General features: G+C 65.8%; 402 protein-coding genes, 17 tRNA genes, 1 other RNA gene, 6 pseudogenes and 2 riboswitches (2 of these 428 only partly in view). Of the genes and pseudogenes, 289 read left to right on the forward strand and 137 right to left on the reverse strand.

Going from position 1 to position 452,467, the window contains the following annotated elements; translation table 11 throughout:
• From AASM09_RS02735 to AASM09_RS02760, 6 genes are all read right to left on the reverse strand, one after another.
• Window positions 1-1,346: the 5' portion of a hypothetical protein gene (locus tag AASM09_RS02735; RefSeq protein WP_049427946.1), read on the reverse strand. 115 nt of this gene lie to the left of the window's left edge; only the first 1,346 of its 1,461 coding nucleotides appear in the window; its start codon is at window positions 1,344-1,346; its stop codon lies off the left edge, out of view.
• Window positions 1,343-2,257: a hypothetical protein gene (locus AASM09_RS02740; protein ID WP_049427945.1), complete on the reverse strand. Its 915-nt coding sequence runs from the start codon at window positions 2,255-2,257 to the stop codon at window positions 1,343-1,345. The genes AASM09_RS02735 and AASM09_RS02740 overlap by 4 nt, the downstream gene beginning before the upstream one ends.
• The gene (locus tag AASM09_RS02745; protein WP_049427943.1) at window positions 2,254-3,051 is read right to left on the reverse strand and encodes a glycosyltransferase family 2 protein; all 798 of its coding nucleotides are present in this window, start codon (window positions 3,049-3,051) and stop codon (window positions 2,254-2,256) included. Before AASM09_RS02745 ends, AASM09_RS02740 begins: the two co-directional genes overlap by 4 nt.
• A gap of 370 nt (window positions 3,052-3,421) precedes the next feature.
• On the reverse strand, window positions 3,422-3,886 hold the full coding sequence (locus tag AASM09_RS02750) for a GtrA family protein (RefSeq protein ID WP_049427941.1): 465 nt from the start codon (window positions 3,884-3,886) through the stop codon (window positions 3,422-3,424).
• A 91-nt stretch (window positions 3,887-3,977) separates the two neighbouring features.
• Window positions 3,978-4,916 (reverse strand): electron transfer flavoprotein subunit alpha/FixB family protein, encoded by a 939-nt coding sequence (locus AASM09_RS02755; protein ID WP_049427940.1) that lies wholly within the window; start codon window positions 4,914-4,916, stop codon window positions 3,978-3,980.
• Window positions 4,916-5,662: an electron transfer flavoprotein subunit beta/FixA family protein gene (locus AASM09_RS02760; RefSeq protein ID WP_014035896.1), complete on the reverse strand. Its 747-nt coding sequence runs from the start codon at window positions 5,660-5,662 to the stop codon at window positions 4,916-4,918. The genes AASM09_RS02755 and AASM09_RS02760 overlap by 1 nt, the downstream gene beginning before the upstream one ends.
• A gap of 259 nt (window positions 5,663-5,921) precedes the next feature.
• Between AASM09_RS02760 and rfbB the strand changes: the two genes are divergently transcribed.
• The 4 genes from rfbB to rfbD are packed head-to-tail and all read left to right on the forward strand — an operon-like array spanning window position 5,922 to window position 9,323.
• On the forward strand, window positions 5,922-6,977 hold the full coding sequence (rfbB, locus tag AASM09_RS02765; protein WP_049427939.1) for a dTDP-glucose 4,6-dehydratase: 1,056 nt from the start codon (window positions 5,922-5,924) through the stop codon (window positions 6,975-6,977).
• 14 nt (window positions 6,978-6,991) lie between these two features.
• On the forward strand, window positions 6,992-7,879 hold the full coding sequence (gene rfbA, locus AASM09_RS02770; RefSeq protein WP_049427937.1) for a glucose-1-phosphate thymidylyltransferase RfbA: 888 nt from the start codon (window positions 6,992-6,994) through the stop codon (window positions 7,877-7,879).
• Complete coding sequence (rfbC, locus tag AASM09_RS02775) at window positions 7,876-8,433, forward strand: dTDP-4-dehydrorhamnose 3,5-epimerase (RefSeq protein ID WP_049427936.1); 558 nt, start codon at window positions 7,876-7,878, stop codon at window positions 8,431-8,433. The genes rfbA and rfbC overlap by 4 nt, the downstream gene beginning before the upstream one ends.
• Entirely contained in the window at window positions 8,430-9,323 is an 894-nt protein-coding gene (rfbD, locus tag AASM09_RS02780; RefSeq protein ID WP_049427935.1) for a dTDP-4-dehydrorhamnose reductase, read from the forward strand. Before rfbC ends, rfbD begins: the two co-directional genes overlap by 4 nt.
• A gap of 75 nt (window positions 9,324-9,398) precedes the next feature.
• On the opposite strand, the gene AASM09_RS02785 is transcribed toward rfbD, so the two are convergent.
• Both AASM09_RS02785 and AASM09_RS02790 read right to left on the reverse strand, forming a co-directional pair.
• On the reverse strand, window positions 9,399-10,802 hold the full coding sequence (locus AASM09_RS02785; protein ID WP_049427934.1) for a mannose-1-phosphate guanylyltransferase/mannose-6-phosphate isomerase: 1,404 nt from the start codon (window positions 10,800-10,802) through the stop codon (window positions 9,399-9,401).
• A gap of 11 nt (window positions 10,803-10,813) precedes the next feature.
• A complete protein-coding gene (locus AASM09_RS02790; RefSeq protein ID WP_049427933.1) occupies window positions 10,814-12,160 on the reverse strand; it encodes a phosphomannomutase/phosphoglucomutase in 1,347 nt (448 codons plus the stop codon).
• A 234-nt stretch (window positions 12,161-12,394) separates the two neighbouring features.
• Between AASM09_RS02790 and AASM09_RS02795 the strand changes: the two genes are divergently transcribed.
• The 9 genes from AASM09_RS02795 to AASM09_RS02835 all read left to right on the forward strand — a co-directional run bounded on the left by AASM09_RS02795 (window position 12,395) and on the right by AASM09_RS02835 (window position 19,061).
• A complete protein-coding gene (locus AASM09_RS02795) occupies window positions 12,395-13,351 on the forward strand; it encodes a UDP-glucuronic acid decarboxylase family protein (protein ID WP_049427977.1) in 957 nt (318 codons plus the stop codon).
• Between the two features lie 10 nt (window positions 13,352-13,361).
• Window positions 13,362-14,306: a glycosyltransferase gene (locus AASM09_RS02800; RefSeq protein ID WP_005412175.1), complete on the forward strand. Its 945-nt coding sequence runs from the start codon at window positions 13,362-13,364 to the stop codon at window positions 14,304-14,306.
• The gene (locus AASM09_RS02805; RefSeq protein WP_049427932.1) at window positions 14,284-14,688 is read left to right on the forward strand and encodes a GtrA family protein; all 405 of its coding nucleotides are present in this window, start codon (window positions 14,284-14,286) and stop codon (window positions 14,686-14,688) included. The genes AASM09_RS02800 and AASM09_RS02805 overlap by 23 nt, the downstream gene beginning before the upstream one ends.
• A complete protein-coding gene (locus AASM09_RS02810; RefSeq protein WP_049427931.1) occupies window positions 14,685-15,284 on the forward strand; it encodes a hypothetical protein in 600 nt (199 codons plus the stop codon). Before AASM09_RS02805 ends, AASM09_RS02810 begins: the two co-directional genes overlap by 4 nt.
• 51 nt (window positions 15,285-15,335) lie before the next feature.
• A complete protein-coding gene (locus tag AASM09_RS02815) occupies window positions 15,336-15,761 on the forward strand; it encodes a hypothetical protein (protein ID WP_049427930.1) in 426 nt (141 codons plus the stop codon).
• Window positions 15,736-16,941 (forward strand): hypothetical protein, encoded by a 1,206-nt coding sequence (locus tag AASM09_RS02820; protein ID WP_049427927.1) that lies wholly within the window; start codon window positions 15,736-15,738, stop codon window positions 16,939-16,941. Before AASM09_RS02815 ends, AASM09_RS02820 begins: the two co-directional genes overlap by 26 nt.
• 96 nt (window positions 16,942-17,037) lie before the next feature.
• Window positions 17,038-17,769: a CoA transferase subunit A gene (locus tag AASM09_RS02825; protein ID WP_049427926.1), complete on the forward strand. Its 732-nt coding sequence runs from the start codon at window positions 17,038-17,040 to the stop codon at window positions 17,767-17,769.
• A 1-nt stretch (window position 17,770) separates the two neighbouring features.
• Window positions 17,771-18,403, forward strand: coding sequence for a CoA transferase subunit B (locus AASM09_RS02830; protein WP_049427924.1), 633 nt, complete (start codon window positions 17,771-17,773; stop codon window positions 18,401-18,403).
• A 46-nt stretch (window positions 18,404-18,449) separates the two neighbouring features.
• Entirely contained in the window at window positions 18,450-19,061 is a 612-nt protein-coding gene (locus tag AASM09_RS02835; RefSeq protein ID WP_049427922.1) for an alpha-ketoglutarate-dependent dioxygenase AlkB family protein, read from the forward strand.
• Here the strand turns inward: AASM09_RS02835 and AASM09_RS02840 are convergent.
• The 5 genes from AASM09_RS02840 to AASM09_RS02860 form a co-directional block, all read right to left on the reverse strand.
• Complete coding sequence (locus AASM09_RS02840) at window positions 19,058-20,020, reverse strand: glycosyltransferase family 2 protein (protein WP_049427920.1); 963 nt, start codon at window positions 20,018-20,020, stop codon at window positions 19,058-19,060. The two genes, AASM09_RS02835 and AASM09_RS02840, sit on opposite strands and share 4 nt — an antisense overlap.
• Before the next feature lie 98 nt (window positions 20,021-20,118).
• Window positions 20,119-20,760: an ABC-type transport auxiliary lipoprotein family protein gene (locus AASM09_RS02845; RefSeq protein WP_049427918.1), complete on the reverse strand. Its 642-nt coding sequence runs from the start codon at window positions 20,758-20,760 to the stop codon at window positions 20,119-20,121.
• A complete protein-coding gene (locus AASM09_RS02850; RefSeq protein WP_033835489.1) occupies window positions 20,757-21,683 on the reverse strand; it encodes an MlaD family protein in 927 nt (308 codons plus the stop codon). The genes AASM09_RS02845 and AASM09_RS02850 overlap by 4 nt, the downstream gene beginning before the upstream one ends.
• Window positions 21,684-21,686: 3 nt before the next feature.
• Window positions 21,687-22,514, reverse strand: a complete 828-nt coding sequence (locus AASM09_RS02855; RefSeq protein ID WP_049427916.1) for an ABC transporter ATP-binding protein — start codon at window positions 22,512-22,514, stop codon at window positions 21,687-21,689.
• A 1-nt stretch (window position 22,515) separates the two neighbouring features.
• Window positions 22,516-23,637: an ABC transporter permease gene (locus AASM09_RS02860; RefSeq protein WP_049427915.1), complete on the reverse strand. Its 1,122-nt coding sequence runs from the start codon at window positions 23,635-23,637 to the stop codon at window positions 22,516-22,518.
• 93 nt (window positions 23,638-23,730) lie between these two features.
• On the opposite strand from AASM09_RS02860, the gene AASM09_RS02865 reads away from it, so the two are divergent.
• Window positions 23,731-24,990: a threonine/serine ThrE exporter family protein gene (locus AASM09_RS02865; RefSeq protein WP_049427914.1), complete on the forward strand. Its 1,260-nt coding sequence runs from the start codon at window positions 23,731-23,733 to the stop codon at window positions 24,988-24,990.
• Between the two features lie 110 nt (window positions 24,991-25,100).
• Here AASM09_RS02865 and AASM09_RS02870 read toward each other — a convergent pair whose 3' ends face one another.
• The 3 genes from AASM09_RS02870 to AASM09_RS02880 all read right to left on the reverse strand — a co-directional run bounded on the left by AASM09_RS02870 (window position 25,101) and on the right by AASM09_RS02880 (window position 28,361).
• The gene (locus AASM09_RS02870; protein WP_005408004.1) at window positions 25,101-25,484 is read right to left on the reverse strand and encodes an H-NS family nucleoid-associated regulatory protein; all 384 of its coding nucleotides are present in this window, start codon (window positions 25,482-25,484) and stop codon (window positions 25,101-25,103) included.
• A 223-nt stretch (window positions 25,485-25,707) separates the two neighbouring features.
• Window positions 25,708-27,411, reverse strand: coding sequence for a proline--tRNA ligase (locus AASM09_RS02875; protein ID WP_049427911.1), 1,704 nt, complete (start codon window positions 27,409-27,411; stop codon window positions 25,708-25,710).
• Window positions 27,412-27,986: 575 nt separating this feature from the next.
• Window positions 27,987-28,361, reverse strand: coding sequence for a DUF4124 domain-containing protein (locus tag AASM09_RS02880; protein ID WP_049427395.1), 375 nt, complete (start codon window positions 28,359-28,361; stop codon window positions 27,987-27,989).
• A gap of 80 nt (window positions 28,362-28,441) precedes the next feature.
• On the opposite strand from AASM09_RS02880, the gene pssA reads away from it, so the two are divergent.
• From pssA to rimI, 3 genes are read left to right on the forward strand one after another with little or no spacing between them, the layout of a single operon-like run.
• Window positions 28,442-29,218 (forward strand): CDP-diacylglycerol--serine O-phosphatidyltransferase, encoded by a 777-nt coding sequence (gene pssA / locus AASM09_RS02885; protein WP_046983850.1) that lies wholly within the window; start codon window positions 28,442-28,444, stop codon window positions 29,216-29,218.
• Window positions 29,215-29,724 (forward strand): hypothetical protein, encoded by a 510-nt coding sequence (locus AASM09_RS02890; protein WP_049427392.1) that lies wholly within the window; start codon window positions 29,215-29,217, stop codon window positions 29,722-29,724. The genes pssA and AASM09_RS02890 overlap by 4 nt, the downstream gene beginning before the upstream one ends.
• Window positions 29,721-30,218 carry a ribosomal protein S18-alanine N-acetyltransferase gene (rimI, locus tag AASM09_RS02895; RefSeq protein ID WP_049427388.1) on the forward strand — a complete coding sequence of 166 codons (498 nt, stop codon included), beginning with the start codon at window positions 29,721-29,723 and terminating at the stop codon, window positions 30,216-30,218. Before AASM09_RS02890 ends, rimI begins: the two co-directional genes overlap by 4 nt.
• Before the next feature lie 36 nt (window positions 30,219-30,254).
• Here rimI and AASM09_RS02900 read toward each other — a convergent pair whose 3' ends face one another.
• From AASM09_RS02900 to AASM09_RS02915, 4 genes are all read right to left on the reverse strand, one after another.
• Window positions 30,255-31,076: an EamA family transporter gene (locus tag AASM09_RS02900; RefSeq protein WP_049427384.1), complete on the reverse strand. Its 822-nt coding sequence runs from the start codon at window positions 31,074-31,076 to the stop codon at window positions 30,255-30,257.
• 134 nt (window positions 31,077-31,210) lie between these two features.
• On the reverse strand, window positions 31,211-34,039 hold the full coding sequence (locus tag AASM09_RS02905) for a valine--tRNA ligase (protein WP_049427382.1): 2,829 nt from the start codon (window positions 34,037-34,039) through the stop codon (window positions 31,211-31,213).
• A gap of 72 nt (window positions 34,040-34,111) precedes the next feature.
• Window positions 34,112-34,537 (reverse strand): DNA polymerase III subunit chi, encoded by a 426-nt coding sequence (locus tag AASM09_RS02910; RefSeq protein ID WP_049427379.1) that lies wholly within the window; start codon window positions 34,535-34,537, stop codon window positions 34,112-34,114.
• An 82-nt stretch (window positions 34,538-34,619) separates the two neighbouring features.
• Entirely contained in the window at window positions 34,620-36,098 is a 1,479-nt protein-coding gene (locus tag AASM09_RS02915) for a leucyl aminopeptidase (protein ID WP_049427377.1), read from the reverse strand.
• Between the two features lie 104 nt (window positions 36,099-36,202).
• Here AASM09_RS02915 and lptF point away from each other — a divergent pair, with 104 nt between their 5' ends.
• Together lptF and lptG are read left to right on the forward strand one after the other, a co-directional pair.
• Entirely contained in the window at window positions 36,203-37,285 is a 1,083-nt protein-coding gene (lptF, locus tag AASM09_RS02920; protein ID WP_049427375.1) for an LPS export ABC transporter permease LptF, read from the forward strand.
• Window positions 37,282-38,388 (forward strand): LPS export ABC transporter permease LptG, encoded by a 1,107-nt coding sequence (gene lptG, locus AASM09_RS02925; protein WP_049427372.1) that lies wholly within the window; start codon window positions 37,282-37,284, stop codon window positions 38,386-38,388. Before lptF ends, lptG begins: the two co-directional genes overlap by 4 nt.
• Before the next feature lie 90 nt (window positions 38,389-38,478).
• Here the strand turns inward: lptG and AASM09_RS02930 are convergent, their stop codons facing one another.
• Window positions 38,479-38,970, reverse strand: a complete 492-nt coding sequence (locus AASM09_RS02930) for an RDD family protein (RefSeq protein ID WP_049427371.1) — start codon at window positions 38,968-38,970, stop codon at window positions 38,479-38,481.
• Between the two features lie 56 nt (window positions 38,971-39,026).
• Between AASM09_RS02930 and xerD the strand changes: the two genes are divergently transcribed.
• Both xerD and AASM09_RS02940 read left to right on the forward strand, forming a co-directional pair.
• On the forward strand, window positions 39,027-40,004 hold the full coding sequence (xerD, locus tag AASM09_RS02935) for a site-specific tyrosine recombinase XerD (protein WP_049427369.1): 978 nt from the start codon (window positions 39,027-39,029) through the stop codon (window positions 40,002-40,004).
• A gap of 100 nt (window positions 40,005-40,104) precedes the next feature.
• Window positions 40,105-40,890: a DsbC family protein gene (locus AASM09_RS02940; RefSeq protein ID WP_049427368.1), complete on the forward strand. Its 786-nt coding sequence runs from the start codon at window positions 40,105-40,107 to the stop codon at window positions 40,888-40,890.
• Between the two features lie 122 nt (window positions 40,891-41,012).
• On the opposite strand, the gene AASM09_RS02945 is transcribed toward AASM09_RS02940, so the two are convergent.
• Window positions 41,013-43,112 (reverse strand): glycosyl hydrolase family 18 protein, encoded by a 2,100-nt coding sequence (locus AASM09_RS02945; RefSeq protein WP_049427365.1) that lies wholly within the window; start codon window positions 43,110-43,112, stop codon window positions 41,013-41,015.
• 842 nt (window positions 43,113-43,954) lie between these two features.
• Between AASM09_RS02945 and purL the strand changes: the two genes are divergently transcribed.
• The 17 genes from purL (at window position 43,955) to pncB (ending at window position 72,008) form a co-directional block, all read left to right on the forward strand.
• Window positions 43,955-47,839: a phosphoribosylformylglycinamidine synthase gene (gene purL / locus AASM09_RS02950; protein WP_180848829.1), complete on the forward strand. Its 3,885-nt coding sequence runs from the start codon at window positions 43,955-43,957 to the stop codon at window positions 47,837-47,839.
• A 439-nt stretch (window positions 47,840-48,278) separates the two neighbouring features.
• Window positions 48,279-55,460 (forward strand): ESPR-type extended signal peptide-containing protein, encoded by a 7,182-nt coding sequence (locus AASM09_RS02955; RefSeq protein ID WP_049428787.1) that lies wholly within the window; start codon window positions 48,279-48,281, stop codon window positions 55,458-55,460.
• 157 nt (window positions 55,461-55,617) lie between these two features.
• On the forward strand, window positions 55,618-57,510 hold the full coding sequence (locus AASM09_RS02960; protein ID WP_049428789.1) for a S8 family serine peptidase: 1,893 nt from the start codon (window positions 55,618-55,620) through the stop codon (window positions 57,508-57,510).
• A 137-nt stretch (window positions 57,511-57,647) separates the two neighbouring features.
• Entirely contained in the window at window positions 57,648-59,369 is a 1,722-nt protein-coding gene (gspE, locus tag AASM09_RS02965) for a type II secretion system ATPase GspE (protein ID WP_049428792.1), read from the forward strand.
• A gap of 24 nt (window positions 59,370-59,393) precedes the next feature.
• Window positions 59,394-60,614 (forward strand): type II secretion system protein XpsF, encoded by a 1,221-nt coding sequence (xpsF, locus tag AASM09_RS02970; RefSeq protein WP_049428794.1) that lies wholly within the window; start codon window positions 59,394-59,396, stop codon window positions 60,612-60,614.
• A 49-nt stretch (window positions 60,615-60,663) separates the two neighbouring features.
• A complete protein-coding gene (gene gspG, locus AASM09_RS02975; protein ID WP_049428795.1) occupies window positions 60,664-61,107 on the forward strand; it encodes a type II secretion system major pseudopilin GspG in 444 nt (147 codons plus the stop codon).
• A 6-nt stretch (window positions 61,108-61,113) separates the two neighbouring features.
• Window positions 61,114-61,608 (forward strand): type II secretion system protein XpsH, encoded by a 495-nt coding sequence (gene xpsH, locus AASM09_RS02980; protein ID WP_049428797.1) that lies wholly within the window; start codon window positions 61,114-61,116, stop codon window positions 61,606-61,608.
• On the forward strand, window positions 61,605-62,030 hold the full coding sequence (gene xpsI / locus AASM09_RS02985) for a type II secretion system protein XpsI (protein ID WP_049428798.1): 426 nt from the start codon (window positions 61,605-61,607) through the stop codon (window positions 62,028-62,030). The genes xpsH and xpsI overlap by 4 nt, the downstream gene beginning before the upstream one ends.
• Complete coding sequence (locus tag AASM09_RS02990) at window positions 62,027-62,659, forward strand: type II secretion system protein J (RefSeq protein ID WP_049428801.1); 633 nt, start codon at window positions 62,027-62,029, stop codon at window positions 62,657-62,659. The genes xpsI and AASM09_RS02990 overlap by 4 nt, the downstream gene beginning before the upstream one ends.
• The gene (locus tag AASM09_RS02995) at window positions 62,656-63,519 is read left to right on the forward strand and encodes a general secretion pathway protein GspK (protein ID WP_049428803.1); all 864 of its coding nucleotides are present in this window, start codon (window positions 62,656-62,658) and stop codon (window positions 63,517-63,519) included. Before AASM09_RS02990 ends, AASM09_RS02995 begins: the two co-directional genes overlap by 4 nt.
• Window positions 63,516-64,661 carry a PilN domain-containing protein gene (locus AASM09_RS03000; protein ID WP_049428804.1) on the forward strand — a complete coding sequence of 382 codons (1,146 nt, stop codon included), beginning with the start codon at window positions 63,516-63,518 and terminating at the stop codon, window positions 64,659-64,661. The genes AASM09_RS02995 and AASM09_RS03000 overlap by 4 nt, the downstream gene beginning before the upstream one ends.
• Window positions 64,636-65,349 (forward strand): type II secretion system protein GspM, encoded by a 714-nt coding sequence (gene gspM / locus AASM09_RS03005; protein ID WP_049428806.1) that lies wholly within the window; start codon window positions 64,636-64,638, stop codon window positions 65,347-65,349. Before AASM09_RS03000 ends, gspM begins: the two co-directional genes overlap by 26 nt.
• Window positions 65,339-66,133: a hypothetical protein gene (locus tag AASM09_RS03010; RefSeq protein WP_049428808.1), complete on the forward strand. Its 795-nt coding sequence runs from the start codon at window positions 65,339-65,341 to the stop codon at window positions 66,131-66,133. The genes gspM and AASM09_RS03010 overlap by 11 nt, the downstream gene beginning before the upstream one ends.
• A 9-nt stretch (window positions 66,134-66,142) precedes the next feature.
• The gene (gene gspD, locus AASM09_RS03015; protein ID WP_049428809.1) at window positions 66,143-68,344 is read left to right on the forward strand and encodes a type II secretion system secretin GspD; all 2,202 of its coding nucleotides are present in this window, start codon (window positions 66,143-66,145) and stop codon (window positions 68,342-68,344) included.
• A gap of 617 nt (window positions 68,345-68,961) precedes the next feature.
• Window positions 68,962-69,813, forward strand: coding sequence for a glycosyltransferase family 2 protein (locus AASM09_RS03020; protein ID WP_049429475.1), 852 nt, complete (start codon window positions 68,962-68,964; stop codon window positions 69,811-69,813).
• On the forward strand, window positions 69,810-70,649 hold the full coding sequence (locus AASM09_RS03025; protein WP_049429476.1) for a glycosyltransferase family 2 protein: 840 nt from the start codon (window positions 69,810-69,812) through the stop codon (window positions 70,647-70,649). The genes AASM09_RS03020 and AASM09_RS03025 overlap by 4 nt, the downstream gene beginning before the upstream one ends.
• 177 nt (window positions 70,650-70,826) lie before the next feature.
• Window positions 70,827-72,008 (forward strand): nicotinate phosphoribosyltransferase, encoded by a 1,182-nt coding sequence (gene pncB / locus AASM09_RS03030; protein WP_049429477.1) that lies wholly within the window; start codon window positions 70,827-70,829, stop codon window positions 72,006-72,008.
• A gap of 22 nt (window positions 72,009-72,030) precedes the next feature.
• Here pncB and AASM09_RS03035 read toward each other — a convergent pair whose 3' ends face one another.
• Window positions 72,031-72,396 carry a hypothetical protein gene (locus AASM09_RS03035; RefSeq protein ID WP_033834854.1) on the reverse strand — a complete coding sequence of 122 codons (366 nt, stop codon included), beginning with the start codon at window positions 72,394-72,396 and terminating at the stop codon, window positions 72,031-72,033.
• A gap of 457 nt (window positions 72,397-72,853) precedes the next feature.
• On the opposite strand from AASM09_RS03035, the gene AASM09_RS03040 reads away from it, so the two are divergent.
• From AASM09_RS03040 to bcsZ, 13 genes are all read left to right on the forward strand, one after another.
• Window positions 72,854-73,393, forward strand: coding sequence for a fimbrial protein (locus AASM09_RS03040; protein WP_033834853.1), 540 nt, complete (start codon window positions 72,854-72,856; stop codon window positions 73,391-73,393).
• 85 nt (window positions 73,394-73,478) lie between these two features.
• Window positions 73,479-74,207: a fimbrial biogenesis chaperone gene (locus AASM09_RS03045; protein WP_049429478.1), complete on the forward strand. Its 729-nt coding sequence runs from the start codon at window positions 73,479-73,481 to the stop codon at window positions 74,205-74,207.
• A gap of 92 nt (window positions 74,208-74,299) precedes the next feature.
• Window positions 74,300-76,864, forward strand: coding sequence for a fimbria/pilus outer membrane usher protein (locus AASM09_RS03050; protein WP_049429479.1), 2,565 nt, complete (start codon window positions 74,300-74,302; stop codon window positions 76,862-76,864).
• Window positions 76,855-77,892, forward strand: coding sequence for a fimbrial protein (locus AASM09_RS03055; RefSeq protein WP_049429480.1), 1,038 nt, complete (start codon window positions 76,855-76,857; stop codon window positions 77,890-77,892). Before AASM09_RS03050 ends, AASM09_RS03055 begins: the two co-directional genes overlap by 10 nt.
• A 213-nt stretch (window positions 77,893-78,105) precedes the next feature.
• On the forward strand, window positions 78,106-79,644 hold the full coding sequence (locus AASM09_RS03060) for a BcsE family c-di-GMP-binding protein (RefSeq protein WP_049429481.1): 1,539 nt from the start codon (window positions 78,106-78,108) through the stop codon (window positions 79,642-79,644).
• Window positions 79,641-79,820 (forward strand): cellulose biosynthesis protein BcsF, encoded by a 180-nt coding sequence (gene bcsF / locus AASM09_RS03065; RefSeq protein WP_049429482.1) that lies wholly within the window; start codon window positions 79,641-79,643, stop codon window positions 79,818-79,820. Before AASM09_RS03060 ends, bcsF begins: the two co-directional genes overlap by 4 nt.
• Complete coding sequence (gene bcsG / locus AASM09_RS03070; protein WP_049429483.1) at window positions 79,817-81,448, forward strand: cellulose biosynthesis protein BcsG; 1,632 nt, start codon at window positions 79,817-79,819, stop codon at window positions 81,446-81,448. The genes bcsF and bcsG overlap by 4 nt, the downstream gene beginning before the upstream one ends.
• A complete protein-coding gene (bcsR, locus tag AASM09_RS03075) occupies window positions 81,448-81,627 on the forward strand; it encodes a cellulose biosynthesis protein BcsR (protein WP_049402398.1) in 180 nt (59 codons plus the stop codon). Before bcsG ends, bcsR begins: the two co-directional genes overlap by 1 nt.
• Entirely contained in the window at window positions 81,624-82,379 is a 756-nt protein-coding gene (bcsQ, locus tag AASM09_RS03080) for a cellulose biosynthesis protein BcsQ (protein ID WP_049429484.1), read from the forward strand. The genes bcsR and bcsQ overlap by 4 nt, the downstream gene beginning before the upstream one ends.
• Window positions 82,379-85,003, forward strand: coding sequence for a UDP-forming cellulose synthase catalytic subunit (gene bcsA, locus AASM09_RS03085; RefSeq protein ID WP_100443765.1), 2,625 nt, complete (start codon window positions 82,379-82,381; stop codon window positions 85,001-85,003). Before bcsQ ends, bcsA begins: the two co-directional genes overlap by 1 nt.
• On the forward strand, window positions 85,000-87,363 hold the full coding sequence (gene bcsB, locus AASM09_RS03090) for a cellulose biosynthesis cyclic di-GMP-binding regulatory protein BcsB (protein WP_180848831.1): 2,364 nt from the start codon (window positions 85,000-85,002) through the stop codon (window positions 87,361-87,363). The genes bcsA and bcsB overlap by 4 nt, the downstream gene beginning before the upstream one ends.
• Window positions 87,363-90,944: a cellulose synthase complex outer membrane protein BcsC gene (bcsC, locus tag AASM09_RS03095; RefSeq protein WP_049429486.1), complete on the forward strand. Its 3,582-nt coding sequence runs from the start codon at window positions 87,363-87,365 to the stop codon at window positions 90,942-90,944. Before bcsB ends, bcsC begins: the two co-directional genes overlap by 1 nt.
• Window positions 90,928-92,061, forward strand: coding sequence for a cellulose synthase complex periplasmic endoglucanase BcsZ (bcsZ, locus tag AASM09_RS03100; RefSeq protein WP_049429487.1), 1,134 nt, complete (start codon window positions 90,928-90,930; stop codon window positions 92,059-92,061). Before bcsC ends, bcsZ begins: the two co-directional genes overlap by 17 nt.
• Before the next feature lie 60 nt (window positions 92,062-92,121).
• Here the strand turns inward: bcsZ and AASM09_RS03105 are convergent, their stop codons facing one another.
• From AASM09_RS03105 to ettA, 3 genes are all read right to left on the reverse strand, one after another.
• The gene (locus AASM09_RS03105) at window positions 92,122-93,438 is read right to left on the reverse strand and encodes an NCS2 family permease (protein ID WP_049429488.1); all 1,317 of its coding nucleotides are present in this window, start codon (window positions 93,436-93,438) and stop codon (window positions 92,122-92,124) included.
• Window positions 93,439-93,502: 64 nt separating this feature from the next.
• Window positions 93,503-94,192: an outer membrane protein gene (locus AASM09_RS03110; RefSeq protein ID WP_049429489.1), complete on the reverse strand. Its 690-nt coding sequence runs from the start codon at window positions 94,190-94,192 to the stop codon at window positions 93,503-93,505.
• 235 nt (window positions 94,193-94,427) lie between these two features.
• Window positions 94,428-96,092 carry an energy-dependent translational throttle protein EttA gene (ettA, locus tag AASM09_RS03115; RefSeq protein WP_005408049.1) on the reverse strand — a complete coding sequence of 555 codons (1,665 nt, stop codon included), beginning with the start codon at window positions 96,090-96,092 and terminating at the stop codon, window positions 94,428-94,430.
• Between the two features lie 253 nt (window positions 96,093-96,345).
• Here ettA and AASM09_RS03120 point away from each other — a divergent pair, with 253 nt between their 5' ends.
• From AASM09_RS03120 to ribD, 6 genes are all read left to right on the forward strand, one after another.
• Window positions 96,346-96,834: an RcnB family protein gene (locus tag AASM09_RS03120; protein ID WP_049429490.1), complete on the forward strand. Its 489-nt coding sequence runs from the start codon at window positions 96,346-96,348 to the stop codon at window positions 96,832-96,834.
• 187 nt (window positions 96,835-97,021) lie between these two features.
• Window positions 97,022-98,275 (forward strand): serine hydroxymethyltransferase, encoded by a 1,254-nt coding sequence (glyA, locus tag AASM09_RS03125; RefSeq protein WP_049429491.1) that lies wholly within the window; start codon window positions 97,022-97,024, stop codon window positions 98,273-98,275.
• A 189-nt stretch (window positions 98,276-98,464) separates the two neighbouring features.
• Window positions 98,465-98,893, forward strand: coding sequence for a hypothetical protein (locus AASM09_RS03130; RefSeq protein ID WP_049429492.1), 429 nt, complete (start codon window positions 98,465-98,467; stop codon window positions 98,891-98,893).
• 110 nt (window positions 98,894-99,003) lie between these two features.
• Window positions 99,004-99,435 (forward strand): hypothetical protein, encoded by a 432-nt coding sequence (locus tag AASM09_RS03135; protein WP_049429493.1) that lies wholly within the window; start codon window positions 99,004-99,006, stop codon window positions 99,433-99,435.
• 158 nt (window positions 99,436-99,593) lie between these two features.
• Window positions 99,594-100,115 (forward strand): transcriptional regulator NrdR, encoded by a 522-nt coding sequence (gene nrdR / locus AASM09_RS03140; RefSeq protein WP_004143350.1) that lies wholly within the window; start codon window positions 99,594-99,596, stop codon window positions 100,113-100,115.
• Between the two features lie 118 nt (window positions 100,116-100,233).
• Window positions 100,234-101,319: a bifunctional diaminohydroxyphosphoribosylaminopyrimidine deaminase/5-amino-6-(5-phosphoribosylamino)uracil reductase RibD gene (gene ribD, locus AASM09_RS03145; protein WP_049429494.1), complete on the forward strand. Its 1,086-nt coding sequence runs from the start codon at window positions 100,234-100,236 to the stop codon at window positions 101,317-101,319.
• A gap of 170 nt (window positions 101,320-101,489) precedes the next feature.
• Here ribD and AASM09_RS03150 read toward each other — a convergent pair whose 3' ends face one another.
• The 4 genes from AASM09_RS03150 to AASM09_RS03165 form a co-directional block, all read right to left on the reverse strand.
• Entirely contained in the window at window positions 101,490-102,398 is a 909-nt protein-coding gene (locus AASM09_RS03150; protein WP_049429495.1) for a hypothetical protein, read from the reverse strand.
• 8 nt (window positions 102,399-102,406) lie between these two features.
• Window positions 102,407-103,423 carry a hypothetical protein gene (locus AASM09_RS03155; RefSeq protein WP_152906582.1) on the reverse strand — a complete coding sequence of 339 codons (1,017 nt, stop codon included), beginning with the start codon at window positions 103,421-103,423 and terminating at the stop codon, window positions 102,407-102,409.
• Window positions 103,424-103,602: 179 nt separating this feature from the next.
• Window positions 103,603-104,487 carry a hypothetical protein gene (locus AASM09_RS03160; protein ID WP_049429497.1) on the reverse strand — a complete coding sequence of 295 codons (885 nt, stop codon included), beginning with the start codon at window positions 104,485-104,487 and terminating at the stop codon, window positions 103,603-103,605.
• A 153-nt stretch (window positions 104,488-104,640) separates the two neighbouring features.
• Window positions 104,641-105,261: an outer membrane beta-barrel protein gene (locus AASM09_RS03165; RefSeq protein ID WP_049429498.1), complete on the reverse strand. Its 621-nt coding sequence runs from the start codon at window positions 105,259-105,261 to the stop codon at window positions 104,641-104,643.
• A 187-nt stretch (window positions 105,262-105,448) separates the two neighbouring features.
• A riboswitch (FMN riboswitch) is annotated at window positions 105,449-105,594 on the forward strand.
• 74 nt (window positions 105,595-105,668) lie between these two features.
• On the opposite strand from AASM09_RS03165, the gene AASM09_RS03170 reads away from it, so the two are divergent.
• The 5 genes from AASM09_RS03170 to thiL all read left to right on the forward strand — a co-directional run bounded on the left by AASM09_RS03170 (window position 105,669) and on the right by thiL (window position 109,835).
• Window positions 105,669-106,271 carry a riboflavin synthase gene (locus AASM09_RS03170; protein ID WP_049429509.1) on the forward strand — a complete coding sequence of 201 codons (603 nt, stop codon included), beginning with the start codon at window positions 105,669-105,671 and terminating at the stop codon, window positions 106,269-106,271.
• Window positions 106,268-107,368, forward strand: a complete 1,101-nt coding sequence (gene ribB / locus AASM09_RS03175; protein WP_049429499.1) for a 3,4-dihydroxy-2-butanone-4-phosphate synthase — start codon at window positions 106,268-106,270, stop codon at window positions 107,366-107,368. The genes AASM09_RS03170 and ribB overlap by 4 nt, the downstream gene beginning before the upstream one ends.
• A 193-nt stretch (window positions 107,369-107,561) precedes the next feature.
• On the forward strand, window positions 107,562-108,029 hold the full coding sequence (ribH, locus tag AASM09_RS03180; protein ID WP_010481977.1) for a 6,7-dimethyl-8-ribityllumazine synthase: 468 nt from the start codon (window positions 107,562-107,564) through the stop codon (window positions 108,027-108,029).
• Window positions 108,026-108,505: a transcription antitermination factor NusB gene (gene nusB / locus AASM09_RS03185; protein ID WP_049429500.1), complete on the forward strand. Its 480-nt coding sequence runs from the start codon at window positions 108,026-108,028 to the stop codon at window positions 108,503-108,505. Before ribH ends, nusB begins: the two co-directional genes overlap by 4 nt.
• 367 nt (window positions 108,506-108,872) lie before the next feature.
• Window positions 108,873-109,835 carry a thiamine-phosphate kinase gene (thiL, locus tag AASM09_RS03190; protein ID WP_049429501.1) on the forward strand — a complete coding sequence of 321 codons (963 nt, stop codon included), beginning with the start codon at window positions 108,873-108,875 and terminating at the stop codon, window positions 109,833-109,835.
• A 200-nt stretch (window positions 109,836-110,035) separates the two neighbouring features.
• On the opposite strand, the gene AASM09_RS03195 is transcribed toward thiL, so the two are convergent.
• The 4 genes from AASM09_RS03195 to AASM09_RS03210 form a co-directional block, all read right to left on the reverse strand.
• The gene (locus tag AASM09_RS03195) at window positions 110,036-110,407 is read right to left on the reverse strand and encodes a DUF805 domain-containing protein (RefSeq protein WP_049429502.1); all 372 of its coding nucleotides are present in this window, start codon (window positions 110,405-110,407) and stop codon (window positions 110,036-110,038) included.
• Window positions 110,408-110,508: 101 nt separating this feature from the next.
• Window positions 110,509-111,477 (reverse strand): fimbrial protein, encoded by a 969-nt coding sequence (locus AASM09_RS03200; RefSeq protein ID WP_238378673.1) that lies wholly within the window; start codon window positions 111,475-111,477, stop codon window positions 110,509-110,511.
• Window positions 111,474-112,196: a fimbrial biogenesis chaperone gene (locus AASM09_RS03205; RefSeq protein WP_100443859.1), complete on the reverse strand. Its 723-nt coding sequence runs from the start codon at window positions 112,194-112,196 to the stop codon at window positions 111,474-111,476. The genes AASM09_RS03200 and AASM09_RS03205 overlap by 4 nt, the downstream gene beginning before the upstream one ends.
• A 62-nt stretch (window positions 112,197-112,258) precedes the next feature.
• Window positions 112,259-112,771 (reverse strand): fimbrial protein, encoded by a 513-nt coding sequence (locus AASM09_RS03210; RefSeq protein WP_049429503.1) that lies wholly within the window; start codon window positions 112,769-112,771, stop codon window positions 112,259-112,261.
• Window positions 112,772-113,138: 367 nt separating this feature from the next.
• Between AASM09_RS03210 and AASM09_RS03215 the strand changes: the two genes are divergently transcribed.
• From AASM09_RS03215 to AASM09_RS03250, 8 genes and pseudogenes are all read left to right on the forward strand, one after another.
• Complete coding sequence (locus AASM09_RS03215; RefSeq protein WP_308306956.1) at window positions 113,139-115,616, forward strand: fimbria/pilus outer membrane usher protein; 2,478 nt, start codon at window positions 113,139-113,141, stop codon at window positions 115,614-115,616.
• A gap of 41 nt (window positions 115,617-115,657) precedes the next feature.
• A complete protein-coding gene (locus tag AASM09_RS03220; protein ID WP_049429504.1) occupies window positions 115,658-116,167 on the forward strand; it encodes a fimbrial protein in 510 nt (169 codons plus the stop codon).
• A gap of 202 nt (window positions 116,168-116,369) precedes the next feature.
• Window positions 116,370-116,780: an autotransporter outer membrane beta-barrel domain-containing protein gene (locus tag AASM09_RS03225; RefSeq protein ID WP_157804764.1), complete on the forward strand. Its 411-nt coding sequence runs from the start codon at window positions 116,370-116,372 to the stop codon at window positions 116,778-116,780.
• Between the two features lie 81 nt (window positions 116,781-116,861).
• Window positions 116,862-117,158 (forward strand): autotransporter outer membrane beta-barrel domain-containing protein, encoded by a 297-nt coding sequence (locus AASM09_RS03230; RefSeq protein ID WP_049429506.1) that lies wholly within the window; start codon window positions 116,862-116,864, stop codon window positions 117,156-117,158.
• A 190-nt stretch (window positions 117,159-117,348) separates the two neighbouring features.
• Window positions 117,349-118,479, forward strand: coding sequence for a fimbrial protein (locus AASM09_RS03235; RefSeq protein ID WP_238378674.1), 1,131 nt, complete (start codon window positions 117,349-117,351; stop codon window positions 118,477-118,479).
• A gap of 160 nt (window positions 118,480-118,639) precedes the next feature.
• Window positions 118,640-119,134: pseudogene (locus AASM09_RS03240) on the forward strand (acyltransferase family protein); the annotation flags it as partial.
• Between the two features lie 103 nt (window positions 119,135-119,237).
• Window positions 119,238-119,618, forward strand: a complete 381-nt coding sequence (locus AASM09_RS03245; RefSeq protein WP_238378721.1) for an acyltransferase family protein — start codon at window positions 119,238-119,240, stop codon at window positions 119,616-119,618.
• A 171-nt stretch (window positions 119,619-119,789) separates the two neighbouring features.
• Complete coding sequence (locus AASM09_RS03250; RefSeq protein WP_238378675.1) at window positions 119,790-120,476, forward strand: SGNH hydrolase domain-containing protein; 687 nt, start codon at window positions 119,790-119,792, stop codon at window positions 120,474-120,476.
• Window positions 120,477-120,524: 48 nt separating this feature from the next.
• Here the strand turns inward: AASM09_RS03250 and AASM09_RS03255 are convergent, their stop codons facing one another.
• Window positions 120,525-121,541, reverse strand: coding sequence for an IS30 family transposase (locus AASM09_RS03255; RefSeq protein ID WP_080355024.1), 1,017 nt, complete (start codon window positions 121,539-121,541; stop codon window positions 120,525-120,527).
• On the opposite strand from AASM09_RS03255, the gene AASM09_RS03260 reads away from it, so the two are divergent.
• From AASM09_RS03260 to AASM09_RS03270, 3 genes are all read left to right on the forward strand, one after another.
• Entirely contained in the window at window positions 121,521-122,129 is a 609-nt protein-coding gene (locus AASM09_RS03260; RefSeq protein WP_238378676.1) for a fimbria/pilus outer membrane usher protein, read from the forward strand. The two genes, AASM09_RS03255 and AASM09_RS03260, sit on opposite strands and share 21 nt — an antisense overlap.
• 85 nt (window positions 122,130-122,214) lie before the next feature.
• Window positions 122,215-122,679, forward strand: coding sequence for a fimbrial protein (locus AASM09_RS03265; protein WP_100443766.1), 465 nt, complete (start codon window positions 122,215-122,217; stop codon window positions 122,677-122,679).
• A gap of 250 nt (window positions 122,680-122,929) precedes the next feature.
• Complete coding sequence (locus tag AASM09_RS03270) at window positions 122,930-123,865, forward strand: fimbrial protein (protein ID WP_049428916.1); 936 nt, start codon at window positions 122,930-122,932, stop codon at window positions 123,863-123,865.
• Window positions 123,866-124,029: 164 nt separating this feature from the next.
• Here the strand turns inward: AASM09_RS03270 and AASM09_RS03275 are convergent, their stop codons facing one another.
• The 5 genes from AASM09_RS03275 to AASM09_RS03295 all read right to left on the reverse strand — a co-directional run bounded on the left by AASM09_RS03275 (window position 124,030) and on the right by AASM09_RS03295 (window position 129,265).
• A complete protein-coding gene (locus tag AASM09_RS03275) occupies window positions 124,030-124,443 on the reverse strand; it encodes a hypothetical protein (RefSeq protein WP_049428915.1) in 414 nt (137 codons plus the stop codon).
• 641 nt (window positions 124,444-125,084) lie between these two features.
• Window positions 125,085-126,470, reverse strand: a complete 1,386-nt coding sequence (locus AASM09_RS03280) for an FAD-binding oxidoreductase (protein ID WP_049428914.1) — start codon at window positions 126,468-126,470, stop codon at window positions 125,085-125,087.
• Window positions 126,467-127,075 carry a metal-dependent hydrolase gene (locus AASM09_RS03285; RefSeq protein WP_049428913.1) on the reverse strand — a complete coding sequence of 203 codons (609 nt, stop codon included), beginning with the start codon at window positions 127,073-127,075 and terminating at the stop codon, window positions 126,467-126,469. Before AASM09_RS03285 ends, AASM09_RS03280 begins: the two co-directional genes overlap by 4 nt.
• A gap of 110 nt (window positions 127,076-127,185) precedes the next feature.
• Complete coding sequence (locus tag AASM09_RS03290) at window positions 127,186-127,554, reverse strand: YraN family protein (RefSeq protein ID WP_180848833.1); 369 nt, start codon at window positions 127,552-127,554, stop codon at window positions 127,186-127,188.
• Window positions 127,544-129,265 carry a penicillin-binding protein activator gene (locus tag AASM09_RS03295; RefSeq protein WP_049428911.1) on the reverse strand — a complete coding sequence of 574 codons (1,722 nt, stop codon included), beginning with the start codon at window positions 129,263-129,265 and terminating at the stop codon, window positions 127,544-127,546. The genes AASM09_RS03290 and AASM09_RS03295 overlap by 11 nt, the downstream gene beginning before the upstream one ends.
• An 81-nt stretch (window positions 129,266-129,346) precedes the next feature.
• Here AASM09_RS03295 and rsmI point away from each other — a divergent pair, with 81 nt between their 5' ends.
• On the forward strand, window positions 129,347-130,165 hold the full coding sequence (rsmI, locus tag AASM09_RS03300) for a 16S rRNA (cytidine(1402)-2'-O)-methyltransferase (RefSeq protein WP_005408070.1): 819 nt from the start codon (window positions 129,347-129,349) through the stop codon (window positions 130,163-130,165).
• A 263-nt stretch (window positions 130,166-130,428) separates the two neighbouring features.
• Here rsmI and AASM09_RS03305 read toward each other — a convergent pair.
• Both AASM09_RS03305 and AASM09_RS03310 read right to left on the reverse strand, forming a co-directional pair.
• Window positions 130,429-131,157 (reverse strand): annotated as a pseudogene (locus AASM09_RS03305) (nucleotidyl transferase AbiEii/AbiGii toxin family protein); the annotation flags it as partial.
• Window positions 131,154-131,756 (reverse strand): type IV toxin-antitoxin system AbiEi family antitoxin domain-containing protein, encoded by a 603-nt coding sequence (locus tag AASM09_RS03310; protein ID WP_049428909.1) that lies wholly within the window; start codon window positions 131,754-131,756, stop codon window positions 131,154-131,156. The pseudogene AASM09_RS03305 and the gene AASM09_RS03310, both read right to left, overlap by 4 nt.
• Here AASM09_RS03310 and AASM09_RS03315 point away from each other — a divergent pair.
• Window positions 131,755-131,913: a hypothetical protein gene (locus tag AASM09_RS03315; protein WP_157804763.1), complete on the forward strand. Its 159-nt coding sequence runs from the start codon at window positions 131,755-131,757 to the stop codon at window positions 131,911-131,913. The genes AASM09_RS03310 and AASM09_RS03315 overlap by 2 nt on opposite strands.
• A 13-nt stretch (window positions 131,914-131,926) precedes the next feature.
• An RNA gene (gene rnpB, locus AASM09_RS03320) (RNase P RNA component class A) lies at window positions 131,927-132,278 on the forward strand.
• Window positions 132,279-132,367: 89 nt separating this feature from the next.
• Here the strand turns inward: rnpB and AASM09_RS03325 are convergent.
• Window positions 132,368-132,847: a DM13 domain-containing protein gene (locus AASM09_RS03325; protein WP_049428908.1), complete on the reverse strand. Its 480-nt coding sequence runs from the start codon at window positions 132,845-132,847 to the stop codon at window positions 132,368-132,370.
• Between the two features lie 101 nt (window positions 132,848-132,948).
• Window positions 132,949-133,725: an NRDE family protein gene (locus AASM09_RS03330; protein WP_049428922.1), complete on the reverse strand. Its 777-nt coding sequence runs from the start codon at window positions 133,723-133,725 to the stop codon at window positions 132,949-132,951.
• Window positions 133,726-134,093: 368 nt separating this feature from the next.
• On the opposite strand from AASM09_RS03330, the gene AASM09_RS03335 reads away from it, so the two are divergent.
• The 15 genes and pseudogenes from AASM09_RS03335 to lpxC all read left to right on the forward strand — a co-directional run bounded on the left by AASM09_RS03335 (window position 134,094) and on the right by lpxC (window position 150,877).
• A complete protein-coding gene (locus tag AASM09_RS03335) occupies window positions 134,094-134,495 on the forward strand; it encodes a division/cell wall cluster transcriptional repressor MraZ (protein WP_008266948.1) in 402 nt (133 codons plus the stop codon).
• 14 nt (window positions 134,496-134,509) lie between these two features.
• Window positions 134,510-135,478 carry a 16S rRNA (cytosine(1402)-N(4))-methyltransferase RsmH gene (gene rsmH / locus AASM09_RS03340; protein ID WP_010481940.1) on the forward strand — a complete coding sequence of 323 codons (969 nt, stop codon included), beginning with the start codon at window positions 134,510-134,512 and terminating at the stop codon, window positions 135,476-135,478.
• Complete coding sequence (ftsL, locus tag AASM09_RS03345; RefSeq protein WP_005408074.1) at window positions 135,475-135,738, forward strand: cell division protein FtsL; 264 nt, start codon at window positions 135,475-135,477, stop codon at window positions 135,736-135,738. Before rsmH ends, ftsL begins: the two co-directional genes overlap by 4 nt.
• On the forward strand, window positions 135,735-137,579 hold the full coding sequence (locus AASM09_RS03350) for a peptidoglycan D,D-transpeptidase FtsI family protein (protein ID WP_049428907.1): 1,845 nt from the start codon (window positions 135,735-135,737) through the stop codon (window positions 137,577-137,579). The genes ftsL and AASM09_RS03350 overlap by 4 nt, the downstream gene beginning before the upstream one ends.
• The gene (locus tag AASM09_RS03355; protein ID WP_049428906.1) at window positions 137,576-139,084 is read left to right on the forward strand and encodes a UDP-N-acetylmuramoyl-L-alanyl-D-glutamate--2,6-diaminopimelate ligase; all 1,509 of its coding nucleotides are present in this window, start codon (window positions 137,576-137,578) and stop codon (window positions 139,082-139,084) included. Before AASM09_RS03350 ends, AASM09_RS03355 begins: the two co-directional genes overlap by 4 nt.
• Window positions 139,081-140,475 carry a UDP-N-acetylmuramoyl-tripeptide--D-alanyl-D-alanine ligase gene (locus tag AASM09_RS03360; protein WP_049428905.1) on the forward strand — a complete coding sequence of 465 codons (1,395 nt, stop codon included), beginning with the start codon at window positions 139,081-139,083 and terminating at the stop codon, window positions 140,473-140,475. Before AASM09_RS03355 ends, AASM09_RS03360 begins: the two co-directional genes overlap by 4 nt.
• A complete protein-coding gene (gene mraY / locus AASM09_RS03365) occupies window positions 140,465-141,550 on the forward strand; it encodes a phospho-N-acetylmuramoyl-pentapeptide-transferase (RefSeq protein ID WP_049428904.1) in 1,086 nt (361 codons plus the stop codon). The genes AASM09_RS03360 and mraY overlap by 11 nt, the downstream gene beginning before the upstream one ends.
• Window position 141,551: 1 nt before the next feature.
• Entirely contained in the window at window positions 141,552-142,871 is a 1,320-nt protein-coding gene (gene ftsW, locus AASM09_RS03370; protein ID WP_049428903.1) for a putative lipid II flippase FtsW, read from the forward strand.
• Window positions 142,868-143,953 carry an undecaprenyldiphospho-muramoylpentapeptide beta-N-acetylglucosaminyltransferase gene (murG, locus tag AASM09_RS03375; RefSeq protein ID WP_049428902.1) on the forward strand — a complete coding sequence of 362 codons (1,086 nt, stop codon included), beginning with the start codon at window positions 142,868-142,870 and terminating at the stop codon, window positions 143,951-143,953. The genes ftsW and murG overlap by 4 nt, the downstream gene beginning before the upstream one ends.
• 40 nt (window positions 143,954-143,993) lie before the next feature.
• Window positions 143,994-145,430: a UDP-N-acetylmuramate--L-alanine ligase gene (gene murC, locus AASM09_RS03380; RefSeq protein ID WP_049428901.1), complete on the forward strand. Its 1,437-nt coding sequence runs from the start codon at window positions 143,994-143,996 to the stop codon at window positions 145,428-145,430.
• Window positions 145,427-146,389, forward strand: coding sequence for a D-alanine--D-alanine ligase (locus tag AASM09_RS03385; RefSeq protein ID WP_049428900.1), 963 nt, complete (start codon window positions 145,427-145,429; stop codon window positions 146,387-146,389). The genes murC and AASM09_RS03385 overlap by 4 nt, the downstream gene beginning before the upstream one ends.
• Window positions 146,386-147,063 (forward strand): annotated as a pseudogene (locus AASM09_RS03390) (cell division protein FtsQ/DivIB); the annotation flags it as partial. The gene AASM09_RS03385 and the pseudogene AASM09_RS03390, both read left to right, overlap by 4 nt.
• A gap of 68 nt (window positions 147,064-147,131) precedes the next feature.
• Entirely contained in the window at window positions 147,132-148,367 is a 1,236-nt protein-coding gene (ftsA, locus tag AASM09_RS03395) for a cell division protein FtsA (protein WP_005408083.1), read from the forward strand.
• Window positions 148,368-148,537: 170 nt separating this feature from the next.
• Window positions 148,538-149,773 carry a cell division protein FtsZ gene (gene ftsZ, locus AASM09_RS03400; RefSeq protein ID WP_049428898.1) on the forward strand — a complete coding sequence of 412 codons (1,236 nt, stop codon included), beginning with the start codon at window positions 148,538-148,540 and terminating at the stop codon, window positions 149,771-149,773.
• 192 nt (window positions 149,774-149,965) lie between these two features.
• Window positions 149,966-150,877, forward strand: coding sequence for a UDP-3-O-acyl-N-acetylglucosamine deacetylase (gene lpxC, locus AASM09_RS03405; RefSeq protein WP_004143722.1), 912 nt, complete (start codon window positions 149,966-149,968; stop codon window positions 150,875-150,877).
• Window positions 150,878-151,159: 282 nt separating this feature from the next.
• Here the strand turns inward: lpxC and AASM09_RS03410 are convergent, their stop codons facing one another.
• Complete coding sequence (locus AASM09_RS03410) at window positions 151,160-151,609, reverse strand: DUF721 domain-containing protein (protein ID WP_032956682.1); 450 nt, start codon at window positions 151,607-151,609, stop codon at window positions 151,160-151,162.
• Window positions 151,610-151,621: 12 nt separating this feature from the next.
• Between AASM09_RS03410 and AASM09_RS03415 the strand changes: the two genes are divergently transcribed.
• The 3 genes from AASM09_RS03415 to AASM09_RS03425 all read left to right on the forward strand — a co-directional run bounded on the left by AASM09_RS03415 (window position 151,622) and on the right by AASM09_RS03425 (window position 156,619).
• A complete protein-coding gene (locus tag AASM09_RS03415; RefSeq protein ID WP_049428897.1) occupies window positions 151,622-152,578 on the forward strand; it encodes a M23 family metallopeptidase in 957 nt (318 codons plus the stop codon).
• Between the two features lie 250 nt (window positions 152,579-152,828).
• On the forward strand, window positions 152,829-155,561 hold the full coding sequence (secA, locus tag AASM09_RS03420) for a preprotein translocase subunit SecA (RefSeq protein WP_049428896.1): 2,733 nt from the start codon (window positions 152,829-152,831) through the stop codon (window positions 155,559-155,561).
• A gap of 101 nt (window positions 155,562-155,662) precedes the next feature.
• The gene (locus tag AASM09_RS03425) at window positions 155,663-156,619 is read left to right on the forward strand and encodes a Nudix family hydrolase (protein ID WP_049428895.1); all 957 of its coding nucleotides are present in this window, start codon (window positions 155,663-155,665) and stop codon (window positions 156,617-156,619) included.
• Window positions 156,620-156,722: 103 nt separating this feature from the next.
• Here the strand turns inward: AASM09_RS03425 and AASM09_RS03430 are convergent, their stop codons facing one another.
• Window positions 156,723-157,307, reverse strand: a complete 585-nt coding sequence (locus AASM09_RS03430) for a DUF4124 domain-containing protein (protein ID WP_049428894.1) — start codon at window positions 157,305-157,307, stop codon at window positions 156,723-156,725.
• A gap of 40 nt (window positions 157,308-157,347) precedes the next feature.
• Window positions 157,348-158,175, reverse strand: coding sequence for a methylenetetrahydrofolate reductase [NAD(P)H] (gene metF / locus AASM09_RS03435; protein ID WP_049428893.1), 828 nt, complete (start codon window positions 158,173-158,175; stop codon window positions 157,348-157,350).
• A 203-nt stretch (window positions 158,176-158,378) separates the two neighbouring features.
• Here metF and AASM09_RS03440 point away from each other — a divergent pair, with 203 nt between their 5' ends.
• Genes AASM09_RS03440 through AASM09_RS03450 form a run of 3 tightly spaced genes read left to right on the forward strand, consistent with a single transcriptional unit; the run spans window position 158,379 to window position 161,104 of the window.
• The gene (locus AASM09_RS03440; protein ID WP_049428892.1) at window positions 158,379-159,305 is read left to right on the forward strand and encodes an alpha/beta fold hydrolase; all 927 of its coding nucleotides are present in this window, start codon (window positions 158,379-158,381) and stop codon (window positions 159,303-159,305) included.
• Between the two features lie 24 nt (window positions 159,306-159,329).
• Window positions 159,330-160,376 carry a sensor histidine kinase gene (locus AASM09_RS03445; RefSeq protein ID WP_049428921.1) on the forward strand — a complete coding sequence of 349 codons (1,047 nt, stop codon included), beginning with the start codon at window positions 159,330-159,332 and terminating at the stop codon, window positions 160,374-160,376.
• Window positions 160,373-161,104 carry a LytR/AlgR family response regulator transcription factor gene (locus AASM09_RS03450; protein WP_049428891.1) on the forward strand — a complete coding sequence of 244 codons (732 nt, stop codon included), beginning with the start codon at window positions 160,373-160,375 and terminating at the stop codon, window positions 161,102-161,104. Before AASM09_RS03445 ends, AASM09_RS03450 begins: the two co-directional genes overlap by 4 nt.
• Window positions 161,105-161,110: 6 nt before the next feature.
• Here the strand turns inward: AASM09_RS03450 and AASM09_RS03455 are convergent, their stop codons facing one another.
• Entirely contained in the window at window positions 161,111-162,628 is a 1,518-nt protein-coding gene (locus AASM09_RS03455) for an amidohydrolase family protein (RefSeq protein ID WP_049428890.1), read from the reverse strand.
• A 136-nt stretch (window positions 162,629-162,764) separates the two neighbouring features.
• Between AASM09_RS03455 and AASM09_RS03460 the strand changes: the two genes are divergently transcribed.
• On the forward strand, window positions 162,765-163,322 hold the full coding sequence (locus AASM09_RS03460) for a DUF3228 family protein (protein ID WP_100443767.1): 558 nt from the start codon (window positions 162,765-162,767) through the stop codon (window positions 163,320-163,322).
• A gap of 58 nt (window positions 163,323-163,380) precedes the next feature.
• Here the strand turns inward: AASM09_RS03460 and AASM09_RS03465 are convergent, their stop codons facing one another.
• The 3 genes from AASM09_RS03465 to ahcY all read right to left on the reverse strand — a co-directional run bounded on the left by AASM09_RS03465 (window position 163,381) and on the right by ahcY (window position 165,964).
• A complete protein-coding gene (locus tag AASM09_RS03465) occupies window positions 163,381-163,872 on the reverse strand; it encodes a hypothetical protein (protein ID WP_049428888.1) in 492 nt (163 codons plus the stop codon).
• Window positions 163,872-164,345, reverse strand: coding sequence for a Cys-tRNA(Pro) deacylase (gene ybaK / locus AASM09_RS03470; protein ID WP_049428887.1), 474 nt, complete (start codon window positions 164,343-164,345; stop codon window positions 163,872-163,874). The genes AASM09_RS03465 and ybaK overlap by 1 nt, the downstream gene beginning before the upstream one ends.
• 173 nt (window positions 164,346-164,518) lie before the next feature.
• On the reverse strand, window positions 164,519-165,964 hold the full coding sequence (gene ahcY, locus AASM09_RS03475; protein ID WP_049428886.1) for an adenosylhomocysteinase: 1,446 nt from the start codon (window positions 165,962-165,964) through the stop codon (window positions 164,519-164,521).
• Between the two features lie 36 nt (window positions 165,965-166,000).
• A riboswitch (S-adenosyl-L-homocysteine riboswitch) is annotated at window positions 166,001-166,084 on the reverse strand.
• A gap of 120 nt (window positions 166,085-166,204) precedes the next feature.
• Here ahcY and AASM09_RS03480 point away from each other — a divergent pair.
• Window positions 166,205-168,721, forward strand: coding sequence for a S9 family peptidase (locus tag AASM09_RS03480; protein WP_049428885.1), 2,517 nt, complete (start codon window positions 166,205-166,207; stop codon window positions 168,719-168,721).
• A 237-nt stretch (window positions 168,722-168,958) separates the two neighbouring features.
• On the forward strand, window positions 168,959-171,670 hold the full coding sequence (ppc, locus tag AASM09_RS03485; protein WP_049428884.1) for a phosphoenolpyruvate carboxylase: 2,712 nt from the start codon (window positions 168,959-168,961) through the stop codon (window positions 171,668-171,670).
• Window positions 171,671-171,758: 88 nt separating this feature from the next.
• On the opposite strand, the gene AASM09_RS03490 is transcribed toward ppc, so the two are convergent.
• Window positions 171,759-172,265 (reverse strand): acyl-CoA thioesterase, encoded by a 507-nt coding sequence (locus AASM09_RS03490; protein ID WP_005415314.1) that lies wholly within the window; start codon window positions 172,263-172,265, stop codon window positions 171,759-171,761.
• A gap of 140 nt (window positions 172,266-172,405) precedes the next feature.
• On the reverse strand, window positions 172,406-173,617 hold the full coding sequence (gene metK, locus AASM09_RS03495) for a methionine adenosyltransferase (RefSeq protein ID WP_010481882.1): 1,212 nt from the start codon (window positions 173,615-173,617) through the stop codon (window positions 172,406-172,408).
• 324 nt (window positions 173,618-173,941) lie between these two features.
• Between metK and AASM09_RS03500 the strand changes: the two genes are divergently transcribed.
• The 3 genes from AASM09_RS03500 (at window position 173,942) to AASM09_RS03510 (ending at window position 177,628) form a co-directional block, all read left to right on the forward strand.
• On the forward strand, window positions 173,942-175,657 hold the full coding sequence (locus AASM09_RS03500) for a lysophospholipid acyltransferase family protein (RefSeq protein ID WP_049428881.1): 1,716 nt from the start codon (window positions 173,942-173,944) through the stop codon (window positions 175,655-175,657).
• The gene (locus tag AASM09_RS03505; RefSeq protein WP_049428879.1) at window positions 175,654-176,454 is read left to right on the forward strand and encodes a UDP-2,3-diacylglucosamine diphosphatase; all 801 of its coding nucleotides are present in this window, start codon (window positions 175,654-175,656) and stop codon (window positions 176,452-176,454) included. The genes AASM09_RS03500 and AASM09_RS03505 overlap by 4 nt, the downstream gene beginning before the upstream one ends.
• Before the next feature lie 115 nt (window positions 176,455-176,569).
• On the forward strand, window positions 176,570-177,628 hold the full coding sequence (locus tag AASM09_RS03510) for a metal-dependent hydrolase (RefSeq protein WP_049428878.1): 1,059 nt from the start codon (window positions 176,570-176,572) through the stop codon (window positions 177,626-177,628).
• A gap of 50 nt (window positions 177,629-177,678) precedes the next feature.
• On the opposite strand, the gene AASM09_RS03515 is transcribed toward AASM09_RS03510, so the two are convergent.
• From AASM09_RS03515 to AASM09_RS03545, 7 genes are all read right to left on the reverse strand, one after another.
• Window positions 177,679-178,689 carry a glycosyltransferase family 2 protein gene (locus AASM09_RS03515; protein ID WP_049428876.1) on the reverse strand — a complete coding sequence of 337 codons (1,011 nt, stop codon included), beginning with the start codon at window positions 178,687-178,689 and terminating at the stop codon, window positions 177,679-177,681.
• A complete protein-coding gene (locus tag AASM09_RS03520; RefSeq protein ID WP_238378718.1) occupies window positions 178,686-180,419 on the reverse strand; it encodes a DUF3292 domain-containing protein in 1,734 nt (577 codons plus the stop codon). The genes AASM09_RS03515 and AASM09_RS03520 overlap by 4 nt, the downstream gene beginning before the upstream one ends.
• A gap of 258 nt (window positions 180,420-180,677) precedes the next feature.
• Window positions 180,678-181,505: a class I SAM-dependent methyltransferase gene (locus tag AASM09_RS03525; protein ID WP_049428873.1), complete on the reverse strand. Its 828-nt coding sequence runs from the start codon at window positions 181,503-181,505 to the stop codon at window positions 180,678-180,680.
• 60 nt (window positions 181,506-181,565) lie between these two features.
• Window positions 181,566-182,561, reverse strand: a complete 996-nt coding sequence (gene dusB / locus AASM09_RS03530) for a tRNA dihydrouridine synthase DusB (protein ID WP_049428920.1) — start codon at window positions 182,559-182,561, stop codon at window positions 181,566-181,568.
• Window positions 182,562-182,708: 147 nt separating this feature from the next.
• Window positions 182,709-183,140, reverse strand: a complete 432-nt coding sequence (locus AASM09_RS03535; RefSeq protein WP_049428872.1) for a hypothetical protein — start codon at window positions 183,138-183,140, stop codon at window positions 182,709-182,711.
• Window positions 183,141-183,289: 149 nt separating this feature from the next.
• Window positions 183,290-184,255 carry a ribokinase gene (locus tag AASM09_RS03540; protein ID WP_049428870.1) on the reverse strand — a complete coding sequence of 322 codons (966 nt, stop codon included), beginning with the start codon at window positions 184,253-184,255 and terminating at the stop codon, window positions 183,290-183,292.
• Window positions 184,256-184,280: 25 nt separating this feature from the next.
• Complete coding sequence (locus tag AASM09_RS03545) at window positions 184,281-185,579, reverse strand: NupC/NupG family nucleoside CNT transporter (protein WP_049428869.1); 1,299 nt, start codon at window positions 185,577-185,579, stop codon at window positions 184,281-184,283.
• A gap of 193 nt (window positions 185,580-185,772) precedes the next feature.
• On the opposite strand from AASM09_RS03545, the gene AASM09_RS03550 reads away from it, so the two are divergent.
• From AASM09_RS03550 to AASM09_RS03570, 5 genes are all read left to right on the forward strand, one after another.
• Window positions 185,773-186,744, forward strand: coding sequence for an aldo/keto reductase (locus tag AASM09_RS03550; RefSeq protein WP_049428919.1), 972 nt, complete (start codon window positions 185,773-185,775; stop codon window positions 186,742-186,744).
• Between the two features lie 320 nt (window positions 186,745-187,064).
• Window positions 187,065-187,259, forward strand: coding sequence for a hemin uptake protein HemP (hemP, locus tag AASM09_RS03555; RefSeq protein WP_005412278.1), 195 nt, complete (start codon window positions 187,065-187,067; stop codon window positions 187,257-187,259).
• A gap of 153 nt (window positions 187,260-187,412) precedes the next feature.
• Window positions 187,413-189,665: a TonB-dependent hemoglobin/transferrin/lactoferrin family receptor gene (locus tag AASM09_RS03560; protein WP_349675287.1), complete on the forward strand. Its 2,253-nt coding sequence runs from the start codon at window positions 187,413-187,415 to the stop codon at window positions 189,663-189,665.
• A gap of 4 nt (window positions 189,666-189,669) precedes the next feature.
• Complete coding sequence (locus tag AASM09_RS03565) at window positions 189,670-190,269, forward strand: hypothetical protein (protein WP_049428865.1); 600 nt, start codon at window positions 189,670-189,672, stop codon at window positions 190,267-190,269.
• A 73-nt stretch (window positions 190,270-190,342) separates the two neighbouring features.
• Window positions 190,343-191,269, forward strand: coding sequence for a DUF6607 family protein (locus AASM09_RS03570; RefSeq protein WP_049428863.1), 927 nt, complete (start codon window positions 190,343-190,345; stop codon window positions 191,267-191,269).
• A 99-nt stretch (window positions 191,270-191,368) separates the two neighbouring features.
• Here the strand turns inward: AASM09_RS03570 and AASM09_RS03575 are convergent, their stop codons facing one another.
• Together AASM09_RS03575 and AASM09_RS03580 are read right to left on the reverse strand one after the other, a co-directional pair.
• A complete protein-coding gene (locus AASM09_RS03575; protein WP_049428861.1) occupies window positions 191,369-193,882 on the reverse strand; it encodes an ABC transporter permease in 2,514 nt (837 codons plus the stop codon).
• Window positions 193,879-194,526 carry an ABC transporter ATP-binding protein gene (locus tag AASM09_RS03580; RefSeq protein ID WP_049428859.1) on the reverse strand — a complete coding sequence of 216 codons (648 nt, stop codon included), beginning with the start codon at window positions 194,524-194,526 and terminating at the stop codon, window positions 193,879-193,881. The genes AASM09_RS03575 and AASM09_RS03580 overlap by 4 nt, the downstream gene beginning before the upstream one ends.
• A gap of 75 nt (window positions 194,527-194,601) precedes the next feature.
• On the opposite strand from AASM09_RS03580, the gene AASM09_RS03585 reads away from it, so the two are divergent.
• From AASM09_RS03585 to AASM09_RS03595, 3 genes are all read left to right on the forward strand, one after another.
• Window positions 194,602-195,246 carry an arylesterase gene (locus tag AASM09_RS03585; protein WP_049428857.1) on the forward strand — a complete coding sequence of 215 codons (645 nt, stop codon included), beginning with the start codon at window positions 194,602-194,604 and terminating at the stop codon, window positions 195,244-195,246.
• Window positions 195,247-195,333: 87 nt separating this feature from the next.
• On the forward strand, window positions 195,334-196,047 hold the full coding sequence (locus tag AASM09_RS03590; RefSeq protein WP_002811889.1) for a response regulator transcription factor: 714 nt from the start codon (window positions 195,334-195,336) through the stop codon (window positions 196,045-196,047).
• A gap of 156 nt (window positions 196,048-196,203) precedes the next feature.
• Window positions 196,204-197,475: a sensor histidine kinase gene (locus tag AASM09_RS03595; protein WP_049428856.1), complete on the forward strand. Its 1,272-nt coding sequence runs from the start codon at window positions 196,204-196,206 to the stop codon at window positions 197,473-197,475.
• A 136-nt stretch (window positions 197,476-197,611) separates the two neighbouring features.
• Here AASM09_RS03595 and AASM09_RS03600 read toward each other — a convergent pair whose 3' ends face one another.
• Window positions 197,612-198,313, reverse strand: a complete 702-nt coding sequence (locus tag AASM09_RS03600) for an SGNH/GDSL hydrolase family protein (RefSeq protein WP_049428918.1) — start codon at window positions 198,311-198,313, stop codon at window positions 197,612-197,614.
• A 213-nt stretch (window positions 198,314-198,526) separates the two neighbouring features.
• On the opposite strand from AASM09_RS03600, the gene AASM09_RS03605 reads away from it, so the two are divergent.
• The 3 genes from AASM09_RS03605 (at window position 198,527) to AASM09_RS03615 (ending at window position 201,135) form a co-directional block, all read left to right on the forward strand.
• Window positions 198,527-198,922 (forward strand): diacylglycerol kinase, encoded by a 396-nt coding sequence (locus AASM09_RS03605; RefSeq protein ID WP_049406112.1) that lies wholly within the window; start codon window positions 198,527-198,529, stop codon window positions 198,920-198,922.
• 33 nt (window positions 198,923-198,955) lie between these two features.
• A complete protein-coding gene (locus tag AASM09_RS03610; protein ID WP_005408127.1) occupies window positions 198,956-199,705 on the forward strand; it encodes a TerC family protein in 750 nt (249 codons plus the stop codon).
• Between the two features lie 269 nt (window positions 199,706-199,974).
• Complete coding sequence (locus AASM09_RS03615; protein WP_049428855.1) at window positions 199,975-201,135, forward strand: MFS transporter; 1,161 nt, start codon at window positions 199,975-199,977, stop codon at window positions 201,133-201,135.
• A gap of 372 nt (window positions 201,136-201,507) precedes the next feature.
• On the opposite strand, the gene AASM09_RS03620 is transcribed toward AASM09_RS03615, so the two are convergent.
• Window positions 201,508-203,343 carry a hypothetical protein gene (locus AASM09_RS03620; RefSeq protein WP_049428853.1) on the reverse strand — a complete coding sequence of 612 codons (1,836 nt, stop codon included), beginning with the start codon at window positions 203,341-203,343 and terminating at the stop codon, window positions 201,508-201,510.
• Window positions 203,344-203,842: 499 nt separating this feature from the next.
• Between AASM09_RS03620 and AASM09_RS03625 the strand changes: the two genes are divergently transcribed.
• The 7 genes from AASM09_RS03625 to AASM09_RS03655 all read left to right on the forward strand — a co-directional run bounded on the left by AASM09_RS03625 (window position 203,843) and on the right by AASM09_RS03655 (window position 208,444).
• Window positions 203,843-204,460 (forward strand): LemA family protein, encoded by a 618-nt coding sequence (locus tag AASM09_RS03625; protein WP_049428852.1) that lies wholly within the window; start codon window positions 203,843-203,845, stop codon window positions 204,458-204,460.
• Between the two features lie 3 nt (window positions 204,461-204,463).
• Window positions 204,464-205,363: a TPM domain-containing protein gene (locus tag AASM09_RS03630; protein WP_049428849.1), complete on the forward strand. Its 900-nt coding sequence runs from the start codon at window positions 204,464-204,466 to the stop codon at window positions 205,361-205,363.
• Window positions 205,363-205,857 carry a TPM domain-containing protein gene (locus AASM09_RS03635; RefSeq protein WP_049428846.1) on the forward strand — a complete coding sequence of 165 codons (495 nt, stop codon included), beginning with the start codon at window positions 205,363-205,365 and terminating at the stop codon, window positions 205,855-205,857. The genes AASM09_RS03630 and AASM09_RS03635 overlap by 1 nt, the downstream gene beginning before the upstream one ends.
• A 51-nt stretch (window positions 205,858-205,908) precedes the next feature.
• Window positions 205,909-206,796: a prolipoprotein diacylglyceryl transferase gene (gene lgt, locus AASM09_RS03640; RefSeq protein ID WP_049428844.1), complete on the forward strand. Its 888-nt coding sequence runs from the start codon at window positions 205,909-205,911 to the stop codon at window positions 206,794-206,796.
• The gene (locus tag AASM09_RS03645; RefSeq protein WP_049428842.1) at window positions 206,793-207,587 is read left to right on the forward strand and encodes a thymidylate synthase; all 795 of its coding nucleotides are present in this window, start codon (window positions 206,793-206,795) and stop codon (window positions 207,585-207,587) included. Before lgt ends, AASM09_RS03645 begins: the two co-directional genes overlap by 4 nt.
• An 81-nt stretch (window positions 207,588-207,668) precedes the next feature.
• Window positions 207,669-207,956 (forward strand): hypothetical protein, encoded by a 288-nt coding sequence (locus AASM09_RS03650; protein WP_065179687.1) that lies wholly within the window; start codon window positions 207,669-207,671, stop codon window positions 207,954-207,956.
• Window positions 207,953-208,444, forward strand: coding sequence for a dihydrofolate reductase (locus tag AASM09_RS03655; protein WP_049428840.1), 492 nt, complete (start codon window positions 207,953-207,955; stop codon window positions 208,442-208,444). The genes AASM09_RS03650 and AASM09_RS03655 overlap by 4 nt, the downstream gene beginning before the upstream one ends.
• An 88-nt stretch (window positions 208,445-208,532) precedes the next feature.
• Here AASM09_RS03655 and AASM09_RS03660 read toward each other — a convergent pair whose 3' ends face one another.
• From AASM09_RS03660 to AASM09_RS03705, 10 genes and pseudogenes are all read right to left on the reverse strand, one after another.
• Window positions 208,533-209,177, reverse strand: a complete 645-nt coding sequence (locus AASM09_RS03660) for a DUF1287 domain-containing protein (protein ID WP_019661117.1) — start codon at window positions 209,175-209,177, stop codon at window positions 208,533-208,535.
• Window positions 209,174-210,196 carry a symmetrical bis(5'-nucleosyl)-tetraphosphatase gene (locus tag AASM09_RS03665; RefSeq protein ID WP_049428837.1) on the reverse strand — a complete coding sequence of 341 codons (1,023 nt, stop codon included), beginning with the start codon at window positions 210,194-210,196 and terminating at the stop codon, window positions 209,174-209,176. Before AASM09_RS03665 ends, AASM09_RS03660 begins: the two co-directional genes overlap by 4 nt.
• A 15-nt stretch (window positions 210,197-210,211) precedes the next feature.
• Window positions 210,212-210,595 (reverse strand): Co2+/Mg2+ efflux protein ApaG, encoded by a 384-nt coding sequence (apaG, locus tag AASM09_RS03670; RefSeq protein ID WP_049428835.1) that lies wholly within the window; start codon window positions 210,593-210,595, stop codon window positions 210,212-210,214.
• 13 nt (window positions 210,596-210,608) lie between these two features.
• Complete coding sequence (gene rsmA, locus AASM09_RS03675; protein ID WP_049428834.1) at window positions 210,609-211,412, reverse strand: 16S rRNA (adenine(1518)-N(6)/adenine(1519)-N(6))-dimethyltransferase RsmA; 804 nt, start codon at window positions 211,410-211,412, stop codon at window positions 210,609-210,611.
• Window positions 211,409-212,389: a 4-hydroxythreonine-4-phosphate dehydrogenase PdxA gene (pdxA, locus tag AASM09_RS03680; RefSeq protein ID WP_049428832.1), complete on the reverse strand. Its 981-nt coding sequence runs from the start codon at window positions 212,387-212,389 to the stop codon at window positions 211,409-211,411. Before pdxA ends, rsmA begins: the two co-directional genes overlap by 4 nt.
• Before the next feature lie 18 nt (window positions 212,390-212,407).
• Window positions 212,408-213,736: pseudogene (locus AASM09_RS03685) on the reverse strand (peptidylprolyl isomerase); the annotation flags it as partial.
• Window positions 213,733-216,234, reverse strand: coding sequence for an LPS-assembly protein LptD (lptD, locus tag AASM09_RS03690; protein ID WP_080354993.1), 2,502 nt, complete (start codon window positions 216,232-216,234; stop codon window positions 213,733-213,735). The pseudogene AASM09_RS03685 and the gene lptD, both read right to left, overlap by 4 nt.
• Window positions 216,235-216,323: 89 nt before the next feature.
• Complete coding sequence (locus AASM09_RS03695; RefSeq protein WP_049428824.1) at window positions 216,324-217,262, reverse strand: histone deacetylase family protein; 939 nt, start codon at window positions 217,260-217,262, stop codon at window positions 216,324-216,326.
• A 9-nt stretch (window positions 217,263-217,271) separates the two neighbouring features.
• The gene (locus AASM09_RS03700; RefSeq protein ID WP_049428822.1) at window positions 217,272-217,826 is read right to left on the reverse strand and encodes a cob(I)yrinic acid a,c-diamide adenosyltransferase; all 555 of its coding nucleotides are present in this window, start codon (window positions 217,824-217,826) and stop codon (window positions 217,272-217,274) included.
• Window positions 217,827-217,834: 8 nt separating this feature from the next.
• Entirely contained in the window at window positions 217,835-218,419 is a 585-nt protein-coding gene (locus tag AASM09_RS03705; protein WP_049428818.1) for a hypothetical protein, read from the reverse strand.
• A 106-nt stretch (window positions 218,420-218,525) separates the two neighbouring features.
• On the opposite strand from AASM09_RS03705, the gene ubiH reads away from it, so the two are divergent.
• Together ubiH and AASM09_RS03715 are read left to right on the forward strand one after the other, a co-directional pair.
• The gene (gene ubiH, locus AASM09_RS03710) at window positions 218,526-219,734 is read left to right on the forward strand and encodes a 2-octaprenyl-6-methoxyphenyl hydroxylase (RefSeq protein WP_049428816.1); all 1,209 of its coding nucleotides are present in this window, start codon (window positions 218,526-218,528) and stop codon (window positions 219,732-219,734) included.
• Window positions 219,731-220,912 carry a UbiH/UbiF family hydroxylase gene (locus AASM09_RS03715; RefSeq protein WP_049428815.1) on the forward strand — a complete coding sequence of 394 codons (1,182 nt, stop codon included), beginning with the start codon at window positions 219,731-219,733 and terminating at the stop codon, window positions 220,910-220,912. The genes ubiH and AASM09_RS03715 overlap by 4 nt, the downstream gene beginning before the upstream one ends.
• A gap of 177 nt (window positions 220,913-221,089) precedes the next feature.
• Here the strand turns inward: AASM09_RS03715 and AASM09_RS03720 are convergent, their stop codons facing one another.
• From AASM09_RS03720 to AASM09_RS03745, 6 genes are all read right to left on the reverse strand, one after another.
• Entirely contained in the window at window positions 221,090-221,485 is a 396-nt protein-coding gene (locus tag AASM09_RS03720) for a hypothetical protein (protein ID WP_049428814.1), read from the reverse strand.
• Window positions 221,486-221,534: 49 nt separating this feature from the next.
• A complete protein-coding gene (gene rlmM / locus AASM09_RS03725) occupies window positions 221,535-222,602 on the reverse strand; it encodes a 23S rRNA (cytidine(2498)-2'-O)-methyltransferase RlmM (RefSeq protein ID WP_049428813.1) in 1,068 nt (355 codons plus the stop codon).
• Window positions 222,586-223,146, reverse strand: coding sequence for a nucleoside deaminase (locus AASM09_RS03730; protein WP_004154307.1), 561 nt, complete (start codon window positions 223,144-223,146; stop codon window positions 222,586-222,588). Before AASM09_RS03730 ends, rlmM begins: the two co-directional genes overlap by 17 nt.
• 95 nt (window positions 223,147-223,241) lie before the next feature.
• On the reverse strand, window positions 223,242-223,964 hold the full coding sequence (locus AASM09_RS03735) for a DUF6348 family protein (RefSeq protein WP_049428812.1): 723 nt from the start codon (window positions 223,962-223,964) through the stop codon (window positions 223,242-223,244).
• A 48-nt stretch (window positions 223,965-224,012) separates the two neighbouring features.
• Entirely contained in the window at window positions 224,013-224,666 is a 654-nt protein-coding gene (locus tag AASM09_RS03740) for a membrane protein (protein WP_049428811.1), read from the reverse strand.
• 43 nt (window positions 224,667-224,709) lie between these two features.
• The gene (locus AASM09_RS03745; protein ID WP_049428810.1) at window positions 224,710-226,458 is read right to left on the reverse strand and encodes a glutamine--tRNA ligase/YqeY domain fusion protein; all 1,749 of its coding nucleotides are present in this window, start codon (window positions 226,456-226,458) and stop codon (window positions 224,710-224,712) included.
• 212 nt (window positions 226,459-226,670) lie between these two features.
• Here AASM09_RS03745 and AASM09_RS03750 point away from each other — a divergent pair, with 212 nt between their 5' ends.
• Both AASM09_RS03750 and msrA read left to right on the forward strand, forming a co-directional pair.
• Window positions 226,671-226,934: a DUF2007 domain-containing protein gene (locus AASM09_RS03750; protein WP_010481810.1), complete on the forward strand. Its 264-nt coding sequence runs from the start codon at window positions 226,671-226,673 to the stop codon at window positions 226,932-226,934.
• A 30-nt stretch (window positions 226,935-226,964) separates the two neighbouring features.
• Entirely contained in the window at window positions 226,965-227,630 is a 666-nt protein-coding gene (msrA, locus tag AASM09_RS03755) for a peptide-methionine (S)-S-oxide reductase MsrA (protein ID WP_049418682.1), read from the forward strand.
• A 603-nt stretch (window positions 227,631-228,233) separates the two neighbouring features.
• Here the strand turns inward: msrA and AASM09_RS03760 are convergent.
• The 5 genes from AASM09_RS03760 to ahpC all read right to left on the reverse strand — a co-directional run bounded on the left by AASM09_RS03760 (window position 228,234) and on the right by ahpC (window position 233,197).
• Window positions 228,234-229,190 carry a transaldolase gene (locus tag AASM09_RS03760; protein ID WP_049428740.1) on the reverse strand — a complete coding sequence of 319 codons (957 nt, stop codon included), beginning with the start codon at window positions 229,188-229,190 and terminating at the stop codon, window positions 228,234-228,236.
• A gap of 50 nt (window positions 229,191-229,240) precedes the next feature.
• Window positions 229,241-229,645: a nucleoside diphosphate kinase regulator gene (gene rnk / locus AASM09_RS03765; protein ID WP_049428742.1), complete on the reverse strand. Its 405-nt coding sequence runs from the start codon at window positions 229,643-229,645 to the stop codon at window positions 229,241-229,243.
• Window positions 229,646-229,768: 123 nt separating this feature from the next.
• Entirely contained in the window at window positions 229,769-230,731 is a 963-nt protein-coding gene (locus tag AASM09_RS03770; RefSeq protein ID WP_049428744.1) for a LysR substrate-binding domain-containing protein, read from the reverse strand.
• An 85-nt stretch (window positions 230,732-230,816) separates the two neighbouring features.
• Entirely contained in the window at window positions 230,817-232,409 is a 1,593-nt protein-coding gene (gene ahpF / locus AASM09_RS03775; protein WP_049428746.1) for an alkyl hydroperoxide reductase subunit F, read from the reverse strand.
• Window positions 232,410-232,633: 224 nt separating this feature from the next.
• Entirely contained in the window at window positions 232,634-233,197 is a 564-nt protein-coding gene (gene ahpC / locus AASM09_RS03780) for an alkyl hydroperoxide reductase subunit C (RefSeq protein ID WP_005415368.1), read from the reverse strand.
• Window positions 233,198-233,518: 321 nt separating this feature from the next.
• On the opposite strand from ahpC, the gene prmC reads away from it, so the two are divergent.
• Together prmC and pip are read left to right on the forward strand one after the other, a co-directional pair.
• Window positions 233,519-234,376 carry a peptide chain release factor N(5)-glutamine methyltransferase gene (gene prmC, locus AASM09_RS03785; RefSeq protein WP_049428748.1) on the forward strand — a complete coding sequence of 286 codons (858 nt, stop codon included), beginning with the start codon at window positions 233,519-233,521 and terminating at the stop codon, window positions 234,374-234,376.
• A gap of 48 nt (window positions 234,377-234,424) precedes the next feature.
• Window positions 234,425-235,366, forward strand: a complete 942-nt coding sequence (gene pip / locus AASM09_RS03790) for a prolyl aminopeptidase (protein ID WP_014646006.1) — start codon at window positions 234,425-234,427, stop codon at window positions 235,364-235,366.
• A gap of 129 nt (window positions 235,367-235,495) precedes the next feature.
• Here pip and AASM09_RS03795 read toward each other — a convergent pair whose 3' ends face one another.
• On the reverse strand, window positions 235,496-236,380 hold the full coding sequence (locus AASM09_RS03795) for a LysR family transcriptional regulator (RefSeq protein ID WP_049428749.1): 885 nt from the start codon (window positions 236,378-236,380) through the stop codon (window positions 235,496-235,498).
• Window positions 236,381-236,487: 107 nt separating this feature from the next.
• On the opposite strand from AASM09_RS03795, the gene AASM09_RS03800 reads away from it, so the two are divergent.
• Window positions 236,488-237,906, forward strand: a complete 1,419-nt coding sequence (locus AASM09_RS03800) for an MFS transporter (RefSeq protein ID WP_049428751.1) — start codon at window positions 236,488-236,490, stop codon at window positions 237,904-237,906.
• Complete coding sequence (locus AASM09_RS03805; RefSeq protein ID WP_049428753.1) at window positions 237,903-238,574, forward strand: DUF7716 domain-containing protein; 672 nt, start codon at window positions 237,903-237,905, stop codon at window positions 238,572-238,574. Before AASM09_RS03800 ends, AASM09_RS03805 begins: the two co-directional genes overlap by 4 nt.
• Window positions 238,575-238,606: 32 nt before the next feature.
• On the opposite strand, the gene AASM09_RS03810 is transcribed toward AASM09_RS03805, so the two are convergent.
• The 4 genes from AASM09_RS03810 to AASM09_RS03825 are packed head-to-tail and all read right to left on the reverse strand — an operon-like array spanning window position 238,607 to window position 241,461.
• Window positions 238,607-239,404, reverse strand: coding sequence for an N-formylglutamate amidohydrolase (locus AASM09_RS03810; RefSeq protein ID WP_049428755.1), 798 nt, complete (start codon window positions 239,402-239,404; stop codon window positions 238,607-238,609).
• The gene (locus tag AASM09_RS03815) at window positions 239,397-239,951 is read right to left on the reverse strand and encodes an NUDIX hydrolase (protein WP_343368780.1); all 555 of its coding nucleotides are present in this window, start codon (window positions 239,949-239,951) and stop codon (window positions 239,397-239,399) included. The genes AASM09_RS03810 and AASM09_RS03815 overlap by 8 nt, the downstream gene beginning before the upstream one ends.
• Window positions 239,948-240,883, reverse strand: coding sequence for a 5'-3' exonuclease (locus AASM09_RS03820; RefSeq protein WP_049428759.1), 936 nt, complete (start codon window positions 240,881-240,883; stop codon window positions 239,948-239,950). Before AASM09_RS03820 ends, AASM09_RS03815 begins: the two co-directional genes overlap by 4 nt.
• Complete coding sequence (locus AASM09_RS03825) at window positions 240,880-241,461, reverse strand: nitroreductase family protein (protein WP_049428784.1); 582 nt, start codon at window positions 241,459-241,461, stop codon at window positions 240,880-240,882. Before AASM09_RS03825 ends, AASM09_RS03820 begins: the two co-directional genes overlap by 4 nt.
• Before the next feature lie 331 nt (window positions 241,462-241,792).
• Between AASM09_RS03825 and AASM09_RS03830 the strand changes: the two genes are divergently transcribed.
• Window positions 241,793-244,114 (forward strand): DUF1631 domain-containing protein, encoded by a 2,322-nt coding sequence (locus AASM09_RS03830; protein ID WP_049428761.1) that lies wholly within the window; start codon window positions 241,793-241,795, stop codon window positions 244,112-244,114.
• A 51-nt stretch (window positions 244,115-244,165) separates the two neighbouring features.
• Entirely contained in the window at window positions 244,166-245,245 is a 1,080-nt protein-coding gene (locus tag AASM09_RS03835) for an NAD(P) transhydrogenase subunit alpha (RefSeq protein ID WP_049428762.1), read from the forward strand.
• A 102-nt stretch (window positions 245,246-245,347) separates the two neighbouring features.
• Here the strand turns inward: AASM09_RS03835 and AASM09_RS03840 are convergent, their stop codons facing one another.
• From AASM09_RS03840 to AASM09_RS03850, 3 genes are read right to left on the reverse strand one after another with little or no spacing between them, the layout of a single operon-like run.
• On the reverse strand, window positions 245,348-245,809 hold the full coding sequence (locus AASM09_RS03840; protein WP_049428764.1) for a DUF3106 domain-containing protein: 462 nt from the start codon (window positions 245,807-245,809) through the stop codon (window positions 245,348-245,350).
• Between the two features lie 3 nt (window positions 245,810-245,812).
• Window positions 245,813-246,139: a hypothetical protein gene (locus AASM09_RS03845; RefSeq protein WP_049428766.1), complete on the reverse strand. Its 327-nt coding sequence runs from the start codon at window positions 246,137-246,139 to the stop codon at window positions 245,813-245,815.
• A complete protein-coding gene (locus tag AASM09_RS03850) occupies window positions 246,136-246,720 on the reverse strand; it encodes an RNA polymerase sigma factor (protein ID WP_080354992.1) in 585 nt (194 codons plus the stop codon). The genes AASM09_RS03845 and AASM09_RS03850 overlap by 4 nt, the downstream gene beginning before the upstream one ends.
• A gap of 98 nt (window positions 246,721-246,818) precedes the next feature.
• On the opposite strand from AASM09_RS03850, the gene AASM09_RS03855 reads away from it, so the two are divergent.
• Both AASM09_RS03855 and AASM09_RS03860 read left to right on the forward strand, forming a co-directional pair.
• Window positions 246,819-247,139 (forward strand): NAD(P) transhydrogenase subunit alpha, encoded by a 321-nt coding sequence (locus AASM09_RS03855; RefSeq protein ID WP_343368782.1) that lies wholly within the window; start codon window positions 246,819-246,821, stop codon window positions 247,137-247,139.
• Window positions 247,136-248,596, forward strand: coding sequence for an NAD(P)(+) transhydrogenase (Re/Si-specific) subunit beta (locus AASM09_RS03860; protein WP_049428771.1), 1,461 nt, complete (start codon window positions 247,136-247,138; stop codon window positions 248,594-248,596). Before AASM09_RS03855 ends, AASM09_RS03860 begins: the two co-directional genes overlap by 4 nt.
• 115 nt (window positions 248,597-248,711) lie before the next feature.
• Here AASM09_RS03860 and AASM09_RS03865 read toward each other — a convergent pair whose 3' ends face one another.
• On the reverse strand, window positions 248,712-249,131 hold the full coding sequence (locus AASM09_RS03865; protein ID WP_049428773.1) for a hypothetical protein: 420 nt from the start codon (window positions 249,129-249,131) through the stop codon (window positions 248,712-248,714).
• 121 nt (window positions 249,132-249,252) lie between these two features.
• Between AASM09_RS03865 and sufT the strand changes: the two genes are divergently transcribed.
• The 3 genes from sufT (at window position 249,253) to AASM09_RS03880 (ending at window position 253,148) form a co-directional block, all read left to right on the forward strand.
• Window positions 249,253-249,804 carry a putative Fe-S cluster assembly protein SufT gene (sufT, locus tag AASM09_RS03870; RefSeq protein WP_012479222.1) on the forward strand — a complete coding sequence of 184 codons (552 nt, stop codon included), beginning with the start codon at window positions 249,253-249,255 and terminating at the stop codon, window positions 249,802-249,804.
• A 59-nt stretch (window positions 249,805-249,863) separates the two neighbouring features.
• On the forward strand, window positions 249,864-250,958 hold the full coding sequence (locus AASM09_RS03875) for a branched-chain amino acid aminotransferase (protein ID WP_049428774.1): 1,095 nt from the start codon (window positions 249,864-249,866) through the stop codon (window positions 250,956-250,958).
• A 450-nt stretch (window positions 250,959-251,408) separates the two neighbouring features.
• On the forward strand, window positions 251,409-253,148 hold the full coding sequence (locus AASM09_RS03880; protein WP_049428776.1) for a S8 family peptidase: 1,740 nt from the start codon (window positions 251,409-251,411) through the stop codon (window positions 253,146-253,148).
• A gap of 189 nt (window positions 253,149-253,337) precedes the next feature.
• Here AASM09_RS03880 and AASM09_RS03885 read toward each other — a convergent pair whose 3' ends face one another.
• The 3 genes from AASM09_RS03885 to wrbA all read right to left on the reverse strand — a co-directional run bounded on the left by AASM09_RS03885 (window position 253,338) and on the right by wrbA (window position 254,828).
• On the reverse strand, window positions 253,338-253,823 hold the full coding sequence (locus AASM09_RS03885; RefSeq protein WP_040009892.1) for an asparaginase domain-containing protein: 486 nt from the start codon (window positions 253,821-253,823) through the stop codon (window positions 253,338-253,340).
• A 79-nt stretch (window positions 253,824-253,902) separates the two neighbouring features.
• Complete coding sequence (locus AASM09_RS03890; RefSeq protein ID WP_049428779.1) at window positions 253,903-254,238, reverse strand: DUF2069 domain-containing protein; 336 nt, start codon at window positions 254,236-254,238, stop codon at window positions 253,903-253,905.
• Window positions 254,235-254,828, reverse strand: a complete 594-nt coding sequence (wrbA, locus tag AASM09_RS03895) for an NAD(P)H:quinone oxidoreductase (protein ID WP_005408181.1) — start codon at window positions 254,826-254,828, stop codon at window positions 254,235-254,237. The genes AASM09_RS03890 and wrbA overlap by 4 nt, the downstream gene beginning before the upstream one ends.
• A 77-nt stretch (window positions 254,829-254,905) precedes the next feature.
• Here wrbA and AASM09_RS03900 point away from each other — a divergent pair, with 77 nt between their 5' ends.
• Together AASM09_RS03900 and AASM09_RS03905 are read left to right on the forward strand one after the other, a co-directional pair.
• Complete coding sequence (locus AASM09_RS03900; protein WP_049428781.1) at window positions 254,906-256,180, forward strand: YihY family inner membrane protein; 1,275 nt, start codon at window positions 254,906-254,908, stop codon at window positions 256,178-256,180.
• Entirely contained in the window at window positions 256,177-256,749 is a 573-nt protein-coding gene (locus AASM09_RS03905) for a TlpA family protein disulfide reductase (protein WP_049428782.1), read from the forward strand. Before AASM09_RS03900 ends, AASM09_RS03905 begins: the two co-directional genes overlap by 4 nt.
• A 615-nt stretch (window positions 256,750-257,364) precedes the next feature.
• On the opposite strand, the gene ppk2 is transcribed toward AASM09_RS03905, so the two are convergent.
• Genes ppk2 through hemA form a run of 4 tightly spaced genes read right to left on the reverse strand, consistent with a single transcriptional unit; the run spans window position 257,365 to window position 262,249 of the window.
• Complete coding sequence (ppk2, locus tag AASM09_RS03910) at window positions 257,365-258,147, reverse strand: polyphosphate kinase 2 (protein ID WP_049426751.1); 783 nt, start codon at window positions 258,145-258,147, stop codon at window positions 257,365-257,367.
• Window positions 258,148-258,193: 46 nt separating this feature from the next.
• Window positions 258,194-259,900, reverse strand: a complete 1,707-nt coding sequence (locus AASM09_RS03915) for a tetratricopeptide repeat protein (protein WP_049426750.1) — start codon at window positions 259,898-259,900, stop codon at window positions 258,194-258,196.
• Between the two features lie 5 nt (window positions 259,901-259,905).
• Entirely contained in the window at window positions 259,906-260,988 is a 1,083-nt protein-coding gene (prfA, locus tag AASM09_RS03920) for a peptide chain release factor 1 (protein WP_100443768.1), read from the reverse strand.
• On the reverse strand, window positions 260,966-262,249 hold the full coding sequence (hemA, locus tag AASM09_RS03925) for a glutamyl-tRNA reductase (RefSeq protein WP_049432743.1): 1,284 nt from the start codon (window positions 262,247-262,249) through the stop codon (window positions 260,966-260,968). Before hemA ends, prfA begins: the two co-directional genes overlap by 23 nt.
• Before the next feature lie 63 nt (window positions 262,250-262,312).
• Here hemA and AASM09_RS03930 point away from each other — a divergent pair, with 63 nt between their 5' ends.
• The 8 genes from AASM09_RS03930 to ychF all read left to right on the forward strand — a co-directional run bounded on the left by AASM09_RS03930 (window position 262,313) and on the right by ychF (window position 269,297).
• The gene (locus tag AASM09_RS03930) at window positions 262,313-263,998 is read left to right on the forward strand and encodes a tetratricopeptide repeat protein (RefSeq protein ID WP_180848841.1); all 1,686 of its coding nucleotides are present in this window, start codon (window positions 262,313-262,315) and stop codon (window positions 263,996-263,998) included.
• Entirely contained in the window at window positions 263,995-264,654 is a 660-nt protein-coding gene (gene lolB, locus AASM09_RS03935; RefSeq protein ID WP_049432736.1) for a lipoprotein insertase outer membrane protein LolB, read from the forward strand. The genes AASM09_RS03930 and lolB overlap by 4 nt, the downstream gene beginning before the upstream one ends.
• Complete coding sequence (ispE, locus tag AASM09_RS03940; RefSeq protein ID WP_049432732.1) at window positions 264,651-265,520, forward strand: 4-(cytidine 5'-diphospho)-2-C-methyl-D-erythritol kinase; 870 nt, start codon at window positions 264,651-264,653, stop codon at window positions 265,518-265,520. Before lolB ends, ispE begins: the two co-directional genes overlap by 4 nt.
• An 11-nt stretch (window positions 265,521-265,531) precedes the next feature.
• Window positions 265,532-265,608 (forward strand) — tRNA-Gln (locus AASM09_RS03945).
• 140 nt (window positions 265,609-265,748) lie between these two features.
• Window positions 265,749-266,708: a ribose-phosphate diphosphokinase gene (locus AASM09_RS03950; protein WP_005415400.1), complete on the forward strand. Its 960-nt coding sequence runs from the start codon at window positions 265,749-265,751 to the stop codon at window positions 266,706-266,708.
• A 110-nt stretch (window positions 266,709-266,818) separates the two neighbouring features.
• Entirely contained in the window at window positions 266,819-267,436 is a 618-nt protein-coding gene (locus AASM09_RS03955) for a 50S ribosomal protein L25/general stress protein Ctc (RefSeq protein WP_014036085.1), read from the forward strand.
• A 48-nt stretch (window positions 267,437-267,484) separates the two neighbouring features.
• Window positions 267,485-268,063: an aminoacyl-tRNA hydrolase gene (gene pth, locus AASM09_RS03960; RefSeq protein ID WP_049432729.1), complete on the forward strand. Its 579-nt coding sequence runs from the start codon at window positions 267,485-267,487 to the stop codon at window positions 268,061-268,063.
• Between the two features lie 142 nt (window positions 268,064-268,205).
• Window positions 268,206-269,297 (forward strand): redox-regulated ATPase YchF, encoded by a 1,092-nt coding sequence (gene ychF, locus AASM09_RS03965; RefSeq protein WP_049432727.1) that lies wholly within the window; start codon window positions 268,206-268,208, stop codon window positions 269,295-269,297.
• Window positions 269,298-269,916: 619 nt separating this feature from the next.
• On the opposite strand, the gene AASM09_RS03970 is transcribed toward ychF, so the two are convergent.
• Window positions 269,917-272,655 carry a TonB-dependent receptor plug domain-containing protein gene (locus AASM09_RS03970; protein ID WP_049432724.1) on the reverse strand — a complete coding sequence of 913 codons (2,739 nt, stop codon included), beginning with the start codon at window positions 272,653-272,655 and terminating at the stop codon, window positions 269,917-269,919.
• A 170-nt stretch (window positions 272,656-272,825) separates the two neighbouring features.
• On the opposite strand from AASM09_RS03970, the gene AASM09_RS03975 reads away from it, so the two are divergent.
• From AASM09_RS03975 to AASM09_RS04205, 47 genes are all read left to right on the forward strand, one after another.
• Window positions 272,826-273,845 carry a cyanophycinase gene (locus AASM09_RS03975; protein ID WP_049432749.1) on the forward strand — a complete coding sequence of 340 codons (1,020 nt, stop codon included), beginning with the start codon at window positions 272,826-272,828 and terminating at the stop codon, window positions 273,843-273,845.
• Window positions 273,846-273,957: 112 nt separating this feature from the next.
• Entirely contained in the window at window positions 273,958-274,974 is a 1,017-nt protein-coding gene (locus AASM09_RS03980) for an isoaspartyl peptidase/L-asparaginase family protein (RefSeq protein WP_049432722.1), read from the forward strand.
• 137 nt (window positions 274,975-275,111) lie between these two features.
• Window positions 275,112-275,197, forward strand: a tRNA-Tyr gene (locus AASM09_RS03985).
• Window positions 275,198-275,221: 24 nt separating this feature from the next.
• Window positions 275,222-275,295: transfer RNA gene (locus tag AASM09_RS03990), tRNA-Gly, on the forward strand.
• A gap of 49 nt (window positions 275,296-275,344) precedes the next feature.
• Window positions 275,345-275,420: transfer RNA gene (locus tag AASM09_RS03995), tRNA-Thr, on the forward strand.
• 41 nt (window positions 275,421-275,461) lie between these two features.
• Window positions 275,462-276,652, forward strand: coding sequence for an elongation factor Tu (tuf, locus tag AASM09_RS04000; protein ID WP_004154360.1), 1,191 nt, complete (start codon window positions 275,462-275,464; stop codon window positions 276,650-276,652).
• 103 nt (window positions 276,653-276,755) lie between these two features.
• A tRNA-Trp gene (locus tag AASM09_RS04005) sits at window positions 276,756-276,831 on the forward strand.
• 49 nt (window positions 276,832-276,880) lie between these two features.
• Entirely contained in the window at window positions 276,881-277,294 is a 414-nt protein-coding gene (gene secE / locus AASM09_RS04010) for a preprotein translocase subunit SecE (protein WP_005408202.1), read from the forward strand.
• 10 nt (window positions 277,295-277,304) lie between these two features.
• Complete coding sequence (nusG, locus tag AASM09_RS04015; RefSeq protein WP_004154362.1) at window positions 277,305-277,865, forward strand: transcription termination/antitermination protein NusG; 561 nt, start codon at window positions 277,305-277,307, stop codon at window positions 277,863-277,865.
• 298 nt (window positions 277,866-278,163) lie between these two features.
• The gene (gene rplK, locus AASM09_RS04020; protein ID WP_004145248.1) at window positions 278,164-278,592 is read left to right on the forward strand and encodes a 50S ribosomal protein L11; all 429 of its coding nucleotides are present in this window, start codon (window positions 278,164-278,166) and stop codon (window positions 278,590-278,592) included.
• Window positions 278,593-278,596: 4 nt separating this feature from the next.
• Complete coding sequence (gene rplA / locus AASM09_RS04025) at window positions 278,597-279,295, forward strand: 50S ribosomal protein L1 (protein ID WP_004154350.1); 699 nt, start codon at window positions 278,597-278,599, stop codon at window positions 279,293-279,295.
• 384 nt (window positions 279,296-279,679) lie between these two features.
• A complete protein-coding gene (rplJ, locus tag AASM09_RS04030; RefSeq protein WP_005408203.1) occupies window positions 279,680-280,216 on the forward strand; it encodes a 50S ribosomal protein L10 in 537 nt (178 codons plus the stop codon).
• Window positions 280,217-280,279: 63 nt separating this feature from the next.
• The gene (gene rplL, locus AASM09_RS04035; RefSeq protein WP_005408204.1) at window positions 280,280-280,648 is read left to right on the forward strand and encodes a 50S ribosomal protein L7/L12; all 369 of its coding nucleotides are present in this window, start codon (window positions 280,280-280,282) and stop codon (window positions 280,646-280,648) included.
• A gap of 357 nt (window positions 280,649-281,005) precedes the next feature.
• A complete protein-coding gene (gene rpoB, locus AASM09_RS04040; RefSeq protein ID WP_049432754.1) occupies window positions 281,006-285,160 on the forward strand; it encodes a DNA-directed RNA polymerase subunit beta in 4,155 nt (1,384 codons plus the stop codon).
• An 89-nt stretch (window positions 285,161-285,249) separates the two neighbouring features.
• Window positions 285,250-289,473, forward strand: coding sequence for a DNA-directed RNA polymerase subunit beta' (rpoC, locus tag AASM09_RS04045; RefSeq protein WP_049432759.1), 4,224 nt, complete (start codon window positions 285,250-285,252; stop codon window positions 289,471-289,473).
• Between the two features lie 283 nt (window positions 289,474-289,756).
• Window positions 289,757-290,131, forward strand: a complete 375-nt coding sequence (gene rpsL / locus AASM09_RS04050; RefSeq protein WP_004145320.1) for a 30S ribosomal protein S12 — start codon at window positions 289,757-289,759, stop codon at window positions 290,129-290,131.
• A gap of 12 nt (window positions 290,132-290,143) precedes the next feature.
• Window positions 290,144-290,617, forward strand: a complete 474-nt coding sequence (rpsG, locus tag AASM09_RS04055; protein ID WP_004145321.1) for a 30S ribosomal protein S7 — start codon at window positions 290,144-290,146, stop codon at window positions 290,615-290,617.
• A 141-nt stretch (window positions 290,618-290,758) separates the two neighbouring features.
• Window positions 290,759-292,900 carry an elongation factor G gene (gene fusA / locus AASM09_RS04060; RefSeq protein ID WP_014646050.1) on the forward strand — a complete coding sequence of 714 codons (2,142 nt, stop codon included), beginning with the start codon at window positions 290,759-290,761 and terminating at the stop codon, window positions 292,898-292,900.
• Window positions 292,901-292,952: 52 nt separating this feature from the next.
• The gene (tuf, locus tag AASM09_RS04065) at window positions 292,953-294,143 is read left to right on the forward strand and encodes an elongation factor Tu (protein ID WP_004154360.1); all 1,191 of its coding nucleotides are present in this window, start codon (window positions 292,953-292,955) and stop codon (window positions 294,141-294,143) included.
• A gap of 332 nt (window positions 294,144-294,475) precedes the next feature.
• Complete coding sequence (rpsJ, locus tag AASM09_RS04070) at window positions 294,476-294,787, forward strand: 30S ribosomal protein S10 (RefSeq protein ID WP_005408208.1); 312 nt, start codon at window positions 294,476-294,478, stop codon at window positions 294,785-294,787.
• Between the two features lie 11 nt (window positions 294,788-294,798).
• A complete protein-coding gene (gene rplC / locus AASM09_RS04075; protein ID WP_004145336.1) occupies window positions 294,799-295,449 on the forward strand; it encodes a 50S ribosomal protein L3 in 651 nt (216 codons plus the stop codon).
• A 12-nt stretch (window positions 295,450-295,461) separates the two neighbouring features.
• On the forward strand, window positions 295,462-296,067 hold the full coding sequence (rplD, locus tag AASM09_RS04080; RefSeq protein WP_049432779.1) for a 50S ribosomal protein L4: 606 nt from the start codon (window positions 295,462-295,464) through the stop codon (window positions 296,065-296,067).
• Window positions 296,064-296,363 carry a 50S ribosomal protein L23 gene (rplW, locus tag AASM09_RS04085; RefSeq protein WP_004145338.1) on the forward strand — a complete coding sequence of 100 codons (300 nt, stop codon included), beginning with the start codon at window positions 296,064-296,066 and terminating at the stop codon, window positions 296,361-296,363. The genes rplD and rplW overlap by 4 nt, the downstream gene beginning before the upstream one ends.
• Before the next feature lie 10 nt (window positions 296,364-296,373).
• Window positions 296,374-297,201, forward strand: coding sequence for a 50S ribosomal protein L2 (gene rplB / locus AASM09_RS04090; protein ID WP_004145339.1), 828 nt, complete (start codon window positions 296,374-296,376; stop codon window positions 297,199-297,201).
• A 6-nt stretch (window positions 297,202-297,207) separates the two neighbouring features.
• Complete coding sequence (gene rpsS / locus AASM09_RS04095) at window positions 297,208-297,477, forward strand: 30S ribosomal protein S19 (protein ID WP_004154485.1); 270 nt, start codon at window positions 297,208-297,210, stop codon at window positions 297,475-297,477.
• Between the two features lie 12 nt (window positions 297,478-297,489).
• On the forward strand, window positions 297,490-297,825 hold the full coding sequence (gene rplV, locus AASM09_RS04100; RefSeq protein WP_004145348.1) for a 50S ribosomal protein L22: 336 nt from the start codon (window positions 297,490-297,492) through the stop codon (window positions 297,823-297,825).
• 18 nt (window positions 297,826-297,843) lie between these two features.
• On the forward strand, window positions 297,844-298,578 hold the full coding sequence (rpsC, locus tag AASM09_RS04105; protein ID WP_004145350.1) for a 30S ribosomal protein S3: 735 nt from the start codon (window positions 297,844-297,846) through the stop codon (window positions 298,576-298,578).
• A gap of 5 nt (window positions 298,579-298,583) precedes the next feature.
• The gene (gene rplP, locus AASM09_RS04110) at window positions 298,584-298,997 is read left to right on the forward strand and encodes a 50S ribosomal protein L16 (RefSeq protein ID WP_004154486.1); all 414 of its coding nucleotides are present in this window, start codon (window positions 298,584-298,586) and stop codon (window positions 298,995-298,997) included.
• On the forward strand, window positions 298,997-299,182 hold the full coding sequence (rpmC, locus tag AASM09_RS04115) for a 50S ribosomal protein L29 (RefSeq protein ID WP_004154487.1): 186 nt from the start codon (window positions 298,997-298,999) through the stop codon (window positions 299,180-299,182). Before rplP ends, rpmC begins: the two co-directional genes overlap by 1 nt.
• Before the next feature lie 11 nt (window positions 299,183-299,193).
• Complete coding sequence (gene rpsQ, locus AASM09_RS04120) at window positions 299,194-299,463, forward strand: 30S ribosomal protein S17 (protein ID WP_004154489.1); 270 nt, start codon at window positions 299,194-299,196, stop codon at window positions 299,461-299,463.
• A gap of 12 nt (window positions 299,464-299,475) precedes the next feature.
• Complete coding sequence (rplN, locus tag AASM09_RS04125) at window positions 299,476-299,844, forward strand: 50S ribosomal protein L14 (protein WP_004145357.1); 369 nt, start codon at window positions 299,476-299,478, stop codon at window positions 299,842-299,844.
• Between the two features lie 16 nt (window positions 299,845-299,860).
• A complete protein-coding gene (gene rplX, locus AASM09_RS04130; RefSeq protein WP_004154490.1) occupies window positions 299,861-300,178 on the forward strand; it encodes a 50S ribosomal protein L24 in 318 nt (105 codons plus the stop codon).
• An 11-nt stretch (window positions 300,179-300,189) separates the two neighbouring features.
• Window positions 300,190-300,732, forward strand: coding sequence for a 50S ribosomal protein L5 (rplE, locus tag AASM09_RS04135; protein ID WP_004154491.1), 543 nt, complete (start codon window positions 300,190-300,192; stop codon window positions 300,730-300,732).
• Window positions 300,733-300,750: 18 nt separating this feature from the next.
• The gene (rpsN, locus tag AASM09_RS04140; RefSeq protein WP_005408209.1) at window positions 300,751-301,056 is read left to right on the forward strand and encodes a 30S ribosomal protein S14; all 306 of its coding nucleotides are present in this window, start codon (window positions 300,751-300,753) and stop codon (window positions 301,054-301,056) included.
• A 258-nt stretch (window positions 301,057-301,314) separates the two neighbouring features.
• Window positions 301,315-301,713, forward strand: coding sequence for a 30S ribosomal protein S8 (gene rpsH / locus AASM09_RS04145; RefSeq protein ID WP_005408210.1), 399 nt, complete (start codon window positions 301,315-301,317; stop codon window positions 301,711-301,713).
• A gap of 18 nt (window positions 301,714-301,731) precedes the next feature.
• A complete protein-coding gene (gene rplF / locus AASM09_RS04150) occupies window positions 301,732-302,256 on the forward strand; it encodes a 50S ribosomal protein L6 (RefSeq protein ID WP_014646052.1) in 525 nt (174 codons plus the stop codon).
• An 80-nt stretch (window positions 302,257-302,336) separates the two neighbouring features.
• Window positions 302,337-302,696: a 50S ribosomal protein L18 gene (rplR, locus tag AASM09_RS04155; protein WP_169411773.1), complete on the forward strand. Its 360-nt coding sequence runs from the start codon at window positions 302,337-302,339 to the stop codon at window positions 302,694-302,696.
• A gap of 161 nt (window positions 302,697-302,857) precedes the next feature.
• Window positions 302,858-303,400: a 30S ribosomal protein S5 gene (rpsE, locus tag AASM09_RS04160; RefSeq protein WP_005408213.1), complete on the forward strand. Its 543-nt coding sequence runs from the start codon at window positions 302,858-302,860 to the stop codon at window positions 303,398-303,400.
• Window positions 303,393-303,584 carry a 50S ribosomal protein L30 gene (rpmD, locus tag AASM09_RS04165; protein ID WP_005408214.1) on the forward strand — a complete coding sequence of 64 codons (192 nt, stop codon included), beginning with the start codon at window positions 303,393-303,395 and terminating at the stop codon, window positions 303,582-303,584. Before rpsE ends, rpmD begins: the two co-directional genes overlap by 8 nt.
• Window positions 303,585-303,590: 6 nt before the next feature.
• A complete protein-coding gene (gene rplO / locus AASM09_RS04170) occupies window positions 303,591-304,034 on the forward strand; it encodes a 50S ribosomal protein L15 (protein ID WP_004154498.1) in 444 nt (147 codons plus the stop codon).
• Between the two features lie 7 nt (window positions 304,035-304,041).
• Window positions 304,042-305,409, forward strand: coding sequence for a preprotein translocase subunit SecY (gene secY, locus AASM09_RS04175; protein ID WP_005415420.1), 1,368 nt, complete (start codon window positions 304,042-304,044; stop codon window positions 305,407-305,409).
• A 346-nt stretch (window positions 305,410-305,755) separates the two neighbouring features.
• Window positions 305,756-306,112, forward strand: a complete 357-nt coding sequence (gene rpsM / locus AASM09_RS04180) for a 30S ribosomal protein S13 (RefSeq protein ID WP_004154500.1) — start codon at window positions 305,756-305,758, stop codon at window positions 306,110-306,112.
• Between the two features lie 11 nt (window positions 306,113-306,123).
• Window positions 306,124-306,513 carry a 30S ribosomal protein S11 gene (gene rpsK / locus AASM09_RS04185; RefSeq protein ID WP_004145443.1) on the forward strand — a complete coding sequence of 130 codons (390 nt, stop codon included), beginning with the start codon at window positions 306,124-306,126 and terminating at the stop codon, window positions 306,511-306,513.
• A 15-nt stretch (window positions 306,514-306,528) separates the two neighbouring features.
• Window positions 306,529-307,158: a 30S ribosomal protein S4 gene (gene rpsD / locus AASM09_RS04190; protein WP_004145446.1), complete on the forward strand. Its 630-nt coding sequence runs from the start codon at window positions 306,529-306,531 to the stop codon at window positions 307,156-307,158.
• A 55-nt stretch (window positions 307,159-307,213) separates the two neighbouring features.
• A complete protein-coding gene (locus tag AASM09_RS04195; protein WP_004145453.1) occupies window positions 307,214-308,212 on the forward strand; it encodes a DNA-directed RNA polymerase subunit alpha in 999 nt (332 codons plus the stop codon).
• Window positions 308,213-308,402: 190 nt separating this feature from the next.
• Window positions 308,403-308,786 carry a 50S ribosomal protein L17 gene (gene rplQ / locus AASM09_RS04200; protein WP_005408217.1) on the forward strand — a complete coding sequence of 128 codons (384 nt, stop codon included), beginning with the start codon at window positions 308,403-308,405 and terminating at the stop codon, window positions 308,784-308,786.
• Between the two features lie 242 nt (window positions 308,787-309,028).
• Window positions 309,029-309,535: a disulfide bond formation protein B gene (locus tag AASM09_RS04205; protein WP_049432774.1), complete on the forward strand. Its 507-nt coding sequence runs from the start codon at window positions 309,029-309,031 to the stop codon at window positions 309,533-309,535.
• Window positions 309,536-309,652: 117 nt separating this feature from the next.
• Here AASM09_RS04205 and AASM09_RS04210 read toward each other — a convergent pair whose 3' ends face one another.
• Window positions 309,653-311,779 (reverse strand): TonB-dependent receptor, encoded by a 2,127-nt coding sequence (locus AASM09_RS04210; RefSeq protein ID WP_049432772.1) that lies wholly within the window; start codon window positions 311,777-311,779, stop codon window positions 309,653-309,655.
• 217 nt (window positions 311,780-311,996) lie between these two features.
• Between AASM09_RS04210 and AASM09_RS04215 the strand changes: the two genes are divergently transcribed.
• On the forward strand, window positions 311,997-313,388 hold the full coding sequence (locus tag AASM09_RS04215; RefSeq protein WP_049432769.1) for a class II 3-deoxy-7-phosphoheptulonate synthase: 1,392 nt from the start codon (window positions 311,997-311,999) through the stop codon (window positions 313,386-313,388).
• A 647-nt stretch (window positions 313,389-314,035) separates the two neighbouring features.
• On the forward strand, window positions 314,036-315,178 hold the full coding sequence (locus AASM09_RS04220) for a mechanosensitive ion channel family protein (protein WP_049432766.1): 1,143 nt from the start codon (window positions 314,036-314,038) through the stop codon (window positions 315,176-315,178).
• A 72-nt stretch (window positions 315,179-315,250) separates the two neighbouring features.
• Here AASM09_RS04220 and AASM09_RS04225 read toward each other — a convergent pair whose 3' ends face one another.
• The 3 genes from AASM09_RS04225 to typA are packed head-to-tail and all read right to left on the reverse strand — an operon-like array spanning window position 315,251 to window position 319,241.
• A complete protein-coding gene (locus tag AASM09_RS04225; RefSeq protein ID WP_049432765.1) occupies window positions 315,251-316,873 on the reverse strand; it encodes an amidase in 1,623 nt (540 codons plus the stop codon).
• 41 nt (window positions 316,874-316,914) lie between these two features.
• Window positions 316,915-317,382, reverse strand: a complete 468-nt coding sequence (locus AASM09_RS04230) for a DUF2127 domain-containing protein (RefSeq protein WP_049432763.1) — start codon at window positions 317,380-317,382, stop codon at window positions 316,915-316,917.
• 11 nt (window positions 317,383-317,393) lie between these two features.
• On the reverse strand, window positions 317,394-319,241 hold the full coding sequence (gene typA / locus AASM09_RS04235) for a translational GTPase TypA (protein WP_010483969.1): 1,848 nt from the start codon (window positions 319,239-319,241) through the stop codon (window positions 317,394-317,396).
• 273 nt (window positions 319,242-319,514) lie between these two features.
• Between typA and AASM09_RS04240 the strand changes: the two genes are divergently transcribed.
• The 6 genes from AASM09_RS04240 to AASM09_RS04265 all read left to right on the forward strand — a co-directional run bounded on the left by AASM09_RS04240 (window position 319,515) and on the right by AASM09_RS04265 (window position 326,168).
• Window positions 319,515-320,006 carry a peptidylprolyl isomerase gene (locus AASM09_RS04240; protein WP_005408225.1) on the forward strand — a complete coding sequence of 164 codons (492 nt, stop codon included), beginning with the start codon at window positions 319,515-319,517 and terminating at the stop codon, window positions 320,004-320,006.
• A 118-nt stretch (window positions 320,007-320,124) separates the two neighbouring features.
• On the forward strand, window positions 320,125-321,111 hold the full coding sequence (locus AASM09_RS04245; protein WP_004153634.1) for a malate dehydrogenase: 987 nt from the start codon (window positions 320,125-320,127) through the stop codon (window positions 321,109-321,111).
• Window positions 321,112-321,207: 96 nt separating this feature from the next.
• Entirely contained in the window at window positions 321,208-321,822 is a 615-nt protein-coding gene (locus tag AASM09_RS04250) for an RluA family pseudouridine synthase (protein ID WP_049432761.1), read from the forward strand.
• A 664-nt stretch (window positions 321,823-322,486) separates the two neighbouring features.
• Entirely contained in the window at window positions 322,487-324,367 is a 1,881-nt protein-coding gene (gene prpE, locus AASM09_RS04255; protein ID WP_049430345.1) for a propionate--CoA ligase, read from the forward strand.
• Between the two features lie 195 nt (window positions 324,368-324,562).
• The gene (locus tag AASM09_RS04260) at window positions 324,563-325,066 is read left to right on the forward strand and encodes a hypothetical protein (RefSeq protein WP_049430343.1); all 504 of its coding nucleotides are present in this window, start codon (window positions 324,563-324,565) and stop codon (window positions 325,064-325,066) included.
• Window positions 325,067-325,112: 46 nt separating this feature from the next.
• Complete coding sequence (locus AASM09_RS04265; protein ID WP_049430341.1) at window positions 325,113-326,168, forward strand: suppressor of fused domain protein; 1,056 nt, start codon at window positions 325,113-325,115, stop codon at window positions 326,166-326,168.
• Between the two features lie 121 nt (window positions 326,169-326,289).
• Here the strand turns inward: AASM09_RS04265 and AASM09_RS04270 are convergent, their stop codons facing one another.
• From AASM09_RS04270 to AASM09_RS04290, 5 genes are all read right to left on the reverse strand, one after another.
• Window positions 326,290-326,901 carry a glutathione S-transferase N-terminal domain-containing protein gene (locus AASM09_RS04270; RefSeq protein WP_049430339.1) on the reverse strand — a complete coding sequence of 204 codons (612 nt, stop codon included), beginning with the start codon at window positions 326,899-326,901 and terminating at the stop codon, window positions 326,290-326,292.
• A gap of 84 nt (window positions 326,902-326,985) precedes the next feature.
• Entirely contained in the window at window positions 326,986-327,444 is a 459-nt protein-coding gene (locus AASM09_RS04275) for a cell wall hydrolase (protein WP_004154513.1), read from the reverse strand.
• Window positions 327,445-327,741: 297 nt separating this feature from the next.
• Complete coding sequence (locus AASM09_RS04280) at window positions 327,742-329,778, reverse strand: NADPH-dependent 2,4-dienoyl-CoA reductase (protein WP_100443771.1); 2,037 nt, start codon at window positions 329,776-329,778, stop codon at window positions 327,742-327,744.
• Window positions 329,779-329,880: 102 nt separating this feature from the next.
• Window positions 329,881-330,525, reverse strand: coding sequence for a YczE/YyaS/YitT family protein (locus tag AASM09_RS04285; protein WP_049430336.1), 645 nt, complete (start codon window positions 330,523-330,525; stop codon window positions 329,881-329,883).
• Between the two features lie 186 nt (window positions 330,526-330,711).
• Window positions 330,712-331,731, reverse strand: coding sequence for a zinc-binding alcohol dehydrogenase family protein (locus tag AASM09_RS04290; protein WP_005412353.1), 1,020 nt, complete (start codon window positions 331,729-331,731; stop codon window positions 330,712-330,714).
• Between the two features lie 357 nt (window positions 331,732-332,088).
• Between AASM09_RS04290 and AASM09_RS04295 the strand changes: the two genes are divergently transcribed.
• From AASM09_RS04295 to AASM09_RS04310, 4 genes are all read left to right on the forward strand, one after another.
• Window positions 332,089-333,189: an OmpA family protein gene (locus tag AASM09_RS04295; RefSeq protein WP_343368799.1), complete on the forward strand. Its 1,101-nt coding sequence runs from the start codon at window positions 332,089-332,091 to the stop codon at window positions 333,187-333,189.
• Between the two features lie 220 nt (window positions 333,190-333,409).
• Window positions 333,410-333,916, forward strand: coding sequence for a hypothetical protein (locus AASM09_RS04300; RefSeq protein ID WP_049430334.1), 507 nt, complete (start codon window positions 333,410-333,412; stop codon window positions 333,914-333,916).
• A gap of 20 nt (window positions 333,917-333,936) precedes the next feature.
• Window positions 333,937-334,746 carry a pseudouridine synthase gene (locus tag AASM09_RS04305; RefSeq protein WP_049430332.1) on the forward strand — a complete coding sequence of 270 codons (810 nt, stop codon included), beginning with the start codon at window positions 333,937-333,939 and terminating at the stop codon, window positions 334,744-334,746.
• A gap of 85 nt (window positions 334,747-334,831) precedes the next feature.
• Window positions 334,832-335,167: a hypothetical protein gene (locus tag AASM09_RS04310; protein WP_049430329.1), complete on the forward strand. Its 336-nt coding sequence runs from the start codon at window positions 334,832-334,834 to the stop codon at window positions 335,165-335,167.
• A gap of 84 nt (window positions 335,168-335,251) precedes the next feature.
• Here the strand turns inward: AASM09_RS04310 and kbl are convergent, their stop codons facing one another.
• Window positions 335,252-336,460 carry a glycine C-acetyltransferase gene (gene kbl, locus AASM09_RS04315; RefSeq protein ID WP_049430327.1) on the reverse strand — a complete coding sequence of 403 codons (1,209 nt, stop codon included), beginning with the start codon at window positions 336,458-336,460 and terminating at the stop codon, window positions 335,252-335,254.
• Between the two features lie 198 nt (window positions 336,461-336,658).
• Here kbl and AASM09_RS04320 point away from each other — a divergent pair, with 198 nt between their 5' ends.
• Window positions 336,659-337,351: a TorF family putative porin gene (locus tag AASM09_RS04320; RefSeq protein WP_049430326.1), complete on the forward strand. Its 693-nt coding sequence runs from the start codon at window positions 336,659-336,661 to the stop codon at window positions 337,349-337,351.
• Between the two features lie 195 nt (window positions 337,352-337,546).
• On the opposite strand, the gene tdh is transcribed toward AASM09_RS04320, so the two are convergent.
• Complete coding sequence (gene tdh / locus AASM09_RS04325) at window positions 337,547-338,569, reverse strand: L-threonine 3-dehydrogenase (RefSeq protein ID WP_049430347.1); 1,023 nt, start codon at window positions 338,567-338,569, stop codon at window positions 337,547-337,549.
• A gap of 399 nt (window positions 338,570-338,968) precedes the next feature.
• Between tdh and AASM09_RS04330 the strand changes: the two genes are divergently transcribed.
• The 7 genes from AASM09_RS04330 (at window position 338,969) to AASM09_RS04360 (ending at window position 347,587) form a co-directional block, all read left to right on the forward strand.
• Window positions 338,969-341,134, forward strand: coding sequence for a S46 family peptidase (locus tag AASM09_RS04330; RefSeq protein ID WP_049430324.1), 2,166 nt, complete (start codon window positions 338,969-338,971; stop codon window positions 341,132-341,134).
• Between the two features lie 213 nt (window positions 341,135-341,347).
• On the forward strand, window positions 341,348-341,992 hold the full coding sequence (locus AASM09_RS04335) for a histidine phosphatase family protein (protein ID WP_049430321.1): 645 nt from the start codon (window positions 341,348-341,350) through the stop codon (window positions 341,990-341,992).
• Window positions 341,993-342,033: 41 nt separating this feature from the next.
• Complete coding sequence (gene folC / locus AASM09_RS04340) at window positions 342,034-343,305, forward strand: bifunctional tetrahydrofolate synthase/dihydrofolate synthase (protein ID WP_049430319.1); 1,272 nt, start codon at window positions 342,034-342,036, stop codon at window positions 343,303-343,305.
• An 81-nt stretch (window positions 343,306-343,386) separates the two neighbouring features.
• Window positions 343,387-344,430 carry an SPOR domain-containing protein gene (locus AASM09_RS04345; protein ID WP_049430317.1) on the forward strand — a complete coding sequence of 348 codons (1,044 nt, stop codon included), beginning with the start codon at window positions 343,387-343,389 and terminating at the stop codon, window positions 344,428-344,430.
• A gap of 46 nt (window positions 344,431-344,476) precedes the next feature.
• A complete protein-coding gene (locus tag AASM09_RS04350; protein WP_049430315.1) occupies window positions 344,477-345,256 on the forward strand; it encodes a CvpA family protein in 780 nt (259 codons plus the stop codon).
• Window positions 345,257-345,286: 30 nt separating this feature from the next.
• The gene (purF, locus tag AASM09_RS04355; protein WP_049430313.1) at window positions 345,287-346,753 is read left to right on the forward strand and encodes an amidophosphoribosyltransferase; all 1,467 of its coding nucleotides are present in this window, start codon (window positions 345,287-345,289) and stop codon (window positions 346,751-346,753) included.
• Window positions 346,754-346,762: 9 nt separating this feature from the next.
• Window positions 346,763-347,587, forward strand: coding sequence for a ferritin-like domain-containing protein (locus AASM09_RS04360; RefSeq protein WP_049430311.1), 825 nt, complete (start codon window positions 346,763-346,765; stop codon window positions 347,585-347,587).
• A 69-nt stretch (window positions 347,588-347,656) separates the two neighbouring features.
• On the opposite strand, the gene AASM09_RS04365 is transcribed toward AASM09_RS04360, so the two are convergent.
• Entirely contained in the window at window positions 347,657-349,114 is a 1,458-nt protein-coding gene (locus AASM09_RS04365) for a phospholipase effector Tle1 domain-containing protein (RefSeq protein WP_049430309.1), read from the reverse strand.
• Window positions 349,115-349,338: 224 nt separating this feature from the next.
• On the opposite strand from AASM09_RS04365, the gene AASM09_RS04370 reads away from it, so the two are divergent.
• Window positions 349,339-350,592, forward strand: coding sequence for a zinc-dependent metalloprotease (locus AASM09_RS04370; protein WP_049430308.1), 1,254 nt, complete (start codon window positions 349,339-349,341; stop codon window positions 350,590-350,592).
• A 54-nt stretch (window positions 350,593-350,646) separates the two neighbouring features.
• Here AASM09_RS04370 and lpxH read toward each other — a convergent pair whose 3' ends face one another.
• From lpxH to AASM09_RS04415, 9 genes are all read right to left on the reverse strand, one after another.
• Window positions 350,647-351,393, reverse strand: a complete 747-nt coding sequence (gene lpxH, locus AASM09_RS04375; RefSeq protein ID WP_049430306.1) for a UDP-2,3-diacylglucosamine diphosphatase — start codon at window positions 351,391-351,393, stop codon at window positions 350,647-350,649.
• Window positions 351,394-351,486: 93 nt separating this feature from the next.
• Window positions 351,487-352,026, reverse strand: coding sequence for a phosphatase PAP2 family protein (locus tag AASM09_RS04380; protein ID WP_005408251.1), 540 nt, complete (start codon window positions 352,024-352,026; stop codon window positions 351,487-351,489).
• A complete protein-coding gene (locus AASM09_RS04385; protein ID WP_049430305.1) occupies window positions 352,007-353,152 on the reverse strand; it encodes a glycosyltransferase family 4 protein in 1,146 nt (381 codons plus the stop codon). Before AASM09_RS04385 ends, AASM09_RS04380 begins: the two co-directional genes overlap by 20 nt.
• 142 nt (window positions 353,153-353,294) lie before the next feature.
• Window positions 353,295-356,219 (reverse strand): TonB-dependent receptor domain-containing protein, encoded by a 2,925-nt coding sequence (locus AASM09_RS04390; RefSeq protein ID WP_343368806.1) that lies wholly within the window; start codon window positions 356,217-356,219, stop codon window positions 353,295-353,297.
• Between the two features lie 399 nt (window positions 356,220-356,618).
• A complete protein-coding gene (gene ppx, locus AASM09_RS04395) occupies window positions 356,619-358,145 on the reverse strand; it encodes an exopolyphosphatase (protein WP_049430300.1) in 1,527 nt (508 codons plus the stop codon).
• A gap of 450 nt (window positions 358,146-358,595) precedes the next feature.
• The gene (gene ppk1, locus AASM09_RS04400; protein ID WP_049431123.1) at window positions 358,596-360,683 is read right to left on the reverse strand and encodes a polyphosphate kinase 1; all 2,088 of its coding nucleotides are present in this window, start codon (window positions 360,681-360,683) and stop codon (window positions 358,596-358,598) included.
• Between the two features lie 4 nt (window positions 360,684-360,687).
• Complete coding sequence (gene phoR, locus AASM09_RS04405; protein ID WP_100443773.1) at window positions 360,688-362,019, reverse strand: phosphate regulon sensor histidine kinase PhoR; 1,332 nt, start codon at window positions 362,017-362,019, stop codon at window positions 360,688-360,690.
• 106 nt (window positions 362,020-362,125) lie between these two features.
• Window positions 362,126-362,815 (reverse strand): phosphate regulon transcriptional regulator PhoB, encoded by a 690-nt coding sequence (gene phoB / locus AASM09_RS04410; RefSeq protein ID WP_005408258.1) that lies wholly within the window; start codon window positions 362,813-362,815, stop codon window positions 362,126-362,128.
• Between the two features lie 108 nt (window positions 362,816-362,923).
• Window positions 362,924-364,624: a M48 family metalloprotease gene (locus tag AASM09_RS04415; protein WP_180848843.1), complete on the reverse strand. Its 1,701-nt coding sequence runs from the start codon at window positions 364,622-364,624 to the stop codon at window positions 362,924-362,926.
• An 88-nt stretch (window positions 364,625-364,712) separates the two neighbouring features.
• On the opposite strand from AASM09_RS04415, the gene grxC reads away from it, so the two are divergent.
• The 6 genes from grxC to AASM09_RS04445 all read left to right on the forward strand — a co-directional run bounded on the left by grxC (window position 364,713) and on the right by AASM09_RS04445 (window position 369,416).
• The gene (gene grxC, locus AASM09_RS04420) at window positions 364,713-365,003 is read left to right on the forward strand and encodes a glutaredoxin 3 (RefSeq protein WP_049400919.1); all 291 of its coding nucleotides are present in this window, start codon (window positions 364,713-364,715) and stop codon (window positions 365,001-365,003) included.
• Window positions 365,000-365,392: a carboxymuconolactone decarboxylase family protein gene (locus tag AASM09_RS04425; protein WP_005408260.1), complete on the forward strand. Its 393-nt coding sequence runs from the start codon at window positions 365,000-365,002 to the stop codon at window positions 365,390-365,392. Before grxC ends, AASM09_RS04425 begins: the two co-directional genes overlap by 4 nt.
• 325 nt (window positions 365,393-365,717) lie before the next feature.
• Window positions 365,718-366,722, forward strand: a complete 1,005-nt coding sequence (locus tag AASM09_RS04430) for an isocitrate dehydrogenase (RefSeq protein ID WP_099551263.1) — start codon at window positions 365,718-365,720, stop codon at window positions 366,720-366,722.
• Between the two features lie 201 nt (window positions 366,723-366,923).
• Window positions 366,924-367,667 carry a cysteine hydrolase family protein gene (locus AASM09_RS04435; protein WP_049431138.1) on the forward strand — a complete coding sequence of 248 codons (744 nt, stop codon included), beginning with the start codon at window positions 366,924-366,926 and terminating at the stop codon, window positions 367,665-367,667.
• A gap of 53 nt (window positions 367,668-367,720) precedes the next feature.
• Window positions 367,721-368,629: a LysR family transcriptional regulator gene (locus tag AASM09_RS04440; RefSeq protein WP_049431142.1), complete on the forward strand. Its 909-nt coding sequence runs from the start codon at window positions 367,721-367,723 to the stop codon at window positions 368,627-368,629.
• A 25-nt stretch (window positions 368,630-368,654) separates the two neighbouring features.
• Window positions 368,655-369,416 (forward strand): sulfite exporter TauE/SafE family protein, encoded by a 762-nt coding sequence (locus tag AASM09_RS04445; protein WP_049431144.1) that lies wholly within the window; start codon window positions 368,655-368,657, stop codon window positions 369,414-369,416.
• Window positions 369,417-369,419: 3 nt separating this feature from the next.
• On the opposite strand, the gene AASM09_RS04450 is transcribed toward AASM09_RS04445, so the two are convergent.
• Together AASM09_RS04450 and AASM09_RS04455 are read right to left on the reverse strand one after the other, a co-directional pair.
• On the reverse strand, window positions 369,420-370,040 hold the full coding sequence (locus AASM09_RS04450) for a flavin reductase family protein (protein WP_049431147.1): 621 nt from the start codon (window positions 370,038-370,040) through the stop codon (window positions 369,420-369,422).
• Between the two features lie 70 nt (window positions 370,041-370,110).
• The gene (locus tag AASM09_RS04455) at window positions 370,111-370,869 is read right to left on the reverse strand and encodes a Bax inhibitor-1/YccA family protein (protein WP_049431150.1); all 759 of its coding nucleotides are present in this window, start codon (window positions 370,867-370,869) and stop codon (window positions 370,111-370,113) included.
• Window positions 370,870-371,048: 179 nt separating this feature from the next.
• Between AASM09_RS04455 and AASM09_RS04460 the strand changes: the two genes are divergently transcribed.
• The 18 genes from AASM09_RS04460 to AASM09_RS04545 all read left to right on the forward strand — a co-directional run bounded on the left by AASM09_RS04460 (window position 371,049) and on the right by AASM09_RS04545 (window position 382,181).
• A tRNA-Pro gene (locus AASM09_RS04460) sits at window positions 371,049-371,125 on the forward strand.
• 39 nt (window positions 371,126-371,164) lie between these two features.
• Window positions 371,165-371,241, forward strand: a tRNA-Arg gene (locus AASM09_RS04465).
• 174 nt (window positions 371,242-371,415) lie between these two features.
• A tRNA-His gene (locus tag AASM09_RS04470) sits at window positions 371,416-371,492 on the forward strand.
• A 79-nt stretch (window positions 371,493-371,571) separates the two neighbouring features.
• Window positions 371,572-371,647 (forward strand) — tRNA-Lys (locus AASM09_RS04475).
• Between the two features lie 198 nt (window positions 371,648-371,845).
• Window positions 371,846-371,921, forward strand: a tRNA-Lys gene (locus AASM09_RS04480).
• A gap of 271 nt (window positions 371,922-372,192) precedes the next feature.
• Window positions 372,193-372,498, forward strand: coding sequence for a hypothetical protein (locus tag AASM09_RS04485; RefSeq protein ID WP_049426653.1), 306 nt, complete (start codon window positions 372,193-372,195; stop codon window positions 372,496-372,498).
• 110 nt (window positions 372,499-372,608) lie between these two features.
• A tRNA-Leu gene (locus tag AASM09_RS04490) sits at window positions 372,609-372,693 on the forward strand.
• Between the two features lie 190 nt (window positions 372,694-372,883).
• Window positions 372,884-374,179 carry a trigger factor gene (gene tig, locus AASM09_RS04495; protein ID WP_049426654.1) on the forward strand — a complete coding sequence of 432 codons (1,296 nt, stop codon included), beginning with the start codon at window positions 372,884-372,886 and terminating at the stop codon, window positions 374,177-374,179.
• 76 nt (window positions 374,180-374,255) lie between these two features.
• Window positions 374,256-374,882 carry an ATP-dependent Clp endopeptidase proteolytic subunit ClpP gene (gene clpP / locus AASM09_RS04500; protein WP_004146318.1) on the forward strand — a complete coding sequence of 209 codons (627 nt, stop codon included), beginning with the start codon at window positions 374,256-374,258 and terminating at the stop codon, window positions 374,880-374,882.
• 126 nt (window positions 374,883-375,008) lie between these two features.
• Window positions 375,009-376,298: an ATP-dependent Clp protease ATP-binding subunit ClpX gene (clpX, locus tag AASM09_RS04505; RefSeq protein WP_004154600.1), complete on the forward strand. Its 1,290-nt coding sequence runs from the start codon at window positions 375,009-375,011 to the stop codon at window positions 376,296-376,298.
• Window positions 376,299-376,440: 142 nt separating this feature from the next.
• Window positions 376,441-378,891, forward strand: coding sequence for an endopeptidase La (gene lon, locus AASM09_RS04510; protein WP_049426655.1), 2,451 nt, complete (start codon window positions 376,441-376,443; stop codon window positions 378,889-378,891).
• Between the two features lie 217 nt (window positions 378,892-379,108).
• Complete coding sequence (locus tag AASM09_RS04515) at window positions 379,109-379,381, forward strand: HU family DNA-binding protein (RefSeq protein WP_004146343.1); 273 nt, start codon at window positions 379,109-379,111, stop codon at window positions 379,379-379,381.
• An 11-nt stretch (window positions 379,382-379,392) separates the two neighbouring features.
• Window positions 379,393-379,467, forward strand: a tRNA-Val gene (locus AASM09_RS04520).
• A 26-nt stretch (window positions 379,468-379,493) separates the two neighbouring features.
• Window positions 379,494-379,570: transfer RNA gene (locus AASM09_RS04525), tRNA-Asp, on the forward strand.
• Between the two features lie 84 nt (window positions 379,571-379,654).
• Window positions 379,655-379,731 (forward strand) — tRNA-Asp (locus AASM09_RS04530).
• 87 nt (window positions 379,732-379,818) lie between these two features.
• Window positions 379,819-379,895: transfer RNA gene (locus AASM09_RS04535), tRNA-Asp, on the forward strand.
• 106 nt (window positions 379,896-380,001) lie between these two features.
• A tRNA-Asp gene (locus tag AASM09_RS04540) sits at window positions 380,002-380,078 on the forward strand.
• Between the two features lie 147 nt (window positions 380,079-380,225).
• Entirely contained in the window at window positions 380,226-382,181 is a 1,956-nt protein-coding gene (locus AASM09_RS04545; RefSeq protein WP_049430236.1) for a peptidyl-prolyl cis-trans isomerase, read from the forward strand.
• A gap of 182 nt (window positions 382,182-382,363) precedes the next feature.
• Here the strand turns inward: AASM09_RS04545 and AASM09_RS04550 are convergent, their stop codons facing one another.
• The gene (locus tag AASM09_RS04550) at window positions 382,364-383,563 is read right to left on the reverse strand and encodes a lytic transglycosylase domain-containing protein (RefSeq protein WP_049430235.1); all 1,200 of its coding nucleotides are present in this window, start codon (window positions 383,561-383,563) and stop codon (window positions 382,364-382,366) included.
• Window positions 383,560-384,324 (reverse strand): hydroxyacylglutathione hydrolase, encoded by a 765-nt coding sequence (gloB, locus tag AASM09_RS04555; RefSeq protein ID WP_049430232.1) that lies wholly within the window; start codon window positions 384,322-384,324, stop codon window positions 383,560-383,562. Before gloB ends, AASM09_RS04550 begins: the two co-directional genes overlap by 4 nt.
• An 11-nt stretch (window positions 384,325-384,335) precedes the next feature.
• Here gloB and AASM09_RS04560 point away from each other — a divergent pair, with 11 nt between their 5' ends.
• Genes AASM09_RS04560 through dnaQ form a run of 3 tightly spaced genes read left to right on the forward strand, consistent with a single transcriptional unit; the run spans window position 384,336 to window position 386,182 of the window.
• Window positions 384,336-384,980 (forward strand): hypothetical protein, encoded by a 645-nt coding sequence (locus AASM09_RS04560; protein WP_049430230.1) that lies wholly within the window; start codon window positions 384,336-384,338, stop codon window positions 384,978-384,980.
• Between the two features lie 13 nt (window positions 384,981-384,993).
• A complete protein-coding gene (rnhA, locus tag AASM09_RS04565; protein WP_049430229.1) occupies window positions 384,994-385,446 on the forward strand; it encodes a ribonuclease HI in 453 nt (150 codons plus the stop codon).
• A 4-nt stretch (window positions 385,447-385,450) separates the two neighbouring features.
• Window positions 385,451-386,182, forward strand: coding sequence for a DNA polymerase III subunit epsilon (gene dnaQ, locus AASM09_RS04570; RefSeq protein WP_049430227.1), 732 nt, complete (start codon window positions 385,451-385,453; stop codon window positions 386,180-386,182).
• 61 nt (window positions 386,183-386,243) lie between these two features.
• On the opposite strand, the gene AASM09_RS04575 is transcribed toward dnaQ, so the two are convergent.
• The gene (locus AASM09_RS04575) at window positions 386,244-386,948 is read right to left on the reverse strand and encodes a PP2C family protein-serine/threonine phosphatase (RefSeq protein WP_049430225.1); all 705 of its coding nucleotides are present in this window, start codon (window positions 386,946-386,948) and stop codon (window positions 386,244-386,246) included.
• A gap of 165 nt (window positions 386,949-387,113) precedes the next feature.
• Here AASM09_RS04575 and AASM09_RS04580 point away from each other — a divergent pair.
• The 20 genes from AASM09_RS04580 (at window position 387,114) to AASM09_RS04675 (ending at window position 412,467) form a co-directional block, all read left to right on the forward strand.
• Window positions 387,114-387,204 (forward strand) — tRNA-Ser (locus AASM09_RS04580).
• Window positions 387,205-387,731: 527 nt separating this feature from the next.
• The gene (locus AASM09_RS04585; RefSeq protein ID WP_329765479.1) at window positions 387,732-388,646 is read left to right on the forward strand and encodes a helix-turn-helix transcriptional regulator; all 915 of its coding nucleotides are present in this window, start codon (window positions 387,732-387,734) and stop codon (window positions 388,644-388,646) included.
• Between the two features lie 62 nt (window positions 388,647-388,708).
• Entirely contained in the window at window positions 388,709-389,209 is a 501-nt protein-coding gene (locus tag AASM09_RS04590; RefSeq protein ID WP_032968954.1) for a BrxE family protein, read from the forward strand.
• A gap of 2 nt (window positions 389,210-389,211) precedes the next feature.
• Entirely contained in the window at window positions 389,212-390,000 is a 789-nt protein-coding gene (locus AASM09_RS04595) for a DUF1819 family protein (protein WP_004146418.1), read from the forward strand.
• Entirely contained in the window at window positions 389,981-390,556 is a 576-nt protein-coding gene (locus AASM09_RS04600) for a BREX protein BrxB domain-containing protein (RefSeq protein WP_004146420.1), read from the forward strand. Before AASM09_RS04595 ends, AASM09_RS04600 begins: the two co-directional genes overlap by 20 nt.
• A 29-nt stretch (window positions 390,557-390,585) precedes the next feature.
• Entirely contained in the window at window positions 390,586-394,209 is a 3,624-nt protein-coding gene (gene brxC / locus AASM09_RS04605; protein ID WP_004146422.1) for a BREX system P-loop protein BrxC, read from the forward strand.
• A 2-nt stretch (window positions 394,210-394,211) separates the two neighbouring features.
• Window positions 394,212-395,543: an AAA family ATPase gene (locus AASM09_RS04610; protein ID WP_004146423.1), complete on the forward strand. Its 1,332-nt coding sequence runs from the start codon at window positions 394,212-394,214 to the stop codon at window positions 395,541-395,543.
• Window positions 395,536-396,021, forward strand: coding sequence for a hypothetical protein (locus tag AASM09_RS04615; RefSeq protein ID WP_032968944.1), 486 nt, complete (start codon window positions 395,536-395,538; stop codon window positions 396,019-396,021). The genes AASM09_RS04610 and AASM09_RS04615 overlap by 8 nt, the downstream gene beginning before the upstream one ends.
• Before the next feature lie 3 nt (window positions 396,022-396,024).
• Entirely contained in the window at window positions 396,025-397,917 is a 1,893-nt protein-coding gene (locus AASM09_RS04620; protein WP_062607677.1) for an Eco57I restriction-modification methylase domain-containing protein, read from the forward strand.
• The gene (locus AASM09_RS04625; protein ID WP_032968946.1) at window positions 397,914-399,803 is read left to right on the forward strand and encodes a hypothetical protein; all 1,890 of its coding nucleotides are present in this window, start codon (window positions 397,914-397,916) and stop codon (window positions 399,801-399,803) included. The genes AASM09_RS04620 and AASM09_RS04625 overlap by 4 nt, the downstream gene beginning before the upstream one ends.
• Window positions 399,800-401,608 carry a DUF262 domain-containing protein gene (locus tag AASM09_RS04630; RefSeq protein WP_004146426.1) on the forward strand — a complete coding sequence of 603 codons (1,809 nt, stop codon included), beginning with the start codon at window positions 399,800-399,802 and terminating at the stop codon, window positions 401,606-401,608. The genes AASM09_RS04625 and AASM09_RS04630 overlap by 4 nt, the downstream gene beginning before the upstream one ends.
• A complete protein-coding gene (locus AASM09_RS04635) occupies window positions 401,605-404,130 on the forward strand; it encodes a PglZ domain-containing protein (protein ID WP_004146427.1) in 2,526 nt (841 codons plus the stop codon). The genes AASM09_RS04630 and AASM09_RS04635 overlap by 4 nt, the downstream gene beginning before the upstream one ends.
• 5 nt (window positions 404,131-404,135) lie before the next feature.
• Window positions 404,136-406,244 carry a BREX system Lon protease-like protein BrxL gene (gene brxL / locus AASM09_RS04640; RefSeq protein WP_032968948.1) on the forward strand — a complete coding sequence of 703 codons (2,109 nt, stop codon included), beginning with the start codon at window positions 404,136-404,138 and terminating at the stop codon, window positions 406,242-406,244.
• A gap of 341 nt (window positions 406,245-406,585) precedes the next feature.
• On the forward strand, window positions 406,586-407,542 hold the full coding sequence (locus AASM09_RS04645) for a DUF932 domain-containing protein (RefSeq protein ID WP_049450099.1): 957 nt from the start codon (window positions 406,586-406,588) through the stop codon (window positions 407,540-407,542).
• Window positions 407,542-408,051, forward strand: a complete 510-nt coding sequence (locus tag AASM09_RS04650) for a JAB domain-containing protein (protein ID WP_004146430.1) — start codon at window positions 407,542-407,544, stop codon at window positions 408,049-408,051. Before AASM09_RS04645 ends, AASM09_RS04650 begins: the two co-directional genes overlap by 1 nt.
• A gap of 122 nt (window positions 408,052-408,173) precedes the next feature.
• Window positions 408,174-409,163 (forward strand): YqaJ viral recombinase family protein, encoded by a 990-nt coding sequence (locus AASM09_RS04655; protein ID WP_329765478.1) that lies wholly within the window; start codon window positions 408,174-408,176, stop codon window positions 409,161-409,163.
• Window positions 409,157-410,044 carry a hypothetical protein gene (locus tag AASM09_RS04660; RefSeq protein WP_004146434.1) on the forward strand — a complete coding sequence of 296 codons (888 nt, stop codon included), beginning with the start codon at window positions 409,157-409,159 and terminating at the stop codon, window positions 410,042-410,044. Before AASM09_RS04655 ends, AASM09_RS04660 begins: the two co-directional genes overlap by 7 nt.
• A 319-nt stretch (window positions 410,045-410,363) precedes the next feature.
• Window positions 410,364-410,669, forward strand: a complete 306-nt coding sequence (locus AASM09_RS04665) for a helix-turn-helix transcriptional regulator (RefSeq protein ID WP_004146436.1) — start codon at window positions 410,364-410,366, stop codon at window positions 410,667-410,669.
• Window positions 410,669-411,013, forward strand: a complete 345-nt coding sequence (locus AASM09_RS04670) for a hypothetical protein (protein WP_070426734.1) — start codon at window positions 410,669-410,671, stop codon at window positions 411,011-411,013. Before AASM09_RS04665 ends, AASM09_RS04670 begins: the two co-directional genes overlap by 1 nt.
• Window positions 411,013-412,467, forward strand: coding sequence for a YfjI family protein (locus AASM09_RS04675; protein ID WP_032968958.1), 1,455 nt, complete (start codon window positions 411,013-411,015; stop codon window positions 412,465-412,467). The genes AASM09_RS04670 and AASM09_RS04675 overlap by 1 nt, the downstream gene beginning before the upstream one ends.
• 102 nt (window positions 412,468-412,569) lie before the next feature.
• On the opposite strand, the gene AASM09_RS04680 is transcribed toward AASM09_RS04675, so the two are convergent.
• From AASM09_RS04680 to AASM09_RS04695, 4 genes are all read right to left on the reverse strand, one after another.
• The gene (locus AASM09_RS04680; protein WP_329765477.1) at window positions 412,570-413,319 is read right to left on the reverse strand and encodes a MobA/MobL family protein; all 750 of its coding nucleotides are present in this window, start codon (window positions 413,317-413,319) and stop codon (window positions 412,570-412,572) included.
• A 256-nt stretch (window positions 413,320-413,575) separates the two neighbouring features.
• A complete protein-coding gene (locus AASM09_RS04685) occupies window positions 413,576-415,024 on the reverse strand; it encodes a hypothetical protein (protein ID WP_135965903.1) in 1,449 nt (482 codons plus the stop codon).
• A gap of 62 nt (window positions 415,025-415,086) precedes the next feature.
• Window positions 415,087-416,388, reverse strand: a complete 1,302-nt coding sequence (locus AASM09_RS04690) for a Y-family DNA polymerase (RefSeq protein WP_135965904.1) — start codon at window positions 416,386-416,388, stop codon at window positions 415,087-415,089.
• Between the two features lie 38 nt (window positions 416,389-416,426).
• Window positions 416,427-416,828 carry a LexA family protein gene (locus AASM09_RS04695; RefSeq protein WP_236509061.1) on the reverse strand — a complete coding sequence of 134 codons (402 nt, stop codon included), beginning with the start codon at window positions 416,826-416,828 and terminating at the stop codon, window positions 416,427-416,429.
• A gap of 411 nt (window positions 416,829-417,239) precedes the next feature.
• Here AASM09_RS04695 and AASM09_RS04700 point away from each other — a divergent pair, with 411 nt between their 5' ends.
• Together AASM09_RS04700 and AASM09_RS04705 are read left to right on the forward strand one after the other, a co-directional pair.
• Complete coding sequence (locus AASM09_RS04700; RefSeq protein WP_246864170.1) at window positions 417,240-417,584, forward strand: flavin reductase family protein; 345 nt, start codon at window positions 417,240-417,242, stop codon at window positions 417,582-417,584.
• Between the two features lie 136 nt (window positions 417,585-417,720).
• Complete coding sequence (locus AASM09_RS04705) at window positions 417,721-418,050, forward strand: hypothetical protein (RefSeq protein WP_004146483.1); 330 nt, start codon at window positions 417,721-417,723, stop codon at window positions 418,048-418,050.
• On the opposite strand, the gene AASM09_RS04710 is transcribed toward AASM09_RS04705, so the two are convergent.
• Window positions 418,044-418,448 carry a hypothetical protein gene (locus tag AASM09_RS04710; RefSeq protein WP_004146485.1) on the reverse strand — a complete coding sequence of 135 codons (405 nt, stop codon included), beginning with the start codon at window positions 418,446-418,448 and terminating at the stop codon, window positions 418,044-418,046. The two genes, AASM09_RS04705 and AASM09_RS04710, sit on opposite strands and share 7 nt — an antisense overlap.
• A gap of 195 nt (window positions 418,449-418,643) precedes the next feature.
• On the opposite strand from AASM09_RS04710, the gene moaA reads away from it, so the two are divergent.
• From moaA to AASM09_RS04805, 19 genes and pseudogenes are all read left to right on the forward strand, one after another.
• The gene (gene moaA, locus AASM09_RS04715) at window positions 418,644-419,624 is read left to right on the forward strand and encodes a GTP 3',8-cyclase MoaA (protein WP_032968965.1); all 981 of its coding nucleotides are present in this window, start codon (window positions 418,644-418,646) and stop codon (window positions 419,622-419,624) included.
• A gap of 8 nt (window positions 419,625-419,632) precedes the next feature.
• A complete protein-coding gene (moaCB, locus tag AASM09_RS04720) occupies window positions 419,633-420,631 on the forward strand; it encodes a bifunctional molybdenum cofactor biosynthesis protein MoaC/MoaB (protein ID WP_099589911.1) in 999 nt (332 codons plus the stop codon).
• Complete coding sequence (locus AASM09_RS04725) at window positions 420,628-421,887, forward strand: molybdopterin molybdotransferase MoeA (protein WP_135965906.1); 1,260 nt, start codon at window positions 420,628-420,630, stop codon at window positions 421,885-421,887. Before moaCB ends, AASM09_RS04725 begins: the two co-directional genes overlap by 4 nt.
• Window positions 421,884-422,144 carry a molybdopterin converting factor subunit 1 gene (locus AASM09_RS04730; RefSeq protein ID WP_004146493.1) on the forward strand — a complete coding sequence of 87 codons (261 nt, stop codon included), beginning with the start codon at window positions 421,884-421,886 and terminating at the stop codon, window positions 422,142-422,144. The genes AASM09_RS04725 and AASM09_RS04730 overlap by 4 nt, the downstream gene beginning before the upstream one ends.
• Window position 422,145: 1 nt before the next feature.
• Window positions 422,146-422,643, forward strand: coding sequence for a molybdenum cofactor biosynthesis protein MoaE (locus AASM09_RS04735; RefSeq protein WP_004146494.1), 498 nt, complete (start codon window positions 422,146-422,148; stop codon window positions 422,641-422,643).
• Window positions 422,621-423,238 carry a molybdenum cofactor guanylyltransferase gene (locus AASM09_RS04740; protein WP_049450912.1) on the forward strand — a complete coding sequence of 206 codons (618 nt, stop codon included), beginning with the start codon at window positions 422,621-422,623 and terminating at the stop codon, window positions 423,236-423,238. Before AASM09_RS04735 ends, AASM09_RS04740 begins: the two co-directional genes overlap by 23 nt.
• Window positions 423,195-423,566 carry a DUF7009 family protein gene (locus AASM09_RS04745; protein ID WP_099475678.1) on the forward strand — a complete coding sequence of 124 codons (372 nt, stop codon included), beginning with the start codon at window positions 423,195-423,197 and terminating at the stop codon, window positions 423,564-423,566. The genes AASM09_RS04740 and AASM09_RS04745 overlap by 44 nt, the downstream gene beginning before the upstream one ends.
• Before the next feature lie 148 nt (window positions 423,567-423,714).
• A complete protein-coding gene (locus tag AASM09_RS04750; RefSeq protein ID WP_135965907.1) occupies window positions 423,715-425,133 on the forward strand; it encodes a NarK family nitrate/nitrite MFS transporter in 1,419 nt (472 codons plus the stop codon).
• 69 nt (window positions 425,134-425,202) lie between these two features.
• A pseudogene (locus AASM09_RS04755) lies at window positions 425,203-428,958 on the forward strand (nitrate reductase subunit alpha).
• Window positions 428,958-430,502 (forward strand): nitrate reductase subunit beta, encoded by a 1,545-nt coding sequence (narH, locus tag AASM09_RS04760; RefSeq protein WP_049450918.1) that lies wholly within the window; start codon window positions 428,958-428,960, stop codon window positions 430,500-430,502. The pseudogene AASM09_RS04755 and the gene narH overlap by 1 nt, the downstream one beginning before the upstream one ends.
• Complete coding sequence (gene narJ / locus AASM09_RS04765) at window positions 430,499-431,179, forward strand: nitrate reductase molybdenum cofactor assembly chaperone (protein ID WP_135965909.1); 681 nt, start codon at window positions 430,499-430,501, stop codon at window positions 431,177-431,179. Before narH ends, narJ begins: the two co-directional genes overlap by 4 nt.
• Window positions 431,176-431,880 carry a respiratory nitrate reductase subunit gamma gene (gene narI / locus AASM09_RS04770; RefSeq protein ID WP_135965910.1) on the forward strand — a complete coding sequence of 235 codons (705 nt, stop codon included), beginning with the start codon at window positions 431,176-431,178 and terminating at the stop codon, window positions 431,878-431,880. Before narJ ends, narI begins: the two co-directional genes overlap by 4 nt.
• Window positions 431,881-431,883: 3 nt before the next feature.
• Window positions 431,884-432,774, forward strand: coding sequence for a peptidylprolyl isomerase (locus AASM09_RS04775; protein ID WP_279920052.1), 891 nt, complete (start codon window positions 431,884-431,886; stop codon window positions 432,772-432,774).
• A gap of 23 nt (window positions 432,775-432,797) precedes the next feature.
• Window positions 432,798-434,129, forward strand: coding sequence for an MFS transporter (locus AASM09_RS04780; protein ID WP_135965912.1), 1,332 nt, complete (start codon window positions 432,798-432,800; stop codon window positions 434,127-434,129).
• A 44-nt stretch (window positions 434,130-434,173) separates the two neighbouring features.
• Window positions 434,174-435,385 carry a coproporphyrinogen III oxidase gene (locus AASM09_RS04785; protein ID WP_135965913.1) on the forward strand — a complete coding sequence of 404 codons (1,212 nt, stop codon included), beginning with the start codon at window positions 434,174-434,176 and terminating at the stop codon, window positions 435,383-435,385.
• Between the two features lie 7 nt (window positions 435,386-435,392).
• Window positions 435,393-436,169 (forward strand): helix-turn-helix domain-containing protein, encoded by a 777-nt coding sequence (locus AASM09_RS04790; protein ID WP_135965914.1) that lies wholly within the window; start codon window positions 435,393-435,395, stop codon window positions 436,167-436,169.
• 21 nt (window positions 436,170-436,190) lie between these two features.
• The gene (gene modA / locus AASM09_RS04795) at window positions 436,191-436,931 is read left to right on the forward strand and encodes a molybdate ABC transporter substrate-binding protein (RefSeq protein WP_099475669.1); all 741 of its coding nucleotides are present in this window, start codon (window positions 436,191-436,193) and stop codon (window positions 436,929-436,931) included.
• Window positions 436,932-436,933: 2 nt separating this feature from the next.
• Entirely contained in the window at window positions 436,934-437,617 is a 684-nt protein-coding gene (modB, locus tag AASM09_RS04800; protein ID WP_099475691.1) for a molybdate ABC transporter permease subunit, read from the forward strand.
• Window positions 437,607-438,272: a sulfate/molybdate ABC transporter ATP-binding protein gene (locus AASM09_RS04805; protein ID WP_099589922.1), complete on the forward strand. Its 666-nt coding sequence runs from the start codon at window positions 437,607-437,609 to the stop codon at window positions 438,270-438,272. Before modB ends, AASM09_RS04805 begins: the two co-directional genes overlap by 11 nt.
• A gap of 15 nt (window positions 438,273-438,287) precedes the next feature.
• Here the strand turns inward: AASM09_RS04805 and AASM09_RS04810 are convergent, their stop codons facing one another.
• Window positions 438,288-439,496: an NnrS family protein gene (locus AASM09_RS04810; protein ID WP_236509020.1), complete on the reverse strand. Its 1,209-nt coding sequence runs from the start codon at window positions 439,494-439,496 to the stop codon at window positions 438,288-438,290.
• A gap of 691 nt (window positions 439,497-440,187) precedes the next feature.
• Between AASM09_RS04810 and AASM09_RS04815 the strand changes: the two genes are divergently transcribed.
• The 4 genes and pseudogenes from AASM09_RS04815 to AASM09_RS04830 all read left to right on the forward strand — a co-directional run.
• Window positions 440,188-441,642, forward strand: coding sequence for a mechanosensitive ion channel family protein (locus tag AASM09_RS04815; RefSeq protein ID WP_329765476.1), 1,455 nt, complete (start codon window positions 440,188-440,190; stop codon window positions 441,640-441,642).
• A gap of 9 nt (window positions 441,643-441,651) precedes the next feature.
• A protein-coding gene (locus tag AASM09_RS04820) for an IS3 family transposase (RefSeq protein WP_135965916.1) occupies window positions 441,652-442,808 on the forward strand; the annotation gives its coding sequence in 2 pieces (ribosomal slippage) (window positions 441,652-441,892 and window positions 441,892-442,808; 1,158 coding nt in all).
• Window positions 442,809-442,876: 68 nt separating this feature from the next.
• Window positions 442,877-443,821 carry an IS481 family transposase gene (locus AASM09_RS04825; protein ID WP_329765475.1) on the forward strand — a complete coding sequence of 315 codons (945 nt, stop codon included), beginning with the start codon at window positions 442,877-442,879 and terminating at the stop codon, window positions 443,819-443,821.
• 579 nt (window positions 443,822-444,400) lie between these two features.
• Window positions 444,401-444,672: pseudogene (locus AASM09_RS04830) on the forward strand (integrase core domain-containing protein); the annotation flags it as partial.
• A gap of 36 nt (window positions 444,673-444,708) precedes the next feature.
• Here the strand turns inward: AASM09_RS04830 and AASM09_RS04835 are convergent.
• Entirely contained in the window at window positions 444,709-445,974 is a 1,266-nt protein-coding gene (locus AASM09_RS04835) for a tyrosine-type recombinase/integrase (protein WP_337778018.1), read from the reverse strand.
• Window positions 445,975-446,467: 493 nt separating this feature from the next.
• Entirely contained in the window at window positions 446,468-449,482 is a 3,015-nt protein-coding gene (locus AASM09_RS04840) for an autotransporter domain-containing protein (RefSeq protein WP_343368826.1), read from the reverse strand.
• Window positions 449,483-449,655: 173 nt separating this feature from the next.
• Here AASM09_RS04840 and AASM09_RS04845 point away from each other — a divergent pair, with 173 nt between their 5' ends.
• Window positions 449,656-450,060, forward strand: coding sequence for a DUF6165 family protein (locus AASM09_RS04845; RefSeq protein ID WP_049430220.1), 405 nt, complete (start codon window positions 449,656-449,658; stop codon window positions 450,058-450,060).
• Between the two features lie 46 nt (window positions 450,061-450,106).
• Here AASM09_RS04845 and AASM09_RS04850 read toward each other — a convergent pair whose 3' ends face one another.
• Window positions 450,107-451,153 (reverse strand): glycosyltransferase family 9 protein, encoded by a 1,047-nt coding sequence (locus AASM09_RS04850; protein ID WP_049430218.1) that lies wholly within the window; start codon window positions 451,151-451,153, stop codon window positions 450,107-450,109.
• A 20-nt stretch (window positions 451,154-451,173) separates the two neighbouring features.
• Here AASM09_RS04850 and AASM09_RS04855 point away from each other — a divergent pair, with 20 nt between their 5' ends.
• Together AASM09_RS04855 and AASM09_RS04860 are read left to right on the forward strand one after the other, a co-directional pair.
• Window positions 451,174-451,923 carry a 3-deoxy-D-manno-octulosonic acid kinase gene (locus tag AASM09_RS04855; RefSeq protein ID WP_049430215.1) on the forward strand — a complete coding sequence of 250 codons (750 nt, stop codon included), beginning with the start codon at window positions 451,174-451,176 and terminating at the stop codon, window positions 451,921-451,923.
• Window positions 451,923-452,467, forward strand: partial view of an MBL fold metallo-hydrolase gene (locus AASM09_RS04860; RefSeq protein WP_049430213.1) — the 5' portion only. 223 nt of this gene lie beyond the right edge of the window; 545 of the gene's 768 nt are visible here — the first part of the coding sequence; it begins with the start codon at window positions 451,923-451,925; the stop codon falls past the right edge of the window. The genes AASM09_RS04855 and AASM09_RS04860 overlap by 1 nt, the downstream gene beginning before the upstream one ends.

Genomic DNA, 452,467 nt, shown 5'->3' on the forward strand with positions numbered 1-452,467 from the left:
ATTGACAGGAACAAAGACAATTCGTGGAGGCGGACAAGCAGGGGGTCGTAACCGTTATCGGTGAGCCACTCAAGGAATCTATTCTTTGCGTCATCAATGCCCGCGTGTGCATTGACGATCAAGCTCAGCCGCCCATCTTGGTCAACTTCAAGTCGATATAGATCCTGGTTGATGAAGTCATAGTCGCCGAGGATCGAATGCGAGAGTTTGGCGACGTCGTAACTGGGGTCGGTCCACAGTTCGGCTTCTGTGATGGCGCCCTTGGGGTCAATTAGTTTAAGAAGCCTGCCGTGACGCTCATACAGCATGTTTGAGAAGCATAGGTCTCCGTGCCCGATGCACTCTCGAGACGTGGCTACTGGGACGCTTTGGGTGACCTTGTTGTACAGGTCGGTGTAGCGGGCTGTCAGTTCATCGAACGACGTGTATGGCGTGCCGATGGCAAGCCAGTTCTCCAGCTCGCGGCCCTCCGGCAGTGCGCGCAATTCCTCCATCCGGCGCATGAGCTTGTTCAGATAGAGCTCACGCTGTGTGGCGCTGCAGACCTCGACATCTACCTGACGGCTTGGACGTTCTTGAAGGAACGCGCGCAGCAGGGAAAGCACTTGCTGTAGTTCGGGGCCGGATATGGCGCCATGAACCCATTGCAGGGCTACGTCAGCAACCTGCAGTCTTTCCATCCGATATTCTGCGCCGCTGGCTTCCACGCGCAGGTCATAGGGCATGACAAACCATCGCCGCATCGCTTGAGGAAGCAGGTACCAGTAATCATGCTCGGCAGTAATTTTGCGGGCGTTGGAAGAGCGCTTGCTGATGGTGAGCTCATCGGCGCGGATGTCATTGAAATGGCGGGCCTCGAATGCCCCTGACAGAAGCGACAAGCAGTTCCGGTAGTCATTCAGGTCGACGAACGCATCCGAGCCATCCATGACCACCAAACCAGGAAGCGGCGGCTGGTCCAGACCTTTTATCAGCCTTCCCAGGGATATCCCCGAAGCGCTATACAGCACTGCTTGGTTTCCAACACGAATGTGCGCGTCGATGGCAGCAAGTACCAGGCGCTTTATCAGCGCGGAACCGCTGCCGATATCACGGATCCAAACGCACGCTGGAACCATGAGTGTCCTGCACTCGTTCAGATTCGCTTGTTCTATTGCCTGTGTGAGGTCGCCATCGGAACGGACAACGTGGATATCGCTGCAGCCCACCTCCATTGCTCGAGCCTTCATCCAGCCAAGCAGGGCACTCCGGCGGTAGTTGACCTCGCCGAACCGCCGATGCCCGATCAGGTCACTGACGGGGGGTGATGCCGTCTGGCGATCGTCAATGACAAGGTGCAACGTCATGCTTGTTCTCCGGAATAGCGCTTCTGCCTATGCTCAATGCGGTAGCTGGTCTGCCTGGAGCGGCGCCGTGCCAGCGAGCTGTAAAGGCAATAGATGCTCGATGGAATGGTTGCCGTGGCGAGAGTCAGGGTGACTACGTTCCAGTAGCCTGCGTGCCAAGGTGAGAATGCCGACTGCAGCAGGACGGATTCGAACATATCGATGAAGCCCGCGAGCTGACCAGGTGCAGGGTCGACGTTCATGGCGATAAGGTAGAACGCAGTGAAATCAAGGATCCAGATTCCAATGGTCACCAGGAGCAGAAGAAGGACGCGGCCGCCCATCATCTGCCGGAATGCGCTGAAGGCTGCCTCGAATGTATTAAGCAAGGTCAATGCATGCAGTCCACGCACGCTGCTGGAGCCAACCAGGATGAGCTGACGAAGTTCTGTGGAAGTTGCGCGACTGGTGAGATAGGCGGCAAGTGCAAACAGAAGCACGGTTAGAAGCACCGCAGCGAGCAGGCCGATTGCTGCATCGCTGTATCCGCTCGAAGTCAGAGCCAGAATGGCCAACAACAGGACCGAGGCATCGAGCACCTTTTCGCTGGCATAGGCTGCCAAGCCAGCCGCAGGCTTGCGGGCGAGCCGCATGATGGCCCATGCCCTGGTGAGCTCACCGAGCTTGAATGGAGCCACCGCACTGAGCCAGGTGCTCCATGCATGGGTCGCCGACACATTTGCCAGCGAAGGCTTCTCGAAGATGAAAAACATCACCAGCCGCGACACGCGCAATAAATGAGAGATGGCGTATGCGATCACCGCTACCCAGATTCCAGGGCCAAGGTGGGTGCGGGTCGTCAGCCAGAAGATGGCCAGCCCAAGCGCAGCCGCAGGTAGCACAAGGTCGAGGAGGCGGGGAAATATCCTCACGCCCCCGTCCTCGATTGGTAGATCACCTCGGTCCTGTAATCCGCAGTTACGCGCTGTCGGTGATCCCTGGATAGAAAGGCGCGTGGCCGCAAGGCGAAGGCGCCCAGCAGTGCCAGCACCTTTGATGCCTGGCGGAAAAGTCTGACATTCGAAATCTGGTCGTCCTCCCGCCAAGTGATCGGGAAGAACGTCATGCTGTGGCGCAGGTGGCTGTGAGCCAGCACCATGCAGTAGTTGAAAGTTAGGTCATCCGGGAAGCGCAGATGGAAGCCACCCCTGAAGATTGCAGTACGGTAGCTGTTCAGGCCTGACCCCAGGTCATGCAGCCGCTTGCGAGCCACGAGCGAGAACAGCAGGTTGAACACTTCGTTGCCGAAGGTTCTAAAAGCGGAGTAACCAGGCAGGGTGCTACCGGGCATGAATCGTGCGCCCAGCAGCGCATCCAGATTTACGCTGTCCCCGGACAACACCGGGACAAGATCGGCAATCGACCCCTGATCGTCGCCATGCAGAATCGTTACGCGTTCGAACCCGTTCTCCAAGGCATGCGCGAAGCCCACCTTCTGCGATCCACCCAATCCATAGTTTTCCACGTTGCGGCAGACCTGAATCTCGCAGCTCGTGAACTGACGGGCTGCGTCGCATGCGACCTGAAGCGTCTCGTCGGTGCTCCGGTTGTCGATCACGAGGACACGATCAACAAAGCCAGTCGGGAGCGATTCGAACTGCCTGAGCACACGGGCAATCTGTCGCGCACAGTTATAGGCGGGGATGAAGACAAGGTGTCTGCTCATGCGTCTCTTTCTGATCGCGGCGGGAATAGGTCGTGCAACAGTGTATTTGAATGGCGCCCCGCAAGATGGCGACACCTCTCAGGCAACGGTTCAGGGAAGTTCCGCGCGGGAGCGAACCGAAGGTGCGGTCAATGGCGTCACAGGACGGGAGATATTAACATCACATGAGGGCATCTCCATGATCCTCCGCCCCTGGTTGGCGACCCGTTGGCATGGAAGGCGCGCGACCCGCCTCCCCTGGAATCGCACCTGCCCCGGGTTGGACGATTGCCTTGGCTCGGGGATCCGGATGCCGAGGAGCTATCAGCGCTGTTGGCTCATTTCACTCAGGCCAGACGGAGGCCGGCTGATTGAGTCTCGCAGGCCTGGATCAGGGATTTTCCTTGGCATTGCCGGAATGGAGAAGAAGTCGAGCAACAACGAAGTTGAGGGTCATTGTGAATGGTGTGATGGCAATCTTGAGAAGCGTCTCCGGGCTGCCTGACGTAATGTCGTACAAGCGAGGACCGAACGTGCTCGTCAGCCAAGCCAAGGCGAGCGAAATCAGCATTATGTGAACCGCCTGCCAGGCCAGCCATGCCAGATACTTGAGCCCATCGTGCCCGCCAGCGCCGTCAAAAATCCTCTGGCGGGAAACCAGAAACACGAAGGTTGCCGCGGAGGTATCTGCGATGGCGTTGGCCCATCCCACCGGCAGGTGTACCAGGTGTACCAGCAGCCACAGCAGGCCCACGGCGATTACAAGCCCGGTGCCTGAAACGATGAAGAAGCCTGCGTACTGCTTCAGTAAATTCCGGAAGCCAGCACGGACGCCGGCCAACGGCGTACTTGTCATGGCGCAGTTCCCCGCCGTGCCAGGAAGGCAGGCGCGCGTGCGCGCGCGCCTTCTTCCGCGACCAGCAGAATCCAACTGCCAGCGCACCTCATCAGAGCAATGTCTCCAGCTCCGGCAGGATCGTGAACAGATCCCCCACCAGGCCGATATCCGCAATCTCGAAGATCGGCGCATCGCCGTCTTTGTTGATCGCCACGATCGTGCCGGCATCCTTGATGCCGGTCAGGTGCTGGATGGCACCGCTGATGCCGACGGCCACATACAGTTCCGGCGCGATGATCTTGCCGGTCTGGCCGACCTGCAGGTCGCTGGGCACGTAGCCGGCGTCGACCGCGGCGCGCGAGGCACCGACCGCGGCACCGAGCTTGTCGGCCAGCTGGAAGATGACCTTGAAGTTCTCTTCCGAACCAACGCCGCGGCCACCGGAGACCACGCGCTTGGCGCTCTGCAGGTCCGGGCGGTCGCTGGCACCGGCGGCCAGGCCGATGAAGCGGGTGTGGGCCGGCAGAGCGGCGTCGACGCTGGCCGCTTCAATGGCAGCGCTGCCACCTTGGGCGGCTTCCGGCCACGACGCGGCACGCACGGTGGCGACCACGATCTGGTCGGCCGGGGCTTCCACGGTGATGATCGCGTTGCCGGCGTAGATCGGGCGCTTGAAGGTGTGGCTGCCTTCAACGCTCATCAGGTCGGATACCTGGTTGACGCCGAGCAGGGCGGCCACGCACGGCATCAGGTCCTTGCCGAAGGTGGTCGATGGGCCGAACACGTGGGTGTAGCCCTTTGCAAGCTGCGCGATCTGCGGTGCCAGCACTTGGGCGATGGCCTGCGCATTGGCGGCGTTGGCCACGGTCAGGACCTTGGCGACGCCAGCAATCTTCGCGGCTTCAGCGGCGACGGCGGCCGGATCGGCGGCCAGCACGACCACATCGATGCTGGCGCCGCTGATGGCGGCGGCGGCGCTGACGGTCTTGGCGGTGGCGGCGTTGAGCTTGCCGTCGTGGTGCTCGGCGATGACGAGAATCTTGCTCATTACAGCAACCCCTTCTGCTTGAGTGCGGCAACCAGTTCGGCCGCGTCCTTGACCATCACGCCCTTGCTGCGCTTGGACGGCGCGGCGTACTGGGTGGTCTTGAAGGTGTCGGCGGCTTCAACGCCGAGATCGGCCAGCTGCAGGGTCTCCAGCGGCTTGGCCTTGGCCTTCATGATGTCCGGCAGCTTGATGAAGCGCGGTTCGTTCAGGCGCAGGTCGGTGGTGACCACGGCCGGCAGGTCCACTTCCAGCGTTTCCAGTCCGGCGTCGACTTCGCGGGTCACCGTGGCCTTGCCATCGGCAATGTCCAGCTTGCTGGCGAAGGTCGCCTGCGGACGGCCCCACAGCGTGGCCAGCATCTGGCCGGTCTGGTTGGCGTCGTCGTCGATGGCCTGCTTGCCGAGGATCACCAGGTCCGGCTGTTCCTTCTCGATCAGCTTGAGCAGGGTGCGTGCGGCGGTCAGCGGCTGGATGGCCTGGTCGGTGACCACATGGACCGCGCGGTTGGCGCCCATGGCCAGGCCGTTGCGCAGATGCGCCTGGGCATCGGCCGGAGCAATGGTGGCGACCACGACTTCGCTGGCGATGCCCTTGTCGCGCAGGCGCAGGGCTTCTTCCAAGGCGATTTCATCGAAGGGGTTGGGGGACAGCTTGACGCCGTCGGTGACCACGCCGGAACCGTCCGGCTTGACCTGAATGCGGACGTTGTAGTCCACCACGCGCTTGTACGCGACGAGGATTTTCATCTGGTACGGGGTCCTTCAATAACGGAGAGAGCGTCCGGTCCTCGCACAGCAACCGGTTCGGGGGTGGGATCCCGATTCTAGCGGGTGACGGGGCACCATGCGAATGCGTATGGTTTTGCTGCGATGCAGCAGAATCCGCGAGGCCCTGCGTGTTGTTCACGGTGTGAGGGCAGTAGTGAAGGTGCCCCCGATGTATCCTGTTGCGCTGAGTCGGGCTGCCGGGTGCGGCCCACATGGATCATCAACAGGAGAACAGGTAGTGCCCACATGGCTTGTCACCGGCGGTGCCGGATTCATTGGCGGTAACTTTGTTCTCGAAGCGGTCGCCCGTGGCATCAAGGTCATCAACCTCGACGCACTGACCTATGCCGGCAACCTGACGACGCTGTCCAGCTTGGACGGCAACCCGCACCACGTGTTTGTGCAGGGTGACATCGGTGACAGCGCGCTGGTATCCCGCCTGCTGGCCGAACATCGGCCGGATGCGGTGCTGAACTTCGCTGCAGAAAGCCATGTGGACCGTTCGATCGATGGTCCTGGCGCCTTCATCCAGACCAACGTGGTTGGCACCCTGGGCCTGCTGGAAGCGGTACGTGACTACTGGAAGGCCCTGCCGGCCGAGCAGGGCGCGGCGTTTCGCTTCCTGCATGTGTCCACCGACGAGGTGTACGGCACCCTGGGTGAGACCGGCAAGTTCAGCGAAACCACCCCGTATGCGCCGAATTCGCCGTATTCGGCGTCCAAGGCCGCCTCCGACCACCTGGTGCGTGCGTTCCACCACACCTACGGGCTGCCGGTGCTGACCACCAACTGCTCCAACAATTACGGCCCGTACCATTTCCCCGAGAAGCTGATCCCGCTGGTGATCGCCAAGGCGTTGGCCGGCGAGCCGCTGCCGGTGTACGGCGATGGCAAGCAGGTGCGCGACTGGCTGTTCGTGTCCGACCACTGCGAGGCGATCCGTACCGTGCTGGCCAAGGGTCAGGTTGGCGAGACCTACAACGTCGGTGGCAACTCGGAAAAGCAGAACATCGAAGTGGTGCAGGCCATCTGCGCGCTTCTGGACCAGCGTCGCCCGCGTGAGGATGGCCAGCCGCGCAGCAGCCAGATCACCTACGTGGCCGACCGCCCGGGTCATGACCGCCGCTACGCGATCGATGCGTCGAAGCTGAAGAACGACCTGGGCTGGGAGCCGGCCTACACCTTCGAGCAGGGCATCACCTTCACCGTCGACTGGTACCTGGACAACCAGGCATGGGTCAACGGCGTGCTCGACGGCAGCTACCGTCTGCAGCGCATCGGCACTGCGGCCTGAACCCAGGAGACCTCATGACCCAGCGCAAGGGCATCATCCTCGCCGGTGGCTCCGGCACCCGGCTGTATCCGATCACCAAGGGCGTCAGCAAGCAGCTGCTGCCGGTATACGACAAGCCGATGATCTACTATCCGCTCAGCGTGCTGATGCTGGCGGGCATCCGCGAAGTGCTGATCATCAACACTCCCCATGAACAGGCTCTGTTCCAGCAGCTGCTGGGCGATGGCTCGCAATGGGGCATGGACATCCAGTACGCAGTGCAGCCCAGCCCCGATGGGCTGGCGCAGGCCTATCTGATCGGTCGCGACTTCGTGGCCGGCAAGCCGAGCTGCCTGGTGCTGGGAGACAACATCTTCCACGGGACCGGCCTGCGCGAGGTGCTCAGGCGTGCCGACCAGCGGGATGCAGGTGCCACGGTGTTCGGTTACTGGGTGAATGATCCGGAACGCTATGGCGTGGCCGAGTTCAACAAGGATGGCAGAGTGATCGATCTGGTCGAGAAGCCCGAGAATCCGCGTTCGAACTATGCTGTGACCGGCCTGTATTTCTATGATGGAAAAGCCAGCGAGTACGCGGCCGAGTTGAAGCCTTCGCCGCGCGGCGAGCTGGAAATCACCGATCTCAACAAGCGCTATCTGGCAGAGAGCAACCTGCACCTTGAAGCACTGGGTCGCGGCTACGCCTGGCTGGATACGGGTACCCATCAGTCGTTGCTGGAAGCCTCGAACTTCATCGAGACCATCCAGACCCGGCAGGGCCTGCAAGTGTGCTGCCCTGAAGAGATCGCCTTCGGGCAGGGCTGGATCGATGCGGCCAAGCTTGAGGAACTGGCTGCACCATTGAGCAAGAATGGCTATGGCCAGTATCTGGTCAAGCTGTTGCAGCGTGGTGTCGTGCCGTGAAAGTCATCGAGACGAGTCTGGCTGGATGCAAAGTGATCGAGCCGAACGTGTTCGGCGATGCCCGCGGATTTTTCTTTGAAACATGGAATGCCGACCGGTTCGCTGAGGCGGGGCTGGAGGGCGGCTTCGTACAAAGCAATGTTTCGTCGTCGAGCAAGGGCGTGCTGCGTGGCCTCCATTACCAGTGGCCGCGCCCGCAGGGCAAGCTGATCTCGGTGCTGCAGGGTGAAGTCTATGACGTCGCGGTGGACATCCGCCGCGGCTCGCCGACCTTCGGACGCTGGGAAGCGGTGATCCTGAGCGCCGAAAACAAGCGGCAGTTCTGGATTCCAGAAGGGTTCGCGCACGGCTTCGCTGTGCTTTCTGATACGGCGCTGTTCAACTATCTGTGCACCGATGTCTACGTAAAGGAGGCCGATGCTGGCGTACGCTGGAACGATGCCGATATCGCCGTGGATTGGCCGGTCAGTGCACCGACGTTGTCGGCCAAGGACGAGAACGCGCCGTTCCTGAAGGACATCGCTGAGGACCGCCTGCCGGTCTACACCCCATGACGGTGCTGGTCTTCGGCGGCAACGGCCAGGTCGGTCAGGAACTGCTGCGCGCTTTGGCACCACTGGGTACGGTGGTGCCAACCACGCGCAGTGGCCGGTTGCCAGATGGCCGTGCCTGCGAAACGGCCGATTTCAGCCAGCCCGACAGTCTGCCGGCGCTGCTGGACCGCCTGCAGCCGTCGATCGTGGTCAATGCTGCGGCCTACACGGCTGTGGATCGTGCCGAGCAGGACGCAGAGGCCGCCTTCGCTGCCAATGCGCAGGCGCCGGGTGTGATCGCACGATGGTGTGCGGCGCATGGCGTGCCGTTCGTGCATTACTCCACCGACTATGTGTTCGATGGTCAGGGTTCCGCGCCGTACCGCGAAGATGAGTCGACTGCACCGCTGGGTGTATATGGCACCAGCAAGCGAGATGGTGAGGATGCCGTACGCGCGGCCGGTGGCCGCCACCTGATCTTCCGCACGGCCTGGGTCTATGCCTCGCACGGCGCGAATTTCCTGCGCACCATGCTGCGCGTAGGTGCCGAGCGTGATGCGTTGCGGGTAGTGGCCGACCAGATCGGTACGCCGACCCCGGCCGCGCTGATCGCCGATGTTACCGCGCAGGCGCTGCAGCATCCGGATCAGCTGTCTGGTACCTGGCACCTTACCGCCAATGGCCAGACCAGCTGGCATGGGTTCGCCGAGGCGATCTTCGCCGAAGCGTTGGCCACCGGCGTACTGGTCAAGGTGCCGACCGTCGAGGCGATTCCCAGTTCCGAGTATCCGACCCCGGCCAAGCGTCCAGCCTGGTCGGTGCTGGACAACCGCAAGCTGCAGCAGGATTTCGGCATCGTGCTGCCGACCTGGCAGGACGGCCTGAAGCGGGTGATGGCGGAGATTGCCTGACCCGGTAGGCGACGTGCCGACCAACGGTCGGCACCCGCCCCGACCAACAGTCGGCACCCACCAGCGGGCGCCGCGTCAGTTGCGCCCGTACGTGTCCTCGAACCGCACGATGTCATCCTCGCCCAGGTAGCTGCCCGACTGCACTTCGATCAGCTCCAGTGGCAGCTTGCCGGGATTGCGCAGGCGATGGGTCACGCCCAGCGGGATGTAGGTGCTCTGGTTCTCGCTGAGCAGGATCACCTCGTTGCCGCGGGTCACCTCGGCGGTGCCGCTGACCACGATCCAGTGCTCGGCGCGGTGGTGATGCATCTGCAGGCTGAGCGTGCCGCCGGGCTTGACCGTGATCCGCTTGACCTGAAAGCGCTCGCCGTTGTCGATCGAGTCGTAGGCACCCCAGGGGCGGTACACCTTGCGGTGCCAGGTCGCCTCGCTGCGGCCTTCGGCCTTCAGCTTGGCCACCACGGTCTTGACCTCCTGCATGCGGTCAGCCTTGCCGACCAGCACCGCATCGTCGGTCTCGACCACGACCACATCATCCAGCCCGACCAGTGCGACCAGGCGCTGGGCATAGGCATAGGTGTTGCGGCAATCGATGGCGATCACATCACCCTGGTGGGCATTGCCGTCGCCATCCTGCTGCGAGACATCGCGCAGTGCGGTCCACGAGCCGACATCGTTCCAGCCGGCATCGAGCGGGATCACCACCGCGTCGGCGGTCTTTTCCATCACCGCGTAGTCGATCGAGTCCGAGGGCACGGCGGTGAAGGCGTCCTTGTCCAAGCGCGTGAAGTCCGCATCGCGGCGAGCCTGCTGCCAGGCCTGGCGGCTGCTGGCCAGCATTTCCGGCTGGAAGCGTTCCAGCTCCCGCAGATAGCGCGACGCCTTGAACAGGAACATGCCGCTGTTCCAGTAGTACTGACCGCTGCTGACGTAGCCGGTGGCGGTCTCCAGGTCGGGCTTCTCGACGAAACGTTCGACCGCGCGCACGCCCTGTCCATCAGCGGCCTTGATATAGCCATAACCGGTTTCCGGGCCGGTCGGGACGATGCCAAAGGTCACCAGCTTGCCGGCGTCGGCGGCACTTGCTGCGGCCTGCACTGCACTGCGGAAGGCCGCTTCGTCGGTGATCACATGGTCGGAGGGCAGCACCAGCAGCAGCGCGTCGGTACCGCCACGGGTGGCCTCCAGCGCGGCTACGGCAATCGCCGGCGCAGTGTTGCGGCCCACCGGTTCCAGGATGATCGCGGCCGCCTCGGCCCCGACCTGCTGCAGCTGTTCGGCGGCAACGAAGCGGTGTTCCTCGTTGGCAATCACCAGCGGACCACGCGCCGCCAGTGGGGCGACGCGTTGCCAGGTGGCCTGCAGCATCGTCAGCTCGCCGGCCAGTGGCAGGAACTGCTTCGGGTAGGCCTCGCGCGAAAGCGGCCACAGGCGGGTACCGGATCCGCCGGACAGGATGACGGGCTGGATGCTGCTCATGCGGGCCTCGGTTACTGCTGGATGAGACGGGAGAGTTCGTCGGTACGCGCCTGCATCAGCGACGCGTCACCACGCGCTTCGACGTTCAGGCGCAGCAGCGGCTCGGTATTGGAGCTGCGCAGGTTGAAGCGCCAGTTGCCGAAGTCGGCACTGATGCCGTCGGTGTGGTCCAGCCTGGGCGATTGCGCGGCGAAGTGTTCCATCACGCGCGCGACGGCGGCCTTGGCATCGGCCACCTTGAAGTTGATCTCGCCGCTGCACGGGTAGGCTGCCATGCGGTCTTCGACCCAGTCGGCCAGCGAACGGCCGCTCCCGGAAACCAGCTGGGCGATCAGCAGCCACGGGATCATGCCCGAGTCGGCATAGGCGAACTCGCGGAAATAGTGGTGCGCGCTCATCTCGCCGCCGTACACCGCGTCTTCGGCACGCATCTTTTCCTTGATGAAGGCGTGGCCGCTCTTGCACTGCACTGGCACGCCACCGGCCTGCTCGACCATGTCCACGGTGTTCCAGACCAGGCGCGGGTCATGCACGATCTTGCCGCCGGGATGGCGCGCCAGGATCGCCTTGGCCAGCAGGCCGACCAGGTAGTAGCCCTCGATGAAGCGGCCGCTGTGGTCGAAGAAGAAGCAGCGATCGAAGTCACCGTCCCACGCGATGCCGAAATCGGCGCCATGTTCGCGTACGGCGTCGGCGGTGGCGGCGCGGTTCTCCGGCAGCAGCGGATTGGGAATGCCATTGGGGAAGCTGCCGTCCGGCTCGTGGCAGATGCGGATGAACTCGAACGGCAGGTGCGGTGCCAACAGGTCAACGATGGCGCCGGCGCCGCCATTGCCCGCATTGACCACCAGCTTCAGCGGCTTCAGCTTGCCGGCATCGACATAGCTCAGCAGGTGCTGGATGTAGGCGCTCTTGTCATGCTGGGCGACCTGGCCGGCACGCGGCGGCTGGGCCTCGGCGGTGTCGGCGGCCACTGCATCGGAAATCGCGAACAGGCCGGTATCGGAGCTGATCGGCCGTGCGTTTTCCTTGACCAGCTTCATGCCGTTGTAATCCATCGGGTTGTGGCTGGCGGTGACCATCACGCCGCCGGCTGCGTTCAGGTGGTCGGTCTGGAAATAGACTTCCTCGGTGCCGCACAGGCCGATGTCGATCACTTCCCGCCCGGTACCGCGCAGGCCGGCCGCCAGCGCGTCCTGCAGCGCCGGGCTGGTCAGGCGCACGTCGTGGCCTAGGACCACCGGGCCCGGCGCGAGCTGCGCAGCCAGGGCCACGCCGATGCGGCGAGCCAGGTCTTCGTTCAGTTCCTCGGGCACGCGGCCACGGATGTCATAGGCCTTGAAGGCGGGCAGGGGCATCGAAGCAGTCCATCCGGATAGAGAAACCTGATTATAGCGGGAGGGTCTGCAAACGGCCGGTGAGTCAGGGACGCCCGGCGGGTAGCGCCGACATGGAAGTGGGGCGGGCCGATTCCCCGTCGATGGGCCATGGCCAGCAGGCAGTTCGCATACAATTGCGCGCTGACGACCGAGGACATGGCCCGCGTGGCCATCGCCGATTGGCCTGCTGTTCCAGAAGGATCGAGGTTTGCTTTGAAATTCACTCACGATCAGAAACGCGTGCTGGTGACCGGTGGCGCGGGCTTCCTCGGGTCGCATCTGTGCGATCGGCTCATCGCGGGCGGCCATGACGTCCTCTGCGTGGACAACTTCTACACCGGTAGCAAGGCGAACGTGGATGGGCTGCTGGGCCACCCACGGTTCGAGCTCATGCGCCATGACGTGACGTTCCCGCTCTATGTGGAAGTGGACCGGATCTTCAACCTGGCCTGCCCGGCGTCACCGATCCACTATCAGCAGGACCCGGTGCAGACCACCAAGACCAGCGTGCATGGCGCGATCAACATGCTCGGCCTGGCCAAGCGTCTGCGCGCGCGCATCCTGCAGGCCAGCACCAGTGAGGTGTACGGCGATCCGGAAATCCATCCGCAGGTAGAAGGCTACTGGGGCCGGGTCAACCCGATCGGCATCCGCAGCTGCTATGACGAGGGCAAGCGTTGCGCCGAAACGCTGTTCTTCGACTACTGGCGCCAGCACCAGCTGGAGATCAAGGTCATGCGCATCTTCAACACGTATGGCCCGCGCATGCATCCCAATGATGGCCGGGTGGTCAGCAACTTCATCGTGCAGGGGCTGAAGGGCGAGCCGATCACCATCTATGGTGATGGCAGCCAGACGCGCAGCTTCTGCTATGTCGATGACCTGATCGAAGGCATGTTGCGGCTGATGGACTCGCCAGCTGATCTCACCGGTCCGATCAATATCGGCAATCCGTCCGAGTACACCATGCTGGAACTGGCCGAGACCGTGCTCCGCCTCGTCGGTGGCAGGTCGAAGATCGAGTACCGCCCGCTGCCCTTGGATGATCCACGCCAACGCCAGCCGGATATCAGCCTGGCCAAAGCGGATCTGGGCTGGGAGCCCAAGGTCGGCCTGGAGGACGGCCTGAAGGAGACCATCGCCTATTTCCGCCATCGCTTGCAGGCCTGAGGTGGCGACGATGCGCAAGATCGTGGTGATGCCGGTCTACGAGGATCTGGAAGCCTCCTCGAAGCTGTTTGTCGAGCTCGCCCGCACCCAGGGCCCGGACACCTATGTGGTGGCCGTGGACGACGGCTCGGTGCGGCAGCCATTGCCGATCAGCGCCATTGAGGCTTCGGGGTTGGAGGGCGTGGTGATCCGCCTGCGTCGCAATGTCGGGCATCAGCGTGCGATCGCCATCGGCCTGGGCTATGTGGCCGAACACTTCGATGGCAATGACATTGTCGTGGTGATGGATTCCGATGGCGAGGATACGCCGGAGAGCATCACCGAACTGGTGGCGGGCCTGGATTCGGCCGATGTCGACGTGGTGGTGGCCAGTCGTCGCAGCCGGGTCGAATCGCTGAAGTTCAAGTCGTTCTACATTGTCTACAAGCTGCTGTTCTCGCTGCTCAGCGGGCGCCAGATCAGCTTCGGCAACTTCATGGCGGCGAAGATGCCGGCGGTGCGCCGGTTGGCATCGATGCAGGAGCTGTGGATCCACGTTGCAGCCTGCGTACTGGGCTCTAAGCTGCGCGTGCAGACCTGTGCGCTGGATCGTGGTCCGCGCTATGCCGGCCGCAGCAAGATGAACTTCGTCGGCCTTGCCCTGCACGGATTCCGTGCACTGATGGTGTTTGCCGAGGATGTGCTGGTACGCGTGGGCATCGCCTGCACCATGGTGGCGGCACTGTCGATCATCGGCGGCATCGTCGCCACCGGGCTGAAGATGCTGGGCTTTGCATCGCAGGGCTGGTTCTCGCTGGCATTCGGCATCCTGGTGCTGGTGTTCCTGCAGACCGCGGCACTGACGCTGATCATCCTGATGTTGTCGGGGATGATGCGCGGCGGTGGTGTCATGAGCGTGGGCAGCTATCGCGAGTTCGTCGACGAGGTCCTGCATGCCGGCCGCCGCAGTGGCTAAGGATGCGCTGGGCGGACAGGCCGTCCGCTACGTGATCAATGGCCTGCTCGCCACCGCAGTGCACTATGGAGTGCTGCACTTCAACATTGAGGTGCTGCACATCCCGTTGGCCGCGGTGGCCAATGCGATTGCAGCGGTCTTCGGCATCACCGTATCGTTCCTCGGCAGCCGCTACTTCGTTTTCCATGGCAGGCAGGGCAGCCTGGCGCGGCAGGGCTCGCTGTTCCTGCTGATCTACGCGGCGATCGCCGTGCTGCATGCGCTGGTGATGTACGTCTGGGCCGATCGATGGGGTCTGGACTATCGCATCGGATTCGTATTGGCCACGGGGATGCAGATGGCTTTCAGCTTCGTTGCCAACAAATTCCTGGTGTTCAAATGAACAAGTATCTGCGTGCCGCGCTGGCAACCCTGGCGTTCATTGCCACCCTGCTGCTGGTCTACTACGTCCACATGCGCCAGTTCCGCGTGAACGTGGTGCTGTATGCCAGCATCCTCGACGCGGTGATCGCCGTGGTGGTGGTGTTTGCGGGCCTGTACGCGTTGAAGTGGTTCAGGGATTTCAGCCGCCTCGAGCTGATCCAGCTGGCCGCCATCTGGCTGCTGGGAGGCTACGTGTTCGCGATTTCGGTCCCGACCGTCATCGATCGTTCGCTGTCCTTCTACATCCTGGAGAAGCTGCAGCAGCGTGGTGGCGGCATCCGCGAGGATGCCTTCCGGCAGGTCTTCATCGAAGAGTACGTCCCCGAGCACCACCTGGTGGAAGTGCGCCTGACCGAGCAGCTGCAGTCTGGAACCGTGCAGATCCATGATGGTTGTGTGCGGTTGACCGCGCGCGGCGAGCGCCTCGCATCGTTTGGCCGCTTCTACCGGCAGAACCTGCTGCCGACCCATCGCCTGCTGATGGGGGAGTACACCGATGCGCTCACTGATCCTTTCCGCGACAGCCGGATGCCGTCCGACTACCGTTGCCAATAGCCCGGGTGCTGCTGGCGCATTGGTTTTTCCGTTGGTTCCTTGAAACGTTTCATGGATGACATGACCTCCACCTCTCCCCCCCCGCGTACTCCGCGCCGAGACCTGGCGATTGCCGGGGCCCTGGCGCTGCTGTTGGCCGCTTCCCTCGTATCGGTCGCCAAGCGATCTGACTATCAGACATCGTTGCTGCGCCAGGCCTTCGCTGAGGACGCGGGATTCGAGGCATCCGTACCACGCGAGGTGGTGGATGCACGTGGTCTGGTGCGCGCGCAGCCGATCGCTCCCTCGCTGCTTTCACTCGGGCAGGGGCTGAAGGACGACCCATTGATCCAGCAACGCATGTGGGAGGCGCTGTATCCGGTCCGGTTCAGCGATACCGATACCCCGCAGCGCCTGCTGAGGGCCGGTGATCCGTTGGTTGACCAGTGCCACGTCCAGGGGAGGAGCGGAGATGTCGTTCTTGCCGACTGCCGCTGAACCAGGGCGCCGTGCGGCGCTGGCCATGCTGGTCTCCATTCTTCTCTGCTACGGCCTGGCCGCCGTGGGCCTGATGGGCTGGCCGGTGCAGGTGGCATTTGGCGCGGTCGTGCTCAGCGCGCTGCTCGCCCTGCCGGCTGTGCGTGACCTGCGTACCGCCCCTCTGGTCCTGGCCGTGCTGGTGCTGGTGTTGATCGCACTGGGAAGCCCCAGCGATGGCTGGGACCCGCGTTCAATCTGGCTCTTCCATGCCAAGCGGATCTACCTGGAGGGCACGTTGTACGCCCAGCTGGATGATTACGCGCCGTGGAGCCACAACGACTATCCTGCACTGGTTCCGTTGTTGATGGCCTGTGCAGCAGGTTTGGCTGGGCACTGGAACGAGCTGCTGCCCAAGGCGGTGGCACCGCTGCTGCTGCTGCCGGCACTGCTGCTGATCGCCCCGAGTTTCCGCTCGCGCTGGTGCGGCGTGCTGTTCGCAGTGCTGCTGCTGCGCCTGGCGCGCGACATGCTGATCAACGGCTACATGGATCCGCTGGTGGCGGTCTACGCCGTCGCTGCCGTGGCGACAGCGATGCGCCACCGCATGTCCGGGAAGCACGGTGGTAGTCGCGAGCTGGTCGCATTCATGTTGCTGGTGGCCGTGCTGTCGATGTTGAAGAACGAGGGGGCCGTGCTTGCGGCCCTGTTGACGGCCGTGGTGCTGGGCGAAGGTGTGCTGCGTGAGCGTCGCCTGGGCTGGCACATCCTCCTGGCCGCGGTTGTGGCCCTGCTGCCACTGCTGGCATGGAAGCTGGCCGTCGGGCAGGCAGGGGTTGGCAATGACCTGGCGGGAAGCGACATGAAGGTGCAGCTGCTGGCGCGGCTTGGCAGCGAGGGCAGTACCCTGCCGATCGTCGGGCGCCTGCTGCTGGATGTCTGGGTGCTGGTGCCGCTGCTGGTGCTGGCGGTGCTCTGGCGCCCGGTGCTGCGGGTTCCGGCGGCATCGGTTGCCGTGCTGGCGGCGCTGGCGTATGCAACGCTGCTGTTCCTGGTCTACCTGGGAACACCACATGACCTGGACTGGCACCTGCGCAGCAGCGTCGACCGTGTCCGCATGCCGGTGACACTGCTGCTGGGGTTTGCAGTGCTGCTGGCACTGGAACATCGCGCCACGGCGAAGATGCCGCGCGCGCGTTGAGCCGGAACGCGCCGCGGCGTCATGCTGCGGCGCATCCCAGCGGTAGGCAGGTGTAGCGCTAGAATGCGCTCATTCTTCCCGTGTGGGGCTGTAGAAATGGAACACGTGACTTCCACCGGCAAGCGCGGCAAGCGCTTCGCCAGTGCGGCGCAGGCGCTGGAGGGCGTGGTCGCCGATGGCCAGACCCTGGCCGTGGGCGGCTTCGGCCTGTGCGGCATTCCCGAGGCGCTGATCGCCGCGCTGCGTGACAGCGGGGCCAAGGGCCTGACGGTGATCTCCAACAACGCCGGTGTCGATGGCTTCGGCCTTGGCCAGCTGCTGGAGACGCGCCAGATCAGGAAGATGATTTCGTCCTACGTGGGCGAGAACAAGGAGTTCGAGCGGCAGTTCCTGGCTGGCGAACTGGAGCTCGAATTCAATCCGCAGGGCACCCTTGCCGAGCGCCTGCGTGCTGGCGGTGCAGGCATTCCTGCGTTCTTCACTGCCACCGGCTACGGCACGGTGGTGGCCGAAGGCAAGGAGACGCGCGAGTTCGACGGCAAGCACTACGTGATGGAAACCGCCCTGCGCGCCGACGTGGCGCTGGTCAAGGCGTGGAAGGCCGACGAAGCTGGCAACCTGGTGTTCCGCAAGACCGCGCGCAACTTCAACCCGGCCTGCGCGATGGCCGGCAAGGTCTGCATTGCGGAGGTCGAGGAGGTCGTGCCGGTGGGCGCCATCGATCCGGACCAGGTGCACCTGCCGGGTATCTACGTGCACCGTATCGTGCACAACGCACACCCTGAAAAACGCATCGAGCAGCGCACCGTCCGCGCGGAGGGCAACTGACATGGCATGGACCCGCGATGAGATGGCGGCACGTGCCGCCCGCGAACTGACCGATGGTGCCTACGTGAACCTGGGCATCGGCCTGCCGACCCTGGTCGCCAACCACATTCCCGAAGGCGTGGACGTGTGGCTGCAGTCGGAAAATGGCCTGCTGGGCATCGGCCCGTTCCCGACCGACGCTGAAGTCGACGCGGACCTGATCAATGCCGGCAAGCAGACCGTGACTGCACGCGCCGGTGCCAGCTATTTCGGCAGCCATGACAGCTTCGCGATGATCCGTGGCGGCCACGTCAACCTGGCCATTCTCGGCGCCATGCAGGTCACCGACAAGGGTGACCTGGCCAACTGGATGGTGCCCGGCAAGATGGTCAAGGGCATGGGCGGCGCGATGGACCTGGTGGCCGGCGTGCAGCGCGTGGTGGTGCTGATGGAGCACACCGCCAAGAATGGCGAGCACAAGATCCTGGCCGAATGCACGCTGCCGCTGACCGGCGTCGGCGTAGTTGATCGCATCATCACCGACCTGGCCGTATTCGACGTTACCGACGAGGGGCTGCTGCTGGTGGAAGCGGCACCGGGTGTCGGCGATGACGAACTGAAGGAAAAGACCGGCGTCGCGTTCCAGCGTGCCTGATGTTCCGGGGGCGGCCAAGCGCCGCCCTGTTCCTTGAGGGGCCGCCATGTTGTTCCTCCACGATCTGCCCGATGCGGACGTCCAGCACTTGCCGGGCTGGCTGGCTGCGGCCGACGCCGACCGGCTGATGGCCGCGCTGCAGGCCGAAGTGCCATGGGAGGTACATCGCATCCGCATGTTCGGCAACTGGGTGGAGTCGCCGCGGCTGAGCTGCTGGATCGGCGACCCGCAGGCCCGCTACCGTTACTCCGGTGCCGAGTTCGTGCCGTACTCATGGCCGCCCGTGCTGCAGGCCGTGCGTGAGCAGCTGCAGGACGGGAACATCGGTCGTTTCAACAGCGTGCTGCTGAACCGCTATCGGGATGGGGGAGATCACATGGGATGGCACAGTGACGATGAGCCGGAGCTGGGGCCGGCACCGGTGATTGCTTCGGTGAGCCTTGGTGCTGCGCGCCGCTTCCTGCTGCGACGGCGCGATGAGCCGGCGCGCAGGACCGAGTTCGTCCTGGGCCACGGAGACCTGTTGTTGATGGGCGGGCAGACCCAGCGCTCCTACCAGCACGCGCTCCCGAAGATGGCGCGGGTTCGCGGGGAGCGGATCAACCTGACGTTCCGCTGGATTCATTCACGCACGGCGGGCGCGCGTACCGGAGCCTAGCGCCGGACCAGATCGATGGCGGCGGTCAACAGGCCACGCCCGAAGTAGCCGTAGTTGCCGGAGAACACCTCTGCCATCACCGCGGGAATGCGGCGAAGGCGTGCAGGGCCCATCCCTGTGCGTACCGTCAAGTGCCGCTGCTTCCGTTCAATCCACTCCAGGCGCGATCCGGGCAGGCCCAGCGCGCGTGCGCGGGCCAGCAGCTGCTCGCACTGCAGTCGTTCGATCTCCAATTGGCGTTCCCGCCTCACCTCGCGCGAGACGCCATCCTGGTCGCCAAGCCCCACCTGGTTGTTGCCGTGCAGGCGGTAGCCGATCAACGGCTCGGGTAAGCTGTCGATCTCCCCTCGCATGGCCGCCAGCGTGCTGATCCAGGCGTCGTGGACCCAGCCCGAAGCAGGAAGAGGCAATGCATCGTCCAGAACCTGGCGACGCAGCGCCATTGCCGCCCCTGTCATCAGCGGACGCTTGAGCAGCAGCTCGAAACCGTGGCCTGCATGCATCCGCACATGCTCCGAAGGCCGGTACCCCAACGCGGAAAACAACCGTTTGGACAACATCCGGCCGGATCCGTCGATCAGTTGCGCATCGCTGTGCAGTGCCAGCAGCTCAGGGCGGGCATCGAACTCGGTGCAGAAACGTTGCAGCTTGTCCGGGTACCAGAGGTCATCCTGGTCGCACAGGAAAATGAGGTCGCCGGTACAGGCGCGGAGCGCGCCGTCGAAGTTCTGCCGATAGCCGACGTTGCGGGCATTCACCTGCAGGTCCACCGCGATGCCCAGGGCCTCTGCACGAGGCACGAACGAACGCAGCAATGCCAGGGTACCGTCGGAGGACGCATCGTCACGGATCACGAGCTGATCCGGATGGCGTGTCTGCGCCAGCAGGCTGTCCAGCTGCTCCTGCAGGAAGCGCTCGCCGTTGTAGGTGCAGACGGCGATGGAAACGGATGAGGTCATCGGGAGACGGTGCAGCCAGGTGCAGCCAGGATGCGTCGAGTATCGCATGCCTCCATCGAGACCCTCCCGCCCTCCGTGGCGCGCACGCCGGCCATTGATCAGTGCAGGGCGCCCGGCTGATCGTTCTGCCCGCTGACCAGCGTCCACCCCACCATGTCCTGCGCCAGCTGCTGCAGGCCACGCTCGAACGCGGCGGTCACGGCCGGCACATCGGTGCTGCCGACCGGCTGGGCCTGGCGGAACGTGCGGTCGGCCACCACGCGCTGGTCGGCGACGTGGATCAGCTTGGCGTTGACCTCGATCACCACCGTCGGCGTGGCCTGGCCCTGGTAGTCCGACTCGAAGCGGCGTACGTCGGTGGACAGCTTGTAGTCGGCGCGGATGCCGGCGGTGCTGCGCGCCACGCCGCGGATGCGGCCGGAGTCTTCGAAGCCACGCAGCAGGGTGTCCTCGATCATGTCGGTGGCCGGTTGCGCCCAGCTGGCGCCCTTGTAGATCTCCAGCTGCGACGGGGTCGGCCGCACGTTGATGCGTGGGCTGTCGACCATGCGCGCGGCGCTGGGCTTGGCCAGTACCAGCTGCCAGCTGGCCTGCGGCCACGCCGGATCGGCCTTCACCTGCACGGCGGGCGAGTACAGCGTCACTGCGGTTTTCTCGCTGCTGCCAAGGATGGAGCAGCCGCCCAGCAGGGTGGCCAGCGAAGCGGCCAGCAGCAGGCGCGGAAGGGGCATCGGGCTCATTTGGGTTCGAACTCCTTCGGTGCGTCGCGGCCCAGCAGATAGCGCGCGGGGTTGTTCTCGAGGCGGTCGCTGACCCGGCGCAGGTCGCGGATCAGGCCGCGCAGTTCGGTCAGCGTCGGGCCCAGCTGGCCGAGGCCATCGTTGGCGAAGCTGTTGATCGCGGCGCGGTTCTCGCCCAGGATCGAATCGGCGTTGCCGGCGGCCGAGTCGAGCTTGGCCAGGGTGCCGTCCAGCTTGTCGATGATGCCCGGCAGCTGCTGCACCAGGTTCTTGTCCAGGCGCTCGATCGTACCGTTGGTGGTCTTAAGGGTGGTGTCCAGGCTGCGGGCGGCGTCGCGCGCGCTGAGCAGCAGCGCCTGGGTACCCTGGTCGCGGTCGGCCAGGCCGCCGCTGATCGTCTCCAGGTTGGCCAGCGTCGCATTGATCGAGGCCACGTTGCGGTCGCTGAGGATCTGGTCCATGCGCTCGACGATGCGATTGGCGACGTCGGTGATGTTCTGCAGCGCCGACGGTGTGGTCGGGATGATCGGGGCCGGATCCTTGTTGACCGTGGTCAGCGCCGGTGACTGCGGCGTGCCGCCGCTGAGCTGGATGATCGATGGGCCGGTCAGGCTGGTGATCGCCAGCTTGGCACGGGTATCGGTCTTGACCGGGGTGGTCGAGTTCAGACGGATGCGTGCGACCACTTGGCGCGGGTCGTCCGGCACCAGGTTCAGTTCGATGATCGAACCGACCGCGATGCCGTTGTACTGCACCGGGCTGCCCACCGACAGGCCGGTCACCGCCTCACGGAACACCACGCGGTATTCCTGCCAGGTACGGTCGGAGGAGTACTTGGCCGCCCACAGGCCGAAGGCCAGCAGGGCCAGGCCGGTGATCAGGGTGAACGCGCCGATCAGCACGTAGTTGGCTTTGGTTTCCATGGCTCAGGCACTCTCGATCTGTTCGCCGCGCGCGGCACGCGCACGCGGTCCGTGGAAGTATTCCTGGATCCACGGATGATCCAGTTTCTCGATGTCCGGCAGCGGCGCGTTGGCCACCACCTTGCGGTCGGCGATCACCGCCACCCGGTCGCAGATCGCGTACAGCGTGTCCAGGTCGTGGGTGATCAGGAACACGGTCAGCCCCAGCGCTTCCTGCAGGGTCTTGATCAGGCGGTCAAATGCCGCCGCACCAATCGGGTCGAGGCCGGCGGTGGGTTCATCCAGGAACAGCAGGGGCGGGTCCAGCGCCAGCGCCCGGGCCAGGCCCGCACGCTTGCGCATGCCGCCGGACAACTGCGATGGCAGCTTGTTGATCGCATCGGCGGGCAGGCCGGCCAGCTTCACCTTCAGCAGCGCGAGCTCGTAGTGCCAGCGCTCGGGCAATTCGCGGTGGTGTTCCTTCAAGGGCACCTGCACGTTCTCGCCCACGGTCAGCGAAGAAAACAGGGCGCCATCCTGGAACAGCACGCCGGTGTTGCGTTCGATGTGCAGTCGGCTCTCGGCATCGTCGGCACGCGCATCGCGGCCGAGCACTTCGATCTGTCCGGCGTCGGGCGTGCGCAGGCCGAGGATCGAACGCATCAGCACCGACTTGCCGGTGCCCGAGCCACCGACCACGCCCAGGATCTCGCCGCGGCGCACGTCCAGGTCCAGGTCTTCATGCACGGTCTGGCTGCCGAAGCGGTTGACCAGCCCGCGCACGCGGATGGCCAGGTCGTGGCCTTCGCCGTCCTGCATGGGGATTTCTTCGGGAGTCGTATGCGTGCTCATGTCACCAGTCCATGTGCATGAACCACAACGCCGCGAAGGCATCGATGATGATCACCAGCGAGATGGTCTGCACCACGCTGGAGGTGGTGCGTTCACCGACCGACTGCGCCGTGCCTTCCACCTTCAGGCCTTCCAGGCAGCCGATCAGGCCGATCACCAGTGCGAACACCGGGGCCTTGGACAGGCCGACCAGCATGTGCCGCACTTCCATGGTTTCGTGCATGCGCGCGATGTACATCTGCGGCGGGATGTCTAGGTCGAACGCGCCGACGGTGATACCGCCGGCCAGGCCGGCAACCATCGCGATGAAGGTCAGCAGGGGCAGGGTGACCAGCAGCGCCATCAACCGTGGCAGCACCAGCAGGTCGATCGGGTCCAGGCCCAGCGTGCGCATGGCATCGATTTCCTCGCGCGCCTTCATCGCACCGATCTGCGCGGTGAACGCACTGGCGGTGCGGCCGGCCAGCACGATCGCGGTCAGCAGTACCGCGAACTCGCGCAGGAAGGCGATGTTGACCAGCTCGACCACGTAGATCTCGGCGCCGAAGTCGCGCAGGATGGTCGAGCCGAGGAAGGCGATCACCGCACCGACCAGGTACGACAGCAGCGCCACCAGCGGTACTGCGTCCAGCCCGACCTGCTCCATCTGGTGCACGGTGGCGGTCAGTCGGAAGCGACGGGGCTCCTTGACCAGCCGGGCTGCCTTGACCAGGTTTTCGCCCAGGAAACTGCACAGCGCCTTGATATTGTGGCCAGTGGCATGGACGCTGACACCGAGCCGTTCCAGCGCGGCCAGCACGCCGAAATCGCGCTTGGGCCTGGGCCGGTCGTCGGCCACTTCCTCGATGGTGCAGACCAGCGCCTGGTGATCCGGGCGGAACTGCAACGCGTCCTCGCCGAGATCGGCGCGATGGGCCACCCGCAGCACCTGCAGCACGCCGGCCGAATCCATCTTCTCGATGCCGGTGGCGTCGATGCCGGTCAGTGTGTCGGGAACGCCGCGCAGGACTTCGGCCGCGGCCAGCGCGGTCTTCAAGGTCCAGGTGCCGGACAGGCGGATCAGGCCCGGGTCATGGGCGTCCTGTTCGAGCTGGGGGGCGTGGTTCGGGGTCACTTGGGCCATTCGGGTCGCAGCATAACCGTTCTGTCTGGGGCATCGCGTCGAACCCGGATGAATTTATCCAGTGCGGCCCGGCAGTAGGTAATACTACGGCGCATGTCCGCAGACGCTCACACGATCCCCACGCCCCAGGCCACCTACGCGCAGCGCGTGGCCTTTGTTTCCGAGATCGCCGGACGCCTGCACAGCTACGGCACCACGGCCCAGCGCCTGGAAACGGCAGTGGTGGCACTGGCTCGCCAGCTCGATCTGGATTGTGAACCGTGGTCGAATCCCACCGGTATCATCCTCAGCTTCAGCGACCCGGCACAGGCGATCGGCTCCAGCGACATCACCCGCGTGATCCGCCTGGCGCCTGGCGAGAACGACCTGCACAAGCTCAGCGTCGCCGACCATATCGCCGAGGAAGTGTCCAACGGCCGGATGAGCATCGCCCAGGGCCACACCGCGCTGCGCCAGCTGGACAAGGATCCCGGCCGGCGCGGCAAGTTGCGCACCATCCTTTCGTTCACCCTCGGCGCTGCCGGCGTGGCCGGCATGTGGAAGCTGCCGTGGCTGGACATCGCCACCGCCGGTGTCATCGGCCTGATGATCGGCCTGCTCGGCATGGTCACCGACCGTCGCCCGGCCACCCGCGAAGCGGCCGAGGCGCTGGCGGCGCTGCTGGCCGGCATGGTCGCAACCCTGGTCGCGTCCTTTGTCGGCGCACTCAACCTCAACACGGTGATCATCGCCTCGCTGGTGGTGTTGCTGCCCGGCATGTCGCTGACCAATGCGGTCAATGAACTCGCCAGCCAGCACTGGGTCTCCGGTACCGCGCGCTTCGCCGGCGCGTTGACCACCATCATGAAGCTCAGCGTGGGCGCGATGATCGCGGTGACCCTGGCCGACGTACTCGGCCTGGACCCGGTGATCCGCGCCACGCGGCCGCAGGGGCCGTGGGTGGAGTGGGGTTCACTGCTGACCGCAGCATTCGCCTTCGCGATGTTGTTCAAGGCCAACCGCCGCGACTATCCCTGGGTAATCGCCGCCTCGGTGGCCGGTTATGCGATCTCCAAGTTCGGCGGCCACGCCTGGGGTGCGCCGGCCGGCATCTTCCTGTCGGCGATGCTGCTGACCGCCGGTGGCAATCTGTTTGGCCGCCTGGTGGGTCGACCGGGCGCGATCATCCGCCTGCCCGGCATCATCATGATGGTGCCCGGCAGCACCAGCCTGCGCGGCGTGCTGACCCTGGTCCAGCAGCAGGATGTCGGCGCTGGCCAGAGCGTGTTCCTCACCGTGCTCAACGTGGTGATGGCGCTGGTGGCCGGCCTGCTGTTCGGCAACCTGCTGATGCCGGCGCGCAAAACCCTGTAGAGCCGAGCCCATGCTCGACTTTGCATATGGATAGCCGAGCGTGGGCTCGGCTCTACAAACAAGAAACGCCGGCTTCCGCCGGCGTTTTTCATTGCAATCTGATCCTGGCCTCAGGCCTTCTTGATCAGGAAATCTTCCGGCTTCTTGTTGCCCTTGGCGGTCAGCTCGGCCATCCAGCGCGGCTGCTTGCCACGACCGGTCCAGGTTTCCTTCGGGTTGGCCGGGTTGCGGTACTTCGGTGCCACCTTGCCCAGCTTGCGGCCGGCGGTCTTGGACGGTGCCTTGGCTGCCGGGGCGGCCTTGCGCGCGCGCGGGGCCGGGGCGCCGCCGAACAGTTCTTCGATGGTGTAACCCTCGGTCTTGGCCAGCTTGGTCAGCTGGGCCCGGACCTTGGTGATTGGCCGGCGCTTGGCGACGATGGTCTGCTGCTTCTTGGCGGTGCGGATCAGGGCGCCCAGTTCGCGTGCCGACAGGCCGGTCAGGTCAATGCTCATTTACGGTTACTCCGGAAACTAATGTGTGGACGGGACGAGCCAGTCCATGGCGTCGCAGCACAGAATAGAGATGAATTATTCCAAGCACAAATGCAGACAGGACAGGGCTTGGCGACGTACCGGCTGCATTGCGTCGATTTTGACCGGATTATGTCCGCTGCAATATCGGTGACGTGGCGGAAACGCAAAAAAAGACCGGGGCATGCCCCGGTCCTTTCTGCGATCAGCCCTGCAGTCGCTGCAGCAGGGTGGCCTTGTCCAGGCTTTCCGCTTCGCTGGCGCGGCGCGAGCGGTACTCGTAGGTACCGGCGGCCAGGCCACGCTCGCTCACCACCACGCGGTGCGGGATGCCGATCAGTTCCATGTCGGCGAACATCGCGCCCGGGCGCAGGCCACGGTCGTCCAGCGCGGCATCGAGGCCGGCGTCGCGAAGTTCCTGCAGCAGGCTGGACGCTGCATCGGCGACGGCAACGTCGCCCTTCGGGTTGATCACGCACACCACCACCTGCCACGGCGCCATCGCGTCCGGCCAGATGATGCCGGCATCGTCATGGTTCTGTTCGATCGCGGCAGCCACCACGCGCGAAATGCCGATGCCGTAGCAGCCCATCGCCATCACCGCGGCCTTGCCGTTCTCGTCCAGCACGGTGGCATCCAGTGCTTCGGCGTACTTGCGGCCGAGCTGGAATACGTGGCCGACTTCGATGCCGCGGGCGATCTTCAGTTCGCCGCCGTCCAGCGCGCGGTCACCGGCACGCACGTTGCGGATGTCGGCCACTTCCGGTTCCGGCAGGTCACGGCCCCAGTTGACGCCGGCCAGGTGGAAACCAGCTTCGTTGGCGCCGACGACGAAGTCGGACATCGCGGCCACTTCGCGATCGGCGACCACGCGGATGGCCTTCGCAGGCGCGACCGGGCCGAGGAAGCCGGGCACGCTGCCCAGGTACTCGGCGATCTCTGCTTCGCTGGCAAAGCGTTGCTCGTCCAGGCCGGCGACCTTGGCCAGCTTGATCTCGTTGACTTCATGGTCGCCGCGCACCAGCACCAGCACGAACTGCTGTGCGTCGCCTTCGCCGGCGACCAGCGCCACCGACTTCACGGTGCGCTGCAGGTCGATGCCGAGCAGGGCCGCGACGTCCTCGCAGGTCTTCTGGGTGGGCGTGTCGACCTTGCGCATCGCTTCAGCGGCGGCCGCACGCGGGGCCGGATCGGCGCTGATCGCCGCTTCCATGTTGGCCGCGTAATCCGAGCCGGTGGAGAACACCAGCGCGTCTTCGCCGGAATCGGCGATCACGTGGAATTCCTGCGAGGCATCGCCGCCGATCGCACCGGAGTCGGCCTGCACCATGCGGAAATCCAGGCCGAGGCGGGTGAAGATGCGGCTGTAGGCCGACTTCATGTTCTCGTACTCGCGCACCAGGCATTCATCATGCAGGTGGAACGAGTAGGCGTCCTTCATCAGGAACTCGCGCGAACGCATCACGCCGAAGCGCGGGCGGATCTCGTCGCGGAACTTGGTCTGCACCTGGTAGAAGTTCACCGGCAGCTGCTTGTAGCTGGACAGCTCGCTGCGCGCGAAGTCGCAGGCGGCTTCTTCGGCGGTCGGGCTGTAGCAGAAGACCTGGTCCTTGCGGTCCTTGATCTTCAGCAGCTGCGGGCCGAACTTCTGCCAGCGACCGGTCTGCTCCCACAGTTCCTTCGGCTGGATGGTCGGGATCTGGAATTCCACGGCACCGGCACGGTCCATTTCCTCGCGCACGATGCGCTCGACCTTGCGCAGCACGCGCAGGCCCAGCGGCGACCAGGTGTACAGGCCCGATGCAAGCTTGCGGATCATGCCCGCACGCAGCATCAGCCGGTGGCTGGTGAGCTCGGCGTCGCTGGGAGTTTCCTTGGTGGTGTGCAGGTGGAACTGGGAGAGGCGCATCGTCGGCTTCGGATAACGGCAGAGACGCCTATTCTGCCAGCCCGGCCGGGGTGGGGGTACTGGCAGGGCTGCGCCCTGCACCCGCCTCAAGCAACGTCAACTGCAACTGCCGAAGCAACGGCAAAGGCGGACTTCCCGTGGGATGGCGGGGTGGGTCCGGTTGCGGGGGACGCCGTAAATACGTCCCTGTAGGCTCGGTCGCGCCATCCATGGCGCTCACGCCCCCGCAACCGGACCCACCCCGCCTTCGACGGTTTTCCGCGATCTGTCGCCCTTTTGTAGAGCCGAGCGATGCTCGGCTTTTCGATCAATTCTCGAAATATTCGATTTCCATGGAGATTCATCCACGCATGGCGTGGATCTACCACCGTCACCAGGAACCTGTCGGAGGTGGGGTGGTGTGGGCTGGCAGGACCGTTGGCGCCATGGATGGCGCCATCGAGCCCCCATGGAAGGGTTTACGGCGTGTCCTGCCAGCCCACACCGCCCCGCCAAACCCACAGAAAGCCCGTAGCCGGCTGTTGACGTTGCCGTTGCTTGAAGCAGGTGCAGGGCTGCAAGCCCTGCCGATACCCTCACTCCGCCGGGCAATACGCCTTGATGGCCGCTTCCGCCAACCCCTTCTGCGCGCTGCGCTGTTCCGGGGTCAACGCGGTATCGGGCTTGCCGTCGCCATCGGTGTCGTGCATCACCTGGCCGGAGCCTTCCAGCAGGGCCAGGTTGGCACGGGCGGTGCTGCACTGTTCCGGCACCGGCGCGGCCGGTGTCTCGGCGCTGGCCGCGGCCTGAGGGCTGCGGGCCTGCTCGCGGGTCTCGAATTTCTTGCCGGCCGGCGGGGTCTCCGAGTACTGGGTCACGCCATTGGCGTCCTTCCATTTATAGACCGGGCCGGCCACGGCGTTGGCACTGGCCAACAGCAGCAGGCATCCAAGGCAGGACAGGGCACGCATGGCAAACTCCATGGAATGGGCGTAGAACGCCGATTGCAGCATTGGCGCCGAGCACTGGCAAGTCGATTAAACTGGATTCCATGGACCCGATCACACCGCCGCCGCGTTCGCGCACGATTTACCTGCTGCCCAACCTGTTCACCACCGCCGGCCTGTTCGCCGGCTTCTACGCGATCATCGCCGCGGCCAACGGGGATTTCGTCAATGCCAGCATCGCCGTGTTCGTGGCAGCGGTGATGGATGGCCTGGACGGGCGCGTGGCGCGCCTGACCGGTACCAGCAGCGAATTCGGTGTGCAGTACGACTCGCTGGCCGACCTGGTCAGCTTCGGCATGGCCCCGGCGCTGGTGATGTACCACTGGTCGCTGTCGTGGCTGAAGTTCGATGACCCGCTGCTCGGGCGGGTCGGCTGGGCGGTGGCGTTCCTGTATGCCGCCTGCGCGGCACTGCGCCTGGCCCGCTTCAACACCCAGGTGGCGGTGGTCGACAAGCGCTGGTTCGTCGGCCTGGCCAGCCCGGCTGCGGCCGGCCTGATGATGTCCTTCGTCTGGGCCTTCGCCGATGGCAACCTGGGCTGGGACGGCAACCAGCTGCGCTATGTGGCGCTGGCGGTGACGATCGTCGCGGCGTTGCTGATGGTCAGCCGCATCCGCTTCTGGAGCTTCAAGGGCGGTGCTGCCAAGGGGGGGCGTTCCGACCGTGTGCCGTTCCTGGTGCTGGCACTGGTACCGGTGGCGATCGCCATCGCGGTCATCGATCTGCCGCGCGTGCTGTTCGCGGTGGGCATCCTGTACGCCTTGTCCGGCCCGGTGATGTGGGCCGTGCAGCGCCTGCGCAAGAAGCCCGAGGCCGCGTGAGCCAGGACCTGCCCGTGCTGTGGTCACCGGCCCAGCAGGCCTGGCTGCAGGCCATGGGTTACACCGTGTATCACGACGGCCAGCTGGCCGCCGAACTGGACGCCGCGCTGCAGTTGAGCGTGGCCGAAGCCGATGCGGCCGCAGCGGCTTCGGCGGAACCAGTGCGGGCGGGTTCGGCCTCCATGCGGGAACACCCTGCCGAAGCCGCAGCCGCTCCTCATCAGGGACGCCCGGCACCGCCGCGTCGCGAGACCCCCATCACCGCACCGGATACCGCGCCGGCACCGGTCCGTCCGCTGCCGGGCGGCAATGCACGGCAACCGGCGGTGCGGCTCCCGGATCGCCTGCAGATCGCACTGCTGCGTGCGTCCGGCTGCAATCCCAACGATCCCGCCACGCAGGCGCTGATGGACAGTTGGCCGCTGGACCAGCTGCGCCAGGATCCGGCCGCCAAGCGCGCTTTGTGGCCGCAGTTGCGTGCCCTGCGCAAGCGGGGCAGTGCATGAGCGCGGTCAGCCAGCCCGGCCCGGTCGGCCTGCGCGCATTGCGCGAGAGCGACCTCAATGCGGTGATGGCGATCGAAGTGCGTGGCTATCCGTTCCCATGGACCCGCGGCATCTTCGTTGATTGCCTGCGTGCCGGTTATCCCGGACTGGCGATGGAGCGCGATGGCCAGCTGATCGGCTACGGCGTGCTCAGCATTGCCGCCGACGAGGCACATGTACTGAACATCTGCATCGATCCGCTGGCGCAGTCGCGTGGGCTGGGTCGCCAACTGCTGCGCGCACTGGTGCAGCTGGCGGGCAACCGGGGTGCGCACCGCGTGTTCCTGGAAGTGCGTCCGTCCAATACACCCGCGCTGGCCCTGTACCACAGCGAAGGTTTCAACGAGATCGGCCGCCGTCCACGCTACTACCCGGCGGCACAGGGCCGCGAGGATGCGGTGGTGATGGCCATCGAACTGGTCGACGGCGACCTGCAGGCGATGCCGCCGTTGTAAGGGAGAAGGGGTGCCGCCCAGCGGCCGGCACTACCTCTACGCCAGCCGCAAGGCCAATATACCGCCCACGATGAGTGCCGCTGCCAGCCAGCGCGCACGCGGGATCCGCTCGCGCAGCAGGAACACCGAGATCAACAGCGCGAACAGGATGGACGATTCGCGCAGCGCTGAGACCATCGCCACCGGGGCCTGGGTCATCGCCCACAACGCCATCGCGTAGGACGCGGTGGTGCCGACGCCGCCGGCCAGTCCCAGCGGCCAATGCTGGCGCGCATAGTCCAGCACCGCGCCACCGCGGGTGTACAACGCCCAAAGTGGCAGTGGAATGCCCGACAGCAGGAACAACCACAGCGTGTAGCTGAGCGCACTGCCGGATTGGCGCGCACCCTGCGCATCGACCAGGGTGTAGGTGGCGATCATCGCCGCGGTCAGCAGTGGCAGGCGCAGTTGGCCGCCACGTGCACCCAGTGCCATGCACAGGATGCCGGTGCTCACCAGCACCACGCCCAGCCACGCGGCAGGGGGCAGCTGCTCGCCCAGCAGGGTGCCGGCCAGTGCAACCAGGATCGGCGCGCTGCCACGCATCAGCGGATAGGCCAGGCTCATGTCGACCTGCTGGTAGCAGCGTGCCACCAGGCCGTAGTAGGTCACCTGCAGCAGCACGGATGCAGCCAGCCAGGGCCAGCTGTGCGCGGCCGGGAACGGCAGGAAGGGCAGGGCGGCCGCCGACAGCAGTGCGGCGCTGCCGGTCACCAGCACGGTGCCGAGGAGCTTGTCCGGCCCGCGTTTGACGATCGCATTCCAGCTGGCGTGCAGGGCCGCAGCCGCGAGGACCAGCAGGAAGATGGAAAGAGGCATCGGGCGATGATGCCATGCCGGGAAAATGGAAACGCCGGGCATTGCCCGGCGTTTCCGATTCCGCATCGGTAGATGCCAACCTCTCCCGCCGTGGTAATTGCCAACCTTGGCTGGCACGCACCAGAGCGCGGCGCTTACAGCTTCGCGCGCTGCTCGCGCAGGCCGGCCAGTTGGGTATTCCAGTCGGCCAGTCGCACGCGTTCCTGCTCGACCACCGCCGGTGGCACCTTGTCGGTGAACCTGGCCAGCTTGGTCTCGCTCTTTTCCTTTTCGGCATCGACGCGGGCGATTTCCTTGTCCAGGCGCACGCGCTCGGCGTCGAGATCGACCAGGCCTTCCAGCGGCACCAGCAGCTTCAGTTCACCCACGATTGCGGCGGCGGCCGGCGGTGCGCTTTCACCTTCGGCCAGCCACTGGATGCTGTCCAGCTTCAGCAGGAACGACAGCGAGGCGCTGAAGCGTTCAATGCGCAGGCGGTCCTGTTCCAGGCCGGCCTGCAGGCGCAGCGGCACCAGCTTGGATGGGGCGACGTTCAGTTCGCTGCGCACGCGGCGCACCGCACTGATCACCGCCTTCAGCCATTCCACGTCGGCCTCGGCCTGGGCGAAATCGCCTTCGAACTCGGCCGCGGTCGGGTACGGGCGCAGCGACAGCGTGGTTTCGGCCAGGCCCAGGCGCGGGGCCAGCTGCTGCCACAGCTGTTCGGTGATGAACGGGGTCAGCGGGTGCAGCAGGCGCAGCAGCGCTTCCAGCACGTACAGCAGGGTGTGGCGGGTGCTTTCAGCATCGGCGGCGTCGGCACCGTTCAGGGCCGGCTTGCTCAGTTCCAGGAACCAGTCGCAGAACGCGTTCCAGGCGAACTCGTACAGGCACTGCGCCAGCAGGTCGAAGCGGTAGGCGGCGAAATGGCCCTGCGCTTCGGCGGTGGTGGCCGCCAGGCGCGCGAGGATCCAGCGCTCGGCATCGGTGCGCGGCTTGGGCACGCCGGTGAAGGCCGCGCCTTCAGTGTTCATCAGGGCGAAGCGGCTGGCGTTCCACAGCTTGTTGCAGAAGTTCTTGTAGCCCTCGGCGCGGTTCATGTCGAACTTGATGTCGCGGCCGTGGGTGGCCAGCGCGGCGATGGTGAAGCGCAGCGCGTCGGCACCATGGGCGGCGATGCCGTCCGGGAATTCCTTGCGGGTGGCCTTCTCGATCTTCTCCACCATCTTCGGCTGCATCAGGCCGCCGGTGCGCTTGGCGACCAGGTCGTCGATGGTGATGCCGTCGATGATGTCCAGCGGGTCAAGCACGTTACCCTTGCTCTTGGACATCTTCTGGCCCTGGCCGTCGCGGATCAGGCCGGTGAAGTAGACGTCCTTGAACGGGATCTTCCCGACCAGGTTGTCGGTGGCCATGATCATGCGCGCCACCCAGAAGAAGATGATGTCGAAGCCGGTGATCAGCACTGACGACGGCAGGTAGCGGTCGAAGCCACGCTCGGCCATGGCCTGCTCGTTTGGCCAGCCCAGGGTGGAGAACGGCCACAGCTGCGAGGAGAACCAGGTCTCCAGCACGTCGCTTTCCTGGTTCAGCACCACGTCGCTGCCGAGGTTGTTCTTCGCGCGCACTTCGTCTTCGCTGCGACCGACGTAGCAGTTGCCGGTGGCTTCGTCGAACCACGCCGGAATGCGATGGCCCCACCACAGCTGGCGGCTGATGCACCAGTCCTGGATGTTGTTCATCCAGTGGCGGTAGGTGTTGATCCAGTTCGGCGGCACGAAGGCGATGCTTCCGTCCTCGACCAGTTCCAGGCCACGCTTGGCCAGGTCGTCCATCTTCACGAACCACTGGTCGGTCAGGTACGGCTCGATCACCTGGCCGGTACGGTCGCCGCGCGGCACCTGCAGCTTGTGCGCCTTGGTCTCGACCAGGATGCCCAGGTCTTCCAGCTCGGCCAGCACGGCCTTGCGCGCTGCGTAGCGGTCCAGGCCCTGGAAACGCTCCGGTGCGTTCTCGTTGAGCGCCGCCACCGGGGTGAACAGGTTGATCATCGGCAGGCCGTGGCGCACGCCCACTTCATAGTCGTTGAAATCGTGCGCCGGGGTGACCTTGACCACGCCGGTGCCGAACGCACGGTCCACGTAGTCGTCGGCGATCACCGGCACGCGGCGGCCGGTCAACGGCAGCACCACGCTCTTGCCGATCAGATGGGCGTAGCGCTCATCTTCCGGGTGGACCATCACCGCGGTATCGCCCAGCAGGGTTTCCGGGCGGGTGGTGGCGACCACCAGGTAGTCGCGGGTTTCGCGCAGGGTTTCCACGCCGTCGGCATCGCGCTCGACGTGCTCGTAGCTCAGGCCTTCATCCAGCGTGTAGGCGATCGACCACAGGAAGCCATCTTCCTCGGCGCTCTCCACTTCCAGGTCGGAAATGGCGGTCTTCAGCACCGGGTCCCAGTTGACCAGGCGCTGGCCGCGGTAGATCAGGCCCTGCTCGTACCAGCGCACGAAGGCTTCGTTCACCGCGGCCGACGGCTGCGGGTCCATGGTGAAGGTGCTGCGCGACCAGTCGGCGGAGGTGCCGAGGCGGCGCATCTGGCGTTCGATGGTGTCGCCGGACTGCTGCTTCCACTCCCAGACCTTGCCGATGAAGCCTTCGCGGCCCAGCGAATCACGGGTCTCGCCCTTGCCTTCCAGCGCCAGGTTGCGGCTGACCACCATTTCGGTGGCGATGCCGGCGTGGTCGGTACCGACCTGCCACAGCGTGTCGTAGCCGCGCATGCGGTGGTAGCGCACAAGTGCATCCATCAGCGTCTGCTGGAACGCATGGCCCATGTGCAGCGTGCCGGTCACGTTCGGTGGCGGCAGCAGGATGGTGTACGGCTCGCCCGTGCCGGACGGCTTGAAGTGGCCGGCCTTCTCCCAGGCCTCGTAGAGGTCGGTCTCGAAGGACTTCGGGTCGTAGCTGGAGGCGAGTTGGGTCATGCGGGGGAACCAGGAGGTAATCGTTGAAGGATCAGGGCGCGGCGGCGGCCCATCAAGGGGGCCGGGGCGCGCTTACATGTCGTGCTTGTTCAGGTCGTAACCGGCGGCCTTGTACTGGCGCCAGCGTTCGCGCAGCGGTTCGCGCGCTTCCGGATCGGCCGGGACCACTTCCAGCACGCGTTCGCACTGGCCCAGCCAGGGCTCATCGCGCAGGTTGATCACCAGCGGGCGTGCCGGCGCGCCGGTGCCTGGTACGGCGATCAGCACCAGGGCCTCTTCCTCGTCCATGTCTTCGCCGGCGATCTGGTGCGGGATGTAGGCATCGTTGTCGAAGGCCCACAGCAGCTCGTCCAGCTCTTCGGCCTGGGCCTGGTCGCGGGCCAGCACCAGGGTGAACAACCCGGCGTCGTTGGCCTTGCGTGCCAGCTCGCAGACCAGGCGCAGTGGCTCGGTCAGGAAGCGGGGCTTGGCGATCAGGTAGAAGTCGGCGCGGGGCATGGCAGGGTCCGGGTCAGGCAGAAGCCCGGTCGTGCCGGGCGAGGCCCTGGCCGGCGTGGGCCGGCCAGGGTCGGGTACGGCATCAGGCGCGGGCGGCCTGGTCCAGCAGCCACTGGCTCAGCAGGCCGACCGGGCGGCCGGTGGCCATGCCACGCTTGCCTTCATCGCTGGCCACGCCGGCGATGTCCAGGTGCGCCCAGCGTTGGCCTTCGGCGAAGCGCGACAGGAAGCAGCCAGCGGTGATCGCACCGGCCCAGCGGCCGCCGATGTTGTAGACGTCGGCGAAGGTCGAATCCAGCATCGGCTGGTACTCGTCCCACAGCGGCAGGCGCCAGGCGCGGTCGAACACGTGCTCGCCGGCAGCCAGCAGCTCGTTGGCCAGGTCGTCGTGCTTGGTCATCAGGCCGGCGGTCTGGTGGCCGAGGGCGACCATGCAGGCACCGGTCAGGGTGGCGACGTCGACCAGCGCGGCCGGCTCGAAGCGCTGTGCGTAGGTCAGCGCGTCGCACAGGATCAGGCGGCCTTCGGCGTCGGTGTTGCCCACTTCGATGGTCTTGCCCGACATCGAGGTGATCACGTCAGATGGACGGTAGGCGTTGCCATCGATCGCGTTTTCAACGGCCGGCACCACCACGACGAGGTTCAGCGGCAGCTTGGCCTTCACGGCCGCGACGAAGGTGCCGATGACGTTGGCGCCACCGCACATGTCGTACTTCATCTCCTCGATGCCGCCTTGGGTCTTCAGGTTGACGCCACCGGTATCGAAGGTGATGCCCTTGCCGACCAGCACATAGGGCTTGGCGTCGCCGCCACCGGTCCACTTCAGCACGACCAGACGCGGACGGTTGGCCGACCCGCGGGCCACGGCCAGCAGCGAGCCCATGCCCAGCGCTTCCATCTGGGTCTCATCCAGGATCTCGGCCTCGGCACCGTCGTGCTCGCCGGCAAACTTCACGCCCACTTCGGCCAGGTAGGCCGGGGTGCAGTAGTTCGGTGGCAGGTTGCCCAGTTCGCGGGCGAACTCGACACCGGCGGCGATGGCCTGGCCTTGGGCCAGGGCCTGGGCGTCGTCACCGGCAATGGCCAGCTGGGCCAGGCCGGCGTCGTCGGCCTTCTTCTTGCCCAGCGTGGCGGTGTAGCGGTAGGCGGCGTGATCGGCGGCGATCACTGCCTGGCGGATCGCCCAGGCCGCGTCGCGGTCCTTGATGGCCACTTCGGACAGGGTGAACAGTGCGCTGCGGGTAGCGCCGGCCTTCAGCGCGCGCACGGCGTCGCCAACGGCCTTCAGGTACTGCGGCACGCCGAAGCGGGCGGCATCGCCCAGGCCGACCACCAGCACGCGCGGGGCGGTCACGCCCGGCAGGTCGTGCAGCAGGGTGGTGGCGCCGGTCTTGCCGGACAGGTCGCCGCGCTGGGCCAGCGAGGCCAGGCGGCCGCCGCTGGCAGCGTCCAGGGCCTGTGCGGCCGGGGTCAGGGTATGGTCGGCGTAGGCGCCGACCACCAGGCAATCGACGGTGGCGGCGGCCGGAGCAACGTGGTTCAGGGTGAATTCGAGGGCCATTGAGCAGATTCCATTGGCGAGTCCGTACAATCGCAGGCCGTTTACGCCCAGACAGTAGACTGGGCGGCACCGCGAACGAACCCCAGAGTTTAAACCACCGCCCCATGCTGAAGCTCGACCGATACCTGCTGGGCGATTTCGTCCAGAGTTTCCTGGCTACCCTGATCGTCCTGCTGGTCGTCAGCGTAGGCGGCGTGCTGGTGGACATCCTCGGCAACATCGCCGACGGGCGTCTGCCGGCCAAGCTGCTGTTCTCCCAGCTGGGCCTGCAGTTCATCGCCTACCTGCCGCTGATCCTGCCGCTGGCGCTGATGCTTGGCCTGCTGCTGGCGGTCGCCCGCCTGTACCGGGACTCGGAGATGGCGGTCATCACCGCCATTGGCGTGGGCCCCAAGCGCCTGCTGCGGCCGCTGCTGATGCTGGTGGTGCCGGTGGTGCTGCTGGTCGGCGCCTGCTCGCTGTGGCTGGGCCCGTGGGCCGGCCGGGTGGCCGAGCAGATGATCGTCGAGGCCAACCGCAGCGTGCTGATGGCCGGCCTGGAGCCGGGCCGCTTCACCCAGCTGCCCAATGGCGGCGTGGTCTACCTGTCCTCGATCTCGCCCGATGGCACCCAGCTGGGCAAGGTGTTCCTGCAGCGGCAGAAGGATGACCGGCTGGAGGTGGTGTCGGCCAACGGCGGCCGCATGTTCTTCGAGGGCACCCGCCAGCGCTTCCTGGAGCTGGATGACGGCCACCAGGTGGAAGGTCCGGTGGCCGGTGCGCTGGACTACCGGTTGGCGACCTTCGCCCGCAACGACGTGGCCCTGCCTGATGGCGCGCAGACCCGCACCGAGGATGACCCGGAACTGATGCCGACGCTGAAGCTTATCGGTGACGAGCGCCCGCAGGCGCAGGCACAGCTGCACCGTCGCCTGGCACCACCGCTGATCGCGCTGGCGTTCGCCCTGCTGACCGTGCCGCTGGGCCGCAGCTCGCCGCGCCAGCAGCGCTACGGCCGGATGATGCTGGCCCTGATGGCCTATATGGTCGGTACCAACCTGATGTTCATCGGCAGTGGCTGGATTGCCAACGGCAAGATTCCGCCCGCGCTGGGCCTGTGGTGGCTGACTCTGCCGCTGCTGGCGCTGGCGATCTGGATGTATGCCCGTGATGGCCGCCTGGGCCGCCCGAAGGGAGCCCGCGCATGAGGCTGCGCCCGATGCGTTTCGATCTGTACCTGGGCCAGTCGGTGTTCACCACCGTACTGCTTACCTGGGCGGTGCTGGTCGGCCTGGACGTGGTGATGGCGTTCTCCGGCGAGTTCAAGGACATCGGCAAGAACGGCTACACCCTGGGCCATGCCGCCGCATGGGTGCTGTACACGGTGCCCCGCCGCGCCTACACGATGTTCCCCACCGCAGCGGTGATCGGGGCACTGATGGGCCTGGGCCAGCTGGCGGCGACCTCGGAGCTGACCGCGCTGCGTGCGCTGGGCCTGTCGCGGAAGCGCCTGAGCGTATCGGTGGCCATCGCGCTGTCGTTGCTGACCGCAGTGATGGTGCTCAGCGCCGAGACATTGGGCCCCTGGGGCCAGGACCGCGCCGATGCGCTGAAGTCCAGCGCCAAATGGGGGCGGGACATTTCCAGCAGCCGCTACTCGGGCCTGTGGGCGCGCGAAGGCGATACCTTCCTCAGTGCCGTCGCAGGCGAAGAGCAGCTGGTGGGCGACAAGGGCACGCGGCTGATCCTGCGCGACGTGCGCCTGTACCGCATTGCCGAGGACGGCCGGATCGCCTCGTTGACCCATGCCGACACCGTCGAGCATGACAAGGACGGCTGGATACTGACCGGGGTGCGCCGCGACACCTTCGGCGAGCGCTCGGTGACCCGCCAGGAAGTGGCGCGTGAGCCCTGGAATTCGAAGCTGGACCCGGCGGCGCTGGCTACCGGCATCGCCAAGCCACGCAATCTCAGCCTGGCGGAACTGAGCACCAGCATCGCCTATCGCGAGCGCAACGGCCTGGATGCGCGCGATTTCGAGGACGTGTACTGGAGCCGCTGGTTCTACCCGGTGAACGTGCTGGCGCTGTGCCTGGCGGCGGTGCCGTTCGCGTTCGGCTCGCTGCGTAGTGGTGGCATGGGCAAGCGCCTGTTCCTCGGTATCCTGTTCGCGCTGGGCTTCTGGCTGCTGCAGCTGTTCTTCGGCCGCATGGCCGGCGCGTTGAAGTTCGATTTCCGCATTGCCTATGCGTTGCCGCCGATCGTGATGCTGGCGGTATCGGGATTGCTGTTCCGGCGGAAATCGGGCTGATCGTGATTGTTGTAGAGCCGAGCCCATGCTCGGCTGCTTTTCGCTCACCGCTCGTCAGCCGAGCATGGGCTCGGCTCTACAGGTCGTGCATCAGCGCTTCGGTATCCGCATCAGGTGGGTGCCGCTGGCGCGGTCGTGCCAGGTCAGTCGCTGGCGGTCGATCCACGCCCACCAGAATCCCAGGCCGCCCAGCAGCAGTGACAACGTGCCCACGGCGAAACGCAGCCAAAGCTGCGTGCGTCGCAAGGGCGCGCCATCGCTCGATTCCAGCTTCAACCGCCACGGCCGCATGCCCAGTGTCTGTCCGCCGCGGCGCCAGCTGGCCGTGGCATACCCCCCCGTGATCAGCCAGCACACTGCCCACAGCAGCCACTGCCAGGCGCTGAACGGTGCAATGTTCTCGCGCTGGGCGTGGCCGCTGAAGGTGTAGGCCAGGGTGAACAGGGTGCCGGCCAGCATCCACAGCGCCAGCACCGGCAGCGCGTCGTAGACCATCGCCAGCGCACGCCACAGCAGCAAAGCGCGTGGGCGGGGCAGCTCGGTAGCGGCCGCAGGGACCGTATCAATGACGGGACGGGACATGAGCCGAGCATACGCAATGCTGGCCGCATCCGCAGTGGCCCTCGTATCCTGCACGCATGGCTTCTGTTTCCACCCCCGCCGAACGCCGCCAGCTGGTGCAGCAACTGCCGGAACTGCGCGCCGATGACAGCGTGCGCATCCAGCGTTTCCTCGATGCGATCTGGGCCGAGAACGGCCTGGCCCGCGCCACCCTCGACAGCTACCGGCGCGACCTGGAAGGGTTGGCACGCTGGATGGACGGGCGCGACGGTGGCCTGGCCGGCATCGAGCGTCCCGGCCTGTTCGACTACCTGGCCTGGCGCACCCGGCATGGCTGGTCGCCGCGAAGCAATGCCCGCCTGTTGTCGGCGTTGCGCGCGTTCTTTGCCGATGGCGTGCGCCGGGGCGACCGCAGCGAAGACCCCAGCGCGCTGCTGGACCCACCCAAGCTGCCTCGGCTGCTGCCCAAGGCACTGGCCGAGAGCCAGATCGACGCGCTCCTGGCAGCACCCGATGTCGACAGCCCGCTGGGCCTGCGCGATCGCGCCATGCTGGAGCTGATGTATGCCGCCGGCCTGCGCGTGAGCGAACTGGTGCTGCTGCCGGCCACTGCGGTCAACCTGCGCCAGGGCGTGCTGCGGGTCACCGGCAAGGGCAGCAAGGAGCGGCTGGTGCCGCTGGGCGAGGAATCCCAGCATTGGCTGGAGCGTTACCTGCAGCAGTCCCGGCCGCAGCTGGTCGGCAAGGGCAGGGTACAGGCCTTGGCGGATGGGCAGACCCCGCTGTTTGTCGAAGCGACGTTGCATGCGCTGACCCGGCAGGCGTTCTGGCACCTGGTCAAGCGCTACGCGCAGATTGCCGGTATCGACCCGGTGCGGATCAGCCCGCATGGCCTGCGCCACAGCTTCGCCACCCACCTGCTCAATCGTGGCGCCGATCTGCGTGCGCTGCAGATGCTGCTTGGCCACAGCTCGTTGTCGACCACCCAGATCTACACCCTGGTGGCGCGCGAGCACCTGCAGAAACTGCACGCCCGGCATCATCCGCGTGGATGAGCGGTGGCCTGAACCTTGGCCCCGGGCGGTGCGCGGCGTCGCGGCCCGGTGCCGGTGGCTGTGTCAGAATCCGAGGTCTTCTTCTGCCGCGGACCGTTCCATGCTCCGATTTGCCATCGCCGCCGTGTTCGGCGCGCTCAGCCTGACGGCCTGTGCCCAGCCCGCGCCGCCGGCCGCCAAGGCCCCTGCTACCACTGCGGCCAAGGCCAGCCCGGCCGCCAACGCGTCGGCCGACCAGGCCGTGCGTGCCGCGCTGACCGCGCTCAATCCCGGTTTCCAGGTGGATTACATCGGCGCTGCGCCGTTCCCCGGCTTCCGCGAGGTCGTCGTGTCCGGCCAGTTGCTGTACGTGTCCGATGATGGCCGCTACCTGTTCCAGTCGCAGCCGTATGACACCCGCGCCAAGGGCCCGGCCAACAGCGAAGGCCTGCTCGGCTACCGCCGCGATCTGCTGGCCAAGGCCAACCATGGCGACCGCATCGTGTTTGCTGCCCCGAACGCCAAGTACACCATCAGCGTGTTCACCGACATCGAATGCGGTTACTGCCGCAAGCTGCACCAGGACATCGCCGAGCTCAACCGCAACGGCATCTCCGTCGAGTACCTGGCGTTCCCGCGCATGGGCCTGGGCAGCAAGGACTACACCGACATGATCTCGGTCTGGTGTGCGGCTGATCGTCGCCAGGCACTGACCAACGCCAAGCGCGGTGGCAGCGTGCCGGCCAAGAACTGCACCAACCCGGTAGCGATGCAGTACGCACTGGGCCAGCAGCTGGGCGTGAACGGCACGCCGGCGATCTTCGCCCCCGACGGCACCCAGCTGGGGGGCTACCTGCCGCCGGCACAGCTGCGTGCGGCGCTGGAAAAGCTGTCGGCCAAGCGCTGATCACCGCCGACCTTTTCCTGTAGAGCCGAGCCCATGCTCGGCTGCGGAAGCATCAGCAGAGCATGGGCTCGGCTCTACAGGTGGGAAGCCGGGAATGCGTGTCGCATCCCCGGCTTTTCTGCTTACTTCAGGCCATCACTGACCGCCTTGGTCAGCGTGCCCTGCGCATCGTCACCACTGAACTCCCAGACGAACGCACCGCCCAGGCCCTGGGTCTTCACGTAACCCATCTTGCGGGTGATGTTGGCCGGGGTGTCGAAGCTCCACAGCGTGCTGCCGTTGTAGATCCAGGTGGCACCGGCGGTGTTGTCGGTGTAGCCCGGCCACGCCAGGTTCTTCAGCACCTTCCAGTCCTCGATGCCGGCCTCGTAGGTACCCGGGGCGGCGCCGGTCGCGGTCTGGTACAGGCCGTTGTTGGCGTTGGCCACGCCGGTCCAGCCACGCCCGTAGTAGCCGATGCCCAGGTTGAGCTTGGCGGCGGGAACGCCTCGGCTGATGAAGGCCTCGATGGCGTCGTTGCTGTTGTACAGCTTCTGGTCGCCGGTGGACGGATCATTCGGCGAATCGAACAGTGCGGACTGGTGATTGGTCTTCGCGTCCCACGCGCCGTGGAAGTCGTAGGTCATCACGTTGATGTAGTCCAGGTACGGGTGGTACGCGGCCGGATCGGTGACGCGGATCTTGTCGATGCCCGCACCCACCGCCACCGTCAGCAACAGGCCCGGACGCACTGCATCGAGCTGGCGGCGGAACTCGGCCATCAGCGCGGTGAAGTTGGCGTTGTCTTCCGGCTTGCCGCACTCGATGCCGCACGCCACCGGGTATTCCCAGTCGATGTCGATGCCGTCGAACACGCCCAGCGCGGCACCGGCGCCACCGGCACCGTCGGTCACCGGCAGGTTGCCCTTGATGTAGGCATCGATGCACGAGGCGACGAAGGCCTGGCGGTTTTCCGGGCGTGCCGCGCTGGAGAAGCCGCGCGACCAGGTCCAGCCACCCAGCGAGATCAGCACCTTCATGCCCGGGTACTTGGCCTTGAGCTGCTTGAGCTGGTTCCAGTTGCCGCGCAGCGGCTGGTCCCAGGTATCAGCGCTGCCGCTGACGCTCTCGGCGGCGCTGAAGGCCTTGGTGTAGTCGGCGAAGGCATCGCCACCGGCACCACTGTTCGGATCCGACGGCTGGGTGATGCCCACTTCGCAGCGGTTGTTGCGCACGTTGCCGAAGGCGTAGTTGATGTGGGTCAGGCGTGCGGCCGAACCGCTGCTGTCGATGTTCTTGACCCGGTAGTTGCGGCCGTAGATGCCCCACTGGGTGAAGTAGCCGATGACCCGCTTGCCGGTGGTGCCGCCGTCGCCGGCCAGCGTGGTGGCGCTGATCTCGGTGCCTTGGGCGGACGCGTTGCCGGCGTTGTCGCGGGCACGCACGCGGTAGCGATAGGTGGTGGATACGGTCAGGCCACCATCGACATAGCTGGCGCTGGACGGCGAACCGACCAGGCTGCCATTGCGGTACACGTCATAGCCGGCCACGCCGCTGCCACCGGTGTTGTCGGTGGACGGGCTCCAGCTGAGCGCGATGCTGTTGGCGGTACGCGTGCCCACCGTCAGCCCACCGGGCACGCTCGGCGCGGTGGTATCCCCACCGGCGGCGTTGACGGTGATGGTGATGGTCGACGTGCTGCTGGTGGCGTTGTTGTTGTCGGTGGCCACCGCGCGCAGGGTGTGGCTGCCGGCGCTGGCATTGGCCCAGCTGGCCGCATACGGCGCACTGGTGGCGATGCCCAGCGAGGCGCCGTCGCGGAAGAACTCGACCTTCGCGACGCTGCCGTCCGGGTCGCTGGCGTTGGCGGTCACGTTGACCGTGCTGCCGGCGCTGAAGGTGGCGCCGTTGGCCGGCGAGGTCAGGCTGACCACTGGCGGCTGGTTGGTTCCGCTGCCATCGCAGGCACCGAGGTTGGTGTAGTAGGGCGCGCCGGCCGGATGGTCCGGCGGCGCGTTCCAGATGTCCTGGTTCGCCCGATAGAGGACGCCTCCTTTCTGGAGGGTATCGCCGGCCCGGTAGATCTTGGCCTGGTCCCACTGGGCCACGCCGGCACAGCTGGCGGCCTGCGCCAGGCCGGGCAGGGCGGCGGTACCGGCGGCCAGGGCAAGCAGCCAGGCCAGGCGGCGGGGACGACAGCTTCGGGTCGCACGTTCGGCACTGCGCACAATCGGGTCGTACATGGGTAAGTCTCCGATCAAAGGGCGCGCGGGCCCCGATGGCGCCGCGCGTGACGCAGGTCCGGGCGTCGCCCGGGAAGGCGACGGAGGGGGCGGACGGGGTACCTGGGAGGCCGGGGAGAGAGTCCGGCGCCAGGTAGGGACAACGTTGTCATCAATTGTGTGGTCAATCCGTGAGCAAGCGCATGGTTCCGGGATTCAGGCGGAGAGCGCGCTGCGCGCGGTCGGCGGCCATCGGCGGAGCCCCTCGTGGCTGGGGCTTTCCGCGAACAGGGGATTTCTGGAGGTTGGCCGGGTGGGTGGGCTGCGCAGGGGACGCCGTGAATACGTCCCTGTAGGCTCGGGCGCGCCATCCATGGCGCTTACGCCCCTGCGCAGCCCACCCGCCCGGCCACGGACAGGTTCCTGCGCGGCCAGCCACGGAAGACAGAACAAAAAGTCAAAAGCAGAAGCCGGTCGCTGCGCTCTTCAATGCCTGACTTCTGAGATTTCCCTGGTTGCCGGCCAGCGGCCGGCACTACCGGCGAGCATCCACGCATGGCGTGGATCTACCGCAGATCGCGAAATCTGTCGAAGGCGGGGTGGGTCCGGTGGCGGGGGTGTCCGCGGCATGGATGCCGCGGCCAAGCCCCCAAGGACGGGTTTACGGCGTCCCCCGCCACCGGACCCACCCCGCCATCCCACGGGAACCCAGCTTTTGCTTTGGCCGTTGCCGTTGCCGTTGCCGTTGCCGTTGCCGTTGCCGTTGCCCTGGCCTCGGCGGGTGCCGGGCGCCGCCCGGCCAAAGCCCTTCCCCCGCTTCCGGTACAATGTCGGGCCCGTTTCCCAACTACGGTTCCCCGGACATGATGGTCCTCGAGGGCGCGCCCGCCCTGTCGCCGTTCCGCCGCGAACGTCTTGAATCCCGCCTGCAGTCTATCGCTCCCTCCCTGCGCATCAGCGGTGCCTGGCACGTCTACTTCGTGCAGCCCGAAGGCAGCACCGCACCCGACCTGACCACCCTGTGCCGCATCCTCGAAGCTGCGCCGCAGGCCGAGGCCCTCGCCGACGGTGCGGTCAGCCGCATCGTGGTGCCGCGCCTGGGCACGCTGTCGCCGTGGTCGAGCAAGGCCACCGAGCTGGTGCGCGGTGCCGGTCAGCCGGTCAGCCGGGTCGAGCGTGGCCTGCGCATCGATGTGCAGGGCTGGCCGGCCGATGCCGATGCCCGGCAGGCGCTGGTCAAGGCGCTGCACGACCCCATGACGCAGTCGGTGCTGGAGACCGTGGAGCAGGGCCAGGCGCTGTTCTCGGCGCCGGCCCGTGGCGAGCTGGAACGCGTGCCGGTGGACCAGTTGGAGGCTGCCAACCAGCGCCTCGGCCTGGCCATGGCGCAGGATGAGATCGACTATCTGCGCGAACGCTTCACCGCGCTGGGCCGCTCGCCGTCGGACGTGGAACTGATGATGTTCGCGCAGGCCAACTCCGAGCACTGCCGGCACAAGATCTTCAACGCCAGCTGGACCATCGACGGCCAGGAGCAGGACCGCTCGCTGTTCCGGATGATCAAGAACACCCACCAGCAGACCCCGCAGCACACGCTCAGCGCGTACAGCGACAATGCGGCGGTGATCGAAGGCCATCCGGCCTCGCGCTATCGCCCGGACCCGGCCAGTGGCGAATACCGCCGCGAGCCGCAGGTGCCCAGCGCGTTCCAGATCAAGGTGGAAACGCACAACCACCCGACCGCGATCGCGCCGTTCCCGGGCGCCTCGACCGGTGCCGGTGGCGAGATCCGCGACGAAGGCGCGACCGGCCGCGGTGGCAAGCCCAAGGCCGGCCTGACCGGCTTCTCGGTCTCGCACCTGCGCATTCCCGAACTGCCGCAGCCGTGGGAAGCGCCGCGCGCGCTGAACCCGCGCATGGCGCCGGCGCTGGAAATCATGACCGACGGCCCGCTCGGCGGCGCCGCATTCAACAACGAGTTCGGCCGCCCGAACCTGCTCGGCTACTTCCGCAGCTTCGAGCTGCCCGAAGGCGCCGATCTGGTCCGCGCTTACGACAAGCCGATCATGCTGGCCGGTGGCCTCGGCGCCATCGACCGCATCCAGGTCGACAAGATCCAGCTGCAGGCCGGTGATGCGGTCATCGTGCTCGGTGGCCCGGCCATGCTGATCGGCCTGGGCGGTGGTGCCGCCAGTTCGGTGGCCTCCGGCGAAAGTGCCGAGGACCTGGACTTCGCGAGCGTTCAGCGCGACAACCCGGAGATGGAACGTCGCTGCCAGGAGGTCATCGACCGCTGCGTGGCGATGGGGGCCAACAACCCGATCAAGTTCTTCCACGACGTCGGTGCCGGTGGCCTGTCCAATGCCATCCCCGAACTGCTGCACGACTCCAACGTCGGCGGCGTGATCGACCTGGGCAAGGTGCCCACCGACGATCCGTCGCTGTCGCCGATGCAGCTGTGGTGCAACGAATCCCAGGAACGTTACGTGCTGGGCGTGGCCCAGGAGCGCCTGGCCGAGTTCGCCGCGCTGTGCGCCCGCGAGCGCTGCCCGTTCGCTGCGGTCGGCGTGGCCACCGCCGAGGAACACCTGGTGGTGGCTTACGGTGCCGTGCCGGGCCACACCCCGGCCGATGCGCCGATCGACCTGCCGATGGACGTGCTGTTCGGCAAGCCGCCGAAGATGCACCGCGACACTACGCATCCGCCGGCACCGCGCTGGCCGGCGCTGAAGACCGCGGGTCTGGATCTGCAGGAAGCGGGCCTGCGCGTGCTTGCGCACCCGACGGTGGCGTCGAAGAACTTCCTGGTCACCATCGGTGACCGCAGCGTCGGCGGCCTGACCGCACGCGAACAGATGGTCGGCCCGTGGCAGCTGCCGGTGGCCGATGTAGCCATCACCGTGGCCGACTTCGAAGGCGTGGCCGGTGAAGCGATGTCGATTGGCGAGCGCACCCCGCTGGCCCTGCTCGATGCGGCAGCTTCGGCACGCATGGCGGTGGGCGAAGCGCTGACCAACCTGTGCGCTGCCCCGGTCGATGCGTTGGATGAGATCAAGCTGTCGGCGAACTGGATGGCCGCGGCCGGCCACCCGGGCGAAGACGCGCTGCTGTACGACGCGGTGAAGGCCGTGGGCATGGAACTGTGCCCGCAGCTGGACATCAGCATCCCGGTGGGCAAGGACTCGCTGTCGATGCAGGCGCAGTGGCACGACCAGGGCGAGGCGCACAAGAGCGTGTCGCCGGTGTCGCTGGTGATCTCCGCGTTCGCACCGGTCGCCGACGTGCGCCAGCAGCTGACTCCGCTGCTCGACCGCGACGTCGAAAGCGAGCTGTGGCTGATCGGCCTCGGCGCCGGCAAGCAGCGCCTGGGCGGTTCGATCCTGGCCCAGGTGCATGCCGACCACGGTGACCTGCCGGCCTTCGCCGGTGCCGCCCCGGACCTGGACGACCCGCAGCGCCTGCGCGGCTTCTTCGAACTGATCCGCGATGCGCGCCAGGCCGGCCTGCTGCTGGCCTACCACGACCGCAGCGACGGCGGCGCCTTCGCCGCGCTGTGCGAAATGGCCTTCACCTCGCGGCTGGGCCTGGACATCACCCTCGATGCCTGGGGCGATGATCCGTTCCGCAGCCTGTTCAACGAAGAACTGGGTGCGGTGGTGCAGATCGCGCGCGAAGACCGCGCGGCATTTGCCGACCTGGTCGAGCGCCATGCATTGACCGAATGCGCACAGCGCATTGCCAAGCCGACCACTGCACCGGTGGTGCGCGTGTCGCTGGCCGGCGAGAACCTGGCCGAATGGCGCTGGGAAGCGTTGTTCGACGCCTGGTGGTCGGTCACCCACGCCATGCAGAAGCGCCGCGACAACCCGGCCAACGCCGATGCCGAGCGTGAGATCGTCCGTGCCTTCAACGCACCGGGCCTGAAGCCCAAGCTCAGCTTCGACATCAATGAAGACGTGGCCGCCCCGTTCATCAGCACGGGTGCGCGTCCGCGCGTGGCCGTGCTGCGCGAGCAGGGCGTCAACGGCCAGATCGAAATGGCGAATATCTTCGAACGTGCTGGCTTCCGTCCCTTCGATGTGCACATGAGCGACCTGATCGAAGGCCGCGTCGCCCTGCAGGACTTCACCGGCCTGGTCGCCTGCGGCGGCTTCAGTTACGGCGACGTGCTTGGTGCCGGCCGTGGCTGGGCGACGTCGATCCTGGAGCGCAGCGCGCTGCGTGATGCCTTCGCCGCGTTCTTCGCGCGCGAGGACAGCTTTGCCCTGGGCGTGTGCAACGGCTGCCAGATGATGAGCCAGCTGAAGGACATCATTCCCGGTGCCGAACACTGGCCGCAGTTCCGCCGCAACGCCAGCGAGCAGTTCGAGGCCCGCACCGCGCTGCTGGAAGTGGTGGAATCTCCATCGATCCTGCTGCGGGGCATGGCCGGTTCGCGCCTGCAGGTGGCAGTGGCGCATGGCGAAGGCCAGGCGGTGTTCGACAACGCGGTCGACCAGGCCGCGGCCCGTGTTTCGCTGCGCTACATCGATGGCCACGGCAACGTTGCCAACCAGTACCCGCTGAACCCGAACGGTTCGCCGGACGGCATCACCGGCCTGACCAGCAGCGACGGCCGCGTGACCATCATGATGCCGCACCCGGAACGCACCCCGCGTGCGCTCAACATGAGCTGGGCCCCGGCCGAGTGGCAGGGTGATTCGCCGTGGATGCGCATGTTCCGCAACGCGCGGGTGTGGTGCGGCTGATCGCACCACATCGCGCACGCATCAATGCCGCCGCGTATGGAAAAACCCGCCGTTGACCGGCGGGTTTTTTCTTTGCGCGCGTGAAAATCCTGATGCGCCCGCTAGTTACATGGATTTTCAGGCGACAAAGTATCGTCACGCATCGCTAACAAAATCCTTTTATAAACAGGCGAAAAAGTGAACTGCTTCACGGCAATAGGATTTGTCGTGTCAAAGTCTTGACGATCTGCAAAGTTGCCGTTAACACTTGAACCCCGTTTCAGAATCATTCATTTCGCAGTAACCGGTTGGCGCACGCGCTCGGTTTTCTGTCGCTGCGCGCCGTTCGGCAATACCCCGCAGTAAATCACGCGAATAAACGCCCCCAGGGGACGTTGGGCCGGAAAGCCCAGCGGTGGCGTTGCTTTGCCCAAAACCAGTCCAATCAGGAGCCGTACCGATGAATCGGATTTATCGCAAGGTCTGGAACAAAGCATTGGGTCAGTTGGTGGTGGCCTCGGAACTGGCTTCCTCCGACAGCAGCAGCGGTGGGGTCGTCGACCAGCGCCGCGATGCGACACAGGCCACGCCCGCACTGCTGGCGGTGGCACTGGGCCTGGTATTGGGATTGGGCATGAGTGGCCCTGCCACCGCACAGTCGGTGCAGATCGGCGGTAGCGCCACCTGCGTGGCATTCAGCGGCAAGCTGCTCGAAAAGTGCCTGATCGAAGGCTCGGCCACGGCCAAGGGCAGCAATGCGGTGGCGATCGGCAGCAACAGCAGTGCCAGTGCGGCCAACAGCGTGGCGCTGGGCGCCGGCTCCAGGGCCACGCGTGCCAACACCGTCTCCGTCGGTGATGCCGGCAAGGAACGGCAGGTCACCAACGTCGCCGCAGGCACGCAGGCGACCGACGCAGTGAACAAGGCTCAGCTGGACGCGCAGGCGCGCGCCACGCAGGCCGCGCTGGCCGACGTTGCCGCCGACGGCGACCGCTATTTCAAGGCCGACGGCGCAGGCGATGACAGCGACGCGGCGAAGATCCAGGGCGAGGGCGCACTGGCCGCCGGTGCCGGTGCGCAGTCGCTGGCCAACGCCACCACCGCCATCGGCACCCAGGCCATCGCGGCCGGCATCGGCGCCAGCGCGTTCGGCCAGGGCGCCTTGGCGATCGGTGATGCCAGCGTAGTGGTCGGGCAGAGCGCGGCAGCCTTCGGCCTTGGCGATACCGCCATCGGCGCCAGTGCGTATGCCGCCAGCGAGAACGGCGCAGCAACGGCACTGGGTGCATTGTCCGAAGCCACCGCAGACGGTGCGACCGCCGTCGGTGGCGGTGCCGTGGCGATGGGTCCCGGCAGTACTGCATTGGGTCGCGGCGCCACCGCCGCCAACGAAGCCTCGATTGCCGTCGGTGCGTTCAGCACGGCGGTCGGTGAGTACAGCACGGCGTTGGGCTCCAATTCCGCCGCGGTCGCTACTGGCAGCGTGGCGCTGGGCGCCGGCTCGCTGGCCGACCGTGTCGATACCGTATCCGTCGGTGCCGCCGAATACGGCCTGACCCGCCAGATCACCAGCGTTGCCGCCGGCACCGAGGACACCGATGCGGTCAACGTCGGCCAGTTGAAGGATGTTGCCGCGGTGGCCGATGCCACCGCCAAGCGCTTCCAGGCCACCGGCAGCAGCAACAGCGATGCCGGCGCACTGGCTGAAGGTGATGACGCGCTGGCCGCCGGCGAGGCCGCCAACGCCATCGGCAACGGCACCACGGCGGTCGGTGCCGGTGCCACCGCCGTTGCGCAGAACGCGACCGCGGTGGGCAACAACGCGCTGGCCTCTGGCCCGAACAGCGCAGCATTCGGCAACAACGCGCAGGCCAACGGACCGGGCAGCGTGGCCGTGGGTGGCGCTGCGGTGGATGCCAACGGCAATCCGCTGATCACCAGTGGTGGCGTGCCGGTGGTCACCGGCGCCACCAGTGCCGGCGTGGGTGGCACGGCCGTCGGCGCCAGCGCCGATGCCAGCGGCTTTGCCGCATCGTCCTATGGCGTGGGGGCCTATGCCTCCGGCGCGCAGGCGTCGGCGTTCGGTGCGGTCTCCAATGCCATCGGTGATTACTCCACGGCACTGGGTACGCAGAGCAATGCCACGGGCACCAGCAGCGTTGCCATCGGTGGCCCGGCCGACCTGATTCCCGGCCTGGGCTTCTTCGTACAGACCCAGGCCAGCGGTGAATCGGCGACTGCGGTCGGCGCAGGCGCCATCGCCAGCGGCGACCGTGCCGTGGCCAACGGCAGCCTCAGCGAAGCCTCCGGTGCCGAAGCCACCGCACTGGGCTACTTCGCTTATGCGCCGGGCGAGAACGCCAGTGCGCTCGGCGCGCAGACCTGGGCCAGTGGTGCGCAGAGCACTGCGGTGGGCTACTACGCCACTGCACGCGGCGCCAACAGTGTCGCGCTGGGCGCGAACTCCGAAGCGGTGCGTGCCAACAGCGTTGCGGTGGGCAGCGCCGGCAATGAGCGGCAGATCACCAGCGTCGCTGCAGGCAGCGAAGCCACCGATGCGGTGAACAAGGCGCAGCTGGATGCGGTAGCGAACATCGCCGACAGCACCGCGCGCTTCTTCCAGGCCCAGCCGGAAGCCGACAGCGATGCCGGCGCGCTGGCGGAAGGCGAGGGGGCCATCGCGGCCGGTTCGTCGAGCAACGCGATCGGTGCTGGCGCGGTTGCGCATGGCGCGGCCGCGTCGGCAATCGGCGATGACAGCGTGGCGGTGGGCCGCAACAGCACGGCCACCGGCAGCGGCGGCGTCGCCATTGGTGGCCTGGGCCAGGCCTACGACGAGTTCAACCAGCCGATCGTCGGTGCCGATGGCAAGGCGCAGCAGGTGGGTACCACGGCCGTGGCCGATGCCACGGCAGTCGGCAGCGCTGCGCAGGCCACCGGTGCTGCCAGCAGCGCCTTCGGCAATGCGGCCAAGGCCAGCGGTGACAACAGCTTCGCCGCCGGCGGCAAGTCGCGCGCAACCGGCGCGTATGCGGTGGCGGTGGGTGACAGTGCGTTCGCCAGCAGCGATGACAGTACCGCGGTGGGCGGCTACAGCTGGGCCACCGCCAGTGGCGCCAGCGCCTTCGGTTCCGGTGCGTGGGCGACCGCCACCAACGCTTCCGCGTTCGGCAACGCGGCGTGGGCCAGCGGCGCTGGCGCCACGTCGATCGGCTACAACAGCTGGGCCAACGGCACCAGCGCCACCGCCGTCGGCCGCGGTGCCTTCGGCTATGGCGACAACAGCGTGGCACTGGGCTTCCAGGCGCTGGGCAACAGCATCAACAGCATCGCCATCGGCACCAACACGGTGGCCGGCGGCGAAAGTGCGATCGCGCTGGGTGCGGGCAGCAATGCCACTGCCAGCAACGCCGTCGCACTCGGCGCGGGCTCGGTCGCCAACCGCGCACGCACGGTGTCGGTGGGCAGCAGCGGCAACGAGCGCCAGGTCACCAACGTTGCCGCCGGTACCCAGGCCACCGATGCGGTGAACAAGGCACAGCTGGACGCGGTGGCAAGCACCGCCACGACCACCAGCCGCTTCTTCCAGGCCAGCGGTAACGGCGACGATGTGGCGGGTGCGCTGGTGGAGGGCGACAACGCGCTGGCCGCAGGTGATTCGGCCAACGCCATCGGCAATGGCGCCACCGCGCTCGGCAGCGGTGCCAATGCGCTGGCCGGCAACGCGCAGGCGATCGGCTTCAACGCGCTGGCGACCGCCGCCAATGCCAGTGCCGTAGGCGCCAATGCACAGGCCACCGGCGAATACGCCACCGCGCAGGGTGCGGAAAGCGAAGCCAGCGGTGAGCAGAGTGCGGCGTTCGGCGCGGCCAGCATCGCCAGCGGCGCGGGCAGCACCGCCATCGGTGCCTTGTCCGAAGCCTCCGGCGAAGAAGCCGTAGCCGTGGGCTACTTCAGCAACGCCAGTGGTAGTGGTGCCACCGCGGTCGGCAGCGAGAGCGTGGCCAGCGGCACGGCTGCGGCAGCGTTCGGTATCGGTGCCGAAGCCACCGGTGGTTACAGCACCGCCATCGGCGGCTATGCACAGGCTTCGGCCTTCAATGCCACCGCCTTTGGCAACTTCGCCAATGCCTCCGGTTCCAACAGCGTGGCGCTGGGCGGCGATTCGCAGGCGTCCGGCGCCTACAGCACCGCCACCGGCCAGGGCAGCCTGGCCACCGGCACCAACAGCGTCGCCATTGGTGGTTCGCTGTTCGGCACGCTGGCCACCGAAGCCTCGGGCAACTACTCCACGGCGGTGGGCGGTGGCGCCTGGTCGGGAGGCATCAACAGCACCGCGCTGGGCAATGCGGCGGAATCGCGCGCGGCCAACAGCGTGGCGCTCGGTGCGGATTCGATTGCGGACCGCGACAACACCGTGTCGGTGGGCGGCGGCGGGAACACCCGCCAGATCACCAACGTGGCCGATGGCACGCAGGGCAACGATGCGGTCAACAAGAACCAGCTCGATGCCGTAGCCGCCGCCGCGGAAAAGACCAGCAGGCAGTTCCAGGCCAGCGGCAATGCCGATGGTGAAACCGGCGCGCTGGTGGAGGGCGACAATGCGCTGGCCGCCGGTGATGCGGCCAACGCCATCGGCAACGGCGCTACCGCGCTGGGCAGTGGTGCCAATGCGCTGGCCGCCAACGCCACCGCCGTCGGCATCGATGCACTGGCGACCGGCACCAACGCGGCGGCACTGGGCAGCACCGCACAGGCCACCGGCGAGGACAGCCTGGCCCTGGGCAGTGGTGCCAGCGCCAGCGAAGTGGGGACAAGCGCGGTGGGCGCGCGTGCACAGGCAAGCGGTGTCTACAGCACCGCCAACGGTACTGAATCCAACGCCAGTGGCGCACAGTCCCTTGCCAGCGGCTTCCGCAGCGCGGCCTCCGCCGATGGCACCACAGCGGTGGGTGGCTATGCCGAAGCGACCGGTCGCCTCGGCACCGCACTGGGCTATGGCTCGGCGGCCAGCGGCGCCAACACAACGGCGGTGGGCTTCGGCGCGGCCGCGGCCGGCACCGGCGCGGTTGCGGTGGGTCAGTCGAGTGAAGCCAGCGGTGCGGAAAGCGTGGCGATCGGCGGCAGCACCTTCTTCGGCCTGATCCCATCGCGTGCCAGTGGCACCGGTGCGGCGGCGTTCGGTGCCGGTGCGTGGGCCACCGAGGACTACGCTACGGCCATCGGCTGGAATGCCTGGTCGGCTGGTACCAACGCCACGGCGCTGGGTGCAAACGCCACCGCCAATGGCAGCAACAGCGTTGCGCTCGGTGCCGGTTCCAAGGCTGACCGCGACAACACGGTGGCCGTTGGCAAGGCCGGCAGCGAACGCCAGGTCACCAACGTTGCCGCCGGTACCGAAGCCACCGATGCGGTGAACAAGGGCCAGCTCGACGCCGTTGCCAGCGTGGCCGACAAGACCAGCCGCCAGTTCCAGGCCAGCGGCAATGCCGATGGCGAGGCAGGTGCACTGGTCGATGGTGAAAATGCGCTGGCGGCCGGCAATGCGGCCAATGCGATCGGCAACGGTGCGACTGCGCTGGGCAGCGGCGCCAACGCCATGGCCGCCAACGCCACCGCGGTCGGCTTCGATGCACTGGCCACCGGCAACAACGCTGCCGCACTGGGCAATGCTGCGCAGGCCAGTGGTGTCGACAGCGTTGCGCTGGGCAGCGGCGCCAGCGCCAGCGAAACCGGCGCCAGCGCCACTGGCGCCGGGGCCCAGGCCAAGGGGCCCTACAGCACGGCCAACGGTGCGCAGTCCACGGCTACCGGCACGCAGTCGCAGGCCAGTGGCTTCCGCGCCAGTGCCTCGGCCGATGGCGCTTCGGCGCTGGGCAGCTATGCCGAAGCCAGCGGCCGCCTGGGTACTGCGGTCGGTTACGGCAGCAAGGCCACCGGTTTGAATGCCACGGCGGTGGGTGTCAGTGCCAACGCTTCGGCTGCCGGCAGTGTCGCACTGGGTGGAGGCTCGGTGGCCGATCGTGCCAATACCGTGTCCGTCGGCAGTGCCGTCAACAACCGGCAGGTCACCAATGTCGCCAACGGTACCGAAATCAATGACGCAGTGAATCGCGGGCAGCTGGACGCCGTTGCGTTCACCGCCAACACCACCAACCGATATTTCCGCGCCAATGGCACGGGAACCGCGAACGCCATCGGTACCGATTCGGTAGCGATGGGCTCGGTGGCCAATGCGGCGGGCGCACGCAGCATCGCGCTGGGTGCCAATGCCACGGTGTCTGCCTCCGGTGCACTGGCCGTTGGCGCCGGCGCGGGAGCGGTCGGCGTCAACTCGGTTGCAATCGGTGCCGGAGCACGTGCGCTGGATGCCAATGTTGTGTCGGTGGGCAGTGGCAACCCCACCGATGGCCCGGCCACGCGCCGCATCGTCAACGTGGCCGATGGCCGCATTGCTGCCGGCAGCAGCGACGCGGTGACCGGCTCCCAGCTCAATGTCACCAACCAGCGCGTGGGCGCAGTGGAAACCCGCGTCGGTGATTTCGATTCGCGCATCGCCACGGTGGAGACCACGGCGGCCAGTGCGGTCGGCTACGACGACGCCAGCCGTGACCGCCTGACCCTGTCCGGCTTCCAGGGCACCACCATCGACAACGTCGGTGCCGGCAGCATCGCCGCCGGCAGCCGCCAGGCGATCAATGGCGGCCAGCTGTTCCAGTCGCTCAGCGATGCCGCCAGTTTCCTCGGCGGCGGCGCCAGCGTCGGCATGCAGGGCGTGTTCGTGGCGCCGAACTACGTGATCCAGGGGGCTACCTACAGCAACGTCGGCGATGCGCTGGGTGCGCTGGACCGCAAGGTCAGCGAGATCGACCGCCGCACCGCCGGTGGCACGCGCTCGGGAACGGCCAGCCTGCGTTCGATGAGTGTCTCGCTGGATGAAAGCGCACTGGCCAGCGTTGCCGAAGCCCCGGCGACGGCCGATGCGGCACCGGCCAGCACCGCGCGCGTGCAGGGCACGCCGACCGCTGCGGCGGCGGGTGCGGGCATCCCGGTGGGCACCCCGGCATCGGGGCTCAACGCGGTCGCCATGGGCGACGGCGCGGTGGCCAGCGGCGCCTCGTCCACTGCCATCGGCCAGGGCGCAAGTGCCACCGCTGCCAACGCGGTGGCGCTGGGCCAGGGCTCGGTTGCCGATCGTGCCAATACGGTGTCGGTGGGCAGCGAAGGCAACGAGCGCCAGGTCACCAACGTGGCAGCCGGTACCACCGCCACCGATGCGGTCAACAAGGGCCAGCTCGATCGTGGCATGGCCACCGCCAACAGCTACACCGACAGCCGCGTGCAGGCCGTCGCCGACAGCTTCGATGTGTTCAAGGGCGAGGTCGACGGGCGCCTGCGGCACATGGATCGCCGCATCGACCGCCAGGGCGCGATGAGCGCGGCGATGCTCAACATGGCCACCAGTGCTGCCGGCATCCGTACCCAGAACCGGGTCGGCGTCGGCATCGGCTTCCAGGGCGGCGAATCGGCACTGTCGCTGGGTTACCAGCGTGCGATCAGCGATCGCGCCACGGTGACGGTCGGCGGTGCCTTCAGCAGCGACGACAGCTCGGTCGGCGTCGGTGCCGGCTTCGGCTGGTAAGCCACTCCATCGCGCCGGCGGCCACCCACGCCGGCGCAGCACCTGCAACGAGGGCCTGGGGGGAGGTCACGGCAATCCCGGCTGGGCCGGCCGGGAGTCGTCAAGGAATGATGGCCGCAGTGTTGGTTCGATCCATGACCCAGAAGAGGAATTCGACGTGATCAAGAAGCAGAACCTTCGCATCAATGTGTTGGCAGCCGCCGTGCTGTCGCTGACCGGTGTTGGCCTGGCACAGGCCGCCGACCTGAAAGCAAATGCGCCGTTGTCCGGCCCGAAGACGCAGCAGGTTGATGGCATCATCGTGAAGTACCGCGCTGGCAGCGCCGCAGCTGCCGATGCAAACGCCAAGCTGGCCGTGGTCAACTCGGCCATCGCGCGCGCCGTGCCGGCAGGCACCAGCGCGGCTGCGCGCAGTGCCGCGCTGCGCCCGCAGGTGGCCCGCAAGCTTGGCATCGGTGCAGATCTGATCCGCCTGCAGGGAGGGATCGCGCGCGCCGAGCTGGACAAGGTGCTGGGCGAACTGAAGGCTGACCCGACCGTCGAATATGCGGTGGCCGACGCCGTCATGTATCCGATCGATGCCGCGTCGTCGCCGCGCGCTGACGCCGTCGCGAAGTCCGATGCGTCGCCCAACTTCGTGCCCAATGATCCGTACTACCAGAGCCACAACTGGCACTTCCACAACCCGGTCGGCGGCGTCAACGCACCGGCCGCATGGGACGTCTCGCAGGGCGAGGGCATCGTGGTGGCCGTGCTCGATACCGGCATCCTGCCCGAGCACCCGGATTTTGCCGCCGGCACCCTGCTGGAGGGCTACGACTTCATCAGCCAGGCCAGCCGCTCGCGTCGTGCCGCCGATGGCCGCGTGCCGGGTGCACTCGACTACGGTGACTGGATGCCCACTGCCAACGCCTGCTACGACGGTTCGCCGGTACGTGACAGCAGCTGGCACGGTACCCATGTGACCGGCACCATCGCCGAGGCCACCAACAACGGCCTGCATACCGCCGGCCTGGCCTACAAGGCCAAGGTGCTGCCGGTACGCGTGCTCGGCTACTGCGGTGGCACCCTGTCGGACATCACCGACGCCATCACCTGGGCTTCGGGCGGTACCGTGGCCGGCATCCCTGCCAACCAGAATCCCGCCGAAATCATCAACATGAGCCTGGGCGGCTCCGGCAGCTGTGATCCGGCCTACCAGGCGGCCATCACCGGTGCCACCAACCGCGGTACCCTGGTGGTGGTGGCAGCCGGCAACGACTCGATGAATGTCGCCAACGCCCGCCCGGCCAACTGCGACGGCGTGGTCTCGGTCGGCGCGACCGGCATCACCGGCGCCATGGCCTACTACTCCAACTTCGGTACCCGCATCGATCTGTCCGGCCCGGGCGGTGGCGTCACCGACGGCAATCCGAACGGCTATGTCTGGCAGGCGGTGTCCAGCAGCAAGACGTCGCCGCCGGCAGCCGGTTCCACCGAGGGCTACACCCTGGGCGGCAAGGCCGGCACCTCGATGGCGGCACCGCATGTGGCTGCCGTCGCCGCGCTGGTGCAGAGCGCGCTGATCGCCGCCAACCGCGACCCGCTCGCACCGGCAGGCATGCGGACCCTGCTGAAGGAAACGGCACGTCCGTTCCCGGTCAGCATTCCGTCCGCCACCCCGATCGGCACCGGCATCGTCGACGCCAAGGCCGCGCTGGACAAGGCCCTGGAAGAGCCGTGCACCGAGAACTGCGGTCCGGTGGCCAAGCCGCTGACCAACAAGGTGGCCATCGGCGGGTTGAGTGGTGCCGCCGGCAGCAGCGTGCTTTACAGCTTCGAGGCCGCGGCAGGCAAGCAGCTCAGCGTCATCACCTATGGCGGCACCGGCAACGTATCGGTGTACCTGGCCAAGGGCCGTGAACCGAGTGCCACCGACAACGATGCGCGCTCGACCCGCCCGGGCACCTCGGAAACGGTGCGCGTAACTGCAGCGACTGCCGGCACCTACTACATCAAGGTGGTGGGCGAAGCGGCATACAGCGGCGTGAGCATTCTCGCCACGCAGTAAGCGCGCATCGCGGTAGTTGAATGGCCGAAGCCCGTCACCCGCATGTGACGGGCTTCGTCTTTTTACGAAAGCGGGCGGCGGGGCGACGGAAATCACGGCGTAACTGCTAAAGTCGAGCCGATTGACAGGAGGGTCACGTGAACGCGCTTGCTGCAACCGCCGCTGACGACGCCGAAGGTCGCATCCTGGATGCGTTGCTGGCGCGTGGCCGCCTCAAGGAGGGCGATCTTGCACGGGCTCGGCCGCTGCACGCGGAGGCGGGCGGCAGCCTGCTCGGCCTGCTGGTGCGGCTGGGGCTGGTATCCGAACGTGACCAGGCGCAGGCCAGCGCCGAGGTGCTGGGTCTGCCGCTGCTGGATGGCAAGCAATTGCCGGATTCACCGCCCCAGGGCCTGGCCGAGGGCCTGCCGCTGTCCCTTCGTTTCCTCAAGCAGTTCCATGTATGCCCGCTGGCGCTGGATGAACAGGGCGTGCGGCTGTGGCTGGCGGACGCCCACGATCCGTACCCGCAGCAGGCCGTGCAGCTGGCGCTGGGCGTACCGGTGACGCCGGTGTTGGGCATGCGTGCGGAGATCGATGACCTGGTCGAGCGCTGGTTCGGCCAGGGCCGCAGCGCGATGGGCGCGATCGTTGAAACCGCAGACGGCGAGGGTGGCGCGGTCGACGATATCGAGCACCTGCGCGACCTTGCCTCGGAAGCGCCGGTGATCCGCCTGGTCAACCTGGTGATCCAGCGTGCGGTGGAGCTGCGCGCTTCGGACATCCATGTCGAGCCGTTCGAGAGCCGGCTGAAGGTGCGTTACCGCGTCGACGGCGTGCTGGTGGAGGGCGAAAGCCCGCCGGCCAACCTCACTGCCGCGGTGATCAGCCGCATCAAGATCATGGCCCGCCTCAACATCGCCGAGCGCCGCCTGCCGCAGGATGGGCGCATCATGCTGCGCGTTCAGGGCAAAGAGCTGGACCTGCGCGTGAGCACGGTGCCGACCGCGCACGGCGAGAGCGTGGTGATGCGCCTGCTCGACCGCGAAACGGTAGTGTTCGATTTCCATCGGCTCGGCTTTACCGATGCGTTCCTGCCGCAGTTCCGCAAGGTGCTGGAACAACCGCACGGCATCCTGCTGGTCACCGGCCCGACCGGTTCGGGCAAGACCACCACGCTGTACACCGCGCTGAGCCAGCTCAACACCGCCGACGTCAAGATCATCACGGTGGAAGATCCGGTCGAGTACCAGATCGAGGGCATCAACCAGATCCAGGCCAAGCCGCAGATCGGCCTGGACTTTGCCAACGCACTGCGCAGCATCGTGCGCCAGGACCCGGACATCATCATGATCGGCGAAATGCGCGACCTGGAAACCGCGCGCATCGCGATCCAGTCGGCGCTGACCGGCCACCTGGTGCTGTCCACCCTGCACACCAACAATGCGGCCGGCGGCATCACCCGCCTGCTCGACATGGGTGTGGAGGACTATCTGCTCACTTCCACCATCAACGGCATCCTGGCCCAGCGCCTGGTGCGCCGGCTGGAACCGACGCACGCCGAGCGCTATGAAGCCTCGCCGGAGGAGATCGAGCGTTTCGAGCTGCGCCGTCTGCAACCGGAAGGGCCGATCCACCTGTACCGCCCGAAGCCTTCGGCACTGGCGCCGACCGGCTACCTGGGCCGCACCACCATCATGGAATTCCTGGTAATGAACGACGCGCTGCGGCGTGCGGTGATGCGCCGCGATGGCATGGGCGAGATCGAACGCATCGCCCGCGAAGCCGGCATGCGCACCATGTACGAGGATGGCCTGGCCAAAGCGCTCAGCGGCCAGACCACCATCGAGGAAGTGCTGCGCGTGACCGAGGAAAGCTGATGCGCGCAGGACGCCGGGGCTGACATGCCGAACTACCGCTACAAGGCGCTCAATCCGCACGGCGAGATCTTCGACGGGCAGATGGAAGCAGGCAGCGAGGCCGAACTGATCGCGCGCCTGCAGGATCAGGGCCACCTGCCGATGGAGACCCAGCTGGCCGATGGCGGCGTGGTCGGCGGCAGCAGCTGGCGCACGCTGCTGCGCCAGCGCCCGTTGCAGGGTGCGGCGCTGCTGCAGTTCACCCAGCAGCTGGCGACCCTGCTGGGTGCCGGCCAGCCGCTTGACCGTGCGCTGTCGATCCTGCTCGGCCTGCCGGAAGACGAGCGTTCGCGCCGCGCGATCACCGACATCCGCGACGTGGTGCGCGGTGGTGCGCCGCTGTCGACCGCATTGGAGCGCCAGCACGGCCTGTTCTCGCGCCTGTACGTGAACATGGTGCGTGCCGGCGAGGCGGGTGGCAGCCTGCACGAGACGCTGCAGCGGCTGGCCGACTATCTCGAACGCAGCCGCGCGCTGCAGGGCAAGGTGATCAACGCACTGGTCTATCCGGCCATCCTGCTGGTGGTGGTGGGCGGTGCGCTGCTGTTCCTGCTCGGTTACGTGGTGCCACAGTTCGCGCAGATGTACGAAAGCCTGGACGTGGCGCTGCCGTGGTTCACCAATGCGGTGCTGCAGCTGGGCCTGTTCGTGCGCGACTGGTGGGTGCTGCTGCTGGTGGTGCCTGCAGTGCTGGCACTGTTCTTCGAACGCAAGGTACGGCAGCCGGCGTTCCGGCTGGCGCTGGATGGATGGCTGCTGCAGCGTCGCGGCATCGGCCGCCTGCTGGGCGAACTGGAAACCGCACGGCTGGCGCGCACGCTGGGCACCCTGCTGCGCAATGGCGTGCCGCTGCTCGGGGCGCTGGGCATCGCACGCAACGTGCTGGGCAACCGCGCGCTTGCCGCTGACGTGGAAGCGGCCGCCGATGAAGTGAAGAACGGTGCCGGCCTGTCGCTGGCGCTGTCACGTGGCAAGCGATTCCCGCGCCTGGCGCTGCAGATGATCCAGGTCGGCGAGGAGTCCGGCGCGCTCGATACCATGCTGCTGAAAGCTGCCGACACGTTTGAACAGGACAGCGCCCGTCGCATCGACCGCCTGTTGGCGGCGATGGTGCCGGCGATCACCCTGGTGCTGGCCTCGGTGGTCGGTGCGGTGATCGTGGCCGTGCTGGTGCCGTTGTACGACCTGACCAATGCCATCGGCTGATGATGGCTCCCTACGCAACCTCGACACTCCGCAACTGAAAGGACCGACCATGATTGCTTCCCGTCGACCGATCCGCCTTTCCTTCACCGCCGCGCGCAGCCAGTCGGGCATGAGCCTGCTGGAGATCATCATCGTCATCGTGCTGATCGGCGCGGTGCTGACCCTGGTCGCCAGCCGCGTGCTGGGCGGCGCCGATCGTGGCAAGGCGAACATCGCCAAGGCCCAGGTGCAGACCGTTGCCTCCAAGGTCGACAACTACCAGATCGATACCGGCAAGCTGCCGGGCTCGCTCAACGATCTGGTGACCGCACCGGCCGGTGTCGGCGGCTGGCTGGGCCCGTACGCCAAGCCGGCCGACCTGAATGACCCGTGGGGCCACGCGCTGGAGTACCGCGCGCCGGGCGAAGGCCAGCCGTATGAACTGATCAGCCTGGGCAAGGACGGCAAGGCCGGTGGCAGCAGTGTCGACGCTGACATCCGCTACCAGCCGTAACCGGGCATGACGCATTTCCTGCCGCGCCGGCTGCCTCGCCCGCGCCTGCACGACAGGCGCGCAGCGGGCCTGTCGTTGCTGGAAATGCTGCTGGTGATCGCGCTGATCGCCGCGATCGGCCTGATCACCGCCGCGGGTCTGTCGCGCGGCTTTGCCGGCATGCAGCTGCGCAGCGCCGGCAAGGACATCGCCAACCAGCTGCGCATGGTGCGCGCCCAGGCCATCGCGCGCGGTGAACCGCAGCGCTTCGTGATCGAACCGGCGCGTCGCCACTGGCAAGGTGCGAACCAGCGCCAGGGCGACGTCCCGGCGCAGCTGCAGGTGCAGTTCGAAGGCGCCGCGCAGCTGGCCACCGCACCGGGGCAGGGCGTGATCGAGTTCCATCCCGATGGTGGCTCCAGTGGTGGCCGCATCCGGCTGCAGCGTGAGGGCGCCGAATGGCGCATCGATGTCGGCTGGTTGACCGGCGAGGTCCGCTCCGGCCCGTGGCAGGCGCCATGAAGCGGCGGGCGCGTGGTTTCACCCTGCTGGAAGTGATCATCGCCTTCGCCCTGCTGGGCCTTGCGCTGACACTGCTGCTGGGCAGCCTGTCAGGTGGCGCGAAACAGGTCCGCGAGGCCGAGCTGCGCACGCGTGCGGTGCTGCATGCGCAGTCGTTGCTGGCCGAAGCCGGTGTCGCCTCGCCATTGCAGGTCGGCAGCCAGCAGGGCGACTGGGAACAGGGCCGATACCATTGGGAGCTGCAGGTGCAACCATGGGTCGAGCCGCGTGCCGGCAACGTGGCACAGGTACAGGCGCAATCGCCGGGGGCTCCCTGGCTGGCCGAGCTGCAGCTTCAGGTGCGCTGGGGCGACAGCGAACGCGAACAACTGCGCTGGCGCAGCCTGCGCCTGCTGCCACCGGACCTGGAGAGCGCGCGATGAAGCGACGCGCCGCAGGCTTCACCCTGGTGGAAGTGATGCTGGCCACGGTGCTGTTGGCCGGTGGCCTGGCGTTGGCGTTCGCCAGCGTGCGCTCGGCGATGGCGGTGAGCCAGCGTGGCGAGCAGATTGCCGCCGAGAGCGAACGCATGCGTGCGGTTGAGACCTTGCTGCGGCGACAACTGGCGGGTGCGCTGCGCACGCCGCTGGAAGTGCCTGATCCCACCCGCGAACCGATCTTCTTCCAGGGCGAAGAACAACGCATGCTGTTCGCGGCTGATCTACCCGGTTATCTCGGCCGCGGTGGGGCGTACCTGCATGCATTGCAGGTGGACGGCCGCAGCGGCCAGCAGCGCCTGCTGCTGGACCTGGTGCTGCTGCAGGAAGGCGAGCGCATTGCCGAGAATCCGCCGCGCCCGCCGGAGGTGCTGGTGGAGAACCTCAAATCGGTACAGCTGCGCTACCGCGGCATCGATGCCAGCACCGGCCAGGTCACCGACTGGATGCCGCGCTGGGACGATACCCGGCGCCTGCCGATGCTGGTGGAGATCCAGATCGTGCCCGCCAAGGGCGCCCCCTGGCCTGCACTGGTGGTCGCTCCGCGCGCGGGCGGCAGTGGAGGTGCACGGTGAACCGGGAACGCGGCGCGGCACTGGTGCTGGTGCTGTGGCTGATCGCGCTGATGACGGCGCTGGTGGGGGCGTTCGCGTTGAGCGCGCGGGTCGAGCATCTGCAGCAGCGGGTGCTGGACGATGATGCGCGTGGCCAGGAGCGTGCACGGGCGGGACTGGAGTACGCGCTGACGCGCCTGTCCGCCGATCCGCAGCGAGCGCCCTGGCGCGCCGATGGCCGTGCCTATCGCTGGCAGTTCGATGACGCCAGCATCGAGATCAAGGTGCTGGACGAGAACGGCAAGATCAACCTGAACCTGGCCGACGTGGCCCTGCTGAGCGCCTTCCTCAAGGCGCTGGGTGAAGACGAAATGCAGGCCCGCCAGCTGGCCGGCGCGATCGTCGACTGGCGTGACGAGGACAGCCTGCTGCAGCCCGGCGGTGGTGCCGAAGCGCCCGACTATGCTGCGGCAGGCCTGCCCTATGGCCCTCGCAACAAGCGTTTCGAGACCCTTGGCGAGCTGCAGCGGGTGCTCGGCATGCGTGGGCCGTTGTATCAGAAGATGCTGCCGCACCTGACCCTGTACAGCCGCCAGGCGCGGCCGGATCCGCAGTTCGCCAGTGCGGTGGTGTTGACCGCATTGGGCCTGGACGCCGATACCGTGCTGGCCCAGCGTGCCCAGCAGGAGCGTGATGCCGATTCCGCTGCGGGTGCGTCAACCCTTGCCAGCAGCAGTGGCACCTATAGTATCGAGTCCCGTGTCACCGACGGCAGTGGACGCCGGTCGGTGTTGCAGGCGGTGGTACGCAATGGCTCGGGCGGGGTTCCCGGGCGGTCCTACACAGTGCTTCGCTGGGAGCAGGGAATGACAGCAAGATGACGGCTTGGCAGGACAGTGTGCGGCAGGTACAGGGCCGGATCGGCCCGGGCGTCGGCCGTTTCCTGCGCTGGTGGCGGCAATCGTTGCTGGCGTGGGTGCCGGCCCGTTGGCAGTGGGCGCTGGGCTGGGCGCAGGCACGCCTGCTGCTGCAGCGTGAAGGCGACCAGCTCCAGGTCTGGCGCGAGGCCGGTGAGCGCCGCGAGCCGGTGGTACGGCTGCCGTGGCCGCTGTCCCCGGCCGAACTGGATCGCGTGCTGGAAGCCCGCCTGCGCAGCTTGCCGCGGGTGTGGCTGCTGCCGGCCGCCGATGTGCTGCGCCGGCAGCTGCGCCTGCCAGTGGCGGCGGCTGACCGCCTGCGTGCGGTGGTCGGCTTCGAGATCGACCGGCAGACGCCGTTCGAATCCAGCCAGGTCAGCTATGACGTGCGTGAACGTGGCGCGGCAGGCGAGGGCCAGCTGCAGGTCGAACTGGTGGCTTGGCCGTTGCGGCAGCTCGAGGCCTGGCGCAGCAATGTGGGCCAATGGGCCGATGTACTGTCCGGTGTCGATGCCATCGATGCGCAGGGCAACATCCTGCAGGTGAACCTGCTGCCGCCCGCGCAGCGTCAGCAGCAGGCCGACCCGATGCGGCGCTGGAACCTTCTGCTGGCGGTGGCCGCGGTGGTGATGCTGGTGCTGGCTGGCCTGCAGCTGCTCGACAACCGCCGCGCGGCAGCTGACGAACTGCGGGCCCAGGTGGAGCGCAGCGCGCGCAGTGCGCGTGGCGTGGCCAGCGAACGTGCGCAGCTGCAGGCGCTGATCGACGGTGCTGCGTTCCTGGAAAAGCAGCGCGGCCAGCGCGCCGGTACGGTGGAGATCTGGAACGAACTGACCCGGCGCCTGCCGGAGGGGACGTACCTGGAAAAACTGGCCATCGAGAACAACAACCTGCAGCTGATCGGGCTCAGCCGCGAGGCATCGCAGCTGGTGCAGCTGCTGCAGGATGCGCCGCAGTGGCGCAAGGTGAACCTGACCGGCGTGCTGCAGGCCGATGGTGCCGCCAGCGGCCGCGACCGCTTCACCCTGACCGCTGAACTGCAGCCGTTGCCGACGGCGGCCCCGACCCGGGAGGCGGCCGATGCCGATGCCAAGCGCACGCCGTGACCGCTGGCTGGCACTGGCACTGCTGCTGGCAGTGCTGGGCCTGGCCTATCTGCTGCTGGTGCACCCGTGGTTCACCCAGCCGCTGCGCGAGATCGATGCCGATGTGGCCGCACTGCGCGAGCGCGAATCGCGGGTGCAGGCACAGTTGCAGCAGAAGCCGCAGATCGAGCAGCGCCTGCGCGCCACCCGGGAAGCCCTGCAGCAACGGCCGGGCTTCCTGCGCGAAGCGACCGCCGAAGCGGCTGCCGCTGCGCTTGGCGCCAAGCTGCAGGATGCGGTGGCGATGGCCAGCCCGGGCAACCGCAGCTGCACCATCAGCAACCGCACGCCGCTCACCGACAACCGCCGGGACGCCGAGTTCGTGCGCGTGGCCATGCAGGTGCGCCTGCGCTGTGGCGTGGCCGAGCTGGCCACGGTGCTGCACAGCCTGGAAACCGGCAGCCCGCGCTTGTTCGTCGACAATCTCAACCTGATCGCGCAGCGCTTCCAGCAGTCGCCGAATGAATCCGGGCTTGGCCTGGATGTGTCGTTCGAGCTGGCGGGCTACCTGCTGCCGGGCGCTGCTGCCGATGGCAGTGCCCCGGCACCTGCCGCCGAACCGGTGTCCGCGCCGCAGCCGCCTTCGGCGGCCCCCGCCCCCGCACCGGCTGCGCCGGCCGAGGGACAGGAGGTGGCTGATGAAACTTGAGCAGATCAGCCTGCGCACCGGTTTCCTGCTGGCCCTGGCGGGTTGGGCCGCGGCGGTCTGGTTGGCCACCGGCTTCGGTCTGGGCAGCCAGCTACCCGTTGCAGACGGCGATGCCGATGCGGCGCCTTTGCTGCCGGTGCTGCCGCCGTTGGCCGCAGAACGCATGCCCAGCGCCGACAGCTACAGCGCGATCGGTGAGCGTCCACTTTTCGCTGAGGACCGCACGCCGAAGCCCTACCTGCTCGGTGGAAGCGAGCCTGCCGCCAGCGCCGCGCTGCGCTTGACCGGCGTGCTGCTGACCGGGGACTTCGGCATGGCCACCTTCACCACCGAACAGAATCGTTCGCTGCGGCTGCGCCTCAATGGCGAAGCGGTGGACGGCTGGCAACTGGTGGGGCTGGCGCCGCGCCAGGCCACGGTGATCGGCCCAAGTGGCAGCCAGGTGCTGGAACTGGCCGTGTTCAACGGCCAGGGCGGCGAGCCACCCACCGTACTGCGGGGTGCCAATGGCGCGCCGCCGGCGGGTGCGGTCGTTGTGCCGCCGCCGGCGGGCGCACCGCCGATGCCATCCCCACCTCCGGCTGCTGCAACCGCAACCGCGCAGCCGCAGCCCGCCAGCAGCGTGCCACCAGCCGCCGCCGCGGCACCGCCTGCCAACAACAACGGCCCCAGCGAAGCGCAGATGCAGGCCATCCGCGAACGCATCCAGGCCCGTCGCCGCCAGCTGCAGCAACAACAGCAGCAACAACCGTCGCCGCCCCCGGGCGATGGCACCAACCGATAGAGTGAATGCATGAGCCTGCGTTTTCTTCCCTGGTCCTTTGCCCTCGCGCTGCTGGTTGGCTGCAGCACCGTGTCCGCGCCGCATGTGCAACGCAAGGGCAACCTGTCGCCCACTGCCGAGGCCGGCCAGGCGGCCGAGGTCGCCGCCGATGCCGCCCGTGACGCCCAGGGGGCTCCACAGGCCGTGATCCGCCGCGGTACCGGTACCATGATCAACCGCGAAGCCGCACGCGCACCGGCACCGGCGTTGCATGGCGCCAGCACTGGCGAGGCCACCTTCAACTTCGAAGGCGAGTCTGTGCATGCGGTGGTCAAAGCCATCCTGGGTGACATGCTGGGCCAGAACTACGTGATCGCACCGGGCGTGCAGGGAACGGTCACCCTGGCCACGCCCAAGCCGGTGTCGCCGGCACAGGCGTTGAACCTGCTGGAAATGGTGCTGGGCTGGAACAACGCCCGCATGGTCTACAGCGGCGGCCGCTACAACATCGTCGCCGCCGACCAGGCCCTGGCCGGCACCGTCGCGCCGAGTACCGCACCGGCGGCCAGCGCACGTGGCTTCGAAGTGCGGGTGATCCCGCTGCAGTTCATCTCCGCCACGGAAATGAAGAAGGTGCTGGAGCCGTATGCGCGGCCCAACGCCATCGTCAACGTCGACAGTGGCCGCAACGTGATCACCCTCGGTGGCACCCGCGCCGAGCTGGAAAACTACATGCGCACCGTCGAGATCTTCGACGTCGACTGGCTGTCGGGCATGTCGGTGGGCGTGTTCCCGATCCAGTCGGGCAAGGCCGAGCAGGTCGCTGCCGATCTGGAGAAGGTGTTCGGCGAGGAGAGCAAGACCCCCAGCGCCGGCATGTTCCGTTTCCTGCCGCTGGAAAACGCCAACGCGGTGCTGGTGATCACCCCGCAGGTGCGTTACCTGGACCAGATCCAGCAGTGGCTGGACCGTATCGATACCGCCGGTGGCAGCGCCCGCCTGTTCTCCTACGAGCTGCGTTACATCAAGGCGCGCGACCTGGCCGAGCGCCTCAGCGAAGCCTTCGCCAGCAGCGGCAATCGTGGCGGCTCCAGCCCCGCATCGCTGGCGCCCGGCGCGATTCCATCGCAGCTGGGCAGCGACGGCGAGCGCGGCATGGACAGCAACAACAGCAGCAGCTTCGGTTCGACCCCGGGCAGCAGCTCCGGCAGCGGCAACAGCGGCAGCATGAACCTGCCGCAGCGCCAGTCCGGCAACGTCAGCGTCAGCCTGGAAGTGGAAGGCGACCGCGTGGGCGTGTCGGCGGTGGAGGAAACCAACACCCTGCTGGTGCGCTCGACCCCGCAGGCCTGGCGCTCGATCCGGGAAGTGATCGAGAAGCTGGATGTGATGCCGTTGCAGGTGCACATCGAAGCGCAGGTGGCCGAAGTCGCGCTGACCGGAGACCTGAAGTACGGCGTCAACTGGTTCTTCGACAATGCCGTGCTCGGGCAGAAGCTGACCGGCGCCCTGGGCGGCGTGACCCTGCCTGCCGCCGCTGGCGGTTCCTGGAGCAGCTTCGCCGGTGCAGTGACCGGTGGCGAAGGCCTGGGCTGGGCGTTCACCGGCCACAACGGCGCGGCGGTGGTGAGCGCGCTGGACAAGGTCACCGACGTACGCCTGCTGCAGACTCCCTCGGTGTTCGTGCGCAACAACGCGGAGGCCACACTCAACGTGGGTGACAAGGTACCGATCAACACCACCACGGTGAACACCGGCCTGGGCACTGGTACCTACAGCTCCGTGCAGTACATCGATACTGGCGTGATCCTGAAGGTGCGCCCGCGCGTGACCCGCGACGGCACGGTGTTCCTGGACATCGTGCAGGAAGTGAGCAGCGCCTCCGAGGTGCCGGAGAACTGCAACCCGACCGAGCGCAACTGCAACCCGCGCATCTCCACCAAGAAGCTGTCGACCGAAGCGGCGGTGCAGAGCGGCGACACCATCATGCTGGCCGGCCTGATCACCGATTCGGCGACCGATGGCAGCAGCGGCATTCCCGGCCTGAGCCGGATTCCGGTGGTGGGCGCCCTGTTCGGGCAGAAGACGCGCACCAGCCGTCGTTCGGAAGTGATCGTACTGCTGACCCCGAGCATCGTGCGCAACGGGCAGGAAGCACGCACGCTGACCGACGAGTACAGCCAGCGCTTCCGCGCGATGGAACCGCTGAACCAGCCGCGCGCGAAGAAGTAAGGGGTTTATGGCCGGGCTGCGCCCGGCACCCGCAGAGGCCGGAGCTGGAGCAACAGCAACAGCAACAGCAACAGCAACAGCGGGTTTTACTGAGGGATGGCGGGGCGGTGTGGGTTGGCAGGACACGCCGTAAACCCGTCCCAGGGGGCTCGATGGCGCCATCCATGGCGCCAACGGTCCTGCCAACCCACACCGCCCCGCCTCTGACAGATTCCCGTGGCTGTTGGTAGGTGTCGACCTTGGTCGACACGGTAGATCCACGCCATGCGTGGATGACTGTCTGTCAGATTTCGAAATCAGGAAATGGGGTCAGATCCGTTTTCCGAAGGAAAACGGATCTGACCCCCAGGAGCCATTCCGGCAGATCGCAGAAATCTGTCGAAGGCGGGGTGGGTCCGGTTGCGGGGGCGTGAGCGCCATGGATGGCGCGACCGAGCCTACAGGGACGTATTTACGGCGTCCCCCGCAACCGGACCCACCCCGCCAACTCCAAGGAACCCAGCTTCTGCTTCGGCTGTTGCTGTTGCTCCGACCCCGGCCTGAAGCGGGTGCCGGGTGCAACCCGGCCGATACCCTCCCAGTGCTAGGCTGTGGCCACCGACAACCACGGAGGCGGGATGGGGGCGATCGTGTTGTTGCCGCTGTGCGTGGACGATGCCGCGCTCGACCGCTGCCTGGCTGCACTGGATGCCGGCACCGCGCCGGGCACCGCGGTCTGGTTGGCCGACGATGCGCAGACCGGTCCGCGTGCGCAGGCGGTGGTGGAACACTGGTTGGCGCATACGCCACTGCAGGCCGAATACACCCGCCGCGCGCGGCCGCTGGGGGAAGTGGCGCATCTGGACGAGATGCTGCGCGCCTGCGATGGCATGGACGTGGTCGTGCTGGCCCCGGACAGTGTGCCGGCACCCGGTTGGCTGCAGCAGCTGCAGGATGCCTTTGCCCGCGACGCCGCGATCGCCACTGCAACCCCGTGGTGCAACGCGGGTGAAACTGCGGCCTGGCCGCGCTTGGGCGAGATCAATCCCGAGCCCGATGACGCAGAACTGCTGGCTCACGTCTGTAGCGGGCTGCCGACGCTGCACCCGGAACTGCCATCGGCGGTCACCCATGCGGTGCTGGTGCGTGGCAATGCACGCCGTCGCGCCGGTGGCCTGGATGTGGACAGCTACGCCGGCTGGAACGCGGCCCTGGTCGACCTCAGCCTGCGCATGGCCGGCCTGGGCTGGCGCAACGTGCTGTGCGAGACCGCCTTTGTCAGCCGGGCTGGCGAGGCGGTCAGCCGTGATGGCGACCTTGAGGCGCTGGCTGCGCGTTGGCCCGGCTGGGTGCCGCGCCTGGCAGATTTCCTGATGCACGATCCATTGCACGGGCTGCGCGCCGACCTGCAGCAGCGCATGCGGCAGGCGATAATGCCCAGGGAGCAGGGCGACCTGTTCGTTCCTTCCGCACCGGAGCCCCCCGTTTGAATGCTGCCATCGCCGCCATCGTCGTCACCTACCAGAGTGGCAGCACCATCGATGCCTGCCTCTCGCGCCTGCGCCAGGCGCAGGACGTGGCCGAGATCCGGGTGATCGACAACGGCTCGCTGGATGGCACGCTGGATATCGTGCAACGGCACGCCAGCCACGACCCCCGCGTGCGTTTTGTCGGCAATCCTGACAATCCCGGCTTCGCCGCTGCCAACAACCAGGGGGTGGCCGATTCGCACAGCCCGTGGCTGGCCTTCATCAACCCGGACCTGATGGTGGAGCCCGATACCTTGGCCGAGCTGCGCAGCCGTGCCGAAGGGTTGGGTGATTGCCTGCTGGGTGTCGAGCAGCTGGACGAGCATGGCCATGCCGACGAGGCGGTGCGCCGTCGTGATCCGGATTTTCTGTTGATGCTGCGTTCGCCGGGTAGAGGCTCGAAGCTGGCGGTTCCGCGCGACCCCCAGCAGCCGCTGCAGCGGGTGCCGGCACTGTCCGGTGCGCTGCTGATGATGCCGCGTGCGCTGTTCGACCGCATCGGTGGCTGGGACGCTGGCTACCGCCTGCACGCCGAAGACCTGGACCTGTGCCGGCGCGCACGTGAGGCTGGCGCGGTGGTGGCGATCGCCAACGACCTGCAGGTCACCCATGTGCGTGGTGTCTCCAGCCGCTCACGACCGTTCTTCGTTGAATGGCACAAGCACAAGGGCCTGTGGCGCTATTTCCAGAAGTTCGAAGCGAAGCAGCGTTCGCTGCCGGTGCGGGTGGCGGTGTGGTGCGCGATCTGGGCCCACGCTGTGATGCTGGTGCCGCGCCTGTTGCGCCGGTCCCTGTAGAGCCGAGCCCACGCTCGGCCACACGAGATCCGTCGGTAGATCCACGCCATGCGTGGATGGGGTGCCCGATCGGTAGCGCCGAGCCCGCGCTCGGCTGCATGGATAGGGGCATCCATGCAGGGTGTGGATCCACGGGCGGCGCCCCCGGTTCACCCGTCCGGGCGCATAATCCGCCCCATGCCTATCATCCAGTCCCTGCTCGACACCGACCTGTACAAGTTCACCATGATGCAGGCGGTGCTCCACCAGCACCCCGGCGCGCAGGTGCAGTACCGGTTCAAGTGCCGCACCCCCGGCATCGACCTGGCCCGTTACATCGACCAGATCGACGAAGAGATCAACCACCTGTGCAGCCTGCGCTTCAGTGACGCGGAACTGGACTACATGCGTGGCCTGCGCTTCGTGAAGCCGGACTTCGCCGATTTCCTCGGTCTGTTCCACCTGGACCGCAAGTACATCCAGTTGCGTGCCTCGAAAACCGTGCCCGGCGAGATCGAACTGGACATCACCGGCCCGTGGCTGCACACCATCCTGTTCGAAGTGCCGCTGCTGGCGATCATCAACGAAGTCTGGTTCCGCAATACCACCACGGCTGACTTCGCCGAAGGCGAGCGCCGCCTGCAGGCCAAGGCCGCGCTGCTGCGCGATACCCCCGGTTTCGAACAGTGTCGCATCGCCGACTACGGCAGCCGCCGGCGTTACTCGCGCGACTGGCATGCGCGCCTGCTGCCGCTGCTGCGCGATGCGCTGGGCCCGCAGCTGGTGGGCACCAGCAACGTGCACTTCGCCCGCCTCTACGGCATGACCCCGCACGGCACGATGGCGCACGAGTACCTGCAGGCGTTCCAGGCGCTGGGCCCGCGGCTGCGTGATTCGCAGGTGGCGGCACTCGAGTCGTGGGCGCGCGAGTACCGCGGCGACCTGGGGATCGCGCTGTCCGACGTGGTCGGCCTGGACGCGTTCCTGCGCGATTTCGACATGTACTTCTGCAAGCTGTTCGACGGTGTCCGCCATGACTCCGGCGATCCGTTCGACTGGGGCGACCGCATGCTGGCGCACTTCCAGCAGCGCCGGGTCGACCCGCGCAGCAAGGTACTGGTGTTCAGCGATGGGCTCGACATCGCCAAGGTCATGCGCCTGTACGACTACTTCCGTGGTCGCTGCCAGGTCGCGTTCGGCGTCGGCACCCACCTGACCAATGATCTGGGTCCGACGCCGCTCAACATCGTCATCAAGATGGTTCGCTGCAACGGCCAGCCGGTGGCCAAGCTCAGCGATTCGCCGGGCAAGAGCATGTGCGACGACCCGGGTTACCTGGCTTACCTGCGCCAGGTCTTCGAGCTGCCGCAGCCAGCGTAACCGCGCCGGCCTTCAGTGCTGCTTACAGGTAGTCGACAACGACCAGGTAGGCGCCCTGCAGCGGCTGCTGCTTCGAGGCCTGCACGCTGTAGCGCTCTGAGAAGGCGATATCGCCGGCGCGCATCGCGCTGGCCGACACCGACAGCTTCTGCCCCTGGCGCTTGCCATCGCGCAGCGTTGCGGCCTGGCCATCGGCCAGCGCCGTCACAGCCACCGTCGAGCCCTTGGCCGACGGCGGGCAGGCCGCCAGGCTCAGCTCGCCCTGGGACAGGTTGGTCGTGCAGCCCGGTTCGACGATGCGGCCGCTGAAGCGGATGCTGCCGCTGCTGGCCTGGGCCACGGCACTGATGGACATCAGGGCCACGCACAGCAGAAGGGAGGTTCTCATGACACGTTCTCTGGTTCGGTGTGTCCTAGTTAGCGACAGCTTCGATCAGCCTTTAATAGGACGATTCCGAATCTGCTAGGCCCATCACCAAGAAAGAGTGATGCGCATCAAAGAAGCCGATTTCCACCTGAAAAAGGCCTGTTTCCGTGCATGCCGAACGCGCCACCTGAAGCGTCATCCAAGGTCGTTTCCGACCTGATCCGGCGACCGTCAAATCCCCGCACCTTTGAGGTCATCATTTCGCCTAGCACGTCACATTTGCAGCGTCAATGAATTGACGTTCAGAAAAATAATGAGACTTTCATCACACTTGTGCATATACTTGCGTCACGGATTCAGGGGAACGTATGTCCGAATCCGGCCACAGGTGAGACGCAAGGATGGGTCTTGTTCGCCCGGCAGTGCTCCTTGCTTCCTCCTCTACTTCCATCTCTTCAGTAGGGTTAGGTAAAAGCGAATGCACAAGATCAACCTCATCGCCGCTCTGATGCTGGCCGCCGCTCCGCTGGCCGCCAACGCCGCCGACGGCACCATCACCTTCACCGGCAAGGTGACCGACAAGACCTGCACCATCTCGACCCCGGGCGGCAAGGACTTCGCCGTCAACCTGCCGACCGTGTCGAAGAACACGCTGGCCGCCGCCGGCAACGTTGCGGGCCGTACCCCGTTCGCGATCAACCTGACCAAGTGCAGCGCCGGCAACGTCGCTACCTACTTCGAGCCGGGTTCGACCGTTGACTTCAACACCGGCCGCCTGCTGAACCAGGCCTCGGCCAACGCTGCCACCAACGTGCAGCTGCAGCTGCTGGGCTCGAACAACCAGGTCCTGCCGATCAAGGCTGCAGGTGCTGGCCAGGCCCAGACCAACTCGCAGTGGGTCACCGTCGGCACCGACGGCTCGGCCGACCTGAACTACTACGCCGAGTACTACGCCACTGCCGCCGCCACCCCGGGCGACGTCACCAGCAGCGTCAAGTACACGATCATCTACAACTGATCGCAGCCGTACCCGCATTGGCCGGCGTACGCGCCGGCCAGTGCCTCGCGGCCTCTGGCCCCATACCTCGAGCGTAGTACTTCCGATGAAAGCATTCTTTCCCCGGGCGCTGCTGCTGGCAGCGTTCACGCTGCCCTTCTGCCAGGACGCACTGGCCGGCGTGGTGGTCAATGGCACGCGGGTGATCTATCCGGCGCAGGCGCGCGAAGTCACCGTGCAGGTCGACAACGTCGGCGACTCGCCCGCCCTGGTCCAGGCCTGGATCGACAGTGGCGACGCCAACCAGACCGCCGATACCAGCGACGCCCCGTTCGTACTGACGCCGCCGATCGCGCGCGTTGAACCGGGCCGCAGCCAAGCGCTGCGCGTGATCTTCTCCGGCGCGCAGCTGCCGACCGATCGCGAGTCTGTGTTCTGGCTCAACGTGCTGGACGTTCCGCCGTCGCCGGACAACGCCGACAGTGGCGACCAGAACTACCTGCAGGTTGCGTTCCGTTCGCGCCTGAAGCTTTTCTACCGGCCGCAGGGCCTGAAGGGCGTCGCCAACGACGCGCCGGCAGCGCTGCGCTGGACGCTCGCCGGCGATCGCCTGCGGGTGGAAAACCCGAGCCCCTTCCACGTCACCCTGGCTGAAGTGCACGCCGTGACCGGCGGCACCGAAAAGGCCGTCGAGGACAAGGGCGCAATGGTTGCACCGAAGCAGAGCCTGGAGTTTGCCGCACCGGCGGGCACCAGCCAGGTCCGCTTCATCACCATCAACGACTACGGCGGCCGGGTGGAACACACGATCCGCCTCGGCAGCACCGGGGGCTGAACGCGCCGCGCTGGCCCACGGCCCGCGCATCCCGCCACCGCCGCCGTGCGGCGAACTGAAGGAATGTCAGTGTGATCGGAAACAGATTGACATTGTCGATCCATCAGGCGCTTTGCCTGCTGGTTGCTGGCGTGGCCTGCCCAGGATGGGCGCTGGCTGCTCCGGCCAATCTCGGCGAACAGGCGCTGATGGCGCAGAGTGGTGCGGCCAATGCGCGTGCCCCGGAGTCGGCCCAGTTCAACTCCAGCTTCCTGTCTGGCCAGGCCAAGCAGGTCGATCTGGCGGCCTTCAGCAACGGCAACCCGATGGTGGCCGGCAACTACCGTGTCGACGTCTATGTCAACGGAGCCTGGCAGGGCCGCCGCGACCTGCAGTTCAAGGCCGATGCGCAGGGCCGCGTAGACGCCTGCCTGCCGCTGCCGATGCTGGAAGAAATGGGCGTGGACAGCGAGGCTGTGCTGCTGCAGCAGGACCCGTCCGTGCCGACCGACACGACCAGCTGCGTGCCGGTCCAGCAGCGCATGGCCAATGCCTATGGTGTCTACGACAGCGGCAACCTGCGCTACGACCTCAGCATCCCGCAGGTGTTCCTGCGCCGCGAGGCGCGTGGCTACGTCAACCCGGCACTGTGGGACCGTGGCATCAATGCCGGCTTCGTCGGCTACAGCTTCAATGCCATCGACAGCGACAGCCGCGTCGAAGGCGGCCAGCGCAACCGCAGTGCCTACCTGGGCCTCAACGCTGGCCTCAACCTGGGCGGCTGGCAGTTCCGCCACGATTCGAACCTGACCTGGTCCGAGGGCGACGGCCGTCATTGGCAGAGCATCGCGACCTACGCCCAGCGCGGCATCCCGCAGGTGCGCGGCATGCTCACCATCGGTGAGGCCTACACCACCGGCGAGCTGTTCGACTCGATCGGTTACCGCGGTGCCAGCCTGGCCAGCGACGACCGCATGCTGCCCGATTCGCTGCGCGGTTACGCGCCGGTCGTGCGCGGCATCGCCGAGACCAACGCGCGCATCGAAGTGCGCCAGAACCAGCAGCTGATCTATTCCTCGACCGTATCGCCGGGCAGCTTTGTCATCGACGATCTTTATCCGACCGGCTATGGCGGCGACCTGGAAGTGAGCGTGATAGAGGCCGATGGCCGTCGCCGCGAGTTCAAGGTGCCGTTCGGTTCGGTGCCGCAGATGCTGCGCGAAGGCGTGTCGCGTTACTCGCTGACCGCCGGCCAGGTGCGCAACAAGCTGCTGGCCGATGAGCCGTGGCTGGTGCAGGGCACCTACCAGCGTGGTATCGGCAACCAGCTGACCCTGTACGGCGGCAGCGCACTGAGTGACGGCTACCTGTCGCTGCTGTACGGCGTTGGCCTGTCCACGCCGGTCGGCGCGTTCGCCGCCGACGTCACCCATGCGCGTACCTCGTTCGATCACTACGGCAACCACACCGGTGCCAGCGTGCGCCTGAGCTACAGCAACATGATCGGCGAGACCGGGACCAACCTGACCCTGGCCGCCTACCGCTATTCGACTGAAGGCTTCTACAGCCTGCAGGACGCACTGTACGGTCGTGATTCGGACAAGCGTGGCATCGATCCGACCACCCGCGGCCGCCAGCGCAGCCAGTTCCAGGTGACGCTGAACCAGCCGCTGGGTCGTCGCGGCGGCGCGCTCTACCTGACCGGTTCGGTGCGCGACTTCTACGATCGCCCCGGCACCTCCAAGCAGTACCAGGTCGGCTACAACAACGCCTGGCGCTCAGTGAACTATGGCTTCTCTGCGCTGCGTACCGAAGAGGGCGTTCTGGGCCGTTCCGATACCCAGTACCTGCTGTCGATGAGCGTGCCGCTGGGCCGTGGTACCCACCCGGTATCGTTCAGCGCCGACCTCGGCGTGCGCGATCGCGGTGGCTACGACAACAGCCGCGTCGGCATCACCGGTTCGGCCGGCGTCGACAACAACTTCAGCTATGGCGCCGCCCTGTCCGACTCGCGCGAAGGCGGCACCACCGCAGTCGGCAACGTCGAATACCGCAGCCGCTATTCGGCATTGAACGCCACCTACAGCCACTCGCGTGATTTCCGCCAGGCCTCGGTCGGTGCCAACGGCAGCGTGGTCGTGCATCCAGGCGGCTTCACCTTCACCCCGCAGCGTGGCGACACCATGGTGCTGGTGGAAGCGCCGGGCGCACGCGATGCCATCGTCAGCAACGCCCCGGGCCTGCGTGTCGATGGCCGCGGCTACGCGGTGGTCCCGTACGTGTCGCCGTACCGCCTCAACACCGTCACCCTCGACCCGCAGGGCATGGCCCACGACGTCGAACTGGAGAGCACCAGCCAGGCGATCGCACCGTTCGCCGGTGCCATCAGCTACCTGCGCTTTGATACCCGCAAGGGCAACGCGCTGCTGATCCAGGTACGCAACCCCGATGGCCGCAGCATGCCGTTCGGTGCACAGGTCAAGGACGAGCAGGGCCAGCCGGTGGGCATGGTCAGCCAGGGCGGCCGCCTGTACGTGCGCAGTGAAAAGAACCAGGGCCGCCTGCTGGTGGAGTGGGGCGCGGGCGCCGATCAGCGCTGCACCGTCGATTACCAGGTTCCGGCGGACGCCGATGCGTCCAAGACCGGCTTCATCCCGCTGGAGGCAGCATGCCGATGATTTCTTCCCGTGGCCGCAAGGTGCTGGCTGCAATGGCGCTGCTGGGCGGTGTTCTGCTGGCGCAGCAGGCCAGCGCAGCCTGCCGCATCCAGATCAATGGTTTCGTTGCGCAGGACGTGCAGATGGACATGGGGCAGATCGTGATCCTGCCCAGCACCCCGGTGGGTGGCGTGATCAAGGAAATCAGCGTGCCGATCAACCAGCAGAACAGCGTCGCCCGCTGCGACTATTGGTATGGCGGCAGCTCGACCGGCGAGTATGTCAATGCCCCGCAGAAGCGGCCAGTGGCCGGCTTTGCCAACGTCTACGAGACCGGTGTCGCTGGCGTAGGTATTCGACTGTTCCGCGACTCCGGCGCGATCCAGACCTACTACCCGCATTCCATCAACTTCGGTGCCAACTCCACCATCTCGCTGATCGGTGGCCAGTTCCGCATCCAGCTGATCAAGACCGCCACGCAGACCGGTTCGGGGGTGATCGCACCCAATGGCCGCTTCACCACCTATTACTTCGATGGTGATGGTCCCAGCCGCCCGGTACTGACCTCGACCTTCAGGGGCTCGGGCACCACCGTGGTCAGCCCGACCTGCGAAGTGCAGGCCGGCAGCCGCAACATCGCGGTCGATTTCGGCAGCGTGGCCAACACCACCTTCACCGGCGTCGGCTCGCGCGCGGTCGACCGTGACTTCGAGATCCGCCTGAACTGCCAGGGCAGCAACGTGGCCGCATACCAGAGCAAGATCGGCATCCGCCTGGATGCCGATCAGGACAGCTCGAACATGCCCGGCGTGCTGAAGCTGAGCGCAGCCACCAACAGCGCTACCCGCATCGGCATCCAGATGGTCCAGCGCGACGGCAGCAGCGAGCGCGAAGTGCGCTTCGGCCAGACCATCAGTGTCGGCACCACCACCACCGGTACCAGTGTCATGAGCCTGCCGCTGCGGGCCCGCTATGTGCAGACCCAGGCCGGCACCGTCGGTGCCGGCACCGCCAACGGGCAGGCGACGTTCACGATCCAGTACGAGTAGTACGCGCTTTCCATTGCTGAGTTTCGAGCCTCACGTCGCCCGTTCCGCGGGCGGCGTTGACTGCGTCTTGATCCCGCAAACGTGAAGATCAGGGCTATCATTGCCGTACAGAAACATGAATGTGATGTACGTCATGAAAGTGACCTCCTTTTCACCGCAGCGCCTCCACTGCCGGGCTTTCCGCCCGGTTGAGGGGCAATGAAAGGATCCGGCGTGCCTGCGACCCACCTTGCCATTGCCGGATTGCCCGCCGAGTTCGTCGAGATGCGCAGCGGAGGCCTGTACTGGGTGGTGGCCGCCGGCAGCGCGCCGACGGACCTGCTCGGTGCCGGCGTGCTGGCCACGGCCGAGGCACTGGATGAAGCCGTGCTGGTCACGCTGGGGCGGGGGGCCGAATCGATGCTGGCGCTGCTGGCTGCCGACCAGGGGCCGGCCCGCCTGCGGCTGTTCCAGCGTTCGCACCATGGCATGCAGCAGGCGCTGCGCGGGCTGACCGGCGATCTGCCGCGCACCGCCTCGGCGCGCACCCGGCTCAGCCTGGTGCAGTTTCCGGTGGCGGCGCTGGACGGCTGGGATGATGCCCGGCTGGCGCGCTGGTGCCAGCAGCTGCAGGAATGTGCCGTGCAGGCGCAGCAGGTGCTGCTGTTGCTGTGCCACGGCGAAGTGGCGACCCTGGCCCCGCGCCTGTTGGCATTGAACCGGATCTGCGCCGGTGTGGCCCAGCTGCATCCGCATCGTGGTGCCCTGCAGCTGCTGCTGCATTACTGGTCCAACAGCCATGGCGTGGTGGCCCAGCGATCGTTCGGCGTCGAGCAGGAAAGCTGCGGGCTGCGCCACCTGGCCGAGGCCGGTGCCGCCGAGACTGGGATCGATGCGACCAGTGGCAGCGACCGCGATGTCTTCCTGGCCCAGGCCGAAGTGCTGGAAGGTGCGCCGCCGTTGTCGGCGGCCTGGCGCCTGTATGACGGCTGGGCCGGATTGCTGCCGGCCGCGCTGCAGGCGCGCGAGGCCACCGTGGTGCTGGCCATCGACGAGAATGCCAAGGTGGATGCACTGGCCCGCCTGCTGCACCGCCTGCGCCGAGAACGTGGCAATGCGCTGAAGCTGGTGGTGCGCGAGCTGCAGCCCTGCCTGCGCTACGCCGATGAGCGGCTGCTGATGCAGTGCGGTTGCAGCCTGGTGGTGCCGTCAGCGACGCCCTTGCCGCGACTGCTGACCCTGCTGGAAACCGTGCAGCGGCAGCGTTGGCAGGGCCAGCTGGCTGAGGATCCGGAGCCGTTGATCCGTGCGCATCGGCCACCATCGGTGAGTGGCCTGGTCAACGCCGCACGCTTCCGCCAGATCGCAGGTGATCGCATCGACCAGGACGGTAGTGCGGTGGAAAGCGCCGTGCTGGCGCTGCAGCCGGTGGCCGGCCTGCGTGCCGAGCAGACCCTGCAGCAGCTGCGCATCCGCCGCCAGGGCGATCTGGCCTGTGTCTACCGCGGGCAGGTGCGCCTGTTCCTGTTTGGTTGCCGGCGTGATGCGGTCGAGCAGGCCCTGGGCAATCTGTTCCGCCTGCCCTGGCGCGAGCTGTTCGATGGCTACCAGCGCCTGGCCGAATATGACATTGCAGCGATGAATGCCCACGGCAGTGATCCTGAGGCCGAGGTGCTGCCCGAAGCACCTGCGGCCCTGCCGGCTGTGGCCCCGGCGCTCGAGGCGCCTGTTTTCACCGCCCCGAAGCCGCTGCGGCTGGGAGATCGCGCATGACCACCGACCAGCAACTCTGGACCCTGATCGTCGCCTGCGCGCTGGTGATGATTCCCTTCGGAGCCATGCTCGGCACGCTGTGGCGCGGGCTGCGCCGCCGTGCCGCACGCTGGCTGCCACCCCGCCATCTGCGCCGCGCCGGTGTACGCCAGCGTGCGCCGCGGAGGGCTGCATGAGTCCGCAGATGGCACCCGCATCTCCCTTCGCCTGGGCCGACCTGCGTGGCTGGAACCTGTACTTCCTGTCCAAGGTGGTACTGGCCTGGATGGGCGCGCTGGATCTGAAGATCCTGCCCAACCTGCTGTTCCTGGGCGCGCTGCTGATTCCGCTGCGCTGGCGCTGGGCACGCATCGCGCGCACCGTCGTCGCGGTACCGGTGGGCGTCGCGCTGTACTACCAGGACACCTGGTGGCCGCCGTTCCGGCGCCTGCTGGTGCAGCCGGGCGTGCTGGACTTCTCGGCCGACTATTGGCTTGAACTGGCCCAGCGCTTCATCAACTGGCAGATGGTGGCGGTGCTGGTGATGCTGGTGCTGGCCTACGTGCTGCTCAAGCCGTGGCTGCGCATCACTACCCTGAGCGTGCTGGGCATGCTTGGCCTGGCCGTGATGGCGATACCGATGCCGGCGGGCTGGAACTGGGGGCAGGGTACCGCCACCGCAGCCACCGCCAGCACCGGAGGCACCTCAGGTGGCGGCCTGCCGCCGGCCAACAACGAGACGCTCAATGCATGGCTGGCCAGCTTCTACCAGCAGCAGGCCAGCCTCAAGACCAGCTTCCCCGCACCGGGCAGCGGCGCGCCGTTCGACGTCATCATCCTCAACATCTGCTCGCTGGCATGGAGCGATCTGGATGAAGTGGGGCTGCGCCAGAACAACCTGCTCGACCACATGGACGTGGTGTTCGACGACTTCAACTCGGCAACCGCCTACAGCGGCCCAGCAGCGATCCGCCTGCTGCGCGCCAGTTGTGGCCAGACCTCGCACACCGCGCTGTTCGATCCGGTGCCGGCCGAGTGCCAGCTGTTCTCGAACCTGCAGCATCTAGGCTTCCAGAGCGAGCTGGCGATGAACCATGACGGTCACTTCGACGACTTCATCGGTGAACTGCACCAGTACGGTGGGCTGCAGGCGCAGCCGATGGACATCAGCGCGTTTCCCAAAGCGCTGGTGGCGTTCGACAAGTCACCGCTGCGCCGCGATGGTGATGTGCTGATGGCGTGGTGGAAACAGCGGCTGGCCGGGACCAGCCAGCAGGTGGCGCTGTTCTACAACACGATCTCGCTGCACGATGGCAACCGCATCGTCGGCGCCGATGGCCGTTCGAATGCCGCCGACTACAAGGCACGTGCGGAAATGGTGCTGGGTGACATGGCCGGTTTCGTCGATGCGGTGGAGAAGAGTGGCCGCCGCGCGATGATCGTGGTGGTGCCTGAGCATGGCGCGGCCCTGCATGGCGACCGCATGCAGATTCCGGGCATGCGTGAGATTCCCAGTCCATCGATCACCCACGTGCCGGTGGGCGTGAAGCTGATCGGCATGGGCGCGCCGGCGGCCGGCGGCCCACGTCATGTGCCCGAACCGAGCAGCTACCTGGCGGTGTCCGAGCTGGTGTCGCGTGTGTACGCGCTCAATGCCCAGTCGCCGCCGAGCGAGCGCAACTGGGACAGCCTGCTGAAGGGGTTGCCGCAGACACCGTCGGTATCGGAGAACGAAGGCGCCAAGGTCATCGAGTACGCCGGCAAGCCCTGGCTGCAGCTGCAGGGCAGCCAGACCTGGAGCCCCTACCCGGAGGAGGCGCGCTGATGCCTGCCGACATTCTTGCCGTGCCGGTCACACTGTCCGTGGAAGAGGATGACATCGACCTGCTGCGCCGCAGCCTGGACATGCCGGGCTTGCCCTACGTGGACTTCTCGGCCCAGCAGGAACGTGCACGGGCGCTGGCGCGCTGGCCGTTGCTGGCCGAACTGGAGCCGCGCCGATGAGCACCGTGTTGTCGCTGCAGGGCATCCATGGCGGAACCGGCGTCACTACGGTGCTTGCCGCGCTGGGCCAGGGCCTGCACGCCCAGGGGCAGCGTGTGCTGCTGGTCGAATGCAGCCCGGACCAGATGCTCGGCCTGCACCTGGGTCTGCCTGCCGACGTGGACAACGGTTGGGCGCGCGCGCAGCTGGACGGTACGGATTGGCGTGATGCCGCCTACGCCGTCGCAGCAGGACTCGCGGTGCTGCCCTACGGTCGTGTCGACGCCGAGGCCGCGATGCACATCGAACAGCAGCTGCAGCAGGCACCGGCCACCTGGGCCGAACGCATTCCGCTGCTGGAGGCCCAGTTCGACTGGATCCTGTTCGACCTGCCGCAGCGCCTGCCGGCGCACGCTGCGGCCATCAACCAGCACGCGCGCTGCACGCTGCCGCTGCGCCTGGCCTGTGTCGATCCGGTCAGCCATGTGTTCCTGCAACGACAGCCGGATGACACTCGCCTGCTGCTGGCCAACCGCTATGACCCGGTCATTCCGGTGCAGCGCGACCTGATGCAGCTGTGGCTGCACGCGCACGGGGCGCGGCTGGTGCCGCAGCCGCTGCACGAGGATGCGCGGGTGCCGTCCGCATTGGCCAGCAAGCAGCCACTGGGCCGCTATGCGACCGATTCGCTGGCTGCTGCCGATGTGGATGGCTTGGTGCTGTGGTGCCTGGCGGAGGCCGCACGGCGCCAGGCCGCGGCGGGAGGACGCTGATGGGTGCCCGCGTCTATTACCTGGACTGGGGACGCCTGCGTGAGCGGGTGCATGCGTCCTGGCCGACGCGGGCAATGCTGTGGCTGCTGCAATGCGTGGGCTGGGCGTTCCTGCGCCTGGAAGGGCCGGCGTGGCAGGCACAGGCCCCGCGCCTGCGCAACGCCTTCCCGCAGATCCAGGGCGACCGTCGCTGGCGCCCGGGCGATCCGTTGCGGTTACTGATCCAGGCCATGTGGCTGTCGGTGGTGCGGTTGGTACCGCAGCCTTCGCTGAGGCGGCAGCGGTTGGCCCAGGCCCGGCGCGAACGCATTGCCGAACTGCGTGGCGCGGCCGGTCGCGGCCGCCTGCGCTATCTGCGCGCCATGCGCGATGCGCCCAGTGAATTCTGGAACAGCCGCGTGGCGGCCTGGTTCGGCCGGAAGGTGGGCAGCCTGTCGCCACGTTCGCGGCACCTGCTGACCCTGCTGGTCGGGTTGGCCACGCTGGGGCTGGCGGCGCTGTGCATCACCCAGCCGTTCACCTATCTCGCACAGTTCGTGTTCGTTGCACTGCTGTGGGCCATCGCGCTGCTGGTGCGGCGCATGCAGGGGCGCTATGCGACGCTGGTGCTGGTGGTGCTGTCGATCACCGTGTCCTGCCGTTACCTGTGGTGGCGCTACACCGCCACGCTGAACTGGAACAGCACCTTCGACCTGGTCTGTGGCGTGGTGCTGCTGGCGGCGGAAACCTATTCGTGGCTGGTGCTGATGCTGGGCTACGTGCAGGTGGCCTGGCCGCTGCGTCGCCGTCCGGCGCCGTTGCCGGCCGATATCCGCCAGTGGCCGACGGTGGATGTGCTGATTCCCACCTACAACGAAGACCTGGCGCTGGTGAGGCACACCGTGTACGCAGCAATGGGCCTGGACTGGCCGGCCGACAAGCTGCGCATCCATATCCTCGATGATGGCAAGCGCGAAGAATTCCGCGCATTCGCCGAGCGTGCCGGGGTCAACTACATCACCCGCGCCGACAACCGCCATGCCAAGGCCGGCAATCTCAACCATGCGTTGACCCTGATCGATGGTGAGCTGGTGGCCATCTTCGACAGCGATCACCTGCCGGTGCGTTCGTTCCTGCAGATCACCTGCGGCTGGTTCCTGCGCGACCCGAAACTGGCGCTGGTGCAGACCCCGCACCACTTCTTCTCGGCCGATCCGTTCGAACGCAACCTGCAGGTGTTCCGCAGCGACCCCAACGAAGGCGAGCTGTTCTACGGTCTGGTGCAGGACGGCAACGACCTATGGAACGCGGCGTTCTTCTGCGGCTCCTGCGCGGTACTGCGGCGCGAGGCCATCGATGCCATCGGCGGGTTTGCCACCGAGACCGTCACCGAAGATGCGCACACCGCGCTGCGCCTGCATCGCAACGGCTGGAACTCGGCCTACCTGCGCATTCCGCAGGCGGCCGGCCTGGCCACCGACAGCCTCGGCGCGCACGTCAACCAGCGCATCCGCTGGGCACGCGGCATGGTGCAGATCTTCCGCATCGACAACCCGCTGCTGGGCAAGGGCCTGAGCTTGTTCCAGCGCTTCTGCTACGCCAACGCGATGCTGCATTTCCTGGCCGGCATTCCGCGCCTGGTGTTCCTCACCGCGCCGCTGGCGTTCCTGCTGCTGCACGTCTACATCATCTACGCACCGGCACTGGCCATCCTGCTGTTCGTGGTGCCGCACATGGCCCACGCCAGCCTTACCAACGCGCGAATCCAGGGCAAGTACCGGCGACCGTTCTGGGGTGAGGTGTACGAGACCGTGCTGGCCTGGTACATCGCACGGCCCACCACCGTGGCGCTGTTCAGCCCGGACCGTGGCAAGTTCAACGTCACCGACAAGGGCGGTACCCAGGCCGGTGATCGTTTCGACTGGCGCGTAGCGCAGCCCTACCTGGTGCTGGCGCTGCTGAACGTGCTGGGCCTGTGCTTTGCCGTGTGGCGCTTCATGCATGGGCCGCTCGACGAACGCGGCACGGTGGTCGTCAGTTCGCTGTGGGTGCTGTACAACCTGCTGATCATCGGTGGGGCGCTGGCGGTGGCCGCTGAAGTGCAGCAGGTGCGGCGCACGCATCGCGTCACCACCCACCTGCCGATGGCGCTGCAGGTACCCGATGGCCGCCGCCTGCGCGGCGTGCTTCAGGATTACTCCAACGATGGCGTGGGCGTCGAGCTCGGCGAAGACGCACAACTGGCCGAAGGCCAGCGCGTGCAGGTGCTGCTGGGGCGCGGCCGCCGCGAGTTCGCGTTCCCGGCGCGCGTGCAGCGCACGGTCGGCCAGCGACTGGGCCTGCTGCTGCTGTTCGAGAACGAACGCCAGCGCGTCGAGTTCGCCCAGTGCACCTTCGCCCGCGCCGATGCCTGGCTCGACTGGCACGCCGGTTACCAACCCAAGAGCCTGCCGCGCAGCCTGTGGAGCGTGCTGGTCCTGGGCTGGCGTGGCTATCGGCGGATGGGTGATTTCGCACCGTTCGACCTTGACCGCCCGGCACACTGGAACCGTCGCCTGCTGCGATGGCTGGCCAGTTTTGCTCCGCAACGTCCGCTTCCTTCCCACCCGGCTGACCCAGCCGCTGATCCAGGGCTTCGTCCATGACCCTTCCGTCCTCTCTGCGTTGGCTGCTGCTGCCCCTGCTGGCCCTGCCCGTGGCGTCAGGCAACAGCGCGCCTGCCCCGGCACCGGCCACTCCTCCCACCACGGCGCCTGCCGCGCCACCGATGCCGAGCGTGCCGGCCGCACCCGCCACCACGCCTGCCGCCGGTACCGAGCCCGCGCTGGCGCAGACCTGGGCGGGCAGCGCCTGGCCCTGGCAGCGGCAGAACACCTTCGCGCAGCTGGGGCGTCGCCAGGACACGCTGCTGTCGGGGGTGCGCAATGCCACCACCTTCGAGTTCCAGGTGCGCCGTGACCGCCTGGTCCGCGATGCGGAACTGGATCTGAGCTTCACGCCTTCACCATCGCTGCTCCCGACCCTGTCGCACCTGCGGGTCTACCTCAACGACGCGATGATGGGCGTGGTGCCGATCAGCAACGACCAGCTCGGCCGCCCGGTGCAGGCCAAGCTGCCGCTGGACGCACGCCTGATCGCCGATTTCAACCAGGTCCGCCTGGAGTTCGTCGGTCACTACACCGACATCTGCGAAGAGCCGACGCACAGCTCGCTGTGGGTCAACCTGTCCAGCAACAGCACGCTGCGCCTGGGTGGCCAGCCACTGGCGATGCAGGACGACCTGGCCAACTTCCCGCTGCCGTTCTTCGACCCGCGCGATACCGCACGCCTGGAACTGCCGGTGGTGTTCGCCGCCGCACCGAGCCTGGCGCAGCAGCGCGCGGCGGCGGTGATGTCCTCGTACTTCGGCAGCCTGTCCGGCTGGTGGCGCCAGGCGCGTTTCCCGGTCAGCTTCGGTGCGCTGCCGGACAAGGGCCACGCGGTGGTGCTGGCGGTCAACGGCAGGTTCCCGCCGGTGATCGCCAACCATGCCCCAGTGAAGGGCCCGATGATCGAACTGATGTCGCTGCCGGAGGATCCGCAGCGCAAGCTGCTGCTGGTGCTGGGCCGCAACGATGAGGATCTGCAGAAGGCGGTGGCCGCGATGGCGGCCGGCAACGTGCTGTTCCGCGGCCGTCAGGTCAGCGTCGACGAGATCAAGCCGCTGGCCCCGCGCAAGCCGTACGACGCACCGAACTGGGTGCGTACCGACCGCGCCGTGCGCCTGGCCGAACTACTCGACTATCCGCAGCAGCTGCACGCCAACGGCGTGTCGCCGCAGCCGATCACGGTCAACCTCAACCTGCCGCCGGACCTGTTCATCTGGCGCAACCAGGGCATTCCGCTGAACCTGCGCTACCGCTACACGCCGCCGTTCGGCAGCGATGAGTCGCGGCTGGGCGTTGCAATCAACGACCAGTTCATCTCCAGCTTCCCGCTGGTGCGCCGCAACGGCAAGCAGGGCCTGGAGGAAATCCGCCTGCCGGTGCTGGCCGGCGATGCCGGTGCCGATGACGGGCGCCTGTTGATTCCGGCGCTCAAGCTGGGCGACCGCAACCAGCTGCGCTTTGATTTCAACTTCGCCAGCGTGATGGGAAGTGCACAGCGCGATCATTGCCAGACCGTGCTGCCGCCCAACCTGCAGGCAGCCATCGAGGAAGACTCGACCATCGACTTCTCCGGGTTCCATCACTACATGGGCCTGCCGGACCTGTCCGCGTTCGCACTCAGCGGTTTCCCCTTCACCCGCATGGCCGATCTGTCCGAGACGGTCGTGCTGGTGCCGCCCGGCGCCAGCGAAGCACAGGTCAGCCTGCTGTTGAACCTGATCGGTGGGCTGGGCGTGCAGAGCGGCTACCCGGCCTATGGCCTGCGCCTGTCCGATGACTGGAAGCAGGCCAGCGCGCTGGATGCGGACCTGCTGATGCTGGGCGCCCTGCCTGCCGAATTGCGCGGCAGCCAGCAGCTGTCGCTGCTGATCGACGACCAGCGCGCACGTCTGCTCAACGGCCAGTCGCCGTCGCCGCAGCAGGCGATGGAACAGGCGCGCCGTGGCAGCCGCGATGGCGACCCGGCGGTGACCGAAGTGGCAGTGAGCGCGCAGGCGCCGTTCGCCGCGATCATCGGCATGCAGTCGCCGAGGCATGCGCAGCGCAGCATCGTTTCGCTGGCCGCCAGCAACGCCGCCGACTACGGCCTGCTCGACGATGCACTCAGCGATACCGGCAAGCGCGAAGCCATCGCCGGTTCGGTGGCGATCCTGCGTACCTCGGGCATCCACAGCCAGTTCGTCGGCGATCACTACTACGTCGGCGCGCTGCCGTGGTGGCTGCTGCTGTGGTACCACCTGGCCGACCACCCGGCACTGCTGGCGGTGCTGGCCACGCTGGTGGTGCTGATGGTCGCCTTCCTGTTGTGGCGCACGCTGCGCTGGGTTGCGGCCAAGCGCCTGGACCCGGGGCACTGATGGCACGCACTCGGCATCCGCTGGTCACCGCTTCCGGCCTGGTCCTGTTGGGACTGGCCGGTGCCGGGCCATGCGCGGCGCAGACCTTGTCCGATACACCGGGCGGAACCGTCGCCGAGCAGCGCCAGTGGTTGCTGCAGCAGGTGCGCATCGGTGAGGCCACCGGTCGCCAGAGCCTGATCGAAGACGCGCTGGCGCGGCTGCGCATGCTGGCACCGGATGATCGCGGCACGCTGGTGGCGATCCTGGAAGTGCAGTTGTCGCAGCAGAAGCTGCAGGATGCCGAGGCGACCCTGAAGCGCCTGCGCGAGATCGGCGCGGGTACCCGTGAACTGGCCGCCGGCGAACGCCTCTGGCAGGCCTACCGTGGTGACCTGCAGCAGGACCTGCAGCAGGCGCGTCTGTTCGCTGCCGGTGGTCGCAGCGCCGAAGCGCTGGCGATCTACCGGCGCCTGTTCAACGATGAGCCGCCCGGCCTGCAGCTGGGCCTGGAGTACTGGCGCCTGCGCGGCGCCCAGGCGGATGGGCGTACACAGGCGATCCGTGCGCTGAGCGAACTGGACCGCAGCTATCCGGGCAATGTGCCGTTGCTGCAGGCGCTGTCGCAGATGCTGTTCGCGGCCGGCCGCGATGCCGAGGCGCTGGCCGCGCTGCAGCGCATGGGGCGCAATCCGGAAGCGCGCGGCATGGCGGCGGACGCCGAGTGGGCCTACCTGAAGGATCAGCCGGCCGATGACCGCAGCGTACGCAGGCTGCAGGACTTCATCACCCGCAACCCGACGTTCGCCGACATCGCGTTGGTGCGCGAGCGCTACACCGACCAGCACAAGCGGGTCAGCGACCCGGCGTGGCGCGCCGGTCTGCGTGGCCAGCAGTTGCTCGATGCAGGCCGCAATGAAGAGGCCGAGCGCGCCTTCCTGCAGGCCCTGCGCGGTTATCCTCGCGAGCCCGACCTGCTGGGGGGGCTGGGCATGGCGCTGATGCGCCAGGGCCGCCGCGAGCAGGCCATCAACTATTTCCAGCGTGCGGTGCAGGCCACCCCGGCCGGTGACAGCAACGACAAGTGGCGTGACCTGATCGCCAGCACCCGCTACTGGCTGCAGCTGGACCAGGCCGACGCGGCGCTGGCGGCCGGCCGGCTGGACGAAGCCGAGCGCCTGTATGCGCAGGCGCGTCGCCAGCAGCCCCGCGACGTCAATGCTGCACTGGGCCTGGTCGACGTGGCCGTGGCCCGTGGTGATGACGCCGCGGCCGAACGCCAGTTGCAGGTTGCCCGGCGGATGGCCCCCAACGATGCCAACGTGATCCGCAAGCTGGTGCAGCTGTACGGCCGCACCGATCCTCAACGGCTGGAAGCCTTCATCAACGCATTGCCCGCTGCCCAGCGCAGGTTGTATGCCGAAGACCTGCGCCAGCTGCAGATCAGTCGCTTGCGTGAGCGTCGCGAGCAGGCGCTGGCTGCCGGGGATGCAGGCACTGCGATCACGCTGGGACAGCAGCTGCGCGGCGAACTGCCGGGCGATGCATGGCTGGCCTATGCGCTGGGCAACGAGCTGCGCGCCGCCGGCCGGCAGGACGAAGCCGACGCGGTGGTGGCCGACATGGCCACGCACAACGACAGTACCGAAGCGCGCTACGCGCAGGCGCTCTATCTGTCGGGATCCGATCGGCTGCCGCAGGCGCTGGCGGTGCTCGATGCGCTGCCGCAGGCGCAGTGGGACGATGACATCCGCGCGCTGTCGGCGCGCCTGCAGCGGCAGCAGCTGGTCGATCATCTGTGGGATCTGCGTGCGCAGGGCAGGGAGGCCGAAGCCATCGCGCTGCTGCAGCAGCAACCGCCCAGCACCGACAACGATCTGCTGATGGCCGAATGGGCGCGCCTGCGCGGCGACCACGCGCAGGCGCTGCACTACTACCAGCGCGTGCTTGCTGCACAGCCGGGCAACGTGGATGCGCAGCTGGGCCAGGTACAGGCCTGGATCGGCACCGGCGATCTGGCCAGCGCACGCCGCCAGATGCAAGACGCACCGCCAGCAGTGGACGATGCCGAGATCGGCCAGCAGCGCCAGCTCGCCACGATCTGGACCGACCTGCGCGAGGACACGAAGGCGCTGGCGATCCTGCGCGCGCTGCTGGCGCGCAAGACCGGGCCCGACGCACAATCCTGGCGTGATGCGGCACGGCTGGTGCGCCGCGATGATCCACAGCAGGCGCTGGACATGTATGCGCAGGCGATGGCCGACAACGGCCTGTTGGCCCCCAGCCAGGCCGCGCCGCGCGACAACCGCGCGCTGACCCTGGCCAGCCGCGAGACGGCCGGCGATGACTGGTTGCGGCGCAGCCTGCGCAGCGACGTGGAGACCCTGTACCAGCAGGAGAATCCCACCCTGACGGTGATGCAGGACACCGGGCGCCGTAGCGACGGAACCCCGGGTATTTCGCGGCTGTCGCGCGATACCCGCATCGCGCATCTCGACGCGCCGTTCGCCGGTGGCCTGGGCTGGGCGCGCATCGAGCAGGTGAGCTTCGATGCCGGCCGCTTCCAGACCGACGGGAACGGGGCCTACGACGAGGATTTCGGTAGCTGCGACCTGGATCTGCTGCAGGCTGACAACAGCCGCCTGCGCGCACCGGGTTGCACCCGTTTCGTGCACCAGCGGCGCACCTCCGGCGCCGGCTTCGCCGTGGGCTGGCGCACCCTGGATGACCGCTGGAACTTCGATATCGGCCACACCCCGTCCAACTACGTGGTCGGCAACTGGCTTGGCGGTATCACCCTCAATGGTGACCTCGGGCGCTTCGGCTGGGGCGCCACGGTGTCGCGGCGGCCAATGACCAATTCGCTGCTGTCGCAGGCCGGTGCGGTTGATCCGCGCAGTGGCATCAGCTGGGGCGGCGTCACCGCCAACGGCGTGACCTTCAGCCTCGGCTACGACCAGGGTGGCCGCGATGGCGTGTGGTCGAACTGGAGCTGGCATCGGCTGACCGGCCACAACGTGGCCGACAATACCCGTGCACGCGCGATGGTGGGCTGGTACCACAAGCTGATCCAGCGCCCCGACATGCGGCTGGATGTGGGCACCACCGCGATGTACTGGCGCTACCAGAAGGACCTGGGCGGTTACTCGCTGGGCCAGGGCGGCTACTACAGCCCGCAGCGCTATGCGTCGCTGAGCCTGCCGGTCAGCTTCGCCTGGCGCAACGACGTGTGGTCGCTGCGCCTGGATGGCTCGGTAAGTGTGTCCAGTGCGCGTACCTCGTCGATCAGCCGTTTCCCCGACCAGGCATTGATCGAGCGCGTGATTGCACAGCTCGAGCCGCAGTATGGCCCCCTGCAGCTGGACGAGGCCGGCCTGTACACCGGCGACAGCAGCAGCACCGGCACCGGCTACCGCCTGTATGGTGCGGTCGAGCGCCGCCTGGGCGACCACTTCGTGCTGGGTGCCGCCGGCACGCTGCAGCGCAGCCGCGATTTCTCGCCGAATTCGTTCCAGCTCTACCTGCGCTACACCTTCAAACCGTGGCAGGGAAACCTGCCATTGCCCGTATCGCCACTGGTGCCGTATGGCGAATTCCGCTGACCTGCGGCGACGTCGCCTGCTGCAGGCGGCCGCCACGCTGCCGCTGCTTGGCTGGTGCAGTGCGCAGGCCGCGCCCGCACCGCGCTGGCCGGCGTGGCAGGTACTGCTCGACAGCAGCCTGAGCCGCGACGGACGCATGATCGATCGCAGCCAGGACGATCAGCGCAGTACCTCCGAAGGCCAGTCCTATGCCTTGTTCTTCGCCCTGGTCGACAACGACCAGGCGCTGTTCGACCGCATCCTGGGCTGGACCCAGGACAACCTCGCCGAAGGCGACATGGGCAAGCGCCTGCCGGCCTGGCTGTGGGGACGCGATGACGCCGGAGCGTGGCGGGTACTGGATGACAACCCGGCCTCGGACTCCGATCTCTGGCTGGCCTATGCGCTGCTGGAAGGCGCGCGGCTGTGGCGCCGTCCCGCGCTGAACGCCATCGCCGAGGGCATGCTCGCCCAGGTGCGGGCACGCGAGATCGTGGACCTGCCCGGGCTCGGCCCGATGCTGTTGCCGGGCCCACAGGGATTCGTCGAAGGGGACGCCACGCGTGTCAACCCCAGTTATCTGCCACTGCCGCTGCTGCGCCGCTTTGCGGTGGAGGATCGCGGTGGGCCGTGGCAGGCACTGGCGCGCAACAGCGTGCAGCTGTTGCAGCAGAGCAGCCCGCACGGGTTCGCACCGGACTGGGCGGCGTGGAAAGGCGATCGCTTCGTCGTCGATCCGGTGCGCGGTGCGGTCGGCGGCTACGATGCGATCCGCTGCTACACCTGGGCAGGCATGACCGCGCCGCGCGATCCGTTGTTCCGCACGCAGCTGGCGGCCCTGTCCGGGCCGCTGCAGCGCCTGCGCAGTGGTGCGCCGATGTGGGAAAAGATCGACACCCGCAGTGGCCAGGGGCAGGGCGAAGGCAACTACGGATTCCGTGCGGCCCTGCTACCGTATCTGATCGCGCAGGGCGACACGGAGCACGCGCAGTCGCTGCGGGCCAGCCTGCCCAGCGCCGAACAGCAGCGTGCTGATGCACCGGCCTATTACTCGCAGATGCTGGCCCTGTTCGGCTTGGGCTGGGCTGAAGGACGCTGGCGTTTCGCCGCCGACGGCCGCCTGCAGCCGCGCTGGTAGCTGCAGTGCTGCGGGGTCGGATCCCATTGCATCGCAATGGGCTCTGACCCCACTCAACGGTCATTCCAGCGCGTAGCGCAGGGTGAACAGCACCGCCACCAGCCACACCGCCGGATGCACTTCGCGCCAGCGCCCGGTGCCGGCCTTCAGCGCGGCATAGGCGATGAAGCCGAACGCCAGGCCGTTGGCAATCGAGTAGGTGAACGGCATCGCCAGCGCACACAGGGCCGCCGGCACCGATTCGGTCAGGTCGCTCCAGTCCACTTCCACCAGCTCGCGCAGCATCAGGCCGGCGACGAACAGCAGCGCCGGTGCGGTGGCATAGCTGGGCACCATCGCTGCCAGCGGCGAGAACAGCAGTGCCGCCAGGAACAGGGCCGACACCACCAAAGCGGTCAGGCCGGTGCGGCCGCCCACCTGCACGCCAGAGGCGCTTTCAGCGAAGGCGGTGGTGCTGCTGGTGCCAAGCAGCGAGCCTGCAACAATCGCGGTGCTGTCGGCCAGCAGCGCGCGGCCGAAACGCTTCTGCGCGCCCGGCAGCTTCAGCAGGCCGGCACGGCCGACCACGCCATACAGCGTGCCGGTGGCATCGAACACTTCCACCAGCACGAACACCAGCACCACCTGCAGCAGCACGGCGATCGGTGCGCCGCCGTCATGGTGCAGCAGGCCCGGCAGGTCCAGCTGCAGGAAGGTCGGGGCCAGGCTCGGCGGCAGCGAAACCAGGCCCTGGTACTGCACGTCGCCCAGCGCCCAGCCCGCGCCGGTCACGGCCAGGATGCCGATCAGGATCGCACCACGGATGCGCCGTGCTTCCAGTACCGCGATCAGCAGGAAGCCGGCCAGCGCCAGCAGCGGCGGCGCCGTGTTCAACGGACCCAGCGCCACCAGCGTGTCTTCATTGCCGACGATCACGCCGGACTTCTGCAGCGCGATGATCGCCAGGAACAGGCCGATACCGGCCACGATGGCCGAGCGCAGCGATGAGGGAATGCCCGACACCAGCCATGCGCGCACACCGGTCAGCGACAGCACCAGGAACACCAGGCCGGAAATGAACACCGCACCGAGCGCCTGCTGCCAGGGCAGGCCGGCGGCGCCGACCACGGTGAAGGCGAAGAACGCGTTCAGGCCCATGCCCGGCGCCATGCCCACCGGGAAGTTGGCGGCCAGCGCCATTACCGCCGAACCCAGCGCGGCGGCCAGGCAGGTGGCCACGAACACCGCGCCGGCATCCATGCCGGTGGTGCCGAGGATCTCGGGGTTCACGAAGACGATGTAGGACATCGTCAGGAAGGTGGTGACACCGGCCAGCAGTTCGGTGCGCACGGTGGTGCCGTGCTGCTGCAGCTGGAACAGGCGCTCGAACAGGGACATCGCAGATCTCTCATGCCTGCACACCCTGCCGCCCCTGGGGACCTGCGGGTACGTCGCCAGGCGGTTAGAAGTGGTAGTTCAACTTCAGCGTAACGCTGCTGTAGTCGGTATGGAAGCTGCGACGGGCCGCAGCCGGGTAGTTGGGATCTTCCAGGGTCACCGGGCTGGAACCCAGGTGGGTGTAGCGGTACTCGGCACCGGCCGAGAGGCGGTCGTTGAAGCGGTACAGCACGCCTGCCGTGGCGTGGGCGCCGGTGGACACGTGCGAGGCGCGGGTCTCGAATTCGGCCACGCGGCAGCCGTTGGTGGCCTCCACCAGCGACTTGTCGCAGCCCAGTGTGAATTCCTGCCGGGCCACCGTCACGCCGGCACCGACGTAGGGCAGCCAGCGGCCCATCGCGCGGCCCAGCGTCACATCAACGGCGCCTGCGCGGGTCACTGCATCCTTGCCGTGGTACGGGCTGTACTGGTGCTGCTCGCGGTCCTTCCAGTCGCGCGCGACGTTGCCGAAGGACAGCGAACCTTCCAGGCCCACCACGATGTTGTTGTCGAACTGCCAGCGGCGGCCGCCCTGCACGCCGCCGGTGAAGCCGCGGATGCTCTTCTCCGATGCGTTGGCGTTGCTGCGGTCCTTGCTGTGGCCTTCGCCGTGCGACGCCTGCACGCCGAAGTAGTAGCCTTCCCAGTCGGTGGTTGCGGCCGTGGCGGTGCCCGACAGCAGCAGGGCTGCCGTGGTGATGATCAGTGTTTTCATTGCGGTTTCCTGCGTTGGGGGATGAAGCGGGCGCGTAGGAAAACCGATGTGGGCGAGTGAATACATACAACGAATTGCAAAGCGAGACTGCGACAGGGTTTCACGCCTGTTTGGGCTCGGACGTTCATCAGCGGTTGAATTCCGACCGGCGAAAACACCTTGAAAAACTGGCGACAGGAAGGCCTGAAAGACGAAAGGCCGCGCGAGCGCGGCCTTTCGTTTCCTGCGGTGCGGCTTACTTCAGCGCCTTGAAGCGCAGGCGCTTCGGCGCCGCGTCGTCGCCCATGCGGCGGCGCTTGTCTTCTTCGTACTCGCGGTAGTTGCCCTGGAAGAACTCCACGTGCGAGTCGCCTTCGAACGCCAGGATGTGGGTCGCGATGCGATCCAGGAACCAGCGGTCATGCGAAATGACGAAGGTGTTGCCCGGGAACTCCAGCAGCGCATCTTCCAGCGCACGCAGCGTTTCGATGTCCAGGTCGTTGGACGGTTCGTCGAGCAGCAGCACGTTGCCACCCTGCAGCAGGGTCTTGGCCATGTGCAGGCGGCCACGCTCACCACCGGACAGCGAACCGACCATCTTCTGCTGGTCCTGGCCCTTGAAGTTGAAGCGGCCGATGTAGGCGCGCGACTGGATCTCGATGCCGTTGATGTTGAGGATGTCCAGGCCGCCGGCGATTTCCTGGAAGACGTTGTGGTTGCCTTCCAGCGCGTCGCGGCTCTGGTCCACGTAGGACAGCTTCACGGTCGGGCCGACCACGATCTCGCCGGTATCCGGCTTTTCCTGGCCGGTGATCATCTTGAACAGGGTCGACTTACCGGCACCGTTCGGGCCGATGATGCCGACGATGGCGCCGGCCGGCACCAGGAAGCTCAGGTTGTCGAACAGCAGGCGGTCGCCGAACTTCTTGGAGACGTTCTTGAACTCCATCACCGCATTGCCCAGGCGCTCGCCCGGCGGGATGAAGATTTCATTGGTCTCGTTGCGCTTCTGGTAATCGACCGACTGCAGCTCTTCCAGGCGGGCCAGACGGGCCTTGCCCTTGGTGCGGCCGCCCTTGGCGTTCTGGCGCGACCACTCCAGTTCCTTCTGGATCGCCTTCTGGCGAGCCTTTTCCTGGTTGTCTTCCTGCTTCAGGCGCTCGTCCTTCTGGGTCAGCCAGTCGGTGTAGTTGCCCTTCCACGGAATGCCGCGGCCGCGGTCCAGTTCCAGGATCCACTCGGCGGCGTTGTCCAGGAAGTAGCGGTCATGGGTAACGGCCACCACGGTGCCGGTGTAGCGCGCCAGGAACTGCTCCAGCCATTCCACCGACTCGGCGTCGAGGTGGTTGGTCGGTTCGTCCAGCAGCAGCATGTCCGGCTTCTGCAGCAGCAGGCGGCACAGCGCCACGCGGCGCTTCTCACCACCGGACAGCTTGCCGACGATGGCATCCCACGGCGGCAGGCGCAGCGCATCGGCCGCCACGTCCAGCTGGTTTTCCAGGGTGTGCGCATCGCCGGCGGCCAGGATCGCCTCCAGGCGCTCCTGTTCCTTGGCCAGCGCGTCGAAGTCGGCGCCTTCCTCGGCGTAGGCGGCGTACACCGCTTCCAGCGCGGCCTGGGCCTGCAGCACTTCGCCCACGCCTTCCTCCACCGCTTCACGCACGGTCTTGGTCGGGTCCAGCTCCGGTTCCTGCGCCAGGTAGCCGACCTTGATGCCCGGCTGCGGGCGGGCTTCGCCCTCGAAATCGGTGTCCACGCCGGCCATGATCTTCAGCACGGTGGACTTGCCGGCGCCGTTCAGGCCCAGCAGGCCGATCTTCGCGCCCGGGAAGAAGGACAGCGAGATGTCCTTGATGATCTGCCGCTTGGGCGGGACCACCTTGGACACGCGGTTCATGGTGTAGATGTATTGCGAGGACATGCGGTCTCCGTAGGCGCGGCCCTGCGCCCGGTCCGTCACGGGAAGATCCCGTTGCGGCAGTGGGCACAGACTGAAATGGAATACCGCCAATTATAGCCGGAACCGGTTCCGGGCCGCGCCCGGGTGGCGCCGCCGGGCTGGCTATCGCCTGAATACTCCGTCACAGTCCCGCAGCGGGAAGCGTTTCCAGCCGGAAACGGTTCAGATCGGGTGGGCAATATGGGCTCACCACCCACCCGAGCAGAGGTCTGACATGCGCATCAATCGAGTAATGGCCGGCGCCGTGGCCTCTGTGCTGGCGCTGGGCGCCGTGGCCCCGGCCTTCGCCGACAATGACCATCGCGGTCGCGACCATGACCGCCGCGAGTGGCGGGAGGATCGCCGTGAGTGGCGCCAGGACCGCCGTGACTGGGAGCGCGACCGCCGCGAGGCCCGGCGCGACTACCGCCAGGATCGCCGCGAGTGGCACCGCGACCATGACCGCTACTACCGCCCGGCGCCGCCGCGCGTGGTCTATCGTCCGGCACCGCCGCCGCCGCGCTATGGCGGCTACGGCTGGCGGGTCGGTTCCCCCTACCGCGACTACTACCGTGGCCCGGTCTACGTGGTGAACGACTACCCGCGCTACCACCTGCGACGCCCGCCGTACGGGCATCACTGGATCCGCGACGACCGCGGCAACATGCTGCTGGTGGCCATCGCCACCGGCGTGATCGCCCAGTACGTGCTCAGCGGGCGCTGAGGATCGCGGCCGGGGTCGGATCCCTTTCCAACGGAAAGGGCTCTGAGCCCACACCATCAATCGAAACCATACGGGGCCGGATTCCTTCGGGGATGCCGGCCCCGTCTGTTTCGGCCCCAGCAGGCCGGTGCGGGGCTACAATCGAGGGCTGAGTCGTATCCCCTTTCCCTGCCTGCTGGAGTACCCGATGTTCCCGCGTGACGTCCGCATCGAATCCTACGATCCCGAACTGGCCAAGGCCATCGCCGCTGAGACCCAGCGCCAGGAAGACCACGTCGAGCTGATCGCCAGCGAGAACTACACCAGCCCGGCGGTGATGGAAGCGCAGGGCAGCCAGCTGACCAACAAGTACGCTGAAGGCTACCCGGGCAAGCGCTACTACGGCGGCTGCGAATACGTGGACATCGCCGAGCAGCTGGCGATTGACCGCCTCAAGCAGCTGTTCGGCGCCGATTACGCCAACGTGCAGCCGCACAGCGGTTCGCAGGCCAACCAGGCCGTGTACTTCGCGCTGCTGCAGCCGGGTGACACCATCCTCGGCATGAGCCTGGCCCACGGCGGCCACCTCACCCACGGTGCCAAGGTGAATGCCTCGGGCAAGCTGTTCAACGCCGTGCAGTACGGCGTGAACGACCAGGGCCTGATCGACTACGACGAAGTCGAGCGCCTGGCCCTGGAGCACAAGCCGAAGATGGTCGTGGCTGGTTTCTCGGCCTACTCGCAGGTGATCGACTGGGCGCGCTTCCGCGCCATCGCCGACAAGGTCGGTGCCTACCTGTTCGTGGACATGGCGCACGTCGCCGGCCTGGTCGCCGCCGGCGTCTACCCGAGCCCGCTGGAACACGCGCACGTGGTCACCTCGACCACCCACAAGACCCTGCGCGGCCCGCGCGGCGGCATCATCGTCGCCAAGGGCGCCGACGAAGACCTGGTCAAGAAGCTGCAGTCGATCGTGTTCCCGGGCATCCAGGGCGGTCCGCTGATGCACGTCATCGCCGGCAAGGCCGTGGCCTTCAAGGAAGCACTGGAACCGGGCTTCAAGGCCTACCAGCAGCAGGTAGTGAAGAACGCCCAGGCGATGGCCAACACGCTCATCGCGCGCGGCTACAAGATCGTCTCCGGTGGCACCCAGAACCACCTGATGCTGGTCGACATGATCGGCAAGGACGTGTCCGGCAAGGATGCGGAAGCTGCACTGGGCAAGGCGCACATCACCGTCAACAAGAACTCGGTGCCGAACGACCCGCGTTCGCCGTTCGTGACCTCGGGCCTGCGCTTGGGCACCCCGGCGGTGACCACCCGCGGCTACGTGGAACAGGACTGCGTGGACCTGGCCAACTGGATCGCCGATGTGCTCGACGCACCGACCGATGAAGCCGTCATCGCCCGCGTGCGCGACGCCGTCAGCGCGCAGTGCCGCAAGTACCCGGTCTACGGCTGATCGAAGCAGGGGTCAGAGCCCTTTCCATGCGGAAAGGGATCCGACCCCGCAACCCGGATCGACGCAGGGGTCGGATCCCTTCCCGCAGGGAAGGGCTCTGACCCCAGTATCCGATTGATACTTTTTCAGAATAATCGTATGGCTTAGCTGACGGCGGGGTCTCAGGCTCGTGTAATCGCCTCAAGGGTCATGACCATGCGCCATCCACCTGCCAAGCAGTCGATTCTTCTTGCTCTACACTTTTGGCTGTTGTCCGTTCCCCTGGTTCTTTTCAGTTTTTATTTCGCATTCTTGATGACCTGGGGAGCTCTTCTTCGTGGCAGTGTTGTATTTCTGTCAATGATTGCGCTGTGGGCCCTGCTCTCGTTGCTTGCCCTGTCTTTCATTTACAGGCTGATCAATGCGTGGCATGAGCGCGGCACCGCCGGGCTACGGGAAAACTCGGAGCCGCTGAGTGCGATGGGGTTGATATGCGCCATGCAGGCCGGGTGTGCCATGTACATAGTGGTTGGACCGTTTGGCATGCTGTTTCTGCCTGTGTCCATAGCCTTGGGCGCCCCGTGGTTGACCCTTGTCTGCCACCTCCGATGGCTGACAAAGAAGGAGGTGGTGGAGTAAATGGCAGTCTGCGCGGGAACTTGCTCGCAGTCCGCTTCGCAGGCATGGTTGAGGCGTCAGGAGCCACAGCAGCCACGAAGCCCTTGACGTCAGCAAGGAGAGTCGAGCCTATGGATGAGCAGCAGCACAAACGATGGATGGGGATAGCAGGCCTGCTGGTGGGCCTGCCCACTGCGGCGGCAGGAGGCACCGTGGCGGTGCTGGGCCTGATAGCCGTCATGGACGGCAAGTATCTGTCCGGCAACGAGCCCGCGGTGATCGCGCTGTGGTCGTTGGCCGGGCTTCTCGGTCTGTTGTCATGGATGTGGCTGACCGGGCTCTTCCTGTGGCGCGGCCGCGATGGCCTGCGCCAATCCCCGCTTGTCGCATGGATTGGGCTGCTGCTGGGGACCTTCGCCGCGCTGGGCGTGGTCGCCGCCACGCTGTATTTCACCTTCAAGCATGGTGAGATAACGACGCTGGCCTTCTTTGGGCTTGGCCCGCCGTTGCTGGTGATGGCGGGGCACCTGGCGTGGCTGCGCTGGGGACGGTCTGCCCCCTGATGTCGGCAAGGCGGGCTGAGCCTCCCGCCACGCGCGCGCTGGGCGCGCTGCGCAGGCACTTCTGCGCAGACAGCATTTGCTGCTGAACGCCTTCTCAGGTACCTTTGCGACGCTGCCATGACCGTGGCAATTAGGTTGCCCCCTGAGCCAGGCGTTCCATGCATTGCCCCTTCTGCCAACATGCCGATACCCGGGTCATCGACTCGCGCGTCTCTGAAGACGGCGCGACGATCCGCCGTCGGCGTGAATGCGAAGCCTGCGGCGAGCGCTTCAGCACCATGGAAACGGTTGAACTGAAGCTGCCGGCCATCGTCAAGAGCGATGGCACCCGCGAAGCGTTCGACCAGCGCAAGGTGCGGGCGGGTTTCGACCGCGCGCTGCAGAAGCGTGCGGTGGCCGAAGACAAGATCGAAGCGGCGGTACGCGCGGTGGTTCACCAGCTGCGTATCAGCGGCGAGCGCGAAGTGCCTTCGATCAAGGTTGGCGAGTTCGTGATGAATGAACTGCGCAAGCTCGATCACGTGGGCTACGTGCGGTTTGCGTCGGTGTACCGCAGCTTCGAGGACGTAGCTGATTTCCGCGAGGAGATCGAGAAGCTGGAACGTGACCTGCCGTCCAGTACCGAACAGCTGCAGCTGCTGGGCGACGTGATTGCCCTGACCAAGAAGAAGAAGGGCTGACCGCTTCTGCCTTGGTGGGTGCCAACCTTGGTTGGCACAATGGCCTTTGCTCTGGTGGGTGCCAACCTTGGTTGGCACTGATGGCGTGGATCTACACCGTCAGCGTTACCATGGTGGCATGAGCACCTCGTTCTCCGTCCTCGACCACCTGCACATGGCCAACGCACTGCGCCTGGCCGAGCGTGCCGCCTACACCACCCGCCCCAATCCGATGGTCGGCTGCGTGATCGCCCATGGCGAACGCGTGGTCGGGCAGGGCTGGCACCAACGCGCGGGTGGCCCGCACGCCGAAGTGTTCGCGCTGCGCGAGGCCGGCATCGAGGCCCGCGGTGCCACCGCCTACGTCACCCTGGAGCCCTGCGCACACTACGGGCGCACGCCGCCGTGCGCGCTGGCGTTGATCGAGGCCGGCGTGTCGCGCGTGGTTGCGGCGATGCGCGATCCGTTCCCGAAGGTTGATGGCGGTGGCTTCGATCTGCTGCGCAATGCCGGCATCGAGGTCGCCGAAGGGTTGATGTCCGCGCAGGCACGCGAACTCAACAAGGGCTTCCTCTCACGCGTGGAGCGCAACCGCCCGTGGCTGCGGGTGAAGCTGGCCGCCAGCCTGGATGGCCGCACCGCGATGGCCGACGGCAGCTCCAAGTGGATTACCGGCCCGGCCGCGCGCGAGGATGTGCAGCACTGGCGTGCTCGCGCCGGCGCGATCCTGACCGGCGCCGACACCGTGCTGGCCGACGACCCGATGCTGACCGTACGCCTGGCCGATACCGACGTGATGCCGCCGCTGCGCGTGGTGCTGGATTCGCGCCTGCGTTCGCTGGAATGCAGCCGTGTGCGCGAGGGTGGGGCACCGACGTTGTACCTGCATGACGCAGCAGTAAGCGCACCGGATGCGGCCGACGCCGAATTTGCCAGCGTGCCGGGCAGCGGTGGCAGTTTGGACCTTGGTGCGGTGCTGGTCCTGCTGGCCGAGCGTGGCATCAACGAAGTGCATACCGAGGCTGGAGCCACCCTGGCCGGTGCACTGTTGCGCGGCGGCTGGGTGGATGAGTTGTTGCTCTACCAGGCGCCGACGCTGCTGGGCGATACCGGCCGCCCGCTGCTGGCTGGCCTCGGCATCGAGGCGATGGCCCAGCAGCACCGGCTGCGCGTGGTGGATCAACGCCAGGTGGGTGAGGACATGCGTCTGCTGCTGCGGCCGTAACGCAAGCCGATCATGTCGCGTCGTACCCGCCGGATGTGGCATCAAGGTTGGCGGGGCGAATGATCGCTGCGCATGTTGCAAGGCTCACAGGTCTCCAATGGCCTCCCAGGCATTTGCCGTACGCGTAGTTCATCAGCCCTGACCGCACGTGCACCTTGCCGGGCCCTGTTTCATGGGCATGTCAGGCCGCTGTATTCGAAATGAAGATGGGGCGATACCTGGTTGTTGCAGTAGGTCAATAGCTGGTGCTCATCCATGCCTTTCGCCGCATCCAGTATTTCGGCCTGGAGCGCATTGAAATGACCGATGCGATGCGGTGCCTGCTGGCTCACGCAGTTGCGGAGCCGATGCAGCGGCCAGTCACATGCAACCGATCCTGTGAGCCTGGGCGCTTCCTCCTCCAGCATGCGCCGGTCCCAGCCGTGGTAGGGAATGAAGGCGTCGAGCAGCTTCGCTTCCAGGCTGTTGGCACTGCGGCTGAGCCATGCGCCCTGGCCATGTCGGAAGAACTCCAGATCCCCGGAAATGCTGCGCGATCCTGATCCCCTCAGTATCCTGACCTGGCGACGGAAGATGTCGGCCATCTCGGCGGGAGCCGCAGCCCTGGAACCTGCCTTTGTTGCCTCCCGGTACCTGGCGTACAGTGGAGTCAGGTCGGGGACAGAGCAGCGATAGGACAACGTCGCTGTATTGGCGGTGGGGCCGGCGCGGGTGGATAGTGCGGTACAGGTCACGCGGCCCAGCCTGTCCAGCGATGCAGCGCCGATGCCGGGTGATTCAAAGCCAGCAGGCACCAGGAAGCGTTCGGCGGCCTCGTCATCGCCAATGCGCGCTCGCACTTCCTGCAGCCGATCGAGATAGCCTGGGGGCTGGAACGTACCCTTCCACTGCGCGTCGAGGGTGCGGCGGGCAACCGGGTCGGCAGCGAGCAGAAGCGAAAGATAAAGCTGGAAATTGGCGTCAATACCTGCGGTGATCTCGCCCGACGGCAGCGCATCCGCACGCTGCGTGGATGCATCGGGCGAGGCCAGGGCAGAGAGTGGCGCGCAGGTCAGTACGAGCAGTCGCATCATTTTCATGGGTGGACTCATGGTCGGTGGCGTTCCTGGAGTGCACGGCAGTGCGCGCGAGCCTCGTCGGGTCCCATCCCGCTGACCGTCTCTTCCAGGACATTCTGAAAGGTCGCGTCGTCTGATGAGGGATCGACGGAGTCGTGAATCCGTGCGGCTTTCAGTCGTGCGTCAAGCAGCAGGTCACACGCAGGAATGCCCGTACGGGCAGTGATGGACTCTGCCTCGATGCGCTCATTCCATTCCCGGAACGGCAGCATCTTCTGAAGCAGCGCCAGCCCGAGGAACATCATGTCGGTACTGGCCCAGGGACCGCCTTCGCCAGCACGGAAGAACTCGGCCGTGGTGTCGAACGTGCTGTTGGGAGCTTGGGTCAGCACTTGGGCAAATGCCATTTTCGCGGGTTGGATGGACGCGACTGCATCCACGGCCACGAATTGTTCGCGATGCTCGCGATAGGTCGCGAAGAAGCTGGAGACGTCTGGAACCCCGCAGTGGTAGCGGATCGTCACACGATCGGGAGAGCCGCTATCGGCGCGCTCGACCTCTTTGCAATGGATGGAGTGCCACCTGGCTTTGACAGCCATGGCAATGGGGTCATTGCTTCCCAGCGCAGGGCCTTGATGGATATGGAGCGCGTCTACGGTATCCCCGATTCCGGGGAACGCATGTTTACTGGCTGTCTGCAGGCTCTCCCTCAGTGCGGTTCGGGCTCGCTCGTCATCCTGGGTGACTACGCGTACGTACGCGTCAAAGGTCTCTTCCAGCGAGAGTGCGCCCGTGGGCGCGGCGGTCGCCGACAGCGACGTGCCGAGCAATCCGGTGATGATCGGTTTCAGCATGGCATGGCCGCGTCGCGTGGAATGGAACGCGAGGATCCCTGTACGTGGACCCTGGGTCCATGCAAGAAATCCGAAATTCCAGACCCACGGCGCCGGGTTCACGGGGCGCGGACTTTGGCCGTTCGACTCAGCGAGTCGCACTGCCTCCAGAGGACCTTGTTCCTGCGCAGTCGGGATGGCGGTGGACTGCATGCGCGTGCCTTGGTGGCATCGAGGATATCTGGCCGTCCGCGCGCCACCTTCGCCGGCAGGCCCCTCCCAGGCATCGTGAAGGTTGCCCGGACTCTCTGTCACACCATACCGGCACTGCCGCCGAAGGCTGACGGCAGCGGCGTAATGCCGGGCATGGCCCGGCGATATCGCTTACCGCCTCACGCGCATTCGTCAGTCCACATCATCTCGGCGATCGGGCGCAGTGCCTTGCACTCCTGCGTCATCTCCTCGGCCGACTGCACCTGTGCCTTGGCCTTCAGTTCCTCGGCCATCGCATCCACGCCGCTGATCTGGTCCGGCGCGATCTTCGCCACGCAGGCGCGGTGCTGTTGCAGCAGCAGGTCGCAGCCCGGTACGCCGGTTACCTTCGGTGCGCTGGCGGCCTCCACGTCCTGCATCCAGTCCTCGAACGGGGCCAGTGCGCCGGCCACGGTGCCCACCAGGTCATCGAAATTACCGCTGTACCAATAGCCGTTGTCCTTGGCCGGGTACAGGGTGAAGGTGCCGCTGACCGGCACGCGCGCGCCGCTCTGCAGCGCCTGGGTATAGGCATCGGTGAACTGCTTTCGCGAGGCCGGGCTGGCATCGGCGGCCAGGCTGGCAGCAAACAGCGGGCGCACCTTGCCCAGGTCGGGCACCTGGCAGCTGAAGCTGATGCGCGCCAGCTTCTGGTCTTCAACGTATTCGTTGTCTTCGATCACGCTCTTGGTCGCGCGGCACTTCGAATCGCGCAGGGCCTTGGCGTACAGCGCTTCGGTGGCGGCGGCGTCGGTCTTGTCACCGGCGCTGGCCAGCACGGTCTGCCACGGCTCGGCCAGGGCCTTGGCCAGGGCACCCGGGGTCGGGGTCACGGCGTCCTGGCCTTCGAAGGCTGGCTTCAGCGCATCGTTGAGCGTGCGGGTGGCGGCCGCGTCGTCTTCCAGCAGGGTGCGCGCGTACAGGTCGAAGGCCTGTTCGGGCGTCAGCGGGGCCGGGGCGGCACTGGCAAACAGCGGGGCGCACAGCACGGCGCTGGTCAGCAAGCTACGGGTGAGCGTCTTCATGACGGTGGTTTCCTGTTCCAGAGGCGCGCAAGACTAGCGCATCTGCCTGCACTTTCGATGGCGCCACGCGGCCACGTGCCGGTGTGCAGCGGCCAAAAAAAACGGGCCCCTTGCGGGGCCCGTTCGATCGCACGACGAGGAGCGATCGTTGGATCAGAAGCTGGCGCGCACGCCCACCGAGTACTGGGTGACGTCGCGGTAGCCGGAGATCTCGCCCACCAGGCCCCAGGTCTTGGTGAAGTTGATCTGGCCGCCGACGGTACCGACCCAGGTGCCCTTGAAGTTGTTGCCGCCATCCATGTAGCCGGCCTTGGCCCAGGCTTCGGTCATGCGCGACGGCTTGCCGCGGATACCCATGGTGACGCGGCCCAGGTTGGTGTGGTCCTTGCCGTGGTAACGCACGCCGTCATAGCGCAGGGTCGATTCGGCGTTCTGGCGCACCCAGGCGGCATCGGCGGTGAAGTCCACGCGGTCGGACCACGGCATGTGGTAACCAATGCCCAGCTCCGGCTGGTTCAGTTCCAGCTTCAGCGAATCTTCGCCGTAATGGCGGGTCTTGCTGGTACGCGACCAGCCGCCGAAGACGTAGACCTGTTCGGCCAGCGCGACCGAACCACGCAGGTAGCCGCCGTCGACCTTGGGGTCGTCCAGTGCGTTGTCGTCAACCTTGACCTGCGTCCAGCCACCTTCAACGTAGGTGTAGCTCAGGGCGTCGGCCGACGCGGTGAACGGGGCGGCGGCCAGCAGGGCGGCCACAATCAGGATCTTGCGCATGGGAATTCCTGTGAATTTCAGTCCATTGGCGGGCCTGCCCTTGCGGCTGCCCGTGGCGACATCATGTCGTCCGAGGCAGAATTTTAATGAAAGTTTTACAAATTGCGAGCGACGGGCGTCACAGCTGTGGCATCCGACCCCGTTCAGCCCGGGCTGTTACACTGGCTACGCCGGTTCGCCGGTACACAAACGTCTTCAGGGCGGGGTGCAACTCCCCACCGGCGGTAGGTGCGCAAGCACGAGCCCGCGAGCGCCCCGGCCCACGGCCGGGGGTCAGCAGATCCGGTCCAATGCCGGAGCCGACGGTCATAGTCCGGATGAAAGAAGACGGTGCCACAGGGCTCATGCCCTGCGTGCGCCTGTTTGCCTTGCGGCGTTTTTCGCTCACATTCCGCGGAGAACGTTACTTGTTTACTGGAATCATCGAAGGCGTCGGCCGTCTGGCCGCTCGCGAACCCATTGGCGGCGATGTCCGCTTCACTTTCAATGTCGGGACGCTGCCGTTTGACAACGTGCAGATGGGCGAGAGCATTGCCATCAACGGCGTCTGCCTCACCGTCATCGCATTCGACGCCTGCGGCTTCCAGGCTGATGCCTCCACCGAGACCCTGGGCCTGACCACGCTGGGCCAGCTGGGCGAGGGCGCGGTCATCAACCTGGAGCGCGCCATGCGCCCGACCGACCGCCTGGGCGGCCATCTGGTCAGCGGCCACGTCGATGGCCTGGGCCAGGTGCTGTCCATCCACGAAGATGCGCGCGCCCAGCGCTGGCGCTTCGCCGCGCCGGCCTCGCTGCGCCGCTACATTGCCAAGAAGGGCTCGATCTGCGTGGACGGCGTCAGCCTCACCGTCAACGAAGTGGACGATGAAGGCTTCGAAGTCGCCCTCATTCCGCACACCGTGGCCAACACCGCGTTTTCCGCTACCGGCGTGGGCAGCGCGGTGAACCTGGAAATCGATCTGGTCGCTCGGTATGTCGAGCGGTTGTTGGGTGAAGGAGCCCGCGCATGAACTTCGCACCCATCCCCGAAATCCTGGAAGACATCCGCCTGGGCCGCATGGTGGTCATCGTCGATGACGAAGACCGCGAGAACGAAGGCGACCTGATCATGGCCGCCGAGCTGGTGAAGGCCAGCGACATCAATTTCATGGTCACCCACGGCCGTGGCCTGGTGTGCCTGCCGCTCACCCGCACGCGCGCGGCCGATCTGGGCCTGGCGCCGATGGTGCAGGCCAATACCGCGCAGTTCCAGACCAACTTCACCGTCAGCATCGAGGCGGCCGAGGGTGTCACCACCGGCATTTCCGCGCATGACCGTGCGCACACCATCCGCACCGCAGTAAAGCCCAACGCCAAGCCGGCCGACCTGCACCAGCCGGGCCACATCTTCCCGCTGATCGCCCAGCCGGGCGGCGTGCTCACCCGCGCCGGCCACACCGAGGCCGGCGTGGACCTGGCCATGCTGGCCGGGCTGGAACCGGCCGGCGTGCTGGTTGAGATCCTGAACCCCGACGGCAGCATGGCGCGCCGCCCGGAGCTGGAAGTTTTCGCCCGCGAGCACGGCCTGAAGATGGGCTCCATCGCCGACCTGATCGCCTACCGCCTGGCCACCGAAAAGACCGTCGAGCGCGTCGACGAGCGCGACATCGATACCGAATTCGGCCCGTTCAAGCTGGTGACCTACCGCGACCGCATCGCCCACGACCTGCATTTCGCCCTGGTGCGTGGTACCCCGGACGCCGACACCCCCACCCTGGTGCGGGTGCAGGTGGAAAACCCGCTGGCCGACCTGCTGCACTGGCGTCGCGATGATTTCGGCGTGGCCGCCACCGATGCCCTGCGTGCCATCGACGCCGAAGGCAGTGGCGTGATGGTGGTGCTGCAGGCGCCGCGTGATGGCGAGGCCCTGCTGGCCCGCCTGCGCCAGCAGGCGGCGCCGGTAGTGCCGGGCAAGGACAAGGACGTGAGCCAGTGGCGCCGCAACGGTGCCGGCGCGCAGATCCTGTCCGACCTGGGCTTGGGCAAGCTGCGCGTGCTGGGCACCCCGCGCCGCCAGATCGGCCTGGCCGGGTACGGCCTGGAAGTGGTGGAGACGGTGGGCTGCTGAGGCCATTGGGAACCCTTGTAGAGCCGAGCCATGCTCGGCTCATGCGCCCAGCGCGGGGTTCTCCGGTCCGGTGCCAGACAGGGCAGCCGAGCATGGCTCGGCTCTACAGCAGGCTCCCTCAAGGTCCCCGCGAGCCACGGCCGGGGCCCATCCACGCTAGAATTACCCCCTTATCGAGTCCCCCAAGCCGCATATGAGCCACTACGAAGGCGATCTTCGCACTCCCGAATCAGCGCGCTTCGCCATCCTGGCCAGCCGCTGGAACGCCCGCATCACCGATACGCTGGTCGCTGGCGCCCGCCAGAGCCTGGCCGGCAACGGCATCACCGAAGCCAACATCGACGTGATCCGCGTGCCGGGTGCCTGGGAACTGCCGCTGGTGGCCGCGCGCCTGGCCGCCGCCCATGAACACGCCGCCATCCTCACCCTGGGCTGCGTGATCCGTGGCGATACCCGCCACTACGAACACGTGGCCGACCGCTGCGCCGAAGGCCTGATGCGCGTGCAGCTGGACTTCGGCGTGCCGGTGCTGAACGGCGTGCTGGCGGTGGAACGCGTTGAAGACGCCGAGGCCCGCGCAGGCGGCAGCCACGGCAACAAGGGCGAGGAAGTCGCACTCGCCGCATTGGAAATGGTCAATCTTCTGGAGCAGCTGCCATGAACAAGAACACCCAGGGCAAGCCCTCCGGTAAACCCGTCCGCCGCGATGGCGTCGATCCGGTGCTGCGCTCGCGCGCCCGCCGCCGTGCCGTGCAGGCCATCTATGCCTGGCAGATCTCCGGCGGCAACGCCCAGTCGCTGATCGCCCAGTTCGCGCATGAGCAGGCCCGTGAAATCGCCGACCTGGCGTACTTCGAAGCGCTGGTGCATGGCGTGCTCGACAACCGTCGTGACATCGACGAAGCCCTGGCCCCGTACCTGGACCGCGGCATCGAGGAAGTGGACGCGATCGAACGCGCGGTGCTGCGCCTGGCCGCCTATGAGCTGCGTTACCGCCTGGACGTGCCGTACCGCGTGGTGATCAACGAAGCCATCGAATCGGCCAAGCGCTTCGGTTCCGAACACGGCCACACCTACGTCAATGGTGTGCTGGATCGTGCCGCCGTGGAATGGCGCAAGGTCGAATCGGGTCACTGACCCGTTTCTGCTTCTGGTGGATGCCAACCTTGGTTGGCATGGGTGAAAACCCGCTCGACCGTTGCACGATGCGGGAACCTGCTTTGATCTTTGAACGGCGCGGGAACCTGCTTTGGACTTCGAACGGCGCGGGAACCTGCTTTGATTTTCGAATGGCGCGGGAACCTGCTTTGGTAGAGTCAACTGTTAGTCGACTGCCTTTCGATCAGCAGTCGGGGTGTCGGACGGGAGAGCAGTCGACTAACAGTCGACTCTACCCCGTCGGATTCCCACCGGTTCCATCCGATCGGTTTCCCATCGGTTGTCCCCCATCGGCACGATCCACCCGCGCCCGCCGCCCATCCATGCAACCCGCCGGAGCGCCCCCATGTCCCTGGCCGAATTCGCCCTCATCGACCGCATCCGCGCCCGCACCCTCGAGCGCGACGACATCCTGCTCGGCATCGGTGATGACGCCGCGCTGCTGCAGCCGCGCCCGAACGAACAGCTGGTGGTCACCGCCGATACGCTCAACAGCGGCGTGCATTTCCCGGCCGAAACCCCGGCGTTCGACATCGGCTGGAAGACGCTGGCCGTCAACCTGTCCGACCTCGCTGCGATGGGCGCGCGCCCGGCGTGGTGCACGCTGGCGCTGTCATTGCCCGATGCGAGCGAGGATTGGATCGAAGCCTTCGCCGACGGTTTCTTCGCCCTCGCCGACCAGCACGACATCGCGCTGATCGGTGGCGACACCACGCGCGGCCCGCTGTCGCTGTCGGTCACTGCGATGGGCCAGGTCGGCCGTGGCCAGGCACTGCGCCGCGACCGTGCACAGGTGGGCGACGATATCTGGGTCAGTGGCACGCTGGGCGATGCCGCCGGTGCGCTGCGCCTGTGGCAGCAGGGTGCGCTGAACGTGGCCACCGCCACGCTGCTGGCCGACTACGAAAGCCTGCGCCTGCGCCTGCTGCGACCGACGCCGCGCGTCACCCTCGGCCTGCGCCTGCGGGCGTTCGCGCATGCAGCGGTGGACGTGTCTGATGGCCTGTTGGCCGACCTGGGCCACATCGCCACGCGCAGCGCGGTGGCCGCGCATGTCGATGCCGATCTGTTGCCGATTTCGAATGCGCTGCGTGAGCTGCTGGGCCGTGAAACCGCCCGCGAATGCGCACTGCGCGGCGGTGACGACTACGAACTGTGCTTCACCGCCGCCGCTGACCAGCGCGATGCGCTGCATTACCTCGCCGAATCGCTGGACCTGCCGCTCACCCGTATCGGCCGCATCGCCGAAGGGCAGGGCGTGCATGTGGATGGCGAAGCCGCCGATGGTGGTTACCAGCACTTCGCCTGAAGCATGGCGGGGTCGGATCCCTTTGCAGCGCAAAGGGCTCTGACCCCAGCTTGGCGTCAGAGCGTTGCCATGGTAGGTGCCAACCTTGGTTGGCACTGATCTGTCAGGCCTCCTTGCCGGCCTCGTGTCGACCAAGGTCGACACCTGCCAGAGCGGGGGCGCGACAAACAAAAACACCAGGCATTGCCCGGCGTAATCGCTTATACGTGCGGAACGGGTTTGCCAAACCGATTGTCAACCGGCGTGCTGGGCAGCAGCATGAACACCAGCACGGCCAAGCCGGCAAACGGCACCAACATCAGCAGCAGCCACCAGCCCGAACGATCGGTGTCGTGCAGCCGGCGAATGGTCACCGCGATCAGTGGCAGTGCCAGTGCCAGCCATACCGCCACTGTCAGCCCGGATGAAACCAACGCCAGCGATGTGGAGTTGATGTGGCCGGCAATGAGGCCCAGTACGTTCAACGGAACCGTAAACATCATCATGAACAGCTGGAACCACCAGTACTCGCTGCGGCTGGCGCGCCCAGTGAACTGGGTATAGCGCTTCAGCGGAACCATCATCTTGTGCATCTACTTTTCTCCTTTGGGGCGGTGAAAACACTGGTCACGATTGGCGGGTTCAGATCCGTCTGCCGACTGGCAGAAGGATCTGAACCCGACCGCCACGGCACTCAGGGGTAATCGGCCATCAGTACGGCTTCGCCGACAATCGCGCCGGCCACCAGCGCGTCGGCGTTGCGGGCATAGCGCGCGCTGAGCGGAATCGGGTTGCTTCCGGTCTGCGCCATGCCGTACGACCAGGGCGTGCCCAGCTGCACCGGCAGGCCATTGCGCAGCAGTTCGATCTGCACGCCTGCGGCATCGCTGCCAGGTGCGGCGGCAAGCATGCTGCCGCTGCCGCCGGGCACATGCGCGTCGGTCAGGGTCAGCTCCACCGGCACGTTGTCGTGGCTGCAGGCCATGTTCACCACGAAGTCCTTGTCGCCCGCCGAACTTCCGGCACCTGCCAGTGCATTGGCGGGTACATCGTCCAGTGTCAGCGTGGCGCCTTGCACCGCGCAGTCGCGTATCACCGAGACATCGAACCCGAGTTCAAGCGTGCCTGTGCCCACCAATGAAGGATTGCTGCGCGGGCGGATGCGCAGTTGCGAGGTACGCGAGATCGCTTCGCTCTGTACGTTGCGACGCCCGGAGACCGACAGTTCGGTCAACAGCTTCGCCCGCGACGAAGCAGGAACGGTCAGCACCAGGCTTTGCCCACTCATGGTGAACGCCACGCCGTTGGCAATGCCGCCGCGCTCCTCGTACACGCCCAGCAGTACCAATGGTGAAGTATCAGACGCCTGGAACTTGCCGAAGGTCAGGCCGCGGTACTCCACCGTGCCCAGCAGCGTCATCGGGGTATCGAACTCCACCTCGAACTCCAGCGGCGCAGTGTTCGGGCAGCCACTGAACTCGACACCGGCCGCGCCAAAGGAGTAGTCGAACGATTCGCGCTCGTTCAACACCACCGGATACATCGTGCTGGCAAAGCCATCGGTCACGGCAGTGCAGGCCCAGGCGGCACCCGCTTCAAACAGGAAGAGCGTCGCGACCAGACACAGCAACGGCGCCCAGTGCCACGGGCGTGCAGGCTTCATCGGCTGACCGCTGCCTGCTGCTCGCGCGGCGCGCCGTAGTCATCCAGCCAGGTAAAGGTCACCGACGCCGGCATCGCCGCACCCTCCGGCAGCGCGAAGCGCGCGCTCTGGCCCGGCGCGATCATGTCCACGTCCACGCTGCGGCCATCGGCCAGTTTCAGCGTGCTCAGCGTCACGTGGTAGGCGCTGGGGTTACTCACCTGTAGCGCACCACCGTCAGCGCGCCATTGCAACTGTGCGGCCGCATCGCGCGCGCTGCCGGGCAGGCCGGCGGGGCGATGGAACAGCTTCACCCGTGTGCGCACGGCGAACTGCAGCAGGTTCTTGTCGGCGACGTTGGCGGGCTTGGGCGGAATGTCCAGCAGATTGAAGTAGAAAACCGATTCACGGTCGGTCGGCAGCGGTGCCTCCGATGGACGCGGCGCGTAGGTGATGCGATAGGCCTGGCCCTGCTTGGATTGCAGCAGGCGTGGCTCGGCGGGGGTCAGCCGGAACGGCGTACGCACATCTTCCGGGCGCGACTGCGCGTTGCCATCGTCAATCCAGACCTGGGTCATGGCCGGCAGCTCGCCCACGTTGCTGGCGCGCACGGTGGTGTCGCGGCCCTTGCCGGCGTCGTACACGATACGCGTACCCTGCAGCGTGACCGCCGCGGTAGCAGGCAGCGCAACGGCCATCGCCAGCGACGCGCACAGCCACGTCGATGCGTGGTGCTTCATGGGAAACCTCTTGATGATGAAGATGGCCGCCTGGCGCATCCGTGCGCCGGGCGGCCAGGGGCTTACTTGTAGACCACCACGAAATCGCCGGAGGCGTTGGCGGTACCCTGTGTCGCGTTCTGGCCCGGCGAGGCATACCACGCGCTGTAGTCCAGCTGGCCAGTGCCGCCGGCGGCGATGGTGACCCACTGGGTCGGGTCATCACCGATCTTCTGGTGGTTGCCGGCGCCGTCATACAGGGCCACGCCCACGTTGGTGGCGCCGGACGCGACGGTCAGTGCAAGGTTGCCGGTGCTGCCGTCCGGGGTGCCGCCGAAGCGCACGCCCACATCCTGCTCGGCACCCGAGCCGGTGCAGTCCAGCGCGATGGTGAAGTTCTTCTGGCCAGCACGGGTGTTGGCGTTCACCGAAGCCAGATCGACCTGGCCCATCGGCACGGTGATGGTGCCGCCAGCGGAGCCGACCGAGCAGGTCGACGGCATCAGCTCACCGGTGATTTCCAGTGATTCGGCGTACGCGGCCGGCGCAGCGGCGGCGAGCAGGGACAGGGACAGCAGGCGCAGTTTCAGGGACATGCGAAGTTCTCAACGGAGGGAAGGATGTGCATTGGCCGCGCAGCAGCCAGCGGTGCGTAGTCTCCGCGCTTGCTGTCGCCGGGTGAATGCAACAACTTGCAAATGCACTTGCATGGCGGAAGACCTCCACGCAGTTGCGTCATCACGCACGCGAGGCGGCTGTTCGTGCCCGTTGTTGGCGGAGCGTGGGTTGTCGCCGACACTGGTGCAGATGCGTCAGGCGAAATGCAACAAGTTGAATGTCATTGGCAAGAGCACACTCCTAGTCTGGCGTCCCCCCACGAAGCCGCCGCGTGCTCACGCGGCCACCCGCCACATGCAGTTTCCGACTTCCGCCGCATCGCGGTGGGCCGGCGCAATGCGCCCGGTGAAACCCGTTCCCCTGGCACGTGCCATCGGTACCGCGCTGCTGGCGGGTCTGCCCGCCCTTGCTGTTGCCGCCTCACCCGCACCCGAGTTCAGCGAAGGCTTCCTGCTTGGCGGCGAGGCCATCGACATGGCGCGCTATGTCAACGGCAATCCGCTGCCTGCAGGCGACTACGCGGTGGATGTACATGTGAACGGCCAGTTCCTGCGTAGCCAGGACATCCGCTTCGCCATCGACCAGGACCCGCACGTGGCGGTGCCGTGTATTCCAGTGTCGCTGGTTCGCCTGCTGCCGCTGAAGCCGGAATACCTGGATGCGCTGCCCGGCAATGCAGCGGCCTGCGTCGATCTGGCAGAGCGTGTGCAAGGCGCACGCGTCGCCTTCGACAGCGGCACCCTGGAACTGTCGATCAGCCTGCCGCAGGCCGCACAGGCCAGTACCGCACGCGGCTTCGTGGCGCCGGAGCTGCGCGACGACGGCATCACGGCCGCGTTCGTGAACTACAGCGGCAATCATTACCGAAGCCAGGGGCGTGAGAGTTCCTACCTGGGCCTGAACGCAGGGTTCAATGCCGGGGCCTGGCGGCTGCGTCATCGATCTTCCTTTACACACAGTACGCGTGGCTCGAACTACAACGTCATCAGCAGCCACGTGCAGCGCGACATTCCGGCCTGGAACAGCCAGCTGCTGCTGGGCCAGGGCAATACCGGTGGCGAGCTGTTCGACAGCGTGGCCTTCACCGGTGTGCGCGTGGCCAGCGATGACCGCATGCTGCCCGATTCGCTGCGCGGCTATGCGCCGAAGGTGCAGGGCATCGCCGAAGGCGCGGCACGTGTCACCATCCGCCAGAACGGCAACATCATCCACGAAAGCAACGTGGCGCCCGGTCCATTCTCCATCGAGGATCTGTACCCCACCAGTTTCGGCGGCGACCTGGAGGTCACGGTCACCGAGGCCGATGGCCGCGAGCAGCGCTTCAACGTGAACTTCTCTGCAGTGCCACAGGCGCTGCGCGCAGGTGCTTCGCGCTTCGCGTTCACCGTGGGCGAGCTGCGCGACACCCAGCGCACCCTGCAGCCGCTGCGCTTTGCCGAAGGCACCTACGCGCGTGGCATCAGCAACGGCCTTACCCTGCTGGGCGGTACGCAGGTCGGCCAGCACTACCAATCGCTGTTGTCGGGCGCGGCCATCAACACCCGTATCGGCGCCTTCGGCGTAGACGTCACCCATTCGCGCGCCAACTTGGCGCCGGGTGAGCGCATGTCCGGCAACAGCTTCCGGGTGAACTACCAGCGCTATGTGCAGGCCACCGGCACCAACTTCGGTCTGGCTGCCTACCGCTACAGCACGCGCGGCTTCCTCAGTCTGAACGACACCGCGCGCGTGCTCGGCGGCGGCGCGGTGGACGAATGGGGTTACGGCTTTCGTGCACGCGAGCGCTACCAGCTGAATTTCTCGCAGAAGCTGGGAGAGCGCACCACGCTGCACCTGAGCGGCGGCCAGGTCGCCTACTGGGACAGCAGCCGCAGCCGCAGCGACCTGCAGCTGAGTGTGCAGACCAGCACGCGGCGGGCGAACTACGGGCTGTCGGCCCTGCGCTACCAGCAGGGCGATGGACGCCAGGACACCCGCTATGCCTTCACCCTGAGCGTGCCGCTGGGCCGCACCCATCATGCGCCGCGCATGAGCACCCAGCTCAGCCATGCCGGCAGTGGCGGGCAGGCCCAAGCCACCCTGACCGGCAACCTGGGTGAATCGCGCGCGCTCAGTTACACGCTGTCCACTACCCAGGGCAGCGGGCAAGGCAGCCACAGTGCCTACGCCGCGTGGCAGGGCGGGCGCGGCCACGTCGATGCCGGCTACAGCCGCGTGGGCGACTACAGCAGCCTGTCGCTGGGCGCCTCGGGCAGCGCGGTGCTGCATGGTGGTGGCATCAACCTGGGCGCACCGGTGGGCGATGGCTTCGCGCTGGTACAGGCACCGGGCGCGCAGGGCGCACGCGTGGGCAGCAGCACGGGCGTGCGCGTGGCCGGCAATGGCTATGCACTGGTGCCGCACATCAGCCCGTACCGCTGGAACACGCTGGATCTGGATCCGTCTGGCCTGCCGATGGAAGTGGAACTGTTGCAGACCTCGCAGCGCGTGGCGCCGACCGCTGGTGGGATCGTACGGGTGCCGTTCGACGTGCGCCGTGAGCGCACGCTGTTCATCGACGCCACCGATGCGCTGGGCCAGCCGCTGCCATTCGCCGCGCAGGTACACAGCGAAGACGGCTTGCCGTTGGGTGCGGTGGGGCAGGGTGGGGTGATCCAGCTGCGTGGCGCGCAGGATGCAGGTGCCTTGATTGTCGACCCCGAAGGCGCGGCGCGTTGCCGCATCGAGTACCGAATGCCCGATGCTCCCGACGCCTATGGGCTGTCGTGGAGCGTGGGCGAGTGTGTTCCGCAGCGTCTGGCGGCGGCCAGCGCTTCGCTATGAGTAAGCCGCCGCGTACTTTCAATCCTCGTCAGGAGAATTCCATGAAAGCTTCACTAGTTGCCTGTATCGTCGCGATCACTGTCGGCATGCTGCTCGCCGTGGCCTCGGCCGACTCCGCCACGCTCACCATCAGCGGTCGCGTGCTGCCGGGTACCTGCACACTGGCGGCGCCACCGATCACACTGGACTCGATCAAGGCCGATGAGCTGGTGGTTGGCAACAATGGGCTGAAAACCAGCGCGCTGAACTTCACCGGCTGCGTAGGTGTAAGCAAGGCGGTCTTGTCGTTCAGCGGCACGGCGGCCGATGGCGATGCGCAGCGCTGGAAGAATACCGCCAGCACCGACCCGGCAGCGGGCGTCAGCGTGGCCCTGCTGGCCGGTGCCAGCGGCAACACCTACCTGAAGAACGGCGACACCGGTATTGAAGTGCCGGTCACCGGCGCCACCGCCAGCTACCCGCTGCGTGCCGGCTACTACGCCACCGCGTTGACTGGCCTGCAGGCCGGCGAAGTGCGCACCGAAATCACCGTTACCGCAGACTACGAATAACGCGCCGCGCGCCGCCCCATCGTAGAGTCGAGCTTGCTCGACTGCCTTCCGCGGTGTCTGCGAAGTCGAGCAAGCTCGACTCTACAGCGCGGCGTGCAACTGCACGTCCACATACTCGGCCAACCCCCGGCATGGCAGCAGCAGCCCTTCGCGCACACCATCTGCGGGCGTTTGCGCTGCTGCACCGGTCATGGCTGGCGATTTGGCCACCGATGCAGTGCAGCTGGGTAGTGCTCGGGCCGCTGTCCTGTTGGCCCTGCGCGCGCATGACCGTCGCGGCACACTCACGCTGGAAGACGGACGCAATGCATGGGTGCGTGTCGCCACGCTGAGCAACAATGCATACGAAAGCGGCGCGGCGGTACAGCTGGGTAGCGATGTGCTGCAATCGAGTCATGTGCTTATGGGCGTGATGGTGGGCAGCAGCCGCAGCGATGGTCACGTGGTTTCCACGGCGTCTGGTCGCGGCGGGAAGGAACGCGTGCAAGGAACTACGGTCGGCGTGTACGGCACTTGGCTGCAACAGGCAGATGGCGCGGCTGGAGCCTATCTCGATGCCAGCCTGCAGGCGGCGCAGTTCCGCAGCCATGTGTACGGCGCGAGCCTGACATAAGCGGCCCGCGACTCGCGGCCATGGCTGGCGTCGCTGGAAGGCGGCTTCACATTCAATTTGCGTAGGGGCGCACGTTGGCCATTGCAGCTGCAGCCGCAGGTGCTGTTGCGGCATGCCGACGGCATGGAGGCCGGTGCGGGGCTGCGGGTTTCCACCTGGCATGAGGGCCAGCGCAGCCTGCTGCAACCCTATGCGGCCGTGTACTGGCTGAGCGGCGACATGCACGATTCTCGGAAGAGCGATCGGCGTGAACTGCAGGCGGGTGTCGATCTGCAGTGGGGCGTGCGCCGGGGCGCCTGGGCGGGCCTGAACGCGGAGCACGGTGGTCGCGGCCAGCGTAGGATCTCGGCGCAGATGGGCCTACGCATGGCCTGGTAACCGCTGTGGCGTTGATCTGGCAGAACCGCAACCAATTGCATGGCACTGGCCAGTAAGGCCCGGCACCATGCGCAGCGACTGTTGGCCATCTACAACTCATCGGCCGCCAGCTTCGCGGCGCATTGTGGGTCGCGACCACCAAACAGTGATTATACCCCGCCCGTTACCGGGATGCAGCAGGAGACAATTCATGCTTACCACCGATCTTTCCCTGCGCAGAAGGAATGCGCGGATTCGACGCTTCGCCGTTCATTGCAAGCAAGCTTTCGGAATGCTGAAGCTGCCTTGCAACGGCCTACTTCGAGTGCTGCGGCAACCGCGCAGTTCCGTGTCTTGCGTCAATCCTTTGAAGGGTGGGCAGCGGGCATCGTTTGCCGCGCTGACAGCCGTGGCTGGACTGGTCGCGTGTACCACCGTGCAGGCCTGCTCCACCGTGTCGAGGGAGATTCCCATTGATGAAGACGTCACGGTGAACTACGTCAGCGAGCCGGATGCCTTCTTGACCAATGTCCACACAGGCCGTAACGGCTTATTCACCGGCTGCAGAGCAGCGACGTATGACGTGAACATCCAGGCGAATCTGCCTGGGCTTACCTATGTCCGGGACGTTGAATTGTTTGGTCTGTCGGTTCCCGCGTACGAGTTGCACCCGGGATCACCGCTGGTGGGCATCGTTGCGATCATTGAGAACAGTGGCTCCCCAACTGGCCGACTCCCGCTTTCGATGGGGCCCAACACAACGCAGTACACCACCAGGTCCGGCTCGTTCGGCCTCGATTTCAGGCTGTACACTAGGCTTTTCGCTAGGGGCGGACCAACCAGTGGCGCTCCCTATGGAAATCTGGGCACGATAGAGATTACCTTGCAGCAGGCACCTGGGCTGTCGGTAACCGTTCCGGTCAGTCTGGGCATACAGATGCGTTCGCCGACGTGTACGATCGGTGACAACTCGGTGGTACTTGACAATGTTTCCGCTGATGCGCTGCCTGCGGTAGGGCGCCCGATCGGCGAGAAGACCTTCAACATGCAGATGAATTGTCTGACGGCAGGTGCCAATGTCACGTTGCAGATTGTGGACGCGCTCGATTCCGGTAACGTGGGCAGCCGGTTGACACCGACGTCGGACTCCGATGCGCGGGGGGTGGACCTGGAGCTGTTGCGGGGTGGTAATGCGGTGAGGTTTGGCGAGACCTGGGATCATGGTCCGTCACGGGTGGGTATGCAGAACATTCCCTTCAGCGCGCGTTACGTGCGCAATGCAGAAGCATTGGAGCCTGGTGAGATCAAGGGGCAGGCAACGCTGAGCCTGGACTACAACTGACCTTCATCTGTTTGACGTACTACCAACTGGTAACGGTCTGTCAGGGCATTGATTCTGGATCTCCCCTGAGTAACTCTCATCGCTGACGTAATCGTCCATTGAGCTCAGGGTTGGGGATAGCAATGCTGGCCCCTCCCTTGTCGCCGATTGCCTTCTCCGTATGTCTGCCTTCATTCGTCCACACGCTCCCGCCATCGATGGCGGGAGCGCATTGGCCGTGCTGGCCGTCATTGTTTTTCATATCGATGCTGCGTGGCTGCCCGGTGGCTTCACCGGCGTGGACATGTTCTTCGTCATTTCCGGCTTCGGGATCAGTCAGGCGCTGGCGTCGCGTGGCTCCCAGCCCACGGCCCGTCTGCTGCTGGATTTCTATCGACGTCGCGCGCTGCGGCTGTTGCCGGTGCTGCTGCTGATGCTGCTGGCCACCTTCGTGCTGTCGGCCCTGTTCATTCCGCGCGCATGGCGCAACGAGCAGTTCGACCAGACCGGCTGGGCCGCGTTGGCCGGGCTCAGCAACATTGTCCTGGCCGGCCAGGACGATGACTATTTCTCCCCCGGCGCAGAACTGAATCCGTTCCTGCATACGTGGACATTGGGTGTGGAAGAGCAGTTCTATCTGGTCTTCCCGCTGGTGTTCATGGTGTGGCTGCGCGGCCGCGGGTACTGGTGGTGGACACCTGCGTTGTTGCCGGTACTCACCGGGCTGTCGGTGCTATGGGCGGGCTGGAGGTCTGGCGTTGCTGGTGGCCGGCGGATGGATGGCCCGGCATCTGCCCATGCCGATGCCGGGCGTGCTGGCCACCGTGGTCGGCACGCTGCTGCTGTTGGCAGGCGTTTCCCGACAGGCAGATGGTGGTATCGCCCGGGTTCTGGGCTGGTCGCCGCTGGTGTATCTGGGCCGCCTGTCGTACTCGCTGTATCTGTGGCACTGGCCGCTGCTGGTGCTGCTGCGTTGGACTTATGGGCTGCAGGGCGCGGCATTGTGGCTGTACCCAGTGCTGCTGCTGGCGGTGTCGGCTGCGTCTTATCACTTGGTCGAGCAGCCGCTGCGGAACGCCGGGCCATTGCTGCGTTGGGCGCCGATGAAGACGCTGGCATCGGCGGGGCTTCTGGTGGCGCTGTGTGGCGTGGCCACGTAGGCCAGCGTGGAACATCAGGAGCGCATCTCGCTGAGTGTGACCCGTGACAGCCATGCCTGGTAGGCGCGCCGCTACCCGGCCTGGCGGCCGCTGGAGCCGGTCGCGGCACCGAACCTGGACGGACGTCGCCTGTTCGTTGCCGGCGATTCGCACGCCGCTGCATATCGCACCATGACCAGCATGGTGGCGCGCCAGACCGGCATGGAATTGCATCAGAGCGATCAGGGCGGCTGCAGCTTCGTGAACCTGCTGCGGGCCAGCCCGGCCGCCTGCCAGGGCTTTATCGAGCAGGCGCTTTCGCAGATCGAGCGCGAGGCGCGCCCGGGTGACATCGTGCTGCTGGCGGCATTGCGCACGCCCGAACTGCGGGGCATCGATTGGTCGCAGCAGGACGATGAGACGGTCTACCGCACCTTGCTGACCCAGCAGACGCCGGCCGACGCCCAGGCCGCACGCGAGGAAGCCGAGCGCGTGCTGCAGCGGCTGCAGGTGCTGGGCGTGCAGGTGGTGATCGACGCACCGATGCCGCTGTTCAAGGCCGGCGCCTATCGGTGCTCGGACTGGTTCAACCGCATGAACCCGGCGTGTGCCGGTGGATTGCAGATGCGCCGCGCCGACCTGGAGAGGCTGCGTGCACCGCAGATGGCATTGCTGGTCGATCTTGCCGCGCGCTACCCGTCGCTGGCCGTGTGGGACCCGCTGCCGCTGCTGTGCGGGCCCGAGGTTTGCCTGGCAGTGGAAGATGGCCAGCCGCTGTTCTTCGACAACGACCATTTGAGCGGACACGGCAACCGCGTGTTGCTGCCGCACTTCCGTCAGCTGCTGATCGACACCGTAGAGTCGAGCTTGCTCGACTGATCTTCCTGTAGAGCCGAGCCATGCTCGGCTGCTCTTGAAACGGCGGTCTCAACTTGCAAGCGCAACACTTGAATTGAACTTTGCGAATTCCTCTTCCACCGCTTGATTCGGCGTCTTCCAGCCAAGCGTCTGTCGCGGACGTGCGTTCATCAGGTCGGCAACGTTGTTGAGATATTCCTGGCTGGCCTTGGACAGGTCAGCGCCCTTGGGCATGAACTGGCGCAGCAGGCCATTGGTGTTCTCGTTGCTGCCGCGTTGCCACGGCGCATGTGGGTCGGCGAACCAGAGATCGATGTTCAGCCGTCGCATGAGCTCCTTGTAGCAGGTCATCTCGGTGCCGCGGTCGTAGGTCAGACTTCCAAGCAGAAAGTGAGGCAGCTTCTTCATCTGCCGCGTAAAGCCTTCCAGCGCGTCCTCTGCAGTGCAGCCATCCATCCTGCACAGCAGGACGAAGCGCGTCTTGCGCTCCACCAGCGTGCCCACGCAGGTGCGGTTGAACGCGCCCTTTATCAGGTCGCCTTCCCAATGCCCCGGTATCAAACGCTCAGCCACTTCTTCCGGCCTGTGGGCGATGCGAAGCTCCTCAGGCACCCATGTGCGCTTGGCGGCACTGGTGCGACGCAGACCACGCGTTGGCTTGTGCTGGCGCAACGCTTCCACAAGCTCTTTCTTCAAACCACCGCGCGGGTGCGCGTAGATGGCAGCGTAGATCGTCTCGTGGCTCACGCGCTTGCTCGGGTCATCCGGATGCATGACCCGAAGCTTGGCAGCAATCTGCTGAGGCGACCAGCGATAGAAGACCAGATCGTCACGAACACTCTGGAAAAGTGCGCTGCTCTCCACCAGCTTTCGCCTGCGAACGCTGCGCTTTCGGCGCAGCTGGTAACGCTGCCCTGCGAGCCTGGCAACGTATCCCGGGTGCTCCTGCCGGCCCAGTTCCCGCGACAGGGTGGAAGCGCTGCGACTGAGACGCCTGGCAATGGAATGAATGCTGGACCCGTTGCTGACTTCGATCTGCAGCACGGCACGTTCCTCGGAACTCAAATGACTGTAATGCTTTCCCATGCGGGCACCCTACGCGGTTGCGGGGTGTTGCATGGCGGTGGCATCAATCTGGGGGCACCGGTCGGCGATGGCTTCGCGCTGGTACAGGCACCGGGCGCGCAGGGGGCACGCGTGGGCAGCAGCACGGGCGTGCGCGTGGCCGGCAATGGCTATGCACTGGTGCCGCACATCAGCCCGTACCGCTGGAACACGCTGGATCTGGATCCGGCCGGCCTGCCGATGGAGGTTGAACTGCTGCAGACCTCGCAGCGCGTGGCACCGACCGCCGGTGGCATCGTGCGCGTGCCGTTTGAAGTACGCCGCGAGCGCACCCTGTTCATCGATGCCACCGACGCGCTGGGCCAGCCGTTGCCGTTTGCCGCGCAGGTGCATAGCGAAGATGGCCTGCCGCTGGGCGCAGTGGGGCAGGGCGGGGTGATCCAGCTGCGTGGCGCGCAGGATGCAGGTGCCTTGATTATCGATCCCGAAGGCGCGGCGCGCTGCCGCATCGAGTACCGCATGCCTGACGCTCCGGACGCCTATGGGCTGTCGTGGAGCGTGGGAGTGTGCGTTCCACAGCGTCTGGCGGCGGCCAGCGCGTCGTTGTGAGCATCCATTACGGTCGTTCATCCCCAATCAGGAGAATTCCATGAAATCCTCGTTTCTCGTCTGCGCCTTGGTAGCCTGCGCTGGCATGTTTCCTTCCGTCGCCCTGGCCGACACCGCCACCCTCACCATCAGCGGCCGTGTGCTGCCTGGCACCTGCACCCTGGCGGCACCGCCGATCGCCCTTGATCCGATCAAGGCCGATGAACTGGTGGTGGGCGACAACGGATTGAAGGCTGGCGTGCTCAACTTCACCGGTTGCGTAGGCGTGAGCAAGGCGGTGCTGTCCTTCAGCGGCACGGCGGCCACAGGTGATGCCGAGCGCTGGCAGAACACGGCCAGCACCGACCCCGCAGTGGGTGTGAGCGTGGCCTTGCTGGCGGGTGCCACGGGAACGACCTATCTGAAGAACGGGGATACCGGTATCGAGGTGCCGGTGACCGGTGCAACGGCGAGCTTCCCGCTGCGCGCGGGCTACTACGCAACCGCGTTGACCGGCCTGCAGGCAGGTGAAGTGCGCTCGGAAATCACCGTCACTGCCGACTACGAGTAGAGTCGAGCTTGCGCGGCTGCGTTGTTGTAGAGTCGAGCCATGCTCGGCTGAGGCGCGCAGGGGCCGTGATGTCTCGAAGGCTCGCCTCCACAAGCGACGTGAAGCTGCACATCTCTCACCACGCGCGCGTATGCGCGCGACCCGCGAATGCCACGAATCGCCGCTCGCCGTACTTCGCAACAAGTTGCATGGTCCTGCGCCCGTTTGAACTGCACCATGCATTGCTTCGACCTTTCACCCCGGAGCCATCATGTACGTTGTTCCCAACGTCGCGCGCGCACTGACGCTGGCCGGACTGACGTCGTTCGGCTTTGCCGCGCATGCGGCGTGCGTGCCCAATGTTCCAAGCGTCACCTACGCACAGACCGTGCCGGTGCGCTTCGTGCCTGAGCCAGATGTTTTGCTGCATGTGGCGCACAGCTCCGCCATCAACTATCAGTGCGACGCTGAAGAGTCGGCCACCTTGCGCGCAGCGCTGAGTGGATTGACCTACGTGAGAGACATTAACGATGAACCTGCATACGAACTGAGCCCGGACTCTCCGCTGGTTGTCGTGTACTTCAGCAACTCTCCAGACAATGGCGCTGAAGGTGTTGGCGGTGCGATCGATGCATTGCGTGATAATTCCTGGTCATTCGAGGCTGCTGGAAACTACATGGAAGCCGAGCTGTACTTCTATTCCCGCGGTGGCCCAGTGCGACCGCAGACACAGCGCCGACTTGGCTCGGTACAGGTGCTCGGCTCCGGCTCGGCCGAGTTCCATTTCGAGTTGGGCTATGAATTCCAGGGCACCACCTGCGCGTTGATGGATGCCAGCCCCGTGCTCGACCCCATCAGCGCCGATGCGCTGGACGCCACTGGTAGCGGTGGCGCGAAGGACTTTACTGTGCAGATGGACTGCGGTGTTCCCGGCCGTCCGGTGTCGTTGGAAATCTACGATGCCACCGATCGCAGCAACATGAGCGACATTCTGGCGCCCGCGGCCGGTTCCAGTGCGCAGGGTGTGGGCCTGCAGGTGCTGCACAACGGTCTGCCGTTGCCGATGGGACGGGTGTGGGCGCATACCGATTCCACCGGCGCCAGTGAACGCATCCCGTTCACTGCGCGCTATATCCGCCTGGCAGGTGAGCCGTTGCTGGCCGGCGAGATCATTGGCCAGGCGGTGCTGGTGGCCAACTATTATTGAGCGGAAGTCGCTTGGTGCCTTCGCACCTGCGCCAGATGCCGATTGACCCCGCGGAAATAGCGCGCTGGTGCAGCCGACGTAGAGCCGAGCCATGCTCGGCTGCGCGCGTAGCGCTGCTTCATCGCGAGACGACAGGCAGGAAAGCAGCCGGGCATGGCTCGGCTCTACAATGCAGCGTGCAGCTGCGCATCCACATATTCGGCCAGCCCACGGCACGCCAGCAGCAATCCCTCGCGCGCGTCATCGCCTACCTGCTGGCTGACCTCACCATCCACGCGCACGCGTTCTGTAGCGTGCAGCAACTCCAACAGAAACGTCAGCCCGGCATTGGCGCGGTCGATGCGCGCCAGTGCCAGCCGCTGCCCCGGCGTGCGGCCTTTGCCAGGCCACGGCTGTCCATCGGCGGCGTCGCCCTGGCGGATGTGCTGCAGGCAGTGCAGCAGCGTGATGGTGCCGGGCTCTTCGCCTTCCTGCAGTGCGGCGAAGGTGCTTTCGAGCGTGCGCGCCAGGTCGTCAGGCAGGCGCGTGGCGGCCTCGCCCAAGGTGGCAAACAGGTGGGGATAGTGGGAAGTGGTCATGGCGGCGTCCTTGTGTGCGAAGCAAGGGGCCACCCCGCTTAACAGCGAGGGTGGCGGACGGTGCGTGGTTCCAATACCGGTGATTAGTGTCGCCAAATGCCGGCGGGCACGAGGCCCCCACGCACCGCCCGCCAAAGATCCGCGGACAGAATGCCTGCCGACGCCACCCAGGCACGAGGGAAGGCGGTGACGCCGGCAGGCAAGCGTAAACGACACTAATCAAACGGGATTGGAAGCCCGTGCCACCCGTCGTCGGTGGCATCTACATCTTGCGCACGTAGGTGCTGCTGTACCAATGAGGAAAGTTTCAAATTCAAAATTGTTGCAATCTGCATGCAGGCGCAGTGTGGTCGCGCATTGTGAGGCGAATGCGTCAGCATTCGCGCAGCGTCCTTGTGGAGCCGAGCCGATGCTCGGCTCACAGCGCGAAGCGCAGCGTTCTTCGTGATCTGACCGGAAAGCAGCCGAGCATGGCTCGGCTCTACAGAAGGCGGAACGTGCAATGGAGGCTGCGCGGAAGCCCCTTGTAGAGCCGAGCCGATGCTCGGCTTACTGCGCGAAGCGCGGGTGCATCGTGATCAGAACGGAGAGCAGCCGAGCATGGGCTCGGCTCTACAGCGCGGTGGGTGCAACTGTTGGCCTCACACCGGCGGCAGCACCTTGCCCGGGTTGAGAATCCCATCCGGGTCCAGCGCGGACTTGATCGCGCGCATCGCCGCCAGCGTGGCCGGGCTGAACGCCTGCGCCATGAAATCGCGCTTGGCCAAGCCAATGCCGTGTTCGCCAGAGAGCGTGCCGCCCAGCGACAGCGTCAGTTCGAAGATCTTCGGCAGCGCGGCATGCGCGCGTGCGTTCTCGTCGGCATCGTTCGGGTGGTAGAGGATGTTGACGTGCAGGTTGCCGTTGCCGGCATGACCGAAGGTGACGATGGTGAGCGTGTAGTCGCGTGCCAATGCCTGCACGCCGGCCACCAGTTCCGGAATGCGCGACACCGGCACCACCACGTCTTCATTGATCTTGCCGGGTGCCACGGTGCGCAGTGCCGGCGACAGCGCCTTGCGTGCGGCCCACAGCTGGTCGCGTGCGCGGCCTTCCATCGCCACGTCCAGCTCGATCATGCCGTCGCCCTCGGCGGCGCTGGCCAGTGCCTGCAGCAGGTAGGGCAGGGTGTCGTGGTCGCCATCGGCTTCCACGAGCAGCATCGCGCCAGCCTCGGGTACTTCGGCACCGTTGAGGCGCAGCAGCTCCAGGCTGCGGGCGTCCATGAATTCCAGTCGCGTGGGCACCACTGGCTGCGACATCAGGCGTGACACCGCGGCGGCGGCCGCATCGGCATCGCGGTACAGCACGCGCAGGCCGGCCTGGCTGACCGGCAGCGGGGTGAGCTTGAGGGTGGCTTCCACGATCAGCGCCAGTGTGCCTTCGCTGCCCACCAGCAGGTGGGTGAGGTCGTAGCCGGTGGAATCCTTGGTGTAGGCGCCGCCGCAGCGGATCACCTCGCCGGTGCCGGTCACTGCCACCAGGCCCAGCACGTTGTCGCGGCTGGTGCCGTACTTCACCGCGCGCGGGCCACCGGCGTTGCAGGCCAGGTTGCCGCCCACGCTGCAGATCTCCGCGCTGGACGGGTCCGGCGCCCAGAACAGGCCGTGCGGCGCCAGTGCCTGCTGCAGGGTTCCGTTCAACGCACCCGGCTGCACCACGGCGCAGCGATCACCGGCACGGATGTCGATGATGCGATCCATGCGAGTGAACGACAGCACGATGCTGCCGGGCAATGGCACCGCAGCACCGGTGGTGCCGGTGCCCGCGCCGCGCGCGATCAGCGCCACGCGATGTGCACGGCAGGCGCGCACCAGTGCCTGTACCTGTTCGATGCTGGCGGGCAGCGCGACGGCAGCGGGGCGCTGGTGGCGCCACGAGTTGTCCTGCGCGTTCGCCTCCAGCGCGTTGTCATCCATGCGCCAGCCCTCCGCGCCCAGCAGGGCAGACAGTTCGGCAACCAGGGCAGCGGGCAGGGCAGTACTCATGACGGATCTCGCGGGACAGCAGGGGCGGGTTGGATCAGTTTCCAGGCAACAACGGCGCCGGCCAGCGGCAGCCACACCCAGCGCAGTTCAGAGAGAAGGGTGGCGATGCCGCGCGCGCTGAAGAACTGCGGGGCGAACGGTGAAACGCGGATCGGCCGCCACGGGGCGAAGAAGCGGTGTTCGCTCCACGGCCAGGCCAGGGCAACGCCAAGGCCGCCGGAGGTCATGGCGTCGAGCAGGGGATGGCTGGCGGCGCAGATGAAGACGAATGCCGCCGCCTGCACGGTGGACGCCACCGTTGGCCGCGCCGTGGTAGGTGCCAACCTTGGTTGGCACGAAACCGCCGACCAAGGTCGGCCGCTACCAAAGAACGCCCACACCGCGGCCAACACCGCCAGAACCCCGGCAAACAACAACGAATGGCTTGCACCGCGATGGCCGAACGCATCGGCATAGGGAATGTGCAGTGCAAAGGCCAGTACATCGGCATCGGGCAGCATCGCGGCGACCACACCGGCAGCCAGCAGCCACGCAGGAATGCGGCCACGATCGGCGGCGCACCACAGCGCCAGCGGCACAGCGGCATGGGTGATGATGGACGGCATCAGTCACGCACCATGGTCGTGCCGGCCAGGTTGCGCGCTGGCAGGTGCCAACCTTGGTTGGCACAGAAGCACCGACCAAGGTTGGCCTCTACCAAAGCGGACGGTACCCATCAGCAATCATCCAACCGGAACGCATCCCGCAGCCAATGCAACTGCGGCGGTTCACCCGTGGCTTCCACCACGTCGAAACGACAGGGCGCATTGGCCAGTGCAGGGTTGTCCTGCAGATACAACAACGCGGCATGGGCCAGGCGTCGACACTTGCGCACGTCCACCGAGGCAGCGCCGCCACCGAAGTCGGATCGCGCGCGGTAACGCACTTCCACGAACACCACGGTGCCGGCATCGTCCATCACCAGGTCCAGTTCACCGCCGCGATAACGCACGTTGCGCGCACGCGGCTGCAGTCCGGCCTGTTGCAGATGCTGCTCGGCGGCGGCTTCCACCGCCGAGCCCCGTTGGCTGCGCTCAGCGACCACCGACGATCGGCATCGGCCGGCCGCCATTGAAGGTGGACCAGGCCGGCTGGCGCAGGATGTTGCCGTTGCTGTCCAGGAACAGGGTGCCGGTGGCGCCGTCCAGGCCGCCTTCGTTGGACAGCTTGTCCAGGTAGGCGGTGATCTTCCAGGCATCGGCGCCGAAGGCGAACAGGCGGCCGGCGGCACCGCGTGCGCTGGGCAGGGTGCTGGCCACCTGGCTGGCCGAGGGCAGGCCGGACACGCTGCGCACGTTCCAGGCTTCGTTCGGGTAGACGATGCCGTCCAGCGCCACGTCTTCTTCCACCTTGCCGCTACCGACGGTCAGCTGCGAGGTGCCGACGCGGGTGGCGACACCGGCACCTGCCAGCGCCAGCTGCGGCGCCAGCAGGCGGGCCTGCGGGGCGCGCACGGCGAGGAACACGGCATCGACCTGGCCGGCATTGCGCACCTGCGCGCCGACATCGCCAACCGCGTCGCTGACGCCGACGGTGGCCACCACCTGGCCGCCACGCTGGGCGAAGCGCTGGGCGAAGGCCGCAGCGGCACGGCGGCCGGTGTCGTCGGCACTGTTGATCACCAGCGCCTTGCCGCGCTCGCGGCCACGCAGGTACTCGGCAGCGACGATGCCGTCGTCTTCCGGTGCCAGCGAGAAGCCGGCGCTGCCGGCTGGCGGCGCATCCTTGCCACGGTTCAGGGCCAGCACCGGCACCTGCAGCTGCTGGCGGCCGTACACGGCGTCCACTTCGTCGCGGCCCAGCGGGCCGACCACGAAGTCGGCACCGGAGGCGACGGCCTTGTCATACGCGGCCAGCGCACCGGCCGGGGTACCGGCGGTGTCGATGAAGTTGATGTCCGGGCGGCGGCGGGTCTCGCCGTAGTAGGCGGCCAGCAGGCCATCGCGCACCGGCTGCGCGGCGGTGGCCAGGCGGCCGCTGAGCGGCAGCAGCACGGCCAGCTTGGCCGGCGGACGGTAACCGTCGCTCATGGCCGGCGGGCGCTTGCTGGTATCGAACTGGGCGGCGCCGTCGCGGTCGAACGGGCGCGGCAGAGGCAGGCCACGCGCGATCAGCGCGCGGCCGGCGAAGTTGTACAACGGGTCGTTGGCCGGCAGGGCGGCGGCACGGCTGCGCAGGGTGGCATCGTCAAGCGTACCGAGCAGGCCGGCAATGGCGGCCTGGTTCTCGCTGCGTGCGCTGCCGGTCAGGCTGGCGTGGGCGCGTGCGCGCTCGGTGGCGGCACCGAAGGCATCGCCGGTGCCCTGCAGGGCAGTGGCGCGGGCCAGGTGCCAGCGCGTGCGCAGGGCCGGCAGTACGTTGTCGCCACTGTCCTTCAGCAGGGCCAGGGCCTGTGCCGGCTGCTTGTCGGCCAGTGCCAGCTCGGCGCCGGTCAGCTGGTAGCGCTGCAGGCTGGCGCCGGTCAGCTGGCGGGCGGTGAGCTGGCCCAGCAGGCTGCGCGCGCGGGCGCTGTCGCCGGCCAGGTTCCAGGCCCAGGCTGCATCGGCCAGGGCGTTGGCGCGGGCACCGCCGCGCAGGGTGGCGGCCAGGCCTTCCAGCTGCAGTGCGGCGTCGCGCGGCTTGCCCTGTTCGATCAGCGCCAGCGCCTGGCTCTGGGCCGGCGATTCGGGCGCGCTGGTCAGGCTGGTGGTGGCACAGCCGGCCAGCAGCATCAGCGACAACGACAGGGCGGAGATCCGTGCGGCGGGCTTGTTCATGATCGGGTCCATGCGATGAGGGCAGCGGCCTTGGCCGGGTACACGCTACGATTCTACCCTTGCCCCGTGAGTACCGCTGAAATGAGTGTCCCAACCCTGTACGTCGTCGCCACCCCGATCGGCAACCTGGCCGATCTGAGCCCGCGCGCGCAGGAGGTGCTGCGCTCGGTGGCGGCCATCTGTGCCGAGGACACCCGCCGCAGCGGCCAGCTGCTGTCCCATTTCGGCATCCAGCAGCCGCTGGTGGCCCTGCACGAACACAATGAAGAGGCCCTGTCGCAGCGCCTGGTGTCGCGCCTGCAGGCGGGTGAGTCGCTGGCGCTGGTGAGCGATGCGGGCACCCCGCTGGTCAGCGACCCCGGCTTCCGCCTGGTGCGTGCTGCCCGTGCGGCTGGCATCAAGGTCAGCCCGATTCCCGGGGCCTGCGCTGCCATCGCCGCGCTGAGCGTGGCCGGTCTGCCCAGCGATCGCTTCAGCTTCGAAGGCTTCCTGCCGGCCAAGGCCAGCGGCCGCCGCGACCGCCTGCAGGCGCTGGCCGGCGAAGTGCGCACGATGGTGTTCTACGAATCCTCGCACCGCATCGCCGAATCGCTGGCGGACATGGCGGCGATCTTCGGCGGCGAGCGCCCGGCGGTGCTGGCACGCGAGCTGACCAAGCTGTTCGAGACCGTGCTTGATGGCGACCTGGCCGGCCTGCTGGCCAAGGTGGAAGCCGACGAGAACCAGCGCAAGGGCGAGTTCGTGGTGATGGTGCAGGGCGCCGGCGATGATGAGGAAGCGCAACTGGCGCATGGCCGCCGTGTGTACGCCAAGCTGAGCGAGCATCTGCCGCCGTCGACCGCGGCGAAGCTGGCGGCCGAGTTGACCGGTGCGCCGCGCAAGGCGTTGTACGGGAGTTGATGGATCGTGCGGACCAAGGTCCGCACCCACCAAGGCGGAATCGGCGCGGCATCGGTAGATCCACGCCATGCGTGGATGAATGAACCCCACCCGGATCCGCACCCCGGGGTGCGCCGTCCGGCCTCAGCCCGGTGCGATGCCGTCCAGGGCACGCAGATAATGGCAATCTCGGCAACCACGGAGGAAAGCTCAGGGGCACGCAGGCGATTCCTGCGCAGGAACGCGCGCCACTGAGCCCGCTTCTGGGCATCCCTGGCGAACGCCTGGGTCAGCCCGTACGGCAGCGGCGTCGGTGCAGGGGTGCCGCGTCGGTCAAAGGTCGCAGCAATGGCGGCTGCAAGGCCGGGGCGATCCATGGCGTCCTCGCGCGCCAGTGCCAGCAGGTCGAAGAAGTCTTTCATCCTGCTGTTGGCAATGCCGAGGGCGGCAATGGCCTCCAGCTTTTCGGCGAACACCGTCTCGCGTGGGTAGACGCGCAGGCAAGGTGGCGGAAAGCCATCCAGCATCACCGGATAGGCAATTTCCGGAGGTGGGGCGGTGACCGCGTCGCCAAACCCCACATCCCACTGCACATGGCAGCGCGCTCGGCCCAAATAGGCGATCAGGCGCAGGCGCAGCCCCTCATATGCAGCGTCTTCGCGGGTAGCTTCGATGGTGATGCTGGCTGGATCGAAACGCAGGCCGTCGTCGCTTGCCATTGCACAGAGCGCGCGTGCGATGTCCAGAAGATGGTCGGGCTCAGCACTGCCGAATCTGAGGAAATCGGCATCCCGTGTGGGCCGGTGTGGTGCATCGAACCAGGCCACGAACAGCAGGGCGCCCTTCAGCAGGAACTGGTCGCGGAAGGATGAGGTCGAGAGCCGGTAGAGCAGGCGTTCAACGGCGAATCTGTCCAGCACGAACTGGAAGTCTTCGTTGCGGCTGCGTGCGAGATCGAGCAGCCGTTGCCGGATGGAAGCAACGCGCTGGGGGAGCGGCAGGGAGTGGGTCACGCCAGGGCATCGAGGTACGGTCTCATCAGTCTGGCAACGCGGCAGATCCGCGCATACTCCATCAGTGCGTTTGGGGTCGTGGCGCGGCTGCGAAGCGCGTCACGCAACGCCTCGATAGCGACATCGAGGCCAACGAGATTGCGGTACTTGAAGCAGTCGGCGACGGTTTTGGCAACGTTGCTGACGTAGATGCAGCGCGTGCCCACGCGGCGTTCTTCCAGTCCTGCATTGAGTGTCGTTGGCGACATGCGGACCACCCGGAGCGGCGGCCAGTCGATGCGGGGCGCGCGGTCACTGTTGCCAATGGCTGCCCAGATCTCGAACGGCGCCTGGGTGGTCAGCCCATGTAGGCGCAGCGCACTCAACAGACACAGACGGGGGTGCGGCAGGCGTTCGGCAATGATCCGCAGTCCATCGTCGGTGTCGCCGCGGGCTTTTCCTGGCAATGCGTAGACGCCGCGGGACATCCGGATGAGTGCGCCGGCGTCGACCAGGCGCGCCAGTTGCGCACGGGCGATTCCGGCAGCCACCAGTTCGCGCGCGCGCAGCGTGCCTGCGCGCTGCAGTAGCTTTCGTGCCCTGGCCTCAGCATTTCCCATGGCGGCATTGTTCCATAATGCAGGTTGTTTTCAATATCAACCGGCAAAATGGAACATCTGGTGCCGGGCCATTTCCGGCGAGGTAGATCCACGCCACGCGTGGATGGATGAACGACGCGCCGCGATCAACGCGGCAGGAACCACCCGCGTGCGCTAGAATGCGCGCTGGCGGAGCCGGCCAGACAGTCGCGTCATCCCTTCGGGGGTGCCGAGGAAAGTCCGGGCTCCATAGGGCAAGGTGCCAGGTAACGCCTGGGCGGCGCAAGCCGACGGAAAGTGCAACAGAAAGATACCGCCTACGTCTTCTTCGGAAGGCCGGTAAGGGTGAAATGGTGCGGTAAGAGCGCACCGCGAGTCTGGCAACAGACCGGCACGGCAAACCCCACCTGGAGCAAGACCAAATAGGGATCCTTTGGCGCGGCCCGCGTTGGATCCGGGTAGGTTGCTTGAGCGTTGCGGTGACGTAACGCCTAGAGGAATGACTGTCCACGACAGAACCCGGCTTATCGGCCGGCTCCGCCTCTTTCTTACGGTAAGCCGAGCATGGCTCGGCTCTACAGTAGAGCCGAGCCATGCTCGGCTGCTCTCCGCCCAGATGCTTGGGATGTTGTTCAACCCGGCGTGCGGTACTGCCCTGCGGAAATGAACTGCTCGAACCTTTCGCACCACACAACCACGGTGGTGTAGTCGTCCACGTTGACGCTCTCAGGCACCTCCACCAGGAACCGGTTGAAGGTCTTCACCTCGCCGATGCGCTGGGCCTGCGCCTTGATCTTCAGGAAGTCGGCCTTGTTGTCGACGAAGTCGCGCACCAGGTAGACCTTGTAGTCCGGCCCCGGGCCCATCTTGCCGTCGAACGCGACCTGGCGCGCGCTGACACTGACCTTGCCGTCGGCCCAGTGCACGGCGTCGCTGCCCTTGAGGTCGCGACGGAAGGTGGTGTGGTAACGGGCGTCGCCCATCGCCGCCTGCACCTGCGCGACCGGCGGGTCGTCTGGGGCGATCAGGATCGGCAGCAGGTAGATGCCCAGGCCGAAGCCCAGGCCGAGGGCGAGCAGGTGGGTGACGGCAAGTACGAAGACACGGCGCATCGATGACTCCCTGTGGATCGGTGGGGCGCGCGGCAGGATCGCGCCGGGTCATCGTGTGACGTGCGTGCAGACATTTATAGACACAGAAAACAGGTACAGGCTCAGAAATCGACCTGGCTCTGGCCGAGGGCGACACCCTGCGGGCCGAAGCGGCGCTCGTGGATCTGGCCGTGGCCATGGGCGTCGATCAACAGCACCGTGCTGGCGCGGGTGCCGTAGTCGTCGCCACGGATGAAGGCCGGGCTCAGCCAGCGCTCGCGCTCCAGGCCGATGCCGGTGTCGGGCAGGTCGCTGTCGGCCGGGCGGTGTTCATCGGCCAGAGCATTCCAGAGCGGGGTCAGATCCCTTTCCTCTTGGGAAAGGGATCTGACCCCGTCTTCCTTCAGCCAGGCGGAAAGCGCAGCCATCAGCCGGCGGGTCTTCGGCCACGGCGCGTCCAGTGCGCCGTTGGACATGCCGTGCACGCCGGGGCCCAGGCGCTGGCGTTCGGCCGGGTGGTTGCCCAGGTACTCCAGGCTGTCGCCATCGGCCAGCAGCAGGTTGAAGGGCGCATATGCGCCCGCCACGATGGCCAGCCGGTCGATATGCACGGCGGCCGGGTCGCGGCCGCGCAGGAAGTCGGCCACCAGCGCCCCCCGGGACGGGCCGGTCTGTGCGGCCAGCGGATCGCGGACATTGGTGACCACGGCCATGCGGCCGCCGGCACCAACGCCGGCCCAGCCACCGCCGGAGCGCAGGTCGCGCCCCCCGATGACGGAGGTCTCATCCTGCCAGGGGGCCAGCGCGGCGGTCGGGCGGGCGTGGAACTCATCACGGTTGCCGGTCATCACCAGCCGCCAGCGCGGGTGGTGCATCCAGCCAAGAGCGAGCAGGCACATGGCCTCATTGTGCATCGTTTGCGCAGTCCGGCGGCGTTTCCGCCCGGTTCCGGATGAATGCGCGGGAGATGTTTCACGCCCTGTCCACAGCCCTGAACTTCCGTTCAATCTCAAAAATTGAGACGGATCAGCAACTTGTGGATAAGCCTTGAACAATTCTCTAAAGGTTGTTGCAAGCCATTGATGCGGCTGGCGATTTCCCCGCTGAAAAGTTGTTGACAACCCTTCGGCCGCTGCTAAGGTGGGCATCAGAGGGAAATCCGGGTGTTTTGTGGGTTTTCGTGGTTCAATGTTTCACCGGGCGAAGGATAGGTGCACGCGTCGTGTTCCAGGGCGAGACGGCCATCACAGTTGACGATAAAGGGCGCATGGCGGTTCCCACCGCTTACCGCGACCTCGTCGCGCGCGCCAGCAACAACCGTCTCGTGCTGACTTACAACCCGTTCGAAGCCGGCTGCCTGTGGCTGTATGCAGAGTCGGAATGGGAGCGGGTCCGCGACGACGTCATGTCCAAGCCCAACACCCAGCGCGTCGTACGCCTGTTGCAGCAGAAGCTGGTCGGCTCGGCCGCCCATCTGGAGCTGGACGGCAACGGTCGCATCAGCATCCCCGCCAGCCACCGCGGTGCGGTGGGCATTGAGAAGAAGGCGGTATTGCTCGGTATGGGCGACAAGTTCGAATTGTGGAGCGAGCAGGCGCATCGGGCCCTGATCCAGCAGACGTTGTCTGACGAGGATCTGGGTGATGGGTTGCTCGACCTGAAGTTGTGAGCCGGGGTGCCCGGATGCGCCCAGAAGCGCAGGCCGGTCACCTTCCGGTGTCGCAGTCGCCGGCGGTGCACCTGCCGGTCCTGTACACCCAGGTCATCGAAGGCCTGAGGGTGATCGAAAACGGACGTTATCTGGATGGCACGTTCGGTCGTGGCGGTCATGCACGTGGCGTGCTCACCCAGCTCGGTCCCGAGGGGCGCCTGCTGGTCATGGACAAGGATCCGGAAGCCATCGCCGTTGCCGAGCGCGATTTCGCGCCGGACCCGCGCGTGTCCATCTTCCGTGGCAGCTTCGCCCAGCTGCTGCAGTGGGATGCGACGGCTGAAGGCCTGGACGGCGTGCTCTTCGACCTGGGCGTGTCGTCGCCGCAGCTGGACGTGGCCGAACGTGGCTTCAGCTTCGGCAAGGACGGCCCGCTGGACATGCGCATGGACCCGGACAGCGGCGAAAGCGCCGCGCAGTGGATCAACCGCGTGGAAGACCGCGAGATCGCTGACGTGCTGTGGACCTATGGCGAAGAACGCCAGAGCCGCCGCATCGCGCGTGCCATCGTGGCGCGCCGCGAGAAGCAGCCGTTCACCCGTACTGCCGAGCTGGCCGAGCTGATCGCCTCGGTGATGCCACGTGGCAAGGACAAGATCCATCCGGCCACGCGCAGCTTCCAGGCCATCCGCATCCACATCAACCGCGAGCTGGCCGATCTGGAAGCCGGCCTCGATGCGGCGGTGGAGCGGCTCAAGCCCGGTGGCCGCCTGGCGGTGATCAGCTTCCATTCGCTGGAAGACCGCATCGTCAAGCAGTACATGAACCGCCTGGCCAAGGCGCCGCCGGCCAACCGCCGCCTGCCCGAGGCGGTCGCGTTCGTGCCGACGCTGGACCTGATCGGCGGTGCCATCAAGGCCACCGACGAGGAACTGGCCGCCAACCCGCGCGCCCGCAGCGCCGTGCTGCGCGTGGCCCAGAAGCGGGAGGCCGACGCATGAGCCGGCTGCTGCTGATCATCCTGTTGGCCTCGACCGTGGCCTCGGCGATCGGCGTCGTGTTCGTGCGTCACCGTCATCGGCAGACGTTCATCGAGCTGTCGCGCGCCGAACGCAAGCGCGATGACATCAACCTGGAATTCGGCCGCCTGCAGCTGGAACAGGCCACGCTGGCCGAAGCCAACCGCGTCGATCGCATCGCCCGCGAAAAGCTCGGCATGAAGTTCCCCGAAGCAGGGGACATCGTGGTGGTGCGGCCATGAGCAAGACCGGCCGCAACCGCCCGCGCAACGCCTTCAACCTGCGCCAGCGCCTGCGCTGGGTCGCGCTGGCGCTTGGCCTGTGCTCGGTGTCGCTGGTCGGTCGTGCCGCCTACGTGCAGATCATCAACAGCGACTTCTACCAGCGCCAGGGCGAGGCCCGTTACCTGCGCGAGCTGCCGATCAAGACCTCGCGCGGGATGATCACCGACCGCAACGGCGAGCCGCTGGCGGTGTCCACCCCGGTCGCGTCGATCTGGGTCAACCCGCAGGACCTGCTGCGTTCGCCCGAGCGCATTCCGGAGCTGGCCCAGGCGGTCGGCATGTCGGTGGATGAGCTGAGCAGCCGCCTGTCGCAGAAGTCGGACAAGGAATTCATGTACCTGCGTCGCCGGATCAATCCGGACGAGGCAGAGAAGGTGGTCGCGCTGAAGATTCCGGGCGTGGCCGCGCAGCGCGAGTTCCGCCGCTTCTACCCACAGGGTGAGGCGATGGCGCACGTGCTGGGCTTCACCAACATCGACGACCGCGGCCAGGAAGGCCTTGAGCTGGCGTTCGACGAATGGCTGCGCGGCAAGGCCGGCGCCAAGCGGGTCATCCGCAATCGCAAGGGCGAGACCGTCGAAAGCGATCTGCTGCGCGCTGCTGAACCGGGTAAGGACCTGACCCTCAGCATCGACCGCCGCATCCAGTACCTGGCGTTCAAGGAACTGCGCAACGCGCTGGTGGCCAACAAGGCGGCCGGCGGTTCGATGGTGATCATGGACGTGACCACCGGCGAGATCCTGGCCATGGTCAACCTGCCGACCTACAACCCGAATTCGCTGACCGGCGCGCTGCCCGATGCGCGCCGCAACCGTGCGGTGACCGACCTGGTCGAGCCGGGTTCGACGATGAAGCCGCTGACCATCGCCACCGCGCTGCAGGCCGGTGCGGTGACCAAGGACACCATCATCGATACCAACCCGGGTTACATGCAGGTAGCCCGCTTCACCATCCGCGACGTGCCACGCAACAACGGCGTGCTGAACGTGACCGGCGTGATCACCCGCAGTTCCAACATCGGCGCGGCCAAGGTTGCGGCGAAGATGCCGGACCAGGTGTTCTACGACGGCGTGCGCCGCTTCGGCTACGGCTCGGTGCCGCACAGCGGCTTCCCGGGTGAATCCGGTGGCGTGGTGCGGCGCCCGGCCAACTGGGACGGTGCCACCAAGACCACCATGTCCTACGGCTACGGCCTGAACGTGACGCCGCTGCAGATCGCCACCGCCTACTCGGCGCTGGCCAATGGCGGCAAGTTGATCGCGCCGACCTTTGTCAAGGGCCAGCGCAACGAAGCGCATCAGATCATCGACGAGAACGTCGCCAGGCAGGTGGTGGCGATGATGGAAACGGTGGTTACCCAGGGTGGCGCCAAGCAGGCAGCGGTGCTGGGTTACCGCGTGGCCGGCAAGACCGGTACCGCGCGCAAGACCGGCCCCGGCGGCTACGAGCGCGGCCACTACAACGCGCTGTTTGCCGGCGTGGTGCCGGCCACCAACCCGCGCTTCGCCACCGTCATCGTCATCAACGACCCGCAGGCCGGCAAGTTCTACGGCGGCCTGGTGTCGGCGCCGGTCTACCACAACGTGATGGAAGGCACCCTGCGCCTGATGGACGTGCCGCTGGACGACCTGCAGTCGTGGCTGGCCGCGCAGCAGTCCGGCAAGGTCGGCCACTCGGCCTCGATCCTGCCTGCGCCGCCGGCCGAAGCCGCGTTGCCGGTGGATGCCGCCGCTGAATTCGATGCTGCGCTGCCCAGCGCGCATGCCCAGACGCCGCCCGCTACGGGAGGCACGCAATGAGTCCTTCGATGTTGCTTTCGCAGTTGCTTCCGGACGTGGCCCTGGCGGGCCATGATCCCGTTCTGACCGGCCTGGTGCTGGACAGCCGCGCCGTGCGCCCCGGCAATGCCTTCGTCGCCATCGCCGGTTTCGGCGCACATGGCCTGGGCTTTGTCGAGCAGGCCCGCGCGGCGGGCGCTGGCGTCATCCTGTTCGAACCGCCGGCACCTGCCGAGCTGCCGGCCCCGGCCGATGCGATTGCGGTGCCGGGCCTGCGCGCGCGCATGGGCGCAATGGCCGACCAGTTCCATGGCGCACCGTCGCGGGCGATGGCGATGGTCGGCGTGACCGGCACCAACGGCAAGACCTCCACCGTGCAGCTGCTGGCCCAGGCCTGGCACCTGCTCGGTACGCCCAGTGGCAGTATCGGCACGCTGGGCGCCGGACTTTATGGTGCGGTTGAACCGACCGGCTTCACCACGCCACTGGTGCTGCAGATGCATGCGCTGCTGGCGCAGCTGCGCGACGCCGGTGCGCGCGCGGTGGCGATGGAAGTCAGCTCGCACGCGCTGGACCAGGGCCGCGTGGATGCCGTGCACTACGACGTGGCGGTGTTCACCAACCTCACCCGCGACCATCTGGACTACCACGGCGACATGGCCAGCTATGGCGCGGCCAAGGCACGGCTGTTCCATCGCCCGGGCCTGAAGGCGGCGGTGATCAACCTGGACGACGCCTTCGGCCGCCAGCTGTTCGCCGGCCTGCCGGCGGGCGTGCAGCCGATCGGCCTGAGCTCGCGTGGTGCCGGCGAGGCCAGCGTGCGCGCCGAGGCGCTGCAGCTGGATGGCCGTGGCATTGCGTTCGAACTGGTCATCGACGGCCAGCGTGCGGCGGTGCAGTCGCCGCTGCTGGGCCGCTTCAACGTGGACAACCTGCTGGCGGTGGCCGGTACCCTGCATGCGCAGGGCCAGCCGCTGCCGCGCATCGCCGAAGTGCTGTCGGCGCTGCAGCCGATCCGTGGCCGCATGAACCGCCTCGGCGGCGAAGACGGCCTGCCGACCGTGGTGGTCGATTACGCACATACCCCGGACGCGCTGGAACAGGCGCTGGACAGCCTGCACGGCCATCTGCAGGGTACGCTGTTCTGCGTGTTCGGCTGCGGTGGCGAGCGTGATACCGGCAAGCGTCCGCAGATGGCTGCGATCGCCGAGCGCCTGGCCAACCAGGTCATCGTCACCGACGACAACCCGCGTGGCGAGGATGGCGACGTGATCGTGGCCGACATCCTGGCCGGCTTCCAGAACGCCGAGGCGGTGACCGTGCAGCGCAGCCGCGCGCGTGCGATCGGCCTGGCGGTGAAGCGCGCCGGTGCCGGCGACATCATCCTGATTGCCGGCAAGGGCCACGAGCCGTACCAGGAGGTCAATGGCGTGCGCCATGACTTCGACGACACCGAAGTGGCGGCCGCTGCGTTGGCTGCCAAGGCCGGTGTTCTGAGCTCGCAGGCCGGGGAGGGCGCCGCATGAAGCGCACCCTGCTTTCGCTGATCGCACATTGGGCCGGCGGCGAGATCCACGGCGACGACGTGGCCATCGATGCGGTCAGCCATGACACCCGCAGCCTTGGCCCGGGCAGCCTGTACGTGGCGCTGCGCGGCGAACGTTTCGATGGCCATGATTTCGCTGCCGACGCGCTGGCCCGTGGTGCCAGCGCGCTGCTGGTCGAGCGCCTGCTGCCCATCGAACTGCCGCAGGTGCTGGTGGCTGACAGCGAACTGGCGCTGGCGAAGATCGCCACCGGCATGCAGCGTGACCGCGGCACCGAGGTGTTCGCGATCACCGGCAGCAACGGCAAGACCAGCGTGAAGAGCCTGCTGCTGTCGATCCTGCAGCAGGTGGCACAGCACGCGCACAAGGTGGTCTACGCCAACCCGGGCAACCGCAACAACGAGATCGGCCTGCCGCTGGCGGTGATCGATGCGCCGGAAGATGCCGACTACGCCGTCTACGAGATGGGCGCCGGCAAGCCGGGCGACATCGCCTACCTCACCGACATCGCCCGCCCGCGCTATGCGCTGGTCAACAACATCGCCCCGGCACACCTGGAACGCATGGGCAGCCTGCTCGGCGTGGCAGTGACCAAGGGGGCAATCTATGCCGCACTGCCGGCTGATGGCGTGGCGGTGATCAATGTCGACGATGCCTACGGCCGCTGGTTCGAACAGCATTTCGTCGGCACCCCGCCGCGTTGCCGCGTGCTGCGCTACGGCCTGGAACATACCGCCGACGTGACCGCGCGCGACATTCGCGCCGGCGCGCAGGGCAGCCAGTTCACCCTGGTTTCGCCAGCCGGCGAAGCCCGCGTGGTGCTCGGCCTGCCGGGCCGCCACAACGTCAGCAACGCGCTGGCCGCGGCCAGCCTGGCGCTGGCCGCGGGCGTCGACCTGGCGCTGATTGCCGCCGGCCTGGCCGAAGCGCAGCCGGTGCCGGGCCGCCAGATCGCCCATCAGCTGCGCAACGGCGCGGTGCTGGTGGATGACAGCTACAACGCCAATCCCGGCTCGCTGGCTGCGGCCATCGATGCCCTGGCCGCCGCCCCGGAAGAGGGCTGGCTGGTGCTGGGCGACATGCGCGAGCTGGGCCCGGATGCCGAGGCGCTGCATGCGCAGGCGGGCATCCGCGCACGCGCTGCCGGGTTGAAGCGGCTGTATGCGCTGGGTCCGCTCAGTGCCGCCGCTGCGGCCGCCTTCGGTGAAGGTGGTCGCCATTTCGCTACCCATGGTGCGCTGTCACAGGCGCTGCAGGATGAGTTGCACGCTGGTGTGCGCTGCCTGGTCAAGGGTTCCCGTGGCAGTGCCATGGACCTGATCGTCAAAGCGCTGCTGGCGCAAGGAGAGGAATCCCCGCATGTTGTATGAACTGGCTCGATGGTTGCAGCAGTTGGAGAGCCTGTTCGGGCTGTTCAACTACCAGACGTTCCGCGCCATCCTTGCCGCGTTGACGGCGCTGTTCCTGTCGCTGTGGCTCGGCCCGGCGATGATCCGCAAGCTTGCCCAGTTCAAGGGCGGCCAGCCGATCCGCAAGGACGGTCCGCAGACCCATTTCTCCAAGGCCGGTACGCCGACCATGGGCGGTTCGCTGATCCTGCTCACCATCACCCTGTCGGTGCTGATGTGGGCCGACCTGCGCAACCGCTACGTGTGGCTGGTGCTGGCGGTGATGCTGTGCTTCGGTGCCATCGGCTGGTATGACGACTGGATCAAGATCGTCCGTCGCGATCCGAACGGCCTGAAGTCGCGCTGGAAGTACCTGCTGCAGTCGATCTTCGGCCTGGCCGCGGGCCTGTTCCTGTTCTACACGGCAGATGTACCGGCAGCGCTGACCTTCTACATCCCGATGTTCAAGTCGATCGCGCTGCCGCTGGCCGGCATCGGCTTCGTGGCTATCGCCTACTTCTGGATCGTCGGCTTCTCCAACGCGGTGAACCTGACCGACGGCCTGGACGGCCTGGCGATCATGCCCACCGTGCTGGTGGCCTGCGCGCTGGGCGTGTTCGCCTATGCCTCGGGCAACGCGGTGTTCGCCAACTACCTGCAGATCCCGCAGATTCCGGGTGCCGGCGAGCTGGTCATCATCTGCGCGGCCATTGCCGGTGCGGGCCTGGGCTTCCTCTGGTTCAACACCTATCCGGCCATGGTCTTCATGGGCGACATCGGTGCGCTGGCGCTGGGCGCGGTGCTGGGCACGATCGCGGTGATCACCCGCCAGGAACTGGTGCTGGTGATCATGGGCGGCGTGTTCGTCATCGAAACGCTGTCGGTGATGATCCAGGTCGCCTCGTTCAAGCTGACCGGCAAGCGCGTGTTCCGCATGGCGCCGATCCACCACCATTTCGAACTGAAGGGCTGGCCGGAGCCGCGCGTGATCGTGCGCTTCTGGATCATCTCCGTCGTGCTCGTGCTGATCGGCCTGGCCACGTTGAAGGTGCGCTGAGATGAACGACCTGTCCCGCCAGGCAACGCGCCTTGAAGCCATCGAAGGCAGCTACGACAAGTGGCTGCTGGGCGCGATCATCGCGCTCACCGGCGTGGGCGTGGTGATGGTGGCGTCCAGCTCGATCGCGCTGATGAGCAGTCCGTTCTACTACCTCAACCGCCATCTGATCTTCCTGGCGGTGGGTATCGTGCTGGCGGTCATCGCCGCCCGCACCGAGCTGAAGTCCATCGAGCAGTACAACCAGATGCTGCTGCTGGGCTGCTTCGTGCTGCTGCTGGCAGTGTTCATGCCCGGCCTGGGCAGCACCGTCAACGGTGCGCGCCGCTGGATCAACCTGGGCATCTCCAAGTTCCAGACGGTCGAAGCGGTGAAGGTGCTCTACATCGTGTGGCTGTCCAGCTACCTGGTGCGTTTCCGCGACGAGGTCAACGCGACCTGGCCGGCGATGCTCAAGCCGTTGGGCGTGGCCGGTGCGCTGGTGGTACTGCTGCTGCTGCAGCCCGACTTCGGTTCGTCCACCCTGCTGCTGGCGATCACCGCCGGCATGCTGGTGCTGGGCGGGGTGAACATGCCGCGCATGTCGATGCCGGTGATCATCGGCCTGGTCGGCATGAGCGCGCTGGCGATCATCGAGCCGTACCGCATGCGCCGCATCACCTCCTTCCTGGACCCGTGGGCCGACCAGCAGGGCGACGGCTACCAGCTGTCCAACGCGCTGATGGCCGTGGGCCGTGGCGAGTGGACCGGCGTCGGCCTGGGCAATTCGGTGCAGAAGCTGTACTACCTGCCCGAAGCGCACACCGACTTCATCTTCTCGGTCACCGCCGAGGAATTCGGCTTCCTGGGCACCTGCGTGATCGTGGCCCTGTACGCGCTGCTGGTCGGCCGCACCTTCTGGCTGGGCATGCGCTGCGTGGAAATGAAGCGCCACTTCTCCGGCTACATCGCCTTCGGCATCGGCCTGTGGATCAGCATGCAGACCTTTGTTTCGATCGGCGTGAACCTGGGCATCCTGCCGACCAAGGGCCTCACCCTGCCGTTGATCTCCTCCGGCGGCTCGTCGGTGCTGATGACCTGCGTCGCGATGGGCCTGCTGCTGCGCGTGTCCTATGAACTCAAGCGCGCCGAGCGCCGCCAGGCCGTGCGCATCGGTGGCGCCGAAGACGTTGCTGCCGAGCCGAGCGACGAGCCGGCCGCGCCGGTGGCCGCAAGCGTCCCGATGAGCGCCGAGCCGGTGGCTGCCGCTGCGCCGAACGCTGCGCGTGGCACCAGCCGCCTGCAGTCGCGCATCGAACCGACCTTCGGGAGGCTGTCATGAGCAGCGCTTCCAGCGCCCGCCCGGTGATGATCCTGGCCGGAGGTACCGGCGGTCATATCTTCCCCGGCCTGGCCGTGGCCCGCGTGCTGCGCGAGCGTGGCGTGCCGGTGACCTGGATGGGCGCCGAAGGTGCGATGGAAACCCGCCTGGTGCCGCAGCACGACATCGCGATCGACACGCTGGCCATCACCGGCCTGCGCGGCAAGGGCAAGCTGGCGTTGCTGGCTGCGCCGTGGCGGCTGATGCGTGCGCTGCGCGCGGCTGGCATGATCATCCGCAAGCGCCAGCCGCGTGCAGTGGTGGCCTTCGGTGGCTTTGCCTCCGGCCCCGGTGGCATGGCCACGCGCCTGCATGGCCTGCCGCTGATCGTGCATGAGCAGAACCGCGCACCGGGCCTGACCAATCGCATCCTGTCGCGCTATGCGCGCCGCCTGCTGACCGGTTTCCCGGGCACCTTCGCCGCGCGCGAGGAGTTCGTCGGCAATCCGGTGCGTGCAGAAATCGCCGCCATCGCACCGCCGGAACAACGCTTCGCCCACCGCCACGGCCCGCTGCGCGTGCTGGTGGTGGGTGGCAGCCAGGGTGCACGTGCACTCAATGCCGGCGTGCCGCAGGCGATTGCCGCGCTGGGCGCCGGCGTGCCGGTGCAGGTGCGCCATCAGAGCGGCGAGAAGATGCATGCCGAGGCGGTCGAGGCGTATGCCAAGGCCGGCGTGCAGGCTGAAATCACGCCGTTCATCGCTGACATGGCCGAGGCCTTCGCCTGGGCCGACCTGGTCGTATGCCGCTCCGGCGCGTCCACGCTGGCCGAGCTGTGCGCGGTCGGTGTCGGCAGCGTGCTGGTGCCATTCCCCGCTGCCGTCGACGATCACCAGACCCGCAATGCGGAGTACCTGGTCGAGCGCGGTGCGGCGGTATTGCTGAAGCAGGACGGAACGCTGGCCGACGGCATTGCCGCACTGCTGCGCGATCTGTCCGAAAATCCCGCCCGCCGCATGCAGATGGCGCAAGCCGCGCGTGCCCTGGCCAAGGTCGATGCCGCCGAGCGCATCGCCGATATCATTCTTGAGGAAGCTGTATGAAGAAGGCATGCCACCGCGCCTGCCCTGCGCGAGGCCGCGCATGATCCGCCGCCTGCACGACACCAACGACCTGGTGCGCGCATTCCCGCGCGTGCATTTCGTCGGCATCGGCGGCACCGGCATGAGCGGTATCGCCGAAGTGATGCTGACGCTGGGCTATGAAGTGTCCGGCTCGGACAACGCCGACAACGTGGCGACCCGCCGCCTGGCCAGCCTGGGTGCGCGCATCATGCGCGGCCACTCGGCGGCCAACGTGCTGGGCACCGACTGCGTGGTGGTCTCCAGCGCCATCCGCGAAGACAACCCGGAACTGATGGAAGCGCGCAGCCAGCGCATTCCGATCATGCCGCGCGCAGCGATGCTGGCCGAGCTGATGCGTTTCCGCCGTGGCATCGCCGTGGCCGGTACCCATGGCAAGACCACCACCACCAGCCTGACCGCTGCGGTGCTGAGCGAAGGGGGCCTGGACCCGACCTTCGTGATCGGTGGCCAGTTGCTGGCCGCCGGTGCCAACGCCAAGCTGGGCGGTGGGCAGTGGCTGGTGGCCGAGGCCGACGAAAGCGATGGCAGCTTCCTGCGCCTGAACCCGCTGATGTCGATCATCACCAACATCGATGCGGATCATCTGGAGAACTACGGCAACGACTTCGCCCGCGTGCAGGCCGCGTTCGCCGAGTTCCTGCAGCGCCTGCCGTTCTACGGCCTGGCGGTGCTGTGCATCGACGACCCGGAAGTGGCCGCACTGGCCGCCAAGACCCCGCGCCACGTGATGAGCTACGGCATGAGCCCGCAGGCGGATGTGCGCGCGGAGAACGTGGTGCAGGAAGGCTCGCGCATGCGCTTCACCCTGCGCCTGCCGCAGGGCACCAGCCAGGAAGTGGTGCTGGCGCTGCCGGGCAGGCACAACGTGCTGAACGCACTGGCCGCCGCCGCAGTGGGCTGGCAGCTGGGCGTGGCCCCGGATGCCATCGCACGCGCGCTGGAAGCATTTGCCGGTGTCGGCCGTCGCTTCAACGATCTGGGCGAAGTAACCACCGCCAGCGGTGCCAAGGTCCGCATCATCGATGACTACGGTCATCACCCGAGCGAGCTGGAAGCGGTGTTCGCCGCCGCCCGTGGAGGCTGGGCCGACAAGCGCCTGGTGGTGGCCTTCCAGCCGCACCGCTACAGCCGTACCCGCGACCAGTTCGACAAGTTCGCCGCCGTGCTGTCCAGCGTCGATGCACTGGTGCTGAGCGAGGTCTACCCGGCCGGTGAGGAACCGATTGCCGGTGCCGATTCGCACGCGCTGGCCCGTGCCATCCGCGCGCGCGGCCGCAGCGAGCCGGTGGTGGTGGGCAAGGCTGCCGAACTGGCCAGCGTGCTGCCGGACGTGCTGCAGGACGGTGACCTGCTGCTGATGATGGGGGCGGGCGATATTGGTGCCGTCGCGAGCCATATCGCCGTGGAAGGTTTCAAGGCGGAGGGTGAAGCGTGAGCACGCTGACCTTCCCGCCGCTGCGCGTGACCGACCCGGCCGTGTTCGGCCGCGTCGCCGTGCTGCTGGGCGGCAGTTCCAGCGAGCGCGAAGTGTCGTTGGACTCCGGCCGCAACGTGTTGGAAGCGCTGCAGTCGCGCGGCATCGATGCGTTCGCCGTGGACGGCATCCCGGCGCTGGCCAAGGCGCTGGCCGCTGGCGGCATCGACCGCGTGTTCAACATCCTGCACGGCCACAACGGTGGCGGTGAGGACGGCATCGTGCAGGGCCTGATGGACGCCTTCGGCGTGCCGTACACCGGTTCGGACGTGCTGGGCTCGGCGCTGAGCATGGACAAGATCCGCACCAAGCAGGTGTGGCTGTCGCTGGGCCTGCCGACCCCGCAGTACCGGAAGGTCGACGCGTCCAACGTGCATCGGCTGGCGGCCGAACTGGGCCTGCCGGTGGTGGTGAAGCCGGCCAACGAAGGTTCAAGCGTAGGCATCAGCCGGGTGACCGATGATGCCGGTCTGGATGAGGCCGTGGCGCTGGCCGCGCGCTACGACGGCCAGTTGCTGATGGAGCAGATGGTGGTCGGCGACGAACTGACCGTTGCCATCCTCGGCGACGTCGCGCTGCCGTCGATCCGCATCGTGCCCAAGGGCCAGTGGTACGACTACAACGCCAAGTACATCGCCGAGGACACCCAGTACCTGTGCCCGGGCCTGGACGGTGAGGACGAAGAAGAAATCCGGCGCATCGCGCTGGCCGCGTTCCGCGCTGCCGGTTGCCGTGGCTGGGGCCGCGTGGATGTCATGCGTGATCGCAGCAGCGGCCGCTTCTTCCTGCTGGAAGTGAACACCGCGCCGGGCATGACCAGCCATTCGCTGGTACCCAAGGCGGCCGGCCAGGCCGGCATCAGCTTCGAAGAGCTGGTGTGGCGCGTGCTGGAACAGACCCTGGAGGCCTCGCACGCATGAACGCGGTGCTGCGCATCTTCGTCTGGCTGTTGGCGCTGTCGGTGGTTGCACTGCCGGTGGTGGCCGTGGTCAATGGCTGGGTCGGCGCCGAGCGCTGGCCGCTGGCGAAGCTGCGCGTGCATGGTGAGTTCAAGCGTGTACCGGCCGAGCAGCTGCAGCAGGTACTGCTGCCGTATGCGCGCGCCGGGTTCTTCGCGGTCAAGCTGCAGGATGCCCAGGACGCACTGGAAAAGCTGCCGTGGGTGGAAAGCGCGCGGGTACGCAAGCAGTGGCCGGATGTGCTGGAAGTGACCCTGGTCGAGCACAAGCCATTCGCGCGCTGGGGCAGCGATCGCCTGGTCTCCGAGCAGGGCAAGCTGTTCCCCACGCCGAAGAAGCTGGCCGACCTGGCGCTGCCGGAACTGGACGGTCCGGACAGCCAGACCGAAGAAGTGATGAAGCTGTACAGCGACTCGCGTGCATTGTTCGCACCCGCCGGCGTCGATGTGCGCCGGGTGACGATGGATGCACGCGGCAGCTGGTCGCTGGTGCTGAGCAACGGCACCGAAGTGGTGGTGGGCCGTGACGACGCGCGCTCGCGCATGCAGCGCTTCGTCAAGGTGCTGCCGCAGCTGAACCGCCAGGACGCGCCGATCGAGCGCGCCGACCTCCGTTACACCAATGGTTTCACGCTGAGCTGGGGTACCCCGGCCACGCCGGCGAAAACGCCGGCGACCCCGGCCAGCAGGACGCAGGAAAGGACATGAATCGCAAGGGTGACAAATCGCTGATCGTTGGCCTGGACATCGGCACCTCCAAGGTGGTGGCGCTGGTGGGTGAGTATTCGCCGGGCAACCCGATCGAAGTGATCGGCATCGGCTCGCACGAGTCGCGCGGTTTGAAGCGCGGCGTGGTGGTGGACATCGAATCGACCGTGCAGTCGATCCAGCGCGCGGTGGAAGAAGCCGAGCTGATGGCCGGCTGCGAGATCCGCTCGGTGTACGCCTCGATCTCCGGCAACCACGTGCAGTGCAAGAACTCGCCGGGCATCGTGCCGATCCGCGACGGGGAAGTGACCTGGGGCGACCTGGATCGCGTGCTCGATGCGGCCAAGGCGGTGGCGATCCCGGCCGACCAGAAGATCCTGCATGCGATCCCGCGCGAGTACGTGCTGGACGACTCGCAGGAAGGCATCCGCAACCCGGTCGGCATGACCGGCGTGCGCCTGGAGGTGCATGCGCACCTGGTGGTGTGCGCACAGTCGGCCGCGGCGAACATCAGCAAGTGCGTGCAGCGCTGCGGCCTGCAGGTGGACGACCTGGTGCTGTCCTCGCTGGCCTCAAGCGTGGCGGTGCTGACCGCCGACGAGCGCGAGCTGGGCGTGGTGCTGGTCGACATGGGCGCCGGCACCACCGATATCGCCGTGTTCGTGCAGGGCGCGATCTGCCACACCGCCTCGCTGCCGATCGCTGGCGACCACGTGACCAACGACATCGCGCACATGCTGCGCACGCCGACCCCGGAAGCCGAGCAGATCAAGGTGCGCTACGCCTGCGCCCTGGCCCAGCTGGCTACCGCCGAGGAAAGCATCCAGGTGCCGTCGGTGGGCGACCGCCCGCCGCGCCGCATGCCGCGCCATTCGCTGGCGCAGGCGGTGCAGGGCCGTTACGAGGAAATCTTCGAGATGGTGCAGGCCGAACTGCGCCGCTCCGGCTTCGAGGAACTGGTGCGTGCCGGCATGGTGCTGACCGGTGGCGCTTCGAAGATGGAAGGCGTGGTCGAGCTGGCCGAGGAAATGCTGCAGATGCCGGTGCGCGTGGGCATCCCGCAGCACGTCACCGGGCTGGGCGAAGTGGTGGGCAACCCGGTGCATGCCACCGGCGTGGGCCTGCTGTTGATGGGCAGCCAGATCGAGCACCCGCGGCGGCCGTCGCTGCCGACCGGGCGCGCCGGAAGCATGTTCAAGAAACTCAAGACCTGGTTCCGCGGCGAATTCTGACGCCGAACCCGTAAACCCGGGCCTGGCCCGGTCGCAGTACCCGCAGTACCCGCATCACAACGCAACACCGGCAACACACAACCCACACAGCCGCAACGTCGGCATGCAGCAGGACGGCAGGACGCCCGAATGCCCATGCCAGCCAAAGCGGATACAACGAGGACACGGACATGGCGCATTTTGAACTGATCGAAAAGATGGCACCCAATGCGGTGATCAAGGTGGTTGGCGTGGGCGGCGGCGGCGGCAATGCCGTGGCGCACATGGTCAACTCGGCAGTGGATGGCGTGGAATTCATCACCGCCAACACCGACTCGCAGGCCATCAAGAATTGCGGTGCCAAGCTGCAGCTGCAGCTGGGTACCAACGTGACCAAGGGCCTGGGCGCAGGCGCGAACCCGGAAGTCGGCCGCCAGGCCGCGCTGGAAGACCGTGAGCGCATCATGGACGCCCTGCAGGGTGCGGACATGGTGTTCATCACCGCCGGCATGGGCGGCGGCACCGGCACCGGTGCTGCACCGGTGGTGGCGCAGCTGGCCAAGGAAATGGGCATCCTGACCGTGGCCGTGGTCACCAAGCCGTTCCCGTTCGAAGGCCGTCGCCGCATGCAGGTGGCGCTGAAGGGCATCGAGGAACTGAGCCAGCACTGCGACTCGCTGATCACCATCCCGAACGAGAAGCTGATCACCGTGCTGGGCCGCAACGCGACCATGATCCAGGCCTTCCGTGCCGCCAACGACGTGCTGCAGGGCGCCGTGCAGGGCATCGCCGACCTGATCGTGCGTCCGGGCCTGATCAACGTCGACTTCGCCGACGTGCGCACCGTCATGTCCGAAATGGGCCTGGCGATGATGGGTACCGGCACCGCCCGTGGCGATGACCGCGCCCAGGCCGCGGCCGAATCGGCCATCCAGAACCCGCTGCTGGACGATGTGAACCTGGCCGGTGCCAACGGCATCCTGGTCAACATCACCGCTGGCGCCGACTTCACCATGGCCGAGTTCGACGAGATCGGCCGCACCATCGACGGCTTTGCTTCGGAAGACGCCACCGTCGTGGTCGGCACCGTGCTCGACCCGGACATGCAGGACGAAGTGCGCGTGACCGTGGTTGCCACCGGCCTGAACCGCGTGTCGGCCAGCAAGACCCAGCGTCCGGGCGAACGTGCGCCGATCAAGCTGGTGCGCAACGCCACCACCGGCCAGCCGGAATTCGGCGACTTCGACAACGGCGGCGACGCCGTGTCCAAGGCCGTGGGCGGCATGGGCCTGGGCCTGCGTCGTGCCAGCAGCGACACCGCTTCCGCTTCTGCGCCGTCGGCTCCGGCCGCTTCGGCTCCGGCGGCCGCTGAACTGCCCAACGATTACCTGGACATCCCGGCGTTCCTGCGCCGCCAGGCGGACTAAGCGGGGCGGCCCGGGGTTGTCCTCCCCGGGTTGCGCCACCATGTCCTGAAAACGCGGGCGCCGGGCCAGGATGGGCCCGGCCGCCACGCTTCATGTGCGTCCCATTGGCGCGCCGGTGTGTCCTGCCTGCCTTTCAGCCGGGGTAGGGGACCGTGCGTGTTAATCTAATGTGTCACTTCCGGTCCATCCCCCATGATCCAGCAACGCACCCTCAAGAACACGATCCGCGCCACTGGCGTTGGCCTGCACAGCGGTGACAAGGTCTACATGACCCTGCGCCCGGCACCGGTCAACCATGGCATCGTGTTCCGCCGCGTGGACCTGGACCCGGTCGTGGAAGTGCCGGCCAAGGCCGAGCTGGTCACCGAAGTGACCCTGTGCACCGGCCTGACCTGCAACGACGCCAAGATCCAGACCGTCGAACACCTGATGTCGGCACTGGCCGGCCTGGGTGTGGACAACATCATCGTCGAACTGTCTTCGGCCGAGCTGCCGATCATGGACGGTTCGGCCGGCCCGTTCGTGTTCCTGCTGCAGTCGGCGGGCATCGTGGAACAGGATGCGCCCAAGCGCTTCATTCGCGTGCTGAAGACCGTGGAAGTGACCGAGGGTGACAAGGTGGCCCGCTTCACCCCCTATGAGGGCTACAAGCTGGGCTTCACCATCCAGTTCGACCACCCGATGATCCCGGCCAAGCAGTCGCGCCAGGAAATCGAGTTCTCGACGCTGGCCTATACCAAGGAAATCTCCCGCGCGCGCACCTTCGGCTTCATGCGCGACCTGGAATACATGCGTGAGCGCAACCTGGGCCTGGGCGGTTCGATGGACAACGCCATCGTGCTGGACGAGTTCCGCGTGCTCAACGAAGACGGCCTGCGCTACGCCGACGAATTCGTGCGCCACAAGATCCTCGACGCGATCGGCGACCTCTATCTGGCCGGTGGCCAGGTGCTGGGCGCCTACGAGGGCTTCAAGTCCGGCCATGCGCTCAACAACAAGCTGGTGCGGGCACTGATGGCCGACGCCACCGCCTGGGAATGGGTCAGCTTCGACTCGCCGGCCACGCCGGATCCGGTCGAGTACGCCACGCCGGCCTACGCCTGATTCCTGCAGGCTGTTGAATTTAAAGACAAAAGCGCCGCCCGGAAGGGCGGCGTTGTCGTTTCCGCAACCCACATCGCATTCAGCATGCTTGACGGCCATCAAGGCCGGTTCGAGGTCACGGTTTTGTGAACCTGTTGGATCGGAAGCCTGAATTTAACGCGGTTTTAACAACAATCTAACGACAGGCCCCCGGATGGCAGCTAGGATGCGACCCGGCCCCCGAAATGTTTCACGCCGTGGTGACACGCGCGACGGGGAGCGGAGCCGGATGCTCCGTTGTCGTCAGGACCGCTTCTTCGGCTTCGAAGGAACGTCCTGCAGGCAAGCCAAGGCGTCGCGTAGCCCTTTGTGCGTGGCGGCTGAAACTGCGTGGGGGCCATTCCGGTTGTCGATCGCTGGGGAGCGTGAGGGAGTGGTGGACGCAGTCTTGATGGTCACCCTGGTGGCCTTCAGCCCGATGGAACGGGCCGCGTCGAGCAACTGGGCCTCGGCAAGCCGCAACTTGGCATGCCAGACCGGGGATTCGACGAGAAAAACGAGGTGTTCCCCGTCCACATTGGCCAGCCGGCAACGGCTGCGCAGAGGTGGCGGCAACTGGGGGCGCAACTGACGGTCCAGCGCGTCGAGCCACAAGGCACGCCGCAGCGGGTTCCCGCTTTTGTCCGCCATCACCGCATCCAGCGCCGGTTTCGGCACTGACGCGGGGCGAACGCTGGATTTCGGCTCAGACATGAAAACTCACTGATGGCATTCAAAAAGATCGTAATCAAAACGCGTGAAGGACAGGCCAAGTCGTCGCCGATCGCGCGTTTGCGGTTCTATTTCGAGGACCGCCCCCGTGCCCTGCTGGGCAGCGTGCTCGGGGTAGGCTGCATTATCGGCCTTGCTGGCGGCATTGGCGCCAGCGCGCTGAATGATTCCCGGCTGCAGGCCAAGGTCGAGCGCCAGGATGCGGAACTGGCCAAGGTCAAGCGCGATGCGCAGACCCAGGTCAACGCACTGGCGGCCCGCCTCGGCGAGCTGCAGGCGCAGGCCACCCGCCTGAACGCCCTGGGCGAACGGCTGACCCAGATGGGCAAGCTGGAAGACGGCGAATTCGACTTCAACGAGACCCCTGGCCTCGGTGATGGCGATGCCGGCGGCCCGACCAGCGACATCCCGGTCAAGGACGTCAACGCCGACTTACAGGTGCTGGAGCAGCGCTTCGCTGCTTCAGGCCGCCAGCTGTCGGTGATGGAATCGCTGATGTTCGACCACCAGCTGCAGCAGAACGCCGTGCCCTCGCGCATGCCGATCCGCAACAGCTACGTGACCTCCGGCTTCGGCACCCGCGCCGACCCGTTCGGCCGCGGTGCCGCCACCCACAAGGGCATGGACTTCCACGCCAGGGTCGGTGACCCGGTGATGGCCGTGGCCGAGGGCGTGGTCAGCTTCGCCGGTGTGAAGGGCGGCTACGGCAACGTGGTCGACGTCGACCACGGTAATGGCTACGTCACCCGCTACGCGCACAATTCGCGCCTGGTGGTGAAGGCCGGTGACCTGGTCCGTGCGGGCCAGGAAGTGGCCAAGGCCGGTTCCACCGGCCGTTCGACCGGCGCCCACGTGCACTTCGAGGTGTGGGAGAACGGCAACGTGGTCAACCCGCGCAAGTTCCTCGGCGACGGCGGCAACACGCCGGTCGGGCGCATCAGCCGCGGTTGATCCCAGGCCTGGGGTCAGAGCCCATTCGCCATGGCGAATGGGATCCGACCCCGATCCCGCACGGGGTCGGATCCCTTCCGCAGCGCGGAAGGGCTCTGACCCCATCGCCAAAGGGTTGAAACCTCAGCCGCCCGTCCCAAGCTACAATGGGTGTTGCCATCGACAGGGCGCCAGGCGCCCTGTTTCGTTTGCGGCGGACGGATCCCAAGGGGGAGGCCGGGCGTCGTGTCCATCCAACCCGGTTCCTTCAATGATCAACAGCCTGCTTACCCGCGTATTTGGCAGTCGTAACGAACGACAGCTGCGCCAGCTCAACCGCATCGTCGCCAAGATCAATGCGCTGGAGCCGGAGATCGAGAAGCTTTCCGACGAGCAGCTTCAGGCCAAGACGCCGGAGTTCAAGCAGCGCATCGCCGACGGTGAAGCCCTGGACAAGGTGCTGCCGGAAGCCTTCGCGGTCTGCCGCGAAGCCGGCCGCCGCGTGCTGGGCATGCGCCACTACGACGTGCAGCTGATCGGCGGCATGGTGCTTCACCTGGGCAAGATCGCAGAAATGCGCACCGGTGAAGGCAAGACCCTGGTGGCGACCCTGCCGGTGTACCTCAACGCGCTGGAAGGCAAGGGCGTGCATGTGGTCACCGTGAACGACTACCTGGCCCGCCGCGACGCCGCGCAGATGGGCAAGCTGTACAACTGGCTGGGCCTGAGCGTGGGCGTGGTGTACCCGGGCATGCCGCACAGCGACAAGCGCGAAGCCTATGCCGCCGACATCACCTACGGCACCAACAACGAATTCGGTTTCGACTACCTGCGCGACAACATGGCGCTGTCCAAGGCCGACCGCTACCAGCGCGGCCTGCACTACGCCATCGTCGACGAAGTCGACTCCATCCTGATCGACGAAGCGCGTACTCCGCTGATCATCTCCGGTCCGGCCGATGACTCCCCGGAGCTGTACATCCGTGTGAACCGCGTCGTGCCGAACCTGGTCAAGCAGGAAGCGGAAGACGGCGAAGGCGACTTCTGGGTCGACGAGAAGGGCAAGCAGGTGCACCTGTCCGAAGCAGGCATGGAGCACGCCGAGCAGCTGCTGGTCGAAGCCGGCATCCTCGATGGCGAGACCGAAGGCCTGTACGCGGCGCAGAACCTGACCGTCGTGCACCACCTCAATGCCGCGCTGCGCGCGCACGCCATCTACCAGCGTGACGTGGACTACATCGTGCGCGACGGCGAAGTGGTCATCGTCGACGAATTCACCGGCCGTACCCTGGCCGGCCGCCGCTGGTCCGACGGCCTGCACCAGGCGGTGGAAGCGAAGGAAGGCGTGCCGGTCCAGCGCGAGAACCAGACGCTGGCCAGCATCACCTTCCAGAACCTGTTCCGCATGTACAAGAAGCTGTCCGGCATGACCGGTACGGCCGATACCGAAGCGTTCGAATTCCAGAGCATCTACGGCCTGGAAGTGGTGGTGATCCCGACCAACCGCCCGACCATCCGCAAGGACAGCCCGGACCAGGTCTTCCTCAACCGCAAGGGCAAGTTCAACGCGGTGCTGGCCGACATCGAAGAGTGCGCCAAGCGCGGCCAGCCGGTGCTGGTGGGTACCACCTCGATCGAAACCTCGGAAATGCTGTCCGAGCACCTGAGCAAGGCCGGCGTGAAGCACGAGGTGCTCAACGCCAAGCAGCACGACCGCGAAGCGACCATTGTCGCCAATGCCGGTCGTCCGGCCGCCGTGACCATCGCCACCAACATGGCCGGTCGTGGTACCGACATCGTGCTGGGTGGTTCGCTGGAAGCCGAGATCCACGCCCTGGGCGAGGACGCGACCGACGAGCAGAAGGCCGCGGTCAAGGCCGAATGGCAGAAGCGCCACGATGCGGTGAAGGCTGCTGGCGGCCTGCACATCGTCGGTACCGAGCGCCACGAGTCGCGCCGTATCGACAACCAGCTACGTGGCCGTTCGGGCCGCCAGGGTGACCCGGGTTCGTCGCGCTTCTACCTGTCGCTGGAAGACAACCTGATGCGCATCTTCGCCTCCGACTGGGTGCAGAAGGCCATGCGCATGATGGGCATGAAGGAAGACGACGTCATCGAGGACCGCCTGGTCAGCCGCCAGATCGAAAAGGCGCAGCGCAAGGTCGAGGCCCACAACTTCGACATCCGCAAGAACCTGCTGGACTTCGACGACGTCAACAATGACCAGCGCAAGGTGATCTACGCCCAGCGCGACGAGCTGCTGGATGCCGAGTCGGTGAAGGCCAACGTCGATGGCATCCGCGATGACGTGATCTTCGATGTGGTCGCCCGCTTCGTGCCGCCGAACTCGATCGACGAGCAGTGGGACCTGCGCGGCCTGGAAGCGACCCTGGAGTCGGACTTCGGCCTGCAGATGTCGCTGACCGGCCTGGTCAAGGAACACGAGGAACTGGACGCCGAGGCGATTGCCGCCAAGGTGCAGGAACGCGTGAACCAGCACTTCGCCGAGAAGGAAGCCGGCGTGGGCGAAGAGACCATGCGTGCGCTGGAGAAGCACGTGATGCTGACCGTGCTGGACCAGAGCTGGAAGGAGCACCTGGCCCGCATGGATTACCTGCGCCAGGGTATCTACCTGCGTGGTTATGCGCAGAAGCAGCCGAAGCAGGAATACAAGAAGGAAGCCTTCGAGCTGTTCTCGGACATGCTGGAAAACGTCAAGCGCGAAGTGGTGACCCTGCTGTCGCGCGTGCGCATCCGCAGCGACGAGGAAGTGCAGGCGCTGGAAGCGGCCGAGCGCCAGCAGGTGGAAGCCCGCCTGCGCCAGTCGCAGTTCCAGCACCAGGACATGGGTGGCTACAGCGCCGACGAGGAAGCCGCGCAGGTACAGGCCGCCCAGCAGGGCGTGGCGCAGCTGCAGCGCGACGAGCCGAAGATCGGCCGCAATGATCCGTGCCCGTGCGGCAGTGGCAAGAAGTACAAGCACTGCCACGGCCAGCTGAGCTGATCCCGAAGAGCCCCGCGAAAGCGGGGCTTTTCTTTTGCGGCGCATGATCCTGGCCAGATCCGAGATTGCGCGGGCCGCCCTGTTCTGGGCATGCTTCCCCCATGCCTTCCCCCACCCGATCGATCCATGTCGTGGCCGCCGTCATCACCGACGCGCGTGGCCGCGTGCTGCTCAACCGCCGAACCGAGAACCGCGACATGGCCGGCCTGTGGGAGTTCCCGGGCGGCAAGCGCGAATCCGGGGAGACCTCCGAACAGGCGCTGGTGCGCGAGCTGCGCGAAGAACTGGGCATCGAGGCCGATGTCGGCGAGTGGCTGATGGACGTGCCGCAGCGCTACCCGGACAAGCACCTGACCCTGGAAGTGCGCCATGTGCGCAGCTGGAAGGGCACGCCACGCGGGCGCGAGGGCCAGGCGATCACCTGGGTGGCACCGGACAAGCTGGGCCGCTATTCGATGCCGCCGGCTGATCTGCCGGTGGTGGCCGCCCTGCGCCAGCCCGACCGCTACCTGATCACCCCGGCGCCTGCCGACAATGATGGCGGCGTGCAGCACTGGCATGAGCAGCTGCAGCGTGCGGTAGCGGGTGGCCAGCAGCGCATCCAGCTGCGCCTGCCGCCGGCGCATCCGCAGCGGCAGGCGATGGTCGAGCAGGCTGTGCGTGTGCATCGCCGCAGCGGCGTGCAGTGGCTGCTCAACCGCGATATCGAACTGGCGCGTGCGTTGGGCGTGGGCGTACACCTGGGCAGCGAACAGCTGCTGGAACTGTCGCAGCGTCCACTCCCCGGTGGCCAGCTGGTGGCCGCATCCTGCCACGACCTGCAGCAGCTGCAGGCCGCACAGCAGCTGGGCTGCGACTTCGCGGTGCTTGGCCCGGTGCAGGCCACCGCCAGCCATCCCGATGCCTCGCCGCTGGGTTGGGATGCCTTTGCCGAACTGCGCGCGCAGGTATCGCTGCCGATCTACGCCCTGGGCGGCATGGGCAGCGGCCACATCACCGAAGCACGTCGCCACGGCGCGCAGGGCATCGCCGCCATTCGTGGGTTGTGGCCGGCGTGAACCGGCACGCGGGGTCGGATCCCTGCGCAGCAGGGCTCTGACCCCATCGCGGCAATCCGGGGTCAGAGCCCTTTCCACTGGAAAGGGATCCGACCCCTCCCGATCACAACGTGATCCAGAAACACCCGTACTGCCGCCGCAATCCCAGCACCGTCGAGGCGCGCGCAACGCTGCCCGGCAACGTCTGCTCCAGGCGCAGGCCGACCGGATGCCGCGCGGCCGGCGGCTCAGGGTCGGACCCCTGCGCAGCAGGGCTCTGACCCTCCTCCGGCACTGCGATCTGGTCCTGCCGCGGATACACCGGCACCACGTCCACCAGCGGCCGCCGTGCCAGCGATTCCAGTTGGCCAAGGATGCGCTGCGCCCCCGCGTCGGACACCGCACCCCACAGGTACAGCGAAGAGAGCCGGTTCACATCGTTGCTGAGGATGCCGTTGCGCAATGCGTCCACGAGCTCGCTCAGCCGGCGTGGGCAGCGCGCACCCAATGTGTCGCGCGGTGCGGTGTTGCCGGTGGGGGCGGGCGGCGGCAGCCGTGACCGTGCGCCCACGCTGTCACAGGGGCGGTCGGTGTAGACGCTCTGGCCCTGCACATCGGTGCAGCGGTTCAGGCGCGGGGACTGCGCATGGGCAACAGGGGCCATCGCGCACAGCGGCAACAGCACCAGCAGGAGGGAAAGGCGGATCATCCAGAAAGGGTAGCGCTGATCAGGTCCGCATGGCGTGCTTTCAGCCCCGCAGCAGTTTCAGCACTGAAGTGGTCGGCTTGGCCAAGTTCAAGGTGTAGAAATGCAGGCCGGGTGCGCCGCCTTCGATCAGGCGCTGGCACAGCCGGGCCACCACTTCGGTGCCGAACGCACGCACCGATTCGGCGTCATCACCGTAGGCCTGCATCTTGCGGCTGATCCAGCGCGGAATCTCCGCGCCGCATTGTTCTGAGAAGCGACGCAGCTGGCTGAAGTTGGCGATCGGCATGATGCCGGGGGTGATCGGTACCTGCACGCCCAGCCGGCGCACTTCGTCGACGAAATGGAAGTACGCGTCCGGGTTGAAGAAGTACTGGGTGATCGCCGCATCGGCGCCGGCATCGATCTTGGCTTTGAAGTGCTTCAGGTCGGCCAGCGCATCGCTCGCCTGCGGGTGCGTCTCCGGATACGCGCCCACTTCGATGTGGAACGCATCGCCGTGCTCGGCGCGGATGAAGGCGATCAGCTCGGCGGCATAACGCATGTCGCCGGGGAAGCCCATGCCCGAGGGCAGGTCACCGCGCAGCGCGACCAGGCGACGGCAGCCGATGGCGCGGTACAGCTTGAGCAGCTCGCGGATTTCCTGGCGGGTGCCGCCGACACAGGACAGGTGCGGCGCGGCATCGAAGCCGTGATGCTGGTTGAGGTGGCGCACGGTCTCGGAGGTATAGCTCAGGGTTGAGCCACCGGCGCCGAAGGTACACGACACGTATTGGGGATCGTAGTCCTTCAACTTGGCCGCGGCACGGTCCAGCTGGCTGCGCTGTTCGTCGGTCTTGGGCGGATAGAACTCGAAGCTGATGGCGGTCATGGCGCGGGCGGCGGCGGTTGGTGCGGAGCAGTATATCTCTCCATCAAGATGGATGTTTTATGGTCGCGTGAGGGCCCGCCAGCCCCAGCCTGCGACCGTTCGCCCCGCCGTTCGGCCGCTGCTCCGAAATCGCAACCGGTATGCATCGACCGGGCCCACGCTGTTCCCATCCCGGCAACACCCACCCGATGAAGGAGCAGACGATGAAGATCTTCCTGGCACTCTGGTACGCAATGAAGGCGCTGGCCCGGTTGGCGATGATCGGCATGGCGATGGCCGTGCTTGGCTCCGGTTCGGCCCATGCGGCGGCCGCCACAGGCACCGGCAAGGTGCAGGTCGAGGTGGTCGGCAAGGGCCGTCCGCTGCTGATGATTCCCGGTCTCAACAGCAGCGCCGAGGTCTGGCGCGAGACCTGCCTGGCGCTGAAGGACGTGCAGTGCCATCTGGCGCAGCTGCCGGGCTTTGCCGGCGCCACGCCCGCCGACCCGCGCCCGGCCGACTTCCTGCCGGCGATGCGTGGGCAGCTGCTGGCCTACCTGCATGACCGGCAGCTGGGCCCGGTGGTGGTGGTCGGGCACAGCCTGGGCGGCCTGCTGGGCCTGCAGATGGCGCAGGCCCAGCCGAAGGCGGTCAGCGCCCTGGTGGTGGTTGATGCATTGCCGTTCCTACCGGCGGCGCGCGACCCGAACGCCACCGCGAACAGCGTGCGGCCGATGGCCGACCAGCTGCGCAAGGGCATGCTCGCCGCCGACGCCGCGCAATGGCAGGCACAGTTGAAGGCGGGCCTGCCGGGCATGACCCGCGATCCGCAGCGGCAGGCCGAGCTGGGCGGCTGGGGCGAGAGCAGTGATCGCCAGACCACCGCCGACGCCATGCACGCGGTGATGACCACCGACCTGCGTGACAGCATCGCCTCGATCAGCGCGCCGACGCTGGTGCTGGGCAGCTGGGCCGGCTACCAGCCGATGGGGGGTACCGAGGAAAGCACCCGCGCCGTATTCCAGGCCCAGTACGCGAAACTGCAGGGCGTGCAGGTCGCGATGAGCGCGCAGGGGTTCCACTTCCTGATGTGGGATGATCCGCGCTGGCTGCAGGAGCAGGTGCAGGCCTTCCTCGACCGCCACCCCTGAGTTTCAACACGTCTCGGAATGGACATGCGGGATTCCTCTTCGTCGGTACGCTTCTGGCTGCTCAATGCACTGGTGTGGGCGCTCTACGGCGCTGCGGGCCTTGGCTTGCGGCATGCCTATCTCGCCGACGCCGGAAGTGCCGGTGTACTGATCACGGTCGGCCTGGCGGTGACCCTGTTCGGGTGCAGCGGCGGCATCCGCGCCTTGGCCCTGCGCGCCGGCTGGTGGTCGCGCGGTACCGTCGGGTTGCTGCTGCGACTGGCGCTGTCAGTGGCCGTGGGGGCCGCGCTGGCGCAGGCGTTGGTGAACATCGCGCTGCACGCAGCGCTGGCTTGGGGATGGGTAGGCATCGGGCGCCAGGTGGCCGACTTCAGCCCCAAGGCGCTGCTGCTCTACTGGTACACCACGGCGGTGATGCTGGCACTGTGGACCGCACTCTGGGCGAGCCTGCACAGCCTTCGCCGCATTCGCGGTGCCGAACTGGCGCGCCTGCGTGCCGAAGCCGAACGCAGTGCGCTGGAACGTGATGCGCTGCGTGCGCGGCTCAATCCGCACTTCATGTTCAATGCGCTGAACAATCTGCGCGCGCTGATCCTGGAGGATCCCGAACGCGCGCGCGACATGGTCACGCGGTTGTCGCGGACGCTGCGCCAGGCGCTGGCGCACAATCGCAGCGAGCAGGTCACGCTGGCCGAAGAACTGGCGGTGGTGGATGACTATCTGGCGATCGAGGGCATCCACTTCGAGCAGCGCCTGCAGGTAGCTCGGCACATCGATGCCGACGCCCTGCAGGCGCAGTTGCCGGCGATGGCGCTGCAGTTGCTGGTGGAAAATGCGATCAAGCACGGCATCGCCAGTCGTCCCGGCGGTGGCGGGATAGAGATCCGGGCCACGTTGGACGACGACGTGTTGCGCCTTCAGGTGGACAACCCGCTGGGCAACGCCAGCGAGCCCACCCACGGGCATGGTGTGGGTCTGGCCTATCTGCGTGCGCAGCTCGGTTCGCGTGGCCGTTTCACCCTGCAGCCGGTCGGCGACCGCATGCAGGCCCTGCTGGAGATTCCGCAATGAGTCGCGTACTGCGCGTGTTGATCGTCGATGATGCACGGTTGGCGCGGCAGGAGCTTCGCACGCTGTTGTCGGCGTTGCCCTGGGTGCAGTGCGTGGGCGAAGCCGACGATGTGCCCGCCGCGCGCGAGGCGATCGCCACGCTGGCGCCGGACCTGGTGCTGCTGGACGTGCAGATGCCCTCCGGCAGCGGTTTCGATGTGCTGGACGGTCTGGAAACGGTGCCGGCGGTGGTGTTCGTCACCGCTTACGACACCTATGCCGTGCGCGCGTTCCAGGCCAACGCGCTGGACTACCTGGTGAAGCCGGTGGAGGCGCCGCGGTTGCTCGAGGCGCTGGAGCGGGCACGTCAGCGCGAAGTGGCTTCAGCCGAGGCGCCAGAGTCGCGCGGCACGCTGGGCGCGCAGGACCAGGTGTTCGTGCGCGAGGGCGAACGCTGCTGGTTCGTCGCGGTCTCTGAGATCCGCCGGCTGGTGGTGGATGGCAACTACACGCGGCTGTGGTTCCGTGACCAGAACGCCTTGCTGACCCGCAGCCTGAGCGCGCTGGAAGCACGCCTGCCGCAGGATCTGTTCTTCCGTGCCAACCGCAACACCCTGGTCAACCTGCGCCGCATCCGTGGCGTAACGCCAAGCATTGCCGATGGCTACGACCTGACGCTGGACGACGGCAGTGAAGTGGACGTGTCGCGGCGGCAGGCGCGGGAACTGCGCGAGCGGATGGCGTTGTAGCGGTCGCTACAGCTCGGCGCTGACCGGGCTGGTGAGGAAGCCCCACAGCAGGCGTGCCATCACTGCTGGAGAACGCGCCTGCGAACGCGCATACACCAGCAACGCATCCAGCCGCGGGCGGTCGTAGAGATGGCCGGCCAGCAGCACCGCGTGGATGCGACGGGTGTTTGCGCTGTCCTGCAGCGGGTCGCCATCGAGGAGGACCAGATCGGCGGCCTTGCCGACCTCGACGCTGCCATGTGATGCCTGCAGCTGCAGATGGCGCGCGGCCTGCAGCGTGGCGGCACGCAGTACGTCGGCCCGGCTCATGCCGGCATGCCGCAGCCACTGCAGTTCATCGTGGTAGCGGAAGCCGCCCAGTCCGGTATCGGTGCCGACCAGCACGGTGACGCCGGCACGATGCGCGGCGCCGGTGAGCGCCAAGCCATGCGCGAAGTAGGCCTTCAGCGCGTCTTCGCCGCGCAACCCGGGGTAGCGACTTGCGGTTGCCTCCAGGTCGTCACGCCAGGCCCAGCGTGACAGTGGATCCAGGTAGGCCAGGCGTGGATCGTTGATGAAGGCGGGATCGCGTGCGCGCGCATCCTCCTCCCGGGTGACATGGGTCGGCACGAATGCTGCGCCGCTGGCCTGCATCAGGCCGAACGCTTCGTCGCAGAGCGCGGGCTGATGACCACTGACCATCCGTTCGGCCAGAGCGGTCGGGTCTTCGCCGTCGAGGGTGCCACCACGCCAGGCGGCTGCATGGTCGAAGCAATGCCGCACGAACAGATGGGCATGTTCGAAGCTGCGCTGGCCTGCCTGTACCGCGTCTTCCAGAGGCACCGCCCTTGGCAGGTGACCAACCAGTGGACGGTGAAGCTGCCGTGCTTCGGTGGCCAGCCGCTGGTAGGTATCCGCACGCAGCCGGTTGTAGACCTTCAGCGCGTGGACACCACGCGCGCTGTACGTGCGTGCCCGCAACGCGGCAGCCTCCGGCGAGAGCGACGGGTCCTCGAAATAGAAGCTGGCGACCTGTACGAAGCGTGGTGCGGCCTGTTGCCCTGCGATGGCCTGCCCGGTCCAGCGGCGCTTGTCGGCCACGCAGGCGATCAGCGGGTCGGTAGCCTGCGGGCAGTCCATCATGTCGCGGGTGCCGGTAATGCCATTGGCCAGCATCAGCGGGAACTGCAGTTGCGGTGACAGCTGCAGTGCATGGGTATGCATGTCCCAGAAGCCCGGCACCAGCCAGCGGCCGCCGGCATCGAGGATAGGCAGCGTCGTGTCGTGTGCATCATTGCCGATGGCGGTGATGATGCCGTTGCGCAGGGTGACGCTGGTCGGCTCGCCGGCAATGCCGTTGTGCACGTCCACCACCCGTACGTTGACGATCACGCGGCTGTTGCCGGGTTCGGGTAGCGGCGGTGCCGACAGTGGCCAGAGCAGGGCAGAGGCGAACAGCAATGGCGGCGCCAGCAGGAGGATGGCCAGTACGATCGGCCACCGCCGACGGCGGGCGGAACGGGGCAACGCGCGTGCTGCATCCATGAGCCGGCGATCCTTGTAATGGGTCGTCCGCAGGGTGCTGCAAGCTGGACGCGGGCGCCAGTGACCATCGGCATCCGGCCCGGCCTGCCTCCGTGGCGGTTACCCTGTGCGGTGGAACCCCTGATCACGCCCTGCCATGTCCATCGTCCTCACCGACTTCGCCCGTCCCCGCCTGTTCCCGCGCGTGCCGCGCGGCAACACCATCCAGGACTGCACTGCCGAGCAGTTCGAAGCCCACCTCAACGCGCATGCGCCGCTGAAGGTGCTCGATGGCTACGCACCCTTCTGCAAGCTGTTCGTCTACGAGAACTGGACCAGCACGCGCTGCCTGACGGTGCCGATCACCGAGGCCAACCGCCACCAGCTGCGCAGTGGCTACGAGGCGCGCAATCGTGACGAGCTGCCGGTGCTGGTGCGCTGGTTCGAAGGCGTGGAGTCCCCGCGTGCAAACTATCTGGTGGTGATCCTGTACAGCGCCGAGCAGCTGGCGAAGGAAGGTTCACCGATCGAAGCCGACTGGGGCATTGTCGGCTGCATCTACACCGCGGAACCGGAAGAAGTGCCGATGGCGCCGATCACGATGATGCGCAATGCGCTGGGGGTGGAGGAGGGCGGATCCGGCGTGCCGCTGGACCGCGAGGCCTACCGGCGCTCGGTCGCGTTCTGGGAGAGCAACGCCAACTGGCGGCCGTGATTGCGGGGGATGCACATCCACGCGGAGGGTCAGTAGAGCCACGCCATGCGTGGCTGCTTCACCGGCCGCTGGTCTTCCACTCCCACCACGGGTAGTGATACTCGCGGTCGATGGCCTGCCAGTGCTGGCCGCACTGGGTGCAGGCAACGGTATGGCAATCGCCCCAACCATCCTCGGCCTCCTGCAACGAGATCAGCTGCACCTGCCCTTGTTCGATCAGGCGACGCGGATCGAAGAACGGGTAGCCGGGATTGAGCACACACAGGCAGCCCTCGCGTGCCTGCCAGTAGCGCAATCGTTGCAGCGCGGCCTTGAGGTGGGCCTGGTTGCTGATCAGCATGCCGCCGAGCGCGATGCCTTGGCAGTGCTGTTCGATCAGGTCCGTATGCGCGGCCAATGCATCCAGCGAGGACGCGGTGAACAGCCGTGCGACCGTACGGGCGGCATCGGTGATGCGCTTGCCGTCGCGCGACAGCAGGTCCTGCAGCAACACGTCAGCCTGGGCATCCTCAAGCCGGAGCGACGGCGTTGCGGACCACGGCCAGCGCATCAACGCACCTTTCCGATTGCCGCGTAGTGGCCGGCGGTCAGCCGCAGCAGATCGGTGGGTGCCAGTTCGACTTCCAACCCACGGCGTCCGGCGCTGACATGCAGTGCGGGCAGCGCTTCGGCACTGGCATCCAGGAACGTGCGCAGGCGCTTCTTCTGCCCGAGTGGGCTGATGCCACCGACCAGGTAACCGGTCGCGCGCTGTGCGGCATCGGCGGCGGCCATCTCGCACTTCTTGCAGCCGGCCGCTTCGGCCAATGCCTTCAGGTCCAGCTGACCGGCTACCGGCACGATCGCCACCAGCAGTTCGTGCGCCTCGGTGCTGGCCAGCAGGGTCTTGAACACCTGGGCCGGGTCGAGGCCGAGCTTGTCGACGGCTTCGCCGCCATACGATTCGGCGTGGGCGTCGTGCACATAGCTGCGCACGGTGTGGGCGATCTTCTCGCGCTTGAGGAGGTTGATGGCCGGGGTCATGGGGGCATCGTAGCGCGTGCGGAACGCGGTGCCTTGACCGAGGCTACTGGGTGGATGGGTGATATGCGGTGGCACGCCAACGCAGAACGGGCGCCCGAAGGCGCCCGTTCCGTGTGCATCCGTTGCTGGGGTCAGAGCCCTTTCCTGCTGAAAGGGATCCGACCCCGGCACGATCAGTAGCGGTAGTGGTCCGGCTTGAACGGGCCTTCCACCGGCACGCCGATGTAGTCGGCCTGTTCCTGGCTCAGGGTGGTCAGCTTCACGCCGATCTTTTCCAGGTGCAGGCGGGCCACTTCTTCGTCCAGCTTCTTCGGCAGCAGGTAGACCTTCTTCTCGTAGCTGTCCTTGTTCGCCCACAGGTCGATCTGTGCCAGGGTCTGGTTGGCGAAGCTGTTGGACATCACGAAGCTCGGGTGGCCGGTGGCGCAGCCCAGGTTCACCAGGCGGCCTTCGGCCAGCAGGAAGATCGCATTGCCGTTCGGAAAGATGTACTTGTCCACCTGCGGCTTGATGTTGACGTGCTTGATGCCGGTGAACGACACCAGCGCATCGACCTGGATCTCGTTGTCGAAGTGGCCGATGTTGCAGACGATGGCCTGGTCCTTCATCGCGCTGAGGTGCTCGATGCGGATGATGTCCTTGTTGCCGGTGGTGGTGACGTACAGGTCGGCACGGCCCAGGGTCGATTCGATGGTGTTGACTTCATAGCCTTCCATCGCCGCCTGCAGGGCGCAGATCGGGTCGATCTCGGTGACGATCACGCGCGCGCCATAGGCACGCAGCGAGGCGGCGCAGCCCTTGCCCACGTCACCGTAGCCGCAGACCACGGCCACCTTGCCGGCCAGCATCACGTCCATCGCGCGCTTCAGGCCGTCGGCCAGCGACTCGCGGCAGCCGTACAGGTTGTCGAACTTGCTCTTGGTGACCGAGTCGTTGACGTTGATCGCCGGGATCAGCAGGGTGCCGGTCTGGGCCAGCTGGTACAGGCGGTGCACGCCGGTGGTGGTCTCTTCGGAGACGCCCTTCCAGTCCTTGACCACGCGGCCCCAGTAACCCGGGCGTTCCTTGGCGACGCGCTTGAGCAGGTTCTTGATGACCTGTTCTTCGTGCGAGGACGATGCGGTGTTGACCCAGTCGCTGCCGTTTTCCAGCTCGTAGCCCTTGTGGATCAGCAGGGTCACGTCACCGCCGTCGTCGACCACCAGCTCCGGGCCGGTCAGGGTGCCGTCGGCCAGGGTGAAGGTCAGCGCGTCCAGGGTGCAGTCCCAGTACTCTTCCAGGGTCTCGCCCTTCCAGGCGAAAACCGGCGTGCCGGTGGCGGCGATGGCCGCGGCAGCGTGGTCCTGGGTCGAGAAGATGTTGCACGAGGCCCAGCGCACGTCGGCGCCGATGTCCTTCAGGGTCTCGATCAGCACGGCGGTCTGGATGGTCATGTGCAGCGAGCCGGTCACGCGCACGCCCTTCAGCGGCAGGCTGGCGGCGTGCTTGCGACGGATCGACATCAGGCCCGGCATTTCGTGCTCGGCGATGTCCAGTTCCTTGCGGCCCCAGTCGGCCAGCGTGATGTCGCGGATCTTGTAATCACCTTCGGTGGAGAAGGTCTTGGCAACAGCGTTCATTCGTGTGCTCCGGTTGTGGGCGAGCGGATGCTCGCATCTAGCCGGGCGCCGTTGTTACAAAGCCACCTTACCGAGCCTGGCCGGGCCTCGTGGGATCCGGTCGCAGCGCCCCTCGGCAGGGGAGAACCCCCATTATATCGCGGCCCCAGCGTGACATCGGCATGACCCAACCATCGGCAGATGGGGCCACGTGCACGGCCTGTTAAGGTCGGTGTTTTCACGCATCACACAGGTGGAACGATGAGCATGCACGCGCGCCGCACACGGCGCTGGACCGGCCTGGTCCTGTCGATGGGGCTGCTGGCGGTGGCCCCGCTGGCCTGGGCGGCCGCCTCGCAGCCAGCTACGGCGCAGGCGCAGGGCGTCAATGGCTACGAACTGCCATCGGCCGCACTGCAGGCGGTGGTCGACGCCCCGCGCGCGCCGTCGCTGTTCCTGTCGCCGCGCCGCGACGTGGCCGCGATGATGCAGATGCCGTCGCTGCCGTCGATCCAGGTGGTGGCGCAGCCGGAACTGAAGCTGGCCGGCCTGCGCATCAACCCGCGCACGTTCTCCGACAGCCGCTTCAGCTTCGGCGAGAAGCTGTGGCTGATGAACGTGGCCGATGGCAAGGAACGGCAGATCAGTGGCCTGCCGGCCACGCTGTCGATCGCCAGTGTGATGTGGTCGCCGGACCAGAAGTGGCTGGCCTTCAACCAGGTCGACGCCGCCAGCGGGGCCAATGAACTGTGGCTGGTGGATGTGGCCGGTAGCAGTGCGCGCCGCCTGGTCGCCGGCCTGAACACGGTGATCGGCAGCGGCTACCAGTGGCTGCCGGACAGCCGCGGACTGGTGGTGTTCACCCGCCCGGCCAACCTGGGCGCGGCGCCGGCCGCCGACGGCATCCCGACCGGCCCGGCCGTGCAGCAGACCAGCCAGGGCGGCGGCGTGGTGTCGATCCGCACCTACCAGGACCTGCTGAAGAACGAGGCCGACGCGCGTCAGTTCGATTACTACGCCACCACCCAGCCGATGGAAGTCACTCTGGATGGCAAGACCCGCGCGATCGGCGCAGCCGGCATCTTCATGGGCTTCTCGGTGTCGCCGGATGGCCGCTTCGTGCTGCGCCAGCCGGTGCAGCGCCCGTACTCCTACGTGGTGCCGGTGGACAGCTTCCCGCGCCGCATTGAAGTGATCGACCGTGCCAGCGGCAAGCTGGTGCACACCGTGGCCGTGCGCCCGCTGGTGGAAGGCCTGCCAACCGGCAACGATGCCGAAGTAACCGGCGTGCGTGACATCCGCTGGCGCGGCGATGCCGATGCCACCCTGGTCTGGGCTGAAGCGCAGGACGGCGGCGACCCGAACAAGGAGGCCAAGGTGCGCGATGCGGTGCTGATGCAGGCCGCGCCGTTCGACAAGCCGCCGTTGACCCTGGCCCAGCTCGGCAGCCGCCTGGCCAGCATCAGCTGGGGCCGTGGCGACCTGGCCCTGCTGACCGAATCGTGGTGGAAGACCCGCAAGACCAGGACCTGGCTGATCGCCCCGGACAACGCCAGCGCCGAACCGCGCCTGCTGTGGGACCGCGATGCGCAGGACCGCTATGCCGACCCGGGTCGGGCGCTGCTGGCCAGCGACGAGCGCGGCCGCTCGCTGCTGCAGACCAGCCCGGATGGCAGCAGCCTGTACCTGGCCGGTGCCGGTGCTTCGCCGGAGGGTGACCGCCCGTTCGTCGACCGCTTCGACATTGCCAGTGGCAAGGCCACCCGCCTGTTCCACTCGCAGGCGCCGAGCTACTCGCTGCCGGTGGCGCTGCTGGACGACCAGGGCAGCTCGCTGCTGCTGAGCCGTGAGAGCCCGGACGAGCCGGCCAATTTCTACGTGCAGTCGCTGGCCGATGCCAGCACCGCGCCGCGCGCACTGACCCATTTCGCCCATCCGCTGCCGCAGCTGAAGGGCGTGCAGAAGGAGCAGATCCGCTACAAGCGCAAGGACGGCGTCGACCTGACCGCGACCCTGCTGCTGCCTCCGGGTTACGACCCCAAGCGCGACGGGCCGCGGCCGCTGCTGATGTGGGCCTACCCGGGCGAGTTCAAGAGCGCGGCCGCGGCCAGCCAGGTGACCGATTCGCCGTATCGCTTCAACGCGGTCAGCTATTGGGGCCCGCAGGCGTTCCTGGCCAAGGGCTACGTGGTGCTGGCCAGCCCGTCGATGCCGATCATCGGCGAGGGCGACAAGGAGCCGAACGACACCTACATCGAACAGCTGGTGGCCAATGCACAGGCGGCGGTGGATGAAGTGGTGCGCCGTGGCGTGACCGATCGCGAGCGCATCGCCATCGGTGGCCATTCCTACGGTGCGTTCATGACCGCCAACCTGCTGGCGCACACGCGCCTGTTCAAGGCCGGCATCGCGCGCAGTGGCGCCTACAACCGCACGCTCACTCCGTTCGGTTTCCAGGCCGAGGAACGCAACTACTGGCAGGCGCAGGATGTCTACCAGAAGATGGCCCCGTTCAACTACGCCGACAAGATCAAGGATCCGATCCTTTTCATCCACGGCGTGGACGACAACAACTCCGGCACCTTCCCGATCCAGAGCGAGCGCATGTTTGCCGCGGTGAAGGGCCTGGGTGGCACCGCGCGGCTGGTGATGCTGCCCAACGAATCGCACGCCTACCGCGCACGCGAATCGATCATGACGATGCTGGCCGAAAGCGAGCGCTGGCTGGAGCAGACCATCGGCCCGGCCGAGCAGGGCACGGCTAAGAAGAAGCGCTGATACCTGCATGAGGGCGGCCCCTGCAACGGGGGCCGCCTGTGCGGCTGCGCCGCCGCACGAGCATGGGCTCGGGCGCTACACGGGGTCACGCGCCATGATGGTTGTAGAGCCGAGCCCATGCTCGGCTGCGTCTGCCGTGGATACGTGCAGATGAAACCATTTTTGCATCGCAGCACGAGGCCCGATCTGGGATAGGCTTGGGGTCAGGATCCGTTGACCGAGGCCCGTGCGTCGCCGATGAACGAGTACCGCAGCAGCATCGAATTCGCTTCCCCCGATCTTCCCCTTCGCGATGACGTGCGCCGGCTTGGCGCGCTGGTCGGTGACCTGTTGGTCGAACAGGTGTCGGCCGCGTTTCTTGATGACGTCGAGGACGTGCGCACCCGCGCCATCGCCCGCCGCGAGAACCAGGCGCCGCTGTCCGAACTGGCGGAAGGCCTGGCCGGGCGCACTCCTCAGCAGGCCGAGACCATGGTGCGTGCATTCAGCACCTACTTCCAGGTGGTCAACATCGCCGAGCGCGTGCATCGCATCCGCCGCCGCCGCGACTACCAGCGTGCCGGTACCGCAGGGGCACAGCCCGATGGCCTGCAGGATGCGCTGCAGCACCTGAAGGCGCAGGGCGTGGGACTGGACGAGCTGGCGCAATGGTTGCCGCGCATCGACATCGAACCGGTGTTCACCGCGCACCCGACCGAAGCGGTGCGCCGCGCGCTGCTGGAGAAAGAGCAGTTGATGGTGGCCAGCCTGGTCGACAACCTCGACGGCCAGCGCACGCCGGGTGAGGCCGCCGCCGATGCCGCGCGCTTCCGCATGGCGCTGACCGCCTCGTGGCAGACCACTGATTCCTCGCCGGTGCGGCCCACCGTCGACGACGAACGCGAGCACGTCGGGTTCTATCTGGTGCAGGTGCTGTACCGGGTGATCCCGGTGCTGTACGAATCGCTGCAGCAGGCGCTGCGCGATACCTATGGGGAAGAACTGCCGTTGCCGCGCCTGCTGCGTTTCGGTACGTGGGTGGGCGGCGACATGGACGGCAATCCGAATGTGGATGCCCACACCATCCGCAACACGCTGGATGCGCAGCGGCAGGCCGTGCTGGGGCGCTACCAGAAGGAACTGCTGCAGCTGGCCAGCCTGCTCAGCCAGTCCACCGAGCGGGTGGGTGTCAGTGATGCGCTGCAGGCACGCGTGACGCATTACCAGCAGCTGCTGCCGCAGGTGCAGTCGCGGCCACGCCATGCCGACATGCCGTACCGCCTGCTCAACGACCGCATGCGCGCGCGCCTTCAGGCCACGCTGGATGATGGCGAAGGCAACTACGCTGGCCCGGACGAGCTGATCGAGGATCTGCAGCTGATCCTCGACAGCTTGCGTGCGAACCGTGGCGAACATGCCGGCGGCTTCGCCGTGCAGCGCCTGCTGTGGCGGGTGAAGACCTTCGGCTTCCATCTGGCACGGCTGGATGTGCGCCAGGAGTCGAGCGTGCATGCGCGCGCGCTTGCCGCCGTGCTGGGCGGCGAGGAGGCCTGGCAGGCGCTGGATGCGGTGGGCCGTGCGCGGCTGCTGGGCCCGCATGCCAGCGGTGAAGCGGCATTGCCCAACGGCGGCGACGAGGGCAACCAGCGGCTGGATGCGGTGTTCGCCGCACTGGCCGATGCCCGTGCGCGGCATGGTGGGGACGCATTGGGCAGCTACATCATCTCGATGGCACACGACCGCAGCGATGTATTGGCCGTGCTTGCGCTGGCACGCCGTGGCGGCCTGGTGGAAGAGAGTGGGGCGGTGCCGTTGGACATCGCCCCACTGTTCGAGACCGTGGATGACCTCAAGCGCGGCACCGCGACCCTGCGTGACCTGCTGGCCGACCCGATCTATCGCGCGCACCTGCAAGCACGCGACGAAGTGCAGATGGTGATGCTGGGCTATTCGGACAGCAGCAAGGATGGTGGCATTGCCGCTTCGCGCTGGGGCCTGCAGCGTGCGCAGGTGGAACTGCTGGAGGTGGCGGCCGAAGCTGGCATCCGATTGACCTTCTTCCATGGCCGTGGCGGCTCGATCAGCCGTGGTGGTGGCAAGACCACGCACGCGGTCGATGCATCGCCGCGCGGCAGCATCGATGGTCGCCTGCGGGTGACCGAACAGGGCGAGGTGATCCACCGCAAGTACGGTATCCGTGCGCTGGCCCTGCGCTCGCTGGAACAGGCCACCGGTGCAGTGCTGCGCGCCAGCCTTCGCCCGCGTGCCGCCGAGCCGCGCGAGGATGAGTGGCGACCGGTGATGGACGTGGTGGCTGCGGCCAGCAGCGAGGTCTACCGTGGCTTCGTCGGCCAGGCCGGCTTCATGGACTACTTCCGCACCGCCACGCCGATTGATGTGATCGAGCGGATGACACTGGGCTCGCGGCCGTCGCGCCGGCTCGGCCAGGACGCGGCGCTGGGCAACCTGCGCGCGATTCCCTGGGTATTTGCCTGGAGCCAGGCGCGCGCGGTCATCCCCGGCTGGTACGGCGTGGGCAGTGGCCTGCAGGCGGCGGTTGATGCCGGCCACGAACAGACCCTGCGCGATATGGCGCGTGACTGGCCGTTCTTCCGCACGTTCCTGGACGACATCGCGATGGTGCTGTCCAAGGGTGATATCACCATTGCCGAGCAGTTCTCGCTGTTGTCGGGTGAACTGCACGGGCGCTTCTTCCCGCAGGTGCAGCGCGAACTGGAACTCACCCGGCACTGGCTGCTGGCGTTGATGGACCAGAAGACGCTGCTGGACCACGATGCGCGATTGGCGCTGTCGATCCGCCTGCGCAATCCCTACGTCGATCCGATCAGCGTGTTGCAGGTGGACCTGCTGCAACGTTGGCGGGCCAGCGGGCGCGAAGACGATGACCTGCTGCGCGCGCTGGTGGCGTGCGTGAACGGCGTTTCGCAGGGCGTGCAGAACACGGGGTGACCTGACGTTGGTAGTGCCGGCCGCTGGCCGGCAACGTCATGATGTTCGGCAGCACACGGGGCGTTGCCGGCCAGCGGCCGGCACTACCTCATTCCTCCGGCGAAGGCGGGTTCGACGCCAGCAGTTCCAGATGGCGCTGTTCCATTTCCTGGCGCAGCTGGCGGCGGATCTGCGCGGCGGCCTGGCGGCGCTTCTCGTCGGAGGTGGCCGGCTGCAGGGGCGGTACCGGCGTCGGCCGGCCTTCCTCGTCCACCGCCACCATCGTGAAGAAGCAGCTGTTGGCATGGCGCACGCTGCGCTTGAGGATGTCCTCGGCCACCACCTTGATGCCGATCTCCATCGACGAGGTGCCCGTGTAGTTCACCGAGGCCAGGAAGGTGACCAGCTCGCCCACCGCGATCGGCTGGCGGAACATCACCTGGTCCACCGACAGGGTGACCACGTAGCTGCCGGCATAGCGGCTGGCACAGGCGTAGGCCACCTGGTCGAGCAGGCGCAGGATGGCGCCGCCGTGGACCTTGCCGGAGAAATTGGCCATCTCCGGCGACATCAGCACGGTCATGGACAGCTGGTGGGTTTTCAGTTCGGTCGACATGCACCGATTGTATCGGCGTGGCGTAGCTCTTGTAGAGCCGAGCCCATGCTCGGCTGCTCTTGGCGCAGGCAAAGGAAAGCCGAGCATGGGCTCGGCTCTACAAAAAGCAGAAGGGCCGCTTGCGCGGCCCTTCGTCTGTCTTACTTCAGCTTCGCGTCGGCGCGCAGGGCGGCGGCGCGGTCGGTCTTCTCCCAGGAGAAGGCCGTGGCGTTGACGGTCTCGCCTTCGCCGTTGAGGTAGCTGAATTCCTTCGGCTTGCGGCCGAAGTGGCCGTAGGCCGCGGTCTGCTGGTACATCGGGTGCACCAGGTCGAGCATCTTGATGATGCCGTACGGGCGCAGGTCGAAGTGCTTGCGGATCAGCTTCTCGATCTTGTCGTCGCTGATCTTGCCGGTGCCGAAGGTGGTGACCGAGATCGAGGTCGGCTCAGCCACGCCGATGGCGTAGGAGACCTGCACTTCGCAGCGGTCGGCCAGGCCGGCGGCAACCACGTTCTTGGCGACGTAGCGGGCCGCGTAGGCAGCCGAACGGTCGACCTTGGACGGGTCCTTGCCGGAGAAGGCGCCACCACCGTGACGGGCCCAGCCGCCGTAGGTGTCGACGATGATCTTGCGGCCGGTCAGGCCGCAGTCGCCCACCGGGCCACCGATCTCGAACTTGCCGGTCGGGTTGATGTGGAACTTGGTGCCCTTGTGCAGCCACTTGGCCGGCAGCACCGGCTTGATGATCTCTTCGCGGACGGCCTCGATGAGGTCCTTCTGCTTGATGCCCGGGGCATGCTGGGTCGACAGCACCACGGCGTCGATGGCCGAGACCACGCCGTTTTCATAGCGCAGGGTGACCTGGCTCTTGGCGTCCGGACGCAGCCACGACAGCGGCGAGTTCTTCTTCTTGCGGATCTTGGCCTGCTGCTCGACCAGGCGGTGCGACAGGTGGATCGCGGCCGGCATGTAGCTGTCGGTCTCGTTGGTGGCATAGCCGAACATCAGGCCCTGGTCGCCCGCGCCCATTTCTTCCGGCTTCTTGCGATCCACGCCCTGGGCGATGTGCGGCGACTGCTTGCCGATCAGGTTCAGCACGCCGCAGGTGGCGCCGTCGAAGCCGACGTCGGAGCTGTCGTAGCCGATGTCCGTGATGACCTTGCGGGTCAGCGCTTCCAGGTCGATCCAGGCGCTGGTGGTGATTTCACCGGCAACAATGGCAACACCGGTCTTGACCATGGTCTCGCAGGCCACGCGGGCGCGCTGGTCCTGGGTCAGGATCGCGTCCAGCACCGCATCGGAGATCTGGTCGGCAACCTTGTCCGGATGGCCTTCGGAGACCGACTCGGAGGTGAAGAGATAGCTGGACATCAGGCGTAATATCCCTTGATTCGGATGGAAAGATGGGCGCGCATGATACACGGGGTGCGCCGCCTGTGCATTGTGAACCTGTACCGGTTGCCGGTGGTTAAGCCCGCGTAGGCCCGGCAAGGGCCGTCCTGACGGGATTGGGCCCCAGCCTCGAGGCCCAGTGTTCCACCAGCGTGACAACGGGCGGGGTGGCCCGGGGGCCGGTTGCGGCCCCACCCCGGGCGGATCGACCGTCATCGTTCTGCCCCAGAACCGCCATCTGGCTGCCGTCTGCCGGGCGCAGGCTGTCGGCCAATCCGGCCGCCGGGCATGAGTGGATCTGCCATGCAGGAACTTGAACAGCGTCTCCAGCAACGCTTTCCCGATTGGTTCCATGGCCGTCGTGGCCAGCTGGCGCGGCCATTGCTGCGCAGCGTCGGGCGCTGGTCGCGGTTGGACCAGATCGAAGCTTTCCTGCAGCGCAGTGCAGGATTGCGCGGATTCGGCTTCGTTGCTGCCGGGCTGGAGTTCATCGATGGCCAGTACCAGGTGGATCCGGCCGCGCTGGCGAAGATCCCGGCCACGGGCCGCCTGCTGATTGTTGCCAATCATCCGTCCGGGGCGCTGGATGCACTGGCGCTGCTGGACGCGGTCGGCCGCATCCGCCGCGATGTTCGGATCGTGGCCAACGACCTGCTGGGAGCCATCGCGCCGCTGCAGGATCTGCTGCTGCCGGTGCGCATCCTTGGCGGCAAGGCCCAGCGTGGCAGCCTGCACGCCGTGGAGGAGGCGCTGGCGGCCGAGCAGTGCGTGATCGTATTCCCGGCTGGCGAGGTCTCACGCCTCTCGCTGCGCGGCATCCGCGACGGTCGCTGGCAGCGGGGGTTCGTGCGCTTTGCCCGCGCCGCCGGTGCGCCGGTGCTGCCGGTGCGGGTGGAGGCGCGCAACTCGGCGCTGTTCTATGGCGCCTCGACCCTGTTCAAGCCGGCCGGTACCGCGCTGCTGGCGCGCGAGATGTTCACCCGCCGTGGCCGTCCGCTGCGCCTGTGCATCGGTGAGCCGATGCAGCTGGGCAAGGGCGGTGACCCGGGCGCGCAGCTGTTGGCCGTGCGCCGCGCGCTGTATGCGCTGGGCCGTAATGGGGCGGCGGGCGATGCCGCTGCTGTTGCAGGTCCGGAGCCGCTGGCGTCGCCGGTACCACCTTCGCAGGTTGCCGCCGGCATTGCCGCAGCCACCCAGCTGGGCCAGACCGCTGACGGCAAGCAGATCCTGCTGGCGACCTGCAGCGCCGATTCACCGCTGCTGCTGGAACTGGGCCGCCTGCGCGAGCTGACCTTCCGCCAGGTAGGCGAGGGCACAGGGCGCAGCCGCGACCTGGACGATTACGATCCGCGGTACGAACACATCGTGATCTGGGACGCAGCCGCGCAGCGCATCGCCGGCGCCTACCGGATCATGCGCGGCGCCCAGGCACTGGCCCGGCACGGCCTGTTCGGGCTCTACAGCGCATCGTTGTTCCGCTATTCCGACGACGCCATCACCCACATCGCCGAAGGCCTGGAACTGGGCCGCAGCTTCGTGGTGCCCGATTACTGGGGCAGCCGCAGCCTGGACTACCTATGGCAGGGCATCGGCGCCTACCTGCAGTGCCGGCCCGGCATCCGCTACCTGTTCGGTGCGGTGTCGATCAGTGCGGCGCTGCCGCGCGATGCGCGCGAGCAGCTGGTGGCGTACTACCAGCGCTACTACAGTGGCACCGCCGGTCTGGCCGAGTCGAACCGGCCGTTCCAGTACTTCGCCGCGCCGCCGAGTTTCGGCGAACTGGATGCCGGTGCTGCGTTCGATGTACTGAAAGCCAACCTGGCTGCACTCGGCACCGGCGTGCCCACGCTGTACCGCCAGTACACCGATCTGTGCGAACCGGGGGGCGCACGCTTCCTCGCCTTTGGCGTGGATCCGGACTTCAGCGATTCGATCGATGGCCTGATCGAAGTGGACCTGTGCGCGATCCGGCCGAACAAGCGCAAACGCTACCTGCGCGACGCGGGGACGCCGGCATGAGCACGCTGGCGAACCTGTCGCCACACCGGCGCGCAGTGTTCGTCTCCGACGTGCACCTGGGGTCACGTCATTGCCATGCCACCGAGCTGGCAAGGTTCCTCTCGCAGCTGCGCTGCGAACGGCTGTACCTGGTCGGCGACATCATCGACCTGTGGTGGATGGCACATCGCCGTGCCAACTGGCGGCAGTCGCACAGCGAAGTCATCCAGGCCCTGCACGCGCTGCGCCGCGCAGGCACCGAGATCATCTACATCCCCGGCAACCACGATGCCTCGCTGCGCCAGGTGTGCGGACTGATGCTGCCGGCGATGCAGGTGCGCCGCCGCGCCATCCACGTGACCGCCGATGGCCGCCGGCTGCTGGTCGCGCACGGTGACGAGTACGACGGCGTGACCCACTTCGGTGGCCTGCAGGAAAAGTTCGGTGATTGGCTGTACTACCGCATCCTTACCGGCAACCAGGCATTGAACGCGGTGCGCCGCCAGCTTGGCATGCGCTACTGGTCGCTGTCGGAGTTCCTGAAGAAGCGCAGTGGGGCGGCCGAGCGCTACATCGAGCGTTTCGTGCAGGCCGGCCTGGACGACGTGCGCCGGCGCGGCCTGGACGGCATCGTCTGCGGGCATATCCACCGCGCTGCGCTGGTGGAACGCGATGGCCTGGTCTACGCGAACGACGGCGACTGGGTGGAAAGCCTGACCGCGCTGGCCGAAGACCACGACGGCGCGCTGCGCCTGCTGGACCACAACGGCCAGACGCTGGTGGCGTTGCCGGGCGCACGCCTGTCGCAGGCGGCGTAACCCGCGTCTGTCCTCTTGTAGCGCCGAGCCCATGCTCGGCTGCCGTTGCACGCAACGAAGAGCAGCCGAGGGCTCGGCTCTACATGCACCGCCCGCAAGCCGCTAGCATCGGGCCATGGATTCCCTGACCCAGATCGTACTCGGCGGCGCCGTCGCTGCTGCCATCGCTCCGCCCGGCCATCGCCGTGCGGCCCTGCTGGCCGGTGCCGCGCTCGGCACCCTGCCGGACCTCGACGCGCTGTGGCTCGGCTTCACCGCCACCGACCCGGTGGCGAACATGGTCGAGCACCGCAGTTTCAGCCATTCGTTGCTGGTGCTACCCTGGGTGGCGGCGCTGATCTGGTGGTTGTTCAAGCGCTTTGGCAATGGCAGGGTCGCGCAGTCACCGGCGCGCTGGTTCTGGGCGATCCAGCTGGCGCTGGTGACCCACCCGGTGCTGGATGCGTTCACTGTCTACGGCACCCAGCTGTGGTGGCCGCTGCGGCCGCATCCAACCGTGGGCTCCAGCGTCTTCATCATCGACCCTGCATACACGGTGTGGCTGCTGCTGGGCTGCGTGCTGGCCTGGTTCGGTCGTGCGCGCCCCTGGGTCGGCAAGGTGCTGGGGGCATCACTGCTGGTCAGCAGCGCATACCTGGGCTGGGGTCTGGTGGCCAAGGCGCAGGTCGACCGTGCCGCGCAGCAGAGCCTGGCCGCGATGGGCCTGGCCGATGCGCCGCGCTTCTCGGTGCCGATGCCGTTCAACACGCTGCTGTGGCGGGTGGTGGCGATGACGCCGAACGGCTACGTAGTGGGAGACCGCTCGCTGGTGGCCGATCATGGGCCGATGCAGTTCGAAGGCCATCCCTCCAACGTGCAGGCACTGCGCGAGGCGCAGGCGATTCCCGCGGTACAGCGCCTGCAGTGGTTCAATCGCGGCTTCATGCGTGCGCAGGTCGTTGACGGGCGCTTGGTGCTCAGTGATCTGCGCATGGGCCTGGAGCCGGATTACACCTTCAACTTCGTGGTGGCCGAGCAGGTGGACGGGCAGTGGCGGCCGATCGTGCCCGAACAGGTGCGTGCGGACTACAGCAGCCCGGGAGCACGCGCCGACGCCGGGCGCCGGCTTGCCGCGATGTGGCAGCGCATCTGGCATGAGCCGGCGGCTGCCGCGAGCGGTTCCGCGCACCCGTAGATCCGCGCCATGCGTGGATGGTGCGAACAACAGCCACGCATCGCGTGGCTCTACTGAGGAAGGCGGTTGAGCTTGATCGAACGGTTCAGTACCTGGCGCGGCACGTTGGCGATGTCAAAGCCAACGAACGCCAGCAGGAACTGCAGCCCCGAGATCAGCGCGACCATGGTGATCATGATCGTCCCTACCGGCGTGGCGACATCGGCCTGGGCCGACCGCACCCAGTGGTACATCCCGAACAGCCCCCCGAAGGCGAGCAGGCTGCTGCCGGCGATCAGCTCCAGCGACGCGATGCTGAGGTCGCGCAGGAAATAGTTGTAGGCAATGCGCTTGAGCGTGTTGCGCACGTGCTTGAAGGTGAACTCACCCAGGATGCGACCGATGCGCAGGTTGCTGGTTTCGTCGCCGTAGTGGGCATCCATCGCCACATCCTGCACGACCGCGCGCACGGTGTTCAGTCGGAACAGCATGTCGGTCTCGAAGAAATAGCGGTCGCTGACCGCCTCGAGCTTCAGGTGGCTGGCGACCTTGGCATGGATGGCGGTGTAGCCGTTGGTCGGATCGAACACCTGCCAGTACCCGGACGAAGCCTTGGTCATGAAGGACAGCAGCAGGTTGCCCAGGCGCCGCGCCGGGGGCATGCGGCGGATGTGGGTCAGGTTCCAGAATCGGTTGCCCTTGGTGTAGTCGGCATGGCCGTCGGCGATCGGCGCGACGAAGTCCATCAGCAGCGCCGGGTCCATCTGCCCATCGCCATCGACCTTCACCAGAATATCCATGCCATCTGCGATGGCCGCGCGGTACCCGGTCTTGATCGCGCCGCCGACGCCGAGGTTGTGCTGATGGAAAAGCACGGTGATGCGCGGGTCGTTCGCTTCGGCCTGGACCAGGCGGCCGCTGCCGTCGGGGCACGCATCATCCACGCAGTAGATCGCCGTTACCGCATCATCGATCGCCGCCAGCACGGACAGCACGTGGCGGGTCACTTTGTAGCAGGGGATGATCACGGCGATCCGTGCTGGCATCGATGCGGAGGGCGTGGTGGTGGTCATCGGATTCATCGGGCTGGAGTGGCCAGCAGGGGTTTTGCAGGCAGTTCCACCAGATCCCCCTGCAGCACCCGTGGCGCGTCGCCGTCAGGCGCTACGGTGATGTGGTGGTAGCGGTTGAAGGTGAAATTGAAGTCGTCGTCGGACATCGACGGGAAGTACCGGCGGAAGTAATCCATCTGTGGCAGGTACAGCACATGGTTCACGGCGGGAATGCCAACACCCGGCAGGAGGCCCCCGAACCCGCCGGGAGCCACCAGCACGCCTTCGGTCGTGGTGGCCGAGCCGCGGGCCTGCAGGGAGTGCAGGACGGCAGCGCGGTCCATCGCGAAGATCGGGCCGGCCTGCTGCACCGGATTGAACAGGCCGTTGCCCAGCAGGTTGGCCAGTGCGGCGGTAGCCAGGACCAGGCTGGCGGCATGCGCCGACAGCTTTGGGCGGCGGGCAGCAACGGCCAGCCCCGCCAGGCACAGGTAGGGAATGGCGTCGGCAGTGCTGTGCAGGCGGCTGAACTGGCCTTCACCGAACAGGAACTTGGCCAGGCTGCCGACCATCAGCAGCGCCGCCAGAAGCAGCAGGCGCCAGCGCTGCAGGCGCACGCCGCAGTGCACCAGGATCATCGCGCAGGCGATGTTGAGCAACAGGCCGAAGGCCAGCAGTGCGCGCGCGGGGGGCACCATCGACAGAGTGGTCAGCTTGCCAACCACGGCAGGCACAGGCAGGAAGATCCAGCAGGCGATGAACAGCAGCCCGGCGGCCAGGATCAGCAGGGAGCTGCGGTGGCTTTTCGCCCATTCGCGCAGCCGTGCGCCATCGGCCAGCACCAGGGTGAACAGCGGCAGCAGGCTGCCCAGCACCGCGATCTCGCAATCGTTGGACGCCTTGAACAACGGCAGCGGGGCGAACCGGTAGGTCATCAGGTTCGGGAAGAGGTGCGCGAGCAGGCTGGTCAGGCCGACACCGCCACCGGCGCTCTGGCGCTGGCCGGGGTACACCGTGTTGCGCACGATCGGGATGATGTCGTGGAAGTAGCCGACGAACACCGCCAGTGCGATCGCGCCGGCGATGGCGGCATCGACCAGACGTACTACGGTGATGGCATCGCGCCGGACCGCCAGCACCAGCACCGCCAGGGCCAGCACCGAGGAAATGATGAAAGGCGGGTAGGACACTGCGATCAGCCACGCCGCCAGTGCATAGGCGCTGGCCACGATGCGCAGCGCGCGATGGCCGATGCCCAGCCATGCCACCGCAGCCCAGGGGGCCAGCGCGAAGGCACCGGCATTGCTGGTCCACCAGACCTGCACGAACGGCGCGAAGAACAGCGTGGTCGAAACCAGCACTGCGGCTAGTGCCGGCATCCGCAGTTGGCGCAGGAGCAGGGCCCATCCGCTCAGGAAGGCCATGGCCATGAACATGAAGAAGAACGAGTAGGCATTCGCTGCAGGCAGCACGAAGAACGCCCAGTGGTACGGCTTGAACAGCAGCCCCCAGTCCAGCAGCGGCAGCGCCTGGAAGGTGCGCAGTGACTCGTGGTACGCCGAGTGCGCATTGACCTGCCCGAAGTCGTTGTTGACCGCGATCTGGATGTACGGCGTGAACACCATCCATTCGTCGGTACGGATGTAGCGGGCGGTACCGAGCAGCGGCTGCTGCGGGGCCAGGCCGAGGTACTCGTAGGCCAGCGAGTAGGAAGACGGCGTCAGTGCGAGCGCGACATACAGGATGCACAGCAGCACCATGATCCCGGCAAGCAGGCGAACCTGGCCAGGGCGAAGCCCGCCCGTCTGGCCCGGGTTCTGGGCAGGGAAAGGCGTTCGGCCGTTGTCGTTCATCATGCTCCCGCAGGTCAGGTCCATCCGCGCGCGACAGGCTCACGCACCGATGCTCTGCTGCCGCACGGGGGGGAGGCCCCGGCACGCGCCGTTCCGAGGCCGGGACTGCAGGATTCTAGCCGGTTGCCATCGCAGCCGCTGGCCGCCCTCGGGTGAGAGCAGGCCTCAATACACCGTGGCGCGGCCCTGCACGAACGAGTAGAAGAACACCGCGTTCGGGTCGTTCTGCACCAGCCGGAATTCGCGGCGCATGCCTTCCACGGTCTCCTCGTCCACCGAACCGGCCTGCAGCAGCTGGTCGGCTGCCGAGAGCAGCAGCTGCTCCCAGAACGCGATCATTGTCTTGCGACGCGCCGGTTCACGGTTGTCCAGGTGGATGGTCTTGATCTCGGTGTGCACGTCGCGGAAGCCACCGGCCAGCAGCAGGTTGCCCAGCTTGGCGCCGACGAACGGGTCGCCCCCATGGTCGTACTGGAAATCGTTGAAGGCCATCCAGTAGCGCCAGATATGCGGCGAATACGGGTCGAGCAGGAACGAGGCGTTCATCACCTCGGTGATGTAGACCGGCGACCCCGGGGCCAGCACGCGGCGCACTTCACTCAACACGCGTGCCGGTGACGGAACGTGTTCCAGCACCCAGCACAGGAACGCCGAATCGAAGCTGCGCGCCTCGAAGGGCAGTTCGCCGGCGTCAGCCTGTTGCAGGGTGTAGCGGTCGCTGCACCATGGTGTGCGCGACAGGTTCTCGCGTGCAGTCTCCAGCTGGGTCTCGCTCAGGTCCACGCCGGTCACGTGCAGTTCCGGGAAGCGGCGCAGCAGGATCTCGGTCTGCGCACCCACGCCGCTGCCGACTTCCAGCAGGCGTCGCGCGCCGCTGTAGTCGATCTGGCCGAAGATGCTCGATTCCAGCAGGCGCGCCTGGGTCATCAGGCGCTGCTGCTCGGTACCGGAGAACCCGTGCAGGTAGGTCGGGGAGGAGATCGGCGGGGTCATGACGGCGGGCTCTTGTAGCGTCGAGCTGGCTCGACTGTTCGGAAACGCGGGGCTGGCGGCTCAGGCCGCCGAAGGCAGCGCCGGTTCCCCGGCGATCAGGCGGTCGAAGTACTCGGTGGTCAGTGCGATCTGGCTCTGCGGATCTTCGGCACGGTTGACCACTGCGCGGAAAGCGGCGTTCTCTGGCCGGTCCTTGGCATACCAGCCCAGGTGCTTGCGCGCGATGCGCACGCCCTGGGGCTCGCCATAGAACGCATGCAGTGCGTGCAGGTGGCCAAGCAGGATGTCGCGTACTTCCGCCAGTGAAGGTGGTGGAAGTTCCTCGCCGGTGGCCAGGTAGTGCGCCACCTCGCGGAAGATCCACGGCCGGCCCTGCGCCGAGCGGCCGATCATCACCGCGTCCACGCCGGTTTCCTTCAGGACGTAGGCGGCCTTCTGCGGCGAATCGATATCGCCGTTGGCGATCACCGGAATGCGCAGCGCGGCCTTGATCTCGGCGATGGTGCCGTACTCGGCCTGGCCGGTGTAGTGCTGGTCGCGGGTGCGGCCATGTACGGCCAGCGCCGCGATGCCGCTGTCCTCGGCGATGCGCGCGATCAGCGGGCCATTGCGATGGTCGCAGTCCCAGCCAGTGCGGATCTTCAGCGTGACCGGCACGTCCACCGCGTTGACCACGGCCTCGAGGATGCGCGCCACCAGCTGCTCGTCGCGCATCAGTGCCGAACCGGCCCAGGCGTTGCACACCTTCTTGGCCGGGCAGCCCATGTTGATGTCGATGATCTGCGCGCCGTGGTCGACGTTGTAGCGCGCGGCCTCGGCCAGCTGCTGCGGCTCGGTGCCGGCGATCTGCACGCTGATCGGGGCCGGCTCGCCGTCATGGTCCATGCGGTGGATCGACTTGCGCGTGTTCCAGAAGCGCGGATCGCTGATGGTCATTTCCGAGGCGGCCAGCCCCGCGCCCAGCCGTTTGCACAGCAGGCGGAAGGGCTTGTCGGTGACGCCGGCCATGGGCGCCAGCACGACGTTGGGGGCAATGGTGTACGGGCCGATCTGCATGCGCCCATTGTAGGGCGCGGGCGGCGGTACGGCCGTGTCGGGCGCGGTCCGGTTCAGGCCGATCGGCACCGACCTCATGCCTTACCGGCATCAGCAGATGCTTGACGGTTGCTTCCGCCGCCCCCAAGGGCGGGCGATGGTAGGCGGCTACCCCAGGCTCTGCCAGGCCTGGCGGGTGCCCAGCGCGAAGGCCAGCCCCAGGCTGAGGCACACCAGTGAACTGACGACCCAGAAGCGCCGGCCGTTGTAGCCGGGGTGGAACAGCGCCAGCGCGAAGCCCATCGCCGCGCGCAGCAGCAACAGCAGGGTGATGCCCGACAGGACCATGCGATTGGCCGGCAGCGGCGAATGCCAGCCTGCGGCTGCGAGTGCGTACAGTGTCCAGGCCACCAGCACGGCCGTAATGCCGGCTGTCATCAGCGGCGGCCACCAGTGCCCCGCATGCGCCAGCCGGACCATGCGCTGGCCGGCACCGAAGGACCTGTACCAAGGGGCGCCAAAGGCGATGCAGCCGATATGCAGCAGGGCCGCAATGGCACTGCCGGCGGCCGCGACCAGCAACCAGGGGAATCCGTCCATCTCCTGCCCGTGCGAGGAAGCTGCGCGGATGGTGGGCGAGGGGCAGGGTGTGGGCAATGTGACAGGCGGTCGCAGGGGCTGGGAAACGGGCAAAAGAAAGGCCCGGGTGCCTGCACACCCGGGCCCTCTCATCCACGCATGGCGTGGAATTACTTTGCTTCGGCGTCGGACGGGGTGAAACGCGGCATTGCCGCAGCGGCGCCTTCCTTCTCGGTCGAACGACCGGCGAACTGGTTGGCGAAGCGCACGTGGCGGGCGAACGGGGCGTCGGCCACCTGCGCCAGCGACGCGGCCAGCGCACCGTTGAAGGCGTCACCGGCACCGGTGGTGTCGATGGCCTGCACCTGTTCGGCACCGACACGGTAGTACGGCTGGGTATCGCCGCGCAGGTTCTCGTCGGCATGTGAGACGAACACGCCCACCGAACCCAGGGTCACCACCACCGTGCCGTTGCCGACCAGCTTGCGGCACAGCGCATGCAGGCTGGCGCCATCCAGTGCGGCCACGTCGTTGGCATCCACGCGCTCGCCGACATGGCGGCCGAGCAGGGCGGCGAACTCGGTCTCGTTCGGGGTGATCACATCGGCCAGCTTGAGCAGGCCGATGGTCGAGGGGGCGTCGGCCGGTGCGGTGTTGAGCACCGTGGTGACGCCGGCCTCGCGTGCCGTGGCCAGCGCCGCTTCAATCGTCTGCACCGGCGATTCCAGCTGCACCAGCACCACCTTGGCGCCGGTCAGCAGCGCCTGCTGCTGTTGCAGGAAGTCGGTGCTGAGCGCGGCGTTGGCGCCCGGGCCGATCACGATGGTGTTGCGGCCGCGCGCGTCCACATAGATGCCGGCGGTGCCGGTCGGCTCGCTGCTGGCTTCGGCGATCAGGCCGAAACCATCCTGCGCGGCCAGTTCACGCGCGGTGGCGCCACCGGCGTCATCGCCCAGCGCGCACACGAAGTGCGTCTCGGCGCCGGCGCGGCAGGCGGCCACGGCCTGGTTGAAGCCCTTGCCACCCGGGCCGGTGCTGTAGCGGCCGGCAATGGTCGCGCCCGGTGCCGGCAGTGATTCGCACCGCCACACGTGATCGACATTGAAGGAACCGACGACAACGACACTGCTGCTCATAGGGAATCTTTTCTCAACCAAGGGTTCAACTGAAGTGCGTCAGCACGCCGGCGATGGTCGCCGTCATGAAGGTGGCAATGGTACCGCCCAGCACCGCGCGCAGGCCGAACTTGGCCAGGTCGTGGCGACGTTCCGGGGCCAGGCCACCGATGCCGCCGATCTGGATGGCGATCGAGCTGAAGTTGGCAAAGCCGCACAGTGCGTAGGTGGCGATCAAGCGACCTTCGTTGGACAGGCTCACGCCGGCCACCTGGCCGTTCACGATCTGCGACAGCTCGGTGTAGGCCACGAATTCGTTGATCACGACCTTCTGGCCGATCAGCGAACCAACGGTGGTGGCATCGGCCCACGGCGTGCCGATCACCCAGGCGATCGGGGCAAGCACGTAACCGAAGATGGTCGACAGGTTGGTCGGCTTGCCGATCTGCGCGGCCAGGCCGGTCACTTCACCGATCCAGGTCAGCGGGGCGTTCAGCAGCGCGATCAGGGCGATGAAGGCCAGCAGCATTGCGCCGATGTTCAGCGCCAGCTTCAGGCCGTCACCGGCACCGGCGGCGGCCGCGTCGATGATGTTGCTGGAGGTCTTCTCCACTTCCATCTTCACCGTGCCGCGGGTGAGCGGGGTGCCGGTTTCCGGAATCAACAGCTTGGCCACGACCAGGGTGGCCGGCGCGGCCATGATGCTGGCTGCCAGCAGGTGCTTGGCGTAGAACGCCTGCTGCACCGGGTCGCCGCCGCCGAGCATGCCCACGTAGGCGGCCAGCACGCCGCCGGCGATGTGCGCCATGCCGCCGATCATCATGGTCAGCAGCTCGGACTGGGTCATCTTGGCGATGTACGGGCGCACGGTCAGCGGCGCCTCGGTCTGGCCGATGAACACGCTGGCGCAGACGCTGGTGGTTTCCGCACCGGACACGCGCATCACCTTGGTGATCGCCCACGCCATCACGCGCACGATCGCCTGCATGATGTTCAGGTGGTACATCACGCCCATCAGCGCCGAGAAGAAGATGATGGTCGGCAGCACCTGGAAGGCGAAGATGAAGCCGTAGTTCTTGGTGTCCATCAACGAGCCGAAGATGAAACCGGAGCCCTCGTTGACGAAGCTCAGCACCTTGACGAAGCCGTGGCCCAGCGCGTCGAACACGTCGCGCCCGCCCGGCACCAGGATCACCAGCGCCGCGAAGGCGATCTGCAGGGTGATACCGGTGGCAACCAGCTTCCAGTCAACCGCACGCTTGTTATTGGAAAACAACCAGGTGATGCCGATCAGCACCGCCAACCCGAACAGGCCGAAGCCGATCCTGCCCAAACCTTCGACCATGTGAGTGACTCCCCTGGGGCGTCGCGAAAAACGGGAAGCCTAGTGCAGGGCCGGGGCCGGGGCAAGGAAAAGCAGCGTGCGCGCACCCATCGGTACCGATCAGGCCAGCAACGGCAAGGGCTTGCGGCCGGCGGCGACAGGTAGAATGGGGATCGATCCCGGCCCGGATGCGGGCCCGCAGCAGGAGATTCGCATGCAATACCGTCGCCTGGGCTCCACCGGCCTGCCGGTTTCCGCCCTTTCCTTCGGCGCCTGGGTGACCTTCGGTGACCAGATCCCGCGCGATGAGGCCCGCAACCTGGTGGCCGCCGCCTGGGATCATGGCGTCAACTTCTTCGACAACGCCGAGGGCTACGCCAACGGCCGCGCCGAACAGGTGATGGGCGACGTGATCAGCGACCTGCGCCTGCCGCGCGACGGCTTCTGCGTGTCCAGCAAGGTGTTCTTCGGCAGTGCCAAGGACCCGCGTCCGACCCAGCGCGGCCTGTCGCGCAAGCATGTGACCGACGCCTGCCATGCCGCGCTCAAGCGTCTGCGGGTGGATTACCTGGACCTTTATTACTGCCACCGCCCGGATCCGGACGCGCCGATCGCCGAGACCGTGCACGCCATGGATACCCTGGTGCGGCAGGGCAAGATCCTCTACTGGGGCACTTCGGAGTGGTCGGCGGTGCAGATCCAGCAGGCGCTGGATTTCGCCGAAGGGCACAACCTGCAGGGCCCGTCGATGGAGCAGCCGCAGTACAACCTGCTGCACCGCGAGCGGGTGGAGGTCGAGTACGCACCGCTGTACGCCCGCGCCGGGCTGGGCACCACCATCTTCTCGCCGCTGGCCTCGGGCCTGCTGACCGGCAAGTACGATCAGGGCATTCCGGCCGATGCGCGGCTGGGCCGGGAAGGCATGGAATGGCTGCAGGACCTGGTGCTGGGCACCGACGCCGAGGCCCGCCTGGGCCAGGTGCGCCGCTTCAGCGAAGTCGCGCGCGCGCTGGGCCAGGCTCCGGCCACGCTGGCCATCGCCTGGTGCCTGCGCAACCCCAATGTCTCCAGCGTGATCCTCGGCGCCAGCCGGGTCAGCCAGTTGCTGCAGAACCTGCAGGCGCTGGAGGTGCTGGAGCAGGTCGATGCCGCCGGCTGGGCCGAGGTCGAAGCCGTCTTCGCCTGACCCCCGGGGCCGACCGGGCCTGGGGCCTCGGTCGGGCCGGCTCGGCCGAGGGAACGGGATCGGGATCGGGATCGGACTCGGTAGAGTCGACTGTTAGTCGACTGCTTCGAATAGCCGACTGCTTCGAATAACCGACTGCTTCGAGCAACAGCAGTCGACTAACAGTCGACTCTACAAATCTGTGTTGCCATTCGATTGGCAAAATCTATCGAATTTTAAAATTCGATCATTAATCCCATCAATCAAATTGAGAATGGTTGTTGATTGTCAACTGAGAATCATTATCATTTGACTCGTCCCTCGCACGAGTCCAGATGCTCATGAATGCTCAACCTGTACTGCTGCGCCCCGAAACGCTGACCCTCCGCGATCGCCCGGTCCGCGTCGTTCCGCCGGAAGAGGTCATCGACAGCGAAGCCCTGCTCAAGGGCCGTCGTGAAATCCTGATCCAGCACGGCGACCGCTTCTATCGCCTGCGGCACACCAGCAACGACAAGCTGATCCTGACCAAGTAATCGCGGTCTGGTCGCCCGCCTCCCTCCCTCCTGCCGGCTGCGCCGGCGGGGTGGGCGACCCGTCCGCTCCCGCTCTCTCCCCCTCGGTCTACCGCGTGCACCTTCCGGGTGTGCCGGTAACCGGGGGTTCCCCTGCCTGACCGAACGAACCCGATGACCCGCCATACCGCCCTTTGCCTTGCTGTCTGGATGGCGCTGCCGCTGTCCGCCCACGCTGCTGCCACTGCTGCCACTGCTGCCCCCGATGCGCGCGAATTCGATCGGGTGCAGGTCACCGCCACCCGCACCGAGCGGGCCGTGAGCGACGTGGCGGCCACCGTGGACGTCATCGACCGTGAGCAGATGGACCGGCACCTGGTGCAGGACATCAAGGACCTGGTGCGTTACGAACCGGGCCTGTCGGTCACCCGCAGCGCGACTCGCTTCGGCCTGGATGGTTTCCGCATCCGTGGCCTGGACGGCAACCGCGTGCGCATCCAGACCGACGGCATCGTCATGCCGACCCGGTTCGACATCGGTTCGTTCGCCAGTTCCAACCGCAACTTCACCGACCTCGACACGCTCAAGCGGGTGGAGATCGTGCGTGGGCCGGCCAGTTCGCTGTACGGCTCCGATGCACTCGGTGGCGTGGTCGCCTTCGTGACCAAGGACCCGGCCGACTACCTCAAGGACGGCAAGAACAGCTACTTCGGCCTGAAATTCGGCTACGACGGTGAATGGAAGGGCCTGCTCGGCGGTGCCACGGCCGCCTTTGGTGGCGACCACTGGAGCGGCCTGGTCAACGTCAACCACCACCAGGGCCAGGAAACCGACAACAAGGGCACGGTACGCAGCGACAACGACACCCGCACCGCGTCCAATCCGCAGGATCGCGACGGCCGCAGCCTGCTCAGCAAGCTGGTCTATGCGCCGAGCGAGGACCAGCGCTTCCGCTTGACCGTGGAAGGCAACGAAGACACCACCGATACCAATGTACTGTCGGCGATTGCCAGTGTTGCACCGCGCCCCGGCGCGCTTGCCGCAGCCACCGGCATGAAGTCCCACGACACCCAGAAGCGCAACCGTGTGTCCTTCGCCCACGAGATGGATGCGCTGGACCAGCCGTTCGCCGACAGCCTGCATTGGCAGGTGTACGCGCAGAACAGCGAAACCCGTCAGCAGACCGACGAGACCCGCACCGACGGCACCCGCCGCCACCGCGTGTTCTCCTTCGATCAGCATGCCTATGGCCTGCAGGCGCAGTTCAACAACGCGTTCACCACCGGCGGTGTCGAGCACGCATTGACCTACGGGTTCGAAGGCACCCGTACCGAGATCCGCCAGAAGCGCGATGGCTATCAGGTCAACCAGGCTGGGGTGGTCAGCAACACGGTGCTGCCGGACACCTTCCCGGTGCGTGACTTCCCGATCAGCAAGACCACCGAGCTGGGCCTGTATGCACAGGATGAGATGCGCTTTGCCGATGGCCGGCTGTCGCTGGTGCCGGGCGTGCGCGTGGACCGTTACGAGCTGAAGCCGGAAGTGGACAGCATCTTCGCCGAAGACAACCCGACCACGGCCGTGGCGCAGCTGAAGAAGACCAGCGTGTCGCCGAAGCTGGGCATGGTCTGGCGCTTCACCGACGAATGGTCGCTGTTCGCCGGTTATGCGCGTGGCTTCCGTTCGCCGCCGTACAACGACGTCAACATCGGCCTGACCAACGTCGCCTTCCGCTATACCGCCATCGCCAATCCGGACCTGAAGCCGGAAACCAGCGACGGCTACGAACTGGGCCTGCGCTTCATCGCGCCGGCGGCGTACGTCAGCGTCAGCGGCTACTACAACGACTACAAGGATTTCATCCAGTCCAACGTCGATACCGGCCGCAACGCACAGGGTTTGACCGTGTTCCAGTCGCAGAACATCGCCGACGCGCGCATCTATGGCGCGGAAATGAAGGCCGGCATCGAGTTCGGCGAACTCAGCCCGGCGCTGAAGGGCTGGGCGCTGCGCAGTGCGTTGGCATGGTCGCGTGGCGACAACCGGACCGATGACGAACCGCTGGCCTCGGTCGATCCGTTGCGTGGCACGCTGGGCCTGATGTACGACACCGATACCTGGGGCGTTGAACTGGCCGGCACCTTCGTGCAGCGCAAGAAGCGGTTGCCACCGCCTGCTGCGCAGACCAATCCGAACGCACCGGCACCGTTCGTCTACCAGCCGGCCGGCTACGGCGTGCTGGACCTGATGGCGCACTGGAACTTCGCACCGGGTGCCACCTTCAACGTCGGCGTGTTCAACCTGGCCGACAAACGCTATATCGAGTGGTCGTCGATCACCCCGAGCCTGATCACCAATCGCGCGTTGAGCGATCGTTTCAGCAGCCCGGGCCGTACCTTCTCCGCCAGTCTTGCCGTTTCCTGGTGACCTCATGAGCCGAGCACTGTCCGCACGCAGGAATGATTCCATCGCCGCGCCGCACAGCGCGGCCTGGCCGACCCCGGCACAGCTGGCCACGCTCGGCACCGTGTTGTGCCTGTACCACGCCGACGGCAACGAGCTGGGCGGCTGGCGCCAGGCCGTACGCGTGCACGCCTGCCAGGGCGTGGACAGTGAAGGCCTGCGTGAGAGCCTGTGCTTCCTCGATGGCCGCGGCCGCTGCGTGTGGCGCCTGTACCTGCTGCCGGACAGCGATTTCCTGGCCTGGGACCGGTTGGTGGCCGCGCTGCCGCCGGGCCCACAGCACGACAGCGACGGCAGTGTCGGCGAACGCCTGTGGCGGCGCCTGGCCGGTCATCTCGGCGGCCAGCGCTGGCGCCTGTGTGCGCTGCGGCTGCATGCCGCCGATGATGGGCGCACACTCGCGGCCAGCCTGTCGACGCTGTCGTCGCTGGGCGCAGCCACCGCACGCCGCATCGCCCGCCTGGAAGGGGCCGAGGGCGAGTTGGCCATCGACGACTGCTGCTGCGCCGACGCCGCACGCCGGCCGGCACCGCGGGCTCCCGGCGACCTGCCGCTGATCCGCCTCTGATCCTTTTCTGATGGAACGCCCGACGGCCATGGATGGCCTCTCAACGAACCTGCAACCCCGAAGGAATATCCCGATGAAGCTCCAGACAGCCAGCGTACTGCTGTTGCTCGCCGCCAGCGGCGTGGCCAGCGCGCAGCCCGCCGACAGCGCCCGCGACCACGACAGCATCCTGGCCATGCAGGGCGAGTACACCGTGGATTTCGCCTTCGACGAAACCGTGCTGCTGAAGCCGGGCTATGAGCGTGCGCCAGCGATGCGCAGCGGTGGCAACGAAGTGGTCATCGTGGTCGAGGACACCCCGAAGCGCATCGTGCTGCAACACCTGCTGCTGGACGAGAAGAGCGGCCACATCACCAAGCATTGGCGCCAGGACTGGGTGTACGAAGCACCCAACCGTTTCGAGTTCAGTGCCGACCAGACCTGGCAGGTGCGCAGCATTCCGGCGGCGGTGAACCAGGGTGCCTGGACCCAGTGCGTGTATGAAGTGAGCGATGCACCGCGCTACTGCGGCACAGGCAAATGGACCTACACCAACAACGTGCCTAGCTGGACCAGCGACCTGAGCTGGCGACCGCTGCCGCGTCGTGAGTACACCAAGCGCAGCGACTACAACGCGCTGGCCGTGATCAACCGCCATACGCTGACCCCGAACGGCTGGACCCATGAGCAGTTCAACACCAAGGTGCAGCGCAACGCCGATGGCAGCCAGGTGGAGATCGCGCGCGAGTTCGGCTTCAACGACTACGTGAAGACCACCGAGATCGACTTCACCCCGGCGCGCGACTACTGGAAGGCCACCGCCGGCTACTGGGCCAAGGTGCGTCAGCGCTGGGACGGCTTCCTCGGCGAGGCCCCGGGCGTGCACCTGAAGACCAAGCTGGACGGCATGGCGATGATCATCCCGATGTTCACCCAGGCCGAAGAGATCCAGGCCGGCAAGAAGGTGAAGGACACGCAGATCGACGACGTGTTCGCCAAGTACGTGGAAAAGGCCCGGTAAGGTCGAGCCTGGCTCGACGGCCTGGTAGGTGCCGAGCTGGCTCGGCACGCTCTTCCGTGCATCCACGCATGGCGTGGAACTAGCGGTTCCGGCGTCGCGTCAGGCCTCCCGCAGGGCCAGGGCCGGCGAGGTGTGCAGGATGCGCCGCGTGCCCCACCAACCGGCCAGCAGGCTCAATCCGATGCCGACCACGCCGCCCAGCAGAAGTCCTGGCCAGGGTGGCAGCAACGGCAGCTCGAACACCTTCTGCGAAACCACCACGCCAATGGCCGCGGCCGCGCCCACCGCAAGCAGCGCGGCCAGTGTGCCCAGTGCGCCGAACTCGACCAGGACCGCGCCACGCAGCTGGCGCCGGGTCGCGCCCAGCGTGCGCAGCACGGCGCTGTCGTAGCGACGCTCGCCGGCCGTGGCCTGCAGCGCGGCCAGCAGCACCAGCACACCAGCCAGCAGGCTGAACACCATCACCAGCTGCACCGCCTGCGCCACGCGTTCCATCACATCCCGCACCTGCGAAATCACCGCATCCACATCGAGAAGTGACAGGTTCGGTTGCGCACGCACCAGCTCGCCCAGCCCGGCCGCCTTGCCGGCCGGCAGGTGGAATGCCGACAGCAGGTTGTGCGGGGTGTCACCCACGGCGTTCGGGTTCAATAGCACGAAGAAGTTGGGGCGGAAGGTGTTCCAGTCCGCCTTGCGCACGCTGGTGACGGTGAATTCGCGCTCCTGCTCGCCCACTGCAATGGTGATGCGGTCGCCGGGATACACGCCGTAGCGTTTGGCCCAGCCGATCTCCACCGAGGCTTCCGGCGCGGTGCTGTCGGCCTTCCAGAACGTGCCATTGACCAGCGTATTGGCCGGCGGGAAGGTGCTGCGCCAGCTGAAGTTCAACGGCCGGTTCTCGTCATCGTCATCGCGCTGGCCGCCCCGCGCCGGTTGCCCGTCCTGTCCGGGCTCGCGATCCACACGCAGAGGCGGCTTGCCGTTGATGGCGATCAGGCGCCCGGTGGCCATTGGTTCGATGCTGGCGTCATTGGCACCCAGCCCACGCAGTGTTGCCAGCACGCTGTCGCGCTGTTCGGGCTGGATGTTGATCAGGAAGTAGTTGGGCGTGTCTGCCGGCAGCCGCTCGCGCCACTGCTGCAGCAGGCCGGGGCCGGTCACGGCCAGCAGCAACAGCGCGCACAGCGACAGCGACAGCCCGACCAGCTGCATCACCGCCAGCAGCCGGCGCCGGGTCAGTGCGGCCAGGCCCAGTCGCCAGTTGCCATGCAGGCGATGCTGCAGGCCGCGCATCAACTGCAGCAGCACGAATCCGACCACACCGGCCGCCACCGCCAGCGCGGCCAGGCCACCCAGTACCCACAGCGCCAGCTTGAGGTCACCGGTGACCTGCACCGCCAGCAACAGGCTTGCCCCCAGCGCAGCCACATAGGCCAGCAGCGAGGTGGGCGGCAGGGCGGCGAAGGAACGGTTGAGCACGCGCATCGGCGGCACCCCGCGCAGGCGCAGCAGCGGGGGCAGGCCGAAGCCGAACAGCAGCAACAGGCCGATGCCCGCACCGGTCAGCGCCGGCATCGCCTCCGGCAGCGGCAGGCGCTGCGGCACCAGGCTGCCCAGCACCTGTACCAGCCCTTCCTGCGCGGCCATGCCCAGGCCGATGCCAAGCGCACAGGCCGGTACCGCCAGCATCAACAGCTGCAGTGCCAGGCCGAGCAGGATGTCGCGCTGGCGCGCACCGAGGCAGCGCAGGATCGCCACCTGGTCGATGCGGCGCAGGGCGAAGCGGTTGGCCGCCAATGCGGTGGCCACGCCCGCCAGCAGCACCGCCAGCAGCGCGCTCAGGCCGAGGAAGCGGCCGGCCAGATCGAAGGCCTGGCGCACGCCGCGCTGGGTGTCATCCACGCTCAGCAGGCGCAGGCCCTTCACCTGTGGCAGCAGCCACTCACGCAGGGACGCGACCTGCCCGGCCGGTCCTGCAAACATCAGCCGGTAGTTGATGCGGCTGCCGGGGCCAAGCAGTCCCGTGCCTTCCACATCGGCGCGGTTGACCAGCAGGGTGGGGGAGAGCGTCAGCAGGTCGCCACCGGTATCCGGCTCGGCCTCGATGATGCCGGCGATGCGCAGCGTGCCGGCGCCGAACTCGAGATCATCGCCGGCCTTCAATCCCAGCCCCTGCAGCAGGCGCGGGTCGGCATAGGCCTGGCCCTTGGCCGGCATGCCGGCCTCGGCGATCAGGGCGCCGCCGGGTGTGGCCCGCACCCGCAGCGTGCCACGCAGCGGATAGCCCGCCTGCACCGCCTTGATGCTGGCCATCTGGCTGGCATCGCCGTTGAACAGCACGCTGCCGAAACTGGCGATGCGGGTGTAGGCCAGTCCACGCCGTTGTGCCTCGTCGGCGAATGCCTGGGACGGATCATCGCGCCCGGCAATGCCGAGGTCGCCGCCAAGCATCTCCGCCGCGCTGCCGGTCAGCGCCAGGTTGACCCGGTTCACCAGCGTGCCCACCGCGGTCATCACCGCCACGCCCAGCACCAGCGCGGCGAACACGGTCAGCAGGTCGCCGGCCAGCGCCTCGCGGCGCAGCGCGCGCCACGCGTGCCGCAGCAGGTTCATGCCTGCGCCCCACGCTCGACCGGCAGCAGGCGGCCGTTGTCGATGCGGTGGATGTACTGGCAACGCTGGGCCAGGCGCAGGTCGTGGGTGACCAGCACCAGGGTGGTGCCGCTGCCGGCGTTGAGTTCGAACAGCAGGTCGCTGATGTGCTGGCCGGTGGCGTGGTCCAGCGAGCCGGTCGGTTCGTCGGCGAACAGGATGCGTGGGCGGGTGACGAAGGCACGCGCCAGTGCCACGCGTTGCTGTTCACCGCCGGACAACTGGCGCGGGTAGTGGCGGGCGCGATGGGACAGGCCGACCTGGGCCAGCACCTCATCGACCCGCGCACGATCCTCGCGCCCGGCCAGTTCCAGTGGCAGCGCGATGTTCTCGGCGGCGGTCAGCGCCGGCAGCAGGTGGAAGCTCTGGAACACGAAGCCGACTTCGCGCGCGCGCAGCTGGGCGCGGGCCTCCTCGTCCAGCGCCGACAGGTCCTGGCCCGCCAGCGCGATGCGGCCGCGACTGGGCAGGTCCAGCCCGGCAAGCAGGCCGAGCAGGGTGGTCTTGCCGGAACCGGAGGCGCCGACGATGGCCACGCTGGTGCCTTCATGGACCGTCAGGGTGATGTTGTCCAGTATGTGGACTTCACCCTCCGGGCCCTGCACGGACTTGCCGACCTGGTCGACGGCGATGGCGACGGGCGCGCTGCGGGGGGACAGGCTGTCGATGAGGAGACTCCAATGCGCAAGACGGGATGGAGCCGGCGAGCCGGCGCGATGATGGTGCTGCTGCTAGCGTTCCTGCTGTTGCCGGGGCTGGCCTGTGCCAAAGGTCCGGCCGGCACCGTGCTGGTGCTCGGCGACAGCCTCAGTGCTGCCCACAATATCCCCGCTGACGCCGGCTGGGTCAGCCTGCTGCAGCAGCGGGTCAGGCAGCAGTCGAAAACCCCGCCGCGCATCGTCAACGCCAGCATGAGCGGCGAGACCACCGCGGGCGCGCTGACCCGCCTGCCGGGCTTGTTGGCGAAGGAAAAGCCGACGGTGGTGGTGATTGCCCTGGGCGGCAACGACGCACTGCGCGGGCTGACCCCGGCCCAGGTGCAGGGCAACCTGGAGAAAATGGTGCAGGCCAGCCAGAAGGCCGGCGCCAAGGTGCTGCTGCTCGGCATCGACGTGCCGCCCAACTACGGCCCGGCATATCGCCAGCGCCTGGCTGCGGCCTACAAGGCATTGGCTACGCGGTACAAGGTGCCGCTGCTGCCGTTCCTGCTGGAAGGCGTGGCGCTGCAACCGGGCATGATGCAGGCCGACGGCCTGCACCCGACCGCGCAGGCGCAGCCGAAGGTGCTGGACAATGTCTGGCCGCTGCTCAGGCCGCTGCTCTGAACCGTTTTATTTCCTCTTGACGGAACTTCACATCACGTCCACCGTCGATCCGGCATGTTTCACAAAGCTGAAGTTAGAGGGAATCACATGCGTCAGACGAAGGAGACCTCCGGCTTGGTGCTGGTGGTCGAAGACAACCGCAACATCTCCGAGATGATCGGGGAATACCTGGAAGGTCGCGGCTTCGAAGTCGACTATGCACAGGACGGCCTGGATGGCTACCGCCTTGCGGCGGAGAACAGCTATGACGTCGTGGTGCTCGATCTCATGTTGCCGCGCCTGGATGGCATCGAAGTGTGCCGTCGCCTGCGCAATGATGCGCGCAAGTCCACCCCGGTGCTGATGCTCACGGCACGCGACACGCTGGACGACAAGCTCACCGGCCTCGGTTTTGGTGCCGATGACTACCTGACCAAGCCGTTCGCGATCCAGGAGCTGGAAGCCCGCCTGCGCGCGCTGATCCGTCGCGAACGTCGCCAGGTCGGTTCGGAAGTGCTGAAGGTCGCCGACCTGGTGCTCGACCCGGTCAGCATGCGTGCCACCCGTGCCGGCACCGAGCTGCAGCTTTCGCCGATCGGCCTGCGCCTGCTGACCATCCTGATGCGCGAATCGCCGCGCGTGGTCACCCGCCAGGAGATCGAGCGCGAGATCTGGGGCAACGGGCTGCCGGATTCGGACACGCTGCGCAGCCACCTGTACAACCTGCGCAAGATCATCGACAAGCCGTTCGACCGTCCGCTGCTGCATACCGTGCAGAGTGCCGGCTACCGCATTGCCGACATCGCCCAGCCGATGGCCTGAGCAGGGCCCGCGCCGGTGCAGCAGCAGGCCCGGCCGGGTGGTGGCCACGTACGAGGGCAGGGCATGACCGGCCGGCATTGCCGCCGGTCATCGCCCATGCACCCGCACGGCGTGGCGCGCTGCCTATAATCGCAGCGCTCTGACCGGGACCCCGCAATGCCGCACGGCCTGCCGCGCAAGATCCGTATCGCCTTCATCCTGCAGGCAGTGCTGGCCAGCCTGGGCATCCTGCTGGGTGCGTGGCTGGTCTCGCTGGTGATCAAGCACAGCCTGGTGGGCGCTGCCCTGCGCGAAGAGGCCGCGTACTACTGGACGCTGCACGAAGCGTCGCCGGTGCAGCCGCCGCCCAACACCCAGAACATCCGTGGCTACCTGCTGGAAAGCGGGCAGTCGGCACTGTCGTTACCGGCCAACCTGCGCAATCTGGAACCCGGCTTCCACGAACTGCCCAAGGACGACCAGCTGGTGCTGGTCGATGTGCGCCCGGCCGGCCGCCTGTACCTGGTGTTCCTGCGTTCGCGCGCAGAGATGCTGGCGTTCTGGTTCGGCATCGTGCCGGTGCTGCTGACCCTGCTGGCGGTGTATGGCGCCAGCTGGGTGACCTACCGTGCGTCCAAGCGCCTGGTGTCGCCGGTGAACTGGCTGGCACGGCGCGTCTCGCGCTGGGACCCGGGCCACCCCGAGGCGGCCGACCTGGAGCCGAACAAGCTGCCCGCCGACATGCAGGGCGAGACCCGGCAGCTGGCGGCGGCGCTGCACTCGCTGGCAAACCGGGTCAGCGCGCACGTGGCGCGCGAGCGCAATTTCACCCGCGATGCCAGCCATGAACTGCGTACGCCGCTGACCGTCATCCGCGTTGCCAGCGACATGGCACTGGGTGATGAAACCCTGCAGCCGCGCCTGCGCCGCAGCCTGCAGCGCATCCAGCGGGCTGGCCGCGACATGGAAGCGGTGATCGATGCGTTCCTGATCCTCGCCCGCGAGGCCGACGTCGAACCGCAGATCGAGCTGTTCGACGTCAACGACATCGTCCGCTATGAAGTGGACAACGCCAATGAACTACTGGGGTCCCGCCCGGTGTCGGTGCACCTGCACAGCGATGGCCCGGTGCAGCTGCATGCGCCGCCGCGGGTGCTGCAGGTGGTGGTCAGCAACCTGGTGCGCAACGCGTGCAGCTACACCGACGAAGGGCGCATCGACGTGCACGTGCACAACGATCGGGTGGTGGTGCGCGATACCGGTATCGGCATGTCCGCCGAAGCGCTGTCACGGGCGTTCGAGCCGTTCTATCGCGCCGAACCCAGCCGCCCGCAGGGCACCGGCCTGGGCCTGTCGATCGTGCGCCGGCTGTGCGACCGCTTCGGCTGGAAGGTCAGCCTGGCCAGCGAGCCGGGGCAGGGTACCGAAGCGACGGTCATCTTCCGCTGACGCGGCGACCTGCCGGGGTCGGATCCCGTTGCTGCGCAACGGGCTCTGACCCCATCCTGCTGGAATGTCGGTAGGTCCACGCGATGCGTGGGTGGGGTTGCGGTAGCGCCGGGCCATGCCGGGCGTCCGCAGTCCCTCAGTTGCAGTTGACCTTCGGCGCCACCGCCCTGGTCCAGATCGCGTAGCCCGCAGGGGTCATGTGCAGCATGTCCTCGCGGAACAGCGTCGCATCCGGCTGGCCATCGGCACCCAGCATCGGCGTGTAGATGTCGGTGAAACCGGTATTGGGCAGCTTGGCCAGGGCGGCCTTGATCAGCGCGTTGGCCTCGTTGATCGCCGGCAGCAGGTGCGCACGCGACGGGCTCGGCTTGATCGACAGGTACTCCACCGTGGTCTTCGGCAGGTCGCGGTGCACGCGCTGCACGAAGGCGACCACGTCGTCGCGCACCTGGGTCGCGGTGCGGCCGCTGTTGAGGTCGTTGTCACCGGCGTAGAAGAACACCTTGCACGGCGCATACGGCACCACGATCTGGCCGGCATACCAGGTGCTGTCACGCACTTCCGAGCCGCCGAAGCCACGATTGAACACCGGCTGGCCGGGGAAGTCGGTGGCCAGGCTCTCCCAGAAGCGGATCGAGGAGCTGCCGATGAATTCGATGCCACCGCGCGGCGGCGGGTTGGCCTGGTCGGCGCTGGCGAAGCGCGCCATGTCGCCGGCCCAGGCCACGTTGGAGACCTGTTCGGGGACCCGGGGCGACGTGGCCGGGCCCAGGGCCTGGGCCAGCGGTGCGGCAGTCAGCAGGCCCAGCATCAGCAGGCAGGTACGGCGACGGGACATCAGGCGCTCCAGCAGGGAAGGGGTAACCATCATAGGATCAGGACGCGGCGTGGCGCTTTCCCCGGGCAGGCCGTTCGCCGCAGCGGCCGGGGGGTATGGTCGGCGGCCTTGTGGCAAAATGGCGGCCATCTGCCTATTCCCGTGCACCCATGATTCCCTGCCGTGCGTCTGAGCGGTCGCTGCGCCGCGCCCCTGTTGCTGGATGTTCCACCCGTGGCTGACCAGTTCGGTCATCTGCCCCGCGGCCCGCGCCGCATCTTCCAGGCCGCCCGCTGGTCCTGGCAGGGCCTGCGCGCCGCCTGGCTGCACGAATCGTCGTTCCGGCTGGAGGTCTACCTGCTGATCCTGCTGACCCCGGTCGCGATCTGGCTGGGCCAGACCCCGGTCGAGCGCGCGCTGCTGATCGGCTCGATGCTGCTGGTGCTGGCGATGGAACTGGCCAACTCGGCCATCGAGGCGGTGATCGAGCGCTACGGCAGCGAGATCCACGAACTGGCCGGTCGCGCCAAGGACATGGGCTCGGCGGCGGTGTTCGTGCTGATGATGAACGTGCTGCTGTGCTGGGCCCTGGTCGTGGTTCCGCACGCGCTGGCCGGCAGCTACGGCTGAAATCCCATTCCCCCACTGCCTTGAAGAGTTCCCATGTCCTTTGAGTTCCTCGCCGACCCCAACGCCTGGGTGACCCTGTTCACCCTCAGCGCGCTGGAAATCGTGCTCGGCATCGACAACCTGGTGTTCATTTCCATCGCGGTCAGCAAGCTGCCGGAAGAACGCCGCCCGTTCGCGCGCAAGCTCGGCATCGCGGTGGCCTGCATCACCCGGATCGGCCTGCTGGTGTCGCTGGCCTACCTGGCGCACATGGCCGCCAACCTGTTCACCGTGGCCGGCATGGGCATCTCCATCCGCGACCTGGTGCTGATCGTTGGTGGCCTGTTCCTGATCATCAAGGGCTGCATGGAGATCAAGGAACTGATCAGCGGCGGCGAAGATGAAGATCCCAGCACCACCAAGGCCTCGGCCGTGTTCGGCTACGTGATCGCGCAGATCGCGGTGATCGACATCGTGTTCTCGCTGGACTCGGTGATCACCGCCGTCGGCATCGCCGACCACATCCCGGTGATGGTGGCCGCCATCCTGCTGTCGGTGCTGGTGATGCTGCTGGCTGCCAACCCGCTGGGCCGCTTCATCGATGCCAACCCGACGGTGAAGATGCTGGCCCTGGCCTTCATCCTGATGATCGGTGCGGTGCTGATCCTGGACGGCCTGGACGTGCACGTGCCCAAGCCCTACATCTACGCCGCGATGGGCTTCTCGGTGCTGGTGGAGTGGCTGAACCTGCTGATGCGCCGTCGCGCCCGCGAGCACAACGTGCCCGGCGCCGGCAACTGGTAAGCGCGTGATCCCTAACCCCCGGCCCTGCCGGGGGTTCTTCGTTGTGGATGCGAGGTCATGTAGAGCCGAGCCCATGCTCGGCTGACCGGCAGGAAGCAGCCGAGCATGGGCCCGGCTCTGCACCGGCGCTGCGGTTTTTGCATATGTAGCGGGGTTGCGGCCTCCACTTGTGAACCAGGATCAACAGTGTTTTCCCGGGGCGAGGCTTAATCGCCCGTGGCAAAGCGCGCAGGCTGCGCACCTGCCCGTTTCCGCCCCCAGGAACCCCCATGACCTCCAGAGCCGCTCTGCTGGCCCTTGCCGTCGGTGCATTCGCCATCGGCACCACTGAATTCGCCCCGATGGGCCTGCTGCCGGTCATCGCCGACGGTGTGGGCGTCGGAATTCCTACCGCGGGCATGCTGATCACCGCGGATGCCGTCGGCGTGATGCTCGGCGCGCCGGTGATGACCCTGCTGATGGGCCGTTTCGGCAAGCGCACCGCGCTGATGCTGCTGATGTCGATCTTCGTGGTGGGCAACCTGCTGTCCGCGTTGGCGCCGAACTACGGCCTGCTGCTGCTGTCGCGGCTGGTCACCAGCCTCAACCACGGTGCCTTCTTCGGCATCGGCGCGGTGGTCGCCGCCAGCCTGGTGCCGAAGGACAAGCAGGCTGCTGCCGTGGCCACCATGTTCATGGGCCTGACCATCGCCAACATTGGCGGCGTGCCGGTGGCCACCTGGGTGGGCCAGCAGCTGGGCTGGCGCCTGTCCTTCGCCGGGACTGCGGTGCTGGGCCTGGTCGCGATCACTGCGCTGGGCTTCGCGCTGCCGGCGTCTGCGCCGGGTCCGCGCCCGGACGTGCGCCGCGAACTGAAGGCGATCCTGCAGCCGCAGGTGTTGCTGGCGATGGGCACCACGGTGCTCGGGGCGGGTGCGATGTTCACCCTCTACACCTACGTGGCGCCGGTGCTGACCGAACTGACCGGCGCCTCCAACACCTTCATCGCGATGTCCTTGGCGCTGATCGGTATCGGCTTCACCTTCGGCAACGGCATCGGTGGGCGCATGGCCGACTGGTCTCTGGATGGCGCCACCCGCATCCTGCTGGCGGCGCTGGCCATGCTGATGTTCGTGCTGCCGCTGGCCTTCATGAGTCACGCCACCGCGGCGGTGGGTGTGTTGCTGTTCGGTGCGGCGACGTTCGCCATTGTGCCGCCGCTGCAGATCCGGGTGATGCAGGCGGCCAGCGAAGCGCCGGGCCTGGCCTCGTCGATCAACGTAGGTGCGTTCAACCTCGGCAATGCCGTAGGCGCGGCGCTGGGTGGTGCGGTGATCAGCTCGGGGCTGGGGTACGCGGCGGTGCCGGTCGCCGGTGGCCTGCTGGCGGCGGTGGGATTGCTGCTGGCATGGCTGGGGCGTCCCCGTACTGCGGTGGCTGAAGCTTGTTGAATGATGTGGGGTTCCGGCAGGGCTTGCAGCCCTGCACCCGCCGAAGCGGTAGTGCCGGCCGCTGGCCGGCACCCTCAACGTCAAAAGCTGGTTTGCTGAGGGTTGGGCGGGGCGGTGTGGGCGTGCAGGACACGCCGTAAACCCATCCCTGGGGGCTCGTAGGCGCCATCCATGGCGCCTGCGGTCCTGCACGCCCACACCGCCCCACCCCTGACAGTTTCCCGCGGTCTGGCGGAACTGCACGGGTCGGATCCCGTTGCTGCGCAACGGGCTCTGACCCTGATTCTGCTCTGATAGGTGTCGACCTTGGTCGACACGAATGCCTGGAGTATCGGCTTCTGCAGAGACTAGTGCGTGGATGGATCGGACTGGCTAGTGTTTCTTTACTACGGCCTCGTCAGGGCTCCAGTTGTCGTCTGTACCATCCTGCAATGATTCCGGCACCGTCCAGATAAGTACGCCGGAGTCCTTGTCGGCAAATTGATGTGCATGGACCCAGAGCTCCGTCCCCGCTCGATTGAATGCAAGGGATTTCAATGCGATTCCTTCTGGAATGGCGAGGCGCGAGACGTGCTTGCCGGAATCCATGCGCCAGACATCGACGTAACGGCCCGGCGAAGCGCCTGTAACCGTCATCGCGAGCAGCCTGCCATGAGCCGTACGTGCCAGTGCCTGAGTACCAGTTTTTCGTTCAACCTCAAATGCTGCTTCCCCGGTGGAAAGACGATGAATGCGAAGAACTTCCCTCTGGTCTGTTGGATCACGAGCTTCTTCGGCAACCCAGTCGCCCGCGGCGCTCCCTAACACCAAGCGTCCAGTGCTTCCGGACCTCAGTGGAAAGCTCTTGACCACATCGCCTGAAGCAGGTGCAACACCCACCAGGCCGCAACTCGTGAACCAGAAGAGTCCGTCTCCCAGATCGGGTGCCGGACCTGAGGAGCAGGATTGCATGTAGCCAAAGACGCGCCGCCTCAAGTTGGTTCTGTCTTTCCATAGCTCCTTCATCGCGATGACTTCTCCTGATCCTGTGTCCATGATCCGCTCAGGGAAGCGCTCTTCTGTCGCCATGTGAGACTCCGAGTAGAGATAGGAGTTGCCGTCTACATCGAGTTGCCACCGAGGCGCCATGGTGCTCTGCATACAACGGTTGCTTCGGATGGACCCAGTCGCATCAACGCTGATCTGCACAGGGCAGGACGTGAGAATCTGTTGCGTCAGACTTGGCACGGTTGCGATCAGGACCCATAACCGCCCCTTTCGGTCGACCTTTGTCTCGATCATCCGCTGACTTTCACCCATTCGCCAAGCCACGACGCCCCCGTCCTTCTTCGCGGCAACGTAGCCGTATGACCTGTTGGAGGCTGACGTGACATGGAATTGGTCACTGGATAGCGAACGAATCTGGCCAGAGTTGTTGCCCGGTTGAATCCTCTGGATTGGGAGCCACTGCAGCATCGTCGTCGCGCCATCCATGGGCAGACGAGGGGCGATGCGCTGAACCGGCGTCTCTTCGCTTGGATTGAACAGATTCGAGATGACATCCAATGATCTTTCAGGGCCCGCCGGGAGCGTTGATACCAGCGCCTGCATCTGGTCTGAGAATTCCTGGCTGGCGTGGTTCTCCGTGATCATCTCGGTCTCCCAATGCGGGTAGGGCACACCGGCGACCCCCGGAATGGAGGCGAAGGCTTTCCATTTGACACGGCGTTGTTCCTGGCGCCGTTCCGCATACCAAAGCAGCGTTTGCGAAGGAGCGCCTGTCATATCCGTCAGGTCGATCAAAACAACGTGCTTGTCGCCTGACCTGCGTCGCGCAGTGTCAATGTGGGAACTGGAGAACGTCAGTCGATCCACTGTCAGATCAGTGAACGAGCCACCTGTGGGATCGAGATCGGATGGAGACAGCTGTTCTACGTAAGTACGCCAGCGCGACTTCTCTTCGGGGGCGATGACCCCCAACGTGGCCGCTACATCGATTGCATCAAGCTTCTTCGCGAACACGATTGCACTTTTCTCAGGGTGGAAGTGCCCGTAGACCTTCATCCACGCCCGCTCCATGTCCCCCAGGATAGGTTGAGCGCCATCCCTCTGGCGGAATGAGCTGGAAAAATAGTCTCGTGCACGAAGCGCAGTGCTGACCTCCTGCGTCGATGCGGACACGATGTAAGCCTTGCCCATATAGCTGTCACCCTCTACGTGAAGCAGCATGTCCCGGGTCTTGGCATCGGCTGGCGTGGTGAGGGCAGGCGGGATAAGGACAGGCCCGGACGTCGGAGCATCCCGCGTGGGCCCCGGGGTTGGCTGGGCGCAAGCCGTAGGTGTGAGTACAGCGATGATGGCTGCTGTTGGAATAAGTCTGTGCATGATTGAGGTCCATGCCCATTTCCCGACCGATGGCTGCTGCATCTGAGCGGGCGGGCAGTTCAAGTGCGGGATTCCTGAACTATCTGATGCGGAAACTGTGCTGAGCCATGCAACAAGTACGAAATGGGCCCGCGATTGCCCTGCCCGGAGGACCTGGCCGACGGAACGCGGAAGCCAGGGGCAGAGCCGCCCCCAGGCCTAGTTCAGGCAATGCGCCAGACCCATCGCTTCAGCGACCTCCTGGCCTGGACCGGTCGGCCCTGCCGGATTCCTGTTCATCTCCACACGTTCGTTAACACCGACCGTGGCATGCTCGGCGCCAAGCCCACCCGGAACCTCCGCCATGCGCCTGTTCACCCGTGTCCTGCCCCTGATGCTGCTGGCCTCCCTGTTGTCCGGCTGCGGCTACAACGCCATCCAGCAGAAGGATGAGGCGGTCAAGGCCAGCTGGTCGGAAGTGCTCAACCAGTACAAGCGCCGCGCCGACCTGGTGCCCAACCTGGTGCAGACCGTGAAGGGCTTCGCCAGCCAGGAAGAGCGCGTGCTGACCGAAGTCACCAACGCCCGTTCGCGGGTTGGCCAGATCAACGTCAACGCAGATGACGAGGCCTCGCTGAAGCAGTTCCAACAGGCCCAGGGCGAACTTGGCAGTGCGCTGTCGCGGCTGCTGGTGGTCACCGAGAACTACCCGGTGCTGAAGTCCGACCAGAATTTCCGCGACCTGCAGGCGCAGCTGGAAGGCACCGAAAACCGCATCACCGTTGCCCGCGGCCGCTACATTCAGCAAGTGCAGGACTACAACACCTACATCCGCTCGTTCCCGCAGGTGATCACCGCCAAGATCTTCGGTTACAAGACCAAGCCGAACTTCACCGTGGACAACGAAGCGCAGATTTCCAACGCACCGGCGGTCGATTTCGGCAACGCGCCGCAGCAGCCGGCGCCGCAGCCGGGCCACTGACCGATGCGCCTGGCCACTGCGCTGCTGGCCCTGCTGCTGTGGCTGCCGCTGGCGTCGCAGGCGCAGCAGCTGGCGCCGATTCCGGCGCTGGATTCGCCGGTGGTCGATACCACCGGCACGCTGGATGCCGCGCAGAAGCAGGCGCTGGTACAGCAGGCGCTGGACCTCCAGCAGCGCAAGGGCAGCCAGCTGCAGGTGCTGGTGGTGCCCAGCACCCAGCCGGAGGACATCGCCCAGTACACCACGCGGGTCTTCGACCAGTGGCAGATCGGCCGCAAGGGCGTGGATGACGGCGTGCTGCTGGTGGTGGCCAAGGATGACCGGCGTGTGCGCATCGAGCCGGGCTATGGTCTTGAAGGCGCCATCCCCGATGCCATCGCCAACCGGGTCATCCAGGAATACCTGGTGCCGCGTTTCCGCAGTGGCGACTACGCCGGCGGCATCACCGATGCCACGGCGGTGCTGGTCAAGCTGATCGATGGCGAAACGCTGCCGGCACCGGTCAGCGGCCATCGTGGGCGGGAACCCGGCGGTGGCGGCGATACCTGGTTCCTGGCGCTGTTCATCGGCGTGTTCGCTGGCAGCATCCTGCGCGGCGTGTTCTCGCGCGTGCCGCGCCCGCTGCGTGGCCTGCTCGGTGGCGCGGGTGCAGCGCTGGCGGCGTTTCTGTTCACGTCCACGCTGCTGGCCAGTGGCCTGGCGGGCGTCGTGGGCCTGATCGTTGCCATGCTCTCCGGCCACCCGGGCCGCTTTGCCGGTGGCGGCGGCTGGGGTGGTGGCAGCTGGGGCGGCGGAGGCGGCTTCGGTGGCGGTGGTGGATTCGGCGGTGGCGGCGGTTGGGGCGGCGGTTGGGGCGGCGGTGGTGGCCGCTCCGGCGGTGGCGGTGCTTCGGGGGGCTGGTGATGATCCAACGACTGTGTCGCCACGTGTTTTCCCCATCGGTACGGCGCGCGTTCCCGCCGGCCACGCTGCAGGCGATCACCGAGGCCATCGCGGCCGGTGAGCAGCGCCATGGCGGGCAGGTGATGTTCGCGGTGGAAGCGGACCTGCCACTGGCCGCGCTGTGGCACAAGGTCACCCCGCGCCAGGCGGCCGAACACGCCTTCGCGCGCCTGCGCACCTGGGACACGGCCCACAACAACGGCGTACTGATCTACCTGCTGCTGGCCGACCACGCCATCGAGATCGTGGCCGACCGGGGCCTGCACGGCCGGGTCAGCCCGGCGCAGTGGCAGCGGGTCTGCACGCATCTGCGCGAGGGGCTGCGTGGTTCCAATCCGGTGGAAGCGCTGCAGGATGCCATCGACGAGGTCTCCAGCCTGGTGGAAGGGCACTTTCCGGCCTCGACGCGGTCGAACGATGACGCGTTGCCGAACTCGCCCCAGCTCCTTGGTTGAGCCGGGGCGGCACTGGCCCGAGAATAGGCGTTCAACCGCAAGGCACCTTCCATGATCTATTTCCACGACATCGACCCCATCGCCCTCTCGCTGGGGCCGATCAAGGTGCATTGGTACGGCATCATGTACCTGCTGGGCTTCACCGCCGCCTGGCTGCTGGGCCGCAGGCGCATCGCCGCCGGTCGCCTGCCGGGCGTCGACGCCAATGGATTCTCCGACCTGCTGTTCTACGCCATGCTCGGCGTGGTGCTGGGTGGGCGCATCGGCTACATGCTGTTCTACGCGCTGGGCGATTTCCTGCACAACCCGCTGCTGCTGTTCAAGGTGTGGGATGGCGGCATGAGCTTCCACGGCGGCCTGCTCGGCGTGCTGGGCGCCTGCTGGTGGTGGTCGCGCAAGCACGCGCTGCACTTCTTCGACACCATGGATTTCATGGCGCCGCTGGTGCCACTGGGCCTGGGCTTCGGCCGCATCGGCAACTTCATCGGCGCCGAGCTGTGGGGCAAGTACACCGACGGCACCTGGGGCGTGGTGTTCCCTTCCGGCCTGCCGGCGCCGCTGAACCAGCTGGACCATGCGACCCTGCAGTCGCAGTTCGCCACCGGCGCCCTGAACCAGTTCGCCCGTCATCCGTCGCAGCTGTATGAAGCCTTCCTGGAAGGCCTGGTGATGTTCGTGGTGCTGTGGGCCGTGTCGGCCAAGCCGCGTCATCGTTATCTGGTCGGCGGCCTGTTCGCGCTGATGTACGGCCTGTTCCGCTTTGCCGTGGAGTTCGTGCGCATGCCCGACAACGGCGTCTACGTGGCCTTCGACTGGCTGACCCGTGGTCAGATCCTCAGCCTGCCGCTGATCGCCTTCGGCCTGGTGCTGCTGGCGATGTCGCGCCGCGCGCCGGTGCTGCAGCCGCAGCTGCCGGTGGTCGCCGAGGACAAGGCATGAAGGCTTACCTGAACCTGCTCTCGCACGTGCTCGAACACGGCGCGGAGAAGAGTGATCGCACCGGCACCGGCACCCGCAGCGTGTTCGGCTGGCAGATGCGCTTCAACCTCAACGAAGGCTTCCCGCTGGTCACCACCAAAAAGCTGCACCTGCGCTCGATCATCCACGAGCTGCTGTGGTTCCTGAAGGGCGACACCAACATCGGCTACCTGAAGGACAACCAGGTACGCATCTGGGACGAGTGGGCCGATGCGAACGGCGACCTCGGCCCGGTCTACGGCAAGCAGTGGCGCAGCTGGGCCACCGCCGATGGTCGCGAGATCGACCAGATGCAGTGGCTGGTGGACGAGATCAAGCGCAACCCCGATTCGCGGCGGCTGGTGGTCAGCGCCTGGAACGTGGGCGAGCTTTCGCAGATGGCGTTGATGCCGTGCCACAACCTGTTCCAGTTCTACGTGGTGGATGGCAAGCTCAGCTGCCAGCTGTACCAGCGCAGCGGCGACATCTTCCTTGGCGTGCCGTTCAACATTGCCAGCTACGCGCTGCTGACCCATATGGTTGCGCAGGCCACCGGCCTGGGCGTGGGCGACTTCGTGCATACGCTGGGCGATGCGCACCTGTACTCCAACCATTTCGAGCAGGCCCGCGAGCAGCTGGCGCGCGAACCGCGCGCGCTGCCGAAGCTGTGGTTGAACCCGGACGTGACCGACCTGTTCGGTTTCCAGTTCGACGACATCCGCATCGACGGCTACGATCCGCACCCGGCGATCAAGGCGCCGGTGGCGGTGTGATTGATGTTTGGCATGCTGCGTATCAGCTGGTGAGACCTGACTGATGCAGATTGTTTCTCGGATTCACTAAGTGGAGGAGCAATGAGCAAACATTCACGAAAGGCACGGGAAAAGCTGGCGGAAGGCTTGATGTCGATGTCCGGCTCCCTGGCCGTTGCATTGACTGTTGGTGTGTTGATTACTCCTCTCCTGGCAGTCGCCAATGCGGCGGTCGCGGGAAAGGATGTGGACCTTTGGGTCATGATTACTGACCTCAAGCCGACTACTGCGGCAATACTGTTCCTGCTCTATTGTTCAGCGGTTGCGACAGTACTCGGTGGACGTAGCGCGGCGATGAAAATCTTCAACGAGTTGTATCCGGACAAATGAAGCTGTCGATGATCGTGGCGTTGGACCGCAACCGTGGCATTGGCCAGGGCAATGCAATGCCCTGGCACCTGCCGGATGATTTCAAGCACTTCAAGGCGCTCACCCTGGGCAAGCCGATCCTGATGGGGCGCAAGACGGCCGAGTCGATCGGCCGCGTACTGCCGGGGCGGACCAACCTGGTGCTGACCCGCAGCGGCCAGGTGCCGTTCGAGGGCATGCGCGCGGTGGCGTCGCTGGAGGAAGCCAAGGCGATTGCCGAAGGCGAGAGCGCCAGTGAACTGTGCATCATCGGTGGCGGCGAGATCTTCCGACAGCTGCTCGACCAGGCCAGTGACCTGTACCTGACCTGGGTGGATGCCGAAGTCCCCGCCGATACCCATTTCCCCGAGGTGGATGCGCAGGACTGGCGGGAAGTGAGCAGCGAGCCGCACCCGGCCGACGAACGCCATGCCCACGCGTTCCGCTTCGTGCACTACGTGCGCCGCTGAAGATGGTTTCCTGTAGAGCCGAGCCATGCTCGGCTGCTGTTGCCGGACACATCCCGTAGCCGAGCATGGCTCGGCTCTACAGGATTGCCTACGGCATCCGGTAATGCCCGATGATGGCGTGCTGGAACAGCAGATTCTCTTCGCGCGTGCCGCGCGCGATGTTGTGCAGCACCAGCGGCGTGCCGTTGGCCAGCCTGCGGTCGGAGACGATGCCCACGTGCAGCAGGCCGTTGCCGTTGAGCTTCCAGGCGACGATGTCGCCGGCTGCGTAGTCGGCGGCGAGGGCCGTGATCGGCTGCTGCCAGCCCTGCCGTTCGAACCAGCGCATCAGGTTCGGTACGCGGCGATGATCGATGTTGCGATCCGGTCGTGACAGGCCCCAGATCGCCGGATAGGCACTGAAGTTGCCGCGCATGTCCTCATGCACGCGGGCCTGCAGGTCCACGTCCAGGCTGCGCAGCGCGCGCACCACCACGTCGGTGCACACGCCGCGATCAACCGGGACGTCTCCACCGGGATAGGCCAGCACCTGGTAGGCAGGGTCGTAGCGGGTGGTGACGCCGATCTGCGCGCGCGCTGCAGCCACCAGTGGCGGCGAAGGCGCCTGCGGTTGCGATGGCGTGCGGCCGGCGTTTCCGCCGCCGGTGGGGGCCGGGGCCGAAGTGGGCTGGCAGCCGCTGGCCAGGGCCAGCGTCAGCAGCACCATCCATGGTGCCCAGCCGCGCCGCGTCATGCCTGCGGTGGGGGACTGCTGTTGCCGGGGCCCGCGGCGCCACCACCACCGCCACCACGGCGACGACGACGGCGCGGGCCGCGATTGCCCGGGGTGCCGGCCGGAGCGTTACCGCCGCCCTGTTCCTTGCCCTGCGCCGACGCAGCCGGGCGCTCGTGCGCCGGGCGGGCGGGCGGGCGGGCGTTGGGCACGGGGGCGGGTACATCGCGGCCTGGTACCTGCACCACGCGCAGTTCATCGGTATCGAGCTGGATGGCAGTCAGCTTGCCGCCCCACACCGCGCCGGTGTCGATGGCGTGCACGCCCTGGGTGATGGTCAGGCCCAGCGCCGACCAGTGGCCGCAGACGACCTTGAGGTCACGCTCGACGCGACCCGGCACTTCGAACCAGGGATACAGCCCCTGTTCCTGCGTGCCCGGCGTGCCCTTGTCCTCGATGCCGATGCGCCCACGCGGGGTGCAGTAGCGCATGCGGGTGAGCACGTTGATGATCGCGCGTGAACGGTCGTAGCCGGACAGGTTCGGTGCCCAGCTCGGCTTGTCGCCGTACATGTTGCGGAACAACTTGCGGTAGCCGGCGCCGTGCAGCTGTGCCTCGACTTCGGCGGCATGCTTCTCGGCCATCTGCGTGGTCCACTTCGGCGCCAGGCCGGCGTGCACCATCATCCAGCCCAGCTCGCGGTCCACGTGCACCAGCTTCTGCAGGCGCAGCCAGTCCAGCAGTTCGTCGCGGTCCTCGGCCTGCACGATGCGCAGCAGGTCCGGGTTGACCTTGCGCTGTTCCTCTTCGGTGCGGGCACCGACGGCCAGCAGCGAAAGGTCATGGTTGCCCAGCACCACCACGCTGTGCTCGCGCAGCGAATGAACCAGCCGCAGTGTTTCCAGGGACTGGCCACCGCGGTTGACCAGGTCGCCGCAGAACCACAGGGTGTCCTGCGCCGGATCGAAGCGGATCTTCTCCAGCAGCCGCTGGGTGACGTCATAGCAGCCCTGCAGGTCGCCGATCGCCCACACACTCATCGTTCGGCCTCCGTGTCAGTGCAGGATACGCGGGATGGCCAGCACGAAAGGTGCGACCGGCGCGGCAAATTCGGTGCCGTCGTCGGCGACCATGTCGTAGTGGCCCTGCATGGTCCCGTGATCGGTCCCCAGCATGACACCGGACGTGTAATGGAAGTCTTCACCGGGACGCAGGCGCGGCTGCTCCCCGATCACCCCGTCGCCATCGACATGCTCGACGCGGCCGTTGGCGTCGGTGATGCGCCAGTGGCGTGCAACCAGGCGCGCGGCAACGCGCCCCTGGTTGTGGATGCGGATCGTGTAGGCGAACGCATAGCGCCCGTCTTCCGGCGCGGATTGATCGTCGAGGAAGCGCGGTGCGACTTCGACGGAGATGGCATAAACGTCAGCGTCTTCCATACCGGCAATGTAATCAGGAGGCATTGGCCAAAGCGATGAATTCAGCCACATCCAGCTGTTCGGCGCGGGCATCGGGGCGCACGCCGGCGGCCACGAACTGCTCGGCCGTCACGACGTTGTTGAGCGCATTGCGCAGGGTCTTGCGGCGCTGCCCGAAGGCGGCCTTGACCACCTCGGCGAAACGCTTGTGGTCGTTGATGTTGATCGAGGCCGGGTCGCGCGGTACCAGCCGCACCACGGCCGAATCGACCTTCGGCGGCGGCCGGAACGCACCCGGCGGCACCACGAACAGCGAGGTCACCTGGCAGTACGCCTGCAGCATCACGCTGAGCCGGCCGTACACCTTGCTGCCCGGGCCGGCGGCCATGCGGTCGACCACTTCCTTCTGCAGCATGAAATGCATGTCGCGGATCACCGCGGCATGTTCCAGTGCATGGAACAGGATCGGCGAGGAGATGTTGTAGGGCAGGTTGCCGACCAGGCGGATCGGCTGGCCGGCAGCCAGCTCGGTGAAATCCACGCGCAGCACGTCGCGGTGGACGATGGTCAGCTCGCCCAGTGGCTCGGCGGCGGCGGTCAGCGGCGCGATCAGGTCGCGGTCGAACTCGATCACCGTCAGCTTCGGATGCACGCGCAGCAGCGGCAGCGTGATCGCGCCCTGGCCGGGACCGATTTCGACCAGGCGGTCGCCGTCTTTCGGATTGACCGCCATCACGATCTTGTCGATGTAGTGGCGATCGGCCAGGAAATGCTGGCCAAGCTGCTTCTTGGCCGGGGCGGTGAACACCGGGCCGGAGGGGGAATGCGGGGAATTCATACGCTCAGTGTACGTTGCCGCGCAAGCTGCGCACACAACGTCGTTGCCGCCTGCAGGCTGGAAGGATCGGCGATGCCGCGGCCGGCCAGATCCAGCGCGGTGCCATGGTCCACCGCTACGCGTGGGTACGGCAGGCCCAGGGTCAGGTTCACCGCCTGCTCGAAGCCCGAGTACTTCAGCACCGGCAGGCCCTGGTCGTGGTACATCGCCAGCACACTGTCGAAGCCGGCCAGCTTGGCCGGCAGGAACGCGGTATCGGCCGGCAGCGGTCCGATCAGGTCCATGCCCTCTGCGCGTAGGCGCTGCATCAGGGGAATGATCAGGTCCAGCTCTTCGCGGCCCAGGTGGCCGTCTTCGCCGGCGTGCGGGTTCAGGCCGAGCACGGCGATGCGGGGTGCAGGCAGGCCGAATTCGCGCCGAAGTGCGGCATGCAGGGTGCGCAGGGTGTGTTCCAGGCGGGGCGCGGTGATCGCGTCGGCCACCTCGCGCAACGGCAGGTGAGTGGTGGCCAGGGCTACGCGCACGATGGGGTTGGCCAGCATCATCACCACCTTCACGCCGGCCTGGTCGGCCAGCAGTTCGGTGGTGCCGCTGTAGGCGATGCCGCCCTCGTTGATGACCGCCTTGTGCACCGGGCCGGTCACCACGCCGTGCAGTTCGCCGGACAGGCAGGCCTGGCCAGCGCCAAGCAGGGCGCCGATGACCGCGCCGGCATTGGCCGGATCGGCCTGGCCGAAGTGGCTCGGGGCGGCATTGGCCACCACGCGCAGGCGCAGGTCGCCGGGGACGCGCGCTTCGGCATCCTCGGGCAGCAGTTGCAGCGGCAGGTTCAGCGCGGCCGCAGCCGCGCGCAGGGTGTCCGGGTCGGCGAAGGCCAGCAGCCGGCAATCTTCACGCGGCTGCTGGACAAGGCGGACGCACAGCTCCGGGCCGATCCCGGCGGGCTCGCCCGGTACCAGAGCGAGCTCGGGTCGCATCGATCAGGACTGCGGCGGCGTGGCGGTGTTTTCCGCGCGGTCACCGGTGCGGAAGCTGACGTAGGCTTCGCCACGCAGTTCCTGCAGGAAGCGGTTGTACTCGTCTTCCAGCTTGCGGCGGCCAATGGTCTCGCGGACCTGGGAACGCTGGTTGTCGTTGGTCACGTCGGTCTGGCGAGTGGCCACGCGCTGCAGGATGTGCCAACCGGCATCGGTGCGGAACGGCTGGCTGACGCCGCCGTCCTGGATAGCGGTCACCTGCTGGCCAAAGGCCGGACCGAACGCATCGGCCGGGAACCAGCCCAGATCGCCGCCCTGGCCCTTGCTGTTGTTGTCCTCGGAGGACTCCTTGGCCACGGTCTCGAAGTCCGCGCCGCCAGCGATGCGGGCACGCAGGGTATCGATCTTGGCTTTGGCGGCCGCGTCGGTCTGGTGGTCGTCCACGCGCACCAGGATGTGGCGGCCGTGGTACTCGGTGACGGTGCTGGCGCCGGCAGTGGCACTGGCGTCACGCACTTCCACCAGCTTCAGCAGCTGGAAGCCGCTGGGGCCGCGGATCGGGCCGACCACTTCGCCAGGCTTCATCTTTTCCATCATCTGCGCGAACGCCTGCGGGATTTCATCCAGGCTGCGCCAGCCCAGGTCGCCGCCTTCCAGCGCGTTGGGGCTGTCCGAATAGCGCACGGCCGCTGCGTTGAAGTCCAGCTCGCCCTTGTCCAGCAGGGCCTTCACGCCATCGGCCTTCTTCTGGCCGGTGGCGATCTGGTCGGCGTTGGCGCCGTCCGGCAGGGCGATCAGGATGTGCGCCAGGTGGTACTGGTTGCCCACCGTGGCCTGCTGCTTCAGCGCGGCGTCGACTTCACCCTCGCTGACGCTGATGCGGCTCTGCGCGAAGCTCTGGCGCAGGCGCTGCACGGTGATCTCGTCACGCACCGAGGCGCGGAAATCGTTGAAGTCGATGCCGTCATGGGCCAGGCGTTGACGCAGGGCGTCCAGGTTCGAGCCATTCTGCTGGGCGATGGAATTCATCGCCTGGTTCAGTTCCTGGTCGCTGACACGGATGCCGCTGCCCTGGGCGCGGGCCACCTGCAGCTTGACCAGCACCAGGCGCTCGAGCACCTGGCGGCTGAGCACGTCTTCCGGCGGAAGCTGATTTTCCCGTCCGGCGTACTGCGCCTTGATGTTGGCGATCGCACGCTGGAGCTCGCTCTGCAGGATCACGTCCTCATCGACGACGGCGGCGATGCGGTCGAGCGGCTGCGCCTCCTGGGCAAGCACCTGCAGGGGGGCGGACACGCTGGACACCGCCAGCAGCGAGGCGAGTAGAAAGGGGAAGCGCTTGGTCATGGGATCAGATTCGGATCGTAGTCATCGCGGGTCGCTCCGGTGTTGCTGGGCGGCACGAGATAGAGGTCGTCGCGGTTGTAGCCGAGGATAGCACGGCGCAGAGTGCGGTCCGTGTCCTGGCCGATGGAGCTCAGGCCCTTCAGTACGAACTCCACCTGGATGGAGTTGTTCATCTCGCCTTCGCGATTGCGAACATAGCGGCGGCCGACCACACGCACGGCCAGGCAGCAGCTGTCCCACTGGACACCGCCGATGATTTCCAGCGGCTCCTTGTCCTGCAGCGAGTAGTAATAGCGGCCGACCAGGCTCCAACGCGCATTCAGCGGATACAGGAACGACAGGTCGGCCTGCTCCAGCAGGGTGCGGTCATGCTTGTTGGCTCCGGGCAGCGCGCCGGCGTTGATGCGGTAGCGGTAGCTCAGGTTGACCACGCCGTCGTTGGGCATCAGGTAGCGGGCACGGACGCTGGCCAGATCCTCGCGCTTGTACTTCGGGTCCCACTGGTAGGTGGCGCCCAGGGTCCAGCGGTCGTTGATCATGTAGTTGCCGTCGGCGATCCAGGCCGACTTGCCCTTTTCCACCGGCGCCCCTCCCGGGGTGGTGCTGACCCGCGATTCATCGAAGTACTGGATCTGGCCGATGGAGGCCGAGAAGCGCTCCTTGCCGGTGGTCTGGTCGATGAAGCGGGTGCTCAGCGCCAGGGTCAGCTGGTTGGCATCGTTCTGGCGGTCGGCGCCGGTATAGCGCGAATCGCGGAACAGCTGGCCCCAGCTGAAGGTGAAGTCACGGGTATCGAAGATCGGCAGCTCATCCTGGTTGCGGTACGGCGTGCGCAGGTAGAACAGGCGCGGTTCCAGGGTCTGCAGGAAGGACTTGCCGCGGATGCTGGTTTCGCGGTCGAAGAACAGGCCAGCGTCGATGCTGCCGATCGGCAGGCTGCGGCTGGGCGAGGTATTGCCGCGCAGCTGCTCGGGCGTGGCCGTGGCCGGATCGATGCCCTGCGAGCGCAGGATCTGGGCCTGGATGCCGTTGACGCCGTCGACCAGGCCGCGATCAAGCTGGTAGGCGGTGTAGCGGTAGGCCAGGGTCGGGGTCACATACCAGGCTGCGCCGCTGATCGGGAACGACACATACGGCTTCACGTCCAGTCGCGAACCACCGCTGACACCCACGCCGGAGGTGAGCTGTTGGCCCGTCCGCGTGTACTGCAGATCCTCGCCGGTGCCGACGGCGTTCTTGAAGTTGATGTCGTCGTGGGTGAAGCGCACGGCTTCGGCGTAGATGCCGGTTTCCAGCCATGAACGGACCGGCTTGTCCCAGTTGAAGTACAGGCGCGGCTGGCGGTTGTAGGGCAGGGCGCGCTCGTCGAGGGTGTAGTCGGTCAGCTGCCAGCGGTCGGCCATGATGCCGGCCGTCCAGTTCGTGCCGGTGCCATACAGGCCCACCGTGCTCTGCAGGTTGGAGGCGGTCACCCCCACCAGGCGGTTGGCGAAATCCTCGACATAGCGCTCGTCGCTGACCCAGGCCAGGTTGGCGCGGGCCTGCCAGTGGCTGTCCACGTTGTGGTAGCCGGTGAACATCACCCGGCCGCGGTCACGGTCACGCAGGCGGTCGTTGGGCATGAACGAGGTCAGCACCTCGCCGCGGCCGCCGTTGTAGAGGTAGCGGAACTCGTTGTCGAGCAGCAGGCCGCGCCGGCTCATGTAGCGCGGGGTCAGCGTGTCGTCGTAGTTCGGCGCCAGATTGAAGTAGATCGGCTGGGCGTAGTCGAAGCCGTTGCGCCCGGACATGCCCAGCTGCGGGAACAGCAGGCCGGTCTTGCGGCGGTCATCGATCGGGAACTTGAAGTACGGCGCCCACAGCACCGGCACCTTGCCGATGCGCAGCACGGCGTTGCGCGCGGTGCCGAAGCCCTCGTCGTTGTCCACTTCGATCTGCGGCGCCGACAGCTTCCACACCGGCTGCGAGGGGTCGCAGGTGGTGTAGGTGGAGCGGTGCATCTGGCCGACCGCACCCTGCAGGTCGACCGACTCGGCATCGCCGTTGCCCCGGCGCGACACCAGCTGGTACTGGATGTCGGTGATCTTGTGGGTGTCGCTTTCCTGGTTGCCCTCGGCACGCTTGGCGACCATCCGGATCGACCCGTCCTGGTAGCGGACATTGCCGTCGGCGATGTAATTGCCGGTTTCGGTGTCGAAGCTGAGCTTGTCGGTACCGACGAACTGGTCACCCCGGCGCAGCGCCACGTTGCCCTCGTACTGCGGCACGGTGGTGGTGCCCAGCAGCTGGTCACCCTCGATGTCGGTCGGCTGCTGCTCGCGCGCGGCGGCGGCGCTGGCCTTGTCCTGGCCGGGGACCGGGGTCGGGGCGTCGGTGAACGCGGGGATGACGTCGGTGGCCGGGCACAGGCCCCAGTTGAGCGGCTTTTCATCGGCCATCACCGGCAGGCTGATGGCGATGCTCAGAGGCAGGGGAAGCAGGCGGAGGGCTCGGCGCACGCGGTTCGGATTCGGGCGAAAACGGACGGTAGCTTGCCCCATCCCTTGCATAGGGGCAATGAAGGGCGCCGGTGGCCGCCGGTTCGGGTTCATCCGGACGTGCCACCGCTGGCCGCCGAGATCAGGGCCTGGACATGGGCCACGCTGCACTCGGCCAGTGCCTGCAGGTCATAGCCGCCCTCCAGCATCGAGACCACCCGGCCGGCCGCATGGCGCCGTGCCAGCGCGTGCAGTTCACCGGTGATCCAGGCGAAATCGTCGGTTTCCAGCATCAGGTCGGCCTGCGGATCGCGCAGGTGGGCGTCGAAGCCAGCCGAGATCAGCAGCAGCTGCGGGCGGAAGTCGTCGATGGCCGGCAGCATCTCGTCGGCCCAGACGTTGCGGAAGCGGAAGCCCCCGCTGCCGGGGGGCAGCAGGATGTTCATCAGGTTGCCGGCGCCACGGTCGCGGCGCAGGCCGGAATTGGGGAACAGGCCGGCCTGGTGGGTGCTGTAGTACGAGACCCGGGCATCGTGCTGGAAGATGTCCTGGGTGCCATTGCCGTGGTGCACGTCGAAATCGACCACCGCGATCCGCTCCAGGCCATGACGGTCGCGGGCGTAGGCGGCGGCGATGGCGATGTTGTTGAGCAGGCAGAAGCCCATCGCCGTGCTGCTGGTGGCATGGTGGCCGGGCGGACGCACTGCGCAGAAGGCCAGAGGGTCGTCGCCCAGCATCACCGCATCGACCGCGGCCACGCCGGCACCCGCGGCGTGCACGGCGGCACTGGCCGAGCCGGGCGAGGTCCAGGTGTCCATGTCCAGCTGGCGCAGCGGCGCGGTCTGCGGCTGCAGCACGAAGTCCAGCAGGGCGCTGTCGTGGACCCGGGTCAGCTCACCGAACTTGGCCGGCGGCGCCTCGCGCCAGTCCAGCTGGCCGGGGAAGGCCGCATGCAGCGCATCGAGTACGTACTGCAGGCGTTGCGGGCACTCCGGGTGGCCGGGGCCGGGGTCGTGCAGCAGGCAGGACGGATGGGTGTAGACCAGCATCGTGCCGACTCAGCGCTGGCGCTGCTGCGGTTGCCACAGCGCCTCGCCCTGGCCGTCGGCACGGGCCAGCACCCGGGCCAGCACGAACAGCAGGTCCGACAGCCGGTTGAGGTACTGCAGCGCCTCGCTGCGCACGGCTTCGTGGCGGGCCAGGGTGACCGTCTCGCGCTCGGCGCGGCGGACAATGGTGCGTGCCAGGTGGCAGCGTGCAGCGGCCTCGCCCCCGGCCGGCAGGATGAACTCCTTCAGCATCGGCAGGCCGGCGTTGTAATGGTCCAACTGCTGCTCCAATGCCGACACATCGGCGGCGTGGATCGCGGCGTGGCCGGGGATGCACAGCTCGGCACCCAGGTCGAAGAGCTGGTGCTGCAGGTGCACGACCAGCGCGCGCACGTCTTCCGGCAACGGAGCCGCCAGAAGCAGGCCGAGCGCGGCGTTGGCCTCGTCGACGGTTCCGTAGGACGCCACCCGGGCGTCATCCTTGGCGACACGCTGGCCGTCACCGAGGCCGGTACTGCCGTCGTCGCCGGTGCGGGTGTAGATGCGCGAGAGGCGATGACCCATGGCGTGGCTCAGTGCCGGATGTCGCGGCGGGCCTGCTGGAGCTTCAGCACCTGCTCCACGGCCAGCTGCAGCGCGGCAGCCAGCGCCACGTAGATGGCGGTGGTGCGCAGGTAGGGGCCGAACCACTGCGCGTAGTTCTGCGCCCAGCCGGCCAGGGTCGGCTCGGCCACGTTGCGGCTGCTCCAGTAGAAACCGCCCTGCGCCAGCAGGTGGCAGACCGCCACCGAAGCGACCAGCAGCAGTGCGCCCTTGGCCAGCACCGGCCAGCGTGCGGTCTGGTAGTTGCGGCCCAGCAGCATGCCGCCGGCCCACAGCGAGAAATAGGCCGGCAGCAGCAGCCAGTAGCCCGGCGACACGCAGTAGTGCTGCCAGAAGTCCAGGCCGCTGCTGCGGATCACGATCCAGTCCACCAGCACCGCGAACACCATCAGCAGCGGGAACGCCCAGCGCGTCCAGCGCGCCAGGTAGAAGCCACCGATGAAGAACACCGCCCACGAGGCATCGGGGATGGCCGCGAAGTGGTTGACCCGGGTCGCTGCCAGCACCAGAACGAGCACGGACAGGACGAAGGCGCGGTTGGCAGTGTCGGACATGGTGGCGGGCCCGGAGCGGATTCAGGTTTCATTCTAGCCCGCCGCGCGGGTTGGCGCAGGAGCGGCCGTTCGGCGTACAGACGGGGCGAGCGCGTATCATGAACGCATGAGTGAACGACATGACGTGCTGATTGTCGGTGGTGGCCTGGTCGGCGCCAGCCTGGCCATTGCCCTGGACCGCCTCGGCCGCGACGTGGGCCTGCTCGAGGCAAGCCCGGCCGGCGAGTTGCCGGCGGTGTTCGACCAGCGCAACCTCAGCTTCGCCGCAGCCACCGTCAACGCACTGACCGCGCTGGGGGTGATGCAGAAACTGGCGATGTCGCCCGGCCCTATTCGCCGCATCCACGTCAGCCGCGCCGGCGATTTCGGCCGTGTACAGCTGGAAGCGGCCGATTACGACCGGCCGTGGTTCGGCCAGGTGGTGGTCGCCCGCGACTTCGGCCAGGCGCTGGAAGCGCGCCTGCAGGAGCTGCCTCGGCTGCACCGTTACCGACCGATGCGGTTCCTGGGGCTGGGCGAGGTGGTTGACGGCTACCGCCAGGTGCGGGTGGCCGACGCGGCCGGCGAGCGCGTGCTGCTGGCACGGTTGGTGGTCGGTGCCGATGGCACGACCAGTGGCGTGCGTGGTGCACTGGGCATCGAGGTCGACCGCCATGATTTCCAGCAGACCCTGTTCGTGGCCCGCGTGCGCAGCCAGCGCGCGCCGGACGGCACGGCCTGGGAGCGCTTCACCGATACCGGTCCGACCGCGCTGCTGCCGCGGGGTGACCGCCACTTCGGCACCGTGCATGGCGTGGCACGCGACCAGGCCGATGCCGTGATGGCGCTGGACGATGCGGCCTGGCTGCAGCGCCTGCAGGATGCGATCGGCTGGCGTGCCGGCCGTCTGCTCGAATCCGGCCCACGCAGTGCTTATCCGCTCATCCAGGTGCTGTCGCGCGCGCTGGCCGGTGAGCGCACGGTGCTGCTCGGCAATGCCGCGCAGACCATTCACCCGCTGGGTGCACAGGGCTTCAACCTGGGCCTGCGCGATGCGCTGACCCTGGCCGAGCTGCTGGAAGATTCCATCGATGATGCCGGCAGCGATGCGCTGCTGCAGGCCTATGTCGCGCGCCGCGAGGAGGACCGCCGGCAGACCGTGGCGTTCTCCGGAGGCCTGGCGCGGCTGACCAGCAACCCGGCACCGCTGATGCGGCCGCTGCGTAGCCTCGGCCTGGTGGCCGCACAACGTGCTTCGGTACAGTCGATGCTGGTCGGTGGCGCGATGGGCTTCCGTGGCGAAGTGCCGCGGTTGTGCCGCGGAGAAGCTGCATGAGCCGCCGCGCGCGCCTGGATGTGGCCATCGTCGGCGGTGGCGTGGTCGGTGCCGCGTGCGCGCTGGCGCTGGCCGACGCCGGGCTGTCGGTCGCGCTGGTGGAAGGCCGCGAACCGGCGCCGTGGCAGGCTGCGCAGCCGGACCTGCGGGTGTTCGCCTTTGCCGCCGACAACGTGCAGCTGTTGAACCGCCTGGGCGTGTGGCCGGCGATCGCGCAGGCCCGCGCGTGGCCCTACCGGCGCATGCAGGTGTGGGACGCGGCCGGTGGCGAGGATCTGCTGTTCGACGCCGATCGTTTCGGTCGGCGCGAACTGGGCTACATCGTCGAGAACGGCCTGCTGCAGGACCGCCTGTGGGCGGCGCTGCCGGCCGCGGGCGTGCAGCTGCATTGCCCGGCACGGGTGGAAGCGCTGGAGCAGGACGAGGACGGCGTGCGCCTGCGCCTGGACGACGGTCGTCGCCTCGAAGCGTCGTTGGCGGTGGCCGCCGACGGTGCCGAATCGACCCTGCGCCAGCTGGCCGGGATCGAGGTGGAAAAGCATGACTACCACCAGCGTGGCGTGGTGGCCTATGTCGACAGTGAACTGCCGAACCAGGCCACGGCCTGGCAGCGCTTCCTGCCGACCGGGCCGTTGGCGTTGCTGCCGGTGGCCGAACGCCGCAGCTCGATCGTCTGGACCCTGCCGGAGGACGAGGCTGCGCGCGTGCTCGCCTTGGACGAGGAGGCGTTCAACCGGGAATTGACCCGCGCCTTCGCTGCGCGGCTGGGCGAACTGCGCCTGGCCTCGCCGCGCGCGGCGTTCCCGTTGCGCCGCCAGCTGGCCCGCCACTACGTGGCCGGCCGTGTGCTGGCATTGGGAGACGCCGCGCATGTGGTGCACCCGCTGGCCGGGCAGGGCGTGAATCTGGGCCTGCGCGATGTAGCCGCTCTGCAGCAGTGGCTGGCGCCGTCGGCAGAACGCCGCGGCCAGCCGCGCCTGTCGCCGCAGCGCCTGCAGCGCTGGGCCCGCGAACGGCGCAGCGACAACCACATCGCCGCCTACAGCTTCGATGCGATCAATCGCCTGTTCTCCAACGATGAGATGCACCTGACCCTGGCCCGTGGCCGCGCGCTGGGTTGCGTCGGCAAATGGCCGCCGCTGGTGCAGGCGTTCTGGAAGCGCGCCGCCGGGGTTTGACCGGAATACAGGCCGCACGACGCGACGGGCGTCGCTGGCGTGTTACCAACCACGGGACGCCGCTCTGGTAGGTGCCAACCTTGGTTGGCACGCTTCCGGCATCGGTGAACAAAAAAGGGGACGGAGGGGATTAAGTCGTTTGTGGCACAAACGACTTAATCCCCTCCGTCCCCTTTTTCAGTCGACCAGCCAACCGGCCAGGTCGGCACGGTCCAGCTTGCCGCGGTGCTTGCGGTCCAGCGAATTGAACTCATCGGCCAGCGCCGGATTCGCCTGCGCTTCCTCACGGCTGATGAAACCATCGCCGTTCACGTCCAGCGCAGCGAAGTGGATGCGGTACTGGCCAACCACGCTGCTGGGCTCCAGCGAACGCACCGTCACCTGCGCCTCGCCGGCCGGCTGTGCAATCTCGACGCTGCCGCTGACCCGGCCCGCATCAAGCGATTGCTGGCGGATCGCGCCGCCGGTGGGGCCCAGCGGCTGGCTCTGCGCCGGGGTGTGCGGCAGCTGCTGGGCCATGGCCGGTGCGGCTGCCAGCAAAGTGATCAGCAGGGTGAGCGAGTGGTAGCGCATGGTTCCGTTCCCCGGTAGCGCCGGGCCATGCCCGGCGGATGCAATGGGTTCAGCGCAGCGGCGAGGCCAGCACCGTGATTTCTTCCCGATCGTGATACAGCTGCTTGGCGCGCACCACCAGCGGCTTGCCGGCCTGGTCCTGGAACAGGTCCAGGCACAGCCGGGTCTCGTCCCAGCGCTTCTTCATCGGCAGCTTCAGGTTGAAGATCGCGTGCCGGCACCAGCCTTCTCGGAACCAGGTGGCCATGCGCTCGGCGACGCGGCGCGGCTGCTCGACCATGTCGCAGACCATCCAGTCCAGCGGCTGTTCCGGGTGCCAGTGGAAACCGTCGGCGCGCAGGTGCTCGACCAGCCCTGTGTCCAGCACGTGCTGGCGCAGCGGGCCGTTGTCGATGCTCAGTACGTGCATGTGCTGGCGGGTCAGCACCCAGGTCCAGCCGCCGGGTGCGGCGCCGAGGTCGGCCGCGCGCATCCCTGGCTTGGCCAATGCCTCGCGTTCTTCCGGCGTCAGCAGGGTCAGCAGCGCTTCGTCCAGCTTCAGTGCCGAACGCGAGGGGGCCTCGGGCAGCAGCTTCAGGCGCGGAATGCCCAAGGCCCACGGTGCGCTGTCGGCCGGGTCGGCCACGCAGACGAAGGCATGGGTGCCGTCGACGAACACCACATGCAGGCGCGGCAAGCGGTTGTTCGGCTTGTCGCTGAGTTTGCCAGCCTTGCGCAGCGCTGGGCGCAGCGCATTGCCGAAGGCACGCGCCAGGCCCGACAACGGCTTGCCGGCGTCAGAATCGGGATGTTCCACCCACAGGTCGCCGAAGCGCGGCGCATCGGCCAGCACCTCCAGCATCGGCGTGATGCGGTCACTCGGATCCAGCTGCGGCAGCTCTGCCAGTACCACCAGCTTCTGCCGCGCGAAGATCAGCTCGCGCCAGCGCAGGCGGGGCGCCAGCGCGGCGGCTTCGTCGCACATGAACAGCACGTAGCCATCATTGCGCTGGGTGCGTGCATAGCCGGCGAAACCGGCTTCACCGGCGCGGAACTGCAGCTCGCCGGCCAGCTCGGGCTCGAAGCCCTGCCGGCACAGGCACAGCAGGCCGATGCCGGTTTCAGTAACGGGCGCCATCGCTTTCCCCATAGGCGCGCAGCACGCTGCGCGCGGCGTCGCGGTTCAGGCCCTGCACCACTTCGATGCCGCGCTTGTTGAGCTCGCCGACCCAGTCCGCCGGCAGCGGGCCTTCATCGAACGGGGTCAGTTCTTCGACGTCGGCCGAGTTGGCGCCGATCAGCAGGCGGTCGATGCCGGCCCACACGGTGGCGCCGTAGCACTGGCAGCACGGCTGCGAGCTGGTGGCCAGGGTGACCGGCGACAGCACTGCGTTCAGGCGCGGGGTCTGCAGGCGCTGCTGGGCCAGCATGTAGGCCATGTTCTCGGCGTGCGCCAGTGAGGTCGCGTGCGGCATCACCCGGTTCACGCCGGCGGCGATGACCTTGTCATCCGGGCCGAACACCACGGCGCCGAACGGGCCGCCACTGGCGTGTTCGACGTTCAGCCGCGACAGCTCGATCGCCAGCGCGACCTTGGCCTCATCGCCCGGATATCGACGATCCAGGTCGATCTGGTCGTGGATCCAGGCGGGAAGGGTCAGGTGGACTTGCGCGTACAGCATCGCGGGGGTGCCTCGTGTGGGATGGAAGAAAGTGCGGTTGCTTGGGAAACCGGCGCGCAGTGTAGCCGCACCGGCCTGTACCGGGCGTGGGCAGGTCAGCCGGGTGAGCCGGTGCGGATCACCACGTACTGCTTGCGGAATTCCAGCCCGGCCTGCGGCCAACTGGCGGCATAGGCGCGCAGCAATGGCAGGGCAGCAGCGAAGTCGTGGCCATTGACCCGGCAATCGGCCTCGCACAGGCCATCGGCATCGCGCGAGGCGAACAGGCGGATGGCAAGGAACTGGCGCGCCTTCAGCAGGTCGTCGAAGGCCTCCATGCTGCGGGTGAACAGGCAGCAGGGGCAGGAGCCATGATCGTCCTCGCTGCAGGTGGAGGCATCCACTTCCTGTGCACGGTAGTGCGCCAACGGCCCCAGCACCACGGTACGCTCGTGTTCCTCGCCATCGTCACCGGCCGGATAGGTCAGGCCCATCATCGGCAGGCCCTGCGCGTCGTCGGCACCCACTGCGGTCTGCAGGGTAGCCAGGTCCACCCGCACCCAGGTCTGGAAGCCGGACAGCAGCGACGCCTGCTCATCGGCACCGTTGGCGTGCTGGTACTCGAACAGGCCATCGGCGAACAGGCTGGGATGCTGCGCCTCGATGACCGTGGAGGTCTGCCAGCCACCGTTGTCGCGCGCGTGTGCCGCCATCGCATGCGGGGTCAGGCGCAGGCCGCTGTCCAGCAGCAGCGCGTTGCCGTCGACGCGGCTGGCGATGCCGGCGTCCTGCAGGACCTGCTGCAGCAGCGGGAGGAGGGCGGTGGACGTCGTGGTCATGTCAGGCCTGTGGATGGATCGGGTGGAGCATCCAGGCCGGGCCTGGTGCTAGTGATCGAGTGCTTCGCGTTCTGCGCGATATCGCCGTGCGTCGGACTGCTGCTGCGGATCGTTGCCATGATCACGCAGCCAGGTATCCAGCTCGCGGCGATAGTCCGCGCGGAAGTCGGCATTGCCTGGGCTGAAGTGCAGCTTGCGTGCCGCGACCTCCACCCGCTCGCGCGCGCTGGCACGGGCCTGGGCGATGCCGTGCGGTGATTCGTTGGTGAGGATGACGAAGTTGCGCGGAAAGCCCGGGGTGTACTTCACCACGAACGGCTGGTCCTGCGCCGGGATGCGGATCGCGTTCTCCAGCGGCCACAGCGAGGCGGTGTTGGTATGGAACACCACCTCCACGTCGCGGCCCTCTGCGGTGCGCAACACCGCTTCGTAACGCCAGATGTACTGTTCGTTGAGCGTGGAATTGGTTTCCTCGGCCTTCACGATCACCGCTTCACCGCGCTCGCCCACCGCATTGAGGAAGGTGGCGTTGAGGAAGCTGCCGAGGAAGATGTTGAGCATCGCCAGCGGAAACACCACGATGGCGTAGACCGGCGAACGCCGCCACCACGAGACCAGCCCGGCCAGCACCATTGCTGCAAAGAACGTCAGCAGCGGATGCTGCGAGATGAACCAGAGCAGGGCGGACAGGGCGGTGATCATCGTCGCGGTCGTGCGGGCGCCGTGCCGGCGCCCGCGCAGGTCCTCAGGCCGACCAGGTGTCGCGCAGGGTCACGCTGCGGTTGAACACCGGCTTGGCCTCGGTGTGGTCGCGGCGATCGGCAACGAAGTAGCCGGTGCGCTCGAACTGGAACGACTGCTCCGGCGCGGCACTGGCCGCGGCCGGCTCGACATAGCCGGTGACGGTGCGGCGCGATTCCGGGTTGAGGTAGTCGCGGTAGGTCTTGCCTTCCGATTCGTCGTCCGGGTTGGGCACCGAGAACAGGCGGTCGTACAGGCGGATCTCGGCCGGCACGCCGTGCACGGCGCTGACCCAGTGGATGGTGCCCTTGACCTTGCGGTTGGCACCTTCCATGCCCGGACGCGATTCCGGATCCAGCCAGCCGCGCAGCTCGGTGATGGTGCCGTCGGCATCCTTGATCACTTCATCGCAGCGGATGATGCCGGCACCGCGCAGGCGCACTTCGCCGCCCGGGACCAGGCGCTTCCAGCCCTTCGGCGGCACTTCGGCGAAGTCCTCGCGGTCGATCCACACCTCGCGCGCGAACGGCACTTCGCGGCTGCCGAAGCTCTCGTCCTTCGGGTGGTTGCTGAAGGTCAGCTGCTCTTCGTGGCCTTCCGGCAGGTTGCCCAGCACCAGCTTGACCGGATCGACCACTGCCATGCGGCGGGGTGCGGCGCTGTCCAGGTCTTCGCGCAGCGCGCCTTCCAGCACGCTGAAGTCGATCAGCGAATTCTGCTTGCTGATGCCCACGCGCTCGGCGAACAGGCGCATCGCCGCCGGGGTGTAGCCACGGCGACGCAGGCCCTGCAGGGTCGGCATGCGCGGGTCTTCCCAGCCGTCCACCAGCTGTTCGGTGACCAGCGCCATCAGCTTGCGCTTGCTCATCACCGTGTAGTTGATGTTCAGGCGCGAGAACTCGATCTGGCGCGGCTTGGCCGCTTCGCGCGGCAGGCCGGCGTCGACCAGCGGCTGGGTCAGCGCGTCGTCATGGGCGAAATCGACGTTGTCCACGCACCAGTCGTACAGTGGGCGGTGGTCTTCGAATTCCAGCGTGCACAGCGAGTGGGTGATTCCCTCGAGGGAATCGCCCAGCGCATGGGCGAAATCGTACATTGGGTAGATCGGCCACGCGTTGCCGGTGTTCTGGTGCTCGACGTGCTTGATGCGGTACAGCGCCGGATCGCGCAGGTTGATGTTGCCGCTGGCCATGTCGATCTTGGCGCGCAGGGTGCGCGCGCCATCCGGGAATTCACCGGCGCGCATGCGGCGGAACAGGTCGAGGTTTTCCTCGACGCTGCGGTCGCGCCACGGCGACGGGCGGCCCGGCTCGGTCAGGGTGCCGCGGTAGGCGCGCACTTCCTCGGCCGACAGGTCGCAGACGTAGGCCTTGCCCTGTTCGATCAGCTTCTCGGCGGCCAGGTAATAGGTCTGGAAGTAGTCCGAGGCGTGGCGCAGCTCGTTCCAGCTGAAGCCCAGCCAGCGCACGTCGTCCTGGATCGCGGCCACGTACTCCGGGTCTTCCTTGGCCGGGTTGGTGTCGTCGAAACGCAGGTTGCAGACGCCGCTGAACTCACCGGCGATGCCGAAGTTCAGGCAGATCGACTTGGCATGGCCGATGTGCAGGTAGCCGTTCGGCTCGGGCGGGAAGCGGGTCTTGATCGCCTGGTGCTTTCCGCTGGCCAGGTCCTCGCGCACGATCTGGCGGATGAAATCGCGCTTTTCGTGGCTGTCGGCGGGGGTCTCGGGGCTGGCGGGGGTGTGCTCGGACATGAGTCTGGGGCGAAAAAGGGCAGAAAGACCAACAGTCTAGCGCGTACAGGCCAAGGCTGCCCGGTGGCGTCTGGGGCTGGCGGCCAGCGGCCGGCACTACCAACCCGTCTTCCGGTAGCGCCGGCCGCTGGACGGCAGAACGGTCATTCGCCGTCAACGGCGGCATTCAGCGCCCGGGCGTATGCTGGACCCTTGCCCCGAGGAGCCGCCACATGCACATCGTGTACAAGGCCGACAACCTGTTCGACGCCCACCTGGTCAAGCACGCGCTGGAAGATGCCGGCATCCCGGCCTTCGTGTTCGGCGAGTCGTTGCTGGGCGGCATGGGCGAGCTGCCGCTGTTCGGCGTGCTGCGGGTAGGTATCCCCGACGCGGCGCGGCCGCAGGCCGAAGACATCGTGGCGGCGCTGGACTTGGGCCACGCGCCGGACGCCCCCATTTCAGATGCAGACGACATAGCCGGCCTTCCGGCGTAGGAGCGCATCATGTTGGGAATTGGCCAGGGCATCCTCGGCATCGGCGCCTTCAAGCAGCGCCTGCCGCGCCCGGAAGAAGCACTGCCGGGGCGTGACCAACCGCTGCCGCTGCACAGCAACCAGCACTTCGTGAACAGCCATCCGCTGAAGGACCGCTTCGCCGGCCTGCAGCAGATCCGTTTTGCGCTGGGCTGCTTCTGGGGCGCCGAGCGCAAGTTCTGGACCGAACCGGGCGTGTACAGCACCTCGGTCGGCTATGCCGGCGGCATCACCCCGAACCCGACCTATGAAGAGGTCTGCTCGGGCCTGACCGGCCACACCGAAGTGGTGCAGGTGGTGTTCGACCCGGCGGTGGTGAGCCTGGAGCGGCTGCTTCAGCTGTTCTGGGAGAGCCACGACCCGACCCAGGGCATGCGCCAGGGCAACGACACCGGCACCCAGTACCGCTCGGCGATCCACGCCACCGACGAGGCCCAGTACAAGGCCGCGCTGGCCAGCCGCGAGGCTTACCAGGCCCAACTGGATGCGGCCGGTTACGGCCCGATCACCACCGAGATCGTGTATCCGGCGCCGGCGTACTACTACGCCGAGGATTACCACCAGCAGTATCTGGCGAAGAACCCGAACGGTTACTGCGGCATTGGCGGCACCGGCGTGAGCTGCCCGATCGGCCTGGATGTGGAAGCGCCGCGCTGACGCGCGGAGGTCCGCCTGCGGCGGGCAGAAGCCAAAGCCTGGTAGAGCCGACTGCTGGTCGGCTGAAAGCCAAAGCGGCTCTGGGTTGCTGATGGCTGGGCGGGACGGGGGCGGCTGGCAGGACACGCCGTAAACCCGTCCATGGGGGCTCGATGGCGCCATCCATGGCGCCAACGGTCCTGCCAGCTGCCCCCGTCCCACCTTCGACAGTTTCCCGGTGACGGTGGGCAAGAGCATGGGCAACTGACGAACTGATGGAAAAGAAGAAGGACGCGGCTTTCGCCGCGTCCTTTTTCTTTGGTTCTGCAATGCTCTTGTAGAGCCGAGCCATGCTCGGCTGCGAGCAAGCGAAGCGCGCGACCCGCTGTTGCTCTTCTTTCTTTCTTCCGTGGCGGGTGGCCCCCGGAAACTGTCAGAGGGCGGGCGGGTTGGGTTCGCGGGGGTGTCCGCGGCATGGATGCCGCGGCCAAGCCTCCAGGGACGGATTCACGGCGTCCCCCGCGAATCCAACCCGCCCGGCCAAGCGCGGAACAAGTCGACTAACAGTCGACTCTACCGAACCGAGCCCCCCGCCACGAGGGGCTCAGCCGTTGGCCGGAATCCTCACAGTGCCGCGCGGATCCGCTCGCGCAGTGCTTCCAGATCCTTGGCAAACGCCTCGATGCCAGTCGCCAGCTTCTCGGTGGCCATCGGATCGGCCGCCAGGTCCGCCGCGAACTTCGCTGCGTCGATCGGGGTCACCGAGGCGCCATCAGCCGCACCAGCCACCAGCTTGCGCGGCAGCTCGCCGTGGTCGGCGTCCAGCTTCTCCAGCAGGTCCGGCGAAATGGTCAGGCGGTCGCAACCGGCCAGCGCTTCGATCTGCGCGGTCGAACGGAACGAAGCGCCCATCACCACGGTCGGCGAACCGCGGCGCTTGAACTCGGCATACACACCGCGTACGAACTTCACGCCCGGGTCTTCGTCGATGGTGGCCGGGGTCTGGCCGTTGGCCACGTACCAATCAAGGATACGGCCGACGAACGGCGAGATCAGGAACGCGCCGGCCTCGCTGCAGGCCAGTGCCTGGGTCGGGTTGAAGATCAGGGTCAGGTTGCAGTCGATGCCCTCGGCCTGCAGGATGCGCGCCGCCTCCACGCCTTCCCAGGTCGCGGCGATCTTGATCAGGATCTTCTCGCGCGGCACGCCGGCATCGGCGTACATCTGGATGAACTGGCGGGCCTTGGCCACGGTGGCGGCGGTGTCGTGGGCCTGGTCGGCATCCACTTCGGTGGACACGCGGCCCGGCACCAGGGTGCTCAGCAACGCGCCGACGCCGATGGTCAGACGGTCGGCCACGGCGTGCACCACGGCTTCGCGGTCGCCCGTCTGCTGCCGGCCCCAGGCCAGTTCGCGTTCGATCAGCTCGGCATAGACCGGCAGGTCCAGCGCCTTCTTCACCAGGGTCGGGTTGGTGGTGCAGTCCACCGGCTGCAGGCGCTTGATGGCGTCGTAGTCACCGGTATCGGCAACGACCACGGACAGTTCGCGCAGCTGGGACAGTTTGGACGGGGTACTCATTACGGCTCCTGGTGCAGGGGGATCGAATCGCGCGCGGTGCGCAGCGGGTGTCAGGGGCGGTCGTTGTGGACCGCGGTCACGCGCAGGCGCAGCTTGCGGCCACCGGGCGCGTTCCAGTCGATGCTCTGGCCGATGGCCAGGCCGAGCAGGGCACTGCCGACCGGGGCCAGCACGGAAACCTTGCCTTCGTCGACGTTGGCTTCGCGGGGGAAGACCAGGGTCAGGACGTGCTTCTCGCCCGACACTTCATCTTCGCACTCCACGCGCGAATGCATCATGACGATGCCTTCGGGAATCTGGTCCGGTGCCAGCACGGTGGCCCGGTTGAGTTCTTCAGCAAGCGCGAGCGCGGCAGGCGTCTGGCTCAGCGCAGGGGATTCGAGCATGGCGTCCAGGCGGTCCATGTCGAAGGTAGAAACGGTGATCGACGGCGGCAGGCCGCTGGCGGTACTCATGGTGAAGCTCCTTGGTTGAAAGCCATGCAAAAGGCGGCACCTGCTGGCGCCGCCTGTCTGTATTGTGGGGACAAATGCGGCCGGAATCGACTCCTGCCGATTCCAGGCCGGTACTGCGGGGGCTCAGCCGTTCAGCGCGGGGCCGGGCAGGGCGGCAGTGTCGCCGGCGGCGTTGACCGCTTCCAGGGTGAACAGCGCCTGCGGCAGGCGCTTGAACTGGTCGGCCAGCTCCATCAGGAAGTCGTTCATGGCCGAGCTGCGGCGCCAGATCATGGCGATGCGGCGGCTGGGACGGCCCTCGCCGGTGAAGTCGAGCAGGCGGATGTTGTTCGAGCGCGGCACTGGCGGCTGCACCGACAGGCTGGGCAGCAGGGTGATACCGACGTCGGCGGCAACCATCTGCCGCAGCGTCTCCAGGCTGGTGGCGCGGAACTCGGACTTCTCGTTGGCGCCGAACAGGCGGCAGACTTCCAGCGCCTGGTCGCGCAGGCAGTGCCCGTCCTCCAGCAGCAGCAGCTTCTGTGTGGCCAGTTCCTGCACGTCCAGGTGCTCGCGGCGGGCCAGCGGGTGGCGCCCGGACACGGCCAGCAGGAACGGTTCCTCGAACAGGAACTCGGCGTGCAGCTGGTCGTCGATCATCGGCAGCGCCAGCAGCGCAGCATCGAGTTTGCCTTCGCGCAGGCGGTCGAGCAGCACATCGCTCTTTTCCTCGACCAGCAGCAGTTCCAGCTCCGGGAAGCGATCGCGGATGCGCGGGATCACATGCGGCAACAGGTAGGGGCCCAGGGTCGGGAAGATCCCCAGGCGCACCGTACCGGCTTCCGGATCGCGGCTGCGTCGCGCCGCTTCCTTGAGTTGTTCCACTTCGGACACGATCACCCGTGCCCGTGCCGCCGCTTCCTGCCCGGCCGGGGTCAGCATCACCTTGCGCGGTGCGCGTTCCACCAGTGGCAGGCCCAGTTCTTCTTCCAGCTTGCGGATCTGCGTGGACAGCGTCGGCTGGCTGACGAAGCAGGAGGCGGCAGCCCGGCCGAAATGCTTGTGGTCGGCCAGGGCTACCAGGTACTTCAGATCACGTAGGTTCATCCTTACACCCCAGGGATAACGGACCGGCTGACGGCGTGGTTACCCGACAGGCAGACAATGTTCCCGGTGATCTGGGAACGGTGGATCAGGCCGCTTCAGCAACGGCACCACTGCTGTTGCTCACCGACGAGCGTATCAGGTGGTCGAACGCGCTCAGTGCGGCGGTCGAACCGGCGCCCATCGCGATGATGATCTGCTTGTAGGGCACCGTCGTGCAATCGCCAGCGGCGAACACACCCGGCAGGTTGGTCTGGCCGCGGTCGTCGATGACGATCTCGCCACGCGGCGACAGCGCCACCACGTCCTTCAGCCATTCGGTGTTGGGCAGCAGGCCGATCTGCACGAAGATGCCTTCCAGCTCGACGCGGTGGGCGTCGCCGCCGACGCGATCCTTGTAGACCAGGCCGGTGACGCGGCTGCCGTCGCCCAGCACCTCGGTGGTCTGCGCGCTGGTCAGCACGGTGACATTGCCCAGGCTGCGCAGCTTCTTCTGCAGCACTTCATCGGCGCGCAGGCTGGAATCGAACTCCAGCAGGGTCACATGCGACACGATGCCAGCCAGGTCGATGGCCGCTTCCACGCCGGAGTTGCCGCCGCCGATCACCGCCACGCGCTTGCCCTTGAACAGCGGGCCATCGCAGTGCGGGCAGTAGGCGACGCCCTTGTTGCGGTACTGGTCTTCGCCCGGCACGTTCATCTGCCGCCAGCGCGCGCCGGTGGACAGGATCACCGAGCGCGACTTCAGCACCGCGCCGTTCTCCAGCTGCACCTGCACCAGGCCGTCTTCGCCGGCCGGCACCAGCGCACTGGCGCGCTGCAGGTTCATGATGTCCACCTCGTACTCGCGCACGTGCTGTTCCAGCGCCGTGGCCAGCTTCGGGCCCTCGGTCTCCTTCACCGAAATGAAGTTCTCGATCGCCATGGTGTCAAGCACCTGGCCACCGAAACGCTCGGCGGCGATGCCGGTGCGGATGCCCTTGCGCGCGGCATAGATCGCCGCTGCGGCACCGGCTGGGCCGCCGCCCACCACCAGCACGTCGAAGGCGTCCTTGGCGGCGATCTTCTCGGCATCGCGCTTGCCGGCGTTGGTGTCCAGCTTGGCCACGATCTGTTCCAGGGTCATGCGGCCCTGGTCGAACACTTCACCGTTGAGGTACACGGTGGGCACGGACATGATCTCGCGCTTCTCCACTTCGTCCTGGAACAGCGCACCGTCGATGGCCACGTGCTGGATGCGCGGGTTGAGCACGGCGGCCAGGTTCAGCGCCTGCACCACGTCCGGGCAGTTCTGGCAGGACAGCGAGAAGTAGGTTTCGAACTTGTAATCGCCTTCCAGGTTCTGCACCTGCTCGATCAGTTCGGCGGTGGCCTTGGACGGATGACCGCCGACCTGCAGCAGCGCCAGCACCAGCGAGGTGAACTCGTGGCCCATCGGCAGGCCGGCGAAGGTCAGGTGGATATCCTGGCCCGGCGTGCCCAGGTCGAACGAGGGCACGCGGCCCTGGCCGTCGCGCAGCACCTGCAGCGAGATCTTGTCCGACAGGCTTTCCAGGGTCTGCAGCAGTTCCAGCATTTCCTGCGACTTGGCGCCGTCGTCGGCGTGCGCGGTGATCTGGATCGGGCGGGTCACGCGCTCCAGATAGGTCTTCAGCTGCGACTGCAGGTTGGCGTCCAACATCGGGTCATCTCCTGGCTTCAGGCAAACAGGGGTCGTGGCACCGCTGTAGAAGGTAGCGGACCAGCAGGGGGTAGGGGTGAACCCAAGACAGCGACCGTGGAAGGGGCTGGCTGGCCAAGGCTGGCGCGCGTTGGCTGTCTTGGGTTCACCCCCACGCCGGCGGGGGACCGGCACGGGGATGAAGGGCGCGCCGTGGCGTGGGGCCGCGGCAGGCCGGTACTGCGTTAGATCTTGCCGACCAGGTCCAGCGACGGGGTCAGGGTCTTCTCGCCTTCCTTCCACTTGGCCGGGCACACCTGGTTCGGGTTGGCGGCGGTGAACTGGGCAGCCTTCAGCTTGCGCAGGGTCTCGGACACGTCACGGGCGATCTCGTTGGAGTGGATCTCCAGGGTCTTGATCACGCCTTCCGGGTTGATGATGAAGGTGCCGCGCAGGGCCAGGCCTTCTTCTTCAATGTGCACGCCGAAGGCGCGGGTCAGCTGGTGGGTCGGGTCGCCGACCAGCGGGAACTGGGCCTTGCCGACGGCCGGCGAGGTTTCGTGCCACACCTTGTGAGAGAAGTGGGTGTCGGTGGTGACGATGTAGACCTCGGCGCCAGCCTTCTTGAACTCGGCGTAATGGTCAGCCGCGTCTTCGATCTCGGTCGGGCAGTTGAAGGTGAAGGCGGCCGGCATGAAGATCAGGACGGACCACTGGCCCTTCAGGCTGGCATCGGAAACCTTGATGAACTCGCCATTGTGGTAAGCGTTGGCTTCAAACGGCTGGATCTGGGTGTTGATCAGGGACATCGTTTTTCCTCTGGTGAAGGGGAGTGGGTGAATCGACAGGAGCTAGGTTACCGACTCGCTGGCGATAAGAACAATCCATTGATTGCATCTATTTGATAGATGGAGTCTATCAAAAGGCCATGAGCCGACACTGAACCTTGCCGCTCCCATCCTGCAACTGCCTGTATTACAAGGAAAATCTTTCCCGGCAGGTGAATGCGGCCGATAGCCCGTCCTTATCCCGTTCGCCAGAACCTGAACGGATTCCGCTGTTGTAGAGCCGAGCCTACGCTCGGCTGTCCCAGAAGCAGCCGAGCATGGGCTCGGCTCTACAATTGCGGCATGTCTGTCAAAACCGAATCCTCCCTGCGCCAGATCGTGGCCGATGCCAGCGCCCGGCTCGGCGGCGTTGAAGCCCGCCACGAGGTCGAACTGCTGCTGCTGCATGTACTGGAGCGCCCGCGCAGCTGGCTGTTCGCGCACGCCACCGATCCGCTGGCCGCTGCCGACCAGGCGGTCTTCGAGGCGTTGCTGGCCCGCCGTGTGGCCGGCGAGCCGGTTGCCTACCTGACCGGCCGCCGCGGCTTCTGGACGCTGGATCTGGAGGTCGACCCGGCCACGCTGATTCCGCGCCCGGAAACCGAACTGCTGGTGGAACTGGCGCTGGAGCGCCTGCCGGCCAATCGCGACCTGCAGGTGGCCGACCTCGGCACCGGGAGCGGTGCGATCGCGCTGGCGCTGGCCAGCGAGCGGCCGCAGGCGCAGGTGCTGGCCACCGATGCCAGCCCGGGCGCGCTGGCCGTGGCCACGCGCAACGCCGCGCGCCATGAACTGCGCAACGTGCGCTTCGCCCAGGGGGGCCACGACTGGTACGCGCCGCTGCAGGGCGCGCGCTTTGATCTGATTGCCAGCAACCCGCCGTACATCGCCAGCGACGACCCGCATCTGGAACAGGGCGACCTGCGTTTTGAACCGGCCACTGCGCTGGCCTCCGGTGTGGACGGCCTGGACGACATCCGCCGCATCGTCGACGGTGGCCTGGCCCACCTGCTGCCTGATGGTTGGCTGCTGATCGAGCACGGTTGGGACCAGGGCCAGGCGATCCGCGCGTTGTTCGACGCGGCGGGTTTTGCCGACGTGCAGACCGTGCAGGACCTGGAGCAGCGCGACCGCATCACCCTGGGCCGGCGACCGGCCTAGAATGGAGGTTCTCCTGCCCCGGCAGGGCATCACCCTGGAGCTGCAAGCATGCGTACGCTGTACCCCGCCATCACCCCCTACGACGTCGGCACCCTGAAGGTCGATGACCGCCACACGCTGTACTTCGAACAGTGCGGCAACCCGGATGGCAAGCCGGTGGTGATGCTGCACGGTGGCCCGGGCGGCGGCTGCAGCGACAAGATGCGCCAGTTCCACGACCCGTCGAAGTACCGCATCATCCTGTTCGACCAGCGTGGTGCCGGCCGTTCCACCCCGCACGCCGACCTGGTGGACAACACCACCTGGGACCTCGTTGCCGATATCGAAAAGCTGCGCGAGCACCTGAAGGTGGATCGCTGGCAGGTATTCGGCGGCAGCTGGGGTTCGACCCTGGCCCTGGCCTATGCAGAAACCCACCCGCAGCGTGTGACCGAGCTGGTGCTGCGCGGCATCTTCATGCTGCGCCGCTGGGAACTGGAATGGTTCTACCAGGAAGGTGCCAACCGCCTGTTCCCGGATGCCTGGGAGCATTATCTGAAGCCGATCCCGTCGGTGGAGCGTCATGACCTGATCTCGGCCTTCCACCGCCGCCTGACCAGCGACGACGAAACCACCCGCCTGGAAGCGGCCAAGGCCTGGGCGGTGTGGGAAGGTGCGACCAGCTTCCTGCACGTCGATGACGACTTCATCAACAGCCACGAAGACCCGCACTTCGCGCTGGCCTTCGCCCGCATCGAGAACCACTACTTCGTCAACGGTGGCTTCTTCGAGGTGGAAGACCAGCTGCTGCGCGACGCGCACCGCATCGCCGACATCCCGGGCGTGATCGTGCACGGCCGCTACGACGTGGTCTGCCCGCTGGCCAATGCCTGGGACCTGACCAAGGTATGGCCGAAGGCGAAGCTGGAAATCACCCCGGCCTCGGGCCACTCGGCGTTCGAGGCCGAGAACGTGGACGCGCTGGTGCGCGCCACCGATAGCTTCGCCTGATCGGCAACGCCAGGGGTCAGATCCCTTTCCCAAGGAAAGGGCTCTGACCCCGACCCGGATGCACCGGCCGGTAGATCCACGCCATGCGTGGATGGGGGCAACGCAGGAGCCTCCACGCATGGCGTGGATCTACCAGTTCCCGGCCAGCAACGCGTCAGCCAGCACCTGCAGTTTCGGTGAGTGCTGCCGCGACGGCGGGTAGATCAACGACAACGCACGGCTGCGGCCTTCGAACGGCTGCAGCACGCGCTGCAGCCGGCCATCGGCCAGCGCGTCGGCCACCGCGAAATCCATCACCTGCACGATGCCGATGCCGGCGATGGCCGCTTCCACCAGTGGATCGCCGCTGTCGAACACCATCCGCGTCGGCGGCGTGACTTCCCGTAGCTGGCCGTCGTGCAGGAACTGCCAGTTGACCACGCGGCCACTACGCAGGTTGCGCACGGCCAGGCAGGCGTGGTCCTGCAGCGCGGTCACATCGACCGGCGCGCCGCAGCGGGCCAGATAGTCCGGGCTGGCCACGGTCACCCAGCGCAGCGGCCGCAAGGGCCGCGCAACAATGCGCTGGTCGGCGATGACGCCGGTACGCAGCGCGGCATCGAACCCTTCCTCGACCAGATCGACCAGGCGGTCGCTCAGCACCGCTTCCACCTGCAGCTGCGGATGCTGTTGCAGCAGCGGTGCCAGCATTGGCACGAGCACCTTGCGGCCGAACATCGACGGCGCGCTGATCTTCAAGGTGCCCGAGGGCGTGCAGGGTCGGTCGGCCAGCTGCCGCTCGGCATCGTCGAGGCCAGCCAGCAGCGGCATCACCTGTTCGACGAACTGGCGGCCATCCGGGGTCAGCGCCACGTTGCGGGTATTCCGCTGCAGCAGCTTCACCCCCAGTGTGGCCTCCAGTCGGCCGATCGCGCGCGACAGGCCGGACTGGCTCAGGCCGAGCTGGCCGGCGGCCACCGTGAAGCTGCGCGCTTCCGCCACCTGCACCAGCATGCGCACCGCATTGAGGTCCATCGAGGCTCCATTCATGCGGAAAATCATGACAGATATGGGCTTCAAGGGGTTTATTGATATGGGCGCATCAATGAGACTGCGCTCCCCCCCACCGCTTCAACCCGCCGATGCCTCCCCTCAACTATCCACGCTGGGCGCTGACCCTGCTGGCCACCGCGCAGCTGATCATCGCCCTCGACGCCACCGTCATCTTCGTCGCCCTGCATGACATGGGCCGCGCGCTGCAGATCAACGCGCAGCAGCTGCAGTGGGTGGTCAGTGCCTACACCGTGGCCTTTGGTGGCAGCCTGCTGCTGGGGGGGCGTGCCGCCGATCTGATCGGGCGCCGTCGCTTCTACCGGCTGGGCATGCTGCTGTTCGCACTGGCCTCGCTGCTCGGCGCGCTTGCGCCGAACGCGACCCTGCTGATCATCGCGCGTGCCGCACAGGGCGTCGGTGCGGCGCTGCTGTTCCCGGCCACGCTGGCGCTGATCAACACGCTGTACGCCGAAGGCCCGGTGCGCAACCGCGCGCTGGCGATCTGGAGCATGGCCAGCGCGGTCGGCCTGGCGCTGGGCACGCTGCTCGGCGGCGTGCTGACCCAGGCGTTCGGCTGGCCGGCAGTGCTGGCGGTGATCGTGCCGCTGGCCACCGCATGCGCAGTGGCTGCCGGTGCATGGCTACCGGCCGATGGCCCACGGGTGCAGGGACGTTCGTTCGACCTGGCCGGTTGCCTCACCGTCACCGCCGGCGGCAGCCTGCTGGTCACCACCCTGGTGCAAGGGCCGGAGTGGGGCTGGACGGCACCGGCCACGCTCATCTGCCTGCTGCTTTCAGCGGTACTGCTGGCGGCGTTCGTGCAGATCGAAAAGCGCAGCCGTGACCCGCTGATGCAGTTTTCGCTGTTGCGCCTGCCTGGCCTGCGCGCGGCACTCGGCCTGACCTTCGCCTTCATGAGCAGCTATGGCGTGCAGTACTACTTCCTTGCGCTGTACTTCCAGGATGGCTACGGCTGGAGCCCGCTGCAGGCCGGCATGGCCTTCCTGCTGCCGACGCTGGTGTGCACTTTCGGCATTCGTATTGCCGAACGCATGCTGCGGCGCCGTTCGCCACGGCAGGTGCTGGCCTGGGGCTTCGCTGCCGGTGCCATCGGCATCGCTGCGGTGGCGGTGGCGATGCCGCATGGCGCTGGCTACTGGCCGCTGCTGCCGGGCATCGTGGTGCTCAGTGTCGGCCAGGGCATGAGCTGGACAGCGATGTGGATCGTGGCCGGTCAGGGCGTGCCGGGACCGCAGCAGGGTGTCGCGTCCGGCATGGCCGCCACCGCCCAGCAGATCGGTGGCGCGCTGGGATTGGCGGTACTGGTGATGGTGGCCAACGCCGCGCGCAGCACGCAGGCAGCAACCAGTGCCGATGCCCTGCAGGGCATGGTCAATGCACAGTACGGCGCCGCGCTGTTCGCTGCGCTCGGCGTGGTGATCGCGCTGGGCCTGCGCCCGGCGCCGGTAGACTCGTCAGCAACCGCCTGCCTGAGCACCGACGCATGATCGAACTGCTGGACCTGCAACAGACCCTGCATGCCTTCGCAGCCTGCAACGATGATGATGAGGTGTACGGCTCCTTCGGTTGGGTGCACGCCACCGATGACGACCTGCTGCAGGCGCGCTTCTGGTTGCCACCCGATGAGGATGCCGCATTCGATGAGGACAGCGAGGTTCCGGCTGAAGCGCGCGCGCTGGGCCTGGGCACGTTCCTGGAACCTGCGACGTTTGCGGACGTGCTCGACGTGCAGAAGCGGCAGCGCCCGTTGTCTTCGCTGCGGGACTACGCGCAGGCGCTGGCGTACTACGCCGAGTACGACGCGTTCCGGCAGGTCGAAGGCATCGATGAGGCTCTGGGCGAAGCGGAAGCTGCGGAACAGGCGGCTGCACGCGAGGCGGGTGTGGGCACAGGCATCTTCGCGTCCTTCGATATGGCATTGAACGCGTGCCCGGAAGCGCAGATCAAAGCGGCGGCGCAGCGCGTGGCGCGCCTGCTGGAGATTCCGGTGGGCGATGCATTGGCGCGTTGCCGCGCGTTGCCGCTACTGCTGGGTGAAGCGCTGGATCGGCGTCGTGCGCAGGCGATCAAGGATGACTTCGCCGACATCGGCGCGACGCTGCAGGTGCGTGGCTACAAGCCGTTCCCGTGGATGGACGCGCCCGCATTGCGTTGAACAACACCATCCATGCCATGCCTGGATGACGTTCAACCAAACGCCAGCAACTGCGGCTGCAATGCGCTGAAGATCCGCGCCAGCCGCTCCGCCCACGCCTGCTGCCCGGCCACGTCGGCAATCAGGTCCTGGCGGATCTCCAGCTCCACGTGCACCAGGCCACGGCCTTCGCCATGCACCGGCACCGCATAGTCACTGGTACTGCTGACCGAATACGGCTCATTGTCACCCACCACCAGGTCGTCCTCGTCGCGCAGTGCCTGCAGCAGCGCATGGGCAAAACGCGTGTCCTGGTGGTACAGCACGCCGGCATGCCACGGCCGCTGCATGCCGTTCATCGCCGGGGTGAAGCTGTGCATCATCACCAGCAGCGTGGGGCGGCCTGCATCACGGCGTGCATCAAGCTCGGCGTCGATGCGCGCGTGGTAGGGCGCGTGGATCGCTTCGATGCGTTGTTGCCGCTGCGCTGCCGACAGCCCGGTATTGCCTGGCACCACCGTGTGGTCGCTCACTTCCGGAATCAGCGTTGGCGACGCCAGCGGGCGGTTGCAGTCGATCAGCAGCCGCGAATAGGTCTGTTCGATCGCCCAGGCATCCAGCCGTTCGGACAGTGCGCGGGTGGTGCCGGCAATGCCGATGTCCCAGCCGATATGGCGGTCCAGTTCGGCCTGCGGCAAGCCCAGGCCTGCGAGGACGCGCGGCACCCGCTGGCCGGCATGGTCGGCCAGCAGCAGGAACGGCGAGGCGCCCTGCGGCCGGTGGATCGTGTGGATCGCCGGGTCGTCTGCGCCCAGCAGCGCAGGCAGCGCGTGCAGATCGGCGTCAGCCACGCGGGCGTCCGTCCAGATGGTGCTCGATCATCCACAGCCCGGCCCAGAGCTTGGCATCCAGCTCGTAGCCTTCGCCCATTTTCTCTACCAGCCAGGCAGCCGCCCGAGCACGCGGAATCTCGTGCACGGTGATGTCTTCGCTGTCATCACCACCGCCCTCGCCGACACGGCGCAGGCCGGTGGCGCGCACGAAGGCGATCTTCTCGCTGCTGGCGCCAGAGGACGTCGGGCCGATCATCAGCACTTCGGCGTGATCGGCGGTCCAGCCGGTTTCTTCCTCCAGCTCGCGCACCGCCGAGACTTCGATCGACTCGCCGGAGTGGATGTCGCCGACCAGGCCGGCCGGCATCTCGATGGTGGGGGCCTGCAGCGGCACGCGGAACTGCTCGACGAACAGCACCTTGTCCTCGGGGGTGACGGCGATGATGATCGCGGCCAGGCCACCGGCGTGGGTACGTTCGCTGTATTCCCAGGTGCCGCGCACCAGCATGCGCTGGTACTTGCCTTCATAGACGACACGCGGGGCTTCGGTGTTGCGCTGGCTCATGCGGGCTCGCTGTGGGTGGGAAGAATATCGGGTACGCCGGCGGCATCGAACAGCCGGCGGCGTGTCATCGGGCCGAAGCGCAGGGTCTGGCACAGGCCGCTGAGCAGCTCGGGATCGGCGGTCTGGCGCAGCAGGCCGGGTTGGCTGCCTTCCAGCGGCGCGTCCAGCGCGATGGTGGTCAGCTGGCGCCAGAGCAGGGCGTGCTCGCGCTGCTCGCGCAGGCGCACGGCCATCTGGGCGGCGCCACGCAGGCGCAGGAACGGCACTTCATCCAGTCGCTCGTACAGCACGTCCATGCTGCCGAAATGGGCCAGCAGCACGGCAGCGGATTTGCTGCCGACGCCACTGACACCGGGAATGTTGTCCACCGCGTCGCCACACAGCGCCAGGTAATCGGCGATCTGGTGCGCATGCACGCCGTGTCGTGCCTTCACCCCGGCCACGTCCCAGCGCTGGTTGCGTGCGTAGTCCCACTGTTCGTCGTGGTCCAGCAGCAGCTGCGACAGGTCCTTGTCGGCGGAGATGATCACGCCGCGGTGGCTGCCACGATGCACATGCAGGGCGCTGCCGATCAGGTCATCTGCCTCGTATTCGTGGTGGGCCAGAACGGCAAGGCCCAACGCCGCGCACAGCGCCTTGCAGTGCACGAACTGGCGCTTGAGCGCCTCCGGCGCCGGGTCGCGGTTGGCCTTGTAGGCCGGGTACAGGCGGTGGCGGAAGCCACTGTCCAGTGCTTCGTCGAAGGCGATGGCGATGTGACGCGGGCGCTCGCGCTCGAGCAGGTCCAGCAGGAAGCGGGCGAAGCCGTGCACGGCATTGGTCGGCCAGCCCTGCGCGTCCTGGAACTGGTCCGGCAGCGAGTGCCAGGCGCGGAACACGTAGATGCTGGCGTCGACCAGGTACAGCGACGGCGGTGGTACCGGCAGGGTCATGCCGGAGGCGTCCAGTCGCGCAGCAGGGCGGCCGGGTCCGGACGCTCGCGCTCGGGCACGGCGGCCTTCGGCGTGCCGATATGGATGAAACCGGCAATGCCTTCGCCCTCGGACAGCCCCAGGTAGGCCTGCACGGCCGGGTCGAAGGCCATCCAGGCGGTCAGCCACTGCGCGCCGAAGCCCAGCGCCTGCGCGGCCTGCAGCAGGGCGAAGCAGACGCAGCCGGCGGTCATCAGCTGCTCCTGTTCGGGCACCTTCGGGTCCGGGCGCGGGCTGGCCACCACCACGATCACCAGCGGCGCATGGCTGAATCGCTGGCGGTCCTTTTCGAACACGGCCTCGCCGGCGTGCGGGTCGCGTTGGCGGCTGCGCTCGGCCAGGAAGTCGCCCAGAGTGTGACGTGCATCGCCGGCGATCTTCAGGAAGCGGAACGGCACGCGCTTGCCGTGGTCGGGCACACGCACGGCCGAGGCCAGCATCCGCTGCAGGGTGGCCGGATCCGGGCCGGGCTCGGCCAGCTGCCGCGAAGGCACGGAGCGGCGGGCATCCAGGGCGAGCAGGGCGGCGGGGTCGGGCATGGAGTCTGAACCGGTCATCACGGAGGTTTGATTATAGTCGGGGTGGTCAAAGACACCGTCTGTGTCGCGTCTGGCCTTTGAATATCAAACTGTGATGAACGTCATGCCACTGGCGGGAAACGGACGGCCGCTTCCCCTCGCCTCGCAGGCCTTGCACGGCTTACGATATCTACCTTGCCGGGCCGCCGGTCATGAGGTTTGAAGTGAGGACTGTTTCACTGTCCGTGACGGGCTGGCCGGCCTACCATCGACGTACCGGTACATGGGGTGTGCCGGTTGTCGCGATGTCCACGTTGTCTGTCGTACCAGAGAAGGTGGGGAGCCTTCCCGAATGATGAGCGCGCCCACACCGATGGGATCGCCGGGCCGTGACCCGGCCCAGCTCCAGCTTGCCCGGGACATGGTCCTGCCCGCGCTGTGCCAGGCCTTCGGCGCGGCACTGGCGCGCTTCGACGATGCCCTGTTCGATCGGGCCGGCAATGCCGGTTCGTCGCAGCTGCTGTTCCTGGATGCGATGCGCGAACTGCGCCGCCGCCGCGAGGACATTGCCGGTGCCTTCTCTGGCCACCTGCAGCGGGCCTGGGATGCGCTGGCCAGTGGTGAGCCCATGTCGGCCGAATCGACGCTGTCCGGCCCAGCCGAGGATGGCCTGAGCCTGCTGGCCGAGCACGTGCTGGAGTCGCGGCTGGCGGTGCGCAATTTCGCCACGGTGCTGCTGCGTGACTTCAAGCCGGTCCTGGCGCGGCTCGACCGCCGCCTGGGCCGTCTGATCGGCGGCGCCGAACTGGATGCCGACCATAATCCCATCAGCCCCGAACACCTGGGCGTGGCCATCCACGAAGCCTTTGCCGGCTGCGAACTGGCTCCGGAAGTGCACCTGGTGCTGATCAAGCTGTGCGAGCGCGACCTGCGCGCGCCGGTGGGTCGCATCTACGAGAAGCTGGACGAGCAACTGGCCGCGGCCGGGGTGATGTCGCAGATGGGAGCGCCGCGGCGTCCACTGTCGGCGGCGCCCGACCCGCGCATGGCCTCGGGCCTGGATGACCTGGTGGAGCAGCGCCCGGGCACGGGCCTGGACGGCGAATTCGGTGATGACGAGCAGGCCGCGCCGGCCTGGGCGCAGCGCTTTGCCGCACGCTGGTCCGAGCGGCGTGGGCACATGCAGCAGCACCTGGGCGCCGAAGACGGCGGCACCGGCGACGCCCATGCGGGCCAGCAGGGCATGCTGCTGGAGGCGCTGCACGAACTGCTGCAGCAGACCCGCCACGTGCGCGAGGACGCGACGTCGGCCGCACAGGTGGCGATCGGCCAGCAGCGTCCGCTCAGCCAGCGCGAGATGATGTCGGTGCTGTCGCTGCTGCAGGCCACGCCCAGTGCGACCCTGCGCGCGGCGATCGGCGAGGACGGCGAATCGTTGGCGCAGCGGTTGAAGAGCGAAGTGCTGTCCAGCGCCACCCGTCTCGGTGTCGATCCGGGCCAGACCCGGCTGGACCCGCAGGACGAGGATGCGATCGACCTGGTGGGCATGCTGTTCGACGTGATGCTGGACGAGCGCGAACTGGAAGGCCGCTCGCGCGAGCTGATCGGCCGCCTGGTGGTGCCGTTCGTCAAGGTCGCGATGCTCGACCGCCGCATGTTCGTGCAGAAGACCCATCCGGCGCGCAAGCTGCTCAACTCGCTGGCCGAGGCCTGCGAAGGCAACACCGGCGAAAGCCAGGCCGAGCGCATGCTGATGGCCAAGGTCGAGGAGATCATCGAGCGCCTGGTTGCCGAGTTCAACGAGAACCTGGCGATCTTCCTGACCCTGGAAGAGGAATTCCGCGAGTTCCTGGTGCAGCACCGCCGTCGCGTGGAAATCGCCGAGCGCCGCGCCGCCGAAACGCAGCGTGGCCAGGAAAAACTGGAAATGGCCCGCACCCGCGCCGGCGCCGAACTGGACCGCCGCATCGGTGATGCCACCCTGCCGCCGGCCATCGCCGAATTCCTGCGCCAGCCGTGGCAGCACCACCTGACCCTGGCGCTGCTGCGCGAGGGCGAGGAGGGCGCATCGGTGGCCGAGGCGCTGAGCCTGGGCGACGGCCTGCTGGAGGAAGTGGCCGAGGCCCGCCGCCAGATCGTCGGCAAGCCGTGGCTGCAGGCCTGGCAGCCGGTGCTGGCCAAGGTGTTCGCCAGCGTGGGCGTGCATGGCGACGCCGCCACCGGCGCCATCGATGCCCTGCATGACACCCTGCAGGGCATTGCCGAATCGCGGCCGGAACTGCAGCGCGGGCTGCCGGAACTGCCGCAGGTCGTACTGCCCGCGCCACCGGTAGCCGAATCGCCGGCGGTGGAGCTGAGCGGCCAGATCGATGCCGATGATTTCGACAATGCCGACGCCGATCGCTTCCGTCGAATGGAGATCGGCAACTGGCTGGATTTCGTCGACAAGGACGGCAAGGTGCAGGCCGGCAAGCTGTCCTGGGTCAGCCCGATTTCCTCGCGCCTGCTGTTCGTCAACCGTCGTGGCGTGCGCTTCTGCGTAGCCTCGCCGGAGGAACTGGCGGTGATGGTGCGGCTGGGACGTCTGCGCGCCCATGTGGATGACGGTGCGTTCGACAGCGCGATGCAGGGCGTGATCGATCGGCTGGACCCGGGCAGCGCCACCCTGCACTGAGTGGAGCCGCCTGCTAGGATCGGGAAAACTCACCGATCAGCGGGGACCTGCATGGCCGTAGCGTTGCTGGGGATCAAGGAGACCGTGCCGGGCGAACGGCGCGTGGCGCTGACACCGGAGACCGCGCGCAAGCTCGGCGCCCTGGGCATCACTGTCTGGTACGAGCCCGGCGCCGGACTGGCCGCGGGTTTCACCGATGCCGCCTATGACGATGCCGGTGCCCGCGCGTTCGACGCCGCCCGCTGGGCCGAGATCGACATCCTGCTGTGCGTGCAGGCGCCCCCGGCGACGGTACTGCAGCAGCTCAAGCCGGGTGCCACCGTGGTTGGCCTGTTGACCCCTGCCAGTGATGTGGCCCTGGCGGCACTGGCTGCCGATGACCGCCTGCACCTGTTCCCGCTGCAGCAGCTGCCGCGCACCACCCGTGCGCAGGCGATGGATGTGCTCAGTTCACAGGCCGGCATGGCCGGTTACAAGGCCGCGTTGATCGCCGCCGAACGCGCACCACGATTCTTCCCGATGCTGACCACCGCTGCCGGCACCGTGCGTCCGGCCAAGGTGCTGGTGATCGGTGCCGGCGTGGCGGGACTGCAGGCCATTGCCACTGCCCGGCGCCTCGGTGCCCAGGTGGAAGGCTTCGACGTGCGCCCGGAAACCCGCGAGCAGATCCAGTCGCTGGGCGCCCGTTTCCTCGACCTGGGGGTGAGCGCGGCCGGCGAGGGCGGTTACGCGCGCGCGTTGACCGATGAGGAGCGAGCCGAGCAGCAGCGCCGCCTGGCCGATCACCTGCGCGGCGTGGATGTGGTGATCTGCACGGCGGCGGTACCGGGGCGCCCGGCACCCACCATCGTCACTGCGGCGATGGTGGAAGGCATGGCCACTGGCAGCGTGATCGTGGACCTGGCCGCCGAGAGCGGTGGCAACTGCGCACTGACCCGGCCAGGGCAATGCATTGAACACCAGGGCGTGACCATCGACGGCCCGCTGGGCCTGGCCAGTCGCGGCGCGACCCAGGCCAGCGAGATGTATGCGCGCAACCTGCTGAACTTCGTCGCGCTGTTCGTGCGCGAGGGGCAGCTGGCGTTCGACTGGGACGACGAGTTGCTGGCCAAGACACGCTGGCAGGCGTGAACCTGATATGCCTCCTGTAGAGCCGAGCCCATGCTCGGCTTGCGCAGGCGCGATAAAGCAGCCGAGCTTGGGCTCGGCTCTACAAAGGGTTGAACGCTGCCTTTACCGCGGCTTGGCCGGCGGCGGGTTGTCGCGCACCCAGTCCTTGCGCTGTTCCGGCGTCATCTGCGACCAGCGCTCACGCAGGGCGTCGCGCTGCGCCGGTGGCATGTCGCGCATCTGACCGAACAGTGCCCGGGCCTGCTCACGCTGTTCCGGGCTCATGTGCTCGAAGCGGCGCAGACCACGGCGCGCCTTGTCACGTTCCTCCGGGCTCATCGATTGCCAGCGCTGGCCGTGCGACAGCATGCGTTGGCGCTGGCTGGCATCGGCGCTGTTCCAGCGGTCGCGCAGCGGTGCCAGCAGCGATTCGCGCTGGGCTTCACTCAGCTGTTCCCACGCCGGCAGCGGTGCGGCCGGTACAGGACGTGGGGCCGCAGCGGGTGCAGCAGTCTGCGCCAGCGCGGGGACGGCCGGCAGCAGCGACAGGGTCAACAGCAGCGGCAGCAGGTTGAATCGGGGCATGGTTCACTCCATCGCCAGGTCGGTATCGCCCAGCCACAGGTACAGATCGGGATTTTCGTCATATAGCGTGCTGTTGTCTTCTACCGAGGCCAGCACCGGGGCCGGCGCTGGGCCCGACAGGGGGCTGTGGCCGCTGAACTGCAGGCCGATACCCAGTGCCACCACCAGCGAACAGGCGCTGGCCAGCCACCAGCGCAGGCGCCCGTGCCGGGCCGCGCTGGCGCCGTGGCGGGCCTGGCGCAGCTGTGCCAGCGTGGCCGGCGACAGTGCCTGCAGCGACTGCGCGTGCAGGCTGCGCAGGATGTCATCGGAGGGCAGGGAGCGGTTCACGGGTGGGTCTCCAGGTAGTCCTGCAGCGCCTGCCGGGCGCGTGCCAGATGGGTTTTTACCGCGCCTTCGCTGCAGCCCATGGCGCGGGCGGTGGTGGCCCCGTCCAGGTCCTGCAGCACGCGCAGGGTGAAGGCTTCTCGCTGGCGGGCGGGCAGGGTACGCAGTGCCTGCACCAGCTGCTGGTACTGCTGGCGCTGTTCGTGCGCCTGCGCCGGGTCCGGGCCGGGATCGGCCCAGTCGATCCCGCCACCGTCGGCATCCTGGTTGTCGCGCCAGAACGGCAGGCGGAAACGGCGTCGACGCTGCAGGTCGATCACGCGCCGGCGCAGGATGCTCCAGAACAGCGGCGCCCATTCGGCGGCCGGCTTGTCGGCGTAGTCCAGCATGCGCATCAGGGCGTCCTGCACCGCGTCCATGGCGTCGTCGCGCTGGCGCAGGCCGGCCTCAGCGAAGCGGAATGCGCGCGGGCCGACGCTGGCCAGGAACACTTCCAGCGACGCCGGCAGGGCATCGGTCTCGGCGCTCGGGGGGACAGGGCTGCTCACCAGCACAGGGTACGGTTCCTCGCTCGGGGTCACCATCGACAACGCGTGAGCGCGGCTTCGGTTGACCGTGGGCGCGCGCCGGGTTCAGCCCGTGGTTATGATGGGCCGACGAAGACAGAGCGGGAGCGTTGCCAGTGAGTGACGGGTTCGTGGCGCTGTACATCTTCATGCTGGCGGCCATCGCCGGCCACGTGATCATTTCGCCGGTGCCGGTGATCCTGCATACCCCGCTGATGTCGGGTTCCAACTTCATCCACGGCATCGTGCTGATCGGCGCGATGGTGGTGCTGGGGCACGCGCAGACGCCACTGGAAAAGGCGCTGGGCTTCCTCGCCGTGGTGCTGGGTGCCGGCAACGCTGCCGGTGGGTACGTGGTCACCGCGCGCATGCTGGAAATGTTCAAGCCGAGCGCGCCCAAGGGTGCCAAGGACGAACCGAAGGAGCCGCAGGCTTGAACATCAGTACCGTCGAACTGCTCGACTGGCTGGTCAAGGCCAGCTACCTCGTCGCCGCCACGCTGTTCCTGCTCGGCCTGCAGCGGATGGCCTCGCCGCTGACCGCGCGCAGCGGCATCCGCTGGGCCGGGCTGGGCATGCTGCTGGCTACGGCGGCAACCTTCTTCCTGCCCGAACTGCACAACGTGCCGCTGATCCTGGTGGCGCTGCTGCTTGGCGCGGGCCTGGCCTGGTGGTCGGCCGGCAAGGTCGCCATCACCGACATGCCGCAGATGGTGGCGCTGTACAACGGCATGGGCGGCGGCTCGGCGGCGGCCATCGGCGCGGTGGAACTGCTGCGCTATTCCTTCCTGGCCCACCGCGATACCAGCCACTGGAGCGCGCAGGCGCTGGCCGACCTGGCCGCGCGCCAGCCATCGGGCACGGTGCTGCTGCTGGCGGTGGTCGGCGCGGCGATCGGCGCGGTGTCGCTGTCCGGCTCGGTGATCGCCTGGGCCAAGCTGGATGGACGGCTGGACAAGCGCGTGACCTGGCCCGGCCAGCAGGTGATGAATCTGCTGGTGGCGCTGGCGGTGGTGGTGCTGGCGATCATCGCGGCCAGCACGCTCAGTAGCTGGTCCATCGTCGCCTTCTTCGTGCTGGCACTGGCGCTGGGCGTGCTGATGACGCTGCCGATCGGCGGTGCCGACATGCCGGTGGTGATCTCGCTGTACAACGCGTTCACCGGCCTGGCGGTGTCGTTCGAAGGCTATGTGCTGGGCAACGAGGCGCTGATCATCGCCGGCATGATGGTTGGCGCGGCTGGCATCCTGCTGACCCGGTTGATGGCCAAGGCGATGAACCGTCCGATCCGCAACGTGCTGTTCTCCAACTTCGGCGGTGGTGCCGGTGGCGAAGGGCAGGCGATCAGCGGCTCGCAGAAGCCGATCGAAGCGGCCGACGTCGCCGCGATGATGGCCTTTGCCGAGCGCGTGGTGATCGTGCCCGGCTACGGCATGGCCGTGGCGCAGGCGCAGCACAAGATATGGGAACTGGCGCAGCGGCTGGGCCAGCGTGGGGTCAAGGTGAAGTTCGCGATCCACCCGGTGGCGGGGCGCATGCCCGGGCACATGAACGTGCTGCTGGCCGAGGCGGGCGTGCCCTACGACCTGATCGCCGACATGGACGACATCAACCCGGAGTTCGCCAACACCGACGTGGTGCTGGTGATCGGCGCCAACGACGTGGTCAATCCGGTCGCACGCACCGATCCGGCCAGCCCGATCTACGGCATGCCGGTGCTGGACGTGGTCAATGCGCGCAACGTGGTGGTGATCAAGCGCGGCAAGGGCACCGGCTTTGCCGGCATCGAGAATGCGCTGTTCTATGCCGACAACACCCGCATGCTGTACGGCGACGGTGCCGAAGCGGCGGCCTCGCTGGTCAGTGAGTTGAAGGCGCTCGACGGCGGGCATTGAGATCCGGGGTCGGATCCCTTTCCACAGGAAAGGGCTCTGACCCCATATGCGCAGTCTCATCCACGCGTGGCGTGGATCTACCCGGGAAGCACAACGCGCACGGGGGCCATCGCGCTCAGCGCGCCAGCCAGGCGCCCACGGCCACGCCCAGCGCCAGCCACAGCCATTCCATGGCGCCATTGGCCAGGGTGATCAGGGTCCAGGCCAGGTGCGGGCCCATGCGCAGGCTGGCGTCCCATAGGTCCAGGCCGATCGAGCCGCCCATCCAGGCGCTGGCGATGGTCCAGTTGGCCACGGCGGCCACCAGCAGGGTGCCCAGCACGACCAGCGCGATGCGCAGCCGGCCCGGGCCCAGCGTACCCATGCGCAGCATGAACACCAGTTCCAGGGCGGTCAGTACCGCCATCCAGCCGACCTGCCGGCCGGTCATCAGTGCCAGCACCATCCAGGCAAGGGGAGCAACAACCAGGCCCAGCAACAGCATGATGGGCCAGAGCCAGGTGACGGTCCTGGCACGCGCGGCATTGGAGGACATCGAAGCTCCCTGAAGATCACCCACAGGATACTGTGGTTTGCGGCGGTGCACCGGCGGTGCCGGGGCGGCTGGGCTAGAATGCCGTCTTGCGTGGCCTGGCCACGGCCCCATATCGGTCCCCATGTATTCCCGTAGCAGCGAACCTGTCCACTTCGAACGCGATTGCGAGGCCGTGATGGTCCCGCAGGGCGATACCGTGACCCTGCCCGCCGGCAGCTATGGGTACATCACCCAGGCGCTGGGCGGCAGTTATTCGGTGTTCGTCGAGGGCAACCTGTTCCGCATTGCTGGCAAGGACGGCGACGCCATCGGCAAGGAGGCACCGGCACCGCTCGAACTGCCTGCCGATGCCACCGATGAACAGGTGGAACAGCTGGTGTGGCAGCAGCTGCGCACCTGCTTTGACCCGGAAATTCCGGTGAACATCGTCGAACTGGGCCTGGTCTACGAGGTCGAGATCAAGCACCTGGACGAAGGCCAGCGCGAGATCGACGTGAAGATGACCCTGACCGCACCGGGCTGCGGCATGGGCGACATCCTGGTCGACGACGTGCGCAGCAAGCTTGAAATGATCCCGACGGTGGCCGAGGCCGACGTCGACCTGGTGTTCGACCCGCCGTGGAACCAGCACATGATGTCCGAGGCGGCCCGGCTCGAGACCGGCATGCTTTGACCCAGGGCCCGCAGTTACGCGGGCCCGGCACTACCCGCAACCAGAACAGGAATCCTCCGGTGTCCCAGTCCATTCCCAGCTTCGCCGTCACCCGTTCGGACCACCCGCGCAGCGCTGAAGAGCGCGCCCAGATCCTGGAAAAGCCGGGCTTCGGCCTGCACTTCACCGATCACATGGTGGAAGTGCGCTGGGACAAGGACGCCGGCTGGCACAACGCCAACGTGCGTGCCTACGGCCCGCTGCAGCTGGACCCGGCCGCGGCCGTGCTGCACTACGGCCAGGAAATCTTCGAAGGCATCAAGGCCTACCGCCATGCCGATGGCTCGATCTGGACCTTCCGCCCGGATGCCAATGGCCGTCGCCTGCAGCGTTCGGCACAGCGCCTGGCGCTGCCGGAACTGCCGGTGGAGATCTTCGTCGAATCGCTGAAGCAGCTGATCGCCGTGGACAGCGCCTGGGTGCCGTCGGCCGATGAGTCGAGCCTGTACTTCCGTCCGTTCATGATCGGCGACGAAGCCTTCCTCGGCGTGCGCGGCGCGCACAAGGCCGGCTACTACGTCATCGCCAGCCCGGCCGGCCCGTACTTCGCCAAGGGCGTTGCCCCGGTGTCGATCTGGCTGTCCACCGAATACGCGCGTGCGGCCAAGGGCGGCACCGGCGCCGCCAAGTGCGGTGGCAATTACGCCGCCTCGCTGCTGCCGCAGCAGAAGGCGCAGGCGCAGGGCTGTTCGCAGGTGCTGTTCCTGGACCCGGTCGAAGGCAAGTACCTGGAAGAACTGGGCGGCATGAACGTCTTCCTGGTCTACAAGGACGGCACCCTGGTCACCCCGGAACTGTCTGGCAGCATCCTGGAAGGCATCACCCGCGAGAGCATCCTGCAGCTGGCGCGCGACCGTGGCATGAAGGTCGAAGAGCGCAAGGTCACCATCGATGAGTGGAAGCAGGGCGTGACCTCCGGCGATATCGCCGAAGTGTTCGCCTGCGGTACCGCGGCGGTGGTCACCCCGATCGGCCAGCTGAAGGGCGAGGGCTTCTCGGTCGGCGACATCAACGCCCCGGCCGGCGAAGTGACCATGTCGCTGCGCAAGGAACTGACCGACATCCAGTACGGCCGCCTGCCGGACCGCCACAACTGGCTGGTCAAGCTGGGCTGATCGTCCGCGGTCAACTGTAGAGCCGAGCCCACGCTCGGCTGATTTTCCGGAAAGCCCGTCCCCGTGACGGGCTTTCTGCGTTATGGGCCTGGGGTCAGATCCCTTTTCCATAGGAAAAGGATCTGACCCCGAAACAGCGGACGCCGATGTCGGCAAAGTCATTCCAGGACACGTGACGACCCAGTCAGGTCTGTGCAGGACACGAGAAAGTTCCTTCACCTTCACAAACCCTTGACCCGAAAAGTCTCAGAACGAACATTTCATCTTGCTGAAAAGACGCTGAAAATCTTGTGGTGTCCGGTTTCGGCCATTAGCGTCATCTGCACGGCGGATCGTTAGGGGGATCCGCTGACTCACCGGACTTCGAACCTCGCCAATGCAAGCCAGCCCATGGTTCGGGCCGGTGCTTCTGCCGATTCCGGCATTCACACCACAAGAAAGGGAAATACGATGTCCCAGGTAACGCAACCGCGTGTGCGTCGAGTGTGGGTGGTCCTTGGTGCGTCCGTTCTGTCATCGCTGCTGCTGGCCACGCCTGCGCTGGCCGGTGATGTCCAGCTCAGCGGCCTGCAGTCCGCGCCGACGCACCAGCGTTTCATCGTGAAGTACCGCGACGGCAGCGCCGCCGTGGCCAACACCACTGCGCTGGCTTCGTCGCTGAAGACGGCCGCCGCTGGCCTTGCCAGCAGCCAGGGCCGCGCGCTGGGCCTGCAGGAGGTCCGCAAGTTGGCCGTCGGCCCGACCCTGGTCAAGACCGACCGTCCGCTGGACCGGGCCGAATCCGAGCAGCTGATGCGCAAGCTGGCCGCCGACCCGAACGTGGAATACGTCGAAGTCGACCAGATCATGCGCGCGACGTTGACCCCGAACGACACCCGCTTCAGCGAGCAGTGGGGCTTCGGTACGTCCAACGCGGGCATCAACATCCGGCCGGCCTGGGACAAGTCGACCGGCACCGGCGTGGTGGTGGCGGTGATCGACACCGGCATCACCAACCATCCGGACCTCAACGCCAACATCCTGCCCGGCTACGACTTCATCAGTGACGCCGCGATGGCGCGCGACGGTGGCGGCCGCGACAACAACCCGAACGATGAAGGCGACTGGTACGGCGCCAACGAGTGTGGCTCGGGCATTCCGGCCTCCAACTCCAGCTGGCACGGCACCCACGTCGCCGGCACCGTGGCGGCGGTGACCAACAACGCCAGCGGCGTGGCTGGCACCGCGTTCAACGCCAAGGTCGTGCCGGTGCGCGTGCTCGGCAAGTGCGGCGGTTACACCTCCGACATCGCTGACGCGATCGTGTGGGCGTCCGGTGGCACTGTCAGTGGCGTGCCGGCCAATGCCAATCCGGCCGAGGTCATCAACCTTTCGCTGGGGGGGGGCGGCAGCTGCTCGACCACCTACCAGAATGCGATCAACGGCGCGGTCGGCCGTGGCACCACCGTGGTGGTCGCCGCCGGCAACAGCAACGCCAACGTGTCCAGCTCGGTGCCGGCCAACTGCCCGAACGTGATCGCGGTGGCGGCAACCACCTCGGCCGGTGCACGTGCCAGCTTCTCCAACTACGGCACCGGCATCGACATCTCGGCACCGGGCCAGAGCATCCTGTCCACCCTCAACACCGGCACCACCACGCCGGGCAGCGCGACCTACGCGTCGTACAACGGCACCTCGATGGCGGCGCCGCACGTGGCCGGCGTGGTCGCGCTGATGCAGTCGGTCGCCCCGAGCCCGCTGAGCCCGGCGCAGGTCGAGAGCATCATCAAGAGCACCGCACGTCCGCTGCCGGGCGCCTGCTCGGGCGGCTGCGGTGCCGGCATCATCGACGCCAATGCCGCAGTGGCTGCCGCGATCAACGGCGGTGGCACCAACCCGGGTGGCAACGTGCTGCAGAACAACGTGCCGGTGACTGGCCTGGGGGCCGCAACCGGTGCCGAGCTGAACTACACGGTCGCGGTTCCGGCCGGCAGCACCCAGCTGCGCGTGGCGATCAGTGGCGGCAGCGGTGATGCCGACCTGTACGTGCGCCAGGGCAGTGCCCCCACCGATACCACCTACACCTGCCGTCCGTACCTGAGCGGCAACAGCGAGACCTGCACCATCAACAGCCCTGCCGCCGGCACCTGGTATGTGCGGGTGAAGGCCTACAGCACCTTCTCGGGCCTGACCCTCAACGCCCAGTACTGAGCCCAAGCCCCTCTCCATGGGCACGCCCCGGCTTAGGCCGGGGCGTTTTCGTTTCTGTAGAGCCGAGCCCATGCTCGGCTGCTCCGGCTGCGGACCATTGTGCCGCGCTGGCGCGCGGTTGCCGAGCATGGTTCGACACTACAAGGGCAGCGCTTTGGCAGGTGCCGACTTTGGTCGGCACGCCGTTCCTCAGACCGACTCGAAGCGGTTCGCGGCCACGTTCTTGCGCACGTGCTGCGGGTCGAAAATCCGACCGTTCATGGCGATATAGACGCCGGTCGGCAGCGACTGCACCGCACCGATCGCACAGCCGATGTTGAACTCGGCATCCGAACCACGGAAGCGCGCCGGGCTGAGCGCGCCGGTCATCACGATGGTCTTGTCCGGAATCGTGGCCAGCACCTTGCCGGTCTGCACCATCGAATCGGTGCCGTGGGTCACCAGCACGTGGCGGGTCGGCTGCGCAGCGATGGTGGCGCGGATCAGTTCGCGGTCTTCATCGTTGATGTGCAGCGAATCCTTGCGCAGGATCGGAATCACGTTGAAGCGGAACGTGACGCCCAGCTCGCGCAGGATCATGCCGATCTGCGGATCGCCGATCTGGTAGTCCGACTTGTCGTCGAAGTAGATCTTGTCGATCGTGCCACCGGTGGTGACGACCAGGAGCTCTTCCATCATGTGCATGCGCGAAACCAGGACAGGTGCAGCGGCGCGGGGCCAGGAACGCAGATGATACGGCCCGGCGGGCGCAGCGTCAGCGTCGCTTGCCGAAGCGGGCGCGCAGCCCTGGCAGGCTGGCGCTGAAGATCACCAGCAGTGCCAGCGCGATCTCGATCAACGCCAGCCAGCGCGTTTCCGGGTGGCTCCAGGCGCTCATCACGCCATGGCTGAACCAGCCCAGCGCCAGCACCGAGGCCCAGAAACCGGCCTTGCGCCAGCCCAGGCGCAGCGCACAGGCCAGCGCCAGCGGCGGCGCGGTGAACACCAGCTGGGTGGCCAGCCAGTGCTTGTCATTGATGAACCAGCCTGCGAACAGCGCAGCCAGCCCCATCAGGGCCAACAGCAGGACCGTGCGCGGCGGCCGGTTCATCGGGCCAACCGCTGCGCGATGTCGGCCACCCGGCGGCCCAGCGCACGGGCCAGCACGGCCTCGTCGTCGGTCGGCTGCGGATCGTCGGCCGCACCGGCGACGTGGCTGGCGCCATAGGGCGTGCCGCCACTGGTGGTGTGGCTCAGCGCCGGCTCGGTGAACGGAATACCGACGATCACGCAGCCGTGGTGCAGCAGCGGCACCTGCATCGACAGCAGGGTCGATTCCTGCCCGCCGTGCATCGAGGCGGTAGAGGTGAACACGCCGGCCGGCTTGCCCGAGAGGGTGCCGTTGACCCATTCGGCGCCCAGCCCATCCAGGAAGTGCTTCACCGGGGCCGCCATGTTGCCGAAGCGGGTGGGGCTGCCGAGCAGCAGGCCCTGGCACTCGACCAGGTCCTGCACGCTCACATAGGGGGCGCCATCGTCGGGTACAGGCGGCTGCGCGGTCTGGGTCACCGCGGCCACCGGCGGCACCGTGCGCAGGCGCGCGCTCATGCCCGGCACTTCGCCGATGCCTCGCGCGATCTGGCGCGCCAGCCGTGCCACCGAACCGCCCCGGCTGTAGTACAGCACCAGAATCTCGCCCATCGTGCCCGCTTCTCCTCGTCGTGTGGCCACCAGTATGGCTATCCTGCCAGCATTCCGCATCGGGTACCCTTCCACCGATGGAACCTTTGGATACGCTCAACCTGTGGATGGAGCGCGCGCGGGATCGCGCACGGGCCATCAGTTTCGGCCGCTTCCTGTGGCATCGCTTCCTCGACGACCGCCTGTTCCAGGCAGCGGCGGCGCTGGCGTACACCACGGTGTTCGCACTGGTGCCGCTGGCCATCGTGGTGTTCGGCGTGCTCTCGGCCTTCCCCGTCTTCGACCGCTGGAGCGACCAGCTCAGCGATTACGTCTTCTCCAACTTCGTGCCCAATGCCGCGCGCGCGGCCGAGGGCTACCTGCGGCAGTTCTCGGCCAGTGCCGGCCAGCTCACCGCCGCCGGCTTCATCGCGCTGGTGGTGTCGCTGCTGATCACCCTCAACAGTGTTGAAGAGACCTTCAACCAGATATGGCGGGTCGGCTCGACCCGGCCCAAGCTGACCCGCTTCCTGGTCTACTGGACCGTACTGACGCTGGGCGCGATGCTTGCCGCCGCGTCGCTGGCAGTGTCGGCACGGGTGTTCGCGATGCCGCTGTTCGGCACCCAGGAGGGCCGCTGGCTGGCCGAGCTGGCGCTGCGGCTGGCGCCGATCCTGATCGAGTTCGTGTGCATCACGCTGATGTTCCGGGTGGTGCCGCACCACACGGTGAAGTGGCGGCACGCGGTGCCCGGCGCGATCCTGGCGGCGGTGATCCTGGAACTGGTGAAATGGGGCATCGGCGCCTACCTGGGCAGCTTCCAGTCCTACCAGAAGCTCTATGGCACGGTGGCCTTCGTGCCGATCCTGCTGCTGTGGATCTACCTGTGCTGGGTGGCGGTGCTGCTGGGCGCATCGCTGTCCTCGTCGATGGCGGCCTTCCGCTACCAGCCGGTGGAACTGCGCCTGCCGCAGGGCTACGAGTTCTATGGCCTGCTGCGCCTGCTGGGCCGCTTCCACCATGCCCGAGCCAAGGGCAAGGGCCTGGCTGACGATGAAATCCTGCGTCTGGAGCCGATGCTGACCGATTCGCTGCTGCAGGACCTGGCCTGCAACCTGCAGGAGATCGGCCTGCTGCGCCGCGACGAGCGCGGTGAGTGGCTGCTGTCGCGCGACCTGGACCAGGTCAGCCTGGCCGATCTGTACGAATGCACCCAGCTGCGCATCCCGGTGGCCGAGCAGCATCTGCCGTACCGGGACGACAGCCTGGGTCGCGCCGCACTGGCGGCACTGGACGACCTGCGACTGCCCCTGCGCGAACGCCTCAAGCGCAAGGTCAGCGATATCTACACCGAATCTGGAGACATGCCATGACCCGCAAGACCCCGTTGCTGCTGCTCCCGCTGGCCCTCCTGCTGGCGCTGGCAGCCTGCAAGCCGGCGCAGGAGCCGGCCCCGTCCAGCAGCCAGCCGCCGGCACAGGCACCGACGCCGGCCGCACCGGCCCCGGTCGAGGAAACCCCGGCCGAGCGCACCACCGCCGAGTTCCCGACACTGAAGATGAAGGCGGTGGATGGCAGCGACTACGACCTGGCCGCGCACCGCGGCAAGTGGGTGGTGGTGAACTTCTGGGCGACCTGGTGCGCGCCGTGCCGCAAGGAGATGCCGGAGCTGTCGGCGCTGCATGCGATGCGCAGCAACATTGAAGTGGTCGGCCTGGCCTACGAGGACATCGAAGCGCCGGAGATGCAGGCATTCCTGACCAAGCATCCGGTGACCTATCCGATCGTGATCGTCGACCCGTTCGACCCGCCGGCTGATTTCGCCACGCCGCGCGGCCTGCCGCTGACGCATCTCATCGATCCGCAGGGCAAGCTGGCGCACAGCTTCCTTGGCCCGGTGACTGCCGCCGACATCGAAAAGCAGATCGCTGCTGCCAGGTAGTGGGTTGGTCGGCAGGGCCTGCGGCCCTGCACCCGCAGTAGTGCCGGCCGCTGGCCGGCAACCTCAGGAACAGCAATAGCCGAAGCAGAAGCGGGTTTCCTGTGGGTAGGCGGGGTGGGTCCGGTTGCGGGGGACGCCGTAAACCCATCCTTGGGGGCTTGGCCGCGGCATCCATGCCGCGGACTGATCTGGCCCCCCGCAACCGGACCCACCCCGCCTTCGACAGATCTCCGCGATCTGTCGGAATGCATGGCCTGCTCTTGGTTGGTGTCGACCACGCTGCTGTTGGTGGGTGTCGACCTTGGTCGACACGTAGATCCACGCCATGCGTGGATGCTCTTCGCCAGATTGTCGAAATATTCGATTTCAATGGAGATTCATCCACGCATGGCGTGGATCTACCTCCGTCACCGGAAATCTGTCGGGGATGGGGCGGTGTGGGTTGGCAGGACCGTTGGCGCCATGGATGGCGCCATCGAGCCCCCATGGATGGGTTTACGGCGCGTCCTGCCAACCCACACCACCCCAGCCAACAAGCAAAACTCCCAGAGCCGGCTGTTGCCGTTGCTTGAGGGCTTCTGCAGGTGCAGGGCCGCAGGCCCTGCCGAACAAAGCCTATTCCTCTACCGGGAAATCCTCGATCGGCTTCAGCACGTCGTAGTGCTCGCGATGCAGCTTGCCCTTCAGCTTCGGCAGCTCCGGCAACGGCGCATCCACGCGCGTATCCGGCAGCCGGTCCAGCAGGTTGCGTACCAGGGTCAGCCGGCCCAGGCGCTGGTCGTTGAAATTCACCAGCGTCCACGGCGCGCCTTCGCGGTGGGTGGCGCGCAGCATCGCCTCGCGGGCCTCGGTGTAGGCGCTGTACTTGCTGCGCGATTTCAGGTCCACCGGGGACAGTTTCCAGCCCTTCAGCGGGTCGATATGACGCTCGGCGAAGCGCTTCTCCTGCTGTTCCTGGTCAACGCACAGCCAGTACTTGAACAGCAGGATGCCGTCGTCCACCAGCAGCTGTTCGAACACCGGCGCCTGGCGCAGGAACTGCTGGTACTCGGTTTCGCTGCAATAGCCCATCACCCGTTCGACGCCGGCACGGTTGTACCAGCTGCGGTCCATCAGCACGATCTCGCCGGCAGCGGGAAGATGGCTCGCGTAGCGCTGGAAGTACCACTGCGTGGCTTCACGGTCGGTGGGCTTGGGCAAGGCCACCACCCGGCACTGGCGAGGGTTGAGGTGCTGGCTGATGGCCTGGATCGCGCCGCCCTTGCCCGCCGTGTCGCGGCCTTCGAACAGCACCAGCAGGCGTTGCCCGCTGTGCTGCACCCAGCGCGCCATCGCGGTCAGTTCCAGCTGCAGTGGCAGCAGCAGTTCGTCGTACTCCTTGCGCTTGAGCTTGGCCATCGTCACACCACGCGGGAAGGAAGCCCGAGCGTAGCGCAGGGCGATGTCAGGGCGTGTCGAGGCCCTGCCAGCCGTGTTCGCGGGCCAGCTGCTGCAGCAGTGCGGACAGATCGCGTGCGAAGGCCGCCATGTCGAACAGCCCGCTGCGCTCGCGTGCCTGCGCCAGCTCAGCGCGCAACGCGGCCAGCGCCGCCGGGTCGTTGCCCAGTGCGCTGGCAGTGGCGATGAACGCGGCATCGTCGGCGACGTTCAGCCGGGCCAGGCCGAGGTGATGGTTGAGGCTGCCGGCCACGCGCGCAGCGAAGGTGTCACCCGGGCAGGTCAGCACCGGGCAGCCGGCCCACAGCGCATCGGAGGCGGTGGTGTGGGCGTTGTACGGATGCGTGTCCAGGAACAGGTCGGCCAGCGGATAGCGCGCCAGGTACTGCGGGTGCGGCAGCTTGGCCATGAACACCAGGCGCGCCGGGTCCAGGCCCGCGGCCTGTGCGGCGGCACGCAGGCGCGCATCGGCCTGGCCGGGCCCGGACAGCAGCCACAGCACGCTGCCGGGCACCGCATGCAGCACTGCGAAGGCACGGCCGATGCTGCGCGGGTTGAGCTTGTAGCTGTTGTTGAAACAGCAGAACACCACGCCCTGCTCGGGCAGACCGCAGTCGGCACGGGTCGGCGCAGGCTCCAGCACACGCGTGTTGTCTGACGGCTGGAAGGCGCGCGGCAGGCGCAGCACGCGTTCGCTGTAGTGCGGCTCCAGTGCCGGCGGCAGCGCGAAGGCATCGCCGACCACCGCATCCATCCACGGCGCCCCCGACGTGCCCGGATAGGCCAGCCAGTTCAGCTGCAGCGGGGCAGGGCGCATCGCCAGCACTTCCGGCGTGCCGCCACCGCCCCAGCCGCGCAGGTCGAACAGCAGGTCGATGCCCTGTGCGCGGATGCGTGCGGCGGTATCGTCATGGCGCAGGCCGGCCACATCATGCAGCTGCGCCGCTGCCTGCAGCCGCTGGCGGATGCGGCTGCCGTCGTCGCGGTTCAGCGCGAACAGATGCAGTTGCAGTGCGGGGTCGCGACGCAGCTGCTCGAACAGCGCCACGGTCAGCAATCCGGTCGGATGTGCGCCGAACCCATTGGAGAGGAAGCCGACGCGCAGCGGGCCGTGCGGGCGCACCGTTGCCGGCGGCAATGGCCGCACCGAGGCAGCCACGGCCAGCGCACGGGTGTGCGCGCAGGCCAACTGTTCGGCAGCGCTGGCGTCCTCGCTGAGGAAGGCGAACGGCTCGACCACGCCCTGGCTGCTGGCAACGGCGGCGCGCACCTGTGCCGCCAGCGTGTCCAGGTCCTGCCAATCGCACAGGCGACGCTGCCAGGCCAGGCGCTGGGCGGCGATGTACGGCTCGGCCGGCATCAGCCCATGCGCGCGTCGATAGGCCGCCGACGCGCCTTCGGCATCATCGGCATCTTCCAGTGCATGGCCCAGCCACAGCGCAATGCCGGGATGCTGCGGTGCCAATGCCGAGGCCTGGCCGAGCAGCTTGGCCGCATCGCCATGTGCACCGGCCATCCACGCCACGCGGCCCAGCCGTGCCAGCGCTTCGGGGTGATTCGGGCGCAGCTGCAGCGCACGTCGCGCGGCCTGTTCGCCGGCAGCGATGTCGCCGGCTTCCAGTTCCACGTCGGCCAGCATCACCCAGGCGACGAAGTCGTCGGGCTGGCGGGCGATCGCTTGCTGCAGTTGCTGTCGCTGCTGCCAGGCCGACATCGTGCTCAGCCTGCCGACAGCTGGGCCAGGGCGTCGACCTGGTGTTCGTGGCTGAGCCGCTGCAGCAGCGGATCGAGGTCGCCGGCCAGGATGTTGGGCAGGTCGTACAGGGTCAGGCCCTCCACGCGGTGATCGGTGATGCGCCCCTGCGGGAAGTTGTAGGTGCGGATGCGCTGGCTGCGATCACCACTGCCGACCTGCAGGCGCCTCGACTCGGCCTGCGCCGCGTCCTGGCGTTGGCGCTCGGCGTCGAGCAGCTGCGCTTTCAGGCGCTTCATCGCCTTGTCGCGGTTGGCGTGCTGGCTGCGTTCGGTCTGGCATTCCACCACCACGCCGGTCGGTATGTGGGTGATGCGGATCGCCGACTCGGTCTTGTTGACGTGCTGGCCACCGGCGCCGGAGGAGCGGAACGTATCCACCTTCAGGTCGGCCGGGTTGATGACGATGTCATCGACTTCGTCGGCCTCCGGGATGATCGCCACGGTGGCCGCCGAGGTATGGATGCGGCCCTGCGATTCGGTGGCCGGCACGCGCTGCACACGGTGCGTGCCCGATTCGAACTTCAGGCGCGAGAACGCACCACGGCCGACCACCCGTGCCACCACTTCCTTGTAGCCACCGTGTTCGCCGGGATTGTCCGATTCGATCTCGACCTTCCAGCCCTGGCGCTCGGCATAGCGGGCGTACATGCGGAACAGGTCGCCGGCGAAGATCGCCGCCTCATCGCCACCGGTGCCGGCGCGCACTTCCAGGAACAGGTTGCCTTCGTCGCGCGGGTCGCGCGGTACCAGCAGCAGCGCCAGCTCCTGCTCCAGTTCCAGCAGGCGCGCCTGCGCGGCGGCGATTTCCTCGTCGGCCAGCTCGCGCAGGTCGGGGTCGGCGCGCATGCCTTCCGCGGCGGCCAGATCAGCCTTGGCACGGGATTCATCGGCCAGGGCGATGGCGATCGGTTCAAGTTGGGCGAATTCGCGCGAAAGGTCGCGGAAACGGGTGTTGTCGGCGACCACGTCGGGTTCGGCGAGCAGGCGTTCCAGTTCTTCGCGGCGCTCGGCCAGCGCTTCCAGCTTACGGCGCAGGGTCGGCGTCATCGGGTCTCACGGGTGGGTGGCGGTAACCCGGCGTGGCCGGGAACAGGCGCTCGGCGGCGCGGGTCAGGTCGGCATCGCCACTCAGCGCGGCCGCGCGCAGGGCGGCGGTCGGCGGATGCAGCAGGCGGTTGGTCAGGCCATGGGCCAGCAGTTCCAGCACTTCGTCGGCGGGTTTGCCGTTGGCCAGCTGCTGGCGCGCACGCTCCAGCAGCTCGGCGCGGGTGGCTTCGCCAAACGCGCGCAGCTGCCGCAGCGGGGCCTGGTGGGCGCTGGCCTGCTGGGTCTCGATGAAACGCGACACCTGCAGGTCGATGATCGCCTCGGCCTCGGCGGCGGCCTCGCGGCGGCCACGACGGTTGTCTTCCACCGCGCGTTCCAGGTCATCGACGGTGTAGAGGAAGGCGTCGTTGAGGGTGCCGACCTCGGCTTCGATGTCGCGCGGCACGGCCAGGTCGAACAGCAGCATCGGCTTGTGCCGGCGCGCGCGCAGGGCCTTGGCCACCATCTCGCGGTGGATCACTGGTTCGCGTGCGGCGGTGGCCGAGAACACCACGTCGGCCTCGCCGAGGTGGCGGTCCAGTTCGGTCAACGGCAGTGCCACGCCGCCATGGCGGCTGGCCAGTTCCTGCGCGTGGGCCAGGGTGCGGTTGGCGATCAGCAGCCGCCGTACCTTGCCCTCGCTCAGGTGGCGTGCAGCCAGTTCGATGGTCTCGCCCGCGCCGACCAGCAGCACGGTGGAATCGTCCAGGCGCGCGAAGGCGTTCTGCGCCAGGCGTACCGCGGCCGAGGCTACTGAGACCGGATTGGCGCCGACCTGGGTGTCGGTGCGCGCACGTTTGGCGACCGAAAAGGTCTGCTGGAACAGGCGGTCCAACCGCTGGCCGAGCAGGCCGTGGTCACGCGCGGTCGACCACGCATCCTTCACCTGGCCAAGGATCTGCGGTTCGCCCAGCACCATCGAGTCCAGCCCGGTGGCGACCCGGAACAGGTGGCGTACGGCTTCTGCATCGGCATGCTGGTACAGGTAGCCCTGCAGGTCGCCGGCCTGGGCGTGCAGCCACTGGTCCAGTGCCTGTGCCGAATCGGCCACGGCGTACAGTTCGGTGCGGTTGCAGGTGGACAGCAGCACCGCCTCGGCGATCTGCGGGGTATCGCGCAGCGAACCGAGCGCGCGCGGCAACGCCTCACCGGCGAAGGCCGCGCGCTCGCGCAGCTCCACCGGTGCGGTCTGGTGATTCAGTCCGAGCACCCACAGGGTCATTGTTCAGTTGCTTGCGATAAGCTGCTGGCCATTGGACGACATTTTAAGGCCCCGATGCCGACGATGCCCGCATTGATTCGCATCCCCAGTGTTCTGCTGCTGTCCCTGGCCTGTGCCCAGGCCCTGGCAGCGGTGCCGGCCAAGGCCCCCGTACGGGCCCCGGCCACTGAGGAACTGGCGCTGGAACCGGTGATGGCCGGTGAATTCGCCCTGCAGGCCGGCAAGCTGGCCGAGGCCGCGCGCTGGTACCTGCAGGCGGCCCAGCAGACCGACGGCGACGCCGGCCTGGCCGAGCGTGCCACCCGCATTTCCATGCTGGCCAACGACGACGCCAGTGCCGCCAAGGGCCTGGCCCTGTGGCAGCAGCGTGCGCCCAGTTCGTTGACCATGCGCAGTGCCGCTGCCGCGCTGGCCATGCGCCAGGGCGATGTGAAGGCTGCGCGTGGGGACCTGCAGGCGTTGCTGGCCGATCCCGACGAGCGCGGCTGGAAGTTCGCCCTGGCCGCCCTGATCGGCGGCGGCCGCGACCCGGCGGTACCGGCGCAGGTGCTGGGGGAGCTGGTCGATGCCAACGCCATCCCGCCGAAGATCGAGGCCTGGCAGGAGTTCGGTCGCCTGGCCCTGCGCATGGACAAACCCGAACTGGCGCGGCGCATGATCGATGAAGTGGTCAAGCGTTTCCCCGAAGAACCGCGCGTGGCGTTGCTGCGGGCCAGCCAGCTGCAGCAGGCCGGGGAGACCGGCAAGGCGCTGTCGCTGCTGCATGACGTCGAGCCGAAGACCCGACAGGACCCGGAACTGCGCAATGCAGTGGCCATTGCCTACGACAGTCTCGGCCAGCCGTCCGCAGCCGAACGCGTGCTGGCGTTCGGCCCGCAGGACGTGCAGACCTGGGGCATGCGCGCCTCGCTGCTGGCCAAGCAGGGCGACAAGGCCGCGCTCTCCAACCTCTACAACGAACTTTCACGACAGGCGGCCAAGCCGGACCCGGCGCAGCGCCTGCTGTTGGGCAAGATCGCCGAATACCTGAAGCGTTACCCCGAGGCCGTGCAGTGGTACCACAGCGTGCCCGGTGGCGATGAGCTGAGCGAGGCGCGCCTGCGCGCGGCCAACGCCCAGGCCCTGGCCGGGCGCCTGCCGCAGGCATTGGATGAAGTGCACGCGATCCAGTCCGATGCGGTGGTCGACGACGACGTGCGCCGCGACGCCTACCTGCTGGAAGCCGAACTGCGCCAGCGCGCCGACGACAGTGCCGGGGAGCTGGACGCGCTGGCCCGCGGCCTGGCCGCCTACCCGGATGACAATGGCCTGCTGTACGCCCGCGCGCTCACATGGGAACGCCGTGACGACATTCCGCGCGCCGAGGCCGACCTGCGCAAGATCCTGGTGACCGACCCGGAGAACGTGCCGGCGCTGAACGCGCTGGGCTACACCCTGGCCGACCGTACCGGCCGGCTGCAGGAAGCGCTGGAACTGATCGACCGCGCGCGCGTGGCCGAGCCGGACAACGCCGCCATCGTCGACAGCTATGGCTGGGTGCTGTATCGCCTGGGTCGCAAGGAAGAAGCGCTGGTGCAGCTGCGCCGTGCCTGGACCCTGGCCAAGGACCCGGAGATCGCCGCACATGTGGGCGAAGTACTGTGGGTGCTGGGCAAGCACGACGAGGCGCGCCACTTCTTCGAGGAAGCGGCCAAGCTCGATCCCGAAAACCGCGCGCTGCTGCGCGCCCGCGAGAAGTTCAATCCATGAGTGTTTCGATGATCCGGCCGCTGCTGCTGGCGGCCGTGACCCTGGCGGTCAGCGCCTGTACCACCGTGGGCACGCAGAAGACCCCGCCACCGGCGGTGGTCGAGACCGTTTCCGCCGAAGCCGCGCAGGCCGAGGTCGCGCGCGTGGCCGCGCTGCACGCGCAGCCGGACTGGGCGTTCCAGGGCCGGGTCGCGGTCAGCAAGGGCAAGGACGGCGGCAGTGGCCGCATCGACTGGAAGCAGGAAGGCCGGCGCTATGTGGTCGAGCTGAGCGCGCCGGTGACCCGGCAGAGCTGGAAGCTGACCGGCGACACCCATTCCGGAGCCGGCCGCCTGGAAGGACTGGCGGGAGGCCCGCGCGACGGCGAGGACGCCCAGCAGCTGTTGCTGGAGGCGACCGGCTGGGACATCCCGGTCAACCAGCTGCCGGAGTGGATCCGTGGCCTGGTGGCCGGCGATGCTGCCGGTCCGGAGAAGGTCGAGCGCGACGGTGAAGGCCGGCCGCGCCGCATGCAGCAGATGGGCTGGCAGGTGCAGTACCTGGACTGGTATCCGGCCGAGGCCGGGCGCCCGGCGCTGCCGCGCCGGATCGAGGCCAGCAATGGTGACGCCAAGGTGCGCCTGCTGGTGGACCAGTGGGGTCAGGGCGCCCCATGAGTGCCGGGCGCGATGACGCGGGCTGGTCCTGGTGGCCGGCCCCGGCCAAGCTGAACCTGTTCCTGCACATCACCGGCCGCCGCGCCGATGGCTACCACGAGCTGCAGACGGTGTTCCGGCTGCTGGACTGGGGCGACCGCATTGGTCTGCGCCTGCGTGAAGACGGGCAAGTGCGTCGTGAGGGCGAGGGGCTGGTCGGCGTTGCCGAGGCGGATGATCTGGCGATACGCGCCGCGCGTCTTCTGAAAAGCGCGGCCAATATCGTGCAAGGCGTAGACATCATCGTCGAAAAGAACGTTTCTGCGGGTGGTGGCTTTGGCGGCGGTTCCTCCGATGCGGCCACCGTGCTGGTGGTGCTGAACCGGCTCTGGCGTGCCGGCCTGGATGAAGATGCCCTGGCCGCGCTGGGCCTGCGCCTGGGCGCCGACGTGCCGGTGTTCGTGCGCGGCCGCAATGCGTGGGCCGAAGGCGTGGGCGAGCGCCTGCAGCCGATCACCCTGGCCCCGGCCTGGTATGTGGTGGTTGAACCGGGCGTTCATGTTCCCACGCCGGTCCTGTTTGCAGACCCGGATTTGACGCGCGACAGCCCAGTGGCGAAAATAGAGGACTTCGCTTCCGGGACCTTGGTCGGGAACGCGTTCGAACCGGTGCTGCGCCGCCGTGAGCCTGCCGTCGAGGCCGCGCTCGCTGCGTTGAGCGGCATCGGCACGGCGCGGCTGACCGGTTCGGGAAGTGGTTGTTTCGTCGAGTTCGCATCGCAGTCTGCCGCAGAGCAGGGACGGTCGAAGTTGCCGAAGGAGTTGCGGGCAAGGGTGGCAGCGGGCGTTGCGCGTTCGCCACTGCTGGATGCACTCGAGCAACACTGATTTATCAATGCAGGGGCGTCGCCAAGAGGCCCAAGGCACCAGGTTTTGATCCTGGCATTCGTAGGTTCGAATCCTACCGCCCCTGCCAATAGCGGCTGTGTCCGCGCCTTCCAGCGCATCGCCCGCGCGGGACGTGGATACAACCGCGGTGTTGTCAGCAGCAAGGGTCCATCGGGGTCCTTGCCGACTCCGGATCCCCGCCACTCGTCCCCGCCCGAGACAATCATGATGCAAGAGTCCCCGAACCTGCTGGTCTTTTCCGGCAACGCCAACAAACGTCTGGCGCAGAACATCTGCAAGGAACTGGGGGTTCGCCCGGGCAAGGCGCTGGTCTCGCACTTCTCCGATGGTGAAGTGCAGGTGGAGATCGAGGAGAACGTCCGCAAGCAGGACGTGTTCGTGATCCAGCCGACCTGCGCGCCGAGCGCGGAAAACCTGATGGAACTGCTGGTGCTGATCGACGCGCTCAAGCGCGCATCGGTGGCCAGCGTGACCGCCGTGGTGCCGTACTTCGGCTACTCGCGCCAGGATCGCCGCATGCGTTCCTCGCGCGTGCCGATCACCGCCAAGCTGGCGGCCAAGATGTTCAGCACCGCTGGCGCTGATCGCGTGCTGACCGTCGACCTGCACGCCGACCAGATCCAGGGCTTCTTCGATATTCCGGTGGACAACGTGTATGCGTCCCCGCTGCTGCTGGCCGACATCTGGCGCGCCTACGGCACCGAGAACCTGATCGTTGTGTCGCCGGACGTGGGCGGCGTGGTCCGCGCCCGTGCGGTGGCAAAGCGCCTGGATGACGCCGACCTGGCGATCATCGACAAGCGCCGCCCGCGTGCCAACGTCTCCACCGTGATGAACATCATCGGTGACGTCGAAGGCAAGACCTGCGTGATGGTCGATGACATTGTCGATACCGCCGGCACCCTGTGCGCCGCTGCCGCTGCCCTGAAGGCGCGCGGTGCGCTCAAGGTCGCCGCCTACTGCACCCACGCGGTGCTGTCGGGCCCGGCAGTGGACAACATCACCAATTCCCAGCTCGACGAGCTGGTGGTGACCGACACCATCCCGCTGAAGGACGCCGCGCGGGTGTGCAGCAAGATCCGCCAGCTGAGCGTGGCGGAAATGCTGGCCGAAACGATGCGCCGCATCGCCTTCGGCGAGTCGGTCAGCTCGCTGTACGTCGATTGAGTTTTTCGCCCTCGCCGGCAACGGTGGGGGCATACCCCGGGTGCTTCTGGTCGCGGAAGCATCTTCAACCGCCAAGCCGCAAGGCGCGGCAACAACCTGAGTAGTCGAAAATGTCGAAGACCCATGAAATCAAGGTCACCAAGCGTGAACTGCAGCGTAAGGGTGCGAGCCGCCGCCTGCGTCACGCTGGTGTGATCCCGGCCATCGTGTACGGCGGCAACGCCGAGCCGGTCGCCATCAGCCTGGACCACAACGAAATCTGGCTGGCCCAGCAGAACGAGTGGTTCTATGCCTCGATCCTGGACCTGAACCTGGACGGCCAGGTGCAGAAGGTTCTTCTGCGTGACATGCAGCGCCACCCGTACAAGCAGCTGATCATGCACCTGGACTTCCAGCGCGTGAACGAGAACGAAGCCCTGACCGCTTCGGTCCCGCTGCACTTCATCAACGAAGACACCTCGCCGGCCGGCAAGGCTGCCGACGTCGTGGTCACCCACGAACTGAAGGAAGTGACCATCACCTGCCTGCCGAAGGACCTGCCGGAGTCGATCGAAGTCGACCTGGGCGAGCTGAAGGCCGGTGACGTGGTGTACCTGTCCAACATCAAGCTGCCGAAGGGCGTGGAAATCCCGGCCCTGGCGCTGGGCAAGGACCACGACGACGCCATCGTCACCGCCAAGGCCGGCAAGGCCGACGCGGCTGACGAAGAAGCGGCTGCCGCCGAGTAATACCGCTACGGTGCCTGCCTCCGGGCAGGCACCGTACTGGAAGGAACCATGGCAGGACTGCGACTGATCGTCGGTCTGGGCAATCCCGGATCGGAACACGCCCGGACCCGGCACAATGCCGGGTTTCATTTCGTTGAGGCCCTGGCGGAAAAAGCCGGCGCGCGATGGAATGTGGACAGCAAGCTGTTCGGCGAGACCGCCAAGGTCGAGATCGCCGGTCAGACGGTGTGGCTGCTCAAGCCCGCCACCTTCATGAACCTCAGTGGCAAGTCGGTCACCGCCGCGCAGCGGTTCTGGAAGATCGAGCCGGAAGAGACCCTGCTGGCCCACGACGAACTGGACCTGGCGCCCGGCGTGGCGCGGCTGAAGTTCGACGGCGGCCACGGCGGCCAGAACGGCCTGCGCGACACCATCCGCCTGCTCGGTCACGGCAGGTTCCATCGCCTGCGCGTGGGCATCGGCCATCCCGGCCACAAGGACCGCGTGGTGGGTTGGGTGCTTGGCCGCCCGTCCAAGGACGACGACGTGCTGATCGCGCGTGCCATCGACGATGCGATCGACGTGATGCCGCTGGCGGTACAGGGCGATTTCAGCGAAGCGATGAAGCGCCTGCACACTCCGAAGTAACCCGCTTTGGGTAGGTGCCAACCTTCCCGATTCCGGTGTGTGCCAACCTTGGTTGGCACACAATGATCGACACCGAGATGGATTGGCCAAGCAGCGCGCGCGCTGTTTCACCAATCACTTTCACCCCAGAGAGCTGTCACCCATGGGTATCAAATGCGGCATCGTCGGCCTGCCCAACGTCGGCAAGTCGACCCTGTTCAATGCGCTGACCAAGGCGGGTATCGCCGCGGCGAACTTCCCGTTCTGCACCATCGAACCGAACGTCGGCATCGTGCCGGTGCCGGATCCGCGCCTGGGCGAACTGGCAGGCATCATCAACCCGCAGAAGGTCATTCCGACCGCGGTCGAGTTCGTCGACATCGCCGGCCTGGTGGCCGGTGCCGCCAGCGGTGAAGGCCTGGGCAACAAGTTCCTGGCGCACATCCGCGAAGTCGATGCGATCACCCACGTGGTGCGCTGCTTCGAGCACGGCGACATCGTGCACGTGGCCGGCAAGGTCGACCCGATCTCGGACATCGAAACCATCGACACCGAGCTGGCGCTGGCCGACCTGGACAGCGTCGAGAAGGCGCTGAACCGTGCCGAGCGTGCTGCCAAGGGCGGCGACAAGGATGCAGCGGCGCGCAAGCCGGTGCTGGCCAAGCTGCAGGCCGCGCTGTCGGACGGAAAGGCTGGTCGCTCGGTGGGCCTGGACGAAGAAGAGAAGGCGCTGGTCCGTGACCTGTTCCTGCTGACCCTGAAGCCGGTGATGTACATCGCCAACGTGCTGGAAGACGGTTTCGAGAACAACCCGCACCTGGAAGCCGTGCGCGCGCACGCCGCAGCCGAAGGCGCGCAGGTGGTGCCGGTGTCGGCCGCGATCGAAGAAGAGCTGTCGCAGCTCGACGACGAAGACCGAGACACCTTCCTGGCCGACCTGGGCCTGAGCGAGCCAGGCCTGAACCGCGTGATCAACGCGGCCTACAGCCTGCTGGGCCTGCAGACCTACTTCACCGCCGGCGTGAAGGAAGTCCGCGCGTGGACCGTGCGCAAGGGCGCCACCGCTCCGCAGGCTGCCGCGGTCATCCACACGGACTTCGAGAAGGGCTTCATCCGCGCGGAGACCATCGCGTATGACGACTTCATCAAGTACAAGGGCGAAGCGGGCGCCAAGGAAGCCGGTCGCCTGCGCCTGGAAGGCAAGGAATACCGCGTGCAGGAAGGCGACATCCTGCACTTCCGCTTCAACGTCTGATCCAGCGGTAACGGATCGACCCCGAGCGCCCCGCCTTGTGCGGGGCGTTCGCGTTTCCGCAGGTGGATAAAAAAACACCACGCTGCGAAACGCTTGCGCTGTGACGCTTGCCGGCACTTGTCCACAGCAAACTCCCATCGCTTTCCACGTCGGGTGTGGAAAACCCCGTATCGCTGTAGAGCCGAGCCCATGCTCGGCTGATGCCAGCTGGAGCCGAGCGTGGGCTCGGCTCTACAAGGGGCTTGTCCGCGCGACCTGGACAAAATTTCACCGCGCTTCGAAACGCCTGCGCTGCAGTGCTCGCACCCACTTGTCCACATCAAGTTCCCATCGCTCTCCACGTATCGTGTGGAAAACAATCGGGGCCGTGGACAAAAAATAGCCGCGCCCGGAAACGCCTGCGGCGGAATGCTTCCGCCCACTTGTCCACACCAAGTTCCCATCGCTTTCCACGTGCAGTGTGGAAAACCCGCGTGGACCGCTCCGGTAGTCGCCCACCTGGGTGGGCGCGTGGCAGATCAGTGCCCACCAAGATGGGCATCTACCAGAGCCAGGTTCCCAAACAACAAGGCCCGCCAATGGCGGGCCTTGTCGTCCACGTTCTGCAGTGCGGCGTGCCTTACAACGCGCTGCCGCCAAACTTGTGGGTGTACTGCAGGTTGATGGTGCGGCCGATGCTGTCGAACCAGGACACGTCGTAGTACGGGTAGGCGGTGTAGGTGGCGTCCTTCGGCGGCATCTTGTTGAACACGTTGACCACTGCCAGCGACAGGCGCGAATGGTCGTCGAAGCGGTACTGCACCGAGGCGTTGTAGCGGTACGTCGCCTTCACGTACGGGCTGTCGCCGCTGTCCCAGTCGAACGACTGGTCGTAGTTGTCCGAAGTCGGCAGCTTGCCCAGGCGCGAGCCGTAGACCGTGGCCGACCACGCGTCCTTCTCCCAGGTCACGCTCAGGCTGGTCTTGGTGCGCGGGATGTCGAAGCCGCTGTTGACCGCGAACTGGTCCAGGGTCGGATCGCCGGGGTAGCGCTGGAAATCGTGCTTCTTCACCCAGGTGTGGGTGCCATTGAGGATGAAGTCGCCGATGCCTGTCTGCACGCGGTAGCGCAGGCCGACATCAATGCCGGAGGTGGACTCGCGGGCAACGTTGATCGGGGCCACGCGCACGCCATACAGGCGGCCGTCGCTGGTGCGGGTGATGCGGTCGAGTGCATCCACGCAGGTCGGCGAGTTGATGTCCGCGCTGCCGAGCCGGCAGTTCGCTTCGTTGGCCAGGATGGTGCGCACATCCATGTCCTGCACCTGCTTGCGCATGTCGATGTCGAACCAGTCCACCGACAGGTCCAGGCCGATCGCCGGCGACCAGACGAAGCCAGCGCTCCACGAGGTGCTGGTTTCCGGGTCGAGCTGGCGGTTGCCGGTGCGGCTGCGGATCAGGTTGCGCTCGTAGTCGGAGCAGTCGCTGGCGCCGTCGGCACGGCAGCTGTACAGGTCCTCGGCAGTGGTCTCGTCGTTGCCGGGGCCGGCGAACACGTAGTGCAGGTCCGGTGCGCGGAACGCCGTGCCATACGAACCACGTACCAGCAGGGTGTCGATCGGGCGCCATTCCAGGCCGCCGCTCCAGGTCGCCTTGCCGATGGTGTGGCCCGAATAGCGATACTGGTCGTAACGGCCGGCCACGCTCAGGTTGACCGTCTCGTGCAGCGGCATGCGCAGCTCGGCGGCGGTCGCCCAGCGGTTGCGCGAGCCCTGGCCGTCCGAGTCCTTCCAGCTGTAGTAGTAGTACTGGGTGGCCAGGGGATCGGGATTCAGCGCGTAGGCCTGCTGGCCCACTTCCACGGTCGCGGCAAAACCGGCATCACCGCCCGGCAGGCCGAACAGCGACGAGTTGGTCAGGGTGAACGCTGCCGTCTCGGTGCGCGACTTCGGCGAATAGGTGGTGCGTGCGGCAATCGAATCGTACTCGGCGCGGGTCAGCGGCCGGTACAGCCGCGACGGGTCTGCGTTGTAGATCGGGAAGCCGTCATCGTCCACGCCCAGCTGCGGGCCCAGGAAGAGGTCATTGGCCTTGGCGGCGATGATCTGCGCCCAGCTGATCCGTGACTGGTACTGCGAGTGGCTCAGTGCCGCTTCGTAGTCCCAGTTGCCAGTCAGGTTGCCCTTGAAGCCGGTGGTCACGCTGAAGGTCTTCTGCGTGCTGCGTACCATCGCATTGCGCAGGCCGCCCATCTCCTCGGGCGAGAACTGGCGCTGCCAGAACTCGATCTCGCCGGTGGCCTGGTTGTTGAAATAGCCCGACTCATCGCCGTTGGCATCCATCCGGCCCCACTTGGTGACATCGCGCATCAGCGACATCGTGTGGTAGCCCAGCTGCACGTCGGCAAACCACTGCTGGCCATTGTCGAAGTCGTAGCTCAGCGATGCGTAGCCGTTGGCTCCACGGCGCTTGCTGAGGATGGTGCCGTAGCCGATCGACGCGTCGCTGCCGCAGTAGTAACCGTACTTCGGACGGTAGGCGCGGTAGGTGCTGCCCTGGTTCTGCCCGGCCAGGGCTTCGCAGGTGGCGGCACCCGGGTCCAGGTAGTTGTCGTCGTAGTCGGTGCGCAGGTAAGCGCGGCGCGCGATGCGCGAGCCCTCGCTGGGGCCGTCCTGGGTCGAATCCTGGATGTCGCGCTCATAGGCCCACAGCGGGGTCTGCGACTGCAGCTCGACGCTGTACACGGCGTTGAAGTTGCCGCGGCTGAAGCCGCTGGCCAGGCTCATGTCGAACGACTCGCCACCGCCTTCGCTGGTGGTGCCCACGCGCATGTCGATGGTGGTGCCGTCGGCCTTCTTCTTCAGGATGAAGTTGACCACGCCGGCGATCGCGTCCGAGCCGTAGATGGCCGAGGCGCTGCCGGTCAGCACTTCGATGCGCTCGATCATGCCCAGCGGGATGTTGGAGACGTCGGTGAAGTTGCTGCGGCCCTTGAACGGCATCGGGAAGTCGGCGATGCGGCGGCCGTTGACCAGTACCAGTGTGTGGTTCGGGCCCAGGCCGCGCAGGTCCACCTGCTGGGCGCCCGGCGAGAAGTCGGCGCCACTGGAGGACTGCTGGCTCTGCGTCTCACCGCCGTTCTGGGTCATCGCGCGCAGCACGTCCGGCACGGTGGTGAAGCCGCTGGAGCGGATCTGCTCGGCGCTGATCACCGTGATCGGGGCGGGGCCTTCCACCTGGGCACGCGGAATGCGCGAACCGGTGACCTGCACCGCGTCCAGTTGTTGAACCGAAGAGGAAGCCGGAGCCTGGGCCGCCGCGGAAGCAGCCACGCCCATCAACGCCAGCTGGATCGACCACGCCATCGCCTTTCTACGCATGAGGAATTCTCGGAAATGAAGCCGGCCCGCAGAGGAGGGGCCATGTCCCCCATTCAGATTTCCGGAATGGGCGCGCGCATTTAACGCCTTTTTCATGTCCTTGACTACTGGGTCTCTATCTGGCAAAGAGTGAAAACGCTTGCAAGTCGATTTTGTTCAGGGAGATCAAGATGCGACGCCCCCATAGCCCCTTGCGCGGACGCTTCCTCTGGCTGGCACTGCTGGTTCTGGCGTGGCCCCTTGCGGCCCTTGCAGAGGATCTGCAGGGGCCTGGCTTTGCCTATTACGAAGTGGGTGACCTGGAGGCGCCGAGGCCCGGTCCGCGCGCACCGGCGATGATGCTGATGGGCGGTGGCGAATGGGTGCCCGAGGCCTTCCAATGGTGGCTCCGGCAGGCCGGCAACGGCCGCGTGCTGATCCTGCGCGCTTCCGGTGACGATGAGCTGCAGGACCGGCTCTATCGCGAGATCGGTGGGACCACCGCGGTGCAGACCCTGGTCTTCGACAGTCGCCGCGGTGCGGACGATCCTGCCGTGTTGCGCGTGGTTGCCGCGGCCGATGCCATCTTCATCGCCGGCGGTGACCAGTCACGCTACATCCGTTTCTGGAAGGGCACCGCGCTCAACCGCGCGCTCAACGCACATGTGCGTGCAGGCAAGCCGATTGCCGGTACCAGCGCCGGACTGGCGATCCTCGGTGGCTATGCCTACGGCGCGATGGATGGTGGCAGCATCACCTCGGCCGGAGCCCTGGCGGACCCGATGGGCAGCGCGGTGACCATGGACAGTGGCTTCCTGCAGATGCCCTACCTGCAGCGCGTAGTCACCGACACCCACTTCGACAAGCGCGACCGGCTCGGTCGCCTGATCGTGTTCGTGGCGCGCGCCGCACAGGACAGTGGCGACCCCGATATCGTCGGCATCGGGGTCGACGAGGACACCGCTCTCTGCGTCGAACCGGATGGCCAGGCCCAGGTCTACAGTGCCGACGGCGAAGGCAAGGTCTGGGTGGTCAGCCCCGGGCGTGATGCGGACCGCCTGGTCGAAGGTGAGCCGTTGCGCTTCCATGCAGTGCCGGTGACGGTGGTCGCCAGCGGCAGCCGCATGCGCCTGGACGATTTCCAGGCCGAGGCCGATTACCAGGCCGTGGCCGACGTCAGCGACGGCGAGATTGAAGTCGTCCGTCAATAGCCGCGGTAGCGCCGGGCCATGCCCGGCGGCCCTGCCGCGCTGTGCCTTCCGCCGGGCATGGCCCGGCGCTGCCCGTGCATTCCAATCACTACACCTGCTGGAGACGTACCCGATGAAACTGCGCCTGGCGCTGTCCGCGCTGCTGTTCCTGCCGTTGCTCGCCCAGGCCGCACCGGCCACCTCGCCGCTGCTGGTCATCCATGGCGGCGCCGGCGTCGAGCGCAAGGACCTGTCACCGGCCGAAGAGAAGGCGGTACGTGAAGCGCTGCGGGCGGCGCTGCTGAAGGGGCATGCCGAACTGGCCGCGGGTCGCCCGGCGCTCGCTGCGGTCACCGCGGCGATCACCGTGCTGGAGGACGATCCCACCTTCAATGCCGGCAAGGGGGCGGTGTTCACCCACGACGGCCGCAACGAGCTGGATGCGGCGGTGATGGATGGCGCCACCCAGGCCGCGGGTGCGGTGGCCGGCGTGCAGCGGGTGCGCAACCCGATCCTGCTGGCGCAGGCCGTGATGCAGAAATCCAGGCACGTGATGATGGTCGGGCAGGGCGCAGAGGCGTTCGCGGTGGAACAGGGCATCACCCTGGTTGATCCGGCGTACTTCCGCACCGACAAGCGCTGGCAGCAGCTGCAGCGCGCGCTGAAGGAAGAGGCCAGCGGCCAGGCGCATGCCGACCTGGAGACCGCAAAGCACTTCGGTACCGTGGGTGCGGTCGCATTGGACGCGCAGGGGCATCTCGCGGCGGGCACCTCCACCGGCGGCATGACCAACAAGCGGTATGGACGTGTGGGTGATTCGCCGATCATCGGCGCCGGTACCTGGGCTGACGCGCGCTGCGCGGTGTCTGGCACCGGCTGGGGCGAGTACTACATCCGCAGTGCTGCCGCGCACGAGATCTGCGCACGCATGCGTTACCAGGGGCAGAGCCCGGAGCAGGCCGGCAAGGGCGTGATCAACGAGACGATCCCGCAGATGGGCGGCGATGGTGGTGCGATCGTGCTCGCCGCAGACGGAAAAATGGCCACGCCGTTCAACACCCAGGGCATGTATCGGGGCTGGATCGGCGCCGACGGAGTTCCCCATGTCGCAATTTTCGCCAGCGAGACCCTGCCGGTCCCCGGTCAATAACCTTGCGTATCAATGGGTTTGCGACAACGTGTGAAAAAGATGGAAAAAAGCGTTGACAGCCCCCCGTCCCATCAGCAGAATAAGCGGCTCACCACCACACACCGCAACGCTTCGGCGGCAACGGAATGGGGTGGTAAGGAGGGATACCCAAGCGGCCAACGGGGGCAGACTGTAAATCTGCTGGCTTACGCCTTCGGTGGTTCGAATCCACCTCCCTCCACCAGTTTCACGTTGTGACATTCCCGGCGCGGGAGTAGTTCAATGGTAGAACCTCAGCCTTCCAAGCTGATGGTGCGGGTTCAATTCCCGTCTCCCGCTCCATTGAATGAACTTTGAATATTATCGAGTTCATGTCATAATGCAAAACTCGGCTCACGTAGCTCAGTCGGTAGAGCACTTCCTTGGTAAGGAAGAGGTCGAAGGTTCGATTCCTTTCGTGAGCACCATCTTAAGCATCACCTCTCAGACGAATTCGAGATAAGCAGCCATGGCCAAGGGTAAGTTCGAGCGCACCAAGCCGCACGTCAATGTCGGCACCATCGGTCACGTCGACCACGGCAAGACCACGCTGACCGCCGCACTGACCAAGATCGGTGCCGAGCGCTTCGGTGGCGAGTTCAAGGACTACTCCTCGATCGACGCCGCTCCGGAAGAAAAGGCTCGTGGCATCACGATCTCGACCGCGCACGTCGAATACGAATCCCCGGTCCGTCACTACGCCCACGTCGATTGCCCGGGCCACGCTGACTACGTCAAGAACATGATCACCGGTGCCGCCCAGATGGACGGCGCGATCCTGGTGTGCTCGGCCGCTGACGGCCCGATGCCGCAGACCCGCGAGCACATCCTGCTGTCGCGTCAGGTCGGCGTGCCGTACATCGTCGTGTTCCTGAACAAGGCCGACATGGTTGACGACGCCGAGCTGCTCGAGCTGGTCGAGATGGAAGTGCGCGAGCTGCTGAGCAAGTACGACTTCCCGGGCGACGACACCCCGATCATCGCTGGTTCGGCCCGTCTGGCGCTGGAAGGCGACCAGAGCGACATCGGCGTGCCGGCCATCCTGAAGCTGGTCGACGCCCTGGACAGCTGGATCCCGGAGCCGGAGCGTGCGATCGACAAGCCGTTCCTGATGCCGGTGGAAGACGTGTTCTCGATCTCGGGCCGCGGCACCGTGGTGACCGGTCGTATCGAGCGCGGCGTGATCAAGGTTGGCGACGAAATCGAAATCGTCGGCATCCGTCCGGTGCAGAAGACCACCGTGACCGGCGTTGAAATGTTCCGCAAGCTGCTGGACCAGGGTCAGGCAGGCGACAACGCTGGCCTGCTGCTGCGCGGCACCAAGCGTGACGACGTCGAGCGTGGCCAGGTTCTGGCCAAGCCGGGTTCGATCAAGCCGCACACCAAGTTCGAAGGCGAAGTCTACGTCCTGTCGAAGGACGAGGGCGGCCGTCACACCCCGTTCTTCAACGGCTACCGTCCGCAGTTCTACTTCCGCACCACCGACATCACCGGCGCAGCTGCGCTGCCGGAAGGCGTCGAAATGGTGATGCCGGGTGACAACGTCAAGATGGTCGTCACCCTGATCAATCCGGTGGCAATGGACGAAGGCCTGCGCTTCGCCATCCGCGAAGGCGGCCGTACCGTCGGCGCCGGCGTGGTCTCGAAGATCATCGAGTAAGCCTGCAGTACCGGTGGTTGCATAGCGCCGCCGGTTACGCGAATGGCGGGCCGGGAACCTCGGTCCGCCTTCGCCGTCTAAGGGAAGGCAAGTTTCAAAACGTACGCCAGTAGCTCAATTGGCAGAGCAGCGGTCTCCAAAACCGCAGGTTGGGGGTTCGAGTCCCTCCTGGCGTGCCATCTGCCCACCTTATCCAGCGGCCTGGGCCGCTAAAGCAGACACAGCCTGATGAATAGCAAGATCGAACACTCCAAGGACAACTCCGCCAACGGTGGGGATATCGTCAAGTATGTCGCCGCATCGCTGCTGGTGCTGGCCGGTCTGTTCGTCTGGTTCTGGTTCTCCGCCGACTCCGGTCGCGCAACCCAGCTGGGTGCGTGGGCGGGTCAGCTGCGTGCGTTGGCGGTCGTAGTCGGTCTGGTTGGCGGTATCGGCGTGTTCATGCTTACCGGCAAGGGGCGCGACACCCGCGAATTCCTCTCCGAGTCGCGCTTCGAACTGCGCAAGGTGGTCTGGCCGACGCGCCAGGAAGCCATCCGCATGACCTGGGTCGTGATGGTGGTGGTGACCATTCTCAGTCTGTTGCTGGGTGGGTTCGATTACGTCATTCAGTGGCTGGTTCAGTTGTTCCTGAGCCGCTAAGGAGAATTGCATGAAGCGTTGGTACGTCGTTCACGCCTATTCGGGCTTCGAGAAGTCGGTGGCGCAGGCTCTGCGCGATCGCATCGTCCGTGACGGCATGGAAGAGCGCTTCGGCGATGTCCTGGTCCCGACCGAAGAAGTGGTCGAGATGCGCGCTGGCCAGAAGCGCCGTTCCGAGCGCAAGTTCTTCCCGGGTTACGTGCTGGTCCAGATCGAGACCCACGAAGAAGCCGGTATTCCGCGCATCGACAACGAAAGCTGGCACCTGGTCAAGGAAACCCCGCGCGTGATGGGCTTCATCGGCGGTACTGCCGACCGCCCGCTGCCGATCGCCGATTCCGAGGCCGAGGCCATCCTGAACCGTGTTCAGGAAGGTGTCGAGAAGCCGCGTCCGAAGGTGCTGTTCGAGCCGGGCCAGATGGTTCGTGTCACCGATGGCCCGTTCAACGATTTCAACGGTGTCGTCGAAGAAGTCAACTACGAGAAGAGCCGTCTGCGCGTCTCGGTGCTGATCTTCGGCCGTGCCACCCCGGTCGAGCTCGAGTTCGGCCAGGTCGAAAAGGCCGTCTGACCCGTCCTGTAGAGTCGAGCCATGCTCGACTCCAGGGTCTGGATGGTGTGGCAGTCGAGCATGGCTCGACTCTACAAAGGGAGCCGGGCCTTGCCCGGTTTCTTCTGTTTACGTGCCGCTTCAGGCATGTGAAGGAAAAACCTGATATAGTGCGCGGCTCCCCGCTGGGAAGCCAGCAGGACGAGGCCGCCGCAAGGTGGCCTTCAGCATGATTTCAAAACGCGATGCCGGGACGCGTGATTCCCGGTCCGATGGGGAGCCTGTTGTCGAAAGGCGCTAGCACCCGGAGAGCATACTCATGGCAAAGAAAGTTGTCGGTTACATCAAGCTGCAGGTGAAGGCCGGTCAGGCCAATCCCTCGCCGCCGGTCGGTCCTGCGCTGGGTCAGCGCGGTCTGAACATCATGGAATTCTGCAAGGCGTTCAACGCTGCCACGCAGAAGCTCGAGCCGGGCCTGCCGGTTCCGGTGATCATCACGGCCTACTCGGACCGTACGTTCACCTTCATCACCAAGAGCACCCCGGCCACCACCCTGCTGAAGAAGGCCGCTGGCATCTCGTCGGGCTCCAAGCGCCCGAACACCGAGAAGGTCGGCAAGGTCACCCGTAAGCAGCTGGAAGAGATCGCCAAGGCGAAGGAACCGGATCTGACTGCCGCCGATCTGGACGCCGCCGTGCGTACCATCGCTGGCTCTGCCCGTTCCATGGGCCTCGTGGTGGAGGGTTAATAAGATGGCACAGACCAAGCGTGAGAAGGCCATCAAGGCCGCCGTCGTTCCGGGCAAGGCATACGCCTTCGAGGACGCGATCAATATCCTGAAGAGCGCCACCAAGGCCAAGTTCGTCGAGTCGATCGACGTCGCTGTGCGCCTGGGCGTCGATGCGAAGAAGTCCGACCAGCAGGTCCGTGGCTCCACCGTGCTGCCGGCCGGTACCGGCAAGTCGGTCCGCGTCGCCGTGTTCGCTCCGGCCGGTGCCAAGGCTGATGAAGCCCTGGCCGCTGGCGCCGAAGCCGTCGGTATGGATGATCTGGCCGAGAAGATGCAGGCCGGCGATCTGAACTACGACGTCGTCATCGCAACCCCGGACGCCATGCGCGTCGTCGGTAAGCTGGGCACCGTGCTGGGCCCGCGCGGCCTGATGCCGAACCCGAAGGTCGGCACCGTTTCCCCGAACCCGGGTGAAGCCGTGAAGAACGCCAAGTCGGGTCAGGTCCGTTACCGCACCGACAAGGCCGGCATCATCCACTGCACCATCGGCAAGGCCGACTTCGCCGAAGACGCGCTGAAGTCGAACCTGACCGCGCTGCTGCTGGACCTGATCAAGGCCAAGCCGGCTACCTCGAAGGGCACCTACCTGCAGAAGGTTTCGGTCAGCTCGACGATGGGCCCGGGCGTCACCGTCGACCAGTCGTCGCTGACCCTGAAGTAATTGTTTGAAGCGGTCACGGCGCCCCTGGTGCCGTGACCGTGACATTTGAAGGCATCGCTGGCAGTGCATCGCCCGCGGTAGCCGTCAAAGACCGCAGGCGCGGTCGTGGCACTACCGGCGACGGGCACGGAAGCTCGATCTGGCAAGGAGTCGCCGCCGGAGCCGTCACGAACGCTTAATCGATTCCCCGGAATCAACCTGCGTAGATGGTGCCCTTCTGGAGTTTTTCTGGTTCACGCATGTCTGGGATTTCCCTGATTGCCTCCAGGTCTGGAACGGCCCACCCCCCGGAACATCATCCCGATGTTCCCGGCGTCCAGGACGGATGCCGCACAGGACCGCACACGGCAGGAGCCGTAAGCGGAGTTCAATAGGAGGAGTGCAATGGCTCTCAATCTGTCCCAGAAGCAAGAAGTAGTCGCCGAGCTGGCAGACGTCGCCGCCAAGGCCCACTCCTTGATCGCAGCCGAATACGCTGGCACCACGGTCGCCCAGATGACCGCGATGCGCAAGCAGGCTCGTGAAACCGGTGTTTTCTTGAAGGTTGTCAAGAACACCCTGGCTTCGCGTGCCGTTGAAGGCACCGAGTTCGCAGTCGCCCAGGACCAGATGGTTGGTCCGCTGCTGTACGCGTTCTCGCTCGAGGAGCCCGGCGCTGCCGGTCGCCTGATCAAGGAAGCCGCCAAGGGCAACGACAAGCTGAAGGCTAAGGTCGTCGCCATCGGTGGCGAAGTGTTCCCGGCAAGCCACGTCGACGTGTTGGCCTCGCTGCCGACCCGCGATCAGGCCCTGGCCATGCTGGCCCGCGTCCTGACCGAGCCGGTCACGATGTTTGCCCGCGCCATCAAGGCCGTTGGCGAGAAGCAGGGTGGTGGCGATGTCGCCGCTGACGCTGCCGAGCCGGCCGCCGAGACCGCCTGAGTTTCGACTTACCGTGGTTCCTGACGGAACCTCAACCCAGAAAATCATCCAAAGGTATTAATCATGTCCCTTACCAACGAACAGATCGTCGACGCCATCGCCGAGAAGTCCCTGATGGAAGTGATGGAGCTGGTCAAGGCCATCGAAGAGAAGTTCGGCGTCTCCGCCGCTGCTCCGGTTGCCGTGGCTGCTGCCGCTGGCCCGGCCGCTGCTGTTGAAGAGCAGACCGAGTTCACCGTCACCCTGAAGTCGGCCGGCGACAAGAAGGTCGAAGTCATCAAGGCTGTCCGCGCCATCACCGGCCTGGGCCTGAAGGAAGCGAAGGACCTGGCCGAAGCCGGTGGCGTCCTGAAGGAAGGCGCTTCGAAGGAAGACGCCGAGAAGATGAAGAAGGACCTGGAAGCTGCTGGCGCGACTGTCGAAGTCAAGTAAGCAGTTACCTTGCATCGTCACCGATTCACGGCGATGCAGCCAAGGCTGGGGGCGTAAGCCCCCGGCCTTTGGTCGTTGTTGCGGTGTTGTGGATCCACGCCATGCGTGGATGTAATCGGTAGATCCACGCCATGCGTGGATGCAAGAAGCAGCAAAAAGCCCAACACGGGCTGCAGTCAAACCCCGGCCGGCCAGCGCAGCGCGCGGCAGCAGGGGCGTGGTAGCAGACGAGTTGGCAGTTGGAAGTAGCGGGAGAAGGCGTGCTGGTGCCGGCAATACCAGCGACTTCCAACTGACAATTTCAAGTTTCCTTCTGGGTCGTGGACGCACGGCCCGCACAACAAGGTGGAAGACCTCATGACGTCCTATTCGTTCACCGAAAAAAAGCGTATCCGCAAGGATTTCGGCAAGCAGCGCTCGATTCTCGAAGTGCCGTTCCTGCTCGCCATCCAGGTGGATTCCTACCGTGAATTCCTGCAGGAAAACGTCGATCCGGCCAAGCGCACGGACCACGGCCTGCACGCTGCGCTGAAGTCGGTCTTCCCGATCGCCAGCTACAGCGGCAATGCTGCCCTGGAATACGTCGGCTACAAGTTGGGCGAGCCGGTCTTCGACGAGCGCGAGTGCCGCCAGCGTGGCATGAGCTACGGCGCCCCGCTGCGCGTGACCGTGCGCCTGGTGATCTACGACCGTGAGTCGTCGACCAAGGCCATCAAGTACGTGAAGGAGCAGGAGGTCTATCTGGGCGAAATCCCGCTGATGACCGAGAACGGCACCTTCATCGTCAACGGCACCGAGCGCGTCATCGTCTCGCAGCTGCACCGCTCGCCGGGCGTGTTCTTCGACCACGACCGTGGCAAGACCCACAGCTCGGGCAAGCTGCTGTACAGCGCCCGCATCATTCCTTACCGCGGTTCCTGGCTGGACTTCGAGTTCGACCCGAAGGACGCGCTGTTCACCCGTATCGACCGCCGCCGCAAGCTGCCGGTGTCGATCCTGCTGCGCGCGCTCGGCTACAGCAACGAAGAGATGCTGGCCGAGTTCTTCGAGATCAACACCTTCCACATCAACCCGGACGAAGGCGTCCAGCTGGAGCTGGTGCCGGAGCGCCTGCGTGGCGAGACCCTGGGCTTCGACCTGGCCGACGGCGACAAGGTCATCGTGGAAGCCGGCAAGCGCATCACCGCGCGCCACATCAAGCAGCTGGAAGCCTCGGGCATCGCTGCCCTGGCCGTGCCGGACGACTACATCGTCGGCCGCATCCTGTCGCACGACGTGGTCGATGCCTCGACCGGCGAACTGCTGGCGCAGGCCAACGACGAGATCAGCGACGAGCAGCTGCAGAACTTCCGCAAGGCCGGTGTTGATGCGGTCGGCACCCTGTGGGTGAACGACCTGGATCGTGGCCCGTACCTGTCCAACACCCTGCGCATCGACCCGACCAAGACCCAGCTGGAAGCGCTGGTCGAGATCTACCGCATGATGCGTCCGGGCGAGCCGCCGACCAAGGACGCCGCGCAGAACCTGTTCCACAACCTGTTCTTCACCTTCGAGCGCTACGACCTGTCCGCGGTCGGCCGCATGAAGTTCAACCGTCGCGTGGGCCGCAAGGAAACCACCGGCGAAGCCGTGCTGTACGACAGCAAGTACTTCGGTGAGCGCAACGACGAAGAGTCCAAGCGCCTGGTCGCCGCCCATGGCGACAGCTCCGACATCCTGGACGTGATCAAGGTCCTGACCGAGATCCGCAACGGTCGCGGCGTGGTCGACGACATCGACCACCTGGGCAACCGTCGCGTGCGTTCGGTCGGCGAAATGGCCGAGAACGTGTTCCGCGTCGGCCTGGTCCGCGTCGAGCGCGCGGTCAAGGAGCGCCTGTCGATGGCCGAGTCCGAAGGCCTGACCCCGCAGGAGCTGATCAACGCCAAGCCGGTCGCCGCTGCCATCAAGGAGTTCTTCGGCTCCTCGCAGCTGTCGCAGTTCATGGACCAGAACAACCCGCTGTCGGAAGTGACCCACAAGCGTCGCGTCTCGGCCCTGGGCCCGGGCGGTCTGACCCGTGAGCGCGCCGGCTTCGAAGTGCGCGACGTGCACCCGACCCATTACGGCCGCGTCTGCACCATCGAAACCCCGGAAGGCCCGAACATCGGCCTGATCAACTCGCTGGCCGTGTACGCCCGCACCAACCAGTACGGTTTCCTCGAGACCCCGTACCGCAAGGTCGTGGACGGCAAGGTCTATGACGAAGTCGAGTTCCTGTCGGCCATCGAAGAAAACGAGTACGTCATTGCGCAGGCCAACGCCCTGACCAATGCCGACAGCGTGCTGACCGAGCAGTTCGTTCCGTGCCGCTTCCAGGGCGAATCGCTGCTGAAGCCGCCGGCGGAAGTCCACTTCATGGACGTCTCGCCGATGCAGACCGTGTCGATCGCGGCCGCGCTGGTTCCGTTCCTGGAGCACGATGACGCGAACCGTGCACTGATGGGCGCCAACATGCAGCGTCAGGCCGTGCCGACCCTGCGTGCGCAGAAGCCGCTGGTCGGTACCGGTATCGAACGCGCCGTGGCGCGTGACTCCGGTGTGACCGTGAACGCCCGCCGTGGTGGCGAGATCGTGCAGATCGACGCGGCCCGCATCGTGGTCAAGGTCAACGAGGAAGAGATCGTTGGCGCCACCGACGCAGGCGTGGACATCTACAACCTGGTCAAGTACACCCGTTCGAACCAGAACACCTGCATCAACCAGCGTCCGCTGGTCCAGGTGGGTGACGTCATCGCCCGCGGCGACGTGCTGGCCGACGGTCCGTCCACCGACATCGGCGAACTGGCCCTGGGCCAGAACATGCTGATCGCGTTCATGCCGTGGAACGGCTACAACTTCGAAGACTCCATCCTGCTCTCCGAGCGCGTGGTGGAAGAGGATCGTTACACCACGATCCACATCGAAGAGCTGACCTGCGTCGCGCGTGACACCAAGCTGGGGCCGGAGGAAATCTCCGCCGACATCCCGAACGTCTCCGAGCAGGCGCTGAACCGCCTGGACGAGAGCGGCGTGGTGTACATCGGTGCCGAAGTCCGCGCCGGCGACATCATGGTCGGCAAGGTCACCCCGAAGGGCGAAAGCCAGCTGACCCCGGAAGAGAAGCTGCTGCGCGCGATCTTCGGCGAGAAGGCTTCGGACGTTAAGGACAGCTCGCTGCGCGTTCCGCCGGGCATGGACGGCACCGTCATCGACGTGCAGGTCTTCACCCGCGACGGCATCGAGAAGGACAAGCGCGCCCGCCAGATCGAAGAGTCTGAAATCAAGCGCGTCAAGAAGGACTTCGACGACCAGTTCCGCATCCTGGAAGCGGCCATCTACATGCGTCTGCGTTCGCAGATCGTGGGCAAGGTGGTCAACGGTGGCGCTGGCCTGAAGAAGGGTGACGTGATCACCGACGCCTTCCTGGACGGCCTGAAGAAGGCTGACTGGTTCGCCCTGCGCATGAAGGACGAAGACGCTTCGGAAGCCATCGAGCGCGCGCAGAAGCAGATCCAGGCGCACGAGAAGGAATTCGAGCGTCGCTTCGCCGACAAGCGCGGCAAGATCACCGCCGGCGACGACCTCGCCCCGGGCGTGCTGAAGATGGTCAAGGTGTTCCTGGCCGTGAAGCGCCGCATCCAGCCGGGCGACAAGATGGCAGGCCGCCACGGCAACAAGGGTGTGGTCTCCAACGTGGTGCCGGTCGAGGACATGCCGTACATGGCCTCGGGCGAGACCGTGGACATCGTGCTGAACCCGCTGGGCGTGCCGTCGCGTATGAACATCGGCCAGATTCTGGAAGTGCACCTGGGCTGGGCGGCCAAGGGTCTGGGTCGCAAGATCCAGGCGATGATGGAAGCCCAGGCCGCCGTTGCCGACCTGCGCAAGTTCCTGGACGACATCTACAACCACGACGACACCAACGTGGCCAACCGTGTCGACCTGTCGCAGTTCAGCGACGAGGAACTGCTGCGCCTGGCCCGCAACCTGACCGACGGCGTGCCGATGGCCACCCCGGTGTTCGACGGCGCCACCGAAGCGGAAATCAAGCGCATGCTGGAACTGGCCGACCTGCCGAGCAGTGGCCAGACCCAGCTGTACGACGGCCGCACCGGTGAAGCGTTCGATCGCCACACCACCGTTGGTTACATGCACTACCTGAAGCTGAACCACCTGGTCGACGACAAGATGCACGCCCGTTCGACCGGTCCGTACTCGCTCGTTACCCAGCAGCCGCTGGGCGGCAAGGCGCAGTTCGGCGGCCAGCGCTTCGGTGAAATGGAAGTCTGGGCGCTGGAAGCCTACGGCGCGGCCTACACCCTGCAGGAAATGCTGACGGTGAAGTCCGATGACGTGCAGGGCCGCAACCAGATGTACAAGAACATCGTCGACGGTGAGCACGAGATGGTCGCGGGCATGCCGGAATCCTTCAACGTGCTCGTGAAGGAAATCCGCTCGCTGGCCATCAACATGGAACTGGAAGACAACTGATCCATGCCGGCGCGGCGGCCTCAACCGCCGCGCCGCTGGCAGTCAACTGAAAGCCCATCGACACAGCATTCCTCCTTCTGGAGAACACCATGAAAGACCTGCTCAACCTCTTCAACCAGCAGCGCCAGACGCTGGACTTCGACGCGATCAAGATCGCGCTGGCCTCGCCGGACCTGATCCGTTCGTGGTCCTTCGGCGAAGTGAAGAAGCCGGAAACCATCAACTACCGTACCTTCAAGCCGGAACGCGACGGCCTGTTCTGCGCCGCCATCTTCGGCCCGGTGAAGGACTACGAGTGCCTGTGCGGCAAGTACAAGCGCATGAAGCACCGCGGCGTGGTCTGCGAAAAGTGCGGCACCGAAGTGACCCTGGCCAAGGTGCGTCGCGAGCGCATGGGCCACATCGACCTGGCCTCGCCGGTCGCGCACATCTGGTTCCTGAAGTCGCTGCCGTCGCGCATCGGCCTGATGCTGGACATGACCCTGCGCGACATCGAGCGCGTGCTGTACTTCGAAGCCTACGTGGTGACCGAGCCGGGCCTGACCGCCCTGGAGCGCCGCCAGCTGCTGACCGAAGAACAGTACCTGCAGGCCCGCCAGGAGCACGGTGACGACTTCGACGCCGCCATGGGCGCCGAGGCCGTGTACGAACTGCTGCGCACGATCGACCTGCAGTCGGAAATGACCCGCCTGCGCGAGGAAATCGCTGCTACCGGTTCGGAAACCAAGCTCAAGCGCCTCACCAAGCGCATCAAGCTGATCGAAGCCTTCCTGGAATCGGGCAACCGTCCGGAATGGATGGTCATGACCGTGCTGCCGGTGCTGCCGCCGGACCTGCGTCCGCTGGTCCCGCTGGATGGCGGCCGCTTCGCGACCTCCGACCTGAACGACCTGTACCGCCGCGTCATCAACCGCAACAACCGCCTGCGCCGCCTGCTCGAACTGAGCGCGCCGGACATCATCGTGCGCAATGAAAAGCGCATGCTGCAGGAATCGGTCGATGCGCTGCTGGACAACGGCCGTCGTGGCCGTGCCATCACCGGCACCAACAAGCGCCCGCTGAAGTCGCTGGCCGACATGATCAAGGGCAAGCAGGGTCGCTTCCGCCAGAACCTGCTGGGCAAGCGCGTCGACTACTCGGGCCGTTCGGTCATCGTGGTCGGCCCGTACCTGCGCCTGCACCAGTGCGGCCTGCCGAAGAAGATGGCGCTTGAGCTGTTCAAGCCGTTCGTCTTCGCCAAGCTGCAGCGCCGTGGCCTGGCCACCACCATCAAGGCCGCCAAGAAGCTGGTCGAGCGCGAAGAAGCCGAAGTCTGGGACATCCTGGAAGAGGTCATCCGCGAGCATCCGGTGATGCTGAACCGTGCGCCGACCCTGCACCGTCTGGGCATCCAGGCGTTCGAGCCGGTGCTGATCGAAGGCAAGGCCATCCAGCTGCACCCGCTGGTCTGCACCGCGTTCAACGCCGACTTCGACGGTGACCAGATGGCCGTCCACGTGCCGCTCTCGCTGGAAGCCCAGCTGGAAGCGCGTGCGCTGATGATGTCGACCAACAACATCCTGTCGCCGGCCAACGGCGAGCCGATCATCGTGCCGTCGCAGGACGTCGTGCTGGGTCTGTACTACATGACCCGCTCGCTGGAAAACAAGAAGGGCGAGGGCATGGCCTTCGCCAACATCGCCGAAGTGAAGCGTGCCTACGACAACCGCGTGGTGGAACTGCACGCGCGCGTCAAGGTCCGCATCACCGAAGTGGTGACCGACGAAGACGGCGTCAAGCAGAACAAGACCTCGATCGTGGACACCACGATCGGTCGCGCCCTGCTGGCTGAAATCCTGCCGGAAGGCCTGCCGTTCGCGCTGGCCAACACCGAGCTGACCAAGAAGAACATCAGCCGCCTGATCAACTCCAGCTACCGCCAGCTGGGTCTGAAGGACACGGTCGTGTTCGCCGACAAGCTGATGTACACCGGCTTCGCCTACGCGACCCGCGCCGGCGTCTCGATCGGCATCGACGACATGCTGATCCCGGACGAGAAGAAGGGCATCCTCACCGAGGCCGAAGCCGAAGTGCTGGAAATCCAGGAGCAGTACCAGTCGGGTCTGGTCACCGCCGGCGAGCGCTACAACAAGGTGGTCGACATCTGGTCGCGCACCAACGAGCGCATCGCCAAGGCGATGATGGACACCATCGGTACCGAGAAGGTGGTCAATGCCAAGGGTGAGACCATCGACCAGAAGTCGATGAACTCGCTGTACATCATGGCCGACTCCGGTGCGCGTGGTTCGCAGGCGCAGATCCGTCAGCTGGCCGGCATGCGTGGCCTGATGGCGCGTCCGGACGGCTCGATCATCGAGACGCCCATCAAGGCGAACTTCCGCGAAGGCCTGAACGTGCAGGAGTACTTCAACTCCACCCACGGTGCCCGCAAGGGTCTGGCCGATACCGCGCTGAAGACCGCGAACTCGGGTTACCTGACCCGTCGTCTGGTCGACGTCGCGCAGGACGTGGTGATCACCGAGGTGGATTGCGGTACCACCGAAGGCCTGATCATGACCCCGATCGTGGAAGGCGGCGACGTGGTCGAGCCGCTGAAGGACCGCGTGCTGGGTCGCGTGGTTGCCGAGGACGTGTTCCTGCCGGGCAACGACGAAGATCCGATCGTCACCCGCAACACCCTGCTGGACGAAGCCTGGGTTGCCAAGCTGGAAGATGCCGGCGTGCAGACCATCAAGGTCCGCTCGACCATCTCCTGCGAATCGGCCTTCGGTGTCTGCTCGCGCTGCTACGGCCGCGATCTGGCCCGTGGCCACCTGGTCAACATCGGTGAAGCGGTCGGCGTCATCGCCGCCCAGTCCATCGGTGAGCCGGGTACCCAGCTGACCATGCGTACGTTCCACATCGGTGGTGCGGCGTCGCGAGCTGCTGCGGTCGACAACATCACCGTCAAGACCACCGGCTCGGTCAAGTTCAGCAACCTCAAGTCCGTCGAGCATGCCAACGGCTCGCTGGTGGCAGTGTCGCGCTCGGGCGAAATCTCGGTGCTCGATGCCCACGGCCGTGAGCGTGAGCGTTACAAGCTGCCGTACGGTGCGACCATCACGTCCAAGGACGGTGATGCGATCAAGGCTGGCCAGACCGTGGCCAACTGGGATCCGCATAACCACCCGATCGTGTCGGAAGTGGCCGGCTTCATCCGCTTCATCGACTTCGTCGACGGCATCACCGTCATCGAGAAGACCGACGAGCTGACCGGCCTGGCGTCGCGCGAAATCACCGATCCGAAGCGTCGTGGCACCCAGGCCAAGGACCTGCGCCCGATCGTGCGCATCGTCGACGCCAAGGGCAACGACCTGTCGATTCCGGGCACCGACCTGCCGGCGCAGTACCTGCTGCCGCCGCGCTCGATCGTCAACCTGCAGGACGGCGCTGCCGTCGGCGTGGGTGACGTGGTCGCCAAGATCCCGCAGGAAGCGTCGAAGACCCGCGACATCACCGGTGGTCTGCCGCGCGTGGCCGATCTGTTCGAAGCGCGCAAGCCGAAGGATCCGGCGGTGCTGGCCGAGCGTTCGGGCATCATCAGCTTCGGCAAGGACACCAAGGGCAAGCAGCGCCTGATCATCAAGGACACCGATGGTTCGGAGCACGAAGAGCTGATCCCGAAGTACCGCCAGGTCATCGTCTTCGAAGGCGAGCATGTCACCAAGGGTGAAACCATCGTGGACGGCGAGCCGAGCCCGCAGGACATCCTGCGCCTGCTGGGTGTCGAACCGCTGGCCGCCTACCTGGTGAAGGAAATCCAGGACGTGTACCGCCTGCAGGGCGTGAAGATCAACGACAAGCACATCGAGGTGATCACCCGCCAGATGCTGCGCAAGGTCGAGATCACCGACCAGGGCAGCAGCAAGTTCCTGAACGGCGAACAGGTGGAGCGCCAGCGCGTTATCGAGGAGAATGCCCGCCTTGCAGCCCGCAACGAGCTGCCGGCGCACTTCGATCCGGTCCTGCTGGGTATCACCAAGGCCTCGCTGGCGACCGAATCGTTCATCTCGGCCGCGTCGTTCCAGGAAACCACCCGCGTGCTGACCGAAGCGGCCGTCCGCGGCACCTCGGACAACCTGCGTGGCCTGAAGGAAAACGTCATCGTGGGTCGCCTGATTCCGGCCGGTACCGGCCTGGCGTACCACAGCAACCGCCGTCGCGGCGCTTCCGGTCTCACCGAGTCGGAAATGCAGACCCTGGCCGGCACCCCGGCCGCGGTCGAGGCACCGGTGGTTGAAGCTGAAGCTGAACAGGCTTCGGGCGAAGAATGAGGTATCCGGTCCGGCCACAAGGCCGGACCACCCATCGGTTCATCGATGGGATTGGGAAAGGGCAGGGTGGGCCACTCACGGTTCACCCCGCCAACCTGAACGGGGTACATGGAGGCCCCCCAGTAACGTTCCGGGATCAGGAACGGGCTTGACAGGAGGCGTTTGACTGCTTTCCTGGCAGGTTGCTACAATCGTCTGTCTCAGCAGGCCAGAATTTTGGCCTGCTTTAACATTTCCGCATCTCTGGTCGGATTTTCCGGCCACCAATCAGAAGAACCTACTGATGGCGACGATCAACCAGCTGGTCCGCAAGCCGCGGCAAGCGACCACCTACAAGAGTGCCTCGCCGGCGCTCGACAAGTGCCCGCAGCGCCGTGGCGTCTGCACCCGTGTCTACACCACCACTCCGAAGAAGCCGAACTCGGCTCTGCGCAAGGTTGCCAAGGTCCGCCTGACCAACCAGGAAGAAGTGATTTCCTACATCGGTGGTGAAGGCCACAACCTGCAGGAGCACTCCGTGGTCCTGATCCGCGGCGGTCGCGTCAAGGACCTGCCGGGTGTGCGTTACCACACCGTTCGTGGCTCGCTCGACGCCGCCGGCGTTGCCAAGCGTCGCCAGGCCCGTTCCAAGTACGGCGCCAAGCGTCCGAAGGCATAAGGAGAGAGCACTATGTCGCGTAAGGGTAATACTCCGCAGCGTTCCGTCCTGCCCGATCCGAAGCACGGAAGCGAAACCATCGCCCGCTTCATCAACATGGTCATGCAGAGCGGCAAGAAGTCCGTCGCCGAAAAGATCGTGTACGGCGCCATGGACGTGATCACCGAGAAGAACAGCAGCGCCAACGCCATTGAACTGGTGCAGAAGGCTCTGGACAACGTCGCTCCGGCGGTCGAAGTCAAGTCGCGCCGCGTCGGTGGTGCGACCTACCAGGTGCCGGTCGAAGTGCGCTCGTCGCGCAAGATGGCCCTGGCCATGCGCTGGCTGATCGACTCCGCGCGCAAGCGTGGTGAGAACACCATGCCGAAGAAGCTGGCTGCTGAACTGATCGACGCCTCGGAAAACCGTGGTGGCGCCATCAAGAAGCGCGAAGAAACCCACCGCATGGCCGAAGCCAACAAGGCCTTCGCCCACTACCGCTGGTGAGTTTGACGGCCTTGTAAAACAGGCAGGGCAGCACCACTTCGGTGCGTGCTGCCTCGCGGTCCCAGAAAGACTGCGCCAATCCGAAGGCCGCCGAAAGGCGGCGTTCGGCCATCCGAAATCCAAGAAATCTGAGAGGCTCCCGTGGCCCGTTCCACTCCCATCGAGCGTTACCGTAACTTCGGCATCATGGCTCACATCGATGCCGGCAAGACCACCACGTCCGAGCGCATCCTGTTCTACACCGGCAAGAGCCACAAGATCGGTGAAGTGCATGACGGCGCCGCCACCATGGACTGGATGGAGCAGGAGCAGGAGCGTGGCATCACGATCCAGTCCGCTGCCACCACCGCGTTCTGGAAGGGCATGGACAAGTCCCTGCCGGAGCACCGCTTCAACATCATCGACACCCCCGGGCACGTCGACTTCACCATCGAAGTGGAGCGCTCGCTGCGCGTGCTCGACGGTGCCGTCTTCGTCCTGTGCGCCGTCGGTGGCGTGCAGCCGCAGTCGGAAACCGTGTGGCGCCAGGCCAACAAGTACCACGTGCCGCGCATCGCGTTCGTCAACAAGATGGACCGCACCGGTGCCAACTTCCAGAAGGTTGTCGGCCAGCTGAAGGCCAAGCTGGGCGCGGTTGCCGTGCCGATGCAGCTGCCGATCGGCGCTGAAGACAACTTCAAGGGCGTCGTCGACCTGCTGAAGATGAAGGCCATCCACTGGGATGAGGCTTCGCAGGGCATGAAGTTCGAGTACAGCGACATCCCGGCTGATCTGCAGGCGGCTGCGGAAGAGGCTCGCCAGTTCATGGTCGAGACCGCTGCCGAAGCCAGCGAAGAGCTGATGGAAAAGTATCTGGGCGGCGAAGAGCTGGCCGAGGCCGAAATCATCAACGCGCTGCGTACCCGCACCCTGGCCACCGAGATCGTGCCGATGTACTGCGGCTCGGCCTTCAAGAACAAGGGCGTGCAGGCCATGCTGGACGGCGTGATCCAGCTGCTGCCGTCGCCGGTCGACGTGCCGGACGTGAAGGGCGTGGACGTTGACGACGACACCGTCGAAATGACCCGCAAGTCGGACGACAAGGCGCCGTTCTCGTCGCTGGCCTTCAAGATCATCACCGACCCGTTCGTCGGCGCGCTGACCTTCTTCCGTGTCTACTCGGGCACCCTGAACGGTGGCGACACCGTGCTGAACTCGGTGAAGGGCAAGAAGGAGCGCATCGGCCGCATCCTGCAGATGCACTCGAACAACCGCGAGGAAATCAAGGAAGTTCTGGCCGGTGACATCGCCGCGGCCGTGGGCCTGAAGGACACCACCACCGGTGACACCCTGTGCGCCGTGGACGCCCCGATCATCCTGGAGCGCATGACGTTCCCGGAGCCGGTGATCTCGATGGCCGTCGAGCCGAAGACCAAGTCGGACCAGGAAAAGATGGGTCTGGCGCTGGGTCGTCTGGCGCAGGAAGATCCGTCGTTCCGCGTCAAGACCGACGAAGAATCCGGCCAGACCATCATCTCGGGCATGGGCGAGCTGCACCTGGACATCATCGTCGACCGCCTGAAGCGCGAGTTCAACGTTGAAGCCAATGTCGGTGCGCCGCAGGTGGCCTACCGCGAAACCATCACCCTGGCCGACGTCAAGTCGGACTACAAGCACGCCAAGCAGTCCGGTGGTAAGGGTCAGTACGGTCACGTCGTGATCGAGCTGTCGCCGATCACCGCTGAAGATCGTGCCGATCCGAAGCTGGCTCCGGCCATCAAGGACGACTTCCTGTTCATCAACGACATCACCGGCGGCGTGATCCCGAAGGAATTCATTCCGTCGGTTGAAAAGGGCCTGCGCGAAACCATCACCAGCGGTCCGCTGGCTGGCTTCCCGGTCGTGGACGTCAAGGTGAAGCTGGTGTTCGGTTCGTACCATGACGTCGACTCCTCGGAAATGGCGTTCAAGCTGGCTTCGTCGATGGCCTTCAAGCAGGGCTTCGCCAAGGCCAAGCCGGTGCTGCTGGAGCCGATCATGAAGGTCGAGATCGTGACCCCGGAGGATTACCAGGGTGACGTGATGGGCGACGTCAGCCGTCGTCGCGGCGTGCTGCAGGGTTCCGACACCACCGGTGACGGTTCGGCCAGCATCATCAACGCGATGATCCCGCTGGGTGAAATGTTCGGTTACGCCACTGCACTGCGTTCGCAGACCCAGGGCCGCGCCACCTTCACCATGGAATTCGATCACTACGAGCCGGCGCCGACCAACATCGCCGAAGCCGTCATGAAGAAGGGCTGAGCCTCGCTCAGCCTCTCTTGAAACCACTTACGAACAATCAAGGTATAGAACAATGGCAAAGGGTAAGTTCGAGCGCACCAAGCCGCACGTCAACGTCGGCACCATCGGTCACGTCGACCACGGCAAGACCACGCTGACCGCTGCACTGACCAAGATCGGTGCCGAGCGCTTCGGTGGCGAGTTCAAGGATTACTCCTCGATCGACGCCGCTCCGGAAGAAAAGGCTCGTGGCATCACGATCTCGACCGCGCACGTCGAATACGAATCCCCGGTCCGTCACTACGCCCACGTCGATTGCCCGGGCCACGCTGACTACGTCAAGAACATGATCACCGGTGCCGCCCAGATGGACGGCGCGATCCTGGTGTGCTCGGCCGCTGACGGCCCGATGCCGCAGACCCGCGAGCACATCCTGCTGTCGCGTCAGGTCGGCGTGCCGTACATCGTCGTGTTCCTGAACAAGGCCGACATGGTTGACGACGCCGAGCTGCTCGAGCTGGTCGAGATGGAAGTGCGCGAGCTGCTGAGCAAGTACGACTTCCCGGGCGACGACACCCCGATCATCGCTGGTTCGGCCCGTCTGGCGCTGGAAGGCGACCAGAGCGACATCGGCGTGCCGGCCATCCTGAAGCTGGTCGACGCCCTGGACAGCTGGATCCCGGAGCCGGAGCGTGCGATCGACAAGCCGTTCCTGATGCCGGTGGAAGACGTGTTCTCGATCTCGGGCCGCGGCACCGTGGTGACCGGTCGTATCGAGCGCGGCGTGATCAAGGTTGGCGACGAAATCGAAATCGTCGGCATCCGTCCGGTGCAGAAGACCACCGTGACCGGCGTTGAAATGTTCCGCAAGCTGCTGGACCAGGGTCAGGCAGGCGACAACGCTGGCCTGCTGCTGCGCGGCACCAAGCGTGACGACGTCGAGCGTGGCCAGGTTCTGGCCAAGCCGGGTTCGATCAAGCCGCACACCAAGTTCGAAGGCGAAGTCTACGTCCTGTCGAAGGACGAGGGCGGCCGTCACACCCCGTTCTTCAACGGCTACCGTCCGCAGTTCTACTTCCGCACCACCGACATCACCGGCGCAGCTGCGCTGCCGGAAGGCGTCGAAATGGTGATGCCGGGTGACAACGTCAAGATGGTCGTCACCCTGATCAACCCGGTGGCAATGGACGAAGGCCTGCGCTTCGCCATCCGCGAAGGTGGCCGTACCGTCGGCGCCGGCGTGGTCTCGAAGATCATCGAGTAATCTGGTAGTATCTGCGCCCCGATGTTGCCTGGGTAGGGCATCGGGGCGTATCAAATGGGAAAGCAGGCACAGGATGTGCCTTGTGTTCCCCGGACCAGGAAGGGTCAATGCCATTCAGGCGGCGTCAACAGGCGACTGTTGACAGCTGCCTTGCGTGCCATTATGCTTCTACGTCTGGGCAGGCCTGGGGACGGGTCTGCCTACGTTTTTGAGGTCTATGGAGTGACCTTGTCGGCCTGCAGGAGTGTGGGCCGTCCGTATTCAGGAATTTCATGGGGCAAAGCAACCCAGAGGCTTTGTCTGTCGCTCTTTTAACGAAGGAACCTACCGCCATGGCGGACCAAAAGATCCGGATCCGGCTGAAAGCGTTCGATCATCGTCTGATCGACCGTTCGGCCAGCGAGATCGTTGAAACGGCAAAGCGGACCGGCGCGCAAGTGCGTGGCCCGATCCCGCTGCCGACCAAGATCGAGCGTTACACCGTTCTCGTTTCCCCGCACGTCGACAAGGACGCGCGTGACCAGTACGAGACCCGCACGCACAAGCGCGTGCTCGATATCGTTGACCCGAATGACAAGACCGTGGACGCGCTGATGAAGCTCGAACTGGCTGCCGGCGTCGACGTTCAGATCAAGCTGACCTGAGGACTACGACCATGACGAAGAAGTATTCGTTGGGCTTCGTGGGCCGCAAGGCTGGCATGAGCCGCGTGTTCACTGAAGATGGCCGCTCCATCCCGGTGACCCTGATCGAAGCAACCCCGAACCGCATCGCGCAGATCAAGACCGTCGAAACCGACGGCTACAGCGCCGTGCAGGTGACCGTCGGCGCGCGTCGCGCTGCCCTGGTCAACAAGCCGGAAGCCGGCCACTTCGCCAAGGCGAAGGTGGAAGCGGGTCGTGGCCTGTGGGAATTCCGTGTTGAAGACGCGCAGCTCGGCGATTTCGCCGTTGGCGGCGAAGTCAAGGCGGACATCTTCGAAGTCGGCCAGATCGTCGACGTCCAGGGTGTCACCAAGGGTAAGGGCTTCCAGGGCACCATCAAGCGCCACAACTTCCGTATGGGCGATGCAACCCACGGTAACTCGCTGTCGCATCGCGCGCCGGGTTCGCTGGGCCAGCGCCAGACCCCGGGTCGCGTTTTCCCGGGCAAGAAGATGTCGGGCCACATGGGCGCGGTGCAGCAGAGCACCCAGAACCTGGAAGTGGTCAAGGTCGACGTCGAGCGCGGTCTGATCGCGGTTCGCGGCGCCGTTCCGGGCGCGGCGGGTGGCGATGTGATCGTCCGTCCGGCGAGCAAGGCATAAGGAGAGATGACGATGGAACTCGTTATCACGGGTAGCAACAACAAGGTCTCGGTCTCCGAAGCCGTGTTCGGTCGCGATTTCAGCGAAGATCTGGTCCACCAGGTCGTCGTTGCCTACCGCAACGCCGGTCGCGCCGGCACCAAGGCACAGAAGACTCGCTCTGAAGTGGCTGGTACCACCAAGAAGTCGAAGAAGCAGAAGGGCGGCGGCGCGCGTCATGGCGCACTGACGGCTCCGATCTTCGTCGGCGGCGGTGTCACCTTCGCGGCCAAGCCGCGCAGCTTCGAGCAGAAGGTCAATCGCAAGCAGTACCGTGCCGCCATGTGCGCGATCCTGTCCGAGCTGAACCGTCAGGGCCGTCTGACCATCGTGGAGTCCTTCGACGTCGAAGTGACCAACACGAAGGGTCTGATCGCCAAGCTGGCCGGCCTGGAAGTGGGCAAGCGCCCGCTGATCGTCACCGAAGAAGCGTCCGAGCACCTGTACCTGTCCGCCCGCAATCTGCCGTACGTGCAGGTGCGTGACGTCCAGGGTCTGGATCCGGTCTCGCTGGTGGGTGCCGACACGGTCGTCATCACCGCTGACGCGGTCAAGAAGGTCGAGGAGTGGCTGGCATGAACAGCAACGAAAAAATCTTCAGCGTGCTGCGTGCCCCGCGTGTCTCCGAAAAGACCGCGCGCCTGCAGGAACTCTCCAACCAGTATGTCTTCGAAGTTTCGAACGAAGCCACCAAGGCCGATGTAAAGGCCGCGGTTGAGCAGCTGTTCGACGTCAAGGTCGAAGCCGTCAACGTGGTCAACGTCAAGGGCAAGAACAAGTCCTTCCGTAACCGTGCTGGCCGCCGCGGCGATTGGCGCAAGGCGTACGTTCGCCTGGCCGATGGCCAGTCGATCGATGTAACGGCCAAGGCCTGAGGTACATCCCATGCCATTGATGAAATTCAAGCCCACTTCCCCCGGCCGCCGTTCGGCCGTGCGCGTGGTCACTCCCGACCTGCACAAGGGTGCTCCGCACGCCGCGCTGGTCGAGTCGCAGAGCCGCTCGGGTGGTCGTAACCACCATGGCCGCATCACCGTGCGTCACGTCGGTGGTGGTGCCAAGCAGCACTACCGCATCATCGACTTCAAGCGCAACAAGCTGGGCATCCCGGCGCGCGTGGAACGCATCGAATACGATCCGAACCGCACCGCCCACATCGCTCTGCTGTGCTACGTCGACGGTGAGCGTCGCTACATCATCGCCCCGAAGGGCCTGAAGGCTGGTGATCAGGTGATCGCTGGTTCGGATGCCCCGATCAAGGCTGGCAACACCCTGCCGCTGCGCAACATCCCGGTCGGCACCACCATCCACTGCATCGAACTGAAGCCGGGCAAGGGCGCTCAGATCGCTCGCGCCGCCGGTGCGGCCGTGCAGCTGGTGGCTCGCGAAGGCATCTACGCCACCCTGCGCCTGCGCTCGGGTGAAATGCGCAAGGTTCCGGTCGAGTGCTGCGCCACCATCGGCGAGGTCGGCAACGACGAGCACAGCCTGGAAAAGCTGGGCAAGGCCGGTGCCAAGCGTTGGCGCGGCGTCCGCCCGACCGTTCGTGGTGCTGCCATGAACCCGGTTGACCACCCGCACGGTGGTGGTGAGGCCAAGGCCGGCCAGGGTAACCCGCATCCGGTCACCCCGTGGGGTGTCCCGACCAAGGGTTACAAGACGCGCCATAACAAGCGCACTCAGCAGTTCATCGTCCGCGATCGTAGGGGCTAATCGACCATGGCACGTTCACTCAAGAAGGGCCCGTTCGTCGATCACCACCTCGTCAAGAAGGTGGAGGCCGCTGCGGGCAGCAAGAAGCCGATCAAGACCTGGTCGCGCCGTTCGATGATCCTGCCTGACATGGTAGGCGTCACCATTGCCGTGCATAACGGCAAGAACCACATCCCGGTTCTCGTCAACGAGAACATGGTCGGCCACAAGCTCGGCGAATTTGCCATCACCCGGACCTTCAAGGGTCACGGTGGTGACAAGAAGTCGGGCAAGTAAGGAGAGATGACAATGGAAGCGAAAGCCATCCTGCGCACTGCGCGCATCTCCCCGCAGAAGGCTCGTCTGGTCGCTGACCAGGTGCGCGGTCTGCCGGCCGAGCGTGCGGTCAACCTGCTGAAGTTCTCGGACAAGAAGGCTGCCCACCTGATCAAGAAGGTGGTGGAGTCGGCTATTGCAAATGCCGAGAACAACCAGGGCGCCGACGTCGACGAGCTGAAGGTTCAGACCATCATGGTTGATGAAGGTCCGACCCTGAAGCGTTTCATGGCGCGGGCGAAAGGCCGCGGTACCCGCATCCTCAAGCGCACCAGCCACATCACTGTGGTTGTGGGCGCCGCCAAGTAAGCGGATAAGGAAAAGACCATGGGTCATAAAGTTCATCCGATTGGTATCCGCCTCGGCATTTCCAAGGACTGGAACTCCAAGTGGTACGCCAACAAGGCCGAGTTCGCTGGTTACCTGGCAGCCGACCTGAAAGTGCGCGAAATGCTGCGCAAGAAGCTGGCTCAGGCCGGCATCAGCAAGATCCTGATCGAGCGTCCGGCCAAGACCGCTCGCGTGACGATCCACACCGCCCGTCCGGGCGTGGTGATCGGCAAGCGCGGTGAGGACATCGAGAAGCTGCGCAAGGAAGTGAGCGAGATGATGGGCGTCCCGGCGCACATCAACGTCACCGAAGTGCGCAAGCCGGAACTGGACGCGCAGCTCGTTGCCGAGTCGATCGCCCAGCAGCTGGAGCGTCGCATCATGTTCCGCCGTGCAATGAAGCGCTCGGTCGGCAACGCGATGCGCCTGGGTGCCCTGGGCATCAAGGTCAACGTCGGTGGCCGCCTCAACGGTGCAGAAATTGCCCGTTCGGAGTGGTACCGCGAAGGCCGCGTGCCGCTGCACACCCTGCGTGCCGACATCGACTATGGCTTCGCTGAAGCCAAGACGACCTACGGCATCATCGGCATCAAGGTCTGGATCTACAAGGGCGAGGTCTTCGATTTCTCCCAGGTTGGCCAGGAAAAGCAGGACGACACCCCGTCGCGCAACGATCGTCACGATCGCGGCGACCGTGGTGACCGTCAGCGCCCGGCCCGTGAAGCGAGGTAACGACAATGTTGCAACCCAAGCGAACCAAGTACCGCAAGGTACACAAGGGCCGTAACGATGGCCTGAGCTGGAGCGCCAACGCTGTCAGCTTCGGCGAATACGGCCTGAAGGCAACCGCACACGGTCAGCTGACCGCGCGTCAGATCGAAGCGGCCCGCCGCTCGATCAGCCGCTACGTCAAGCGCGGCGGCAAGATGTGGATCCGCGTGTTCCCCGACAAGCCCATCACCAAGAAGCCCATCGAAGTCCGAATGGGTTCTGGTAAGGGCAACGTGGAATACTGGGTGGCCCAGATCCAGCCCGGCCGCATGATCTATGAAATCGAGGGTGTTTCCGAGGAAGTGGCTCGCGAGGCGTTCCGCCTGGCCGCCGCCAAGCTCTCGGTCACCACCACTTTCGTGACCCGTACGGTGCGCTGATGGATATCAAAACTCTCCGTGAAAAGTCGGCTGACGAACTCAAGGCCCATCTGATCGACCTGCGTAAGGAACAGTTCTCTGTCCGTATGCAGCAGGTCACCGGCCAGCTGCCGAAGACCCACGACATTCGCCGGGTCCGTCGCGAGATTGCTCGCGTCAAGACCCTGCTCGGCAGCACGAAGTAAGGATGGCCGCTATGAGCGACAATACTGAAAAGAAGACGCTGCGCACGGTCGAAGGCCGTGTCGTCAGCAACAAGATGGACAAGACGGTTACCGTCCTGGTTGAGCGTCAGGTCAAGCACGCGCTGTACGGCAAGTACATCAAGCGCTCGACCAAGCTGCACGCCCACGATGCCGACAACGCCTGCAAGGAAGGCGATGTCGTCCGCGTGACCGAGATTGCTCCGATGTCCAAGACCAAGAACTGGCGCGTGGTGGAAGTCATCACGCGTGCGGCTGAATAAGGAGTCTGAATCATGATCCAGATGCAGAGCTACCTTGACGTCGCGGACAATTCGGGTGCCAAGCAGGTGATGTGCTTCAAGGTGCTGGGTGGTTCCAAGCGCCGTTACGCCGGCATCGGCGACATCATCAAGGTCACCGTGAAGGATGCGATTCCGCGCGGCAAGGTCAAGAAGGGTGAAGTGTATGACGCCGTCGTGGTGCGTACCCGCAAGGGTGTGCGTCGCGCCGACGGCTCGCTGATCCGCTTCGACGGCAACGCTGCCGTTCTGCTGAACAGCAAGCAGGAGCCGATCGGTACCCGTATCTTCGGGCCGGTGACTCGTGAACTTCGTTCGGAGAAGTTCATGAAGATCGTCTCGCTCGCTCCCGAAGTGCTGTGAGCGACAGGAGATAATCATGGCTAACCGTATCAAGAAGGGCGACCAGGTTGTCGTCAACGCTGGCAAGGACAAGGGCAAGCAGGGCGAAGTCGTCCGCGTCGATGGCGACCGTGTGGTCGTCGCCAACGTGAACATCGTCAAGCGCCACACCAAGCCGAACCCGCAGGCAGGTGTTGCCGGCGGCGTGGTCGAGCGCGAAGCTTCGATCCATATCTCCAACGTGAATGTTCTGAACCCGGCTTCGGGCAAGGGCGAACGCGTTGGCTTCAAGGTGCTGGAGGATGGACGCAAACTGCGTGTGTTCCGCTCCAGCGGTGAGGCGCTCGACGCCTGAGGAATGAGAAGATGAGTTCCCGTCTCGAAAAGTTCTACAAGGACGAAGTGGTGCCGGCGCTGATGAAGCAGTTCGGCTACACCAATCCGATGGAAGTGCCGAAGCTGGTCAAGGTCACCCTGAACATGGGTGTCGGCGAAGCGGCCACCAACAAGAAGATCCTGGAAAACGCCGTCGGCGACATGACCAAGATTTCCGGCCAGAAGCCGGTTGTCACCAAGTCGCGCGTGTCGGTTGCGTCGTTCAAGATCCGCGATGGTTGGCCGATCGGCTGCAAGACCACGCTGCGTCGCCACAAGATGTACGAGTTCCTGGATCGCCTGATCAACATCTCGCTGCCGCGCGTGCGCGACTTCCGTGGTGTTTCCGGTCGTTCCTTCGACGGCCGCGGCAACTTCAACATGGGTGTGAAGGAGCAGATCATCTTCCCGGAAATCGACTTCGACGCCGTCGACGCGATCCGCGGTATGGATATCGCCATCACCACCACTGCGAAGACCGACGCGGAAGCGAAGGCGCTGCTGGCAGCGTTCAAGTTCCCGTTCCGTAACTGATCTGTCGAGGAAACCGAAATGGCAAAGACCTCCATGGTCAACCGCGACATCAAGCGGGAAAAGCTGGCAAAGAAGTACGCTGAAAAGCGTGCGGCTCTGAAGAAGATCGTGTCCTCCGTGGACGCGACCTACGAAGAGAAGATCGACGCCGCAACCAAGCTGGCCAAGCTGCCGCGCGATTCGTCGCCGAGCCGCCAGCGCAACCGTTGCGAGCTGTCGGGTCGTCCGCGTGGCGTCTACAGCAAGTTCGGCCTGGGCCGTAACAAGCTGCGTGAAGCCACCATGCGTGGCGACGTCCCGGGTCTGCGCAAGGCCAGCTGGTAATCCCAGCCGGCCCTGCGATCAGGAGCCCCTTCGGGGGTTCCTGAACCGGGCAGGGGAGGCATTCAGCTTTCCCGACGCAAAAAAACCGAAGAGCCCGGCGCAAGCCGGGCTCTTTTGGCGTATACTCCCGCGTCTTGCCCTGCGCAAACGGGGTCGTAGGAGTGGGCTTCCGGCCCGCTGCATCAAGGGACCTGGCCCGTTTCCAGGAGACAACAGATTTTCGCGAAAGCGGATATCGGTGCACTCAAAGGTACTCATATGAGCATGACTGATCCCATCGCCGACCTGCTGGTCCGCATCAAGAATGCGGCCGCGGTAGGCAAGCAGACGGTGAAGGCCCCGTCGTCCAAGATCAAGGTTGCGATCGCCCAGGTCCTGAAGGACGAGGGTTACATCACCGACCTGCGCGTGACCCAGCTGGAAAACAACAAGTCCGAGCTGGAAATCGTGCTGAAGTATTTCGAAGGCAAGCCGGTCATCGCGACCCTGAAGCGCTTCTCGCGTTCGGGCCTGCGCCAGTACCGCGGCAAGAGCGAGCTGCCGAAGGTCATGAACGGCCTGGGTATCTCCATCATTTCCACCTCCAAGGGCATCATGACTGATGCGCAGGCGCGCCAGCTGGGCGTCGGCGGCGAAGTCCTGTGCTTCGTGGCCTAAGGCGAAAGGAGTAGAACTATGTCCCGCGTAGCCAAGAAGCCGATTACCCTGGGTAAGGTTGAACTGAACGTCCAGTCGGACAGCGTCACCGCCAAGGGCCCGAAGGGTACCCTGTCGCTGGCCAAGCCGGCCGGTATTGCCATCAACGTCGACAACGGCGTTGCCACCCTGAGCACCGAGAACGCCGAGCTGGTCGCACTGACCGGTACCGTGCGTGCGATCCTGTCCAACATGGTCAAGGGCGTGTCCGAAGGCTTCGAGCGCAAGCTGGAGCTGGTCGGCGTGGGTTACCGCGCTGCCATGCAGGGCAAGGACCTGAGCCTGTCCCTGGGCTTCTCGCACCCGGTCGTGTTCGTGGCGCCGGAAGGCATCACCATCACCACTCCGACCCAGACCGAGATCCTGGTCCAGGGCGCTGACAAGCAGGTCGTCGGTGAAGTTGCCGCCAAGATCCGTGCGTTCCGCAAGCCGGAGCCGTACAAGGGCAAGGGCGTGAAGTACTCCGACGAAGTCATCATCCGTAAGGAAGCCAAGAAGGCATAAGCGCGAGTCCCTCGCAAGAGCCCGCACATCCCTGTGCGGACTTCTCAGGGAAAAGCTCTTCCTTCAGCTTTCAAGGAATAATCAAAATGAACAAGAACATCGCCCGCCTGCGTCGCGCCAAGTCGACCCGCGCCCACATCCGTGAGCTCGGCGTCGCCCGCCTGTCGGTGCTGCGCACCGGCCAGCACCTGTACGCCCAGGTCTTCACCGCCGACGGTTCCAAGGTGCTGGCTGCCGCCAACACCACCCAGACCGACGTCAAGGAAGGCCTGAAGAACGGCAAGAACGCCGACGCCGCCGCCAAGGTCGGCCGTATCGTCGCTGAGCGCGCCAAGGCCGCCGGCGTCGAGAAGGTTGCCTTCGATCGTTCGGGCTACCGCTACCACGGCCGCATCAAGGCCCTGGCAGAAGCCGCCCGCGAAGCCGGCCTGCAGTTCTAAGGGATAAGGGCAGGGGACCTGTGGTCTCCTGCCCGCCTGCTCGCCCGCCTGAGTGAGGCGGGACGGCGCCACTCTTCTGCAGTGGTTCACCGGAACAACGCGACATTCCACAACCATAAGCGGCCTCGAGCCGTACATACCCAAACAACCAAGGAATCAACATGGCAGAAGAGCGTCAGCAGCGGGGTCGCGATCGCGACCGTAACCGCGAAGAGAAGATCGACGACGGCATGATCGAAAAGCTGGTCGCGGTCAACCGCGTCAGCAAGACCGTCAAGGGTGGCCGCCAGTTCACCTTCACCGCCCTGACCGTTGTCGGCGACGGCGAAGGCAAGGTCGGTTTCGGTTATGGCAAGGCCCGCGAAGTGCCGGTCGCCATCCAGAAGTCGATGGAACAGGCCCGCAAGAACCTGGTCAGCGTTGACCTGAACAACGGCACCCTGTGGCACACCATCAAGGATGGTCACGGCGCAGCCCGCGTGTTCATGCAGCCGGCTTCGGAAGGTACCGGTGTGATCGCCGGCGGTGCCATGCGCGCCGTGCTGGAAGCCGTTGGCGTGAAGAACGTGCTGGCCAAGGCCACCGGTTCGCGCAACCCGATCAACCTGGTGCGTGCCACCGTGAAGGGCCTGTCTGCTGCGCAGTCGCCGGCCCGCATCGCGGCCAAGCGCGGCAAGAAGGTGGAGGAACTCAACCATGGCTAATGAGTCCAACAAGACTGTCAAGGTCCGCCTGGTGCGTGGCCTGCGTGGCACCCAGTCGCGTCACCGCCTGTCGGTGCGTGCCCTGGGCCTGAACAAGCTCAACGATGTGCGTGAACTGAAGGACAGCCCGCAGGTGCGCGGCCTGATCAACAAGGTTCAGTACCTCGTCCAGGTTGAGGAGTAATCGACCATGACTCTGCGTCTCAATGAACTGAGCCCGGCACCGGGCGCCCGCACCGAGCGTACCCGCGTCGGTCGCGGTATCGGCTCGGGCCTGGGCAAGACTGCCGGCCGCGGCCACAAGGGTTCGTTCGCCCGCAAGGGTGGCGGCAAGATCAAGGCTGGCTTCGAAGGCGGCCAGACCCCCATGCAGCGTCGTCTGCCGAAGATCGGCTTCCGTTCGCCGATCGCCAAGGACACCGCTGAAGTGCTGCTGTACGCGCTGGACAAGCTGCCGGCCGGTGAGATCGACTTCGCCGCCCTGCGTGCTGCCAAGCTGGTCCCGAGCACTGCCAAGAAGGCCAAGGTCGTCGTCAAGGGCGAAGTGACCAAGGCGTTCACCCTGAAGGGTATTGCTGCCACGGCTGGTGCCAAGGCCGCGATCGAAGCTGCCGGCGGCAGCGTAACGGAGTAAGAAAATCATGGCGCAAGCTGGCATCGGTAACCTCGCGGGCGGAATGGGCAAGTTCACTGAACTTCGCCAACGTTTGCTGTTCGTCGTCGGGGCTTTGATCGTCTATCGCATCGGCTGCTACGTGCCGGTGCCGGGCGTCAATCCCGATGCCATGCTTGCCATGATGCAACAGCAGGGCGGCGGCATCGTGGACATGTTCAACATGTTCTCGGGCGGCGCCCTGCACCGTTTCAGCATCTTCGCGCTGAACGTGATGCCGTACATCTCGGCATCGATCGTGATGCAGCTGGCCGTGCACATCTTCCCCGCCCTGAAGGCGATGCAGAAGGAAGGTGAGTCCGGCCGCCGCAAGATCACCCAGTATTCGCGCATCGGCGCCGTGCTGCTGGCAGTGGTGCAGGGCGGCTCGATCGCGCTGGCCCTGCAGGGCCAGGTCTCGCCGTCGGGCGCACCGGTCGTGTACGCACCGGGCATGGGCTTCGTGCTCACCGCCGTGGTCGCGCTGACCGCCGGCACCATGTTCCTGATGTGGGTCGGTGAGCAGGTCACCGAGCGCGGCATCGGCAACGGCGTGTCGCTGATCATCTTCGCCGGTATCGTCGCCGGCCTGCCGGGTGCGGTCATCCACACCTTCGACGCCTACCGCGACGGCAACATCCAGTTCATCCAGCTGCTGCTGATCGCCATCGTCGTGCTCGCCTTCACCTTCTTCGTGGTGTTCGTCGAGCGTGGCCAGCGCCGGATCACGGTCAACTACGCGCGCCGCCAGGGCGGTCGCAACGCGTACATGAACCAGACCTCGTTCCTGCCGCTGAAGCTCAACATGGCCGGCGTCATCCCGGCGATCTTCGCCTCGAGCCTGCTGGCCTTCCCGGCCACCCTGGCCATGTGGTCCGGCCAGGCGGCCAACCAGAGCAGCTTCGGCCAGGTTCTGCAGAAGGTCGCCAATGCCCTGGGCCCGGGCGAACCGCTGCACATGATCGTGTTCGCCGCACTGATCACCGGCTTTGCGTTCTTCTACACCGCGCTGGTGTTCAACTCGCAGGAAACCGCCGACAACCTGAAGAAGTCCGGCGCGCTGATTCCGGGCATCCGTCCGGGCAAGGCCACCGCCGACTACATCGACGGCGTGCTGACCCGCCTGACCGCAGCGGGTTCGGCCTACCTGGTGATTGTCTGCCTGCTGCCGGAACTGATGCGCACGCAGCTGAACGCCTCGTTCTACTTCGGCGGTACTTCGCTGCTGATCGTGGTGGTGGTGGTGATGGACTTCATCGCCCAGGTGCAGGCGCACCTGATGTCCCACCAGTACGAGAGCCTGCTGAAGAAGGCCAACCTGAAGGGCGGCAACCGCGGCGGTTTTGCCCGCGGCTGATTGGCCTGTTATACTTTCGTCTTCCTGACGTGATGGTCCCTCCGCTTCGCGGACTCCGGCCACACAAACGAAGGGCGGCCCCCGCAGCGGTTCCGGGTGGGGGTGTGATGAGGTGGTCCCGCGCTGGAGTAGCGTGGGCGGCCCCGGGGGAACCCCAGGTCCAACCCCATCCGGCGCCGGAGCCTGGGCACACTCCCCAGGCCGGGTTCATGAAACCAATGGTTTCACGGGCTTCCATGTAAACCGGAACCTTGTTAGTATCGCTAGTTCACTTTTTTGATCCATCCTGCCGGATTGGCGTGCCCGAGGCGCGCTGTCGGCCATCACTCAGCTGGAGAACCGCGTCATGGCGCGTATTGCAGGCGTCAACCTGCCAGCCCAGAAGCACGTCTGGGTCGGGTTGCAAAGCATTTACGGCATCGGCCGTACCCGTTCGAAGAAGGTCTGCGAAGTCGCAGGCGTTGCTTCGACCACCAAGATCCGCGATCTGTCGGAGCCGGAAATCGAGCGCCTGCGCGCCGAAGTCGGCAAGTACATCGTGGAAGGCGATCTGCGCCGTGAAATCGGCATCGCGATCAAGCGCCTGATGGACCTGGGCTGCTACCGCGGCCTGCGTCACCGTCGTGGCCTCCCGCTGCGTGGCCAGCGCACCCGTACCAACGCCCGCACCCGCAAGGGTCCGCGCAAGGCGATCAAGAAGTAAGGGACTGAGAAATGGCTAAGCCCGCTGCTAAGACCAAGAAGAAGATCAAGCGCGTCGTCACCGACGGCGTTGCCCACGTCCACGCTTCGTTCAACAACACCATCGTCACCATCACCGACCGCCAGGGCAACGCTCTGTCGTGGGCGACCTCCGGTGGCGCTGGCTTCCGCGGTTCGCGCAAGTCGACCCCGTTCGCTGCCCAGGTGGCTGCTGAAAAGGCCGGTCGCGCTGCGCTGGACTACGGCGTGAAGTCGCTGGAAGTCCGCATCAAGGGCCCGGGTCCGGGCCGTGAGTCGGCCGTGCGTTCGTTGAACAACGTCGGCTACAAGATCACCAACATCATCGACGTGACGCCTATCCCGCACAACGGGTGCCGTCCGCCGAAGAAGCGTCGCGTCTAAAGGGAGCGATAAGAAATGGCTCGTTATATCGGTCCTACCTGTAAGCTCGCCCGTCGCGAAGGCGCCGACCTGTCCCTGAAGAGCCCGGCGCGTGCGCTGGACTCCAAGTGCAAGCTGGAGCAGAAGCCCGGCCAGCACGGCGCCACTGCCCGCAAGGGCAAGCTGTCCGACTACGCTACCCAGCTGCGTGAAAAGCAGAAGGTCAAGCGTATCTACGGCCTGCTGGAGCGTCAGTTCCGCAACTACTACAAGAAGGCCTCGACCAAGAAGGGCAACACCGGCGAGAACCTGCTGCAGCTGCTGGAAACCCGCCTGGACAACGTCGTCTACCGCATGGGCTTCGCCGTGACCCGTCCGGCTGCCCGTCAGCTGGTGTCGCACCGCGGCGTCACCGTGAATGGCAAGTCGGTCAACCTGGCTTCGTACCAGGTCAAGGCTGGCGACGCCATCGCCCTGTCTGAAAAGGCTGCCAAGCAGCTGCGCGTCCAGGAAGCCCTGACCGTCGCCGCCCAGCATGACCTGAGCCCGTCGTGGGTTGAAGTGGATTCCGGCAAGTTCACCGGTATCTTCAAGGCTGTTCCGGATCGTTCGGATCTGCCTGCGGACATCAACGAAGCGCTGATCGTCGAGCTGTATTCGAAGTAATTCACATTGGAGAGCCCCCGGCGACGGCCGGGGGTTCACTAGGAGAACCCGCAACATGACGGTTACCGCCAACCAGGTTCTGCGTCCTCGCGGTCCGCAGATCGAACGCCTTACCGACACCCGTGCAAAGGTCGTTATCGAACCTTTGGAGCGGGGTTACGGGCATACGCTGGGTAATGCCCTGCGTCGCGTGCTGCTGTCGTCCATCCCGGGCTTCGCCATCACGGAAGTCGAAATCGACGGCGTGTTGCATGAGTACACCACGGTCGAAGGTCTGCAGGAGGACGTGCTCGAAGTCCTGCTGAACCTCAAGGACGTGGCCATCCGTATGCACTCCGGCGACAGCGCCACCCTGTCCCTGTCCAAGCAGGGCCCGGGCGTTGTCACCGCTGCCGACATCAAGGTCGACCACAATGTGGAGATCCTGAACGGCGACCATGTGATCTGCCACCTGACCAAGGACACGGCAGTCAACATGCGTCTGAAGATCGAACGTGGTTTCGGCTACCAGCCGGCTGCCGCGCGTCGTCGTCCGGACGAAGAAACCCGTGCCATCGGCCGCCTGGTCCTGGATGCCTCGTTCTCGCCGGTCCGCCGCGTCGCCTATGCCGTGGAAGCGGCCCGCGTCGAACAGCGTACCGACCTGGACAAGCTGGTCATCGATATCGAGACCAACGGCACCATCGATGCCGAGGAAGCCGTGCGCACCGCCGCCGACATCCTCAGCGACCAGCTGTCGGTGTTCGGTGACTTCACCCACCGCGACCGCGGTGCGGCCAAGCCGGCCAACAACGGCGTGGATCCGGTGCTGCTGCGCCCGATCGACGATCTGGAGCTGACCGTGCGTTCGGCCAACTGCCTGAAGGCTGAAAGCATCTACTACATCGGCGATCTGATCCAGAAGACCGAAGTGGAGCTGCTGAAGACCCCGAACCTGGGCAAGAAGTCGCTCACCGAGATCAAGGAAGTGCTGGCTCAGCGCGGCCTGTCGCTCGGCATGAAGCTGGAGAACTGGCCGCCGGCCGGCGTCGCCAGCCACGGCATGCTGGGCTGATATCGGTAATGCCTGAGGGCTCCACCGTTCGCGGTGGAGCCTTCAACGCAACACAACATGCCACGACGAACCCAAGGTTCGCGGGCAGGTCGTCCAGGATGGATGGCCAGGACCAACCGCAGTCCGCGCAGCAACGCCAGGATGGCGACAACGATCCACACAGCCTCATCATTAACCAAGGAATATCACCATGCGTCACCAGAAGTCTGGCCGTAAGTTCAGCCGCACCAGCGCCCACCGCGAAGCGATGTTCAAGAACATGGCTGCCTCGCTGTTCAAGCACGAGCTGATCAAGACCACCCTGCCGAAGGCCAAGGAACTGCGCCGCGTTGCCGAGCCGCTGATCACCCTGGCCAAGGTCGACTCCGTCGCCAACCGCCGTCTGGCCTTCGCCCGCCTGCGCGACAACGAAGCCGTGGGCAACCTGTTCACCATCCTGGGCCCGCGCTACGCGAACCGTCCGGGCGGCTACCTGCGCCTGCTGAAGTGCGGCTTCCGCGCCGGCGACAACGCGCCGATGGCCTACGTCGAACTGGTCGACCGTCCGGTTGTGGCCGAGGAAGTGGCCGAGTAATCGGACCGCTCCAACGCGACACAGCGAAAGCCCGGCCTCCGCCGGGCTTTTGCGTTTCTGCGGGGTCGGATCCCGTGCCGCAGGCACGGGCTCTGACCCCATGCAGGCAGTACCGCGGGTCAGAGCCCTTTGCATTCGCAAAGGGATCTGACCCGCACCGTTCCGACAGGCGTCACCTGTAGCGGTTCGAATGGCGCGCACTCTCGGTTACGCTTGGCGCCTGATCCATTCGAGCGTTGACGATGAATCCACTGCGCTGGCCCTTCCGCGCCCAGTTCTTCCTGGGCTTCCTGATCTGCGCGGGCCTGCTTGGCTACGCCATCTTCCTGCAGCTGAAGATGGGCCTGGAGCCGTGTCCGTTGTGCATCTTCCAGCGCCTGGCGTTCGCCGCGCTGGGCCTGCTGTTCCTGATCGGTGCACTGCATGGTCCGTCCAACCGCCCGGGACGCGCGACCTATGGCGTGCTGGCCTTCATTGCCGCGGCAGTAGGTGTCGGCATCGCCGCGCGCCACGTCTACGTGCAGATGCTGCCGCCGGAAATGGGTTCCACCTGTGGCCCGCCGCTGGCCTTCCTGAGTGAGACCATGGGGCCGCTGGAAGTGTTCCGCACGGTGCTGACCGGTACCGGCAACTGCGGCAACATCGACTGGACGTTCCTGGGCCTGACCATGCCGATGTGGTCGGGCGTGTGGTTCGTGCTGCTGGCGCTGTGGGCGCTGGTGGTGTCGCTGCGCAAGGTCAGGCGCTGAAGGCAGGACGGGGTCGGATCCCTTTGCATCGCAAAGGGATCTGACCCCTTTCCCAACCCCATTTCCGGTGCGGGGGCAGAGCCCTTTCCTGCGGAAAGGGATCTGACCCCTGTCTGATCAGAAATCCTGCTGCAGGCTCAGGTAGGCACCGCGGCGTGGTCCCCACTGCGGGGCGAACACACCCACGCCGCCACCGTCGCGCAGCTGGTAGCTGCGGTCCAGCGCGTTGATCACCGCCAGCTGCACATGCAGCGGATGCCCGCTGTCGGCGTTGAAGTCATGCCCGGCGCTGAGGTTCACCTGCAGGTACGACGGCAGCTCGCCGCCGTTGGGCACGCCCTCGATGTCCGAACGCAGGCCGCTGCCGAACACGTAGTTGGCGCCGATCCGGTTGTGCCCGGCGAAGGCGTAGCTGAGGCCACCCGACGACGTCAGCTTCTGGTCGTGGTCGAGGTGGATCCAGTGATCGGCCACATAGGCCAGGGCATCCGGATCGAGGTTGTACTGGCTGGTGATGACCTGGGTGCCGATCGCCTTGTTGTAGGCCGCGTTGAAGTAGGCGCTGAACGGGCCGTTGCTGTAGTCGGCGCTGAACTCCAGGCCGCGGATGTGGCCACGGCGATAGTTGAAGGTCGAGTAGATGTAGGCGGCGCCGAACTGGCCTTCATCCTGCAGGCGCGCGACGCGCCGATCGTAGGCATCCAGGCCGAGCGTCAGGTGCTCGCCCAGTTGCTGTGAGAGACCGATGTCGTAGTAGTCGCTGCGCTCGGCCAGCGGTGTGTTGTTGCCGCCACTGGGTTGCTGGTTGGTGGTGCCGTCGTACAGCGCAATGTCGCTGCTGGCGATCAACTCGCTGGCCGGTGGCGTGAAGTAGCGCGAATAGCCAGCGTGCACGGTGGTGCTGTCGCTGGCATTCCAGACCACGCCCACGCGCGGGCTGAGCTGGCCCTCGCTGCGGCCGAAGGCCCTGTAGCGGTCGCCGCGCAGGCCGTAGTTCACGGTCCAGTCCTCGCCGATCTTCCACTCGTCCTGCACGTACAGTGCCAGCGTGCTGGCGTGGAACGCGCTGCGATCGGCAATCAGCAGCGGCGTGGTGCTGGACTGCTGGCCGTTGTCGTCAACCGGGAAAACCCAGCTGTTGCTGCTGGCCCGCGCGTTCTCGTAGTTGCCGTACAGGCCATAGCGCAGCGTGTGGTCGTTGCCCAGCGGCGTGGAGAAATCGGCCTGCAGGGTGGTGGCGCGATTGCTGCGCAGCACCTGCGAGGCGACGCCACTGAACACCAGGTCACCGATGACATCGGGATTGAAGCCGACATCGCTGTAACGCTGCCCGGCCGAGAGCTGATAGGCGGTGCTGCCCAGCGAGCCCTGCAGTACCAGCATGCCGAAACGGGTGGTCTCGCGCTGGGTTTCATCCAGCTGGCTGGAATCGAAGGTGGAGGTATCGAGATAGCCGAACTGCGGCGCCTGACCTGGATTGACCGGAATCTGGAAGCGGTTGTTGGCGAAGCCGGCAAACACGCTCAGGCGGGTGCTCTCATTGACCAGGTAGGTCAGGTCGGCGAATGCCTTGCCCTGGTGCGTGTCGTCGTGCAACGGCTTGCGCGTGTTGGTGGGATTCTCCAGGCCGACATCGTTCTGATCGTAGTTGCCGGTCAGGAACCAGCTCCAGCGCCCCTGGCTGCCCCACCAGGAGGCATTCGGATTGACCTTGCCGAACGAGCCGGTGGTCAGCCCCGCGCTGCCGCCGTTGCCCAGCTCGGCACCGTTGCGGGTGGTGATGTCGACCACCGCCGCGGTGCGCTCGCCGAACTGTGCCGGCAGCGCGCCGTCCATCAGGCGGATGCTCTTGATGGTGCGCGCGTCCAGGGTCTGGCCGAAGCCGGAGATCGATTCGGGCAGCAGCACGCCGTTGATGCGGTACTGCAGATTGGCGTGGTCGCCACGCACATGCACGCCGCCATAGGAGTCCTGGACCACGCCCGGGGCCTGCAGCAGCACCTGGCTGAGCGGCGCGGAGGCGCCCAACGGCTGTTTCTGGATGTCCTCGGCAGTGATCTGGTACTGGCTGCTGCCGATGTCCGGCGACAGCGTGTTGCGGGCCTGGTCGAGCTGGGCGTGGACGGTGACCGCGTCCAGGTCCTTGACGGACGAAGAGGTGTCGTCGGCTGCCAAGGCGAAGGCGGGCAGGCTGGCCAGGGCCAGGGCGAAGGTGATGCCGGTAGCGAGGGGCGAGGGCTTCATGGCGGATAGGCTGTGGAAGGGGCCAATGGGGATTGAGTGTTACTTCGTAACAGTTCGTGGCGAATCATGCGCCTGTCCGGCTGGCCTTGGGCATGCGGCTTTTGGCCGATCGCGATGCCCTTTCCCCGGCGTTCAGTCATGTGCAGACGGCGTTCGACCCTTTGCGACAGCGGTCGGCTCTGCGACCATGAACGTCCCCCACCTCCGGAAGTCTGCAATGAGTCTGTCAGCCGTTTCGCCTGTCCCCGATCCTGCCGCGACCGCTGCTGGCGCTGGCTGGTCGCCGGAGAGCTGGCGTGGCAAGACCGCGCTGCAGATGCCGACCTATCCAGACCCGGTGGCGCTGGACGCGGCCCTGCACGAGCTGAAGCGGCTGCCGCCGCTGGTCACCTCATGGGAGATCCTGGCGCTGAAGCAGCAGCTGGCCGAGGCCCAGGAGGGCAAGCGCTTCCTGCTGCAGGGGGGCGACTGCGCCGAGAATTTCAGCGACTGCGAATCGGGCACCATCTCCAACCGCCTGAAGGTGCTGCTGCAGATGAGCCTGGTGCTGGTGCACGGCCTGCGCCAGCCGGTGATCCGCGTCGGCCGCTTCGCCGGCCAGTACGCCAAGCCCCGCTCGGCCGATACCGAGACCCGCGACGGCGTGACCCTGCCCAGCTACCGCGGCGATGTGATCAACGCGCCGGCCTTCACCGAAGCAGCACGCCTGCCGGACCCGAAGCGGATGCTGCAGGCCCACGCGCATTCGGCGATGACGATGAACTTCGTGCGCGCGCTGATCGACGGTGGTTTCGCCGACCTGCACCACCCCGAATACTGGAACCTGGAGTGGGTAAGCCACTCGCCGCTGGCCGCCGAGTACCAGAAGATGGTGGCCTCGATCGGCGACGCGGTGCACTTCATGGAGACCCTGGCTGGGGCTCGCGTGCACAACCTCAACCGCATCGATTTCTACACCTCGCACGAAGCGCTGCTGCTGCCCTACGAGCAGGCGCTGACCCGGCAGGTGCCGCGCCAGCAGGGCTGGTTGAACCTGAGCACGCATTACCCGTGGATCGGCATGCGCACCGCCGCGCTCGATGGCGCGCACGTGGAATACCTGCGTGGCGTGCGCAACCCGATCGCGATCAAGGTCGGCCCGTCGGTGACGCCGGACCAGCTGTTGCGCCTGATCGACGTGCTCAACCCGCATGACGAGCCGGGCCGCCTGAGCTTCATCCACCGCATGGGCGCCGCGCAGATTGCCGAGAAGCTGCCGCCGCTGCTGGACGCGGTCAAGCGCGATGGTCGTCGGGTGCTGTGGGTGTGCGATGCGATGCATGGCAACACCGAGAGCACCGCCAACGGGTTCAAGACGCGCCGCTTCGACAACGTGCGTGGCGAAGTGGAGATGTCGTTCGACCTGCATGCCGCGGCAGGCACGCGCCTGGGTGGCGTGCACCTGGAACTGACCGGCGAGGACGTGACCGAATGCACCGGTGGCGCGCGCGAGCTGACCGAGCGTGACCTGGAGCGTGCGTATCGTTCGACGGTGGATCCGCGGTTGAATTACGAGCAGTCGCTGGAGATCGCGATGGCGATCGTGCGCAAGCAGGAACAAGTGCGGTAAGGGTTTTTCGGCAGGGCTTGCAGCCCTGCACCTGCTGCAATCAACGGCAACGGCAAAAGCAAAAGCCGATGCGGCATTCCGTGGGATGGCGGGGCGGTGTGGGTGGTCAGGACACGCCGTAAACCCATCCTTGGGGGCTCGATGGCGCCATCCATGGCGCCAACGGTCCTGCCCACCCACACCGCCCCGCCTCTGACAGATCCCTGCGGCTGTTGGTAGGTGTCGACCTTGGTCGACACGGTGGGTCCACGCCATGCGTGGATGAATGTCTGTCAGATTTCGAAATCAGAAGATGGGGTCAGATCCGTTTTCCTCTGGAAAACGGATCTGACCCCAGACTTTGCTGGCAGATCGCAGGAAACTGTCGAAGGCGGGGTGGGGCCGGTTGCGGGGGCCAGATCAGTGAGCCGCATGGATGCGGCGACCGAGCCTCCATGGATGGATCCACGGCGTCCCCCGCAACCGGACCCACCCCGCCATCCCACAGGAAACCCGCTTCTGCTTCGGCTGTTGCTGTTGCTTCGGTTCGCAGCAGGTGCAGGGCTGCAAGCCCTGCCGACCAACACCCTGCTTACGAACGGCTGACGTGACGCTCATGCGCCATGCGCGAGGCTGTCCGCTAGGCTGTTCGAGTGGAGGTAGCAACGGTGCACTGGCAAAGCGCGCAGGCCTACGCATGGCCGTTGGGATTGGCAGCAGTAGCGGGTGGCATCGGCGCGTGGCTGATCCTCTGGATCTATCATCGGCTGAAAGGGCGTGATCGTCGGCGCGCGCGCATCGGTCGCGTGCTTGGCCTGCCGATGGCGACCGCGTGGCCACTGCTGCTGTTGATCCCCGCGCTGCAGGCCACGCCGCTGCAGGATCCCGTGCTGGGCAATCTGCAGCATGTGCTGCACATCGCGCTGACCGCCTGCTTCATCTGGTTGCTGGTACGCGCGGTGGCGGCGGGTGAGCGCGCGATCCTGCGCGGCCATCCCATCGATGTCTCCGACAACCTGGAAGCGCGCCGCATCCAGACCCAGACGCGGGTGCTCAGCCGCGTGTTGATGGGGGGCATCATCGTGCTCGGCGCCTCGCTGGTGCTGTTGACCTTTCCGATGGTGCAGAAGATCGGCACGGCTCTGCTGGCCTCGGCGGGTCTTATCGGCCTGGTGGCCGGCATTGCGGCCAAGCCGGTGTTCGGCAATCTGATCGCTGGCCTGCAGATCGCAGTGACGCAGCCGATCCGGCTGGACGATGTGGTGATCGTTGAAGGTGAGTGGGGACGCATCGAGGAGATCGGCAGCAGCTACGTGGTGGTGCGCATCTGGGACGAGCGGCGGATGGTGGTGCCGTTGACCTGGTTCATCGAGAACCCGTTCCAGAACTGGACGCGGCGCAGTGCCGATCTGCTCGGCACGGCCTTCCTGTGGTTGGACTACCGGGCACCGATTGCGGCGATCCGCGCCGAGCTGGAGCGCATCTGTCGTGGCGAAGCGCTGTGGGATGGTCGGGTCTGCGTGACCCAGGTGACCGAAACCAGCGAACGCGCGATCCAGGTGCGGCTGCTGGTCAGCGCACGCAGTTCCGGCGATGCCTTCGACCTGCGTTGCCTGGTGCGTGAGCGCATGCTCGATTTCCTTGCGCGCGAGCATCCGCAGGCGCTGCCGCAGGTACGTGCACGTGTGCAGCACGATGATGAGCTGGATAGGCCGCGCGGTCCGCGGGCGCGTACCGCGGATGTGCGGTCGCCGGGGGCTGAAGATGGCGAAGCCGCGATCGTGCCGATGGAGCCCGACCAGCCTCTGTAGGGCCGAGCCATGCTCGGCTGCCTTCGATTTTCCGATGAAGCCGAACGTGGGCTCGGCTCTACATAAACGCGATCAAGGCTCGCCAGCGTCGATCAGTGCGTCAGTATCAAAGTGCGGCGGCCGCCGCGCGCGCGTGCGCTGCTCGTAGGCGTAGGCCATCTCGATCAACTTCGGCTCGCTCCAGGCGGTGCCCATGAACAGCAGGCCGACCGGCAGGCCGTCGATCTGCCCCATCGGCACGGTCAGGCTGGGATATCCGGCCACGGCAGCGGCGCTGTAGCTCTCGCCGGGGAAGTCGTCGCCTTCGCTGCGGATCGCCCATGCGACGCCGGTGGTTGGCGCCACCAGCGCATCGAGTTGATGGGCGGAGAGGGCGGCATCGATGCCTTCCGGGCCGGCCAACCGGCGCGCATCGCTGCGCGCGCGGATGTAGGCAGGGTCTGCCAGGCCAGCGGTGGCGTCAGCCTCTACCAGCAGTTCCTGGCCGAACAGGCCCAGTTCCTGCTTGCTGTGGGCCTGGTTGAAGGCGATCAGCTCGGCAAGGCTGCGCAGCGGGGCGCGATGGGTGCTGAAGTAGCGCTCCAGGCCCGCCTTGAATTCGTACAGCAGCAGCGTGCGCTCGGCCTCGGCCCAGGCGCCCTGGTTGGGCAGTTCGACGGGTACCACGACGGCACCGGCGCGACGCAGCTCGATCGCCGCCTGATCGATCAGCGGCGGCATGCCGCGGTACTTCAGCAGCGGCGTCTGCAGCAGGCCGATGCGTTTGCCGCGCAGGCCCTGCGGGTCCAGGCGTGCGGTGTAGTCGTAGACGGCGCGGCCGGGCATGGTCGCGGTGGCGGGATCGGCGTCATCGCGGCCGGCGATCGCGGTCAGCACGGCAGCAGCATCGGCGACGCTGCGTGTCATTGGTCCGGCGGTGTCCTGGCTGAAGGAGATCGGTACGATGCCATCGCGGCTGACCAGCCCGACCGTCGGCTTCAGGCCGACCACGCCGTTGATCGCCGCCGGGCAGACGATGCTGCCGTCGGTTTCGGTGCCGATCGCCACGCTGGCCAGGTTGGCGGCCACGGCCACCGCGCTGCCGCTGCTGGAACCGCACGGTGAATGGCTGATGCGGTAGGGGTTGCGGGTCTGGCCACCGCGCGCGCTCCAGCCGGAGATGGAGTCGTTGCCGCGGAAGTTGGCCCACTCGCTGAGGTTGGTCTTGCCCAGCACCACGGCGCCGGCGTCGCGCAGCCGGCGCACCAGATAGGCGTCGTCCGGGCGGAAACCCTGCAGGGCCAGCGAGCCGGCACTGGTGGCCATCGGTGCGGCGTTGATGTTGTCCTTCAGCAGCAGCGGGATGCCATGCAGCGGACCGCGCAGGCGTCCTTCGCGGCGCTCGCGGTCGCGCGCGGCGGCTTCCTTCAGGGCATCGGGGTTGAGCTCGATCACCGCGCGCAGGCGTGGCCCGGTGCGGTCGAGGCTGGCGATGCGCTGCAGGTAGGCCTGGGTCAGGGTGGTGCTGTCCAGCTCACCGGCGGTCATCCGCGCCTGCAGGTCGGCGACATCGGTTTCGGCGTACGGGAACGGCACGTTGCGGCTCGCAGGTTCGGCCGCATGCGCGCTGGGCGTGGCCGGGCTGCAGCCAGCCGAAAGCAGCGCAGGCAGCGCGGCGAGCAGGCAGGTCAGCAGAGGCGGCAAGGACGGGCGCATGGGGCGGCTTGGTCGGCTCCAACCCCCAGTGTAGCCGGTGCTCAGCGGTGGCGCTTGCGCAGGTCGCGGGCGAGGACGTAGACCACGATCAGGTTGATCGCCAGGATGGTCCACGACGGCCAGCCGGGATGGCGGATGATCGCGAAGATGTCGAAAGGCAGGTACAGCGAGGCGGTCAGGCAGCCCAGCCAGGAGGCCCAGGCCTTGGCCCGCCACAGGCCCCAGGCCTCGACCAGGTGCAGCAGGCCGTAGCCGATCATCCCCGCCGCGGCCAGGTGGACCGCATCGGGGCTGATCATGTGCAGCAGCGAGGGCAGGGTGCCATGGTCCGGATCCAGGCTGAAACGCCGGATCAGGGCCATGATGCCGTGCCGTAGCGGCTGCGGTCCGAGCACTTCCAGCCCGGTGGCGGCCAACAGCGCCAGCATCGCCTTGCTCGCTTCAAGCAGGGCGATGACGTGGAGACCCGGATGCCGGTGCGGATCCGGGTTGTAGCCGCTCTGGTTCACGGGGTGCTGGCTCAGCCGCCGCGCGAAGCCTTCTTGCGGTCGCTTTCGGTCAGGAACTTCTTGCGCAGACGGATCTCCTTCGGGGTGATCTCGACCAGCTCATCGTCTTCGATGAAGTCCAGGGCCTGTTCCAGCGAGTACTTGATCGCCGGGGTCAGCTGGATCGCATCGTCCTTGCCCGAAGCGCGCATGTTGGTCAGCGGCTTGGTCTTGATCGCGTTGACGGTCAGGTCGTTGTCCTTGGAGTGGATGCCGACCAGCTGACCTTCATACACGTTGTCGCCTTCAGCAGCGAACAGCTTGCCGCGCTCCTGCAGCGGGCCCAGCGAGTAGGCCGGGGTGGTGCCCGGCGCATTGGCGATCATCACGCCGTTGATGCGCTTGGCGATCGCGCCCTGTTCCTTCGGACCGTAGTGGTCGAACACGTGGAACAGCAGGCCCGAACCCTGGGTGAGGGTCTTGAACTCGTTCTGGAAGCCGATCAGGCCACGGGCCGGGATCGAGTATTCCAGGCGCACGCGGCCCTTGCCGTCCGATTCCATGTTCTTCAGCTGGCCCTTGCGGGTGCCCAGCTTTTCCATCACGCCGCCCTGGTGGATTTCTTCGATGTCCACCACCAGCTGCTCGATCGGCTCCATCATCTGGCCGTCGATTTCCTTGATGATCACTTCCGGGCGCGACACGGCCAGCTCGTAGCCTTCGCGGCGCATGTTCTCGATCAGCACCGACAGGTGCAGTTCGCCACGGCCGGAGACCAGGAACTTGTCGGCGTCTTCCAGCTGCTCGACCTTCAGGGCCACGTTGTGGACCTTTTCACGATCCAGGCGGTCCTTGATCTGGCGGCTGGTCAGGAACTTGCCACCGGACAGGTCCTTGTTGCCGGCGAACGGCGAGTTGTTGACCTGGAAGGTCATCGAGATGGTCGGCTCGTCGACGGTCAGCGCCGGCAGCGCTTCCGGGAAGTCCGGTGCGCAGATGGTGTCGGAGATGGTCAGCTCCTGGATGCCGGAGATGGCCACGATGTCGCCGGCCTCGGCCGAATCCTGCTCGATGCGTTCCAGGCCCATGAAGCCCAGCACCTGGAGGACCTTGCCGTTGCGCTTCTTGCCTTCACGGTCGATGACCGCGACCTGCATGTTCTTCTTCAGGGTGCCGCGCTGGATGCGGCCAATGCCGATCACGCCCACGAAGTTGTTGTAGTCCAGCTGGCTGATGCGCATCTGGAACGGGCCTTCCGGGTCCACTTCCGGACGCGGCGCGTGCTGCATGATCGCTTCGTACAGCGGGGTCATGTCGCCGTCACGCACGGTGTCTTCCAGGCCGGCATAGCCGTTCAGGCCCGAGGCGTAGACGATCGGGAAGTCCAGCTGCTCGTTGGTGGCGCCGAGCTTGTCGAACAGGTCGAAGACCTGGTCGATCACCCATTCCGGACGGGCGCCCGGACGGTCGACCTTGTTGACCACGACGATCGGCTTGAAGCCCATCGCGAAGGCCTTCTGGGTCACGAAGCGGGTCTGCGGCATCGGGCCGTCCATCGCATCGACCAGGATCAGCACGGTGTCGACCATCGACAGCACGCGCTCGACCTCGCCACCGAAGTCGGCGTGGCCGGGGGTGTCGACGATGTTGATCCGGTTCTTGATGCCGGTCTTCTTGTCTTCCCAGGTGATGGCGGTGTTCTTGGCCAGGATGGTGATGCCGCGTTCCTTTTCCTGGTCGTTGCTGTCCATCACGCGCTCGGCGAGGACGGTACGCTCGGACAGGGTGCCGGACTGCTTCAGCAGCTGGTCGACCAGGGTGGTCTTGCCATGGTCGACGTGGGCGACGATGGCGATGTTGCGAAGATTTTCGATGGACATACGAAAGGGGGCCAGTCGGCGCCGGATTTGGAAAAAGAAGTCCAACATTATACGTCGAACTTGACGATTCGCGAAAAGGTGGATTTCACGCCTGTCACGGGGCCCATTCAGCTGGCCATCCGCCGCGCCGGCCGAGGCCGCCAGGACCCCGCTGCGCGGCTCCCCGTCCGTGGGCTGAAGCGGGGCGCTTCACCAATGGTCGAAGCCGCCGCCGACACGAGGCGGGTGTAAACTAGGTGGCTAGACGCATTCCCCTTTGCATCAAGGATCTTCATGTCCCTCATCGCCACTTTCGACACCACCCAGGGCCCGATCAAGGTCGAGCTGTTTGCCGACAAGGCGCCGCTGACCGTGGCCAACTTCGTGAACCTGGTCAAGCACGGCTTCTATGACGGCCTGATCTTCCACCGCGTGATCGCCGACTTCATGATCCAGGGCGGCTGCCCGCAGGGTCGTGGCACCGGCGGCCCGGGCTACAAGTTCGAAGACGAGAAGAATGGCGTGAAGCACGAGGTCGGCTCGCTGTCGATGGCCAACGCCGGCCCGAACACCAACGGCAGCCAGTTCTTCATCACCCACATCAAGACCGACTGGCTGGACGGCCGCCACACCGTCTTCGGCAAGGTCCTGGAAGGCCAGGCCATCGTCGATTCGGTCAAGCAGGGTGACGTGATCCATTCGATCACCCTGGAAGGCGACGTCGACGCCGTGCTGGCCGCCCAGGCCGACCGCGTCGCCGAGTGGAACAAGCACCTCGCCGCCTGATTCCCCTTCGAAACGGCCACCCACGGGTGGCCGTTTCCCTGTTCCCCGCCGCCCGCCAGGCCTGCGTGGCTCCGCCCGCGGCGTCCCATCAAACGCTTGCAAGCAAGAGGAAACCCCCATGAAAGCACCCGTTCGTGTTGCCGTGACCGGCGCCGCCGGCCAGATCGGTTATGCCCTGCTGTTCCGCATCGCCTCCGGCGAAATGCTGGGCAAGGACCAGCCGGTCATCCTGCAGCTGCTGGAACTGCCGGTCGACAAGGCCCAGGCCGCCCTGAAGGGCGTGATGATGGAGCTGGAAGACTGCGCCTTCCCGCTGCTGGCCGGCATGGTCGGCACCGATGACGCCGAAGTCGCGTTCAAGGACGCCGACATCGCCCTGCTGGTCGGCGCGCGTCCGCGCGGCCCGGGCATGGAGCGCAAGGACCTGTTGCTGGAAAACGCCAAGATCTTCACCGCCCAGGGCGCGGCGCTGAACAAGGTCGCCAGCCGTGACGTGAAGGTGCTGGTGGTCGGCAACCCGGCCAACACCAATGCCTACATCGCCATGAAGTCGGCCCCGGACCTGAAGCCGGAAAACTTCACCGCCATGCTGCGCCTGGACCACAACCGCGCGCTGAGCCAGCTGTCGACCAAGCTCGGCAAGCCGGTCGGTGGCATGGAGAAGCTGGTGGTGTGGGGCAACCACAGCCCGACCATGTACCCGGACTACCGTTTCGCCACCGCCGATGGTGCGTCGATCGCCGATGCGATCAACGACCAGGAGTGGAACGCCAACACCTTCATCCCGACCGTCGGCAAGCGCGGCGCGGCGATCATCGAAGCCCGTGGCTCGTCCTCGGCTGCGTCGGCCGCCAACGCCGCCATCGACCACGTGCGTGACTGGGTGCTGGGCAGCAACGGCAAGTGGGTCACCATGGGCGTGCCGTCCGACGGTTCCTACGGCATTCCGGAAGGCGTGATCTTCGGCTTCGCGGTGACCACCGAGAACGGCAAGTACACCCTGGTGAAGGATCTGCCGATCGACGACTTCAGCCAGAAGTACATCGACAAGACCCTGGCCGAGCTGGAAGAAGAGCGCGCCGGCGTCGCCCACCTGCTGGGCTGATACGGGCCTCGGCCGGTAGGTACCGACCGTGGGTCGGTACGCAGAAGACGGGGAGGCTTCGGCTTCCCCGTTTTCATTTGGAATTCCTGGAACCGCATGATCCACCTGCACTACATCGACGACGCGCTGCTGGTAGCTGAAAAGCCCGCCGGCCTGCTGTCCGTGCCTGGCCGCAGCGCCGAGAACCAGGACTGTGTCGTCGCGCGCCTGCAGGCGCTGTATCCGGATGCCTTGACCGTGCACCGCCTGGACCAGGTGACCTCCGGGCTGCTGCTGCATGCGCGTGGCAAGGACATGCAGGCGGCGTTGTCGATGCAGTTCGAGCAGCGCCAGGTTGGCAAGTGCTACGAAGCCGTTCTGCAGGGCCTGCTTGAGGGCGATGCCGGCGAAGTGGACCTGCCATTGATCGTGGACTGGCCGAACCGGCCGAAGCAGATGATCGACCATGAGCGCGGCAAGCCGGCGCTGACGCGTTGGCGCGTGCTGGCCCGTGATGCTGAAGCGCAGCGCACGCGCGTGGCGCTGGAACCGATCACTGGCCGCAGCCATCAGCTGCGCCTGCACATGGCCAGCCTCGGCCATCCCATCGTCGGCGACGTGCTGTATGACGCGGCGCCGGCGCAACGCGTACATCTGCATGCGCGCGGCCTGCGGTTTACGCATCCGCTGACGGGCGAGGCGCTCGCGTTCGAGTCCGCGGCTCCGTTCTAGGGGGGGAGGCGGCAGGGCCTGCAGCCCTGCACCTGCAGAATCAACGTCAACATCAACATCAACATCAACATCAACGTCAAAAGCGGGCTGTCCGTGGGTTGGCGGGGCGGTATGGGTGGGCAGGACACGCCGTAAACCCATCCATGGGGGCTCGATGGCGCCATCCATGGCGCCAACGGTCCTGCCCACCCACACCGCCCCGCCTCTGACAGATTCCCGCGGCTGTTGGCAACTGCGGCCGTTGTTCCGCACGGCTGTTGGTAGGTGTCGACCTTGGTCGACACGATTTTTCTGTCAGATATCGAATGAGTCATCCACGCATGGCGTGGATCTACCGTGTCGACCAAGGTCGACACCGACCAGAACAATATGTCGTTCCGACAGGTCGCGGGAAACTGTCGAAGGCGGGGTGGGTCCGGTTGCGGGAGTGTCCGCGGCATGGATGCCGCGGCCAAGCCCCCAGGGATGGGTTTACGGCGTCTCCCGCAACCGGATCCGCCCCGCCATTCCCCAGTAGCCCAGCTTTTGACGTTGACGTTGATTCTGCAGGTGCATGGCTGCAAGCCCTGCAGAAGAAAACCCCACCCCCTACCAAGGTAGGGCGGCCCGCACGCCAGCGCCGGACTATCCTCGACCCCATGACTTTGTCTGGGAGGGCTGCGTCATGAACTACGAGGAAACCTACCGTCGCTCGATCGACGAGCCGGAGGCCTTCTGGGGCGAGGAAGCCAAGCGCATCCATTGGCACAAACCGCCGCAGCAGGTGCTCGACTACAGCAACCCGCCATTCCGGCGCTGGTTCGTCGGCGGCGAAACCAATCTCTGCTACAACGCCGTCGACCGCCACCTGGCCGAGCGCGCTGACCAGCTCGCGCTGGTCGCCGTCTCCACCGAGACCAACAGCACACGCGAGATCACCTATCGCCAGCTGTACCGCGAAGTGAACGACTTCGCCGCAGTGCTCAAGCACCTCGGTGTCGGCCACGGTGACCGCGTGGTGATCTACATGCCGAACATGGCCGAAGCCGTGTTCGCGATGCTGGCCTGCGCACGCATCGGTGCGGTGCACTCGGTGGTGTTTGGTGGCTTCGCCGCGCACAACCTGGCGCTGCGCATCGACGACGCCAAGCCCAAGCTGCTGATCGCGGCCGATGCCGGCATGCGCGGTGGCAAGCTGATTCCGTACAAGCCGATGGTCGACGCCGCCTGCGCCGAAGCGGCCTCGCCACCACCGCACGTGCTGATCGTGTCGCGCGGACTGGACGCAGCCGAACCGCGCGTGCCGGGGCGTGACGTGGAGTACGCCACGCTGCGCGCGCAGATCGGCGAGGTCGATGTACCGGTGCAGTGGCTGGAAGCGAGCGAGCCGAGCTACCTGCTGTATACCTCCGGCACCACCGGCAAGCCGAAGGGCGTGCAGCGTGATATCGGTGGCTATGCGGTGGCGATGGCGCAGTCGATGGAAACCGTGTTCGACTGCAAGCCAGGGCAGGTGATGTTTTCCACCTCCGATGTCGGCTGGGCCGTCGGCCATTCCTACAACGTCTACGGTCCGCTGATTGGTGGCTGCACCTCGCTGCTGTACGAAGGGCTGCCGACCAACCCCGATCCGGGCATCTGGTGGGCGCTGTGCGAGCAGTACAACGTGCGTACGATGTTCTCTTCGCCTACCGCCGTCCGCGTGCTGAAGAAGCACGACGCGGACTTCATCCACCGGCATGACCTGGGCGCACTGAAGTACCTGTTCCTGGCCGGCGAGCCACTGGACGAACCCACCGCGCACTGGATCAGTGAGGCGCTGGGCAAGCCGATCATCGACAACTACTGGCAGACCGAAACCGGCTGGCCGGCGCTGACCCTGCTGCCGGGCCTGGAAATGAAGCCGGTGCGCTTCGGTTCGCCCGGTTTCCCCAATCTCGGTTACCGGATGAAGGTGATCGACGAGAACACCGGCGAGGAGGTCGCGCCGGGGCAGAAGGGCGTGCTGGTGGTGTCGCCACCGTTGCCGCCGGGTTGCATGAGCACCGTGTGGAACGATGACAGCCGCTTCCTGCAGAGCTACTTCAGCCACTTCAAGGAACTGTTGTACAGCTCGCTGGACTGGGCGATCCGCGACGACGATGGCTACACCTTCATCCTGGGGCGCACTGATGATGTGATCAACGTGGCCGGGCATCGCCTCGGCACGCGTGAGATCGAGGAAGCCATTTCCAGCCATCCGCGCGTGGCCGAGGCGGCGGTGATCGGGGTCAAGGACGAGTTGAAGGGGCAGGTGCCGCTGGTGTTCGTCACCCTCAAGCAGGGGCTCAACGGTGAGGATCCGGCGCCGGTGGTGGCGGAGATGATGGCCACGGTGACCACCTCGCTCGGCGCGGTCGCGCGCCCGGCGCATGTGCATGTGGTCAACGCACTGCCCAAGACCCGGTCGGGCAAGTTGTTGCGGCGCTCGCTGCAGGCGCTGGCCGAGCAGCGTGATCCGGGTGACCTGTCGACGCTGGATGATCCCAGCGCACTGGAGGAGATCCGCCGGGCGCTGGGGCGCTGACCTGCTTCTGTAGAGCCGAGCCGATGCTCGGCTCCGCATGCCTCGCCAAAGCAGCCGAGCATCGGCTCGGCTCTACAGAGGAGGGTGTTGCTGCACCGCAGCTTCCTCCCGGCAACCGGTGCGCTAAGCTCGGCCCCAGGGGAGCGCGCCCGCCAGGGCGCGCAGGTGAAGCGCATCAAGGATTGGGGGGATGCAATGGCATTGCTGCACGCCAAGACGGCTGCTGGCCGTCAGGAAATCGAAGACCGTGGCCGGCGCCTGCCGGCAGCACTGCGCTCGATCCTGCTGATGGTCGATGGCCATCGCGACGACACCGAACTGCGCGGCCTGTTCGAAGGCCTGCGCGCACCGGCCGATGCACTGGAGCAGCTGGAAGTGCAGGGCCTGATCGAAGTGATCGGTGGCAATGCCGAGGTGGCACCGGCACGTGGAATCAGCACCGGCCGCGAACAGGATCCGGCGTTGTACCAGCAGTTGTACGACGCGATGAGCGAGGCGGTGCGGCGCCATCTCGGCCTGAAGGGCTACTTCATGCAGTTGAAGATTGAACGCTGCGCCGATGCACTGGCGTTGGAACGCCTGTGCCCGGAGCTGCTGGCCGCGGTGGGGAAGGCGCGCAGCCCGGCGCTGGCGCAGCGCTGGTGGCAGGAAACCCAGGCGGCGGTGGTGAACGCTGGCAATGAGGTCGTGCAGGCCTGACTCACCGCGTAAAGTGATCGGTTCACTTCCCCACAAGGAGTCCCGCGTGCAGGACGACCACGACGACACCGATACCCCCGGCTGGGACGCGATCAATGCGGCGCTGGCGCCCCTGTATGCCGGGCAGGAGCCGCGTCATTTCGGCACCGCGCTGCCTTACACGCTCGGCGGCCAGGATCCTCTGGATGGCATCAGCGTGTACTGGGTGGATGCGCCGGTACCGCACTGGCACTACATCACCTACGGCTTCTCCGAGCTTTACACCAAGGAGAGCAGTGATGCCGCCGCCAGCGGCTATGGTTTCGAGCTGACCTTCCGCCTCGCTGCCGAAGCCGGTGAACACGCCGGCAGCACGCCGCCGGTGTGGCCGATGAACCTGCTGCAGAACCTGGCGCGCTACGTGTTTGGCAGCGGCAACGTGTTCGAGGATGGTCACCATCTGAATGCCAACGGCCCGATCGCGCTGGAGACCGATACGCGCCTGTGCCACTTGGCCTTCATTGCCGATCCGCAGTTGCCTGCGCGCGACACCGCCAATGGCCACCTGCAGTTCCTGCAACTGGTCGGCCTGACCGACGAAGAGATGGAGGCGGTCAAGCGCTGGTCGACGCGCGGTGTGCTGCAGGCGCTGCAGCCGGCGATGCCGCTGTGGATCAGTGATCTGCACCGTCGCAACCTGCTGGAGGATCCGGCACTGGCAGCCCAGGTGCAGGCCGGCAGCGAGCGCGAGGGCTCCAGCACCGGCATGCTGTTCATCGAGACGTTGGACTGGAGGCAGGAGGCCGGCGTCACCACCCTGGTGCTCGGCGCGGGCCAGGTCGCCAGCGTCTGCGAACTGCTGCCGCTGCGCCTGCGCCACGGAAAGTCGCTGGAACTGGCCAGCCGCGAGCGGCAGTGGGAGTTCATTCCAGCCGGGCGCGGTGACGTGGGCGAAGTGTCGGCCGACAGCGCGCGCTGGGCCCTGGACGAGACGGGGCTGCAGGCCCTGGCAGGCGTGCGTGCCGAACGTGGCATCTACCCGGTGGCGGGAGCGCTGCGCATCGAAGTAGTGCCAACCTACCTGCGCGACGCCAACGGTGAAGTGATTCGCCAGATTGGCTGAGTGTGACGATGGAACTGATGGGGTCAGAGCCGCCTGCGGTGCAGGCGGATCCGACCCCGACTCCGAGGGCGATGAGGTCGGATCCGTTCGCCACGCGAACGGCGTTGACCCCAGATAAGCCTCAGGCCAGGCCTTCGGCCTTCAGCGCGGCCTGCACACCGGCATCGGCGTCCATGCGTGCCTTGTAGGCGGCCAGGTTGTCCAGGCCGGACAGGTCGACCTTGGTGCCGGCGGCCCAGCGCAGGGTGATGTAGAAGTACGGGTCTGCGAAACTGCGGAAGCCGGCCAGCCACGGCTTGTCGGCCAGTTGCTTGTCGGCGGTCTCGAACAGGCCACGCAGGCGCTTGTGTGCGGCGGCGCGGATCGCATCGAACTGGCTTTCGTCGGCGATGAACTTGCCCGGTGCGAACAGCGGCGAGAAGGCCGGGTGCACGTCGGAATTGACGAAGGCCAGCCAGCGGGTGGCTTCGGCACGCTGTCGCGGGCTGCCATCACCGCCGAGGCCGGCCTGCGGGCAGGTGTCGGCGATATAGCCCATGATCGCGGCGTTCTGCAGCAGCACGAAGTCGCCATCGACCAGCGCGGGCACCGCGCCGGCCGGATTGATCTTGAGGAATTCCGGACCCTTCAGGGTGTCCTTGTTCAGCAGTTCGACCTCGAACGGCTGGCCGGTCCACTGCAGGGCGATGTGGTCGGCGGTGGAACAGGCACCGGGCTTGCTGTACAGCTTCATGGGAACTCCAGGTGATGCGGGCGGGAAACGCCCACTATCCCAGAGCCTGCCGGCGGGCGGCAACGCTGCCGCCAGCACGGATCGTTACGACTGCCGCGGCTTGAGGTTCTGCACCTTATAGAAGGTGTGATCGCCGATGGTGGCCACCTGGTAGGCGTTGCGCCAGTTCGGGCTGGCGATGGACAACGCGGCGAAGTGGCTGGCACCGGGCACGATCTCGCGGCGCTCGCCGGCCGGCAGCGCCCAGTTGCGCTCGGCGTCGAAGGCCACGTTCATCGCCTCGCTCCAGGCCGCGTCGTTGCCCAACTGGGTGCCGGGGGAGACGATCGTCGGTGCAAACTGCTTGCGCGCGGTGACCACCTGGCACATCGAGTCGCCCCACAGGCCACTGTCGAGACGGCGCAGGGCGACCTCGGCAACGGCCTGCTGGCCGCGCAGGGTCTGGTCACGGGCTTCCAGGTAAACGGTGGTGCTCAAACACAATGAATCAGCGGCCGGCTGCGGCAACAACTGCGACAGCCAGAGAATCCAGGCCAGTTTCATATAACTCCTTGCTCCGTATGGGCCGCACTCTCCACTTCCGGTCGCGGGGGCGACAGGACGCGGGGTACGACTTGGCGTCATGGGGAGGCGGCCATCGGGGCCGCCCCGTGGGCGGCCCCAAAAGAAACGATCAGTACCGATCGAGGGGGCCGCACCGGCTCACCGGAAACTGGCTGGTGAGCGGAAGATGGCGCAAGGTAGGGGGGGATAGCCGAACGCATCGTGAACCGCTCGGCTTGACATTCAGGTTCAACGGAGGTGACGGAAATCACATTCCGCCCCCCATTCAGGCACTTATCAGAGCGCGGCGGCGACCCGACTGCCCTGGTCGATCGCCCGTTTTGCATCCAGTTCTGCGGCCACATCGGCGCCGCCGACCAACTTCGCGCTGATGCCAGCGGCCTGCAGTTCCGCCTGCAGCGCACGATTCGGTTCCTGCCCGGCGCAGATCACCACCTGATCGACCGGCAGCAGTTGTTCGCTGCCCTCAACGCGGATGCGCAGGCCTTCATCGTCAACACCCAGGTACTCGACGCCGCCGAGCATGCGCACGCCCTTGGCCTTCAGCGTGGCGCGATGGATCCAGCCGGTGGTCTTGCCCAGCCGCGCACCGGGCTTGCCCGGGCTGCGCTGCAGCAGCCACAGCCGGCGCGGCGAGGCCTCTGCCTGCGCCCGCGCCCGCGCCAGGGAGCCGCGGGTCTCAAAGGTACTGTCCACGCCCCATTCGGCCATCCAGCGCTGTGGGTCCAGCGAGGGGGACTCACCGGCGTGGCTGAGGAACTCGCCGACATCGAAGCCAATGCCGCCGGCGCCGATGATCGCTGCATTGGCGCCCACCTCGACCCGGCCCAGCAGCACGTCCAGGTAGCTGACCACCTTGGCGTGGTCGGCGCCGGGGAAGTCGACCCTGCGCGGGGTGATGCCGGTGGCCAGCACCACCTCGTCGAAGCCGGCCAGGCTGGCCGCATCCGCTCGCGTGCCCAGGCGCAGCTGCACTCCGGTTTCAGCCAGCTTGTGGCGGAAATAGCGCAGGGTCTCGTGGAACTCTTCCTTGCCCGGGATGCGCTTGGCCACGTTGAACTGGCCGCCGATCTCGTCGTTGGCATCGAACAGGGTGACCTGGTGGCCGCGCTCGGCGGCCACGGTGGCGCAGGCCAGGCCGGCCGGGCCGGCGCCGACCACCGCGACCTTTTTCGGCGTGGCAGCAGGGTGGTAGACCAGCTCGGTCTCGTGTGCGGCACGCGGATTGACCAGGCAGCTGGCCAGCTTGTTCTCGAACACGTGATCGAGGCAGGCCTGGTTGCAGGCGATGCAGGTGTTGATCGCCTCGGGGCGACCGGCTCGGGCCTTGTTCGGCCACTGCGGGTCGGCCAGCAGCGGGCGCGCCAGCGACACCATGTCGGCGCCGCCATCGGCCAGGATGCGCTCGGCGACCTCGGGCATGTTGATGCGGTTGGTTGCCACCAGCGGCACCTTCACATGCGGCTTGAGCTTGGCGGTGACACCGGCAAAGGCCGCGCGCGGCACCGAGGTGGCGATGGTGGGAATGCGCGCCTCGTGCCAGCCGATGCCGGAATTGATGATCGTCGCGCCGGCGGCCTCGATGGCCTGCGCCTGCTGCACGATCTCTTCCCAGTTGCTGCCGTCTTCCACCAGGTCCACCAGCGACAGGCGGTAGATGATGATGAAGTCCGGCCCGCAGGCCTCGCGGATGCGGCGCACGATCTCCACCGCAAAACGCATGCGTTGGTGGGCGTCGCCACCCCAGCGGTCGGAGCGCTTGTTGGTGCGCGGGGCGATGAACTCGTTGATGAGGTAGCCCTCCGACCCCATCACTTCGACGCCGTCGTAGCCGGCTTCGCGGGCCAGCTTTGCGCTGCGTGCGTAGTCGGCGATATGCCGCTCGACACCGCTGGCCGACAGCGCACGCGGGGTGAACGGGTTGATCGGCGCCTTCAGCTTCGACGGTGCCACCGACAGCGGATGGTAGGCATAGCGGCCGGCATGCAGCAGCTGCAGGCAGATCTTCGCGCCATGCTGGTGTGCGGCGGCGGTGAGCTGCCGGTGCGGGCGTACTTCCCAGGGCCAGGACAGCTTGCCGCCGAATGGCTTCAGCCAGCCCACCACGTTGGGCGCGAAGCCGCCGGTGACGATCAGGCCGACACCGCCCTCGGCGCGCTCGGCGAAATAGGCTGCCAGGCGCGGGAAGTCGCGGGCGCGATCTTCCAGGCCGGTGTGCATCGAACCCATCAGCACGCGATTGCGCAGCTGGGTGAACCCCAGGTCCAGCGGGGCGAACAGATGGGGATAGGCGCTTTCGTTGGCTGGCGACATGGTCGATACGCTTGCGTACGGAAGCGCGAAGCGTGCCGGGAAACGGCGGCCGGGGCAAGGGGCTGGCGAATCGGTAGCGCCGGGCCATGCCCGGCGACGCGGCTACCCGTGGCCGCGCTGCGCGCTCGCCGGGCGTGGCCCGGCGCTACCCGCTGGCAGCGGCCGGCCAATCCCGAACCAGCCCAGCGTTACCCCGCACAGGGGGCCGATCAGCAGGGCGAAGGCGAGGGTGCCGACACCGACGTTGCCGCCGAGCCACCAGCCCAGCAGCAGCACGCTGCCCTCGATCAGGCTGCGTACCTTCCAGATCGGCCAGCCGGTGCGGGCGTGCAGGCCGGTCATCAGGCCATCGCGCGGGCCGGGCCCCAGCTTGGCGCCGATATAAAGGCCGGTGGCCAGGGCGACCAGCAGCATGCCGGCGCAGAACATCGCCAGCTGCCAGCCAAGGCCGACCGCCGGGGGGAGCAGCCACAGACCGAACTGCGCGGACGGGCCGATCAGCATCACGTTGAGCACGGTGCCGACGCCCGGCTTCTGTCGCAATGGCCACCAGAGCAGCAGCACCAGCGCGCCGATCACATTGGTGGCCAGGCCGAACGACAGCGGTGTCTGTGCGGCGATGCCCTGCGACAACACGTCCCACGGGGCCACGCCGATCGCTGCACGGATCATCAGCGAGGCGCCGAAGCCATACAGGAACAGGCCGATGATCAGTTGCAGCAGACGCAGGGGCAGGGCGGTGGGCATGGCGGCGCTCGGGGAGAGGGGGATCTGTTTCCACCGTAATCCCGATTCATCCGTCGCCATAGATACAGATGCCGGCCAATCCGCCGCCACAGGCGGGACCTGTAGAGCCGAGCCCATGCTCGGCTGGCGATGCCAGGCAAAGCAGCCGAGCATGGGCTCGGCTCTACACCGGCGTTCCAGCCTGGCTCAATCGCCCCAGCCCGCCAGCGCCAGCTTGCCGACCGTGCGTCCGCTGGCCAGGCGCTGATGCGCGATGTCCAGATTCGCCGCATTGATCGTGCCCAGCGTTTCGCTGAGAGTGCCGCGCAGCTGGCCAGCGTCGATCATGCTGGCCGCGCGGCTGAGGATGCGGTGCTGTTCGATGCGGTCCGCAGTGGCGAAGCGCGAACGCGCGAACATGAATTCCCAGTGGATGCCGATGCACTTGGCCTTGTAGGGATCACCGATGCGCAGCGCACCGCGCGGTTCGACGATGAGGCCGACATGGCCCTGTGGCGCCAGCAGCTGGCCCAATGCGTCCCAGTAATGGTCGGTGTCGGCCAGGTTGAGGGCGACCTGTACTGCGTCGATGCCCAATGCCTGCAGCTGGGGCAGCAGCGGCTGCCGGTGGTCGATCACATGCTGGGCACCCATCTGCCGGCACCAGTCGATCGACGACTCGCGCGAGGCGGTGGCGATCACCTCGAATCCTGCATGCCGGCCCAGCTGGATCGCCATCGATCCAACGCCGCCTGCTCCGCCGATCACCAGCAGGTGCTGGCCGGCATGGCGGCGGTCATCCAGCTGCAATGGCATGCGCTGGAACAGCAGTTCCCATGCGGTGAGCGTGGTCAGTGGCAGGGCGGCCGCTTCGGCGAAGTCGAGCGTGGTCGGCTTGCGCGCTACCAGCCGTTCGTCCACAAGATGGAACTGCGCATTGCAGCCCGGGCGGGTGACATCACCGGCGTAGTAGACCTCGTCGCCGGACGCGAACAGGCTGGCGTCCTCGCCGATCGCTTCGACCACGCCGGCGGCGTCCCAGCCGAGCACGCGGGGTGCTTCGAGCGTGGCTGGATCGGTGGCCGCCCGCTGCTTGCCGTCGACCGGATTCACCGAGACGGCTTCGACCCGGATCAGCAGGTCGCGGCCACCCGGAGGCAGCGGCGGAGGCAGGTGGATATCGCAGAGGGCGGGGGCGGATTCACGACTCAGGGCGACGGCTTTCATCTCGGCTCCGGCTGGGTTCGTGGCTCCATCATAGAGTTCCTCACGTTTCAGCAGATGCGCTGAATCGCGTGGAGCAACCTGTTGCGCAATATGTCGTATTCCGCACCTAAACCCCGTCAAACCCTTGCGGTGTGAGGGTCTTGCGGTTTTTCATCATCCTGTATAGGGTTTCAACGTCGGACCGGTGGAGGGTCGGGCACAACACTTCACATGTTACGGGACTGTTAACATGACCTTCACCCGCCTGAGCATAATGTTCGCGGCGGTGGCGTGCTGAATCGGCTGTCGAACATCGACGCACTAGTGCTGGCCCATGCCTCTACCGGTTTCATACCCCCGAAATAGGAGCTGTACTCAATGAACAAGAAGATCCTTACTGCCGCGCTGCTGGGTGGTCTGGCTTTCGCCCAGGCTGCGTCCGCGCAGGAGTTCGATGACCGCTGGTACCTGACCGGTTCGGCCGGCTTCAACTTCCAGGACAGCGACCGCCTGACCAATGACGCTCCGTTCGTCACCCTGGGCCTGGGCAAGTTCATCAGCCCGAACTGGTCGCTGGACGGTGAGCTGAACTACCAGAACCCGAACTTCGACGCCAACAAGGACATGAACTGGTCGCAGTACGGCGTCTCGCTGGACCTGCGTCGCCACTTCATCAAGGAAGGCCGCGGCTGGAACCCGTACCTGCTGGCCGGCCTGGGCTACCAGAAGTCGGAAGAAGAGTACAACCCGATCAGCGGTAGCCTGGCTGACCGCAAGGACGGCAACTTTGCCGCCAAGGTCGGCGTCGGTCTGCAGACCACCTTCGAGAAGCGCGTTGCTGTCCGCGCCGAAGTCGCCTACCGCGCTGATTTCGACGACCAGAGCGTGAACCCGAAGCGTGCCGGCAACGATGAAAGCTGGTTCGGCGACGTGCTGGCTTCGGTCGGCGTCGTGATCCCGCTGGGCCCGGCTCCGGTCGCGGCTGCTCCGGCCCCGGCTCCGGTTGCCCCGAGCTGCGCCGACCTGGATGACGACGGTGACGGCGTCAACAACTGCGACGACAAGTGCCCGAACTCGCAGCCGGGTCAGACCATCGGTCCGGACGGTTGCCCGGTCCCGGTCTCCATCGACCTGAAGGGCGTCAACTTCGACTTCGACAAGTCGAACCTGCGTCCGGACGCCGTGGCGATCCTGAGCGAAGCCACCGAGATCCTGAAGCGTTACCCGGATCTGCGCGTTGAAGTCGCCGGTCACACCGACTCGAAGGGTACCGACGCTTACAACCAGAAGCTGTCGGAGCGTCGTGCTACCGCCGTGTACAACTACCTGACCAAGAACGGCGTTGACGCCGGTCGCCTGGTCGGCCCGATCGGCTACGGCGAGAGCCGTCCGATTGCTCCGAACACCAACCCGGATGGTTCGGACAACCCGGAAGGTCGCGCCAAGAACCGTCGTACCGAGCTGAACGTCCAGAACTAAGTTCTGACGCTCTGCCAGTAGGACACAGCAGGACCCGGCTTCGGCCGGGTCTTGTTGTTTCTGCGGCCCGGAATCCAGGTAGTGCTGGGCCCGGGAGCAACCGTTCGTCGGGTTTTTGTCCGTAAAACCAATGAGTTGCCGTATTCATTGAAAGTGGCGCTTGAAAGCTGTCGTGGCATTGCTAAACTCGCCGCGTCACTTCCTTTCGTGGATGCCCCTCATGCTGCGCTCTGCATCGGCCGCCTTCCTGGCGCTGGCCCTGGTTCCCGCCGCCCACGCTGCGGTCGATTGCTCGGTCAACGCCAGCGCCTCGCCGCTGCCGTTGCCGGCCACGACCATCGCGCCGGTGGCCGACGAGCTGTACATCCGTGGCAACCAGCTGGGCATGCCGGCCGGTGTGCTGAGCAGCAACTACGATCCGTCGCAGTCGCTGGACCAGGTGCTGCAGCGCCTGCGCATCGACGGCTGCCAGAACATCGCCAAGGCCATTCCGAGCGCACCGGCGGTGAAGCCGAACGATCCGGCGGCCTACAAGCCGCAGACCGAATTCGACAACACGCCCTGGCGCTTCGACATGAGCCAGAACGGCAAGCGCATGACCGCCGAAGAGTTCGACGCCTGGATGAAGGCGCGCGGCGTGCGCGTGGTCAAGGCGCGTCCGGCTCCGGCCACCACCCCGGCTCCGGCCGAAGCACCGGCTGAGACCAAGCCGGTCGACAAGAAGTAAGCGCTGCGGGGAGCAGAGGCTTGCGCACGCGCCGCCCACCTGCCGCCCCCGCCGCCCGCTCCCACGCACCGCGTGGGCGTGCGACTCCCGCTGCCGCAGCCGCCGGTGTCCGTCATGGCCTGGCGCGCGTGCTGTCCAAGGCCGGCGTGTGCTCGCGCAGCGAGGCCGCGCGCTGGATCGCCGATGGCCGCGTACGCGTGTCCGGGCGCATCGTCCGTGACCCCGAGTTTCCGATTGCACAGCCGGCGCCGCCGATCGAGGTCGACGGCCAGCCGTTGGGCGCGCCGCAGCGCCTGTACCTGATGCTCAACAAGCCGCGCGGGGTGGTGACAACCGTGCAGGACGAGCGTGGCCGCGACACCGTCTATCGCTGCTTCGATGGCGCAGGCCTGCCGTGGATCGCACCGGTCGGGCGGTTGGACAAGGCCAGCGAGGGGCTGTTGCTGTTCAGCAACGATCCGCAGTGGGCCGCGCGCCTGACCGATCCGGAAACCGGCCCGCAGAAGACCTACCACGTGCAGGTGGACCGCCTGCCCGACGAGGACACCTTGGCTGCGCTGCGCGCCGGTGTCGAGGACGAGGGCGAATTCCTCGTCGCCCAGGCCGTGTGCGTGCTGCGCAGCGGCGACAAGACCGCGTGGCTGGAGGTGGTCCTCGACGAGGGCCGCAACCGCCACATCCGCCGCCTGCTGGCGGCCTTCGACCTGCAGGTGCTGCGCCTGGTCCGGGTCGCGATCGGTGGGCTGCAGCTCGGCGATCTCGGCAAGGGGCAGTGGCGGGTGCTGGAGGTCAGCGACCAGCAGCGGCTGGGGGCCGCTGCACCGGGCTGATCATCGCCCGCGGCCGGCAGCTGCCGGCCACCGTTCCAGGCCTAGGGGGCGCCTGGTTGTTGAATTTCCCGAACGGAGCCTGCCCATGTACCACCCGACCCTCAATCAAACCCTGCGCTGCGCAGGCCTGCTGCTGCCGATGGTGCTGCTGACCGCGTGCGGCGGCCACAAAAAGGTGGCCAAGGCGGAAACGCCGGCCGAGACCCCGGTGGTGGAAGTGAAGACCCCGGAGCTGGATGGTCGCGGCAGTTACCGCTTCATGATGAGCAACGGCGACCAGAAGATGACCGCCGACGAGTTCGATGCCTGGATGAAGGCCAACGGCATCCGCGTGGCCAAGGGCAACGCGCAGGACGCTGCCGCCAAGCCGGTGGTGGTGGCCAGCAAGGACGAGCCGAAGGGCAAGAAGAAAAAGAAGTGATGCCGGGAAGGTGCCGACCTCGGTCGGCACGCCCTCAAGCTCCGATAGGTGCCGACCTTGGTCGGCACGCTTTGACCGCTGGGATCAACCCTTGATCACGCCCAGCTCGACGCCAATGCGGGTGAACGCATCGATCGCGCGGTCCAGCTGTTCGCGGGTGTGCGCGGCACTGATCTGGGTACGGATGCGCGCCTGGCCCTTGGGCACCACCGGGAAGAAGAAGCCGATCGCGTAGATGCCTTCTTCCAGCAGGCGCTCGGCGAACTTCTGCGCCAGCGGTGCGTCGTACAGCATCACCGGGCTGATCGGATGCACGCCCGGCTTCATGTCGAAACCGGCGGCGACCATCTTCTCGCGGAAGTGGCGGGTGTTCTCCACCAGGGTGTCGCGCAGGTCATCGGCGGCGGCCAGCATCTCGAACGCCTTGATGCCGGCGGCGACCACGTGCGGTGGCAGCGAGTTGGAGAACAGGTAGGGGCGCGAACGCTGGCGCAGCAGTTCGATCACCTCGGCGCTGGCGCAGGTGAAGCCACCCAGCGCACCACCCATGGCCTTGCCCAGGGTGCCGGTGATGATGTCGATCTTCTCCAGCACGCCCTTGACCTCGGCCGAACCGCGGCCGGTGGCACCGAGGAAGCCGGTGGCGTGGCACTCATCGATGTGCACCAGCGCGTTGTACTTCTTCGCCAGCGCGGTGATTTCGTCCAGCGGCGCGATGAAGCCGTCCATCGAGAACACGCCGTCGGTGGTGATCAGCTTGGTCTTGCAGCCGGCGGCATCGGCGGCCTGCAGCTGCGCTTCCAGGTCGGCCATGTCGCAGTTGGCGTAGCGGAAGCGCTTGGCCTTGCACAGGCGCACGCCGTCGATGATCGAAGCATGGTTCAGCGCATCGGAAATGATCGCGTCGTTCTCGCCGAGCAGCGGTTCGAACAGGCCGCCGTTGGCGTCGAAGCAGGCCGCATACAGGATGGTGTCCTGCTTGCCGAAGAAGTCGGCGATCTGCTTCTCCAGCTGCTTGTGCAGGTCCTGGGTGCCGCAGATGAAGCGCACCGAGGCCATGCCGAAGCCGTGGGTATCCAGCGCATCCTTGGCGGCCTGGATCAGGTCCGGATGGTCGGCCAGGCCGAGGTAGTTGTTGGCACAGAAGTTCAGCACCTTGCGGCCGTCGTCGAGGGTGATCTCGGCCGACTGCGGGCTGGTGATGATCCGCTCGGACTTGAACAGGCCTTGGGCGCGGATGGCGTCCAGTTCCTCGGCATAGTGGCGGGTCAGGGCGGAGGAGGCGTCGGTCATGGCGTGGGCACGGCTCAGCACGGGAAACCGCCGATTCTACCGGGCAACGGCGGCCATCGACCGTGCCGGGCGGGGCACCGCCACGGGCGGCACATGTTGCATCGCAATAGCAAACGGGTTAAAAATTCGTGAACCGCGCCTGTCTGGCACCGGTTGCCCGCTCCCCCCTTCCCGCCCCCGCCACCCTCGGAGACGCCCATGAAGCACGCCCGTGCCTGCCTCGCCATTGCCGCCGCCCTGACCCTCGCGCCGTTCGCCGCCAGCGCCCAGGACAACGAATCGCCGTACAGCTGGAACGTCACCGCCGTGTCGGACTACCTGTTCCGTGGTGTGTCGCAGACTGACGAGAAGCCGACGCTGCAGGCGGGCTTCACCTACACCTCGCCGGTGGGTCTGTACGCCGGTGTCTGGGGTTCGGGCGTGGACTTCGGCCCGGGTGATCCGAACACCGAGGTCGACTACCAGATCGGCTACGGCGTGGACGTCACCCCGCGCGTTAATTTCGATGTGCTGCTGAACCGCTACACCTACATCGGTGCCAGCCACCAGAACTACAACGAGCTGGTCACCACCACCACGCTGGACGAGACCTACAAGCTGACCGTGGCCTACACCAACGACCAGTGGAACAGCGGCACCGACGGCTGGTACTACGGTGTCGGCGGCCAGTGGGGCTTGCCGAAGGAGTTCACGCTCAATGCCAATGTCGGCCGCAGCAGCTTCGAGAAGGGCCTGGCCAAAGACTACACCGACTGGAACGTCGGCGTCAGCCGCCAGTTCGGCCTGTTCAACGTCGGCCTGGGCTACTACGGCACCGACGGCAATGGCCGCGACAACTCCGGCAAGCTGGCCCACAGCCGCGTGCTGCTGACCGTGGCCATCGGCAACTGACCCTTGCTTGGGTGGGTGCCAGGCTTGCCTGGCACGCCTCACGAAAAAGGCGCCCATCGGGCGCCTTTTTCAATTCCGCAGTGTTCTTGATCCCATCCGGGGGAGAGCCCCCCTTGTTGTTCAAGGGGGCGCGCCAATGGCGCGGGGATAAGGAAACATGCGCGGACTGATTCAACGTGCCGAGGGCACGGTGAATCAGTTCCAGCTCAGCACGACCTTGCCGGCCTTGCCTTCTTCCATCAGGTCGAAGCCCTTCTGGAAGTCGTCGATCGGCAACTGGTGGGTCATCACCTTGCCGAGCGGGAAGCCGGACAGCACCAGCTGGGTCATCTTGTACCAGGTCTCGTACATCTTGCGGCCGTAGATGCCCTGCACGGTCAGGCCCTTGAAGATGATCTTGTCCCAGTCGCAGCCGGCGCCCTTGGGCATGATGCCGAGCATGGCGATCTTGCCGCCGTGGTACATGCAGTCGAGCATGTCGTTGAACGCGCGCGGGTTGCCGCTCATTTCCAGGCCCACGTCGAAGCCCTCCATGTGCAGTTCCTTCATCACGTCCTTCAGCGACTGGTTGGCGACGTTGACCACGCGGGTGGCACCCATATCGGCGGCCAGCTTCAGGCGGAAGTCGTTGACGTCGGTCACCACCACGTTGCGCGCGCCGATGTGCTTGCAGATGCCCGCCGCGATGATGCCGATCGGGCCGGCACCGGTGATCAGCACGTCCTCGCCGATCACGTCGAACTCCAGTGCGCAGTGCGCGGCGTTGCCGTACGGGTCGAAGAATGCCGCCAGCTCCGACGGGATCTGGTCCGGGATCGGCCACAGATTGCTGGCCGGCATCACCATGTATTCGGCGAAGGCGCCGTTGACGTTGACGCCGATGCCTACGGTGTTCGGGCACAGGTGCGGGCGGCCGCCACGGCAGTTGCGGCAGTGGCCGCAGACGATGTGGCCTTCGGCCGAGACGCGCTGGCCGACTTCATAGCCGGTGACGGCCGAGCCGAGTTCGGCGATGCGGCCGACGAATTCATGGCCGATGGTCAGGCCCGGCTTGATGGTGCGCTGGCTCCACTCGTCCCACAGGTAGATGTGCAGGTCGGTGCCGCAGATCGCGGTCTTCTCGAGCTTGATCAGGACCTCGTTCGGGCCCGGCGTCGGAACCGGAACTTCTTCCAGCCAGATGCCCTTGGCCGCTTCGCGCTTGACCAGGGCCTTCATCGTTTGCTGCGCCATCGGGGTGGAACTCATCAGGGGGAAAGCGCGGATTATAGGGTGCCGCGCGGATTTCCCATGTTGCGCTGCGGGTGCAGTGGCGGAACGAAAGGCGTGCGCCGGCGGGCGTTTCGAACGTACTGCGAACAGCGGCGCCTCCCTGATCCGGGAAAGGGGGCGTGGTCACCCTGGCCGGGACACGCAAAAGCCCATCCATGGTGCTCGATGGCGCCATCCATGGCGCCAACGGTCCCGTCCAGGGTGACCACGCCCCCTCTGGACGATTTCCGTGTGCGCGGCCGGCGTGCGCGTGGCAGAGCAAGAAGCAGGCCCATGACTTCCGGGGTTCGGGCCGGGGCAGGGCGGCGGGCTACAATCGAGGGTTCCACTACCAGGGGCCGCTCCATGCGCTCGAACCTGCTTGCATTTTCCATCGTCGCCAGCCTCGGGCTGGCCCAGGTCGCCCATGCCGCTGAAGGCATGTGGGTGCCGCAGCAGCTGCCGGAAATCGCCGGCCCGCTGCAGAAGGCCGGCCTGAAGCTGTCCCCGGAGCAGCTGTCCAACCTCACCGGCGACCCGATGGGCGCGGTGGTTGCGCTGGGCGGCTGCACCGCCAGCTTCGTTTCGCCGCAGGGCCTGGTGGTGACCAACCACCATTGCGCCTATGGCGCCATCCAGCTGAATTCGACCGCGCAGAAGAACCTGATCAAGGACGGCTTCAACGCCCCGAAGCACAGCGATGAACTGAGCGCCGGCCCGAACGCCCGCGTCTACGTGCTCGACCAGATCACCGACGTCACCGCGCAGGCCAAGGCCGCGATTGCCGCCGCCGGCAACGACCCGCTGGCCCGCAGCCGCGCGCTGGACGCCTTCGACAAGGCCCAGGTCGCCGCCTGTGAAGCCGAGGAAGGCTTCCGCTGCCGCCTGTACACCTTCTCCGGCGGCAACACCTACCGCCTGTTCCGCAACATGGAAATCAAGGACGTGCGCCTGGTCTACGCGCCCCCGGGCAGCGTCGGCAAGTACGGCGGCGACGTCGACAACTGGATGTGGCCGCGCCACACCGGTGACTTCTCGTTCTACCGCGCCTACGTTGGCAAGGACGGCAAGCCGGCGGCGTTCTCGGCCGACAACGTGCCGTACCAGCCCAAGCACTTCCTGAAGTTCACCGACCAGCCGCTGGGCGCCGGTGACTTCGTGATGGTGGCCGGCTATCCGGGCCGCACCAACCGCTACGCACTGGCCGGCGAATTCAACGAAACCGCCAACTGGACCTACCCGACCATCGCCAAGCACTACAACGCGGTGCTGAAGATGATCGACGAGGCCGGCAAGGCCGACGCCGACGTCAAGGTGAAGTACGCCGCCACCGCCGCCAGCATGAACAACGTGGCCAAGAACTACTCGGGCCAGCTGGAAGGCTTCAAGCGCATCGACGCGGCCGGCCAGAAGCAGGCGGAAGAAGCCGCTGTGCTGGCGTGGCTGAAGAAGCAGGGCGCCGCCGGCAAGCCGGCGCTGGCCGCGCACGCGCAGCTGGTCAAGCACCTGGACACCAGCAAGGCCACCCGCGAGCGTGACCTGTTCGTCGGCCAGTTCAACAACACCCAGGCGGTCAGCGCCGCCATCGGCCTGTATCGCCTGTCGATCGAGCGCACCAAGCCGGACGCCGAGCGCGAAGTCGGCTACCAGCAGCGCGACCTGCCGACCCTGGAAGGCGGCCTGAAGCAGATGGACCGCCGCTACGTGGCGAAGATGGACCAGCAGCTGCAGACCTACTGGCTGGACCAGTACGTCGCCCTGCCGGCCGCACAGCGCAACAATGACGTGCTGAACACCTGGCTGGGCGGCAGCGATGCCAACGCGGTCAAGGCGCTGGTCACCAAGCTGTCGGGCACCGAGCTGGGCAGCCTGGACGCGCGCCTGAAGTGGTTCAAGGCCGACCGCGCCGCGTTCGAAGCCAGCAGCGATCCGGCCATCCAGTACGCCGTGGCGATCATGCCGTCGCTGCTGAAGCAGGAAGAGCAGAAGAAGATCCGCGAAGGCGAGTCGCTGACCGCGCGCCCGCTGTACCTGCAGGCACTGGCCGACTACAAGAAGAGCCAGGGTGAGTTCGTGTACCCGGACGCCAACCTGTCGCTGCGCATCACCTTCGGCAACGTGATGGGCTATGAGCCCAAGGACGGCGTGGCCTACACCCCGTTCACCACGCTGGAAGGCATCGTCGCCAAGGACACCGGCGTGGATCCGTTCGATGCGCCCAAGGCGCTGCTCGATGCGGTCAAGGCCAAGCGCTACGGCGGCCTGGAAGACAAGCGGATCGGCTCGGTGCCGGTGAACTTCCTGTCCAACCTGGACATCACCGGTGGCAACTCCGGTTCGCCGGTGCTGGACGCCAACGGCAAGCTGGTCGGCCTGGCCTTCGACGGCAACTGGGAATCGGTCAGCTCCAACTGGGTGTTCGACCCGGTGATGACCCGCATGATCTCGGTCGACAGCCGCTACATGCAGTGGATCATGCAGGAGGTGGCGCCGGCACCGGAGCTGCTGAAGGAATTGAACCTGGCGAAGTAAGGTAGTGCCGGCCGCTGGCCGGCAACGCCGGCACGCCCGGTGCGCAATTCATCCACGCGTGGCGTGGATCTACCAACCCCGCGACCCACGTCGCGGGGTTTTTTCATGCCCGGCCCGGCCCGGTGCGCCGAACAGGTATCATCCCTGTTCCGCGTACTTCACAGGATGTGAACGAAACGCGGAAACCTCCTCCCCCCAGGACCCCTTGTTCGCATGCGCATCCTGCTTGCCCGTCACGGCGAAACGCCGTGGAACGCCGAAGGCCGCTACCAGGGCCAGATCGACATCCCGCTTTCGCCGATCGGTGAAGCCCAGGCCCAGGCACTGGGTGCCCGGCTGGCCTCGGTGGACATCACCCGTGCCGTCGCTTCGCCGCTGTCGCGCGCGCAGCGCACTGCGCAGCTGGCACTCGGCGCCGCCCGTGCCGACATGCTGCTGACCGAGCCGGAGCTGCAGGAAATCGCCCACGGTGAGTGGGAAGGCCTGCTGGCCAGCGAAATCAACGAAAAGGATCCGTCGCGCCTGCAGGCCTGGCGCGAGGAACCCGATACCGTGCTGATGCCCGGCGGCGAATCGCTGCGCCTGGTGCTGGAGCGCAGCTGGCGTGGGCTGGCGCGTGCCACCGAAGGCCTCGGCGAACACGACACCCTGCTGGTGGTTGCGCACGATGCGGTCAACCGCGTGATCCTGTGCAAGGTTCTGGGCCTGCCGATCTCCCGCCTGTGGACCTTCCGCCAGGCACCGACCACGCTCAACCTGCTCGAAGGCCCCGACCTGGACAGCCTGGAAGTGGTGCGCCTGAACGACTGCGCCCACCACACGCCGTTCTTCGGCGAAGCCAAGCACCGCGCCCTCTGATCCATCCCCCCGCATCAACTGCTTCTGCTGGAACCGCTGCCGTGACGAACACCCCGACCACCCTGGCCGACTGGCTGGACTACATTGAACGCCAGCACCCGGCGACCATCGACATGGGCCTGGAGCGCGTGCGCGCCGTGGCCACGGCGATGGGCCTGGGCGCGCCGGCCAAGCGCACCATCGTGGTCGGTGGCACCAACGGCAAGGGCTCCACCGTGGCTTTCATCGAAGCCATCGCGCGCGCCGCCGGCTGGAAGGTCGGCGCGTACACCTCGCCGCACCTGCTGCGCTACAACGAGCGCGTGCGCATCGACGGCCAGGACGTGGACGATGCCGCGCTGGTCGCTGCGTTCAATGCCATCGAGGCCGCGCGTGGCGAGACCACGCTGACCTATTTCGAGTACGGCACGCTGGCCGCGCTGCAGTTGTTCGCCGACGCCGGGCTGGACCTGGCGGTGCTGGAAGTGGGCCTGGGCGGTCGCCTCGATGCGGTCAACATCATCGACGCCGACGTGGCCGTGATCACCACCGTGGACATCGACCACGCCGAATGGCTGGGCGAGGATCGCGAGGCGATCGGGACCGAGAAGGCCGGCATCATCCGTGGCTGGAAGCCGGTGATCCTGGGCGAGACCGATCCGCCGTCGAGCGTGCTGCGCCGTGCCTATCTGGTCGGCGCCAATGCGATCCGTGGCGGCAGCGACTATTTCTACGAGCCGATCGATGCCCAGCGCTGGCGCTGGCGCGATGTCGGCCTGCGCATGGAACTGCCGACCCCGGCGCTGGCCGGCCCGATCCAGCTTGCCAACGCGGGTGCCGCCATCGCCGCGTTGCGCGCGCTGGACAAGCCGGTGCCGCGCGCGGCGTGGGCCGCCGGTGTCGCAGCGGCGCGCATTTCCGGCCGGCTTCAGGCATTCGAGCGCGATGGCGTGCAGATCCGTGTGGACGTGGGCCACAACCCGCAGGCCGCCGGCCAGCTCGCGCGTGCGCTGAAGGCCGAGGTCTCGGCCGGGCGCACCCTGGCGGTGTACGCCGCGCTGCAGGACAAGGACGCAGCGGGCGTGGTGCAGGCGCTGGAGGACGTGGTGGGCGAGTGGACCCTGGCCGGGCTGGAAGGCCCGCGTGGGCAGAGCGCCGCCCAGCTGCAGGCACGCCTGGCCGGCACTGCCGCCGCCACGGCGCTGCTGGCTGACAGCGTCGAACAGGCGCTGGCGCAGGTGCTGGCCCAGGCCGAGCGTGGGGACCGGGTACTGGTGTTCGGCTCCTTCCATACCGCCGCCGCCGCCCTGCAATGGCTGCAGGGCGCCACCTGATACGCGTTCAGCCAACGCCGACGCCGTCCGGTCCGGCACCCGTATAATCCATGGCAATCTCCGGACAGTTGCCTGCCTCACGTGGATACGCCTCTGAAACAGCGTCTGATTGGTGCCATCGTGCTGGTGGCACTGGCCGTGATTTTCCTGCCGATGCTGGTCAAGGGACCCGCACCGGACAGCGGCGTCGCCAGTGTGCCGATCGCCGCGCCGGATGCACCGGCCGATGGCCAGTTCGAAACCCGTGAACTGCCGCTGGTGGCCCCGGCGGGCGGTGCCACGGGGCTGCAGACCGGCCAGGCCAAACCGCTTGCGGAGGCCGCAGCGCCTGCCACGCCGCCGACCGTGGACACCTCGCCGGCGGTTGCCGCCGGCAACTATGCGGTCACCTTCGGTGCCTACGGCAGCAAGGCCGACGCCGACGCAGTGATCGCCTACCTGAAGCGCTCGCAGCTGCCGGGCTTCGCTGAAACGACGACCATCAACGGCCGCCAGGCATGGCGCGTGCGTGTCGGGCCGTATGCCGATCGCGCACAGGCCGAGGCGGCTCGCCTGCAGGCGGTGAAGATCCGCGCCGATGTAAAGGCCGAAGTGATCACCCTGGATGCCGCAGCGGGCAGCAGCGCCCCGGTGGCAGCCACCCCGGCACCGGCCACGCCAGGCGCCAGCACCCCGTCCGCAGCCACCGCGCCGTCGGCCAGCAGCAACCCGGTGCGCAGCGAAAGCCTGCCGCCGAGTACGCCGACCGCAACGACCACCCCGGCCGCCAAGCCGGAGCCGCCGAAGCCGGCGCCGAAGCCCGAAACCCCGAAGCCGGAGCCGAAGACGGATGCCGCCGCCAGCAAGCCGGCAACCGCCCCGACCACGCCCGCCGCACCGGCGGCCAGCGGCGTCGGCTTTGCCGTGCAGCTGGGCGCGTTCGGCCAGGCCAACGATGCCAACGCCCTGCGCGACAAGGTCCGGGCCGCGGGCTTCAGCGCCTTTGTCGAGCAGGTGCGCACTGAAAAGGGCACCCTGCATCGCGTCCGCGTCGGGCCGGTGGCCAACCGCGCCGATGCCGAGCAGCTGAAGGCGCAGGTCGCCGCCAAGGTCGGCGTGGCCGGCATGGTGCGACCGCACCCATGACCCACGCGCAGCCCCGTTGCCAGCGCCGCCGAAGGAGCGGGGCGCCATGATCGACGTGGTGCTGCTGATCGTGATCGCCGCCTCGGCCCTGCTGGGGATGCTGCGCGGCTTCGTCGGCATCGTCATCGGCACCCTGTCGTGGCTGCTGGCCGCGTGGGCGGCCTTCGCCTTCGGCAATGACGCGGCCCATTGGTGGGCCGCGCCGGCCGCACCGGGCGGTGAACACTTCGTTGGTGGCTACCTCGGCGTGGGCATCGGCGTGATGATCGTGGTCGCCGTGGTCGGCATGGTCATCAAGGCCCTGGTCCACCGCAGCATGCTGACGAGCCTGGATCGCCTGCTGGGTGGCGTGCTGGGCGTGGTCCGTGGCGGCCTGATCGCCGCGATCCTGCTGCTGCTGGGCAGTTTCACCCCGCTGACCGCCGAGCCTTCCTGGCAGCGTTCGGCAGTGCGCCCACTGCTGAACCCCACTGTTGCCTGGATGAACAGCAAGCTGCCGCACTGGGAGGTTCCCGGGGCCGATCTGCTGCCCAAGGCCTTGCCGACCGACGCGCTGTCCCCATCTGCATTGATGGAGTTGGGCAGGAACGCAGGCGCCGGGTTGGGAAAGCCGGGCGCGGCAGGCGATAATGGCATCCTCAACCAGGTAGTGGCAGGCAGCGGATGGCTGCGGCCTGCAAAAGCGGAACAGGGCGATTCCTACGATCCGGCCGAAGTGCGTCCGGACGCCCCAGCACTGCCGGACAGTATCGAGCCGGACGATCCGGCCAATGTCGACCGCAGGCGCGGCGACCACCGCGGCCAGGTACGGCCACCTTCCTTGTAACTGGGCACAGCCCAGCGGAGACCTCGCACCATGTGTGGCATCGTCGGAATCGTCGGCAACCAGAACGTCGCCGGGCAGTTGTATGACGGCTTGACCGTCCTCCAGCACCGTGGCCAGGACGCGGCGGGCATCGCCACCGCCAATGGCAGCCGCCTGCGCGTGCAGAAGGCCACCGGCCTGGTCCGCGATGTGTTCGATGCCCGCACCATGTCCACCCTGGAAGGCAGCGTCGGCATCGCCCATGTGCGTTACCCGACCGCCGGTTCGGAAGGCATGGACGAGGCGCAGCCGTTCTACGTCAATTCGCCGTACGGCATCGCGCTGGCCCACAACGGCAACCTGATCAATACCGAGGCGCTGCGCCAGCAGGTGTTCGAACAGGACCGCCGCAACGTCAACACCGATTCGGACAGCGAAGTGCTGCTGAACGTGTTCGCCTACGAACTGGAACAGCAGCGCCAGCTCAGCCCGGAAGCGGCCATCCGTGCCGTGGCCGGCGTGCACCGCCGCTGCAAGGGTGGCTATGCGGTGGTCAGCGTGGTGCTGGGCCTGGGCCTGGTCGCCTTCCGCGACCCGCATGGCATCCGCCCGCTGGTGCTGGGCAAGCGCAGCCATGCCGAAGGGGACGAGTACATCGTCGCCTCCGAATCGGCCGCACTGGACGTGCTGGGCTTCCAGCGCGTGCGCGACGTGCAGCCGGGCGAAGCACTGGTGATCACCGCGCGCGGCGAGCTGTTCTCGGAGATCTGCGCCGAGCCGGCCGAGCACACCCCGTGCATCTTCGAGTACGTGTACTTCGCGCGCCCGGATTCGATGATCGACAACGTGTCGGTGCACAAGGCGCGCATGCGCATGGGCATCAAGCTGGGCGAGAAGATCCTGCGCCTGCGCCCGGACCACGACATCGACACCATCATCCCGATCCCGGACACCTCGCGCGATGCCGCGCTGGAAATCTCCAACGTGCTCGGGGTGAAGTACCGCGAAGGCTTCATCAAGAACCGCTACATCGGCCGTACGTTCATCATGCCGGGGCAGGGCGAACGCGTGAAGTCGGTGCGTCGCAAGCTCAACCCGATCCACCTGGAGTTCCGCAACCGCGTGGTGCTGCTGGTGGACGACTCGATCGTGCGCGGCACCACCAGCCAGCAGATCGTGCAGATGGCCCGTGATGCGGGCGCACGCAAGGTCTACCTGGCCAGCGCCGCGCCGCCGGTGCGCTACCCGAACATCTACGGCATCGACATGCCGGCTGCAGAAGAACTGGTCGCGCACAACCGCAGCGTGGAAGAGATCGAAGCCCACCTGGGCTGCGACTGGCTGATCTACCAGGACCTGGAAGACATGGAAGCGGCAGTGAGCGAGGGCAACCCGGCGCTGCGCAACTTCGACTCGTCCTGCTTCAACGGCCATTACCCGACCGGCATCGAACCGGGCTACTTCGAGCGCATCCAGCAGCTGCGTTCGGACGACGCCAAGCACAAGCGCCGCGCCTGAGGTCCAGGCGTGGTTGATGTGCCCGACGTTGGTGGCGACCTGCTGCGCGCTGCGCAGCAGTGCCTGGCCGAAGCCGAACCTCTGCGCAAGGTTGCGCTGACCCAGGCCTACGCCGCTGCGTTCCGTGCCGGCCGCCTGAAGGTGGCCGCCGACGCGCTACCGCCGGAGCCGATCCGCATGCCGGGCCGGCCGACGCAGCTGGTGCTGGTGCACCCGCGCCAAGTGCCGCGGCGCGGACTGGGTGGTGTGGAAGGGCGGGCCGCTTTCATCCACGCCATCGCGCATATCGAACTCAACGCGATCGACCTGGCCTGGGATGCGGTATACCGCTTCCGCGGCCTGCCGTCGGCATTCCATGCCGACTGGGTCAGCTGCGCCGACGACGAATCGCGGCACTTCATGCTGCTGCGCGAGCGCCTGCAGGTGCATGGCCACGACTATGCCGACTTCCCCGCGCACAACGGGTTGTGGGAAATGTGCGAAAAGACCGCGCACGATGGCCTGGCACGCATGGCGCTGGTGCCGCGCGTGCTGGAAGCGCGAGGCCTGGACGTGACGCCGGGCATGATCGAGAAGCTGCGCAATGTCGGCGATGGCGAAACCGCCGATGTGCTGGAAGTGATCCTGCGCGAGGAAGTGGCGCACGTCGCTGCCGGTTCGCGCTGGTACCGCTGGTACTGCGATCGCGCCGGTGTCGAACCGCGCACACGTTTCAAGGAACTGCTGGTGGAGTACGCCGGCGGCTACCTGCACGGGCCGTTCAACATCGAAGCGCGCCTGCTGGCAGGGTTCGATGCGGATGAGCTCGCCAACCTGGTCGAGCAGGCGGGTTGAGAAAAAGGGGACGGAGGGGATTAAGTCGTTAATGCCACAAACGACTTAATCCCCTCCGTCCCCCTTTTCCTAAGCATTCGGCAGCACCACGCGCTTGCCGTCCACGGTCGGCCGATTGATGTAGAACAACCCCGGCCCTGGCCGGTACGGCAGTTCGCTGACGCCGGCATCGGCGGCGTAGGTCAGTGCGGTGTCGCCCAGCGCATCGAAATTCCAGTGTGCCGACTGCATCAGGTAGCGGCGGCGCAGCAGCATTTCCTGGGTCTGGGTCAGTGCCTGTCCGTCGACCAGCCGCCGTGCGATCGGCTGCAGGGCCGACGGCAGCTCCCACCCGGGAACTTCGGCGGCATTGGCGGTCCATTGCACGCCGGCATTGATGGCCTGCTGCTGCATCACCTGCAGTGCGATCAGCTGGTAGCGCCAGTCGATCCTCCGGCGCAGCACTACTGCAGCGGTCACATACAGCACCGGTGACAGCAGCACGCTGCGGCTGCCGGCACGGCGCTGCTGCTGCCATTGGTGCCAGACATCCACCCAGATCTCTTTTTCCCCAACGCCCAGCTGTTGCCGCCAGCGCTCGGCATCGGCCTGAGTTTCAGCGTAGGCCGTGGTCGCCTGCAGCAGGGCCAGCGGTGGCGTCTGGTAGTCAGCCACTGCTGGCCGACGCAGCTGTTGCCGGCGTGGACGACTGAGCAGCTTGGGGCCTTCCTCCAGCTGGTTGTAGCCACCACCGATGTTGGCATGCACGCCGGGCAGCGCGATCTCGGTGAACGGCGGTGCCACGCTGGTCAGCGCATAGTGCTGGCGATGTTCATCACGCGCGGTGAGCTGCACGACGTGGCGTGCGATGCCACTGCGCAGAGCCAGTTGCGGCTGCTCGTCGGCGCGGCCAACATTGACTGCGACTACGGTGTCGAACAGTCCGATGAAGCGCAGCACCGGTGTGGCGGGGGCGAAGTTCGCAGTGCAGGACAGGCCGGCGGTCTGCAGCAGCTGGCGCCAGCGCACGCTGTCCCAGCCCTGCAGTTGGTTGGCGATGTCACGTGCGGCAGCAGCACCGCGTGAATAACCGAACAGGTCCAGCTGCACCCCCTGCAGCGGTCGCTGCCAGCGTGCGGACAGTTCCGCCAGTGCGGTCGGCAGCAGCACCTGCAGCGCGCGCTGCACTTTCGCCCGCACGCCGCTGGCACCGACTCCGAAGGCCAGCCCGATCAGATCGTCGTCGGCATCATCGCGGGTACCCACGCCTTCGACATAGATCGACAACGAGGGGGCGGCCACCGCATCACGGCGGCTGTCGGGATACAGCTGCTGCAGGCGCGCGATGTTGGTCAGGCCGTTGTCGTAGCTGCTGGTCAGCCGGCTCTGGTAGGTCGAATCATCATCGGCCCGCAGCTGCGCCGGCCGCGGCTGCGGGACCTGCGGGCGACCGCGCGCCAGGTTGTGTGCGTTGTTGCGGGTGCCGTCGAAGAACAGGCCGATCCGCAGCAAGCCGACATCTTCGTCCGTGTCCTGCGATGGTGCCATGTGCATTCCCCGTCGTGGCTGCGTCACGGTAGCGCGAAAGCGGTGTATTGGCGAAGTGTAGTGACGCTATTGACCTCACTGAACGCAGATGCGGTCGATCACAGTTCCTGATTTTCATTCCCATCTTCTATTGAATTCACACGACCCGCGCAGGCCATATGGCCAAACCCGGCAAACCGGGCGTGCTGCATCAACGCTGTTCACATCATTCAAGGAGCGACGCAATGTTGTCCAGATCGATTGGCAAAGCGGCAGGTGGCCTCGTGTTGGGTTTGTCGGTGGCAGCGGCCGCGCATGCGGCACCGTTGTTCGAACCGGTAACGGTCATCAGCCGCGCATCGGCAAACAGTGAGCCTGCCCTGGGCAAGCTGCTGGCCACCCCGTCCACGGCGACGGTGCAGGAAGTGCGTGTCGACGCGGCGGCCACCGCGCAGCCGCAGCTGGAATTCGAGCTGCTCGGCAAGCGCGTGCAGGCGGTGCGCAGCAAGGTCGAAGCGCTGCCCGACGGCGGCAGCATCTGGTACGGCCAGTTCCGTTCGCCGTCCGACCGGCTGACCGCGGCCACCTCCAACGGCCAGGACGATCCGGGCAATTCGCTGATCCTGGTGCGTTCGGGCGACACCATCACCGGTTCGATCCGCAAGGACGGCAAGCTCTATCGCCTGCGTCCGCTGGGCAACCGCCACGTGCTGGTGGAAGTGGACGAATCGCGGATGCCGGCCGATCACCCGGCCGATTACAACCAGCTGCCGAAGATCCCGATGGCCGACAACGACCACATCGGCATCGCGCAGGCTTCGTCCGGCACGCCGGCGACGATCCGCGTGCTGGTGGTGGCGACCAATGCCGCGGTCACTGCCTATGGCGGCAACATGCAGTCGCTGGTGCAGCTGGCGGTGGCCGAGTCCAACCAGGGCTACACCAACAGCAACGTTGGCCTTACCCTGCAACTGGCCGGTTACGAGACCACCAGCTACACCGAGTCCGGCAACTTCACCACTGATCTAACCCGCTTCCGCGGCACCAGCGATGGTTTCATGGACAGCATCCACACCAGCCGCAACAACACGGCGGCCGACGTGGGTGTACTGCTGATCAACAACAGTGCCTACTGTGGCCTCGCTTCGGGCATTGGCTCTACCGCATCGACCGCGTTCGCAGCGGTGTACTGGGATTGCGCGACCGGGTACTACTCCTTCGCGCACGAGATCGGCCACCTGCAGAGCGCGCGGCATGACATCGCCACCGACTCCAGCACCTCGCCCTACGCCTATGGCCACGGCTACCGCTATGAACCGGCCACCGGCACCGGCTGGCGCACGATCATGGCCTACAACTGCACCCGCAGCTGCCCGCGCCTGAACTACTGGTCCAACCCGAACATCAGCTACAACGGCATCCCGATGGGCAACGCCAGTACCGCCGACAACCAACGCGTGCTGGTCAACACCAAGGCCACCATCGCGGCCTTCCGCTGAGTCCGTACGGTCCGCGGCCGCCTTGCGCGGCCGCGGATTTCCTGCCGGCGGGAATTACCCGCGGGCGAGGGTATCCAGCGACCAGCCGCTGGCGTCCACGCGCAGCACCGAACCCTGCTCGTACCAGTCGCCCAGCACGATGCGGGTGCAGGCGCGACCACCCGCCTGCAGCGAGTGGATCGCCGGACGATGGGTGTGGCCATGGATCATGGTGTCCACGCCATGGCGCACGAAGGTGGCATCGACTTCGGACAGAGCCACGTCGGTGACGGTCTCGAACTGCGCGCGATCACCCTGCTTCATTTCCGACTGGCGGGCCTGGCTGGCTTCGCGCGCCTTCTGCGCGAAGGCGATACGCGCGGCCAGCGGCTGTGACAGGAACTGTGCCTGGAACACCGGGTCACGGGTCTGTGCACGGAACTGCTGGTAAGGAATGTCATCGGTGCACAGCAGGTCACCGTGCTGCAGCAGCACCGGGCGACCGTAGAGGTCGATCATGCACGGGTCGGGCAGGATGCGCAGGCCGGCGCGACGCGCGTAGTCCTCGCCAAGCAGGAAGTCACGGTTGCCGCGGATGAAGTACACCGGCACGCCACTGTCGGACAGTACCTTCAGTGCATCGGCCACCGCATCGGCGGCGGGCGAGGGCGTGTCGTCGCCGATCCAGGCTTCGAACAGGTCGCCGAGGATGTACAGCGCATCGGCGCCGGGTGCCTGCTCGCGCAGGAAGCGCAGGAACAGGTCGGTGATCTCCGGACGGCTGGGGTCCAGGTGCAGGTCGGAAATGAACAGCGTGGTCATGCGGGCATTCTAGGGCATCAACGATGACGGCAGCGACGCCGGCATCGTGGGGCCAGAACCCTCTCCAAAGGAGAAGGGATCTGCCCCCGGGGGCTACACCGGCAACGGCAACCAGGCCAGGCTGGCCGAGGCCAGCCCGATGGCGATGCCGGTGGCGGCCAGCACGTCGGACGGGTAGTGCAGGCCCAGTACCACCCGCGACAGCGCCACGCCCGCCGTGAACGGCACCAGCAGTGGCGCCAGCCACGGGTAGTAGGCCAGCGCCACGATGGTGAACGACACTGCGTGCAGGGTATGCCCGGAAGGGAAGCTGAACTCGTCCAACGGTGCCACCCAGGCGCGGATGCGCAGGTCGGCGGCATACGGGCGCGGTCGCCGGGTCCAGCGCTTGAGGCCCTTGTACAGCAACAGCGCGGCCAGGCCGGTGGCGGCCATGTGCACGGATGCGCGCAGGCCGTCGAAGCCATCAAGCAGCACCAGCGCGCCCATCAGCACATACCAGAACACACCATCACCGAGCCGGCTGATGACCGCGAACAGGCGGCGCACGCGGCGACGTCGGCAGTAGTGGTTGGCCCGCCGGCACAGGCGTGCCTCGCGGTCGGCCAGCAGTTCAAGCCGCGTTGTGCGCATGGCCGGTCCTCCGCGACTGGGCCAGTTCGGCCAGCAGGGCGTCGAACTCCGCCACCACCTGCTGCGGATGCAGACGCTTCATGGCGCGTGCGGCGTTGTTGCCCAGCACGTGGCGCTGTGCGTCATCCGCGGCCAGTTGCACGGCCGCTTCGATGAACTGCTCATCGTTGTCCACTGCGGCGCCATTCTCGCCATTGCGCAGGTACTCGCGCGCAGCGCCGTAGTCGAAGGCCACCGTTGCCACGCCACTGGCCATGCTTTCAAGGGTCACGTTGCCGAAGGTCTCGCTGCGGCTGGGGAACAGGAACAGATCGCCGCTGGCGAAATGACGTGCAAGGGCTTCGCCACGCTGGATGCCGCAGAAGATGAAGTCGGGATTCTCGTGCGCCAGTTTTTCGCGGGCCGGGCCATCGCCCACCCACACGAAGCGCGCCTTGGGACGGATCTGCTGCAGCCGGCGGAATGCTTTCACCGCCAGGCCGAGGTTCTTCTCGGCGGCGATTCGGCCGACGTAGATCGCCACCAGGCCGTTGCCGTCCACGCCCCACTCCTCGCGCAGCGCAGGGTCACGGCGGCTCGGATCGAACTGCTGGCTGTCGACCGCACGTGCCAGCAGGCGTACGCGTTCGAAACCCTGTTCGCCGAGGAACTGCTGCAGTTCGCGGGTGGGTACCAGCGTCGCATCGGCCTGGTTGTGGAAGCGGCGCATCCAGCGCATCGCGGCGGCCTGCAGCCAGGCCACGCCGTAATCGGGCAGGTACTCGTCGAAGCGGGTGTGGAAGCCGCTGGCCACCGGGATGCCGAGGCGCCGTGCGGTGCGCACCGCCGACCAGCCCAGTGGGCCTTCGGTGGCGACATAGACGGCATCCGGGCGTTGCTGCTGCCAATGGCGGCCGAGCCGGATCGGTGCCGGCATGCCGAAGCGCAGGCCGGGGTAGCGCGGAAGGGCGGCGCCGGGAACCAACAGGGTGCCCGGGGCGGAGTCCAACGCTTCGTTGGCCTGGCGGGGCCGGATCAGGTCGATCTCATGGCCGGCGTTGCGCAGTCCCTGCTCCAGTCCCTGCACGGTGAGGGCAACGCCGTTAACTTCCGGCGGATAGGTCTCGGTGACGATGGCATAGCGCATGGCGGGCCTCCGGGTTTCCGGCATGCTCGGGTCTGGCGATGTAGCCGATATGACCGCTTTGCGACCAGTAGATGACGCGGTCGGGGGCCCTCGCCACCACGGCCCCGAGGGGCCATGGTGGGCACCGTGTTTGGTGCGTGGATCAGAAGCGCTGCTGGTATTTCATATAGATGAAACGGCCGATGTCGAAGCCGCCGTAATAGGAAAAGTTGGAACTCGGCTGGCTGTACATGACCGGCCCCTGGCGGCCGAACACGTTGTTGGCACCGATCGAAACGGTGGCGTCCCATGGCAGGTTGTAGCGCGCCTGCACGTCATGGAAGGTGACCGATCCACGACGGTTGTAGTCGTGCGTACCGCTGAACCACGGCGCGCGCTGGCCGGGGTGGGAACACTCGTTCGGATAATCCTCCGCGCCCAGGCAGCGTTCCTTGACCGCGGAGAAGTAGCGCAGTCCCCAGGTCAGGCCGAGATTGCCATGCTCCCAGCCCAGCGATGCGTTGGAGCGAACGCGGAAGCCGATGCCGCCGTTGGTGGCGATGCCGTTGCTGGGGATGGCCGGTACGCCGGCTTCGTTGGTGGTCTTCTCTTCGGCGTTGACCACATAGGTGGTCTTCCAGTCGGCGCTCAACGTGCCCCAGCGGGTTTCGACCTTGTGGCCAATCTCCAGGTCATAGCCTTCCGCCTGGCGGAAGCCGCTGTTGCGGTTGCCGTAGTTGAGCTTGTTGACAATGCCCAGCTCCGGATCGCGGGTGAAGCTGCCGCAGCGCTCGGCGATGCCCAGCTCGTAGCAGTCGCGGAGGATGTCATTGGGATGATCGGAAACGATGGTGTTGTCGATGCGGATCCTCCACCAGTCCAAAGCGATGTTCAGCCCTTCGGCAAACGTCGGGCTCCAGACCAGGCCCAGCGTGCGGCTGGTCGAGGTTTCCGGCTGCAGGTCCGGATTGGAGCCGTTGGTGAAGGGCAGGGGCGTCTGTCCACTGCTACCGGTGATGGGTTCATTGCCCTGGCCGAGCTGGCGGTAGGTGTCGGCATTGGCGATGTCGGCGGCGCAGCGCGCGCGCACTTCAGGACTGCTGGCCGCTGCACCGTAGACCGTGTCGCAGGGGTCGCGGAAGCCGGTGGTGAACGTCTCCGAGCCGCCGCCGTAAAGGTTGGCGATGGTTGGCGCGCGGAAGCCCTGGGCCCAGGTGCCGCGGACCAGCAGCTGATCGATGGGCTTCCAGGTGACGCCGAACTTGCTGTTGAGGGTTCCGCCGAAGGTGGAGTAGTCCGAGTACCGCGTGGCCGCGTTGAGGGTCAGCTCGCGGGCACCGGCGAGGTCGCGCAGCACCGGCACGCTCAGCTCCAGGTAGGCTTCGTCGACACGGTAGCTGCCGCCGGTCGGGCCGGCTGCCAGGTTGGTGGTGGCACCGGTCTGCGCCAGCGGGTCGGGGATGAAGCGACCGTCCTCACGACGGCTCTCCGCGCCCACTGCGAAGCCGAGTTCACCTGCCGGCAGAGTGGCCAGGCTGCCGCTGAGGTTGGCGAACAGATTGCGGGTGGTGGTGCGCCCGCGGGTGAGTTCTTCCGGGAACAGCCACTCCTGCAGTTCGGGATTGCCGGTCAGCCCATAAGGATCATTCTGGCCCTCCGGAACCAGCGGATTCCACGGCTTGCAGCCGGCAATCGGTGCTTCCGGGGTGCCACATTCAACCCTGCCGGTTTCCGGGTTGAAGAACGAGGGGCCGGTGGCATCGGCCACGCGCTGTTTGTGCAGGTTGCCGGTGGCACGTTGGGTCAGCTCACTGCGGTTGTACTGGTAGCCCGCTTCCCAGTCGAAGTCGCGACCGCCGAATTCGAAGTTGCCCTCGAATGCCGCGACGGCCTGCCAGGTGGTCAGATCGCTGGTGCTGACGCGAGGAATTTCCCAGGTACGGCGGTTCCAATGCACATCACTGGGCGTGTCGTAGCCGTGGTGGCTGCCGAACGGGTTGAACCAGCTGTCGGCGGACATCGGGGTGATGCCGGCTGGGCCGGACTGGAAGGGGTAGCCGGCGATCTGGCGCGTGGTGGTGCGCCGGTTGTAGGCCAGCTGCGTGTTGAAACGGACCTGGTCGTTCAGATCCACGCGCGCATCGACGAAGATCGAATCGCGCTTGATCGGCGTCTGCAGATGCATCTGCTCGTTGCTGTTGCTGACATCACCGGTGAATGGTGTGTTGTCGCTGAGGTGGAAGCTGTCCGGTCCACCCGGCAGGCTGCCACGGTCGAGCGAATAGCTGCAGCCCCGGCTGTTGCTGCAGCCGGGGCCCTTGAAGCCGGTGATGCGGCCCCACTGGCCGACCGTGGTCCAGCCGTCATCCGCGTGGCGGTCGGTATAGGTATAGGCACTGAAGCCACGGTCCCTGGCCCAGACGCCCTTTTCTTCGACATGTTCGGCAGCAATGCTGATGGAAGCACGGTCATTGGACCAGCCGGCAACCACGTCGTACTGGGTGCGTGCGCCGTCGCCTTCACTGTATTGGCCGTGATAGACGTTGGCGGTGACGCCTTCGACGTTGCGGCGGGTGATGATGTTCACCACGCCGGCCATCGCATCGGACCCGTAGATGGCCGAGGCACCGTCCTTGAGCACTTCCATGCGTTCCACCGCAGCGGCGGGAATGCTGGAAATGTCCTGGTATCCGCTGGTGGTCATGCCCAGCCGCTTGCCGTTGACCAGCACCAGGGTGCGCTGCGCACCGAGGCCGCGCATGTCCACGTAGCTGCCGCCGGCGGCTTCGCCGGCGCTCAGTGGGCTGGCGCGGCTCAATGCCGGACTGCCGGTCGCAGTCAGGTTCTGCAGGATGTCGGCAACGGAGTTGAAGCCCTGTCGCTCGATGTCGGCGCGGCTGACGGTCAGCACCGGCTGTGCGGTTTCCAGGTCGACCTGGCGGATGCGTGAGCCGGTGATCTCGATGCGGTCCAGCGTGGTGGCTTCGGGGGCCTGCTGCGCGAAGGCAGGAGCCGCCAGGGCAGTGGTTGCCGTCATCGCAAGTGCACGACGGATCGCCAACCCGAGTTCGGGAATACGGATGGTCATGGGTCTCTCTCTCTCTCTCAGTCTTCGAAGTCTTCGGTGCGCGGCCAAGCGGGCTGCGCCAACGCCACCGCAGGCGGTGGTTGTTCGAACCTAGTGAAGGAGGAGGGGGAGAGGTATGGGAAATGGACGAAATCGCCATGGCACGGCATGACGCTTCCGCACAAACCGGAAGTGAATCAATCGATTGATCTGATCGACGTGGGAGCGACGGACGAAGCATCCTCGCCTCGACTCTGGACTGAAAGCGTCATGGCAATTGCAGGGAGCGACAACCTGCGCGGAAACAGAAAAAAACCACGGCCCCGAAGGGCCGTGGTCGTAGAGCTTCAACAGCTTGTCGAACACGCGCGGAGGAGGCCTAAGGCGACGCGTTCTGACGCGCCGCTCTGGCAGTAGGGATCAGGCCACGAACGGACGGAACTGGATGCCCAGGCCGGCGAGGCCGTCGGTCTCACCGATCAGGTCGGCGCGGAGCAGCGGGCGGGCGTCGATGAAGGCCTGCGGCACGATCAGCGACAGGCGGTTGTCGTCGGCGGTCAGTTCCAATGCCGGCAGCGGATCGTCCTCGTGGGCACGGTTGAGCAGTACCGCCAGGCGCAGCAGGGCGGCCAGCCGGCGTGCAGTCAGCAGCAGGCGCTCGGGCAGGGGGTCGAAGGCGGTCTTGGTCACGCTGCGGCGATGACTGCGTACCAGTGCCGCCAGCATCTGCTGCTCCTGCCGCGAGAAGCCGGCGATGTCCGAGTGCTCCAGCACGTAGCTGCCATGCACGTGGTAGCCGCTGTGGGCAATCATCAGGCCCAGTTCGTGCAGGCGCGCGGCCCAGCCGAGCATGCGTGCGTCGTCGGCGTCGAGCTTCCAGCGCTCCTGCACCTGCTCCAGCAGCGACAGCGCGGTGTCCTGCACGCGGTCGGCCTGTACCGTGTCGATGCCGTAGCGCTGGCTGAGCGCGGCCACCGATTCGTCACGCAGGTCGTTCTCACCGGCGCGGCCGACGATGTCGTACAGGATGCCTTCGCGCATCGCCGCCTTGCTGACCAGCAGTTTCTGCAGGCCCAGTGCCTGGAAGGCGGCCTCCAGCACCAGGATGCCGCCGGCAATGATCGGGCGGCGGTCGCTGGACAGGCCCGGCAACTGGATGTCGTCGATCTTCTTGGCCTTCAGCAGTTCGTCGCGCAGTTGGGGCAGGGCCTCGGCGGTGATCGCGCCCTTGCTCAGCTTCATCGTTGCGCAGATCTCGCTGATCGCCTTGTGCGTGCCCGAGGAGCCGAGGGCTTCCTGCCAGCCCAGTGCGCGGTACTTGCTGGCGAAGGGCTGGAACTCGCGGCCGATCTCGGCCAGCGCATCCTTCCAGCGCTTCTTGCTCAGCTTGCCACCCGGGAAGAAGCGGCGGGTGCTGGCGATGCAGCCGGCCTGCAGGCTCTCGCGCTCCAGGGTCTGCATGCCCATGCCGATGATGAACTCGGTGGAGCCACCGCCAATGTCGATGACCAGGCGGCGCTGGCCGGGTTTGGGCGGTTGCGCGTGGGCCACGCCGAGGTAGATCAGGCGTGCTTCTTCGCGGCCGCTGACCACTTCAATGGCATGCCCCAGCGCGGTTTCGGCCGGGACCAGGAACGACTGCGGCGAGCGCAGCTGGCGTACGGTGTTGGTGGCCAATGCGCGTACCCGGTGCGGCGGCACATTGCGGATGCGCTGGCCGAAACGGGCCAGGCATTCCAGCGCGCGCTGCCGTGCAGCGGCGGAGAGGCCACCTTTGCCATCCAGGCCGTCGGCCATGCGCACCGTCTCGCGCAGGCGGTCGATCACCCGCAGCTGGCCGAGCGTGTAGCGCGCGATGACCATGTGGAAACTGTTGGAGCCAAGGTCGATGGCGGCCAGCAGGTCGCCATCCTGCAATGCGGGCGGAGTCGTGGTGGTATGCGGCATGGGCGAATGTTAGCCGAAGGGGCGGTGTGCTCGTCACCGCGTGGCCTTCACATTTTGGAAGAGGGAGTGCGGCAGGGCTGCGCCCTGCACCTGCAGAGGCCAGAGCAACGGCAACAGCAACAGCGGGCTATCCGTGGGATGGCGGGGTGGGTCCGATGGCAGGGGACGCCGTGAACCCCCAGGCCGGCCCAGCCGCTGGCGGCTGGGCGTTCGGGCGCTCGCGAAGCAGTGCTTCGCAAGCAAAGCGCCCTCACCCATGGGGGCTTGGTCGCCGCTTGCTCGTGTGCGCAGTCCTGCGCACACGGCAAGACCGGGGTTGGGCGTCCTGCCCAACCCGCCCGAGGCATGCCTCGGGCCCATGCGGCTCACACCCCTGCCACCGGACCCACCCCGCCTTCGACAGTTCTCTGCGATCTGATGGTGGGTGTCGACCTTGGTCGACACACCAGGTCAGAGACCCTGCATCAATGCCATCTGCGCAGAGTGCGGGGCTTCGTCGTGGGCCGGCGCACGCTTGTGGTAGATGCCGTCGGCATCCAGTTCCCAGGCGTTGAGGTTGTCGTCCAGGTAGTTCTGCAGGACTTCGCGGTAGACGCGCTTGGCCAGCTCCGGGTCCAGGATCGGGAAGCAGGTTTCCACCCGGCGCAGCAGGTTGCGTTCCAGCCAGTCGGCGCTGGCGCAGTACATCTCCGGTGCGCCGTCGTTGCCGAACCAGTAGACGCGGCTGTGCTCCAGGAAGCGGCCGACGATCGAACGCACGCGGATGTTGTCCGAGATGCCCGGTACGCCCGGGCGCAGGGTGCAGGCGCCGCGGATGATCAGGTCGATCTGCACGCCCGCCTGCGAAGCGGCGTACAGCGCGCGCACCACCTGCGGTTCGTTCAGAGCGTTCATCTTGGCGATGATCCGCGCCGGGCGGCCGGCGGCGGCGATGCGCGTTTCGCGCTCGATGCGGCCGAGGATGCCGGTGTGCAGGGTGAAGGGCGACTGCAGCAGGCGCTTGAGCTTCATCTTCGACGCCAGCCCGGACAGCTGCTGGAACAGCAGGTGCACGTCGTTGCCGATGTCCGCATCGGCGGTGATCAGGCTGATGTCGGTGTACGCGCGGGCGGTGCCGCTGTGGTAGTTGCCGGTGCCCAGGTGCACGTAGCGGCGCAGCTTGCGGCCCTCGCGGCGCACGATCAGCAGCATCTTGGCGTGGGTCTTGTAGCCGACCACGCCGTACACCACCTGCACGCCGGCCTCCTGCAGGCGATCGGCCAGGCCCAGGTTGGCCTCCTCGTCGAAGCGCGCGCGCAGCTCGACCACCACGGTCACGTCCTTGCCGTTGCGTGCGGCCTGGATCAGCGCGTCGACAATGAGCGAGTCCTTGCCGGTGCGGTACAGGGTCTGCTTGATCGCCAGCACGTTGGGATCGACCGCCGCCTGCCGGATCAGGTCCAGCACCGCGGTGAAGGCATCGAACGGGTGGTGCAGCAGCAGGTCCTGGCGCGAGGCTGTCTCGAAGATGCCGTCGCTGTCGCGCAGTGTGCGCGGGGTCATCGGCGGGTACTTCAGGTCCGGCTGTGCGATCAGGTCGTACAGCTGGATGATGCGGTTGAGGTTGACCGGGCCGTCGATGCGGTACACCGCGTTCTCGGTCAGGCCGAAGTTCTGCAGCAGGGTGCGCACGATCTCGCGCGGCATGTCCTGCGCGATTTCCAGCCGCACCGCCGGCCGGTAGCCGCGATCGACCAGTTCGTCGCGCAGTGCCAGCGCCAGGTTCTCCACTTCCTCCTCGTCCACCACCAGCTCGGAATTGCGGGTAACGCGGAACTGGTAGGCACCCTGGACTTCCATGCCCGGGAACAGCTCATCGACGAAGGTGGACAGCACCGACGACAGGAACACGAAGTTCTGCGATCCGCCGAGCTTCTCCGGCAGCTGGATGATGCGCGGCAGCGAGCGCGGCGCACGCACGATGGCCAGATGGCCGGCGCGGCCGAACGCGTCGGTGCCCTTCAGCACCACCACGATGTTCAGCGACTTGTTGAGGATCTTCGGGAACGGGTGCACCGGGTCCAGGCCCAGCGGCGACAGCACCGGCATGATCTCGTTGCGGAAGTACGCGCGCAGCCAGCGCTTCTGGCGGTGGTTCCACGAATGCCGGCCGAGTACGCCGATGCCGGCCTCCATCAGTGCAGGGCGCAGCGTCTCGTTCCAGCAGCGGTACTGCTGGTCCACCAGTTCGGCGGCACGGTCGTGGATGGCGTTGAGGATGGCCTGCGGGCTCATCCCGTCCGGTGCCGGCGGCAGGCCGAACTCCTGCGCGTGGCGGACGGCGGCGGCACGGATCTCGAAGAACTCGTCCAGGTTGGTGCAGGAGATGCACATGAAACGCAGGCGCTCCAGCAGCGGCACCTGCGGATCCATCGCCTGGGCCAGCACGCGGAAGTTGAAATCCAGCTGCGACAGTTCGCGGTTGATGTAGAGCGCCGGGTCGCGCAACGGATCGTTGTCCGGGCTCACGGGGAGGGGGAGGGATCCGAGGCTGCTCATGGCGTCATTCTTCGATGGAAGTCAGGGGGGCGGACTCGCGCGGGCGCACGTGGTCGGCATCGAAATGGCAGGAAAACACCGAGCCCTTGCCGACCTCGCTTTCAATCTCCAGCCGCGCGTGGTGCAGGCCGAGGATGTGCTTGACGATGGACAGGCCCAGGCCGGTACCGCCGCTTTCGCGGGAACGGCTGCTGGAGACACGGTAGAAACGTTCGGTCAGGCGCGGCAGGTGGGTGGCCGGGATGCCGTAACCGGAATCGCGCACCGCCAGCACCGCGCCGTCGCCTTCGCGGCGGAATTCCACCGCGATGCGGCCACCGGCCGGGGTATAGCGCACCGCATTGGTCACCAGGTTGGAGAAGGCGCTGTGCAGTTCCTTGGTGGAGCCCTGCAGGTCGACGCCGGCCTGATCGTCGATGCTGATCTGGTGGCGGCCCTGGCTGTGCGCTTCGGCCTCGCGGCGCAGCGTGGCCAGCATCGGCTGCATGGCCACGGTCTCTTCCTCGCTGTGTTCCTGCGATTCCAGCCGCGACAGGGTCAGCAGGTCTTCCACCAGCTGGGCCATGCGCTGGCTCTGCTTGCGCATTTCTTCCAGCATCGGTCCGGTTCCCGGGAAATCCTCCGGGTCCATCATGTCCAGGTAGCCGTGGACCACGGTGAGCGGCGTGCGCAGTTCGTGTGAAACGTTGGCGACGAAGTCGCGGCGCACCTGTTCCAGGCGCAGCAGCTTGCTGACGTCGCGGGCGATCAGCAGCCAGTAGTCCGACGAATAGGGGATCAGGCGCAGGTTCAGGCGGATCGCCGGATCGACCGGCGAGGGCACGTCCAGGATCGGCTCGGCATTGCGGCCGCCGGCCAGCCAGTGGGCAAGCGGCATCGGCTGCAGGCGTTCGACCAGGGCCTCGCCGAGGTCGCCCGGATGATGCAGGCCGAGCAGGGCGGTGGCCGCTTCGTTGAACCACTGCACGCGCTGGCTGTTGCGGTCCAGCACCACCACGGCGTCGGGCAGCGCGGCGGCGGCGGCGCGGTAGCTGCGCAGCATGTCGAGCAGGCGGCGCTTGCGAACGCGCATTTCCACCTGGTTGCGGTACAGCAGGCGGTCCAGCTCGTTCCAGACGCCGGTGCCTTCCTCGGCGGTGTCCCAGCGCTGGCGCGCGGTCAGCCGGCGCAGCACGCTGCGCAGCCGCCAGTAATGCCAGGCCAGGGTGGCCAGCGCGCCCAGTGCGATGCACAACCACAGGTGACCCGTGAACCACCCCACCAGTCCGGAGAACAGCAGTACCGCGGCAACGGTGGCCAGGGTCTTCAACCAGGCAGAGCGGATGTGGCGGGGCATTGCGATCTCGTCGTTGAGGTGCGGCGGTTCACTGGGGTGAACCGAGGGTTATAGCAGAGTTGCCGGCGCCGGCACCCGCGGGTGCGTGGCGCCGGCACGACGAGACTCAGGTGGCGGTGGAGAAGCGGTAGCCGGCGCCGCGCACGGTCTGCACCATGTTCTCGGCGTTGAACGGTTCCAGCGTCTTGCGCAGGCGGCGGATGTGCACGTCGATGGTGCGCTCCTCCACGTACACGCTGCCGCCCCACACATGGTCCAGCAGCTGGGCGCGGGTGTAGACGCGCTCGGGGTGGGTCATGAAGAAGTGCAGCAGGCGGTATTCGGTCGGGCCGATCGGCACCGGCTGGTCGTTGGCGAACACGCGATGGGCGGCGCCGTCGATGCGGATCGGGCCCACCGCCACGCTGCCGTCTTCGTCGTCCTCGCGGGCGCGGCGCATGACCGCACGGATGCGGGCCAGCAGTTCGCGCGCCGAGAACGGCTTGACCACGTAGTCGTCGACACCGGCTTCCAGGCCACCCACGCGGTCGTTCTCTTCACCGCGGGCGGTCAGCATGATGATCGGCACTTCGCGGGTCAGCGTCTCCTTGCGCCAGCGGCGGGCCAGATCCAGGCCGCTGGTGCCGGGCAGCATCCAGTCCAGCAGGATCAGGTCGGGAACGCGGTCGGCGATCGCGGTCTGGGCCTCGCGGGCGTCGCCGGCGTGGACCGGTTCGTAATCGCCCTTGCGCAGGGCGAAGGCGACCATTTCACGGATCGCGGGCTCGTCATCGACGATCAGGATGCGTTTCTGCACGAGGACACCGTAGGGCTCGGTTACTGGAGTGGTGCCAGTAGATGATGACATGTTTGTGACTGCCTGGCCGGAACCGGTCGGGATTGCCATCGACCGGTCATGCAGCACTCAGCGGCGGTCCAGGTCCGGGTCCTGCACGCCCTGGCGGCGCAGCTCCAGCACGGTGGGGGTGATCGCCTCGATGCGCGCATCCACCCGCGCCCGGCCCACATAGTCCAGCGCCGGGTTGCGCTTGAGCGCCTGCAGCTGCATCAGCGACTGCTCCGGGCGGCCGCTGAGGAAGGCGGCCTCGGCATAGGCCTCGCTGGCGCGCACGCTGTCACCGGCCAGCTCGCTGGCACGGGCGTATCGCTGCTGGAAGACCGGATCGTTACCACTTTGCGACAGCAGGGGCCGCAGCATGGCCTGTGCGCGCTGGCCGGCCTCGCGGGTGCCCTGTTCGTTCAGGATCTCGGCATAGGTCAGGGCCACGGGCCGGCTGTTGGGGTGCTCGCGCAGCAGCTGCTCGAAACGGGTGTTGGCCTGCGCCCCCAGCCCGGCACGCGATTCGGCCTCGCCCAGGCCCAGTGCCAGCCACAGGTTGTCCGGGCGGGTCTGCAGCAGGCTGGCCAGGGTCTGCCGGGCCTGCGTGGCACCGCTGCGGCCGCCGCGCATGACCGCCAGCGCCTGGCCGTAGCGCTGTGCATCGTTGAGGCCGTCCTTCTGCCGCTTGGCCATATCTGCGTATTCGCGCTCCAGCTCGGCGGTGGAATCGGCGCTCAGCACCCGCAGGCGTTCGCGTGCCCACTCGAAGTCGCCGCTGGCGCCACGGGCCAGCTGGCCGACCGGAATGCGCAGCACGCTGCTGGGCAGCAGGGGGTTGTTTCCGCGCAGCAGCGGCTCGGCCAAGCCCGGGTCGGCCGGATTCACCCGTTCCTTGCGCTCGCCGCTGGGGGTGCTGGTGGTCAGCAGCACCGTGTCCTTCTTCATCTGCTCGGCGCGGGCCTTGGCCTCGCTGATGCGGGTGATGTTGACCGGGTGGGTGCGCAGGAACTCGGGCACGCTGTAGCCGCCCTCGTTGCCGCGCATCGCCGCCGACATGCGCTCGAAGAAGCCGGCCATCGCGTCCACGTCATAGCCGCTGCGCGACAGGGTGCGGATGCCGAGGCGGTCGGCCTCCGATTCGTTGGAGCGGGTGTAGTTGATCTGCCGCTGCTGCATCAGGCCCATGCCCGAGCTGATCGCGGCCATGGTCGCATTGCCCGAGGAGGTGCTGTTGCTGGCCTGGGCAGCCACCACCGCCGCCAGCATGCCCAGCAGGATCGGAATCTGGTCGCGCTGGGCGCGCTCGACCCCGCGCAGCACGTGCTGCTGGGTGACGTGGGCGATTTCGTGGGACAGCACCGCAGCCACCTCGTCCTCGCGTTCGGCGGTCAGCACCAGGCCGGCATTGACCCCGATGTAGCCGCCCAGCGTGGCGAAGGCGTTGATCTGGCGGTCCTTCATCACGAAGAAGGTGTAGGGCTGGCGCGGCTGGTCGCTGTTGGAGCCAAGCCGGGTGCCCATGGTCTGCAACCAGTCGTTCACCAGCGGGTCGTCCAGCAGGTAGCCGTAGTTGCGCAGCTCGCGCAGCATCATCGCGCCGTACTCGGCCTGGCGCGCCGGGGTCAGAAGCTCGCCGGCCGAGGAACCGATGTCGGGCAGCTTCTCCTGGGCCTGGGCCAGCGGCATGGCCAGGGCCAGGGTGACGGCGGTAGTCAGCAGCAGGGCTCGCAAGCAGAAGATCCTCGGGCAGGGCGCGCCAAGCGTGGCAGGGCAGGGGGCAACCATTCGTTAATCCACAGTGTTGCGTCGGTGGCGTGGAAATTCCAGCGCACCGGTACCATATGTAGACCGTCGATCCATCGTGGAGTTTCCCGTGACAGCCCAGACCGCCGGCGGTGCCCCCGCCATCACCATCTATTCCACCGCCGTCTGCCCGTATTGCGTGGCCGCCAAGAACTTCCTGAAGAGCAAGGGCCAGCAGTGGACCGAGGTCCGCATCGACCTGGACCCGGTCGAGCGCGAGAAGATGATGGCGCTGACCCGTCGGACCAGCGTGCCGCAGATCTTCGTGGGTGATGTCCATGTCGGCGGTTACGATGACATGATGGCCCTGCACCGTGAAGGCAAGCTCGAGCCGCTGCTGGCCGGGCAGGGCCAGGCATGAGCGCGGCCGACGACGGCAGCAAGGACCGCATCGCCGAGTTCACCGATTTCCGCAAGCGCATGAACGAGCGCATCCTGGGCGAACCGAACCAGGTGGTGCGGCGCTTCTTCGCACTGGACACGCAGACCTACCAGGCCGGCGCGCTGGACGTGAAGACCAAGGAACTGCTGGGCCTGGTGGCCTCGATGGTGCTGCGCTGCGACGACTGCATCAGCTACCACGTGGCCCAGTGCAAGGACGCCGGGGTGACCCGAGAGGAGTTCTTCGAGACCTTCTCGGTCGGCCTGGTGGTCGGCGGCTCGATCGTGATCCCGCACCTGCGCCGCGCGGTCGACTTCCTCGACCAGCTCGAAGGCGGCGCCGCCGCCCCGGCAGCGCACGAGCACTGAGGGGTAGTGCCGGCCGCTGGCCGGCATCGCCTGAATCCGGCATGGCCGGGGTTGCCGGCCAGCGGCCGGCACTACCGGGCCCGCGAGGGGGCCTGCCCCGCGATCCAACAGTCCTGGAGCCCCCTTGTTGTTCAAGGGGGCGCGCCGACAGGCGCGGGGATAAGGTGGAATGCGCGGGCAATTCTGCCTGAGCCGGGGACTGGGACCATGGTCTATTTGGGACCTCGGCCCCGGCTCAGGCATAATTGCCGGTGAAACTTCCTTTGCGCCGGCGTTTCCGGGCACGTCCGGACGGCGTTTTTCCCCCTGTTCGGAACATCGATCAATGACGCAGAAAATTACGGTCATCCGCGGCGACGGCATTGGCCCGGAAATCATGGACGCCACCCTGTTCGTGCTCGACCAGCTGAACGCTGGCCTGGAGTACGAAGACGCCGACGCCGGCCTGGTGGCCCTGGAAAAGCACGGCGACCTGATGCCGGCGGTGACCCTGGAATCGATCGCGCGCAACAAGGTCGCGCTGAAGAGCCCGCTGACCACCCCGGTCGGTGGTGGCTTCACCTCGATCAACGTCAGCCTGCGGCGCCACTTCGACCTGTACGCCAACGTGCGTCCGGCCCACACCTTCCCGAACACCAAGTCGCGTTTCGACAACGTCGACCTGATCACCGTTCGCGAGAACACCGAAGGTGCGTACCTGGCCGAAGGCCAGGAAGTGTCGGCCGACGGCGAGACCGCCTTCTCCGGCACCCGCATCACCCGCAAGGGTTCCGAGCGCATCGTGCGCTACGCCTTCGAGCTGGCCCGCAGCGTCGGCCGCAAGAAGGTCACCGCCGTGCACAAGGCCAACATCATCAAGTCGACCTCGGGCCTGTTCCTGAACGTCGCCCGTGAAGTGGCCGCGCAGTACCCGGACATCGAGTTCCAGGAAATGATCGTCGACAACTGCTGCATGCAGCTGGTGATGCGTCCGGAACAGTTCGACGTGATCGTCACCACCAACCTGTTCGGCGACATCATCTCCGACCTGTGCGCCGGCCTGGTTGGCGGCCTGGGCCTGGCCCCGGGTGCCAACATCGGCAAGGACGCGGCGATCTTCGAAGCCGTGCACGGCACCGCGCCGGACATCGCCGGCCAGGGCAAGGCCAATCCGTGCGCGCTGCTGCTGGCAGCCGCGCAGATGCTGGACCATATCGGTCAGCCGGAAAACGCCGAGCGCCTGCGCAAGGCCATCGTCGCAACGATGGAAGCCAAGGATTCGCTGACCGGCGACCTCGGCGGCACCGGTACCACCATGAGCTTCGCCAAGGCCATCGCCACCCGCCTGTAAGCGGCCGGTCGACCTCGGTTGGAACCCAACGGGGCGCCTTCGGGCGCCCCGTTGCGTTTTCCGGTATATCCACGCCATGCGTGGATGACGGAATGATCGGTTGTGCGGTTTCCGCACAGATCATGTACCGCCGCACGGCTGGTCCGTGCGCCAATCGCTACGCATCCTGTGCCCCCACACCCACCACACAGGAACCCTTCCATGAACCTCACCGCCTTCGGCCTGGCCAGCCTGATCGGCATGGCCGCCACCGCCCCGGTTGCCGCTGCCGAGCCGTCCCATTCCACCATCCGCGACATGGCCGGCGTGCCGGTCGCGGCCTCGCTGGATGCCGCGAAGACCGCCGTGCTGGTGATCGACTTCCAGAACGAATACTTCGATGCCAGCGCTGCACCGGGCTTTGCCGGTGGCCGCATGGTCATTCCCGATGGCATGGCGGCGCTGCGCCAGGCCAAGCGGGTGGTCGAGTTCGCCGATGCGCATGGCATCCGTGTGATCCATGTGCAACACGTGCTGCCGGCCGGCGCGCCGTTGTTTGCGCAGGGCAGCGTCAACGCCGCCTTCCATCGTGACCTGCTGCCGCGCAAGGGCGAAACCGTGGTGCAGAAGGACAACGTCAGCGTGTTCGCTGGTGCTTCGGCTGCCGTGCTGGACACCGTGCTGAAGGACGCCGGCATCGACACGCTGATCGTCACCGGCCTGCAAACCCATGCCTGCGTGGCCGGTGCGGCCCGCGATGCAGCCGCCGCACCGCGTGGCTACCGGGTGATCGTGTCGTCCGATGCCAGCGCCAGTCGCGACCTGGATCTGGCCAGCGGCCAGCGCATGGATCATCGCGTGCTGCACGAGGCCTCGCTGGCGCAGATCGAGGACGCCTTCGGTGACGTTCTGAGTACCGATGCGATCCTGGCGCTGCCGGTGCGCAAAGCCGGCGACGGCGCTTGATAAGCTGGCAGGGCCCGCATGCCGTGGGCCCTGCCAGGGGGAACCGCTCGCTGATGGATCATTTCGCTGCCCTGCGTGCGCTGCGCGCCATCGTCGACGCAGGCAGCTTCACCGCTGCGGCAGAACGCCTGGGCACGACCCACTCGGCGATGTCACGGCAGCTGCGGCAACTGGAAGACCACCTGCAGGTACGCCTGCTCGATCGGAACAGCCGCCGGCTGTCATTGACCGAAGCCGGACGCGATTACTACCGGGAGGCGGGCGTGCTGCTCGATCGTCTGCAGGAGGCGGATGACCGCGCGCGTGCCGGGCAGGCGCAGCCCAGTGGCGCCGTACGCATCAGCGTGCCGCAGGTGGTCGCCAGCCAGGAGCTGCCCCAGTGGCTGCCGTCGTTCCTGCAGCGCAACCCACAGGTCTCGCTGGACCTGTCAGCCGATGATCAACTGGTCGATGTGGTGGGGGGCGGTTTCGACCTGGCCCTGCGCATCGCGCCCTCGTTGCCGGACAGCCAGCTGGTCGCGCGCGAACTGGCCAGCTGCCCGCGCATCCTGGTGGCCGCGCCGGCCTATCTGGCACGTCGTGGTCTGCCGCGGCAGGCTGCGGATCTCGAACAACATACGCTGCTGGGATTCAGTCCCACGCCGTCAATGCCGCCCTGGCAGCTGCAGGGGCCGCGCGGTACCTGCGTGAGCATCGAGGCCGGCCAGCGCCTGCGCGTGGATGCCACGCCTGCGCTGTATGCCGCCGCGCTGGCCGGAATGGGCATCAGCCTGTTCACTGCGCTGACCGTCCAGGAGGACCTGCGCGCGGGCCGCTTGATCCGCGTGCTGCCGGCCTGGCATGCCGGGCAGCGCCGCTACTTCGCGCTGTATCCGCATGCACGTGCGCTGGCGCCGAAAGTGCGCGCGCTGGTCGAGCACCTTGTAGCGCACTACGCTGCGCAGATGGGCGCGGCAGGGTAGCCGCGCGGTTGCAACCGAGGTGGTGATGGAGTCGGTGTATCTGCTGGTTGCGCTTGGCGCGATCGTTGCCGGGTTCGTGCAGGGGCTGTCCGGCTTCGCCTTCGGCATGGTGGCGATGTCGTTCTGGGCATGGGGGCTGGAGCCGCGACTGGCGGCCACACTGTCGGTGTTCGGCGCGCTGGTCGGCCAGCTGGTGGCGGTGTTCACCGTGCGCCGTGGCTTCAACCTGCGCCTGCTGCTGCCCTTCGTGCTGGGTGGGCTGGCCGGCATTCCGCTGGGCGTGATGGTGCTGCCGCAGCTGGACATGGACTGGTTCAAGGCTTTGCTGGGCGGCTTCCTGGCGCTGTGGTGCCCGGTGATGCTGATGGCGCGCTCGTTGCCGCCGATCACGATCGGAGGGCGCGTGGGTGACGCCATTGCCGGTATGGCCGGTGGCGTGCTCAGTGGCATCGGTGGCTTCGCCGGGCCGGTGCCGACGTTGTGGAGCACGCTGCGCGGCTTCGGCAAGGACGAGCAGCGCGCGGTCATCCAGAACTTCAACCTGGCCATGCTGGCGGTGACCATGGCCACCTATGTTGGCAGTGGACTGGTGACGCGGCAGATGCTGCCGTACTTCGCCATCGTGGCGCCGGCGATGCTGGCGCCGACCCTGCTGGGTGCGCGGGTCTACATCGGCATCAGCGAAGCGCGTTTCCGGCAGGTCGTGCTGAGCCTGCTCACGGCGTCAGGCATCGCGTTGCTGGCCTCGTCGCTGCCGGCGCTGCTGGCACGCGCGCCGGCGGCCTGAGACTCAGGCCGGGCGGAACATGCGGAAGCGTTGTTCGGCGCCGATGCGGAAGTAGTCGGCGGGGCCGCCGCCGCGCAGGATCGGCGCCGCTGCAGCGGTGTCGTAGATGCCATCGACCAGCAAACGGGTATCGATGTGCACTGCGACCACTTCGCCCAGCACCAGCCAGCCGTTGGTGTCCTGCCCGGCGGCATCGCGCAGGCGCACGATCTGGGTGCAGCGGCATTCCATGCTTACCGGGCTCTGTGCCACGCGGGGTGGCGCGACCTGCGTGGAGGCCAGTGGCGTCAGCCCGGCCAGGGCGAACTCGTCGACCTCCGGCCCGACCGCACGACAGCTTTCGTTCATTGCTTCGGCCAGGTCGAAGGTCGCCAGGTTCCAGGCGAACTCACCGGTCGCTTCAATGTTGCGCAGCGAGTCTTTGCGGCCCTGGCTGGAGAAGCCGATGATCGGCGGGGTGTAGTTGAACGCATTGAAGAAGCTGTACGGCGCCAGGTTCAATGTTCCTTCGCCGTCGCAGCTGGAAATCCAGCCGATCGGTCGTGGGCCGATGATGGCGTTGAACGGGTCGTGCGGCAGGCGGTGGCCGTCGGCCGGGCGATAGCTGTGGAAGGTGTGGGACATGGGGTGGGGTTCCAAAAAAGAAGCCGTGGCCCTCTCGGACCACGGCTTGTCGTTTACGACCTGATGGGGCTCAGCGCTGCTGGATCTTCGACAGCAGGCGCAGGAACTCCACATACAGCCAGACCAGGGTCACCATCAGGCCGAATGCGCCATACCACTCCATGTACTTCGGCGCGCGCTGGGCCACGCCGGTTTCGATGAAGTCGAAATCCAGCACCAGGTTCAGCGCGGCGACGACCACCACGAACAGGCTGAAAGCAATGCCCAACCAGCTGGAGTCGTGGATCACCGGCACATCGATGTTGAAGAAGCCGAGCACGAACGAGGCCAGGTAGAGCAGGGCGATGCCGCCGGTGGCGGCGACCACGCCCATCTTGAAGTTCTCGGTGGCCTTGATCATGCCGCTGCGGTACGCGAACAGCAGCGCGGCCAGGGTGCCGAAGGTCAGCAGCACGGCCTGGAATACGATGCCCGGGTACTTCATGTTGAACAGGGCCGAGACGGCGCCCAGGAACAGGCCTTCGACCAGCGCGTACATCGGTGCGGTGACCGGCGACCATTCCTTCTTGAAGATGGTGATCAGCGCCAGCACCAGGCCGCCGATTGCACCGCCGATGGCGTACAGGCTCGCGCTGCCGGAAATCTGGCCGTACTCATCGACCGACTGGCTCCAGGCGAACGCCGCGGTCAGCACGGTCAGCAGCAGCAGGATGCCGGTCTTGTTGGCGGTGCCGTTGAGGGTCATGACCTGGTCGGGGCTGGTCACCACCGAGCCACTGGCGAGGTCGAGGAAGGTCGACTCGGAAAGAGCCGGGTTGCCGCTGCGCATGCGTGTTCTCCGTGCGAATGAGGGGCTGGACGGCCATCCGGCCGATGACCGGGAGCATAGCCGATGGCTGCGCGTGGCGCCGTGCCACGCGTCGGGTCCGGATCGCCGCGTTGACAGTTCATGATGCGCTTGGCCACAATGACCAGCTCCCCGGGCCTGGCCCGAGGGGATTGCAAGACCGGGGTATAGCGCAGTCTGGTAGCGCGCCTGCTTTGGGAGCAGGATGTCGGGGGTTCGAATCCCTCTACCCCGACCAATCCCACATCACGTCGGATTGGACGCCGTTCCGGTTCGGGCGCCCGTAGCTCAACTGGATAGAGCACCGGCCTTCTAAGCCGGCGGTTACAGGTTCGATTCCTGTCGGGCGCGCCATTGGCGAGGCACTGGGATCGCATCGACGGATGTGAAGAAGTGCTTGCAAAAGCGTAAAGACTCCACCAGAATATCGGACTCGCTTCGGCGGACCGGAACTTCGGTGACAGTCTCCAGGCAAAGGTTTGAAGCTCCCGCGTCGGCAGTAGCGGCGGTGGGGCGAAAGTTTCAGTGGTGGCTGTAGCTCAGTTGGTTAGAGTACCGGATTGTGATTCCGGTGGTCGGGGGTTCGAATCCCCTCAGCCACCCCACTGATTCAACCGCATCGGCGCTGCCGAAACGGTATTGCAATAAACAGAACGCACGCTACAATGTGCGTCTGAGTTTCACGGGCCGTTAGCTCAGTTGGTAGAGCAGTTGACTCTTAATCAATAGGTCCAAGGTTCGAATCCTTGACGGCCCACCAAGACGGAAGCCACCTGGTACGCCAGGTGGCTTTTTTCTTATAAGTGTGACCCCATCATTTCGATGGATCACGCGCTGAAGCGCTCCGCCTGGCGGGGCCGCTGCAGCGGCAGCGGGACCGCAGCGCTGGTTTCAACGATGTTGAAAAAAGTGCTTGCACCCACCGAGCGGATCGGGTCATAATTCGCGCCCCGATTTCGGGCTGTTAGCTCAGTTGGTAGAGCAGTTGACTCTTAATCAATAGGTCCAAGGTTCGAATCCTTGACAGCCCACCAGACGAAAGCCACTTGGTCAGCCAAGTGGCTTTTTTCTTGCCTGTGGCCTGGCTGAGTGCGCCAAGTCGCTAAGCCGGTAGATCCACGCCATGGGTGGAGAAGGCGGAGGCCGCATCTACGCATGGCGTGGATCTACTGAAGCGGTGATGAAACCGGGGTCATACGCGTCATCAGTGTTTTCAATGCTGTGCGCTGCTTCTCACCGCTTCGTGTCCTGCATCGCACCCAATGGTTCTTCCGCGCCGATGGCGCATGCATGAAGGAGAATCTGATGGCCGATATCAACCGACGCGTTTCATGGGCGATGGTTCCGCTCGCGCTGGTGGCGCTCGCTGCCTGCAGCCCGCCGGGCGACCCGGCGCAGACCGTGCAGCGCGATGCCGATGCGCAGCATGTTCCCGCACCTCCTGTCGGTGAGGCGATGGAGATGCAGCCGGCGGCGCCGACTGAAGGCGTGACCCAGCCCGAAGCGGTGCAGCTGCGCCGGACCGATGGCGGTGGCATCGAGATCCGCAACGTGGACGCAGCGGACGGGCAGGGGGCTGACGCAGCGCCCGCCGCACCCCTGAAACCCTGATCCAGGGCCGTCCCGGGCGGCTGCCGGTCGTCCGGGACAGCAGATTCAGCTTTGTGCAGACCTTTCGCTTCCGGCCCCCGCCTGCGACAATGAAGGCCTGTGCCGGCCACGCGAAAGTGGCGGAATTGGTAGACGCCCTGGATTTAGGTTCCAGTGCCGCAAGGCGTGGGGGTTCGAGTCCCCCCTTTCGCACCAGTGCCGGCCTGTCTCCCCGCCCAGATCGGGCCCGCTGCACCCCTTGACCGGCACGCGCTGGCAGTGCAGGCCAAATTGGGCGAAACTAAAGGGCTGCGGCAAGCAGGCGCGTCCCAGACGCCGTGTCCTTACAACCGTTTCATCCCAATCATCGAGCCGGGGGCGTAGGCCACCGGTGGCAGGAGTCAACATGCAAGCTTCGATCGAATCCACCGGCAATCTGGAACGCCGCCTGAGCTTCTCGCTGCCGGAAGAGCGTCTGCAGAGCCACATCGTCGGCCGCCTGGGCGAAATCGCCCGTACCACCCGCATCAAGGGCTTCCGCCCGGGCAAGGTGCCGGCCAAGGTGATCGAGCAGCGCTTCGGCGCGCAGGTCCGTGGCGAGGCGCTGGACGGCCTGCTGCGCGAAACCTTCGACGCGGCCGTGCGCGAGCACGACCTGCGCATCGTCGGCAGCCCGCGCATCGACAAGGGCGACGAGGGTGAGTTCTCCTTCGTGGCCACCGTGGAAGTGGTGCCGGACTTCGGCGACATCGACGTCAGCAAGCTGACCGTGGTGCGCCACAGCGCCGAGATCACCGACGCCGACATCGACCAGATGATCGAGAACCTGCAGAACCAGCGTCGTACCTGGGCCCCGGTCAGCCGTGGCGCGCAGGACGGTGACCTGGTCGCGGTGGAAACCTGGTCGCAGGCCGGCGAAGAGCGCCTGCCGGCCGAAGGCACCGAGAAGGGTTCGATCGTGCTCGGCCAGGGCATGATGTTCGAAACCATCGAAAAGGGCCTGGTCGGCCTGGCCAAGGGTGAAGAGAAGACCCTGGACGTCGAGTTCCCGGCTGACTGGCGCGTGCCGGTGCTGGCCGGCAAGACCGTGCAGGTCACCGTCAAGGTTGCCGAAGTCTCCGAGCCGGTCGTGCCGGCGGTCGACGAAGCCTTCATCAAGAGCTTCGGCGTGAAGGGTGGCGATGTGGAGCAGTTCCGCAGCGACATCCGCGCCAACCTGGAGCGCGAGCTGAAGGGCGCCCTGATGAACCGCCTGCGCCGCGAAGTGGGCGAGCAGCTGATCGCCGCCTATTCCTCGGTGGAAATGCCGCCGCGCCTGGTCGAGAACGAAGCCCGCGCCATGCTGGCCCAGCAGGTCGAGCAGATCCGCCGCAACGGCCAGAACGTCGGCGAGATCCCGGCCGACGCCCACGAAGGCTTCAAGGACGCCGCCGCCAAGCGCGTGCTGGTCGGCCTGCTGGTCGGTGAAGTGGCCCGCATCAACGACCTGCGCCTGGAAGCCAAGCGCCTGAACGAAACGATGCGTCTGATCGCTTCGACCTACGAAGAGCCGGACCAGGTCATTGAGATGTACCGCAACGACCCCCAGCTGATGTCTGGCCTGCAGAACCGTGTGATGGAAGAGCAGGTGATCGACTGGATCGCCGAGCGTGCCCAGCACACCGAAGAGAAGCTGTCGTTCCAGGACGCGATCCGCCAGTAAGCCCGGGCGGATCACCGGATGCCCCGCGCCTTTGCCGGCGCGGGGTTGTAGCCCCCCAAGATAGGTACCTCACGTAATGGACAACCGAACCAAAGCCCTGAACCTGGTTCCGATGGTGGTCGAGCAGACCAGCCGCGGCGAGCGTGCCTACGACATCTATTCGCGCCTGTTGAAGGAGCGCCTGATCTTCCTCGTGGGCCCGATCGACGATCACATGGCCAACGTGGTGGTGGCGCAGTTGCTGTTCCTGGAATCGGAAAACCCGGAAAAGGACATCAACATCTACATCAACTCGCCGGGTGGCGTGGTCACCGCCGGCATGGCGATCTACGACACCATGCAGTACATCAAGCCGAATGTGAGCACCACCTGCATCGGCCAGGCCGCCTCGATGGGCGCCCTGCTGCTGGCCGCGGGTGAAGCCGGCAAGCGCTATGCGCTGCCGAACTCGCGCGTGATGATCCACCAGCCGCTGGGCGGCTACCAGGGCCAGGCCACCGACATCGACATCCACGCGCGTGAGATCCTGACCCTGCGTTCGCGCCTGAACGAGGTGCTGGCCAAGCACACCGGCCAGTCGCTGGAGACGATCGCCCGCGATACCGAGCGCGACAACTTCAAGAGCGCCTTCGAGGCGCAGGCCTACGGTCTGGTCGACCAGGTCCTGGAGCGTCGTCCGGATGAGTCGATCCAGGCCGGCTGACCGGCCTTCACGGGGCCATGGAGGCCCCGTTCCTGCAGGGTCGGGCGGGACTGGTGTCCCCTCGGCCCTGTGCTATTCTCGAATCGAACCCCCGTTCAGCGGGTGGGGTAACTGGGTAAGCGAAGCATGAGCGAAGACCGCCAAGGTCGTTCCACGGACACCGGCAAGATCCTCTACTGCTCTTTCTGCGGCAAGAGCCAGCATGAAGTGCGCAAGCTGATTGCGGGTCCGAGCGTGTTCATCTGCGATGAGTGCGTGGAGCTGTGCAACGACATCATCCGCGAGGAGCTTGAGGAAAAGGCGCAGTCGGCGCGCAGTTCGCTGCCGAAGCCGCGCGAGATCCTCGAGGTGCTCGACCAGTACGTGATCGGCCAGAACCGCGCCAAGCGCACCCTCGCCGTGGCCGTGTACAACCACTACAAGCGCATCGAGAGCCGGCAGAAGAACGACGACGTCGAACTGGCGAAGTCGAACATCCTGCTGGTCGGCCCGACCGGTTCGGGCAAGACCCTGCTGGCCGAGACCCTGGCCCGCCTGCTCAACGTGCCGTTCACCATGGCCGACGCCACCACGCTGACCGAAGCCGGTTACGTGGGCGAGGATGTGGAGAACATCATCCAGAAGCTGCTGCAGAAGTGCGACTACGACGTCGAGAAGGCGCAGCAGGGCATCGTCTACATCGATGAAATCGACAAGATCTCGCGCAAGAGCGAGAACCCGTCGATCACCCGCGATGTGTCCGGCGAAGGCGTGCAGCAGGCCCTGCTGAAGCTGATCGAAGGCACCGTGGCCAGCGTTCCGCCGCAGGGCGGCCGCAAGCATCCGCAGCAGGAATTCCTGCAGGTGGACACCAAGAACATCCTGTTCATCTGCGGCGGCGCGTTCGCCGGGCTGGACAAGGTGATCCAGGCCCGTTCCACCGACGTCGGCAGCATCGGCTTCGGCGCCAAGGTGAAGAGCAGCGAGCGCAAGCAGGAAGTGGGCAAGGTGCTGGCCGAAGTCGAGCCGGAAGACCTGATCAAGTTCGGCCTGATCCCCGAGTTCGTCGGTCGCCTGCCGGTGGTGGCGACCCTGGAGGAGCTGGACGAGCCGGCCCTGATCAAGATCCTGACCGAGCCGAAGAACGCCATCACCAAGCAGTTCAAGAAGCTGTTCGAGATGGAGAACGTCGAGCTGGAGTTCCGCCCGGACGCGTTGTCGGCCATTGCCCGCAAGGCGCTCAAGCGCAAGACCGGTGCCCGTGGCCTGCGCACCATCGTCGAATCGGTCCTGCTGGACACCATGTACGACCTGCCGTCGCAGGAAAACGTCAGCAAGGTGGTGGTGGACGAGTCGGTGATCGAGCACAAGTCCGAGCCGTACCTGATCTACCAGACCCCGGCGGCCCCTGAACAGAAGGCCGCAGGCGCCGAGTGATCCTTCCAGGTTGTTGATTGGAAAGGATTTTCAAGGAATGCCTTGCATCTGAAAGCCGATGGCCCCATAACGGGGCCATCGGCTTTTTTTGTCTCCGGAAGATGCCCTCCCGGAGGCGGTTTTCCCCTTCCCTGGAGCCCCCATGGCCCGTTCCCCAAGTGAAACCCTCGACCTGCCGGTCCTGCCGCTGCGCGACGTAGTGGTGTTCCCGCACATGGTCATCCCGCTGTTCGTCGGCCGTGACAAGTCCATGCACGCGCTCGAACAGGCAATGGAATCGGACAAGCGCATCCTGCTGCTGGCGCAGAAGTCGGCCGAGACCGACGACCCGCATGCGGCCGACCTCTACCAGGTCGGTACGCTGGCGCAGGTGCTGCAGCTGCTGAAGCTGCCCGACGGCACCATCAAGGTGCTGGTCGAAGGCCTGTCGCGCGTGCAGGTCACCCACGTCGACGAGCGCAACGGCTCGCTGCACGGCCAGGCCGTGGAGATCGACGCCACCGACGAGCGCGAAGCGCGCGAGGTCGAGGCGATCGCACGCTCGCTGATGTCGTTGTTCGAGCAGTACGTCAAGACCAACCGCAAGCTGCCGCCGGAACTGCTGCAGACGCTGTCGGGCATCGATGAGCCCGCGCGCCTGGCCGACACCATCGCCGCGCACATCAGCGTGCGCCTGGCCGACAAGCAGCGGCTGCTGGAAACGCTGGCCGTGGGCGACCGCCTGGAGATGCTGGTCGGCCTGGTCGACGGCGAGATCGACGTGCAGCAGATGGAGAAGCGCATCCGCGGCCGCGTGAAGTCGCAGATGGAGAAGAGCCAGCGCGAGTACTACCTCAACGAACAGATGAAGGCCATCCAGAAGGAACTGGGTGACCTGGACGACGCACCGGGCGAGCTGGAAGAGCTGGCCCGCAAGATCGCCGAAGCCGGCATGCCGAAGGCCGTTGAAGCCAAGGCACGCAACGAACTGAACAAGCTCAAGCAGATGTCGCCGATGTCCGCCGAAGCGGCCGTCGTGCGCAACTACCTGGAGTGGTTGCTGGGCGTGCCGTGGAAGAAGCGCAGCAAGGTGCGCAAGGACCTCAAGGCCGCGCAGGACACCCTGGACGCCGATCACTACGGCCTGGAGAAGGTCAAGGAACGCATCCTTGAATACCTGGCGGTGCAGTCGCGCGTGAAGCAGATGAAGGGCCCGATCCTGTGCCTGGTCGGGCCGCCGGGCGTGGGCAAGACCTCGCTGGGCCAGTCCATCGCCAAGGCCACCAACCGCAAGTTCGTGCGCATGTCGCTGGGCGGCGTGCGCGACGAGGCGGAGATCCGTGGTCACCGTCGTACCTACGTCGGTTCGATGCCGGGCCGCATCGTGCAGAACCTCAACAAGGTCGGCAGCAAGAACCCGCTGTTCGTGCTCGACGAGATCGACAAGATGTCGATGGACTTCCGTGGCGATCCGTCCTCGGCGCTGCTGGAAGTGCTCGACCCGGAACAGAACAACGCCTTCAACGACCACTACCTGGAAGTGGACCTGGACCTGTCCGAAGTGATGTTCGTGGCCACCTCGAACTCGCTCAACATTCCGGGCCCGCTGCTGGACCGCATGGAAGTGATCCGCATCCCCGGCTACACCGAGGATGAGAAGCTCAACATCGCCACCCGTTATCTGGTGCCCAAGCAGATCAAGGCCAACGGCCTGCAGCCGGAAGAGCTGGAGATCGGCAGCGATGCCATCCAGGACATCGTGCGCTACTACACGCGCGAATCGGGCGTGCGCAACCTGGAACGCGAGATCGCCAAGATCTGCCGCAAGGTGGTGAAGGAGATCGCGCTGGCCGGCCCGCAGCCGGCGGCGAAGGCGAAGAAGGGTGCGAAGAAGAAGGCGCTGGTGAGCGTGTCCAGCAAGAACCTGGACAAGTACCTGGGCGTGCGTCGCTTCGACTTCGGCCGTGCCGAGGAAGAGAACGAGATCGGCCTGGTCACCGGCCTGGCCTGGACCGAGGTCGGCGGCGATCTGCTGCAGATCGAATCGACGCTGGTGCCGGGCAAGGGCCAGCTGATCCTGACCGGCCAGCTCGGCAACGTGATGAAGGAATCGGCGTCGGCGGCACTGTCGGTGGTGCGTTCGCGCGCGGTCGGCTTCGGCATCGACAGCGACTTCCTGCAGAAGCATGACGTGCACCTGCACGTGCCGGATGGTGCCACGCCGAAGGACGGCCCAAGTGCCGGCGCGGCGATGGTGACCTCGCTGGTGTCGATGCTGACCAAGGTGCCGGTGCGTGCCGATGTTGCGATGACCGGCGAGATCACCCTGCGTGGTCGCGTCACCGCGATCGGTGGCCTGAAGGAAAAGCTGCTGGCGGCACTGCGTGGTGGCATCCGCACGGTCATCATCCCGGAAGAGAACCGTAAGGACCTGGCCGACATTCCGGCCAACGTCACCCGCGATCTGAAGATCGTGCCGGTGAAGTACATCGAAGAAGTCCTGGACCTGGCGCTGGAGCGTCCGTTGGCACCGAAGAGGGCGCGCAAGAGTGCGCAGCGTGTCACGGTGCGCAGCAAGGCCAAACCGAGTGGAAGCGCGCGCGTCAAGCATTGATGCGCGCTGTCCAATGGCCCGAAACCCGCGTCGTTGCTGGCTTTCCAGCTTGCGTGGGGGTAGGGCCACTGGTATAAAAGCAGCACTCGCGAATGAGTGATCGCTGTCAGCGATGACTGAATCGGCGAACCGTTTCCACATGGCGGCCGCATGCAGAAGGCATGCGGTTGCTTCCCTGTCGAATAAGCGGAACCCACCGCCAAAGGAGTTGTAGAGAATGAACAAGACCGAATTGATCGATGCCGTTGCTGAAGCTGCCGACCTGACCAAGGCCGAGTCCAGCCGCGCTGTCGATGCCGTCGTTGCTGCCGTCACCAAGGCGCTGAAGGACGGCGATGCGGTCACCCTGGTTGGCTTCGGTACCTTCCAGGTCCGCGACCGTGCTGCACGCACCGGCCGCAACCCGAAGACCGGCGACACCATCAAGATCGCTGCTTCGAAGAATCCGTCGTTCAAGGCTGGTAAGGCCCTGAAGGATGCTGTAAACTAAGCGGCTCGCTGGGGTGCTTAGCTCAGCGGTAGAGCGTCTCCTTTACACGGAGAGGGTCGGGGGTTCGAAACCCTCAGCACCCACCACAGCACCGCGGTAAAAGTTTGAGTGTGGAGCGGTAGTTCAGCTGGTTAGAATGCTGGCCTGTCACGCCGGAGGTCGCGGGTTCGAGTCCCGTCCGCTCCGCCATTCAACGAGGCCTCCGGCCAAAAGCTGGAGGCTTTGTTTTCTTCCCGGTCCAGGCTGGTTGGAAAGCAAAAAAAGCAACAATGCGGAGCGGTAGTTCAGCTGGTTAGAATGCTGGCCTGTCACGCCGGAGGTCGCGGGTTCGAGTCCCGTCCGCTCCGCCACTACATCGAGGCCCCCGGCCTGAAGCCGGGGGCCTTGTCTTCTCCCCGGAAGGTTCGGGAAGAAGGCGAAAAGGTTTTTGCAAGAACGGAGCGGTAGTTCAGCTGGTTAGAATGCTGGCCTGTCACGCCGGAGGTCGCGGGTTCGAGTCCCGTCCGCTCCGCCATTGCAGAATTCTTAAGTCCCTGTGAAAAAACTTTGAAAAAAGTGTTCATCGGGCTGGGTTTCCAGGAAGTCTTCGGATATACTGGGCGCCTGCAAAGTTTCAGCGCGGAGCGGTAGTTCAGCTGGTTAGAATGCTGGCCTGTCACGCCGGAGGTCGCGGGTTCGAGTCCCGTCCGCTCCGCCAACTTTAAAAGCCCTCGGCGCAAGCCGGGGGCTTTTTCTTTGTGTCGTCGCGAAGCGGTGCGCAGGCCACGCCGGTGCTGCTTTTGGTCCCTGCGGCGAAGCGGGTTACACTGCCGGGCTCGCCAATCAGGCCTTGTGATTCCTCACCATGCTGCAGAAACTCCGCGACAAGACCTCAGGCTGGATCGTCACCGTGATCCTGGGGCTGCTGATGATTCCGTTCCTGTTCGTGATCGACAACAGCTACCTGGGTGGCGTTGGCGCACAGAACGTGGCCAAGGTTTCCGCGCCCCCGACCTGGTGGCGTTCGGCACCGTCGTGGTGGCCGGTGCGCATGCTGTGGCAGCACCATGAGATCAGCGCGCAGGATTTCCGCACCCGCTTCGAGCAGGAGCGCATGCGTGAGCGCCAGCAGCAGGGCGAGAACTTCGACCCGCGCGCGTTCGAGAGCACCCAGAACAAGCTGGCCGTGCTCGACCAGCTGATCGACGAGCAGGTCGTGCGCCTGGTCGGCGAGCAGGCCGGCGTGGTGATCGGCGATGGCGCGGTGCGCGAGTACATCGCCACCATCCCGGCCTTCCTCGATTCGAACGGCAAGTTCAACGAGAACAACTACCGCCTGGCGCTGGCCGGTGGCAATCCGCCGCGTACCCCGACCCAGTTCCAGGAACTGGTGCGTGAGAGCCTGCAGCAGTCGGTGATTCCGTCGGGCCTGCAGAACTCCGGCTTCGTTACCCAGTCCGAGACCGAGCGCCTGCTGAAGCTGCTGGGCGAAACCCGCGACGTCGAACTGGCCGCGCTGCCGGAAGTGCCGGCCGATACCGCGCCGGTGACCGATGCGCAGATCAAGCAGTGGTACGACAGCCACGGCAAGGACTTCCGCCAGGCCGAGAGCGTCTCGCTGGAGTACGTCGAGATCAATGGCGCGAACCTGCCGGCACCGACCGCAGCCGATGAAGCCACCCTGCGCAAGCGCTATGAAGACGAGAAGGCGAAGTTCACCACGCCGGAGCGGCGCCAGGCCTCGCATATCCTGATCACCGGCGACGGTGCCGAAGCCAAGGCGAACAAGATTGCCGCCGAAGCCAAGGCCGCCGGCGCCGACTTCGCTGCACTGGCCAAGGCCAACTCGGAAGACCCGGGTTCGAAGGGGCAGGGGGGGGACCTGGGTTGGGTCGAACGCGGCGCGATGGTCAAGCCGTTTGAAGATGCGCTGTTCGCCGCCAAGGCCGGTGACGTGATTGGTCCGGTCAAGACCGAATTCGGCTATCACATCATCAAGGTTGCCGCGGTCCGTGGTGGCCAGGGCAAGTCCTTCGAGGAAGTGCGTGACACGCTGGCTGCCGAGCAGCTGAAGGCCGATGGCGAGCGCGGCTTCAACGAACTGGCCGGCCGTCTGGTCGACGCCATCAACAAGAGCCCGAGCGATCTGGCTGCTGCGGCCAAGGAAGTGAACCTGCCGCTGCAGACCCTGGGCCCGATCACCCGCGCCACCGCCAGTGGCATCGCCGCCGACCCGGCCGTGCTGCGTGCCGCGTTCTCCGACGTGCTGGTGCAGGACGGGACCGCCAGCGACCCGATCGCTCTGGGCGGCGCGACCAACCACAGCGTGGTCATCCGCGTGGCCGCGCACACCCCGGAACAGGCCATGCCGCTGGACAAGGCCCGCAAGCAGGTGATCGCCGCGATCCGTGCCGACCGCCAGCGCCAGGCCAGCGACAAGGCAGCCGATGCCGTGCTGGCCAAGCTGAAGGCGGGCGCCACCCTGCAGTCGCTGGCGGCCAGCGAGAAGCTGCAGCTGAGCCCGATGCCGGGCCTGCCGCGCAGCCAGCCGGTGCCGACCCCGGAAATCAACCGCGCGATCTTCAGCGCGCCGGTGCCGGCCGAGGGCAAGCCGAGCTACGGCAAGGTCGACGTCAACGGCCACGCGCTGCTGTTCGCGGTGAACAAGGTGAACCCGGGCGACGTGAAGGAAGTGACCGCCGAGCAGCAGAAGCAGCTGAAGGACCAGCTGAGCCAGATCGATGGCATGGCTGCGGCCAAGGCCTACGTCGAGGCGATGCGCAAGAAGTTCGTGATCCAGACCACCGAAGCGAACCTGTAAGCCTCGCGGTGGACAGGACGAGAAAGGCCCGGCAATGCCGGGCCTTTTTTATTGGGAGCGATGCTGGAAATTGAACTGTAGAGCCGAGCCTACGCTCGGCTTGTCATGAACCCCGACACGTCGCAGGCAAGAAAAAAGCCGAGCATGGGCTCGGCTACATGGGGAGGCGCTTGGCCTGCGCGTCAGTCCTCCACGCGCAGTACCGCGCCAGGCTTCAGCACGCTGCTGCCGCTCAGGCCGTTCAGCGACAGCAGGGCCTTCACCGGCATGCCGTAGCGGCGGGCGATGGTCCAGGCCGACTCGCCATCACGCACGGTGTGGCGGCGACTGCGCGGACGGTCGGCGATCGCGGCGACGGTCCTGCTGGCCTGCGGCGCGGGTACAGCGGCCGCCACCGGTGCGGCGCTGGCGACCAGCGTGGTCGCTGCCTCCGTTACCGTCGCATTTGCGGCCGAGACCGGTGCCAGCACGCGGGTGGTGCCCGAGGGGCGGCCACCGGAGGCCAGGGCCGGGTTGAGGCGGGCGATCCTGGCCGGGTCCAGGGCGCGCTGTGCGGCCCACTGCTGCACGCTGGTGCCCGCAGGCAGCGTGTGGTCCTTCAGCACCGGCACGGTGCGGTCCAGCGAGGCCATCACGCCAGGCTGGTCTTCCACGTCTTCCAGCACGCACGCCAGGGCATGCAGCTTCTCGACGTAGGCATGGGTGACCGGCGACAGGCCGGGCAACGCCGAAGGCTTGGCGTTCTGCGCGTTCATGCCAGCCTTGCGCATGGACTGCAGCACGCGGTACTCGCCGGCGTTGTAGGCCATGGTGGCCAAGCGCCAGTCGCCGCCGAACATGCCGTGCAGGGTCTTCAGGTAGCGCACTGCGGCCTGGGTCGAATCGACCGCCGACAGGCGGCCGTCATAGCCATTGGTCATCGGCACGCGGTGGTTGCGCGCGGTGGTGGCGATGAACTGCCACAGCCCGGTCGGGCCGCTGCCGTTGCGGGCATTGGGCCGGTAGCCGCTTTCCACGAAAGGAATCAGCGCGAACTCGGTGGGCAGGTCGGCCTTGCGCAGCTCTTCGACCACGTAGCCGAACAGCACCAGCGCATCGTCATCCTGGTTGGCCAGGCGCGAGGGGGCGTGGGCGAACTGCTTCTGCCAGCGCGGGCTGGTGGCCTCGGCGTCGCAGCTGGGTTCGGCCAGGCCGTCGCGGAAGCTGGTGAAGATCTCCTGGCCGTTGCGCACCGAGGCCGCTGGCAGCGAGGACGGATCCAGTGGCAGGGCCGCGGCAGCGGTCAGGTTCTGGCTGATGCCGGCGCCCAGCGACTGTGCGCCCGCGGTTCCGGCCAGCCCCAGGGCAAGGCCCAGGGCCAGCGGCAGACTTCGGCGCATCATGCGCGGAAGCCGTCTTTCCAATGCCGGAGACCGGCCATCACGTCGACGTCGTCAACGACGTCACGGCCCAGGTGTGCCGACACCGACGCACGGATGGGCGCCGCGTGCACACGCAGGAAGGGATTGCAGTCGAACTCGTTGGCCAGGGTTACCGGCAGGGTGGAACGGTCATCGCGGCGCATGGCCAAAGCCTCCTCTTGGCGCTGCCACAGGGCAGCGTTGGCGGGGTCGACATGCCGCGCGAAGACGGCATTTGACACGGTGTACTCGTGGGCGCAACAAAGCAGCAGTTGCGCGGGCAAGGTACCCAGCTTGCGCATCGATGCCAGCAGCTGGGACGGCGTACCTTCGAACAGACGTCCACAGCCCAGGCTGAACAAAGAATCTCCACTGAAAAGATGTTCAGCAGTGTGAAACGCGATGTGGCTGCGGGTATGCCCGGGCACGGATAGTACGTGGAACGTCCGGCCCAGTGCCTGAACGCGTTCACCTTCGCCGACCCGCTCGGTCGCCGTGGGAATGCGCTCTTCGACCGGCGCGATCACCCGCGCATCGGGAAAACGTGCTTTCAGGGCAGGCACGCCACCGATGTGGTCGTCGTGGTGGTGGGTGAGCAGGATCGTATCCACGCGCAGGCCCTGATCGGCCAGCGCGAGCACCGGCGCGGCGTCGCCGGGGTCAACGACCACGGCGGCACCCTCGTCGTCGATCAGCGTCCAGATGTAGTTATCCGCAAATGCGGGCAGGGCAGTCAGTCGCATAGAATTGGACCATGCCCGCGCTGCAGAGCACCCGTCAAGCGAGCCAGACCCCGTGGTTCGACAGTGAGCCGGCGGCGGCCCTGCGCGTTCTGGAACGGCAGTTGCTGCTTCCGCAGCTGTCGGTGCTGCCCGCGCAACCCTGGTTGTGGATCGCACCGAGTGCGGCCTGGCTGGAGGATGCGCAGCTGGGTGGGCGCGGCCTGCGCCTGTACCGGCAGGGGCCGGGCTATGGCGGCGATACCCGCTGCGGGCTGCCCTTGCCCCTGGCCAACGAGAGCGTCAATGCGATCGTGCTGCAGCATGTCACCACAGGCGATGCCGACCAGCTGCTCGACGAGTGCGAGCGCGTATTGATGCCGGGCGGGCATTTGTGGCTGAGCAGCCTCAATCCGTTCAGCCCGTACCGCACGCACTGGCGGCAGCATGGGCTGGTGGTGCGTACGCCGCAGCGGATCCGCCTGCTGCTCGGCCGCCATGGCCTGGAGTGCGACGATATGCGCTACCTCGGCCCGCTCTGGCGCGGTGCCGGCAGCCGTCGTGCGGGGGGCTGGGCGCCATTGCGCGCGGCCTGCCTGTTCCATGCGGAAAAACGCACGCTGGCCCTGCCCGGGCCGAAACCGTTGCCGGTGCGCTGGCACGGCACCGTTGCTACCTGATTCTGGAGCTGTATTGAAAACCATCGAAATCCACACCGACGGATCCTGCCTCGGCAATCCCGGCCCCGGCGGCTGGGCCGCGTTGCTGCGCTACAAGGGCCACGAGCGCGAGCTCAGTGGCGGTGAGGCGCACACCACCAACAACCGGATGGAGCTGATGGCGGCCATTTCCGGGCTGGAGACGCTGACCGAGCCGTGCAACATCGTGCTCTACACCGACTCGCAGTACGTGCGGCAGGGCCTGACCCAGTGGATGCCCGGCTGGATCCGCAAGAACTGGAAGACTGCCGGCGGTGATCCGGTGAAGAACCGCGAGCTGTGGGAGCGCCTGCACGCGGCCACGCTGCGGCACCAGATCGACTGGCGCTGGGTGAAGGGGCACTCCGGCGACCCGGACAATGAGCGGGTGGATACCCTGGCCCGCAACGCGGCGATCCAGGTCCGCGACGCCAGCCCGGTAAACTGAGCCCATGCGTCAGATCATCCTCGATACCGAAACCACCGGCCTGGAGTGGAAGAAGGGCAACCGCATCGTCGAAATCGGCTGCGTGGAGCTGTTCAAGCGCCGCCCGACCGGCAACAACTACCACCAGTACATCAAGCCGGACTGCGAGTTCGAACAGGGCGCGCAGGAAGTCACCGGCCTGACCCTGGAGTTCCTCGATGACAAGCCTGAATTCGCGCAGATTGCCGATGAGTTCCTGGCGTTCATCGATGGCGCCGAGCTGATCATCCACAACGCGGCGTTCGACCTCGGCTTCCTCGACAACGAGTTGTCACTGCTGGGGCCGCAGTACGGAAAGATCACCGATCGCTGTACGGTGATCGATACCCTGGCGATGGCGCGTGAGCGCTTCCCGGGCCAGCGCAACTCGCTGGATGCGCTGTGCAAGCGGCTGGGCGTGGACAACTCGCACCGTGCGCTGCACGGTGGCCTGCTCGATGCGCAGATCCTGGGCGATGTCTATATCGCGCTGACCTCGGGCCAGGAAGAGATCGGCTTCGGCCTGGGCGATGAAGATGGCGGCGGCGCCGGCGCGGGGTTGCAGGCTTTCGATACCAGCAAGCTGCTGCCGCGTCCGCGCGTGGTGGCTACACCGTCGGAACTGGAAGCGCACACCGCGCGACTGGAGCGGCTGCGCAAGAAGGCCGGGCACGCACTGTGGGATGGCCCGAAGGTGGAAGAGCCCGCCAGCGCCTGATCATCCACGCATGGCGTGGATCTGCTGTAGAGCCGAGCCATGCTCGGCTCATGCGCGAGGCTCAGTGGCAGCGCACCAGGATCACGCTGATGTTGTCGCGGCCACCGCCGTCGAGTGCGGCGGCGACCAGCGTATCCACGCATTCCTGCGCGCTGGCATCTTCGAATGCCAGGGTGTGGGCGATGCCGCGGTCATCCACTTCCTCGGTGAGACCGTCACTGCACAGCAGCAGCTGCATGCCCGGGCGCAGCTCACCGCTGGTGGTGGCCACGTTCAGGTGGGCCGGATCAGTCACGCCCAGTGCCTGGGTGACCACGTTGCGGTGCGGATGCGCGCGGGCCTGCTCGGCGGTCAGGTTGCCCTGCGCGACCAGTTCCTGCACCACGCTGTGGTCCTGGCTGAGCTGCGCCAGCTGGCCGTCGCGCCACAGGTAGGCGCGGCTGTCGCCGACCCAGGCCACTTCATAGCGGTTGCCCTGCACACGCGCGGCGACCACGGTGGTACCCATCGGCAACGTGTCGTTGCGCCGGCGCGAGGCACGGATGATCTCTTCGTCGGCAGTGCGGATGGCCTGTGCCAGCGGTGCGCCGCGGCGGATCTCGCGCACGATGGTTTCGCGCGCCAGTGCACTGGCCACTTCGCCGCAGGCATGCCCGCCCATGCCATCGGCCACCAGCCACAGGGCCAGCTCGCTGTCACCGTAGTAGGTGTCCTCGTTGAGCTCGCGGCGCATGCCGGGGTGGGTGAGGTGTCCGAATTCGATCATGGTAGGCAGGGCGGGGTATTGCCGGGGGAGACAGGCATCATCGGGTGGCCGCAGGCATCCGGCAAGGCATGCGCCCAGGAAATTTACACTTCGTTGGCCAGAATCACTTGTCGTCGGCCTCACTTCCTCGTATGATGCGCGTCCCCGGTCCGCCGGGGACCACCCGGAGAGGTGGCAGAGTGGTTGAATGTACCTGACTCGAAATCAGGCAGGCGTTTATAGCGCCTCGGGGGTTCGAATCCCCCCCTCTCCGCCAGATACTTGAACTAAGCCCTTGAATTTCAAGGGCTTTTTTCATTTGTGGCCTGGCTGGTATGCCATCTGGTATGCCATCGGGGGCTGGCTGCTGCTGGATCCATCTGGACGGGGGCGCGTCTGCCTTGCTGGTCAGAGCGTTTGGATGCCATAGGAGCCAAGCGGGCAGGACGCGGTCCCTCGAAGCACTTATATCGATGTGGCACACAGATGCGTTGGATCTGTGCTGCAAAGCGTGCTGTACGATCGCTTCAACTTTTCTACAAGCTCAAGACTCCCTGTTGCGATGAGGGCCATCGGCAGCAGCTGGTTATGGTGGTGATCTTGGTGCCGTAGCGTCCTGATGGCCGCTCTGCAGAGATCTGCAGGTGGATGGGCTGCCTCGAACGGAGATGGTTATTAAAATGCAGCCCTTGTGTGATCATGATGGTAGTGTTCGGGGGTTGCCGGTAGACCGCAGGCTTTCCCCTAGAGTTCGTACAAGGAATTACTGACCCGGATGAGTGATCTTTCCCCGGTATCGCACGGATGACGAACGAACAGCTTGCAGATCTAACCCAGCCACAACGCGACCGGCTCGCGTTTGTGGAGTTGCGCGTGCGCTTCATCGGGGAGATACGCCGTCAGGACTTGGTCACGCGGTTTGGCATCCAGTCCGCCGCCGCATCCAGGGATCTGGCGCTGTACAAGAAGTTGGCCCCGGGCAACATCGACTACGACCCCAAGGGCAAGTCCTACGTCTTGGGGCCGGACTTCCGGCCCGTATTCGACTTTCCCCCAGAGCGGGTGCTGTCGTGGCTGACCCAGGGCTTTGGCGATGGTGAGCCGATGCGGCTCAAGGCGTGGGTGATGAGCGAGAGCCCGTCACGGCTCACGCATCCGGATCTGGATGTGCTGGCGAGCGTGACCCGTGCGATTCACCAGGAGTGTCCGCTCGGCATCGAGTACCACTCCATCTCCAGTGGCCGCACTGAACGGGAGATCGTCCCGTTCGCGCTGATCGACAACGGCCTCCGTTGGCACGTCCGTGCATTCGACCGAAAGTCGCAGGAGTTCCGGGATTTCGTCATCACTCGGATCAAGCGCCCGGTGGCGCTTAAGGCGCAGCTAGTGGCGCCCCACGAGATGAGTGATCAGGACATCCAGTGGACCAGGATCGTGGAACTGGAGTTGGTGCCGCACCCCAATCAACCCCGTCCCGAGATCGCGGAGATGGATTACGGCATGACTGGCGGCATGGTGAAGATGAAGCTTCGGGCAGCGACTGCCGGCTACATCCTGCGCAAGTGGAGCGTCGACTGCACCGCAGACCACAGCCTTCGTGGGCCGGAGTACAGACTATGGCTGAAGGACCACTTGGCCTTGTACGGCGTCAAGAACGCCGTGCTGGCACCAGGGTATGCACCCTTGGATGCGGCCCGAGCAGGAGCGGAATGTGACTGAACAATAGCTACCACTGCCGGCGCCGGTCGCGTCGGTAGAACAAACGAATGACGAGAATTGAGATGAAAGAATCCTACCTACCGACATTGCTGCAGATGAGGATGCTTGTCGGCTTCCTTGGCGAGCGTGCTCAGTACGCCTGGTGGCCAACGGCGTTCTATGAGGCATCAAACAAGCTCTTCCTGGAGCCGGTCTTCTCGAAAACGTCTCGCCTCGCTCAGTACCACGGTGTGCTGGAAGCAGCCAGACGATTGCACGACGAGCATTTGAGCGTGGGTAGCTACCACCTGTTCCGGTTGCCCGAAGAGGTCGAGCAAGACCTGCACGCGACCGTGCAAAGTAGCGTGGGAGAAGAACTCGCCAGCCAGGCGCCACAAAGCAAAGAGGCTGCGCTTGATGCGTTGAAGCGATTGGCTGCCACGGGCGGCACTTCCAGCGTGGGTCCAACGGCGGTCGGGGGCATCAAGGATCTCGATTCCACCGACACACTGAAGGCTATCGCTGCGGCCTATCTATCGGCGTTCACACAGAACGCCAAAACTTATCCGTATCTGGTGGGGTGATCGTGGCCGACAACACGCCCTACACGACTCAGTTGCAAGCAGGCCTTGGGCTCGTCAACGAAACCAAGACGCTGCTCGACCTGTGGTCGCCTGGCATGTCGGCGAACCAGTTGCATCAGGTCGCACTGGAATCGGGTCGATTCCCCACCGTTACCGCGCGCCGACTTCGCAACATCGTCGTCGAATGCTTCGCTCCACGCTATCTCGTGGCAGGTGGTGCACCAGCAGCACATCTCAAGCGGCTGTCCGCAACGATATCCACGGCTGACCTGACGCAGCTCATGCTCGTTTTTACGAGTCGGGCCAACCCGATCCTTGGCGACTTCGTGCGCCATGTTTACTGGGCTCGATACGCCGGTGGATACACACAGATCACCAATGAAGACGCGCGGACCTTTGTCGAGCGCGGCATTGATGACGGCAAGACCATCAAGCGCTGGTCGGAAACCACTGTACGGCGTGTCTCCGCCTATCTGACCGGATGCTGCGCCGACTACGGAATGCTCGAACGTGGACTGCGCTCAAGCCGTCGCATCCTGCCGTTCCGTATTTCGCCAGCCGTGGCCGCGTACTTGGCCTACGAACTGCATTTTTCCTGTGTCGGTGATAACGCCCTGCTGACTCACGAAGACTGGCAGTTATTTGGCTTGGCGCGCGAAGACGTGCTGGAGGAAATCAAACGGCTCTCGCTGAAGGGGTTGCTCATCGTCCAGGCTGCTGGCGACGTGATTCGCATCAGCTGGAAACAACAAGACATGGAGGCGCTCTGCGATGTCCTCACTCAAAGCTGATTTCGACGAGTTGCGCGAGCGCATCCGCCACGGGCGTGAGCTCGGTCATGCGAGCTTCGAACCGATCTATTACCTCGTCTTCCCGCCAGAACAAATCCTCGAGGTGAAGCGGCAAACGCCCGCTTGGGTGGCCAAGCTGCACCAGGAAGGCTGGGATGTGCACACGTTCTCCATCGCTGAACAGATCTGGGCCCTACTGAAAGACGACCCGTTCTGGTCGCTGTGCGTGATGGAGGACAAGTCAGCGCCCTTGGATTGGCCACGTACCAACAAGGCGCTGGCGGACATCCTGACGGCGGATAACGGCCTGCTGAAGCGGCTGGAGGATGCCCTGCAGCCGCTCGAAGGCCAGCAGAACGCGCTGCTGTTGGTAACGGATCTTGAGGCACTGCATCCGTTTATGCGCATCGGCGCCATCGAAAGCCAGCTCCAGGGCAAGTTTCACGTGCCGACGATTTTTCTGTACCCCGGCGTGCGAACCGGCAAGACACGCCTGAAGTTTCTCGGCTTCTACCCGGAAGACGGCAATTACCGCTCCGTTCACGTCGGCGGCTGAACAGACAAAAGAACCCTGGGACAAACCATATGACCATTCGCTCACTCTTCGACCCAAGCAAGGACATCTACCGGACCATCGAGAAGGTCATCACCTATGGCGCCTCGCAAGAAGGCCGCCTCAAGGCTGAGATCTCCGAGTACGTGGTCACCGAGAGCATTGAGGAGCAGTTTCGCAAGCTCCTCGATCGCATGCAGCTCGCGATGGAGTCCGGTGGCGAGAATGAGGTGGGCGTTTGGGTCTCGGGCTTTTACGGCTCCGGTAAGAGCTCGTTTACCAAGTACCTCGGCTTGGCGTTTGATGATCAGCGCACCATCGACGGCACTCCGTTCATCAAATACCTGCAGGACCGCCTGCACAAGCCGCAGACCAAGGCTCTCCTCAGCACCGTGGCGCAGCGCTTCCCGGCCGCCGTGGTCATGCTGGACCTGGCCAGTGAAATGCTCGCCGGCGCCACCATGGAAGACGTCTCCACCGTCCTCTACTTCAAGGTGCTGCAGTGGGCCGGCTACTCGCGCAACCTGAAGGTTGCCGCTTTTGAGCGTATGGTCGAGAAGGACGGCCGCACGCCCGAACTCCATGAGCGCATCGCCCAGGCGCTACCAGGTGCCACCTGGGCTCGCGTGCAGAACAACCCACTGGCCATCGATGGCTTGATCCCGAAGATCGCCCATGAGATGTACCCGGCACTCTTCCCGGAGGCCAAGTCATTCTCGTCCAGCACCGAAGGCTTCTTCCAGTTCGAAGACCAGCGCGTGCAAGAGATGATCGACATCGTCCGCGAGAAGAGCGGCAAGCAGAACATCATCTTCATCGTCGACGAAGTTGGGCAGTACGTAGCCTCGCGCGACAACCTGATCCTAAACCTCGATGGTCTGGCCAAGAACCTCAAGAGGCTGGGCGATGGCAAGGCCTGGATCATCTCCACTGCGCAGCAGACCCTTACTGAGGACGATCCTCGCGCAGCGCTGAACTCGGACAAGCTCTATAAGCTGAAAGACCGCTTTCCGATTCAGATCGACCTGGAATCGAGCGACATCAAAGAGATCTGCTACCGACGTCTGCTCGGCAAATCACCGGCTGGCGAGACTGAGCTGGGCAAGCTGTTCGAAGCCCACGGCCAGGCGCTGCGGCACAACACCAAGCTGCAAGACGCCAAGTATTACGACGCGGACTTCAGCAAAGAGAGCTTCACCAATCTCTACCCATTCCTGCCGGCTCACTTCGACATCCTGCTGCACCTGCTGGGTGCACTGGCCAAGTCCACTGGCGGTATCGGCCTGCGCTCTGCGATCAAGGTGATCCAGGATGTCCTCAAGGGTGAAGGCGGCTCCAAGGCCATGGCCGATCAGCCCGTGGGCTGGCTCGCCACCACGGTCACCCTGTACGACGAGCTGGAAAAGGATATCCGCCGCGCCTTCACGTCTATTCATCAAGCGGTTGGCAAGGTCCAGATTCGCTTCCCGGATTCGCAGCTCCATCAGGACATCGCCAAGTCCGTCGCCGTGCTGCAGATTCTGGGCAACCTGCCGGTGTCAGTGCAGAACGTCGCCAGCCTGATGCATCCCTCCGTCACAGCAGCTTCGCAGCTCGACACGGTCAAGAAGGCCGTTGAAGAAATGCTGGGCGACGTGCATGTGCCGCTGGGCGAAAAGGATGGCAGCCTGGTATTCCTCAGCGAGAAGCTGCGAGATATCGAACAGGAGCGCGGCGCCATTGCACTGCGCACTGTCGACGTGAAACGCATCTTCAACGATGCACTGCGTGAGACCTTCGATCCGCTGCCCCGTGTCACCCTCCACGGCACGATGGCCGTCGCAACGGGCCTGAAGGTCCAGGCCGGCAGCGCCATCACCAGTCTGGCCGGTGATCAGAGCACCATCCAGACCGTTGTCGAGTTGGTGCCTGCCAGCGACTACGAGACCGCCAAGAACCGGATGCTGGATGACTCCCGCAGCCGCGCGGGCCGGAATGTCATCGGGCTCTTGGCTCGCGCCAATTCCGAACTCGACGATCTGGCAAACGAAATCTATCGCTGCCAGCGCATCGCCGAACTGCACCGCAACGAGCCCGACCAAGAGGTCAAGGACTACTGCACCGGCCAGCTCGACCGCGCCGCCAAGCTAGCGACCCAACTGCAGAGCAAGATCAAGCAAACCCTGCAAGCGGGCTCGTTTGTCTTCCGGGGCCAGGCTACGGCGGTATCGGCGCTGGATGCTGATCTGTTGGAGGCCGCCAAGAAGCTGCTCTCCGATGTGGCCGACCAAGTCTTCGACCGCTATGTCGAAGCCCCAGTACGCGCCGGAACCGACACCGCCGAGAAGTTCCTGAAAGTCGCCAACCCCGCAGCCATCAGCAGTGCACTGGACCCGCTCGGTTTGGTGCAAACCGTGGCCGGTCGTGCCTCGTTCAAAACCGACCATAAAGCGATGATCAGCATCCGCGACTACATCGACAAGCGCGGCACGGTCGATGGCAAGCGCCTGCTCGACGACTTCAGCAGCGCCCCGTTCGGGTGGTCGCCGGACACCACGCGGTACATAGTCGCGGCCATGCTTATGGCTGGAGAGATCAAGCTCAAGGTCTCGGGACGCGAAGTCACGGCCGCTGGGCAACAGGCCATCGATGCCCTGAAGACCAACAACTCCTTCAAGCAGATCGGCGTGGCCCTGCGCGACGAGCGCCCGTCCATCGAAATGCTCGGTCGGGCGGCAGAGCGGCTCACTGAACTGGTCGGTGACATGGTGATCCCGCTTGAGCAAGAGATCAGCAAGGCGGCGGCCAAGCACTTCCCGCGCTTCCAGCACGATTACGGCTCCTTGGCTGAAAAGCTCAGCGGCCTTGGGCTGGCGGGTAGCGAACGCATCCGTACTTTGAACCAGGACATTGCCGATGTCCTGTTCACCGATGCCTCCGACGCCCCGCAGCGCCTGGGTGCCGAAACCTCCGCCATTTACGACAATCTCAAGTGGGCCCTCGAAGTGAAGCGGGTGCTCGACAACGGGCTCGACGCCACCCTACGTGATTTGCAAGCTCATCGCCGCGACATCGAGGCATTGCCGGATACCGGTGTGCCAGGGGAGCTGCGCCGCGAACTTGCCGAAGATCTGGGAACCCTGTCAGAGCGCCTGGGCAAAGAAGACTTCTACAAACACACCGCCGACTTCAATTCGCAGCTCACCCATCTGAAGGGCCGCGTGCGCGATGCGGTCATCACGCTCTCCGACCAGCAAAAACTGCGTTTGAAGGAAGGTGTCGAGGATCTGCAGCGCATCCCCGAGTGGGAAGAGCTCACCCAGGAGGAGCGCGGCAACGCCGTGAACCGGCTGGACGGACTCGCCCTGGCTGCTACACAGGATCTGGCCGGACTCAAGAAGCTACTGGCCCGCGACTACGACATCAACAGCACTCTCGAAGACCTTAAGCGCTTCATTCAACGCCAGGGTCAGGAACGGCTTCGCCAGCGCATGGAAGAAGAGCGCGCCAAGACCGGCGGAAAAGGACCGGTCAAGCTCACCAAGTCAATTGCCGTGCCGGTGAAGATGACCTCTGCGGCAGACATCGACGCGCTGATTCAACAGCTCCACGAGATCAAGGCTCAGCTCGCGCTGTATGCCGAGATCGAAGTGTCATTTGCGCTCAAAGGAGAGTGACCATGCTCACGGCCATCACTTTGGAAGACTTCAAAAGCTACCGACAGGCAACATTACCGCTGTCTGCACTGACGGTACTGATCGGTGCTAATGCCTCAGGTAAGAGCAATGTCATCGAATGCTTGCGACTCTTGTCCTGGCTGGCTCAAGGGCAAAAACTTTCGGCTATCCGGTTTGCTGTGCAAAGCGGTGATCAAGTCGTGCGCGGTAAGCTTGAGGATTTGGCTTATCACCGTGGCGAGTCCTTTGGTTTGGGCGCGTATACGAATGCCACCGAGTGGAATCAGCTCAGTATGCGAATTGGCCGCCGCACGGATGGTCTGCATATCACAGAGGAAACCCTGACTCACACAGGTGCTTCTGTGCCGCTGTACACAATGGATCAACCCTCAAATGGCCAGGGCACTGACGCCAGAGTGGCGTACAACAACTTCGCAAAAGGCGGCAGAAAGCCACGTGTGACGTGCACTGACCAAGCGGCAATATTCACGCAGCTAACGAGCCCAGCTACTTTCGACGCGGCGCACAAAACATCGCGAGAGCGAATTCCTCCGATTACTAAAGACTTGGAGCAATTGCTTGCTGCCATTCTTTTTCTCGATCCCGTGCCAGCACAAATGCGTGAGTATGCGTTTCCCTCTGACAAAGACTTGCAAGGCAACGGCCGCAACGTCTCGGCGGTGTTATTCAATCTGTGGGGGCGTGAGGAACAAGCTCAGAATGAGCCTCATGCCAGCAACCGTGTCGCCATTCTAAGTTTCATTCAGAGCTTGCCCGAGCAAGATATCGCCGGCCTGTCCTTCCTAGAGGAGCCGCGCGGTGGCGTGATGGTTCAGCTCACCGAGACCTTTGGTGGCAGGACAGATCAGCGAGATGCTTCTTTGCTCTCCGATGGCACCTTGCGCGTTCTGGCTATTGCCGCTGCGATGTTGTCAGCCCCGGAAGGCAGTCTGGTGGTGATCGAAGAAATCGACAATGGCGTACACCCCAGCCGGGCTCACCACCTGCTGCAACAAATTCAAAACATCGCTAGCCAGCGCAACCTGCGCGTACTGCTCTCTACCCACAATCCAGCCATGCTGGATGCGTTGCCGGACAGTGCTGTACCTGATGTGGTTTTTTGCTATCGCCACCCTGAAGACGGCGCCAGCCGCCTGGTGCGCCTGGCCGATGTTCCTGACTATCCAGAACTGATAGCTCAAGGCACCCTGGGCCACCTGATGACCTCTGGTGCGTTGGAGCGCTTCGTCAAGTATCACCCAACGGGTGATGCACGCAAACAGCGTGCGCTGGATTGGCTGGCCAAGATGCGTTCGGGAGCCAGCAATGAGTGACATCGTCTTGCTGGATACGTCGGTGTATCTGAATGTTTTGGACGTGCCAGGCTTCAATCAAGATCGAGGCAACATCTTGGACGAATTTGTAGTCCGGGTTGAGCAAGGCGATTATTTCCTTTTGCCAATGGCTACCATTTGGGAGACTGGTGATCATATTGCCGACCTGGTCGATGGCCGTCTGCGTCGCCAGTTTGCTCAGTCACTCGTCGAGCAAGTTACACAGGCGTTCAATAACAAGGCGCCCTTTAGAACAACTTATTTTCCCGATAGCGAAGTCTTTCTACGCTGGCTTGGCGATTTCCCTGGCTATGCGCAACGCAATAAGTCAGACCGTCAAACTCGTGAAGGCGTCAGCCTCAGTGACCTCTCCATCATCAAAGAATGGGAGCAAACTCGCGACCGCCATGCCATGTCGCGTGTGTTGATTTGGTCGCTGGATCGAGATCTCGCCGCCTACGATACTGGAGCGCGCTAATCCATGGCCTTCGACCAAACAACAAGAAACCGCCTCCAGCGCTTCGTCAACGACGCGCGCCGCGTGCTGGAAGAGGAATTCACCCGCCAGCTGCAGAACGACTACGGCATGGACCCCAACGCGGGCACCGTGGCGGAGCTAGCCAGCCTGCGCCATATCAACGACGCGCAGCGCGAAACTGCCCGCATCCTGCGCGACACCCTGGCGCACTACACAGCCAGCGGCGACATGAACGCCATGCAGGGGCTGGATCGCATCGTGCGCGAGCAGGCCTTTACCGTGCTCAACCGCCTGGCAGCGCTGCGCATGGCGGAAGCGCGGGGGCTGCTGATCGAGTCGGTGGGCAACGGCTTCCAGGCCAAGGGCTTTCAGCTCTATGCGCGACTGGCCGGCACCGGCCTGGGTGAAACCGGCGATGCCTACCGTGTGTACCTGTTCAGTGTGTTTGATGAACTCGCGCAAGACCTGCCGGGCCTGTTCGACCGCTACTCACCGCAGGGCCGCCTGTTCCCGCGCGAGGCGGCACTGCTGCAAGTGCTGAACCTGATCAACGATGCCGACATCGCCCCACTGTGGAGCGAGGACGAAACCATCGGCTGGATCTACCAGTACTTCAACTCCAAAGAAGAGCGCAAAGCCATGCGCGATGCCAGCCAGGCGCCGCGCAACAGCCGCGAATTGGCCGTGCGCAACCAGTTCTTTACTCCGCGCTACGTGGTGGAGTTTCTGGTGGACAACACCCTCGGGCGTCTCTGGTTCAACGCGACCGGTGGGGTCACCGGCCTTCGGGAGCGCTGCCAGTACCTGCTGGTCAAGCCCGACGAAACGCTTCAAGCAGCCACCAAGCTGCGCGACCCGCGCACCCTCAAACTGCTGGACCCGGCCTGCGGCTCCATGCACTTCGGCCTGTATGCCTTCGATCTCTTTGCCGAGATCTATCGCGAGGCCTGGGCCTGGGAACAACAGCACGGGCCGGGCTCGCTGGAAGTCTCGACCCAGCCCCAGGCTGCGCTCAAACCACTGAGCCAGACCTATGAGGACGAAGCGGCATTCCTGTGCGACGTGCCGCGCCTGATCATCGAGCACAATATCTATGGCGTGGACATCGACCCGCGCGCCGCGCAGATCGCCTCGCTGGCGCTGTGGCTGCGGGCGCAACGTGCTTGGCACGACGCAGGAGTGAAGGCCAAAGACCGCCCGCTGATCGGGCGGGGCCATGTGGTGGCCGCCATTGCGCCGCCGGCAGAGCGTGAGTTGCGCCAGCAGTTTGCGGCCAACCTCGATCAGCGCGACGCCGAGCTATTCGAGAAGACGCTGCAACTGCTCAAGGGCCTGCCGGAGCTGGGTGTGCTGCTCCAGGTCGAGCGCGAACTGCCGAACTTGATTCGCCAGGTCTATGTCGGCAAAGGCACCGGCCTGTTTGCTGCGCAGGAGCAAGAGAACTGGCAGCAAGCGGAGGCGCGCCTGCGTGAGGCGCTGACCGAGTTTGCCCAGGCGGCGAAATCCACCTACCAAGGGCGGCTTTTTGCACAGGACGCATTGCAAGGTCTCCGGCTCATCGATCTATGCCGTGAAGTGTTCGATGTCGTGGTGATGAATCCGCCTTTTGGCGCACTGGCTGCCAACACAAAGAACCAGCTCGCCAAAGCCTACCCGCGCAGCAAGAACGACCTGCTGGCCATCATGGTCGAGCGTGGCCTGGAACTGCTGCGCTCTGGAGGGCGCATTGGCGCCATTACATCGCGCACTTGCTTCTTCCTCTCTAGTTTTCAGAAGTGGCGGGAGGATGTGGTGCTGGGCGTTGCCCGCCCCGAAGTGATGGCCGACCTTGGGCTTGGAGTAATGGACGATGCAATGGTCGAGGCTGCTGCCTATGTATTGGAGAAACAGGCATGACAATCTTTCTACGCCTGCTAGCGGATAAAGATAAAGCCACTAATTTGCTGGCCAGTTGCAGCGCCTTGCGTACAGGACAGAGTGATGCGCGGTCATTTCAGGTGGCGCCGGAATCGTTCCGGGCAGTACCGGGCTCGCCATTCGCTTATTGGGTGAGCGGAGAGGTACGTGAAAAGTTCAGCCAATTTGACAGATTTGAGTGTGATGGCCGGTTTGTAAAACACGGGCTTACGACTGGAAACGACGATCGTTTCCTGCGGGCATGGTGGGAATCTATGAACCCTGATGGGTGGTTGCCGTTTGCAAAAGGCGGCAGTCATTCACCTTACTATGCGGACCAACAGCTCCTCCTGAAATGGGTGGATGAAGGGGGCGAGTTGCGGGCTGGCTATCAAACAAAGGCGATCGCTGGCACACGGCTTGACGGTAATGAGTATTTCGGTCGCAAGGGGTTGACGTGGCCGCTGCGATCGCGAAGCTTTTCACCTCAAGCACTGGCGAGCGCAAGTAGCTTTTCAGCCCGTGGATACTGCGCATTCTTCCCAGAGGGAGATGAATTGATAGCGCTGGCGTTATTTAATAGTCAAGCCTTTGATTATCTCTTTAAGGTTGCTCTAGGTCGCTTTGGGTTCCCCGAGTTTATCGTCGGTATTTTGCAGTTGCTTCCCTGGCCCTCGATTGGAGATGCACAATCATCTCAGCTGGCAAGATTGTCGTGCCGCGCCTGGTCCCTCAAGCGCACATTGGACACCATCGAAGAGACCTCTCATGCGTTTGCGCTGCCTGCCGCGCTGCGCTCTCGCCTGGGCGATTACGACCCTCCCGCTATTGAAGCAGAGCTTGCCCGCATTCAGGCTGAGATCGACGCCATCGCCTTCGACCTCTATGGCTTTTCCGATACCGACCGCACCGCCGTACAGGCCAGCCAGGGGGCGGCGAGCGCAGCGGACGAACTCCTCGACGAGGAGGCCGACGACGAAGACCGCGTAGCGCCGGGCGACCACACGGCGGGCCTGTTAAGTTGGACTGTCGGCGTGGCATTTGGCCGTTTCGACTGGCGCTTGGCCATCGGCGAGCGCGCCGCACCTGCCGAGCCGGAACCCTTCGAGCCACTGCCTGCCAAGAGCCCAGGCATGCTGCCGGGCGGGGCCGCGCCCTTCCATGTGCACGAAGGCATCCTGGTGGACGACCAAGGGCACCCGCATGACCTCGCGCGTCTGGTGGAGGAGGTATTGGCTCGCGTGGATATCGCGGTGCCGGAAGACGTGCGTCGCTGGCTGCAACGGGATTTCTTTGCTTTCCACCTGCAGCGCTACACCAAGAGCCGCCGCAAAGCGCCTATCTACTGGCCGCTGTCCACCGCATCTGGCAGCTACACGCTGTGGGTTTATTACCCCAGCCTCAGCAGCCAGACACTGTATACGGCGATCAACGACTTCGTCGAACCCAAGCTCAAACAAGTCGGCGCTGACGTGACGGCTCTGCGCAACAAGGGTTCTGCTCGGACCCGTGACGACGAAAAGCAGTTCGAGACGTTGCAAGCTTTCGAGCTGGAGTTGATCGAGCTACGTGACACCCTGCTCAAGCTCGCGCCAACCTACAAGCCCAATCACGATGATGGCGTGCAGATCAGCGCCGCGCCGCTGTGGCCGCTGTTCCGCCACAAGCCCTGGCAGAAGGTGCTCAAAGACACCTGGGCCAAGCTGGAAAAAGGCGACTACGACTGGGCGATGCTCGCCATGAACTACTGGCCCGAGCGCGTTCGCGAGAAGTGCAAGACCGACAAGTCGCTCGCCATCGCGCATGGCCTGGAGGATTTGTACATCGAGCCCGAGGTAGCGCCGAAGAAGACGCGCGGCAGAAAGAAGACCGGAGGCGATGAATGATTCAGGACGTCAAAGCGCTGCCGGTCAGCTTCTACTTCAGCCCCGATGGGACCACGTCGTTCTTCATTCCCAAGTACCAACGCGAGTATGTATGGGGCGGCAAGAACTGGGACGCGCTGTTCAACGACCTGGAGGAGTCGCCAAGTGGGCACTTTCTGGGCTCCATCATCTGCGTGAACACCCAGCAAGATGGCATGGCCGGTGGCCGACTTGAGCTGATCGACGGCCAGCAGCGGTTTACCACCATCAGCCTGTTGTTCTGTGCGTTCTACGACAAGCTGAATGCCATTCCGAATCCGGATCGCCGTCTGCTGGTGGAGCTGGACAACCTGGAAAGCCGCATCTTCGTCCGCACTTCTGGCCAGTGGCGTCTGGAGCCCAGCGAGCAAGCGCAGAACAAGACAGATTTCCAGAAGGTGCTGAGCGATCTGTTTCCCAAGCAGGTGAAAGCGCCGAAGGGCTTGAGCAATTTCGGAAACCGCCGCATTGCGCGCGCCTACCGCTACTTCTGTGAGCGACTGGAAGGGCTGAGCCAGGACAGCGCACTGGCCCTGCTGGAAAAGCTCAAAGCGGCCATGCTGGTCAAGATCGAGGTGCGCAGCCATTCCGACGCATTCATGTTGTTCGAGTCGATTAACAACCGGGGTATCCCGCTCTCGGCCATCGACATCATCAAGAACAACCTGCTGGCCGAGTTGGACAAGCGTCCGGACTATGGCATCGACCGGGCATTTGACGAGTGGAAAGACCTGATCGACCTGTTGCCCGACCCGGCGGTGCAGGAGCGCTTCCTGCGCCAGCTTTACAACATGTTCAAGTACCTCAAGCGGGTCGAGGTCAAAGGTTGTACCCGCGCCACGCGCTCGAACCTGATCACCATCTACGACACCCTGCTGCGCAAGCGACCGGTCTGGCTGTTCGGTGCGCTTCAGGCCAAGGGCAAAACCTACTCGGCGCTGCTCAATCCCATGGTTGCACGCGCGGAATGGGGCGACGCTGCCGCAGCGGCCTTGCAAGACCTGCAGCGCCTAGGAGCCGCGCCGGCTTACGCATTCTTGTTGTGGGCCAGCCAGGTCGCGCAGAGCCAGAAGTGGAATGAGGGCGACGCATTGAGCCGCTTGGCCGCTTTGCTCACCAAGTGGTTCTTTTGGCGGAACCTCACCGATATGCCGCCGACCCGTGAACTCGACCCGATGTTCATGGAACTGGTCAGCCACCTGCTGACGCAGATTCGCAGTTGCGAGATCACGGCGCTGGACGGCTTCATCCAGCAGAGCAGTAATTGGTTGCTGGGACGGGCAGCCCCGCAGGATGTTTGCGAGTCGCGCCTCAAGGGCGATGTGTACCTGGAGAATTACGACGCCACGCGGTTCATGCTCTGCAAGCTGGAAGAGACACACCAAACCCGTGAAAACAAACGCGACCTGGGGGTGCATGACGCCAATGATCGCCCCGTTTTTACCGTCGAACACATCCTGCCGAAGACCGAAAACTTGGGGCCGGGCTGGGTGACGATGCTCGAAGGGAACCAGAAAGGCACTGCGGCTGCCATTCGCGAGCGCTGTGCGCACCAGCTCGGCAACCTGACCCTGAGTGGCTACAACTCCAAGCTCGGCACGATGGAATTCTTGAAGAAGCGCGATCGCAAGAACGATCAGGGTGATTTCATTGGCTACCGCAACGGCTTGTACCTGAATGCCGACTTGGCCAGCCGAGATGATTGGAACGAGGCCGCCATTACGGCGCGAACAGACAAGATGCTCAAGGAGGTGATGTCCATCCTGAGCCTGCGGGGTGACAAATGACGATTGCAGAATTCATTCGAGAAAGCGTACTGCGGCCGCGTCTGAAGCAAGCTGGCGCCTTGGTGGTGTATGACGCCGACAAGCGCTACCGCGAGCTGTGTTTCGACTTGGCGGCTGACAAGGTGCGGGTGGTAGATGCGTCTGAAAGCAGCATCGAAAGCCGCGAGGCAGCGCTGCTGGCGCTGCGCGATGTAGGACAGCCCAAGGCGCCCTTGGAAGGTGTGTTGATCTATGTTCCCTCCAAGCGGCCAGAGACAGACGAGCAAAAGCAAGCTGATCCATTCGCGCTGTACGCAGAATGCGGCGCGGTGTTCCCGCAAGACGATGGCGACGAGTACCTGAGCCTGTGCCTGCGTGCTAAGCCAGATTACGCGACAGAAATTCGAAGCCTATTTGTGCGCGAACCACGACCGCAGTATGCGGTGATTGACGCCATTGGCGGCGGTGTGAGTTGGCCCCAGTTGCGAGCCACTCTGCGGGTGGAGTCCGGCCGCGAGATTCTGGCCGCATTGCTGGCCCCGAGTGCCAGTCAATCCGAGGCGCTCAAGGGGCAGGAAGGCTGGGTGCAAGAGGCGCGTGATTTCCTCCGAGCCACTCTGGGCCTGAGCGTGAAAACGCGCGGCAAGACCTGGTCCGCCCTGGCGGATGAGCTGTGGCGCTACGTGCTGTTCAGCGAGTTCGTGTTTGATTTGCCGGTGGCATTGCCGGACACCTTGAAGGGGGTGCCGCACGCACCGATGGAAGCCAAACCCATCGTCGAGGATGTGTGCGACCGTCTGCGCAGCGACCCGAAGTCACGCGCGATATACATCGAGCGCGCCGAGACCACCGAGGCGGAGCTCAACCTGACCGATCTGTGCGGTGCGATTGAAGACCTGGGCGAGCGCGACACCTTCCCCTTCGAAGAGCGGACCTTCCTGCGCACTGCGATCAAGGGCATTATCAGCGGTGACACCGATGCCACGCGCCGTGTGCTGACCCGCCACAAGAGTTCGGTATGGCTCGGCAAGGGCGAAAGCCAGGCCCAGTGGGAGCTGGTGCGGTCTGGCTTGAGCCTGGTTGAGGCCTGCGACGATTTTGAGCGCCAGCTACCGGATCACGCCCGCTCGCAAGCGGAGCTGATCGACTTCTACCTGGGCAGCCTGCGTGAAGCAGATCGTCTGCAGCGCGAGTTCGAACAAGCGGCGGGCGACTTCCTCGACCCGCATGGCTTGATGCATGAAGTGATCAGCCAAGCTCGGGCGCGTTATCGCCGTTTGGCAGAGAAGGTTCAGGGCGTGTTTGTGAAGCACGTTGAGTCCGCCGGTTGGCCACCCACTGGGCGCCTGGCCAATGCCGATGCCTTTGATCGGCTGGTGGCTGATCGACTCAAGGAAAGCGGACGCAAAGTGGCCTACCTGATGGTGGACGCCCTGCGTTACGAGTTGGGCGTGGCCCTCGAAAAGCTGCTGGCGGAAGACGGTCCCGTCGAACTGCAAGCGGCCTATGCGCAGCTTCCGACCATCACCCTGGTGGGCATGGCGAGCTTGCTGCCTGGCGCACGCACGGGGCTGACCCTATCACTGGAGAACGATTCCCTGGTGCCCAAGCTGGCGGGCGCGCCGGTGAGCAATGTCCCGCAACGCATGGGTGTGCTGGCCAAGCTGTATGGCGACCGCTTCGCGGAAATGCCGCTGAACGACTTTGTTCGCGGTAAGCCAAAGATTGCCGAAACCGTCGACCTGCTGGTGCTGCGCTCCACGGAAATCGACAGCCAACTGGAAAGCAACCCCGAGACAACGCTCGGGCTGATCCCTGGCACGCTGAAGCTGATCCGCGTGGCACTGCATAAGCTGCGTGGCATGGGCTTCAAAGAGGCGGTCATCGTCACCGACCACGGCTTCTTCCTGAACGCGCAAGCAGAAGCTGGCGATGTATGCGTGAAACCGCAAGGCAAGTGGCCGGTGAATGCCCATGACCGCATGATGCTGGGCGACGGCACAGCGGATGGTCACAGCTTGGTTGTCAGTGCAGAGAAGGTCGGCATTCGCGGTGATTTCACCCAAGTGGCACTACCGCGCAGCATGGCGCCTTATCGCTCAGGGCACCTGTATTTCCACGGCGGAGCATCCCTGGCCGAGGCCGTTGTGCCGGTGTTGGTGGCCAGGTTGGATACCGCTGCTCATGCGGAACTGCGCAAGGTGGTGGTGGAGTTGAGCTACAAGAACGGCGCCAAACGAATAACTACGCGATTGCCGGTCATCGAAGTGATACTGGTGGCCGACGACATGTTCTCGCAAGACATGAGCGTGGAGATCTTGCTGGAAGCGCAAGACAGCAAGGGCAATGTGGTGGGAGAGCCGCGCCCAGGTGGCGATGTGAACCCCGCGACCAGAACTTTGACCCTGATGCCAGGCCAGCGCAAGCAGATTGCGCTGCGAATGGATGATGAGTTCAGAGGCAAGTTCTCGGTCAAAGCGCTGAACCCAACGACTCTGGCTGCCTACAGCAATCTGGCGCTTGAAACCGACTATACGGAATGAGCCCTATGGACGAACTCGACCAAAAACTAAACGCCACATTCGACGGCAAGGTGCTTCGCAAAGACCTGCTGCATCGAATCAAAAAAGGCACCAACGTCCCGACGTTCGTCCTGGAGTTCCTCCTTGCCAAGTATTGCGCCAGCAATGACCAGGCAGAGATGGATGCTGGCATGGAGGCCGTGCTGTCGTCACTGCAGGAGAACTACGTTAGGCCGGACGAGGCCAACGCCGCGCAGTCCAAGGTCGCCACCAAGGGCAAGCATCGCTTCATCGACAAGGTCCATGTCCGTTACGTCGAAAAAGAAAAGCGCCACTGGGCATCGCTGGAGAACTTCAACTCGCAACGCATCGCGATTGGTGAAAAATTCTACCGCGACAACGACAGGTTGCTGGAAGGTGGCATTTGGGCGGAGGTGACCCTGGCGCACAACGACATAGATGAAGACGACTATGCGTTTTCCATTGAGGATCTGCGGCCGATCCAGCTGACTCGTTTTGACTTCGACCGTTATGCAGAGGGGCGCGGGGCATTCACGCGTGATGAGTGGCTCGCGGCGGTGTTACGCTCTGTGGGACTGGAACCCAGCAAGCTCTCGAAGCGCGTGCAGATGCACTTCATCGCCAGGTTGGCTGCGCTGGTTGAGCCCAACTACAACTACATCGAGCTGGGACCACGCGGCACCGGCAAGTCCTATTTCTTCAGTGAATTCTCGCCCTACGCCACCTTGATCTCGGGCGGCCAAGCGACCAAGGCAACGCTGTTCTACAACAACGCGCGCCGCAAGGTGGGCTTGGTTGGCTTCTGGGACACGGTTGCCTTTGACGAGGTTGGCGGGATCAAAGTGCGCGATCCGGACACCATCCAGATCATGAAGGACTTCATGGCCAACGGGCGCTTTTCGCGCGGGGCTGAGGTTATTGCTGATGCCAGTTTGAGCTTCGTTGGCAACATCGACGTGTCCGTGCAGCAGGTGGTCAACTCTAACGAGCACGATCTTTTCCAGCCGTTGCCGCCAGAGCTCGACTTGGCCGTGATGGACCGTTTCGCCGCGTACATTCCAGGCTGGGAGATGCCGAAGAACAGCAGCGAGTTCCTGACCAGCAACTACGGCTTCATCACTGATTATTTGGCCGAGGCCTTCCACTACCAGTTCAAGCACACGAATCGGTATGAGGAAGTGAGCAAGCGCATTCGGCTCGGTAAATCAATCGAGGGGCGCGACGAGAAAGGTATCAAGAAGACCGTCTGTGCATTCTTGAAGGTGCTGCACCCCAACGGGCCGCCGACGGATGAGGAGTTCGAGGAATACGTGGCCTATGCCACGGAGTGCCGCCGCCGCGTCAAGGAGCAGATGAACAAGCGCAAACCGGATGACGAGTTTGCCCGGATCAATCTGTCTTACTTCAAGGCCAGCGGTGAGGAGGTGGTGGTCTTCTGCCCTGAGTCCAAAGATGCATCGGCAACACAGGAGCCAGCTCGCCGTCGCTTGAATCAGGCGGATGGGCAGCCGACTGAGGCAGTCGAAGTGCAACCCACTGCACAAGCGGCACCTGCTGCACTGGAGACTCCAGCGGGCCCGACCCCGGTATCACCGGCCCCGGCTTCGATTGCGGTTGGGCCGTCACCGATCGAGCTCAAGGAACAGCACTTCACCATCCTCTATGGCGACACCGGGTACAGCTATGAGTCGATCCTCGGCCCCTACCTCCAAGGCGCGAAGTCTGTCGTGATCGAAGATCCGTACATTCGTCTGCAACACCAGATTCAGAATTTCGTGCGCTTCTGCGAAACGGTGCTGAAGGCTGGAACCGTGAAGAAGATCAGCCTGATCACCGGCTACGACGATAAGACCCAGTTGGCCGACATCGCTGAGAAGCTCGATGAGTTGAAGCAGAGCCTGCTGGAATTGGATGTCGAGCTGGAAGTGAAGTTGAACCCGAACATGCACGACCGAGAGATTCGTATCGACAACGGCTGGGTGATCAAGATTGGCCGGGGGTTGGACTTCTTCCAAAAGCCCGGAGGGTGGTTCGAGGTAGGCGTAAATGATCTCAGTTTGCGTAAATGTCTTGAGACCAAGGTTGATATATTCAGGGTTGGAATAAATATTTGACCTGATTTTCCATAAAAGAAATTCAGTTTAATTTTATTAATATGATTGTAAAAAATCTCAAGCACATATCATTTTGATGAGGCTGGCGGCTGCTGGCTTCGCGTGTAGATGCTCCGCGATGATGCATCTGCTTTGGATATGGCTGTATGAAAGAAAGATCCGATTGTCTGTACTGTGTTTTGGTCGTCGCAGCATCCATCATCGCTGCGGTTGCTCGATGTGCTCTGTCTTCGGGCAGTGAAGACATCGACCCTTTTAATTGATACTGCATTGGCATACGCACAAGGCCCGGCATCGTCCGGGCCTTGTGCGTTTGTGCCGTAAGAAGCGAGGAAAATACGATGCATCTGGTTGAAACAATGGCCTATGCCGGTGCTAAGCCGTGGCACGGTCTGGGCAATAAGCTTGAACAGCAACAGCCCATTGAGGTCTGGAAGCGTCAGGCAGGCATGGATTGGCAGATCGAGGACTCCGAGGTCCGCTTCATCACGGGTAGCAATGCCATCGGTGCCATCCACTCCTTCCCGGAGCAGAAAGTGCTCTATCGCTCCGATACCAGGGAGCCGTTGGCAGTCGTCTCCAAGCGGTTCAAGGTGGTCCAGCCGGGAGAGATCCTGGAGTTCTACCGTAATCTGACGCAGCACAGTGGCTTTGAACTGGAGACGGCGGGTGTGCTCAAGGGTGGCAAGAAGTTCTGGGCCATGGCTCGTACGGGCCAGAGCACGTCGCTGAAGGGGCGTGACCGGGTGGATGGCTATCTTTTGCTTGCTACTGCCTGTGACGGCACGTTGGCCACCACGGCGCAGTTCACCTCGGTGCGGGTGGTGTGCAACAACACCTTACAGATCGCTCTGGGAGACAGCAGCGGAGCCATCAAGGTCCCGCACCGCAGTCAGTTCGACCCGGATGCTGTGAAGCGCCAGTTGGGGATCACCGTCTCGACCTGGGACAACTTCGTGTCTCGCATGAAAGCCATCTGTGACCGTCCAGTTGACCCCGATACGGTCGATGGTCTGTTGCGACGGGTGCTTACCTACCAAGGCCAGGGCACCACCGCTGAGGTCGTCAACGAGCAGGCGCTGGCCAGTGTCCGTGCCCTGTATGAGGGCGGCGGTCGAGGCGCGTTGTTGCCTTCCAGCCGTGCAACGGCCTGGGGCGTACTCAACAGCGTCACGGAGTACGTTGACCACCACCGACGAGCTCGTAGCGATGATCACCGCCGTGATGCGGCATGGTTCGGTGCTGGAGCTCAGCTCAAGCAGCGCGCGTGGGATGAAGTGATGAAGTTGGTGGCCTGATGGAAGCGCAGGCCTATCACATGACCACATTAGGGGCCGGATCCAATGAGGAGGAGAGCAGGATCCGGGTACGTGAGGACAGGACGATTGCGAGGGCGCTGCAGATCCTGCAGAAACGGGCATCGTTGCCAGGGGAGGTGCTGGGAGGAGCAACCCAGGGTGCATTGTTCTTCCGGCTACGTCTGGGAGGCGAAAACCGCGAGCATTTCGAGGTTGCCTTTCTCAACACGCAGTTCCAGCTCATCGCAGTTGAGCGGCTTTTCTCAGGGACGATTGATGCAGCCGAGGTCCATCCTCGGATCGTGGTTCAGAGGGCACTTGCCCACAATGCATCGGCGGTACTCATGGCTCACAACCATCCAAGCGGTAGCTTGCAGCCCTCTGCGTCAGATCGGGCAGTCACGGCGCGGCTGAAGGCTGCCTTGGACACCGTGGACGTGAGGCTGTTGGACCATTTCGTTGTCACCAGCCATGAGGTGGTCTCGATGGCCTCTCAAGGCATGGTCTGACAGAGCTGCAGCGATCAGTGCTGTCGCTTCGCCCATTCATCTTGCCCACATCGATAGCTTGAAATGAAAGACCTGACCAAGGCCGCCCATCAAGGCGGCCTTTTCTATTCCGGAGATTGCCAATGAGCAAGCACACCGCGTTGCGTTTGGTTGATACGCGTTCACTGGATCGCCAGCAGTGGCTGGAGGTCCGCAATGGCGGCATCGGTAGTTCGGATGCTGCCACCGCCGTCGGGTTGAACCCCTACAAGAGCCAGCTGGAGCTGTGGCAGGAGAAGACGGGCCGCAAGCCAATGGAAGAGATCCCCCCTGGACAAGAGGATCCCCGCTACTGGGGAACCCTGCTCGAACCCATGGTGGCCACGGCCTACCAGGAGCGCACGGGGAACCGGGTACGTCGGGTCAACGCCGTTCTGCAGCACCCGACCTTTCCGCACATGCTGGCCAACCTCGATCGAGAGGTAATTGGTTCCCCGGGGGTCCAAATCCTTGAGTGCAAGACAGCAGGGGAGTTCGGCTCTCGGTTGTGGAAAGACGGGGTTCCCGAGTACGTGCAGCTGCAGGTACAGCATCAGTTGGCAGTGACGGGGAAGCAGGCAGCAGATGTGGCAGTGCTGCTGTGTGGCCAGGCGCTGAGGATCCACCGTATTGAGCGAGACGAAGAGATCATCAGCCGCTTGGTGGTATTGGAGGTCCGGTTCTGGGAGCACGTCATCAATGACATCGAGCCAGCAGCCGATGGCTCGGAGTCAGCGGCCAGGGCGTTGCGGAGCTTGTACCCAGGCAAGGACACCGTTGTCGATTTCAGTCAGGACCCGGAATTGGTCGAGACCTTCACCAACCTTGTCTCGTTCACTGAGGCAGTTGCAGAGCAGGAACAGCAGGTAGAACTGCTCAAGCAGACACTGCAGCAAGCCATGGGGGACGCTTCCATTGCCCGGTTCGGCTCACTGGGAGAAGTCATCTACCGCCGTAGTAAGGATGGCACGTCACTGGATACCAAGCGGCTCGCAGCCGAGCACCCGGAGATCGCTGCGGCCTACACGGCAGTCCGTCCGGGGTCGCGCCGATTCCGGATCAACACCACGATCAAAGAGGTCACATCATGCTGAAGGGACTGGCCATAACGCCGCCCGTGATTGGGCGTATTTCCATCGGCCGGGTAGTAGAGCGCAATGGCAAGCGGCTGCCCGAAAAGGACGACCAGTTCACCCTCACCAGCCAGGTACAGAACCGTGATGGCTGGGTGCTGCACCCGCTGGATGAAGAGCTGCGGAAGGCATCGGAGGGTAACAAGCTGCGATCCATCCCGGTGCGCCTGCTCTTCGACGATCCAACCCTGAACCTCCGGGCTGACTATTCGCTGTTCAATCGCGAGAACGGAAGACCGCTGTGTGTAGGCAATGGAGACACCTGCCGGCGTGCTGGGCCTGAAGGCATGGAGACGTTGCCTTGTCCTGGTCCGGATGGGTGTCAGTTTGCCAGTGGGGGCTGCAAAGCCTATGCCCGCTTGAATGTGGTCATTGGGGACGGGGCGGGGGATGTGATGGGTAGCTTTGTTCTGCGCACCACCTCCTACAACACCATCCGCACACTGGCAGCACGGCTGCACTACCTCAGTGCAGTGTCGGGCGGAAGGCTGTCTTGTCTGCCGCTCGAGCTGAAGCTGCGGGGCAAGTCCACGACGATGAGCTACCGATCAGCGATCTACTACGTCGATCTGGTGGTTCGGAGCGGGCTGACGCTCGAACAGGCTGTCGCAGAGGCGATTGAGCGACACGCAACAAGAGCTGCAGCGGGGATCGACCAAGCTGCACTGGATGAGGCGGCGAGACAGGGCTTCGCTAACGGGGCCTTCGAGGACCTGGACGAAGACGTGCCGGCCGTGGTCGAGGAGTTCTATCCATCAGGCCAGGGTGAAGTTGTGCAGGTATCAGCGAACGGAAGTCTCAAGGACAGACTGAAAGCGCAAGCGTCTCGGTTGGTGTCGTAGGAGAGCCGTACCGGTACGGATCTGTATCAGGTACGGACAAGAGGCAGTTCAGGTCCTGAGCGGACATCGGATGGAACGGACCGGTTTGTGGGCGCAAAGGACGAGACATGCCAGGGAGCGAAAGCTCCCTGGTATGTAAGTGTTTGATTTTTCTTTGATCTGGTCGGTTGTGCGCGTCCCTGGAAAAAACCTGGATTTTTTTTCCCTGTACCCCCAACAGCAGCATATCGACACTGATCACGTCGGAGGCCAATCACCTTCGATAGGAAACCGGCCGGATTCCTTCCTGAAACGTTCAACACAACGAAGGAATCAACAAATGAAGCACATGACGTCCAGTCTGCGCCAGGGCGTAGACAAAAGCATGACTTTGGCCGAAGAGAACAACAGTGCTGGGAAAGCAGGTTGGCCGGATAGTCCGACGCTGCGTCTGAAGGAGCTGATCAAGCTGCTCCGCGTCAGCAGGAGCAAGGCATACGAGCTGATGAAGACCGATCCGGACTTCCCGAAGGGCATTCCGCTCTATGACAGCGAACTGTCCCCGAAGTTCTACTGGACGCATGAGGCAATGGCATGGGTAGAAGGCCGTGCAGTGAAGTTCCGTCGTGCGAAGGAGGAGAAGTGATGATGGCTAATTTTGCAGTCCACTCTTCGCCGCTTGACGCGCTCACGCACGCTTTGAGTGAACAGTCGACCAAGGGGAAGGGCAAGCTGGAGCAGGACTTCAGGCAGGCCTATCCGATCCTGGAACAGCACATCGCAAAGAAGATGAGCAAGAAGATCTTGGTAGAGCAGTTCAATGCTGCGTACAAGCATGATCTGAACCTGATTCAGTTCCGCAAGCTGCTCAAGGAGGAGCGTTTTCGTCGCCATGCGGAGGGCGATGCTGCTCGGTGCCAGAGCTGTGGCCATCTGTTGGTTGAGGTTGAAGAACAGACCGCGGTTGGCTCGACAGAGGAGGATGCATGATGACAACCAATTGGCAGCGTTATGCCCCCAAATATCCCCTGGAAACCTTTCACCATGTTGCTCGTGAGGCAGGCCTTGAGCTCCTTCGCAACGTTCAAGTTCCCGACGCCATGGTTGGCATGGGTCTTATCAATGCCATTTCGATGGCGTGCCAAGGTCTGATTGATGTCAAGTTGCCGACCGGACAGATCAAGCCTGTAACCCAGAACTTGATGCTTGTGGCTGAGTCTGGTGAGCGCAAGTCCACGGTGTTCGAGCTACTGCAGGCGCCTTTCCGCGATGCAGACACGAAGGAGATGGCTGCGTTCAAGCAGCAGACTGAGGCTTATGAGATCGACTATGGACTCTGGACGGCCAAGATGAAGGGGCTGAGGAGCGCGATCAGTAAAGCAGTTGCTGCTGGCAAGTCTGTCGAAGCACTCGAGGCACAGCTGAAGGAGTTTTCAGAAAAGAAACCTCTGCAGCCCCGCCTGCGTTGCTTCCTGAGGCAGGACATCACGGCCAAGGCCATCATGGAGGCCGTTCAGGGTGATGGTGAGTCCATCGCCATCACGACTGACGAAGGTCATATGCTGTTCAAGAGCGAGGCAATGGCGAATGTGGGCCTGCTCAATCGTCTCTGGGATTCGCCAGGAATGATGCCGTTGGATCGTGCGGAGAACGAGCATCTGATTGCGATGAATCCGCGCGTTTCTGTGAGCATCATGACCCAGTACGAACCGTTCAAGCAGTTCCTCAATAGGCGAGGCTCTGTTGCAAAGGGGAGTGGACACTGGGCACGCTATTTGGTTGCGTGGCCTCGCTCCATGATGGGCTACCGGCGAATCGAGGACGTAGAACCGGTGTGGGAGCATTTGCCGGCATTCCATGAGCGAATCGCGGAGCTGTTGTTCAAGTACAAGGAGCGGTCAGCCTCGGGCGCCATTGCTCGTGAAGTGGTGTCCTTCTCCATCGATGCCAGGGCACGCTGGGTAGAGTTGGCATCAGAAACTGAGTCTTTGCTGCGCGACGGGGAGTACTTGAGTGATATCAATGACTTCGCGGCAAAGATCATGGAGATCGTGGCACGACTCGCTGCATCGATGCAGTACTTCAGTGGAGAGGGAGGTGACATCACCCTCGATACGATCAATCGTGCCTTCGACATCGTTCGGTGGCATGTTGATGAGTACAAGCATCTGTTCTCACCAGCGTTCGTGGTATCGCAGGATCAGGTCGATGCTCAAGCTTTGGATCGGTATCTGTATGCCAAGTGGTGGAAAGGGATTTATTCGGATACGTACGTTCCCAAGAACCAGGTTTTGCGCTATGGACCTGTACGTGACCGAGCAAGGCTGAATGCAGCTATCTCGATTCTTGAAGGTCAGGGAGCAATTCAGGTCTGCAGTGGGTACCGGGACAAGAGGATGTATCTGCGCTTGATGAATCACTACTTTGACCGGAGGGCACTGTAAGCGGTCTTGATGCCAAGGGGGCCCCGGCGATATGCCGGGGCTTTTCTGCTGTGGTCAGTAGGTGCCATTGCGATTCTGCGACTTTGTCGCAGAATCGCTGGGTTAGGCACTTACCTCTCCCAGATTTTCAACTGATGAAGCTGCCTTCACGGCTTTACGACATTGTGCATACTGCGACTTCTCTGCATCTGCCATCTCCTTGACGAAGCGTTGGCCGAGGTGGCGCTCCGGTGACCTGGTAATGCCCTGGTCGCGCAAGCTGCGGTGGTCTACACGGGCGGAGTATCCGTTCTCAGCAAGGAACTGATTCTGGGTGTCCGCTACAAGCTTTCGCTGTGCAGTCACCTGCTGCTTCAACTCCATTGGGCTCTTTCCGCCACTATCCTTGCGGCATCCGCCTGCGGAAGGGTTCTTGGCGTTGTAGCGGGCGAAGGTCTGTTCAGGTGTACGGGGGATGCCATCAGGCAGTCTGTCCGAGCACATCAGATGGATGTGCGGGTTCGGATCGCCACCGAGTTTTCCTTCAGGTGCATGAAGCGCGTATTGGTAGGGTTTTTTCCCTGCGAGATTCTTTGCAAGGCGGTCGGCAAGTTCGACCTGCTGTTCAGTACTGAGCTCACTCGGAAGAGTGATTTCGTGTTCTCGGTACACTGCTCCGTTGGCACGCTCATGCTTGTCAGCAACGCTCCAGAACCGTTTCGGATCATCTCCTGCCCATTCGGGCATGTTCCCATGTCCTGTTTGGACAAGGTCCTCCTTGTCACTATGAGATCCTTTACGATCGATATAGTTGGCGTGCCTGCGTGCGCTGCCTTTCTTTCCACTTTTGATGCTGTAATGGAAGCTTGCCATTGCTGTATCACCCTTTCTCTAAGGAGAATAAAAAAAGCCGACAAGAGTGATTCTTGTCGGCTACCGGTAGATACTCATGATCGAAGATTGTTGTGATTAGATAGAAAGGGTAAGTGCGCGTACCACACCCTGCCTGTAATCTATCGTCAGTTCTATTTGATTTCTATTTCCTTCGATGCCTTTCGTTCTTCGTGTTGTTATTTCGAAGGACGTGAGTGAGTTTCTACATATGTATAAGGGTGATGCAAGTTAAAAATTACATTGCATGCGAAGTGGCTTGATCTTCGATGTATTGAATAAGGTCTTCGCAAAAAATGTTGATATCTGTCTCGTATTCGTTGCCTGCTACGAGATCGAAGTGAGAATGAGCTATGGTCATGTGTTTCAGGTAGGCGAGCTGAAATTTCATGAATGCTTCCATTCGGTTGTTGCGTCCGAATAGTAATGAGAAGACGATGCAGTATCGATGATAGAGAGTAATCATTGCGCCTTGCGGAATGTAATCCTCTTCATACAGCTCTCGGATGTCTCTTGATGGATCCAGGTGGCTCAGTAGACGAGATACCGTTTTTTCACTAGAGATCTGCCCTTTCCAGTAGGGCGTGTACTTCGTTTTTATCTTCTTTTGTATCTTTATGGCTGATATGGCTGCGATGCAGTCTGCCATTGAGATATTGACGGCCTCGGGATCTGTTCTGTGCCACTCGTGGAAGACATAGGCATGCAGAACCTTCTGCGTTTCGTCGGCTATGTTTGTGATCTCGCTGGATCTAAATTCTTCACCAGTGGCTTGGTGAACCAAGCGTGCCAGCTCATTCGCATGGGTTTGCAGGAAGAAGTGAATGGCTGCGAGTGATGTGACAGGTCGCAATAGGGCATTGCACTCCGTCGGTGAGGAGATGGAGTGAGCGAAGAGTGGCTCTATATTGTATTTTCTCAACTCGTCGTTTTCTGATTCGACAACCTGCTGATACTCGCCAACGAAGTGCAGGAATGGGAGTGTTAGCAAATAGATGTACAGCCTTTCGTGAGCGGGAGCGGATTCTTTGATGGACGAGATAGGTGATGGTTGATAGCTTTCTATTTGATGTGCGCCAAACATAAAGGCGCTTGCAATGGCTTCATCATTGCCGGCGAAAGCCATGTAGATAGGTTCTATAAGCTCCTTTATGTGTCTTGCGTAGCATTCAAGGAGTTTCGATGGTGTGAGTCTGTTGATGTGGATGTGCTTAAGTCTCTCCTCGTCGATCTCAAGCTCAAGCGTGGACATGAGATAGGAGGCTGCTTTTATGGTCTTTTCATTTCTTGGGGTGTTGCGTTCTGTCCAGTGCTCGAAGGTGGCCTTGATGGTTCCTGGTTTCGAGATTCTTTGGAGTAACTGAGTGTCGCTGGAGTCGTTCTTGAGGTAAAGGAGCTTGATTGTTTTTAGAGTAGAGATTGGGAGGGTGCAATTCCCGTTTGGAATCTCTTGTTCCAATGTAGAGTTGATGAAGCCAATGACTCCATTTAGCTCCTTGCGGGTTATTGTTTTTCCGGAGGCATCGGAGTGTTTTGATTTGCCGCCACTTGGCGTTTCTGTAAGCTCGTAATTGAGCTCATTCAAAAGATCGTTGATGCTTCCAGTTGTTGATTGGTCTGTTGCTTGATCTTTTTCGAAGTCGAAGCGCGGCTTGTACTTCCCTGATTCGATGTTGCTTTCTTCCATTTTTAACCATCATCCTTTTGGTTGTGTCTAGTGTTTGATGATCGCTATGTCGCCGATCCTTGTCAGCGCACCTGCAGAAGGTCGCCCCACTTCGTTGTATAGCTGGGCGACAACGAATGCAATATGGGTCGCCATTGAGCGTTGATAGTCACGTTGGACTGCTCTCCAAGTCTGGCTCCACCAACCCGCCAGCCCACGTTGCCTACTCCCACAGTGCCTCTGCCGAACTTCGCATTGATCTGGTCCAGCACGGCCATGGTGCGTTCGGCTTTCTCGTTAGGGCCAACGAAGAGGTCTGCCTGACGGGCTTCAGCCTGTACCAAGTTGGTCAGACCCACACCTCCACGTTTATAGGCCTGGATGCCTTGGCCACGGTCTGCCTGATCCATGATCGACTTGGCCAGGCGTCGCACTGTCCGTAGGACTTCCCCTGTGTCCTGCGTAGGAAAGGGGAAGGGTGCGGCTCTGCGGGCATGGAACGAATCGCCCTTGAAGGGGTTGCCGTCCAGCCAGACCCACAGTGCACCTGCCGCTTGGCCTCGCTTGCGTAACTTCTCGCAGGCTACGCTGCAGAACGTGGCCAGGGCCTCCATCGGGTCGGTCACTTCACGACCAAATGTACGGCTGACCACCAGTTGCTGGCGTTCGGGTTCTTCCAGTTCCAGATCGCTGCAGGGAATTCCCCGCAGCTCCATTTGGGTGCGGGCCAGAACTACCCCATAGTGCGCACGAACATGGTCGGTGGGGAGTGCGGCCAAATCTGCAGCAGTTCTTACCCCTTCGCCTGCCAGGCGTTCGGCGTAGCGCCTGCCCACTCCCCACACATCCTCGACGGCCAGAGCGTTGACGTTCTGTGCGGTGGCATGGAAGACGGCCAAGGAGCCCGAATGGACGGCACGCTTGGACTGGTCCTTGGCGAGCTTGTTGCCTGCCTTGGCCAGGGTGCGTGTGGCACCCAGGCCAGCGCAGCAGGGAATGCCCACCCATTGCAGGATGCGTTGGCGTGCTTCCAGGCAGGCCGCAAGAGGGTCTTTGAGGCCTGCCAGGTCGACGAAATTTTCATCGATCGAATAGATCTCCACCCTGGGGAAGAGATCCTGAAGAATCGTCACAATCCTGGCTGACAGATCCCCGTACAGCGCGAAGTTGGCTGACCTGACGAAGACCTGCTTTCTGATGTCCTTGGGGACCTGGAAGATGGGCATACCCATTTTCAATCCCAAGGCCTTCGCCTCTGGCGACAGGGCGATACAGCATCCATCGCCATTGCCAAGCACAACAGTGGGTTTGCCTCGCAGCTTGGGGTCGAAGACCCGCTCGCATGAGACATAGAAGGTGTTGCCGTCGATAAGTCCGTAGCGCATGCGGGCACGGTACGGGGCTCATGTATCAGGAGTTGAGATCAGAGGTGCTGGGTGATGGAACTGCGCACCACCCCCCAGATTTCCAGCTCGACATCCTCTGGCACGATGATGGAGGGATATCCGCTACCGCTGGCCAGGACCATGCAGTTGTTACGCATGTAGAGCTTCTTGCAGACGAAGCCACCTTCCCACAGAGCCACGACTGTGTGCCCAGGTCGTGGACTGATCGAGCGATCGACAACCAAGAGATCGCCGTCGTGGATACCGAAATCGGCCATCGACCCGCCGCAGTCGGCCTGCACAAGGAACGTAGCTGGTGGGTTAGGCACCAGCTTGGCATTGAGATCCAAGCGGTCCTCTTCCCGGAAGAAGTCTTCGGCAGGGCTAGGAAAGCCGCAGGCTGCAGTCGAGGCTAGAACAGGTAGGTGTAGGGATGGCAAGCCGTCCCGGACAGGTAGAGCTATCGCAGGCAGAGTCATCATTGGTATGGCGCTCCATAGTCGTGAGTTGGAGCTAGATGTAGGCTTGTTAGTTATATTACTAACAAGTCATTTGAGGCAAGCAATTGAGGAGCAAAGTGGCCTCGACCTGGCTGGTAGGGCGGCTCCCAACTCCGCACTGATGCTCCTTTTTCAGCCGGGCGGCGAGAGGAACCCATGGGCTCTAATCATTACGTATCATCGACTTACCCTGAGTTGTGTATGAAACTGTCCGTGTATGTACATGGGCATCCATTGCTTTTGGGGGTACAAAAAGGGGTGTTTCTGCCTCGTTTATGTGAAGAGTTCATTGACATTCAATGACTTACCCCGGTAATCTGATTCGATCTGATCCGCCGTAGTGGGGAGTGTGTGATCAACCTGCCGACGGTCGCGTTGGCGGATACGGTGGTGCGCATCGGCAACTGCAGTGGCGTGTCGGTGGACAAGTACGCGCTGTTCGATCTTGCGCCGGTGCGGGCATCCCGGGTGCGTGCGCCGCTGCTGGGGCGGTGTCATGCCAACCTCGAATGCCGTCTGCACGAAGATGCGCTGGTGGAGCGCTACAACTTCTTCGTCTTCGAGGTGGTGAAGGCGCATGTGGCAGTGTCGCCCAGGCATCCGCGTACGCTGCATTACACCGGCGATGGAGTGTTCATGACGGCAGGCAGGATGATCAGCCGCCGTTCGTTGTTCCGGCCGGACATGCTGGGGTGAGTATGGTGCGGGCCGTTCGGGCGGCTCGCCTGGGCGTTGGGCTCTGTCCGCGCGCGCCGACACCGGGCAGGGATTTGACCCGCCCGCCTCGGCGGCGCAAAGTGTACCCATGCCTCGCTGACTAGGAGTTGCAGCCATGACCGCTGTCAGTTCCCTCCACGCCCAAGGTGACAAGCTGCCGCCCTCCCGACTTTGGCGCGTGTTCTGGCTGCAGGGGGTGATCCCCAGCAACCTGTTATGGGCCGCCGCCCTCTGGGCGTTGGCGCAGGGGCGCACCCCGTTGTTGCTGGCGTTGTTCGCGGCGCTGCTGCTGTATACGGGCTGGATCATCCCGGCGGTATGGCGGGCGGCGCCGAGCGCGCAAAATCCCAATTACGGTGTTGCCGCGCGCGGCCTGACCGTGGCCTGGGGCTTGAATACGGTGCTGGTGGTGTTCTTCCTGATGCTGCAGCTGCTGGCTCAGTAGAACTGCACCGGTGTGCCATCGCGATCGAAGGCGGCAAAACGGCTGATCTGGCCGTCGTTGACCGCGTTGACCATCAGGCGCAGTGGTTGCGTTGCTTCATCGCTGGACGGGGCAATGCCGCCACGGCCATCCAGTGAGGCAACAAACACCAGGTCCCAGACCAGCCCGGTCTGGGCGGATTCGGCGGCCAGGGTCTGGAAGGACGCGATTTCCTGCGGGGCCTTGTCCACACACAGCACCGGGCTCAACGTGCCACCTTCGCCGTTGCTGTGGCGGGCATGCTGATCGGCGGTGGGTGATTCGGGCAGGTCGGCTTTGACGAACACAAACAACAGGCGTTGGGGCTCGGTTTGCTGTCCTGCTGCCTGCAGCAGGCCATTGAAATCGTTCAGCATCATGATCGGGGTCACAGGACAGGGCGTTGGTAAAGGGTATGCTGCCATAGCTTCGCAAGGCATGGCGGTGCCCTTGATTGATTTAAGTCATGCCATCGCTTCAAAGCCCCACGTAGGCTGACGGTCAGTCACTACAGGCGAGGGAACCCCGGCATGCCGGGCGAGCGTGGATACGTGCAGTCAGGAGGTGAAACAGCCATGAGCCAACTCACCGATGGCTTCGGGCGCAGCTTTCCATACCTGCGTCTGTCGCTGACCGAAGCCTGCAACTTCCGTTGCAGCTATTGCCTGCCCGACGGCTACCAGGCCGACGGCCGGCCGCGCTTTCTTGCGGTGGATGAAATCGCAAGGCTGGTACGGGCGTTTGCCACGCTGGGCATGCACAAGATCCGCCTGACCGGTGGCGAGCCGAGCCTGCGCAAGGACCTGGACCAGATCATCGCCACCGTGGCGCAGGTGCCGGGCGTGCGCAAGGTTGCCATCACCACCAACGGCTGCCTGCTGCCCAGGCGCCTGCCAGGCTGGCATCGTGCGGGCCTGACTGCGCTCAACGTGAGTATGGACAGCCTGCGTCGCGAGCGTTTCCATGCCATCACCGGACATGACCGCCTGCCCGAGGTGATGGAAGGCATCGCCCTGGCCCAGGCGTTGGGCCTGCAATCGGTCAAGCTCAATGCCGTGCTGCTGCGCGGCCTCAATGACGACGAACTGCCGCAATGGATGGCCTTCCTGCGCGACCGGCCAGTGAGCGTGCGTTTCATCGAACTGATGCGCACCGGTGACAACCGCGATTACTTTGAACGTCACCATCTGTGCGCCGATGTGATCGTCGGGCAGTTGCTGGCTGCTGGCTGGAGCGAGCGCAGACGCGCTGCCGATGCGGGCCCCGCACGTGAGTTCAGTCATCCCGACCATCGCGGCAGCATCGGCATCATCGCTCCTTACTCAAAGGATTTCTGCAAAGGTTGCAACCGCCTGCGGGTTACCGCGCGCGGCGATCTGCGGTTGTGCCTGTTCGGTGACTTCGGCATCGCACTGCGGCCGCTGCTGCAGTCAGATGAGGACCAGGGCGCGCTGCTGGCGCGCATCACCACCCAGCTTGGGCTGAAGGCAGCCGGGCATGGACTGCATTTCGGCCAGACCGGGTTGACCCCGCATCTGGCCTCGATTGGAGGATGAGACAAGCAATGAGTGGGCAGATGAGTGCGGCATTCCATATGGCCGATGTACGTGACAAGCGCATTACCCGTCGCCGCGCGGTGGCGGTGGGTGAGCTTGTCGCCGGGCCTGTTGCCTATCCCCTGATCGTCGAGCGACGTCTGCCCAAGGGGGACGCACTGGTGATGGCCGAGATTGCTGGCCTGCAGGGGGCCAAAATGGCCTCGGCGTTGATGCCGCTGTGCCATCCGCTGCCACTGGAACTGGTGAGGGTTTACTGCGCGCCGGCGCCGGAGCGGCTTGCCATCCGGGTGTGGTGCGAATGCGCCAGTGAAGCGCGTACCGGGGTGGAGATGGAAGCGCTGGCAGGGGTCAACGCGGCCCTGCTGACCTTGTATGACCTCAGCAAGCCGGTCGAGCCCGCATTGGAGATCGGCGGTGTCCGGCTGCTGTTCAAGGAAGGCGGCAAGAGCGGCGTGTGGTTGCACCCACAGGGTATGGATGCGGAGGAGCGTGAGCGCTTCCGCCCGCGTCCGCCAAGACAGCTGCAAGGTGCGAGCTGTGTGGTGATCACGCTCAGCGATCGTGCCAGCCGGGGCGACTATGTGGATGAATCCGGGCCAGTGCTGGCCGAGGGGCTGCGTGCACTGGGCGGCGAAGTGGTCAGCACGGAAGTACTGGCCGATGGCATCGAGCCGCTGGCCGGGCGTCTGCACGCGTTCGCCGCCAGCGGCATCCGCATCTGCCTGTGCACTGGCGGCACGGGCCTGGGACCGCGCGATCTCACTCCAGAGGCGTTGCAGTCGCTGGGTGGGCGCAGCGTGCCCGGGCTGGCGCAGATGCTCCGTGGCCTTAGCGCGCAGCACACGCCGTTGGCATGGCTGAGCCGTGCCGAGGTGGTGCAACTGGGGGGCATGCTGGTCATCGCCCTGCCGGGTAGCCCGCGTGCCGCGGCACAGTGCATGAGCATTCTCACGCCGGTGCTGGGCCATGCATTGGCGATGATCGACGGGGCCAGCCACGCATGATCACTTACGCGCAGGCCCTGCAGATCCTGTTGGCCGAGGCGCCGACGCCAAAGACCGAGCAGGTGGTGATTGCCGAGGCAGCAGACCGGGTGCTGGCTGCGCCAGTGGTAAGTGCCCAGCACCTGCCACCGTTCGACAATGCTGCGATGGACGGCTTCGCCCTGTGCGCGGACGGCCAGCCCTTGCCTGCCGGTGCCATATTGCAGGTTGCCGGCTGGCAGGCCGCAGGCGATGCCGCAGCACAGGGGGAGGCAGCACAGGCCTGGGAAATCATGACGGGTGCGCGCATGCCGGCCGGCCTGGACAGCGTGGTGCCGGTCGAGCAGGTGGAGGTGCTGGATGCCGTGGAGGGGCGTCCTGCGCGCGTGCGTCTGCAGGCGATGGTTACGCCCGGGCAACACGTGCGGCTGCGCGGCCAGGACGTGGAGTTGGGCGAAACCGTGCTTGCCGCTGGCACGTCGCTGGATGTGAACGCCATGACCTTGCTGCATGCCCTCGGGACAGCCCGGGTGCAGGTGCAGCAGCGGCCGCAGGTGGCGGTCATCAGCACCGGCAAGGAGCTGATCAGTGATGCGGCCCAGCCGTTGCAGTCCGGGCAGATACGCGACAGCAACCGCCCCTTCCTGGTCAGCCGCCTGCACGCCGCGGGTGCTGATGTGGTCTGGAACGGTGTCGTTGGCGATGACGTGGCTGCTTTTGATGCTGCGCTGGACGCGGCCTTGGCCGCCGGCGCGCGCGTGGTGCTGAGTACGGGGGCGGTGTCGCAGGGCCGCTATGACTTCATCCCTGATGCCCTGCGTGCCCGTGGTGCCACCGTGCTGTTCCACAAGGTCGCCATCCGCCCGGGCAAGCCGCTGCTGTTCGCCCGCCTGGCCGATGGTTGCCTGTACTTCGGCCTGCCGGGCAATCCGATATCCGCGGCAGTGGGGTTGCGCTTCTTCGTGGAGCCGGTGTTGCGCCGCATGCTGGGTTTGGAAGAAGAGGCGCAGTTGCAGTTGCCGTTGCAGGGCGATGTGCGCAAGCCACCGGGGCTGCGCATGCACGCACGGGCACGGGTGGAACTGGATGCGGGGGGGCGGCTGAGCGTGCGGGTGTTGTCCGGGCAGGAATCGTTCCGGCTCAAGACCATGCTGCAGGCCAACGCCTGGGCGATTCTGGAAGGTGAGGATGCGTTGGCCCCGGCCGGCACATTGGCTCGCGTGCAGGGTTGGGGGCATCGCGAGCCGCTGCAACTGGCCCGGCAGGAGGAAGCATGAGAGAGGTCGTTGTGCAGTTGTTTGGTGTGTTTTCCGAGCTGGATCATCGTCGCGAGCTAAGCGTGCGGGTGAACGGTGAACACATCGTGGACCTGCGCCGGGCATTGCGCGAGTTGCTGCTGGAACGGTTCCCCCGGTTCCGTGCCGGGCTGGTGGACTATTCGGTGTTTGCCGATGAAAAGCGCGTGCTGCGCGACAGCGAGCCGCTGCCTGCGGACGGTCGTGTGGCCATCCTGCCACCGGTGAGCGGAGGTTGAAATGAGCGCGGAAAATCTATGGAAAGTGGTCGAGCGCAGCGCCGCCGCGATTGATCCGGGCGAGGGCATCGCTTTTGTGTCCGACCCCGGCTTTGGCGGCATCGATGTATTCATCGGCAAGGTGCGCGACCTGAACCAAGGGCGCGCGGTGCAGGGCATCACCTATGACATGTTCGAGCCGCTGGTACTCAACGAGTTCCAGCGCCTGGTGGCCGAGGTGGAGGCCGAGTTCGGCCCGCGCATCAAGCTGTACGTGGCCCACGCCAGGGGCCGCCTGGCGGTGGGTGAGGTGGCGGTGGTTGTTGCCGCCGGCAGTCCCCACCGTGACGAGGCTTTCCGTGCCTGCCGGCAGCTGATCGAGGCGGTCAAACACCGCTCGCCGATCTGGAAGCAGGAGCATTACCAGGATGGCGACAGCGAGTGGAGCGAAGGCTGCAGCCTGTGCCAACCCAGCGCCGAGCACGCCGACGACGGACATGTCCACGATCACGCCCACTGACCTGCCGGCCATGGCCGGCATCGTGCTGGCCGGTGGCCTGTCCAGCCGCATGGGCCAGGACAAGGCCTTGCTGCGTTGGCAGGGCAGGTCCCTGCTGGCGCACATGTGCGCGCTGCTGCAGGCCGCGGGTGCGCAGACGCTACGGGTCAGCGGCAGCTACCCGGTGCTGCCGGGGGTCGAGTCGGTCCCCGACCTGGTGCCGCGCTGCGGTCCGTTGGGGGGGCTCTACAGCGTGGTGAAGACGCTGCCGGATGGCCCTGTCTGGGTGGTGGCGGTGGACATGCCGCTGCTCGACCGGCAACTTCTTTGGCGGTTGCGTGACGCAGGTGACGCTCGCTGCGTGCATTTCCGCGGGCAACCGCTGCCAATGCGGTTGAACATTGACCGCAGCTGTCGCACCCTGTTGCAGTCGATGGTGATGGACGTGAACGGGCCGCGCTCGTTGTACCGCCTGCAGCGACAGCTGGGCAGCATCGAGCTGCGCCTGCCCGACGATGGCGATGCCCGCCTGCTGAACTGCAATACCCCCATCCAATGGGAGGCTCTGCCTCATGAAAGTGCAGATCCAGTCGCAGTCCGTACGACTGCGCATTGACGAAAACGAGCTGGCCGAGTTGTTGGCGGGGCAGTGGGTGACCAGCCGGACCGACCTGGGGGCACTGGGCGGCTTTTCCTGCGCGCTGCAGCTGCATGCAGGCGAACAGGCGCGGCTGGATGGCAGCGTCACGGCGCTGCGGTTCGCGCTGCCTCAGGAGGATGTGCTAGCGTTGCAGCAGCGCCTGCCGTGCCGTGATGGACTCTCTTACGAACTCCCCCTGCAACCGCAACCGCTGCATCTTCAGTTTGATGTCGATGTACGTGACAGCGTGCGCCAGCGTGGCGTGCAGCGCCGTGCAAGCGACGTCAGCGTCGCCGCAGATTGATATTTGTCAGGTAGGCGCCGTTATGGCGCCTTTGGTTGATCAAGATCAATACCGGCCCCAGGGCCGCCGGGCTTAATGACGCCGTGGCGACTGGGCAGGCAACAGCACAGCAGAACCAGCGCCGTATCAAACAGCCTTGGAGCGTTGCATGAGTGTCAGTCGCGATGCCGTAAAAAACAGCAGGCCCGGTCCCGGCGGTGTCATCACCGATTGGCGGCCGGAAGATCCGGTTTACTGGGAGCAGACCGGTAAACGCGTTGCCACCCGCAACCTGGTCATATCCATCCCCGCGCTGCTGCTGGCGTTCTCGGTGTGGGTGCTGTTTTCGGCGGTGACCATCAGCCTGCCGAAAATCGGGTTTGCCTTCAGTACCGATCAGTTGTTCTGGCTGGTAGCCTTGCCCAGTCTTTCCGGCGCGACGCTGCGCATCTTCTACTCCTTCGTGATCCCGATCTTCGGTGGCCGCCGTTGGACGGCCTTGTCCACCGCCTCGCTGTTGCTGCCCACCTTGTGGCTGGGCTTCGCGGTGCAGAACCCCGCCACGCCGTATTGGGTATTCGTGCTGATCGCCATCCTGTGTGGCTTCGGTGGCGCGAACTTCTCGTCCTCCATGTCCAATATCTCCTTCTTCTATCCCAAGCAGCGCCAGGGCATGGCACTGGGCCTGAATGCCGGCCTGGGCAACGTAGGGGTGTCGGTATCGCAGGCGGTGGTACCGCTGGTGATCACGGTAGGCGTGTTTGGTGCCCTGGGCGGCGCTCCGCAGGCGGTGGTGGACGGCGGCGCGCCCTTGTTCCTGCAGAACGCCGGCTTCATCTGGGTGCCGTTCATCGCCTTCTTCGCGCTGGCTGCCTGGTTCGGCATGAACGACCTGACCAGTGCCCGCTCATCGTTCTCCGAGCAGGCGGTGATCTTCCGCCGCAAGCACAACTGGCTGATGTGCTGGTTGTACATCGGCACCTTCGGCTCCTATATCGGCTTTTCTGCTGGTTTCCCGATGCTGGTCAAGAGCCAGTTCCCGGACGTGAATCCACTGGCCTATGCCTTCATTGGCCCGCTGCTGGGTGCGCTGATGCGCTCGGTGGGTGGCAGCATGGCCGACCGCTGGGGCGGCGCACGCCTGACCTTCTGGGTATTCGCGCTGATGATCGCAGCCGTGTTCGGCGTATTGCACTTCCTGCCCAATAACGGCCAGGGCGGCAACTTCTACGGTTTCCTGCTCTCGTTCATGGCCTTGTTCGTGCTCAGCGGCATCGGCAACGGCACCACCTTCCGGATGATCCCGGTGATCTTCCGCACCCTGCACGAGCGCCTGTCGGCCAATGAAGGCGCTGAAGGCAAGAAGGCCGCTGCGCATCAAGCCAGCATCGAATCGGCAGCCGTGGTCGGCTTCTCCGGCGCCATCGGTGCCTATGGCGGCTTCTTCATCCCGAAGAGCTACGGCACTTCGATCAGCTTGACCGGCGGCCCGGACATGGCGCTGTACGGCTTCATCGCGTTCTACGCCACCTGCCTGGCCGTGACCTGGTGGTGGTACTACCGGCGGGGCGCCGAAACACCCTGCTGAGTTACACCCGCACCGCAGCCAGATGTCACCCCTAGCCACGATGCAGCAGTTTGCGAACGGAGATTCACCATGAGCTATTTCCTTGATCGCTTGCAGTTCTTCAAGCGTGATCCACAACCCTTCGCCGATGGCCATGGGTTCAGCAAGAGCGAAGGGCGGGACTGGGAAAACAGTTATCGCGCCCGCTGGCAGTACGACAAGATCGTACGTTCCACCCACGGCGTGAACTGCACGGGCTCCTGCAGCTGGAAGATCTACGTCAAGAACGGACTGGTCACCTGGGAAACCCAGCAGACCGACTACCCGCGCACCCGCCCGGACCTGCCCAATCACGAACCACGCGGTTGCCCGCGTGGCGCCAGCTATTCCTGGTACCTGTACAGCGCCAACCGGCTCAAGTACCCGCTGATCCGTGGCACCTTGCTGCGCATGTGGCGGCAGGCCCGCAAGACCCTGTCGCCGGTCGAAGCCTGGGCCAGCATCGTGCAGGACCCGGCCAAGTCGCGTGAGTACAAGCGTCGCCGCGGCATGGGTGGCTTTGTGCGCCTGAACTGGGACGAGGCCAACGAGATCATCGCCGCCTCCAACCTCTACACCACCAAGGAATACGGCCCCGACCGCATCGTCGGCTTCTCGCCGATTCCGGCGATGTCGATGGTGTCCTACGCGGCCGGTGCGCGCTATCTGTCGCTGCTCGGCGGTGCCTGTCTGTCCTTCTACGATTGGTATTGCGATCTGCCGCCGGCCTCGCCGCAGGTGTGGGGCGAGCAGACCGACGTGCCGGAATCGGCCGACTGGTACAACAGCCGCTACATCATCGCCTGGGGCTCGAACGTGCCGCAGACGCGCACCCCGGATGCGCACTTCTTCACCGAGGCGCGTTACAACGGCACCAAGACGGTGGCGATCTGCCCCGACTACTCGGAGCTGGCCAAGCTCACCGACCATTGGCTGCATCCCAAGCAGGGCACCGATGCCGCGCTGGCATTCGCCTTCGGCCACGTGATCCTGCGCGAGTTCCACGTCGACACGCCCTCGCAATACTTCCAGGACTACTGCCGCCAGTACTCGGACATGCCGATGCTGGTGCGCATCGAGCGCCGTGCCGATGGTCGCCTGGTGCCAGGCCACTTCCTGCGCGCCAGTGAGCTGGGCGGGCTGGGCGAAAGCAACAATCCGGAATGGAAGACGCTGGCGTTCGACGAGAACAGCGGCGACATCACCGTGCCGAATGGCTCGGTCGGCTTCCGCTGGGGCGAGAAGGGCAAGTGGAACATCGAGGAAAAGGCCAGCGATGGCCATGACACGCGCCTGCGCCTGAGCCTGGCCGACATCCACGACGGTATCGAGGCGGTGAGCTTCCCGTACTTCGGCGGCATCGAGAGCGACGGCTGGACCGCCGCACCGGCCGAAGAAGTGCTGGAGCGCAATATCCCGCTGCGCCGCCTGCAGTTGGCCGATGGCGGCGAAGCATTGGTCGCCACGGTCTATGACCTGCTGCTTGCACAGTACGGTGTTGATCGCGGCTTCGGCGGCGGCAATGTCGCCAAGAGCTTCGATGACAACGTGCCGGGTACGCCGGCATGGCAGGAACGCATCACCGGCGTGTCACGCGCCGAGGTGATCGAGATTGCCCGTGAGTTCGCCCGCACCGCCGACAAGACCCATGGTCGCAGCATGATCATCGTCGGCGCCGGCATGAACCACTGGTTCCACAACGACATGAACTACCGCGGCCTGATCAACATGCTGGTCATGTGTGGCTGCGTGGGCCAGACCGGTGGTGGTTGGGCGCACTACGTGGGCCAGGAAAAGCTGCGCCCGCAGACCGGCTGGCAGCCGCTGGCCTTCGGTCTGGACTGGAGCCGTCCGCCGCGGCAGATGAACGGCACCTCGTTCTTCTACTTCAATACCGGGCAGTGGCGTTACGAGAAGCTGCAGGTGGACGAACTGCTGTCGCCGCTGGCCGATGCCTCCAAGTACAGCGGCAGCCTGGCCGACCTCAACCTGCGCGCGGTGCGCATGGGCTGGCTGCCGAGTGCGCCGCAGCTGGACCGCAATCCGCTGCAGCTGGTGCGCGAGGCCTAACAGGCCGGCATCGCACCGGCCGACTACGCGCTGTCCAAGTTCAAGGACGGTTCGCTGGACTTCGCCTTCGCCGATCCGGATGCCGCGCAGAACCACCCGCGGATGATGTTCATCTGGCGCTCCAACCTGCTCGGTTCCTCCGGCAAGGGCCACGAGTACATGCTGCGGCATCTGCTCGGCACGCGTCACGGCCTGCAGGGCAAGGACCTGGGCGAGATGGGCGCGCTCAAGCCCGAGGACGTGAAGTGGCGTGACGAAGCACCGGAAGGCAAGCTCGACCTGCTGGTGACGCTGGATTTCCGCATGTGCACCACCGCGCTGTACTCGGACATCGTGCTGCCGACCGCCACCTGGTACGAGAAGGACGACCTCAACACCTCGGACATGCATCCCTTCATCCACCCCCTGTCCAAGGCGGTGGATCCGGCCTGGGAATCGCGCAGCGACTGGGAAATCTTCAAGGGCGTCGCACGCACGCTCAGCGACATGGCACCGGGCGTGCTCGGTGTCGAGAAGGACCTGGTGCTGGTGCCGACCCTGCACGACACACCCAACGAGCTGGGCATGCCGTTCGGCGTGGCTGACTGGAAGAAGGGCCAGTGCGAGGCCATCCCGGGCAAGACCATGCCGAGCATGGCGGTGGTCGAGCGCGACTATCCCAACCTCTACCGCAAGTTCACCTCGCTGGGCCCGCTGCTGGACAAGCTCGGCAATGGTGGCAAGGGCATGAGCTGGGATACCAAGCACGAGGTGGAATTCCTTGGCAAGCTCAACCACACCGTGCTGGGCGAAGGCATCAGCCAGGGTCGGCCGGCGATTGATACCGCCATCGATGCCTGCGAAGTGATCCTGCACCTGGCCCCGGAAACCAATGGCCATGTCGCAGTCAAGGCCTGGGAGTCGCTGGGCACCTTCACCGGCCGCGAGCACACCCATCTGGCGGTGGGCAAGGAGCACGAGGCGATCCGCTTCCGTGACATCCAGGCACAGCCGCGCAAGATCATCTCCTCGCCGATCTGGTCCGGACTGGAAGACGACAACGTCAGCTACAACGCCGGCTACACCAATGTGCACGAGCTGATTCCGTGGCGCACGGTGACCGGCCGCCAGCAGTTCTACCAGGACCACGAGTGGATGATCGACTTCGGTGAGGCCTTCATGAGCTACCGGCCGCCGGTCAATACACGCACGGTGGAGCCGCTGCTCAACAAGCGCCAGAACGGCAACAAGGAGATCGTGCTGAACTGGATCACCCCGCACCAGAAGTGGGGCATCCACAGCACCTACAGCGATAACCTGATCATGCAGACCTTGTCGCGTGGCGGCCCCATCGTCTGGCTGAGCGAGGACGACGCACGCAATGCCGGCATCGAGGACAACGACTGGATCGAGCTGTTCAACGTCAATGGCGCGATCGCCGCGCGTGCGGTGGTCAGCCAGCGGGTGATGCCGGGCATGGCGATGATGTACCACGCCCAGGAACGCATCATCAACGTGCCGGGTTCGGAGATCTCTGGTACCCGCGGCGGCATCCACAACTCGGTGACCCGCATAGTGCTCAAGCCCACCCACATGATCGGCGGCTACGCGCAGCTGGCCTGGGGCTTCAACTACTACGGTACCTGTGGTACCAACCGTGATGAGTTCGTGATCGTGCGCAAGATGGACAAGATCGATTGGCTGGATGGTGAGGACGCGAATTCGAGTGCAACCGGCGCCGCACGGGAGGTGGTGTGATGAAAGTACGTGCCCAGATTGCGATGGTCTTGAACCTGGACAAGTGCATCGGCTGCCACACCTGCTCGATCACCTGCAAGAACGTGTGGACCTCGCGCGAAGGCGTGGAGTACGCCTGGTTCAACAACGTCGAGACCAAGCCCGGCATCGGTTATCCCAAGGAATGGGAAAACCAGGAAAAGTGGAACGGCGGTTGGGTGCGCAACGGCAGCGGCAAGCTGGTGCCGCGCGCCGGTGGTCGCTGGCGCATGCTGGCCAAGATCTTCTCCAACCCCGACCTGCCGCAGATCGACGACTACTACGAGCCGTTCGACTTCGATTACCAGCACCTGCACGACGCGCCCGAGCTGAAGCACCAGCCGACCGCACGGCCGCGCTCGCTGCTGACCGGCCAGCGCATGGAGAAGATCGAGTGGGGTCCGAACTGGGAGGAAATCCTCGGCAGCGAGTTCTCCAAGCGGTCGCGTGACTACAACTTCGACAAGGTGCAGAAGGAGATCTACGGCGCCTTCGAAAAGACCTTCATGATGTATCTGCCGCGGCTGTGCGAGCACTGCCTCAACCCGGCCTGCGTCTCGGCGTGCCCGTCCGGCGCGATCTACAAGCGCGAGGAAGACGGCATCGTGCTGATCGACCAGGACAAGTGCCGTGGTTGGCGCATGTGTGTGTCGGCCTGCCCGTACAAGAAGATCTATTACAACTGGAAGAGCGGCAAGTCCGAGAAGTGCATCTTCTGCTACCCGCGCATCGAGATGGGCGAGCCCACCGTGTGCTCGGAAACCTGCGTGGGCCGCATCCGCTACCTGGGGGTGATGCTGTACGACGCGGATCGTATCGCCGAGGCTGCATCGGTGGCAGCGGAGAAGGACCTGTACCAGTCGCACCTGGACATCTTCCTGGACCCCTTCGACCCAGCGGTGATCGCCGCTGCGCGTGCCGAAGGCATTCCCGACAGCTGGCTGGAATCGGCCAAGCAGTCGCCGGTCTACAAGCTGGCCATCGACTGGAAGCTGGCGCTGCCGCTGCACCCGGAATACCGCACCTTGCCGATGGTCTGGTACGTGCCGCCGTTGTCGCCGATCCAGTCGGCGGCCGAGCGTGGCCATGTCGGCATGAGCGGCGAGCTGCCGGATATCGCTTCGTTGCGCATCCCGGTGCGCTACCTCGCCAACCTGCTGACCGCCGGTGACGAAGCGCCGGTGATCCGTGCCCTGGAGCGGCTGATGGCGATGCGCGCCTGGCGCCGCGCCAAGAACGTGGATGGCGTGGAAGACATGCGCGTGCTCGAACAGGTGGGGCTGACCCCGGCGCAAGTAGAAGAGATGTACCGCTACCTGGCCATCGCCAACTATGAGGACCGTTTCGTCATTCCGAGCGCCCACCGTGAGTACGCCAACGATGCGTTCGGCGAACGTGGTGGCTGCGGCTTCACCTTCGGCAATGGTTGCAACGGCGACAGCCCGGCTGACCTGTTCACCCAGCGCAAGACCACCACCTTCGCGGTGCATCCCAACCGCCAGCATCGGCATGAGGTGGTGAAATGAGTGTGCTCAAGCTGATTGGCGTATTGCTGGACTACCCGCGTGAAGAGCTCTGGCAGCATGGCGAGGAGCTGCTCGAGGCCTGCGATAATCCGGCACTGTCGCCGGCCCGTCGCAGGCAGTTGCAGACCTTCGTCCGTGACCTGCTTGCTACCGACCCGCTGGACGCGCAGGACCGCTGGCTGGCCACGTTCGACCGTGGCCGCTCGATGAGCCTGCTGGTGTTCGAACACATCCATGGCGAGTCGCGTGATCGCGGCCAGGCCATGGTCGACCTGATCGATGCCTATCGCAAGAATGGCTTCGAGCTGGATGCGCGCGAGCTGCCGGACTATCTGCCGCTGCTGCTGGAATACCTGGCGCATCGGCCGCAGGCCGAGGCCAAGGATTGGCTGCACCACATCGGCCACATCGCCGGCATGCTCGCCGCGCGCGCGGCCGAGCGGCAGTTGCCGCATGCGGTGCTGCTGGAAATCCTGGTCGAGGCGGGCGAGGGCAAGGTCAACCTGGCCGTGCTGCGCCAGCGGGCCAGCGAAGAAGTGCGCGACGACACCGTCGAAGCCATGGACCGCCTGTGGGAAGAGGAAGCGGTGCGCTTTGGCACCGATGCACCTTCGCAGGATTGCGATCCACCCCATCGTTCACCGGCACGCGCGCAGCCGCGGGAGATCCAGCCATGAATTACCTCAATCAGTTCGCCTTCCAGTTCTATCCCTACATCGCGGTGGCGGTGCTGTTGATCGGCAGCTGGGCGCGCTATGACAAGGCCATGTACAGCTGGCGTACCGGCTCCACCCAGTTGCTGTCCGACCGCGGCATGCGCTTTGGCAGCAACTGCTTCCACATCGGCATCATCGCCATCCTCGGTGGTCACTTCGTCGGCCTGCTGACCCCGCATGCACTGTACGAGCCTTTCATCACTTCCTCGCAGAAGCAGTTGCTGGCGATGGTGGTGGGTGGCTTCTTCGGCGCACTGTGCTTCGTCGGCATCACCATCCTGCTGGTGCGGCGGCTGACCAATGCGCGGGTGCGTGCAATCGGCAGCTTCGGTGACACGCTGGTGCTGGTGCTGCTGTTCGCCCAGCTCTGTCTTGGCCTGTACAGCATCAAGGTCTCCGCCGGCCATCTTGATGGCGGGGTGATGGTGATGTTGGCCGAGTGGGCGCAGCACATCGTCACCTTCCGTGCCGGTGCCGCCGATTATGTCGAGGGCGTGCACTGGGTCTACAAGGTGCACATCTTCCTCGGGCTGACGCTGGTGCTGATCGCACCGTTCACTCGTCTGGTGCATGTGTGGAGCGTGCCGATCAGCTACCTGTGGCGGCCATATCAAGTGGTACGTCGTCGCCAGGCCACGCTGCGCTACGGTCCGCGGGAGTAAGTCATGGGCAGCCTGCCACGCATTCTTCCCATCACCGTCATCGATTCGCAGACGCCGGTGCCGGCCGAGGCCGGCCACCATCACGATGCCGACGATGGCCCGCGCAGCCTCGGCCAACCGGCACCGTGCAGCCTGTACGTGCAGGACACGCCGATCAGCGAGGCCGATATCGCCCGCGAGATGCAGTACCACCGGGCGATGCGCCCGGAGCAGTCGCGTGCCGATGCGGCGCGTGCGCTGGTGGTGCGCGAACTGCTGCGGCTGGAAGCCGAACGGCTTGGCCTGGCCGATGTCCCCGGCGTCGGCCAGGAGACCAGCGAGGAAGCACGCATCCAGCAGCTGATCGAACAGGCGCTGGTAGACCGCGTGCCCAGCGAAGACGACTGCCAGCGTTACTTTGCGCAAAACCCCGAGCGTTTCCGCTCACCGGACCGCATCCGCGTACGCCACATCCTGCTGGCGGCACCGGCCGACGATATCGCCGGCCGGCTGAAAGCCCGCACCCTGGCCGAGAAGCTGATCGCCGAACTGCTGGAACAGCCGCATCTGTTTGCTGATCTGGCCGCGCGTCACTCGCAATGCCCGTCCAGCAGCGAAGGCGGCGAGCTGGGCTGGCTGCAACGCGGCCAGACCACGCCGGAATTCGATCGCCAGGTATTCCGCCTGCGGCAAGGCCTGGCGGGTTTCCCGGTGGAGTCGCGCTGGGGCTACCACGTGGTCAGCATCGATGCGCTGGAAGCCGGCACGGCGCTTACCTTCGAGCAGGTGCAGCCGCAGATCAGCGACTACCTGGAGCTGCAGGTGCGCCAGCGCGACGTGCAGCAGTTCCTGCTGGAACTGCGCGAACGTTACCCGGTGCGTGGGCTGGAAGACATCGAAGCACAGGCTGAGTAAGACGCAATCCCCCAGGAGCGGCAATGAGCCAGAATCTACAGAACATCAGCAACGGCGAACAACAACGTGCGCTATGGCTGAGCACCTTCGCCTTCACCGTGTGTTTCGCGGTGTGGATGATCTTCGCCATCATCGGCATCCAGATCAGCGAGCAGCTGGGTTTGAACGACACCCAGTTCGGTCTGTTGATCGCCACCCCGGTGTTGACCGGCTCGGTGATCCGCGTCTTTCTCGGCATCTGGTCCGATCAGTTTGGCGGGCGCAAGGTGATGACCCTGGTGATGCTGTGCGGCGCGGTGGCGACCTGGCTGCTGACCTATGCACAGACCTACCCGCAGTTCCTGTTGGCCGCACTGTTCGTCGGCATCGCCGGCGGCAACTTCTCAGTCGGCGTCACCTATGTGTCCAAGTGGTTCCCGGCGGAGAAGCAGGGCACCGCGCTGGGCATCTTCGGTGCCGGCAACATCGGCTCGGCGGTAACCAAGCTGCTGGCGCCGCTGGTGATGGTGGCCTCGGGCTGGATGATGGTGGCCAAGCTGTGGGCGGTCGCGCTGGCGGTCACCGCCATCCTGTTCTACCTGTTCAGCAAGGAAGATCCCTCGCTGGAAGATCGTCGTCGCAGTGGCGTCAAGCCGATGTCCTTCGCCGAACAGATGGCACCGCTGAAGAATCTGCAGGTGTGGCGCTTCTCGCTGTACTACTTCTTCGTGTTCGGTGGCTTCGTCGCGCTGGCACTGTGGCTGCCGCATTATCTGGTCGGCGCCTACGGCATGGACGTCGGCACGGCCGGCGTGCTGGCCGCGTGTTACTCGATACCGGCCAGCCTGTTCCGGGTGGTGGGCGGCTGGCTGTCGGACCGCATCGGTGCACGGCGGGTGATGTACTGGACGCTGGGGGTGTCGTCGATCTGTACCTTCATCCTGGCCTATCCGGATACGCGTTATATCGTGCAGGGCATACACGGCGAGATCAGCTTCCACCTGGCGATCAGCGTGACCCTGTTCACCGTGCTGGTATTCGTTCTCGGCTTCTTCATGTCGCTGGGCAAGGCCGCGGTCTACAAGCACATCCCGGTCTACTACCCGCAGCACGTGGGCTCGGTGGGTGGTGTGGTCGGCATGATCGGCGGCCTCGGCGGCTTCATCCTGCCCATCGTGTTTGGCGCCCTGAATGATGCGCTCGGCATCTGGAGCAGCTGCTTCATGCTGTTGTTCGTGCTGGTCAGCATTTCCTTGACCTGGATGCACTTCGCCATCCGCCGGATGGAGCGTCGCAACTTCCCGCAGCTCGATCGCGAGACCGACCTGCCCGAAGCCATCGATGCCGGCGCGGTGGAGAAACAGCGTCGGGCTTGATCCAGATCAGGGAAACCCGGCGGTCACTGCGCGAGGATGCAGGCATGTCAGTAGAGACCGCCGGGATGGATGACGCCACATTGCATGTCGCACTGCTGCAGCAACCCGCGCACGTGTTGTTCCCGACGCCGGCTGAGCTGAGCCCCGGCTTTGCCGAAGCCGGCTGGCGTGCGGCCATGCAGGCCAGCAACGAGCATCTGATTCCGCGTGCGTTGACCCTGGGTTTCTGCGCACCGGCCCATGACCCGGAGCCGGCCGAAAACGTGCTGGATGCGCTGCTGGTATGCCTGCGCCTGCATGCCAACATGCTGGCCAGCGACCGCGAAGTGGCAGCCATGGTGCTGCAGCCGGGTATCGTCGAGCACCTGTCGCCCGCCCTGCTGGGCCGCCTGTTGGATGCGGTGCCCGAGCAGCTGTGCACCATTGCGCGGCCGCAGGTCGAAGTGCGTCTGGATGCAGCCAGCGATGTGGTACCGGCGTCATTGCGGGAGGTCGGTTGTACCCGGATGACGGTGATCGATCACGCCGGCGTCGATGGCCCGGCGATGCTGGCTCAGGCCCAGCAGGCCGCGTTCACTGCGTGTTACTACCAGCTGCGCGTGCCGTGCTACGCCGATGTGTCGTTCCTGCAGCGGCTGCAGCGGGTGCTGGAGCTGGCACCCGAACGCATCATCCTGCCATCGCCTGCCTTGCTGCCCGAATACCCGTTGCCGGCGGACTGGCTGCAGGCGTGGCGGCTGCTGCGGGCGGCCGGCTACCGCCCGTTGGGTGGCGACCACTACCAGCGGCCGGACTTGCCCATGCCGCTGCGCAACGGTGACGGCCAGCGCCATTGCGACCTGCTCGGGGTCCCCCGCCGCGAGCGCCATGACCTGCTCGGTATTGGTGTGGGCGCCTGCAGCCAGATCGGCAATGTGATCTGTCGCATCGCACCGGAGCCGCGCAACTGGCGCGCCTGCCTGGTGGTTGGCCAGCCTGGCATATCGTCCGGGCTTATTCTTTCCGAGCATGAACGTATGACCGATGAGGTGGTGCAGAGCCTGGCCTGCGACCACGCGCTGGACATGCGCGCCTTCGAATGGCGCAACGCGCAGCCGTTCGATGCCTGTTTCGAGCACGCCTGGAGCCGCGTCGCCATGTTCATCGAACGCGGCTGGCTGCGTCGTGACGGCGACATGTTGTTGATCCAGAACGAAGGTGAGCTGCTGTGGCGTATGATCGCAGCGTGCTTCCGCCCCTTGGCCGCTGTTGCTTGAAAACGGAATGACGTCACCCACCCCCCCACCGCGCGGTCCTCTGGGAACCGCGACGCCCAATCCAGCCGCTGCCGGCGACGGTGACGCGCTGCATTTCTGCACGACCTGTGCGTTCTCCGATGCCTGCAGCTCGCAGGGCTATGACAAGACCGCGCTGAACGAGCTGCACGTGATGGTCGACCACGTTGGGCCGTACCATGCGGGCGACTACATCTTCCGCGCGGGTGAACCCTTCGATGCAATCGCTGCGGTGCGCGCCGGCATGGTCAAGACCTTCGTCGACGACAGCCTTGGCAACGAGCAGGTGCTGGGCTTTGCCTTGCCTGGCGAAGTTATCGGCCTGAACGCCATCCACGGATCGCGTTATCCCTGCAATGCGGTGGCGTTGGATACCGTGCATCTGTGCCGTATCTCGTTTCCGCGCATCAGCATGCTGGCCAGCCGCATGCCCGGCCTGCAGGCCAAGCTGTTCAGCCTGCTCAGTGCCGAGATCGGCAAGGCGGCGCTGTTGGCGGCCAATTACCGTACCGAGGAGCGCATGGCGGCTTTCCTGCTGGATATCTCCAGCCGCTACGCGCGGCGTGGCTTCTCGGCACACCGCTTCAACCTGACCATGACCCGCACCGAGATCGCCAACTACCTGCGCATGGCGCCGGAAACGGCCAGCCGGGTGTTGCGGCGTTTGAGCGACGAAGAAGTCATCGCGGTGAAGCAGCGCGAGATCATCCTGCTGCAACCGGAACGTCTGGCGTTGATGGCGGCCACCGATGACGCAAGCGAATGATGCCCAACCAAGGATGCATGCATGAACAAGCTGTGGGCGTTGTTGTTGCTGGCCGTCACGCTGCCGGCAAGCGCAGCTGATCTGACGGTCTCCGCGGCTTCCAGCCTGACCGAGAGTTTCCGCGAGATATCCAGCGCATACGAGACGGCCAACCCGGGCACGAAGGTGGACCTGAACTTCGCCGCCTCCGGCACCTTGCTGCAGCAGATCGCACGCGGCGCGCCGGTCGACGTGCTGGCCTCGGCCGACCAGACCACGATGGCACAGGCCAATACCGAAGGCCTGATCGATCCGGCAACCCAGCACGTATTCGCGCAGAACAGCCTGTGGGTGGTGGTGCCGCCGCAGGCCAGCAACAAGCCGACCACGTTGGCGGCGCTGACCAAGGCCGATGTGAAGCGCGTTGCCATCGGCAATCCCGACAGCGTACCGGTTGGGCGCTATGCACGCGGTGCGCTGCAGCAGGCCGGTGTGTGGCCGGTGGTGCAGGCCAAGATGATCAGCACCCAGAACGTGCGCCAGTCACTGGACTATGTGGCACGGGGTGAAGTGGATGCAGGCTTCGTTTACGCCACCGACGCGCAGGCGATGAGCGAGCGCGTGCAGCGCGCCTTTCAGGTGCCGGTTGCCGGTGGTATCGCGTATCCGTTGGCGATGGTGAAGACCAGCCGCAATGCCGCCGAAGCAAAGCGCTTCATCGCCTTCGTGCGCTCGGCGCAGGGCCAGGCCATTCTGCACAGGCACGGCTTCGGTAGTCCTTGATGGTGGATCTGGACTGGAGCGCGCTGTGGTTGTCGTTGAAGGTGGCCGGCTGGGCGACCGCGATCAACCTCGTGCTCGGTGTCGGATTTGGTGCCTTGTTGGCGCGGCGGCGCTTCCCCGGCCGTGAGTTGCTGGACACGATATTCACCCTGCCGATGGTGTTGCCGCCGACGGTGCTGGGCTATTACCTGCTGGTGCTGATCGGCAGCAAGGGCCCGCTTGGTGCATGGCTGGAAGACAGTTTCGGCATCAATCTTGTGTTTACCTGGCAGGCAGCGGTGATCGCGGCTGCGGTGGCCTCGTTTCCGCTGGTGTTCAAGCCGGCGCGTGCGGCCTTCGAGGATGTGGATGGGCAGCTGGAACAGGCCGCGCGCACCTTGGGTGTATCCGAGCTGGCGCTGTTCTTCCGGGTGACCTTGCCGCTGGCATGGCGCGGCATTCTTGCCGGCTTGCTGCTGGCGTTCGCCCGCGCGATGGGCGAGTTCGGCGCCACCATCATGGTCGCCGGCAGCATTCCCGGCCGCACCCAGACCTTGTCCATCGCCATCTACGAGGCGGTGCAGGCCGGCAATGACGGTCGCGCCAACGCCTTGGTGCTGCTGTCCTCGCTGGTCTGCATCAGCGTGCTGCTGCTTGCCGCGCGATTGGTCGGGCGGCGGCAGGAGGGGGCGCGCAATGTGGCTTGAGCTGGATATCCAACGCAAGCTGCAGGCTGCAGGCCAGCACTTCCAGCTGCAGGCGGCCTTGCGTTGCACACAGCGCAATGTGGTGTTGTTCGGCCCGTCTGGTGCGGGAAAAAGTTTGACCTTGAAGGCGGTGGCTGGATTGCTGCGGCCGGACGCCGGTGTGATCCGTATGCACGGGCAGGCGCTGTTCGATGCGGCTGCCGGCATCAATCTGTCACCACAACGGCGCCGCATCGGCTATGTGTTCCAGGACTACGCCTTGTTCCCGCACCTGACGGTGCGGCAGAACGTGGGTTTTGGCCTGCAGCGAGGCCTGTTGAATCCGCCGCGGAGCCGTCGTATCGATGCGGTCGAGCAATGGTTGCAGACGTTCCGCATCGATCACCTCGGTGACCTGCTGCCGTCGCAGATCTCCGGCGGCCAACGTCAGCGCACCGCCTTGGCGCGGGCGCTGGTGACCAAGCCGCAGGCACTGCTGCTGGATGAGCCGTTCGCCGCACTCGACCACGCCCTGCGTGCGCATCTGCGCCAGGAGCTTGAAACGGTGCTGGACCAGACCGGCATCCCGCTGCTGCTGATCAGCCATGATCCGGAGGACGTGGACATGTTCGGCCAGCAGGTGGTGCATCTGGCTGATGGCCGCGTGCAGGCCTGATTCTCCGCGTAACGATTAGTCCGGCTTGCCGTCCGCACGTGGGCGCCAGTAGATCCACCCCAACCGCAGCAACCACGGTGCAAGCACCAGCAGCCAGCCGGCGGCGGCGACGGCATGCCAATGCCAGGGATCATCCAGTAGCGGCGCCAGGATGCGCAGCACTGCAACCAGTTGCAGGCCGAGCAGGGCGACCCATGCGACCACCGGCATCACCAGTGCACGCCCGGAATGGCCTTGGGTCACACGCGTGACCATGGCCACCAACAGGCTGCCGAACAGGCCGATCGCCAAGGCATGTAGTGGCGCGCGTTCCAGCCAGCCGGTATGGCCGGCAAGCGCAGCGATGTCCTGCAGCAGATACAGCAGCATCGCCAGCGGCCACCACGCCAGTCCGTAAAAAAGCACGCTCAACAGCGGCGGCTTGGGTCCGCGCGGCCACCAACGCCACAGCGAGTACAGCGACAACAGCAGCAGGCCCGCATCGGCCAGCAGCGTCGCCAGTGGCTGCTGCAGCTGTTCCCCGGCCAGATGCAGCAGGCACAGTCCCCACAGGATCGCCAACCATTGTGGTGGCCGCCATGCCTGGTAGCCCGGCACCACGTTGCCGGCGAAGAACGGAAACATGCGGTGGGCGACGCTTGCGTAGATCGGCAGCAACAGCCCGAAGGTGCCAAGCGACACGCTCAGTGCCTGCCAGCGGATATCAGCACCTGTGGCAGCGGCGGCGAAACCGAGCAGGCCGATCCAGCCCATCAGCAAGCCGGACCAGCATGACCACGCATGCCAGGTGCGGCCTTTCTCCTGCAACAGCAGGCGGCCGAGTACGACCAGCCCGAATGCCCATCCCAGCGCCGCCAGCAACAGGGCCAACCACATCCCGGGTTGCCAACCGCTGCTGGCGGTCAGCAGCGCGATCTGCGCGCCGAACAGTCCGCTACCAACGCCTGCGTATTGCCACCGCGGCAGTGCCGGCAATCCCATCCAGCGTGGGAATACGGTCAACAGGAAGCCGAAGATGAAACTGGGCAGCACCAGGTACTGCATCCACAGCCCATGCAGCCAGGCCGGCGGCACGGCGGGCACGGGCAGGGGGCTGCCCAGCTGCAAGCCGGCCAGCCAGAGCGCCCACCAAGCCATCGCCAAGCCGAGATTGCAGACACCGATGAAGAACAGCAGCCGGTGTGGCGCATTGAATAGCTGCACGCGGGTCGTGAAAGTTTCCACGCAGCGAGTATCCGCCCCTTCGTCGCCGCCGGGACTGACCAATATCAAGGCCGGCGCCATCAGCAGAAAGCCGCGGCAAGCATCGCCAGATCAATGGCTGGCCGTAGCCCGGGTAAGCGCAGCGCACCCGGGGCGGTTGGTGCGGAGTGGGAGGGACGCCCAGATCCGTCGGCGTGGCGTTCGCACAGGAGTGAGCCACAGCACACATCGCGAGATTGAACGAAAGCCCTTAGCCCGGGTAAGCGCAGCGCACCCGGGGCAGTTGGTGCGGAGTGGGAGGGACGCCCAGATCCGTCGGCGTGGCGCTCACGCAGGAGCGAGCCACAGCACACATCGCGAGATTTAACCAAAGCCGTAGCCCGGGTAAGCGCAGCGCACCCGGGGCGGTTGGCGCGGATACGGATGCCCGGACCGCTCTTCCCGGGTGCGCTGCGCTTACCCGGGCTACGTTGCTGCGGGCGAGTGTGGTGCACCCTGGACGATAGTGGCCAGATCGTGATGGCAGGCAATCCGCCTGCCGCGGTGCGATGATGGAGCACGGGCGTAGCTGGCGTACCCCGCGGCCTGTGGGGGCTGATTGGCGGCGGGTCGACGCAACACGCCAGCGGCAAGTCATCTCTTCTTGCGGGGAAGCAGAAAGATGTTCCGGAGCAGCCTCGAAACAGCACCACTGGCACGCGGGTTCACCTTGATGGCATCGCTGCTGCTTGTGCTGTGCGCCTTGCTGCTGCTTGCACCTGCGCCGCTGCTGGCTGCGACCGAAGAAAGCACCGCCCAGGCGCATGCCCCAGCGACGGTGCGCTATTACAACCGTGACATCCTGACCTTCCGCAGTGCGTTCATGGGGCGCTCGCCCTTGCAGCGGGCGCAGGTTGCCGAATTCAACATCAAGCGCATCGTCGACGAGCCGGGAACGCCCGGCGTCACCTTCAACGATACCGCGGCCGGTGTGATCCTGCTGCTCGGCGGGGAAGTCGTCACCCTCATCACGCCTGCCGATGTGGATACCGCGCAGGGCCAGAGTCTGGCCCAGGTACGCGAGGAGGTGCGCAGCCGGCTTGGCGAGGCGGTCGCCGCCGCTGAGCGCGAGCGTGCGCCGGGACGGGTGCTTCGCGGTGTGCTGCACAGCCTTGTCGCCACCGCACTGGCCGCCGCCTTGGCCTGGGTGATGGCCTGGCTGGCACGTCAGCTGCGGGCGGCGATGCTGGCCTGGGTGGGTAAAAAAGCCGGGACGTTGCGTAGCGTGCCGGTACGGCAGATGCTGCATGGGGCCAATGCGCTGGCCGACTGGTTGTCGCGCGCCTTGCTGCTGGTGGCGGTGCTGGTGCTGGCCGAGGAATGGCTGCGCTATGTATTCCATCAGTTCGACTACACCCAGCCGTGGGCAACGACGATGACGTTGTGGCTCGCTGCCCAGGCCAAAGCCTGGTTGTGGGCGGGGGTGGCGGCCATCCCGGGGCTGGTGACGGCGCTGATCATTTTCCTGCTGGCACGCCTGGCCAGCCAGATCATCGGCATCCTGTTCCGCGGCGTGCAGCATGGGCGTTTCCAGTTGTTCGGCATCGACCGCCAGTTGGCCGAACCCAGCCGCAAACTGATCGTCGCGGGCATCTGGCTGTTTGCGCTGGTGATGGCCTATCCCTATCTGCCCGGCTCGGGCAGTGATGCGTTCAAGGGCCTGACGGTGCTGCTGGGCGTGATGATCTCGCTGGGCGGATCGAGCATCGTCGGCCAGGCGGCGGCGGGTTTCACCCTGCTGTATTCAAGGACGATGTCGGTCGGCGATCTGGTCAAAGTGGCGGAGGTGGAAGGGCAGGTGATACAGATCGGTTTGTTCACCACCCGCATCCGCACCCTTACCGGGGTGGAGGTCAGCCTGCCCAACATGCATGTGCTCAGCGGCAAGCTGCTGAACTATTCGCGTGATCCGCAGGCGGCTGGCATGTGGCTGGAAACCGGCGTGACCATCGGCTATGACACGCCGTGGCGGCAGGTGCATCGGCTGCTGCTGGACGCGGCTGGCAGGACCGGGCATGTGCAGCACGCACCGCCTGCCTACGTGTTGCAGACCGCGCTCAACGACTTCTACGTAGGGGTTCACCCCCGTTTTCACGGACACTTACAAGAAGGCCGATCGAGGCCATGAGGAGTGTTCATGTCAAAGCGTCGCAAGTTCAGTGCCGAGTTCAAGCGTGGCGCGGTGGAGCAAGCCAGTCGGCCCGGTGTCAGCTGCGCCCAGGTGGCCCGTGAGCTGGGCATCCGCGACAGTCTGCTGACCCGCTGGAAGCGGGAGGCGGAGACGGTGGGGAAAGCCGCCTTTGCGGGTACCGGGAGCCCGCGTGACGAGGAGGTTGCCTGGCTCAAGCGCGAGTTGGCCAGGATCACCAAGGAGCGGGATTTTTTGCGCGAAGCGGCGACGTTCTTTGCCAAGGGATCATCCTGAGGTATCAGGTGATCGAACGTTGCCGCGATGAGTTTCCGATTCGCCTGATGTGCCGCTGCCTGCGGGTGTCAACCAGCGGCTACTACGACTGGAGCAAACGACTGCCCAGCCCTCGTCAATGCGATAACGAGCGCTTGCTGGGCCGTATCCATGCGCTGCATCAGGACAGCCGGGGCACGCTGGGTGCCGGCCGCATGCAGGAGGATCTGGTCGAGGAAGGGTTGATGGCCAGTCGGAACCGGGTTGCCCGGCTGATGGCGGTAGCCGGCCTTCAGGGCTGGCCACGCCCGAAACGGCGTGGTCAGCGCGCCCAACCGGCACTGACGCCGCCGGGCGTGCGCAAGCTGCTGGAGCGTGATTTCAGCGCCTTGGAGCCGGAAACCAAGTGGGTGACCGACATCACCGAGATCAAGACCCAGCAGGCCAAGCTGTATCTATGCGTCGTGCTGGACCTGTTTGATCAGCGCATTGTGGGCTGGTCCATGCATCATCGGCAGGACCGGCAGATGGTGATCAGAGCGGTGCAGATGGCGGTTTGGCAACGGCAGGAGCGGCATCCGCTGATCCTGCACTCCGACCGCGGCAGTCAATTTCGTAGCGGCGATTACCAGGGCTACCTGGCCGCCAATGGCCTGCTTTGCTCGATGAGTGCGGTGGGGCATTGTGGCGACAATGCCGCCTGCGAGGGGTTCTTTGGTCTGCTCAAACGCGAGCGGATCTATCGCACAACGTATCCAACACTCGATGCCGCCCGGTCCGATGTGTTCGAATACATCGAGCGCCGCCACAACCCCAGGATGCGACGGCGTCGGGTCAAGCAGGACCAGAAGTTTTCAGCCCTTTCCAAACAGTCCGTAATTTCGGGGTAGAACCCTTCATCCGGGGCATCTCTGGAAGATGGTGGTTACCAAGCCAAACCAGCCCCCAGGAGCCCCGGATGAACCTGCATAAACATGCCCGTTTGAGCCCTCGCGGTCGAGCCCTGCTTGTGGACCGCATCCTTGTTCAAGGCCTACGCGCCGAAGAGGCGGCCCATGCCGCCGGCGTCAGCGTGCGCACCGCCTACAAATGGCTCAAGCGTTTCAGCCAGGAAGGGCCGGATGGCCTGCTCGATCGCTCCTCCCGTCCTCATCACTGTCCGCATGCAACTCCGCAGGCGGTAGTGGATCGGGTGTTTGAACAGCGACGTGCGCGCCAGACCTATCGCCAGATCGCCGAACAGTTGCCGGTGGCGCCGAGCACGATTGCCCGCCTGCTGCGGCGCGCTGGTTTGCACCGGCTGGCCGAGTTGGAGCCGGCACCGCCGACCAACCGCTACGAATACGCCCGGCCCGGCCAGTTGCTGCATTTGGATATCAAGAAACTGGGGCGCTTCCGCCAGCCCGGCCATCGCGTTACCGGCAATCGTCAGATCAACTCTCGCGGCGGCGGTTGGGAGTATGTCCATCTGGCCATCGACGACCACTCGCGCGTGGCCTTTGCCTCCATCGAGCCGGATGAGCGCGCCCGCAGTGCCGGCCGGGCCCTGTTGCTGGCCGTGCGTTACTACCGTGGGCTGGGCCTGCGCTTCGAGCGCGTGCTGACCGACAACGGCGCCTGTTACAGATCACGCAGCTTCCGCCGTCTCGTGCGCCGGCTCGGTATGCACCACCTGCGCACCCGGCCCTACACGCCGCGCACCAACGGCAATGCCGAGCGCCTGGTGCAGACCAGTCTGCGCGAGTGGGCCTACGCACGCGCCTATGACAGCTCCGAACAGCGCGCCCATGCGCTCGGGCCGTGGCTGCATCACTACAACTGGCACCGGCGCCATGCCAGCCTCGGCTACAAACCACCTATTTCCCGAATTCCACTGAACAACGTGTTGGGTTTACACACCTAGCCAATCGATTGAGGTGGCAGGCGGCGACGGACGGTACATCGCGATGGTTCGATGCCAATGGTCAATTGGTGGCGACTGCGTATTGTTGGAGAGACGGTGGTCCGGATGGGCAAACGCACGGGGACTGCCTGTATGGCGAGGGTGCGGTGATTGCGCTGACCGAGATCGGCCGCACGCAGCTCGAAGGGCTCGTCGGCCCCCGCCGGGTCGAAACCGTGGCTCGGCGTGCTCGATCACATAACGCCCAGAACCAAGAGCGATTCGCTGCTTCGAGACCGCCCGACGATCCAGGATTACCTGACTAGTGCCGTTCGTCTTGTGCCGATATCTGAATCGCTTCCCCGCTAGCACTGAATAGTTGCATCGCCACCGGTCACATGCCTGTGATTCAACGCGGCTGGGAAGGCCGTGCTCATCTCCCCCGGCTGTTCTCGAAGGTCCGCTTCTGGCCGAAAGCGGACATCGGTGCCATGCCAAGAGTCCAACTGGCTGGCTGCTGTGACCACTTCGTTTGGCGGCGCTGTCCAACTGCTTGGTTGTTAGTAGCATGACCTGAGCAGGAACCGATGGGTCGCTACACAACTAGCCGAGGCCGGGGTCGAACTGTCGGCGGGCAGCGTGCACGATAGCTATGGCAGCACGCTGGCCGAGACGACCAATGGGCTGTACAAGGCCGAGGTGATCCATCGGCATTCGTGGCGCAATCGCGATCAGGTGGAGCTGGCTCCACGCTGGACTGGGTGTACTGGTACAACCACCAATGACTGCTGGGGGCGATCGGGAACATCCCGCCAGCGGAAGCCGAAGCGGCTTACTATCGGCAGCAAGCCGGTCAGGCCAAAGCGGCCTGACTCAAACCAAATGGCCTCCAAGAAAGTCGGGGCGGTTCAGTCCGGAGCAGGTCTGGGGAGGATGAAATCAGCCCATGCCTGCATCATGGGGCGTCGTTGCTCCAGCAGATCGGTGCGGTGATAGGCAGCTTCGACCTTGTTTTGGACAGTGTGGGCCAGCGCGCGTTCAGCAAGATCCCGAGCATAGCCTTCCTCGCTGCACCAGTCGCGAAAGCTTGACCGGAAGCCGTGCGCGGTGGCTATCCGCTTGTCGCTATCGCTGTGGGCCTTCAGGCGGCGCAATAGCGCAGTTAGGGTCATGTCCGAGAGGACTGTTCGGGAATGGATCGATGGGAAGACCAGATGATCGTGCTTGCCTACCTGTACCTGCAGCAAAGTGATGGCTTGCTCAGAGAGTGGGACTCGATGGGTCTGGCTGGCTTTCATGCGATCGGCAGGAATGATCCAGACTTTGTTGCGCAAATTGACCTCATCCCAAGTCATTCCCCTGACTTCGCCAGAGCGCGCAGCGGTCAAGATCAAAAACAGCAGCGCACGTTTGGTGACATCTAGCTCGTATGTATCCACCAGTCTAGTTTTGACAAACGCCGGGATGTCAGTCCAGGGCATGGCAGGTTGGTGCTCTTGTCGGACCGTCTTGCTGGGTTGTACCGGTAGCAGATGGGTGACTACATCCACAGGGTTGGCTTGGTTGAACCCGTGCGCCCAGCCCCAGGCCATCACGGCATGCAAACGCTGCTTTACCCGGGAAGCGGTCTCCGCTTTTTCCAGCCAGATCGGGCGCAAGACATCGGCCATATGACGGGGCTGAAGTTGGTCCATCGGCAAGGAGCCGATCTTGGGGAAGGCGTACTCGGTAAGCGTGTTGATCCACTGCTGGGCGTGCTTGGCATTCTTCCACCCTGGCTTGAGTTCGGCATGTACCTGTTCTGCCGCCTCTTGGAAGGTTGGCATCACGGGTGCAGCAACTGCGGGCGCCTTGGTCGCCAGGGGATCTTGCCCAAGTGCAATCTCTTCGCGCATTTCGCGAGCCAGCTTGCCGGCAAGGGCGATGCTCACATGCGGGTAGCTGCCGAGGCCTGCATTGCGGCGTTTGCCAGTGGTAGGGCTCACGTAGCGTAGGACCCACTTACCTTGCCCCTTCTTTGTGCGTGAAGGATGCAGGCTTAGGCCGGGGACTCCGCCGTGTGGCAGTGCTGTGCTCCCGGGAGTGGTGCTTCTGGCTTTGATGTCGGTAAGCAGTGCCATGGGTGTCTGGTATGCCATCTGGTATGCCATCCAGTATGCCATCTGGTATGCCATTTCGCGTTGGGTGGTGATGGGTGTTGCTGGACGGTGCTGGATGATGTCACTTGTAAGCCATTGAAAATAAATGGCAAATATATGTTATTTGCGATGCCACTGGATTTCCTTGGACGGATCTATGGCAGTCCCCCTCTCCGCCAGATAAAGAAAAAGGGCTGCCAAAAGGCAGCCCTTTTTCTTTATCTGGCGCGGGACGCGACGCGCGTTTCGCGCGTCGCCCCACACGTTGCTGCGCAACGCGTGGGCCCCTCCCTTTGCCTGCCTCTCCCCGCCCCTGTCGGGGCAGCCCCTCAACAGAGGGGCTTGTTCCACCCGACGATTCAATGTCACGCCTGTGGGCCATCCACGCATGGCGTGGATCTACCGGGAGGCGCATTCGCGTGGTGTGGGAGTGAAGGCCATCCAAGCACGCGATGGATCCACGCATGGCGTGCGAGGGGAGGCCATTCGCACAGAGTGGGGAACCATGCCCTGTGCGAATGGCGTGTGCTCAGAACGTGTAGCCCAGCCCCAGCTGGATGCCGTTCTGGGTCTGGCCGTCGCGACGTTCGCCCACGTAGTCGACCATCACCGACAGGCGCTTGCTGGCGCGGCTGGTGATGCCGAGGTTCCAGGCCAGCACCTGCTCGCCGACGGTCTGGCTGCTGGCACCGAACAGCAGGTCCGGGGCGGCGGTGAAGCCGTTGCTGTAGCGGGCCTGGGTATCGCCCAGCTCCTTCTGCCAGAGCACGCGGGCACGCGGGGTGATGCGCTCGCCGTTGTTGCCGTCGAAGGTCTTGAACAACTGCAGGCCTGCGCCCACGCGGATGCTCTCCAGGCTGCCACTGCGGCCGACCAGTGCGGCCGCATCCTGGCCTTCGTTGAAGCGCGTGGCCGAGGTGCGCGTGTAGTCGATCACCGGCAGCAGCGGCTGGATCACCACGCCGTTGCCGGTGGTGAACGAGAACGCATGCTCCACGCGTGCGGAAATCGCGTCGTTGCTGTACTTCGCACGCAGCGGTCCCTGCAGGCCTTCAATGCCCTCGATGCTGCGGCGGGTGTCGTGGCGCAGGTCGGTGTAGCGGACGGCGGCGGACAGATAACCGCGCGAATACACTGCATCCATGTAGGCGCCGACATCCAGCGCGCGGACATCACCGGTGAATCCTGCGCCTTCGCTGGCCTTGGTCGACATGTCGGCCGCGGCAAGGCTCACGCCCAGTGTCACACGGTCGTCTGCCAGGCGGGTATCGGCACCGAGCACGATGCCGCCGATGGTGTGGCTAAGGCCGGCGACGCCACCGTCAGCGTCGATCCGGCCGTGGCTGCCGAACCCCCGCGCCCAGAAGCTGTGGTTGCGTCCGGCGTCGCCCGCGTCACTGCCCGCATCTGCCGGTGCGACCAGGTGCATCGCCAGCTGGTTGAACAGGCGATTGCCGGTCATCGCCGATTGCGCCGAGGCCGCCTGCGCGGCCTGTGCCGCCAGGCCATCAGCATCGCCACCGCTGCGCGAAGCGGCCTGATGCTGCTGTACGACATTGCCGATGCTGCCGATCAATGCGTTGTCGGCCAGGCGCAGGCTGGCATGCGCGTCACCGCGCAGGGCTCCCGCCTGGCGCGTGATGTCATCGCGGTCAGCAAACTGCAGGGCGCCCAGCAGTCCGCTCATCGACGGCGTGCGCTGCGCGGCCGCCTGCTGCAGCGCGAGGCCCAGGCCGTCGCCGGATTGCGCATTGCCGAACAGCCGGGTGTCGTCGAAGGAGGGATTGGCGGTCAACCAGATGCCGCTGCCGGTCTGGTTGACCGCGAAGCTGAGCAGCGAATTGTGGCGGGGGCGGAACACCGCGCCGGGCGCGGTGAGGTCGACCGCGCTGCCGGCTTCGCCACTACGCTCGACGTACTGGAAACGCCCTTCGATGAAGTCCGACACCGGCGCTGCGCGGGTCAGGGTGTCGGGCGTAGCGGTGCGGCACCACAGGCCAGCGTACTCACCGTTCGACGGGCCGCAGGGGGCGACGGGCAGCTGCAGGGCGCTGGCATCCACCTGGGTCCCGACCAGGTGGTTCTGCTGCCCGGCCGGGAAGAACGCCTGCTTGACGTCCAGTGTCAGCCTGGCGCTGGGGGCAATGCTCAGCACGGTGCGGTTGATGTTGCCGAACAGGTTGTAGTCACCCGCCTGCGGGTCTTCATCGACCAGGAAGTAGCGGGCTTCTTCCAGCGTGAGTGCCGGCGCGGTGCGCTGGCTGTCGACCTGGAAGGCCAGGTTCGCGCCGTCCTTGAGGTTGATGTAGCGGCCCTTGCCGATCCGGAAGCGCTCGCTGGTGAACACGTCGTCGCCACCGGGCGCCAGCGCCTCCAGCGAGTACGGGCGCATGACGATGCCGGACGGTGCGAGCGTGCCGCCGTCGTTGATGTCGATCGTGGCGTTCAAGGAGCCGTTGCCGGTCAGCACGCCGCCGCGTTCGATCACGGTCAGGCTGCGCAGTGCGCCCTGCTGCAGTTCGATGCGTCCGCCATTGCGGGCGCCGATGGCTTCGGCGTGGTGGATCCAGCCATTCTGCTGCAGGCGCAGCGTGCCACCATCGGCCACTACATACTGCGCGGCTGAGGCGGAATCCAGCGACCAGACGCCGCCCTTGCCGATGCGGATCACACCGAAGGCGTCGTCCAGCCGGATGTCCGGGGCCGATTGCTGGAAGTAGCGCAGGTTGGCCAGCGCATTGGTGTAACGGCCGCGCACGGCCAGGTTCGGATTGAGGTCTCCGCTCACTTCCTTGTCGATGGAGAGCACGTCGCCGGGCTGGACGTAACCGGCTTCGGTAACGACGCGATCACTGTAGAAGGTCACGCCGGGATATGCGGTGCAGTTGCCTGCCGCGCTCTGGTCGCGGGTGGGGCAGAAGCGCGTGGCCACGGCCGCCACGTTCGGGTCGAAGTAGCGCAGGAAGCCCGACTGCTGGGTCAGTTCATAGTGCGCCTGGACGATGCGCGCTTCGATGACCGCGAAGTCGGTCGGGCCGAACATGTCCTTGTAGTACTTGATGTACTTGTCCTGACCCGGGTACGGGGTAGGACCGTTCGGGCCGGATTCGCCATGGATGCCCAGCACCGTCTGCGTGTAGTTGCCGTGCGCCGGCAGCAGGCCGAACTGCGTCACCCTGCGCTTGACGCCGGCCACGAAGGCGTCGGCGCAGGCCGAGTAGCAGCCGCCGTCCAGTACGGTGTCCAGCCCATGCTGGCGGATGATGGCGCCCATGCCCACGCCACCGGAGGCGGCCCCGCCCGGCGAGTTGCGGAACACCACCTGGCGCAGCGGCGTACCACGGGCCTGCGCGGCCAGGACGTAGGCCTCCAGCGTCTGCGGATCGGTCGCCAGCACGTTGCCGGTGTAGTAGAGCGTGTCTCCATTCACATGGAAGGCACTGGCATGGGCCTGCGGCGCGGCAGCGATGCCGAGCAGTGCTGCAACAAGGGCGCTGCCGAGGACGGTGGCGCGACGGGCGGGGAGGGTGGGGTATCGATGCATGCGGAATTCCACGGAAAGGAGTGGAGGGCGGCAGGCGCCTCTCCAGACCGCTAACGCAGCTGCAGGGGTTTCTCCCCCAGTCATCGCGCTCGGGCGCCCATGCAGGCGCCGGGGCGGAGCATTCGTGCCGCGCGGGTTACCATGTGCGCATCACTTGCTGGAGCCTTCCCCCCATGAGCGCTGAAATCCTCGTCCCCGTGTCCTTCGGCGAGCTGCTGGACAAGATCTCGATCCTGCAGATCAAGTCCGAGCGCATCAGCGACGAGGGCAAGCTGGCCAACGTGCGCAGGGAGCTGTCGGCGCTGGAGCAGACCTGGATGGCGCACCCGGCGGCGGTGAAGGACATCGCCAAGCTGCGTGCCGAGCTGAAGGCGGTCAACGAGCAGCTGTGGGACATCGAGGACGACATCCGCCTGAAGGAGAAGGCGCAGGCGTTCGACCAGGGCTTTGTCGACCTGGCGCGCAGCGTCTACCTGCGCAACGATGAGCGTGCGCGGATCAAGAAGGCGATCAACCTGGCGCTGGGCTCGGCGTACGTGGAAGAGAAGTCCTACCAGGACTACGCGCAGCGCGGGTGAGGTGGATCCGCCGGGCGTGGCCCGGCGCTACCGATGATCCGTCGACTCAGGTGAGGTGGTCCGCTACGTAACGTTCGAATGCCGCGATGCCGTCTTCGACGGTGATCAGTTCCATCACATCGTCGAACTCGATCTTGGTGCCCCATTTCAGGTCGGCAGCCTGCTTGGCCAGATACTTGCGCGCGGCATCGTCGTAGCGATCCACGCAGTAGCGGCGGTCAGAGTACGGGCCGCTGCGGTTCGGGTTGCTGGCCGCATGCAGGCCCAGCACTTTGGCGCCCATCGCGTTGGCGATATGCATCGGGCCCGAGTCCGGGGTCATCACCAGGTTGGCGCGGGCGAGCAGGGCGGGCAGCTGCTTGAGCGTATCCTTGCCGACCAGGTCCAGCGCTGGCGTATGCAGTTGCGCCTGGATGGCATCGGCCATGCTGCGCTCCAGTTCGCTGCGGCCACCGCACAGCACCACCCGCCAACCGCGCTGTGCGGCGTGGTTGGCCACGGCTGCATAGCGGTCTGCGTACCAGTTGCGGCGCACGTGGCTGGAACAGGGCGAGATCATCAGCACCGGGCGGCCATCGTCCTGCCACTGCGCCGCAGCCCACTCGTACGCGGATTGCGGCACGGCCAGATCCCAGCTGACCTCGGTCTGGCGCAGGCCCAGCGGCTCGCAGAAGCTGCCGATGGCGTCCAGCACATGGATGCCGGGGCGGTCGGGGATGCGCTCGTTGATGAAGAGCCCGTGCAGGTCCTTGGAGCGGCTGCGGTCGTAGCCGATGCGGCGCTCGGCGGGAATGAAGGCCGACAGCAGGTTGGCGCGGAACGCCACCTGCATCTGCAGCAGCGCTTCAAAACGCCCCGGTGGCAGCTGTTTGCGCAGCTCCTTGACCCCTGCCATGCCGCTCTTCTTGTCGAAGGCGTGGAAGGTGACGCCGGGCAGGCCGTCGAGCAGTTTGTGGCCGACCTTGTCGATGATCCAGTGGATCGGCGTGTCCGGACGCGCAGCCTGCAGGGTGCGCACCAGGGGCACCACGTGGGTGACGTCGCCGAGTGCGGACAGGCGCAGGAGGCACAAGGAGGAGGACGCTGATGCCATGTGTTGTTAGACTCAATGAAATGGTCGCATTCGACGCCAATGAAGCGCTGACGCCATGCCGCGAGGGTCGCGGCATCGGGGCCATTCTGTTCGACCGCGAGCGGCTGCGGCAAGCCGAGGTTGGCCTGTTCTCGCCCCAGCACTGGGGCAGCAAGGCCCGGCCGGTCGGCGAGGGCGGTCGCGGCAGCGCCTGGTTCATTGATGCGCCGTTCGGCGCCAGCGTGCTGCGCCACTACCTGCGCGGCGGCCTGGCAGCGAAGATCAGCCATGACCAGTACCTCTGGCGCGGGTCGGACCGGACCCGGAGCTTTGCCGAATTCCGCCTGATGCGCGCCCTGCGCGAGAAGAAGCTGCCGGTGCCCCGGCCGATCGCCGCGTACTACATGCGCGAGGGCCTGCGTTACCGCGCCGCGATCCTGATGGAGCGGATCGAGGGCGTGCGCTCGCTGGCCGACCGCGCATTGGTTGCCGGCCGCGGCGCCCCGTGGGAGGAGACCGGGCGGTTGATCGCCCGCTTCCACCGTGCCGGCCTGGACCATGCCGACCTCAACGCGCACAACATCCTGTTCGATGGCAACGGCCACGGCTGGCTGATCGACTTCGACCGCGGGGTGATCCGCATACCGGCCACCGCCTGGCGCGAGCGCAACCTCAAGCGCCTGCTGCGTTCGCTGATCAAGCTGCGTGGCGAGCGCAGCGTGGAAGACGTGCATAAGGACTACGCGCGGCTGCGCCGCGCCTATGACATGGCCTGGAACCGGGGCACCTGATGGACTGGTCGTTGCGTTTCCTCGGCGTCGGCAATGCGTCGGCGGTCGAGCTGGGTTCGCCGATGTCGGTGATCGAGCGCGATGGCCGGCCGTGGCTGACCATCGATTGTGGCGGTGAAGGCCTGACCGCGTTCAAGGCCCACTACGGGCACATGCCGCAGGCGCTGTTCGTCACCCATGTGCACCTGGATCACGTGGCCGGTTTCGAGCGGCTGTTCGTGGATACCTTCTTCAGCACGCAGCGCCGCGGCAAGGTGCGCCTGTACGTGCCGGCCACGGTGGTGCCGCTGCTGCACAAGCGCATCGGCGACTATCCGAACGTGCTGGCCGAGGGCGGTGCCAACTTCTGGGATGCCTTCCAGCTGATCGTGGTGGGCGAGGCGTTCTGGCACGAGGGCGTGCGCCTGGAAGTCTTCCCGGTACGCCACCACTGGCCGGAGACGGCTTACGGCCTGCGCCTGCAGGGCGCGCTGACCTGGAGCGGTGACACCCGGCCGATTCCGGAGATGCTGGCCCGCTTCGCCAACGACAACGAGCTGATCGC

This window comes from Stenotrophomonas maltophilia, from assembly GCF_039555535.1.
GTDB lineage: Bacteria > Pseudomonadota > Gammaproteobacteria > Xanthomonadales > Xanthomonadaceae > Stenotrophomonas > Stenotrophomonas maltophilia_Q.

What these genes read in the sequence shown, in the direction of transcription:
- AASM09_RS04485 (WP_049426653.1), top strand. Translation starts at nt 372,193, where the DNA reads ATGGCCGATATCAACCGACGCGTTTCATGGGCGATGGTTCCGCTCGCG.
- mraY (WP_049428904.1), top strand. Translation starts at nt 140,465, where the DNA reads ATGTTGTATGAACTGGCTCGATGGTTGCAGCAGTTGGAGAGCCTGTTC.
- AASM09_RS04515 (WP_004146343.1), top strand. Translation starts at nt 379,109, where the DNA reads ATGAACAAGACCGAATTGATCGATGCCGTTGCTGAAGCTGCCGACCTG.
- rplA (WP_004154350.1), top strand. Translation starts at nt 278,597, where the DNA reads ATGGCACAGACCAAGCGTGAGAAGGCCATCAAGGCCGCCGTCGTTCCG.
- hemA (WP_049432743.1), bottom strand. Translation starts at nt 262,249, where the DNA reads ATGACCCTGTGGGTGCTCGGACTGAATCACCAGACCGCACCGGTGGAG.
- lon (WP_049426655.1), top strand. Translation starts at nt 376,441, where the DNA reads ATGGCCCGTTCCCCAAGTGAAACCCTCGACCTGCCGGTCCTGCCGCTG.
- AASM09_RS02840 (WP_049427920.1), bottom strand. Translation starts at nt 20,020, where the DNA reads ATGACCTCATCCGTTTCCATCGCCGTCTGCACCTACAACGGCGAGCGC.
- purL (WP_180848829.1), top strand. Translation starts at nt 43,955, where the DNA reads ATGATGGTCCTCGAGGGCGCGCCCGCCCTGTCGCCGTTCCGCCGCGAA.
- AASM09_RS04790 (WP_135965914.1), top strand. Translation starts at nt 435,393, where the DNA reads ATGACGTCACCCACCCCCCCACCGCGCGGTCCTCTGGGAACCGCGACG.
- hemP (WP_005412278.1), top strand. Translation starts at nt 187,065, where the DNA reads ATGAATGCTCAACCTGTACTGCTGCGCCCCGAAACGCTGACCCTCCGC.
- ychF (WP_049432727.1), top strand. Translation starts at nt 268,206, where the DNA reads ATGGGTATCAAATGCGGCATCGTCGGCCTGCCCAACGTCGGCAAGTCG.
- AASM09_RS04815 (WP_329765476.1), top strand. Translation starts at nt 440,188, where the DNA reads ATGGCATCGCTGCTGCTTGTGCTGTGCGCCTTGCTGCTGCTTGCACCT.
- xpsI (WP_049428798.1), top strand. Translation starts at nt 61,605, where the DNA reads ATGAAGCGGCGGGCGCGTGGTTTCACCCTGCTGGAAGTGATCATCGCC.
- AASM09_RS04775 (WP_279920052.1), top strand. Translation starts at nt 431,884, where the DNA reads ATGGGCAGCCTGCCACGCATTCTTCCCATCACCGTCATCGATTCGCAG.
- AASM09_RS03745 (WP_049428810.1), bottom strand. Translation starts at nt 226,458, where the DNA reads ATGTCCGAGCACACCCCCGCCAGCCCCGAGACCCCCGCCGACAGCCAC.
- AASM09_RS02880 (WP_049427395.1), bottom strand. Translation starts at nt 28,361, where the DNA reads ATGCGTGCCCTGTCCTGCCTTGGATGCCTGCTGCTGTTGGCCAGTGCC.
- bcsZ (WP_049429487.1), top strand. Translation starts at nt 90,928, where the DNA reads ATGGCGAATTCCGCTGACCTGCGGCGACGTCGCCTGCTGCAGGCGGCC.
- xpsF (WP_049428794.1), top strand. Translation starts at nt 59,394, where the DNA reads ATGCCGAACTACCGCTACAAGGCGCTCAATCCGCACGGCGAGATCTTC.
- rpsN (WP_005408209.1), top strand. Translation starts at nt 300,751, where the DNA reads ATGGCAAAGACCTCCATGGTCAACCGCGACATCAAGCGGGAAAAGCTG.
- AASM09_RS03770 (WP_049428744.1), bottom strand. Translation starts at nt 230,731, where the DNA reads ATGAACCTACGTGATCTGAAGTACCTGGTAGCCCTGGCCGACCACAAG.
- ppk2 (WP_049426751.1), bottom strand. Translation starts at nt 258,147, where the DNA reads ATGGCCAAGCTCAAGCGCAAGGAGTACGACGAACTGCTGCTGCCACTG.
- AASM09_RS03720 (WP_049428814.1), bottom strand. Translation starts at nt 221,485, where the DNA reads ATGCGCTACCACTCGCTCACCCTGCTGATCACTTTGCTGGCAGCCGCA.
- AASM09_RS04645 (WP_049450099.1), top strand. Translation starts at nt 406,586, where the DNA reads ATGCATCTGGTTGAAACAATGGCCTATGCCGGTGCTAAGCCGTGGCAC.
- AASM09_RS03570 (WP_049428863.1), top strand. Translation starts at nt 190,343, where the DNA reads ATGAAGCTCCAGACAGCCAGCGTACTGCTGTTGCTCGCCGCCAGCGGC.
- AASM09_RS03650 (WP_065179687.1), top strand. Translation starts at nt 207,669, where the DNA reads ATGAGCAAACATTCACGAAAGGCACGGGAAAAGCTGGCGGAAGGCTTG.
- kbl (WP_049430327.1), bottom strand. Translation starts at nt 336,460, where the DNA reads ATGACCGACGCCTCCTCCGCCCTGACCCGCCACTATGCCGAGGAACTG.
- AASM09_RS02830 (WP_049427924.1), top strand. Translation starts at nt 17,771, where the DNA reads ATGGCATGGACCCGCGATGAGATGGCGGCACGTGCCGCCCGCGAACTG.
- AASM09_RS04660 (WP_004146434.1), top strand. Translation starts at nt 409,157, where the DNA reads ATGCTGAAGGGACTGGCCATAACGCCGCCCGTGATTGGGCGTATTTCC.
- AASM09_RS03120 (WP_049429490.1), top strand. Translation starts at nt 96,346, where the DNA reads ATGCGCATCAATCGAGTAATGGCCGGCGCCGTGGCCTCTGTGCTGGCG.
- AASM09_RS03045 (WP_049429478.1), top strand. Translation starts at nt 73,479, where the DNA reads ATGAAAGCATTCTTTCCCCGGGCGCTGCTGCTGGCAGCGTTCACGCTG.
- AASM09_RS04225 (WP_049432765.1), bottom strand. Translation starts at nt 316,873, where the DNA reads ATGCGCCCGTCCTTGCCGCCTCTGCTGACCTGCCTGCTCGCCGCGCTG.
- ppk1 (WP_049431123.1), bottom strand. Translation starts at nt 360,683, where the DNA reads ATGAGCAGCCTCGGATCCCTCCCCCTCCCCGTGAGCCCGGACAACGAT.
- AASM09_RS03055 (WP_049429480.1), top strand. Translation starts at nt 76,855, where the DNA reads ATGCCGATGATTTCTTCCCGTGGCCGCAAGGTGCTGGCTGCAATGGCG.
- pip (WP_014646006.1), top strand. Translation starts at nt 234,425, where the DNA reads ATGCGTACGCTGTACCCCGCCATCACCCCCTACGACGTCGGCACCCTG.
- AASM09_RS03715 (WP_049428815.1), top strand. Translation starts at nt 219,731, where the DNA reads ATGAGCCGCCGCGCGCGCCTGGATGTGGCCATCGTCGGCGGTGGCGTG.
- prmC (WP_049428748.1), top strand. Translation starts at nt 233,519, where the DNA reads ATGTCTGTCAAAACCGAATCCTCCCTGCGCCAGATCGTGGCCGATGCC.
- AASM09_RS03510 (WP_049428878.1), top strand. Translation starts at nt 176,570, where the DNA reads ATGGATTCCCTGACCCAGATCGTACTCGGCGGCGCCGTCGCTGCTGCC.
- AASM09_RS03835 (WP_049428762.1), top strand. Translation starts at nt 244,166, where the DNA reads ATGGCCGTAGCGTTGCTGGGGATCAAGGAGACCGTGCCGGGCGAACGG.
- narJ (WP_135965909.1), top strand. Translation starts at nt 430,499, where the DNA reads ATGAGTGTGCTCAAGCTGATTGGCGTATTGCTGGACTACCCGCGTGAA.
- AASM09_RS04735 (WP_004146494.1), top strand. Translation starts at nt 422,146, where the DNA reads ATGAGCGCGGAAAATCTATGGAAAGTGGTCGAGCGCAGCGCCGCCGCG.
- rplP (WP_004154486.1), top strand. Translation starts at nt 298,584, where the DNA reads ATGTTGCAACCCAAGCGAACCAAGTACCGCAAGGTACACAAGGGCCGT.
- AASM09_RS03410 (WP_032956682.1), bottom strand. Translation starts at nt 151,609, where the DNA reads ATGTCTGAGCCGAAATCCAGCGTTCGCCCCGCGTCAGTGCCGAAACCG.
- bcsR (WP_049402398.1), top strand. Translation starts at nt 81,448, where the DNA reads ATGCCTGCCGACATTCTTGCCGTGCCGGTCACACTGTCCGTGGAAGAG.
- AASM09_RS03610 (WP_005408127.1), top strand. Translation starts at nt 198,956, where the DNA reads ATGTCCTTTGAGTTCCTCGCCGACCCCAACGCCTGGGTGACCCTGTTC.
- AASM09_RS03600 (WP_049428918.1), bottom strand. Translation starts at nt 198,313, where the DNA reads ATGTCCCGTCGCCGTACCTGCCTGCTGATGCTGGGCCTGCTGACTGCC.
- AASM09_RS02805 (WP_049427932.1), top strand. Translation starts at nt 14,284, where the DNA reads ATGCCGGCCGCCGCAGTGGCTAAGGATGCGCTGGGCGGACAGGCCGTC.
- ribD (WP_049429494.1), top strand. Translation starts at nt 100,234, where the DNA reads ATGAGCACCTCGTTCTCCGTCCTCGACCACCTGCACATGGCCAACGCA.
- AASM09_RS03500 (WP_049428881.1), top strand. Translation starts at nt 173,942, where the DNA reads ATGCAGGAACTTGAACAGCGTCTCCAGCAACGCTTTCCCGATTGGTTC.
- AASM09_RS04625 (WP_032968946.1), top strand. Translation starts at nt 397,914, where the DNA reads ATGACAATCTTTCTACGCCTGCTAGCGGATAAAGATAAAGCCACTAAT.
- AASM09_RS03260 (WP_238378676.1), top strand. Translation starts at nt 121,521, where the DNA reads ATGACTGTAATGCTTTCCCATGCGGGCACCCTACGCGGTTGCGGGGTG.
- AASM09_RS02785 (WP_049427934.1), bottom strand. Translation starts at nt 10,802, where the DNA reads ATGAGCAGCATCCAGCCCGTCATCCTGTCCGGCGGATCCGGTACCCGC.
- lolB (WP_049432736.1), top strand. Translation starts at nt 263,995, where the DNA reads ATGAGTGTTTCGATGATCCGGCCGCTGCTGCTGGCGGCCGTGACCCTG.
- AASM09_RS03010 (WP_049428808.1), top strand. Translation starts at nt 65,339, where the DNA reads ATGAAACTTGAGCAGATCAGCCTGCGCACCGGTTTCCTGCTGGCCCTG.
- rpsM (WP_004154500.1), top strand. Translation starts at nt 305,756, where the DNA reads ATGGCGCGTATTGCAGGCGTCAACCTGCCAGCCCAGAAGCACGTCTGG.
- AASM09_RS04585 (WP_329765479.1), top strand. Translation starts at nt 387,732, where the DNA reads ATGACGAACGAACAGCTTGCAGATCTAACCCAGCCACAACGCGACCGG.
- rsmA (WP_049428834.1), bottom strand. Translation starts at nt 211,412, where the DNA reads ATGAATTCCCCGCATTCCCCCTCCGGCCCGGTGTTCACCGCCCCGGCC.
- AASM09_RS03905 (WP_049428782.1), top strand. Translation starts at nt 256,177, where the DNA reads ATGACCCGCAAGACCCCGTTGCTGCTGCTCCCGCTGGCCCTCCTGCTG.
- moaA (WP_032968965.1), top strand. Translation starts at nt 418,644, where the DNA reads ATGAGCCAACTCACCGATGGCTTCGGGCGCAGCTTTCCATACCTGCGT.
- AASM09_RS04750 (WP_135965907.1), top strand. Translation starts at nt 423,715, where the DNA reads ATGAGTGTCAGTCGCGATGCCGTAAAAAACAGCAGGCCCGGTCCCGGC.
- AASM09_RS03630 (WP_049428849.1), top strand. Translation starts at nt 204,464, where the DNA reads ATGCGCCTGGCCACTGCGCTGCTGGCCCTGCTGCTGTGGCTGCCGCTG.
- rplQ (WP_005408217.1), top strand. Translation starts at nt 308,403, where the DNA reads ATGCGTCACCAGAAGTCTGGCCGTAAGTTCAGCCGCACCAGCGCCCAC.
- AASM09_RS03695 (WP_049428824.1), bottom strand. Translation starts at nt 217,262, where the DNA reads ATGCTGGTCTACACCCATCCGTCCTGCCTGCTGCACGACCCCGGCCCC.
- rplK (WP_004145248.1), top strand. Translation starts at nt 278,164, where the DNA reads ATGGCAAAGAAAGTTGTCGGTTACATCAAGCTGCAGGTGAAGGCCGGT.
- AASM09_RS03295 (WP_049428911.1), bottom strand. Translation starts at nt 129,265, where the DNA reads ATGAACAAGCCCGCCGCACGGATCTCCGCCCTGTCGTTGTCGCTGATG.
- AASM09_RS04740 (WP_049450912.1), top strand. Translation starts at nt 422,621, where the DNA reads ATGTCCACGATCACGCCCACTGACCTGCCGGCCATGGCCGGCATCGTG.
- AASM09_RS02915 (WP_049427377.1), bottom strand. Translation starts at nt 36,098, where the DNA reads ATGGCCCTCGAATTCACCCTGAACCACGTTGCTCCGGCCGCCGCCACC.
- AASM09_RS03660 (WP_019661117.1), bottom strand. Translation starts at nt 209,177, where the DNA reads ATGACGCGGCGCGGCTGGGCACCATGGATGGTGCTGCTGACGCTGGCC.
- AASM09_RS04725 (WP_135965906.1), top strand. Translation starts at nt 420,628, where the DNA reads ATGATCACTTACGCGCAGGCCCTGCAGATCCTGTTGGCCGAGGCGCCG.
- AASM09_RS04435 (WP_049431138.1), top strand. Translation starts at nt 366,924, where the DNA reads ATGAACCTCACCGCCTTCGGCCTGGCCAGCCTGATCGGCATGGCCGCC.
- AASM09_RS03900 (WP_049428781.1), top strand. Translation starts at nt 254,906, where the DNA reads ATGGAACCTTTGGATACGCTCAACCTGTGGATGGAGCGCGCGCGGGAT.
- rpsK (WP_004145443.1), top strand. Translation starts at nt 306,124, where the DNA reads ATGGCTAAGCCCGCTGCTAAGACCAAGAAGAAGATCAAGCGCGTCGTC.
- AASM09_RS04215 (WP_049432769.1), top strand. Translation starts at nt 311,997, where the DNA reads ATGAGTCTGTCAGCCGTTTCGCCTGTCCCCGATCCTGCCGCGACCGCT.
- AASM09_RS04855 (WP_049430215.1), top strand. Translation starts at nt 451,174, where the DNA reads ATGGTCGCATTCGACGCCAATGAAGCGCTGACGCCATGCCGCGAGGGT.
- AASM09_RS04560 (WP_049430230.1), top strand. Translation starts at nt 384,336, where the DNA reads ATGCCCGCGCTGCAGAGCACCCGTCAAGCGAGCCAGACCCCGTGGTTC.
- AASM09_RS02910 (WP_049427379.1), bottom strand. Translation starts at nt 34,537, where the DNA reads ATGCCCCGCGCCGACTTCTACCTGATCGCCAAGCCCCGCTTCCTGACC.
- AASM09_RS03325 (WP_049428908.1), bottom strand. Translation starts at nt 132,847, where the DNA reads ATGCGCCGTGTCTTCGTACTTGCCGTCACCCACCTGCTCGCCCTCGGC.
- AASM09_RS03595 (WP_049428856.1), top strand. Translation starts at nt 196,204, where the DNA reads ATGCCGCACGGCCTGCCGCGCAAGATCCGTATCGCCTTCATCCTGCAG.
- AASM09_RS03270 (WP_049428916.1), top strand. Translation starts at nt 122,930, where the DNA reads ATGTACGTTGTTCCCAACGTCGCGCGCGCACTGACGCTGGCCGGACTG.
- AASM09_RS03200 (WP_238378673.1), bottom strand. Translation starts at nt 111,477, where the DNA reads ATGAAGCCTGCACGCCCGTGGCACTGGGCGCCGTTGCTGTGTCTGGTC.
- AASM09_RS04655 (WP_329765478.1), top strand. Translation starts at nt 408,174, where the DNA reads ATGAGCAAGCACACCGCGTTGCGTTTGGTTGATACGCGTTCACTGGAT.
- AASM09_RS02850 (WP_033835489.1), bottom strand. Translation starts at nt 21,683, where the DNA reads ATGGAAACCAAAGCCAACTACGTGCTGATCGGCGCGTTCACCCTGATC.
- AASM09_RS03165 (WP_049429498.1), bottom strand. Translation starts at nt 105,261, where the DNA reads ATGCGCAAGATCCTGATTGTGGCCGCCCTGCTGGCCGCCGCCCCGTTC.
- AASM09_RS03565 (WP_049428865.1), top strand. Translation starts at nt 189,670, where the DNA reads ATGAGCCGAGCACTGTCCGCACGCAGGAATGATTCCATCGCCGCGCCG.
- rnk (WP_049428742.1), bottom strand. Translation starts at nt 229,645, where the DNA reads ATGAGTACCGCCAGCGGCCTGCCGCCGTCGATCACCGTTTCTACCTTC.
- purF (WP_049430313.1), top strand. Translation starts at nt 345,287, where the DNA reads ATGTGTGGCATCGTCGGAATCGTCGGCAACCAGAACGTCGCCGGGCAG.
- AASM09_RS02745 (WP_049427943.1), bottom strand. Translation starts at nt 3,051, where the DNA reads ATGAGCAGACACCTTGTCTTCATCCCCGCCTATAACTGTGCGCGACAG.
- AASM09_RS03850 (WP_080354992.1), bottom strand. Translation starts at nt 246,720, where the DNA reads ATGGTGACCCCGAGCGAGGAACCGTACCCTGTGCTGGTGAGCAGCCCT.
- AASM09_RS04195 (WP_004145453.1), top strand. Translation starts at nt 307,214, where the DNA reads ATGACGGTTACCGCCAACCAGGTTCTGCGTCCTCGCGGTCCGCAGATC.
- rplE (WP_004154491.1), top strand. Translation starts at nt 300,190, where the DNA reads ATGAGTTCCCGTCTCGAAAAGTTCTACAAGGACGAAGTGGTGCCGGCG.
- AASM09_RS03635 (WP_049428846.1), top strand. Translation starts at nt 205,363, where the DNA reads ATGATCCAACGACTGTGTCGCCACGTGTTTTCCCCATCGGTACGGCGC.
- AASM09_RS02900 (WP_049427384.1), bottom strand. Translation starts at nt 31,076, where the DNA reads ATGCCTCTTTCCATCTTCCTGCTGGTCCTCGCGGCTGCGGCCCTGCAC.
- rpsH (WP_005408210.1), top strand. Translation starts at nt 301,315, where the DNA reads ATGAGCATGACTGATCCCATCGCCGACCTGCTGGTCCGCATCAAGAAT.
- AASM09_RS03885 (WP_040009892.1), bottom strand. Translation starts at nt 253,823, where the DNA reads ATGGAAGAGCTCCTGGTCGTCACCACCGGTGGCACGATCGACAAGATC.
- tdh (WP_049430347.1), bottom strand. Translation starts at nt 338,569, where the DNA reads ATGAAGGCCCTGGTCAAGCGCGAAGCGGCCAAGGGCATCTGGCTGGAA.
- AASM09_RS02815 (WP_049427930.1), top strand. Translation starts at nt 15,336, where the DNA reads ATGGATGACATGACCTCCACCTCTCCCCCCCCGCGTACTCCGCGCCGA.
- AASM09_RS03430 (WP_049428894.1), bottom strand. Translation starts at nt 157,307, where the DNA reads ATGATCCGCCTTTCCCTCCTGCTGGTGCTGTTGCCGCTGTGCGCGATG.
- AASM09_RS03135 (WP_049429493.1), top strand. Translation starts at nt 99,004, where the DNA reads ATGGATGAGCAGCAGCACAAACGATGGATGGGGATAGCAGGCCTGCTG.
- bcsQ (WP_049429484.1), top strand. Translation starts at nt 81,624, where the DNA reads ATGAGCACCGTGTTGTCGCTGCAGGGCATCCATGGCGGAACCGGCGTC.
- bcsB (WP_180848831.1), top strand. Translation starts at nt 85,000, where the DNA reads ATGACCCTTCCGTCCTCTCTGCGTTGGCTGCTGCTGCCCCTGCTGGCC.
- AASM09_RS03545 (WP_049428869.1), bottom strand. Translation starts at nt 185,579, where the DNA reads ATGGTCGAAGGTTTGGGCAGGATCGGCTTCGGCCTGTTCGGGTTGGCG.
- ybaK (WP_049428887.1), bottom strand. Translation starts at nt 164,345, where the DNA reads ATGACCCCGGCCATCAACCTCCTCAAGCGCGAGAAGATCGCCCACACC.
- AASM09_RS04275 (WP_004154513.1), bottom strand. Translation starts at nt 327,444, where the DNA reads ATGAAACTGGCCTGGATTCTCTGGCTGTCGCAGTTGTTGCCGCAGCCG.
- murC (WP_049428901.1), top strand. Translation starts at nt 143,994, where the DNA reads ATGATCCGCCGCCTGCACGACACCAACGACCTGGTGCGCGCATTCCCG.
- AASM09_RS03585 (WP_049428857.1), top strand. Translation starts at nt 194,602, where the DNA reads ATGCGCAAGACGGGATGGAGCCGGCGAGCCGGCGCGATGATGGTGCTG.
- ettA (WP_005408049.1), bottom strand. Translation starts at nt 96,092, where the DNA reads ATGTCCTCGCAATACATCTACACCATGAACCGCGTGTCCAAGGTGGTC.
- rlmM (WP_049428813.1), bottom strand. Translation starts at nt 222,602, where the DNA reads ATGGCGCCCGTTACTGAAACCGGCATCGGCCTGCTGTGCCTGTGCCGG.
- AASM09_RS04390 (WP_343368806.1), bottom strand. Translation starts at nt 356,219, where the DNA reads ATGACCATCCGTATTCCCGAACTCGGGTTGGCGATCCGTCGTGCACTT.
- AASM09_RS03625 (WP_049428852.1), top strand. Translation starts at nt 203,843, where the DNA reads ATGCGCCTGTTCACCCGTGTCCTGCCCCTGATGCTGCTGGCCTCCCTG.
- ribB (WP_049429499.1), top strand. Translation starts at nt 106,268, where the DNA reads ATGAACTTCGCACCCATCCCCGAAATCCTGGAAGACATCCGCCTGGGC.
- rpmD (WP_005408214.1), top strand. Translation starts at nt 303,393, where the DNA reads ATGGCTAATGAGTCCAACAAGACTGTCAAGGTCCGCCTGGTGCGTGGC.
- AASM09_RS03250 (WP_238378675.1), top strand. Translation starts at nt 119,790, where the DNA reads ATGACCAGCATGGTGGCGCGCCAGACCGGCATGGAATTGCATCAGAGC.
- AASM09_RS03280 (WP_049428914.1), bottom strand. Translation starts at nt 126,470, where the DNA reads ATGAGTACTGCCCTGCCCGCTGCCCTGGTTGCCGAACTGTCTGCCCTG.
- AASM09_RS03210 (WP_049429503.1), bottom strand. Translation starts at nt 112,771, where the DNA reads ATGTCCCTGAAACTGCGCCTGCTGTCCCTGTCCCTGCTCGCCGCCGCT.
- AASM09_RS03355 (WP_049428906.1), top strand. Translation starts at nt 137,576, where the DNA reads ATGAGTCCTTCGATGTTGCTTTCGCAGTTGCTTCCGGACGTGGCCCTG.
- AASM09_RS03330 (WP_049428922.1), bottom strand. Translation starts at nt 133,725, where the DNA reads ATGTGCCTGCTCGCTCTTGGCTGGATGCACCACCCGCGCTGGCGGCTG.
- AASM09_RS03645 (WP_049428842.1), top strand. Translation starts at nt 206,793, where the DNA reads ATGAAGGCTTACCTGAACCTGCTCTCGCACGTGCTCGAACACGGCGCG.
- rpsE (WP_005408213.1), top strand. Translation starts at nt 302,858, where the DNA reads ATGGCAGAAGAGCGTCAGCAGCGGGGTCGCGATCGCGACCGTAACCGC.
- AASM09_RS04335 (WP_049430321.1), top strand. Translation starts at nt 341,348, where the DNA reads ATGCGCATCCTGCTTGCCCGTCACGGCGAAACGCCGTGGAACGCCGAA.
- AASM09_RS04365 (WP_049430309.1), bottom strand. Translation starts at nt 349,114, where the DNA reads ATGGCACCATCGCAGGACACGGACGAAGATGTCGGCTTGCTGCGGATC.
- AASM09_RS03265 (WP_100443766.1), top strand. Translation starts at nt 122,215, where the DNA reads ATGTTTCCTTCCGTCGCCCTGGCCGACACCGCCACCCTCACCATCAGC.
- AASM09_RS03980 (WP_049432722.1), top strand. Translation starts at nt 273,958, where the DNA reads ATGAAACTGCGCCTGGCGCTGTCCGCGCTGCTGTTCCTGCCGTTGCTC.
- AASM09_RS04705 (WP_004146483.1), top strand. Translation starts at nt 417,721, where the DNA reads ATGACCGCTGTCAGTTCCCTCCACGCCCAAGGTGACAAGCTGCCGCCC.
- AASM09_RS04835 (WP_337778018.1), bottom strand. Translation starts at nt 445,974, where the DNA reads ATGGCATACCAGATGGCATACTGGATGGCATACCAGATGGCATACCAG.
- AASM09_RS03740 (WP_049428811.1), bottom strand. Translation starts at nt 224,666, where the DNA reads ATGATCACCGCCCTGTCCGCCCTGCTCTGGTTCATCTCGCAGCATCCG.
- murG (WP_049428902.1), top strand. Translation starts at nt 142,868, where the DNA reads ATGAGCAGCGCTTCCAGCGCCCGCCCGGTGATGATCCTGGCCGGAGGT.
- AASM09_RS04385 (WP_049430305.1), bottom strand. Translation starts at nt 353,152, where the DNA reads ATGCGCTATGCCATCGTCACCGAGACCTATCCGCCGGAAGTTAACGGC.
- clpP (WP_004146318.1), top strand. Translation starts at nt 374,256, where the DNA reads ATGGACAACCGAACCAAAGCCCTGAACCTGGTTCCGATGGTGGTCGAG.
- ppc (WP_049428884.1), top strand. Translation starts at nt 168,959, where the DNA reads ATGAACGAGTACCGCAGCAGCATCGAATTCGCTTCCCCCGATCTTCCC.
- pncB (WP_049429477.1), top strand. Translation starts at nt 70,827, where the DNA reads ATGCCTATCATCCAGTCCCTGCTCGACACCGACCTGTACAAGTTCACC.
- AASM09_RS03655 (WP_049428840.1), top strand. Translation starts at nt 207,953, where the DNA reads ATGAAGCTGTCGATGATCGTGGCGTTGGACCGCAACCGTGGCATTGGC.
- AASM09_RS03445 (WP_049428921.1), top strand. Translation starts at nt 159,330, where the DNA reads ATGCGGGATTCCTCTTCGTCGGTACGCTTCTGGCTGCTCAATGCACTG.
- AASM09_RS04415 (WP_180848843.1), bottom strand. Translation starts at nt 364,624, where the DNA reads ATGGTTGCCCCCTGCCCTGCCACGCTTGGCGCGCCCTGCCCGAGGATC.
- rimI (WP_049427388.1), top strand. Translation starts at nt 29,721, where the DNA reads ATGAGCGCGGTCAGCCAGCCCGGCCCGGTCGGCCTGCGCGCATTGCGC.
- AASM09_RS03150 (WP_049429495.1), bottom strand. Translation starts at nt 102,398, where the DNA reads ATGAAAATGATGCGACTGCTCGTACTGACCTGCGCGCCACTCTCTGCC.
- brxC (WP_004146422.1), top strand. Translation starts at nt 390,586, where the DNA reads ATGACCATTCGCTCACTCTTCGACCCAAGCAAGGACATCTACCGGACC.
- AASM09_RS04730 (WP_004146493.1), top strand. Translation starts at nt 421,884, where the DNA reads ATGAGAGAGGTCGTTGTGCAGTTGTTTGGTGTGTTTTCCGAGCTGGAT.
- metK (WP_010481882.1), bottom strand. Translation starts at nt 173,617, where the DNA reads ATGTCCAGCTATCTCTTCACCTCCGAGTCGGTCTCCGAAGGCCATCCG.
- AASM09_RS03275 (WP_049428915.1), bottom strand. Translation starts at nt 124,443, where the DNA reads ATGACCACTTCCCACTATCCCCACCTGTTTGCCACCTTGGGCGAGGCC.
- dnaQ (WP_049430227.1), top strand. Translation starts at nt 385,451, where the DNA reads ATGCGTCAGATCATCCTCGATACCGAAACCACCGGCCTGGAGTGGAAG.
- ahcY (WP_049428886.1), bottom strand. Translation starts at nt 165,964, where the DNA reads ATGAACGCTGTTGCCAAGACCTTCTCCACCGAAGGTGATTACAAGATC.
- pssA (WP_046983850.1), top strand. Translation starts at nt 28,442, where the DNA reads ATGGACCCGATCACACCGCCGCCGCGTTCGCGCACGATTTACCTGCTG.
- ahpC (WP_005415368.1), bottom strand. Translation starts at nt 233,197, where the DNA reads ATGTCCCTGATCAACACCCAGATCCAGCCGTTTGAAGCCAACGCTTAC.
- AASM09_RS04650 (WP_004146430.1), top strand. Translation starts at nt 407,542, where the DNA reads ATGGAAGCGCAGGCCTATCACATGACCACATTAGGGGCCGGATCCAAT.
- narI (WP_135965910.1), top strand. Translation starts at nt 431,176, where the DNA reads ATGAATTACCTCAATCAGTTCGCCTTCCAGTTCTATCCCTACATCGCG.
- rplC (WP_004145336.1), top strand. Translation starts at nt 294,799, where the DNA reads ATGACGAAGAAGTATTCGTTGGGCTTCGTGGGCCGCAAGGCTGGCATG.
- AASM09_RS02820 (WP_049427927.1), top strand. Translation starts at nt 15,736, where the DNA reads ATGTCGTTCTTGCCGACTGCCGCTGAACCAGGGCGCCGTGCGGCGCTG.
- AASM09_RS02810 (WP_049427931.1), top strand. Translation starts at nt 14,685, where the DNA reads ATGAACAAGTATCTGCGTGCCGCGCTGGCAACCCTGGCGTTCATTGCC.
- lptG (WP_049427372.1), top strand. Translation starts at nt 37,282, where the DNA reads ATGAGGCTGCGCCCGATGCGTTTCGATCTGTACCTGGGCCAGTCGGTG.
- AASM09_RS03350 (WP_049428907.1), top strand. Translation starts at nt 135,735, where the DNA reads ATGAGCAAGACCGGCCGCAACCGCCCGCGCAACGCCTTCAACCTGCGC.
- AASM09_RS03950 (WP_005415400.1), top strand. Translation starts at nt 265,749, where the DNA reads ATGCAAGAGTCCCCGAACCTGCTGGTCTTTTCCGGCAACGCCAACAAA.
- ftsW (WP_049428903.1), top strand. Translation starts at nt 141,552, where the DNA reads ATGAACGACCTGTCCCGCCAGGCAACGCGCCTTGAAGCCATCGAAGGC.
- AASM09_RS03575 (WP_049428861.1), bottom strand. Translation starts at nt 193,882, where the DNA reads ATGAACCTGCTGCGGCACGCGTGGCGCGCGCTGCGCCGCGAGGCGCTG.
- AASM09_RS03040 (WP_033834853.1), top strand. Translation starts at nt 72,854, where the DNA reads ATGCACAAGATCAACCTCATCGCCGCTCTGATGCTGGCCGCCGCTCCG.
- moaCB (WP_099589911.1), top strand. Translation starts at nt 419,633, where the DNA reads ATGAGTGGGCAGATGAGTGCGGCATTCCATATGGCCGATGTACGTGAC.
- AASM09_RS04590 (WP_032968954.1), top strand. Translation starts at nt 388,709, where the DNA reads ATGAAAGAATCCTACCTACCGACATTGCTGCAGATGAGGATGCTTGTC.
- clpX (WP_004154600.1), top strand. Translation starts at nt 375,009, where the DNA reads ATGAGCGAAGACCGCCAAGGTCGTTCCACGGACACCGGCAAGATCCTC.
- AASM09_RS03105 (WP_049429488.1), bottom strand. Translation starts at nt 93,438, where the DNA reads ATGTCCCTGTTCGAGCGCCTGTTCCAGCTGCAGCAGCACGGCACCACC.
- AASM09_RS03730 (WP_004154307.1), bottom strand. Translation starts at nt 223,146, where the DNA reads ATGCTGTACGCGCAAGTCCACCTGACCCTTCCCGCCTGGATCCACGAC.
- AASM09_RS03460 (WP_100443767.1), top strand. Translation starts at nt 162,765, where the DNA reads ATGTCCATCGTCCTCACCGACTTCGCCCGTCCCCGCCTGTTCCCGCGC.
- AASM09_RS03220 (WP_049429504.1), top strand. Translation starts at nt 115,658, where the DNA reads ATGAAAGCTTCACTAGTTGCCTGTATCGTCGCGATCACTGTCGGCATG.
- AASM09_RS04670 (WP_070426734.1), top strand. Translation starts at nt 410,669, where the DNA reads ATGATGGCTAATTTTGCAGTCCACTCTTCGCCGCTTGACGCGCTCACG.
- bcsG (WP_049429483.1), top strand. Translation starts at nt 79,817, where the DNA reads ATGAGTCCGCAGATGGCACCCGCATCTCCCTTCGCCTGGGCCGACCTG.
- AASM09_RS04445 (WP_049431144.1), top strand. Translation starts at nt 368,655, where the DNA reads ATGGAGTCGGTGTATCTGCTGGTTGCGCTTGGCGCGATCGTTGCCGGG.
- AASM09_RS03750 (WP_010481810.1), top strand. Translation starts at nt 226,671, where the DNA reads ATGCACATCGTGTACAAGGCCGACAACCTGTTCGACGCCCACCTGGTC.
- rsmI (WP_005408070.1), top strand. Translation starts at nt 129,347, where the DNA reads ATGAGTGTCCCAACCCTGTACGTCGTCGCCACCCCGATCGGCAACCTG.
- AASM09_RS04745 (WP_099475678.1), top strand. Translation starts at nt 423,195, where the DNA reads ATGAAAGTGCAGATCCAGTCGCAGTCCGTACGACTGCGCATTGACGAA.
- rpoC (WP_049432759.1), top strand. Translation starts at nt 285,250, where the DNA reads ATGAAAGACCTGCTCAACCTCTTCAACCAGCAGCGCCAGACGCTGGAC.
- typA (WP_010483969.1), bottom strand. Translation starts at nt 319,241, where the DNA reads ATGTCCATCGAAAATCTTCGCAACATCGCCATCGTCGCCCACGTCGAC.
- AASM09_RS04610 (WP_004146423.1), top strand. Translation starts at nt 394,212, where the DNA reads ATGCTCACGGCCATCACTTTGGAAGACTTCAAAAGCTACCGACAGGCA.
- AASM09_RS03795 (WP_049428749.1), bottom strand. Translation starts at nt 236,380, where the DNA reads ATGGACCTCAATGCGGTGCGCATGCTGGTGCAGGTGGCGGAAGCGCGC.
- tuf (WP_004154360.1), top strand. Translation starts at nt 275,462, where the DNA reads ATGGCCAAGGGTAAGTTCGAGCGCACCAAGCCGCACGTCAATGTCGGC.
- AASM09_RS03195 (WP_049429502.1), bottom strand. Translation starts at nt 110,407, where the DNA reads ATGCACAAGATGATGGTTCCGCTGAAGCGCTATACCCAGTTCACTGGG.
- lgt (WP_049428844.1), top strand. Translation starts at nt 205,909, where the DNA reads ATGATCTATTTCCACGACATCGACCCCATCGCCCTCTCGCTGGGGCCG.
- AASM09_RS02825 (WP_049427926.1), top strand. Translation starts at nt 17,038, where the DNA reads ATGGAACACGTGACTTCCACCGGCAAGCGCGGCAAGCGCTTCGCCAGT.
- rplW (WP_004145338.1), top strand. Translation starts at nt 296,064, where the DNA reads ATGAACAGCAACGAAAAAATCTTCAGCGTGCTGCGTGCCCCGCGTGTC.
- AASM09_RS04370 (WP_049430308.1), top strand. Translation starts at nt 349,339, where the DNA reads ATGTTGTCCAGATCGATTGGCAAAGCGGCAGGTGGCCTCGTGTTGGGT.
- AASM09_RS04785 (WP_135965913.1), top strand. Translation starts at nt 434,174, where the DNA reads ATGTCAGTAGAGACCGCCGGGATGGATGACGCCACATTGCATGTCGCA.
- rpsQ (WP_004154489.1), top strand. Translation starts at nt 299,194, where the DNA reads ATGAGCGACAATACTGAAAAGAAGACGCTGCGCACGGTCGAAGGCCGT.
- sufT (WP_012479222.1), top strand. Translation starts at nt 249,253, where the DNA reads ATGTATTCCCGTAGCAGCGAACCTGTCCACTTCGAACGCGATTGCGAG.
- rplN (WP_004145357.1), top strand. Translation starts at nt 299,476, where the DNA reads ATGATCCAGATGCAGAGCTACCTTGACGTCGCGGACAATTCGGGTGCC.
- AASM09_RS03440 (WP_049428892.1), top strand. Translation starts at nt 158,379, where the DNA reads ATGAAGATCTTCCTGGCACTCTGGTACGCAATGAAGGCGCTGGCCCGG.
- rpsS (WP_004154485.1), top strand. Translation starts at nt 297,208, where the DNA reads ATGGCACGTTCACTCAAGAAGGGCCCGTTCGTCGATCACCACCTCGTC.
- ribH (WP_010481977.1), top strand. Translation starts at nt 107,562, where the DNA reads ATGAGCCACTACGAAGGCGATCTTCGCACTCCCGAATCAGCGCGCTTC.
- AASM09_RS04690 (WP_135965904.1), bottom strand. Translation starts at nt 416,388, where the DNA reads ATGCGCTACGGACTTATCGACGGCAACACCTTCTATGTCTCATGCGAG.
- AASM09_RS03955 (WP_014036085.1), top strand. Translation starts at nt 266,819, where the DNA reads ATGTCGAAGACCCATGAAATCAAGGTCACCAAGCGTGAACTGCAGCGT.
- AASM09_RS03800 (WP_049428751.1), top strand. Translation starts at nt 236,488, where the DNA reads ATGCCTCCCCTCAACTATCCACGCTGGGCGCTGACCCTGCTGGCCACC.
- AASM09_RS04290 (WP_005412353.1), bottom strand. Translation starts at nt 331,731, where the DNA reads ATGAAAGCCGTCGCCCTGAGTCGTGAATCCGCCCCCGCCCTCTGCGAT.
- narH (WP_049450918.1), top strand. Translation starts at nt 428,958, where the DNA reads ATGAAAGTACGTGCCCAGATTGCGATGGTCTTGAACCTGGACAAGTGC.
- nrdR (WP_004143350.1), top strand. Translation starts at nt 99,594, where the DNA reads ATGCATTGCCCCTTCTGCCAACATGCCGATACCCGGGTCATCGACTCG.
- AASM09_RS03560 (WP_349675287.1), top strand. Translation starts at nt 187,413, where the DNA reads ATGACCCGCCATACCGCCCTTTGCCTTGCTGTCTGGATGGCGCTGCCG.
- ftsA (WP_005408083.1), top strand. Translation starts at nt 147,132, where the DNA reads ATGAATCGCAAGGGTGACAAATCGCTGATCGTTGGCCTGGACATCGGC.
- AASM09_RS04850 (WP_049430218.1), bottom strand. Translation starts at nt 451,153, where the DNA reads ATGGCATCAGCGTCCTCCTCCTTGTGCCTCCTGCGCCTGTCCGCACTC.
- AASM09_RS03255 (WP_080355024.1), bottom strand. Translation starts at nt 121,541, where the DNA reads ATGGGAAAGCATTACAGTCATTTGAGTTCCGAGGAACGTGCCGTGCTG.
- AASM09_RS04330 (WP_049430324.1), top strand. Translation starts at nt 338,969, where the DNA reads ATGCGCTCGAACCTGCTTGCATTTTCCATCGTCGCCAGCCTCGGGCTG.
- AASM09_RS04380 (WP_005408251.1), bottom strand. Translation starts at nt 352,026, where the DNA reads ATGCGCACAACGCGGCTTGAACTGCTGGCCGACCGCGAGGCACGCCTG.
- AASM09_RS03450 (WP_049428891.1), top strand. Translation starts at nt 160,373, where the DNA reads ATGAGTCGCGTACTGCGCGTGTTGATCGTCGATGATGCACGGTTGGCG.
- AASM09_RS04350 (WP_049430315.1), top strand. Translation starts at nt 344,477, where the DNA reads ATGATCGACGTGGTGCTGCTGATCGTGATCGCCGCCTCGGCCCTGCTG.
- prpE (WP_049430345.1), top strand. Translation starts at nt 322,487, where the DNA reads ATGAACTACGAGGAAACCTACCGTCGCTCGATCGACGAGCCGGAGGCC.
- AASM09_RS04780 (WP_135965912.1), top strand. Translation starts at nt 432,798, where the DNA reads ATGAGCCAGAATCTACAGAACATCAGCAACGGCGAACAACAACGTGCG.
- AASM09_RS02790 (WP_049427933.1), bottom strand. Translation starts at nt 12,160, where the DNA reads ATGCCCCTGCCCGCCTTCAAGGCCTATGACATCCGTGGCCGCGTGCCC.
- AASM09_RS03335 (WP_008266948.1), top strand. Translation starts at nt 134,094, where the DNA reads ATGGCGGTTCCCACCGCTTACCGCGACCTCGTCGCGCGCGCCAGCAAC.
- bcsF (WP_049429482.1), top strand. Translation starts at nt 79,641, where the DNA reads ATGACCACCGACCAGCAACTCTGGACCCTGATCGTCGCCTGCGCGCTG.
- AASM09_RS03465 (WP_049428888.1), bottom strand. Translation starts at nt 163,872, where the DNA reads ATGCGCTGGCCGTGGTCCGCAACGCCGTCGCTCCGGCTTGAGGATGCC.
- AASM09_RS04575 (WP_049430225.1), bottom strand. Translation starts at nt 386,948, where the DNA reads ATGATCGAATTCGGACACCTCACCCACCCCGGCATGCGCCGCGAGCTC.
- AASM09_RS03155 (WP_152906582.1), bottom strand. Translation starts at nt 103,423, where the DNA reads ATGCAGTCCACCGCCATCCCGACTGCGCAGGAACAAGGTCCTCTGGAG.
- AASM09_RS03830 (WP_049428761.1), top strand. Translation starts at nt 241,793, where the DNA reads ATGATGAGCGCGCCCACACCGATGGGATCGCCGGGCCGTGACCCGGCC.
- nusG (WP_004154362.1), top strand. Translation starts at nt 277,305, where the DNA reads ATGAAGCGTTGGTACGTCGTTCACGCCTATTCGGGCTTCGAGAAGTCG.
- rpsJ (WP_005408208.1), top strand. Translation starts at nt 294,476, where the DNA reads ATGGCGGACCAAAAGATCCGGATCCGGCTGAAAGCGTTCGATCATCGT.
- AASM09_RS04260 (WP_049430343.1), top strand. Translation starts at nt 324,563, where the DNA reads ATGGCATTGCTGCACGCCAAGACGGCTGCTGGCCGTCAGGAAATCGAA.
- AASM09_RS02930 (WP_049427371.1), bottom strand. Translation starts at nt 38,970, where the DNA reads ATGTCCCGTCCCGTCATTGATACGGTCCCTGCGGCCGCTACCGAGCTG.
- AASM09_RS03315 (WP_157804763.1), top strand. Translation starts at nt 131,755, where the DNA reads ATGGCGGCATTGTTCCATAATGCAGGTTGTTTTCAATATCAACCGGCA.
- AASM09_RS03825 (WP_049428784.1), bottom strand. Translation starts at nt 241,461, where the DNA reads ATGCCCGACCCCGCCGCCCTGCTCGCCCTGGATGCCCGCCGCTCCGTG.
- AASM09_RS03490 (WP_005415314.1), bottom strand. Translation starts at nt 172,265, where the DNA reads ATGTCGACCGAACTGAAAACCCACCAGCTGTCCATGACCGTGCTGATG.
- AASM09_RS03000 (WP_049428804.1), top strand. Translation starts at nt 63,516, where the DNA reads ATGACGGCTTGGCAGGACAGTGTGCGGCAGGTACAGGGCCGGATCGGC.
- secA (WP_049428896.1), top strand. Translation starts at nt 152,829, where the DNA reads ATGATCAACAGCCTGCTTACCCGCGTATTTGGCAGTCGTAACGAACGA.
- bcsA (WP_100443765.1), top strand. Translation starts at nt 82,379, where the DNA reads ATGGGTGCCCGCGTCTATTACCTGGACTGGGGACGCCTGCGTGAGCGG.
- AASM09_RS04600 (WP_004146420.1), top strand. Translation starts at nt 389,981, where the DNA reads ATGTCCTCACTCAAAGCTGATTTCGACGAGTTGCGCGAGCGCATCCGC.
- rpsC (WP_004145350.1), top strand. Translation starts at nt 297,844, where the DNA reads ATGGGTCATAAAGTTCATCCGATTGGTATCCGCCTCGGCATTTCCAAG.
- AASM09_RS03550 (WP_049428919.1), top strand. Translation starts at nt 185,773, where the DNA reads ATGCAATACCGTCGCCTGGGCTCCACCGGCCTGCCGGTTTCCGCCCTT.
- AASM09_RS04270 (WP_049430339.1), bottom strand. Translation starts at nt 326,901, where the DNA reads ATGAAGCTGTACAGCAAGCCCGGTGCCTGTTCCACCGCCGACCACATC.
- ispE (WP_049432732.1), top strand. Translation starts at nt 264,651, where the DNA reads ATGAGTGCCGGGCGCGATGACGCGGGCTGGTCCTGGTGGCCGGCCCCG.
- rfbA (WP_049427937.1), top strand. Translation starts at nt 6,992, where the DNA reads ATGACCCAGCGCAAGGGCATCATCCTCGCCGGTGGCTCCGGCACCCGG.
- AASM09_RS04425 (WP_005408260.1), top strand. Translation starts at nt 365,000, where the DNA reads ATGAGCGCGGCCGACGACGGCAGCAAGGACCGCATCGCCGAGTTCACC.
- rplF (WP_014646052.1), top strand. Translation starts at nt 301,732, where the DNA reads ATGTCCCGCGTAGCCAAGAAGCCGATTACCCTGGGTAAGGTTGAACTG.
- AASM09_RS02750 (WP_049427941.1), bottom strand. Translation starts at nt 3,886, where the DNA reads ATGACAAGTACGCCGTTGGCCGGCGTCCGTGCTGGCTTCCGGAATTTA.
- AASM09_RS03915 (WP_049426750.1), bottom strand. Translation starts at nt 259,900, where the DNA reads ATGTCGGCCTGGCAGCAGCGACAGCAACTGCAGCAAGCGATCGCCCGC.
- AASM09_RS03360 (WP_049428905.1), top strand. Translation starts at nt 139,081, where the DNA reads ATGAAGCGCACCCTGCTTTCGCTGATCGCACATTGGGCCGGCGGCGAG.
- rplJ (WP_005408203.1), top strand. Translation starts at nt 279,680, where the DNA reads ATGGCTCTCAATCTGTCCCAGAAGCAAGAAGTAGTCGCCGAGCTGGCA.
- glyA (WP_049429491.1), top strand. Translation starts at nt 97,022, where the DNA reads ATGTTCCCGCGTGACGTCCGCATCGAATCCTACGATCCCGAACTGGCC.
- AASM09_RS03020 (WP_049429475.1), top strand. Translation starts at nt 68,962, where the DNA reads ATGGGGGCGATCGTGTTGTTGCCGCTGTGCGTGGACGATGCCGCGCTC.
- AASM09_RS04615 (WP_032968944.1), top strand. Translation starts at nt 395,536, where the DNA reads ATGAGTGACATCGTCTTGCTGGATACGTCGGTGTATCTGAATGTTTTG.
- xerD (WP_049427369.1), top strand. Translation starts at nt 39,027, where the DNA reads ATGGCTTCTGTTTCCACCCCCGCCGAACGCCGCCAGCTGGTGCAGCAA.
- AASM09_RS03890 (WP_049428779.1), bottom strand. Translation starts at nt 254,238, where the DNA reads ATGAACCGGCCGCCGCGCACGGTCCTGCTGTTGGCCCTGATGGGGCTG.
- AASM09_RS03515 (WP_049428876.1), bottom strand. Translation starts at nt 178,689, where the DNA reads ATGAATCCGATGACCACCACCACGCCCTCCGCATCGATGCCAGCACGG.
- ppx (WP_049430300.1), bottom strand. Translation starts at nt 358,145, where the DNA reads ATGCCGCATACCACCACGACTCCGCCCGCATTGCAGGATGGCGACCTG.
- AASM09_RS03160 (WP_049429497.1), bottom strand. Translation starts at nt 104,487, where the DNA reads ATGAAGACGCTCACCCGTAGCTTGCTGACCAGCGCCGTGCTGTGCGCC.
- AASM09_RS02865 (WP_049427914.1), top strand. Translation starts at nt 23,731, where the DNA reads ATGTCCGCAGACGCTCACACGATCCCCACGCCCCAGGCCACCTACGCG.
- AASM09_RS03805 (WP_049428753.1), top strand. Translation starts at nt 237,903, where the DNA reads ATGATCGAACTGCTGGACCTGCAACAGACCCTGCATGCCTTCGCAGCC.
- AASM09_RS04440 (WP_049431142.1), top strand. Translation starts at nt 367,721, where the DNA reads ATGGATCATTTCGCTGCCCTGCGTGCGCTGCGCGCCATCGTCGACGCA.
- AASM09_RS03455 (WP_049428890.1), bottom strand. Translation starts at nt 162,628, where the DNA reads ATGGATGCAGCACGCGCGTTGCCCCGTTCCGCCCGCCGTCGGCGGTGG.
- AASM09_RS03415 (WP_049428897.1), top strand. Translation starts at nt 151,622, where the DNA reads ATGGCATTCAAAAAGATCGTAATCAAAACGCGTGAAGGACAGGCCAAG.
- AASM09_RS02800 (WP_005412175.1), top strand. Translation starts at nt 13,362, where the DNA reads ATGCGCAAGATCGTGGTGATGCCGGTCTACGAGGATCTGGAAGCCTCC.
- AASM09_RS03970 (WP_049432724.1), bottom strand. Translation starts at nt 272,655, where the DNA reads ATGCGTAGAAAGGCGATGGCGTGGTCGATCCAGCTGGCGTTGATGGGC.
- metF (WP_049428893.1), bottom strand. Translation starts at nt 158,175, where the DNA reads ATGACCGCCATCAGCTTCGAGTTCTATCCGCCCAAGACCGACGAACAG.
- AASM09_RS04250 (WP_049432761.1), top strand. Translation starts at nt 321,208, where the DNA reads ATGATCCACCTGCACTACATCGACGACGCGCTGCTGGTAGCTGAAAAG.
- AASM09_RS04665 (WP_004146436.1), top strand. Translation starts at nt 410,364, where the DNA reads ATGAAGCACATGACGTCCAGTCTGCGCCAGGGCGTAGACAAAAGCATG.
- AASM09_RS02855 (WP_049427916.1), bottom strand. Translation starts at nt 22,514, where the DNA reads ATGAGCACGCATACGACTCCCGAAGAAATCCCCATGCAGGACGGCGAA.
- tig (WP_049426654.1), top strand. Translation starts at nt 372,884, where the DNA reads ATGCAAGCTTCGATCGAATCCACCGGCAATCTGGAACGCCGCCTGAGC.
- AASM09_RS04840 (WP_343368826.1), bottom strand. Translation starts at nt 449,482, where the DNA reads ATGCATCGATACCCCACCCTCCCCGCCCGTCGCGCCACCGTCCTCGGC.
- apaG (WP_049428835.1), bottom strand. Translation starts at nt 210,595, where the DNA reads ATGGAAGACGCTGACGTTTATGCCATCTCCGTCGAAGTCGCACCGCGC.
- AASM09_RS02905 (WP_049427382.1), bottom strand. Translation starts at nt 34,039, where the DNA reads ATGACCCAACTCGCCTCCAGCTACGACCCGAAGTCCTTCGAGACCGAC.
- AASM09_RS04825 (WP_329765475.1), top strand. Translation starts at nt 442,877, where the DNA reads ATGAACCTGCATAAACATGCCCGTTTGAGCCCTCGCGGTCGAGCCCTG.
- dusB (WP_049428920.1), bottom strand. Translation starts at nt 182,561, where the DNA reads ATGCAGATCGGCCCGTACACCATTGCCCCCAACGTCGTGCTGGCGCCC.
- nusB (WP_049429500.1), top strand. Translation starts at nt 108,026, where the DNA reads ATGAACAAGAACACCCAGGGCAAGCCCTCCGGTAAACCCGTCCGCCGC.
- AASM09_RS04205 (WP_049432774.1), top strand. Translation starts at nt 309,029, where the DNA reads ATGAATCCACTGCGCTGGCCCTTCCGCGCCCAGTTCTTCCTGGGCTTC.
- AASM09_RS03760 (WP_049428740.1), bottom strand. Translation starts at nt 229,190, where the DNA reads ATGAGTACCCCGTCCAAACTGTCCCAGCTGCGCGAACTGTCCGTGGTC.
- AASM09_RS04805 (WP_099589922.1), top strand. Translation starts at nt 437,607, where the DNA reads ATGTGGCTTGAGCTGGATATCCAACGCAAGCTGCAGGCTGCAGGCCAG.
- gspM (WP_049428806.1), top strand. Translation starts at nt 64,636, where the DNA reads ATGCCGATGCCAAGCGCACGCCGTGACCGCTGGCTGGCACTGGCACTG.
- AASM09_RS03285 (WP_049428913.1), bottom strand. Translation starts at nt 127,075, where the DNA reads ATGCCGTCCATCATCACCCATGCCGCTGTGCCGCTGGCGCTGTGGTGC.
- phoR (WP_100443773.1), bottom strand. Translation starts at nt 362,019, where the DNA reads ATGCCCCGCCACATCCGCTCTGCCTGGTTGAAGACCCTGGCCACCGTT.
- AASM09_RS04295 (WP_343368799.1), top strand. Translation starts at nt 332,089, where the DNA reads ATGAACAAGAAGATCCTTACTGCCGCGCTGCTGGGTGGTCTGGCTTTC.
- pth (WP_049432729.1), top strand. Translation starts at nt 267,485, where the DNA reads ATGGCAGGACTGCGACTGATCGTCGGTCTGGGCAATCCCGGATCGGAA.
- AASM09_RS03665 (WP_049428837.1), bottom strand. Translation starts at nt 210,196, where the DNA reads ATGAGTGTGTGGGCGATCGGCGACCTGCAGGGCTGCTATGACGTCACC.
- rplO (WP_004154498.1), top strand. Translation starts at nt 303,591, where the DNA reads ATGACTCTGCGTCTCAATGAACTGAGCCCGGCACCGGGCGCCCGCACC.
- AASM09_RS04430 (WP_099551263.1), top strand. Translation starts at nt 365,718, where the DNA reads ATGACGCAGAAAATTACGGTCATCCGCGGCGACGGCATTGGCCCGGAA.
- AASM09_RS04320 (WP_049430326.1), top strand. Translation starts at nt 336,659, where the DNA reads ATGAAGCACGCCCGTGCCTGCCTCGCCATTGCCGCCGCCCTGACCCTC.
- AASM09_RS03705 (WP_049428818.1), bottom strand. Translation starts at nt 218,419, where the DNA reads ATGTCCGACACTGCCAACCGCGCCTTCGTCCTGTCCGTGCTCGTTCTG.
- AASM09_RS03235 (WP_238378674.1), top strand. Translation starts at nt 117,349, where the DNA reads ATGCTTACCACCGATCTTTCCCTGCGCAGAAGGAATGCGCGGATTCGA.
- rpmC (WP_004154487.1), top strand. Translation starts at nt 298,997, where the DNA reads ATGGATATCAAAACTCTCCGTGAAAAGTCGGCTGACGAACTCAAGGCC.
- thiL (WP_049429501.1), top strand. Translation starts at nt 108,873, where the DNA reads ATGTCCCTGGCCGAATTCGCCCTCATCGACCGCATCCGCGCCCGCACC.
- AASM09_RS04285 (WP_049430336.1), bottom strand. Translation starts at nt 330,525, where the DNA reads ATGCCCACCGCCCTGCCCCTGCGTCTGCTGCAACTGATCATCGGCCTG.
- AASM09_RS04280 (WP_100443771.1), bottom strand. Translation starts at nt 329,778, where the DNA reads ATGTCGCCAGCCAACGAAAGCGCCTATCCCCATCTGTTCGCCCCGCTG.
- AASM09_RS03540 (WP_049428870.1), bottom strand. Translation starts at nt 184,255, where the DNA reads ATGAGCAGCAGTGTCGTTGTCGTCGGTTCCTTCAATGTCGATCACGTG.
- AASM09_RS04680 (WP_329765477.1), bottom strand. Translation starts at nt 413,319, where the DNA reads ATGGCAAGCTTCCATTACAGCATCAAAAGTGGAAAGAAAGGCAGCGCA.
- prfA (WP_100443768.1), bottom strand. Translation starts at nt 260,988, where the DNA reads ATGACGCCGACCCTGCGCCGTAAGCTGGAAGCGCTGGCCGAGCGCCGC.
- tuf (WP_004154360.1), top strand. Translation starts at nt 292,953, where the DNA reads ATGGCAAAGGGTAAGTTCGAGCGCACCAAGCCGCACGTCAACGTCGGC.
- AASM09_RS04450 (WP_049431147.1), bottom strand. Translation starts at nt 370,040, where the DNA reads ATGTCCCACACCTTCCACAGCTATCGCCCGGCCGACGGCCACCGCCTG.
- AASM09_RS04685 (WP_135965903.1), bottom strand. Translation starts at nt 415,024, where the DNA reads ATGGAAGAAAGCAACATCGAATCAGGGAAGTACAAGCCGCGCTTCGAC.
- AASM09_RS02875 (WP_049427911.1), bottom strand. Translation starts at nt 27,411, where the DNA reads ATGCGCCTCTCCCAGTTCCACCTGCACACCACCAAGGAAACTCCCAGC.
- AASM09_RS04310 (WP_049430329.1), top strand. Translation starts at nt 334,832, where the DNA reads ATGTACCACCCGACCCTCAATCAAACCCTGCGCTGCGCAGGCCTGCTG.
- AASM09_RS03535 (WP_049428872.1), bottom strand. Translation starts at nt 183,140, where the DNA reads ATGGACGGATTCCCCTGGTTGCTGGTCGCGGCCGCCGGCAGTGCCATT.
- AASM09_RS03520 (WP_238378718.1), bottom strand. Translation starts at nt 180,419, where the DNA reads ATGGTGCTGCTGTGCATCCTGTATGTCGCGCTCGCACTGACGCCGTCT.
- rplX (WP_004154490.1), top strand. Translation starts at nt 299,861, where the DNA reads ATGGCTAACCGTATCAAGAAGGGCGACCAGGTTGTCGTCAACGCTGGC.
- AASM09_RS03880 (WP_049428776.1), top strand. Translation starts at nt 251,409, where the DNA reads ATGTCCCAGGTAACGCAACCGCGTGTGCGTCGAGTGTGGGTGGTCCTT.
- AASM09_RS02760 (WP_014035896.1), bottom strand. Translation starts at nt 5,662, where the DNA reads ATGAAAATCCTCGTCGCGTACAAGCGCGTGGTGGACTACAACGTCCGC.
- lpxC (WP_004143722.1), top strand. Translation starts at nt 149,966, where the DNA reads ATGATCCAGCAACGCACCCTCAAGAACACGATCCGCGCCACTGGCGTT.
- AASM09_RS02870 (WP_005408004.1), bottom strand. Translation starts at nt 25,484, where the DNA reads ATGAGCATTGACCTGACCGGCCTGTCGGCACGCGAACTGGGCGCCCTG.
- rpsL (WP_004145320.1), top strand. Translation starts at nt 289,757, where the DNA reads ATGGCGACGATCAACCAGCTGGTCCGCAAGCCGCGGCAAGCGACCACC.
- AASM09_RS04455 (WP_049431150.1), bottom strand. Translation starts at nt 370,869, where the DNA reads ATGCGCAGCGGCAACCCGGCTCTTTCCGAGTCGACCTTCCTCGACCTC.
- AASM09_RS02860 (WP_049427915.1), bottom strand. Translation starts at nt 23,637, where the DNA reads ATGGCCCAAGTGACCCCGAACCACGCCCCCCAGCTCGAACAGGACGCC.
- AASM09_RS03930 (WP_180848841.1), top strand. Translation starts at nt 262,313, where the DNA reads ATGCCCGCATTGATTCGCATCCCCAGTGTTCTGCTGCTGTCCCTGGCC.
- AASM09_RS04675 (WP_032968958.1), top strand. Translation starts at nt 411,013, where the DNA reads ATGACAACCAATTGGCAGCGTTATGCCCCCAAATATCCCCTGGAAACC.
- AASM09_RS03590 (WP_002811889.1), top strand. Translation starts at nt 195,334, where the DNA reads ATGCGTCAGACGAAGGAGACCTCCGGCTTGGTGCTGGTGGTCGAAGAC.
- AASM09_RS03310 (WP_049428909.1), bottom strand. Translation starts at nt 131,756, where the DNA reads ATGGGAAATGCTGAGGCCAGGGCACGAAAGCTACTGCAGCGCGCAGGC.
- AASM09_RS04550 (WP_049430235.1), bottom strand. Translation starts at nt 383,563, where the DNA reads ATGATGCGCCGAAGTCTGCCGCTGGCCCTGGGCCTTGCCCTGGGGCTG.
- AASM09_RS02835 (WP_049427922.1), top strand. Translation starts at nt 18,450, where the DNA reads ATGTTGTTCCTCCACGATCTGCCCGATGCGGACGTCCAGCACTTGCCG.
- AASM09_RS04620 (WP_062607677.1), top strand. Translation starts at nt 396,025, where the DNA reads ATGGCCTTCGACCAAACAACAAGAAACCGCCTCCAGCGCTTCGTCAAC.
- AASM09_RS04545 (WP_049430236.1), top strand. Translation starts at nt 380,226, where the DNA reads ATGCTGCAGAAACTCCGCGACAAGACCTCAGGCTGGATCGTCACCGTG.
- rplD (WP_049432779.1), top strand. Translation starts at nt 295,462, where the DNA reads ATGGAACTCGTTATCACGGGTAGCAACAACAAGGTCTCGGTCTCCGAA.
- AASM09_RS02755 (WP_049427940.1), bottom strand. Translation starts at nt 4,916, where the DNA reads ATGAGCAAGATTCTCGTCATCGCCGAGCACCACGACGGCAAGCTCAAC.
- ahpF (WP_049428746.1), bottom strand. Translation starts at nt 232,409, where the DNA reads ATGTTGGACGCCAACCTGCAGTCGCAGCTGAAGACCTATCTGGAGCGC.
- AASM09_RS04710 (WP_004146485.1), bottom strand. Translation starts at nt 418,448, where the DNA reads ATGATGCTGAACGATTTCAATGGCCTGCTGCAGGCAGCAGGACAGCAA.
- rplL (WP_005408204.1), top strand. Translation starts at nt 280,280, where the DNA reads ATGTCCCTTACCAACGAACAGATCGTCGACGCCATCGCCGAGAAGTCC.
- AASM09_RS04240 (WP_005408225.1), top strand. Translation starts at nt 319,515, where the DNA reads ATGTCCCTCATCGCCACTTTCGACACCACCCAGGGCCCGATCAAGGTC.
- pdxA (WP_049428832.1), bottom strand. Translation starts at nt 212,389, where the DNA reads ATGCGACCCGAGCTCGCTCTGGTACCGGGCGAGCCCGCCGGGATCGGC.
- rpoB (WP_049432754.1), top strand. Translation starts at nt 281,006, where the DNA reads ATGACGTCCTATTCGTTCACCGAAAAAAAGCGTATCCGCAAGGATTTC.
- AASM09_RS02940 (WP_049427368.1), top strand. Translation starts at nt 40,105, where the DNA reads ATGCTCCGATTTGCCATCGCCGCCGTGTTCGGCGCGCTCAGCCTGACG.
- AASM09_RS04300 (WP_049430334.1), top strand. Translation starts at nt 333,410, where the DNA reads ATGCTGCGCTCTGCATCGGCCGCCTTCCTGGCGCTGGCCCTGGTTCCC.
- AASM09_RS02955 (WP_049428787.1), top strand. Translation starts at nt 48,279, where the DNA reads ATGAATCGGATTTATCGCAAGGTCTGGAACAAAGCATTGGGTCAGTTG.
- AASM09_RS03480 (WP_049428885.1), top strand. Translation starts at nt 166,205, where the DNA reads ATGAGCATGCACGCGCGCCGCACACGGCGCTGGACCGGCCTGGTCCTG.
- AASM09_RS03245 (WP_238378721.1), top strand. Translation starts at nt 119,238, where the DNA reads ATGGCCCGGCATCTGCCCATGCCGATGCCGGGCGTGCTGGCCACCGTG.
- AASM09_RS03975 (WP_049432749.1), top strand. Translation starts at nt 272,826, where the DNA reads ATGCGACGCCCCCATAGCCCCTTGCGCGGACGCTTCCTCTGGCTGGCA.
- rfbD (WP_049427935.1), top strand. Translation starts at nt 8,430, where the DNA reads ATGACGGTGCTGGTCTTCGGCGGCAACGGCCAGGTCGGTCAGGAACTG.
- brxL (WP_032968948.1), top strand. Translation starts at nt 404,136, where the DNA reads ATGGACGAACTCGACCAAAAACTAAACGCCACATTCGACGGCAAGGTG.
- AASM09_RS03110 (WP_049429489.1), bottom strand. Translation starts at nt 94,192, where the DNA reads ATGAAAACACTGATCATCACCACGGCAGCCCTGCTGCTGTCGGGCACC.
- AASM09_RS03620 (WP_049428853.1), bottom strand. Translation starts at nt 203,343, where the DNA reads ATGCTGCTTCACGTAGAGGGTGACAGCTATATGGGCAAGGCTTACATC.
- xpsH (WP_049428797.1), top strand. Translation starts at nt 61,114, where the DNA reads ATGACGCATTTCCTGCCGCGCCGGCTGCCTCGCCCGCGCCTGCACGAC.
- ftsL (WP_005408074.1), top strand. Translation starts at nt 135,475, where the DNA reads ATGAGCCGGCTGCTGCTGATCATCCTGTTGGCCTCGACCGTGGCCTCG.
- AASM09_RS02990 (WP_049428801.1), top strand. Translation starts at nt 62,027, where the DNA reads ATGAAGCGACGCGCCGCAGGCTTCACCCTGGTGGAAGTGATGCTGGCC.
- modA (WP_099475669.1), top strand. Translation starts at nt 436,191, where the DNA reads ATGAACAAGCTGTGGGCGTTGTTGTTGCTGGCCGTCACGCTGCCGGCA.
- AASM09_RS03035 (WP_033834854.1), bottom strand. Translation starts at nt 72,396, where the DNA reads ATGAGAACCTCCCTTCTGCTGTGCGTGGCCCTGATGTCCATCAGTGCC.
- bcsC (WP_049429486.1), top strand. Translation starts at nt 87,363, where the DNA reads ATGGCACGCACTCGGCATCCGCTGGTCACCGCTTCCGGCCTGGTCCTG.
- AASM09_RS03840 (WP_049428764.1), bottom strand. Translation starts at nt 245,809, where the DNA reads ATGCCCCGATTCAACCTGCTGCCGCTGCTGTTGACCCTGTCGCTGCTG.
- AASM09_RS04210 (WP_049432772.1), bottom strand. Translation starts at nt 311,779, where the DNA reads ATGAAGCCCTCGCCCCTCGCTACCGGCATCACCTTCGCCCTGGCCCTG.
- ubiH (WP_049428816.1), top strand. Translation starts at nt 218,526, where the DNA reads ATGAGTGAACGACATGACGTGCTGATTGTCGGTGGTGGCCTGGTCGGC.
- gspG (WP_049428795.1), top strand. Translation starts at nt 60,664, where the DNA reads ATGATTGCTTCCCGTCGACCGATCCGCCTTTCCTTCACCGCCGCGCGC.
- lpxH (WP_049430306.1), bottom strand. Translation starts at nt 351,393, where the DNA reads ATGACCACGCTGTTCATTTCCGACCTGCACCTGGACCCCAGCCGTCCG.
- AASM09_RS03130 (WP_049429492.1), top strand. Translation starts at nt 98,465, where the DNA reads ATGACCATGCGCCATCCACCTGCCAAGCAGTCGATTCTTCTTGCTCTA.
- rpsD (WP_004145446.1), top strand. Translation starts at nt 306,529, where the DNA reads ATGGCTCGTTATATCGGTCCTACCTGTAAGCTCGCCCGTCGCGAAGGC.
- rplB (WP_004145339.1), top strand. Translation starts at nt 296,374, where the DNA reads ATGCCATTGATGAAATTCAAGCCCACTTCCCCCGGCCGCCGTTCGGCC.
- AASM09_RS02845 (WP_049427918.1), bottom strand. Translation starts at nt 20,760, where the DNA reads ATGAGCCCGATGCCCCTTCCGCGCCTGCTGCTGGCCGCTTCGCTGGCC.
- AASM09_RS03865 (WP_049428773.1), bottom strand. Translation starts at nt 249,131, where the DNA reads ATGTCCTCCAATGCCGCGCGTGCCAGGACCGTCACCTGGCTCTGGCCC.
- AASM09_RS04630 (WP_004146426.1), top strand. Translation starts at nt 399,800, where the DNA reads ATGATTCAGGACGTCAAAGCGCTGCCGGTCAGCTTCTACTTCAGCCCC.
- AASM09_RS03615 (WP_049428855.1), top strand. Translation starts at nt 199,975, where the DNA reads ATGACCTCCAGAGCCGCTCTGCTGGCCCTTGCCGTCGGTGCATTCGCC.
- lptF (WP_049427375.1), top strand. Translation starts at nt 36,203, where the DNA reads ATGCTGAAGCTCGACCGATACCTGCTGGGCGATTTCGTCCAGAGTTTC.
- ftsZ (WP_049428898.1), top strand. Translation starts at nt 148,538, where the DNA reads ATGGCGCATTTTGAACTGATCGAAAAGATGGCACCCAATGCGGTGATC.
- gspD (WP_049428809.1), top strand. Translation starts at nt 66,143, where the DNA reads ATGAGCCTGCGTTTTCTTCCCTGGTCCTTTGCCCTCGCGCTGCTGGTT.
- AASM09_RS04845 (WP_049430220.1), top strand. Translation starts at nt 449,656, where the DNA reads ATGAGCGCTGAAATCCTCGTCCCCGTGTCCTTCGGCGAGCTGCTGGAC.
- AASM09_RS03735 (WP_049428812.1), bottom strand. Translation starts at nt 223,964, where the DNA reads ATGACCACGACGTCCACCGCCCTCCTCCCGCTGCTGCAGCAGGTCCTG.
- AASM09_RS03815 (WP_343368780.1), bottom strand. Translation starts at nt 239,951, where the DNA reads ATGAGCCAGCGCAACACCGAAGCCCCGCGTGTCGTCTATGAAGGCAAG.
- AASM09_RS03820 (WP_049428759.1), bottom strand. Translation starts at nt 240,883, where the DNA reads ATGACCCTGCCGGTACCACCGCCGTCGCTGTACCTGGTCGACGCCAGC.
- AASM09_RS02945 (WP_049427365.1), bottom strand. Translation starts at nt 43,112, where the DNA reads ATGTACGACCCGATTGTGCGCAGTGCCGAACGTGCGACCCGAAGCTGT.
- AASM09_RS04635 (WP_004146427.1), top strand. Translation starts at nt 401,605, where the DNA reads ATGACGATTGCAGAATTCATTCGAGAAAGCGTACTGCGGCCGCGTCTG.
- rplV (WP_004145348.1), top strand. Translation starts at nt 297,490, where the DNA reads ATGGAAGCGAAAGCCATCCTGCGCACTGCGCGCATCTCCCCGCAGAAG.
- AASM09_RS03525 (WP_049428873.1), bottom strand. Translation starts at nt 181,505, where the DNA reads ATGACCCCGCCGATCTCCTCCCCGACCTACCTGCACGGGTTCTCCGGT.
- wrbA (WP_005408181.1), bottom strand. Translation starts at nt 254,828, where the DNA reads ATGGGCGAGATTCTGGTGCTGTACTACAGCCGGGGCGGTTCGGTGGCA.
- AASM09_RS03505 (WP_049428879.1), top strand. Translation starts at nt 175,654, where the DNA reads ATGAGCACGCTGGCGAACCTGTCGCCACACCGGCGCGCAGTGTTCGTC.
- AASM09_RS04245 (WP_004153634.1), top strand. Translation starts at nt 320,125, where the DNA reads ATGAAAGCACCCGTTCGTGTTGCCGTGACCGGCGCCGCCGGCCAGATC.
- secY (WP_005415420.1), top strand. Translation starts at nt 304,042, where the DNA reads ATGGCGCAAGCTGGCATCGGTAACCTCGCGGGCGGAATGGGCAAGTTC.
- gloB (WP_049430232.1), bottom strand. Translation starts at nt 384,324, where the DNA reads ATGCGACTGACTGCCCTGCCCGCATTTGCGGATAACTACATCTGGACG.
- rpsG (WP_004145321.1), top strand. Translation starts at nt 290,144, where the DNA reads ATGTCGCGTAAGGGTAATACTCCGCAGCGTTCCGTCCTGCCCGATCCG.
- AASM09_RS03205 (WP_100443859.1), bottom strand. Translation starts at nt 112,196, where the DNA reads ATGAAGCACCACGCATCGACGTGGCTGTGCGCGTCGCTGGCGATGGCC.
- AASM09_RS03425 (WP_049428895.1), top strand. Translation starts at nt 155,663, where the DNA reads ATGCCTTCCCCCACCCGATCGATCCATGTCGTGGCCGCCGTCATCACC.
- secE (WP_005408202.1), top strand. Translation starts at nt 276,881, where the DNA reads ATGAATAGCAAGATCGAACACTCCAAGGACAACTCCGCCAACGGTGGG.
- rsmH (WP_010481940.1), top strand. Translation starts at nt 134,510, where the DNA reads ATGCGCCCAGAAGCGCAGGCCGGTCACCTTCCGGTGTCGCAGTCGCCG.
- AASM09_RS03700 (WP_049428822.1), bottom strand. Translation starts at nt 217,826, where the DNA reads ATGGGTCATCGCCTCTCGCGCATCTACACCCGCACCGGCGACGACGGC.